Origin of the sequence: Rhodococcus sp. ABRD24 (assembly GCF_004328705.1) — a bacterium.
Taxonomy (GTDB): domain Bacteria; phylum Actinomycetota; class Actinomycetes; order Mycobacteriales; family Mycobacteriaceae; genus Prescottella.
Genome location: NZ_CP035319.1, coordinates 4023471 through 4484843, shown reverse-complemented (window position 1 = coordinate 4484843; position 461373 = coordinate 4023471). Strand labels below are relative to the sequence as shown.

Sequence of the window (461373 nt, the reverse complement as noted above, 5' to 3'; positions counted from 1 at the left end):
CGCGACGAAGACCGCAAGCAGCACAACCAGAATGATGAGAACAACCATCCCGATCGTCACTACTTGTCGGCTCCGTCGCGGCTCGTGGACTGACTAGGCGCGCTCGACCGCACGCAGCTGACCCTTTGCGACCGCAATCGCTTCGAGGTCGTCATGCGTCTCCGCGAGCACGGCCTTGGCCGCCTCGACGTCGACGTCCTCCGCCATGTCTGCCGACTCGGCCAGGATCGTCACCGTGGTGGCGGTCACCGAGAGGAAACCGCCGTGCACGGCCGCAACCACGCGCGCACCATCGACAGTCGTGATCGCAACCACGCCGCCTTCCACCAGCTGGCCGAGGACCGGCTCATGCCCGGGCATGACGCCGATCTCACCCTCGGTCGTCTGGGCGCTGACGAGCTTCGCCGATCCAGACCAGAGTCGCTGCTCGACGGCAACGAGTTCAACGGTCATCTCAGCCATGTCGGTCTACTTTCCGGCGATCTTCTTGGCAGCGGCCTCGACGTCGTCGAGTCCGCCACAGCTGTTGAACGCCTGCTCGGGCAGGTGATCGAACTCGCCCTTGCAGACGCGGTCGAACGCCTCGATGGTGTCGCGCAGCGGCACCACCGAGCCGGGCTCGCCGGTGAACTTCTCGGCGACGATGAAGTTCTGGCCGAGGAACTTCTGGATACGACGGGCACGCCCGACGAGAACCTTGTCCTCTTCCTGAAGCTCGTCCATACCGAGAATGGCGATGATGTCCTGCAGCTCCTTGTACTTCTGCAGGATCCGCTTGACCTCGTTCGCGACACGGAAGTGCTCGGCACCGACGATGCCGGGCTCCAGGATGCGGGAGGTCGACGTCAGCGGGTCCACAGCCGGGTAGATACCCATCTGCGAAATCGGACGCGAGAGCTCGGTGGTCGCATCGAGGTGCGCGAACGTGGTGGCCGGCGCCGGGTCGGTGTAGTCGTCGGCGGGGACGTAGATCGCCTGCAGCGAGGTGATCGAACGGCCACGGGTCGAGGTGATGCGCTCCTGCAGCTCACCCATCTCATCGGCCAGCGTCGGCTGGTAACCCACGGCCGAAGGCATACGACCCAGCAGGGTCGAGACCTCGGAACCGGCCTGGGTGAACCGGAAGATGTTGTCGATGAACAGCAGCACGTCCTGCCCCTGCACATCGCGGAAGTACTCCGCCATGGTCAGCGCGGACAGGGCGACGCGCATACGAGTTCCCGGCGGCTCGTCCATCTGGCCGAAGACAAGGGCGGTGTCTTGGAGCACGCCCATCTCTTCCATTTCCAGGTGGAGGTCCGTGCCCTCACGAGTACGCTCGCCGACGCCCGCGAACACAGAGGTTCCGGAGAACTCGCGGGCGATACGGGTGATCATCTCCTGGATCAGAACGGTCTTGCCGACGCCGGCACCACCGAACAGACCGATCTTGCCGCCCTTGACGTACGGGGTAAGCAGGTCGATGACCTTGATGCCGGTCTCGAGGATCTCGGTCTTTCCTTCGAGCTGATCGAAGGCCGGGGGCTTGCGGTGGATGCCCCACTGCTCGCCGTCGCGGCCAAGGCCCGGAGTGTCGAGGCAGTCACCGAGAGCGTTGAACACGTGGCCCTTGACGACGTCGCCGACGGGAACCGAGATCGGCTTACCCGTGTCGGTCACGGCAGCGCCACGGACCAAACCGTCAGTCGGCTGCATCGAGACGGTGCGCACCAGGTGGTCGCCCAGGTGCTGGGCGACCTCGAGGGTCAGCGTCTTCGCCACGGACGGAAGAGTGACCTCCGAGTGCAGGGCGTTGAACAGGTCGGGAACATGGCCGCGCGGGAACTCAACGTCCACAACGGGACCGATGACCCGCACGACCCGGCCGGACGTTGTGTCCGCGCCGTTCGCGTTGGTTTGGGTTACTGCTGCGGTCATGTGCTAGTCACTTCCTGCGCTCGAGGCCAGCGCGTTCGCGCCACCGACGATCTCGCTGATTTCCTGGGTGATCTGGGCCTGGCGAGCCTGGTTTGCCTGACGGCTCAGGGTGTTCACCAGTTCGTTCGCATTGTCCGTCGCGGCCTTCATCGCGGTACGACGGGCGGCCGACTCCGAGGCGGCGGAGTCCAGCAGAGCCGAGTAGATACGCGTGCTGACGTACTTCGGCAGGAGTGCCGACAGAAGCGTCCCAGCCTCGGGCTCGAAGTTGTACACCGCCGTCGGTCCCGGCTTGCCCTCGTGCTGACCGTTGGACAGGATGTCCTCGCCCAACTCGATGTGGTCCTCGGTGTAGTCGACCTCGAGCGGGGCCATCCGCCGGACTTCCGGCTTCTGGGTGAGCATCGAAACGAAACGGGTGTAGACGATGTGAAGCTCGTCGACGCCCTCGATCGTGCCTTCCCCGTTCGGGGCCTCGACCTCGGCACCGGAACCGGCCATGAACAGTTCGACCAGGTGACGGCTCGCCTTGGCGGCATCCGCATATCCAGGCGCCTGGGAGAAGCCGGTCCACGCCCCACCGACGTTACGTCCGCGGAAGGTGTAGTAGCCGAGACCCTTTGAGCCGAGCACGTAGATCACAGGTTCCTTGCCCTCGGAGCGCAGCAGCTGGAACAGCTCCTCCGCCTCCTTGAGAGCGTTGGAGTTGTAACCGCCACACATACCGCGGTCACTCGTGACGACCAGCACGGCGGCACGCTTCGGGTTCTCCCGCTCGTTGAGCAACGGGTGATCGAGCGACTCCGACGCACTCGCCAGCTCCGAGAGCACCTTGGTGATCTCCTCCGCGTACGGCTTGGACGCCGCAACCCGGGCCTGTGCCTTCGTGATGCGCGAGGTCGCGATCAGTTCCTGCGCCTTGGTGATCTTCTTGGTCGAGTTGACCGACTTGATGCGAGAACGCAGTTCGCGGATGCTTGCCATCGATCGATCACTCTCCCTTCGGGTGACGCTGAGTCATGAGGTCCACGCTCACTTGCTGACAGTAGTGCGCTTGACGGTGACCTTCTCCTGGCCGACCTCGGAGGCATCGAGAGCCTCGGCCTCAGGTTCGTTCACGACACGGCTTCCGTCAGACGCAAGGAAGCCCTGCTTGAACTTGTCGGTCGCAGCCATGAGAGCCGCGGTCGAATCCGCGTCGAGGGCCTTGCCGCCCTTGATCGACTCGTAGACGCCGTCAGCATTGCGGTGCAGGTCCTCGAGGAGCTCGGACTCGAAGCGACGCACGTCGGCAACGGGAACGGAGTCGAATACGCCCTCGCCGGCGAGGTAGATCGAAACGATCTGGTCCTCGACTGCAATCGGCGAGTACTGATCCTGCTTGAGCAGCTCGACCAGACGCTGGCCGCGCTCGAGCTGAGCCTTCGAAGCGGCGTCCAGATCCGAGGCGAAGGCCGAGAAGGCCTCGAGCTCGCGGAACTGAGCCAGCTCCAGACGAAGCGAACCGGACACCTTCTTCATGCCCTTGGTCTGCGCGGCGCCACCGACTCGGGAAACCGAGATACCGACGTTGATCGCGGGGCGGATGCCCTTGTTGAACAGGTCGGACTCGAGGAAGACCTGGCCGTCGGTGATGGAGATGACGTTGGTCGGGATGTACGCCGAGACGTCGTTGGCCTTGGTCTCGATGATCGGCAGGGCCGTCAGCGAACCGCCGCCGAGTTCGTCGGACAGCTTGGCCGAACGCTCCAACAGACGGGAGTGCAAGTAGAAGACGTCACCGGGGTAGGCCTCACGTCCCGGCGGACGACGCAACAGCAGGGAGATCGCGCGGTACGCCTCGGCCTGCTTGGTCAGATCGTCGAACACGATGAGGACGTGCTTGCCCTGGTACATCCAGTGCTGGCCGATGGCCGAACCGGTGTAAGGGGCCAGCCACTTGAAGCCGGCGGAGTCGGAGGCCGGGGCAGCGACGATGGTGGTGTACTCCATCGCGCCCTGCTCCTCGAGCGCCTGCTTGACGCCGGCGATGGTGGAGCCCTTCTGGCCGATGGCGACGTAGATGCAGCGGACCTGCTGCTTCGGGTCACCGGTCGCCCAGTTGGCCTTCTGGTTCAGGATGGCGTCGACGCAGACCGCGGTCTTGCCGGTCTTACGGTCGCCGATGACGAGCTGACGCTGTCCGCGACCGATCGGGGTCATGGCGTCGATCGCCTTGATACCGGTCTGCAGCGGCTCCTCGACGGGCTGACGCTCGAGCACCGACGCGGCCTGCAGCTCGAGTGCACGGGTCTCGGTGGTCTCGATCTCGCCGAGGCCGTCGATCGGACGACCCAGCGGGTCCACGACGCGACCCAGGTAGGCGTCGCCGACCGGAACGGACAGAACGTCCCCGGTCCGCTTGACTTCCTGGCCCTCTTCGATGTGCTCGTAGTCACCGAGGACGACCGCACCGATCTCGGTGGCGTCCAGGTTCAGCGCCACGCCGAGCACACCGCCCGGGAACTCCAGCAGCTCGTTGGCCATCGCCGACGGGAGGCCGGTGATGTGAGCGATGCCGTCGCTGGTGTCGGACACCGTGCCGACCTCCTCGCGGGAGGCCTCCGGTGAGTAGCTCGCGGTGTAGTTCTCGATCGCGCTACGGATCTCGTCGGAGGAGATCGTCAGCTCCGCCATGTTTTTCCTGCTCTCGGTATCTGGTCTTCGAAAAGATCGGGAGTATGTGTTCGGTCGTCGACTACTTGAAGGTCTTCCGCAGGGTTGCGAGGCGACCCGCCGCGCTCCCGTCGATGACCTCGTGGCCCACCCGGACGACCATGCCGCTGAGGAGACCCGGTTCGACCTCCACATGCACGGTGACGGGCTTGCCGTAGGTGCGGGTCAGCGTCGCCGCAAGGCGATCGACCTGCTCGCTCGACAACGCCGAGGCGCTGCGCACGTGCGCAACTGCCTTGTTCCGCTGAGCCGCGGCCAGGGTCGACAGCTCGTCGAAGGCATCGGCAGGTGCGGTCTGCCGCAACCGGCCCACGGCCTGTCCGGCGAGGGCCTCCGTGATTGCGGTGACCTTGCCGTACAGCAGCTTCGACAGCAGCTCACGCTTAGCGGCGACGGGCGTCGACCGATCCGAAAGGACCTGCTCCAGCTGCGGGCTGCCGGCCACGATACGACCGAGGCGGAAGAGCTCGTCCTCGACCGCGTCGCTCTGGTTCTGGTCCGCCGCAGCCCGGAGCAGGGACTCACGTCCGAGCGTGACCAGCGAGTTCAGCAGGTCCGCCGCGGTCGACCAGTCCTGGCCTGCCGCTGCCTCGAGGGCCGCCAACGCCTCGGCGCCGACCTTCCCCGAGAACACCTGGCGGGCCAGACCCTGTCGACCTGCGGCGGGCGTGGACGCATCGGCGAGCGCACGCCGGAGCGTGCGCTGGCCGTCGAGAACCTCGACCACCGAGAACAGCTCGGATCCAGCCTGCGCCGCGGCCGCGGTGGCCGCGCCGGGCGAAACAGAATCCAACGCCGCGGTGAGCGCAGCACGGGTCTGCGTCAGGGCTTCACGGCTCGCTGCGTACATGGTGCTCACTTTCCTGCTGCGGAATTTGCGCTGACTGCGTCCAGCTCGCTGAGGAAGCGATCGACCGTTCCGGCCCGCTTGACGTCGTCTGCCAGCGACTCTCCGATGACCTTCTCGGCCAGGTCGACCGCGGTCTTACCGAGGTCGGCCCGCAGCTCGGTCACGATCTGCTGCCGCTGCGCGACGAGCTGACTGTGACCGGCGGCGACGATGCGGTCGCTCTCTTCCTGAGCCTGTGCCTTCATCTCGGCGATGATCTGCTGGCCCTGAGTGCGCGCTTCCTCACGGATCTGCGCAGCCTCGGTACGAGCCTCGGCGAGCTGGGCATGGTACTGCTCCAGAGCTGCCTTGGCCTCGATCTGAGCCTCTTCGGCACGCTTGATGCCGCCGTCGATCTGCTCCGTGCGCTCGGCGAGAACCTTCTGGAACTTAGGAAGGACAAGCTTCCAGAAGACGAACCCGACGACCACCAGGGCGACGATCGACCAAGTGATGTCATATGTCGCGGGCAGCAGGGGGTTGTGTTCTTCCCCTTCAGCGGCCGCGAGCAACGCGATGGTGGCTGACATGGCGTCTTAGAAGATGAAGCCGGCAACGAGGCCGATCAGCGCGAGGGCCTCGGTGAAGGCGATACCGAGGAACATCGTGGTACGGACCTGGCCGGCCATCTCGGGCTGACGGACCATGCCCTCGATCGCCTTTCCGACGACGATGCCCACGCCGATGCCGGGGCCGATCGCCGCGAGGCCGTAGCCGATGGCTCCGTAGCCGCGAGCCTTGGTCTCGGCAACTTCCTGAGCGATGTATGCGAGGCTCATGGTTTGTTCGTTCCCTTTCTGTTGCCCACCGCCGGGCGGCACGTGGGTCAGGACTATCGAAATGTGTGGATCAGTGCGAGTCGGCGTGGAGCGCCAAGTCGATGTACACAGAGGTCAGCAGGGCGAAGACGTACGCCTGCAGGAAGATCACCAGCAACTCGAAGAAGGTGAAGGCAATACCGGCGGCCAGCGAGGCCACACCGAAGACTGCCTGGAACCCTCCGGAGACGAAGAAGAAGTACTGCGTTGCGCTGAAGAACAGCACCAGCAGGATGTGGCCCGCCAGCATGTTGGCCATGAGTCGGACCATCAGGGTGAACGGCCGGAGCACGAAGGTCGAGATGAACTCGATCGGGACCAGCAGGAAGTGCAGCGGCAACGGAACTCCGGGCACGACGATGCTGGACTTGACGTACTTGAAGAAGCCGTACTTCTTGATGCCCACGTAGTTGAAGACGATGTACGCCAGCGCGGCGAGCACGAGCGGCATGCCGATTCGTGCGTTCGGCGAGATGTTCAGGAAGGGCGTGATGCTCGCGAAGTTGCTGGCGAGCACGATGAAGAAGATCGTCGTGATGATGGGCAGGAAACGCTTGCCCTGTTCCTTGCCGAGGATCTCTTCCGCGATGTTGATCCGGACGAAGTCGAGAGCGATTTCGCCGATGTTCTGGATACCGCGCGGAACGATCTTCGGGCTGCGCATCGCGATGATGAAGAACAAGGCCACCAGCGCCGACATCACGATGCGAATGAGCATCAATCGGTCGAGCTCGAAGGGGGTGCCCTCGAACAGCAGCGCGGGCGGGTAGAAATCATCGAGTGACGGCGGAGTGTACTCCGCGGCCATGAAGGTGACGCTCAGCGGTCTCTCCCGTAGTCGGCCACAGGCATCGGTGTCTGCGGTTCGATCGGACATTGACGATCTAACAAGTCGACCAGGTCGGCTCGCGTATTCGTCAGCAGCTGGAGACCCGGGTCAACCGGTCCTGCGTCTGTCGGTGTCGGCGACTGTCGTCGACTCGGCAACTCCAGGGCGAAATCGGCCGAATCTTGGATTCGGACAACTCCGACAACCTTCGCTGCCTGCAAGTGCTGACCGACTCGTCGGAATTTACTCCTTCGCATAGTCAGCACACTTGCTTGGCCCAGACACTATCAAGACATCTACGACGTTGTGTAGATGGGGTCCCCACTGGGCTACCCGCGGACCTGTCGAGTGGTCACCTGTGGCCGGATTCGGCGTCCGGCTCCGTCGAGCTGACAGGCCCTGCTGGGGTGACATAGGGAACCTTGGTCTGCAACACGCCATAGGTTTCGGCACCCAGCACGATGACGAGCGACAGGACGATCACGATCACCATCGCCTGGCGGTTGTAGAAGTCCAGCGGATCGAGGATCGCGAGCACGGTGATCGCGAGGATCATCTTGAGCAACCAGCTTCCCAACAAGACCGCTCCCGCGGTGATGGCCGGAAGCTTGGCGGTCAACAGCACCGCCAGCGCCGTGCAGAGGATGAATCCGCCGCCAACCGCGGCCCCCAGTAGGGCACCCCACAAGCCGGCGAGGCCCGAGAACAGGCTTGCGACGATCGCACCGATCACGGCGAGGGCCAGCAAACCCAGCACGCCATAGCGGACGCCGCGGCGGAGGGAGGCTGTGGGATCAGAGAAGGGCTCGGGGGTCGAAGTCACAGGACCCAAGGGTAGTTGACGCCGATCGGCACCGACCTCGGCTACCTCGGCGCCCCTACCGCCGACGATTCTGCTGCAGGTCACGCCAGGACGGCACCGCGGTGACCACGAGCGCAAAAACCAGTCCGCCCGCCACCAGAAGGACCACGATGCGTCGATCGATCAGCGCGGACCCTACAGCCCCGAAGGCCAGGACCCCGACCCACAAGTAGATGAGCAGGACGACCCGGCGATGCGAATGCCCGATCTGCAGTAGCCGGTGATGCAGGTGCATCTTGTCTGGGCTGAACGGGCTGACACCGGCGCGCGTGCGCCGGACGATCGCGAGCAGCAGATCGAGGATCGGGATGAACATCACCGCACCGACCAGCAGCAGCGGCGACAGTAGGCCGAGCAAGTCGCGAGAGCCATAAGCACTGAGGCTGATCCGGCCGGACGCACTGGTCGAGACAGCCGCCAGGGTGAGACCGATCAGCATCGAGCCCGAATCGCCCATGAAAATCCGTGCCGGCTGGAAGTTGTGCGGTAGGAATCCGAGACACGCGCCGGCGAGCGCCGCGGCGATCATCGCCGGTGGATATGCGCTGACATCGCCACCCTGATCATGCAGCAGCCCGACGGAGAATGCGCAGATCGCAAGTGCCGCGATGAGGCCCAGCCCGGCGGCGAGACCGTCGAGTCCGTCGACGAAGTTCATCGCGTTGATCATCACGACCGCCACGGCCACGGTCACCAGCCCGGCCTGGAGTTGGTCGAGGATGACCGTGCTGCCCTCCCCGAAGGGCAGGAAGATCAGATACCAGCTGACCCCCATCACGACAAGGATCCCGGCGGCCGTCACCTGGCCGACGAACTTCGTGAGCGCGTCGAGTCCCCACCGGTCGTCGATCACACCGACGAGCACGATGACGAAGCCGGCGACGAGGACCGCGCTGATATCGGTCGTGAACTCGAACCCACGGGTCAACGCGGGGAGCTGCTGCGCGAACAGCAGGGCGACGAGCATCCCGAGGTACATGCCGATACCCCCGAGGCGCGGGGTCGGTTGCACGTGGACATCACGGTCGCGTGGCACAGCGACAGCACCGAATCGGATGGCGAACACCCGGACGGCGCCGGTGGCGAGGAACGTGACAACCGCGGCGGTGCACAGCACCAGCAGCAGTTCCCGCAGCGGCACACCCGCCCCGTTACCTGTCCCCGCCAGCGCCAGAACGGCCGTTTCCGCAGAACTCACTTCGATGACGCTACCGCCAGGCCGTGCAGCCGGCGGTATTGCCGCAGCCGCGTCCCGACACGCCTACGCCCCCGCCTGCCGAAGACTCTCCGCGGAGACACCGAGAACCTCGGCGACATCGGCGGTCGGCACGGCCCCTTCGCGCAGGATGCGGGGCTCGTCACCGGTCAAATCGACGATCGTCGACGCGACCGCATGGGCCGCCGGGCCACCGTCGAGGTAGACGCTGGCGGCGCCTCCGAGCTGATCACGCGCTTCTTCGACGGTGGTGGCCGGTGGTCGGCCCGAGATATTGGCGCTGGACACCGCAAGCGGGCCGACGTCACGCAGCAGCTCGAGAGCGACGGGGTGCAGTGGCATACGCAGCATCACCGTCCCCCGAGCATCTCCCAGATCCCAGGCAAGCGAAGGCGCCTGCTGCACAACAAGACTCAGCCCACCGGGCCAGAAGGCCTTGATCAGGTCACGCGCCTGTGGGCGTACCGAATAGACCAATCCGTCGATCGTGTTCCACGAGCCGACCAGCACCGGTACCGGCATGTCGCGGCCGCGCCCCTTGGCGCGCAGGAGGCTGGTGACGGCGTCACCGTCGAACGCATCGGCACCGAGTCCGTACAGCGTGTCCGTCGGGAGCACGACGAGCCGACCGGCCCGCAGCGCGTTCTTGGCGGCGGTCAGTCCCGCTTCGCGGTTGTCGGATTGCCGGCAGTCGTAGACAGTGCTCACTCCCACATCCTTTCACTCACCCTCGAACGTCCGTCACCGTGATGCCTCGGCCTCGGTCGCCACCCGGCGCGCAACGACGAATCGAGGCCGGCCCGCGAGATCCGGATGCTCCGCGACGCCGCTGAACACCCGGCGCGACCGGAACAGTTGTGCAGTCTCGGTTCCGTTGGTGTCGTCATGTTCGACAGCAACGCCACCGCCGATGCGCAGCCACCGCGCGATATTGTTCACCATCGGCTTGATCACCGAGAGTCCGTCGGCACCGCCGAACAACGCGGTATGCGGATCATGTTCCGCCACTTCTGGATCGAGAACCGCGCCCTCTGGGATGTAGGGCGGGTTCGACACGATCAGATCGACGCTGCCCTCGAGCTCGGTGAGGAGTCCCCGATCTGTCACGTCGCCTTGGACGAGGTTCACCGGAGTGTCGCCCGCGGCGGCCCGTCGATCGGCGTTGCGCCGCGCCCACGCCAGTGCATTGGGTTCGAGCTCCACCGCATGAACCACGGCGTCGGGTCGGGCGTGCGCAATCGCAAGCGCCAGGGCACCTGAACCCGTGCACAGATCCATCACCACAGGCGCCCGGCCCCCATACGACTCCAGATACGCCAGGGCCCACGCCAACAACAGCTCGGTCTCGGGCCGCGGAACGAACACCCCCGGACCGACCTCGAGCGAAATATTGCCCATCGCAGTCGATCCCGTGATGTATTGCAGCGGCACCCGCTCGGCCCGCCGAGCGACCAGCTTCCGATACTCCTCGATGACGGGGGGATCGACCAGCGGCACCAGACCCAGCCGGGTGCGCTCCACGCCCAGCAGGTGGGCTGCCAGCAGTTCGGCGTCGACCCGCGCGGACGGCACTCCCGCCCGTTCCAGTTCGGCAGCTGCTTCGATTATCGCCAGACGCAGGGGTTGTCGACTCACGGGGTACAGCCTGCCACGTCGGTCACGGGCGCAGCACGGACAGGTCGCGGACTACGGATTCCCCAGGTCCGGCCATCAGCGTCGACGATCCTCCGCCGGCAGGCCGGCGTCACCACCACGGTCGCGCCCTGAGCTGCCCTACTCCGCCGCGAGTCGCGCCTCTCGGTCCGCCTTACCCAGCGCGTCGAGCAGCGCCTCCATGTCGCCGTCCAACACAGCATCGAGGTTGTGGGCCTTGAAGCCGATCCGGTGATCGGTGATCCGATTCTCCGGGAAGTTGTAGGTGCGGATCCGCTCGGAGCGGTCGACGGTGCGGATCTGACTCTGCCTGCCGGCCGACGCTTCGGCGTCCGCGGCCTCCTCCGCCGCCGCCTGCAGACGCGCCGCGAGCACCTGCATGGCTCGGGCCTTGTTCTGCAGCTGTGAGCGCTCGTTCTGGCAGGTCACAACGATGCCGGTGGGCAAGTGCGTGATGCGCACCGCGGAGTCCGTCGTGTTGACGCCCTGGCCGCCTTTTCCGGAGGACCGGTAGACGTCGATGCGTAGATCGGTCTCATCGATCTGCACCTCCTCCACCTCCTCGGGCTCGGGGTAGACCAGGACACCCGCAGCGGATGTGTGCACGCGGCCCTGCGATTCGGTGACGGGGACGCGCTGCACGCGGTGCACGCCGCCCTCGAACTTCAGGCGGGACCAGACGCCGTCCCGGACATCACCCTTCGACTTGATCGAGATCGTTGCGTCCTTGTAGCCGCCGAGGTCAGAGACGGTGGCATCGAGGATCTCGACGCGCCACCCGGCGCGCTCAGCGTGCCGAACGTACATGCGGGCCAGGTCGGACGCGAACAGTGCAGACTCCTCGCCGCCCTCGCCGGACTTGAGTTCGAGCACGACATCGTCGCCGTCATGGGGGTCCCGCGGGGCCAGCAGGTCCGTGAGCGTCTTGTCGAGCTCGGAAACGGCGGCCTCGAGCGCGGGTACCTCGGCGGCGAAACCCGAGTCGTCGGCCGCAAGCTCGCGGGCCGCCTCGAGATCTTCCTGCGCGGCCTTGAGCTTCGTGTAGGTCGCCATGACAGGCGCGAGCTCGGCGAACCGCTTGCCCGCCTTGCGAGCTGCGGCCGGATCGTTGTGCAGCGCCGGATCGGACAACTGCTGTTCCAGACCGGCATGCTCAGCGAGAATGTCGTCGATCGCCGACGGCTGCGTCGTCCCTGCCATGGGTTGACTCCACATCTGTGTCGCGTTTCGCGCACTTTTCGGTGTTTTCCTCGCCTCGGAACCGCGACAAGTGCGCGAAACGCGATTCGGAGAGGCACAAAAAAGCCGACGCCCGACCTGCAGATTTCGCAGGACGGGCGTCGGCGGGACAGCTACTGGTCGTCAGCGGCCTTCTTGCCGGCGCGCTTTCCGTAGCGAGCCTCGAAGCGAGCCACGCGGCCGCCGGTGTCGAGGATCTTCTGCTTGCCGGTGTAGAACGGGTGGCACTGCGAGCAAACCTCGACGTTGATACGTCCGTTGGTCGCGGTGCTGTGGGTCTCGAACGTGTTGCCGCAACCGCACACGACGGTGGTCGCAACGTATTCGGGGTGAATTCCTGCCTTCATGGTGTCCCTTTCGATGGCCGCCGGGTCGACCTCGCCGTTCGAGGCCGTGAACCGGAACCGGACATGGTTGTCACGCGATCGCCCATTCTGCCAGAGGAGGACGCATCCTCCTAAACGCATACCTCGGCGAAATGATTCCCAGCCGACACACCTCGTCCCCGCAACGCGGGCGCATGCGGGGACGACGTGAACGGGCTTCGGCACCCGCCGAAGCAGTGGGTCAGTCCCCGAGCGCGCCCGGAGTCGTCTTCGAGACCTGCATCAGGAACTCGATGTTGCTCTTGCTCTTCTTGAGCCGGTCGACAAGCAGGTCGATCGCCTGGTGCGAATCCAGGCCGGACAGCACGCGTCGCAGCTTGTGCACGACTGCGAACTCGTCGGGGCTCATCAGCAGCTCGTCCTTGCGGGTACTCGACAGGTTGACGTCGACAGCGGGGAACACCCGGCGCTCGGCGATCTTGCGGTCGAGCTTGAGCTCGGCGTTACCGGTGCCCTTGAACTCCTCGAAGATCACGGTGTCGCCGGTGGAACCGGTCTCCACCAGCGCGGAGGCGATGATCGTGAGCGAGCCACCGTTCTCGATGTTGCGCGCCGCACCCAGGAAGCGCTTCGGCGGGTAGAGCGCCGTCGAATCGACACCGCCGGACAGGATGCGTCCGGAAGCCGGCGACGAGTTGTTGTACGCGCGTCCCAGGCGGGTGATCGAGTCGAGCAAGACGACGACGTCGCGACCAGCCTCGACGAGACGCTTCGCGCGCTCGATCGCCAGTTCGGCCACCGAGGTGTGGTCTCCAGGCGGACGGTCGAAGGTGGAGGCAATGACCTCACCATTGACCGAACGCGTCATGTCGGTGACCTCTTCCGGCCGCTCGTCGACGAGGACGACCATCAGATAGCACTCAGGATTGTTGACCGTGATCGCGTTCGCGATGTCCTGCAGCACGGTTGTCTTACCGGCCTTCGGCGGCGACACGATCAGCGCGCGCTGACCCTTGCCGATAGGCATGATCAGGTCGATCACGCGAGTGGTGAGGATATTCGGAGTCGTCTCGAGACGCAGTCGCTGGTTCGGGTACAGCGGGGTGAGCTTGTTGAACTCCGGTCGCCGCCTCGCGGCCTCGACATCGCCACCGTTGACGGTGTCCAGACGCACGAGCGGGTTGAACTTCTGCCGCTGGCTGCCCTGCGACTCACCCTCGCGGGCCACCCGGACGGCACCGGTGATTGCGTCGCCGCGGCGCAGGCCGTTCTTGCGAACCAGGTTCATCGAAACGTAAACGTCGCTGGGGCCTGCGAGATAGCCGGAGGTCCGGACGAACGCGTAGTTGTCGAGAACGTCGAGGATGCCGGCGACCGGCTGCAGGACGTCATCCTCGCGAATCTCGGGCTCACGCTCACGGCCCTCGCCACCAGCCTCGCCACGGTCACGTCCACGACGTCGCTCACGGAAACGGCGCCCACGGCGTCCGCGGCCGCCCTCTTCGTCATCCACATCGCGACGCTCGCCGCGGCCTTCACCGCGCGGCCCGTTGTTACCACCCTGGTTGCGATCACCCTGGTTGCGATCACCCTGGGTACGCTCGCCGCGCTCACGCCGGGCACCACGCTCGGAGCGGTCCTCGGACTGGTCCCGGCCCTGCTCCTGCCTGGTTTCGGCCTGCTTCGGCTCGACCTGCTTGGTTTCGGCCTGCTTGGGCTCAGCCTGCACGGTGTCCTTGGGCTCCGCCGTCATGACGTCGGCCTGATGCGACTCCGCTTGGCCATTCTCGCCGGCTCCGGCCTGCTCGGGCGCACCCGAGCGGCGCGTCGCGCCGCGACGTTGGCGGCCACGACGGTTCCCCTGATCGGCGTCGGCGCTGTCCGGCGTGGCCGCCGCAGCAGGAGCAGCCGGCTCCACCGACTCGGTCCGGGGAGTCGTCGACTCCGCAGCAGGTGCTGCGGGCGCGTCCTTGGGCGCGGCCGACTTGGCGGGGGCCGACTTGGTGGGGGCCGACTTGGTGGGGGCAGTCGACTTGGGCGCAGCCGACCCCTGACGCTCCTTGATCGCAGCGATCAGGTCGCCCTTACGCATGCCTGACGTGCCCTTGATCCCGAGTTCTCCCGCGAGGGAACGAAGCTCGGCAAGCACCATGCCGGAGAGCCCGGCACCGCGCCGAGCCTCGGCGCGCTTGGTGGACGAAGCGACCGCGCCTTCACGCGGCGCGTCGCCCGAAGTCTGTGAAGAATTGCCTGCCCGGGCACCCGCGGTCACTGCCGGGGAATCGCGAACGGGCGTGGCAATCAGATCCGTATCGGTCACGGAGGTCCTTTCCTTCCCTCACTCGCGCTACGCGATGTCGAGGGTTCGTCCCGTAGTTCAGTCGACAACTGAACTCGGTTGTGCCGTACGTATTCGCAGGATGGAACTGTCGGCTCGTCCCCCATCACATCACCCGAGAAGGCGCGTGCTGCAAATCCATCAACGCGGAGTTGTCGCGTGAGGATCAGGCCAGGATTACCCCGATGAAATGGAGCGATTGCCCTGGTGAAGCACCGGCGTCTGAAGCGCACGATGTACGGACACGCTCAGGATAGCGGCGAATGCCCTACTCGGCAAGGCGCTACCCCGAGCATGTCCATCAACTCACCTGAACGCCGTCGGCGATTTCGAGTTCGAGGACCCGCAGATTCTCTTGCTCGGCCTCTGCCCGCAACTCGGCAGGGAACGGTTCAGTCGACATCGCCAGCACCGTCGGACCGGCCCCGGACACCGTGGCCGCGATTCCCGCCCGGCGAAGCTTCGCGATCCACCGTGTCGTCAGCGGCAGCGCCGGCGCCCGCTGCGTCTGATGCAGCATGTCCTCGGTCGCGGTCATCAACAGATCCGGCCGCTCGGTCAGGGCGACGACGGCGAGTGCACCGCGACTGACATTGAAGGCCGCGTCGCGGTGCGGGACGGTCTCCGGGAGCAGTCCGCGGGTGAGCGCGGTCGACGACCGCTCAGCGGGAACCAGCGCCACCACCCGGATCCCGGGATGCACCGGCAGTCGCACCGCGCGATAGCGCCGCTGCGTCTCGTCCTCGACACCGGCCTCACTCCAGGACACCACCGCGCCGCCGAGCACGCTCGCGGCCGCATTGTCGGGGTGCCCCTCGAACTCGGAGGACAGCTGCACCAACTGCGCGGCGGACAGTTCGAGTTCCGGCGACGCACGACGCGCCAGGCCGTTGGCGGCGGCCAGACCGCCCACCGCCGCAGACGCGGACGACCCGAGGCCCCGCGAATGTGGAATAGCGTTGCGGCACACTACATCCAGACCATCCGCCCACACTCCGGCCGACTCGAGACCCCGCTCGATCGCTCGGACCACGAGATGTGACGGACCCCACGGCACGTCGTCGGCACCCTCCCCCTCGACCCGGATGGTCAAACCCGAATCGGTGGTGGTGACGGTGATCTCGTCGTACAGGCCGAGCGCGAGACCGAGTGTGTCGAATCCCGGACCTAGATTCGCGCTGGACGCGGGAACCCGCGCCGTCACCGTAAGCCCACTGGGCAGGGTCTGTGTCATCGCCGGGTTCCGGGTCGCCTCGTCCTGAGTCACTGTCGTGTGCGGGGTCTCGGCCACTACGCCAGCTCGAGCGCCGCGGCGACCGCAATCGGGTCGACCGGGATCGGCTGAACAGCAGGCATACCCGCGAGCGCGGTATCGGGGTCCTTGAGACCGTTGCCGGTGACGGTGCACACCACTGTCAGTCCGGAGTCGAGCCATCCCTCCTTGTGCGCGGCGAGCATACCGGCCACGCTGGCGGCCGACGCGGGCTCGACAAAGACACCCTCGGTGCGCGCGATCAAGCGGTAGGCCTCGAGAATCTCCTCATCGGTGGCGGCGCGGAACGCACCGTTCGACTCCTCCTTCGCGGCGACGGCGCCGTCCCACGAGGCCGGCGAACCGATTCGGATCGCGGTCGCGATGGTCTCGGGATCCTTGACCGGGGCACCGTGCACCAGCGGTGCGGCGCCGGCGGCCTGCACGCCGAGCATGCGCGGACGCACAGAGGTGATGCCGTCGGCGAAGTACTCGGAGTATCCGCGCCAGTAGGCGGTGATGTTGCCGGCGTTGCCGACCGGCAGCACGTGCACGTCGGGAGCCTTGCCGAGCGCGTCGCAGATCTCGAACGCCGCGGTCTTCTGGCCCTCGATGCGCACCGGATTCACAGAGTTGACCAGGCCGATGGTCGGGAACTCCGCGGTGGTCTTGCGGGCCAGCTCGAGGCAGTCGTCGAAGTTGCCCTGCACCTGAATGATCCGGGCACCATGCATGACCGCCTGAGCGAGCTTGCCCATCGCGATCTTGCCCTGCGGGACCAGCACGGCGCAGGTCATGCCTGCCTTCGCCGCGTACGCAGCGGCCGAGGCCGAGGTGTTGCCGGTCGATGCGCACAGCACCGCGCGCTGGCCGCGGGCCAGCGCGTCGGTGACGGCCATCGTCATGCCACGGTCCTTGAAGGAACCCGTCGGATTGAGTCCCTCGACCTTGAGGTGGACGTCACAGCCGGTGAGCTCGGACAGGTGCCCGGCGGGCAGCAGCGGCGTACCACCCTCGCGCAGGGTGACAGTCTTCCAGTTCGGACCGATCGCAAGGCGGTCGCGATACGCCTCGATCAGACCCGGCCACGGCGTGTGCACGGGGGTGGTCTTCTTCACGGCCTCGGAGTTGGCGCCGGTCATTCGGAGGTACCTTCCAGTCGGAGCACGCTGGTCACAGCGGTTACTGATTCGAGTTCGGCAAGAGCCGCAACGGTTTCCGAGAGCGCCGCGTCATTCGCCAAGTGAGTGACGACTACCAGACGAGCGCCGTCCCCGGCACCTTCCTGCCGAACGGTGGAAATGCTCACACCGCGCTTGGCGAACTCGGCAGACACCGCAGACAGCACACCGGCACGATCGGCCACCTGCATGTTGACGTAGTAACGGGTCGGAATGTCACCCATCGGTGCGATCGGCAGATCGGCGTACTTCGACTCGCGGGGACCACGACCGCCATGCACCTTGTTACGAGCGGCCATCACCAGGTCGCCCATGACGGCCGACGCCGTGGGGGCCCCGCCAGCGCCCTGTCCGTAGAACATCAGTCGTCCGGCCGCAGCGGACTCGACCACCACCGCGTTGAACGCCCCGTTGACGCTGGCAAGGGGATGCTCGCGTGGCACGAGCGCGGGATACACCCGCGCCGACACGCGCTCACTGCCGTCCTCGCCGACGATCCGCTCGCAGATCGACAGCAGCTTGATGGTGCAGTCCAGCGACCGGGCCGCATCGAGATCTGCGGCGGTGATCTTCGAAATGCCCTCGCGGTACACATCGCCCGCGGTGACGCGGGTGTGGAACGCGATGGACGCGAGAATCGCAGCCTTGGACGCGGCGTCATAGCCCTCGACGTCGGCGGTCGGATCGGCCTCCGCGTACCCGAGCCGTCCGGCCTCGGCCAGCGTCTCGGAGTAGTCCGCACCGGTCTCGTCCATCGCCGACAAGATGAAGTTGGTGGTGCCGTTGACGATGCCGAGGACACGGTCGACGCGGTCGCCGGCGAGAGACTGCGTGAGTGGACGGATCACCGGGATCGCGCCTGCCACCGCGGCCTCGAAGTACAGGTCGACGCTCTGCCGCTCGGCAGCCTCGGCCAACTCGCCGGTGTACTCGGCGAGCAGCGCCTTGTTCGCGGTCACCACGGACTTGCCGGCGTTGAGGGCGGCGAGAACCAGTTTGCGCGGCAGCTCGATGCCGCCGATCACCTCGACCACAACGTCGATGTCGTCGCGCGTCACCAACGACTCCGCGTCGGTGGTCAGCAACTCCTGCGGGATTCCGCGGTCGCCGTCGATACGCCGGACTGCGACACCGCGCAGCTCCAGACGGGCACCCACTCGGGCCTCGAGGTCCGTCGAGTGGTCCCGGATGATCCGAGCCACCTCGCTGCCCACGGTCCCGAGGCCGAGAACAGCCACCCCGATGGCGCGCTGCGCCGATTCGCTGGTCACTCCGAAACCTCCAAGCTGAGCAGATCTTCCACAGTTTCCCTACGCAAGATTAGGCGTGAGGCGCCGTCTCGCACTGCCACCACGGCTGGGCGGGTGAGCAGGTTGTACCGGCTGGACATCGAATAGCAGTATGCGCCCGTCGCAGCGACCGCGAGCAAATCCCCGGGACCGAGGTCCTCGGGCACCCAGACGTCACGGATGACGATGTCGCCGCTTTCGCAGTGCTTCCCGACCACTCGGGCGACGACCGGTTCGCCGTCGCTGTCCCGCGAAACCAGCCGGGCGTCATACTCGGCCTGGTACAGCGAGGTCCGAATATTGTCGCTCATGCCGCCGTCGACACTGACGTAACGCCTGGTGGCACCGCCGTCGAGGCTGACATCCTTGATGGTGCCGACCTCGTACAGCGTGATGGTGCCGGGGCCGGCAATGGCACGGCCCGGCTCGACCATCAACGTCGGCACGGGCAGGCCGGCGGCCTCGGACTCGGTCGCGACGATGTGCGCGAGCTTGGCGGCCAGCTCGTCGACCGGCGGCGGGTTGTCACTCGACAGGTACGAGATGCCGAGTCCGCCGCCGAGATCCACGATCGTCATGGCCGCGGTCTTCTCCGCACCGAAGCGGTCGATGATCTCGCGCATGAGCGCGATCACACGATGCGCGGCAAGTTCGAACCCGTCGACCTCGAAGATCTGCGAACCGATATGACTGTGCAAGCCGACCAGACGCAGGTGGGGGCTCTCGAAGACGCGAGCCACCGCCTCCATGGCCTTGCCCCCCGACAGCGAGAACCCGAACTTCTGATCCTCGTGCGCCGTCGCGATGAACTCGTGCGTGTGCGCCTCGACGCCGACGGTGATGCGGATCAGCACCTCCTGCACGACGCCGTGGCGCGCGGCCACCTCGTCCAGCCGGTCGATCTCGACCATCGAGTCCAGTACGACGTGCCCCACCCCGCTGGTGACGGCGCTCTCGAGCTCCGCGACGGACTTGTTGTTGCCGTGCATCGTGATCCGCTCAGCCGGGAATCCGGCGTGCAGCGCAACGGCGAGTTCGCCACCCGAGGCGACATCCATCGACAGTCCCTCGTCGCGCACCCAGCGGGCGATCTCCGCAGACAGGAATGCCTTGGACGCGTAGTGCACGCGCTCGGCACCGCCGAACGCACGCGCCGTCTCGCGGCAGCGCGAGCGGAAGTCGTCCTCGTCTACGACGAACAGCGGGGTGCCGTACTTCTCGGCGAGCTCGGTGACGGGCACCCCGGCGATACGCACGACGCCGTCGTCGCCTCGACGGGCACCACGCGGCCACACCTGCTCCGGCAGCGCCGTCATCTCCGACGGCGTCGCCGGGCGCGGCGGCAGGCCTGGGGCGTGCTGGATCTCGGCGTGCCGCGGTCCAGCGGGATGGGCGTTCACATGCGCTCCGGTGCGCTGACGCCGAGCAGGCGGAGGCCATTGGCGAAAACCTGACGAGAAGCGTCGCACAGCGCGAGGCGTGCCGTGTGCAGCTCGCCGGCCTCCTCGTCACCCTGCGGCAGGATGCGGCACGCGTCGTAGAAGCGGTGGTACGTACCCGCAAGCTCCTCGAGGTACCGGGCGACTCGGTGCGGCTCGCGCAGATCGGCAGCCTTCGCGACAACCCGCGGATACTCACCGATCGTGCGGATCAGGTCGCCCTCACGGTCGTGCGTGAGCAGCGCGAGGTTCGGGTTCGCCGCGCTCAGACCCAGATCGGCAGCGTTGCGGGCGATCGAACACAGGCGTGCGTGTGCGTACTGGACGTAGTACACCGGGTTCTCGTTGGTCGTGCTCGCCCAGAGCTCGAGATCGATGTCGATGCTCTGATCCACCGACGAACGCACGAGAACGTAGCGGGAGGCGTCGACGCCGATCGCCTCGACGAGGTCGTCGAGCGTGATGACCGTGCCGGCGCGCTTGCTCATCTTCACCGCGACACCGCCTCGGACGAGGTTGACCATCTGGCCGATCATGACCTCCACGGTGTCGGGGTCGTCGCCGAAGGCGGCCGCGGCGGCCTTGAGGCGGCCGATGTAGCCGTGATGGTCGGCGCCGAGCATGTAGATGCACAGATCGAAGCCGCGCGCGCGCTTGTCCTGGAAGTAAGCTATGTCACCGGCGATGTAGGCGGCGTTGCCGTCGGACTTGATGACGACGCGGTCCTTGTCGTCACCGAAATCGGTGCTCTTGAGCCACCACGCGCCGTCCTCGTGGTAAAGATTGCCGGAGCCCTTGAGCGTCTCGACCGCATTCTCCACGGCGCCCGACTCGAACAGCGAGTTCTCGTGGAAGTAGACGTCGAAGTCGACGCCGAACTCGTGCAGGGTGCGCTTGATGTGCTGGAACATCAGCTCGACGCCGATCGAGCGGAACGCCTCGTTCTGCGCATCCTCGGGCAGCGCGAGCGCCTCCGGATTCTGCTCGAGCACCTCGGCCGCGATGTCGACGATGTACGCACCGGCGTAGCCGTCCGTCGGTGCCGGTTCACCCTTCGCCGCGGCGATCAGCGAACGCGTGAAGCGGTCGATCTGGGCACCGTGGTCGTTGAAGTAGTATTCGCGCGTCACCTCTCCGCCCTGCGCGGTCAGGATCCGGCCGAGCGCGTCACCGACGGCGGCCCAGCGGGTGCCACCGAGGTGGATGGGGCCGGTGGGGTTCGCGGAAACGAACTCGAGGTTGATGCGCTTGCCGGCGAGCACATCTCCGTCGCCGTAGGCGGCACCGGCCTCGAGTGCCTTCGCGACGATCGCGCCCTGCGCGTCGGCCGCGAGGCGGATATTGAGGAAGCCGGGACCGGCCACCTCGGCCGAGTCGATGCCGTCGGAGGCGGTCAGGGCCGCGGCCAACCACGTCGCCAGATCACGGGGATTCACGCCGGCCTTCTTCGCGACCTGCATGGCCACATTGGTGGCATAGTCACCGTGCTCAGGATTGCGGGGGCGCTCGACCGTCAACGTCGCGGGCAGTACGGATACGTCGATTCCGTGCTCGGCGAGCACCTTTGCGGCGGTCCCTCGGAGCAATTCGGCAAGGTCGGCTGGAGTCACAGGAGTCCATCCTATTGCCTGGACGACCGCGACGATTACCCAGTATCGCCCACTCCCAGGTTTCCCTCAGACTCAGAACGTACAGTGATGAAGCCTCGAGGGGGACGCGGGAGGCCTGATACCTCTCGGGGAAGCCCTTTGCCCACACACCGAAAGAGCACTCATAGATGCCCAGCGGTTCGGAAAATCGCGGTCCCGGCAGTAAGAACACGGCGGCCAAGTCAGCCAAGGCGATCAAAGCGGCCAAGAAGCAGGGCGGCGTGCCCGCTTCCAAGCGCGGAGGTGGCGTGAAGCGTCAGATCCCGTGGTTGACGATCGGTGCAGTCGTCGCAGTGGCCGCCCTGATCGGCGTGCTGTTCGTCAACCTGCTCCCGAAGTACCAAGACAAGGAGGCGGTGGCGAAGTTCGCCCCCTCCGCATCGAATCAGGATCCGTCCAGCGCGATCGACGGCGTCGTCAAGGTCGACTACGAGGCCGGTATGCACGTCTCGCCGGCGCAGCGGGTCGCATACGACCAGTCGCCGCCGTTCGGCGGACCACACGACGCGGTGTGGGCCACCTGCATGGGCACCGTCTACCCGAATCCGATCCGCACCGAGAACGCGGTCCACTCCCTCGAGCACGGCGCGGTGTGGATCACGTACAACCCGGACAAGGTCGACGACGCTCAGCGTGATCAGCTGAGCAGCCGCGTCGACGACTCCAGCGGCTATCTGCTGATGTCGCCGTACCCGGGCCTGGACACCGCGGTCTCGCTGCAGTCATGGGGCCATCAGCTCAAGCTCGACAGCGTCGACGACCCGCGCATCGACCAGTTCATCGCCGCGCTGCGCCTGAACCGCTACGTCTACCCCGAGGTCGGCGCCAGCTGCTCGACCATTCCGGATTCGTACGATCCGTCGAACCCGCCGCCATTCGATCCGACAGCCCCAGGCTCGGACGCGGTACCGATGGACGGCGGCGGTATCACGCCGGACGCCAGCGAGGCGACCGGCGGCGCCGGACTGCCCACCGCGCCCGCTGCCGGCGGCGGGAACGGCTGATCGTGGCAATGACCGCGCCTGAGACCGATGCCGAGCAGTCGACGGCGTCCGCGACCTCCAAACGCAGCCAACGGACCGCACTGGCCGTCATCGGCCTGATCGGCGCGATCGCGATCGGCTTCGCACTCGGCTTCTTTGCACGGCTGCCGATCGACGACCGTGAACCGGCACACCCGGGAGCGGATTCGGTGGATGTCGGCTTCTCTCAGGACATGACCGTCCACCACAACCAGGCAATCGACATGGCGACGATCACGCTGACCAGGTCGGGCGACAGGAAAGTCAAGGACCTTGCCTTCGACATTCTGACCAGCCAGCAGAACCAGGTCGGCCAGATGCAAGGCTGGCTCGCCCTGTGGGACCGGGCCCCGCTGCCCACCGAGGGCTATATGACGTGGATGACCGAGGGAGACGGCGGCCATTCGGGTCACGGGGCTGCCACAACGGCCGCGCCCGCCCAGCCGAACGCCGGGAAGATGCCGGGTATGGCCACCGCGGAGGAGATGGCGGCGCTCGGTCAGGCGTCCGGCTCGGCCCTCGACGTGATGTTCCTGCAACTGATGTTGCGGCACCATCAGGGCGGGCTACCGATGATCGAGTACGCGAAGCAGTACGCAGACGTACCGGTGGTACGCAACCTGGCCCAGAAGATGATGTCGACACAGCAGGGCGAGTCGACGCTCATCACGAGCATGCTCGCCGAGAGGGGCGTATCGCCGCTGCCGATGAACTAGTCGGTTTCTGTCCGGTCGCGCCACTCGAAAAACCACGATCTACCAGGCGATGTGGATGATCGACGACAATGCGCTACGCTAACTCCGCCCACTGGCACACCGAGATTTTCGGTGCGCCCCCGTAGCTCAGGGGATAGAGCGTTCGCCTCCGGAGCGAAAGGCCGCAGGTTCGAATCCTGCCGGGGGCACAGAGAAGGCCTCCACTCGTTCGCGAGTGGGGGCCTTCGGTCATTCGTGTGGCCGACTCCCTCAGGGTGGCACCGTTCAGCGGACGCCCGGACCCGACCGCAGGGCCAGACCCCACGCCCCCACACCACACACGACAATCACTCCGACGGCGACCACCACCGCGGATACGGTCACCGATACCTGCCATTCGAGGGCCGACGCGAAGTCCGCGTGCGACGGACGGACGGTCCACGCGGCCGCCGCGACACCGGGTATCCCGATCGTGAACGGGAGCGAGAATCCGATCGTCGATGCGGGCGCCGAGGTGGGCAGGCATGACGCCAGCACGTATCCCGAGGCGGTCGGCAGCACGAATACGGAAGCGACCAGCGCAATCTCCGCCCACGAATCCGGATTCAGCAAGGCTGCCGCGGCGGTGACAGCCAGCAACGCGAAGCCCAGCGGCGGTCGGGGCCAGCGAAGGCCCACCGCGATTCCCCCGACGAGGAGTACGGCAGGAATTGCAAGGAACCACCAGTCGGTTCCCCACGAGGGCACACCCCCGACGACCGCCGCCAGCACCGCTGCTCCCGCGAAGACGACCGCCCCATCGGAACCGGGCAGTCGCCACGCCACCCAGACCACGAGGGCGACCATCAAGCCGACGTACCCGCACCACCACACCGGCCGGGCATCCGATTCGATCAGAATCCAGTTGGCGACGAAACCGGTCACCGGCAGCGCGATCGCGCCGAGGAGCACCTGCGAGTCGACCCTCCCCGACCACGACGCCCGGCGTTCGATCACCCCCGCCGCCAGGATCACCGCCGCCGTGACGACCGCCACCCACAGCGGCACCACCGCCGTCGGCTCCCACGTACGGAACGGGGCGTAGGCGGTCCAACCTTCGTTCGCGCCGAACCGGCGTAGCTCTACGGCGTTGCCCGACAGCAGGAAAGCGGCGAGCATCCCGGTGGCCAGAGCCGCCTGTCCTGTGTGCGTTCGCGACACCAGTAACGATGTCGCACCCAGGAGCAGCCCGGCCGCAACAGCATTCGAATACAGCATCACCGAAGCCTCGGATGGATATCGGACGACGTCGGGTAGCGCCAGCAGCAGCGCCCCGGCCGCCGCGACACCCGTCGCGGACGCCACCGAACGGCGACGCGTGAGCCCCACCGTCACCAGCACCGCGACCACCGCCACGCACGCGACACCGGCACCGTTCGAGGTGAGCATCGCCTGCACACCGCCACCGATGCCGATGTGGCCAGGGGGCATGGGTTGCCACAGAACGTGACCCGCCACCACACCACCGAGCAGTCCCGCGATCGCTAGCAGCCACCGAGCTACCGACTTCACCATCTCCCCGTTCCCGACCCGACCATCCGGGTCGACTATCCGGGGTCGACTATCCGGCGCGCAACTCCGCGACCACCCTGGCCATCCGGCGATCATGCGCGGGATCCTCGGGCAGCGCGAGCGTGACACCGTCTGCGACACCGGCGAGTCGCTCGCGCACCACCACGGGAAGTTCGCCGTAACGCGCCGTCGGAACCAACTGCTCCAGAATCTCATCGGTGACGACGGATGGCAGTGCACTCCAGTCGTCCCGGCGAGCCATCGCGGCGAGCCGCGCCTGCAGGTCGCCGAGTCCGTACCGGTCGAGCGCGGGCCGATACGCCGGCGTGGAGTACAGGAATGCGAACAGTCGTCGGCGCCGTTCGCGCTCGGTGGCGACGTCGGCGTCGGTGAGGCCGGTGATCACCTGTAGGCCGGCCACGACCTCGAAGTCTGAGAGTGTGCGGCCGACAGCGGTCGCACCCGACTCGAGCGCCGGCCGACACTCCGTGCGCAGATACTGCGGATCCGAGTTGGTGGGATGGGTGAGCAGTCCGTCCGCGAGTTCCCCAGCGACAGCGCATATCCGACGCCCGACGCCGCCGAGGTAGATCGGCGGCGTCACCGTTGCGGTGTCGGGCCCCGGGTTGAAGTACGGCTGCATCCGGGTGAAGCGGTACCGATCCCCCTCGTATGGAACGAGTTCACCGGACCGGAAGGTGTCGAACGCCGCACGGACGACACCTATGTACTCGCGCATTCTGTCAGCGGGCGGGCTCCACGGCATTGCGTACCGTTCCTCGATGTTCTGCCGGACCTGGCTGCCCAACCCGAGGTGGAACCGGCCGCCCGACATCTTCGACAGATCCCATGCGGTGTAGGCGGTAAGCAGCGGGCTGCGCACGAAGGCGAGCGCGACCGAGGTGCGGACGGTAATCCGTCGAGTGGCTTGCAACGCGAGCAACGCGAGCAGGAACGGGTCGTGCACTGTTTCCGAGACGTGCAAGCCGTCGTAGCCGACGGCCTCGACGCGCTTCGCGTACGCGCCGACATTGCGGAGGTCGATCTGCGGGTCCGTGCCGGAGTAGACCTTCATCCGTTCGTTCTACAGCGTCTTCGACCCGCCGCCAGGTTCTCGTCCTGCTCGCGCGAACTCGAGCACCGCGTCGATCGCGGCCCTCGCCTGAGGACTGTTGCGCCAGCACGTCGATCCGGTCATGGCCGCACCGGCATCCAGGATCTCGTCGGAACCAACGGCACGCAGCGCGTCGAAGCTGTCGTGGCCCATCTCCTCGAGCCGTCGCACCACGGTCGGTCCGACGCCCTTCAATGCCAGCAGAGCCGCCCGTTCGTCGTCGTCGAATGCCACAGGGCGAGCCTACCTGGCAGTCCGGACACCCAAGTGTTGCGGCTCGATGACCGCGGTGATCGCGTCGATCTCTGCGCTAGGTATCGAGAAGTGCTCGGTGACCGCGACGGTGAGCGTGTCGCGGCCGGCCGTCATATCGAGCAGGAATCGTGCGACGACGTCCGATCCCCACTCTCGGAAGTCGAGATCGCGGACCGCGCTGATCGACCGGTACTGCTCTCCGGTTTCCAGCATCCCCCGGATCTCGTCACCGGAATCTCCTGTGCGCTGACCGTTCTCGTATCGGTGACAGTGCCGCGCGAGGCGAACCTTGCTCGTGTCGTGTGTGACGAGCGACATCACGTACTCCCGCGCCATTGCCACGCGGGGGCTGTCGACCGGTCCGCCGGACTCCTCGGCGATCCCGGCGAGGAGCGGGACCGCGAGGTCGCGACGGCAGATCAGGACGTCGGGCAGATACGGATGGACCTCGTTGTACTGCAACGGCGTTCCGTCTATCCGAGAACAGTGCAGGCCGGCCGCAAGCGCGACGCCCACCGGTGCTGCCGAGTCCCATTCCCACTGCCCACCTGCATGGACGTAGGCGTCGGCCTCGCCGCGGAGCACGGCCATCGCCTTGGCGCCCGCCGAGCCCATCGGGGCAACATCGGCGCCGACCCGCTCGGCCAGCGCGCCGATGAACTCCGGAGGACGGCTGTCACTCACCAGGATCAGCGGACGGGCGCGGTCCGAGGAGACAGCGCGGTCCCTGCCGCTGACGTACACCTCACCCCGAGCGGGCTGCGCGACGGCCGCCGCAACGATCCCCGCGCCGCGTTCCCACAGTGCGACATGTACCGCCCAGTCGGTGCGCCCGGCGAGTCCGTACTCGCGGGAGCCGTCGAGCGGGTCGATGATCCACACCCGCGGATTACCCAGGCGCGCCGCGTCGTCCGCGGATTCCTCGGAGAGCACGGCGTCGTCCGGGCGCTGTGCGGCCAGCCGCTCGAGCAGCAGCGCATTCGCAGCCTTGTCACCGCGCCGGCTCAGCTCCTTGGCTGCCGCCTTCTCGAGCGGGGCCTCCCCCAGTGCCCGGGACCGCAGTTCCACGAGCAACTCCCCCGCACGGGTGGCCAGCTCGGCCGCGAAGTCGGCATCGGTGCTCACAGGTTCAGATACTCCATGATCTTGGCGGCCTGCGCGACCGGATCGCCGTCCTCGGGCCGCAGCACCAGTTCAGCGCCCTCGGGCGCTTCGTAGGGGTCGTCGACGCCGGTGAAACCCGTGATCTCCCCGGCCCGCGCCTTGGCGTACATGCCCTTCGGGTCCCGCGCCTCACACTGTTCGATCGGGGTATCGACGAACACCTCGACGAACGGCAGCCCGGCATCGAGATGCTGCTGCCGAACCCGGTCCCGGTCCACGCGGTACGGGCTGATGAGCGACGCGACAGCCACCATCCCCGAATCGGCGAGCAACTGCGCGACGGCACCGACCCGCCGGACGTTCTCGGCGCGATCCGCAGCACTGAACCCGAGGTCTGCGTTGAGCCCATGCCGCAGGTTGTCGCCGTCGAGCCGGTAGGCGGGCACCCCCGCCGCGACCAGCCGGCGTTCGAGTTCCACTGCCACGGTGGACTTCCCGGACGCCGACAGCCCGGTGAGCCACACCGTGGTGCCGCGAGTAGCCCGCTCGTCGCGGGACACGGCTGCCGCATGCCAGACCACCTTGGATTCCTTGAGCGTCGGCCCGGTGATCATGCCGGCGGCGACGGTGTTGCCGGTCGAATCGTCGACCAGGATGAAGCTGCCGGTGACGCGATTACGCCGATAGGGGTCGAACAGCAGCGGCTGCTGGGTACGGAGCTGAATTCGTCCGATCTCGTTGAGCTTCAACGACTGTGCGGTCTCTTCTCGGTGGAGCGTATTGATATCGAGACGGTAGTCGAGGCGCACGATCTGCCCCTTCGTCGCGCGCGTGGTGTGCAGCACCGTGTACCGGGCGCCCTCGTCGAGCGTCGACTGCTCGGTGAGCCAGCAGACCATCGCATCGAGCTCCTGCCCGACGAGGGGACGATTGTTGGGCCGGCACAGAGTGTCGCCACGACTGACGTCCAGGTCGTCGGACAGCTGCACACACACCGCCGACGGTGCGAACGCCTCCTGAAGCGGGCGTCCGCCCGGCCCCCAGATCGCGGCGATTGTCGACGTGAAACCGGACGGCAGCGCGACGACCTCGTCGCCGGGCTTGAACACGCCGCTGGCGACGGTGCCGGCGTAGCCGCGGAAGTCGCGCAGATCTGCATCCGTCTGGCGCTGCGGGCGGATCACGTACTGAACGGGCAGCCGAGCATCGATGAGGTTGCGGTCGGACGCGATGTGCACCTCTTCGAGATGATGCAGCAGCGACGAACCCTCGTACCATGGCATGTTCTCGGTTCGGGAAACGATATTGTCGCCCCCGAGAGCCGAGACCGGGATGAACGTCAGGTCGTGGACGTCGAGTTTCGTTGCGAATTGACCGAACTCGTCCTTGATCTCGTCGAACCGTTCCTGCGACCAGTCGACGAGGTCCATCTTGTTGACGCACAGTACGAGGTGCGGGATGCCGAGCAGTGTCGACAGGAAGGCGTGCCGCCGAGTCTGCTCCAGCACCCCCTTGCGGGCGTCGACGAGAATCAGCGCAAGGTCCGCGGTCGAAGCCCCGGTGACCATGTTGCGGGTGTACTGCTCGTGCCCGGGAGTATCGGCGATGATGAACTTGCGATGCGGAGTCGCGAAGTAGCGGTGTGCGACGTCGATCGTGATGCCCTGTTCACGCTCGGCGCGCAACCCGTCGGTGAGCAGTGCCAGATCGGTGTGCTCGTCGCCGCGTTCGCGACTGCTGCGCTCGATCGCCTCGAGCTGATCTTCGAAGATCGACTTGGAGTCGTAGAGCAACCGGCCGATGAGCGTCGACTTGCCGTCGTCGACGCTACCCGCGGTGGCCACACGAAGTAGCTGCGGCATCAGAAGTAGCCCTCCTTCTTGCGGTCTTCCATCCCGGCCTCGGAGATCCGGTCGTCGGCGCGGGTCGCGCCGCGCTCGGTGATGCGGCTCGCGGCCACCTCGGTCACGACCTCGGCCGCGGTGCCCGCCGACGACTCGACGCAGCCGGTGCACGTCGCGTCGCCGACGGTACGGAAGCGGACCAGCGCCTCGTGGGGCTCCTCCCCCGGGAGCAACGTGAGGAACCGCGTGTGCGCCAACAGCATTCCATCGCGCTCGACGACGGGCCGGCGGTGCGCGTAGTAGATGGACGGCAGCTCGATGCCCTCCTCGAGGATGTACTGCCAGATGTCGAGTTCGGTCCAGTTCGACAGCGGGAACACCCGAATGTGCTCACCCTTGCGGTGCCGGCCGTTGTAGAGGCTCCACAGCTCGGGACGCTGTGCACGCGGATCCCACTGACCGAACTCGTCCCGGAAGCTGAACACCCGCTCCTTGGCGCGGGCCTTCTCCTCATCGCGGCGGGCACCACCGAAGACGGCGTCGAATTTGTTGTCCCGGATACCGCGCAGCAGTGCGTGGGTCTGCAGCCGGTTGCGGCTCGCGCGCGGGCCGCTCTCGTCGACGACACGTCCGGCGGCGATGTCCTCCTCGACGCTCGCGACGACAAGCCTCAGCCCCAGGCGGTCGACGGTGCGGTCGCGGAAGTCCATGACCTCATCGAAGTTGTGCCCGGTGTCGACGTGCATCACCGGCAGCGGCAGCGGCGCGGGCCAGAACGCCTTGGCAGCGACGTGCAGCATCACCACGGAGTCCTTGCCACCGGAGAACAGGAGCACCGGACGCTCGAATGTCGCGGCAACCTCACGAAAGATATGGACCGCCTCCGCCTCCAGCGCCCCCAAATGGGTCAGCTCGTAGGCCGGCGGGGAATGCAGCATGCTCATCTGCAGCTCACTCTCGAGTTCGGTACACATTTGTACCGAGGTGGTTCGAAATTGAATTCTGCGCCGAGAATAGAACGCGTTCCATGCCGTGGTCAATGACTCCCGCCCAGCAGACGGTCAAACGCGGGTGCGCATCGGATGCCTACCCCCGACTGCCGCGGTCACCGCATCGGCCGCCGCGGTCAGTGCCGCAGCGCGCCGATCGATCTCGGCGCGACCGATGGTCGCTCCCACATAGATGGTCAGCACCAGCGCCTGTTGACCCTCGGCATCGTAGGTCGGCGCCGCAATGAGATTGACCGGATGCTCGCCCTCGTGATCATCGCGCGCGAGGTACACCCGCTCCCCGAGGCTCGAGACCACCTCACCCAGCAGTTCCCGGACCTCGGGTGGCAGGTCGTGCGTCGCGACGCCGGCCATAAGCGAGTGCAGCCGCTGCCCGACGGTCGTCAGCGTCTCCACCAGATAGCCCGCGTCCCGGCACTCGTCGACGACGCGCCGTAGATGGTCGCGGTCGAGGCGCACCGGCAGCGCGGGTTCGCGCCGTAGCCACGCCTCGAGCCCCTCGTCGCTGCCCCACAGCACATACATCAGACCCACCGGCGGCGCGAACGGATACACCTGTCCCACCTTGGCCCGCGTGGGAGCACCGGGCACCGCCGTCACCTCGAGCACCGTGATCTGGTCGCCGACCACTGTCGATGCCGTGCAGGTTGTCCCGAACTCCGCGGTGATCCGCTCGAGCTGTTCGCGCGCAATGGGTCCCATCGCGAACCCGTGCTGGGCGGCGCGTCCCGCGGCGATCAGTGCCGGACCCAGGCCGTACAGCTTGGATGCGCCGTCACGGGTGAGGTAGCCGGCGGCGACGAGCGCCGACAGGATGCCGAGGCAGGTCGGTTTCGAGATATCCAGCGCGCGGGCGAGTTCCGAGAGCCCGAACCGCTTGTCCGGCCGGGCCACGAGGTAGTCGAGCACCTGGACGACGCGCTCCGTCGGTGGAGACTTCCGGCCCCGCGCACCGGCGCCGTCGATATCTGCGCCGGCAGCCGAGTCCGCCGCACCGGATTGTCGCGAATTCATTGACCACCCCTTGGAACACGTTCTATGGTCGGATCATCATCAGGTCTACCACACAGGTACATATTTGTACCATCGGACGCGAGGAGTCTTCAGTGCTGACCGATCCCCTGACCGCGGCCATCGCCAAGGCCGAGAAGCTGGTCGAGAGCGCCCCGCACATCCGGACCGAACAGGATCTTCTCGAGGGCTACCAATACCTGGCCGGCGGAATCCTCGCCACAGTCCATGCGGCCTGGGCCACGGAGAAGACGCACCCGAACTTCATCCAGGGCACCGGCCCCTTCACGAAGATGGGCCTCGACAACCCCGACACCATGTACTTCGGTGCGCGCATCAACGATGACGCCGAGTACAAAGTGACCGGACGACGCGGCAGCACAGTCGATCTCAGCTTCCAAGTGCTCAGCGGCAACTACACCAACTCCAACGTGCCGGGTAGCGAGATAGCCTTCGACGACCGCGAACTGTACATCGAGGAGGACGGCTCATTCGTTGCCTGGTTCGGTCCCGGGCCCGCGAACGACCGCACCAACTACTTCACCCTCGCCCCCGGTTCGACGCAGCTCGTGGTTCGCGAGGTGTACAACGATTGGACCGAGCAGCGCGGCACAATCCGGATCGAACGCGTCGACGTCGCGGGCACTCCGCCGCCGCCGCTCACCCGGGAGGAGACCGAGAAGCGTTTCGCCCGCGCCGGCCGCGCGCTGGTGAGCCGGGTCAAGACGTGGCTCCAGTTCCCGGAGTGGTTCTACCTGAACCTCCCGGTCAACACGATGGTCGAGCCGCGACTGACCCCCGGCGGCCTCGCGACGCAGTATTCGTCGGCTGGCCACTACGAGCTCGCCGACGATCAGGCGATGATCATCACCGTTCCGGCAGCAGACGTCCCATACCAGGGCTTCCAGCTGGGGAGCCTGTGGTACATCTCGCTCGACTACATCAACCACCAGACTTCGCTCAATGCGAGCCAATCGCAGATCGATCCGGACGGGAACATCCGGCTCGTGATCAGCGAACGCAACCCCGGTGTCACCAACTGGATCGAGACGCTCGGCCATGCCCGCGGGTACCTCCAGTTCCGGTGGCAGCGGGTCTCTCGCGAGTTGTCCGCCGCCGACGGGCCCACCCTCGAGGTCGTCTCGCTGGATGAGGTTGCCTCGAAACTGCCGTACTACGAACAGAACAAGATCACGCCGGAGGACTTCGCTGCCCGTATCGGGGCACGCCAGGCCGCCGTCGCCAACCGGATGCTGGGGTAGACATGACAAATCTGTTGCAGGACAAAGTGGTAGTCATCTCGGGCGTCGGCCCCGCACTGGGCCGAACGCTCGCGCTACAGTGCGCGGGTGCCGGTGCCGATCTGGTGCTGGCCGCTCGCACACAGTCCCGACTCGACGAGGTGGCGAAGGAGGTGACCGACCTGGGTCGCCGGGCCGTCACGGTGTCCACCGACATCACCGATCAGGCCTCGGCCGAGAACCTGGTATCGGCGGGCCTCGAGGCGTACGGCCGAATCGACACCCTGGTGAACAACGCATTCTCGATTCCATCGATGAAGCCGCTCGAGCGCACCGACTACCAGCACATCCGTGACAGCATCGAGCTGACGGTGCTGGGCGCACTGCGACTGACACAGCTGTTCACGCCCGCACTCGAGCAGACCAACGGGTCGATCGTCAACATCAATTCGATGGTGTTGCGGCACTCTCAGGAGCGCTACGGCAGCTACAAGATGGCCAAGGCCGCACTCCTGGCCATGTCCCAGTCCCTGGCCACCGAACTCGGCCCCAAGGGCATTCGAGTCAATTCCGTTGCACCCGGATACATCTGGGGCGACACCCTGAAAAAGTACTTCGCGCACCAGGCCGAGAAGTTCGGTACGACCGTCGAGCAGATCTACGAGCACACCGCGGCCGGTACCGACCTCAAGCGGCTACCGGAAACCGAGGAAGTCGCGGACGCGGTGATCTTCCTCGCCTCCTCGATGGCGAACGCCATCACCGGGCAGTGCCTGGACGTCAACTGCGGCGAGTTCCACCACTGAAGGCCGAAAGGGTTACGCGAGCAACATGACTGAAAGTACCCGACCCGATCGCACCACGGTCGGCACCGTCGAAGACCTACACGCGTCCGCGACCAGGATGACCGGCCTCACCGACTTCGGCGTCGACGACTACACCGAGGCCCTCGGCGTCCTGCTCGACTCGTACGCCCAAGACGAGGATCTGACCCCGTTCGGCAGCAAGATCTCCCGCGTCTTCCTGCGCGGTGCGCTGGTTGCCCGGCTGCTGTCCGAGGCCGCATGGAAACAGTTCCCCGAGCACACCGCCGTACCGATCGATCGCCCGATCTTCGTCACCGGGCTGCCACGTACCGGCACCACCGCGCTGCACCGCCTACTGACGGCCGATCCCGCGCACCAGGGCCTCGAGATGTGGCTGACGGAGATGCCACAGCCGCGACCGCCGCGCGATACATGGGGCGCCAATCCCGTGTTCCAGAAGATCGAGGCCACGTTCAGTCAGCATCACGTGGACCACCCCGAGTTCATGGGCGTGCACTACATGTCGGCCGGCGAGGTCGAGGAGTGCTGGCAACTGCTGCGTCAGACATTCAAGTCGGTTTCTTACGAGTGCCTGGCGAACCTGCCGACCTATTCCCAGTGGCTGCAGGGCCAGGACTGGACCAACGCATACGCCCGACACAAGAAGAACCTGCAGCTGATCGGCCTACCGGACCGGGACCGGCGGTGGGTGCTCAAGAATCCCAGCCATCTGTTCGCACTCGACGAGTTGATGGCGGTGTACCCCGACGCGCTGATCGTGCAGACCCACCGGCCGCCGAGCACGATCATCCCATCGGTGTGCAGCCTCGCCGAGCACGCTACCGAGGGCTGGTCGAACAAGTTCCGCGGTGACGTGATCGGACGCAGCCAGCTCGACCTGTGGGCACGCGGGCTCGAGGACTTCACGGCGGCACGGGTCAACTACGACCCCGCGCAGTTCATCGACGTCGAATACGGCGACTTCGTCGGTGATCCCCTCGGGACCGTCGAGAAGATCTACTCCCACTTCGCAATTCCGATGTCCGAGCCGGCGCGCCGGGCCATGACGGATATGCACGACGAGAGCCGCTCCGGCAGCCGCAAGCCGGCCCACCGGTACACGCTCGAGGAGTATGGGCTCACCGCCGGAGAGGTCGACGAGCGGTTCGGAGACTACGCGGTGGGCTGAACCGAGCAAGATCCCACCCAACGAGACACCGTTGTGACTATAGACACACTGTCGGGCTAAGTTGCATACATGGGGCCTGCAACGGCGCAGACCCCTGTCAGAGAGGCTCGATCCGCATGTTCCTGCACGCACGAAGTTTTGGCAACGACCGCAATCGGATCCCGGACGGGATGCACGGGTCACCAGGGACATCGACGTCAGTCGATTTGGCGGCGGCAGGCTACAGCGAACGGGAATTCTTCCTCAGCGGCACCGCGACCGCATACCGAGAGGATGGGGCCTGGGACTCCGACGGCAGCTGGGCGGTGACCGAGGCCGGGCAGGCCCCGTACCGCACGCGCCTCCTGGTCCGTATGCCGAAGGACCCGGGCCGCTTCAACGGCACCGTCGTCGTCGAGTGGCTCGACGTGAGCGGCAACGTCGATACCGACGTCGACTTCGGATACATGTACCCGGAGTTGCTGCAGGGCTACGCCTGGGTGGGCGTCTCCGCTCAGGCGGCCGGTGTCAACAGCACCGGCGGCAGCCCTCTGGGGCCGAACGTCGTCGGACTCAAGGCCTGGGATCCGCAGCGCTACGGTCCGCTGCATCATCCGGGCGATGCGTACTCGTACGACATCTTCTCCCAGGCCGGTGCCGCGATCCGCGCACCCCGCGGCGCCAACCCGCTCTCGGGTCTGGTGGTGGAGAAGCTGCTCGCAGTCGGACAGTCGCAGGCCGGCTTCCGGATGCTCACCTATGCCAACGCCATCCAGCCCTCGGCCCGGATCTTCGACGGCCTGTTCATCCACGGCCGCGCCGGAGCAGGTGCTCCGATCGGCGACGCCACACTCGACGGACCGGGCGGCCCGACGGGCATCGCCCCCGCGCGTGTACGCACGGATCTCGAGGTGCCGGTGTTCCAGGTGGTCACCGAGACCGACCTGTTCGAGCTCGGCGGCGGTCCCGGACCACACTCGTTCGTCGCGGCTCGCCAGCCCGACACCGAGCGCATCCGTACGTGGGAAATTGCCGGTGCCGCCCATTCCGACGCGCACTCGCTGCGAATCCTGCACCCGCAGTACACCGCCCAGTTCGGGGCGATCCGGGAGCTGAGCACGCTGATCCCGATCGTCAATGACGGACCGCAGAGCCAGGTCGTGTCGGCGGCGCTGCGCGCGCTACGGCACTGGGTAGTCGACGGCGTCGCACCCGCATCCGCCGATCCGATCGAGACCACCGCGGACACTATCGTCCGCGACCGCTTCGGCAACGCGCTCGGCGGCGTCCGCACTCCGGATGTCGACGTGCCGGTCGCAACTCTCACCGGCGAGACCGTGCAGGTGCCGAACAACGGGGCGACCGTGCCCCTCGACACCGAGACGCTGGCCGTGCTCTACCCGGATCAGGATACGTACGTGACTCAGTTCTCCGACGCCACCGACCGTGCAGTCACCGCGGGATTCCTGCGATTCGAGGACGGACGTGCCCTGATGACCAAGGCACGAAGCCGCGGCATCGGCAACTGACCGGTCCCGGTCGCGGTGGCGAGTCCGCCTCAGCCGACGATCGCTCGGCCTATGGCTTCGACGAGGCCGTCTCGCCACCACCGGCCAGTTCTGCCGCCCACCAAGTCACGATGGCTTCGCTGAACTCTGCTGGCGCGTCGGATTGCAGGAAGTGGCCGACTCCGTGGAGCACCTTCGTGGTGTGGTTAGGGAAGATTGCTTCGAATCGCTCACGGTATTTGTCGGTGAAGATCGGGTCCGCCTCGGCCCACACGATCAGCGTGGGTAACTTCGCGAGAGTGCTGAGTCGGCCCGCAAGATCGGTGAAGAACCCACGAGCGCCGACGATTTCACTCGGAAGTGCTGCGCAGGGTCGTCGGCGCTCCGGCGTGGGCATAGCCTCGCGGTAGTGCGCCATCTCAGCTCCGGATAGGTTCCGGCGCTTGTGCGCTGACGGGATGTAGTAGTTGACGAACAGGTTGAACCGCCGAATCAGCGCGCGTCCGATGGGGTTCCCTACGCCGCGTGAGAACAGTTCGCTGGACAGGTCACCGTTCAATGGCCATGCCCAGGTATTGGAGAGGACGAGGCGTTCGAACTTGTCCGGCCGTTGCTGGGCAGCGTACAAGCCGAACGGACCTCCCCAGTTGTGGCCGACCAACGTCAGCCGCGAGAGTTCCAAGCGGTCGAGGAAGGACACGAGTAGCTCTGCGTGGTCGCGAGCCAGGTACCGATAGCCGGGCGCACCGGTGGACAGGCCGAATCCTGGAAAATCCACGGCGATGCACCGGAACCGGCCCCGCAAGGCTGCAATGACGTCGCGGTAGACGAAGGACCAGACCGGATTGCCGCTCAGCAACAACAGGATCGGCCCCGAACCCTCGTCCACGTAGTGCACGACGTTCCCGTCCAGCTCCACGAAGTGGCTTTCGAATGGGAACAACTCGTCGTCCACCCACGCCGGACGTTCACCAGAAGCTTGTGCGGTCGCCATGCTCCGATCCTCCCCATTTCTTACCATTCTCAAGTTGACTTGTTCTTCTCTAGTCCACAATCAAACATGAAGTAACAGACGGGAGAGGCCGAATGGGCGAACTACTCGACGACGTCCTGACCGCACACGGCGGCGCTGAACGCTGGCAATTTGTTTCAGCGATCACAGCGCGGGGACATTTGGACGGTCTGCTGCCCATACACTTCCCCGAGTTTTCCCCCGGCCGATGCTCCTGGCGCTCGACTTCGACAAGATCGAGATCGAGCGCTGACCGATGGGAGACAAGGAGAACAACATGGCAATCAAGCGGTCATACGGACAGTACTGCGGCTTGGCGCGGGCGCTCGACGTCGTGGGCAACCGGTGGAGCCTGCTCATCGTGCGCGAGCTACTCCGGGGACCGGCCCGCTACGGGCAACTCCAGGAAGGCCTGCCCGGGATCTCCACCAACCTGCTGACCGATCGCCTGCGCGAACTGGAGGAAGCCGGCGTGATCCGGCGCCAGCTTGACACCGATAGCAACGGCATCGCCTACGCTCTGACCCCCTGGGGCAGCGAACTACGCGGCGCTGTCGCGGCGCTGGTGAACTGGAGCACGCCGCTCATGGTTTCCGGCCCGGGTGGCGACAGCGTCCGCACTCATTGGTTGGTGGTTGCGCTCGAGTCACTGTTGGACGGCAAGCGAGCCGAGGTACCGGCGACCGTCGGCGTGGAGGTCGACGGCACGACCCTGACGGTGCGGGTCGACGAAACGGGAACCCACGTCGCGCTCGACGTCGATGGGCAACACCAGACCGTCCTTCGCGCAGAACCAACGGTGGTGCTTGGCCTTGCGTCAGGAATGCTGACCGTCGAGCAGGCGATCGCCGCGGGCGGACTCCGTGGCGACAAGCAGGATCTCACCACGGTTTTCGGAGCCGACTGACCGACCCTCGGCTTCCACTCGGCATGTGCGGTGATCGGCCGGTGCGGAGTACTCGATCGATTTCGGGACGCGCCTCCACCGTCATGCGCCCTCGGGGGCACCTCCGCCAGGCTCATCGGAGGTGCGCACCGAGCAGCGCGTCGACCTGCTCGGGCGCTTCCTCCGGAATCCAGTGGCTGACCCCCTCGAGGGTCTCGAACGTATACGGCGCGTCGACGAAACGTGCGGCTAGACGAGCCCCGACCGGGCCGAGCGCGATGTCGCCGTCGCTCCACACGTACAGCGTGGGCACGCGGACCTTGGTCGCATTCGCACCGGGCCTCGTGAACGCCATCGCCCGGTACCAGTTCAAACCCCCTCGCGCCCGGCTGCGATCGCGCATCGCCGCAAGGTCTCGGTCGGCGGCAGCTGCGGCCATGCCGCTCGCGATCAGGTGACGTCGGGCAAACCCTCCCGATGCCAGCGCGCGCTCCGGAAGCAGCGGCAACTGGAACACGAACATGTACCAGGACATACGGATCTGCTTGCTGGTCAGCAGCGCACGGACGAACGCCGCCGGGTGCGGCACCGACAACGCGGTAAGAGTTCGGACCAGATCTGGTCGCTGTGCGGCGATCGTCCACGCAACAGCCGCACCCCAGTCGTGTCCCACCACATGGACCTGCCCGACACCGGCACATTCGATCAGCGCGACGACATCCGCCGTGAGCTGCGCGGACCGGTAGGCCCATCGTGAGCGGGGCCGTGCCGCGGGCGAGCAACCACGCTGATCCGGTGCCAGAGTGCGGAATCCGCGCGTGTGCAACAGCGGAGCCAGTCCGTCCCACGATCGGGCGTCCTGCGGGAACCCGTGCAGCAGGACTACCGGCGTCCCGTCGAGCGGCCCCTCGTCACGGACGTCGAACGTCAGACCGTCACGGCTGTACGACGAAATCCGGCCGCTCACTTGGGTCGCCCCCTCACTCAGTTCTGAGTGACCTCACGCTATGGATATTCGGCGGAGCAGTCAACGACATGCGAGTTGTACAAACGTCCAGGAAATTCTGCGCGAATCCGGCACATGCCTGCTAGCTTTACGGCCAGTGGCGTCGGGCCACACCCCACATCGAACCAGAGGACAAACATGGGTTCCTTCTCCACCATCAGCGCCGTCATCGACATCGTCAAGACCATCCTGCCGATCATCCAGCAGCTGAGCTCGATGAGCTGATCCCCGCGCGGACACCGACGGGCCGGACTCATGGGAGTCCGGCCCGTCGGCCTGTCCGGGGCCACTGAAAACACTCTGGTGAGCAGAATCCGCCTACGTCGTCATCCCGGCGTCGCACCGCCTCCGCGGCAATGGGATCCGAATCAATCGTTCAGGAATCGACCTAGGTGGGGAACGGCCTTCTTCGCGGTCTTCGCGTTGAGGCCCTCCCCGATAGCCTGCAGCTTCCACTCGCCGCCCTGCCGGTACACCTTGGCCATAGCGACAGCGGTGAAAGGCATGCCGCCCTGAAGGGTGAATCGTGCCAACTCGGCCCCCTGCGGCGAGTCGACCAGTCGACAGAACGCGTTGGCCACCTGCTCGAAGGTCTGCCCCCGATAGGAAGTGACAACGAAAATGATGGCGGTGATCTTAGAGGCGACGCTGGGTAGGTCGACGGTGATCACTTCGTCGTCGCCGTCGCCGTCTCCAGTGAGATTGTCGCCGGAGTGCACGACGGCGCGGTCGTCCGACTCGAGCGCACCGTAGTAGACGATGTCGGCGACCTGACTTCCGGCGAACATCACGGCCGAAGCATCCAGGTCGATGCTGGACGAACGTGCGCCGAATCGTCCTCGGCTGCTCACCGGATCCCAGCCCAGCCCCATCCGGATGTGGGTCAGTGCGACACCGCCGTCCTTACGGAGAGTGACCTTCTGCCCCTTGCTCAGATTCACCCGCTTCTGCTTGGTGAGGCTGATTTCGGGGGCATCCGGCACCGCGGCGGGCGCGGTATGGGTACCGGCGGTGGCGCCGTTGGAGGATCGATGCGGGGGCACTGCAGGCGGCGTCATCGTGGGTGCGGAGCCGGTCGACACCGGTGTGGGGGCGGGCGCGTCGTCAACGGACACACCATGATCGGTCACCAGCGCTGCGAACCCGCCGGCATATCCCTGGCCGACGGCACGTACCTTCCACGCCCCCTGGCGTCGATACAACTCGAGCGCAATGACGATCGATTCGGTATCCAGTCCTTCGATGCGGTACTCGTACAACACATTCCCGGCCGTATCGGAGACCAGGGCAGTCGGCGGTGCCGACCGGCCGAAACTGCTCGCGGCGTCGTCGAGGGTGATGACAGCCCGCACCTGCTCCACGTCTGCCGGGATCGCCGACAGCGTCACCGCAAGTTCGGCGGCCTGCCCCGTAGCCCCGGGCTGCAGACGCACACCCGGCCCCGCCGGCTGGTTGAAGAAGACGAAGTCGTCATCGGACCGGACCTTGCCCGCCGCGGTCACCAGCAGAGCGGACAGGTCCGCGGCCGCGGTGAGGACGATCGAGACGACGACATCGTTCACGGACAGGGCTGCATTCTGGCCCTTGGTGAGCTGTTGGGGCACGGCAATCATCCTTCGCTGCTGGACAGTACGGAACTCGGTCAGATGTGGGCGCCGGCTGGCAGGTTCTGCCCAGCCGGCACAGCGGGATCCTTCTCGGCGTGCAGGAGGAACCAGCGCAGGATCTCCTCCCCCGCAGCGATTCCGCGCCTGTTCGTCACGGTCAGGTGCGGATGCTGCCAGTCGAGCGCGTCGAGTTCGCCGTGCCGCGGCCGGATCGCGGCGTCCGCGGCGGCGAGCATGTCGGCATCGAGCGCGCCGTCCCCGGCCGCGAGCGTCATCGCAACCTCGGCAATCGAGCCATCGGCAACCAGACGCCTGCGAACCTCGGCCACCGCGGAACTCTTCGACACCGCATCGGGCATGGTGTAGATCTTGCGGCCCTGCCGGGAGACGTTCCAGCCACGCGCACCGCACCACGTACCCCACTCGGCCAGGAAGTCGTCCGGCAGCGCCGCGAGATCGACCACCAGGTAGCAGAAGAGTTCGTCGGCGACCCGACAGTTGCGGACCCAGTCGTCACTGATCCTGGATCGCAGTGCGGTGGTGACCTCGTCGAGCCCTGCCCCTCGACTGCGGGCACTCTCGTCGATGCCGCTCCGCCAGCGGGGATCCGGGATACCGTCGACGAGGATGTTGCCGCCGTTGCTGGTGATGGCGTAGCGCCACGGGCTGCCAGGCAAGGCGATTCGCCGGAACTGTTCGATGGTACGAGTCGTGGTCGGTACCAGAACCGCCGTCCTGGCCACGGCTTGCAGCAGCCTCGCACCGGTCACAGTGACGAACGACAGCGGCGCGCCGTCATAGTGTTCGACGCACTGCAGGTCGGACTCGGCTGTCGTCGGCTCCAGGTCCATCGCGGCCCGCGAGTAGATCATCGTCCGGTCGAGGTCGGTCGCCACGAGAATGGTCATGTGATGTCCTTGATCAAGCCCATACAGGAATACGCGAGGTCGGGCACGACCTCGACCGGGACACTGCGGGCATCCGCGAGAAGCCGAATATGGGCATGTTCGGGCGCATCGAGATCTCGCACCAGCACCTTCCACGGAACGCGACGCAGTAGCACCCGGGTGGTCTCCCCGACGCCCGGTTTGACGTAGTTGACCGTCGAGATGTCGTACCGCTGACGAATCTTCTCGACCGAAGCCCAACCTGCCCACGTCGGAGTCCGATCGCCGGACCGGATCGCGGCCACGTCACCCACGACCGCCGATTCCACGTCGGTGAATCTCTCTCCGATCGTGTCGAGCAAATTGTTGGAGACGTCGTCCTCGGCAAGTTCGCGGTAGAACTTGGCGCCGTGAAACTCGCCGGGCGCGATCAGCGAGTCGTTGAGGACGGTGCGCGAAACGAGTCCGGAGACGGTCGAGTTCAGACACGCGGACGCAATGAGGAAGTCGTCACGCGTGCCGTATGTACGCGCACACGCGCCCGGATCGGCCAGTACGGCAAGATCGGAATTGAACACCGGCCCACCCGCCGCGGCGTGGTCTGCCAGCGCGGTGTCGAGTTCCCGAGTGATCGCACCCTTGCCGGTCCAGCCGTCGACGAACACCACGGACGACGGATCATGATGGGCAGCAAGGTATTCCATTGCCGCGATGTCGATCCCGCGATCCCGGACAATCGACACCGCGTAGTGCGGTAGATCGAGACCGTGCATCCGCATTGCCCAGCGACGCATCAGAATCCCGATCGGGGTTCCAGCGCGCGCGAGGGAGACGAGCGTGATGTCGTGGCCCCGCTCCGCCAGTACGAGTTCGGTGACGGCACCGACCGCCCGGGCCAACCGCTCGGCGCTCTCGACCAGGACCTTGTCGAAGAGCTCCCGGTACTGCGCGTCCGGCTGGTACTCGATGGGCAGTGATTCCGCGTAGTGCGCGCGGCCCGACTGGATACGCCGTTCCCGTTCGGCGACATCGGCCTCGAGATTCACCGCCGACAGGTCCTTGAGCAGCCAGCGGACGTCGGCAGCCGGATACGAGCCGAAGTCGGGGCCGGTCAATGGCGCGGTCACACCGGATCCCGTCGGATGCGCGCCAGATGCCGGGGGTCGGTGGCCGGGACTACCACGAGCAGGACGTCGTTGCCCGCGGCCGTCAGGACATCGAGCAGCCCACCGTCGCAGCGCAGCCGGTCGGTGTCGGCGGGAGAGTCCGCGACGACCAGTAGAAGGGGACGCACCGTCGGATCGTCGGACCAGTAGGCGTTGTAGAGGTACCGCGGCGCTGCGTCGTCGGCCTCGGGTGCGACGAACATGTAGCCGCGGCGCAGGGGGTATCCGGGCTCATCGAGCACGTACGCCGGCGAGCGCGTAGTGGTTTGGAATCGCACCGCGAGCCCGTTCCGGGCCAGTTCCGAAGCCAGTCTCAGCGGCAGATACATCAGCTCTTCGTGGCCGATGACGATAATCGGGCGATCGGGATCGATGCGCGCCGCCAGTTCCGTCGCGGCCGCCGTGATCGCCGCGTCGAATCCCGCTGCGTCGGAATAGAGGAATCCGTGACGGCCGCCGTCCGGCACCGCCGCCGGCCAGGACAGCCCGACCACTTCGGACTCGCCGCGATTGCCGGACACCGGATTGAGGACCGGGTCCGGCAGGGCGACGACCCGCTCGATCAGTCCCTCAGGGAGGACGGTGTGACCGCTCGCGAGACTGACGAAGTCGATGGCGACACCGAGTTCGGCGGCAGCGGCGGCGGTCTGGTCACGATGGTGCCCGGTCCGCATGTCGACCAGCGCCGCAACGATGTATCGGCCGCGCGGATGGTGTGCGTGCAGGGCACGAATGGCGTCGACGGCCGTGGCGCCGGTGGAGATCTCGTCGTCAACCAGCACCATCGGGCAGTCGCTCGCCAGCAGGTCCGGCGAGGTGGGTTGCAGGAGGTGACTCGTCGCGTGGGAGTGCCCCTCCTCGAACCCAGCGACGGTCTCCGCTCCGGGCACGTCCCGCCGGGTCGAATGCAGATAGCACCGGGCTCTGATCCGGGTGGCGACGCAGTGCCCGAGTCCGGTTGCCGTCTCGGCGAATCCGAGGACGGTGGCATCGACCTCGGATTCGTGGCCGGCAGGTAGTGCCAGCGCGGCGAGAACCAGCTCGCCGAGTCGATCACCGGCGGCGATGACGTCGTCGGGAGCGGTGGGCAGATGCTTGCCGAGGACCGTCGAAACCAGCAGGTGCGCGCGGCGCGGATTGCGGCGCAGCCCGGGTTCGACTAGCTGTGAGGCGGTGTAGCCGGCGTCGGATTCCGAATGCCCGAGGGCGAGTCCGAACTCGCGTGTCGCCCACGGTTCGGCGACCGGAACGTCCGGGGCGGTCAACGCGCCACCAGCGCAGTCAGCAGGTCGACGAACGTCACACCCTTGTTGGTGACGCCGAACACCCTGGCGCGCCGCAGCGTTGCCTCGGCCCAATTCCGATGCGGGCGAACCTCGTTCATCTTGTTCTTGTATCCCGATGCCTGTACGCCGCCGTTGGCCCCGCTACCGAGGATGTCGAGCGCGTCATGGTATTCCTCGTGCGTAACGGCGGACAGCGCATGGACGGCTGCCACATGGGAGGGGTGGATGACCGTCTTGCCGTGAATGCCGTTCGCCCGATCCAGCGCGATCTCACGCAGCAACCCGTCGAGGTCACGGCTGACGAGTTGCTGCCGGAAGAGTACGGCGTCCTGCTCGACGAACGGAGTGGCGCGCAGCATCGGCCGGAACATCCGCTCATGGTCGGCGAAGTACTCCCACACCGGCCCTGTGATGACGAACCCGGTGCCGTCAGCACGACCCAGATAGTTCACGACGTCGGCGATGACGTCGACGACCACACGGACGTCGTAGATGGTGAGGTCCCGATCCCGGCGGATCCCGAACGTGCTGCACATGTCTGTCGCACCGATCCTGATCGCCAGGACGCGGTCGCGGTGCCGCGCAAGCAGTTCGCTGACCGCATGCAGTTCGACGTCGCGGCTCTGCCGGTGCACCAACTCCGGCGACTCGAGCACCGGCATCGCGTACAGATGCTTGCCGAGCCGGTCGGACGCTTCCGTGATCTCGTCGAGGAACGCGGCACCACTGTCACTGGTGAATTTCGGGACGACGAATCCGGTCAGCGCGACCACACCGGTGCTGAGCGCGTCCGTGATCGCCCGAATGTCGCCCGGCGTCCTGACCCGCACGAACAGCAACATGTTGGCCGCGACGGTTCCGGCCAGCTCGTTCAGCGCTGCGACTGCATTGGCCATACCCGCTTCGACTTCGTCGTCCGCGACGGCATCCTCGAGATCGAGGACCATCGAGCACACACCCCCGCCGGCACGGCGCAGGATCGTCGCAGTGAGGTCATCCCGCGTGGCAGGGACGTACAGGGTCGCACCGAGTGCGACGGCCAGCAGGTCCCGGTCCGCACTGTCGTCGAACGACTCGGGCCGATGCAGGAACAGCGCATCGGCGGTCTCGGCGTCAAGGTGATGGAAATGCCGCATCGCGCACGCGTCGGTAGTAGTCCCCCATGTCATGGTGTGGCGCTCTGCCCTCTCATGCGTTGCACAATTCCAGCGACGAACGTCGACACTGCATCGAGTTCGGTGATGTAGGCCCAATAGTCCGGATGTGTACCGGTCAGGCCATCGACGGCCCGTTCGATCCGGTCCACCTGAGCATCCAGAGCCGAACCCCACTCGGCGGCAAGCCCCGAATTGACTGCGAGCAGCTGGGCGTCCCGAAGCCGAAAGCGTACGGCATCGACCTTGGCCCGAGGTTCGGCGCGTACTTCACGCAAAAGCCGAAGCCTGTCGGTGACAGCAGCGACGACGCCCTCCGCATCCGAGAGCCTCGCCCGCACCCGCGCGGTCAGCTCCAATGCCAGGTCTGGGTCTCCCCCCACCAACGCATCCTTCGCCTCGGCGAGCAGCACTTCGGACTCGTCGATGAGACGGGCACTCTCCGTGTCGTTGCCGACGAGATCGTCCGAGCTCGCGGCATTGAACTCGCGCAGGATCGATGAGTACGCCGGACCGAGCTCTCCGGCCCGGTGCCGGACCGCAGCAATCCGGGTCGACACCGATGAGAGCGCCTTCTGCGCCTCGCGTTCCCGGTTCGGGGCTGCAGCCAGCGCGGATTCCAGCTCGGCTGCCGCGCTGTTGAGACGCGCTGCCGCATCACGGACACTTCGGACGTCGTCCTGCGCACGGGCACCGGACAACAAGAGCGAGGCCTCGTCGATCGCCGCAACGCCGGCCCGGACCGAGGAGTAACCCGCAAACTGTCCGACTGCCCGCTGCCGAGCAGCACTCCCAGCGGATTGGGCCTCAGCAGCGACCCGCGGAATGGCGGCGAGCAACGACGCTGCGTGCTCGAGGTGACCGCGATGGGCTTCGTAGAACTCGTCCACTCGGCGCGCAGCATCGACCAGCGAACGGGTCGTTGCTGTGAGGTCCACGGCTGCGACCCGATCGCGGTCGCCCGCCTCGCACATGGCCACGTACCGACCGCCTGCCTCATAGCATGTGTCGCGGACCGGCAACCACAGGCCCCGGAGGCCTTTCTCCGGAAAGAGCTGATTCGATGCCGAAACGGACGCCTCGGCGATACGCTGGCGGCCGTCCATGTCGAGGAACGCGGCGGTCATCGATTCGCGAGCACGGCGCACCGCCTCGTCCTCGTCGCGGGACTCTCCGAAGATCCGCCCCGACCATCTGCCGGCCACCGCTGCATCGTACTGGATTTGCCCAGATCGACGATTTGACGACCGGCGCGGCGGCACGATGTCGGCCCACCGCATATTGTGGTGTTGCACGATCCTGAAGTACGACATATCGGGCACGCGGCCGAAGGTTGGTGCCTGGATTCCACACCACTGAAAGGACTCCTCGATGGGCGTCAGCTTGACCAAGGGCGGAAACGTCTCCCTCACAAAAGAGGCGCCGAATCTCACCGCGGTTGCGGTCGGTCTCGGATGGGACGTGCGCAGCACCACCGGCACCGACTTCGATCTCGACGCCAGTGCGATCGCCGCGGGCGCCGACAAGAAGGTGGTCTCCGACCAGCACTTCGTCTTCTTCAACAACCTGCGCTCGCCCGACGGCTCGATCGAGCACGTCGGCGACAACACCACCGGTGAGGGCGAGGGCGACGACGAGGTCATCAACGTCGATCTCGCTGCGGTTCCGGCGAACATCGAGAGCATCTTCTTCCCGGTCTCGATCTACGATGCCGACACCCGCGCCCAGTCGTTCGGTCAGGTCCGCAACGCCTACATCCGCGTCGTCGACCGCGCCAACGGCAACGAGCTGGCCCGCTACGACCTGTCCGAGGACGCCTCGACCGAGACCGCGATGGTCTTCGGTGAGCTGTACCGCCACGGCGCCGAGTGGAAGTTCCGCGCGGTCGGCCAGGGCTACGCCTCCGGCCTGGCCGGCATCGCCCGCGACTACGGCGTCAACGTCTAGTCGTTCCGGCACGTTCGACCGATTCACCTGAACGTGCGGCCGCGGAATCCGGGCCAGGATCCCGCGGCCGCACGTCACAGGAACAGGAACTCCGACGAACCGGCAGTCCGGCCACGCTGCCCGGACAACATTTTCCTGCCCTCGGAGCGTCCTCGTTCCGCAGTCCGAAATCCGCTGCCTAAAGAGGAACCAGACCATGAGCGTCACGCTCACCAAGGGGGGCAACGTCTCCCTCTCGAAGCAGACCGACAACCTCACCACCGTTGCTGTCGGCCTCGGCTGGGACGAACGGGCCACCACCGGGGTCGCCTACGACCTCGACGCCTCGGCTCTGCTGACGGGCGCAACCGGCAAGGTCCTCTCCGATCAGCACTTCGTCTTCTACAACAATCTGCGATCGCCGGACGGCTCGGTCGAGCACACCGGCGACAACCTCACCGGCGACGGCGACGGTGACGACGAGGTCATCCATGTCGACCTGATCGCCCTGCCAGCCAACGTGACCAGCATCTTCTTCCCGGTCTCGATACACGAGGCTGATGCGCGCGGCCAGTCGTTCGGTCAGGTCCGCAATGCCTACATCCGCGTCGTCGATCGGAACACCGGAATCGAACTGGCCCGCTACGACCTGTCCGAGGACGCGTCCTCCGAAACCGCGATGATCTTCGGAGAGGTCTACCGCCGGGGCTCCGAATGGAAGTTCCGTGCCATCGGGCAGGGCTACGCCTCCGGCCTGGCCGGCATCGCCCGCGACTACGGCGTCAATCTCGGCTGACCGAGCCATCTACTGACGCCGGCCGTCCAGGTCGGCGACCCTACAGAACGGCCGCACAATGGTTCTACGCATTTTCGGCATCTCCATAGTCGTCACAGTGCTCTCTCTCATAGTGGCTGGGATCTACGGCGGCCCCGAAGCCGTCTTCCTGGTCGCGATCCTGTCGATCCTCGAAATCTCGCTGTCCTTCGACAACGCAGTGATCAACGCCACCGTCCTACAAAGGATGAGCGAGTTCTGGCAGAAGATCTTCCTCACCATCGGCATCGTGATCGCCGTGTTCGGCATGCGCCTGGTCTTCCCGCTGGTGATCGTCTGGGTCGCCTCCGGGCTCGGTCCGGTCGAAGCAATGCGACTGGCGCTCAATCCCCCCGCCGATGACGCCGCGTACTTCCCCGACGGCAGCGCGAGCTACGAGACGATTCTCACTGATGCACATCCGCAGATCGCCGCGTTCGGCGGCATGTTCCTGCTGATGCTGTTCCTGAACTTCATCTTCGAATCACGCGAAATCACCTGGCTCAGCTGGCTGGAGCGCCCGCTGGCCAGGATCGGCAAGCTCGATCAGCTCGAGGTCGTCGTCGCCGGAAGCCTCCTGCTGGCCACCTCGTTCCTGTTCGCCGACGACGAAAACCGTGCGACGGTCATGGTGGCCGGCGTGGCCGGCCTGATCCTCTACATCGTCGTCAACGGTCTGGGCGAGCTGTTCAACCTCCCCGAGGAGGGCGAGGAGGGCGAGCCTTCCCGCGGGCCGTCGAATCTGGCGAAGGCAACCGGCAAGGCCGGCTTCTTCCTGTTCCTCTACCTCGAGGTCCTCGACGCGTCCTTCTCGTTCGACGGCGTGATCGGCGCATTCGCCATCACCTCGGATCCGATCATCATCGCCCTCGGCCTCGGCTTCGTCGGCGCCATGTTCGTCCGCTCGATCACGGTCTTCCTCGTCCGGAAGGGCACCCTCTCGGAATACGTCTACCTCGAGCACGGCGCGCACTGGGCGATCGGCGCCCTGGCCGTGATCCTGCTCGTGTCGATCGGCGTACACGTGAACGAGCTGATCACCGGCCTCGTCGGCATTCTCCTCATCGGGGCCGCATTCATCTCCAGCCTCATCCGTAACCGCAAGGCCGGCAACGGAGACGAGCTCTCCGAGCGCACCCCCGCCGCAGTCGGCTGACCCGACTCGAACCGAAGGAGCCAACGATGGCCATCGATTACACCCGCCGCCCGAGCACACCCCCGGCCGGCGCGACGCCGCAGGGCGGCGTGAACCTCAGCAAGATCAGCCTGACCAAGAGCGCTCCGAGTGTCAGCCTCACCAAGGCCGGTGAACGCCAGGGCACGATGCGCGTGAACCTCAACTGGTCGCAGGGTGCCGAGCCCCAGAAGAAGGGCTTCTTCGCCAAGCTGACCGGTGGCGGCGGAGTCGATCTCGACCTCGGCTGCCTCTACGAACTGACCGACGGATCCAAGGGCGTCATTCAGGCCCTGGGTAACAGCTTCGGGTCGCTGAACACTGCCCCGTTCGTCCAGCTCGATGGCGACGATCGGAGCGGTTCGGTCTCCGGCGGCGAGAACATGCACGTGAATCTGGACCGCCCGGAGATGTTCCGGCGGGTGCTGATCTTCGCCATGATCTACCAGGGCGCCCCCAACTGGGCGGCCGTCGACGGCGTCGTCACGTTGTTCCCCACGGTGGGCCCGCAGATCGAGGTTCGCCTCGATTCGGCCGACAACAACGCCCGAATCTGCGCCATCGCGATGCTCGAGAACACGGGCAACGGCATCACCGTCAATCGTCTCGTCCAGTACATCAACGGCAGCCAGTCCGATCTGGACGCCGCGTACGGTTGGGGCATGCAATGGCAGGCGGGGCGTAAGTAGGTATCACCCCCACCCGACACCCGAAACCAGCAGCGGCAGCGAGTTCCCACTCGCTGCCGCTGCTGTATCCGCTCTCGCCGCCTACGTCGATCTCACTCGACGAGGCTCGCGCACCTCTCACGGACCGCCTGGAGACAAAAGAATGCCCTCGGCGTTCGCAATGATGCGGAACGCCGAGGGCAAGAAGTCAGACGATCAGAGATCGAACTCGGACGGATCGATGCCGACCGCGAAGCAGGCTTCCTTGACGGCCGCCTTCTCGTGCTGGTCGAAGTTGCCGTCCGCGCCGCCGATGATGATGCCGATCTGGATGACCGCGCGCGCCTGTTCCGGCTTGGACTTGAGCTTGCCGATCGTTGCGGTGGCCTCGACCTTGCCGAAGTCGAAGTCCCCTGCCAGCTTGTCGCAGAACCAGTCGAACTTCTCACGTAGTTCGGAAGCCTCGAATACCTGGAGCGCTTGATTGTTCATGATCAGCGCGGCCGTCTTCTGACGCTCCGCCGGATCGATGCTGCCATCAGCAGCGGCGATGAGCGCGCACATTGCCATGGAGCCGTTCGCGAACTCCTTGTTCTTGAACTGCGCGGTCTTCGTCTGAAGTTGCCCGCTCATCTCCTGGGTCTTCACCTTGAGCTGATCCCAAAACCCCATGCACTTCCTCCTCGTTCACGCTCTGCGCCCGGTAGAACACGGTCCCGGCCAGCATAGCCGAATCGGGCAGACAGGATTCCGGCACCGTCGACCCTCCGAGCACGATCGGAGCGGGTTTCGGGAAGGTACAGCGATCGATTCGTGGGCGCAGCATGGGATGATCGATGCATGCCGTCACCGTCACCACTGCCGCTGGATCCGATCGAGGAAGCGCACCGTCAGTGGACGCAGCACGGCTGGGGCACAGTGGCCGACGGAATGGCCGCGGTGACGTCGGTGGTGCGGGCGCAGCAGATCATGATGGCCCGGGTCGAGGAGACGCTGAAACCGTTCGGCCTCACGTTCTCCCGCTACGAGCTGCTCACCCTGCTGACCTTCACCCGAACCGGTGCCCTGCCGATGGCCAAGGCGAGCGCCCGGTTGCAGGTACATCCGACGAGCGTCACCAACGCCGTCGACCGACTCGAGAACGCGGCGCTGGTCCGGCGGGTACCGCATCCCACCGACCGTCGCGCGACCCTCATCGAGATCACCGGGGAGGGACGGGAACTCGCACTGCGGGCCACGGAGGCGCTCAATGCACAGGTGTTCGCCGAGCCCGGCCTGGACCCGGACAAGCTGGATTCGCTGATCCGAATTCTCACCGAACTGCGCTATCGGGCAGGCGATTTCGATACCGGCGACCAGCCTGGCAAGTGGCACTGACGCAGTAGCCCGAACGCACAGCGGCCCCGTATCGCTGTGCGATACGGGGCCGCTGCCGAGGGCGCTAGTGGTGCCCGAAACTCGGGTCACGCTTCTCGGTGAAGGCCGCCATGCCTTCCTTCTGATCCTGGGTTGCGAACGCGGAGTGGAACACTCGCCGCTCGAAGCGCACACCCTCGGACAACGTCGACTCGAACGCGCGGTTGACCGATTCCTTGACCATCATCGCGATCGGCAGCGACATGTCCGCGATCTTCTCCGCGGTCGCGATGGCCTCGTCCATCAGGTCGATCGCCGGGACCACCCGCGCGACCAGCCCGGCTCGCTCAGCCTCCGCGGCGTCCATCGTCCGTCCGGTCAGACACAGATCCATCGCCTTCGCCTTGCCGACCGCACGCGTGAGGCGCTGCGAGCCACCGATTCCGGGAAGTACACCCAGCTTGATCTCGGGCTGGCCGAACTTCGCATTGTCGGCGGCGAGCAGCACGTCACACATCATCGCGAGCTCACAGCCGCCGCCGAGCGCGTAGCCGGCGACCGCGGCGATGATCGGCTTACGGGCCGCGGCGAGGCGGTCCCAGGCCGAGAACCAGTCGTCGAGGTACATGTCCATGAACGACTTGCTCTGCATCTCCTTGATGTCGGCGCCGGCGGCGAACGCGCGATCCGAACCAGTGATCAGGATCGAGCCGATGCTGCGGTCGCGCTCGAAATCCTCGACGGCAGCGACCACCTCGGACATCAGCTGTGCGTTGAGCGCATTGAGCGCCTTCGGCCGGTTGAGCGTGATCATGCCCACGCGTCCCGTCCGGCTGACCAGAATGGTCTCGTAATCCGTCATCGAGTGCCTCCGTTCGACCTGTCCCTGATGTCCCTGATGATTGCCGAGAAGTCCTCGCCGCCGTGCCCGGTCTCGTGGAACCGCCGGTACAGCTCGGCGGCCCGCATGCCGAGTTCCGCGTCGACACCGTTGGTGCGCAGCGCGTTCGCGGCCAGGCCCAGATCCTTGTCCATGAGCGCAGCCGCGAATCCCGGCTGGTACTCGTTGTTCGCGGGGCTGGTCGGCACCGGCCCCGGGACGGGGCAGTTGGTGGTGAGCGCCCAGCACTGCCCCGACGCGTTCGACGCGACGTCGAACAACGCCTGGTTGCTCAGCCCCAGCTTCTCCCCGAGGACGAACGCCTCGCTGATGGCGATCATCGAGACACCCAGGATCATGTTGTTGCAAATCTTCGCGGCCTGCCCGACACCCGCACCACCGCAGTGAACGACCTTGCGGCCCATCACCTCGAGTAACGGTCGCGCCGCCTCGAAATCCTCTTCGGCCCCGCCCACCATGAACGCGAGCGTGCCTGCAGCGGCGCCCATGACACCACCGGAGACGGGGGCGTCGAGGCCACGATGTCCGGCCTGCTCGGCCATCTCGTGGGCGGTGCGGGCGTCGGCGACGTCGATGGTGGAGCAGTCGACGAACAGCGTTCCCGGCCGCGCTGCGGCCAGCAGCCCGCCCTCGTAGAGGCCGTGCACGTGCTTGCCACTGGGCAGCATCGTGATCACGACATCTGCGTCGGTGGCCGCATCGGCTGCGGACTCGACGACGGTGATGCCGTCCCGCACGGCCTGTTCGAGTGCTGCGGAAGCCAGGTCGAAGCCCTTGACCCGATAGCCCGCCTTCGCGAGATTCGCGGCCATCGGTCCACCCATGTGGCCGAGCCCGACGAATCCGACGGTGACGTTCGTGCTGCTCATCGTTCTTCCTCCCCATTCACGAGTGCCTCAGCCAGGCCTAGTTCGGCCTCGCCGAGCGACTCGAAGAATCGATCCACGTGTTCGTCGGTGACCGCATCGAGGGTCGACGGCGACCATGCGGGATTACGGTCCTTCTCTACCACCTGCGCGCGGATTCCCTCGACGAGATCGTGGGATCCGAGGCACGCCAACGACACCCGATACTCCTGATCGAGCACTGCCTCGAGGCTGCCCAGCTCACGCGCCTGCCGCAGCGCCCGCAACGTCACCTTCGCCGCGGTCGGCGACTTCGCGAGGATCTGGTCCGCCGCCGTGGCAGCCTCAGGGACACCGCTCGATCGCAGATTCGAGACGATCTGCTCGACGGTGTCGGCCGCGTAAGCGGCGTCGATCCACCCCTGCTGCGAGGCCAGCGCCGATACCGGCGCGGGCTGAGCGAAGCGCGCAACGGCATCGTCGACCGGCCCGGAGGCCAACGCGAGCTCGAACTCTTCGAGCCGGTCCGACGGTACGAAGTGGTCGGCGAACCCGCAATGGATCGCGTCACCGGCCGACAGCCGGGCGGTGGTCAACGCGATGTGCGTACCCAGTTCACCCGGCGCCCGGGACAGCAGATGTGTGCCGCCGACGTCGGGAACGAAGCCGATCCCGACCTCCGGCATCCCGATCATCGACCGCTCGGTGACGATCCGGACGTTGCCGTGGGCCGAGACACCGACGCCGCCGCCCATCACGATGCCGTCCATGATCGCGACATACGGCTTGCCGTAGCGGGCAATCGCAGCATTGAGGACGTACTCGTCGCGCCAGAATTCCTTCGACCCGTCGCCGCCCTCGCGGGCGTCGTGATAGATCGAGACGATGTCGCCGCCGGCGCACAGGCCACGATCGCCGGCGCCTCTGAGCAGCACCGCGCGAACCGCGTCGTCGTCCGACCATTCCAGCAGCGCCGAGGCCATCTGCCGCACCATCGCATGGTTCAGCGCGTTGATCGCCCTGGGACGGTTGAGCGTGATGCGGCCCAGATCGCCCACGCGGTCGACGATGACCTCGGCCTCGTGGTTCGCATTCAGTTCGCTCACGCCGCTGCGCTGGATTGCTCCGTTCGCTTCGCTCACGCCGCTACGCTGGATTGCTCCGTTCGCTTCGCTCACGCCGCGCCCGCCGATCCGATGACCGACCGGGCCACCACGACCCGCATGATCTCGTTGGTCCCCTCCAGGATCTGATGCACCCGCAGATCTCGCACGATCTTCTCCAATCCGTATTCCGCCAGATAGCCGTAGCCGCCGTGCAGCTGCAGGGCCTCGTTCGCGACCGTGAACCCGGTGTCCGTCGCGAAGCGCTTCGCCATCGCGCACAGCTCCACCTTGTCCGCGCTATCTGCATCGAGCGCGTCCGCGGCCCGCCACAGCAAGGAGCGCGCCGCCTCGAGTTCGATCCGCATGTCGGCCAGGCGGAACTGCAACGCCTGCGACTCGACGAGCGCCGCCCCGAACGCCTTCCGCTCACCGAGGTACGCGACGGCCTTGCCGAGCGCGGCCTGCGCACCACCCACCGAGCAGGCGGCAATGTTGAGCCGCCCGCCGTTGAGGCCCTTCATCGCGATGCGGAAGCCCTCACCCTCGCCGCCGAGCAGGTTCGCGGCCGGCACCCGCACCTCGTCGAGGATGACCTGCCGGGTCGGCTGGGCGTTCCAGCCCATCTTCTTCTCGTTGGCACCGAACGACAGCCCCGGCGAGTCCTTCGGCACGATGAACGCCGAGATGCCGCGCGCACCCGCGTCGCCGGTGCGGGCCATCACAACGTAGACATCGGAGGTGCCGGCACCGGAGATGAACTGCTTGACGCCGGTGAGCAGGTAGTCGTCCCCGTCGCGAACGGCCTTGGTGGACAGGCCCGCCGCGTCGGAGCCGGCCCCGGGCTCGGTGAGGCAGTAGCTGCCGAGCTGCTCCATCGAGGCAAGCCCGGGCACCCAGCGTCGGCGCTGCTCGTCGTCACCGAACTCGTCGATCATCCACGTGACCATGTTGTGGATCGAGATGTATGCCGCGATCGACGGGCAGCCCGTGGCGAGCTGCTCGAAGATCCGGACGCCGTCGAGCCGGGTGAGGCCCGAGCCGCCGACGTCCTCGCGGATGTAGATGCCGCCCATGCCGAGCGCACCGGCCTTGCGCAGCACGTCGACCGGGAAGTGCTTGTTCTGGTCCCACTCGATCGCATTGGGCGCCAGGTATTCCGCGGCGAAGTCGCGCGCGGTGTCGCTGATCGCGCGCTCGTCGTCGGAAAGTCTGAACATTGCCTTCGCTCCTAGTTCGTCGTCATCGTCGATGACGTGGTGGCCGCGGTCGTCAGAGGGATTTCGCAATGATTCCCTTCATGACCTCGTTGGCACCGGCGTAGATCTTCTGCACCCGGGCGTCCTCGTACATCCGGGCGACGAGGTACTCGCGCATGTAGCCGTAGCCGCCGTAGAGCTGCACGCAGCGGTCCACGACCTCGCACTGCTTGTCGGTGAGCCAGTACTTCGCCATGGCCGCCTCGGCCGCCTCGAGCTCGCCGCGCAGGTGCTCCTGGATGCAGTGGTCGAGGAACACCTCGCACGTGCGCGCGATCGTCTGGCACTCGGCGAGTTCGAACGCGGTGTTCTGGAACTCGAACAGGCTGTGGCCGAACGCCTGCCGGGACTTGACATAGGCAACGGTCTCCTCCACGGCCCGGTTCATCGCCCCCGACGCCTGGGCCGCGATGATCAGCCGCTCCTGGACGAGTTGGGCGATGAGCTGGCCGAAACCCTGGCCTTCCTCGCCCAGCAGGTTCGACACCGGAACCTTCACATCGACGAACGACAGCTCGGAGGTGTCCGCGGCGTGCTGACCCACCTTGTCGAGCACCCGCCCCACCGTGAATCCGGGGCAGTCCCGCAGGTCGACGATCAACAGCGAGACTCCCCGGGCACCCGCCTTGGGGTCGGTCTTGACCGCCAGCACGATCATGTCGGCGGAGGAACCGTTGGTGATGAACGTCTTCGAGCCGTTGACGACGTAGTGGTCGCCGTCCCGCACCGCCGTCGTCCGGATGGCCTTGAGGTCCGATCCGGCGCCCGGTTCGGTCATGCCGATGGCGCCGAGGATCTCCCCGGACGCCATGCCGGGCAGCCACGTCCGCTTCTGATCCTCGGTGCCGTACTCGTTGACGTAATGCGCGACGATGCCGCTGTGTACGGAGACGCCGAACGCGAGATCACCCGCGTAGCCCTGCGCCTCGAACACCGCGAGATCGTGTGCGAACGTGCCTCCGCCGCCGCCGTACTCCTCGGGAATCGAGCAGCAGAGCAGCCCCAGTTTCCCGGCCGTCAGCCACACATCGCGGTCGATGCGGCGTTGCGCCTCCCACTTCTCGTTGTTGGCGACGACCTCGCGTTCGAAGAATCCGGCCGCGAGTTCGGAGAGCGCCCGGACCTCGTCGTCGTGCCAGCTCGGCACGTACTTCTTCACCGGGTCAGTCCATCGTCGGGATGACGAAGTGGTTGGACGCTTCAGGAGCGGAGCTTGCGGAGCGACCCGAGGACGCCTCCTTGACGCCCGACGGCCAGCGTTGGGTGACGGTCTTGGTCTTGGTGTAGAAACGGATCGAGTCCGGGCCGTGCTGGTTGAGGTCACCGAATCCGGAGCGCTTCCAGCCACCGAAGGTGTGGTAGGCGATCGGGACCGGGATCGGGACGTTGACGCCCACCATGCCGGTATCGACACGAGCACAGAAGTCGCGGGCGGTGTCACCGTCACGGGTGAAGATCGCGACACCGTTGCCGTACTGGTGCTCGGACGGCAGACGCAACGCCTCCTCGTAGTCACCCGCGCGGACCACCTGCAGGACGGGACCGAAGATCTCCTCCTGGTAGATCCGCATGTCCGGGGTGACCCGGTCGAACAGGGTTGCGCCGGCGAAGAATCCGCCCTCGTGGCCGTCGAGGGTGAAACCGCGGCCGTCGACGACCAGCTCGGCGCCCTCGTCGACACCGATCTGCACGTAGTCGTTCACCCGGGCGAGGGCGTCGGCGCCGACGAGCGGACCGAAATCGGCGTTCTCGTCGTCGGAGGTGCCGATACGGAGCGTGGCGACCCGCTCGGTGAGCTTCGCCACCAGCGCGTCCGCGGTCTCCTCACCGACCGGGACCGCGACGGAGATCGCCATGCACCGCTCACCGGCAGAGCCGTAGCCGGCACCGACGAGAGCATCGGCGACCTGGTCGAGGTCGGCGTCGGGCATCACGATCGCATGGTTCTTCGCGCCACCGAAGCACTGGGCACGCTTGCCGTGCGCGGCCGCGGTCTCGTAGATGTACTGCGCGATCGGGGTGGAGCCGACGAAACCGAGGGCCTTGACCCGCGGATCGGTCAGCAGCACATCCACCGCACCCTTGTCGCCGTTGACGACGTTGAACACCCCCGGCGGCAGCCCCGCCTCGAGGAACAACTCCGCCAGCCGCAGCGGCACCGACGGGTCCCGCTCGGACGGCTTGAGGATGAACGCGTTACCGCACGCCAGAGCGGGCGCCGCCTTCCACAACGGGATCATCGCCGGGAAGTTGAACGGGGTGATACCCGCGACCACACCGAGGGGCTGGCGCATCGAGAACACGTCGATGCCGTTGCCGGCGGACTCGGTGTACTCGCCCTTGAGCAGGTGCGGGATCCCGACAGCGAACTCGACGACCTCGAGGCCACGCTGGATGTCGCCCTTGGCGTCGGCGATGGTCTTACCGTGCTCGGACGAGAGCAGACGCGCGAGCGGGTCCATCTCCTCCTGGATCAGCTGCAGGAACCGCATCAGCACGCGGGCGCGGCGCTGCGGATTCCACGACGCCCACTCACGCTGCGCATCAACAGCATTCGCGATCACGGCCTCGGTCTCGGCCTGGTCCGCAAGCGGAACCCGTGCCTGCACCCGCCCGGTATTGGGATCGAAAACGTCAGCAAACCTCCCGGACGATCCCGGGATGTGCTTGCCGCCGATGAAATGGGAGAGCTCTCGAACGCTCATGTCCGGATCCATCCTTCGCTGGTCGATGCGGTGACGAGGAGGGGACATGCGTCACCTCCGGCATTCTTCGCCCATCCTATAGTTGGAAGTCCATGTAAGTCCAGGGTTCGATCCCGACATTTGCCCGAACCGCAGCTCAGGGCGCCGAAGGTGGGTGAGAATGACCATCCGTACGCCTGCCACATGCCGACGCCCCGCAGGATGGAGATCACCCGATGGACTCCCTGAACGCGCCGATACTCGATTCGATCGATCACCCGCTGAGCCGACGCTCCCTCCTGGGCGGAGCGGGCGCACTGATGCTCGCCGGGATGGCCGGCCTGACCACGCACGCCGGCGCCTCGCCGCAACCGGCCCGGACCCAGCAACCGGGCTCTATTCCGCGCCGGCCCAACATCGTCGTGGTGATCACCGATCAGGAACGCCGGCCGATGTTCTGGCCCGAGGGGTGGGCCGATCAGAATCTTCCCAACCGTAAACGCCTCGCCGACACCGGTTTGTCGTTCGACAACGCATTCTGCAACGCTGCGATGTGCTCCCCGAGCCGCAGCACCTTCTTCACCGGCCTCTACCCGGCTCAGCACGGGGTCACCGCGACCCTCACCGAGGGCGGAACCGTCTCCCCCACCGAACCTACTCTGCCCCTGGACATCCAGAACATGGCGAAGCTGTTGGCCTCGGCGGGCTACAACGTCCACTACCGCGGCAAATGGCACATGAGCAAGGGAGCCGACGGCGGCGACCCGTCCAGCGCCGATCTGGCGGCTTACGGATTCGACGGCTGGATTCCGCCCGAGGGCGGCCAGGACACCAACCCCGACCACTTCGGCGGCGGTTGCGCCGACCTCGACAGCCGTTACGCGGCGGAGGCCGTGGACTTCCTGCACGGCCTCGACCCGGCCGACGACACCCCGTTCGCGGTCATCGTCTCGTTCGTCAATCCACACGACGTCCTGGCCTACCCGCAGACCTGGGACGCAATCAACGGCACGTGCGACAACTACGGCTCCGACGCGCCCGGCATCTTCCAGCAGGGCATCGGGTTGCCACCGACCTTCGACGAGAAGCTTGCCGCGAACTTCAAACCCACCGCGCAGGTGCAGTCGCAACTGTTACTCGCCGGCGGACTCGGCCCGCTGATCGGTCCCGAGGCGTCCCTGAACTACGCCAACTTCTACGCATACATGCACAAGGTGGTCGACGAGCACATAGGTTCAGTGCTCGACGCACTCGAATCCCAGCCCGGCAGAAGAGATTCTACGGTCGTGATCCGGATGTCGGACCATGGCGAGATGGGACTCTCACACGGCGGGCTGCGACAGAAGGTGTTCAATGCCTACGAGGAGACTCTGCGCGTCCCCATGGTGATCAGCAACCCGGTGATGTTCCCGCAGCCCGTCCGGACCGGCGCCCTGGCGACACTGATCGACGTGATGCCGACACTGGCCACACTCGCCGATGTCCCGGACCGCTCCGCGTGGGAATTCAAGGGCGTCGACCTGATGCCGGTCGTGACCGACGCCGCCACGAATCCGGGGTCGCCGAGCGCCCAGGTTCAGGACGTGGTCCACTTCACGTACGACGACCAGAACTGTGCCACCCCGAACGGCCAGAACATCGTCACACAGCCCAACCACATGCGGACCATCCGCGACCGGCGCTGGAAGTACTCGGCCTACTTCGACCCCGCCGGGGTGGTGCCGCCGCAGTTCGAGATGTACGACCTCGAGACAGACCCCCTCGAACTGCACAACCGTGCCGATCCGCGGAACCTCACCTGGTTCGCGCCGGCTCAGGCAATGACCATGCACGCCAAGCTGTTCGACGTGATGAACCGCTGCGGCACCACCCCGGCGCGCGGTCTGACTCCGGCGCCGTTCGGGAGCTAGCCGGCGGCACTTGCAGCCTCGATCACCGCATGCAGACCAGCATCTCGGTGCCGCCGCCTTGGAAGTCGTAGGTAACCGGCCGCAGCTCGTGCCGGATGCCGCGGTCGTCGAGGCGGCGGCGCAGCGCGTCGAGCCCGAGGTATCGGCGACCGTCTCCGGTCGGAACGAGGGGAAAGACCCGGACCTCCCGCGAGGACACCCGGATCAGTTCGGTGAGATATCGATCGTGGTCGTCCAGGTCCAGCCGGTCCGCATACGTGAAGAGCAGGTGCGACGACAGCACCAGTCCGAAGTCCCTGTCCCGGAACGGCAGCTTCGGCAGCGCGGCGTGAACGTACGACTCGGGGTGCGCGAGCAGGTCCGCGGCGAATCTGTCCACGGAGTCGAGCCGGTGTTCGAGATGATGCTCAGCGTCTCGGAAGAACCCGCCCGCATACCGGTCGGGTTGCCTAGCGATGTAGGCGTTGCCGCGGATCGTCTCGTCCCGCACGACGCCCATCAGATCTGTCGCGTCGGCGTAGGCGGTGTCGCACGCGGTAACCGCAAAGCCACGGGCCCGGACGGTGGCAGTGAACGACGATGCCCCGGCCGGGCAGTCCAGAACACTTGCTGCCAGATCCTCGTCCCGCAGATCGAACATGGCGACGTACTCGTCGAACGAGCGCGACGAGATCAGCATTCTCCCGATGCCGGATCTCTGGACTTCTTTACGGGGCATGACAACTCCTTACCGAGAGCCCCGACCAGCCGACACCACGAACGCCGCCTCGATCGAGGCGGGGTGGGTGTGGGAATGCACACTCGATGGACCGCCTCAGCCGGCGGGCCACCACTTCGTCGATGTGAAAGCGTGCATACCGGTGACGGTAACACCAGCCTGCACGGCAGAGTCCGTCACTGCGGCGCGCAGACATCCTGCGCCAGACGGCCGGACGCGAGGAACTCGGTGACCAGCCCACCGCAACTCGAGCCGACCGTGGAACCGTGCACGCTGCACTCGATCGTGAGGAGCCGACCGCCCATCGCGTCGTGCGCGTCCAGCACCCACGGATACGGCGTGGCATCCGGGTCGGCGGTCGCGAGCACTCGCAGCGCCTCCGCGGCGAATGTGCCCGGCTAGTCCATGCTGTGGAGCACCACGCGGCATAGATGTTTGGGGAAGCGGGATTGCAACTCCGCCCCGAGGACCGTGCCCCACGAGGCGCCGTGGAAGTCGGCGGTGTCGAGACCGAGCGACAATGCGACCGTGGCGGCCATGCTGCGTCCCTCGACTCCCGGACCGCCCGGATTGACGAACAGCGGCGGGACGGCCGGATCGGTTCCGGTGAGCCGGCTCAAGGCGAGTTCAACCGTCCTGCCGTCTGGGTCGTCGCAGTCCAGTGGCAGTCCAGTGGCACGTCGACGCTCGCGCACTCCAGACGCTCGACGACGCCCGGGTCGGTGCCCAGGTCCGTCACGTAGTCGGTCAGGTCACCCCGCGGAGCTACGAGCCGAACATGATCAGGTCGGCGATACCGGCGAAGAAGTTCCAGGTGTCGGCGAAGATCTGGCCGACCACTGCGGCGAGCGGCCACAATGGTTCGGGCAGACTTCCGAGCGGGTTCGGGCCCGGAGGGCTGGCGTTCGCGACGCCACCACCAACGAGCAGGAGCACACCCACGAGCGCGACGGCGGCTATAGTCCTGATCTTGTTCATGTCCGGTCTATCCGGGCGGAGTGGTCGCCCGTTACCGCCGTCGCGGATCGCGTGCACCGAGCGCGCGGTAGCAGGCACCGAGGTCTCGGAGCGCGGCAACCACGTCAGGGGCATCGCCGGAATCGGCCTGCAACACCTTGCGCAGCAGCGCGGGGTCGAGATCGTCTACCGCCGCGCAGTATTCGACTGTCGGAAGGTCCGGCAGGAGGGCACCGTCGCCGAAGTAGCCACCCACCCCGGCAGGTGCCGGGTCCTCCTCGCCTCCGACGCCACGAATCAGTGTGTCGAGGTCGAGGCCGCGAAGTGTGAGCATCGTGAGTGGGTCACGGTCGACGCGCTCGGCCAGCAGGTAGGCGACGGCCGCGACGTGCTTGCATGGCCAGCCCGGATCGGGGCAGGTGCAGTCGAAGTCCAGTTCACCGCTGCCTTCCGGTAGCAGCATCGGCGCCAATTCCTGCGGTACGGCGCCGGACGCGAGTGCGGCGAGCATTCCCGGTGTAGAGCGGACGGTCTCGACGAATCCGGCCACCTCGTCATCGTCGAGGGTGCGCAGCATCAGGACCGATGTGAACGGCGTGATCTGGCTGCCCTGCACCTCGCCGGTGACGCAGCCCGCCGCAATGTGCAGTGCCACCACCTGACCGCCTCGGGCGTACGTGCGTCCACGGCTGAGTCGTCCGGTATCGCCGATTCGCTCGAGCACGTCCGTGAGGGCGCGCCCCCACCATCCGCGCGCGATGGCGCCGCGCTTGGACCGCGCCTCGACACCGCCGACCACCCGCAGCCTCGGGCCGAAGCCACGGAAGTCCGGTCGCCCTTCCCTCGGGCTCATCGACACCACCTCATTCGCCGACCGCCTCGTCACCGAGAGTCAGCAGGTCGTGGAGCTGATCGGTGCTCATCTCGGTGATCCAGCGCTCGCCGGTGCCGACTGCGAGGTCCGCCAATTCCTGCTTGGTGGCCAGCATCGCATCGATCCGCTCCTCGAGTGTGCCGACGCACACCAGCTTTCGTACCTGGACGTCCCGGCGCTGACCGATCCGGAAGGCGCGGTCGGTGGCCTGGTTCTCCACCGCCGGATTCCACCAACGATCCAGGTGCACAACATGATTAGCAGCAGTGAGGTTGAGTCCGGTGCCGCCGGCCTTGAGGGAGAGCAGCATGATCGGCGGCCCGTCGGCCCCCTGGAACCGCTCGACCATTCTGTCGCGTCGAATCTTGGTGACGCCGCCGTGCAGAAACGGCACGTCCACGCCGAACCGCTCGGACAGGTAGGGCACAACAAGATCGCCGAACTCACGGAACTGAGTGAACAGCAGCGCACGTTCACCGTCGGCGGTCACCGAGTCGAGGATGTCCTCGACCAGGCCGAGCTTCCCGGAGCGGTGCCGTCCACGCCGCATGACCCCCGAGCCGTCGCCCAGGAAGTGCGCCGGGTGGTTGCACACCTGCTTGAGCCGGGTCAGCGCCGAGAGCACCGCGCCCTTGCGCTGCATACCCTCGGTGTCCTTGATCTGCTTCAGCATCTCGTCGACCACCGCCCGGTACAGCGCGGCCTGCTCCACCGTCAGGTTCGCCCGCACCGTCATCTCGAACTTGTCCGGCAGGTCCGAGATCACCGTGGGATCGGTCTTGACCCGCCGCAACACGAACGGCGACGTCACTGCCCTCAGGCGTGTCACCGCGGCCTCGTCCTGATCGCGTTCGATCGGCACCGCAAACCTGGCCCGGAATGCCTGCGGGCTGCCCAGCATCCCTCGGTTGACGAAGTCGAGAATCGACCGCAGTTCGTCGAGGCGGTTCTCCACCGGTGTGCCGGTGAGCGCGATCCGGTGGTCCGCCGGGATCGCACGGGCAGCGCGCGCCTGCGCCGTTCCCGAGTTCTTGACGTGCTGCGCCTCGTCGAGCACCACCCGCCGCCACCTCTGCTCCCCGAGCGCGACGACATCCCGCGCGAGCAGTGAATACGTGGTGATCACCAGGTCGTTGGCGCGCACCGCTGCGGCCAGTTCCTCACCCCGGCTGCGCCCGGCTCCGTGGTGGACGTGCACCTTCAGATCGGGCACGAACTTCGCGGCCTCTCGCTGCCAGTTGCCGACCACCGACATCGGGCACACCAGCAGTGTCGGCCTGTCGGACCGCTCGTGCGCGAGCAGCGCCAGCAACTGCACCGTCTTCCCCAGGCCCATGTCGTCGGCGAGCACAGCCCCGAGACCCGTCTCACTCATGAATGCCAGCCAGTCCAGGCCTCGTTGCTGGTACGGCCGCAGGATTGCCTCCAAACCCTTCGGTTTCGGCACCGGCGCCGGCTCGAGGGTGCCGTCGAGCAGCGTGCCCACCCAGCCCGTGGCGTGCACCTCTTCCACCGGCACGGGCGGCCGCTCGGCCTCCGTCAGCTGTGCAAACAACCCGGACAACGTGTCGTCGCCGCTCGAATTACGCTGCGTCACATAGCGAGCGGCCTGCGCCAGTACCGTGTGGTCGGCCTGCACCCATTGCCCGCGCAGTCGCACCAAGTCGCTCTGCGCATTCGCGAGTCGGGCCAACTCATCGGCACCCAGAACAGTGTCCCCCAGCGCGAGTTCCCAGTCGTAGCCGACGATTTCGTCCATACCGACGGCACGGTCCTCGGCGGCGGCGGGAACGGGTGGCGAGACCACGCGCACCCGCAGCGAGGGCGAGACCACCGCCCACGCCCGCGGCAGCAGCAGCGTCACGCCGGCCTCGTTCAGCGCCCGTGCACCGTGCAGAACCAAATCGGTGACGACGGGGGTCGGCAGCAGCAGGTCGAGGCTGTCCGGATCGGTAGGCACGTCACGCAACCGCGGGTAGGCCGCGACCGCGGCGGCAAGCTTACGAACCCCGACCTCGAGCAGCCGGGCCTCGGTGCGGTGCAGCAGCAGCGGCGCTGGGGCCTCGCCCTCGGGACGCAGGCACACCTGGAGGCGCCACAGCGCGTCGGGCAGCAGATCGGCGTCGGCGGCCCCGTGGCTGTCGCCGGAGCTGTCGTCCTCATCAGGTTCCAGCAGCCGCAGCACCAGCTCCGGTTCGTCGACGGTGAGGCTTTCGCGCCATGCCTCGAGGCCGCTCGCCATCTTGTGGTTACCGCCGCCGTACGGTTCGCCTCGGAGCAGCGCCCGCAGCAGCGGATGCTCCGAGTCACGATCGCCGAGCAGATCCCGCACCACCGCGTCGGTGAGTTCGCCCACGAAGTCGTCGAGGATCTCGCGCGGGTTGCCCTCGTGCCGCTGCACCGGTGGCATCGCCGCGGCGAGTTCCGCCAGCCAGGCACGCTGGCGCTCGCCGCCGAGCAGTCGCCAGCGCGGCCACCAGTGCCCCTCGGCGCGGTACAGCTCGGGCACCACCCGCCCGCCGCGCGCCCAGCGCTGCACCCCGCGAGCCACGTGCGACAGGAAGACCACATCACCCGCGACGCCCGGTGCATCGTCCGGGACGGCGAGCAGCAAGTCCGCGGCCTCGGCCGGCGCCAGCGCGAGCACGGGGACACGCTGCGGCTGCGGACCGTCGGGGCCGGGAACGTGGACGGTGTGGTGGTGCCGAAAGCGGCGGCGCAGAACCCGGGCGAGCGATTCGGGAAGATCGCCGTGCACGTCGCTGTCCGGGCCCCGCCAGAGCATGAGGCCCGCACCCGGTGACCACAGCCCGTGCAGCATGCGGTCCATCCAACCAGCCGCCGCCGACAAACCTGGAGTTCACCCTGCCCCCGGGCTCATACTGGGCAGACGGTCAACTGGGAGTCGGTCATGACGATCATGATTCAAGTTCTCGAACAGGTCTATTCGCCCACGACGCCGTGGCAGCAGCGCAAGTACGCCTTCATCGACGCCGACCACATCGTCGCGATGCGACTCGACGGTCAATCCGGTGTGTGGCTCGATGTCACGAAACAGGGCGAATCCCACCGCCTCGCCACGACCGCGTCACCAGAGGAGTCCATCTACTTCCTGCTCAGAATCTTCGGAACTATCGCCGAGTGCCGACAGAACGGCGGCTCATGGCTGATCGGTCACGACGGCATCGCCGCCACCTCGATCCACGCCGCGAAGTTCCCGCACTCCTGAGCCTGGACTGTCGGTCCGCGCGCCTGCCGCCCGGTGCCGATGACGAGATGGCAGGCATCGCGCGCGATGGCCGGTTAGCGTGGGCGTGTGACCCGAACGATCACCAGAGATGTCACCAAGGACACCCGACTGTGCATGTCGCTGTCGGGCCGGCCCAGCAACATCGGCACCCGCTTCCACAACTACCTCTACGACGAGCTCGGGCTGGACTTCGTCTACAAGGCCTTCACCACCACCGACCTGCCGGCCGCGATCGCGGGAATCCGCGCGCTCGGCATCCGCGGCTGCGGGGTTTCGATGCCGTTCAAGGAGGACTGCATCGAACACGTCGACGTGGTGCATCCGTCGGCGTCCGCAATCGACTCGGTGAACACGATCGTCAACAATGACGGCGAGCTGCACGCCTACAACACCGACTACCAGGCGGTTGCCGATCTACTGCACCGCGCCGAGCTGGCTCCGGAGCTGACGGCTGCGGTCGCCGGGAGCGGCGGGATGGCGAAGGCCGTGGTTGCTGCGCTCCGGGACAGCGGATTCCAGACCGTCACCGTCGTCGCCCGCAACGAGTCCACCGGAACCGCGCTGGCCCGCACGTACGGATTCGAATGGCGGTCCGATCTCGGCGTCGCCCGCCCGCAGCTGCTGATCAACGCGACCCCGGTCGGCATGGCCGACGGCCCCGACGCCGACGCGCTGCCGTTCCCGGAGGCCGCCGTTGCGGCGGCAGACGCCGTGTTCGACGTTGTCGCGGCGCCGTCGGACACCCCGCTGATCCGGGCCGCCCGATCGTTGAGCAAACCGGCCATCACCGGCGCCCAGGTTATTGCGCTGCAGGCCGCCGAACAGTTCACGCTGTACACCGGGGTGCGGCTCACCGACGAGCAGATCCGCCGGGCCTCCGAGTTCTCGAGGGCGTAGGAAAGGTCCCGATGGTCGAGCTGCCGCCCAGCGAACCCGGCGAGACGCCCAGTGCACGCCTGGCACGCAACTTCAGCGAACTGCTGCAAGAACTGCGTGTCGCTCAGGCCGGTGTGCAGATTCTCTTCGCGTTCCTGCTGGCAATCGTGTTCACCGAACCGTACGAAGAACAGTCGGACTTCGTCCGTGGCCTGCACCTGGTCACCATGCTGAGTGCGGCAGCGTCCTCGGCACTGTTGATCGCGCCGGCGGTGTGGCACCGAATCCTGTTCCGGCATCGGCGACGGGAGGACATCCTTCGCCACGCCAACCTGTGCGCACTGGCCGGCTCCGGATTCCTTGCCGCCACCATGAGCGGAACCGTGCTCATCGTCGCCGAGGTCGCAGTCGGCGGCTGGATCGCGATTGTGATCGGGGCCGTCACGGCCGTGTTCTTCGTCGGGCTGTGGTTCGCGGTGCCACGACTGCTCCGACCGGACGACGAACTGCGCAAGTGAATCCCACAGGGCTATCGTCTGATTCCATGGCAGCCACCGATGAGGTCGAACCGCGCGCCGAGGCCTATCCCGCGCTGTGGCCGGTCCCGACCCGCTGGTCGGACAATGACCATTACGGGTACGTCAGCACCGCCACCTGCTGCTCGTACTTCGAGACCGCGATCAACGGCTGGTTGATGGCCAGCACCGGACTCGACATCCGCACGCTGCCTGCGATCGGGATCGTCGCGGAGACGTCGTGCCGATTCGTCCGCGAACTGTCGTTCCCCGACCAGCTGCATGTCGGGCTGGCTGTGGATCGACTCGGGCCCACCAGTATCGGGTACTCGCTCGCAATCTTCCGCGAGGATTCCGCGGGATTGCTGGAACTGGCCGCCACCGGGCAGTTCGTTCATGCGTACGTCGATCCCGAGACCCGCCGTCCGGTTCCGATTCCTCCCGAGATCCGAAGCGCAGCAAGCCTGCTCGTGTCAGGAGAGGTGTAGCCGATCAGTCCAACCCGACCGCGTCGGCGGTCGCGACTGCACGCCTGACGACGCTGTCGACGAACTCGCGGGTCGGCCCACCGAACTCGGCCCGATTGCGTGGATCATCGGCGGTGCGACGGACAACCCCCTCGCTGATGATGGCCAGCTTCCACAATGCCAGGACGTGCCAGAATCCCACGGCGGACACGTCACGCTTGGTCTCGTGGATGTAAACGTCGACCAGCTCGTCACGGGTGGGGAAACCCTCGAGCGTCGACGCTGTGAACGGCCACACCACGCCGTCGCTGCGCTGCGGCCAGTACGCCAGTAGGCCACCGAGGTCGGCGAGCGGGTCTCCCAGGGTGCACAACTCCCAGTCGAGGACCGCGACCACGCCGCCGTCGCCCGGGGCAGTGATCACGTTCCCGAGATGGAAATCGCCGTGCACCAAGGTAGTTTCGGCCTGTTCGGGAACATTGCGGGCCAGCCGCGCCGCAACATCCTCGACCTCGGGCCGCTCCTGCGTCTTGGACTGCGCCCACTGCGCTGACCAGCGCTTGAGCTGACGTTCCGCGTACGGATTACGGCTGGCCAGATCGAGCAGGCCCGCCATCTCCAGGTCCACGCGATGAATGCTCGCGAGCGCCTTGGGGAGCGACAATCCGATGACACGCCGGCGCGCGGAGTCCAGCTGCCCAGCCGCCGATCCGCCGTCGATCACGAGTCCGTCGACGTAGCTCATCAACACCAGCGGCGCATCGGTGACCGTGGGATCCGTAGTCAGTGCAAGCATCTTCGGCACCGGCACTCCAGTGCCCTGCAGTGCCGAGAGAATCCGGTGTTCGCGAACCACATCGTGCGCAGAATCCAGCAACTGCCCTAGCGGTGGACGGCGCAGGACCCACCGTCCACCTCCCGAATCACGCACGGCAAAAGTCAGATTCGACTGTCCATTCCCGATTCGCTCGAACGACAGCGGCGCGACGGCACCGACTCCCAACCCGGCGATCCACGTTGACACGGCATCTTCGTTCAGGCCGACGGTACTCACTGCGCATCACTCCCCTACCGCATCTCACGTACTCCCAGACAAAGACGACGGACGAAGACAAACGACCGAATCCAGACGGCAGACGGGACGACCCCGAACGTCCATTGGCCGATGCTAGCTTCCCCGGTGCCGGTGCGCGGGGAGAACGCCGCTGCTCACTGGCTGGCGGAACGCTCCAACAGTGGCACGGTCCGCGGCCCGACCAGCTCACGCATCACCAGTGCCATGTTGGTGCGCTCGACGCCGGGGATCTTCAGGATCTGACCCGCAAGTCGGTACAGGTCGTCGGCGTCGGCCGCAACCACCTTCACTGACAGATCGGTCAGCCCGGTCATGCCGTACACCTCCACCACCTCGGGAATGCCGGCGAGCGCCTCTACAACGGCGTCGAGTTGATGCTGGTCCACCTGGGTCGCGACGAACGCAGCCAGCGGATAGCCGAGTGCCCGCGGGTCGACGCGCCGGTCGAAGTCACCGAGCGCGCCGGACGCCTCCCATCGGGCCAGCCGAGCCTGCACGGTGTTGCGCGAGAGCCCCAGCCGCTGCGCCAGCTCCACCCCCGTGGCGCGAGGATTGCGCGAGAGCTCGAGCAGCAGGCGGGCATCGGTGGCGTCCAGAGTGCTCATGTTTCGCAGTATGCCAGCATTTCATCACCGTGAACCGTGCACTCTGCTCATTTCAAGTCGCACTACTTGCGCAGAACGCGGAACGGGGGATCCTGTGAGGTAGAGCACAGGGATCCTGCGTCCGCCCACGAGGAGGACTCGGATCCGTCGAACACACCGCCGGCGAGGTGACCCACGATGGCCGACAAGACCGCGTTTCCGGTGCAGCTCGTCCAACCCGACGGACGCCGCGTGCACCGCCCCGACTACGCCGCGCTGATCGCCGACGTCGGACCGGATCAGCTGCGCGCCCTGTACCAGGACCTGGTCGTGGTCCGGCGGATCGACACCGAGGCCACCGCCCTGCAACGTCAGGGACAGCTCGGCATCTGGGCTCCCCTGCTCGGCCAGGAGGCCGCACAGGTCGGGTCCGTGCACGCGCTGAATCCGGACGACTACATCTTCACCAGCTATCGCGAGCACGCCGTCGCGTACTGCCGCGGCGTCGACCCCGCGGTGATGACGCGCATGTGGCGGGGTTGCGCGTACTCGGGGTGGGATCCGGCGACCGTGAACATGACCAACCCGGCGATCGTGGTGGGCGCCCAGGGCCTGCACGCGACCGGCTACGCGATGGGAGTGCACCTCGACGGTGCCGAGATCGCCACGATCGCGTACTTCGGCGACGGCGCCACGAGCCAGGGCGACCTGTCCGAGGCGCTCGGGTTCGCAACGAGCTTCAACGCCCCGGTGGTGTTCTTCTGCCAGAACAACCAGTGGGCGATCAGCGAGCCGGTACAGCTGCAGAGTCCCGCGCCGATCGCGCGGCGCGCGGTCGGCTACGGGATGCCTGCGGTGCAGGTGGACGGAAACGACGTGCTCGCGGTCCTCGCGGTCACCCGGCAGGCCGCCCGGCGCGCGAGGGAGGGCGCGGGGCCGTCGTTCATCGAGGCCATCACGTACCGGATGGGCCCGCACACCACAGCCGACGACCCCAGCCGCTACCGGGCGGCCGCGGAGATCGAGATGTGGAAGGCTCGCGACCCGATCGACCGGCTGCGCCGGCTGCTCGAGCGCGAGAGGCTGTTCGACGACGAGTTCGACTCGCGAGTGCGGGCCCGGGCCGACGAGGTCGCCGCCCGATTGCGGACCGGCACGCTGGAGGCGCCGGATCCCGGACCGGAGGAGTTGTTCGAGCATGTCTACGCCGCCGCGCATCCACTGATCGACGAGGAACGCGCCACCTACGACGCGTATCTGAAATCCCTGACCGCCGGCGAGGAGGCCCTGACATGACCGCCATGACCCTCGGCGCAGCCCTCAACACCGGCCTGCGCCGCGCGCTCGAACGTGACCCCAAGGTGGTGCTGATGGGTGAGGACATCGGCAAGCTCGGCGGCGTCTTCCGCATCACCGACGGACTACAGAAGGACTTCGGTCCGGCCAGGGTCATCGACACTCCACTCGCCGAATCCGGCATCGTGGGAACGGCTTTCGGGCTCGCGCTGCGTGGCTACCGGCCGGTGTGCGAGATCCAGTTCGACGGCTTCGTCTACCCCGCGTTCGACCAGATAGTGTCCCAGGTCGCGCGGATCCACTACCGAACGCGCGGACATGTGAAGGCGCCATTGACGATTCGCATTCCCTACGGCGGCGGAATCGGCGCCGTCGAACATCATTCGGAGTCGCCGGAGGCGTATTTTGCGCACACGGCCGGACTACGCGTGGTCAGCCCGAGCACTCCGGCGGACGCATACGCGATGATCCAGCAGGCAGTCACCCTCGACGATCCAGTGGTGTTCTTCGAACCCAAGCGCCGCTACTGGGACCGCGGCGAGGTGGACACCGATGCGACCCCGGAGCTGCCGTTGCACCGCGCGCGGATCGCCCGCCGCGGCACCGACGCCACCGTCGTCGCGTACGGCTCGATGGTGCCGACCGCGTTACAGGCCGCGGCGATCGCCGACACCGAGGGAGCATCGCTCGAGGTGCTGGATCTACGGTCGCTGTCCCCCATCGACTTCGACACCGTCGAGGAATCGGTGCGCCGCACCGGACGCCTCGTGGTGGCGCACGAGGCCCCATTGTTCGCCGGGCTCGGCGCCGAGATCGCTGCCCGGATCTCCGAACGCTGCTTCTATGAGCTCGCGGCGCCCGTGCGGCGGGTCGGCGGCTTCGACATCCCCTACCCGCCCGCGAAGCTCGAGAAGCACCACGTGCCCGACGCGGACCGCATCCTCGGCGCTGTCGACGAGGTGCTGGCCGCATGAGCGCCGTCGAGGAGTTCCGGCTGCCCGATCTCGGGGAGGGCCTCACCGAGGCGGAGCTGGTGTCGTGGGCGGTCGCCGTCGGCGACACCGTGGCGCTCAACCAGGCAATCGGGGAGGTCGAAACCGCGAAGGCGGTGGTGGAGCTGCCGTCGCCGTACGCCGGCGTCGTGCGCGAGCTGCTCGCCCAGCCCGGCGACACCGTCCCGGTAGGCGCGCCGGTGATCCGGATCGAGACCGCCGACCCGCAGCTCTCCGGCGGCGGTGAACGGAGGACCGAGTCGGTGCTCGTCGGCTACGGGCCGTCGGCCCCCGCCCCCAGCCGGCGTCGGCGTCCTCCGCCCGTTCCACCCCGGACTCCGCGACAGCGCCCCGACGCCGTCCGCCGACACCAGGAATCAGCGCCTTCACCGGCGCCGACCGCCCTGCCCGAGCCCGGAGACCGCGAAACCCGCACCCCGATCCGCAGCGTGCGCCGGCAGACAGCGTCCGCGATGGTCCGTAGCGCATTCACAGCGCCTCAGGTGACGGAGTTCCTCACGGCCGACGTCACCGAGTCGGTGCGGCTGCTCGCGCAACTGCGGGCGTCGGCGCGGTTCGAAGGGCTGCACCTGACTCCGCTGATACTCGTCGCCAAGGCCCTGCTGCTGGCGCTGCGGGTACATCCGGAACTGAACTCGGCGTGGCTCGAGGACAGCCAGGAAATCGTCACCCGACGCTACGTCAATCTCGGCATCGCGACAGCCACCGACCGCGGACTCGTCGTCCCCACCGTCAGGGACGCCGAGAAGCTGTCGCTGCCCGAGCTGGCCCGGGCAATCGCCGACCTGACCGCGACGGCCCGAGACGGGAAGGCGACGCCGGAACAGCTGTCCGGCGGGACCATCACCATCACCAATGTCGGGATCTACGGAGTCGACGCGGGCACCCCGATCCTCAACCCGGGCGAGGCGGCGATCCTCGCGCTCGGCGCGATCAACCGTCGGCCGTGGGTGCTGGGCGACGAGCTCGCGATCCGCGAGGTGACGACCCTGAGCCTGACCGTGGACCACCGCCTCGTCGACGGCGAGCAGGCGTCGAGGTTCCTCGCCGATCTCGCGGCGATTCTCATCGACCCCGTCCCGGCCCTCCTGGCCCAGGCCTAAACTCGCCGCCCAACAGCAGACGGGACCCTTCACGCGCGCGGGGCGAGTGAAGGGTCCCGTCGGCCGACCGGGTATCGCCGGCCGCTCTTGCTCGGCTACAGCGCCTTGAGCTCCTCGGTGACCTCGGAGACCATCTTCTTGGCGTCGCCGAACAGCATCGACGTCTGGTCCGCGGTGAACAGCGGGTTGTCGATACCGGCGTAACCCGAGGACATCGACCGCTTGAGGACGATGACGGAGCGGGCCTCGTCGACGTTGAGGATCGGCATGCCGTGGATGGGCGAGCTGGGGTCATTGCGTGCCGACGGGTTGGTGACGTCGTTGGCGCCGATGACGATGGCGACGTCGGTGCGCGAGAACTCACCGTTGATGTCGTCCATTTCCTTCATCGCGTCGTATGCGACATCTGCCTCGGCGAGCAGGACGTTCATGTGGCCCGGCATACGACCGGCGACCGGATGGATCGCGTACTTGACCTCGACACCCCTGGCCTCGAGCAGCGCCGCCATCTCCTTGACGGCGTGCTGGGCCTGTGCGACCGCGAGACCGTAGCCGGGGACGACGATGACCTGGTTGGCGTACGCCATCTGGATCGCCGCATCCGATGCGGAGGTGGCCTTCACGGTGCCGCCGGAAGCAGAACCACCGACTGCACCACTGTCACCGCCACCGAACGAGCCGAAGATGATCGCGGGGATCGACCGGTTCATCGCCTTGGCCATGAGGTTGGTCAGGATCGAGCCCGACGCGCCGACGATCATGCCGGCGACGATCATCGCCTGATTGTTCAGTGCCAGACCGGCGGCCGCGGCGGACAGACCGGTGAGTGCGTTGAGCAGCGAGATGACGACGGGCATGTCGGCACCGCCGATCGGCAGCACCACGAACAGGCCCATGACACCGGCCGCGACGAGCAGGCCGACGATCAGCCACGCCGACTGCGGGTCGCCGTCGGAGCCCAGGCCGATGTAGACGGCCAGGCCGATCGAGACCAGCGCGAGGACGATGTTCGCGAGCTGGAACGCCTTCGCGGACGCGACGACCTTCTTCTCGAGGTTCTTGTTCAGCAACTCCTGCAGCTTGGCGAACGCGACGAGCGAGCCCCAGAACGAGACCGAACCGATGATCGCCGCAAAGAGCGAACCGACGATGAAGGGCACGGACGGCACCGACTCGACGGCGGTGAAGCCGTCCGTGTTCAGGAACTCGGCCCACGCGATCAGCGCGACAGTGCCGCCGCCGACGCCGTTGAACAGCGCAACGAGCTGCGGCATGGCCGTCATCTTGGTGCGCAGGGCCGGCGGAACTCCCAGCACGATGCCAACCAGCAGACCGCCGGCGATGAGGAGCCAATTGTCGGTGGAGCGGACGTCGATCAGAACGGCGACCACCGCGATGAACATGCCGACTGCGGCGATGTAGTTGCCGCGCACCGCGGTCTTCGGGCCGGTGAGGCCGGACAGACCGTAGATGAACATCGCGAACGCGACGATGTACAGAATCGTGACGAGGTAGCTCATCAGGAGTCAGCCCCCTTCTTCTCGGTCACCTTCTGGGCGTCCTTCTTCGGCTTGAACATCGCGAGCATGCGGTCGGTGACGACGAAGCCGCCGACGACGTTCAGGGTGCCGAACACCAGCGCGACGAACAGAATGATCTTGATGCCCCACGGCGCGTCACCGGGCAGGTGCCCGAGCACGACGAGTGCGCCGAGGACGACGATGCCGTGGATGGCGTTGGTGCCCGACATCAGCGGCGTGTGCAGCGTGTTGGGCACCTTGGAGATGACAGCGAAGCCCACGAACCCGGCCAGGACCAGGATCGCGATGTTCGCCAACAGTTCGGTGTACATCAGGCGGTCGCCTCCTCACGGGTGACGCACGCAGCAGCGAGCACCTCGTCGTCGAAGTTCGGCGCGAAGGCGCCGTTCTCGTCGAGCATGATCTCGATCAGCGCGTACAAGTTCTTGGAGTACAGCTCCGACGCATGCTCGGGCATGGTCGCCGGCAGGTTCAGCGGCGAGCAGATCGTGACGCCGTGCTTGACGACGGTCTGACCGGGCTCGGTGAGCTCGCAGTTGCCGCCGGTCTCGCCGGCCAGGTCGACGATGACGCTACCGGGCTTCATACCCTCGACGGCGGCGGCGGTGACCAAGCGCGGCGCGGGACGGCCGGGGACGAGCGCCGTGGTGATGACGACGTCGAAGCCCTTGATTGCCTCCTCGAGCGCCTGCTGCTGCTGGGCCTGCTCGGCCTCGGTGAGCTGGCGGGCGTAGCCACCCTCACCGGCGGCGTCGATGCCGAGGTCCAGCCACTGCGCGCCGACCGAGCGGACCTGGTCCGCGACCTCGGGACGGACGTCGTAGCCGGTGACACGGCCGCCGAGACGCTTGGCCGTGGCCAGCGCCTGCAGACCGGCGACACCCACACCGAGCACCAGCACGGTGGCGGGCTTGACGGTGCCGGCGGCGGTGGTCAGCATCGGGAAGTACCGGGTGGACTCCGACGCGGCCACGATGACGGCCTTGTAGCCGGCGACGTTGGCCTGTGACGACAGCGCATCCATCACCTGGGCACGCGAGATACGCGGGATCGCCTCGACTGCGAACGCCTGCACACCGGCCGCCTTCAGATCCGCGATCCGGTTGTCCGCGTTGCGCGGCGCCAGGAAGCCGATCAGGGTCGAACCCGAGCGCAGCTTCCCGATCTCCTCTGTGGACGGCGCCGACACCTTCGCGACGATGTCCGCCGACCATGCGTCACCGATCGTGGCGCCGGCTTCTTTGTACAACTCATCCGGAATCAGGGCACCCAGCCCGGCACCGGGTTCGACGACTACGTCGACACCCTTCGCCGACAGCGCTGCCACGACCTTCGGCACCAGTGCGACCCGCCGCTCGCCGTCGCTCGTCTCACGAACAACGCCGACCGATGGGCGCACCTGTGCGGCGCTCTTCGATGTATCCAATGTTCCGACTTCCTGCGTTAGATGGTGTGCGCGCCGCGACGGGCGGCAACTTTCGAGCGATCGACGGACGATGACCCGAACGATGCAAGTGGTCCACGATGGTAGTCAGAAGTACCGTGAGCAAGGGAACACACGCAAGTCGTCGATGTTGTCTGAATCGAGTCTGAACTGAGGTATACCACCTTATGTGCCATTTTTTGTGATGCAGCTCACGATTTCACATGGACGTAACCTGGCGACGAAATCGGCCCATGACGCGGAGGTGGGAGATGCCCGTGGGGACCATTCACATCGAACGTGTGTACGAACATCCGGGCGCTGAGCCGTGCTTCCGGGTGTTCGTCGATCGGCTGTGGCCGCGCGGATTACGCAAGGATTCGTTCCACTACGACGACTGGGCGAAGGATCTTGCGCCGTCGACCGAGCTGCGACGGTGGTACAGCCACGACGTCGCAGAATTTGCCGAGTTTCGATCCCGCTATCTCGCCGAGCTCGAATCACCGGACGGTCGTAGCGCAGTGGACCGTCTGCTGACTCTCGCACACGATCGGCCGATCGTCCTGCTCACCGCAACCCAAGACGTCGAGCACAGCCACGCGGCGGTGCTGCAGCAGTTCCTCCAGGACGCGAGGTAGAGGACGCCCGGTCGGCCGCGAACACCCTTGGGCAGCCGGATCATTCGAACGGCCGCCACCGGCGCCACCCCGGTCCTCCGTTCCAATTCCCGATGCCGCCGCACGGAACGCAGATCGGCCATAGAGTGGGAGAGTGAGCACGGACACTCCTGCCGCTCCGCTACCCGCGGTCGGCCACGCAATCACATCGGTGGACTTCCACTTCGACCCGATGTGCCCGTTCGCTTTCCACACCTCGCGCTGGATTCGGCATGTCCGCGCCGAAACCGGTATCGACATCGCATGGCGCTTCTTCAGCCTCGAGGAGATCAATCGCCGTGACGACCAGAAGCATCCATGGGAGCGCGACTGGTCGTATGGATGGTCACTGATGCGAATCGGCGCACTACTGCGCCGCGAGAGCATGGACCTGCTCGATCGCTGGTACGCCGCTACCGGCCATCTCCTCCACGTCGAGGGGGGCAAGCCGCACGATCCGGAGGTGGCGCGGGAGCTGCTCGTCCAACTGGGGCTGGACGCCTCCCTGCTCGACGCTGCTCTGGCCGATCCGTCGACGCACGACGAGGTCCGTGCCGACCATGATCGCGTCACCACGGCGGGCGGCTTCGGGGTCCCGACGCTGTTCGTGCAGGGCACTGCGCTGTTCGGGCCCGTCCTGGTCGATCCACCCCAGGGTGCGGCCGCCGTGCGACTGTGGAACCTCGTGACCGAGATGCTCGAGTTCCCCCGCGTGTACGAGATCCAGCGCGTCAAGGGCCCGGCGGACACCGCAGCGATCGGCGAGGCCCTGACGCCGTACGTTCAGGGCCGGGACTGGCAGAGCATCAACCGCGGTGAGGTAGTAGACCTCTCCCGACTGGAATCGGAGCAAGAAGCATGAGCGAGTTCCCCAAGGCACCACTGGTCGACGCACTGTTCGCGCAGTGGGACGCGCTCGACGACCTGCTCGCGACGGTCGAAGGCGACGCCTGGATCACACCTAGCTCGCTGCCCGGCTGGACCGTTCGCGACATCACCTCACACCTGATCGGGACGGAATCTTTTCTGTCCGGGAAGAATCCACCGGACACGGCGATCGACGTGCATGCGCTGCCGCACGTGCGAAACGAGATCGCCGCGCTCAACGAGCGCTGGGTCGAGGGGCTGCGGGCGCACACCGGCGCCCAGATCCTGGAGCTGTTCCGCGCGACGATCGCGCAGCGACGCGAGGCCCTGAGCGCAATGACCCAGGACGACTTCGACGCCCCCTCGATCACCCCGGCAGGACCGTCGACCTACGGCCGGTTCATGCGGATTCGCTTGTTCGACTGCTGGATTCACGAGCACGACATCCGCGATGCACTGGGCGCACCCGCCGGGGACGAGGGTGGTGCGCGCGGCGAGCTGGCGTTCGGCGAGATTGCCGGGGCACTCGGATTCATCGTCGGCAAGCTCGGCCGCGCACCGGAGGGCGCCCGCGTCACCTTCGAGCTGTCCGGCCCGCTCGCCCGCACAATGCACGTCGCGGTGGACGGCCGTGCCGCGGTGGTGCCGGAGCTCGCCGGTCCGGCGACGTCGACCATCGCGATGGATTCGCGGCTGTTCACCCGGCTCGCCACGGGTCGCGTCACCGCAGCCGAGCACACTGCGGAATTCGAACTGGGCGGCGACGTCGAGGTGGGCCGGCGGATCGTCGACAATCTCGCCTACACCATCTGAGGCCGCGTGCGACTGTTCCTCTCGTCGTACCGCTTCGGCGCGCACGTCGACCGATTCCTGGCGCTCACCGGAAACCCCGGCCCGATCGCCGTAATCGCCAACGCCGCCGACGCATGGCCCGCGCGCGCCCGGGAGTCGGCAGTGATGAGCGATGTGGCGCCCCTGCGCCGGCTGGGTTTCACACCCACCGAGGTGGACCTTCGTGACTTCGTGGGGCGACCGGACGCGTTGAAGCGGACGCTCACCGGATTCGGTGGGGTGTGGGTACGCGGTGGCAACACGTTTGTACTGCGTGCGCAGTTCGCCCGCAGCGGGGCGGACGCGGTTCTCACCGATCTACTACGACGCGACGAACTCGCCTATGCCGGCTACAGCGCGGGCGCATGCGTGATGGCGCCGTCATTGACCGGAGTCGAGTTCGCCGACGATCCCGCCGAAGTAGCCCCGACGTGCGGGGTGTCGGCGCGGTGGGACGGGCTCGGCCTGGTCGACTTCACGATCGTGCCGCACTGGTCGAGCTCGCTGGACCCCGACAACGAAGCCGCACGAATGATCGCGGCATGCCACGCGGCGGGGGTGAAGTTCCGGGCGCTGACCGATGATCAGGCGATCGTCGTGGATGCCGAGACCACCATATTGGTGTAGCCACCTCCGCTGAGCGCGACGAGCTCGCGCTGCCCGGCGGGTGGCGCCAGGCGGTCGAGCGCGGACCAGGTCATCTCGCAGCGCTTGACAGTCATCTCGTCGGCCTCGGAGAGCAGGGCTGCGAGCAGGGACTTCGGCTCGTGTCGCCAGTGTCCGTCGATGCGGCTGACTTGGGAGTTGGTGAACAGACCAGACCCGGCCACAGCCGAGACCCACTCGTCCACAGCACCACGGTGAATTCGCTCGAGGCAGTCGTAGTCGACTCCGCCGTCCAGGAATTCGTACGAGAACATGGCGGCGACATAGTCCTCGATGCAGCTCGACGAAGCGCTCACGATACGGCGCCCCTTTCTCCCCGACGGCCCTGTTCTCGCTCCGTGGAACGGGTGTGCGTTCCCCGCAGCAAGGAAAATGATCATGGTCACATCACGTAACGCTTCGATCGCGCTCTGCGATTGAAACGACGCTAACGTGATAAAGAGCAGGTCGTTACGGATTGATCATTACGATTGAGTAACGAGTTCAGTGGCCGTGCAGGATTTCGGTTGCAGTCAGGCTCCGAACATGAGAAACCTATCAGTCGCTACTTTTTTGGACTCGAGTGCAATTTGACCCCGGGGTCAGGAACGCTGCGCACTGATAGCATCCGCGCGTGGACACGCTGCCGGAACTGCTGACCTCCACGACCGCGCCCTGGTGGGCCGTCCCCGCCGCGATGGCCATCGGATTGCTCCTCGGCGCGCTGGCGGTGCGGATCGGAACTCGTCGGCCCCGCTCGGTCGACATCGCGTCCTGGCAGCCCGAACTGCGTGAGATCTACGTCCGATACCTGGGCGCAGCCGACGCCGTGCACAACAGCTTCGTCGAGGTGGACCAGGCGGTGCTCGCCGACAGCGATCTCGAAAAAGCTTTGGCCTCAGAGGATCCCATTCTGCGCACGCTCGCGGAGGGCATCGTCGATCTCGACGGAATGGTCAACGAACTACGCATCCTCGCACCCACCGCCGTCCTCGATCCGGCGGGGGCCCTGTTCGACTTCCTCACCGCACAGGTGGCGGACGGCACCGACGACATCGACGGCTTCCGCGCGGCGTACCGCACCGGAAAGGCGAAGCTGGTCGACGCCGTCCGCGTCACCTTCGGCAGCTGACTGGCGGCTACCGCGTCGAGCGCGGCGCCCCGATGCCCGGGTCGATGCGCGCCGGCCCGTCCGCCGTCGGCGCTATCGGGAAGTCGAAGATCGCGGTCGGCAGGTACACCGTTGCGCACGAGTTCGGGATGTCGACGACGCCGGACAGTCGTCCCTCGATCGGAGCGGCCCCCAGCAACAGGTACGCCTGCTCGGGGCTGTAGCCGAACTTCGTGAGGTAGTCGATCGCGTGCAGGCACGCCCGCTGGTACGCCAGGTGCGAGTCGAGGTAACGCTGCTCGCCGTCGAGTGTCACAGACGTGCCGGAGAACGCGAGCCACTCGGAGTACTGCGGATCGGTGTTGCCCGGCATGAAGATCGCGTTCTCCGAGACGCCGTAGGTCTCCATTCCGCCCTTGATCAGATCGACACGCAGATCGATGAATCCGCCCATCTCGATCGCGCCGCAGAAGGTGATCTCGCCGTCGCCCTGCGAGAAGTGCAGGTCCCCCACCGACAGCTTGGCGCCGTCGACGAACACCGGATAGAAGATGCGGCTGCCCTTGGTGAGGTTCTTGATGTCCTGGTTACCGCCGTTCTCCCGTGGCGGTGCGGTGCGGGCGGCCTCGGCGGCGACACGGTCGAAGTCGGCGCCGGAGAGGGTGCCGAGAATTGCGTCGCGCGGCTCGGGCGGCAGCGCCAGCGGCGGCACCCGGTCCGGATCGGTCGCGATGAGCGCCGCTTCACGGGTGTTCCACCTGCCGAGCAGGTCGTGCGACGGGGCGGTGCCCATCAGTCCGGGGTGCACGATTCCGGTGAACTTGACGTGCGGCACGTGCCGCGACGTCGCGGTCTGCCCCGAGAAGTCCCACACCGCCTTGTAGGCGTCGGGGAACTGCTCGGTGAGAAAGCCGCCACCGTTGTGGGTCGGGAAGATGCCGGTGTAGCCCCAGCCCTGGCCGGCGAGCGGGCCCGAATCCTCCTGCGGAATGGGCCCGATGTCGAGGATGTCGACGATCAGCAGATCGCCGGGCCTCGCCCCCTCGATCGCGAACGGGCCGGAGAGGGTGTGCACCGTCGTCAGCGGCGCGTTCAGGATGTCGTCGGCCGAGTCGTCGTTGCGGATCGCGCCGTCGAACCACTCGCGACAGTGCACGCGAAAGGAATCACCCGGTTTGACGGTCACCGCGGCGGGAATGTCGGGATGCCACCGGTTGTGGCCGACCTTCTCCTGCTCGGTGAATTTCTTGCTCGAATCCAGCGGGAACAGCAACTCGGGCATACCAGTCTCCTTCACGACGCGAGGGGCAAAGACTCAGGGGCGGGGCAACTTTCGGTGCAGCGGATTGGTGGTGACCGGCCGTGCCGCACGGGCAGCTCCCGGACGGGGGCCGGAGACGACGCCGGGCTCGCTGGCGGACCGGGCGGTCGCGTCGAGTAGTCGCATCGGCGTGGACGCGCCATGACCGAGACGGCTTGCGGTGATCTGACGGCGCGCCTCGGCGGCGCAATCGGGGCATGCGGCAGCGTCGGGCACGGAAGCCATCGAGAAGGAACGGTCGAACGGGCCGCACTGCGCACATCGGAATTGGTAGAGAGGAATGACCGCATCCTTTCACCGGGTAAGGATCGAAGTCCGTCCGAGACTAACCGAGGACGAGCAGTCGCGCGCGTCGGTACGGCCTCGTGTTCGATGCCCGGAATGCGAAGTGACGAAACCCGTGACGCATGTGCGCAGACGGGTCCACACTTAAGTGAAGACAACACGCTTAAGTCGAGGCAACACTCGTGTTAAGACACCGATCGGATCCGAGGAGCGTGCGCATGGCCGACGGCCGACCTTTCGTTCCACCGAGTGCGGTGGATGTCGACCTCTCCGCGGTCGGCTGGGGGCAGAGCCGGACCATGTCGGACTTCGAGACCGGAATGTGGCGGATGGAGGAGGTAGAGCCGGAGCTGCGCACCCCCATCGTCGCGGTCGACGTCCTCGATCGGGCACCGGACTGGGAGCGGCTGGTGCAGGCACACGAGTGGGCGTCGCACATCGTTCCGCGCATCCGGATGCGTGCCGTGGAACCGGCGTTCGGGCTCGGCAATCCGATGTGGTCGGTGGACCCGGAGTTCGACCTGGACTACCACCTGCGGCGCGTGCGACTGCCCGAGCCCGCAGATCTCGACCACGCGCTACGGATCTGCCGGCATCTGGCCACCGAGCCGTTCGACAAGGCCAGGCCGCCGTGGATGGCGTTGCTCATCGAGGGCCTCGACGACGGCCGGGCGGTGTATGTGGTCAAGACGCACCACAGCATCACCGACGGCATGGGCGGCATCCAGATGATGGCGCTGCTGCACAGCCGGCGCGCCGAACCCACCCCGAACAAACCCGACCGGTTACCGGCACCACCGGAGCACCTGTCGGACATCTCCGCGCTCTACGAGGAGGTGCTCGACGGCATTCGCCGGACGCCGCGGCGGATCGCCGGGCTCGTGTCCGGCACCGTCCGCACGGCCGTCGCCGCCGTCACGAGCCCGTTCGATGCGGCCGGTGAGGCCCTGGACTACGCCGGTTCGCTGCTGCGGGTGGTCACTCCGCCGCCGGCGACGGGTTCGCCGCTGCTGCGGGAGCGTGGTCTGGGCCGCTGGTTCGGCATCCTCGAGGTGGGACTACCCGAGCTGAAGGCGGCCGCACATGCGGCGGGTGGCTCCGTCAATGACGCCTATGTCGCGGCGCTGCTGGGCGGGTTCCGCCGCTACCACGAGGAGCTGGGCGTGCCGATCGGCAAGATCCCGATGGGGATGCCGATCAGCATGCGCGCGGCCGCGGATCCGTCCGGCGGCAACCGAATTGCGGCGGTACGGTTCGCGGGGCCGGCAACCGAGGTCAATCCTGCGGCGCGGATCCGGAAGGTACGGGCAATCGTGCTGGCGCTGCGCGAGGAGCCGGCGCTGGACATCGTCGAGGCCGCCGCGCCGCTTCTGGTCCGGCTGCCGAACCGGCTGCTGGCCACGTGGTACCTGTCGCAGTCGAAGGGCCTGGACATGCAGGCGTCCAATGTGGCCGGGGTTCCGGTGCCGGTGTACCTGGCCGGGGCGCGGATCGAGCGGATGTTCCCGTTCGGGCCCGCGCCGGGCTGCGCGGTGATGGCGACGATGGTCTCCCACGTGGGCACCTGCTGCATCGGCGTCAACCTCGACACCGCCGCGGTGACCGAGCCGGCGCTGTTCATGCGGTGCCTGCAGGAGGGGCTCGACGAGGTGGTTGCGCTGGGCACGGTGACGGAAGGAGCCGGGGATGAGTGACGGAAACGACAGGCCGCGGATCTACCTCACCGAATCGATGACGGACACCGAGAATGGGGTGCTGCGTGCGTGGTTCGAACGCCGGGAGGCGGCCAGCGGCGAACGGACGATCACCGTCGCCTGCACCGATCAGTCGCTGGCCGCGCTGACACAACGCGTCGACGATCCGATGCTCACCCCGGTGCGGGTGGTGTGGCTGCCGGAGGACACTCACGGTCACCGGACGCACCGGCTGCGGGAGGTGCTCTCGGCCCGGGATCCGCTGCATCTCGGGCCGAATGCGCAGCGTCGGGTGCTGCGCACCGATCCGGCCCGGTGTCTGGTGATCGAGGGCGACGCCGCACCGCTCAGCGAACTGAGCGATCGACTCGCCGAACGTGGCGGCGGGTCGCTGCCCGAATTCATCCGCCGTCAGGCCGCCTTGGCGCTCGAACGTGCCGAGCGGCAACTGCTCGGCACCCAGTACAAGGTGTCGCGGTTCGTGGTGGAGGAGATCACCGACACCGGCCGCTTCACCGCGGGAATCAAGGACCTCGCCGCGAAACTGAACCTCACCGTGGTGGAGGTCGACCGGCGCGCCCGCGCCGATCTCGAGGAGATGGTCGCGGCGCAGAGTCGGCGCGCGATCGCGGTGTGGGATCAATTGGGGCGCTACTTCTCCCGCGCTTACCGGCTGGACGTGGACACCACCCGGTTCGATGATCTGCGCGAACTCAACCGGGAACACTCGCTGGTTTTCCTGCCGAGTCACCGCTCGTATCTGGATCCGCTGGTTCTCCGCCCCGCACTGCTCGCGAACGATCTACCACTCAACCACGTGATGGGCGGGCTCAACGTCAGCTTCTGGCCGGTGGGGCCGATCGGCAAACGCAGCGGGACGGTGTTCATCCGGCGCAGGTTCGACGGCGACGACGTCTACAAGTGGACGCTGCGCGAGTACATGCGATTCCTGCTGACCAAGCGGTTCAACCTCGAGTGGTACATCGAGGGCGGACGGTCCCGCACGGGCAAGCTCCGCCCGCCGCGATACGGGCTGCTGACGTATCTGGCGAAAGCGTTCCAGTCCAGCGACGTCTCCGACGTGTACCTCGTGCCGGTGTCGCTGGTGTACGACCAGTTGTACGAGGTGAGTGCGATGGCGGCGGAGGCGCACGGAGCCGAGAAGCGGAAGGAGGGTCTGCGCTGGATGATCGGCTACGTCCGCGCACAGGGCCAGCGCCGCGGCGTCGCGCACGTGACGATCGGACGGCCACTGTCGCTGCGGGATTCGCTTGCGCAGGAGGATGATCTGCGGTTGGCGATCCAGAAGACCGGCATCGAGGTCAGTCACCGCATCAACGAGGTCACCCCGATCACCGCGTCCTCGCTGGTGATGCTCGCGTTCCTCGGGATCGAGGATCGAGCGTTGACGGTGCCCGAGCTCGCGTTCATTCTCGGGCCCCTCGTCGACTACATCACCGAGCGCAAACTGCCCACTGCCGGCGACGTGGACCTGACCAATCCTCAGGTGATCCGCAGGGCCCTGTTCACCCACCTGGATTCGGGGGTGCTGCGGCGCTTCGACGAGGGCGACGAACGGGTGTACTACCTGGGCAAGGACCAGCACTTGGTGGCAGCGTTCTACCGCAACAACACCATTCACTTCCTCCTGGTCCGTGCCATCGCCGAGATGGTGCTGCGCGCGGCGGTGGACGAGGAGTTCGAGAATCCGCTGGCCGACGGGTGGGCGGAGGCGCTACGGATCCGGGATCTGCTCAAATTCGAGTTCTTCTTCAGCGACAAGTCCACCTTCCGCGAGGAGCTGCGATCGGAGCTGAGTCTGATCGATCCGGCATGGGAGAGCGGCCTCAGCAACCCTGGGCACGGAGAGTCCGTCCTCGCCGAGGTGCGGCCTTACCTGGCCCACCGCGTGCTGCAGCCTTTCCTCGAGGCCTACGAGGTGGTGGGCGACCACCTACTGAAAGCGCCGGTAGCCAAGGACTTCGACGAGAAGACGTTCGTGACCGAGTGTCTGGCCCTGGCGCAGCAGCGCCGTCTGCGACAGCAGATCTCGAGCAGCGAGTCGATTTCGTCCGAGCTGTTCGCCACCGCCCTGCAGTTGGCGCGCAACCGCCAGCTGATCGAGACGGACGACCCGGAGACGCCGCAGCGTCGGGCCCAGTTCGCCGAGGAGGTGCGCACACTGGTACGCCGGGTACGCGAGATCCGGGATCTGGCGCACGCCAAGCTGGCTCAGGTGAAGGGCGCCGATTCTCTCGACCTCCCTGCGGATCCGACGGCGGGCTTGGGACGATGAACAAGGTCAGGGACCTGTACGACGCGATTGCCGCCGCACCCTCCGGGCCCACCACGCTGGCGGCCTTCGACCTGGACGGAACGCTGATCAGCGGGTACACCGCGAGCGTGGTGTATCGGGAACGCTTGCGCAACATGGACATCAGCCTCGCCGAGTTGCTGCGCACCACCGGGGCAGCGTTCGACACGCAGTTCCGCGGCGCGGATGTGGGCCGGCTGATGGAGATTGCTGTGCAGGCGCTGCGCGGCCGTCAGGACGACGAGTTACGCGAGTGGGGGCAGCGGCTGTTCCGGCAGGAGATCGGCTCCATGATCTTCCCGGAGGTGCGGCGGCTCATCGAGGCGCACCGCGAGGCCGGGCACCGGATCGTGATGGCGACGTCGGCGACGACCTATCAGGCGGAAGCGGTCGCCGCGGACCTCGGGATCGGGGAGGTGCTGTGCACCCGGCCCGAGGTGGTCGACGGGATGCTCACCGGCAAGCTTGCCTCCCGCACCCTGTGGGGCGACGCGAAGGCCGATGCACTGTACGAGTTCGCCCACGACGTGGGCACGCCGCTGTCGGAGGCATTCGCGTACTCCAATGGCGTCGAGGATGTTCCGATGCTCGGGTCGGTGGGACGGCCGGTGGCGCTCAACCCGGACCGCAAGCTGGCGGGCATCGCGCGGACCGAAGGCTGGCTGTCGGTGAACCTGCCGCGTCCGGCCCGGGGTGCGACGCCGATTGCCACGCTGCGCACCGCGGGCGCGCTGAGTGCGTTCGTCGGTGCGACCGCCCTCGGGGTGACGGCCGGTGTGCTGACCGGCAGCCGCCGTAACGCCGCGAACGTGGTCGGCACGATCGGACCCGATCTGGCGCTGGCGATCTGCGGCATAGATGTGAAGGTCGTCGGTGAGGACAACGCGTGGCGGGAACGTCCGGCGGTGTTCATGTTCAACCACCAGAGTTCACTGGACCTGCTGGTAGTGGGCAAGGTGGTTCGCCGTGACGCGACGGGAGTGGCGAAGAAGGAAGCCGCCCGCGATCCGCGATTCGCGGGCGTCGGGATGCTGCTGGACGTCGCGTACGTGGACCGGGCGGACAGTGTGAAGGCCCGAGCCGCCCTGGCGCCGGCGGTGGACAAGCTTCGCGGCGGGACGTCGATTGCGATCGCCCCGGAGGGCACCCGCTCCCCCACCCCGAGGCTGGGGCGGTTCAAGAAGGGCGGCTTCCACCTGGCGATGCAGGCGCAAGTACCGATCGTGCCGATCGTCATCCACAACGCCGGGGATCTGATGTGGCGCAACTCCTTCATCGCCCATCCCGGCACCGTGTACGTCGAAGTCCTCGAGCCGATCAGTACGAAGGGCTGGAAGGTCAAGGACCTCGACAAGCACATTGCCGATGTGCGGGACCAGTTCGACGAGGTGCTGCGGGTGGGGCCGGTGAAGGGCTAGGTTCGCAGGTCCCGTCAGGTGCCGATCACGGGCGGGGCTGCCAACGGCAGCTTGCCGATGAGTTCGTTGCCGTTGTCGACGTTCATCAGGTAGCCGGGGGTCTTGTGTTCCTGGTCGTCGTCACCGCGGCCACGTGCCGCGGCACCGGGCGCCATCCCGCCCACCGCGGCGGTGCCGGTGCGGCCGTTCGCGGCTGCTGCCGCACCGGCATTGCCCTGTCCCGCAGCACCTCCGGCGGGTGACGCGGATGGTCCACCGCCGCCACTTGCCCCACCGCCTCCTGCCCCACCGCCACCTGCCCCACCGCCACCTGCGCCGGAACCATAGCCGCCGCTGAGGATTCCGCCCGATCCGAATCCGCCTCCTGCTCCCGAGCCGCCGACGCCTGCGCCCGGACCTCCGCCCGCGTATCCGGTACTCGTGCCCAGACCGGTGCCGCTGTAGCCGGGCTGCCCGAAGCGGGCGGTGTCGCCGGTTGCTCCGGCAGCTGCGGGTGCGGTCCACGCGGAGGCCGGGTTAATCTGCGCGGCAGTGGTGTTCGGGTTCGAGGTGAAGGGACTTTCGTCGTTCGCCGCGTTGTCGGCGGCGGGGGCGTACGGACTGACACGTGGGGCGTCTGCCCCGGGTGCGCCCGCGCTTGGCTGATCCGCGCCGGGCAGCGGGGTGCCTGGGTGCGGCGAAGATGCTGCGGGCTGGGCATAGGGATCGTGGGAGCCGAGACGCCCGCCCGAGGGCGCGCCGAGGCCCGGCTGCCGATTCGAGGGCTGTTCGACACCATCGTTGGTGACCTGCGGTGGTGCGGGCAGGGTCGGGACATTGGTGTCGGCCTGTTGCATGACGGGGGTGTACACGGTCCGCATGATCTGGACGGCTTGGTCGTGGGCCTCGTCGCGGTCGTGGGCGAGTCGCTTGAACATTCCCGAGACGGGTACGACGACGTCGAAGACGGTTTCGAGGATCGACCGCTCTGCGACGGGCGGCATGGTGGCCTTCACCTGGGATACCCCGGTCGCGGCTTCGGAGATCTTGGTGCCGACCAGCTTGCCGGCGGCGGCGAGCTGGGTGGATTCCTCGGCATAACGTGCAGTGGCCTGGTTGGCCCTGTCTGCGGCGATCCCCTTCCAGTTGTCACCGATGGTTGTACCGATGAAGTCGCGGAACTCGTTGAGCGCCTGCTCGAGTGAGTCACCGATCCTTGTCCAGCCTTCGGCGCTGGCTCGGAGCGGTTCGGCGCTCATGGCGTCGACTGCGGACTTGATCTGCTCGTGCGACATCGACTCGAAGGCTTCGGGCGAGGTCAGGACGGGCGGATCGTAGGCGCCGCCGAACTGGCCACGAAGCCCGGCCTGCAGGCCGTAGATGTCGGAGCGCTCGGCGTTGCCAGCTGCCTGCTCGTCACGGACACGGTCCCGTTCGTCGAGGTCGTAGCCCGAGACCAGGTCGACCATCTTGTTCGCCGGATTGCGTGCAAACTCGACCACGTCGTCCGTGACCTGCTCCGCATACCGCCCGAGTGCGCCTGTGAACTCGTCGAAACTCGGCAACCCCATCTCACATCTCCCTCGAAATGATTCGGCTCAGAATCCCACGTCGACGTTCGAAAGTGCTTGTGTGTTGGAGGCTTCGGCTACCTGGTACTGGGCACCGATCTTCTCGAAGACGGCGCGCATCTGCTCGATGACACCGATGTGTTCGTTAAGGATCTGATCCAACGAGTAGTCACCACCGGTAGCCTTGCGTTCAAACTTCGAGGCTAGTGCGACCCCGGAGGGAAGCTGATCACCGAAGCCGTCAAGCTTTGCGAGGCCCTGCGCTTCGAGACTCATGTTCTTCAGTTTGACAACCATCTCCGAGCAACGTTCCGCGCATCGGCGAGCAACTTCGGGCTCCAAATACAAGTGTCCTGAGTCAACGGCACCAATTAGTTGATTCCAGCCGGCGACTTCAGTCATCGAATCCCCCTCCTGTCAGTCATCCGTACTCCTCGCTACTCTGGGATGTACTGCACGATTCCCTCAGTCCGTCGCTTCGCAACTGCACACGGATCCTCCGCTACAGGATCGGTGCCGAGGTACGAAACCGAAATGAGGGCGGCACCACCGCTCGCCGCCAGCGCCACGTCGCAGCTTCTTCGCTTGGTGTCGGTCGTCTCGCGATAGATAAGCCCGGCTCTGCCGTCGAACTCCACTGGATTGAACTCAATGTTCTTCTTGTTGGATCGAACATCTTCCATCGTGTAGGTGGTGGAAAAGACACTAAGAGCAGGCTCCGCCCCCTGCCACTTGCAGATTTTCCAGCCCGGCTGCTTGACGCCCATGATGTCCGGCGACTCGGTCGTCGGATCGAGACCCATCTCCCGAAGCGCATCATCCGGAATGTCATCACACGGACTGAACACCGGCTCCCCTGCTGCCCGGCCTTCAGGATCAGGCGTTCCTGACACAGCCCCCGACCCGCATCCCGCCAGAAGCAGCCCCACACCGATCAACCCGACAGCAGCACCCAAACGCATCCGGCATCCCTCCCTAGATCCAGAACTGCTCCACCCCAAATAGACGCACTAGGTTCGCGTTCGGTTCCACCCCGACCAAAACTGCCTGTCGCCGTCAATCGATTCGACCTGATTTCGCAATGAACCCACGTCACACCAGCGACGACAGCGCGCCATCCGGGAGGTGAATCCATCCCTCACGCTCGGCTCGACAAGGTCGATCGGCGGCATCAAGCGCCTTCAACTGGGCGACGTCTTCCCTGAGAGTCCCGGTTGCCGCACCCTTGTACCCAACGGAACCGCTGACCCCACCTCGGCGGCGCGATCGATCCCGACGGCCTTCATCCCGTCACGGTAGCGGCGACGTCACCGCATGACCGGCAGCACTTGGGCTTTCGACCGTCCCGACGCCGCCTCGATGAACGCCCGCGGATCCGGTACCGCCGCGAGCACGTCGCGGGTGCGCTCGAGAGCTTCGGATTCCGGCGCCGATCCCCCGACCGCGTCAACGACGTCGAGTAGGTGGACGGTCGCTTCGAGGATCGCCATGTCCATGAACGCGCCCAACGCCACCGAACCCAGGATGGGGTGCGCGATGACGGTGTCGCGGCTCAGGCCGGTGAGGCGCTCGAAGGCATCGGGCAGTTCGACGTCGAACCGTTCGATCAGGCTCTCCCGGCTGACGTCGACCGCGGCCTCTCGAACCAGCTCGGCAAGCTGAGCGTGCAGCGTCTCGGCGGCGACCGTCTCGGCGTTGAAGACACGGAGCATCTCCGCGGCGCTGGTCACCTCCGCGACCCCGTCGACCGCGGGCTGCGCGAGCATCGCGATCATCACGTCGGGCGTGACGTGGACGTAGAGGTCGCGGACTGTCCAGCCCGGCAGTCGGGTCTCGGTCATCCACTGCTCGTCGGTCAGTTCCCGTGCCCGCTTGGCCCAGGACCGCCACAGTCGAATCAGCAGGTCCCGGTCCTGATCGAAGTCCGATGCCACAGTGCTCCCCCTCTGTCCGATTTCGTCGACATGTCCGACGCTATCGGCCGCGGTTCGACTCCGGCCGAAAATCGGGCATCCGGGGGATGATGGACGCATGACGACGGTGGACTCGGCTGTTCTGGACCAACTCATCGGCGCGCTGCCCGACGGCGCCGTGCTCACCGACCCGGACATGGTCGCGAGCTACCGCCAGGACTGGGCCGCCGACCCCAACGCCGGCACCCCGATCGCCGTCGTCCGCGCGACCTGCACCGAAGACGTACAGGCGGTGATGCGGTGGGCGTCGGCGCATCGGGTGCCGGTGGTGCCGCGCGGGGCGGGCTCGGGGCTGTCGGGCGGGTCGAGCGCCCTCGACGGCGGCATCGTCCTGAGCACCGAACGGATGCGGGAGATCACCGTCGACCCGGTCACCCGCGTCGCCGTCACCCAGCCCGGTCTGCTCAACGCGGAGGTGAAGCAGGCCGCCGCGGCGCACGGACTCTGGTATCCACCGGACCCGTCGTCGTTCGAGATCTGCTCGATCGGCGGCAACGCCGCCACCAACGCGGGCGGCCTGTGCTGCGTCAAGTACGGGGTGACGACCGACTACGTGCTCGGCATGCAGGTGGTCCTCGCCGACGGCACCGCCGTCCGGCTCGGCGGGCCGCTACTCAAGGACGTCGCTGGGCTATCGCTGACGAAGCTGTTCGTCGGCAGCGAGGGCACGCTCGGGATCATCACCGAGCTGACACTGCGGCTGATCCCGGCGCAATCGCCGGCGTCGACGGTTGTCGCCTCGTTCGACTCGGTGGAGGCCGCTGCCGAGGCCGTCCTGTCGATCACGCGGGTGATGCGACCCGCGATGCTCGAGTTCATGGACCACGCGAGCATCAACGCCGTCGAGGACGCCGTGCACATGGGTCTGGACCGCAATGCCCGCGCGCTGCTGCTGGCGCAGTCCGACGCCCCCGGCGCCGCGAGCGCGCAGGAGATCGAGACCATCGTCGCCGCGTGTGAGAAGCACGGCGCCACCGAGGTATTCGCCACCGACGACGCTGCCGAGGGCGAGGCCTTCACCGCCGCACGACGATCCGTGTTCCCCGCCGTGCAGGCGATTGGCAGCATGCTCCTCGAGGACGTCGGGGTTCCGATGCAGGAACTGCCGAGGCTGATCACCGGGGTCGAGGCGATCGCCGAGGACTGCGACGTCCTGATCTGCACCGTCGCGCATGCCGGCGACGGCAACACCCATCCGCTGATCGTCTTCGACCCCACCGATCCCGACATGACCGACCGCGCCCGCACCGCCTTCGCCCGCGTCATGGAACTGGCAATCGCTCTGGGAGGCACAATCTCCGGCGAACACGGAGTCGGACGGCTCAAGCGGGACTGGCTGCCAGGGCAGCTCGGTGAGGATGTCATGGAGTTGAATCGGCGGGTCAAGAACGCGCTCGATCCGTTGGGGATTCTCAATCCCGGCTCCGTGTTGGATTAGTTCAGAATCGCCACCGTTACCATCTTCGAAAGCTGATCCGTTTAGTTGCGATGCAGATCCACCCACTTGATAGCGCGCCCGCTACAGCCCAGTGGCGACAGTCACACCGAGCGAGCAGTTCGTGTGTGGTCAGTCAACGTCCATCAGATTCCGGCGCCGGATACCGGTAGGCGCAACGCTAGAACTGCAACCGATTCAGCCACCGCCTCGGCTACTTGTTTGTGAAGCTCCTCGTCGTCGAGTGCCTCAAACTCGGCGATCGCGCTCGTCCGCAGGAGTCGCTTGAGGACGTCGCGAAGCAGCTGGCGATCGTTCACTCCTCCTCGCTCTATGTTTGGCCAGGTCACCGCGAGCGCGCGCACAAGGGCGCGGCTGCCGCCGATGGACTTACGGCGGGCGAAGATCTGGTCGAACGCGGCCTCACCGAATACATCAAGGAGTTGATACCGCTCAACCTGCTGGGGCAGTGTGAGGAGGTGCGCGCGCCACCACAACCGTCCCCAAACGTGACGCGTTATGTCTGTACCCATCACCCGGTCAACCGGCGGAGCAGGATACCGCCAGTACGAAACGTCAGGCAGTACCACGAGGGCCAGGAAGGCCCAGATTGAACGAACTGAGGCCTCGGCCGCAACCAATCCAGATCGCTCGTGGATCAGTTGGGCTACCTCCAGGTCGAAGTGCGCGCGATCCGCGCGCCCGCCCTCGCCAGGGAAGCCCGCACACTCGGCTGCCTTGACTATGTGATTCCGGAGATCCCGGAGTTCATCCTCGGTGACTCGGCGCCCGCCGGTCGCCGCGAAGACCGCGGACCGGTGATTGAAGGCAGCGCTTTCCTGCAGCTGTGGCACTGTTGAGCCTATGTGCTGCTGGTGCAGTTCACGCGCAGCTTGGTCGAGGAGGCGAGGGTAAAGGACACTGGTCACGGCGCCGCCAGAAGATCCGTAGCGTCCTGGACGCGGCTGGTGAATAGTGCTGGCTCCGAAAGCCGTTCGCGCCTTAGCGCCTCCAGACTGAACGCTGGGAAGGTCATGCGCAGGACCGCGGTGAGCACTGCGCCGAGCGAACCGGTCGGATAGTCGACGTCGTCGGCGAAATCCTCATGAGTCAGTGCACGTTCGATGAGCGCGCGCTGAACATCGGTACGGAGAGCGGAGAGGACACGCCGGTCGGCGACCGAGGGTGCTCCCGCGGCCGCAAGGGCGTTGACTACGACCTCCCGCCGCTCGTTGGCAAGCAGGAGAATGGACCCAAGTGCGGCGGCATCGAGGTCCTCGCCGATCTCGAGATACCAGCTGGCTTTGGTTGGATAGGGCAGGTAGTGGAAGTCGGCAATAGCGAGTGGGAACAGGACCGCGTCGCCCTGCAGCACGATGGAGAATTTTTCGTTCCAGAGCACGCTGCCTGGTCGGCATGCTGCCGCCGGTGACGCGCCTTCGGTTGACCGGCGCAGTGTAAGGACGGTGTCGAGATCAAGAACGCCGCCCAGTTCATCACCGTCGAGATCGAATTCGATGTCAATCTCGATCCCGTCCCTCGCTGGCACTTCGGCGCGCCACGCCCTCCCACGTAGAGCCGAGCTACGCGATGCCCAGCGGACGGTGAAATCGACCTCCGCGTCCTCGGCGAGTCCGCTGAGACGACGGGCCCGCAGCCCGTCAATTTGCACCGGCCGACGGATTGAGAGGACAGAGTCGTAGTCCCAATCCGGCAGCTCCCGTGGGAGTTCCTCGGTACCGTCGGCAACCGCGTATGACCAAGGACCTGCGATTACGACGTCCGCCGGTGGACGAATGAACGGAAAAGCGCGGCTCACGCTACCCCCTCCTCAGGAGATGCACCGATAACGGCAATGTCGGTCATCGTGTCTGGGACTGGGTCAACTACAAGGTCGACTTCGCAGGGGGTATCAACGATGCAAGCTTCGGCCGCCACCTCGCCCACGGAGGTCACCCAGCATCGGACCTTTGGGCGCGCGGCTCCCGCCGGCGCCTCAACCTCGCGCCCCTCCCATGTGACAATGGCCAAACGCGCGTCAAGATGAACCGGGCCTGGCCCGGTAACCGCAAACCGTTGGATGACAACAACATCCCCGTCCCGATCCTCGACACGGGGTTCATCGACTGTGGCGACTCGAACTCGATCGTGGGTAGCACGCGAGAAATCACCTGGTTGCTTGCCGGAACCAACTGTGTGTTCACGACTGCGACCCCGCGCCGAGCCGCCATCACTCGACTTGGCGCCTGGCTCGGCGAACGCTGCCGCAACGAGACCGCCGAGGAAGTTGCTCGCGGCGCCCAACGCAACTCCGGTCGATATCGAAGTTACCGACGCCGCAGGCGTCCGGAAGGCCGCGAGCTGTTCCTTGATTCTTGTGAACGTGACCCTTACAAAGGTCTTCGAGTGCCCCGTCAATTGCTCATGCACCCACTGATCGTGCGTCGGCGGCTCGGCGGCGGCAAACGTGTCGTCAAGCTCGTCATCAGCTCGAAATACACCTGCGTAAGCCCTGTTGACCGAGCCCGGCTCAGGCCCCCTGTAGTACTGGACGACCAACTCAGGCGCGCGCATCAAGCAGACGTGATGTGGATCTCCGTCCAGGCCCGCGTAACTAGCTGCGAGCGGTACCGACTCTCCAGACATCGGAACAACTACAGCTCGCTCAAGTGCGAAGTGACCGAGCTGTTTACGCGGGTTCTTGCATTCCAACGCCATCCCTCGCCCTGCCGCGAGGCGACGGTAGGCAGAGACAAACATGTGTAGCGGGTAGGTCTTAGCGGGATCGGGCACCTCGAACGTCCGACCGCCCGCAACGACTTGCGGGATCAAAAGCTGGTCGCCTCTCTCAGGCAACATGATTGGCCACATATGCCACGCAATTGTGTCAGCGAGATGCTGTGCCGCCGACTCGACGTCGTCGAAGTCTCCCAAGTCGGGATCGAGGACGGTGAGCGTAGTCCCTGACTCCGACTCGCCGAAAGGACGCAGCCCGAGCATCCGCGCGACGCGATCAGCTTCTGCGCCGATCAGTGGCTCCACATGCTCGCCCTGGACGTCGCCCCACCAATGGCGCCCGGTATACGGCCGGGCTGCCACGTCGGCGCGCTCCACACTATCGTAGGAATCGCCGAGGGCGATTCCGATCAGTCGAGAAGTGAGCCCCGTGCCAGGAACATCAGTTCGTGTGTAAACCAAGATTGCCCCAACCTTCGACAATCGGTAAAGGACCGCCTTGCCGTAACCATACGTGCCACCGCCCTGGAAGGTGTCGCGCTTCTCGCCGACATTGAGAACGAATGAGACCCAGTCCCGGCTGCCCTCCGAGAGCTCGTCAGCGCGGGTGGGCCCGCCGAGGCCTTTGGTGCCCCGGTCGACGACTGACAGCAGCCTGAGGTTCGGTGTTCGCACGGCCTTGCCGATGCCGAAGAACTTCTGCGTCTGCGGAGGCGGAGTCAGCAGGCGCTGCCACGCTGGTCGGTGTGTCGGAGAGACAGCCGTCAGTTCGAGCCGATAGTTCGTTGGCAGCCCCACCCGTCGTGCGTCCCAGGAGTTCTGCGCCGTCTCCCTCACGAACACAGTTAACGGGTCGACCGGTGGTCTTCCAAGCTGGTTGCGGATCCCCTCTGACGCAATCGCGCCAGTCGGAGGAAACGGCTGCGACCACCACCGCGGCTCCGTCACGACGGCCCCATGAACTGCGCGAGAGCCCTGTCATCGAGACGGGACGCCTCAGCTCCCACACTGTCCAGATCGATGACGTAGTCAACCTCCGTTACGCCAGCCGGCACCGCACCTCCCGAAAAACTCGAGCGAACGACACGCGGGAAGTTATGTCCGACCTCGTACGCGCGGTGTTCAACGACCTCGAACAACCGCCTCGCGTAGATCTCTCGATCGGTATCGCGATATCCGTACTCCCGGAGAAGCTTCGAGAATCCCGCCGCGTCGTCCGATAGTGTTGCGATCTCCTCGACGAGGGATGGGATCGACATACCTCGGCCGGTCACGAGCCGAAACCACCTGAGAACCAGTCGGCCCGGGATCGCGAAGTCGAGTTGGCTGACACCGTTGATCCGCACTTGTCGCCCGTCTACGGCAGCGGTGGTTTTGACCTCGATGGCATCGATACCGCGATGGAAATCCTGTGCAGTTCGCAGCGGTCCGGTCCAGAAGGCGACCGCGCCGGAGTCACGCTGGACCAATTCCCGCAAGACGTACAGCTCACCGAACAGCCCAGTCAAAGCGGATGGCGATAATGCCTGGCGCGCACCTGCAAGGAGGGCCTTCCAGTCAGAAAGGACCCTCTGGAGCGCGGAAACAGCCTTGTCTGGATGCGCAGCAACTCGCTCGATCACTTCGACGCAAAGTGCTGCGAACAGGTCGTCCTGGCCTGCGTCGACCAGCTCCAGGCACGCGTACGTCCGGTAGCTCTCATCGTTCTCCAACGCCCGCTTGCGGAGCACTACCGCCTGACCGTCGATGTCTTCCTTGAGCGTTTGCTTTGCCAAGATCGGAATTAGGAGAACTCGCCGCCCAGATCGGTCGACAGCAGCCAGCAATGGTCCTCGTGAACAGTCAGTGCCGACCTCTGCCGTCCGAAATGCCATCGTTGCAGGCTGCGCCGCCACTGCGGTCCAGAGTGCTTGGACCTGCGCCCCGGTGATTGTCATACGGTCTCGTCGTCCTGCTCGAGAACGGAGTCGTCTTCTACCTCGACCGCGACGTTCGAGAGATCCGCGCTCCAGTACTCAACGTCGGAATCGTTACTTCCCGGCCGGGGCTCAGGGAACAGAATGGAGACACCAACCACTACGTCGTCAGTCGGCGCCGCGAGCGGCCGACGCCCTCCCGTTCCCGTGTCCGACTCGGGCTCGATCGGGTACACCAACAGGAGGCCCTGGTCTGGGCGTTGGTCCTGCCGCAGCTTGAGGATCTCAACATGCGTTCCCGGTACCGGTCCGTCGACGATCAGATCGATAGTCTCGTCCCGTCGGCTGCTTAGAGTCTTGATGTCCGCGACACCACCGAGATCCTCGTCCTTCTGCCCGAGTCGGGCGCGCTTGACCATCCTGACCGAGACCCCGCCATCCATGTCGCAAGCAGCGGTCTCACCCCGGCTGTTCCCGATGACAGCGACACTCCATCGAAGAAGCGCCCCAGCTCGGACCCTCTTGCTGACGTAGTTAACGAGGCGATTGCGGTCACCATCCGACGATTCTCGGTGGAATTCATAGGTCTGCAGGAAATCGACCACGGTGCCGTAGGGAACATCCGTGAAGACCGCCGACTGCTTCCGGTCCTCCTCGCGGACACCGTCCTTGGCTGCGGCTCCGACTAGGGCCCTTGCCGCGGCCGCGTTACGTGCCAGCCAGTCGCCGCCGGTGTCGGAGACATCGAAGAACCGCGACTCGACGAGCTGACCGCCGTACGCGGCGTGCGCGAGGACGGCACTCGTCATCTTCGCCTTGGAAGTAATACTCATCTTCGGGTGCGACCGAAGACGCACCGCAAATGTCAGAGGCGTCTCGTTGGACGTCATATAGCGATTGATGTCTTGTCGCATGTCCGCTTCGACCGTGGCGAGGTGCTTGAACCACCCCTCAAGCTCATCGGTTATCCAGATTCGAGGAAGATCAGCGTAGTGGTCGCGGTATCCGAACCATCGGCCCATCTGCAGCAAGGTGTCGTAAGCAGACACCGCTCGGACGAAAATGCTCGAGATCAAGCCCTCGAGCGTCAGACCGCGGGAAAGAGTGCTGCCGCCAACCGCGATCGCGGTCACCGGACCCGACTCGTAGTTCAGCCGGTCCTTGCTGCGGTAGTTGTCGATTACCACACGGGTGTCACGGACGACCTCGGGGAGCTTGCCTAGTACCGACTCGAAGGGCACCTTCACTTCTTTGAAGTCACTGGCGGGGACACGAGACGTCTCGTCTTCCCAGGTCGAACGAAGACGCTCCACGAATACCGCATCTCCAGCGTTCAGCCGGCGCAAAGTCCGATCACGAAGGGCTAGTAGCGGCTCCTTGAACGCCTCATGCACACGCGTCTCGGTCGTCGTATGCACAAGCATCGACGAGTGTGGGTTACCGCCACCACGAACCCGACGTGCCGCAGTGGCAAGCCAAAACCACTCCACAGCAGACCGGAGAGAATGAGTAATCGCTGGCTCGAAGTCCGCGGCCTCTTTCCTGTTCTGCGGCTTGAGATCCTTAACCTCGCACTCTGGAACCTCCCGGATCATATCCCAGCCACCTGGCAGATCCTCAGGATCCTCGCCGTCGAGTAGATCGCGACCGAACAAGACCTCGGGGCCATGGTAGCCCTTTGGCTGCGGTAGGTTCACAATGAAATCGCGGGGATAGAAATCTTCTTCGACCGACGGGTTGATGAGAAGGTTCGCGAACGGCGTCGCCGTATACCCAATGTAGCCGACCCGCGGGAATTTGTTAAGGAGATCGAAAAGCAGCGGGTTAATCTTCTTCGTGGCGACCGTGGACTGATCGGCCTCGTCATCGATAATTAGAGTCGGGCACTTGTCAAGGTATTCACCGGCCGAACCAAGCCATTTGTTCAACTTACGTAAGACGGTAGCGTTCTTCTTAACTACAAGGAGCAGAAACTGTCCATTCGCAGCAAAGAAAGCCTTCGGGTTCGGCGGCGGGACGAAGTCCTGGGTCTCGCTAGTGACCTGGTGCCACTGTCCCGGGTTCGCGTCCACGAGATCCTTGATGAGTCGAATTTGTGTCTGACGGCGCAGTGCGTTGTGGATACCTGACAGCACGATAAACAACTTGTAGCCGCGGTCCGCAGCCTTCGCCATCACCGCGGTGAAGTTAGTAGTCTTGCCGGACTGGACGAACCCGACAACGAGCCCGCGGGTTCGGAACTCGTCCTGCTTCGGGTGGTCGAGGAGGGCGACGACCTTTGTGGACGACTCGTCGACCGACTCGACGTTCCCAAAGTCCTTCCTCCGCATGGACGCCACCAGGGCGGGCCAATTCTTGTCCTTGTCCATGTCAGGGCCCGTATACCAGGTCGGGCGTCCGTTAAGGAACACCGCTGGCGGTTCGTCGAGCTCCCGAATCCGCAGACTTTCGGCCTCATGCTTCGCCCGCACCAGCTCGATGGTCTTCTCTGCCGCGTCGAACAATCTCAGATTCTTCACTGCGTCATGCGGAGTCATCGACTCGGTGAACTTGAGGAACACCTGGTAGAGCTGCTCCACTTGTTCGTCCGAGATCTCTTCGACCGTCATTCGCCCCCCCTGCACTTATGCACACTCGGTTTCGATAAACAAAGTACTGAACTTGGACTCGCGCAAAACTCACCCCGATGGTTGCACCAGCCATTGAACTGTTGCGTGAGAAGCGCACACCATCGGAGTCGAAGCGACTCTGCACCAACCGGTCTCTTCTCAGCCAACTGACAGTATCGAACTCCCCCAAGCGCTTCGCACGGGGATGCGGAAAAAGCGTCAGAGAAGTCGGTGGACTCGGCCCGACATCGTCGCCGAGCTTCGATCGGACCCCCGGACGGCGCCGAGGATGCGTCGATTCCTGTCCGAGCCACAAGCTATCGTTTGCCCATGTCGCGCACGTCAGCCTTCCGAACTCTTGATCTATTTGCAGGAGCTGGCGGGCTTTCTGCAGGCCTACACGCTGCAGACGAACGCTTCAGGCCCGTCACCGCGGTCGAGATGGACGTAGCGGCAGCAGCGACCTACGCCACAAACTTCGACGCACACGTCTACGCTGGCAAGATCGAGGACTGGCTTGCCCACGAGGATGTACCTGAGGTCGATGTTGTCGTCGGCGGCCCACCCTGCCAGGGGTTCTCTTCACTCGGCAGACAAGACGCAGCCGATACCCGCAACAAGCTGTGGTCACAGTACGCGGAAGCGGTCCGGCTCGCTACGCCTCGCTATTTCATAATGGAGAACGTCCCACAGTTCATGAAGTCTCCGGAATTCGAACTTTTTCGCCAAAGCACCAAGCGCGACGGAAGACTGCAAAACTATACATTCGATGTAGCCGTTCTCAACTCCGCACATTTCGGCGCTGCGCAAGCGCGAAAACGAACGATCATCTTTGGCTGGCATCGAGATCTCAAATCTCCAGAACTCCCCAAAGATACACACAGCGAGAACCCGGTAACGGTGCGCGCGGCCCTTGCCGGCATCGCGCACACAGTTCACGAAACACAACTTCCCGATTCGTTTATTGAATTTAACGGAAAGCAACTCCCCGGAGCGTTCAAATCGATGGATCTACACCTAAGCAGGCGATACGAAAAGGTCTCACTCGACAGATTCAAAGAAATACCTTCGGGCGGAAATCGGTTCAACCTACCCGATCATTTACTAGCCGAGTGTTGGCGAAATCACAAAACAGGCTCCGCCGACGTAATGGGCCGGATGCATTGGGATCGCCCGTCGGTAACAATTCGAACGGAATTCTTCAAGCCCGAGAAGGGGCGCTACCTGCATCCGTCAGAGGATCGCGCAATTACGCACTATGAGGCGACGCGACTCCAAGGATTTCCCGAAGACTACCAGTGGGTAGGATCTAAAACTTCGATCGCCAAACAAATTGGTAATGCAGTACCTATTCCGCTTGGTCGCGCCATCGGCAGGACCATTTCCCGAGCACTCAGCGAAGACTAAAATCTGGACACATCGTCGATTCTCAGTTTCGAGCCAACTGGCTGAAACTAATTTGCATCACGTTGGTCAGCAAAAGCCTGTCACGAATATCACTTGTTCCTGAAGCCCCGTCCAACGACCTCAGGGTTTCGCGGTACGGTGGGTCCGCACGACACACCAAGCAGCGTCCGAACCGTAGATCCGGCCGGCGCCGGACAGGGGAATCATGACCGAGCACGACACCATCGACATCGAACCGACCCGTATCGACGGGGCACTGGCGATCGCCACGGAGGAGCGCGAGCAGCTGCACAGCCTCTCGGTGCGGACGCTGACCGAGCTGCTCGGCAGCGCGCCGGAGACCGACGAGGACGGCGACATCCTCATCCCCGTCCACGGCTTCGGCGTCTACGTCACCGTCGCCGAGGACGGCCCGCAGCTGCACGTGTGGTCCTCACTCGTCACCGGGCTCACCGACCACTCGAAGGCCGTCGAGCAGCTCGTCGAGCTGTCCGTCGAGTGGCCGCGTCTGCGCTTCACCCTCGAGGACGAGCACCTGCTGGTCTCGACGGTCGTCGACGCCGACCCGTTCGCCCCGCAGCATCTGATCAACCTGGTTGACGAGATCCACGAGCTCACCCACGACCTCGACGACGATTTCGCGGCGAAGTTCGGCGGCACCCTCGACTGCGATGCCGACGACGACTCCTACGCGGGCGGCTGCGGTGGCTGCGGTGACGACTGCGATTGCGGGCACGACGCGGGCGACCTCGGCTCCACCATCGCCGTCGGCGAGCCGAAGGCATAGTCACCAGCACCACCCGAACTGAATAGACAAGCGCCGCTATCGAAATCGATAGCGGCGCTTCTCTATCGGCAGGCCATCGCGACCTGTCGGCCCCCTCTTCCAACCTCCCGTGGCTTCGAGCGAAGTACGCCGACGAGCGCCGGTGGGCGCGCCTGCGCCTACCGGCCCGCCTGCGGCGTCGCGGGGCGCGCCGGGCCCTGGATGAACGCGTTGACGTCGACCCCCTTCTCGGCGGCCGACCGATCGGCATTGTTACCGCTCGCCAGGAACGGCCGGATCAGGTCGAGCGGCACCGGGAAGACCACCGTCGAGTTGCTCTCCCCGCCCATCTCCCCCAGCGTCTGCAGGTAGCGCAGTTGCAGCGTCGTCGGGTTGCGGCTGATCACGTCCGCGGCCTCGGCGAGTTTCGCCGACGCCTGGAACTCGGCCTCCGCGTTGATGATCTTGGCTCGCCGTTCCCGCTCGGCCTCGGCCTGCCGCGCGATGGCGCGCTGCATGTTGGACGGGATCTCCACGTCCTTGATCTCGACGGTGGTGACCTTCACGCCCCACGGTTCGGTCTGCTGATCGATCACCTTCTGCAGGTCCTCGTTGAGTTGTTCGCGCTCGGCCAGCAACGCGTCCAGCTCGGCCTTGCCGAGCACCGACCGCAGCGTCGTCTGCGCTATCTGCAGGGTGGCGGAGAAGAAGTCCTCTACCTCGACGATCGCCCGGTCCGCGTCGATCACCCGAAAGTACGCGACGGCGGTGACCTTCGCCGGCACGTTGTCGCGGGTGATCACCTCCTGCACCGGAATGTTCATCGTGACTGTCCGCAGGCTCACCCGTTCCATCCGATCGATCGCCGGAATCAGCAGGACCAGGCCTGGCCCCCTCAGTTCGACCAGCCGACCCAGGCGGAACAGCACACCGCGCTCGTACTCTCGCAGGACCCGGACCGCGGACGCGGCCAGGGTGGCCGCGAGCAGGACGACGATGACGAGAATGACAAGGATGGTGGTCATAGCGGCAACTCCCACGGTTCACGACGACGCACGGTCAGAGTGAGGCCGTGGATCTGCTCGACGACGACGGACTCCCCCGGCTCGGGGACGCCGTCATATCCGAATTCCATTCGGGCGCTCCATAACCCGCCGTCCGCCTCGACCTGCCCCTGCTCGCCCTCCCAGCTGCGGACCGTGGCGTCTGATCCGATCAACGACCCGACGCCCGTCTGCACCGGTGTTCGACGCGCGGCAAGCACCTTGCGTCCAGTCAGGGCGATCACACCGACTCCGACGACACCAACTCCGACGGTCGCGGGGATCGCGATCTCCTGTCCCATATCGCCCGACGTGAACAGCAGCCACACGCCCGCACCGGCGAGAACCGTGCCGAGCACACCGAGCGCACCGAGCGTCGGCGCGTGTGCCTCGATCACGATCAGCAACACACCCACTATCAGCGCCAACGCGCCCAACGCGGTCATCCTCACCCACCTCTTACGAGAGCCCGGTCGCTTCGCGTAGCCATTCGCGATCGAGCCCTCATTGTCAAAGGTAGGCGCGCTTCAACGACGCTGCCACCGTGCCGAAGCGGCCCTGTCGGTGGTTGGTGCAATCATCGCGACATGCATCAGCTTGACGAGGGGTTCGAGCCACCGGAGGCGTGCGTTCAGTGGTGCCGCGCCCGCGCCTATCCGCTCCACGTGCTGGACGACGGCGTCCAGGTGGACCTCAACTGGTGGAACCACCATCTCCGCGAGAACAACCACGAGATTGTTCTCCACGGACGGGACCTGGACGGCCAGGCCGTCAACCATGGGACCGCGGTTGTGCAGCGCAACGATCTCCGACTCGACAGCGAACTGTTCGAGGCCGACCACAACGGACTGGGTCTGCTGTTCCTCTGTGCGGCCTGGCGCAGCGCCCACCGGAACAGACGCGCCACCCGGCGTCTCCCCGACGTGTTTAACCCCAACGCACGTGAGGGCGAGGATCCGCTCGCCAAGATCAAGGCCGTCCTCGACCGCTGCGCCCGGGACAAGGCACTGCCACCGGCCATGCGCGACAACTGGTCGGGCTGGCCCGACACCCCCGGCGTCGGGGTCTCACTGATGGCCGTTTACCTGTGGGCGGTCGGGGTGACGCGGGAGGGCATCCGTGCGCAGATGATCGACCAGCACGGGGTCTCCACGCTGATCCACGAGGGGTGGCTCGAGGAACCGTCGGTCAGCGGCTTCACCCTCCGCCGCTACGACCGCTATCAAGAACTCCTTCGGACGTGGTCGATCCAGGCCCGCACCGAACCCGAGTTAATCGAGATGTGGCTGGTCCAGCGCTGGAACGCCCGTGTGGCGGAAGCCCGCAGTGGCGCCCGCGCCGAGCCCACCCTGTTCTGATCAGCGTCGACATGCGGACCTTGCGAATACGGCGACTGATCAACCAAACAGCCGATCTGTTGTGTCATTCGCTCGTCACCATCCGACACCGGTCATTGCCGTGCCGGAAAATCAGCCCGCACACCGGCGCATTACAGCCGAAGGCCCGTCAAACTGCCTGCACAATTAATCTGACCGCGGATTACTGATACGACACCCATCGGAATTGTGTGATAGTCGACGCGAGCATTAACGGCGAGCATTCCAAACGAAGGACGACCATGACTACACCCGCTGGATGGCATCCAGACCCACAAGGCTCCGGGCACCTGCGGTGGTGGGACGGACAACAGTGGACGTCGGCACTTCAGCCGCGCCCGACGGTCCCGACAGGTCCGACGCTGGCGGAACACCCGTCGGGGCCGCACGGTGACCCGGGCTCCGGTGGATCCCCGCGCAAGAAGTGGCCGTGGGTCGTCGGCGCGGTCGTAGCGCTCATCGTCATTGTCGGTGTGGTCAATTCAATCAGTAAATCGTCTGACGATGTGTCGACCAACGCAGCGAACACGACACAATCAAGCGCGGTCGAGAAAGCTCCAATCACCACCAAGTCGACGACCACCACGGTGGCTCCGCCGCCCCCGACCACAACGGTGGCGCTGCCACCCCCGGTCACACAGGTGGCACCGGTACAAACAGCAACGCAAGCGCCGCCCGTGACGGTCAAACCGGAGACCACCGCGCCGACAAGGGCCGAGTCCGGAATGACGGGCGGGCAGAGGAATGCCGTACGAGCGGCAAAGGGCTATCTCGATTACACCGCGTTCTCACGACAGGGCCTGATCGAGCAACTGGAATTCGAGGACTACTCGACCGCGGACGCGACCTTCGCCGTGGACTACGTGGCGCCCGATTGGAATGAACAGGCGGCAAAGGCTGCGGAGGACTACCTCGACTACACAGCCTTCTCACGACAAGGCCTGATCGACCAGTTGATGTTCGATGGCTATACGAGTGAACAGGCACGCTACGGAGTCGACCAGACCGGAATCTGACATCCCGGGCCATCGATTCGTTGAAACCGTCTTCCGACTGGTTCGAGAATCTGATCTGCGAGCTGTCAGTCCCCCACCGCCGAATCCTTACCTCCGCGTAGACCGGGGAGGTAAGGATTCGGCCTGGAGTAAGACACCTTATGAATGATCTCGTGGACACTTGTGTGATGCCGACCAATCCCGTCACCATCACCGTCACCGGCCACGCGAACCGGACCTTCGCACCGAACCGTTGCGTTGTGCACGTGAGTGTCGCGTTCGACGGCGCCACCCGAGCGGAGGCCGCCAACCCCGCCGCGAAGTCGGCAGCAGCACTGACCGAGCTGATCCGCACCGTCGCGAAGCACCCACAGCATCCGATTCGCCGCTGGTCCCTGGATCAGGTCCAGCACTCGCGGTACCGGCCGTATCACCCGAACGGCAAGAAGCTGCCGTGGAACTACCAGTCGACGGCCTCCGGCTCGGTGACCTTCCGCGACGCCTCGGCCGTGGCGCCCTTCATCGACCAGGCATCCGCAATCGAAGGCGTCGACGTCGGACGGCTCGAGTGGAAGCTCACCCGCAAGATCCGCACAAAGGCGCTGGCGCAGGTGCGCGACCTCGCCGTCCGCGACGCTCTCGCCAAGGCTGAGGGCTACACGCAAAGCCTCGGCTGCCGGCGGATCGAGGCGGTGGCCCTGGCCGACCCCGGCATGCTGAACGGAGGCCAACGCCCCGACTACGGCGCTCCGAGCATGCGGATGATGGCGGCGTCAGCGCCAGCGCACGACACCGCCGAGCGGCCGGCGATCGAACTGACCCCCGAGCCGATCCACGTCAGCGCCGATGTCGAGGCTCGCTTCGAGGCTTCATGAGCCGGGGCCCACTCACCCCCGCCGCAGCCCACTCGCCCGCAGGACCCGCCGCCGCACCCCGGCCCGCACGGCCTCCTCGGTCCCGACGATCCGCACATGGGTCCGGGCGCGGGTGATCGCGGTGTACAGCAACTCCCGGGTCAACATCGACGACTCCTCTCCCGGCAGGATCACCGAGACGGTGTCGTACTGGCTGCCCTGGCTTCGGTGGATCGTCATCGCATAAACGGTCTGCACCGACGCCAGATGACTCAGGTGCAGCAGGTACGGCTCCTCGCCGCGTGCGAAGGCCGCCACCAGCTCGCCGTCGGCATCCCCGCTGCCGGCGACGACAACACCGGTGTCGCCGTTGTAGATCCGGGTCTCGTGGTCGTTCGCGGTCACCATCAGCGGCTGCCCGGCGTACCAGCGTTCGGCATCCAGCCGACTCCCGGTGGCCTCACCGATCCAGTTCATCGAATTGCGCGCCCACCACGCCGCTCCGAAAGGTCCTTCCCGGTGTGCACACAGCAACCGATGCTGCTCCGATGCCCGCAGCGCCGCCACCGCGTCACCTGCCGCGGCGGCCTCGGTCACCGCAGCCGAGGTCGACACCACGTCCGCACGCAGCGCCGACAGCTCCTCCGGCGCCGCGAAGGACACGTCCGGCTCCCCACTGCGTAGGATCTCGAGCACGCGATCCTCGTCGCCATCGCGCACCGCGACCGCCAACCGCGCTATCGCACCGCCGAATCGCCGTCCACGGCTGAGACGAATCACCCCGCCGCGCAACCGGTCCCGCTCGGCCGCACTCAGGGCCGCCTCGGCCGGATCATCCGACGCCGACAGGTCCGCACCGACAACACGGGCCAGCGCCGGGTTCAGGGCGCCGGTCACCGGGCGGGCCACCAGGTCGGCCAGTACCGCACCGGCATCGACGGAAGTCAGCTGGTCCGGGTCGCCGACGAGCACCAACCGCGCCTCGGGCCGGACGGCCTCGAGCAGTCGGCACATCATCGTCAGCGACACCATCGACGTCTCGTCCACCACGATCACGTCGTACGGCAGATGGTTGGTCTCGTTGTAGCGGAACCGGCTGGTGCCGCGCCGCCACCCGAGCATCCGGTGCAGCGTCATCGCCGACAGATCCGCCCGCAGCCCGACGACCTCTGCCTGCTCTCGCACCGACTCCTGCAGCCGCGCCGCCGCCTTGCCGGTCGGCGCGGCCAGCCCTATTCGCAACCCTGGATGCTGGCGCTCGAGCAGGGCCAGGATCCGCGCCACGGTGTGCGTCTTACCGGTTCCGGGACCACCGGCGATCACCGATGTCGAATACGTGACCGCAACGGCCGCGGCGATCCGCTGCCGGTCCGGGGCATCCGACGGCCGCGACGGATCCCGGAAGTCCCGGAACAACTCACCCAATCCGGTTCGCAGCAGATCCTCGTCGACGGCCGGGTGTCCCTGCGCCCGCTCGTCGAGGATCCGGCGGATGGTCTCCTCCTGCCGGAAGTACCGGTCCAGATACAACAGCCCGTCCACCAGCCGCAGCGGACGCAGCGGCCCCGCATCGCCGCCGACCACCAGCGGACTGGAAGCCAGACCCTCGGCGACGACGGCGTCGTCGGGCCACGGCAGCGCGGAGAGATCCACCTCGGTGTCGTCGTCGACCGTCACCTCCCGAATCCGGCTGAGGTCCAGGCACACCGAACCCGATCGCACCGCCCGCACCGCCAGCGCGGTCGCCAGGTGCACGGGTTCGCTGGTCTCCCCGCCGAGCGCCGCGAGCCGCAGTGCCACATGCACATCGGCCGCCTCGAGTACCCCGGCGTCGTTGAACTCCCGCAACACACCCTTGCCGCGCTGCGCCACCCGCGCCTCGGTCATGCGTCCACCTCGCGATCGGTGATGCCGGCCAACAGGTCCGACAGCGCGATCACCAGCGCGGCCGGCGGATTCCAGTCGAATACCCCGGCCCCGTCGGGGGTCTCGGGGCCGACCATGCCGCGCACGAACAGGTACTGCACCCCGCCGAGATGGGTCTCCGGGTTGTAGCCGGGCAGTCGCCACCGCAGATACCGATGCAGCGCAACGGCATACAGCAGCGCCTGCAGCGGATAGTGCGAGCGCATCATCTCCCCGGCCATAGCCTCACGGGTGAAGTCGGCAGTGGTCAGCTCGCCTGGCGCAATCCGGTTGGTCTTGTAGTCCACCACCACGAATCGGGGACCGGAGACCCGCAGGACGGCGTCGATGCTGCCGGTGAGATACCCGCGCAGGGGATTCGGGTCGAGCGCCGCCAACCGGTCCGCGTAGGGCGAGAGCACATCGTCGCCGGGCAGGTGCTCACGCAGCAGCCTGGCCACCCGGTGCAGCGTCACCGTGACCGCCGCCGGATCGTCGCCACCGGCCAGCGGCAGCTCGAAGTCCAGCTCCGGCAACCGGTCCGCGGGCATGATCGCGGCCAGCGTGCCGCCCCCCGCGAGCGGGGTATGCAGCACCGGCAGCAACGCAGCCGCGAGTGCCGACGGATCCACCTGCGACATCCGCGCCGCGACCGCCTCCCGGCAGCGCAGCAGCAGCTCCGCCTCGAGGTCCGCGGCAGCGGTGTCGACGTACTCGAGGATCTCGTGGACGAGGGTTCCGAACACTGCGCCGTACGGCATGTCGTTCATCGTCGACGGAATGCCCGGCGCCGGCACCGGGGCGATCAGCGCGGGCTCCTCGGGTTCGTCGTCCGTCCCTGGCTCCTCGGCCTCGCTGCCACTACCGGAATGCTCGTGCGCCGACGCGGTCAGCGCCGTGTACGACGTGCGCCGCCAGCCCACGTCGAGCGCCCGATCGAACACCGCGGCGGCCAGTTCCCCGGAGTCCTCGTGCGGCGGCGCCCACGACACCTCCGGGATCGGATCGGCGCCGACGGCCTCCACCCGGATCGTCGCCGGGGACGTCTCGGCCCAGCGCAGAAGGTGCTGTGCGACGACCGGATCCTCGGGCACGCCCACCTTCTGCGGGACGTCGGACTCCCCCGGCTCCCGGCCGAACAGCATCCGGTGCAGGGGCGCCTCGTTGGTGGAGTATGCGGGCGCCCACCACAGCACCAGCTGGCACTGGGCACGGGTGAGCGCCACGTACAGCAGCCGCAGATCCTCACCCGCCGCCTCAGCGTCCCGGCGTCGTCGACGCTCGGCATAGCCGGGGCTGCCCTCGCCGCCGATGTCGAGGATGCGTCGGCCGTCATCGTCGTGCAGCAACAGCCGGTCGGGATCCGCATGCCGCCCGGTGCTCCACCCGAAAGGCACGTAGACAATGGGGTATTCGAGACCCTTGCTCGCGTGCACGGTCGCGATCTGCACTGCGGCGGCATCGCTGTCGAGGCGTCGGCTACGGTCGCCGCCACCGGACTTGGGGTCCTTGATCCGCTCGGTGAGCCACCCGGTGAGCGCGGTGAGCCCGAGGGATTGGTCCACCGCGACGGCGCCGAGCAACTGACCGATGTGCCGCAGGTCGGTGAGCGTGCGTTCCCCGGCCGTCACCGCGAGCAGCCTGGCCTCGAGCCCGGAATCGGTTGCCAGGCGCTCGAACAGTGCCGCAAAGCCGGACTGAGCGAACACCGCCGTCAGCTCCCGTAACTGCCCGCCGACCCGTGCGACGAGCTCGTCGCTGCGGGCGTCGATCTGCTCGGCTGTCCAGCCGAGCAGCGGGGTGAGCGCCGCGAGCCGTACCCGGTCGGGGCGGTGCGGCTGTTCGAGTGCCTGCAGCACCCGCAGCCAGTGCTGCGCCGATGGCGTCTCGAACACGCTGGTGCCGCCCGCCAGCACCGACGGCACGCCGACCCGGTCGAGAGCCTCACGCACCAGCGTGATCTGCGCATTGGTGCCCGCAAGGACCGCGATATCGCCGGGAGCGACAGGGCGGCTGCCGCCGTTCAGGTCGAGGGTGATGCCGCTGTCGAGTAGAGCGACGATATCGGCCGCGACATCTGCCGCGACCCGCGAGCGCAGTGCGCCGACCGCTGGATAGCCCGAGTTGTTGAGCCGGCCCGCCCCGGCCCGGCAGAGGTACCGCAGCCGCAGCGGCGGAGCGCCGTGCAGCCGGGAACCCGGCTTCGCCGCCGAAACGGAGTGCACGACGATGCCGGAGTGCCCGAGGGCGGCTCCACCGTGCAGATGGCCCAGCGCCGCAACCAGTTCCGCATCGCTGCGCCAGTTGGTGGTGAGATCCTGATGGCTGTCTGCGGACCCGACGGCGTCGAGGTAGCTGAGCACCTCGGCCCCGCGGAACGCGTAGATGGCCTGCTTGGGATCGCCGACCAGGACCAGCGTGGAGTGCCCGTGGAATGCGGACCGCAGGATCCCCCACTGCTGCGGATCAGTGTCCTGAAACTCGTCGACCAGCACCACCCGGTAGCGGTCTCGCACCCGCCGGCACGCGGCCTCGCCGTGCTCGGGATCGGTGAGCACCCCGTGCAGCAGTTCGGGCAGATCGTCGAAGTCTCGGATGCCGGCCAGTCGCTTGCGGCGTCGCGCCTCCTCTCGCACCGCGGTGGCGAACGCGACAGCGTCACCGGCCCTACTGCCCTCGGCGCCCTCCGGGGCAAGCGTGGCCTGAGGGTCGAAGATCGCGGCCCGTGCCGCGCTGCGGGCATCTGCGGGCCGCAGGGTCGGGGAGTCGGAGCGCCCGAAACGTTGCAGGAACAGATCGGCGATCACCTCGGCGGTGAGGTCGTCGGCCTGCTCCACCAGGACGGCGTCGGGGTCCCGTTCGCCCGCGATACCGAGGCCGTCGAGCATGCGCTGACAGAAGCTGTGGGTGGTGACGATCGTGCCGGCATCGAAGTCCGACAGCGCCTGCATCAGCCGTCGGCGCCGCAGGGCCACCTCGCCGGAATCCGCGTCGGCGAGATGGGCAACCAAGGGATCACCGCTGGCGCGCGCAGCGAGCGGATCCACCAATCCAGCTGCGGCGGAGGCAAATCGCTCGCGGGTGCGCTCCCGAAGCTCCTTGGTGGCGGCACGACTGAACGTCACCAGCAACAGCTGCGCCAGATCGACCCCCGCCTCGGCAACGAACCGGGCCGCCAGGCCGACGATCGCGTAGGTCTTGCCGGTGCCGGCGCTCGCCTCGAGCACGGTGGTCCCGCTCGGCAGCGGGGCGAGCAGGTCGAAGGCGGTGCCGGTGGTCGGCGATGTTCCGGCGGTCACGGTTCTCCCAGGGTTTCGGCGGCCAGCAGCGGGTACCACAGCGCGGTCGCTTCGGCACCGAACCGACTGGGTTCATGGGACCCGGGCGGCGCATCGTTGTCGATCAGGCCCGACAGGCTCGCCCCGACGCCGTGCACGAACTGGATGTGGCGGTCCAGGCTGTCGTCGAATCCCTTGTCCCACGCGCGTTCCGCCGCAACGAGGGCAAGCTCGATCGATCGCCCCCGGAACCGCTGGTCCGCGTACGCCGACGACGCCCCCGGCGACATCGGCAGCGGAGCCTCGAGGCCCCGGTCACGCATCTGCACCAGCCGGGCGAGCACCTCCGCCGCGTTCTCCGGGGCAGCCAGGGTCGACCGGGCGACGAGGACGCGACCGCTGCCGCGACCGGTGGTGACCGCCGTGAGGTTCGCGGCCCCACCACTTGCCGCCACGGCAAGCAGCCGCACCCACGCCCCGATTCGGTGCTTGGGCGCGAGCCGCGAGAAGGTGGTGCGGGCCAGGACATCACGGTAGATGCCGTCGACGGTGCCGACGAGTCGGCGCCCGAGTCCCAGGTCGATGTCCACATCGACCGCCTCGGGGCGTCCGGCGTGCACCGGCGCAGCGGCCCGGACCAACGATTCGACGGTCCATTCGATGTCGGCCAACACCGTCGCACCCAGCTTGGCTGGGGGCAGCGTGCCTCGACGCCATTCGGCGGCCCGGAAGGCCGCGGGATCCGTCCCGGCGAGGCGGGCCGCGAGCATCCGGTCGCCGATCCCCCACCGCGCCAACGGATCGAGCTCGAGGTCGAGTGCGTCGGCGGTGTCCTCGTCGAGGTCGGGAACCCGGAAACCGAGCCGCTGGCGCAGGAACCCCTGGACGGGGTTCTCGAGAAACGCGATCAACTCAGCCAGGTCCACGTCGCCGGGCTGGACCGGCGCGAGCGGCGCGGGCAGGAACGGCGCCTGCGGCACCGACGGGCGCTGTGCCGCCTGCGCGCCGGCCAGCGCACTGCGGTCGAAACTCACCGGCTGGTCCGGATCGAAGTTGCGGGGGTCGAACGGCTGCAACGCGTGCCGGGTGACGACGGCATCCGAGCCGACCATCGTGGCCAGCACGTCCCGCAGCTCGCTCAGCGGCACCGCCGGCGGACGTGGGGTGCCGTTGACCGGGTCGGCACCGGTGTAGAACAGCAGCAACCGCTCGTCCGCCGACATGATCGCGTCGAGCAGCAGCTGCCGGTCCTCGCTGCGCGGATCACGTTCGCCGACAAGCGGATCACGAGCCAGCACGTCGTCGCCGTCGATGTTGGTACCGCGCGGGAAGACGTCGTCGTCGAGCCCGAGGAGGACCACCACCCGGTGGGGAACGGACCGCATCGGAACCATCGTGCACACCGTCAGCTCGCCGGTGCGGAAGTTCGCCCGGGTGGGTCGGCCGGCGAGCCGCGACCGGAGCATCGCGCGCACATCGGATAACCGCAGGTGCGTGTCGCCCGCGTGCTCGACGGCGGCGGCCAGCTCCCGGTGCGCCTGCCCCAGTTGCCACGCGTCCGTCTCCGGGACGTCGACCAGCAGATCCAGCGCGCGGGCGAGGGCCTTGGACCATTCGCCCGCGGACTGCGGTCCGGTGAGCCCGCGCAGTGACACGTCGAGGCGGTCGACGAACTCGGCCAGCCGCCCGGCGAAGTCGATGTCGTTGCTCTCGACATCGTCGAGCGGCAGCGCCAGCGAGAGCCACTCGCCGTCCGCATCGTCGGCGGCGGTGCCGAGCAGGATCCGGTCGAGCGCCGCCCGGAGGGTGTTCTGTTCGAAGTCTCCGAGCCCGTAGGCCCGACGCTCACGCGGCCCGATGCCCCACCGCGCGCCTGCCGCCGCGATCCACTCCCGCATCCGCTCGAGGTTGTCGTCGTCGAACGTGAACCGTCGGCGCACCGGCGCGGTCGCGGCGAGGTCCAGCACCTGGCTGACAGTGACCCGAGCGTCCGACATCTCGAGTAGCGTGCCGACCACCGCGAGAACCGGATTGGTCTGGTGCAGTGCACGATCCGCAAGACGAACCCGCAGCCGATGACCAGGATGGCCAAGGTGACCGGGATAGCTGGGCTGACTCGGCGCGCCCTGACCGAATGCGGCCCGCACCAGCGGTGCGTACGACTCGACGTCCGGGCACACGACGAGCACGTCGCGGGGCTCGAGCGTGGGATCGTCCTGGAACAGGTGCAGCAGTCGCTCACGCAGCGCCTCCACCTGACGCGCAGGGCCGTGGCACGAGTGAATCTCGACCGTGTCGTCGAACGTCCATGCCGACGGCGCCCGGTCGGCAGCGATATCCGACTGGAGCCGTCCGAGCAGCGTCGACGGCCGGGGCGGCGCCGGATGATGGATGTCGACGAGATCCACCGCGGACAGCCGGGACTGCAGCTCTCGGACGTCGCGCGCCAGGCTCGCCAGCAGGGGATGTGACGCCGACAGCGCGCGGTGATCGTCTGCGCGCCGGATCGGCGCAGCAGCATCCGCGGACGAACCCCACATCTCGAGACTCGGATGCGGGATCCACACGTGCACATCCCGATTCGATGCCAGTGCCGACAACACCGCAATCTGGTCGGCGCCGAGACGGGTGGGGCCGAACAGCGACAGCCGTTCCGGCAGATCCACCAGGCCCGGCTCGGTACGCAACCGGGCACAGGCGCCGTCCAGCCGCTCGGCGGGGCTGAGCGTCCCGATCCGCTCCCGCAGCCGCCGCCACAGCTGGGGCTGCCACAGCAGATCCTCATCGAGCGGGTCGGCCCCGTCGGTGTCGCGGCCGGCGGCCCAGTCGACGAGCATCGCGGGGCGCTGCGCACCGTACGAGCGGAACAGTTCCGCCAGATGCGCCGCGGTTCCGTACCTGCGGCCCACTCGGTGATCGCCGGCAGTGTGCGCGTCGACGCCGCGGCCGAGATGACGGGCGAGCACCACGCACCACGGCTCGTCCAGGCAGCCGTCGATGACGTCGAGCAGAGTCCACAGCATCCGCGACGGGTGCCATGGGTCGTTCTCGGCGTCGAGGCCCGTGGCCGCTGCGAGCACCTCGTCGACCAGCCGGGTGGGAGACGGGAAGTCGATATTTGCGGCGACACCGTCTCCGTACGCGCCACGGTCTCCCGCCCCGAGTATCCGCGAGAGCCGCTGGGTGAGCCAGCGCTCTACCCCCTTCGCAGGAACCGCCACGACCTCACGCCGAAAAGGATCGGTCAGCGGCGCAACCAGCACATCGGCCAGCGCAGACGCCAGCGTGCCCGCACCCTGTGCGCGATGCAGCGTCAGCAATTCCGTAACCCCCTACCGGGTTGCCCCCGACCGGCGTCGTCGGTGCGGCGGATTCGGCCTAGAAGTATCACACCGAACCGACACGAACCGACACCCAGTCCGAGCCGGACCGCCCCGATCAGCCCGGATCCGAGAGAACCGCACGACCAGCGGCACGATTGCGTCCCACTCTCCGAATGCAAGAAACAATCAAATAGTAGATCGGCTGACAATTCGACGTCACTCGACAACCTCGGTGCAAATTCACCAGTGAAACGATCTCTTATACACCCACCCTGACCTGCACATACTGATCATCAATGCTTGACACATACGGGTTCCATATGTGAAACTCTCTTTCAATCAAAGAGGAAACAATCGGTGCAGAATATGCACCGCGGTACAAATGACTTTCGCCTCTAACGTGTATTCAGTTATGAAAGGATTATCTGCCCTCGGTCACCTATACACGTATCCGGCGTGATCAGTGTCGCAACTCCGCCGCTCTACCGACGAAAGGACGCTCATGACAACCGACCTACCCCGCTCGACGTCCGACGACGCCCTCGGTGAGGGGCTCGACATCCAGCCGGATTCCGATCCGCTCCCCAGACGCAAGCTCGGCGCATGCTCGTCCGCCGTTGAACAGGCACGACGGACCCTCGGCGAGCGTCTCACCATCCACCCTGACGCATGCCACGATCTGAAGGATCTGGACTCGGCACCCCAGGCCGCCGCCTGGGGAAAGACGCTCGGTCGGGGTCTGGTCGCCCTCGGCGCGTATGCGGAGGCGGTCGACAATGGCTTCACCGGCGACTTCCGCCAATGGTGCAAATACTCGGGGCATGCGGACGCTTGGCCGTGCACGTCGAAGAAGCTGGCGATGCGCGAGTCCCAGACGGTACTTCAGAACGGGCGGCTCCGTCGCTCACGCGTCCTGCCCGTCGACTCCGAAGTCGATCGTTCGGGCTTCACCCTGATGCAGGCTCATCTGAAGATTTCCGAAGGTGGCGGCGACCTCGCGCCGCGCGTGTACTTCGTCCACGATTCGCGTTCACACACCGTCCACGTCGGATACATCGGCCCGCACAAGAACATGCGCAATACGAGGTCCTGACCCTGCGCTCTCGGCCCTGCCCTCACCCGGCACTGCCCCCTCACCCGACTGTCACGACCCCATGATCTCGATCTCGGCTGACAGCCGAAACGGTCGCGCCGTTCACGAGATTGTCGGTGCCGCGCGCTACGTTGGTCGCATCACGACATGAGGACGCCCGCCGCCTCCGGCGGGACGGATCCGCATCGATGCACGATTGGGGGCTCATGTTCGATATCGAGAGTTTCGACCAGGCCGTCGAGCGGTCCTGGAGCCGCTTCCAGACCGCCCTCGCCGATCACATCGCGGTGATGCAGGACGACGACCTTCTCGTCCTCGAGTGGTCCGAGGAGACCACTGTGGACGGATTCGTTCCGTGCGTACAGTTCCTGGTCTGGGACGGCGACCAGATCCGGTGCGAGGTTCCCTCCAATGACTATCTCGCACAACGGTATGCACTATCACCATCCGACGAGAAGCGCCTGAGCGAGCTCGGCTGGGATCCGCCGACCCGATCGGCGGGCGACGAGCCTTGCGGCGGCTCCCCCGCGTTCTACGTCGACAAGGAGCAGCGCTGGTCGGATCAGCTGGCCTCGATGGCGGTGACTGCCTTCCGCGAGATCTGGAGCGTCCCGCACCCGAGCTTCCTGCGAGCCGAGGCGGCGGGCACCCTTGCCGGCAGCGACCTCATGCTGCTCGACGGGACCGGATCCGATACGGACCCGGTGGAACCCAGTGTCGACTTCGACGAAACCACTGCCGTCATGGCGTGCGATCAACAGGAACTGCCCCCAGCGTTCGCCGCCCAATTCGACGGCACGCGCGTCATCGACGAGCCGGCACAGGACCGAGCGGAACTGGCAGCGGATCTGTCCGAGGAGTCCGGGGCGGAGGACGATCTGCCCACCGCCCTGCTGACGCTGCTGCACTCGCATCCGGACGGCGGCGGTGCGCTTTCCCCCGAGCAGGTCGCCGCAGTGTGCGGACGCGACCGCGACTCGGTGCGCGACTACCTGAAGATCGCCTTGGAACAGGAGATCAGCTGGCGCCGCGCCGCGAAGCACGCGCGCAGCGAATCCGACGCGAAGGGGGTCGAGGCCTGCGAGGTCCAGGCCCGGGCGTGGGCACAGACGCACGAGTCGCTGCGCGTCGCGTTGCGGTTCATCGCGCTCCCCAGCAGCGCATTCCCCGACAGTGGCCGGTCCGGCTCCGGTGCCGCCAAACCGCAGCCGCAGCCGCAGCCGATGACACTGTTCGGCAACCCGACCGAACAGACCCTCTTCGACGAGCCGACCTGACGCTCGAACATCCGATCCGCACCTAGAACGCGATCCCTTGATCGCACCCGATCCCGTACTCGTCGCGGCAATCACCGGAAAGCACCGACTCCCGGACAGACTGACCAAAACCCCCTGTTCGAGCAACTCGGTATCTCGTGGCGCCCTTCCGGAGGACAATGAGTTCGCCAGACGATTTCGGCCCCGCAGGGACAGGTCATGCCGGCGATGACGCCGTGACGCAGGGAGTTACGAAGGGGAAGTCGATGGAGGCGGCCGTTCTGCGCGCGCGAACCGACTTCCGGATTGGAGAGTCATGGACGAGGGCATGAACAGCCGGCCCCTCGACAGTGACGAGCGGGCGGAACTACTCCGATTGCGCGCCCAGGTCGCGGCATTGCGGGGCCAGGAACCCGATGCCACAGGCGATGTCGAACCGACGCCCCAGCATCACTGGCTGCGCTGGACGGCGGTCACGCTGCTGCTGGTCCTGGTTGCTCTGCTGGCAATCGTCTCCGTGACCTCCCGGTTCACCCGCAGCCAGATCCTCGACACCGACCGCTACGTGAGTACCGTCGCGCCGCTGGCGGAGGACCCCGCAGTCCAGGCGGAGATCTCGAATCAGGTCACCGACGAGGTCTTCACGAGAATCGACGTCGAGGCGCTCACCACCGATGCTCTGGCCGCGCTGGCCGATGTGTCGAACCTCGACGAGAAGGCGCCCAGGGTCGACCAAGCCGTGGTCGGTCTCGCGCCGGTCATCGCCGGGCAGGCCAAGAGCTTCGTCCACGAGACCGTGCTGTCCTTCGTCCAATCCCAACAGTTCCAGGATCTCTGGATCCTGGCGAACCGAACCGCGCACGACAGGCTCGTCGCGCTTGTCACCGGAAACTACGGCCCGAGCTCCGTGCAGGTGGATCAGAGCGGCACCGTCAGCATCTCGTTGTCGACGATCATCGACAACGTCCGTACCGAGCTGACGGATCGGGGATTCACTTTCGCCGAGAACATCCCGACGGTGGACAAGCAGTTCGTACTGTTCCAATCCCCCAACCTCGTCAAGGCTCAGCAAGCGGTCAACACCCTCGACAAGGCCTCGGCGGTGCTGCCATGGCTGGGGATTGCTTGCGCAGCCGCCGCGGTTGCCATCGCGCCCGCTGGCCGGCGGCTGCACACCCTGTCCCTCGCCGGCCTGGCCATCGCAGTCGGGATGTTCGTACTGGCGGTCGCGATGCTGATCGCACGCGCCGTCTACATCGATGACATTTCGCCCGATGTGCTGTCCCCGGACGCCGCGAGAGCGGCCATCGACACCGTCCTCGTGCCGCTGCGCACCAGTCTGCGTGCCGTTGCGGTGGTGGGCCTGGTCATTGCGATCGGCGCCTACCTGATCGGTGGATCGGCGTCCGCCGGCGTCGTCCGCCGTGGATTCGGACACGCCCTGGACTTCGCACGCCATCCCCGCGAGGGCCGGACTCCCAATCGGGTGGAACGGTGGGCGGGGCAGGCGCGAGTCCCACTGCGGTGCTTCGTCATCGGTATCGCCGCGCTGCTGCTGGTGTTCTGGCGGTACCCCACCGGGCTGGTCGTGCTTTGGATCGTCCTCGGAGCCGTGATCGCGCTCCTGGCTTTGGAACTGCTCATTCGCCCGACGCAGCAACCACAGGCTGACCACCCGGCCGACACTGCACGCCCGACGACTTCGTGAGCGGCGCCTCGCTGAAGCGGCGGAATACTCCGCCACGGACCGGCGCTGTACCGGGGTAACGTGCGATCGTAAGCACAACGAAAGGAGCCCTGCCGTGACGAACAGGATCGAGCACAACCCAGGTGAGAGCCGGTTCGAGATCTACGTCGGAGACGTACTCGCCGGCTACGCGGACTACGTCGAGTCCGGCGGTGTCCGCGACTTCGGACACACCGTCACCAACCCGGACTTCCGTGGCCAGGGACTGGCCGGCCAGGTTGTCAAGGCCGCACTCGATGCCACTCGCGAACAAGGCTTCACGATCGTTCCGTCGTGCTCGTACGTGGCCAAGTACGTCGAGTCGCACCCCGAGTACGCCGACCTCGTGGCGTAGTCGCCCGTTCCGGATAAGTGGGACCGGTCGAACCATCGCGAAAGCTGAAGAGTAACTATGTGTTCATAGGTAGAACGGGTTCTTCATCTAGCCAACGAGGTTGCTCAAATGACAGGTGCTTCGGCCATCGGTGATGGCATCGTGCAAATCGCAGTCCCCATGTCCCACAATCCGCTCGGCAGCACCCTCGTCTACGCGATGGAGTCGCCGAGTGGACTGATCCTGGTCGACGCGGGCTGGGACGACGCGGAGGGCTGGGAGGGGCTGACCTCCGGTCTCGAATCGATCGGGCACTCGGTGTCGGACGTCGAGGGAGTGGTCCTCACCCACTTCCACCCCGATCACACCGGCCTGTGCGGACGGGTGCGGGAAGCGTCTGGAGCCTGGATCGCAATGCACGAGGCCGACCACACAATGTTCGAGAAGATGTCTTCGGGGCACAACCGGGAGTGGATGGACGACCAGCTCGCCAACCTCGCCCGCGCCGGGGCGCCCGAGGCCGATCGCATCGCATTCGAGAAGGCCGCACAGGGCGGACCGCCGGCGGGGCCGGAATCGGCGCCCGACCGCGTTCTCACCGACGACGAGACCATCGCCCTCACCGGCCGCGACCTGCGGGTCGTATTCACGCCCGGTCACACGCCGGGCCACGCATGCTTCTACCTCGAGGACGCCGACGTGATGTTCACCGGCGACCACGTGTTGCAGAAGACGACCCCACACGTCGGCAACTTCGTGTACCCGCTCGAGGAACGCGACGCACTGGCCGAGTTCATGGAATCGCTGCGCCGTGTGCAGAAGATGGATGTCACGCGCGGGCTGGGCGCACACGGCGTCCCGATCACGGACGTGTCCGGGCGCACCGCCGAGCTACTCGACCACCACGAGGAGCGCCTCGATGATCTGTACCGGTCTTTCGAGGGCAACGAATTCACGGTATGGCAGGTCGCAGCGATCATGAAGTGGTACCGGCCGTGGGCCGACATCTCCCCGATCGGCAAGGGCATGGCGCTGTCGGAGGCCGCGGCCCATCTGCGGCACCTGGTGGCCCGAGGCCAGATTGCTCAGGTGCCTGGCACCGAACCGGCGCGGTTCGCGCTCAACTAGGACAAACGCACCCAACACACCGGCAATGGGGCGATCGCTGCGGACGATCGCCCCATTCCCGCATGTCGGCGGGCATAATGACCCACTCCCCCTGCAACAGGTTCTACTGTGCTGGGCATGAGCATTCTCATCGACGACCGCGCCCGCGTCCGGACGCTGACCCTCAACCGCCCCGACGCGCTCAATGCGTTCGACGAGGCACTGTACGACGCCACCACCGAGGCGTTGCGTGAAGCAGCCGACGACCCGAACGTCGCGGTCGTGCTGCTCACCGGCAACGGGCGCGCCTTCAGCGCCGGCACCGATCTGCGCGAGATGCAGGCTCGCACAACCGATCCGAACTTCCGGCCGGGCAAACACGGATTCACCGGCCTCGTCGACGCCCTCGCCGAGTTCCCCAAGCCGCTGATCTGCGCGGTCAACGGAATCGGGCTGGGCATCGGCACCACTGTCCTCGGGTTCGCCGACCTCGCATTCATGTCCAGCGAGGCGCGGCTCAAGTGCCCGTTCACCGACCTCGGCGTGGCCCCCGAAGCAGCCTCGAGCTACCTGCTGCCCGCGCTGATCGGCCGACAGAACGCGGCCTGGGTGCTGATGAGTTCGGAGTGGATCGATGCCGCCCAGGCCAAGGAGATGGGCCTCGTCTGGCGAATCTGCGCGCCCGAGGAACTCCTGGATGTCGCCCGCACCCATGCCGAAACCTTGGCAACGAAGCCGATCTCGAGCCTCATCGCCGTCAAGCGGACGATGACCGAGCCGTCGCGCGCCGAGATCGCCGCTGCGCGCGAACGCGAGAACGAGTGCTTCCGCGAACTGATGGGCGGACCGGCGAACGTCGAGGCGCTCACCGCGTTCGCGCGGAGGACCGCGATGTGAGCGTCGAGGCAGACAGCGCGACGTAGCCGGCGGCGAGTGTGCCCGAGTACGTCACGAAGCGACAGTAGGTTGGGCGGCGTCCCGGGCCGCAACCTTGGTCGATCGCATAGCTACGGCGGTGATACCTGCGCCCACCACCGCAATGACGGCCGCACCGACGAAGACTGCCGAGAACCCATTCGTCAACTCATCGAGGTTGCCGAGTTGATCGGCGCCGAACACCGCGGCAATCGCCGTCATCACGGCCAGCCCGACCGCCGAACCGACCTGGTAACTGACGTTCACGATGCCCGACGCCAATCCGCCCTCCTCAGGGCGCGCGGCAGAAATCGCCGTACCCAATGAGGGAATGAACGCCAGCGTCATGCCTGCTGCGGCCACCAGTGACGCCGGCAGCACGTCGACCCAGAAGTTGCCGGTGGACCGGATCAACGACATCCATCCCAATCCGATTCCGAGAACCAGCAACCCGGCAACGATCATCGCTTTCGCACCGAACCGCTGCATGGCTCGGGGCGCGATCACGATCATGCCGAGCATGACGAAGATCGTCATCGGCAGCAGTGCCGCGCCCGCGGGGAATGCGCTGTATCCGAGCACCTGCTGCAGGTACAGGTTCAGGAAGAACCACATCGGAATCCACGCAGCACCGAGGACCAGCTGAGCGAGGTTCGCAGCGCCGAGGTTAGGTGCCTTGAAGATTCCCAACCGCACCAGTGGTTCGCGACGCTTGGACTGAATCAATACGAATGCACCCAGCAATGCAGCCGATACAGCGAGCGCAAGCCACGTCTGCCCGGATCCCCAGCCGACATCAGGTGCGCGAACGATGCCGAAGACTCCGACGGCGAGACCAGCAGTGACCGCGAGCGCACCGAGGAAGTCGATCGATCCGGTGCGCGCCGGCGCCTTCGGCATCAGCAGGGGTGTGGCGATCAGCGCGATGACGGCAATGGGGACGTTGAGATAGAAAACCCAGGGCCAACTGGCGTACTCGGTGATCACGCCGCCGAGGAACACCCCGGCAGTGCCGCCTGCCGGGGCCGCGGCACCATAGACGGCCAGCGCCTTGGTCATCTCCTTCTGCGTGCTGCCGAACAGCATCATCAACAGGGTGAGGGCCGATGGCGCGATCAGTGCTGCGCCGGCGCCCTGCACTGCACGGCCGGCGAGCTCGACGGCGACATTACCGGCGGCACCGGCGACGACGGATCCGGCGAGCAGGATCAGCCACCCGGCGGTGAACACTCTGCGGGCACCGAACAGATCCGACAGACGCCCACCAAGTAGGAGCAGCCCACCGAAGGCGATGACGTAGGCGTTGAACACCCACGTCAGGCCCTCCTGGGAGAAGCCCAGATCACTCTGCATCTGAGGAAGCGCGACACCGATGATGGAGGTGTCCATGATGACCATGAACTGCGCGGCGGCTATCAACGCCAACGCCCACCACTTTCGAGTGGATTCTGCTTGTGCGGACATGCTGTCCCTCTCTTACCTGTACGGGGTATTTGTGATGAACGGAAACTCGAGGTCGATCGGGAGGTCAGCCACTGCGCCACCCTGCCGCGCAGACGCGAAATGCCCTACAAAAGGGCAATACTCGAACTCCACCGAACGACGCCAACTGTTGGTGCACATGAGATCCCGAGGTGGATGTTTCATCGGTTGATACCGTAGGGGGGTATGGTACAAATTGCAATGGGTTACGCGACATCGAGTTCGGGACTCACGACAAACGCAGTTCTTCCGACACGGAAGCTGCTACCGCCCTACCCCCTGCAGAACCGACGTTCAGCGAGAGCCGACGAAGTGAAGGGCCACATGTCAGGAACAGCCAGACGAGCGTGGGCGATAGCCACGCACCCCACTGTTCGCGCAGCAGCACGTTGCGCGGCGATGTGCGCATTGATCGCCTTGCAGGACAGTGGAAGCCGCCAGGCACCCGCACGCCGAACCAGAACTGGGAACTGCTGTGACGCCACCGGATGACGGCTACGTCGGCAGGCCGCCGCTGTGACATCTGGGCGGCAGGGACCGGATCGGCGTCACTCCGCCGTCGGCGAAGCCTCGTCACGCAGCACCTTCGCCGATTCGGCGAACGTCCGCACCTGCGCGTCCTGCCGTACGTGTGCCGGGGTGCCGCCACCGAGCAGGCGGCTCGCGAGCGTCGAGGACGTCCCGATCGGCACGTCGCTGCCGGCAATGACGACGTTGCCGTTCCGTTTACCCTTGAGCATCGCGGGGTCGGCGATGATCGCGGTGTGTTCGAAGACCGCGCCGATGGTCGCGGCCTCCGCGCGAGCACCCCTCAGGTCCGGAGTGTCGCCGCAGTTCACGACGTAGATGCCGCCCGGCGCCAGCACCCGGCGCGCCTGCCGGGTGAACTCGAGGGTGGTCAGGGACTGCGGGGTGGTGCGGCCCGCGAACACGTCACGGATGACCAGATCGCGGCTGTCGTCGAGAAGCGCCTCGGTGACCGCCCGGGCCTCCCCCACCCGCACCCGTAACAACGGCGCCCGGGGCAGGTCGAACCATTCGCGGACCAGTACCGCGAGGCGGCCGTCCACTTCGACCACCACCTGCCGCGCGTCCGGATACATCGACGCGAACGCCCGCGCCAGCGTGCAGGCACCGCCACCGAGATGCAGAACCCGAAGCTTCGCCGTCGAAGCCCACTGTGAGCGTGCGAGTTCGGCAATCCACCGCATGTAGTCGAAGGCCAGGGACTCGGAGTCGGCCAGATCGATATGCGAGCTCGGTTCACCGTTGATCTTCACAATCCAGCTCTGCGGATCGAACGGATCCACCTCGAGCTCGCACATCCCGGTGTCGATCTCGTAAGCACCCTCTGCGGGCCCGGTTCCGCCGCTACGAGGACCGCGTCCTTCGGTTCTGCGGCCGCCCCGCTGCCTGCCCATCGACGCCATCCCTGCTGCTCATGTGCGCCACCAGGACGGCAGCGTTCGACAGGGAGCTTACCGGCCGCGTGCCGTAGGTTCGCGGTGCGCTGCTGATCTCCGACGAACTCCTCGACGACCAGGACCAGCCTCCAAGACCGACCGCGCGGCACTCCCTCCCGACGCTCGAGACCAGCTGCGCTGCTACGTCTTTCGACATGATCTTTCGAAGAGTCAGACCCGCCTGCTGCGGTTGAGGACGATCCGCGCATCGGTCCGCTGCAATCGCATCGGCTCGACAGCGTCGATCGAGAGGTTCACATCGCAAGTGGTCGGGTTTAGACTCTGACGTGAGTGGATACCCGATACCCGAGTGCTTCCTACGCAAATCGACGATAGGCGTTCGATGGAACAGACAGGGAAAACCTCACACAACGGTCACCGATCCGGCAACGGACGAATGTCGTTCGCCGGCGGTGCAGTACGAACCGTGTCCGGTATCGCCGAAGTGACCACAGCCTCGATCGGAGCTGTGGGCGGCGCCGCAGTCGGCAGCGTCGTCGGCGGGTTCAGGGGAGCCGTCGGGGGCGCGGCCGATGGGGTCCGCAAGGGCGTCGAGACGGGAAGCCACTCCACACCGGCCGCGGTTCTGACGATGGCTGCCGCCGGCGCAGTCGGTCTCGTCGACTGGCCGGTGGTCCTCACCGTCGGGGGCGCCGCGCTCCTCCTGAGGCAATTACACGAGCGCGGCGCGCAACCCCAGGAGAAATCGACCACGAACGCCTCGGCCAAACCGGCCACCAAGAAGACCCCCGCCAAGAAGACCGCCGCAACCACCTCCCGCCCACGGGGGCGTACCGGTAAGTGAGAATTCCGGGGGTCGGGGGACTGCTGAGCCGGGCGGGCAAGCTACCCGGCCAGGGCGCGCATGCGGCTCTGACGGCCGCGACGGTCGGTACGGCCGCCACCGCCGGTGTCCTGACCACACTGCTCGACACCGCACTGCACCTCGACACTGCACTGCACCTCGACACAAGACCGCGCCTCGGCACACCAGCGCGCGTGCAACCTTCGGTAACCCCCAGCGATCGGCTCCCTCCGCCGGCCTGGGACGACGCCGTCCTCACCGCCCGGATTGCCGCACTCACCGCACACACGGCCGGATTCGCGATCGCGGTCACGGGGCGGGTGCTGCAGCTGCCGCGATTCCCCGTCGCCACAGCCGCGCCCGTGGCGCTCCTCGACTATCAGCCGCGACTGCGCCGCCTTCTCGAGTCCGGGCTCGGACGCACCAATGCCGACCTCGTCCTTTCGGTCGCCACCGCCGCGAGTTACGCGTTGGTTCAGGCGCCGATCCCGCTGGGGATCGAGGCGCTGCTTCGAGCGTCCCTGGTAGGTGAGGTCATCGCCAATCGGCGCGCGTGGCAGCGCAGCGATCTACCTCGACCAGCCGGGCGGGAGGCCTCGAGCGAGGGCGGACCCGTGGAGCGTCATGTCGAACGCGTCGCGTGGGCCCAACTCGCCGGCGCGGGAGCGGTCGGCCTGTCCACCGGCAGTCTGCGCGGGGCAGCAACCGCGGCCCTCGTGGCCACGCCGAAGGCCGCCCGCACCGCCCGGGAGTCCTTCGCTGGTGCCCTCGGCCGCGGTCTGGCTGCCGATCACGGCGTGCTGTGCCGCGGGCCGGATCCTCTCCGCCACCTCGACGGCATCACCGCCCTGGTGATCGATCCGCGCGCCCTCGTTACGTCGGATCTACGGGTGAGCCGGATCCGAGGCGTCGAGGATGCTCACCGAGCCCGAATTTGGGAGTTGGCTCGCCGAGCTGTCGACGCCGGCAGCATCGGAGAGGGCTGGCACCCGGTCGCGCAGCTCCCGGGCGCCGGTGTCGAGACCGCCGACGACGCGGCCGTGCTCGTGGCCCCGGTACGAGATCCCCTCGCCGCGGCAGTTCTCGAGCAGGCGAGGCAGGCGTCGCTCACGGTGCACTCGATCGACGGCGACGCCCTCGGAACGCTTCGCTCGGCCTTCGACGAACTCCGGATCCGCACCGGCACAATCGATTCCGATCTCGCCGAGACCGTGGTGCAGTTGCAGGATGCGGGCGAATCGGTAGCAGTCCTGGCCGTGCAGTGTCCGCGAACGCTGGCCGCGGCCGATGTCGGTATCGGCGTAGCGCGCGATGTTGTCGCCACTCCGGGCGAATTCGATCTTCTGGTCCCGGATCTGGCTGCAGCATGGCGCATCCTGCGCGCCATCCCGGCGGCGCGGACCGCTAGCCGACGCGGAATCGAAATTGCCACCGGCGCTTCCCTTCTGGGGTCGCTGCTGATGCTGCCCGGAACCCACGGCCGAGGCCCGGGACCGGTGAGTGTGGGCGCCGGTGCGGCACTCTGGACGGGGCAGGGCCTGGCACGCAGGGTATTGCGCGCGGCCCAACCGATGCGAAATCCACAGCACGACTGGCACGCGATGCCCGCCGAACAGGTTCGCGACATGCTCGGTGAACCCGGACCGCGACGTACCGCGACCGGCGCTCGCCCGGGCGTCGGCCTCGTGACGTGGATGCAGCGTCCGGTCACCTTCGTATGGGACTTCGGTCGTTCGATTCGCACCGAACTGTCGGATCCACTCACCCCCATTCTCGCCACCGGATCGGCCGCCAGCGCGGTACTCGGTTCACCCATCGACGCCGTTCTCGTCGGCTCGGTCCTGGTTGGCAACGCGGTGATGTCTGCTGGACAGCGCTTGCACGCCGAACGACTACTGCGCCGACTCCTCGCGGTGCAGGATCCTCCCGCCCGCACGGTCCGCGAGGGCACCCGCGGCAGCTACGAAGCCGTCGACGCCGGCCTGCTACGACCCGGGGATGTGATCGAGGTGCGACCGGGCGAGGTGGTGCCCGCGGACGGCAGGTTGCTCGCGGCCGACGGCGTCGAGGTCGACGAGTCCTCCCTGACGGGCGAATCCCTCCCGGTCGACAAGCACACAGCGGCGACTCCCGGTGTCCCGCTCGCCGAACGTGCCTGCATGCTCTACGCCGGGACGACCGTCCTCACCGGGACCGCGACCGCTGTCGTCACCGCAATCGGCGGCGCCACCGAGACCGGCCGGGCCGCCGCCCTGTCGCCGACGCCCGTGCACCGCGTGGGTCTGCAAGCGCAACTACGTGAGCTGACCAGCCGGGTGCTGCCGGTCAGCACCGCCGGCGGCGCCCTCGTCACGCTCACGTCGATGCTTCGCGGCGGCGGCCTCCAATCGGCGATCACCAGTGGGGTGGCGGTAGCGGTGGCAGCAGTCCCCGAAGGGTTGCCCCTGGTCGCGACGCTCGCCCAGCAGGCGGCGGCGCGCCGGCTCACGCACGTTTCCGCGCTGGTACGTGCCCCACGCGCGATCGAGGCACTCGGTCGCGTGGATGTGGTGTGCTTCGACAAGACCGGGACCCTCAGCGAGGACCGGCTGCGGGTCACCGTGGTTCGCCCCACCGGCACGAACGACTGCGACTCGGTGGTCCGCAGCGCCGCCCTGACATCGGTGACCCCCGACGGACTCGCCGCCGCACACGCCACCGATCGGGCCGTGGTCGAGGCCGCCGCCGCCACCGGGCCGGCCGGGCCCTCCGACGTCCTCCTCCCGTTCCGGTCCGGTCGCCCGTATGCGGCGGCCCTCACCGGCGTCGAACTCGTGATCAAGGGGGCGCCCGAGGTGGTACTGGCCGCGTGCACCGAGGCCGATCCGGCGACGGTGGAGAAGACCGTCGACGAGGTCCGGAAGATGGCCGAGGACGGACTGCGGGTAATCGCCGTGGCCCGCCGCATCCTCACCGCCGAGCAGGCTGCGGATGCCGCGGCCGATCCCGACGCGGTCGAGGAACTGTGCGGTCGAGACCTGCAACCGGTAGGTCTGCTCGGGCTGTCCGACACCGCGCGTCCCGAGGCCTCCGGCCTGCTACCGGCTCTCGAAGATCGCGATGTCGCTGTCCGATTGATCACCGGCGACCATCCGGTGACCGCCGCAGCGATCGCCCGGGAACTGGGCCTGGAACTGGGCGCGGGCGATGTCGTGAGCGGAACCGAGTGGGAGGCGTTGTCGCACCGCCGGCAGGAAGAGGCAGTCCGCGACTGCCAGGTGTTCGCCCGCATGTCGCCCGAGCAGAAGGTCCAGATCGTCCAAACCCTCGAGCGAACCGGACACGTGTGCGCAATGGTGGGTGACGGCGCCAACGACGCCGCGGCCATCCGGGCCGCGAGCATCGGCATCGGCGTCGCCTCACGCGGCAGTCATCCGGCTCGCAATGCGGCAGATGTCGTCCTGCTCGACGGGCACGTCGACGCCCTGCTCGATGCGATCGACGAGGGTCGGCAATTGTGGCAGCGTGTGCAATCCGCGGTGGCAGTCCTACTCGGAGGCAACGCGGGCGAGGTCGCGTTCGCATTGATCGGCAGCGTCATCACCGGACGCGCCCCACTCAATGCGCGACAGTTGCTGCTCGTCAATCTCCTCACCGATGCACTTCCCGCGGCCGCACTCGCCGTCAGTCCTCCACACCGGAATCACGAGTACGACGGGCGCGGACCCGACAGCGCCGCGCTGTGGCGGACGGTGGCCGTTCGTGGTGCGGCCACCGCGGCCGGCGCCGGGATCGCGTGGGGCCTGGCGTCGGTCACCGGGCGCCCGCGGCGGGCCTCGACTGTGGGACTCGTCGCACTCGTCGGATCCCAGCTGGGTCAGACCCTGATCGACTCCCGCAGTCCTCTGGTGGTGACCACGGTCATCGGCTCGCTGGCCGCGCTGGGGGCCGTAGTGAGCACTCCTGGGGTGAGTCAGTTCCTCGGGTGCACGCCGCTCGGACCGCTCGGATGGTCACAGGCCCTCGGTTCCGCAGCGGTCGCCACCGCAGCGGCCGCGGTGGCGCCGCGCGCGCTCACGTGGTGGAATTCGCGCTCCGATCAGTCCGGTCAGTCCAGAACGACCACCACGCCGGCACGCAACAGCACAGCGTATGTGTGGCGCAGCGGCGGCGTGAGCACCGCCGCAATGACGCCCGTCAAGGGGTCGCTTTTCGACGGCGCGAGAGCAGATGCAAAGGCCGAGACAGCAGGTAACGAAAAGGTCACGAACAACACGATGGTCGCCCCGGGTGTACAGCAGGTGAACGACAAGAAGTGGCAGGACGAACTATGACCGAAGCAACTGTGGATCTGCGATCTCACGGCGCCGCCCTGCAACGGGTTCAGCAGGGCTCCCGGTTCGCGATCCGGCTACCCCTCATCGGCGATGTCGGCGTCCCCCGGCCGGAACAGCTCGCCTACTTCACCGCTCTCGGACTGCTCGTCGCCGTCGAGCTGATCGACTGGCCGGTGGCCCTCGCAATCGCCGCGGGACACGCACTGGCCGCGGACCACCACAACCGAACGCTCCAGGAATTCGGCGAGGCACTCGAGGACGCGTGATCAGCTGCGCAGGTGCGCCAGCACCGCCAGGACCCGGCGGTGCCCGCTGTCCGACGTCGACAGGCCTAGTTTCGCGAAGATATTGCCGATGTGCTTACTCACCGCCGTGTCGCTGACCACCAACTTCCGCGCGATGTCCTGGTTGCCGAGGCCTTCGGCCATGAGCCCGAGCACCTCGGACTCGCGCGGTGTGAGACCGCGGATCGGATCGTCGACGCGGCGACGGCTCATCAGCTGCGAGACCACCTCCGGATCCATCACCGTCCCGCCGTCCACGACGCGGCGCAGCGCGTCGACGAACTCCTCGACCTTGCCGACCCGTTCCTTGAGCAGATAGCCGACACCTCCCGCGCCACCTGCCAGTAGTTCTCCGGCATACCGGTCCTCGACATACGCCGACAACACCAGCACCGGGAACCCAGGGCGTCGCCGACGCGCCTCGATCGCCGCCCGCAGGCCCTCGTTGGTGAACGTCGGCGGCATCCGCACGTCCAGCACCGCACCGTCCGGCGGGTCTGCCTCGAACGCATCGAGGAACTCCTCGGCATCGGCGACGGCCGCGGTGACCTCGATACCGACAGTGCCGAGCAGCAGCGCGAGCCCCTCCCGCAGCAGAGCATCGTCCTCGGCGATCAGAATCCGCACGGCAAGCCCACCTCGAGCCTCGTCGGCCCGCCGAGCGGGCTCCTCAATGTCATGGTTCCCTCGAACGCTGCCACGCGACGGCGTATCCCCGCCAATCCGCTGCCCGACGTCTCGACAGCCCCGCCGTGCCCATCGTCATGGACCTCGATCACCATCGTGTGCCCGGATTCGTCGGTACGGGTCCGGATCGTCACGAGGACGTGCGTCGCCGCGCTGTGCTTGACGACGTTGGTGAGCGCCTCCGCGACGACGAAGTACGCGGCCGCCTCCACCGACGCGGGAGCGCGCTGCAGGCCCTCGACATCGAGCACACACGGCACAGCGCTGCGGCCGGCGAGGGCGGACACCGCGCCGTCCAGGCCCAGCTCGTCGAGAACAGGCGGGTAGATGTCGTGCACCAGCGTCCGCAGCTCCGACAGCGCATCCGAGGCGGCATCCTGCGCGCGAAGCAGTTGCGGCAGAGCCTGTTCCGGGTTCACCCGTAGCGATCGCTCGGCGAGGCCGAGCATCATGACCACCCCGACCAGACGGTTCTGGGCTCCGTCGTGCAGGTCTCGTTCGATCCGGCGCAGCTCGGCCGCGTGCGCATCGAGGGCCGCCGCACGGCTCTCGGTAAGAGCGGTGACCCGTTCGGACAGTTCGGTTTCCCGTCGCGGGGCCAGCAGACGGGACGCGAGTGCGCTGATGCCACGGGCCATCGCGGGGATCATCCACCAGCCGAGCACGATGTAACCGACGCCAATCAGCGGCATCGGCGCCGCCCCCCACCACGACGTGACCGGATAGATACTGCTCACCGGCGCGTCCGCCGGCAGCGACCACCAATACAACGGAATCGACAGCGAATTCAGTGCCGCCAGCGGAATCCCGACGGCCAGTAGACCGGCAGTCAGCGCCGCGATCGAGTGCACGGCGACCCATGCGAAGTCGCGTCGCGTGGACGGCGCCGTCAGGAGCCGTCGTAGATCGTCGAAGCCCGGATTGTCCGTGATCTGCAGGTACCGCTCCCCCACCACGGTGCCCGTGTACCGGCCGGCCCGCTCACGCGCCAGACCTGCCCACCAGCGCAGCGCCCGCAGGTACCACGGCACCGCAATCCATCCGACGACCAGCATCAGGGTGGACGCAATCACCAGGCCGACGAACAGGAAACACATCGAGACGAGGGCGGCGACGGACTCCACCGCGAGGAAGCGGACGGCCCGCCACCGCACATACAGCCGTTCGGTCCACGTCATCGGTCCAGCATGCCGCACCCATCGTCAGATGTCGGTACAGCTGGCTACACCATCGTTCGGGTAGTGGACAGGATGGTCTGGACTCCTCGGCATCCATAGCGTTTTTCGAATGACACAACACACGTCCCCGAACACACTGATCGAGAGTCCGCCGCGGGCCGCGATCCGGCTCGACGGCGTCACCAAGACCTACGGCAGCGGCAGGGCCGCGGTCACCGCGCTCGACAGTGTGAGCCTGACGCTGGCGCCGGGCAGCTTCACCGCTGTCATGGGGCCGTCCGGCTCCGGCAAGAGCACCTTCCTGCACTGCGCGGCTGGCCTGGACCAGCCCACGACCGGTTCGGTGTGGTTGGGTGACACCGACATCAGCGCCCTGAAGCCGAAGGCGCGAACCATCTTCCGGCGCGATCACATCGGGTTCGTCTTCCAGGCCTACAACCTGATGTCGGCGCTCACCGTCGAGCAGAACGTCACGCTGCCACTACTGCTGGCCGGCCGCGTCGCCGACCGCGCGCACCTCGACTATGTTCTCGGCGCTGTCGGGCTCGACGGCAAGCGCGACCGGCGGCCCGCCGAGATGTCCGGCGGACAGCAGCAGCGCGTCGCAATTGCCCGAGCGCTCATCACGCAGCCGCACGCCGTGTTCGCGGACGAGCCGACCGGCGCACTGGACAGCCGCACGGGCCGACAGGTACTCGAACTGCTGCGCCGCACCACCACCGAGCTGGGGCAGACCGTCGTCATGGTCACCCACGATCCGGTCGCCGCGGCGCACGCCGACCAGGTGCAGTTCCTCGCCGACGGCCGTCTGGTGGGCCGCATGGACTCGACCACCGCCGCGGCGGTTGCCGATCACATGACCCATCTCGGGGAGTGGTGAGCATGCACAGCACCGGAGTGCGCGCCCTCGCGCGCGCCAACATTCGGCAGCAGCGCGGCGGCTTCGCCGCGATGTTCGTCGCGGTGTTCTGCGCGGCGCTGCTGACCTGCGCGCTGGGTGTGCTGTTCGAATCCGGGATCCGCGGCGGTGTCGAGTCGCACCGCTACGCGGGCGCGGACGTCATCATCGGAGGTCCGCAGACCCTCGAGGTGCGCGAGGACGTCGACCAGCCGTACGTCGAACGGGCGCTACTCCCCGCGATCGCGGTCAGCGAACTGGCCGGCCTGCCGGGGGTGCGCGCGGCGATCGCCGACATGAGCGTGCCGCTGACCACCGACACCGGAGCGACGCTGGACGCCCACGGCTGGTCGTCGGCGGCGCTGGCGCCGTACACGCTCACCGCGGGGCGCGCGCCCGAAGCCCCGGACGAGGTGGTCGTCACCGGCGACGCTGCCCCGGGTGCCCGGATCATGCTGCGGCACGGCGGGATCGGAAGCGAGTACACGGTCGTCGGGGTCGCCGGGGCGCCGACGCCCGAGCCGACGGACCGGGCCGGCACGGTGTTGGTTTCCGACGCCCGGATCGGGCAGCTGTGGCCGCACGGCGATCAGGTGACGACGATCGGGCTGCTCGCCGAGGACGGCGTCGACGCCTCGACGCTGGCTGCTCGGGCGCGGGCCCAGCTCGCCGGCCACGACGTGCGCACCTACACCGGCGATGCCCGCGGCGACGTCGAGTACCTCGATGCGGGCGCGGCCCGCAACGAACTGATCATGCTGTGCGGGTCTTTCGCGGGCCTGGCGATCCTGATCGCGATGTTCGTCGTCGCGAGCACGCTGTCGCTGTCGATCCAGCAACGGCGCCGCGAGTTCGCGCTGCTACGGGCGATGGGCGCGACACCGGGGCAGGTGCACCGGTTGATCGGCAGCGAGGTGCTGCTGGTGGCCGGGATCGCCGCCGTACTGGGAGTGTGGCCGGGCTTCGCGGTCGCCGGGGTTCTGCGCGCGCAGTTCACCGAAGCCGGGGTGCTGCCGTCCGACTTCGCACTCGCGTACGGGCCGGTGCCCGCCCTCGTCGGAGTCGCCCTCGCCCTCGCGACCGCCCGAATCGCGGCCGCGATCGCCGCACGTCGTCCCGCCCGCCTCGATCCAACTGAGGCGCTACGCGAATCCGCAGTCGAGCCTGGCACCATCGGGCGCGGTCGGCTCGTCACCGGCCTGGCGTTCGCGGCCGGCGGGCTGGCCACGTCGGTGCTGCCCGCATTCCTGCCCGGCCAGGCCGCACTCGCCGGGGCGGGTAGTTCGGCCGTACTACTGGTGATCTCGGTGGCGCTACTCGGCCCCCGACTCGTGTCGGCCGCCGTCGCCCGGCTCGGTGGGCCGATGCGTCGCAGCTCGTCCCCCGCTCTCGCTCTGGCCGCAGCCAATACGGGAGCCCGCGCACGCCGTCTGGCCGCCGCCATCACCCCGCTCGCCCTGGCGATAGCGATCGCCTCGGTACAGCTGTTCACGCAGAGCACTATCAGCGGGGCCGCCGGTGACCAGTCGCGACGCGGTCTCACCGCCGACCTCGTGGTCACCGGGGCCGCCGGACTCTCCCCGGCTACCGTCGACGAGATCGCATCGAATCCTGCTGTCCGCGAAGCGAATCCGATCACCCGCAGCCAGGCACTGTACACGTCCGACTCCGGCGATGCGCCGACCACCAAACCGTACCCCGTGCAGGGGATCGATCCACGAGCGAGCGCGTCGACCCTCGATCTCGACGTCCGTGAGGGCGATCTGACCCGGCTGACGGACGGCACGGTGGCACTGAGCCTCGACGCCGTATTCGACATGGGCACCGACATGGGTGAGACGGTGCCTCTGCGACTCGGCGACGGGACACTGATCACCCCCACGGTCGTCGCGACCTACGGACGCGGACTCGGCTTCGGCGATGTCACCCTGCCCGCCGGGCAGGTCCGTGCACACACCACCGACGCGATGGCCGATGTCCTGCTGGTGACCGCCCAGCCCGGACGCGTCGACGAGCTCCGCGAGAGCCTGGAGGCCACGCCCGGCGTCGCCGTTGCGGACCGCGCCGAGTTCGCGTCCGCCGGAGAGGACGAGCGGCGCACGCAGTCGTGGGTGAGCATCGTGGCGCTCGCTGTGCTGCTCGGCTACCTCGCCGTCGCAGTAGTCAACACCCTGGTGCTGGCGACCGCGGAGCGGGGCCGGGAGTTCGCGCTGCTTCGACTGGTCGGCGCGAGCCACCGTCAGGTGCGGAGCATGATGCGCGTCGAATCAGTGATCGTGGTCAGTGTCGCTGCAGTGGTCGGTTCGCTGATCGCACTGCCGCCGCTGGCAGGCATCGCGGGGGCCGTGTCCGGTAGGCCGATCCCGAACATCTCCCCCGTGACGTACGGGGCGATCATCGCCGCCACCGTCGTGCTCGGGCTGGTTGCGATCGCAATTCCCACACACGCCGCACTGCGACAAGACCCAGTCGAGGCCATCGGCACACGCGAGTGATGATGCAGCGCGCCGGGGGCCAGCGTCGACGGGGAAAACCATTCGCGCTGGCCCTGGCCGCGCTGTTAGCGTCGGGTGACACCCGCCCCCTCCCGCAGAGGCCTGCCGCAGTGACCGCCCCGAACGTGACGACCACCCGACGCTTCGGGCCACTGATCCTGCTCAATATCGCCACGCTGCTCTCGGCAACCGGGAACGGCATTGTCATCGTCGCGCTGCCGTGGCTGGTGCTCGAACAGACCGGGCGGGCGACCGACGCTGCCATCGTCGCGGGCGCGGCCACCGTGCCACTGCTGCTGGCAAGCCTGTTCTCGGGCACCGTCGTGGACCGGTTCGGCCGGCGTCCGACCTCGCTGGTGTCGGACGCGCTCTCGGGACTGTCGGTCGCCGCGATCCCCGTGATCGCGGGCACCGTCGGGCTGTCCGTGCCGGTGCTCGCACTGCTCGCCGCGCTGGGTGCAACCTTCGACCCGGCCGGTATCTCGGCACGCGAATCGATGCTGCCCGCAGCGACCCGCGCCGCAGGCTGGAGGCTCGACCGCGTCAACAGCCTGTACGAGGCGAACTACAACGTCGCCTATCTGATCGGTCCGGGCATCGGTGGTGTCCTGATCGCGCTGGTCGGCCCGGAGACGACCCTGTGGGTGACGGCCGTCTGCTTCGCCCTGTCCATCGTGACGATCGCGTTCCTGAAGCTCGAGCATGCCGGACGGCCCGACACCGAGACCCGCCCCTCATCCATGTGGACCGGCACCCTCGAGGGGCTTCGGTTCGTGTGGCGGGACCGATTGCTGCGCACGCTGGCACTGGTCGACATGGTGATCGTGGCGCTGTACCTGCCGATCGAGTCGGTGCTGTTTCCCAAGTACTTCACCGACCGCGGCGATCCCGCCCAGCTCGGCTGGGTGCTGATGGCGATGAGCATCGGCGGACTGGTCGGCGCGCTTTCCTATGGGGCCCTGGCGCCGCATCTCGAGCGCCGCAATCTGATGCTGATCGCGGTGAGCGGCCTGGGACTGTCGATGGTCGGCATGGCCTTCCTGCCACCGCTGTGGATACTCCTGGCACTGTGCGCCGTGATCGGTCTGGTGTACGGACCGGTGGGCCCGATCGCCAACTGGGCCATGCAGACTCGCAGTCCCGAGCACATGCGCGGACGGGTCGTCGGAGTGATGACGTCCACCGCGTATGCGGCCGGGCCGCTCGGTTATCTGCTCGCCGGCCCGCTGATCGATCAGGCCGGCATTCGCACCACGTTCTTCGTGCTCGCCGTTCCGGTGATCCTAGTGGCGGTGGTGTGCTTCAGGCTGCCGGTCCTGCGGGAGCTGGACGCGGACTCGCGCCCGGATCCCTGACGCTCATCAGCTGAACCCCATCACCTCGTCGCCCCACGCCACACGCAACGCCTGATCCGGGTCCGCCACCAGTCGGTCGCGGCTGTCGATCAGGAGAGTCGAACGCGACTCCTCTGTGTAGGGCGCCCAGTGTTTGGAGCCGTCGAGCGCGGCCGGTACCGCGTACCGAGTGAATGCCAGCCAGCGGCGCTGCATGCGTCCGGAGACGTCGACGGCCGCCTTTCGTCCCCCCAGCCAGAAGGTGGGATCGACGTTGAGCGTGCCGAAATTGCCGAACACGTAGGGCAGTTCGGTCGCGTGCCCCGCCCCGACACGCGCGGCCTTGAGAATCGGGGTGGCATGGTCGAAGCGATACATCCAGGTCGGTGAGTGCCGACTGTGGCCGTCGGCAACCCACAGCGCGGGCATCCGGAAGGCCGCGTCACGCGAGATCGCAAGTGCTCCTCTGGGTTTGGTACTGTCCGGATAGGCGGCAACGATCTCGGCCAGCCGCAACGCCGAGAGTTCCGGATTATCCTGTGCCAGACCGGAGAACATCTGCTGGACGGCCTCCGCGCTGACCGGAAGCAGCGGCGAACGCATGAACTTGAAGATCGATGCCTCGTCCTTGTTGGAACCGATGATCAGCGGAATCCGGTGCGAGTGACCCTTCTGGAACGCGGCGACCGGGTAGTGCGGGACAAGATCGCGGTCGACGACCGGCGACATCGCCAGCGTCCCGGGCACGCGGACAGGGACCTCGTCGACGAGGATGTCGCCGGCCTTCACGAGCCGCTCGACCGGCATGTCCCACAGATCGCCCACCCGATCCGCCGGTAGATCGAGGATCTCGAGGAACCGCGCGGCCACCGTCGCGGCCCGCTCGGCGCCGTACACCGACGTCGCCGGTGGGCTCTGTGCGATGGCGCGGTGGAACAACCCCTCGGCGCGGGGCACCGTCATCAGCGTGGTGATCGCACCACCACCGGACGACTCCCCGAACAGCGTCACTTCGCCGGGATCGCCACCGAACGCAGCGATGTTCTCCCGCACCCACTCGAGCGCCGCGATCTGATCCCGCAGACCGAGGTTCGACTCGAACACGCGGTCGGCGCTGGAGAACGATGACAGATCCAGGAAGCCCAGCGTTCCGAGCCGGTAGTTGAACGTGACGATCACGACATCCCCGCGTTCGGCGAGAAGCCGGCCGTCGTAGACGGGTTGCGCCGACGAGCCCAGGCAATATGCGCCGCCATGAATCCACACCATGACCGGCCGCGGCTGGCCGTCCGGTCTGGGGGCCCAGACGTTGACCGTCAGGCAGTCCTCGTCGAGCATCATCGTCGGATCGATCGGCACGGACGTGTCGTGTCCCTGCGGCGCGATCGGCCCGAATGCGCGACAGTCCCGTACCCCGGCCCAGGGCTGTGGCGCGGCTGGACTGCGAAATCTCAGTCCCCCCGTCGGCGGTGCCGCGTAGGGAATGCCCTTCCAGGAGAAAACGGAACCGTCGGAATATCCGCGCGCCTTGCCGAGGGGTGTCTCGACGGTGAGCGTGTCCGGCTCTCCAGCTTCGATGACGTGCGTGGCTTCCATGACGCGGCCTCCTCACTCCGGCGCGCAGACAAGGTCGAATGCCAAGGTACCAATCCTGCGGTGCTAAGGTCGGCTCGTTCACTGACACGGGGTGCTCCGCACGGGCGGGGCTGAGAACACACCCGGGAACCTGCATCAGGTAATGCTGACGAAGGGATGTCACGGCGATGACAACGTCTGTCCACGACACTTCTGTTCACACCGAACTCGGTCGATTCACCGATCACCTGTGGGAGCGCACCGCGGTCCTGCGTGACGCAATCGACAATCTCGAGTTCCTCCGCCGACTGGGAGACGGCACACTGCCACTCGACGTCTTCCGCGTCTACATCGAGCAGGACGCGCTCTACCTCGCCGAATATGCCAAGGCACTCGCGCTCGTGGCCTCACGCGCCCCGGACCCGCAGTCCGCGGCGTTCTGGGCGACGTCGGCGGCAACCGCCGCGGTAGTGGAGACCTCTCTACACGAGAGCCTGCTGACCAGCGGGGCCTTGCCCGAGAGCGAGGCCGTGCCGGCGCACTCGCAGGCCTGTCTCGGGTACGTGTCGTACCTGACGGCCACGTCGGCGACCGAGTCGTACGCGGTTGCCGCGGCCGCCCTGCTTCCGTGCTTCTGGATCTACGCCGACGTGGGCAGCCGCCTGGCCGCAAGCGCCCACGACGTACTCGCAGTGGATCCATCGCACCCGTACGCACAGTGGGTCACGACGTACGACAGCCCGGAGTTCCAGGAGTCGGTGGTCACCGCGCGCCGACTCGTCGACGCTGCCGCGGACGCCGCGACTGCCGAGCAACGCGCAGCAATGGTCCGCGCATTCGTGATCGCGACCCGATACGAGCTCATGTTCTGGGACACGGCGTTGCACCCTCAGCCTTGGCCGGCCTCGTGACGACGGTATCGAGACTCCGCCGGGCCCTTGCCACCTCGGCAATCGTCGCGTCCGCCTTGAGTATCCTCACCGGCTGCGGCAGCAGCGACGAATCCGGCAACACCATCCGTTTTGCGCTGGACTGGACGCCCAATACGAATCACACCGGGCTGTTCGTCGCGCTGCAGGAGGGGTATTTCGCGGATGCGGGCCTCAGCGTGGAGGTGCTGCCCTACAACAACACCGCGCCCGACACGCTCGTCGATGCCGGCAACGCCGAATTCGGCACCAGCTTCCAGGATTCGGCCACGTTCTCCCGCGCGGCCGGGGCACAGACGGTCTCGGTGATGGCACCGCTGCAGCACTGGGCAACCGGTATCGGCGTCAAGGCCGATCGAACGGACCTTGCACGTCCCAAGGACCTGGACGGCAAGACCTACGCCGGATTCGGCGATCCCGGCGAAGGGGAGATTCTTCGTCAGGTGATCCGGAATGACGGCGGCACGGGAGATTTCAAGTCCGTCATCCTCGGAACCTCGGCCTACGAGGCCGTGTACGGCGGCCAGGCCGATTTCACGGTCTCGTACTTTGCGTGGGAGGGCATCGAAGCCGCGCGACGCGGCACCCCGATGCGCTACTTCCACTACACCGACTACGGCTTCCCGGACGCATATGCGATCGTCGTCAACGGCAACGAGAGGTGGCTGACCGAGCACCCCGAGCAGGCCCGCAAGTTCGTGCAGGCGCTGCAGCGCGGCTATCAGCTGGCCGCTGACGACCCCGACCTCGGCGCACGCGCCCTGATCGACGCGAATCCTGGTGCGTTCAGCGACGAGGAGCTGGTGTTCGAGAGCCAGCGGATGCTCGCCGCCGACTACATGAAGGACTCGTCCGGGCGGGTCGGCACGCAGACACGTGAGCAGTGGGCCGGTTACTCAGGCTTCCTGTTCGACAATGGGCTGCTCTCGGGTCCGGACGGCAAACCGCTCACCACCGAGCCCGACTGGTCGGCGTACTTCACCAATGAGTACCTCACAGCGCCCTGAGCGCGGAGCGATCACGTCCCACGGTGCCGTGCGTCGGGGGTTTCCCGCCGTCGTCGTCGTGCTCGCGGTCGTCTCGGCCTGGCAGGTCTATGTCGTGGCGAGCGGCATCCGCGCGCAGGTGCTGCCCTCGCCCGCAAGGGTTTTCGAGCAGGGGTGGGCACATCGGGACGACATCGGCGTCCAGGTATGGGCGACCCTGCAGGTGACGCTGGCAGGGTTCGCGGTCTCACTCGCCATCGCCTGGGTTCTCGCCATCGCGGTGGACTTCTCGCCCTGGCTCCGGAGGGCGTTCGTGCCGCTGTTCGTGGTTTCGCAGACGCTGCCGATCATCGCAATCGCACCGCTGATGATCATCTGGTTCGGCTTCGGACTGTTACCGAAGGTCCTCGTGGTGGCGCTGGTGACGTTCTTCCCGATGGCGATCGGACTCATCGAAGGCTTTGCCGCCGCCGACCGCGAGGCCGGCGCTCTATTGCGCAGCATGGGTGCATCGCGTTGGCAGGAGTTCCGGTACGTGCGGCTTCCCTCGGCGCTGCCGCGGTTCTTCACGGCGCTGCGGATCGGTGTCACCTACGCGGTGGTGGGCGCGGTGTTCGCCGAGTATGTCGGTGCGAGTGCCGGACTCGGTATCTACATGAGCATCCAGAAGAACTCGTTTCGCACCGACCTCGTACTCGCCGCGGTGGTGGTGACGGCCATGATCAGTGTGGCGCTGTACCTGTGCACGTTTGCTGTCGAGCGACTGGTGGCACCGTGGGCCCGGACAGGGGCAGCGGCATGACTGACGCGTCCACCGTCAGCCTGGCCGCGGTAACCAAATCATTCGGAACCCGCCAGGTACTGGACGGCATCGACTTCTCCGTCGCGCCGGGCGAATTCGTGTCCGTCATCGGCCCCAGCGGCTGCGGCAAGAGCACGGTGTTCGGTATCGTCGCAGGGCTCGAGAGGCCGGATTCGGGATCGGTGACGGCGCCGGTATGCGCCTACATGCCGCAGAAGGATCTACTGTTCCCGTGGCGCTCGATCCTCGACAACACCGCACTCGGGCTCGAGGTACAGGGGACCCCGAAGAAGCAGGCCCGAACCCGCGCTAGAGAACTCTTCCCGATCTTCGGGCTCGCGGGATTCGAGGATGCACGCCCACAACAACTTTCGGGCGGCATGCGCCAACGGGCGGCGCTGCTGCGCACCGTGGTCCAGGACCGGCCGGTAATGCTGCTCGACGAGCCGTTCGGCGCCCTCGATTCGCTCACGCGCACCGAAATGCAGACATGGCTACAGGATGTGTGGCATCGGTACCGCTGGACGGTACTGATGATCACGCACGACATCCGCGAGGCGGTGTTCCTGTCCGATCGCGTCATCGTGCTGTCCGCGCGGCCGGCGACCGTATGCCACGAGGTCGTCGTCGATCTTCCGCGCCCACGAGAACTCTCGATACTGACGTCGCCGGAGTTCGTCGCGATCGAGCACGACCTGATCGAGGTCTTGCACGAGGAATCGCGCCGAGCGCTGGCCGAGCAGGAACGGATGGCCAAGGACTGATTCGCGCCGCCGGATCCAGCCCCCGCACCTCGGAGACGGGCCACAACTCCCTTGGTCACGCCCAGGAACTTGTCGGTGGGTCAGCGTAAGCTCGTACACATGTTCGATAGGGGCATTCTCGCAGGCGCGGCGGACAGTGACCTGTCTGAGGTTCTGATAGAACATCATGCCCGGATCGCACGCGAAGAGTTCCGCGAGGTCGAGGCCGTGACCACCGTGTATGTGACGCGCTGCGGAGAGGACGCGCGGGCAGGGATCGGTGAGGCGCGGCAAGGTGAGTTCGCGCATGTGGAGATCGCGGGGATTCTGGGACTCACGGAGGTCACGGCTCGGTCGATGATCGGACTGGGGTGTGATCTGCGATGGCGGTTACACCGCGTGTCGGCGGAGTTCGCAGCGGGACGGATCGATCGGACGAAGGCGTATGCCGTGTCGGCGGCGTTGGCGAACGTCTCGGAGGACAAGCTCGCCGAGATCGAGCGTCGTCTACTCGATGGGGCTGGCCGATGCAGTACAACAGTGTTGAAGCAGCGGGCGCGTCGGTTGATTGCCCGGTTGGACCCCGAGGGGGCGCGGGAACGTCGGAAGTGGGCGGTAGCGGATCGGGATGTATGGGTGACCGCGGACGAGGACGGGACAGCAACCGTCGAGGGACGGGTCACGGCCGAGGGTGGCCGGGTCCTGGCCATGCGGTTGCGGTCGATGGCGTTGCAGGTGTGCGCGCACGATCCCCGCACGCCGGGGCAGCGGCGGGCCGATTCGCTGGTCGCTCTCGCGGCGGGCCACGAACGCCTTGATTGTTCCTGCGGCCGCGGGGATTGCACCGCTGGCCGGCGAGCTACCGCAGGCCACTGCGGCACGCCGGGGTCGGTCGGGTCGCCGGCGTCGGTCGGGTCGCCGGGAGCGCCAGGATCCGGTGATTCGGCAGCTGTCGGCGCGGGTGCGGTGACCGTGCTGGTCGGGGTAAATGCGTCGACGCTGCTCGGTCTCGACGACCTACCCGGCTATCTGTCCGGGCATGGACCCATCGATGCCGATCTGGCCCGTGAACTGGCCGCCGACGCTACCTGGAAGCAGGTCCTCACCCTCACCGATTCCGATCGGCGAGCACTCACCGCCGCACTCTCCGCCACTGGAGCCGCGACCACCGCCACTGAAACTGCTACCGCCGCCGCTACCGGCACGGTCAGTGGTGGAGCTAGTGGAGTTGCCGCTTCCGCTCCCTCCGAGCCCGACCCGATCCTCGGAAGGGGTCCGATCCTCGGAATCGGAAGGCCTCTATCTGCAACAGCACTCACCCCACAGGCCACCACCGAACGGACCCGGGAACACCGTCGGCAGCGCACCTACCGGCCCACCGCCGCACTGGCGGAGATCATCCGAACCAGGGACGGAACCTGCAGATTTCCCAACTGCACGTCACCCGCGACCAGCTGCGACATCGACCATACGGTCGCGTTCGATCACGAGTTTCCCGACCGCGGCGGCCTGACCGTCGAGACCAACCTCGCATGCCTGTGCCGCACCCATCACCGGCTCAAGACCGCCGGCTACTGGGCCGTCCGGCAGATCGGGGGCGGACGCCTGGAATGGACGGATCCGACCGGCAACCGGACGATCACCCACCCGTGTGGACCGTTCACCGACCCTGACCTTCAACCGGAACCCGACCTCCGCGACAGCCTCGACGACGAACTCCGCGCGCTACTCACCGACCGTGCCACGATCCGCAAACTCGCGTACTCGCCCGCGGAAGCCGACCTCCGCTACCTCCTCGACGCCCACGGACCCCGCCGACGCCGCTCCCGGTCACGGCTACCGGGAACCGAACCACCCGAACCGAAACCGGTCATCGACCCCGACCAACCACCACCGTTCTGAGCACGGCAAACTATCGACGTCCGGACCCTCCGCAACCCCAACCGAGTCCGGCGAGTTCCTTGGCCTGGGCAAGGACTTCGTCGAGCATCTTCTCGGTGAGCTTGCCGGTAAAGGTGTTCTGCTGACTGGGGTGATAGCAGCCGATCACGTTGAGCGGCTTGTCGTCCGCGGTATGCACCACTGCGGTAGCGCCGTGTCCGAACTTCGGTTTCGGTGTCGGCACCAGGCCTCCGGATCGTCGCACCGCACGCAGCGTCGCATCCCAGCCGAAGGCACCCAGCGCCACCACTGTCCGCACCCACGGGAGCAGATGGCCTAGCTCGGCGTCCAGCCATCCGGCGCAGCAATCGCGTTCCTCGACGCTCGGCCTGTTTGCCGGCGGCGCACACCGAACCGCCGAGATCATCCGCACGCCGTACAGCTTCTGGCCATCGCCGGCGTGGTCGGCGGCACCCTTCGCGGCGAGTCCCGCCCGGTGTAGTCCCCGGAACAGCCAGTCCCCGGCCTGATCACCGGTGAACATCCGCCCCGTGCGGTTGCCGCCGTTCGCGGCCGGCGCCAAGCCCATGATCAGTAGCTTCGGCAGGCTGTCGCCGAATCCCGGCACTGGACGTCCCCAGTACGGCTCGCCCTCGAACGAACGACGTTTCACCACGGCCGCATGCTCGCGCCAGTCGACCAGCCGCGGACACGCCCGGCACAAGCTGATCCGCGCATCCAATTCGGTCAAGTTCGTCGCGGAGGCAGCCTCAGCAGCTACGTCCGCGCACGAATGCGCAACGGGCGTATCCACAGTCGCCGGATCGCCCGGCCAACCGCTGCCCGGAACGACGGGCGAGGTGAACAGCTCTCCGGTGCCGGGATGAGGCAGAAACTGCGCGGTCATCGCAGCAGCGCACAGACAGACATGAGCCAATTGAACCCGACCGGCCGACACGAACCACCGTCTGGTCCCACCGGGCAGTCCGCCAACCTGCACAATCGTCGATATGACCGCACTGGAACTCGATCCCGCAGTAGTCGATGTCGCGCGCGCAGCCCGACGGGTCGTCGTGTTCAGCGGTGCCGGGATGTCGGCGGAGAGCGGGGTCCCGACGTTCCGCGACGCGCAGACCGGCCTGTGGGAGCGCTTCGACCCGACCGAGCTGGCAACGCCCGAGGCATGGGACCGAGACAGCGCGCTGGTATGGGCCTGGTACCAGTGGCGGACGGGTCTGGTGCGTCGGGTCGCACCGCACGCAGGGCATCGCGCCGTCGCAGAGTGGGCCGACCGCACCCGAATGACCGTGGTGACACAGAACGTCGACGATCTCCATGAGCGAGCAGGAAGCCCCACACATACAGTCGCGCATCTGCACGGCAGCCTGTTCGCCCCACGATGCCGCGACTGCGGAGCACCGTTCCCCAGCGACGGTGGCGTCGATGTGGAGCCGACCGGGCCGCTGAGCCCGCCCGAATGCAGCAGCTGCAGGGGGCAGGTGCGGCCGGGCGTCGTGTGGTTCGGCGAGTCCCTGCCGGACGACGCGTGGACACGGGCAACCGCGGCAGCCGAGGACTGCGACCTGATGGTCGTCGTCGGTACGTCCGCGATGGTGTATCCAGCGGCAGGCCTGCCGCTGCGCGCCGCGCGGACCGGCGCTGCCATCGTCGAGATCAACCCCGAGGCAACCGGGCTGAGCGAGCACGTGCACCACACGTGGCGCACCACCGCGGCAGTGGGTTTACCGGCATTGGTCGCCGCCATCGGAGCCGCACAGTGAAGCATCGGGTGGCTCTCAACGAATCCTGCAGTAGTACTGCAACTCTCAGTAGAGTATGCATCGCCTCGATCGCCATTCTGGCCCTGGCCACCGGACTTCTCACCGCTTGTTCCGATGGTGTCCAAGGGGTGCCGGTGGCCTCACCGGATCCGACCACCACCGCCCAGCGGACCACAGTTCCGGCAACAACGACCGCACGGCCCACCGCCAGCCGAACCTCGACAACCACTCCGAACCCGACCCCTACCTCGGTGTCGACAGCGCACTACTCCGACGGCCGCACCGGCTACTACTACTTCACCAGTCCCACTGCGAAGTTCGAATGCGGACTGTTCCTCGGAGTCGGTGTCTCCCCGGCTGCTGCCGGCTGCCATGGAGCACTCCCGCCGAACGCACCGAAGGTACCCGGCCCGGGAGTGCCCGAATCCATGGTCGCGCCCAATACCATCGAGGTACTCGCCGGTTCGCCCGCGCAGTTCGTGAGCTCCGGCGACCCCCGATTCCACCGGTTCGACGGTCCCGCAGTTGTCCTTCCCTACGGGACTGTCCTGACCGCGGGTGGGATCTCTTGCACCACTGACACACAGAAGGGCATCAGCTGCCAGGACGACAGCGGTCACGGATTCACGGTCTCGGATTCCGAGTACACGTTGAGATGAGTGGAACCTCATGGACCGGCTGCCCCGGTGCCACCGGCGGATCCCACCTCAGGCCTGTCGACCCACAGCGCTGAAGACAGGAGGCTGCTCGCCAAACGTGAATCGCCGCCGAACTCGAGGACGACGCCATGCCCACAGGGATGCAATAAGCTCTCGCCGTGGCTCCCCAACTCGTTTCAGTGATCATCCCGGCGTATAACGCTGTAGATCTCATCGACGAACAACTCGAGGCCCTCGCTACACAGGACTACCCGGGCGAATTCGAGGTGGTGATCAGCGACAACGGATCGACCGACGGGTTGCGCGAACACCTCGCCCGCCATCCCGTCGCGGATCGACTCAACCTGCGCTGCGTCGACAGTTCCGACCGCCAGGGTTCGACCCACGCGCGCAATGTCGGCGTCTCGGAGAGCACTGGCGAATTCCTCGCCTTCTGCGAACACGACGACCGCGTACACCCAGGCTGGCTGAGCGCGATGGTCCGCGCCGCAGCAGAGTTCGACGCTGTGGGCGGGTCCGTCGAGACCGCTTCCATCAATACACCGAAGGTAGCGTCGTGGCGGATCATGCCCGCACCCGACGAACAGTTCGGCGCGACCGACTTCCTCCCCTACGCGATCGGCTGCAACTTCGGCGCGTGGCGCTCGAGCCTGGAGAAGATCGGGGGGTTCGACGAGTCGTTCAACCGTGGTGGTGAAGATATCGCCGTCTCGTGGCAGCTCCAACTCGCCGGGCTCACGCTGGGACACGCGCCGGACGCTGTAGTCGCCTACAGATTCCGCGACACATACAAGGGCACTTGGAAGCAGATGTCCGCGTACGGCCGGAACTCGGTACAGGTCTATCTCACCTTCCGCGAACACGGGCAGAAGCGCGGATCGCTGAAGAGCCTCGGACTTTCATTGCTCGGCGTCGTGCTCCTCAACCCGCTCGTGCCGAGGTTCATTGCACGAGTTCCCCGAGGACTCTGGGTAGCTCAGACCGCCTTCCTCACCGGCAAGCTCCGCGCGTCGTGGAGGAACCGGGTTCTGTATGTCTGACGGCACCGCAGTCCGCAGCGGACCGACACTCGTATCGGTCATCATCGCCGCACACCATGCGCTAGATCTCATCGACGTGCAGTTGACGGCCCTGGCCGCACAGGACTACGCCGGGGCATTCGAGGTGATCGTCAGTGACAATGCAGCGAACGACGGCCTCGAATCACATATTCTTCGGCACCCGCTTCGCGCGGACCTTCGCCTCAGATATGTCGACAGTTCGGACCGTAGGGGGCCGGCGCACGCCCGCAACACCGGCGTATCAATCGCGGGCGGCGACCTGCTGGCGTTCTGCGATCACGACGATCGTGTCCATCCGAGTTGGCTGACCGAAATGGTTCGCGTCGCAACGCGCCACGATGCGGTCGGCGGGGCAATCGAGACAGTTTCGATCAATTCACCTGAGGTGGCGGCCTGGCGTCCGATACCCGACCCCACCAAGCTGTGCGAGGTGCCCGGCTACTTCCCCATCGCGTACGGGTGCACGCTGGCCGTGTGGAGCGATGTGTTCCAGTCGATCGGGGGGTACAACGAGAACTTCGATGCCGGCGGCGAGGACAAGGACATTTCCTGGCGCATCCAGCGCGAAGGGTTCACGCTCGGCTACGCACCTGACGCGGTCGTCGCCTACCGCCTTCGTGGCACTTATCGTGGGCTCTGGTCACAGATGCGAAGCTACGGCCAGAGCGACGCAAAGCTCTACGCGGAACACCGGCGGTACGGTCTGCCACGCCCGACGGTGCTCGTCCAGTTGAATCTGATCGCAGGAATCGTCCTACTCAACCCGCTGGTGCCGAAGAGGATTCGACGCATTCCGGTCGGCCACTGGGTCATGCACGTGGCAGCATTGTGGGGCCGGATCCGAGGTAGCGTCCAGTATCGGGTCTTTTACATCTGACGGGGAGGAAACCACCATGGGACTTGCGAATTGGTGGTCAAACGTACAATCAGCACGTCGCCGAGACATCGATCACGCGCAGAAACTCGGCATCGCGACCGTGGGGATCGCCACCTACGGCGACCCCAAGATCCTTCGCTTTCGATACGACAAGACACGTCTGGTGATCGGGTCCTACTGCTCGATCGCCGAGGAGACGCTGATCGTTCTCGGTGGTGAACATCCGATTGATGAGATCACCACCTACCCATTGCGCGACAGGTTCGGGCTTCCCGGCGCAGGTGAAGACCGTCATCCGCTATGCAAGGGCGACATCGTCATCGGCAGCGACGTGTGGATCGGTGCCCGAGCGACGATCCTCAGCGGTGTGACGATCGGAGACGGCGCGATCGTCGGTGCCGGTGCCGTGATCGCCAAGGACGTCCCGCCATACTCCATCGCAGTCGGGAATCCCGCGCGGGTCGTCAGGAAGCGCTACGACGACGAGACCATCGAGGCGCTTCTCGAGATCCGTTGGTGGGACTGGCCGGAGGACAAGGTCGTCGACAACGTCGAACTCCTCTCGTCTCGCGAACCATCCGAGTTCCTCGCACGGCACCGTCCGACAGAACGACTGAGCAGTTAGGCCAACGCAAGTGCATTCCACGTCACCCAGGATCCCAGAACTGGTGTCGGTCATCATCCCGATCTACAACGCCCGCAACCTCATCGACGTTCAGCTGACCGCCCTCGCCGATCAGGACTACAAAGACGACTTCGAGGTAATCGTCAGTGACAACGGATCCACGGACGGGCTTGCGGAACACCTCGAGGACCACCCGCTCCACTCGGTCCTCAAACTGCGCCGAGTCGACTCATCGGACCGACAGGGCGCACCGCATGCCCGCAATGCCGGTGCCGCCGCAGCCGAGGGCGACTTCCTCGCATTCTGCGATGCTGACGACCGAGTTCACCCGGGATGGCTGTCCGCCTTGGTGACCGCCGGCCGCGAACACGACGCGGTGAGCGGCCCGGTGGAGACGTCGACACTGAACACACCGCGGGTGGCTTCGTGGCGTCCCGTGCAGCCTCCGGAGCAGCGCGAAGAGACTCCGGGATTTCTCCCGTTCGGGCTATCAGGGAATCTCGGGCTGTGGCGAACCGCATTCGAGACCACCGGCGGGTTCGACGAGTCCCTCACGGTCGGCGAAGATGTCGACTTCACGTGGCGCCTCCAGCTCGCCGGCCTCACCCTCGGCCACGAACCCGCCGCCATGGTGGCCTATCGACTCCGCGACAACTATCGTGCGCTCTGGCGGCAGTCGTTCGCATACGGCATGGCGGGGCCGGAGTTGTACCGCCACTACCGGTGGTACGGCCTGCGTCCCACCAAGCCCTTGCCCCTCATTCTGTTCGCGGTCGCGCTCGTCGTTCGGTGCCCACTCGTACCCACGTTCATCAGCAGGCTGTCCACCGGTGGGTGGATCTACTATGCAGCATTTGCCGCCGGCCGGATTCGGGGTAGCCTCAAATACCGTGTCTACTTCGTCTGACACACGTCAGAGAAAGTAGACCCGACACCGAATACTCCCCCGGACTCGTCCGACCATGCGGCCGGCATAGATGAGCCACTGGCCGCGCGACAGCCGGGTGACCCTTCGTGGAAGCAGTGGATTCCGGAGCAGCAAGAGAGTGAAAACAACGGGGAAGGCCAGGAGATTCCGAGCGTATCCCCGACTCCGGTATTGCTTGAACAGGCGCGGGTCAGCCTCCCCGTAAGTCATGCTCTGGTTCCACAATTCGCGGTAGGTGCACCGCATCCGATAGGCCATCAACGCACGCGGAGCGTGGCCGAACGTCCCCCCGCTCAACTGGACCCGCCACGACAGGTCGACGTCCTCCCCTGCACCAGTGAATGATTCGTCCCACGCTCCGGCCTGATCGAACGCGGACCGCCAGACCGCACACGTGCCCCCGTTGGCGAATGGCAAGAAGCCCGGGAACGCGAATCCCTGCTCGGGCGGCTGCATGACCATCCGATCCGCAACGTCCGGACTGTTCAGCGACGTGTTTTCCAGCGCACCACTGACCATGTCGTACTGCGACGCGGCTTCCACCAGCGCTGACAGCCACCCTGGATGCGCGCGGTCGTCGGCGTCGCAGAAGGCGAGCAGATCACCCTGTGCTGCTGCCACGGCCACGTTGCGGGCGTGCGAGGCGCCCTGCACCTCGGGTGCCGGCACACACCTGAGGCTGAGCCGTTCGCGGAGAGCATGGGTATCGAGGTACTCCTGCAAACCATCAGAGGAACCGTTGTCGCCGACGACAACCTCTGTCGCGCCAGCGTAGTCCTGCGCGGCGAGCGCCTCGAGCTGAAGGTCGATGACATCGCGCGCGTTGTACGCCGGGATCACGACCGACACGAGTTCCGGCATCCGAGACATCTCGCTCCTCACGCCATTTCCGATTCCGACGATCCGAGCCCCCGCAACACCGCGTGCGGAACCGAACCGATGTCCCTCAGCACCGCCCCGAACTGCTCGACGATTCCTTGCGCGGTGGACTCGTCGAACAGCGCGGTCTGGTACAGCAGACCGCCGCTGATTCCGGCGGGTGCGCCGTCGAGGCCGTAGTGGTCGTTGAGACTGAACTCCAACTCGTGCTTGGCAACGGTGACCGGCACCGGGTGCTCGGTGATGCTCAGACCCGGGAAGTCCGCCGTCAGTCCGCTCGAGGCGCGTTGCAGAATCAGCGTCACCTGGAACAGCGGGTTGAACGGCACCTCGGCGTCGATATCCAGCGCCCGCTCGAGCCGCGGGTTGGACACGTCCGGGTGCGCGTACGCCCCGAGCGCGGCGGTACGCACGTCCGCAACGAGATTCGTGAAGGTTTCGGTCTCGTCGACGATCACCCGCATCAGGACGTCGTCGGAGAAGTTGCCAACGACGTCGTCGAGCACCGGTTCACCGCGGCCCGCGATCGATGTCGCGAGTGTGATGTCCTTCTCGTAGGCGAATCGGCTGACGCACAGTGCGAATGCGGCCTGCAGCACCATGAACAGGCTGGCCCCGCACTCGCGGGCCGCCGCAGCGAGGGCCACATGGGTGTCTGCGTCGATTTCGATCGGCAGTGCCGCTCCCGCGGTCGTGCGTACCGGCGGGCGGGGCCGGTCGGTCGGGAAGTCCAGAAGGCCCGGACGATCCGCCAGGGTGTGGGTCCAGTACCGGAGCTGTCGGTGTGCTTCGCTGCCGGGATCGTCGAAAGAACCGAGCAACGCGTGCTTCCACACCGTGTAGTCGGCGTACTGCACCGGCAACGGCTCCCACTGCGGAACCGAACCCGCAGCGCGAGCGGCGTAGGCAACCACGACATCTCTGGTGAGCGGGCCGGTGCTGAAGCCGTCTGCAGCGATGTGGTGCACCACCACGGCCAGCACGTAGTCGTCCGGGCCGAGTTCGAACAGCCGCATCCGCAGCGGCAGCTGAACCGCGACGTCGAAATCGCCCCACAGGAAGGCCCTCAGGACCTCATCGAGATCGTTCTCGCTCACCGCGACGACATCCACGTCCGGAACCGCATCCGGTGCGGGCACGATCACCTGGACCGGTCCGTTGTCACCATCGGGGTACATGGTGCGCAACGATTCGTGACGCTCCACCAGATCGGCCGTCGCGGCCCGGAGAGTGTCGATCTCGATTGCACCCCGCAACCGAAGCGCGAACGGAATATTCCATTCTCCGCCGCGGGTCTGCTGGTTGGCCACCCAGATCCGTTCCTGTGCAGGCGCCAACGGGATCTGCTCGGTCCGCGCCACCGCGGTCAGCCGCGGCCGGTCGAAGCCGGTCTGCGCGTCCACCCGAGCAGAAACGGATGCCACCGTCGGGTTCTCGAAGAACTCCCGGACGGTCACGTCCGACCCGAAAGCCTCGTTGATCCGCGCGGTCGCGCGGGTTGCGAGCAGCGAGTTACCACCCATATCGAAGAAGCTGTCGTCCAACCCGATCCGGAGACTTCCGGTCAGATCCGCGAACACCCCCGCGACGATCTCCTCGGTCTCGGTCTCGGTCTCACGGAAACTGCTGGTGCTCGAGAACTCCGGCTCCGGCAAAGCCCTACGGTCGAGCTTCCCGGTGACACCCAGTGGCAGCTCCGCGAGGAACACGACAGCAGTCGGCACCATGTAACTCGGCACCCGCTCACCGACGGCAGACAACACCTCCGACGCTGCCGGTGACGCGCCCGGTTGCGGCACCGCGTAGGCGACGAGATGCTCGGCGCCGCTGCGGGCCCGATGGACCACCACTACGGCCTGATCCACGTCCGGATCCGCCGCGACTGCAGATTCGATCTCCCCCAGCTCGATCCGGAATCCGCGCAGCTTCACCTGGAAGTCGCTGCGCCCGAGGTAGTCCAACACGACGTCGCAATCTCCGGCCCGCCAACGAACCACATCACCTGTCCGGTACATTCGGGAACCGTTGCGATCGAACGGATTTGCCACGAAACGGTCCGCAGTGAGGTCGGGCCGTCCCACGTACCCGCGGGCCAGCTGTACACCCGCGAGATACAGCTCGCCGGGTACACCGACTGGCACCGGCTGCAACCGCGCGTCGAGGACATACACCCGGGTGTTCCACCCGGGTACTCCGATCGGCACCGTCGCGACGTCGTCGGGGCCGCAGCGGTGATACGTCACGCTCACCGCCGCCTCGGTGGGCCCGTACAGGTTGAACACCGGCGCCGCACTCGAGCCCGCGAACCGGCGCACCAGGTCCGCGGGCAGTGCCTCGCCGATGCAGATCACCCGACGCAACGACGGCACCGGCTCATTGCCGACGGACGCAAGGAAAGCGGTCAACAGCGACGGCACGAAATGTGCGGTAGTGACGCGCTGTTCCCGCATCACTCCCGCCAGATAGGCCGGATCCTGCTCGCCGCCGGCCTTGGCGACCACGAGACGGGCACCTGCAGTCAGCGCCCACCAGAACTCCCACACCGACAGGTCGAACGTCGCGGCCGTCCGCAGCAGCACGGCATCGGTACCGTCCAGCTCGAACTGCGCCTGCTTCCACTGCAACTGGTTGACGATTGCCGCATGCGACACCGCCACGCCCTTGGGCCGTCCGGTGGAACCGGACGTGTAGATGACGTACGCAGTGTTGTCCGGCCGCAACGGAGCACGTCGCTCGGAATCCAGGATCGGATCGCCGCTGCGGGCCGAGACGTCGAGTGAGTCGACCTCGAGCCGCACCGCGCCGTCCGGCACCGTCACCGTCTCACCTCCGGTGGTCAGCACTACCGTCGGCGCTGCCGAGGCAAGCACGTAGTCGGTGCGCTCCGCTGGATGATCCGGATCGATCGGCACATAGGCACCGCCCGACTTCGCGACGGCATACATGGCCACCAGCAACTCCACCGACCGCCGCAGCGCCAGCGCTACCCGTGACTCCGGACCGACGCCCAGCGAGATCAGCTCACGGGCAAGACGGTTCACGCGCACATCGAACTCGGCGTACGTCAGTTCCCTGTCCTCGAACACCACCGCGATCGCGTCAGGTGCGTGTCGTACCCGCTCCGCGAAGAGCTCCGGGAGCGTGGTGAGCTCGGCCCGAGGCAGCTCATGCTCGGTGTCGTTCCATTCGACCAGCACGGCGCGACGCTCGGCCTCGCCCTGCAGGTCGATATCCCCGAGCACCACGGTCCGATCGGCCACCACCGCCCGCAGCAGCCGCTCGAAGCGGACCGCGAACCGGGCGACTGTCGCCTCATCGAACAGGTCCGCCGCATACGTGAACGATCCGGCGATGGCGGACGGCGAACCGTCATCATCGTGGTGATCGACGAGAGTGAGGTGCAGATCGAACTTGGCTGGTTCGAAACCGGCATCGAGGACGCAGATCTCGAGGCCCGGCAGTTCGAACCTCGTGCGCGCCAGGTTCTGCAGCGACAGTGCCACCTGGAACAGCGGATGCCGGGCCGTCGACCGCACCGGGTTGAGCACCTCGACCAGACGCTCGAACGGCACGTCGGCGTTCGCGAACGCCGCCAGATCGGTGCCCCGCACCTGATCGAGCAGTTCCGCGAACGTCGCGTCCGGCCGCACGGCGGCGCGCAGGACCAGGGTGTTGACGAACATTCCGACGAGTCCGTCCAGCGCCTGCTCCCCACGACCCGCGACCGGCGCACCTATGGCGATGTCGCCCGAGCCGCTGAGCCGGCCCAACAGGCCGACGAACGCCGCATGGACCACCATGAACAGCGTCGCACCCTGCTGGCGGGCCAAGGCAAGTAGCGCCTGGTGCAGCGGCGCGTCGAGTGTGAACGCCAGCGTTTGCCCACGGTACGACTGCTCGGCCGGCCGGGGCCGATCCGTCGGCAGATCGAGCTGATCCGGCAACCCAGCCAGCGTGTCGGTCCAGTAGCGAACCTGGCGGGACGCAACCGACTCCCCATCCTCGTCGTCGCCCAGAACCGCACGCTGCCAGAGGCTGTAGTCGGCATACTGGACCGGCAACGGCGCCCACGACGGCGTCAGATCCTGCCGGCAGGCGGCATAGGCGATCATCACGTCCCGCGCCAGCGGCGCCAGCGAGAACCCGTCGGCCGAGATGTGATGGACCACGAGAACCAGCACGTGGTCGGTGGCACCGATTCGCAGCAGCTGCAGTCGCAGCGGCACCTCGGCCGTGACGTCGAATCCCGTGCCCGCCAAAGCGACCACCGACGGCACCAACTCACACTCGGCGACATCGACCGGATCTAGGGTCGGAACCGCTTGTGCCGCAGTGAGAATCACCTGATGCGGACCATCGGCCGAATCCGGGTACACGGTTCTCAGCGCCTCGTGCCGATCGACAGTCGCCGTGATCGCGGCATGCAGCGCCTGCACGTCCAAAACTCCGGCCAATCGCAGCGCCATCGGGATGTTCTCCGCAGCCGAGGCCGGGTCGAACCGATTGAGGAACCACATCCGCTGCTGCGCGGGCGACAGCGGAATCGCCTCCGGACGCTCGAGCGATCCCAGCTCCGGCCCCTTCGCACCCAGCGCAGACTCCGCCCGCGCCGCGAGCGCCGCGACGGTGGGGTGTTCGAACAGCTCTCGAATCCCGAGCGTGGCACCGAGCACGGTGTTGACCCGCGCGACGAGTCGAGTCGCGAGCAACGAGTTACCGCCGAGGTCGAAGAAGCTGTCATCCACCGACACCGGGGCCAGGCCCAGCAGGTCCGCGAACGCTCCGGCGATCTCCTCCTCCACCGGGTTCGACGCACCCCGGAACTCACGGGTCGAGACGAACTCGGGCACCGGCAGTGCACGGCGGTCCAGCTTGCCACCCGCGGTGACGGGCAGCTGCTCGAGCACCATCACCTGGGCGGGCACCATATACGCAGGCAGCGAGTGGCCTAGGTCTTCACGAAGCCGCAAGGAATCGAGCATCGCACCACGCTCGGGTACGACGTATCCCACCAGCTGATCGCCGGCGCGGGCATCGCGGTGCATGACGACTACGGACTGCGCGACACCCGGCCGACCCGCGAGGGCCGCCTCGATCTCGCCGAGCTCGATCCGCAGGCCGCGCAGCTGCACCTGGGAGTCGGCGCGCCCGACGAAATCGAGCTGACCGTCCCGCGTCCGGCGCACGAGGTCGCCGGTCCGGTACATGCGTCCGCCGCCGCGGGGATTCGCCACGAAGCGGGCCGCTGTGAGCCCGGGTCGCCGATGGTAACCCCGGGCCACACCCGGGCCCGACAGATACAGCTCACCGACCACGCCGATCGGAACCGGCCGCAGTCGCGAATCCAGAACTGCGGCAACGGCACCCTCGATCGGAGTACCGATCGTGATCCGATCCCCCGGCGCGAGTGCCTCGGTCATCGTGATGATGATCGTCGTCTCGGTGGGTCCGTAGCTGTTGAAGAACCGCCGACCCGGCGCAAACCGCTCGACCAGCTCCGGCGGGCACACGTCCCCACCGACAATTACCGATTCGAGCGAGGCCAGCTCGTCTGTATCGACCGTCCCCAGGGCTGCCGGGGCCGTCAGGATGTGCGTGACCTGCTCCGCAGAGATCAGTTCAGCCAGTTCGTGTCCGCCGATCACCGAGGGCGGAACGACGACCATCGCGGCACCGGCGCTGAAACCGGCGAGCATCTCGAACACCGACGCGTCGAAGCTCGACGATGAGAACCGCAGCACCCGTGACTGTCCACTGAGCGCGAGTTCCCCCCGGGCATCGGCGCAGAACAACGCCAAACCGGCGTTCTCGACCACGACACCCTTCGGCAGTCCGGTAGACCCCGACGTGTAGATCATGTATGCCGCATTGGACAGCGCAATCTCCCCGCCGCGCTCGTTGTCGCCGATCGGGGTGCCGGACTGCGCCGCGCAGTCGCGCTGCAGCTCTTCGGAATCGAGCACCAGCCACTCGGTGGATCGAGGGAGCCGGGCCACCACCACCTCGGACGTGATCCCCACGGCGGCATCGGAATCGGAGAGCATATGCGCAATGCGCTCAGCCGGATGCGCGGGGTCGACGGGAACGAACGCGGCGCCGGTCTTGACCACCGCCCACATCGCGACAATCGACTCCACCGAGCGCGGGAAGGACAGTGCGACGAACTCCTCCCGGCCGACTCCGCGGGCGAGGAGCACCCGAGCCAGACGGTTGGATTGCTCGTCGAGCTCCCCGTACGTCAGGGCCACATCCCCCGCGCGGATCGCCACCGAACTCGCCGCCGATGCGGCCCCGTCGCTGAGGATCCGAACCATCGTGCGCGGGCTCACTCGCGGCGGAATCGGATCCGTCGACGCCAGTTCCCGATCGTGCAGGTCGAGCAAATCGATATCCCGAACCCGAACGGTGGGCTCCGCCGCCACCTGCGAGAGCAGCATCACCAGCTTGTCCGCGATCGCCGCGGCAGTTTCCGGATCGAACAAGTCCGTTGCGTAGGTGAGCGATCCGAGCAGACCGGGGATCGAGCCCGACTCGCGCAGCGTGAACTCGAGGTCGAACTTGGCGACGTCAGCATCCGGATCGAACACCGTCACCGTCACACCCGGCAGCTCGAGCACGGCCTCACCATGGTTCTGCAAGGACAGCGCCACCTGGAACAGTGGCGAGTAGGACTGCGACCGAGGCGGATCCACAACCTCGACGACCCGCTCGAAGGGCACATCCGCGTGCGCATAGGCCGCGAGATCGACGGTCCGCACCTGATCGATCAGTTCCTCGAAGGTCACGTCCGGATCCACATCGGTCCGGAGCACCAGCGTGTTGACGAACATCCCGACGAGGTCGTCGAGTTCCTTCTCGCCGCGTCCGGCCACTGGCGTACCCACCGTGATGTCCGACGTGGCACTGAGCCGCGCGAGAAGGACCGCTAGTCCGGCATGCAGGACCATGAACAGCGTGACGCCACGCCGTCCCGCCAGATCGTCGAGCAGATCCTTCAGCCCCGAATCGACCGAGAAGTCCACGCGGGCGGCTCGATACGATGCCGAGATCGGACGGGGACGGTCGAGTGGCAACTCGAGCGCCGCAGGTACTCCGTCCAGCTGTTCTTTCCAGTACCCGAGTTGGAGTGCGGCGAGCGACCTCGGATCGGCCTCCTCGCCGAGTACCCGCCGCTGCCACAGCGCGAAGTCCGCATACTGCACGGCGAGCGGGGCCCACGTCGGCTCCTCGCCGCGCACGCGCTGCGTATAGGCGATCATGAGGTCCCGCGCGAGCGGCATGGTGGACACGCCATCGGCACTGATGTGGTGCACCACCAGGACCAGCACCAGATCCTCGTCCGCAACACGCAACATCGCGCCACGCACCGGCACCTCACGGGTGACGTCGAAACCGCCGGACACCACGTCCGCAACCGCGCCGCGCAACCGATCCTCCCCCGCCACCGGGACGGGATCGAGTTCCAGCGCAACCTGTTCCGTCGGTACGATCACCTGACGCGGACCGTCGTCGGACTGCGGAAAGACCGTGCGCAGCGCCTCGTGCCGACCGAGTACGTCACGTACCGCTGCCTGTAGTGCCCCCACGTCGAGTGTTCCGGTCAACCGGACGGCGAGCGGAATGTTGTACACCGGCGACGCCGGATCGAACTGGTTGAGAAACCACATGCGCTGCTGCGCGAGCGAAAGCGGCAGCTCCGCAGGGCGGCGCCCGGCAGTCAGTGCGGGACGCTGGTCCTCACGCCGCGCCTGGTCCACTCGTGCGGCCAGCGCCTCGACCGTGGACGCCTCGAATACCTCACGCACACCCATCCTGATGCAGCGCAAGGAGTTCACCCGCGCGATCACCCGGGTTGCGCTCAGCGAGTTGCCGCCGAGAGCAAAGAAATCGTCCTCCGCTCCGACTCCGACGATACCGAGTACGTCGGCGAACACGTCGGCAACCATCGTCTCCGATTGCGTTCGGGGATGCACGAACTCACGCGATGCGAACACCGGTTCGGGCAGCGCCCGGATATCGATCTTGCCCGCCGGGGTCAGCGGGAACGCATCGACGACAGTGATCGCCGACGGCACCATGTACTCGGGTAGACGGCCACCGGCGTGCACCGCGAGGTCGCGCGGGTCGACCGTCCGGCCCGGGACCGCGACAACGTACGAGACGAGGGCGTCCACGCCCCCACTCCGATGGCCCACCGTAACCGCGGATTCGACGGTGGGATCCGCGGCCAGAACCGCGTCCACCTCCCGCAGCTCGATCCGGTGCCCGCGAACCTTCACCTGGAAGTCCGTGCGGCCCAAGTACTCGAGCTCTCCGGAGGCGTTCCACCGCACCAGATCACCGGTACGGTACATCCTGGTTCCGACCGCACCATACGGGTCTGCGACGAACCGTTCGGCGGTCAGCCCGGCCCTACGGTGGTAACCGCGGGCGAGGCCCTGCCCGGAAACGAACAGCTCACCGGCCACCCCGACTGGCACCGGCCGCAGTCGTCGATCCAGAACCAGGGCGCCGGTTCCCCTGATCGGCGCTCCGATGACCACCTCCGCATCGGGCGCTATCGGCCCGTGATGAGTGGCCATGATCGTCGACTCGGTGGGACCGTACGCGTTGAACATCGATCGCCCCGGCGCCCAACGGCGCACCAGGGACGCGTCGCAGGCGTCTCCGCCGACCACCACGACTCCGATCCGCTCGAGGCCGGCGGGATCCACTGTTGCAAGCGCACCAGGGGTGACGAACGCATGGGTGACGCGCCGCGTGCGAAGGAACTCGGCAAGTTCCTCGCCGCCGAACAATCCGGCCGGAGCCACTACCATCGTGGCACCACCGCCGACCGCCATGAACAACTCGAGGATCGAGGCGTCGAAGCTCGGCGACGCGAAATGCAATGTCCGAGACGCGGCGTCGACGCCGTACCGTGCCCGCTGCTCCTCGGCGAAGGCCGCGAGACCGACGTGCGTGACAACGACCCCCTTGGGGAGGCCGGTGGACCCCGACGTATAGATGACGTACGCCGGGTTCTCCGGTCGCAGCGGAGCGATCCGGTCCGCGGCGGTGATCGGCGCCGACGACTGTGCCTGCTGCGCCGTCTCGACGGTCTCGTCACCGAGGACCGTCCACGATACCGTCGCGGGCAGCTCGGCAACGTGCGCACCGATGGTGATCCCGGTCCGCACATCCGAATCGATGAGCATATGCGCGATGCGCTCCGCCGGATACGTGGGATCGACCGGCAGGAAGGCAGCACCGGTCTTCGCGACCGCCCACACCGCACACACCGACTCTACCGATCGGGCGAGCGCAATCGCGACGAAGGACTCTGGCCCCACACCGCGTTCGATCAGCAACCGGGCCAACCGGTTCGAGCGTTCGTCGAGCTCGCCGTATGACAGTACGGTGTCCTCGTAGATCAGCGCATCCGCGCCGGGATCGACGGCAGCGTCGGCGAGAAGCGCCGGGAGAAGCCGGACGGGCACCGCACCGGAGATCGGCGCAAGTTGCCGTGTGCGCTCGGCAGCGTCCAGGATCTCGATATCTCCGACGGCGCGTGATGGATCGGTCACCGCGCTATCGAGAATGCGCAGGAATCTGTTCGCAAACCCCTCGACAGTGGACCGCTCGAACAGATCGCACGCATAGGTGAACGTCACCCGGGCGCCGGCTCCGGAACCATCCGGGTTGATCTGCTCGGCCACCTCGACCTGCAAGTCGAACTTCGCGATCCCGAAATCGACAGGCTCCGAAGCGATCTCCAGACCTGGCAGCGTGATCGACGGAGGTCGCGGTCCCTCATAGGAAAGCACCACCTGGAAGAGCGGGTGATGCGAGGTGGATCGGCCGGGGCTGATGACCTCGACCAACTGCTCGAACGGCACATCGGCGTGCGCGTAGGCCGACAAGTCGATGTCACGGACCCGGTCGAGAGTCTCGGCGAAAGACACCGCAGCGTCGATTCCCGTGCGGAGCACCAGCGTGTTGACGAACATTCCCACAACCTCGTCGAGGGCACGCTCGCCGCGACCGGCCACGGGAGTGCCGACGACGATGTCCTCCGATCCACTCAGCCGAGCGAGCAGCACCGCCAAAGCGGTGTGCAGAACCATGAACGGCGTCGCGTTCGCTCGGCGCGCAAGTGCGGTCAGGGCCGCGTAGGTGCCGACATCGATCGAGGTCTCGATCGACCCGCCCGCGTAACTCGGGGTGGCGGGCCGAGTCCGGTCCGCTGGAAGCTCGATGACCTCGGGGACACCAGCCAGTTCCGCCGACCAGTATGCGATCTGCCGTCCCGCGCGGGAATGCGGATCATCGTCCGCGCCCAGCACATCGCGCTTCCAGAGTGCGTAGTCCGCGTACTGCACCGACAGCGGCTTCCACGACGGCGCCCCGCCGAACGCACGTGCGGAATAGGCGTGGACCAGGTCCGCGGCGAGCGCGTGTATGGACCAGCCGTCGATGCTGATGTGGTGCACTACCACCACGAGCACATGCAGGTCCTCGCTCCGGTGCAGCAGCGTCAGGTCGATCGGGATCTCGGCGGTGACGTCGAATCCCGACGCGACCGCAGCGCGCACTCGATCGGCAAGATCCGATCCGGCAGTGCCGTCCAGCTCCAGCTCGTCGAGGGCCAGCTCATCGAGGGCCAGCTCGTCGAGGGCCTCCTGGGTCGACAGGATTCGCTGGTAAGGCCCGTCGACGGAGTCCGGATACACCGTCCGCAGCGACTCGTGGCGTTCGAGAATGTCGGCGACCGCGTCACTCAACGCCGCGGTGTCGAGTGCACCAGTCATCCGTAATGCCATCGCGACGTTGTAGGCGCCCGACTCCGGGTCGAATCTATTGAGAAACCACATCCGGGACTGTGCCGGAGACAACGGTATCCGCGCCGGTCGCGGACGCGCCTCGAGCGCCGGGATCGCTTCGCTGCCGCTGCGCGCGCCATCGATCACGACAGCGAGTCCGGCAACGGTTGGTTCCTCGAACAGTTCGCGCACACCCAGCTGCACGTCGAACTCGGAGTTGACGCGCGCGAGTAGGCGCGTCGCGACCAGCGAGTTGCCGCCGAGGTCGAAGAAGCTGTCGGACGCACCGATCGGGCTGTCGGCCAGGCACAGGACCTCGGCGAAGATCGCGACCAATGCGTACTCGGTGGGTGTACCGGGTGCCACGTACGCGGCAGCGCTGGAGAACTCGGGAACCGGAAGAGCCCTGCGATCGAGCTTTCCGTTCGCGTTCACCGGCATCGCCTCGAGCACGACGAGCGTCGACGGAACCATATAGCGCGGCAACGCCGTTGCCGCGGTCTCGAGTACCTCCTGCACATCGAGGTTCGTGCCCGTGGAGGGCACCACATATCCGGCGAGATAGTCGCCGACGATCGCGTCGCTGCGCAGGGTCACCACCGCCTGCTCGACACCACCGTGCGCGAGTAGCGCAGCCTCGATCTCGCCGAGCTCGATCCGCTGCCCACGCAGCTTCACTTGGAAGTCGCTACGCCCGATGTACTCGAGCTCGCCGCGCGAGGTCCACCGTACGAGGTCACCGGTCCGGTACATCCGCGCACCCGCCACACCGAACGGGGATGCGACAAACCGATCCGCCGTCAGATCCGGCCGCCCGACGTAGCCGCGCGCCAGCTGCGCACCGCCCAGATACAGGTCCCCCTCGACACCGACGGGTACCGGACGCAAGCGCGAATCCAGAACGTACAGTGCAGTATTCCAGACCGGAGCACCGATCGGGACTACGGACTCATCGATCCGGGTCCGGTGGGAGGTCACGTCGACAGACACCTCGGTGGGGCCGTACAGATTGTGTAGCTCCACCGCGGCGCTCTCGTGCACGCGCGCGACCGTATTGGGTGTCAGAGCCTCACCGCTGGTGAAGATCTGCCTCAGCGACGTGCACCGGGCGAGGTCTGCTCCGACGAGGAACGCATCGAGCATCGAGGGCACGAAGTGGATCGTGGTGACTCCGCAACCCCTGACGACCCGCTCGAGATACTGCGGGTCGCGGTGCCCGTCCGGCTCTGCGATCACCAGATGCGCGCCGACCTGCAAGGGCCAGAACAACTCCCAGACCGAGACGTCGAATGTGACGGGGGTCTTCTGCAGCACCGCGTCCGTCGCGTCCAACGGGTAGCTGGCCTGCATCCACAACAGCCGGTTCACGATGCCCGCATGCGGGACGACGACACCCTTCGGTCGCCCCGTCGAGCCGGACGTGAAGATCACATACGCAGCATTGCTCGGAAGCAGCGTGCCCAGTCGCTCATCGGCGCAGATCGGCGCCGAGTCGACGCCGTCGAGATCGAGTATGTCCACTGCCAGGATCGGGGCGGTCGACGGAAGCGACTCGCGGTCAGCCGAGTCCGTCAACACCAGCACCGGCTCGGCCTGGAAGACCGCGTACCCGATGCGTTCTGCCGGCTGATCGGGATCGATCGGGACGTATGCACCACCGGCGACGATGACGGCGTGCACCGCAACGAGGAGGTCGATCGAGCGTCGCATCGCGATGCCCACCGACGATTCGGGACCCACTCCGGACGCAATCAAGTATCGCGCGAGCCGGTTCACTCGTGCATCGAAGTCCGCGTAGGACAACGTGATATCGCCGAAGGAGACCGCGGGCGCCTCCGGCGTTCGCGCAACCTGCTCGGTATAGAGATCGACGAGCGTCACGTCGCGAACCGGGCGCTCGGTCGCGTTCCACGTCTCGATGACCCGGGTTCGCTCCCCCGGCGCGAGGATATCGATGTCACCCACCGGCGCATCGATATGCGCGACCATCGCCGTCAGGATCTGCTCCAGCCGGGACGCGAGGGCGGCCACCGTATCGTGCTCGAAGTACGACGGCTGATAACGCAGAGACATTCGCAGGTCCGGATCGAGCAGCGTCATCAGCGTGATCGGGTAGTGCGTTGCGTCCAGTCCCGACAGCCTGCGCACCCGCATTCCCGAGATGTCGGTGTTCTCGTCGAATCCCGCCCGTTCGACGGGGTACGACTCGAACACCGTCAGCGTGTCGAAGAAGCTGTCGACTCCCGCGTGCGCCTGGATCTCGCCGAGTCCCACGTGGTGGTGGTCGAGCAGTTCCGCCTGTTCGCCCTGCAGCCTCGACAGCATCGCACCCACTGTCTCGCCGTGCTCCAGACGCAACCGCACGGGCAGTGTATTGATGAACAGCCCGAGCATCTCCTCCACGCCGGCGAGCTGTGGCGGGCGTCCGGAAACCGTGGCACCGAACACAACCTCCTCACGGGAAGTGGTGCGGGCCAGCAAGATCCCCCAGGCTGCCTGGATGACGGTGTTGACCGTGACGCCTCGAACTCGTGCCACCTCGGCCAGCGCGTCGACGAGGTCCCGCGACGCGCGTACTTGGATCTCGACCGGAACTGCGTCGCTTCCGGAGTCCGGCCGCGGGGGTGCGAGCAGTGTCGGCTCGGTCACCCCGGCCAGCGCCGTGCGCCAGGCGCGCGCGGACTCGGCCCCGTCCCGGCCGGCGAGCCAATGCAGGTAGTCCCGGTACAGCCGCGACTTCGGCAGGGCGGCGGCATCCCCGGCCGCGTACCGGACGAGGAGTTCACGCACGAGCAGCGGCATCGACCAGCCGTCGAGCACGATGTGGTGATTGGTCAGCGAGAGCACATACTCATCGGGTGCTGTGCGGACAAGGAGCACTCGCATCAACGGCGGCCGATCCATCGCGAATCGCGCCAGCCGGTCCTCGTCGAGGACCCGGTGCAGTTCCCGATCACGGTCGCCATCGGCCAACGCACTGAGATCGACTTCACGCCAAGGAAGTTCGACGGATTCGAGAACCAACTGTGCCGGCACTCCGCTGTCGTCGTAGACGAACGCGGTCCGGAGGTTCGCATGGTTCGCAAGCAGCCCCGACGCCGCCGCCCGGAGACGCGCTGCATCCACCTCGCCGACCAGTTCCAGTCGCAACTGGGCCGTGTAGACGTCCACCGACTCCGCGACCAACCGCGCATGGAACAGCAGACCCGCCTGCAACGGCGAGAGCGACCACACGTCCTGCAGCCCCGGATAGCGGTGCTCCCACTGCTCGATCTCGTTCTGCGACACCGAAACCAGCGGGACATCGGACGGTGTCAGGCCGCCGGCACCCGGGAGCCCGGCGTGGGCGGCCAGACCCTCCAGTGCCCGCCGCCACAGGTCGGCCAGTTCAGCCACATCGGCGTCGCCGAGAACTCCGGTCGGGTACGCGAACGTCGCTGTCAGACGCGGGCCGCCAGGTCCATCGACCACCATCGCATTGATGTCGACCGCGGCGGCGACCGCCATTCCGGACCCGCTGTGGGCAACCAGATCCGGGGCATTCGGGTCCGGAATCCAGCCGAGATCGCGGATCTCCCCACCCAGATGTCCGGCGCCGAGCCGGCCCAGGTAGTTGAAACCGATCTGAGGTCGCGCCAGATCCGACAACTCACCCCTGGTTCGCGGATCCAGGTGCCGCAGCACGCCGAAACCGATACCGGCACCGGGCACAGCGAGTGTCTGTTCCTTTATCGCCTTCACCACCGCGCCAGCAGCCGCGCCTCCGGCGAACGCGTCGCCGAGGTCGACGTCCGGAAGTGTCAGGCGTACCGGGAAGGCTGTGGTGAACCAGCCGACCGTGCGGGCGAGGTCTGCGCCCGGCAGCACGTCCTCCTCCCGCCCGTGCCCCTCGAGTGTGAGCAGCACCGAGCGCTCCGAGAGCCCGTGCCCGCGACGCCAGTGCACCAACGCCATCGCCAGTGCCGCCAGCAGTCCATCGTTGACGCCACAGGCGTACACATCGGGAAGGCGGCCGAGAACGGTATCTGTGACGTCCGCACCGAGTTCCACGTGGATCCGGGCGGTCGAGGACACCGTATCGACCTCGGAATCGAGCGCGCGTGACCCGACGAGAGGGTCCGGACCGGTGAGGACCTCCCGCCAGCGGACCAGTTCCCCGCCGTACGCGCCTTCGATTCCGGCATCGAGAAGTCCGTGGGCCCAGCGGCGGAACGAGGTACCGACGGCGAGCAAGTCGGGCGTCCGACCGACAATGACCTGGGACCAGGCCGAAGCCAGATCAGGAAGCAGGATTCGCCAGGACACACCATCGATCACCAGGTGGTGGGCGACGAGCAGCAGACGTCCGCCGCGCTCACCCGCGTCGAGCCATACGAGCTGCAGCATGACCCCGGATTCCGGATTGAGACGCGCTGCAGCGATGTCGCATTCGGCCACAACCGCGTCGTCGAACTCGCGGGTTCCGGGTGCGCTGGGCACTGCCACCCGTACAACGCACGTGGACGGATCGACGGATCCCGGCTCGCCGACGACGAGCGAACGCCGCCCGTTCGCGTCGTCACGCAACCGGGCACGCAGCATGTCGTGCCGGTCGAGGACCGCTGAAAGAGCGGACGTCAGAGGCTCGAGTTCGACCTCGGCGGGCAGCGTGAGCAACACCGACTGATGGAAGTCGTCGAAGTTCCCGCGATCCACCATCTCGTACATCACCGGTGTCAGCGGAACGTTGCCGATGCCGCCGCCGGTGAGCTCCTCGAGTGCCAGGAACTGCTCGCCCTCGAGCACCGTTGCGACCTTTGCGATCTCGGCGACCGTCTTGCGTTCGAACACCTCGCGGGCGGTGAATCCGATCCCCCGTGCCTTTGCGCGGGAAACGATCTGCATCGCGATGATGCTGTCGCCTCCGAGCGCGAACAACGAGTCGTGCACTCCGACGCGGTCGAGTCCCAGCACCTCGGCCATCACCGCGGCGATCGACTCCTCCACCGGAGTCGTCGGTGGGCAGTACTGGGTGTCCGTGGAACCGAACTCCGGTTCCGGCAGCGATCGACGGTCCAGCTTGCCGGCCGCGGTGACCGGCACGTGTTCGAGGCGAACAACCATTGCCGGCACCATATGAGACGGCACGATCCGCGCGACACCAGCAATGATCAACGACGGATCGAAGTCCGTGCCGGGATCGAGCCGCACATAGGAGACCAGCACCGGCCCGCTCGCACGCTCGTGCGCGACGGTCGCCGCGAAGTTCACCCCGTCCTGCGCAAGCAGGGCGGCGTCGATCTCGCCGAGTTCGATTCGGAAACCACGAATCTTGACCTGGAAGTCGGACCGGCCCACGTATTCGAGCTGATGATCGGATGTCCAACGTACCTCGTCACCCGTGCGGTACATCCGGGTGCCCGCCCCTCCGAACGGGTCGGCGACGAACCGGTCGGCGGTGTGTCCGCCCCGACGGTGGTAGCCGCGGGCCAGTCCCGCACCGGTGAGGTACAGCTCGCCGACAACACCGACCGGAACGGGACGCAGCTTGCGGTCGAGGACCAGCGCGCCCGCACCCTGGATCGGTCTTCCGATCGTGATCGGGCCACCCGGAACGAGGGGGTCACCGATCGTGATCACGATCGTCGTCTCGGTTGGGCCGTAGCTGTTGGTGAACCGGCATGCCGATCCGAACCGGTCCACCAGGTCGGGTGTACACACGTCGCCACCGACAACTACCGCCTCGAGGTCCTCGAGGCCACGCGGGTCGACGGTGTTCATCAGGGTCGGAGCCGAGATGATGTGTGTAACCCGTTGCCGGCGAAGCAGATCGACCAACTCGGCGCCGCCGTAGATCTCCGGCGGTGCGACCACCATCGTGGCCCCCGCGCTGAACGCCTGGATCATCTCGAACACCGAAGCGTCGAAGCTCGCCGAGGAGAACCGCAGGACACGCGAGTTCGGACCGATCCCCAATTCGGGGCGCGATCCGACCGCGAACGACACCAGGCCGTCGTGTGTGACGAGCACGCCCTTGGGCAGTCCCGTCGATCCGGACGTGTAGATCATGTATGCGGTATTCGACACTGCCACAGCGGTGGTCAGTTCCGAGGCGGAAACCGATTCGGCCGAGAACGATCGTGTGACCGACTGCAGCGCATCGTCGTCGAGGACGATCCACTCGACGTCACCAGGCAGATTTGCGCGCTGAGCCGCGACGGTGAGCCCGAGCCGAGCGCCCGAATCTGTGAGCATGTGCACGATCCGTTCGGCGGGCAGCATCGGATCGATCGGTACGAAGGCGGCACCCGTCTTGGCCACGGCCCACAGCGCGATCAGCGCCTCCGCCGAGCGGGGCATGCTGATCACGACAAACGTCTCGGGCCCGGCACCGCGATGGATCAGCAAGCGCGCCAATTTATTCGATGCCTCGTCGAGTTCCCGGTAGCTCACCTCGCCGGTGTCGGACCGGATCGCGATGCCGGTCGGATTCGCCAGCACCCCGAGGTGGAGGAGGTCCGCCAGCAGGCGGGGACGCAACGGCGACGGACCGCGTAGCGGCACCAGTGAGGCTCGCTCGTCAGCGTGGAGCACCTCGAGATCCACCACCGGGACGGAGCCGGATTCGACGAAGGTCGTGAGGAACTCGATGAACCTCGCGTGTTGTGCGCGCAGATCCGGCTCCGAGTAGAGGTTGGGGTTGGCCTCGAAATCGATGTGTGCATGGTCGCCCACGACAGCGGGATAGATGTTCACGGCGAGATCCTCGATGGGCCCGGTGGTGAGCACATGCAGGCGGCCGATGCTCTGACCCAGCCGGATCTCGCTGTGGAACATCATGATATTGACGGACGGCCCGAAGAATCCGCGCCGACCGCCACCCATGCCGGCGTCGCGCCGAATGTCCTCGTGCCGGTATCGCTGATGGCGGAGCACCCCGGTCAGCTCCAATTGAACCTGCCGCGCCAACTTCTCACACGTGATGCCCGCGTCCGTCGAGAGCCGGATCGGCACGACATTGGACACCATGCCACCCGAACGGCGGAGCTTCGCGGTGGTCCGGGCGGACACCGGAAGACTCAGCACCACGTCGTCCTCACCGGTGAGGCGGGACAGGAACGCGCCCACCGCGGCAATCACGACGGAAGCGAACGTGATGCCGCCACCGGCGGCGATCATCCGCCGCAGTGCAGTCTCGGTGCCGGCTGGCAGCGCCCCACTCACGCGCTGCGAGTGCGATCCCACCTCGGCGGTGCGGCCGGCGAGACTGATCGGGTGCGGAAAGTTGCGGGTTCGTTCGGCCCAGTAACGGCGATCCGACTCGAATCGGCTGGAAGTCCGGTAACGCGCCTCGTCCTCGCTGATCTCGTGGAGGGCGCTGACCTTCCAGTCGGAGAGATCGCCCCCGGTGACGGCAGCGGTGTAGTGCTCGGCCGTGCGGTTCATGAATGTCATGGCACCGAAACCGTCGAGCGCGATGTGGTGAATCCTCGCGTACCAGTAGTAGTGCCGGTCTGCGATACGCAGGGTCACAGATACCACGAGGCGATCGGCCAGCAGGTCTACGGGGGTGCTGTACTCGCGACGCATCCACGCCTGCGCTGCCGCGACCGGATCGTCCTCGCCGCGGAAGTCCAGGTGGGTCGACCTACCGTGCAGAGAGTGGTCAATCGCTTGATAGGGCTCGGCATCGATCTCGACAATCCGGAGAAATCCGGTACCCAGTTCGCGCGCCGCCGCGAGGCCTGCGTTGGAGAGCGCTTCGACGTCGAGATCTCCGATGACCTCGACGTACTGCGCAATTGTGATCGGGGTTTCCTCGATCAGATGCTGTGCGAACCAGATACCGCGTTGTGCTGCAGAGAGGGGGAACACGTTGGTGTCCGAGGCGATGCCTGCCCTATCCGTTTCTGCGAACGCCGAACTCGCAGAATTATGTTCCGAACTCACGCCCCGACCCTTCATGTCAAACCTTCAGGTACGCACACTAGGCGAGAGACGAGCCGAATATCTCCAATGCCGACGCATGAGATTAACGCGTCGCCACTGAGCGTTCACGCAATTGTCCGCACTCGGCGAATCCGGACGTTCCCCCGGGTTTCAGTGGCCCCGGTAGAGAGCTTCGATCTGATCGGCGAACCTCTCGGCAACCACGTTCCTCTTGATCTTGAGCGTCGCCGTGAGCTCGCCGTTCGCCTCGCTGAGATCTCGCGGAAGCAACACGAACTTCTTGATCGCTTCGGCGTGCGACACGGTCGAGTTCGCATCATCCACCACGGCCTGCAGTGCCGCCCGCAGATCGAGGTCGTCCGCCAAGTCCTCGACCGTCGCGGACACAGGCTTACCGTGCACGGACTTCCAGTGCGCGAACGGCTCGGCATCGAGCGTCAGCAATGCTGCGATGTAGGGCCGCCCGTCCCCCACCACGACGGCCTGTGAAATCAGCACGTTCGATCGCAGCCGGTCCTCGAGCGGTCCGGGCGAGACGTTCTTGCCGCCAGCCGTGACCAGCAGGTCTTTCTTCCGCCCGGTGAGGGTGAGGAATCCCTCGCCGTCCAGCTCACCGAGGTCGCCGGTGCGCAGCCACCCGTCGTGGAACGAATCGGCGGTGGCCTGCTCGTTGCGCCAGTAACCACCGAACACGACGCCACCACTGAGCTCGATCTCACCGTCGTCCGCGATCCGGACGGCGTTGCCGCTCATCGGCTGCCCGACCGTGCCCATCTTCTGCGCACCCGGGATGTTCACGCAGTGGGCGGCGGTGGACTCGGTCAGTCCGTAACCCTCGTAGATCGGCACGCCGGCGCCGCGAAAGAAGTGGCCGAGTCGGGGCATGAGCGCGCCGCCACCCGAGATTGCCCACCAGCATCGCCCACCCAGCGCAGCCCGGAGTTTTGCGTACACCAGACGATCCGCGACGGCATGTCGGAGTTTCAGCAGCAGGGACGGCCCGCCGGACTCGAGGGACTCGCTGTAGGCGATGGCGGTCGCCTCTGCGAATGCGAAGACGGCCTTCGGGATCGAGCCGGCTTGATCGGCCGCGTGCGCGGCGCTGTCACGAACCTTCTCGAAGACACGAGGCACACCGAGGATGACATTGGGCTCGAACCGCTGGAACTGTCCGGCAACGGTGCCGAAGTTCGACCAGTGCGCCTGGGTACCGCCGGCCTCGAACATTGCGAGCGAGACCGCGCGGGCGAGGACGTGAGCCAAGGGCAGGAACGTGAGCATCCGGTTGCCGGGGCGGGCAACAGCCCCGATCGAGCCCGCGAGGATGCCGCGAACCTCGGACAGAAAGTTGCGGTGGGTGAGGATGCAGCCCTTGGGACGTCCCGTGGTGCCCGAGGTGTACACCAGCGAGGCCAGATCGTCGGCGCGTACGGCGGCGACCCGTTCATGGACGACCTTGTCGTCGAGGCTCGCACCCTCTACGACGAGCTTGTCGACCGCACGGTCCTCGATCTGCAGGATCCGCCCCAGCGACGCGCGCGTCCCGTCGAATCCGTCCGCGTGGGTCTGCGTCTCCACGATTGCGAGTACCGCACCGGAGTCCTCGGCGATCCAGCCGATCTGCTCGGGCGAGGACGAGTCGTAGATCGGCACGGACACGGCTCCGGCCGCCCAGATCGCGAAGTCGAACAGCGTCCATTCGAATCGGGTGGACGCAAGCAGCGCCACCCGGTCGCCGGGCTGCACCCCGGTGGCGACGAGCCCCTTGGCCACCCCGGTTACCAGCGCCGCGAACTCCGCGGCCGTCACGTCCACCCAGAGATCACCCAGCGGACGCGAGAACAGGACCAGCTCGGGCGTGCGTCGCGCATGCTCGAACACGGTCCGGACGATCGACTCGTCGTCGCCGATGGCGAACCGGGCTGCGGCGGCGTATTCACGCATGGGTGTCATCTCCAGCAATTGCGACGGTGGGGGCTGCGCCGGTGCGGAACCGGTGCAGAAGACGGGCGAACTGTGCAATCTCGGTGGCCGACCAACCTTGGACCCGGGTCCGTACGTCGTCGAAGCGCCGCCGATCGGCGGCAGCGACGACTGCGATGCCCTGCCCGGTCAGCTGCAGTGGGTGGCCCGCGCGCACAGAACCCGAGTCGGCCAGGACCCAGCCTGCGTCGACGCAGCCGCGCAGCTGCCGCGACACGGTGGAGCGATTGACCCCGAACGCGTCGGAGATCTCGGTGGCCCGGCAACCAGGGTTACGCCCGATATAGGAGAGAACCGAGTGCTGGGCGAAGGACGGCGCACCATCCGCCGCCCGGCCCCCGGTCACCAGTTGACGCGCCAGCTGAACCAGCTCGGCGTGTACTGCGGCAACCTCGTCGACCGCCGTTTCTTGTTGCACAGTGCAACTCTACGCGAGTCCACCAAACCTGCACTCGCCGCATACCGGAAGTAACGTACGGGCTGCGGAAGCGACTACATAACGGGCAGCCGCGCATCAGCACGGCGCCCGGACCGAGACCCGAGGAGACGATGTGTCCGTTCATACCGAATCGATCGCCGTCCACACCGCCGGATCGGCTCAGGACGCCGACGCAGACCGACTCGACCGACTCGAGCAGGAAATCGCCGCCCTGGATGCCCAGATCCTGGCTGCCGTCCGCCGGCGCTCCGACCTTGCCCGCACGCTCGCTCCGGTGGAGTTACCGACGTCTCCGACGGGTCCGGCAACCCACGAGCGATTCGACGGTCTGGGCTCCGACGGCCCCGTGCTCGGACGTCTTCTGAGCCGGCTGAGCCTCGCCCACCCGCGGTAACCACCGGGCTCCCGACCCACCGAAAGCACTCCGCCGGCCCGTGACATCAGTCACGGGCCGGATTCGGATTTCAGTACCGGCCGTGCAACGCGTGGGCCGTGATTGCCTGGACCGCACGCGCCTCGACCACGTCGAAGGAATCCCCGACGTGCGCGTGCAGCGACGACAATGCGCGCCCGAGGTCGCCGTCGAGAATCTGCCCGACGATCATCAGATGCTCGTCGATGGTCGCCCGGACCCGTTCGGGAGTGCGGTAGTCGTACATCCGCACCAAACGGATCTGGCTGTTGACCGTAGCCAATGTGCGAGTCAAGGCCGGATTGCCGGCAGCGGTCGACACATCGAGGTGGAACTGCTGGTCCAATTGGACGATGTCCGGCGACGGCTCGGGCGGATCGGCCGCGAGCGCAAGCCACCGCGCCCGCGTCGCCTCGAGAATCCCCCGATCGAACTCCAGATCCCCATCCTCGAGATGCCGGGCGATGCCCCGCAACTCGAGGATGATCCGCAGTTCGTACAGATCCCGGATGCTGTCGAGATCCGGGAAGGTCGGGTAGTAGCCGTCCTCGCGTCGAGTGACGACGCCGTCGGAGTGCAGGCGCACCAGAGCTTCTCGCAGCGGCGTCCGCGACACCCCCAGCGTCTCGCACAGCCGGCCCTCCACCAGACGGGAGTGAGTGGGCAGACCGCCGCTCATGATCTGTTCCCGCAGCTCGACGTACACGCGCTCGGCCAGGCTGTCGGCCGTCACGCGAGCGCACCCTCGAGGTATCCCAGCCAACCACCGAACTCGGTGATGTCCACCCCGTCGAGCGCGGCCGCGGGCGTGCATGTGAAGCCGACGGCGGTGGTGCCGTCGTTAAGTGTGGTCGACGTCAGCGCCATCGGCGCCGGCAACGCGGCGAGGAACCGCCCCAGCCCGGCGGCGGAGATGCGGTAGAGCTCGCCGGGCAGTGCCCGCCCGTCGGCGCCGGGAGCGTGCACCACGCCCGGCTTGGGTGGATCGGACGGGAGCCGCACCATGCGGTAGTCCACCGTGGTGGCGACCGTGCGGTCGAAGCGGGCGCCCAGATCCTCGAGCTGGTGATGCAGCGGCTGGCCCCGCAGATGGGCACCGAAGACCGCCAGCGCAATTCCCTGGTCCGGCGCGAGCACGCCGGGTTCCTCGCCGACGAGCCGCGCGGCGATGTCGAGAGCCACCTGGTCCCCGAATGCCGGGGTCACCATCATGACCCCGAACGCCTCCTCCGGCGCAGACTCGGCCGGCACTGCCACCGCGGCCATGTCCAGCACGTTGCAGAAGTTGGTGAAGGTCCCGAGCCGGCGGTTGATCGTGAGCGGCTCGGCGAGCACGTCCGCGAGCAGCGGATGCTCGGTCGTCGTGGGCAGCAGCAGCGCGTCGACGTCGACGAACAACCCGTCGCTGTACAGGCGGGCCGAGGCCAGTGCGCCCATGTCCCGGACGAATCGGTGCGCAGGCTCGCTCTCCGCACCGCGGACGATGTCGGCCACGGTGGGATCGAGCTGGGCGTCCGGGCGTCCGGTGACGAATCGGCCCACGGCATCGAAACGCTCGGCAACGAGGGCCCCGTCGTAGAGCAGGGTCGCGGCCGCAAGCAACGGCGCGATGTCGACGGGCACCACCGCGATCCCCGCCTCCTCGGCGCGGCGCACCGTCGCCTCGAAGCTGTTGCGGTAACTGTCGCTGAGCACGTCGAGCTGCTTCGGCAGCGGCACGCCCACCCGAGGCTGCAGCGGCGCCGCAAGCCGCACGTCGGCGGGCCATGAACGGCTGCGCGGATCGCGGCCGTCCGGGCCGATCATGGTGGACATAGCCCGGCTCGCGACCTCGAGAGTGGGAGCGAGGACCGTCACACAGTCGAAGTCGGCGCACGCCGGAACCACGCCGGTGGTCGGCACCAGCCCGATCGTCGGCTTCATCCCGACGATTCCGTTGAACGCCGCCGGAACTCGTCCGGAACCGGCGGTGTCGGTGCCGAGCGCGAAGTCTGCGATTCCCAGGCCGACGACTGCTCCCGACCCGGAACTGGAGCCACCTGCAACCCGATCCGGGTGGAGCGCGGACCGCACCGCGCCGTACGGGCTGCGTGTGCCCACCAACCCGGTTGCGAACTGGTCCAGGTTGGTCTTACCCAGCAGCACAGCACCCGCCTCCTGGAGACGGGCGACCGCGGGCGCGGATTCCGCTGGTACATAGGCGAACTCCGGACAGGCGGCCGTCGTAGGCAGACCCGCGACATCGATGTTGTCCTTCACCGCGAAAACCGTTCCGGCCAGCGGGAGCCGCTCACCTGCGTCGGCCCGCCGCTCCACTTCCACTGCATCGGCGAGGACGTCGTCAGGCGTCCGGAGTGTGATCCACACCTCGGCGCGGTTACATTCGGCGATCCGCGCGAATGCGTCACGGACACGGTCGGTGGGGGTGCCGGCGAAAGACGTCGTCATGGTCGGATACCGCTTCCTCGCGTCGACGGGCACACAGCGCACCCGGGGCGTATACCTCGCCGTATACGCTAGGTGAGCTCCTGTTACGGCCGCGCTACACGACGTGACGTTCTCGTGTCGGCGAGCTGCACCCTCGAACTCGGACATGCAAGCGGCGTAGCGGGCGCACGCCTCGGGCACGGCGTCGCGCCATGGTTTCCGGATCCGACGGGTCCGCGCGCTACCGTATCCGTACCGCGCAGGTCCGGGCCGGCGCGGCGTTCGCATCACCAACGCGCCCGGGGGTTCGACAACTGGGGGTCCGTGTGTCCGATGTGGAGAGCAGTGAGTTCGATCGTGGGGTCCAGCGTGCCTGGGCCCGCTACCGATCGCACCTCGCCGATCGGATCGCAGCCATCGGGCCCGAGGATCAGCTGATCCTCGAATCCACTTATGAATCCGACGACATCGACGGCCGCGTCCCGTTTGTGCAGTGCCAGTCGACGGTGGGCACCGACGGCATTGTCGTGCGATGCGAAATCCCCGATGACCTTCTCCTTCCCCCGCACCGACGGTTGACAGGCGCCGACGCCGAGCGGTTGGTGGAGCTCGGCTGGACCCGCCCCGCGCGTGACCCACTAGGAGCGGGTCCAGACGTCGACGACGGGCCTGCATTCTTCGTCGAGCAGGCCCCCCGGTGGGCGGACCGCCTCGCGGCAATGGCCGTATCGGTCTTCCGTGACACCTGGGGCGTGCCGCACCCCGCATTCCTCGACACCCAATCGTTCGGCGACGATCTCGACGTCGAATGGCAGCAACGGGCCGAATCTGTCGTAGCCGAACGGCCTGCACTGGACCGGCATGTCGCGATCCAGCCCCGCGACACACCGCACCTGCGTGAGCTGATCGCACTCACCCTCACCGATCTGCACGGGCGCGCCCCCGAAGTGGACGCGGACGGGGACATCATTCTTCGGTTCGGGTCCGCTCTCGCCCTCGTGATCGCCAACGAAAGCACACCGGAGGTTCAGCTCTGGGCGCCCCTGGTGCGCGACATCAGCGGTCGTACCCGCGCGTCGGAACTGATCACCGACCTCAACCGACGCTGGCCGTACCTTCGGTTCGCCCTGTTCGAGGACCGGCTGCGGGTGATGATCGACATGCTCGCCGACCCGTTCGTACCGCAGCACCTGATCGAGATGGTCGAGCACCTGTCGGACTTCCTGAGCGGGGTCGACGAGGAGTTCGCCGCCCACTTCGGCGGCTGCCTGCACTTCACCCCCGCCCAGGCTGTCCCTGCTGACGATCCGTCAGCGCCCGACACCAAGTCACGAGAACAACCCCACGGCGACGCGACCGTCGTGCCGGACGCCTTCGGACCAGAGCGCGACACGACGGCCGAGCAGACGGAACTGTTCGACGACCCGGTCCAGCCGTCACTGTTCGACGATCCCGAGGACTTCTGACGGGTTGCGGCGGCCTGATAGCAGAACATCAGTGTTCCATGGGGAGCCCGCGCTCAAGCGAGCTCCCCGGGCGGGCCCTGTAATCGCATCCTCAACCGGGTCAGCTGGTCGCTCTACCGGGTAATGCGAGACCCTGTAGCGTCGGAGCCGAACTTCGACACGGTCTCCGAACTCACCTGACGCCAACGCAACTCGACGGATATCGGCCCATTCCGATCCACGCCGCGTTCACTGCGCTCCGCGCGCGGTGAGCGCGGCGATGTCCCCGCCCAGCGCGCTACGGTAGGTGCCCATCAGATCCTCGACCTCACCGAACTGGTCACCCACGTGATGAGTGTTCTCGGCCGAGAGCTCACGGTTTCCCGAACGCGCGATCAGCTCATCGATGCGCGAATCGAGACTGGTGGCCCAGCGCATGGATTCGACGGCCCGCAGTTGGAATTCCGCCTGCGACAACAGGTCCCCGATGCGGGCGAGCGCCGCGACCCGGTCGACAAGCTGGTCCCAAACCGGTGTGAGCGCCTTCTGTCTGCTGTACACGTGTTGGCGTGCGGCCGGCGTGGAGGCCAGTGCACCGTCGAGTTCGTCGAGTATCCCGCGCAACGCGACGGTGTCGACCGCGATCTGCGTCAACTCTTCCGCCAGGTCCAACTGAGCGCGCTGGACCACGAAGTGACCGGAATGCCAGGCCGCGGACCCCTCGATCCGGTCGTACAGCGAGCCCGCGAGGAACAGCAACGTGTCGTACCGGTCGATGAAGCGGTCATCGTCGGGCTCGACCGCGCTTGCGAGTGCCTCGGCGGTGCGGCGCCCGAGGGCCTTCGCCCGTGTGTGCTCGGACAGCTGCGCGACCCGCTGGGCTGCACCTTCGAGCGCCGCGTTGCGGACCTCGAGCGCCGCGGACCGGACCTCGCCGAACTGCCGATGCGGCGCAGGCACCGGGGCCGGTGTGCGCTGCAACGCCACGAACAAGGCGTCCCGCTGCTGCGGATCGAGGTGCACCCCGTCGCGGCGCTCGCGGCGAATCGCTCGCACGCCGCCGCCGTAGTGCGCGGTCGACATCGTGAGGCAGGTGTGCAGCGTGTGCAGGCGCTTGCCCAATTCGGCCGCGCGGTAGCGGTACGCCAGCTGCATCGGGCCGAGCCGCATCGCCGCGGCCTTCGCCGCGATCCGCGCCTGTTCGTCGGTCAGGTGCCGGAGCTTCCCGAAGCCGCCGACCGTCGGGATCGTCCGGCCGGCGCGGCGACGGGTGCCGAGCACCTGCCGCGTCAGCTCGTCCACTCGGCCCGCCGCGATAAGCAGTGCGGCAGCGTCGGACAGTTCCGGGTGTCTACCGTCGAGTCGCGCGCGTTCGCACCAGCAGCGAACCTGCTCCGTGATGTGCTCGCGGCGTTCGGTCACGCCGTCAGCCGGGTCCTGCTGTGCGGGCATCATGCCTCCTCGAGACTGCTGCCCACCACTGTCCCAGAAACCGGGGGCCCGCGCCGCCGCGCCGAGCCTGAAGATCAGCCCGCGATCCGGCCCCGCGGCTCGATCCGACCGTGCGATTCGGCGCGGATGCGCAGTAGCAGCAGCCCCGATACCGCGGCCACGATCAAGGCTGCCACCGTCACATGGACATGCAGTTCGGACAGCCCGATACCGGCTCCGACAAGACCGGCCAGGAAGAGACTCAGCAGAACGTACTTGGTACCAGCGAACCCCATGACAGCTCCCTCACACGACCTTCGCGTCAGATTCGGATGCACGGACAACGACAGCGACGCAGTGTTCACGTCCGAGGCGAACCGTAGCCCGAGCGTGCGCCCACCCCGGGGCGACACGACGGGGCCTACCACCCGATATCAATCCGATACCGACCTGTTTCCGTCCGGGAATTCTCCGGATTCAGTTGATGACGGCGTCGCTGAACACCGGCGGGTTACCCAGGAACGGACGGTGTGACGGTGGCTGCTGGCCTTCGGTGTCCCTGACGCCGAGTTCCTCCGCGATCTCCGCTCCGACGAGGACCTGACCGGTGCGCGTCATCAACTGTGGGTCGCGAGCGAGGGCATCGATGACCCGGCCCGTGAACTCCGGGGACTCCGCAGTCGCGGCCAGGCCCTCGTACGCGCCGGGATTGGCAGCGAATCCGGCCAGCGTGCGCTCGGTCTTGAGCAGACCCATCCAGATCGAGACGGCAGCGACATTGAACGGGCGGAAGTCGACGGCCATGTCGTGCGCCATCTTGTCCACCGCGGCCTTGCCCGCGCCGTACGCGGGCCCGTGCATATAGCACGTGCCACCGAAGGACGACGTGTTCACCACAAGGCCCTCACCATTGGCGGCGAGCAGCGGGGCGGCGTAGTAGCTGGAGACGTAGCTCGACCGCATGCCGACGTCGAACAGGTCGAGCAGCGACAGCGGCTCTCCCAGAACGGGCCCCTCATCGTCAGCGCGTCCGGCACCACGAATGCATTGTTGACGAGGATGTCGAGCCGTCCGCCGTTCTCCTGGCGCACCTGATCGAACAGCGCCTGAACCTGCTCATCGTCGCTGTGATCGACCACCACGGGCACGCCGACGCCGCCGCGGCGGGTGATCTCGTCCGCCGTCGCGAACACCGTGCCGGGCAGTGGCGAGTCGCCCTCGGTCCGTGTACGCCCGGTGACGTACACCTTGGCACCCGTCGACCCGAGGGCCAGCGCGATGCCCTTGCCGGCACCGCGGCTCGCCCCGGTGACCACCACGACTCGATCCGAACTCAGCCCCACCATGCACTCCATCCGTCGTCGCGCAACCGCACCCGCAGTGTAGGGGCCGTGCGTGTTTCGCGAGGGTGGGGACTCGCGAAACACGCACGGGCAGCTTCGCTGCCAGAATCGACACATGACGCAGGATTCCCCGACCCGACCCCACCGCCCCCTCGACGGCGTGCGCGTGCTCGAGCTCGGCAACTACATCGCCGCCCCCACCGCCGGACGACTGCTCGCCGACTTCGGCGCCGAGGTGATCAAGGTCGAGCGCCCGCGCACGGGCGACGAATTGCGCAACTGGCGGCTGTACTCGGGTACGACGTCGATGCTGTACCGGACCGTCAATCGCAACAAGAAATCGATCGTGCTGGACCTGCGGACGGAAGAGGGCCGCCGCCTGGTGCTCGAGCTGGCCGCGCAATGCGACGTGTTGCTCGAGAACTTCCGGCCCGGGACCCTGGAGAAGTGGGGCATCGGTCCGGAGCAACTGGACGCGGTGAACCCGGATCTGGTGATAACCCGGATCTCCGCGTTCGGTCAAACCGGCCCACTGTCCCAGCGTCCGGGGTTCGCCGCGGTCGCAGAGGCGGTCGGCGGATTTCGGGAACTCGTCGGCGATCCGGACCGGCCGCCGGTGCGCGTGGGGGTATCGATCGGCGACTCGATCGCCGGACTGTATGCGGCATTCGGGTCGGTGATGGCCCTGTTCCAGCGACAGTCGCGACGAGGTGAGCCGATCGCCCTGTCGCAGCGGACCATCGACGTCGCGCTCAACGAGTCGATCATGTCGATGATGGAGTCGCTGATCCCCGACTACCTGGCCTACGGCGTCAAGCGAGAACGCGTGGGTGGACGCATGGAGGGCATCGCCCCGTCCAACGCGTACCCGTGCAAGGACGGCACGAGCATCATCATCTCGGGCAACGCCGACGCGATCTTCCAGCGATACATGGAGACGATCGAGCGGCCGGACCTCGCCGCCGATCCGCAGCTGCAGACCAACGCCGGAAGGTGGGAGCGCCGCGACGAACTCGACGCCGCGATCGGCGAGTGGACGTCCCGCCACACCCGTGCGGACACGCTACGCATCATGGAGGAGGCGGCCGTGCCGTCAGGGCCGATCTACACCGCCGCCGACATCTGCGAAGACGAGCAGTACAAGGCACGCAACATGATCCAGACGTTCACCGTCGATACCGGCGGGGCCGAGCCGCGGGAGGTCGGCTTCCCCGGAATCGTGCCGGTGATCGGCGAGAGGTCGCTACCGATCGACCACGTCGGCCCCGATCTCGGCGTCGACACCCGCGAGGTTCTGTCGACGGTACTCGGCAAGCCCGATGCCGAGATCGACCGGATCATCTCGACTATGGAGGAATCATGAGCTATTCGTTTGCGCCGCAACCGGTTCTACGGGATGTGACGCTGCGCGACGGACTGCAGCTCACCGGCAAGATGCTGTCCACCGAGCGCAAGCTCGAGATCGCACGCGGACTCCTCGCACTCGGCGTACCCGAACTCGAGATCGGGTCGATGGCCCGCCCCGACCTGGTACCGCCGATGGCGAACACGCTCGAGGTGATCGCCGACATGACGCCCGACGAACTCGCCCGGTGCTGGGTGTGGGTAGCCACTCCCCGGCATGTCGAGAAGGCCGCGGCGGCTGGAGCCCGCAACTTCCAGTACTGCTTCTCGGCTTCGGACTCACACAACCGCGCCAACATCGGCCGGTCGACCGACGACAGCCTCGCCGCGATGCCCGCGGCGATCGAGCTGACACGGGCCGTCGGCGGACGGATCCAGCTGTGCATAGCGACATCGTTCACATGCCCCTTCGAAGGCACGGTCGCCGAGGATCGCGTTCTTTCGATCGCGAACGACGAACGGGCCGTGGGGGCCGACGACATCGTGCTCGCCGACACTCTCGGACAGGCCGTCCCGGCGCAGGTGACCGCACTGGTGTCGCGAATCGCCGCGGAATCTCCGAAGCGGCGCATCGTCTTCCACGGCCACGACACGTGGGGGCTCGGTGTTGCCAACACGCTCGCCGCGATCACGGCCGGCGCCACCGTGGTCGACGGTTCCCTCGGTGGGCTCGGCGGCTGCCCGTTCGCGCCGGGTGCAAGCGGCAATACCTCCAGCGAGGACATCGCGTTCGCTACCCGGCCGGACTGGCTCACCCCGCAGACCCTCACCGGACTGGTGGACATCTCGATGCCGATGCTGACGGAGCTGGGCGAGCCCAACCGGTCGCGGACCGCCGAGGGCACACGATCCGAGGCCCGCGCGTTCGAATGGGTGCGGCCGGCAAACTGATCCGCGCTACCGAGACTCGCTCACCGGGCCCTCGACCAGCTCCCCCAGCAACCGATCGACCTGTTCACGGGTGAGGTGCGCGCCCACGGCCGCATACTGCTCGTACTGCTCGTCGTCGAGGGCATCGTGAACCACCGCAGACTCGATCGGGCCGTCCACCACGTCGATCCACGCCGGCAGGAACCCCGCATGGGCGCCCAGGGTGTCAACGGCACCCATGAGCACCGCACCGTCGGTGGGCCGGCCGGCCGCAGCGAGCACAGCGGCCGTCGAGTGGACCATCACCAGCCACGACATGACGTCACCCTCCACCTCGAGATCGGCACGGAGTATGCCCATCGTGGACAGCGCCCCCTCGGTGTCGCCGACATCCGACGCCACTTTCATCAGCCCCCACGTCGAGGACGTCACCGCCCATCGGTGGCCGCACCGCTCCCCGGCGCGGATTGCGCTACGCAACTCCTCCCGGGCGTCCTCGGTGCGGTCGATAGTGCGCAGCAGCATGCCGAGCACCAACCGCGCCTCCGCCTCCGCCCACAACGCATCGTGTTCGACCGCCAGTTGTACTGCATGACGGCATATTTCAACTGCCGCCACGGGCCGACCCTGAATTGCGACGAAGTGCGCGCGCCACGCCTCGTCGCGTGCAGCCTCCCCGATCTCGCCGATCGAGGACCACAACGCCGCACCTCGCTGCACCGCATCCTCCGCGGTCGCCACGTCGCCGGTAAGATACGTCAGCGACGACAACCCGTCGAGCGCGCGCGCCATGACCCTCGGCTCCGGCGGTCGCCAGTCACCAGCGACCAGGTCGAGGGCGGTGTGCAGGAACAGGAGCCCCTCACCGATGTTGCCGGTCCGATACCAGAACCAGCTCAGTCCGCCCGCAAGTGCGAGTGCGTAGTGCGCGTCGTCCATCGCGAACGCCGACTCGAGCGCGCCTCGGTGTTCCGCCTGATCGGTGGCGAGCAGACCCATTACCTGCCCGGCCCGGGCGGAGCGCAACTGCGCTGCAACCGATTCCACCCGATTCAACACGAAGCTCCGGTGCGCCGTCCGCATCGCAATCGATTCGGCGTCGTCCGCCTGCTCACGAGCGAACTGCCGCACGATCGCCAGCATCCGGTATCGGGTGGGTGACGATCCCGGAACCACCCGAACGAGCGACCGCCGCACCAGCTCTGTCAGGACTACCGACACCTCCGCAGTCGAATCCCGTACGCAGACGGCAGCGGCGCCCTCGGCATCGAAGGATCCGGCGAACACGGCCACCCGGCGCAGCAGCCGCGCCTCCCCGTCGGACAGCAGACGGTTGACCCAGTCGATGGTGTCCCACAGCCGTCCGCGCAGCCCGAGGGCCGGCGACGGGAGTCCGTGCTGCCACGCGAAACGGTCGGCCAGACCTTTCGCGATCTGCTCCTCGGTCAGATACCGCAGTTGTGCCGCGGCAAGTTCGATCCCCAGCGGCAGCCCGCCCACCTCGCTACAGATCGATTGCACCGCATCATGATTCTTTCTGTCCAGCTGCCAGCCGGCGGTCACCCCGCACGCCCGGTCCGCGAACAGCTCGAGCGCCGCTCCGTCCACCGGAAGGGGTTCGACCTTGTAGACGGCCTCTCCGGTAACTCCGAGTGGGGCCGCTCCGGTGACGACCACGTGCACGCCGGGGCAGTGCTCGACGATCGCCCGGGAGACGTCGGCGGTGTAGTCCGCGACGTGCTCACAGTTGTCGAGCACCAGGACGCACTCCCGGGCCGCCATCACCTCGGCTAGGTGCGCGGCCGACCCCACCCCGGGCAGCTGCAGCAGCGTCGCGATCGTCGACGGGATCAGCGACCCGTCACTGACCTTGGTCAGATCCACGATCCACGGCCCGTCCGGATCGTCGTGCCGCCGGCACACCTCGACGGCGAGGCGCGTCTTCCCGACCCCGCCGGGGCCGACGAGTGTGACGAGGCGATGCTCGTCAAGCAGTTCGAGGACGGTGGACACGTCGCGTTCGCGGTCCACCAGGTGAGTCCTCGGCTGGAGCAGATTGGATCCCAGCACATTCGGCGGCGGCGATACCCGCGCAGCCTCGAGATACACTCCGTCGTTCGTCATGATCGCGGTCTCGATCCGACGCAGGCCCGCGCCGATCTCGCAGCCGAGCCGGTCGTCGATGATGGCCCGGCAGCGTCGGATCGCGGCCAGCGCGTGAGGTTGCTGGCCCGATCGGCACAGTCCCAGTACCAGCAGCTCCCACGCTCTCTCGTCGAGGGGATGGTCGGCGACGAGCGCCTCCGCCTCGACCGCCGCAGCTGCGGGCGAGTTGCTCTCGAGCTGCGCCGTCGCCAATGCAAGGCGCGTATCGAATCGCAGCGTCGTCAGCCGCGCCACCTCGGTCTCGATGAACACCGTCTCGGTGAACGCCGACGTCGGAATACCCGCGTACGCGATTCCGCGCCACAGTCGCAGCCCCTTGCGGAAGGACTCGGCGGCCGCGGCGGGAGCGCGCTTGCGCATTGCCTCGCCCGTGCGGACCTCGTCGACGAACCTTGCCGAATCGACCGCCTCTCGGTCCACCGCGAGGCGGTAGCGCGTGCCCTCACGCACCAGCACACCGTTGCCCAGACGTTCCTGCAGCGCATCGAGCATCTCTTCGAGTGGATCGGTCCCCCGGCCGTCGGGCTGCCCGTTTCCGGAGGCAGCCTCGGCGGTATGTCGCACCTGCGCCCGCAGCCGCTCGATGTCCACCGAATGAGGGAAAGCGACCAGGAGCGCGGCAAGCAGTGCCCGCGGCTGCTCGTCGAGGACGATCAGCTTGCCGTCGCGCAGGGCGGTCAGCGGTCCCAGGACCGCGAACTCGATTCGGTTCGCCATCGGTCGCTCCCTTCGGGCTACCTTCTGACGCCCATTACCCTGCGACGGTCACCATCTCGTGGCCCCCGACATCCGCGACGAGCACCCGCAGGTGATCGTCGGACGAGCCCAGCGTGTGCTCGATCGCCGTGAGCCTCGACACGTAGTGCCCCACCGCGTATTCGGCGGTCATGCCGATGCCGCCGTGCATCTGGATCGCCTCCTGCCCGATGTGTCGCGCAGACCGACCGATCCGCAGTTTCGCCCGCGAGGCGACCACCGGGTCGACCACCTCATCCGCCAACGACATCGTCGCGTACAGGCTCATGCTGCGGGCAAGTTCGAGAGAGACGTACATGTCAGCAGCCCGCTGCGTCAACGTCTGGAACGTCGCCAACGGCACACCGAACTGCTTGCGAGTCCGGAGGTACTCCGTGGTCAACCGCAGCGTCTCTTCCATCGCCCCCACGGCCTCGGCACACAGCGCGGCCTGAGCCCGGACCTGTGCTGCCCGGATCGCGACGACGGCATCACCACCCTCGCCCAGCGGTTCGGCGACCGCCTCGCGGAATTCGATCTGCGCACCGCGGAGCCCGTCGTGCGTCGCGTACGCCCGACGGGTGACACCGGCCGCACCGGTGTCGATCAGGAACAGCCCTACCCCGCCGTCCGGCAGCGCGGCAGAGACCACGACAGCGTCGGCACAGTCACCGTGCGGAACGGGGTTCTTGGTTCCCGTGACGGTCCACGAATCACCCTCGCGCACAGCGCTGGCGAGAACCTCGACGGACGGCCACCGGGTTCCCGACTCGGCGTGCGCGAAGGCCAGCAACACCGCGCCGCCGGAGACCTCCGGCAGGATCTTCCGGCGCTGCGCCTCGCTGCCGACATCCGCAATCAGCCAACCGGGCAGCAATACCGCGTCGAGCACCGGTTCGGGTGCCAGCCGGCGTCCGAGTTCGGTCATCACCAACCCGATCTCCACCGGACCCGCCCCCATACCGCCGTCCTCGTCCGCGAACGGAAGGCCGAGCAGTCCGGTATCGGCAAGCCGCCGCCAGACATCCGGACTCCAGCCTCGCTTCGTCGCCTTCACCGCAGCCAGACTCTCCGAATCGTAACTGCGCAAAAAGATCTCGCGAGTGGTGTCGCGCAGCAGCTGCTGTTCCTCGTCGATATCGAAATCCACGACCCGCGCCTCACAATCCGAGGATCGAGGACGCGATGATGGTGCGCTGCACCTCGCTCGATCCGCTGTAGATGGACACCTTTCGGTAATTCAGGTAGGTCGGTGCCGCGCGCTGCGCCCACACCGGGCTCTCGATGTCCCCTCCCGCATCGAACGGCAATGAGTCGGGCCCCGCGACGTCGACCAGCAGTTCGGTCGCGGCCTGCTGCAACTCGGAGCCGCGCAGCTTCAGTAGCGACGATGCCGGATCCGGTTTGCCGTGAGCGGAACTCGCGACGACGCGCAGTTGCGTCAGCTCCAGCGCCAGCAGTTCATTCTCGAGTTCGGCGACCCGCGCCGCGAACAGCGGATCGTCGAGCAGCGAACCAGCACCGAGCGGGGTACGCGCCGCGTGTTCCTTCGCGCGCGCCAGCTTGACCTTGGTACGTCCGACACCGGTGACACCGGTGCGCTCGTTGCCGAGCAGGAATTTGGCGTAGCTCCAGCCGGCATTCTCCTCCCCGACGAGGTTCTCCGCCGGCACCCGTACATCGTCGAAGAACACCTCGTTGACCTCGTAGCTACCGTCGATCAGCTGGATCGGCCGGACCGTCACACCCGGTGACGTCAGGTCGATGAGCAGGAACGAGATGCCGGCCTGACGCCTCGGCGCATTCGGGTCGGTTCGGACGAGGCAGAAGATCCAGTCGGCATGCTGGGCCAGCGTGGTCCAGGTCTTCTGCCCGTTGACCACGTAGCTGTCACCGTCGCGGACAGCCCGAGTCTGCAGCGACGCCAGATCGGAACCTGCACCGGGCTCGGAAAAGCCTTGGCACCACCAGATGTCGAGGTTGGCGGTAGGCGGCAGAAAGCGTCGCTTCTGCTCGTCGGACCCGAACGCCGCGATCACCGGACCGACCATTCCGGCGTTGAACGGAAGTGGTTCCGGGACCGCCGCCAACTGCATCTCGTCGAGCCAGATGTGCCGCTGTACCGCTGTCCAGTCCCGGCCGCCCCACTCGACCGGCCAGTTCGGGACGGCGAGACCCGCGGCATTCAGGATGCGTTGCGTCCTGACGACGTCATCGCGCTCGATCGCTTGACCGGACGCCACCCGCTCGCGGATCTCGGCCGGGATCTCGGTGCGGAAGTACGTCCGCATCTCGTCCCGGAACACACGCTCTTGCGCGGTCAATGCCAGATTCATCGACGATTCCCTCCACACGCACGATTGCGGGGTCCCGATGCGAACGGTACTCCCCTCACGGGCGGGCAGCGGCGGCTTTGCCCTGGTGACTACCGCGTCTCGAGCACCAGCAGGAATCCACCGCCGCCGGAGTCGATACGCGTGTCCAGGGTGAGCTCGGGTGCCAACCGCGAGAGCCGATCCAGCAGCCACTCGCCGGCGGCCTCCGCGTCCCGCCTTCCGGGGCATCGGGCCACCGCAACACGACCACCCTTGCGACTCAACTGCTCGACCACGCCGACGATGGGCGCCGGGTCTACGACGAACAATTCGTCGGGCCACGGGACCACCGGTTTGATCGCGCCCTTCTTCGTGTTGCAGCCGCGGTGCGCGAGACGCTCCTGCACCGCCCTGCCCTTGCTCTTCTTGGCGGTGCTCAGAGCGTCCACACTGGGGCCGCGCGGATCGTTGACCGACATGTCGGGATCCACGGGCTCGTCACACAACCAGCAGCGCCAGGAATCCCGATCGCCGATCTCTCGCAGGTTACTCACACGAAAACGGTACCTTCGCGGCCGACGACCGCGAAGGCACCGTCTCGTCTGCGCTCTCGACTACGCGCCGGAGTTCCCCCGCTATGCGTCGGCGATGGCCTCGAGCGGCTTGGTGCGCGATGCGCGGCTCGCCGGCCACAGCGCAGCGAGAACGCCCACCACACCCGAACCGATCAGCATCGCCGCCACCTGACCCCACGGCACCGAGATCTGATCGAGGCCCTGGTCCGCGAGTGTGCGGACGAAGCCCCAACCGAACACGACACCGAGAACGACTCCGACCAGCGCACCGAATACCGCGATCAGCACCGACTCGAGGTAGATGGTGCGACGGACCTGAGCCCGCTGCATCCCCACCGCTCGGAGCATGCCGATCTCACGGCGGCGTTCCACCACCGACAGTGCGAGCGTGTTGACGATGCCGAGGATTGCGATGACGACCGCGAGTGCCAACAGCCCGTAGAGAACCGCGAGCAGGGTGTTGATCTGCTCGCCCTGTGTGCCCTTGAACTGTTCGCGATCCTGCACCTGGACCACGACGTACGGGTCGGTGGCCGCGACGAGGTTATCGGCCATCGCCGTCAAGTCGGTACCCGGTGCGGCTTTGATCAACACCGCCCACTCGGATCGCATACTCGCCGGGGTGATCTCCTGGTACACCTCGTCGGACACGACCCACGAACCGAGCAGCTGGTTGTCCTCGTAGATGCCGGTCACCGTCGTGGTGACCTGCCTACCGTCCCCGTTGGTCAGTGTCACCGGGCTGCCGAGTTTCCACCCACGCTCGGACGCCTCGCTCGCGCCGACCAACATGCCGGTACCGGCCAGATCCGGAGCGCCTTCCTTCATGGTGTAGCGGAGCACGCCGTCGGGTGATCCGCTCAGCGATGCACCGAGCACATCCTCATCGTCGATCTTCACCATGACGCCGTGCAGCGAGATCGCCTCCGCGACCCCGGACACCTTGGCGGCCGCGGCGGCCGCGCCGGCGGGCACACCGATCCCGTTGGGACCGGTCAGCACGTAGTCGGCCTCGACGCCCTTGTCGACCAGAGCGTTGACGCTGGCCTTCGCCGAAGCGCCGAACACCCCGATCACCGAGACCAGCATCAGCCCGAGCGTCAACGCGAACGCGGTCGCGGCGGTCCGCCGCGGATTGCGCACCGCATTGGTGCGGGCCAGCCGTCCAACCGGACCGAACGGCTTCGCGAACACCGCGCCGAGCGCACCGACGATCGGGCGGGACAGGGCGGGCGCCGCAAGCAGCACCGCGAGCACCAGCGCCAGTGCGCCGAGGCCGACGACGGAAGCGGCACCGCCGCCGGTGGACCGGGATCCGGCGACCAGCGCGATGACGCCGACCACGCCGGCGATCGCACCGATCAGTGTGCGCACCCGCAAGGTGTCGCCCGTGGACGCGAACTCCTCGCGCATCGCGGCGACGGGCGGCACCTTCGCCGCGCGCCGTGCCGGGGCGTAGGCGCTGACGACCGTGACGATCACACCGAGCACCAGTGCGACGATGATCGTGCGTGGCGCGACCTGCAGCGACCCCTCGGGCAACCCGAGATCGAACGCGTTGAGCAGTGCACGCAACCCGTAAGCCAGGCCGATGCCTGCGGCGATACCGAGCCCGCTGCCCACGATGCCGACGATCAACGCCTCGAACACCACCGAGCGGCCCACCTGCTTGCGGCTCGCACCGATCGCCCGCAACAGCGCAAGTTCGCGGAGCCGCTGCGCCACGATCATCGAGAACGTGTTGTAGATGATGAACGTGCCGACCAACAGCGCGATCGCTCCGAAAGCCAACAGGAAGTAGTTGATGAAGCTCAGCGCCTCGCCGACCTGGTCCTTGGTCTCCTCCCGCACCTCGGCACCGGTCTGGACCTTGGTGTCGGGCAGGGCGGCGGCAATCCGATCGCTCAGCTCGTCCTGCGACACCCCGGTGCCGGCGACGTCGATGTAGCCGACGTGACTGCCGTCGGTGAACAACTCCCGCGCCTGCGCGTCGGTGAACAGCGCACCGACGTAGCCGCCGGTGTCGGTCTCGGGGGTATAGATGCCGGAGACGGTGACGTCATTCCAGCCGCGCATCGTCAGCACCCGGGTGCTCGACCCGACGTCGAGGCCGGCCCGCGTCGCGGCACCCTGATTGAGGGCGATCTGGCCGGTCTGCTCCGGTGGCGTGCCGGACACGAACTTCGTCGGCTCGCCGAGCGCCTGGTCCGGCGGCAGGTAGGACGTACCGATGCTGGGGGCCCCGCCGTTCTGCAGCGGCTTGCCCGCCGAATTGAGCACGACGATCTGACCGCCCACCGCCGGGGCGACGGCGCGGACACCCGGCAACGATTCGATCGTGGCGACATCGGTGAGCGGCACGCCACTCGAACCAGCGTCGACGCTGCTGACCCGGACGTCGACACCCTTCGCGGAGCCGTCGACGATGCCGTCGAACGTCTTCTGCAATGTATCGGTGAACACGAAGGAACCGGCGACGAACGCCGTGCCGAGGACCACCGACAACACGGTCAGTACGAGCCGCACCTTGTGGGCGGCGAGGTTACGCAAGGACACCTTGCGCATCGGAGAATTGGTGACGGCCATGGGTCAGACCGTCTCGAGGTTCTTCATCCGGTCCAGGACGGACTCGGCGGTGGGCTCACGCAGCTCGTCGACGATGCGACCGTCGGCGAGGAACACCACTCGATCGGCGAAGCTCGCCGCGCGCGGATCGTGTGTGACGATCACGACGGTTTGGCCGAACTCGTCGACCGCGGCCCGCAGAATCGAGAGCACCTCGCCCGAGGACCGCGAGTCGAGATTGCCGGTCGGCTCGTCGCCGAAGATGATCTCCGGCTGCCCGGCGAGGGCCCGCGCACACGCGACGCGCTGCTGCTGACCTCCAGACAACTCGCTGGGCCGGTGGTCCAGCCTGTCCCGCAGACCGAGGCGATCGATCACGATATCGAGCCACTGCTGATCGGCGCGGCGACCCGCAATGTCCAGCGGCAGGGTGATGTTCTCCAGCGCGGTCAGCGTCGGCACCAGGTTGAACGCCTGGAACACGAAACCGATCCGGTCGCGGCGCAGCTTCGTCATCTGCTTGTCCGACAGCGTGGTCAGGTCCGTGGCACCGATCAGCACCGAACCCGACGACGGCGCGTCGAGACCGGCCAGGCAGTGCATGAGCGTCGACTTGCCGGAGCCGGACGGTCCCATGATCGCGGTGAACTCCCCCCGCGCAAACTCTGCGGACACGCCCGCGAGCGCGTGGACCTGGGTGTCCCCCGATCCGTAGACCTTCGACAGGTTGACCGCACGCGCGGCGACTGTGGTTTCGGTGGGCATCTCGGTTTCGGTTGGCATGACGACTATCCTCGCCGGTTGCCACGACAGAAACCATCGGGGTCTTCCCTGATCTTGTACCCCTACCTACTTCTTGTGGCGCCTGCCTGCGTCGCAGTGGTCAATCGCGGGAGAACGCGCGGGCGATCTCACGCTCGATATCCACGTACGGCTCCCCGGAAACATCTGCGACCACCTCGGCGATCGTGCCTCCGCTGAATCGGAAGGGTGCCCGGTACAGCGTGGACACGGACTGGCCAGGGTCGCGGCCCACCCTGATGCCCTCGCCGACTCCCGAGAACATCGCCGGCTGGATCCGCATACCCGGGAGGGTGCCTACCTCGCGGTCGTCGATGTACAGCGTCGTGTTGCCCACCGGAGTGAACTCGTCCTCTCCTGCGCCGGTCCGGACGAACCTCACTCCCAGCACGTGGTTGCCCGGCGCCACTCGCTCGGTGGACACGACGACCTGCTCCTGCTCACCGAGGAAGTTGTAGACGTACTTGAGATGTCCGTCCTGAACGAACAACGTGTGCCCACCGAGACGGCCGCCGTGTGCGAACAGCACTCCCTCGACATCCTCGGAACCCACGGTCACCTGCGCCAGTAGCGAGAACGACCGACCCCGCACCTCGAGCGCCGCACCGGGACCGACCTCCGCCGCGTCCGGGTAGTAGACGAACGAGTCCCGCGTGCCCGTGAGATACGGCCGGTAGCGAAGGACCGCCGAGAGTATGTCCAGATCGTTGAGCGGCAGCCCGCTGTATTTCTCCGCCTCGGCGAACCAGAGCTTGCGCATCTCCTCTAGCTTGTCGGGCTGCTCCGACGCAAGGTCGTGTACCTGGCTGCGATCGCGCGCGATGTGGAAGAGCTCCCACCGATCCTGGTCGAAGTGGGCCCAGTTGGCCGGCGCCGCCGGATGCACGGTGTTCGCGAACCAACCGTCGTGCCATATTCCGCGTGTGCCGAGCATCGAATAGAACTGCGTCGTCTTGCCGGTCGCGGCGTCCGGCTCGTCGAGGACCGCCCGGAAACTGACGCCCTCCAGCGGACGCTGCGGTACGCCCCGCACCGTCACCGGCGGGTCGATGCCCAGACACTCGTAAACAGTCGGGGTGATGTCGCAGACGTTGATGTAGTGATCACGAATCTCCCCACGGGCGGCGATGCCGTCCGGCCACGAGATCAGGCACGGGTCCGCGATCCCGCCCTCATGGGACGCGTACCGCTTGAAGAGCTTGTACGGGGTGTTGAAGGCCATCGCCCAACCCAGGCAGTAGTGGTTGTACGTTTCCGGACTGCCGAGCACGTCGATCTTCCCGAGTCCGTCCTCGATCCTGTCGGGGTAGCCGTTGAAGAACTTGTACTCGTTGACCGACCCGTTGGGGCCGCCCTCGCCGCTGGCCCCGTTGTCCGAGAGCATCACGATGATCGTGTTGTCGAGCTGACCGGATTCTTCGAGATAGTCCAGCAGCCTGCCGATCTGTGCGTCCGTGTAGCTCTGGAAGCCAGCGAAGACCTCTGCCATCCGGCAGAAGAGCCGTCTCTCGTCCTCTTCGAGGGAATCCCATGGACGAACGGTGTCCAGTGCCGGCCACGGAAGTCCCTCGGCACTGACCTCGTCGGCATACGGATTCATCGGGGACAGTTCGGTGTTCTCGGGTATGAGCCCGAGGCGCTTCTGGTTCTCCAGGACGATCTCGCGGTACTTCTCGTACCCCATGTCGAAGCGGCCTTTGTACCGATCGGCCCATTCTTTCGCGACATGGTGCGGGGCGTGACCGCACCCGGGGCACATGTACAGGAACCAGGGCTTCTCCGGAGCAATCACCGCGGAATCGCGAATGAACTCGATCGACTTGTCCGCCAAGTCTTTCGACAGGTGATAGCCGTCCTCGGGTGCGTACGGCGGTTCGATGGGGTGATTGTCGTACACGAGGTTGGGATACCACTGGTCGGCCTCCCCGCCCAGGAAGCCGTAGAACCTCTCGAATCCACGAGCCAGCGGCCAGTTCCTCTTGGAAGCAGCAAGATTTGCCTCCTCGAGTGGCGTCAGGTGCCACTTGCCCACCGCGTAGGTGTTCCACCCCCGCTCGCTCAGCACCTCCGACATCAGCGCGGTGTCCGCCGGGATGCGACCACTGGAATTGGCGAATCCGTCGGTGAACTCGACGATCGTCGCCATTCCGACAGAGGTGGCATTGCGGCCGGTGAGCAGGGATGCGCGCGTCGGCGAACACAGTGCCGTCGTATGGAACTGACTGAGCAGCAAGCCACGATCGGCGATCCGTTTCAGGTTGGGCATCTCCACCAAGCCGCCGTGCAGGTCCCATGTGCCGATGCCGGTGTCGTCCCACACCAGATAGAGCACATTGGGCGCACCCTCCGGGGCGCGGGGTTCCGCGAACGGCGCCCAATCCGGCGTCGAATCCCGAATGTCAACCGAAACCTTGCCCGTGAACTCCGCAGCCATGGCCGGGTCCTCCCGATGCATTGAAGTACTCATCATCATACGCATCAGGGAGGACCTGGGGCCGGATCGCGGCAGCGGTACCGGTTCTCCGCCGTCACCGAAACCTCTTGTGGCATCCGGAAAGTCCACAACGTCCGCACAGCCGAGTATGCCCGGAACGGGTCCGGCGACAGAGGCTGGGCCGAACTGCCGGTCACGACCAGCGAGCCTGCCCGCCGTCGAGCGGAATCGTCGCACCGGTCAGGTAGGCGGCGTCGGGCCCGACGAGAAACGCGACCGCATTGCCGATGTCGGTCTCGCAGTCGCCGACCCGGCGCAGCGGGATGCTCGCAACGAAGGCTGCGGCCTCCTCGGGGCGCGCGTCGGCCCAGCGCCGAAGGCCGGGAGACATTGCATGCGGTGCAACGGCATTGACCCGAATGTTGTCGACACCCCACTCGCAGGCGGCCGCGCGAGTGAGCGCACGCACCGCTTCCTTCACCGACGCGTACCCGCCATATGTGCTCGCATCCCAGCGCACCGCGACCGACGACACCAGGTTGATGATCGCACCGCCGCCGCGAGCCTTCATATGTGGATAGCACGCCTGCATCGTGCGCAAGGCCGCGACCGGACCGGCAATGTAGCCACGCTCGAGTACGTCCGGCTTCAAGTCGTTGATCGGCCCGAGCGGGTTCATGCTCGCATTGTTGACCAGGATGTCCACGCCGCCGAACAGGTCGACGGTCGACTCGACCGCGCGGGTGATGTCCTCAGCGATCGCGACATCCGCGACCACCGGTTCGGCGATTCCACCGAACGCCGCGATCGACTCGCACGTTCCGATGAGCTTCGATTCGGTCCGCCCGGACACCGCGATGCGCGCGCCCTCCTTGGCGAGCGCGAATGCAATGCCCTGGCCTACGCCCTGGCCCGCGCCCGTGATGAGCGCGACCTTTCCCTCCAACTTGCCCATGATTGCTCCAACCCCCGCATCTGTCGGTGTGCTCATCACCACATAATCAGGCGGTCCCGTTCACCGTGGCGTGTTTCCCGATCACCGGGACATGACGCGACTACGCTCGTGGTCATGCGGATCGGAGCCCACGTCCGTCAGGACGCCGACCCCATCGGGGCCGGCGAACGTCTCGGCGCAGACATCGTCCAGCTTTTTCTGACCGACCCACAGAAATGGGCGAAACCCGAACCACATCCACAGACCGACCGGATCCTCGAGAGCCCGATCGACGTCGTGGTGCACTCGTCCTACGTCATCAACGTTGCGAGCCTCAACAACCGGCTGCGCATGCCCTCCCGCAAGGCCGTTGCCGAGCAAGCTGCCGCGGCCGCCGAAATCGACGCCATCGGCCTCGTCGTGCACGGCGGCCACGTTCGGGACGGCGAGGATCCGGCGGCCGGAGTTGCCAACTGGCGCAAGCTCTTCGAACGACAACAGGACCAGGGCGGATTTCCGGTGCCGATCCTGGTCGAGAACACCGCGGGCGGAGACTTCGCAATGGCCCGGCACCTCGACGCGATCGGACGTCTCTGGGACGCGATCGGCGAATTCGGTGCAGGCTTCTGCCTCGACACGTGCCACGCATGGGCAGGTGGCGAGGAGCTGCCCGGCATCGTCGAACGCATCAAGTCGATCACTGGGCGCATCGACCTGGTGCATCTCAACAATTCGCGTGACGAGTTCGACTCGGCGCGGGACCGGCACGCGAACCTGGCGGCCGGGCTCATCGATCCGTCCTTGCTCACGGCAGTGGCCTCCGCGGCGAATGCACCAGTGATCCTCGAAACCCCGGCCGACGGCATTGCGGCGGATCTGGCATATCTGCGCGACGCGCTGGCGAGTGGCTGACCGGGCGTTCCAAACGTCACATACCGAATCGGCCACGACGCCGCGTCGGAGCCGACCGCGTACCCCCGATGGCTTTACCATCCGTGTCATGACGCACTTCCGGCACCGCCGCACCGTTGCCCTCTTCTCCGTCGCAGCCGCCGCGCTCGCACTCGCCGGTTGCTCGGACGCGGAGTCCGAACCGACCGCGTCGACCACGTCGATCACGCCGTCGTCGGACGCGGGATCGAACGCCGGATCGAAGGCCGCGGCCGCACCGTTCCACGCCACCGAAGGCACCATGACCGCTGTGCCGACTGGCGAGGCCGCCCAAACCGCGAGCGCCTCCCCGGAGTCGGCCCTCACCGTCACCGACATCCGCATCGGCAGCCACGACGGATTCGACCGCGTGGTCTACGAACTCGGTGGGTCCGGAACCCCCGGCTGGCGGACCCGGATCGTGACCACCGCCGCCCAGCAGGGCAGCGGCAAACCGATCGAGGTCGACGGCGAGGCCATCCTCGAGGTCCTCATCGACGGTTCGGCATACCCGTTCGAGAGCGGCGTCGAGCCGTACCGCGGCCAGAATCCGCTAGCGGCCGCCCCCGGGGGCGTGGTACTGCAGGTAGCCGATGCCGGCGTCTTCGAGGGGGTCACGCAGACCTTCGTCGGGCTCTCCCGCGCGGACGCCCAGTACCGCGTCTACACGCTCGACAATCCGACTCGCGTGGTCGTCGACGTCGCGCGCTGATGAGCATCGCCTGACCGGCCGAAGTACACGGACGCCGCCGATGTCATGCGACATCGGCGGCGTCCGAGAATCCAGCACCGAGAGTCCGACGGGAGATCAGTCTCGGGGGCGGCGCTTACCGACACTCTCGCTCTTGTCGCGGCCGAACTTCCCGCCGGCCCGGTCGTCGCGGCCACCACGCGGGCGGCCCCCGGACGGCGTCCCCTGATCGAGCTGCAGCTGGATCAGCACGCCCGAGATCCGCGTCGCACGCAGCGCCTCGACCGTCTCGCTGGCGAGATCCGCGGGCAGCTCCACGAGGCTGTGATCAGGGCGGATGCTGATGTGCCCGAAGTCGCTGCGACGCAGTCCACCCTCGTTGGCGATGGCGCCGACGATTGCACCGGGCACCACCTTGTGCCGTTTGCCGACCGCGATGCGGTAGGTGGCCAGCTCCTGGCCCTCCCGATTCTGACGCGGCGGGCCGTCGTCGAAACGCCGGGCAGGCCGTTCCCGCGGTTCGCGAGGTGCGCGCGGCGGGGCCGGCGGCTCGGGCTCCATCAGGAACGCCTCGCCGTCGCGGGACTGGACCGCCAGGGCCGCGGCGATATCGGCGAGCGGCACGTCGTGCTCGCGCTCGTAGTCCTCGATCAGCTTGCGGAACAGCCCCAGGCTGTCCGAGTTCAGGCTCGCGGTGATGGAGTCGCCGAATTTCGAGACCCGCTGCGCATTGACGTCCTCGACGGTCGGCAGCTGCATCTCCGTCAGCGGCTGACGGGCGGTCCGCTCGATCGACTTGAGCAGGTGCCGCTCGCGCGGAGCCACGAACAGCAGCGCATCGCCGGTGCGTCCGGCGCGACCGGTTCGGCCGATGCGGTGCACGTAGGACTCGCTGTCGTGCGGGATGTCGTAGTTCACCACGTGCGAGATGCGGTCCACGTCCAGACCACGGGCCGCGACGTCGGTGGCGACGAGAATATCGAGGGCGCCGGACTTGAGCTGCCCGATCGTGCGCTCGCGCTGCGCCTGGACAATGTCGCCGTTGATCGCGGCGGCCGAGAACCCGCGAGCGCGCAGCCGCTCGGCGAGGTCCTCGGTGGCCTGCTTGGTCCGGACGAAGATGATCATCGCCTCGAACGACTCCACCTCGAGGATTCGAGTGAGGGCGTCGAGCTTGCGCTGGTGTGCCACCTGCACCCAGCGCTGGGTGATGTTCGAGGCCGTCGCGGTCTTCGACTTGACCGTGATCTCGACCGGATCGTGCAGGTACTGCTTGGAAATCTTGCGGATAGCTGGCGGCATCGTCGCCGAGAACAGCGCCACCTGCTTGTACTCCGGGGTGTCGGCGAGGATCCGCTCGACATCGTCCTGGAAGCCCATCTTGAGCATCTCGTCGGCCTCGTCGAGCACCAGGTACTCGAGGTTGGACAGGTCGAGGGTGCCCTTCTCCAGGTGGTCGATGACGCGACCCGGGGTCCCGACGATGATCTGTGCGCCGCGCCGCAGCCCGGACAGCTGCACGCCGTACGCCTGACCGCCGTAGATCGGCAGTACGTGCAGACCGGGAATGTGCGCCGAGTACTTCCCGAAAGCCTCTGCGACCTGCAGTGCGAGCTCGCGGGTAGGCGCCAGGACGAGCGCCTGCGGCACCTTCCGCGTCACATCCAGACGGGACAGGATCGGGATCGCGAAGGCGGCCGTCTTGCCGGTACCGGTCTGCGCCAGGCCGACGACGTCCTTGCCCTCGAGTAGCGTCGGAATTGTCGCGGCCTGGATCGGCGAAGGCGACTCGTAGCCGACGTCGGAGAGTGCCTTCAGGACCCGAGCATCGATCTCGAGGTCGGCGAAGGTGATGGGATTGCTGTCGGACTGCGGGTCGCGCTCGGTGTCACTCATTTGACCTGGAGTTTAGTCGATGCGCGCACTCCGCTCATCTGGGCCTCCCGCGCTGCCCCGCCCTCAACCCCGGAACGGGAACCCAGCGACCCCTGAAGATTCGGTGACTCTCGACGGGGAGTTCGGTGTCCGCCTCCGAGTCGTGACCGGTGCAGCGAACTCGCGTTCACGGCTCCGGCGGGGCGACCGGGGAACCGATACGACCCCGGACTGTGCGTGCCAGATGACCGCGATCACAATGTGGACGACCGCCCGTCGCCCCTGAAAGGAACCGCAGTGTCCGATACGACACCCATCCCCACTCATTGGTACAACATCGTCGCGGACCTGCCGGTTGCCCCGCCGCCTCACCTGCACCCGGGCACCCGGGAGCCGATCACTCCCGACGATCTTGCCGCACTGTTCCCCAGCGCGCTGATCGAGCAGGAAGCCACCACCGAGCAGTACATCGAGATCCCCGAACCGATCCGTGAGGCTTACCAGACTTGGCGGCCGGCACCCCTGATCCGCGCGTACGAGTTCGAGAAGGCACTCGGCACTCCCGCGCGCATCTACGTCAAGTACGAGGGCGTCAGTCCGGTCGGCAGCCACAAGACCAACACGGCGGTCGCGCAGGCGTATTACAACGCCCAGGACGGCGTCAAGAAGATCACCACCGAGACCGGTGCCGGCCAGTGGGGCAGCGCACTGTCGTTCGCATGCGCCAAGTTCGGGATCGAGCTCGAGGTGTGGCAGGTTCGCGCGTCGTACGAGTCCAAGCCCTACCGTCGGCACCTGATGGAGACCTACGGCGGCATCGTGCACCCCAGCCCGTCCGACCTGACCGAGTCGGGACGCAAGATGCTCGCCGACTTCCCCGATACCCCTGGCTCGCTCGGCATGGCCGTCACCGAGGCCGTCGAGGTGGCCGCGAACGACCCTGACGCGCGCTACGCCCTCGGCAGTGTCCTCAACCACGTGGTGCTCCACCAGACCGTGATCGGCCTCGAGGCCGTCGAGCAGCTACGGGCCGCGGGTGAGACCAACGCCGACGTCGTGTTCGGTTGCGCCGGTGGCGGTTCCAACCTCGCCGGTCTGGCGTTCCCGTTCATCCGGGAGGTCCTGCACGGCAAGGCACAGACCCGAATCGTCGCCGCCGAGCCGGCCGCGTGCCCGTCGATCACCAAGGGCGAGTACCGCTACGACCACGGCGACGTCGCCGGCCTGACGCCCCTACTCAAGATGCACACGCTCGGACAGGACTTCGTCCCGGACCCGATCCACGCCGGTGGGCTGCGCTACCACGGAATGGCGCCGCTGCTCAGTCACACCGTCGAACTCGGTTACGTCACCGGCCAGGCCGTCGACCAGACCGATTCGTTCGACGCAGGTGTGCTGTTCGCACGGACGCAGGGCATCGTCCCGGCACCGGAGTCGGCCCACGCGATCGCCGCGGCCGCCGACTACGCGCGCGGACTCACCGAACCCGAGGTGCTGGTGATCGGACTGTCCGGCCACGGCATGCTGGATCTGCCCGCGTACCAGGCCCATATCGACGGCAACCTGGTCTCGACCGTCTAGTTCCGAACGGATCGGGGCGCGTCGGAAGATTCCCCGCGCCCCGATCCCTCATGCAGACCCGAACGACGTAATTCCGAGGTGCCGCCGCCATGCCCGCGACGCAGTCAACCCGCGGGCGGAAACACATTTGCTACCGTCTTCTCCATGCGGAGAAACGATCGGAATGCGGAACAGCTGCTCTGCGGGACGGACATCAATGGACCCGCGGACGGTCGGCAATGAAAGCGGTTGTGGTCGGGGGCGGTATCGCGGGCCTGGCCGCGGCCATCGGGCTCCGCAGCGCCGGTATCGAGGTCGAGGTGCTCGAGCGCCGGGCAGAGCCAGCAGCCGAAGGCGCCGGCATCTCACTGTTCGGCAACGGCTTCACCGCGCTCGACGCCATCGGCGCCGGAGACGCGGTGAGAACCATCTGCGCATCCCATCCCCCTCCAGGGCAAGCGGGGATTCGCCGACCCGACGGTACTTGGTTGAGCCGCACGGGCCCCGCCGTCGCCGAACGCATGCGCATAGTGCATCGCGCCGAGCTGCTCGACGCGCTCCGTAACTGCCTGCCCAACGGCGCCATTCGCTGGTCATTCGATGTGAGAGAGCTCGTCGAGGACGACACCCACGTCGTTGTGCGAAGTACCTGCGGTGAGTCGGTCGACGCCGATCTCGTGGTAGCGGCGGACGGCATCGGCAGCCGGATTCGTGGTTCATGGCCACACGACCCTGGGACCGAATACGTCGGATACAGCGCTTGGCGCGGCATCTCTCGCCGGCCGGTCGATATCGGGGGTGCTGGTGGCGAGACCTGGGGAAATGGGCTCCGCTTCGGATACGCGCCATTGCGAGACGGGCGGGTCTACTGGTTTGCCGTCGCGACCATGCAACCCGCGCCGGTGAGCGACCTGCAACTCCAGAAGACCCTGACCCTCCTGGAGAAGTGGCACGACCCGATTGGACGGATACTGCGCGCCACGTCGCCACAGGCGATCTTCTGGCTGCCCATCCATGCCTTGCGTCAGACAGCGCCGACCTTCGCAAGGGGCCGCGTGGCCCTCCTCGGCGATGCCGCACACGCCATGACCCCCGACCTGGGTCAAGGAGCGAACCAAGCCTTCGAGGACGCGGCCACCCTGGCCACGCTGCTCGCTCGAGCGGTCGACGTCTCGGATCTGACCGACGCACTCGAACGCTACGACAGCCTCCGCCGCCCCCGCACGGCAACCGTGGCCTCGCGGGCCCGGAGGATCGGCGCACTGGCACATCCACGAATGCCCTGGCTGACACCGCTGCGCGACCTACTCATGCGCGCCGTACCGGACTCGCTGGTGGACCGACAAGCCCTGGCCCTGCAGTCGTGGCGGCCGCCGAAGTAGTCCTGCAACGGATCGCCACGGCCCGGCCGACGATACTGCAACACTCCCGCCCCAGAAGGAACCCAACTACATTGTCGCAGTGCAGGTTTCGCACTACCACCGAGAGGGATCCGGTGAATTGACACTTCCCCGGCCCCGAAGCGTCACCAGCGGAAACACCCTTGGCGGCCTGGGGGCGTATCGTCGGAACCGAGGGAACCGAGACCGAAACACTCCCGTTGGAGCACGCGAATGCAGTACGCAACTCGCGCCAAAGCCGGTCGCGCACTGGCCAAGTCGCTCGTCCATCTTCGCGGGACCGATCCGGTGATACTAGGACTACCCCGCGGCGGAGTACCGGTCGCGTACGAGATCGCGCGGGCACTCGACGCGCCGCTCGACGTGATCCTGGTGCGCAAGCTCGGGGTGCCATGGCAGCCAGAGCTCGCGATGGGTGCGATCGGCGAGGGTGACGCGGAGGTCATCAACGAGGACCTCGTCCGGCAGGGCAGGGTTTCCCGGCAGGCGCTCGACTCGGTCCGCGCGCGGGAACGGCAGGAGCTGGCTCGGCGCGCGAGTGCACTGCGCGGCGGACGACCGCGGACGCCCCTCACGGGTCGGACCGTGATTCTCGTGGACGACGGAATGGCAACCGGCGCGACCGCCGCGGTGGCCTGCCAGGTAGCCCGTGCGGACGGCGCCGCACGGATAGTGGTCGCAGTCCCCGTCGCGTCCCCCGAGGCTGTCGCGCGGCTGCGGGTCACCGCCGACGAGGTGGTGTGCCCGTACACCCCCGCAAGCCTCGGCGGGGTCGGTGGCGCGTACCTCGACTTCCACCAACTCGACGACCGCGAGGTCACCGAGCTCCTCGCACAGTGAGACGCACGCGGGTGCAACATTCGGGGCCACGCCACCGATAGACAAGTCGGAGCACCAGCTTGGGAGGATCCGTGAGCGACTCGCAAGGCAGTACCCCCGGAGAACCATCGGTCCCCGAGGACCAGCTACAACTGGTCCTCGCGGCCTGCCGCGACCGGCTCGGCGACCCCGCACGATGGGTCTCGCCGGACGACTACCGCCACAGCCTGGCACTGTGCATCATCGAATCGGTCCAGGCGGCCGGGACTCACAGCGCCGATGCCGACGCAGTGGTGGATCGCTACCGTGCCTACCGCCACGCACGCGGCGCCGGCCCGATCACCGACGGCACCCGCGAACTCCTGCACACCTTCGAAGAGGTCGGCAGCTCCGATCAATGGGCCGGGAAGATCGGCCACTACAAGCGCCGCTACTGCGCGAACGCCGCGCCGTTGCGCGCGGCCGAGATCCAGCGAACCGCTGAGCGCCTGCACGCCCTGCACATCGATACCGTCGGCGACCTCGTCGGGGCCACCCGCAACCGGGCCACCCGCGACGACCTGCGCCAGGCATGGCGAGAATCCTGCGGCGAGACGGGCGGAACGACGTGGCAGCACCTGATGGTGCTCGCCGGGGTGCCCGCACCGAACACCGCAGTGAACGCCGCGGACGACTTCGTCCGGTCCGTTCTGCCTGACGGCCGGATTCCGTCGGCCGAGATCCTCGCTGCGGCCGCGGACCGGCTCGGCGTCGCGCCCGAGGTCCTCGGGCAGGCCGTACGACGGTGGCGGTACACCCATGACGAGCCGATCCACACCGCCTCGTGAAGTTCCTACCCCGACCTGCAGAAATTTAGCACTACTCACGGTTACATCTATTTCCGCAGATTGGAGGGTGAAAACACGCAAAAGGGACACCAATACAGATGCACCGACGCCCCAAGTGTGATCCAATGCACATCCATCATGTCATTTCTCGGAGGGGTCAAAGTGCGTGATTTTGCTGTTCCACAGTCGTTCTCCATTCCCGAGGACGCGTCGATGGCCGATACCGTCTTCCGCTACGAGGCCGAATGCCCGAACCTCGTGCCCTTCAAGCGCCCGGGGCGCGGCGGCTGGGTCGACGTCACGGCGGCCGAGTTCGCGAAGCAGGTCAAGGCAGTCGCGAAGGGGCTGATGGCGTCCGGCATCGCTCTCGGCGACCGCGTCGCGATCCTGTCCGCGACCCGCTACGAGTGGGTGGTCCTCGACTACGCGATCTGGACTGTGGGCGGCTGCACCGTCGCAATCTACGAGACGTCCTCCGCGGACCAGGCCAAGTGGATCCTCGAGGACTCCTCGACCACGCTGCTCGTCGTGGAGACCTCAGCCCACGCCGAAACTGTCAAGGACGTTGCCGAGGCGGCTCCCGCCCTGCGTGAGGTCCTGCAGATCGAGGCCGGTGCCATCGACGAACTCGTCACCCGCGGCAGCGCAATCACCGACGACGAACTGCACGAGCGCCGCCACCAGGTCCGCTCCTCGTCGCCGGCCACCCTCATCTACACCTCGGGTACCACCGGCCGACCCAAGGGCGTCCAGCTGACACACGCCAACTTCTACGCCGAGTCCGCGGCCGTGCGGATCGCATTGAAGGACGCCCTGCAGGAGGGCAAGCGCACGCTGATGTTCCTCCCGCTGGCGCACGTGTTCGCCCGTGCGATCTCCTTCGGCGCGTTCGACGCCAAGGTCACCGTCGCGCATACCGCGGACCTGACGACACTGCTCGACCAGTTCGCCGTCTTCAAACCGAACTTCATCCTCTCGGTGCCGCGAGTGTTCGAAAAGGTCTACAACTCGGCCAAGCAGAAGGCCGAGGACGGCGGGAAGGGCAAGATTTTCGCCAAGGCCGCCGACACCGCGATCGCCTGGTCCGAGGCTCAGGACGCCGGCGGCGCCGGGCTGGGCCTGCGACTGCGCCATGCACTGTTCGACAAGCTCGTGTACTCGAAGCTGCGGACGGCGCTCGGCGGCGAGTGCGACCGGGCAGTGTCCGGCGGTGCGGCGCTCGGCGCCCGCCTGGGCCACTTCTTCCGCGGCGTCGGCATCCCGGTTTACGAGGGCTACGGGCTCACCGAGACCAGCGCCGCCGTCACCGTCAACACGACGCAGGACCAGAAGATCGGGTCGGTCGGCAAGCCGATCAACGGTCACGCAGTGAAGATTGCCGAGGATGGCGAACTGCTGGTTCGCGGCCCCGTGGTGTTCGGCGGCTACTGGCACAACGACGAAGCGACCGCTGACGCCATCCGCGACGGCTGGTTCCACACCGGCGACCTCGGCTCGATCGACGCCGAGGGCTTCGTCTCGATCACCGGCCGCAAGAAGGAGATCATCGTCACCTCCGGTGGCAAGAACGTCGCTCCGGCGGTGCTCGAGGATGCCCTCCGCGCACACTCACTCATCAGCCAGTGCCTGGTCGTCGGTGATGCGAAACCGTTCATCGGCGCACTGATCACGCTCGATCCGGAGGCTCTGCCGGGCTGGAAGGAACGCAACGGCGTGCCGGCGGACACCCCGATCTCGGAGTTGATCAAACACGCCGACCTGGTCGCGGAGATCGATGCAGCAGTGTCCGAGGGAAACAAGAAGGTTTCGCACCCTGAGCAGATCAAGAAGTACCGCATCCTCGAGGTCGACTTCACCGTCGACTCCGGCGAGCTGACGCCCACCCTCAAGCTCAAGCGCAACGTCATCCACCAGGAGCACGCGGTCGCGATCGCGGCGATCTACTCCTAGCCACAGCGCGTCACGACCGCGGGCCCGGTGAGATATCGCACCGGGCCCGCGGCGGAAGCACCCGTCACGAGGTGGAGTCCGTCAGCCGACGGTAGCGTCGAGCACGAAGTCGGCGACATCGTTCGTGACCGTCCGGTGAATCTTCTCGTGCAGCAGGTCGTGGCCGGTGTCGGCGTACTCCCGCAAGGTCACCCCGGCTAACCCGGTCGTCCACATCCGCACCGCGTCGATCGGCGCGAGCCTGTCGTCGACACCGTGGATCGCTAGCCCGGGGAAGCCGGGCCGGGCGAAATCCGAAGTACCGCCACCCTGCACAACCGATTTCGGGGTTCCACAGAGAACGGTCGCAAAGAACGGGTCGAGACTGCGCCTCAACAGGGCGATCGATACGGCCGCACCCAGCGAATGCCCCATCAGGACCAGAGGCAAACCGGGCCGGTCGCCGCCGGCCAGTGTCGTAAGCCCCGCGGCGTCGTCCGCGAGATCCGACAGCGCGCCGGGAGCTCCCGGCGTACCTTCCGACAATCCGTGCCCCGCCTGGTCGATACCCCACATCTCGATACCGCGCGCGGCGAGCCCAGCTGCGAACCGGTGGTAGTGCCCGCTGTGCTGCCCCATCCCGTGCAGGAACACGACACCGGCACGCGGGCGGTCGACGGGCCAGCGACGGTAGTGGACCTGTCCGGTGGCCCCACTGAAGAACGGCATGGCGATCATTCTGTACTGCCTGTACTGCGCAAGCCGCGCGAGCCGGGTCCGTGGCTGTTACCCGTCAGCCGAAACACTGCCCTTCGCCGCGGTATGTCGGGATCGAGATTGCGTTACCGTCGGCGTCCACCATTTGCAGCTCGGTAAAACGCTCGCACAGCTCCCCGGCCTTGGCGTGACGGAACCACACCCGGTCCCCCACCGACAGCCCAGCGGCCTCTGAGCCTGCCACCGGAGTCTGTACCTCGCCAGCGCCCTCATTGCGCAACAGTTTCAGCCCACGCGGCCACACCGGTGTGGGCACGCGTGACTTCCCGGCCGGACCCGACGCGATGTAGCCGCCGCCGAACAGCGTGGTGATCTTCGCGGTCGGTTTGCGCACCGCCGGCAGCGCGAAGAACAACGCCGGCCGCGGCGTGAACGAGTGATAGCGGTCGAACAATGTCGGCACGTACAAACCCGATCCCGCGGTCACCTCGGTGACGACCGAATCGGCCGAGCTGACCTCCAACGACCCCGTGCCGCCGCTATTGACGATCTCGAGCTCACCGATCTCTGCAGTGACGGCTCCGACCACCGCACTGCGGCGGGTCACCAGTTCGGCGGCGGAAGCCTTCTTGACCAGCCGCACCGGCAGACTCGTGTCGGGCAGCCCGGCGATTTGCGCCTCATAGAACATCACGCCGACAACGGCGAAGCCGCGATCGGCGGCGAGTCGGGCCAGCCGCGCCACATCGGCAGGCTCACGCAACGGTGAGCGCCGCACGCCGAGGTGGGCAGGCCCAAGGCGTAGCGACGCGTCCACGTCGAGACACACCCGAGGCCGCACCCGGTCGGTCCCCACCGCGGCACGGATCAGGTCCAGCTGTGCGACGTCGTCGACCATCAGGGTGATGCGCTCGACCAGCGAGTCGTCGGTGGCCAGTTCCGCGAGCGCTGCCCGATCCACGGTCGGGTAACCCATCAGCACATCCTCGGCACCGAGCCGAGCCAGCCAGATCGCCTCACGCAGCGAGTACGACATGATCCCACGGAAACCGCCGGAAGCCGTGAGTCCCGAACCCAGAGCCACCTCGAGTACCGCGCGACATCGCACCGACTTACTCGCCACCCGCACCGGGGTGCCGCCCGCGCGCCGCACCAGATCAACGGCATTCGCCTGCACCGTCTGCAGATCAACGGCCGCCAGCGGCGGATCGAGATGAGCCGTGGCAGCGGCAATTCGGTCGAGTGTGGCAGTCACATCAGTCCGTTCGTCGTGAGCGTTCGGACCAGTCGATCATTCTGCTGAACGATTGTCCAGATCGGGTCCCACCTCGACCGCCTTGCTTGCGACGATGCGCACCAAGTCGTCGAGTTCGGTGACGATCGCATTGCTGTCGTGGTCGATCAGCCAGCGAAGAACGATGCCGTCGATGACGGCGAGGGCGAACCGCGCGACCGATTGCACCGGCTCGGTCCACTTGGTACCGGTCCTGCGCGCACTCTCCTCCAGGAACACCACCGCCTCGAGGTCCATGGTCCGGTACTGATCCTCCGCGATACTCCCCGCGAGCGGCGCGCCCGCGGCCCGGTGGCGCAGTGCGTAGGCGGTGATCTCGTACGTGAGCAGTTGGCGATCGGCGGTGGCTTCGAGCAGTGGCCACATTGCGCTCAGGCCAGTGTGCAGCACCTCGCGCAGGTCCCGTAGTCCGCTGAGTTCCTGAGAGTCCCAGACCGAGGCGAACGAATCGCGCACTCCGGCGCTCAACTGCAGCACCATGCTCTCAGCCATGGCTGCGACCAGGGTTTCCTTGCTCTCGAAGCAGTAGTGCACCACACCGAGCGAGACGCCCGCCTCTTCCGCGACGGCACGGATCGTGACCGCGCCTATCCCGCCATGCTCAGCGATGGACAGCGCTGCTTCGACGAGTTGGGCGCGGCGCTCTTCCGCTGGAAGCCGATTCAACATCCCCTGATCGTAAAACCCGCGAGCGGAAATGTGCGTCTCATTTGCCTGGACGACCGTCCAGGTGAATAGTTGCCGACTATGGCAATGGACACGTGGAGCAACTGGGCACGGACCCACTCTTCGACACCAGACCGTTTCGACACACCGAGTTCGGTCGCCGAACTGAGCGCACTGGTCGCGGATGCGGCGCAGCGGGGATTACGCGTCAAAGCGGTCGGCGCCGGACATTCGTTCACCGGTGTCGCCGTGACCGACGGCATCCTGGTGAGCCTCGACCAGCTCAGCGGAATCGAAGCAGTCCGGCAGACACCGGACGGCCCTATTGCGACAGTCCAGGCGGGGACCCGCCTGCGCAGCCTCAACGAGCAGCTGTGGGCTCGCGGACTCGCGATGATCAACCTGGGCGACATCGACGCACAGTCGATCGCGGGCGCGCTCTCCACCGGGACCCACGGCACCGGCGCGCGCTTCGGAGGGCTCGCGACACTGATCCGCGGACTACAGATCGTCCTCGCCGACGGATCGGTCGTCGACTGCTCGGAGACCGAGAATCCCGAGCTGTACCAGGCGGCACGCGTCAGCTTCGGTGCAATCGGCATCATCACCAAGCTCCATCTGGCTGTGACGTCGGCATTCACGCTCCGGGCCGTCGAGGGTCCGGGGCGGCTCGACGAAACCCTCGAGGGCCTCGCCCACGATCTCGAGACCGTCGACCACTTCGAGTTCTACTGGTTCCCGCACACGGACCGGGTACTGACCAAGCGCAACACCCGGCTACCTGGCGACACACCGCTGAAGCCGGTGGGGCGCATCAGCGGCTACATCGACGACGAACTGCTCTCCAACACGCTGTTCGAGGGCGTCAACCAGTTCGCGACCATGTTCCCGGCGACAATCCCGCGGATCAATCAGATCTCGTCCCGAGCGTTGTCGGCGCGCGAGTTCACCGACCGCAGCTATCGCGTATTCGCCTCCCCCCGCCGCGTGCGCTTCCGAGAGATGGAGTACGCGGTGCCGCAGGAGGCCGTGACCGACACGCTGCGTGAGATCTCGACCTGGCTGGACCGTTCCGACTACCGCGTGGCCTTCCCCATCGAGGTTCGCTTCGCGCCGGGCGACGACGTGTGGATGTCGACCGCGAACGGCCGCGACAGCGCCTACATCGCAGTTCACCAGTACCACCGGCGCGATCACCGAGAGTACTTCGATGCGGTCGAGGCGATCGCGCGCGCTGTCGACGGTCGCCCCCACTGGGGCAAGATGCACGGCCGTACCGCCGCCGATCTGCAGCCCACGTACTCCCGCTTCGACGACTTCTGCACCGTCCGCGACAAGTACGACCCTGCGCGGACTTTCGACAACGAGTACCTGCGCCAGGTTCTCGCCTGACCCGAACTCCGCCGGTACCGGTGAGCGCGCCGCTACTGTGAGCGGCGTGCCCACCGGACCGAACCACCCACGCCTCGACCGTCGTTCGTTCCTGCGGGCGGGCGTCGCGCTCGGCGGCGTCGCGTTGCTCACGGGCTGTGGTGAGGCCCTGCACGACCCGGGAGTTCCGCCACTGCCCGGCGGTGACACCGCCCCCGCGGACAAGGCGACCTGGCGCGTCCAGAGCGACCCACTGTCGGCGGCCACCGGTCAGGGAGCCCTCGACGGGCTGTCCGTCGCGGTCACCGACCTGTTCGCGATGCGCGGGCAACAGATCGGCGCCGGTAATCCGCGGTGGCTCGCACAGGCTCGAACCGAGCCGGTCACGGCTGCGGCCGTCAGCCGTCTCCTCACGCACGGCGCTGCGATCACCGGGCTCGCGCAGACCGTCGACTTCGGATTCGGCCACGCGGGGACGAACTCCCACTACGGCACCCCCGCCAACGCAGCAGCCGTGGGCCGAATCCCCGGCGGCGCAACCTCGGGAGCCACCACCGCTGTGGCACGCGGCACCGCCGACATCGGATTGGGACCGGACACATCCGGTTCGATCCGAATTCCGGCAGCCTTCCAGGGGCTGTACGGCTTCACTGCCACCCGCGGATTCGTTCCGACGGACGGCCTGATGCCGCTGTCCCCCACCCTGGACTCCATCGGCTGGGTGTGCGCCGGAGCCGCAACACTGGCCGCGGTCGGCGACGCATTGCTCCCCAGCACATCCGAGACCGGATTCGACTCGGCCGTCATCGCGCCAGGACTGCTCTCGGTCGCCGACGACCGGGTGCAGGCCTCGATGCAGGCCGCTGTCACCGGGTGGAGGCGGTCGTCGCTGCCTCGCCTGACCGAGAGCGACCTGGACATCGCGGATCTGCCGGACTGGCATGACGCCGTGATCGCGGTGCAGGGATACGAGGCGTGGCTCCAGCACGGCGACTGGTTGTCAACTGCCACCGGGGCACTCGGGGACGAGGCGCGGGAGAACTTCCTTGCTGCCGCGCAGGTCTCGGAGCCCACCTACCGGCGGCGCCTGACTCAGCTCGAGTCTGCCGCCGAAACAGTGCGCGCCTTCGTCGGGTCCCGGCTACTGATCCTGCCCACCACTTCGTCGCCTGCTCCGTTGTCGAGCAACGATCCGGGCGGCACCCGGATCTCGGCGATGCTGCGCGTGACAGGGATGCTCACCTCGGTGGCCACGGTCGCGGGCCTGCCCACCGCCACCGTCCCGCTGACGAGTCCGGACGGCCCGCCGGTGGGACTCTCCCTGATCGGCCCGTCCGGACGCGACCGGGATGTCCTCGCGGTCGCCCAGCGGGTCGCGACCACCAGCATCGCTAGTCGTACCTCCAACTAGCACGCCGCAGATCTTCGGCGGTGCGGACGCCGCGTCAGGCCCGGCGTGCGTGTACAGCGAGCGCGGGGACGATGAGAAGCGAGATGGCGGCACCGAGCAGGGCCAGCCACCCGTAACTGGTGGCGGCAACCATGAGACCGGACGACAGTCCTCCGCCCGCACCGGCGATCGCGATCGTCAGATCCACGGTGCCCTGCATGCGGGCACGGGTCGCAAGCGGTACAGCATCGGTGATGATCGCGGTTCCACTGATGAGCCCGAAGTTCCAGCCCAGCCCGAGTAGCGCAAGCGCGACCGCCAACGCCGGCACCGAATGCACGGGTGCGGCGGCGGCCGTGACACCAGCCGCCAACATAGTCACCGCGGCCGCGGCCGCCACGACCCGTGCGCCGAAGCGGTCCGCAAGCATCCCCGACAGCGGCGAGGGTAGGTACATCGCCGCGACGTGGATCGCGATGACCAGACCCGCGGCCCCGGTTCCGTGCCCGTGATGCTGCATGTGGATAGGAGTCATCGTCATGACCGCCACCATGACCAACTGAGTGACCACCATGACCGTCGTACCCAGCACGACTGACGGATTCCACGTTTGCACCGCGGAAGACAGAGCGGTGGTCCCGGTCGTGTCCTCCGCCGGACCGGAGGCCAGCTCGCGCGCGAGCAGCAGCGGATCCGGGCGCAGCATCACCCACAGCACGGCACCGGCGGCCGCGTATGCGGCGGCGGCCAAAATGAATGGTCCTGCAAGAGAGGGGATTCCGAGATGCTCGGCGAAGCCGCCCATCACCGTGACCAGATTCGGACCTACGACGGCACCAACCGTGGTCGCCACGAGCACGGTGCTCACCGCCCGGCCGCGACGGGACGGAGCCGCCAGATCTGCACCGGCGTAGCGAGCCTGCAGGTTGGTCGCGGTTCCTGCGCCGTAGACGAAGAGCGCGATCAGCAACAGCACGACATTGTCCGCGACTGCGGCCGCAACGACGCCCACACTGCCCAGCGCGCCGGTCCCGTAGCCGAGCGCGAGACCGGGCCGTCTTCCCAGGCGTTGCGAGATCCGGCCGACCGAGACCGCGGCAGCCGCCGAGCCGATCGTGAACAGCGCGCTCGGCACTCCAGCCAGGCCGGTTCCGCCCAGCATCTCCTGGGCCAGCAGAGCACCGACGGTGATCCCCGCGGCCAGCCCGGCGCCACTGAGGATCTGTGCCGCGACCAGGACCGTGAGGACACGGCGCTGGGCGGCAAGGACATCCGGGGCCACCGGGGCAGCGACCTCACTCATCGCGCGGCCACGCAGTGGCGCGGCGGTAGCTCTCCGAGGGGAATCGAGAGAGCACCGGATCGGTGCCCGAATGGACTGGTCATCTCGGGCGACGCCCCTCGGGCAGAGATCTCCGCCGACCGCTCCGTCCGGGCCTTCAGTTCCAGCAACGCCAACCGCTTTCCGTTCGCCATCGCCTCAGCGATACGCGCGAGCTGGTCGTACATGCTCGACTCTGATCCCGCATCATCCGTGTTCCGTCATTACTTGGAACAAGGGTATCCGCAGCGGTCCGGCCACTCGTCCACACCCCGACTGGCGGGTCCTTGTCGAGCTTGCCGGGTCTCGAAACGACCTATGCGCCGAGCAGTTCGGCCTTGCGGCGGGGCGAGGCGAAGGAGGCCTCGATCGAGTTCCTGGCCAGCTGCTCGACCTCGTCGTCCGTGAGAGCGAGCTGGGTGCGTAGCTGAGCAAGATTCTCACCGAGGTCGCCGCCGAAGTATGCGGGATCATCGGAGTTCACCGTGACCAGCAGACCCGCCTGCATCATCGTGCGAAGTGGATGGTCCGCCAGCGAATTCACCACCTGTAGGCGCACGTTCGACAGTGGGCACACCGTCAGAGGAATCCGCTCGTCGACGAGACGCTGCACCAGGGCGGGATCCTCGAGGCAGCGGACGCCGTGGTCGATGCGTTCGGCGCCGAGCAGGTCCAGGGCCTGCCAGATGTACTCGGGCGGCCCCTCCTCCCCCGCGTGCGCCACCGCGTGCAGCCCCTCGGCCCGGGCCCGTGCGAACACGTCCTCGAACAGCGTCGGCGGATAGCCGACCTCCGCCGAATCCAGGCCCACCCCGATGATCGGCGCCTGTAGCCGCAGGATCTCCCCGAGCACGTCGTCCGCGTCACGAACCGGCTGATCCCGCAGGAACGATGCGATCAGCCCACTGCTGAGACCGAACTCCCGCTCGCTCGCGGCGACCGCGTCGACGATGCCGTCGAGCACCTCCCTCAGCGGCACGCCCCGCGCCGTATGCGCCTGCGGATCGAAGAAGATCTCCGCGTGCTGCACTCCGGCCGCCGCCGCGCGCCGGAAGTAGTCCCTGGCGAGGTCCGCGAAGTCCTGCGCGGTCTGCAGCACGGCCATGTTCGCGTAGTACAGATCGAGGAACGACTGCAGATCGGTGAACCGGTACCGGCCCTCGAGATCGGCGAGATCGCTGTACGGCAAAGACACTCGGTTTCGCTCCGCGAGCGCGAAGATCAACTCCGGTCCGAGCGCACCCTCGAGGTGCATGTGCAGTTCGGCGAACGCGACAGCCATGTCGTCACCGACCCTTCCACACCGGCGCACGCTTCTCCGCGAACGCGGTCGCGCCCTCGATGGCGTCCTCGGACCCGAACACAGGGCCGATCACCTCGAGCTGCCGCGCGAACGCCTCGTCGTCCGACCAGTCACCGGATCGGACGATCACTTCCTTCGTCTTCGCCACGGCGAGTGGCCCGTTGACCGTGATCCGCTCGGCCAGTGCCAGCGCTCCCGTCAGCGCGCCACCCGGTTCGGTGAGCGTGTTGACGAGGCCGTATGCCAGCGCCTCCTCCGCGGTGAAGGGATCGCCGGTGAGCGCAAGCTCCATCGCCTTCTGGTACGGAATGCGTCTGGGCAGACGCAACAACCCACCGGCACCGGCGGCCAGTCCCCGCTTGACCTCCGGGATACCGAACTTGGCCTCGCGCGAGGCCACCACCAGATCGGTGGCGAGCACCAGTTCCGTTCCGCCGGCGAGTGCGTACCCCTCCACCGCGGAGATGATCGGCTTGCGCGGAGGTGCCTCCGTGAACCCGAGCCCCTTGCCCGGCACCACCACATTCTCACCGGCGACGAAGGCCTTGAGATCCATACCAGCGCAGAAGTTCCCACCCGCACCCGTGAGGACCGCCAGCGACAGCTCGGGATCTTCGTCCAGCTCGTCGACGGCAGCGGCCAAGCCGTGGCTCACGGCCGCGTTGACCGCGTTGCGCGCGTGCGGCCGGTTGATCGTGATCACCAGCACGCGGCCGCGACGCTCGAACAGGACCTCATCCGACATCTACGTTTCCCTTCGTCGTGGACCACGAACCCTCCAGCCACGCTCAGGTCCGTACAGGTGAGCCGGGGCCCAACAGGTCGGACCGGCCAGCTCGACTATATGACAGCCGTCACACTCCCGGCCGCCGTGAAGTCCGTGCCCATGACCCCCGGTCCGCCTCGGTGGTGTACGCACAACGGGTGCGCCGCGACAGACAGGTTCGTTTGCGACCGCACTACCGTTGTCCGAGTGGACGCACATCAGATCGACATCATCCGCCTCGCTTGGTCGCGGGAGTTCGGGCTCCCGGATCGGGCGCTGAGTGAGTCCGGCGTGCGGAGTGTCCGCGTCGACGACACCGCGAACAGAATCCTCTTCGTCCGGATCGCGGGGGCGGCGGCTCTCGTCGCCCCCGGCTGGGCGGTGGAACGTGCTGCCGACCACACCGACGACGAACTCGCTGACGGCCGCACGCTACTCACAGTCGCCAAAGGCCATGCCGGACGCAGTCCCGGGCCCGTGGAGCTCGGCTGGGCGGCGGACTTCGGAAAGGACGTCGCAGTGGAGGAACCGCTGGTCTCGCACGAGTCGGCGCACGTCATCGAACTCCAAGGGTTGTGCCCGCCCGACGACGTCGCGGAGGCCGGTCTGGCAGAAAAGCGCAACTGGTTCACCGTCCTCGACGAGGCGCACCACCCATTGGCCTCGGCGGGCTACACGGAGTGGCAGGGCATCGTCGCCGATATGGGCGCCCTCACGGCGCCCTCGGCGCGCCGCCACGGGTACGGATCGACTGCGGCCCGGCTGGCCACCAACGACGCACTCGACGCCGGACTGATCCCACAGTGGCGGGCCCACCGCGACAACGTTGCGTCGCGCCGGCTCGCCACACGACTCGACTACGAAGAACTCGGAACGTTCGTGTCGATCGCGGTGGCCCCCGGTACCGTGTGAGAAGAGGGCGAGAGACGGAGCTGATGCACCATGAGCGACGACAACACGACCGATGTGGGCGCGACCTTCGTGGAACCGGGTAGCGAGTTCACCCGCGACACCGCCTACATCACGACGCGGATCACCGCGGACGGCCGCGACGGCTATCCCGTCGAGCCGGGACGCTACCGTTTGATCGTCGCCCGCGCGTGCCCGTGGGCCAACCGGGCGATCATCGTGCGTCGGCTACTGGGGCTGGAAGGCGTTCTGTCCATGGGCATCTGCGGTCCCACTCACGACGAGCGCAGCTGGACGTTCGATCTCGATCCCGGTGCCGTCGACCCGGTATTGAAGATCCCTCGCCTGCAGGACGCGTACTTCGCCCGCTTCCCCGACTACCCGCGTGGGATCACGGTGCCCGCGATCGTGGAGATCTCGACCGGCCAGGTGGTGACCAACGACTTCCCACAGATCACGCTCGATCTCTCGACCGAGTGGAGGGAATTCCACCGCGACGGTGCGCCCGACCTGTATCCGGAGGCACTACGCGGCGAGATCGACGAGGTCTCGGAACGAGTGTTCCGCGACGTCAACAACGGTGTGTACCGGTGCGGGTTCGCCGGATCCCAGGAAGCCTACGAAAGCTCGTACGATCAGTTGTTCGCCGGGCTCGACTGGCTGACCGAGCGACTGTCCACTCAGCGGTTCCTGGTGGGCGACACCATCACCGAGGCCGATGTCCGTCTGTTCACGACACTCGTCCGGTTCGACGCGGTGTATCACGGTCACTTCAAGTGCAATCGCAGCAAACTCACCGAAATGCCGGTGCTGTGGAACTACGCGAGGGATCTGTTCCAGACGCCGGGCTTCGGCGACACCATCGACTTCACCCACATCAAGCAGCACTACTACATGGTCCACAAGGACATCAATCCGACACAGATCGTGCCGAAGGGGCCGGATCTGACGCACTGGCTCGAACCGCACGGACGCGAGGCGCTCGGCGGCCGACCGTTCGGCGACGGCACCGCACCGCACCCGCCTCGGCCGGACGAGGTTGTGCCCCTGTCGCACTGGGCCAGCGCGGAACGCGACTGAGAGCCTTTCTCCGGAAACTCCTCGGAAATTCCCCCTGTGCCACCACGCTTTCCGTGCGGTCGCCACGTTTTCCCTATAGTCGGGTGAGGTGTACACGGCGGTTCGCCGGACATCGAGGTGAGGACGGATGATGGCCGAAAAACAAGGGCGCGTGGAGAGCACCGTCGCCGCTGTGCTCGACAATGCAAGCCGTCTACAGGCGCCGGCGGTGGCCAAGTACGTCGAGCGGGTGCGCCTCGCGCATCCGGACGACAGTCCGGCGCAGATCGTCGCTCGAATGGAACGGATGTTCCTCACCGCTGTCACCGGCAGCGGCAGCGCTGTGGGCGCGACGGCGGCGGTACCGGCGGTCGGAACAATGGCATCGATCGCGGCTGTGGGCGCCGAGACCGCCTTCTTCCTGGAAGCATCGGCATTGCTGACGCTCGCGGTCGCGTCGGTGCACGGCATTTCGCCGCACGACCATCAGCAACGGCGTGCACTGGTGCTGACGGTCGCACTGGGCGAGGCCGGGATGGAGATCGTCGAACGGGCCACGGGCCTGACGGCCAGTAACTGGGCCAAGCTCGTCACGGGGCGCATTCCGGCGAGCACGATGCGGGCGATGAACAGTTCGCTCGTGCGCAAGTTCGTCACCAAGTACGCGGCCAAACGCAGCGCACTCGTTCTCGGCAAACTGCTCCCCGCCGGCGTCGGCGCGGTGATCGGCGGCGCAGGCAACCGTGCGATCGGGCGCGGGGTGATCGACAACGCCCGGGCGGCGTTCGGGCCGGCTCCGCAGCGCTGGCCGACCCCACTCGAATCGCTCGACGGTACGAAGCAGGATCCCCAGATCAAGCCCTGAACGACGACGCTGCCAGTGCTGCTGAACCGGCGGTTCCGGTCGGTACAGTTGTAGCCATGCCCGCGGATCTGCGTGTGTCGCTCACGCGACTGGCGGCGCTGTGCGCCCTGGTCTTCGGCGTGCTCGCGATGCACCACGTGACCACCGAAACCCTCACGGGCGTCGGTGCGGGCATGGGCGTGGATGCCGCCGACACGGCCTCGCTGCGCCAGCACCACGGCCCCGATCAGATATCGAGTTCGGGGGCAGATCCCGAGCCCGCACCGGTACATCCACCCGAACACAACAGCTTCCATATGTGCCTGGCAGTGTTGCTGACCGCGACGCTGGCCCTCGTGGTGTGGCTGCTCCTCTGGACTGGGCGCGAGCAGCGCGTCCGCCGCCACCGAACTGCGGGACGCGCCGGTCGGGCCGGTCGCGGCCCCCCATTCGCCGTTCCCACCTCGGTCTTTCTCTCGCTTCTGTGCGTCCTTCGGGTGTGACAGGGCCACTGCGGCGCGGCCACGGGCCGTTCCGGCCGCAGTCCGGTCCCCACCCGCGGTTCCGTTCCCACCGGGAGCTGGACCACCACACGAAGGAAGTCCCTCATGAACACCAATCGAATGCTCGCCACTGTCGGTGCTGCGGCTGCCGCCATCGCTCTCGTTGCCGGATGCTCAAACGACAACGGCTCGAGCAACTCGGCCAATTCGGCCACCAACGTGCCGACCACCACGTCGACAGCCATCTCGGGGACCACCGAGCAGGGCGGTACCCACAACGCTGCCGACGTCGAATATGTGCAGATGATGATCCCGCATCACGCGCAGGCGGTCGAGATGGCCGAGCTGGTTCCGAGCCGTAGCGGCAACCCTGAGGTCGTGGCCTTGGCCGCAAAGATCGAAGGCGCGCAGGCGCCGGAGATCGATCAGATGGAGGGCTGGCTGGAGGCTTGGGGCGCTCCCGAGCCGAACGCCGAGGCTCCCGGCGGCATGGAGCATGGCGGTATGCAGCCCGGCGCAACCACCAGCATGCCTGGGATGACGAGCATGCCGGGTATGAGCGGCGGAGAGCACGGGATGATGACGGGCCAGCAGATGCAGGCGATGGCCGACGCGAACGGCACCGAGTTCGACCGGATGTGGCTCGAGATGATGATCGCGCACCATCAAGGTGCTGTCGCCAGCTCCGAGCAGATCCTGCAGACGGGCTCGAATGAGCAGGTCCGTCAACTCGCGCAGCAGATCGTTTCCAGCCAGCAGGCGGAGATCACTCAGATGCAGGCGTTGCTGAACCAGTAACGGACCGGACAATCGCACACCCGGCGCGACGGACATCCCCACGCGCCGGGTGTGCAGCTCGCCGGCAAGCACCCCACAGGCAGCGCTTCACTCTCAGGGTGGCTGTCGATTCTCAGCGGTGTGCTTCCTCGACCCAGGAAAGATGCCTCCCACTCTTGTCGCAGACCCAGGTTCGGGAATCGTTGCTGTCAAGGTGGACGGTGTCGGTGAGCCAGTAGGTTTCGTCGGGCGCCCAGCCCGCGATGACGCTCGCTGTCTCGGCATCGACCTCGATCGCAGTGCCCGCAGCAGCCAGGTATCCCGCCACGGAGAGATGGACGCCCTCGTACCTCTCGGAGAGCCGCGACCAGTCGGGGATGACCCATCGTCCTGATCGTCCGGTGGTGCGGTACCAATCGTGCCGTTTCTGCGCGGTGACTTCCATGGGGAACTGCCTGCAGAGTTCTGCCCACGCGTGCGCACCGTCGACCTCGTAGACGCGAGCGCTTGAAGGAATGCTCACTCGCCGCGTGATGGCGCGCTCCCATCCCATGCTGTCCTCGACGAACCACAAGCCGGCCGGGGTTCCGTCGAACAACAGCCGGGTCGAACACCTTGTAGGTGGCGTCGACCACCACCAGCCGGACCAGCTCGCCGACGGATCCGCCGGACGATCGCGTTCCGCTCGCACTTCCTCCTCGACAGTCCGATCACGGTAGTCACGCAACAGTTCTGCGGCAGTCGAGTCAGCGGAATCCGCACCGTCCTCACTGAAGCCCACAGACCACTGATCGGTCGCAGCGGAGGTTGTCATCCACCACCGTGCATGCGGGGATCGTGCGATGTGGTCGGCGACGCGGCGAAGCTCACGTCGCACAGGATCGGCGCCGACGAGGATGTCTTCGCCGTCCGGATCCTGCCAGTACCGCGCAGCGTCCACCGCGTCGGCGAGGGCCGAGCGGAGCGAGACCGCCGTCACCTCGGGAAGCGGCACCTGGGATAGGCGTTGCGCCACATCGACAGCAGTGAGGACGGTCCGCTGAGCCTCTTCTGCGCCGGGCCCGTACAGCACGGGTGCACCTTCTCGACCGGACTCGAGGTGATACGACGCCAGAGACACCGCGTGATCGAACGAAGCACTGCAGAACTCGGTTTGCAGAGTTCGTTCGGCGTCCCTCGCATAGGCGAGGAGCATTCGAAGACCGCGTGGACCTGCCGACAGCACATCTGCTGTATTCATCTGCTCACGGTCTCAGGCTTGTCAGATTGAGGGGCCCGCCCGATCGGCAGTTCACCAGTCCGCTTCGGTGTAGCGGACGACACCACGGATGTTCTTGCCGTCGAGCATGTCCCGGTAGCCGTCGTTGACCTGCTCGAGTGAGTAGGTGTTGGTGATCATGTCCTCGAGATTGAGCAGGCCGGCCCGGTACAGGTTCAGCAGGTGCGGGATGTCCACACGGGTGTTGCAGCCACCGTAGATGTTGCCCTGCAGGCTCTTCTGCAGCATCGCGAAGGTGAACGCGTTGAGCTTGACGTCCATGTCCGCCATGTGGCCCATCGCGGTGATGACGCAGCGACCGTTCTTGGCAGTCAGCGTGAGGGCCGGGTCGACGTACTCGCCCTTCATCTCGCCGACCGTGATGATCGTCTTCTGGCACATCCGGCCCCAGGTGATCTCCATGATCGGCGCGATCGCCTCCTCCATCGAGGCGAAGGCGTGTGTGGCACCGAACTCGAGTGCCTGCTCGCGCTTGAACGGAACCGGGTCGATCGCGAACACGTGGCGTGCGCCCGATGCGACGGCACCCTGCAGTGCGCTCATGCCGACACCGCCGATGCCGATGATGGCAACCGAGTCACCGGCCTTGACGTCGGCGACGTTCGTGGCCGAACCCCATCCGGTCGGGACACCGCAGCCCACCAGCGCCGCAAGCTCGAACGGAATGTCCTTCTCGATCTTCACCGCTTGGGACTCGTGCACAGTCATGTACGGCGAGAAGGTGCCGAGCAGGCTCATCGGAATCACGTTCTCCCCGCGCGCCTGGATACGGTAGGTACCGTCGGCGATCGCCTGACCACTGAGCAGCCCCATGCCCAGATCACAGACGTTCGAATGGCCCGACGAACACGACGGGCAGCGACCGCACGCCGGGATGAACGAGAGGACGACGTGGTCGCCCACCTCGAGGTCCTTGACACCCTCGCCGACCTTGGTGATCACACCCGCGCCCTCGTGGCCACCCATCGCAGGGTACGACGCCATCGGCGTCGCACCGGTGACGATGTGGTGGTCGGAGTGGCACATGCCGGCGGCTTCCATGCGGATCTGCACCTCGCCGGCAACCGGATCACCGAGCTCGATCTCCTCGATCGACCACTTCTCGTTGATGCCCCACAGCAACGCACCCTTGGTCTTCATTGCAACACCCTCCCCATACGTGAACAACGACAGTTGTGACGATAGCCACAGATCGTACAAATTGGAACACGTTCTAGCTAGTTCCTACAAAACTACGGATAGCGGTATCAAGCAACCGAATTGGGGGGCGTTACATGTGTGGAATCGCAGGCTGGGTGGCATTCGACTCCGACCTGACCCGTCAACAGAGCGTCCTCGACGCGATGACCGACACAATGGCCTTGCGCGGGCCGGACGACAGCGGCACTTTCTTGCGCACTCACGCAGCGCTCGGGCATCGACGGCTCGCCATTATCGATCTGCCCGGCGGAGCGCAGCCGATGAGCGTGAGCACTCCCGCTGGAGACGTCGGGCTGGTGTACACAGGGGAGGCATACAACTACCGGGAACTGCGCGATCAACTGCGGGCCCTTGGCCATTCGTTCCGCACCGACAGTGACACCGAGGTAGTGCTACACGCATACCTGCAGTGGGGTGAGAGCGTCGTCGATCACCTCAACGGCATGTATGCCTTCGCGATCTGGGACCAGCGCGAGGAGAAGCTGGTGATGATCCGAGACCGCATGGGCATCAAGCCGTTCTACTACTACCCGACACCGGACGGCGTCCTGTTCGGGTCAGAGCCGAAGGCGATTCTGGCGAACCCACTGGCGCGCAAGGCCGTCGACTTCGACGGGGTTCGTGAGTTGTTTGCAATGGTCAAGGCACCGCGCAGCTCATTGTGGAAAGGCATGTACGAGGTGCAGCCTGGAACCCTGATCAGGTTGGACCGCAATGGAATCCACGAACGCACCTACTGGCGCCTGGAGACAGGCGAACATACGGACAGCACGGAGAAGTCCGTCGAGCGGGTGCGGGATTTGCTCACAGACATCGTCGACCGTCAGCTGATCTCCGATGTGCCACGATGCGTATTACTCTCGGGTGGGCTGGATTCCAGCGCAATCACCGGCCTGGCCGCGGCGAGCTTGGCCCGTCAAGGCGAGCAACTGCGAACTTTCTCGGTGGACTTCCTCCACCAGGAGCAGAACTTCGTTTCCGACGGGATACGCGACACCCCCGACTCTCCGTACGCGCGCGAGGTCGCGGCGTTGGTGGAGTCCGCGCATCAGGACGTGATGCTGAATTCGGCCGATCTGCTGGATCTTTCGGTGCGGCGTGCGGTGATCACCGCACGAGACATGCCCGGACTCGGCGATATGGATCTGTCGCTCTATCTGCTGTTCAAGGCGATTCGCGAGCAGTCGACGGTGGCGCTGTCGGGAGAATCGGCAGACGAGGTGTTCGGCGGCTACCCTTGGTTCCACGACGAGCGGGCGGTCAATGCGGGCACCTTCCCGTGGATGGCATTCACCACCGCGGACGACGCCCGCTGGGACGTCCTGAGTCCAGAGCTGCGAGAACGGTTGGATATCGACAGCTACATTGCCGACCAATACGCCGCGGCGTGCGCGGAGGTCGAACACCTGCCCGGTGAATCCGAGGCGGAGCGCCGCATGCGCGAGGTGTGCTACCTGCATCTGACCCGGTTCGTGCGAATCCTCCTCGACCGCAAGGATCGTGTTTCGATGGCGGTCGGCCTGGAGGTTCGGGTGCCGTTCTGCGATCATCGCCTCATCGAGTACGTCTACAACACTCCGTGGCCGCTCAAGACCTTCGACGGCCGCGAAAAGAGCCTGCTACGCCACGCCACGAAACATGTGCTCCCGCAATCGGTCGTCGATCGGGTGAAGAGCGGGTACCCATTGACCCAGGATCCGACTTACGCAACGAACCTGCAGCAGCTTTCGAAGGAGATCCTGTCCGAGACCAATTCGCCGCTGTTCGACCTGATCGACCGGACCTGGATGCAACAGCTGGTGGCACAAGATCCGATGCGGATGGATCCGGCTACCCGGGCGAGCCTGGATCGCGCCATCGACATCTACACCTGGCTCGACCTGTACAGGCCGGAGCTTGATTTGGCATGAGGATGAGTGACGCGTGCGCGATTCTCTACTCCTCATATGGTCGGATCGGGAGGTGACCCTGTTCCCGAGACCATTGCGGCGGATGTGGGCTGATTTCGGCCGGCATCCAAATGTGACTTGAAGTACGGCTACTACGGGTCCCGCCCAGCCACGGACTGTCGGCCCGCCGGACTACCGTTGATCGCGATGGTTACACGAGAGGCGACATCGGCGGCCGGCGGGCACCGCGGCTGGATACGACGGCTGAGCGCGGAGTGCTGGAATCACCGCGCCACCACCATCGGGGCGCTGACGGTGACGGTGATCGCCGCCGTCATCGACATCGCATTCCCCCTGCTCACCAAGGTGGCGCTCGACGCCGCGTCGGGTGGCCGGTCCACGGCCACCACCGTGATCGCGGGCATCGCGGGCGTTATCGCCGCTCTCGCGTTCGTGCGGTTCGGCTGTCAGTTCGGACGGCGAATGCTGGCTGGACGTCTGTCCCTCGACGTCCAGCACGACCTTCGGCTGGGCTTGCTGGCGTCGCTGCAGCGGCTCGACGGGCGCGGTCAGGACCAGATCCGCACCGGGCAGGTTGTTTCCCGTTCGATCACCGATCTGCAGCTGGTGCAGGGTCTGCTGGCGATGGCCCCGATGTCCGCCGGCGTCGTGCTGCAGTTCGTCCTCGCTCTCGGGATCATGGCGTGGCTGTCGCCGCTGCTGACGGTCGTCGCGCTGGTAGTGGTGCCCGCGGTCGCACTGGTGGTCTACGCGGTGCGGCCGAAACTGTTCGCCGCGACCTGGTCTGCCCAGCAACGCGCCGCCGACCTCGCCCAGCACGTCGAGGAGACCGTCACCGGCGTCCGGGTCGTCAAAGGTTTCGGGCAGGAGTCGCGGGCGGTGGACCAGCTCGAGGATCTCGGCCGGACCCTGTACGCCGAGCGGCTGCGCGCAGCCCGGATCAACGCGCGGTTCACGCCCTCGATGGCGGCGCTGCCGCAGCTCGGACTGGTCGGTGTCGTCGCCCTCGGCGGCTACCTCGCACTGCACGGCTCGATCACCGTCGGCACCTTCCTCGCATTCGCGGCGTACGTCGCGACGATGACCGCAGCCACCCGCACGCTCTCGCAGGTGGTGATCATGGCGCAGCTGTCGCGGGCCGCGGTCGAACGCGTCTACGAGGTGATCGACACCGAACCGGACGTCGCAGATCCGGAACACCCCGTACGCCTGCCCGACGGCGCACTCGGCGTCGAGTTGCGGGGCGTCACGTTCGGCTTCGAGGACGGACGTGAGGTCCTGGACGGTCTGGACCTGTCCATCTCGCCCGGTGAGTCCGTCGCCGTCGTCGGCCGCGCCGGCTCCGGCAAGACCGCGCTGTCGCTACTCCTTCCGCGCTTCTACCGTCCGAGTGCCGGAACCGTGTCGCTGACCAGCGGCGCCGAGACGATCGACGTGTCGACGGTGTGCGCCGACCAACTCCGGGAGGCCGTCGGCCTCGTGTTCGACGAGCCGTTCCTGTTCTCCGACACGATCGCCGCCAACATTGCACTGGGCAGGCCTGAAGCCTCGGCCGAGGAGATCCGCACCGCGGCCCGGCTCGCCCAGGCCGACGAGTTCGTCGAGGCCCTGCCCGACGGCTACGACACCATCGTCGGCGAGCGTGGTCTGACGCTCTCCGGCGGCCAACGGCAGCGCGTCGCGCTGGCCCGCGCCTTGCTGGTGGATCCGCGAGTTCTGATCCTCGACGACGCGACGTCGGCAGTGGACGCGACCACCGAGGCCGCGGTCTTCGAAGCCCTGCGGGCCGGGCGCCAGCGGACAACCCTGATCCTCGCGCACCGGCGGTCCACGCTGACCCTCGCCGATCGCGTCGCGGTCCTCGACGGAGGCCGCATCGTCGACATCGGCACCGTCGACGAACTCGACGACCGCTGCCCGCTGTTCCGCACGCTCCTCGCTGCACCGGATCCCCTCATGCCGGCAGCCGACGGAGATGCCACCCGGACCGTCGCCGAGCCGACCGAGGCCGAGCTGTGGCCGAACGTGCTCGCACAGGACCACCTTCCTGCGGCCACGACAGCGGCCGGGAGCGGATCCGGCGGCGGCCACGGCGGCCACGGCGGCCCCGGCGCGATGGGCAGCGCGATGGGCGGCGTCGCCGTGACGCCCGAGCTACGGCAGGCAGTTGACGCCCTGCCGCCCGCCGATGAGGACCCGCACACCGACACCACTCGCCTGCGCCGGTCCGATCCCGAATTCGAACTCTCCCGGCTACTGCACCCGGTGCGGTGGATTCTGGCTGGCGTCATCGCGTGCCTGGCACTGGACTCGCTGATCGGCATCGCTTTTCCGTCGATCGTCCGGTATGCGATCGACCACGGCGTCGCCCCGGGAGAGCCTGGACCACTGTGGGCCGCGACCGCCGTCGGCACGCTGCTCGCGGTCATCGGCTGGCTCGTCGTCGCGGTGCTCACGGTGATCACCGCCCGCGCCGGTGAACGGGTGCTGTTCGGACTCCGCATCCGCAGCTATGCACACCTGCAGCGGCTCGGCCTCGATTACTACGAGCGGGAGCTGTCCGGACGGATCATGACGCGGATGACGACCGACGTCGACGCACTGTCCTCGTTCATCCAGACCGGGCTGTCCACTGCGGTCGTCAGTCTGCTGACCCTGGCGGGAATCGCGATCGCGCTGCTGGTCACCGACGCCACGCTCGCCCTGGTCGCGCTCGCCGCCCTGCCCCCGCTGATCGTGGCAACGCTCGTCTTCCGGCGCGTGTCCGGCTCCGCCTACTCGGTTTCCCGCGAGCGAATCTCGCTGGTGAACGCCGAATTTCAGGAGAACATCGCGGGTCTGCGGGCCGCGCAGGCCTACCGCCGCGAGGACTTCGCCGCCCGTCGGTTCGCCGAGCGAGCCGACAGTTACCGGCGCAGCCGCATGCGCTCGCAGCGCGCAATCTCGGTGTACTTCCCGTTCATCACCCTGCTGTCGGATCTCGCGCTGGCCGCGGTCGTGTCGGTGGGTGCACAGCGGGTCGCCGACGGCTCCGCGACCGCCGGCACACTGGTGGCGTTCGTGCTGTACCTGGCGCTGTTGTTCGGGCCGATTCAGCAGCTGTCGCAGGTGTTCGACGGCTACCAACAGGCCGACGTCGGACTGCGGCGGATCGCAGACCTGCTGGCCACCCCGAGTTCCATCGAGACGGCGGACCAGGCCGATACGGTCCGCCTCGACGGCCACCTCCGAGGCGACCTGCTCTTCGACTCGGTGAGCTTCCGCTACCGGGGCGCGGAAACGGACGCACTGACCGGAATCGACCTGCACGTACCGGCGGGAACGACGGTCGCGCTGGTTGGCCGGACCGGGGCCGGCAAATCGACCGTGGTCAAGCTTCTCGCCCGGTTCTACGACCCGACGGACGGATCCGTCCGGGTCGACGACGTCGATCTGCGCCGCTACCCCCTGCACGCTTTCCGCGGCCGCCTGGGCGTCGTCCCGCAGGAGGCACACCTGTTCACCGGCACCGTCGCCTCCAACATCGCGTACGGTCGGCCGGATGCGAGCCGGTCCGAGATCGAGGCCGCCGCGCGGGCGGTGGGAGCGCTACCGGCCATCGCGGCGCTGCGCGACGGAATGCACCAGCCGATCGGCGAACGCGGCCAGGGCCTGTCTGCCGGACAACGGCAGCTGATCGCACTCGCCCGAGCCGAACTGGTCGATCCCGACCTGCTGCTACTCGACGAGGCGACCGCCACCCTCGATCCGGCGACCGAGCGGACCGTCCTCGAATCAAACCGAATGGTCACCCGAAAGCGCACGTCAGTGGTAGTGGCCCACCGGCTCGCGACGGCCGCTCAGGCCGATCTCATCGTCGTCGTCGATGGCGGGCGCATCGTCGAATCCGGTGCTCACGCCACACTTCGGCACGCAGGTGGCCACTACTCGAGACTCTGCGATGCAGCAGAGCGCAGCGGGGGGAATAATCCATGGTCGACAACCGTCATCGATGGTGACCCCATCGCAACAATGTGAGACAGCTGACACGAGTTGGACCCGATGCCCACACCCAACGCGCGGCGGCTAGCCTCATGTGTATAGGCGCTCTGATCGGGTACCGGATATAGAAACGAGGCGAACACCTGCCGTGAGCAGCAGCTCTACTTCCCAGTTCGGACAGAACCAGTGGTTGGTTGACGAGATGTACCAACGCTTCCAGGATGACCCATCATCCGTGGACGCGAGTTGGCACGAGTTTCTGACGGATTACTCGCCTGATGCGGCGAATGCGGGCGGGAACGGACAGGCGCTCGAGGGCGCCGGTGATACAGCGCCCAAGACTTCGAACGGCTCCGCAGCCCGCGCCCCAGCTGCTCCGGCTGCGGCCGCCGCTGCTCCGGCACCGAAGGTTGCGCCGCCTGCTCCAGCCGCCGCAGTGCCCCCCGCGACTCCGAAGGCCGCAACCCCTCAGACTGCAACCCCGAAGGTCGCGGCCCCCAAGCCGGAACCCGCCAAGTCCACCGCCTCGGACGCCCCGGTTGCGAACGCCAACCAGGTGCTGCGCGGCGCGGCCGCGACGGTTGCCCGCAATATGTCCGCGTCGTTGAGTATTCCGACCGCCACCAGTGTTCGCGCCATCCCTGCGAAGCTGATGTTCGACAACCGGATCGTCATCAACAACCACCTCGCCCGTACCCGTGGCGGAAAAATCTCGTTCACCCACATCCTGGGTTACGCGATCGTGCAGGCGGTCAACGCGTTCCCGAACATGAACCGGCACTTCGCCGAGATCGACGGCAAGCCCCACGTCGTCACCCCGGCACAGACCAACCTCGGTCTGGCCATCGATCTGCCCGGCAAGAACGGCAGCCGCTCGCTGGTCGTCGCCGCCATCAAGGGCACCGAATCGATGAACTTCGTACAGTTCTACGGCGCCTACGAGGATATCGTCCGCCGCGCGCGGGACGGCAAGCTCACGGCCGAGGACTTCTCCGGTGTCACGATCTCGCTGACCAATCCCGGCGGCATCGGCACCGTCCACTCCGTGCCGCGCCTGATGCAGGGCCAGGGCGCCATCATCGGTGCCGGTGCGATGGAGTACCCGGCCGAGTTCCAGGGTGCGAGCGACGAGCGCATCGCGGAGATGGGCGTCGGCAAACTGATGACGCTGACCTCCACCTACGATCACCGGATCATCCAGGGCGCCGAGTCCGGCGACTTCCTCCGGACCATCCACAACCTGCTGATCAGCGACGAGTTCTACGACGAGATCTTCCACTCGCTGCACATCCCCTACGAGCCGGTCCGCTGGCGCAAGGATGTGCCGGAGGGCGCCGTCGACAAGAGCACCCGCGTGCTCGAGATGATCGCGGCGTACCGCAACCGCGGCCACCTGATGGCCGACACGGACCCGTTGCAGTTCGTCAAGGACAAGTTCCGCAGCCACCCGGATCTGGACGTCACCAGCCACGGTCTGACGCTGTGGGATCTCGATCGCGAGTTCAACGTCGGCGGCTTCCACGGCCAGTCGCGGATGAAGCTGCGCGATGTGCTGTCGATCCTGCGCGACGCGTATGCCCGCCACATCGGTGTCGAGTACACGCACATCCTCGAGCCGGAGCAGCAGGCATGGCTGCAGGAGCGCGTCGAGGCCAAGCACGTCAAGCCGACGGTCGCGCAGCAGAAGTACATCCTGAGCAAGCTCAACGCGGCCGAGGCGTTCGAGACGTTCCTGCAGACCAAGTACGTCGGCCAGAAGCGCTTCTCGCTCGAGGGCGCCGAGTCCGTCATCCCGATGATGGACGCCGTGATCGACCAGAGTGCCGAGCACGGCCTCGACGAGGTCGTCATCGGCATGCCGCACCGCGGTCGCCTCAACGTGCTCGCGAACATCGTCGGCAAGCCGTACTCGAAGATCTTCACCGAGTTCGAGGGCAACATGAACCCGGCGGCCGCGCACGGCTCCGGCGACGTGAAATACCACCTGGGCGCCGAGGGCACCTACATCCAGATGTTCGGCGAGAACGACATCAAGGTTTCGCTCACCGCAAACCCGTCGCACCTCGAAGCCGTGGACCCGGTCCTCGAAGGCCTGGTCCGCGCCAAGCAGGACCTCCTCGACAAGGGCCAGGACGGCTTCACCGTGCTGCCACTGATGCTCCACGGCGACGCGGCCTTCGCGGGCCAGGGTGTCGTGGCCGAGACCCTGAACCTCGCGCTGCTGCGCGGCTACCGCACCGGCGGAACCGTGCACATCGTGGTCAACAACCAGGTCGGCTTCACCACCGCCCCCGAGCACTCGCGCTCGTCCGAGTACTGCACCGATGTCGCGAAGATGATCGGCGCGCCGGTCTTCCACGTCAACGGCGACGACCCCGAGGCCTGTGTCTGGGTGGCGCAGCTCGCCGTCGACTTCCGCGAGAAGTTCGGCAAGGACGTCGTGATCGACATGATCTGCTACCGCCGTCGCGGTCACAACGAGGGCGACGACCCGTCGATGACGCAGCCGGCGATGTACGACCTCATCGACACCAAGCGCAGCGTCCGCAAGAGCTACACCGAGTCCCTGATCGGGCGCGGCGACATCTCGCTCAAGGAAGCCGAAGACGCCCTGCGCGACTACCAGGGTCAGCTCGAGCGGGTGTTCAACGAGGTGCGCGAGCTCGAGAAGTTCAAGCCCGAACCGTCGGAGTCGGTGGAGCTGGACCAGACGCCGCCGGCGCGCCTGACCACCGCCGTCGACAAGTCGGTGCTCGAGCGGATCGGCGACGCGTTCGTCAACGTCCCCGAGGGCTTCACGGTGCACCCGCGCGTCAAGCCGGTCATCGAGAAGCGCCGCGAGATGTCCCGCGAGGGCAACATCGACTGGGCATTCGCAGAGTTGCTGGCGTTCGGTTCGCTGGTCGAGCAGGGCGCGCTGGTGCGCCTCACCGGTCAGGACTCGCGTCGTGGCACGTTCACGCAGCGCCACTCGGTGCTCATCGACCGAAAGACCGGCGACGAGTACAACCCGATCGCCGAGATCGCTGCGAACGCCGACAACGGCGGCAAGTTCATGGTCTACGACTCGGCGCTCACCGAGTACGCGGGCGTGGGCTTCGAGTACGGCTACTCGGTGGGCAACCCCGACGCGCTCGTGCTGTGGGAGGCGCAGTTCGGTGACTTCGTCAACGGCGCGCAGACCATCATCGACGAGTTCATCTCGTCCGGCGAGGCCAAGTGGGGCCAGCTCTCCGATGTCGTGCTGCTGCTGCCGCACGGCCATGAGGGCCAGGGCCCGGACCACACCTCCGGCCGGATCGAGCGGTTCCTGCAGCTGTGCGCCGAGGGCTCGATGACCGTCGCGGTACCGTCCACGCCGGCCAGCTACTTCCACCTGCTGCGTCGCCATCACCTCGACGGCATCCGCCGCCCGCTGGTGGTGTTCACGCCGAAGTCCATGCTGCGCAACAAGGCTGCCGTCAGCACCCTCGAGGACTTCACCACGGGCAAGTTCCGGTCGGTGTTCGAGGAGCCCGCATACGAGACCGACAGCGCCGACCGCGCCAAGGTCAAGCGCGTGCTGCTGACCTCGGGCAAGCTGTACTGGGAGCTGCTCGCAAAGAAGCACAAGGACAACCGCGACGACATTGCGATCGTCCGGATCGAGCAGCTGTACCCGGTGCCGCGCCGTCGCATCGCCGAGACCCTCGACCGCTACCCGAATGTCACCGAGTTCAACTGGGTGCAGGAGGAGCCGGCGAACCAGGGCGCGTGGCCGTTCCTGGGTCTGGCCCTGCCGGAGCTGTTGCCGGAGAAGCTGTCCGGGATCAAGCGCGTGTCGCGTCGTGCGATGTCCGCGCCGTCCTCGGGTTCGAGCAAGGTCCACGCGGTGGAGCAGCAGGAGATCATCGACGAGGCCTTCAAGCCCGCGGTGTGAGCCCTGCTTCATGACACATGATCTGCCACTACGCCGGGTCGAACTCGCTCCTCGGAGCGGGTTCGACCCGGCGTCTTGGTATTTCGGGCTGCCGGCGATCGCGCGGGTACGCGAGCGCGGGATCCACTTCCGCAGCCCAGTGACGGTGATCGTCGGCGAGAACGGCGTCGGCAAATCGACACTGGTGGAGGCCGTCGCCGCAGCCTGGCAGGATGGGTTCACGGGAGCGCAGGATCGGCTGTGGTCCGCCGGTCACAGCGCCGAGGACAGCGATCTGGGGCGCCATCTGAGGTGTATCGGTGCCGAACCCAAGCCGTACGGCGGTTGCTTCCTGCGGGCCGAATCTATGCACGCTCTCTTCGACGGCGCCGACGCCACGCGGGTGCGCCCATCCGATCAGGCGCTCAACGAGCTTTCGCACGGACAGTCGTTCCTCCGATACGTCGCCGACCGCCCCATCGGGATAGGGCTGTGGATCCTCGACGAGCCCGAGGCGGCACTGTCGTTCCAGTCGTGTCTGGCCCTGCTGGGCGTGATCACAGATCTGGCAGCAGAGGGATCCCAGGTGATTCTCGCGACGCACTCCCCGCTGCTGGCGGCCTGCCAGGGAGCGGACATCTGGGAACTCACCGAGGACGGGATCGAGTACCCCGCGTGGGAGGAATTGGCCCTCGTGCGCGACTGGCGCTCGTTCCTGGCTGAGCCGGAACGCTTCCTGCGCCACCTCTGAAGAGCCGCGGCTACCCCCCGAGCAGTGCCGCCGCCATGTCCGTGCTCAACGCGACGGCGGGCAGGGCCGACACCAACAGCTCGATCAGCTCGTCCCGCGCGATGCGCGGATCACGCAACCAACTGATGGTCGCTTCCTCGACGAATGCGATCCAACCCCGAACGGAGAGCTCGATCCGCGGGTTCGGTGCGATTCCGAGAGTCGGCAGCTGTTCGATCACCCGGCTCGCCATCGCTGCGCGCGTCTGCTCGAAGACCTCGCGCATCTCAGGATCGCCGCTGGCGGTCCCGCGCAGCAGCGAGACGTAGGTGTCGCGGTTCTCCGAGACGTAATCCACGTACGACGCCATGACGTCCCGCAGGATCTCGATCGGCTCGAGGTTCGGATCGGGGGCCGTCCGGGCCAGCATCTCGGCGCTGGTGTGGCGGACGATCTCGACGTGGAAGTCGTGTTTCGACGCGAAATAGTGGAACAGCAGACCGCGGGACACCCCGGCCTGGTCGGCAATGTCCTCGACCGAGATCTGTTCGAGCGGCCGTCCGGCAAGCATGCGCACCCCCAGGTCGATGAGCTGTGCGCGCCGCTCCTGAGGGCTGAGCCGCGTCCGTTTGGCGCCTTCCATGGAACCCACCTTACTGAATAGTGTTCAGTAGACTATTGACTCACAATCAACAACTCCCATACGCTCACCTACATGAGTCTCCCAGTCACAGATACCTCGGCCCCGGCGGTATCTTCGCACCAGGTCGACACACTGATCATCGGCAGTGGCTTTGCCGGCCTCGGCGCGGCTATCAAGCTGGCGCAGGCAGGCAAGCACGACTTCCTCGTGCTCGAACGGGGCACCGAGGTCGGCGGCACGTGGCGCGACAACACGTATCCGGGGGCGGCCTGCGACGTTCCCTCGCACCTGTACTCGTACTCGTTCGCGCTCAATCCGGAGTGGACCCGCTCCTTCTCTCCCCAGTCCGAGATTCAGCGCTACATCTCGTCGGTCGCCCGCAGGTACAACGTGCTCGACAAGCACGTGTTCGGATGCGACGTACTCGCCGCGCACTGGAACGACGACACCGCCCGCTGGGACGTCCACACCACGAAGGGGGACTTCGAGGCCAAGATCGTCATCTCCGCAGTCGGCGCACTGTGCGAGCCGTCCCTGCCCGATATCAAGGGCATCGAGCAGTTCGAAGGCGAGATCTTCCACTCCGCACAGTGGAACCACGACACCGACCTCACCGGCAAGCGGGTCGCGGTGATCGGCACCGGAGCCTCCGCCATCCAGATCGTTCCGCAGCTCGCGAAGAAGGTCTCGCGCCTCGACGTATACCAGCGCACCGCGCCGTGGATCCTGCCGCGCGCAGACCGTGAGTACACCAAGGCCGAGCGTCTCGCCTTCAAGTATCTGCCCGGATTCCAGAAGTTGTGCCGCACCGGGATCTATTGGATGCGCGAGACCCAGGTCGTCGGCCTCGCGAAGGCCCCGATCTTCATGAAGCCGCTCCAGTTTGCGGCCGCGCGGCACCTGCGACGTCAGATCAAGGACCGGGATCTGCGGCGCAGGGTCACCCCCAACTTCCAGATCGGCTGCAAGCGCATGCTGATCTCGAACAACTACTACCCGGCACTCACCCAGCCCAATGTCGATCTGGTCACTGACGGAATCGCCGAGGTGCTCGCCGATTCGATCGTCGACAAGAGCGGGATCGAGCGCAAGGTCGACGCGATCGTGGTTGCCACCGGGTTCCACGTCACCGACTCCCCCTCGTTTGCCGGCATCTTCGGCAAGGACGGGCGTTCGCTGGCCGAGACGTTCGACGACGGCGGCCAGCAGGGCTACAAGGGCTCCGCGATCGCCAACTTCCCGAACATGTTCTTCCTCGTCGGCCCCAATACCGGCCTGGGACACACGTCGATGGTGTTCATGATCGAGTCGCAGCTCAACTATGTCGTCGACGCGATCGACGCGATCGAGCGTTACGACATCGGCACTATCGAGGTCCGCAAGGAGGCGCAGGACCGGTACAACCGGGGGTTGCAGGAAAAGCTGTCCAAGAGCGTGTGGAACAACGGCGGTTGCGCCAGCTGGTATCTCGACAAGCACGGAAACAACACCACGCTGTGGCCGGGCTTCACGTTCGAGTTCCGCCGCATCACCAAGCAGTTCGACCTGGGCGCGTACCGCAGCGTGGCCACCGGGGACCTGCACGTGCCCGCACACATGTCCGGCCACGACACCGAACTTACCGATTTCGACGACGACAAGGTGGCAGCACAATGAGCGAGTTTTCGGGCAAAGTATGCGTCATCACCGGCGCAGGCTCCGGCATCGGCCGCGCACTCGCGCTGGCACTCGCGCGACGGGGCGCGAAACTGGCGCTGTCGGACATGGATTCGGCGGGGCTGGCGGCGACGGTGCGTCAGGTCGAGGCCCTCGGTGCTGAAGTCAAGTCCGACCATCTCGACGTCACCCAACGCGAGGCAGTGCTGGCGTATGCGGATGCCGTTGCAGCACATTTCGGCAAGGTCAACCAAATCTACAACAACGCCGGTATCGCCTTTCACGGCGAGGTCGAGCGCTCGGAGTTCAAGGACATCGAGCGCATCATGGACGTCGACTTCTGGGGCGTCGTCAACGGCACAAAGGCCTTCCTGCCGCACGTGATCGCGTCCGGCGACGGCCACATCGTCAACATCTCGAGCCTGTTCGGACTGCTGTCGTTTCCCGGTCAGAGCGCCTACAACGCAGCAAAGTTCGCGGTCCGCGGCTTCACCGAATCGCTGCGCCAGGAAATGCTCATCGCGAAGCACCCCGTCAAGGTCACGTGCGTGCATCCCGGTGGAATCAAGACCGCAATCGCCCGCAATGCCACGATGCCTGACGGCGACGACCAGGCGACGTTCGCGGAGTTCTTCGACCAGCACCTCGCCCGCACAACGCCCGAGGACGCGGCGGAATCGATTGTCAACGGGGTACGAAAGGGCAAGGGCCGCGTGCTCATCGGAGCAGACGCCAAGCTCCTCGATGCGTGGGTTCGTATCATCGGCCCGGGCTACCAGCGGGTGGTCGCGATGGTCACCTCTCGCATGCTGCCGAAGTCTCAATAGCCGGAAAGGGCAACTCCGTGCGTTCGATTCAACTTCCGCTCCCGATCCTCGAGGCGAGCCTGAAGCCGTTCTACCGGCTCGCACTCAACGCGAGGCTGCCGTTCACGGCGCAGCGGGCACTGTTGGACATCGCCGCACCGATCCAGGCAGTGCCCGACGGGACGGTCGCTCAGAAGCTCGCACTCGCCGACCGGCCCGCGGAGCGGATCACCGTCGGCGCCACCGAACGTCGCAACGCCGTGCTGTACCTGCACGGTGGCGCGTTCACGATCGGATCGCTGGCCACACACCGCTCCCTCGCGGCGCACCTGGCCCGCGAGTCTGCGTGCGCGGTCTACCTTCTCGACTACCGGCTGGCCCCGGAGCACCCGTTCCCGGCCGGTCTCGACGACGCCGTCGCTGCCTTCCGTGAACTGACGGCGGTACACGGATTCGCGCCGGACCGGATCGCTGTCGCCGGCGACTCGGCAGGCGGGGGTCTTGCCCTCGCTACGGGACGACGCGTGATCGATGTACTCGGCCTGCGTCCAGCGGCCCTCGCGCTGATCTCACCATGGGTGGACCCTGGATCACGGGACGCACCGTTCGATCGCGATGTCGTCGTGAACACGGCATGGGCATACGCGTCCGCTGCCGCGTACCTCGGTGACAGCGACCCCCGCGACCCGAGATACGCACCGCTGCATGCGGATCCGACCGGGCTGCCGCCCATCGCGGTCCATGTGGGTATCCGTGAGGTGCTCTATCCGCAGATCGTCGACCTGGTCGGCAGGCTGCGAGCCGCTGAGAATCGGGTGCACTACGTCGAGTTCCCCCGTCTGTGGCATGTCGGGCACCTGCAAGCGTCACTGCTGCGCGAGGCCGCCGAAGCGGTGGCTGATCTCGGATCGTTCCTGCGCGCGGCATTTCCATCAGATGTGGTCGGAGAGCCACTCCCCCGCAGCATCGGCTGATGATACCTTCCCGTCACGGATACGGCCCACCAGTTCCGCCAGGTCCGCGGTGGTGAGTTCTCCGGCCACCACATTGAGGGCCTTGACCTGAGCGTCCCCCAACGTCCCGGTCCGGAACAGCGGTACCACGTTCTGCGCCATGAACGCCGACTCGTCGTCGGCCAGCACCGTCAGGTCGTCGGGCCGGATCTCGGGAGATCCCGCCGTGATGCCGCCGACCAGCGCGGACCCTGCGAGGACATCCGCAGAAACCTGCGCATCCGGGCCGCCCGGGAGCACCTGCCCGAACGTGCACCCGTACACGGACTGCAGCCGCGAGAGGCCGTTCACGTCCTGACTGAAGGTCTCTGATGCGCGCAGCGTCAACTCCCCGCACCGCGGGGCCAGATCTTCGAGCGAGCGAGCGGAGAGACGGCCGGCCTGGCCGGCAGCCAGAACCAGCGTCGAGCGATCGTCCGCGAGAGCGTAGTCCGAGACCGAAAGCCCCTCCGGCAGAGACTTGTTCAGTGCCTCGTACACCTCTTCTTCCTCGGTGGCCGCAGAGTCCGGATCGAAGTGCTGCAGGAGCCGGCCCGTACGATCCGGCACCAGCGAGACAGTGTCGGCGTCGAGTGCGGCAAGGTACGCGCCGCGGTTCCCGATCCCGGTCCGCAGCTCGGTGCGGGTCCCTGCCGCGGCCAGCGCACCGGCATAGATGCGTGCCACCACTTCGCTCTCGATCGAGTCTCCGGAGCCGACGACGACGGTCCCGGGCTCCGGCGGGCCCGCGACGGTGCTGCCGGTGTCGACGCCGCATGCGGTGACCGCGCCCAGCAGCGCGAGTGCCGCCAAACCCACCGCGAACCGGGCCGGTTGCCCATTCCCCTTCTGTGCCACCGCGTCCCTCTCCACTCGACATCCGTACGCACAGACCTGGCCAGCGTGTTCAAACCTGCGCGTGTTCCGTCCCTATCGTTACACTGGCGGCGCGCACCATCACGAGCGGTCTTGCACGATCCGATGGAAGGACGACAATGAAGAGTTCCCGGATCCGCACACGTCGCGGCCTTGCGGTGGCCGCACTGGCACTCACGCTGACCACCGTAGCCGCGTGCGGCGGAAGCGATCCGCTCGAGGCCGGCACCACGTCCGAAGGCGACCCGAGCGCCATCGTCGTCGGCTCCGCCAACTTCCCCGAATCACAAACGGTCGGCTACATCTACGCCGAGGCGTTGCGGGCCAACGGTTTCGATGTCGGCACCAAGATGAGCATCGGCAGCCGCGAGGCCTACATGCCCGCCCTCCGCGACGGTTCGCTCACTGTCATCCCCGAATACACCGGCAACCTGCTCGAGTACCTGAACCCGGATTCGACAGCAACCACTGCCGAACAGATCGACGCAGCACTGCCCGCCGCGCTGGCCCCGGACCTGATGATCACCACCCCGGCACCCGGCGAGAACAAGGACGCGGTGGTCGTCACCCGCGCGACGGCCGAGCGCTGGAACCTGACCTCGATCGCAGACCTGGCCCCGCACTCCGCTGAGGTCACGTTCGCAGCGCCGGCCGAATTCCAGGAGCGGTCGGTGGGGCTGCCCGGCCTGCGGGCCAACTACGGCCTCGACATCTCGCCGTCGAAGTTCGTACCGATCGGCGACGGCGGCGGACCGGCGACGGTGCAGGCGCTGACGTCCGGGCAGGTGGTCGCGGCCAACATCTTCACCACCTCGCCCGCCATCGAAGCAAACGACCTGGTAGTTCTCGCCGATCCGGCGGCGACCTTCCCGGCGCAGAACGTGGTGCCAGTGCTGCGCGCGAGCGCGAACTCCGACCGTCTGGCGCGTGTCCTCGATGCCGTGTCCGCGAAGCTCACCACCGAGGAACTGGTCGCGCTCAACGAAGCGGTCTCGGGCGACAGTAAAACCGAACCGGCCACGGCAGCGAAGCAGTGGGTGACGCGTCAGGGACTGGACACACCGATCTCGTGATCTCGTTCTCGGGCGCCACCAAGGAGTTCCTGGACGGCACGGTGGCCGTCGACGGTCTCGACCTCGAGATCGAGGCCGGGTCGTTCACCGTATTCGTCGGTCCGTCAGGCTGTGGGAAGACGACGTCGATGCGGATGATCAACCGGATGGTGACGCCCACCGGCGGCACCGTGACAGTCGACGGTCGTGACGTGGCCACGGTCAACGCCGTCGAACTGCGGCGCGGTATCGGCTACGTCATCCAGAGTGCCGGGCTGCTGCCGCACCGCACGGTCATCGACAACGTCTCGACCGTCCCGGTGCTGTGCGGCCAGACCCGCCGGTCCGCTCGGCGCGCCGCGTTCACGGTTCTCGAGCGGGTGGGGCTGGATCCGGCGCTCGCCGTGCGCTATCCGGCTCAGCTGTCCGGGGGCCAGCAGCAACGGGTCGGCGTCGCCCGCGCACTCGCGGCCGATCCGCCGATCCTGCTGATGGACGAACCCTTCAGCGCGGTCGATCCGGTGGTGCGCTCGGACCTGCAGGCGGAGATGCAGCGACTGCAGGCCGAACTACGCAAGACCATCGTCTTCGTCACCCACGATATCGACGAGGCCGTCACACTCGGCGATCGGGTCGCGGTGTTCGGCCCACACGGGCGGCTGCAGCAGTACGACACCCCACAGAACGTGCTGGCCTCCCCCACAACGGATTTCGTGGCCGAGTTCGTCGGACACGACCGAGGCTACCGCGGGCTGTCGTTCCGCAGCGCGGACGCACTCGAGTTGCGGGCGATCGCCTCGGCCACCGAGCGGCAGCTGACCGACCTCGAGCCGGCGGCCGACCAGTGGACTCTCGTGGTGACCGACGACGGGCGGCCACGTGGGTGGATCGACGCGACGGGCGTGGCGGCGTTCCGCGCCGGACGTCCGATCGAGGACGCGACTACGGCGGGCGGTTCGCTGTTCACCATCGGCGCAGACCTGAGGCGGGCCCTCGACGCCGCGATCTCGTCGCCGTCGGGCATCGGGGTCGCAGTGGACACCCGCGGCACCGTGGTGGGCGGCATTACCGCCACCGACGTCCTGGCTCGCCTCGACGAGCAGCGCCGCGCCGCGGACCGCGCCCGGAACGGCCGGTGACAGAATGCACTGGCTCGTCGAGAACTTCCCCCGGGTCCTGGACCTGACACGCGAGCACCTGTATCTCGCGCTGCTGCCGCTGCTGCTCGGCCTGCTCATCGCCATCCCGGTCGGCACCGCCGTCCGACGCGTCCGCTGGCTGCGCCGGACCACGCTGGTGGCCGCGAGCATCGCCTTCACGATCCCGTCGCTGGCACTGTTCGTGACGATCCCCAGCGTCGTAGGTCTCGGCATCCTGGACCCGAACAATGTCGTCATCGCCCTGACGATCTACTCGACGGCGCTGCTGATCCGCGCGGTACCGGAGGCGCTCGACGCGGTGCCCGCCGACGTCCTCGATGCCTCCACCGCAATGGGTTTCGCACCGCTTCGCCGGGCCCTGACCGTGGAACTGCCGCTGGCACTGCCGGTTCTGGTCGCGAGCGTCCGCGTGGTCGCGGTCACCAACATCTCGATGGTGTCGGTCGGATCGCTCATCGGAATCGGCGGCCTCGGTGAGCTGTTCACGGAGGGCTACCAGCGTGACTACCCGGACCAGATCGTCGCGGGAATCATCGCAATCGTCGCCCTCGCACTGGCCTTCGACCTCGCGCTCTATCTGTGCGGGCGACTGCTGACGCCTTGGACGAGGACGACCCGCACAACGACGCGACCGCGCGCAGTGCGACGCCGGCGAGCCGCGGCAGCCGTCGAACTCGCCGAGGGTCCGGCCTGATGTTCACCAGCGCCTGGGAGTACATCGCCGACCCCGCCAACTGGCAGGGCCCGACCGGCATCGGCACCCGAATCCTCCAGCACCTCTGGTACAGCCTGCTGGCGGTGGTGTGCGCCGCGGTGATCGCTGTGCCGCTCGGACTGGCGATCGGGCACTTCCGTCGCGGAGAGGTCGCACTCGTCGGCCTCGTCAACGCACTGCGGTCGCTGCCGACCCTCGGCGTGCTCACGCTGCTGGTGCTGCTGCTCGGCCTGGGACTCGTGCCGCCGATCCTGGCGCTGGTACTGCTGGGGATTCCGCCACTGCTCGCGGGCACGTACGCCGGAATCGCGAACGTCGACCGCGATGTGGTCGACGCGGCCACCGCGATGGGGATGACGCAGCCGCAGGTACTGCTGCGGGTCGAGATCCCCAACGCCCTGCCACTCGTACTCGGCGGGCTGCGCAGCGCCACCCTGCAGGTAATCGCGACGGCCACCGTCGCCGCGTTCGTCAACCTCGGCGGGCTGGGACGGTACATCTTCGACGGCCTCGCGCTGAACCGGTACGACCGGGTACTGGTGGGCGCGATTCTCGTCGCAGCCCTGGCCCTCCTCGTCGATGCCGTCCTCGCGGCGGCAGTGTGGGCGTCGACCCCGGGCACGGGCCGCCTGCGACGGCTACCCGGAAAGCGCGACGTCCGGCTGCCCTGAGGGACAGCCGGACGTCGATGCCTGATTCGCGGGAGGGGCCTAGGCCACACCCTCGTCCTTGGCGGCCTGTGCGACGGCGGCGGCCACCGCGGGGGCCACCCGCGGGTCCAGCGGGCTGGGCACGATCTTGTCGACCGCGAGCTCGTCACCGAGCACCGACACGATCGCGTCGGCCGCGGCCAGCTTCATACCCTCGGTGATCCGGCGCGCGCCGGCGTCGAGCGCACCCTTGAAGACGCCCGGGAACGCGAGCACGTTGTTGATCTGGTTCGGGAAGTCGCTACGACCCGTCGCGACGATGGCTGCGTACTTGCTCGCGATGTCGGGGTGGATCTCCGGATCCGGGTTCGACATCGCGAAGATGATCGAATCGGACGCCATGGTCGCGATGATCTCCTCGGGCACCGTGCCCGCGGAGACGCCGAGGAAGACGTCCGCGCCGTCCAGCGCCTCGACCAGGCCACCGCTGCGCCGGGCCGGGTTGGTCCGGGCCGCGAGATCGGCCTTGATCTCATTGAGGTCCTCGCGGTCGGAGGAAACGATGCCCTTCGAGTCGAGGACGGTCACGTCGGCGACCCCGGCAGCGAGCAGGATGTTGGCGCACGCGACACCGGCAGCACCGGCGCCGGAGATCACCACGCGCAGCGCGGTGATCTCGCGGTTCTGGACCTTCGCGGCGCCCCGCAGCGCGGCGAGCGCGACGATCGCGGTGCCGTGCTGGTCGTCGTGCATGACGGGGCAGTCGAGGGCCTCGATGACGCGGCGCTCGATCTCGAAGCAGCGCGGCGCCGAGATATCCTCGAGGTTCACTGCGCCGAAGCTCGGACGCAGCCGAACCAGGGTCTCGACGATCTCGTCGGGGTCCTTCGTATCCAGGACCAGCGGGATGGAGTTCAGTCCGGCGAAGCTCTTGAACAGTGCCGACTTACCCTCCATCACCGGCAGCGACGCACGCGGGCCGATGTCGCCGAGGCCGAGGACCGCGGAGCCGTCGCTCACGACCACGACCAGGCGGTTGGTCCAGGTGTAACGATCTGCCAGCGTCTCGTCGGCATGGATGGCACGGCTGACCTGCGCGACACCGGGGGTGTAGGCGATCGACAGTGCGCGCTGCGTATCGAGGGGCGCGGTGGTCTCAACTGAGAGCTTGCCACCGATGTGGCCCGCGAAGATCTCCTCGTCGGTGATTTCAACCTTTGGCGTTGCGGAAGCTTCAGACACGATGGACACGATGACACTCCTCTAGAGCACAGACTCACTCGGGTCCTGGTTACTGAGAAGTAACCGCGCCGTCGAGGTGAATTGACGCAGCAACTTCGAGATCCAGGATTGATCGGTTGCAGCTACCGGGGCGCGCGATCGCTGCACTTCTGCCGGAGCGTGATGGCGCCGGGCGGGGTTTGCCCTGGCACAAGTTCTGCCACCATGTGAACTCCTGCGAAGGGCTGTAGCGCCCACGCGGGAGTGCAGTAATTCTGCACCATCGCAGTCCAGGAATCAAATTCCGGACCACGGACCCGTGTGCACGAAATGCACCGTCTACCTGTATGGATACCCTCGCGCGACCGCATGAGACGGGTGGTGTCAGGACCACCACTGCGTCCACAGCAACAGCCCGGTAAACACCAGAATCGCTACCGAGGACAGTGCCGCCGCGCCCGCACGCCGACGGTCGGCGACCACCTGCAACGCCACGACACCGATGCTCACCAGCACGTGCACGACGATCGATTCTCGGCCGGGGCCGGGAAATCCACGATCCGACGCCAGGAACGCGGCACCGATCACCACCAGTGTGAGCACCACGACGCCGCCGGCGACGACGCCCGACAGCGCACGCAACGCACGCACCATCCACGAATCGCGCCGCGGCCGGACACTCCCGAATCCGCCGTAGCTCACCGGCCGGCGCTCCCGACCGTCGAGCCGAGATCGGACGACGCCGGATCACTCGGCCCCGCCAAGACCGGTACGCCACTCGCCCGGGTGGCCAGTTCCGCAAACGACTCGGGATCGGTGGTGTACCGGCCGAGCTCGATCGTCTTGTTGCCGCCGTGGTAGTCCGACGATCCCGTGGCGATCAGTCCGAGCTCGGACGCCAATGCGCCCAGCAACTCGGCGTCCGCCGCATCATGGTCCGGGTGGTCGACCTCGAGCCCACCCAGCCCGACACCGGCGAGCTCACGGATCTGGTCCAATGCCAGCAGCCGCCCGCGCGTGCGGGCACGCGCATGAGCGATCACACTCACCCCACCGGCACCGGCCACCATCTCCACCGCGCGCCCGAGTGGAGTGTCGGATTTCTCGACGTAATACGGGCTGCGGTGCGACAGCAGCTCACCGAACGCCTCGCCGACACTGCCGACGACGCCAGCGCGCACCAGCGCCTGCGCCAGATGCGGCCGCCCGACGGCCGGGCCCGCAGCGGCCATCAACTCGTCCGGATCGATCGGCAAGCCGTCCGCGGCCATCAACGTCGCCATCGTCCGCAGTCTCGCGGTCCGTTCGCCGCGCAGGCGCTCACGCTCCACGGCGAACTCCTCCGCACGGGGGTCGAACAGGTATGCCAGCAGATGCACCGGTACCGGCCGCCCATCCTCGCCCCGGCCCTCGCACGACATCTCCATTCCCCGTACCAGCTGCACTCCGGCCGGCAGCGCCGCCGCGGCCTCGTCCCAGCCTGATGTGGTGTCGTGATCGGTGATCGCCAGCACATCCACGCCCGATTCGGCTGCGATCCGCACTAGCTCAGCCGGAGAATCCGTACCGTCGGATGCGGTCGAGTGGGCGTGAAGATCGATTCGCACTCGTCCAGTGTGTCAGGTCCGGCGTCACGACGCCGAGGCGCTACAGACTGGCGGCACCGCGGGCGGGATCCTGGATGTCGATACCTGCTTCAGCCCACGCCTCCCGCAGCGCAGCCGCCCCACGCAGCCGGACCCATGCCGCCTCCGTCCCGGTAAGCGGCACGACGGCGAGAAACCGCACCGGATCGAAGGGCTCCGGCAACACCAGATCCGGAATACTGCTCTCACCCAGCAGCACTGCGGTGAACGGCACGTCTTTCCACAACGGCTCGCCGAGATCGATCAGCGAGTCCGGGTTGAGCACGATCCCCTCGACGGACGGCGCCGCCGCGAGGACGGCGAGGGTCCGGTGCACACCGGATGCGACGCCGGCACCGCCGCGCAGGGTCAGCACGAGCTCGGCCCGCGGCCCGCGGGTGGGGTCCGCAATCATGTCGCCGGGATCGCCCATCGGATGCCGCGAGCAGCCGAGGGTCACATAACGCACCGGGTCTCCGTCGCCGCCCGGGTACCGCAGGACATCGACCGGTTCGACACCCAGGAAGGTCACCGACGCGGATGTCGGCTCCGGTCCCGCGATGTGTGCGTCGAGATGTGCACGAACCGAGGAAACCACGCTGTCAGTCACCCACCCATCTAACACCGGCCCCGGCCGTGACTGGTTGCACCCATCCCAAGCTCACAGACCCCATCGGCGAGAGGGGAACCGAGCTGGACTTTGCCGCACCGGGCACGGCACGAGAACGCTCAGAGCGCGAGCTTGGCCAGCATGTCGCGGGCTGACTCCGCAGTCTTGGGGTCGCACAGCACGTCGTAGCGCCCGGCTACCAGCTGCATCGTCGACGAGAAGTCACGTGTGCCACGGGTTGCGGCGTACGGGATGGTCGTCGAGAGCAGGCCGAAGACGATGCCGCCGACGACACCTACCAGGAGCGGGCCGAGGAAGCCGCCCGTTGCGATGCCCAGCAGCAGACCGAAGAACACACCCAGCCAGGCACCCGAAACGATGCCCCCGCCAATCACTTTCGCCCAGGTGAGCCGGCCCAGTACCCGCTCGACCTGCATCAGGTCGACGCCGACGATCGTCACGTCCTCGACCGAGAACTGTTGGTCCGACAGGTAGTCCACGGCCCTCTGGGCCTCGGCGTACGTCGGGTAGGAACCGATCGGCCAGCCGGTCGGAGGCGTCGGCAGCCCACGACCGGAACGATTCGGCTGCGCGAGTGGATTCGTCATCGTGTCCTCGTCTCTCCTGCTCGGATCGGGTCCTTGCTCGGATCAGGTGCCGCTCGGATCAGGTCCCGCTCGGATCAGGTCTCTGCCACCAATTGTGCCCGTCCCCAGCTGTGGGCGCGCTACCGCCCGCCGGGAGGGTCGAAGGAGGTGGTCCGAACCATCCCCGCAGCGCGACCCTTCGCCGAGATCACCAGGGCCATCTTGCGGCTCGCCTCGTCGATCATCTCGTCTCCGAGCATCACCGCGCCGCGTCCGCCGCCCGCGGCCGAGGTGTGGAACTCGTAGGCGTCGAGGATCATTTCGGCCTGGTCGAAGTCCTCCTGGCGGGGACTGAAGACCTCGTTGGCGGCGTCGATCTGGGTGGGGTGCAGCACCCACTTGCCGTCGAATCCCAGGGCAGCCGTGCGTTGCGCGGACCGGCGGAACGCATCGACGTCCCGGATCTGGAGGTAGGGGCCGTCGATCGCCTGAAGGTCGTGCGCCCGCGCGGCCATCAGGATCGTCATCAGAATGTGGTGGTAGGCATCGCCACGGTCATAGCCCTCGGGCTGCTCCCCGACCACGAGCGTGCGCATGTTGATGCTCGCCATGAAGTCTGCCGGACCGAAAACCAGCGTCTGCACGCGTGGACTTGCGGTCGCGATCGCGTTGATGTTCGTCAACCCGATCGCATTCTCGATCTGCGGCTCGATGCCGATGCGCCCCACCTCGAGGCCGTTGGCCTTCTCGATCTGCGTCAGCAGCAGATCGAGAGCCTGGACGTGGCTCGCGTCGGGCACCTTGGGTAGCAGGATCGCATCGAGGTTCGCGCCCGCTCCAGCGACGACGGTCACGACGTCGGCGTGCGTCCACTCGGTGCTCCAGTCGTTGACGCGCACCACCTTGATCTGCTCGCCCCAGCCGTCCTCGTTCAGGGCCTCGACGATGCGATCCCGGGCCTCCGACTTCGCGATCGGCGCGACGGCGTCCTCGAGATCGAGGAAGATCTCGTCGGCCGGCAGCCCCTTCGCCTTGTCGATCATCTTCCTGCTCGAACCCGGCACCGCGAGAACTGACCGGCGCGGCTTGATTCGAGAAGTCATGACCGGCGGCCCTCCGAGTTCAGTGGATTACGCAGTGGGGAATTAGCCTTTTCATCATGGCAGCTGTGAACAAGGTATTCGCAGCCAGGCTGGCCGGCCTGGTAGTTCTCGGACCGGACGGCGAATCGATCGGACGGGTACGCGATGTGGTTCTCATGATCCGCGTCGGCCGGCAACCACCACGCGTGCTGGGTCTGGTCGTCGAGATGTTCACGCGCAAGAGAATTTTCGTACCGATGCTGCGGGTCACCGCGATCGAGCCCGCCTCGGTCACACTCACGACCGGCAACGTGAGTCTGCGCCGGTTCAACCAGCGCCCCACCGAAATTCTCGCGCTCGCCCAGGTCCTCGACTCCCGCGTCCAGATCGACGATCCGGAGGTCATCGATGCGATCGGAACCGACGTGGTCGTCGTCGATCTCGGGATCGAACTGACCCGCACCCGGGACTGGGTGCTCTCCCGGGTCGCGGTACGCGCACAGCGAGGACGGCTCGGCCGCCGCTCCGCGATCCATGTAGTCGACTGGACCCACGTCCACGGGCTCACGCCCAGTGCGCTGGCAATGCCCGGTCAGGGCGTCGCGCAGCTGTTACTGCAGTTCGAGGGCATGCGCCCAGCCGACGTCGCGCACGCGATCAGGGAGCTACCGGAAAAACGCCGGCACGAGGTGGCCCTGGCACTCGACGACGAACGACTGGCCGACGTCGTCCAGGAGCTGCCGGCCGACGATCAGACGGATCTGCTGCTCCACCTCGAGGTGAAGCGCGCGGCCGACGTCCTCGAGGCGATGGATCCGGACGACGCCGCCGATCTGCTCGGCGAGCTGCCCGAGACAGAGGCCGAGTCACTGTTGCAGCTGATGGACCCGGAGGACTCGGCTCCGGTCCGGCGCCTGCTCGAGCACTCCCCGGACACGGCTGGCGGCCTGATGACGCCGTCGCCCGTCGTGCTGACCCCGTCCACCACGGTTGCCGAAGCACTGGCGCGGGCTCGCAACTCCGACCTGACGCCGGCACTGGCCAGCATGGTGTTCGTAGCCCGGCCACCCACCGCGACCCCCACCGGCCGGTATCTGGGGTGCGTCCACCTGCAACGCCTGCTGCGCGAGCCGCCCGCGAGCCTGGTCGGCGGTGTTCTCGACGACGACCTGCCCCGCCTCGATCCCGAGGACTCACTCGCGACCGTCACCCGCTACTTCGCCACTTACAACCTGGTGTGCGCACCCGTGGTGGACGACGAACACCACTTGCTGGGCGCCGTCACCGTGGACGATGTGCTCGATCATCTCCTGCCAGCCGACTGGCGTGAGGAAGGGTCGAACGATGAGTGACCTGACCGGCGGCCAGAAGGCCCGCCAGCGACTCGAGACGCCGCGGGGCACCCGCGGGCTACGGGTCCGTTTCGATGTCGAGGCCGTTGGGCGGGTGAGCGAGACGATCGCCCGCTTCCTGGGCACTGGCCGGTACCTGATGATTCAGACCGTCATCGTCATCGTGTGGATCGCGCTGAACATCTCCGCGGTGAGCCTGCAGTGGGATCCGTACCCGTTCATCCTGCTCAATCTCGCATTCTCCACCCAGGCCGCATACGCGGCCCCGCTGATCCTGCTGGCCCAGAACCGGCAGGAGAACCGGGACCGTGTCTCACTCGAGGAGGACCGGGCACGTGCGGAGCAGACCAAGGCGGACACCGAGTTCCTCGCCCGCGAACTGGCGGCCCTGCGCCTGGCGGTGGGTGAGGTAGCCACCCGCGACTATCTGCGTCGCGAACTCGACGACATCCGGCAGCTGCTCGACGGACGGGAGGCCGGCCCGGACGCCCCGGGCAGCGGAACATCCCCGAGACCCCGTCCAGGGCGCAAGTAATCCGGACGATCCCGCCCCGTGCCCCGGTTCTCCGGTCACGACCGGTCACCGATATGTAACGTGTGTCACATCACCGGAGGATGTACCTCACGGAAGCCCGGTTCGAATGTGGATGCAGGTCCGCCTGCAAGAGGGGGTAGTCGAGTGCGCGTGCGTGGAGTTGTCGGAGTGTCCGCCCTCGTGCTCGCCGGATTCGTGACTGCAGCGTCCTCCGCGGGTGGCGTGTTCAGCACTCCCCCAGCAGAGCCCGCATCCGCGGCCGCAACCCACCCGCTTCCGGCACAGGACCCGCCCGCCGCGCAGGCCGCTCTGATTCCCACCGTCGGGCTGATCCCGTCGGCGCCGCGGCCGGAGCGTCAGCTCCGCACGTCCAAGCCCGCCTCTGCGCAGGTGCCCCCCAGCCCGACCGGTGTGCTGCCGGGAGCCGCGCCGCGTTCGGTGCCGGTCCCCGCGATCGTCGGACCACTCGGCATCCCGGAGATCGTGCTGGGCGCCTATCGCGCGGCCGAGCTCACGATGGCGAGCAGTCAGCCAGGCTGCGGCCTGCAATGGAACCTGCTCGCGGGGATCGGACGCATCGAGTCCGGGCATGCTGGCGGCGGGCAGACCGACACCGCCGGCACCACCATCACACCGATCCTGGGCCCCACCCTCAACGGCCACCTCGCCGGCAACGAGATCATCACCGACACCGATCGCGGCGTGATCGACGGTGACCCGGTCCATGACCGCGCCGTGGGTCCGATGCAGTTCATTCCGAGTACCTGGGCGAGGTACGCCGTGGACGGAAACGGTGACGGCGTCGCGAATCCGAACAACGTGTTCGACTCATCATTGGCCGCAGCAAGCTACCTGTGCTCCGGCGGGCTCGATCTGCGTGACCCTGCCCAGGAGATGCGGGCCGTGCTCCGCTACAACAACTCGGCGGCCTACGCGGCGAACGTGATCGGTTGGTCCGCCGGGTACCGGGCGGGCGGTACGGCCGCTCCGGCAGTGCCGGTCACTCCGATCCCGCCGCAACGCCTCGTCGATGCCGAGGGTGAGGCCACAACCCCCACGCCTCCCATGCCCCCCACGACCGTGCCGCCGACACCGGAACCCGGTCAGCCGCCTGCAATACCGGCTCCTGCGGCGGTCCCGGCGCCCATGCCCGTTCCGGTTATCCCGGGGCTGCCACCGCTACCGTGTCTCGTCTTCTGCCCGCCGCCCGCGCCGGCACCGGCACCGGCGCCCGGACCCGCAGCGTGAGAACGCCGGGTCCGGCCGACCTGCCGCGTAACCAGTGATACTGCGCCGCCTACCATGGTGGGCATGGCAGCCCTGAGCGAGACCGCCGTCCGCACCGCACTGTCCCGCGTGCAGGACCCCGAGATTCGCAAACCCATCACCGAACTCGGGATGGTCAAGAGCATCGAGATCGGCGACGACGGCAGTGTCGACATCGGCATCTACCTCACCACTGCGGGCTGCCCGCTGCGAACCGAGATCACCGAACGTGTGACCAAGGCCGTCGCAGATGTCGAAGGCGCGGGCGCCATTCGCGTCGAACTCGACGTCATGAACGACGAACAGCGCACCGAACTGCGTCGCTCGCTGCGTGGCGACTCCACCGAGCCGGTGATCCCGTTCGCCCAGCCCGGCTCGCTCACCCGCGTGTACGCGGTGGCATCCGGCAAGGGTGGCGTCGGAAAGTCCAGCGTCACAGTCAACCTCGCCGCCGCGATGGCAGCGAAGGGCCTGTCGGTGGGCGTGCTCGACGCCGATATCTACGGCCATTCCGTGCCCCGCATGCTCGGCACCGATGCCAAACCCACGCAGGTCGAGCGGATGATCATGCCGCCGCAGGCACACGATGTGAAGCTCATCTCGATCGCGCAGTTCACCCAGGGCAATACTCCGGTCGTCTGGCGCGGGCCGATGCTGCACCGCGCGCTGCAGCAGTTCCTCGCCGATGTCTTCTGGGGCGATCTGGACGTGCTCTTGCTGGACCTTCCGCCCGGCACCGGCGACGTCGCAATCTCGGTGGCCCAGCTGATCCCGGGTGCCGAGATCCTCGTCGTCACCACGCCGCAGCAGGCGGCCGCCGAGGTCGCCGAGCGCGCCGGCGCGATCGCTCTACAGACCCGCCAGCGTATCGCCGGCGTGGTCGAGAACATGTCCTGGATGGAACTGCCCGACGGCACCCGCATGGAGGTTTTCGGTTCCGGCGGCGGTCAGGCCGTCGCGGATCGCCTCACCAAGGCCGTCGGGGCGAGCGTGCCGCTGCTGGGCCAGATTCCGCTCGAGCAGGCCGTCCGTGAAGGTGGCGACGCGGGCCTGCCGATCGTCCTGAGCGCCCCGGACTCCCCAGCCGGAACGGTGCTCCGCGAGATCGCGGACAAGCTCTCCGTCCGCGCCCGCGGGCTGGCCGGCATGTCCCTGGGTATCGACACCACCCGGCACCTGTAGAACCCCGCATCGATCGCCACCACACCAGGCAAGCCGGAACGGCCCTTTCCGACCGGAGGACCGGCCCAGGCGCCCTCATCCGTCGGGTGGAGATCTCCGACCGAGGAGGAATCTCCTTGTGCAACACCGTCTCCCCACCCCCACCCGTGGGCGTCCCAGTTCGCGCGCTGACAGCCCTCGCGGCCATCGCTGCCGCCCTCGTCGGCGCTCTCTTCGTGGCCCCGAGCGGGTTGGCGGCGAGCGCTCCGGGCAGTGGCCACTTCGATGGGGAGCACATCGCCGGAGCCTTCCGTGAGGCGTTCGTCGGATACTGGAGTTTCGGCGCCGGGGATTTCTCGCCGGATCTGGAAAGCGTCGTCGACTACTGGTTTCGCTTCCACGCCGTCAAGGCCGTGATTGCTGCGATCTTGCTGGCCGTCGTCGTCGCGCTCGGCAATCTTCTCTGGAAGTCCTACCTGCAGGCCAGCGGTCTCGGAGCGGTGAGGAGAGTCGCCCTCGCGACGGGAGGTGTACTCGCCTCGATACTCGCGCTGTTCTCCTTGTTGGTGGTGACGGCCAACGTCCAGGGCGCTGCGGCGCCCTTCTCGTCGCTGTTTCCGATGCTGCCGGTCGGCGAAGACAAGGGGGATCTCGGCGATTCGCTCGGCCAGGTGAGGCAGCAACTGGCGGCCGGTAGCCACACCTCTCCTGCCCTCGACGCGATGATCAACGACTTTTCTCGATATCACGCGGCCATGGCGGTGATCTCTGTGATTGTGGCAGCCACCCTCATCGGTACGAGCGTGCTCTTGTGGAGGCGATTTGCGAGAACGGGGCTGTCCGACCGGTCGACGCGCCGCGTGCTGGGTTCGTTCGGTGTCCTATCGGCGTTGCTGTCGCTCGCCGCCGTTGTTGTTGCGGTGGCGAACACCACCACCGCCGCGAACCCGGTGCCAGCACTCTCGACCTTCTTCGGTGGCGGACTGCTCTGAATCGCAGCGGGTTCGCCACCACCCCCGCCGATAGCCCGCCCGGGTGAGATCTGGTCCCTATGTGGCGTCCGGGTCGACCGGCGGACGCTCGTTCGCCGCGAGCGGCGGGGACGAGGGCACCGATTTCGGTATCGAGGAGTTGTTCGGGGACCCGTTGGCGAACGGCTTGCCATCGAAGGTTCCGCTGATGACCGAGTCGTCACCGTCGAGCAGGTGCTTGGTGATGACTGCGCGCGGCGTCATCCCCCGCAGCTGGTTCAGATCGGCGAGCGGCTTGCGGAGATCGTCGAACTCCGGACCCAGCTCGTCCTTGAGTTGCTGGCTCGCGCCGGAGGCGTACTCGCGCACCTGCCGAAGGCTCTTGGTGACCCAGCTGACCGCGCCGGGCAGCCGCTCGGGTCCGAGGATGACGAGCGCTGCGATGAGGAGCACCATGAACTCGCCCCAGCCGATGTTGCCAAACACGGGTTCAGCGTACGTGCCCGAGGCGAGTATCGCTCGGACGATCCGCAAAAATCACAGAGTGGACAGAATTCGTCAGTCCGACGTGGGCGTCACTTGGACGTCCACGGGCCGGCCGGAGCGAATCAGCTGCACCGTGACCGGCGCCCCGACCTTCTGGTCGTGCACCGCGACAACCAGCTCGTCCGCGCTGCTCACGGATCGGTCGCCGACCTTGACGATCACATCGCCCTCGGCGACACCCGCCTTCTGCGCGGGGCTGCCGGACTGAACGTTCGCGACCTCGGCGCCGCTGGTCACATCGTTGATGACGGTCCGAGCGTTCACCCCGATCTCGGGGTGGTGCATGACACCGTTCCGGATCAACTCCTGCGCGACGGCTGTGACGTCGTCGATCGGAATCGCGAACCCGAGTCCCACCGAGCCGCCGCTCTCGGACCGGATCGCCGAGTTGATGCCGATGACCCTGCCCTCCATGTCGACCAGAGGGCCGCCCGAGTTGCCGGGGTTGATCGCGGCGTCGGTCTGGACCGCGTCGATCACCGCGTCGGTGTCCGTCCCCTCGCCGGTCAGGCGCACCGGCCGATTCAGGGCGCTGACGATGCCCCGGGTAACAGTCTTGTTGAGGCCCAGCGGGGACCCGACAGCGACGACGTCCTGACCGACCCGCACGTCGGCCGAGCTGCCGAGTTGCGCGACCGTCAGATTGTCGACCTCGGTCTCGAGGACCGCCAGGTCGGTCTTGGTGTCACGGCCGACAATCCGTGCGGGCACCTTGGTGCCGTCGGAAAACGTCACCCTGATCGTGGCGGCGTCCGGCTTCGCCGCCGCCATCGAGATCACGTGATTGTTGGTGACGATGTAGCCCGCACCGTCGACGACGACACCGGAACCGGTCCCGGACTGCTCCCCGAGCGCCACCTGAACCGACACGACAGCCGGGAGCACCGCGCCTGCGACGGCGGCGATCTGTCCCTGCGGTGCATCGACGTCGCCGCCGGACTGCGACAGCGTCACCCGCTCGCTCGTGAGCGCGCCGCGGTCCGAGGTGACGGCGCTCCCGACGAGACCGCCCACCAGTCCGATGACGAGTGCGAGCGCACCCAGGGTCGCCAGCGCCTTAGGTGCGATGCGTTCGCCGAAGAGCACGTCACGCACGCCCAGTTTGGGGGCAGCCGGTAGGGGCACGGGACCTTCGGGGCGCTCGGCGGGGGCGCCCAGCCGGGCCGGGGCAGCTGGATCACGCCACGGATCGGCAGGGACATCGGCCTCAGCGGCATCGATGGTTACGGGTTCAGGACCGCGCTGGAGCGAGTCCGGCTCGCCGTCCGGGCGACCGAAGGCCTCCGCGAGAACCGCGTCGGGCGAGCCCACACGCACCTGCGGGCGCCCGCTGCCGACGGCAGTCGGTTCGAACGATCCGTCGACGCCGCGTGGGCGGCCGAACGCGTGCTGCGATGCGTGATCGATATGGGGGCGGTAGACCGGGCGGGGCGCGAGCCGTGGCGCCTCGGGGCGATCGTCCGGGCCCGGATGCGGGGTGCCGCCATTCGGCGTCGCCGGTGTGGTCGAGTCATCCGTCACGCGCGCATGTCCCCCTCGTCTGCGTCAATCACGCAAGCCAGTATCACCGATGGGATGCCCGGACCGTCCGCGGCGCCGTCAGTGGCGCCGACGGAACGGCCAGCGACGAGCCAGCTCACTGTTGCGGTCGACGGAGATGATGCCGGGTGCGGAATCGACGGGCGCAGGGTCCGGCTCCGCGGGGTGGCAGCGCGGAATCTGGCTGAGCAGGCCGAGCAGGGAACTCGGCATCGATACCTCGCCCGCATGCCGCAAAGCGATTCGGGCCTGCTGCTGAGCATCGACTTCTGCCGCGCATTCCGGGCACAGCGCTAGATGCTGGGAGGCGCGGAGGTAGGCGTTCATTCGAAGCTCGCCGTCCACGTAGGCCGCCATCGCCTCGCTCGCCAAGTGCTCAGTCGAGCCGAACTGACGAGGTCTGCGCGCCTGCGTCATCAAACCCTCCTGATAGCTACCCGACACCGATCTGATCGGATTCAACCTTCCCATTTGCCGCGAGGTGCTCGCGCAGCGCTTGCCGTCCTCGATGGATGCGGCTGCGCACGGTACCCAGCTTCACGCCCAGTGTCGCACCGATCTCCTCGTAAGACAGGCCTTCGATGTCACACAGTACGACTGCGGCGCGGAACTCCGGCGCCAGTGAGTCCAATGCGGTCTGCAGATCGGGGGCCAGGCGAGCGTCGTGGTAGATCTGCTCAGGGTTGGGCGAGTCGGAGGGCACGCGGTCGTAGTCCTCCGGCAGCGCTTCCATCCGGATGCGGTTGCGGCGGCGAACCATGTCCAGGAACAGGTTGGTGGTGATGCGGTGCAACCATCCCTCGAAGGTGCCGGGCTGGTAGTTCTGCAACGAGCGGAAGACCCGGATGAATGTGTCCTGGGTGAGATCCTCGGCATCCTGGGCGTCGCCGGAGAGCCGGTAAGCGAGGCGGTAGACACGATCGCCGTGCTCGCGGACCAACTCGTCCCACGAGGGCATCGCGGACTTGTCGCCGGTGGCGTCGAACACAGCGGTGCCCGAGAGGTCGTTCAGATCCGATGTTGCGTCGCCCATGCCGAGTTCGGACACACCTGTTGCTGTGCCCGCCGAGACGAAGCTGTGGGGGGTTTCGGTGAGTGTGCGATCGGCATTCATCATGTGGATGGGTGGATCCTCCTACTCAGGACCGCGAACCGCGACAGATGCGGTATTCGAGGGATTCAACTCCCGAGCCTGCGGAATTGTTCCCTCGCTCCGTTCCCATCGCGATCTTCACGCCGTGCGGTCTACTCCTCCGGCGTTGCAATCACCCTCTCGCATCGCGATATGGACGGAATATGAGCAACCTGAGCGGGGCCTGAGAATTTCGCCACGAGCGAGCCTGGCGATCTCTACGGCGGAGCAAGGATAGCCTCTAGATCGTGCACACGAATGCCGAACGGATTCTCACCCACGCAGAGGACACGATCCTCGAGGACGAGGTGCTCGCCGCTGCACGAGACAGTGCCTCGGATCTCGGCGCCGCCCCGGTGCCGCCACCGGTCGGCGCCGCACTGGCCCTGTTCGCCAAGATGCTCGATGCGAAGACCGTGGTGGAGGTCGGTACCGGAGCCGGCGTGAGCGGCCTGTGGTTACTCCGCGGGATGCGCGAAGACGGCGTCCTCACCACGATCGACAGCGAGCCCGAGCACCAGCGCGCGGCAAAGCAGGCGTTCCGGTTCGCCGGCGTCGCCCCGTCACGCACCCGGCTGATCAACGGCCGAGCCCTGGACGTGCTTCCCCGGCTCGCCGACTCGGCGTACGACCTGGTGTTCGTCGACAGCTCCCCCACCGACCATCCGCACTACGTCCGCGAGGGTGTGCGGCTGCTGCGACCCGGGGGTGTGATCGTGCTGCACAACGCGCTGCTCGGTGGACGCGTCCCGGACCCGACGCAGCGGGATGCCGCCACGGTCGCGGTACGGGAGGCTGCTCGGGCTGTCGCCGACGACGATCGGCTCATGCGCGTGCTGCTCCCGGTGGGCGACGGACTGCTCTGCGCCGCCAGGATCTGACGCCTAGATCCACACACCCTTGCCGATCGCGACGACACCGCCGTTGCTGACGGCAAAGCGCTGCCGGTCGCGCTCGAGGTCGACGCCGATGATCTCGCCCTCCCCCACGACGACGTTCTTGTCGAGGATCGCGCGCCGCACCACGGCACCCTTGCCCACCCGCACGCCGGGCATCAGGACGCTGCCCTCGACGGTCGCGCCGTCCTCGACCATCACGTTGGAACTGAGCACCGAATTACGAACCGTGGCCGCGGACAGGATCGAGCCCGCGCCGACGACGGACTCCTGCGCCAGGCCGCCCTTGACGAACTTCGCGGGCGCCAGGTTCTCGGCACCTCCCCGGATGGGCCAGCGCCGGTTGTAGAGGTTGAACACCGGGTGCACCGACACCAGATCCATGTGCGCGTCATAGAAGGCGTCGATGGTGCCGACGTCGCGCCAGTACCCCCGATCGCGGTCGGTGGCACCGGGAACGATGTTGTTCTTGAAGTCGTAGACGGACGCAATCCCCGCATCGACCAGCGCGGGAATGATGTCGCCACCCATGTCGTGGTCCGAGTCGGAATTCTCGGAATCGGCACGGATCGCGTCGACGAGAACCTTCGTGGTGAACACATAGTTACCCATCGACGCGAACGTGACGTTCGGATCGTCCGGAGTGCCCGGCGGGTGGGCAGGCTTCTCCAGGAACTGGGTGATCCTTCCCGACTCGTCACTGTCGATGCAGCCGAAGGCGAACGCCTCACTGCGCGGCACCCGGATGCCAGCGACGGTGACGCCGGCGCCCGAGTCGATGTGATGCTGCACCATCTGCTCGGGGTCCATCCGGTACACATGGTCGGCACCGAACACGACGATGTACTCCGGGTCCTCGTCGTACACCAGATTCAGAGACTGGAAGATCGCATCGGCGCTTCCGGTGTACCAACGTGGGCCGAGCCGCTGCTGCGCCGGGACGGGCGTGATGTATTCGCCCGCGAATCCCGACAGCCGCCAGGTCTGGGAAATGTGCCGATCCAAGGAATGCGACTTGTACTGGGTGAGCACGCAGATGCGGAGATAGCCCGCGTTGACCAGATTGCTGAGCACGAAGTCGATGAGCCGATAGGCCCCACCGAACGGGACGGCGGGCTTGGCGCGGTCGGCCGTCAGCGGGTACAGGCGCTTGCCCTCGCCGCCGGCGAGCACGATCCCGAGCACATGGGGCTGACTCCTCACACCAGTCAACCTATCCGCCGGTACCGACCGCCGCCAGCGAAGCCCCGGAACACGCGCCGGGACCCGGTGGCCCGAACCGGTTTCGGCGGTTAGGTTTAGCCCGTGCGCGTGGCAATGATGACGAGGGAGTACCCGCCGGAGGTCTACGGTGGCGCGGGAGTCCACGTGACCGAACTGGTAAGACACCTACAGCTGCTGTGCGATGTGGACGTGCACTGCATGGGTGCACCCCGTTCGGGCGCGACAGTGCACCGCCCCGATCCGGATCTGGCCGGAGCCAATCCCGCACTGAGCACCCTGTCCGCGGAACTGCGGATGGCGCACGCCGCGCTCGGCGCGCACATCGCTCACTCCCATACGTGGTACACCGGGTTGGCCGGACATCTGGCCGGCGCACTGTACGACATCCCGCACGTCGTCACCGCGCACTCGCTCGAGCCCCGCCGTCCGTGGAAGGCCGAGCAGCTCGGAAGCGGCTACCGCGTTTCGTCGTGGTCCGAACGTAATGCGATCGAGCATGCCGACGCCGTGATCGCGGTGAGTGCCGGGATGCGGGCTGACGTCCTCACCACGTATCCGGCGATCGACCCCGCACGGGTGCACGTGGTGCACAACGGGATCGACGCCGACGCGTGGCACCCCGGCCCGGTGGTGCCCGGCGCGGCGTCGGCGCTGTCCATGCGGGGAGTCGATCCAGACCGCCCGATCGCAGCGTTCGTCGGGCGGATCACCCGGCAGAAGGGGGTCGGACACCTCGTCGCCGCCGCGCACGAGTTCGCTCCCGAGATCCAGCTCGTGCTGTGCGCGGGCGCACCCGACACCGCCGAGATCGCCGCCGAGACCGAACGCGCCGTCGCGGAACTGTCCGCCCGACGCGGCAACGTGTTCTGGATCCGGGACATGCTGCCGACTCCGCAGGTTCGCGAAATCCTTTCCGCGGCGACGGTATTCGTGTGCCCGTCGGTCTATGAGCCGCTAGGTATCGTAAATCTCGAGGCGATGGCCTGCGAGACCGCAGTGGTGGCCTCCGACGTCGGCGGCATCCCCGAAGTAGTCCAGGACGGCGTCACCGGCCGTCTGGTCCACTACAACTCGTATGAACCGAAGGCGTTCGAGCACGCACTGGCGACGGCAGTGAACGAGGTAGCCTCCGACGCCGCGCTCGCGGGGGCAATGGGACGGGCCGGCCGTCTGCGAGCCACTACCGAGTTCTCGTGGGCTCGCGTCGCCGACCAGACGCTCGAGGTCTACCGCGAGGTACTCGGCCGTCGATAGGTCGACACGACCACCGATGCGGTGACCGAGAACGGTTCGGGCAGCGCCGCGATCGCCGTGGACCGCCCTTCTGTGGTCAGATGCCGAGCCGAGGGCCCCATGCCCACCAGGTTGTCGACGTCCCGATGCGACAGTGCCATCCGGAACTCGAGCCGCGTGCGGTGGACGCGTTCGAACCGCCCCGCCAGTGTCTCACCGAGCCGCTCAGTCTTGCGATCGTCGACACGCACCATCCCGAGCAGTTCCACCAGCTCGCCCAGATGCCGATCGGTAGGGGTCACGACGACCAGTACTCCGTCGTCGCACAGGACTCGGTCGATCTCGGCAGCGTTGCGCGGGGCGAAGATCGACAGCACGTGGGTGAGCACACGGTCGCGCACGGGAAGCTGTCGCCACACGTCGGCGACTACGGCCGCGGCTCGCGGGTGCGCACGGGCCAGTCGACGCGCTGCAGGCTTGGAGATGTCGAGTCCGATGCCCCGCGCAGACGGGAGCGCGTCGAGGACGCGAGCCAGATAGTGACCGGCGCCCGCACCGATCTCGAGGATTTGCGGATCCGCGCCGGTACCGCCGTCTCGACAGGCGACGGCAACCGCATCCAGGAGTGGGTCGAAGTGCCCCGCCTCGAGGAAATCACACCGGGCGGAAATCATCTCGGCACTGTCACCGGTGAACTTGCTCGCCGTACCGGTGAGCAGGGTGACGTAGCCCTGCCGGGCCACGTCGAAGCTGTGACCGCGGGCGCATACCAGCGCCCGGTCGATGAGATCAAGGCCGTCACCGCACTGCGGACACGAGAGGAGTCCACTCACCTCCGCAAGCATCGGTACCGTCGTACCCTTTCGATCGCCCCCGTTTGCCTGTCAGCTGCCGACAGGGACGGCCGGGCCGTCTCACCGTTGAAACTGGTGACCCGCCCCGGCCGACAAGCCGACTCGAGCTGCCCGAGCTAGCTGGTGACACCCTTGAGCTCGTCCCCCAAAGCTGCTGCTTCCTCAGGGGTGAGTTCGACGACCAGCCGTCCACCGCCCTCGAGTGGAACCCTCATGACGATTCCTCGTCCCTCTTTGGTTGCTTCGAGGGGACCGTCCCCGGTCCGGGGCTTCATGGCCGCCATCCTCTGCTCCCTCCACATCTGCGCCGTACTGCACCAGCGCCTCGGGTTACCGTCGCGCCCCGCCAGCACTTAGCGAGGCACTGTAGGACATTCTTCCCTATCGAGTAGGTTGCCGGGAAGCTGAGGCACAAAACCACCCGAATCAGACAGACTCAGCCGACGGGTTCGACCCAGCAGGAAGCGATGTGGTCGTCAACCATTCCGGTGGCCTGCATGAGCGCATATGCAGTGGTCGGGCCGACGAAACGAAAGCCGCGACGCTTGAGCTCACGTGCCATCGCGGTGGACTCCGGCGTGACCGCAGGCACCTCCTCGACACTCGTGAACCGCCGCGCGCGCCGCGCCGGAGCGAACGACCACAGCAGCGTTGAGAAATCGGTGCCCTCGAGTTCGAGAACCGCGCGCGCATTGGTGATCGCAGCCTCGATCTTCGCGCGGTTCCGCACAATCCGCGCATCGTCGAGCAATCGAGTGACATCGCCGGCGCCGAAGGCTGCCACTTTTTCCGGGACGAAGCCCGCGAACGCCTCCCGGAACGCCTCGCGCTTGCGCAGGATGGTGATCCACGACAGTCCGGACTGGAAGGCCTCTAGGCACACTCGCTCGAACAACTCGTCCCGACCGTACAGCGGCTGCCCCCACTCGAGATCGTGGTAGTCGCGGTAGGTTCGGGAACCGTCCCGGTCCACCGCCCAGGGACAGCGCGACCGCTCGCTCGTGGCCGGATGATCGTGTAACGCAGCGTCGTTCATTCGAGGTCCCCAGGCCGATCCGTCGGTGCGGGAACCGGAGGCCCGCCGCCGTCGCGCTCAGCCAATTGCGCACGCAACGAGTCGATCTCGCGCCCGAGACGATCGAGCGCCCAGTCCACCTCACCGGCCTTGTACCCGCGCAGCGTCTGCTGGAACCGCAACGACCGGACGTCGGATCCGGTGACTCCTCGGGCAGGCAGCACGGTGGCGGTGGTACCTGCTGGGAGCCTGGGCAGCTCCTCGCCGCGGCCGAACACAGTGCTCGCAACGAAGAACAGCAGGCCACCGACCAGCACCATGATCAGCAGGTACAGCAGGACCGTCAACATGACCCGATCTTGTCACGAAGCACCGACAGAAACTCCGCGGACGGGGTCAGGGGCGGATCGTGTTCATCGGCGGACGATCGGCGAGCGACACGTCGGTCCGGGCCGGGACGAACGAGTCGCCGTCGACACGAAATTGGGTCAGCCCGGCGCCGGTGTCCTCGACACCGCATCGGCGCAACATGGTGCCGATGATCTGCCGGCTCATCACACCCAGCTCCGACAGCGGCCGGTTCCGGTGCTTGCGAACACCCAGGTTGACCTGGCCGATAGCACCGAGGCCGAGCCGGTCGTAAGTGTCGAGCAGCAAGCCGATCTCGACGCCGTAACCAGGCGCGAACGGCACCGAGGACAACAGCTCGCGCGTGCCCGCGTACTCGCCGCCGAGCGGCTGCAGGACGCAGGTCAGTTCGGGTCGCAGCGCCGCGAGCATCGGACGTGCCACGAGTTCGGTGACCCGGCCGCCGCCGTTGGCGTCCTCGGTGCCGCTCACCCGCAGCGGGCGGCGGTAGTAGCCCTTGACGAGGTGGATGCCGTCCACGGTCAGCAGCGGACCGAGCAGCTTGGGGACGAAGGCCGGATCGGGCTCGACGAGATCGGAGTCCACGAACGCGATGAGGTCACCGGTTGTGGCGGCGATCGACCGCCACAACACCTCCCCCTTGCCGGGCACCGGGGGCATCCCTGGAACGGCGTCCTCGCGCCTGATCACGGTGGCGCCGGCGGCCGCAGCGCGTTCGGCCGTCGCGTCGCCGGAACCCGAGTCCAGGACGATCAGCTCGTCCACCAGCCCACCGAGCAGGGGGTGAATCGTGTCGACGACTCCCGCGACGGTCTTCTCCTCGTTGAGCGCCGGGAGCACCACCGAGACCGAGCGCCCGGCCTTGGCCTGCTCGAGCTCCGCGATGCTCCAGCAGGGGTGGTCCCAGCTGTTGGCCTCGGTCCAGGTTCGGGACGTTTCCGTGATACTCATGCCAACCCCCGTACGGTACGGACGGGCTGCCGGGTGCCCGCGATCGCTGCGACCATGTCGACCACCCGTCTGGTCGAGGCAACCTCGTGGACTCGGAACACGCGGGCGCCCCCGGCGGCCGCGAGCGCGGTCGCCGCGAGGGTCCCCTCCAACCTCTCGGCCAGTTCCACACCCAAAGTCTCCCCGATGAAGTCCTTGTTACTCAGCGCCATCAGCACTGGCCATCCGGTCTTAACGAGATCTTCCACGCGCCGCAACAATTCGAGCCCGTGGAAGGTGTTCTTGCCGAAATCGTGGGTGGGATCGATCAGGATCGAGTCCGCCCGCACACCCAGACGCCGGGCATGTTCGGCCGCCCGGACCACCTCGTCGGTCACCTCTGCGACCACGTCGGCATACCGGACGCGGTGCGGGCGGGTACGCGGCACCGCACCCCCTGTGTGCGAGCAGACGATCCCCGCGCCCAGTTCCGCCGCCACCTCCACCAGCTGAGGATCGGCCCCCGCCCACGTGTCGTTGATCAGGTCCGCGCCCTCGCCGCACGCCAGTCGCGCGACCTCGCTGCGCCACGTATCGACACTGATGATCACGTCCGGGTAGCGGGCCCGGATCGCCTCCACGAACGGCACCACCCGGCGGATCTCCTCGGTCGCGTCCACGACAGTTCCGGGCCCAGCCTTCACACCGCCGATGTCGACGAGATCGGCGCCCTCGGCCACCGCACGGTCGACGGCGGCCATCGCGGCCTCGTCGGTGAACGTTGCGCCGCGGTCGTAGAACGAGTCCGGGGTCCGGTTGACGATCGCCATTACCAGGGCACGATCGGTCGCGACCGGCTTGCCACACAATGTGGGCAGGACGCGGTCGGGCGCCGAGGTGTGAGCGGAGGCGGGGCGGGGTGCCATGCCCCCATAGTCGCATGAGCACGGCGCTGCTACGCCCCGGGAGCAGCCCCCTCGGCGACGTCACGTACATAGCCCTCGTAGGCGGGCCGGTAGCCGCCCCCGCGACCGGTGAGGACGTAGAGCGTATCGGCGGACACCGCGTAGCCCTCCTCTCGCAGTTCCACCTTGCGGCTCTTGAACGTCGAGGTCGTCTCCAGCGAGTCGACCACGCGGACGAACAGCGGAACCGCGTACGCGGGAAGCCGTGAGTAGAGGTCCTCCGCGAGACGCACACCGTCGACATCGTGCCCGGCTCGCACCGTGACCGCCGCCATCCCGGCCTTGCCGTCGGTACCGGGCACCGCGACGCCGTAGACGACGGACTGCTCGATCGCCGGATATGCGGACAGCGCCCCCTCCACCTCGGTCGTGGCGACGTTCTCGCCCTTCCACCGGAAGGTGTCGCCGAGGCGGTCGACGAACGCGACATGCATGTAACCCTGACTGCGGACAAGGTCACCGGTGTCGAACCAGCAGTCTCCGTCCGCGAATCCGCCTCGAACGAGCTTGGTTTCGGTGGCCTCGGGATCGGTATACCCATCGAACGGCGCCTGAGCGGTAACCTTCGACAGCAGTAACCCCACTTCGCCGGTCGGGACCCGGCGCAGCCGGCCGCGGGCGTCGCGCACGGCCCGGCCGGTCTCGTGATCGAACTCGACCACCGCATAGGGCAGCGGGCAGATCCCTGCGGTGCGTTCGACATTGAGCGCGTTGATGAATGCGATGTTGCACTCACTGGCTCCGTAGAACTCGGCGACCCGATCGATGCCGAACCTCTCGGTGAACTCGGTCCAGATCTCTGGACGCAGACCGTTGCCGACCATCAACCGGATTCGACTGTCTCGGTCTGTCGGCTTCGCCGGCTGGTTGAGCAGGTACCTGCACACCTCACCTATGTAGACGAAGGCGGTGGCCTGGTTGGCGTTCGCGTCGTCCCAGAAGCGAGTCGCGGAGAAGCTACGGCCGATTGCGAGTGCCGCGCCCGCCGAGAACACCGACGACAGCGACACCGTCAGCGCGTTGTTGTGGTAGAGCGGCAGCGGGCAGTACAGAGTGTCGCTGCGGCGCAGGCGCACCCCCATCGCACCGAGCCCGGACATGCTCTTGAGCCATCGGAAGTGGCTCATCAGGCTCGCCTTCGGCAGGCCCGTCGTCCCGGAGGTGAAGATGTAGAACGCCGGCTCCCTGGCCTGGATCTGTTCGCACACGACCGGATTCGACGCGTCGGCACCGACCGCCTGCCGGTCCAGCTCCTCCCCGCCCAGCACCACACCGGCGTGCGGCGCGGCGTCCAGCGATTCGATCGCATCGGCACATTCCTCCCCCACCACCAGAACGCGACTGTCGAGATGGGACAGGCTGTGCGCCAGCACATCTGCGCGCTGGTTGTGGTTGAGCATGCCCGCGGCCGCACCGAGCTTGACCGCGGCCAGCGTCACCAGCAAGGTTTCCGGCCGGTTCTTCATCAGGATCCCGACGACGTCCCCGCGCCGGACACCATGCCGCTTCAGGACATCGGCATACCGGTTGACCTGCGCGTTGGCGTCGCCGTAGCTGAGCGTGGCGCCCTCGAACCGGATGAACGCCCGGTCGGGCTGCCGCTGCGCCAACTGCTGGAAGACGCGTCCGATCGAGTCCCGCGCATCCGGCCGTCGGGTCAGCCCCAGCGCCCCGCGGGCGAGGCTCGGGATCTCGGTCACCATCCGCGGTAGTTGCAGCGCGAGCTGCCCGAGACTGATCGTCGAAGCGGCGGCGTCTGAGGTCATCGACATCCGTCCAATGCCGCCTCGACGTCACCGGTGACGATCAGTCGGTCCAGCGCCCGCTGAGCGACGAACCCCCCTCCGCGCAACCCCTCGAGCCAGTGCAGCAGTCCGCGGAAGTGATCGACAGGATCGAGCATCACCACCGGCTTCTCGTGCATGCCGAGATAACCGGCCGTCCACGTCTCGAACAGTTCCTCGAGTGTGCCGATGCCACCGGGCAACGTTATGAAGGCGTCGGCTCGGTCCTCCATGATGCGCTTGCGCTCACGCATCGTGTCGGTGACGATCAACTCGTCCGCATCTACGTCGGCAACCTCCTTGTGCACCAGCGCCTTCGGTATGACGCCGATGGTCCACGCCCCGGCCGTGCGCGCCGCCTCGGCGACTGCGCCCATCATCGAGACGTTGCCGCCGCCCGAGACCAGCTGCCAACCGCGTCGGCCGATCGCCGTGCCCACCTCCGCAGCGAGTGCGAGGTAGGACTCGTCCACCGGCCCCGACGCGCAATAGACGCAGATACTGCGCTTTTCCCCGCTCACAAGCCGTCCTCGTCTCCGAGCAGCGCCGCCTCGTCCACGCCCCGCTGCGAGTCGACGACGATCCGTACCGCTTCCTCGACGCTGTCGGTGACATGGATGAGGTCGGAGTCGCCCGGCGAGATCTTGCCGAAGTGCTCGAGGGTGTTTCGAACCCAGTCGATCAGCCCGCCCCAGAACTCGGTGCCCATCAACACGATCGGGAACCGAGTGATCTTTCGGGTCTGCACGAGAGTCAGCGCCTCGAACAGTTCGTCGAGTGTGCCGAAACCGCCGGGCAGGCAGATGAAGGCCTGCGAGTACTTCACGAACATCGTCTTGCGGGCGAAGAAGTACCGGAAGTTGATGCCCAGGTCTACCCATTCGTTGAGGCGCTGCTCGAACGGCAACTCGATCCCGAGCCCGATCGAGTAGCCGCCGGACTCGCTGGCCCCACGGTTCACGCCCTCCATCACGCCCGGTCCGCCGCCGGTGATGACCGCGTATCCGGCGGCTGTCAGCGCCTCCCCGAGTGCCCGCGCGTCCGCATACTCCGGCGTGCCCTCGCCGGTGCGCGCCGAGCCGAACACGGTGACAGCGCGCGGAACCTCGGCGAGTGCACCGAAGCCCTCGATGAACTCGCTCTGGATCCGCAGGACGCGCCACGGATCGGTGTGCACCCAGTCCGTGGGGCCTCGCTGGTCGAGAAGACGCTGATCGGTGGTCGTCGCCTCCACCTTGCGGTCACGCCGCAGCATGATCGGACCGCGGTGCTTCACCGATGAACTGCTGCGCCCGTCGGCGCCGGTCTTCGGGTCTGATGCCATGCGGGCAAGGCTATCGGTTACCCACCCGCTTGCCCGTCCCAGGCGACTACGCGCTCAGATACCCTCGCAGAACGCGCGCGACATCGGCGATCTGCGCGACCGGCACATGCTCGTCACGCTTGTGCGCAAGGTTCGGATCGCCCGGCCCGTAATTGACGGCGGGAATTCCGAGCGCAGAGAAGCGGGAGACATCGGTCCAGCCGTACTTGGCACGGAACTGCCCACCGGCAGCGTCGATCAACGCCGCGGCCGCGGGGTGTGCCAGGCCCGGTAGCGCCCCCGGAGAGCTGTCGGTGACCTCGAACCCGACTTCGAGGCCGCCCAGCGCCCTCGAATCGAACACCTCCCGCACATGCGCAATCGCCTCGTCGACGCTACGGTCCGGCGCGAACCGGAAGTTGACGTCCATCTCCGCGGCATCGGGCACCACGTTGCCCGCCACGCCGCCGGAGATCCGCACGGCCGACAGGCCCTCGCGGTACACGCAGCCGTCGATGTCCACGGACCGCGCCTCGTAGGACGACAGCCGCTCGAGAACGGGGGCGAACTTGTGAATCGCATTGTCGCCCAGCCACGACCGGGCCGAGTGGGCCCGCACACCCGAGGTGCTCAGCCGCACTCTGAGCGTGCCCTGGCAGCCCGCCTCGATGAGGCCACCGGTGGGTTCGCCGAGGATCGCGACGTCGGCTTGCAGCCACTCCGGGAGTTCCCGTTCGATCCGGCCGAGTCCGTTGTACTGCGCGGCGATCTCCTCGCAGTCGTAGAACACCAGCGTCAGGTCGTGCGCAAGATCGGGGATCGTCGCCGCCAGGTGCAGGAACACCGCGTCCCCGGACTTCATGTCGACGGTGCCGCAGCCGTGCAGCAGGTCCCCGCGCTCGTCGTTCGTGCGACGGCTCGGGACATTGTCCGCGATCGGCACCGTGTCGAGGTGTCCGGCGAGCATCACCCGGCTCGGCAGCCCGCGGTTCGTCCGCGCGAGCACCGCGTTGCCGTTGCGAATCACCTCGAATCCAGACGTTTGCTCCCGCAGCGCGGACTCGACCACGTCGGCGATGACGGCCTCGTCGTGCGACACGCTCGGGATGTCGACGAGCGCGGCGGTGAGATCGATGGGGTTGGCGTGCAGATCGAGGATGCTCACGGGTTCCAGGTTAGGTGCCCAGGCTGGGTGCACTGTCCACCGCGGCACCCGACCGGTCGGAATACGCGGTCGGGATCACAATCGCCTCACCGCCCCGGACGGTCCGCTCGGGCTCGCGTAACCTGTGCACCCGTGAGTGCACACGGAGCATCTGCAGTAGGCGTCGCCAACGTGACCGAGTCGGGCACGGTCCTCGACACCTGGTACCCGGCCCCCGAGCTGGGCGAGCACGAGGAGAACGGAACCGTCGCGCTCGAGGGCACCGACATTCCGTCGGACCTAGCGCTGCTGGCCGGCCACGACGAGGCCCGCGAGGTCAAGCAGGTTGTGGTGCGCACGACGATCGCCGATCTGTCGGCGGCCCCCGTCGACGCGCATGACGCATATCTGCGTCTGCACCTGCTGTCGCATGGCCTGGTGGCCCCGCACGAGGTCAACCTCGACGGTGTCTTCGGGTTGCTCGCGAATGTCGTGTGGACCAACTACGGCCCGTGCGCGGTCGAGGGCTTCGAACTGGTTCGATCGCGCCTGCGCATCCGCGGCCAGGTCACCGTGTACAGCGTGGACAAGTTCCCGCGCATGGTCGACTATGTCGTCCCGTCGGGCGTCCGGATCGCCGACGCCGACCGTGTCCGCCTCGGTGCGCACCTGGCCAGCGGCACCACCGTCATGCACGAGGGCTTCGTCAACTTCAACGCCGGCACACTCGGCAGCTCGATGGTCGAGGGCCGCATCTCTGCTGGCGTCGTCGTCGGCAACGGCACCGACGTGGGCGGCGGCGCGTCGATCATGGGCACCCTGTCCGGTGGCGGTAAGCAGGTCATCTCCGTCGGCGAGCGGTGTCTGCTCGGCGCCAACGCGGGCCTCGGCATCTCGCTCGGCGACGACTGCGTCGTCGAGGCGGGCCTCTACATCACCGCCGGCACCAAGGTCACCGGTCCGGACGGCACCGTCGTCAAGGCCGCCGACCTCAGTGGCCAGTCGAACATCCTCTTCCGTCGCAACTCCGTCTCCGGCGCGGTCGAGGTGGTGCCGTGGAAGGGCACGGGCGTCGAACTGAACGCCGCACTGCACGCGAACGACTAGTGAGGGGCAGCGACGCCCCCGTCCGACTCGGGCACGGCCTCAAGGTCCGTCATCTGACGATGATGGGCCTGGGGTCGGCCATCGGCGCAGGTCTCTTCCTCGGGACCGGCGTCGGGATCGCGAAGGCAGGCCCCGCGGTCCTCATCTCCTATCTGATCGCCGGTTTCGTCGTGGTGTGCGTCATGCGCATGCTCGGCGAGATGGGGGCCGCCTTGCCGGCCAGCGGTTCCTTCTCGCACTACGCCCGTATCGGGATCGGCGAATGGGCCGGGTTCGTGATGGGCTGGCTCTACTGGTTCATGCTCATCATGGTGCTCGGCGCCGAGATCACCGGGGCGTCGGCCATCGTGAACGATTGGCTTCCCAGCGTGCCGCAATGGGTGGTCGCGCTGGTGTTCGTGACGTTCTTCGCAGTGGTCAACCTCGCGAAGGTCAGCAACTTCGGTGAGTTCGAATTCTGGTTCGCAGCGCTGAAAGTCACCGCGATCATCGGATTCCTCGCCGTCGGCCTGCTACTGGTGTTCGGCCTGCTGCCGGACACCGATCCGGTGGGCTTCACGCATCTGCTCGGTGAGGGTGGGTTCATGCCCAACGGCTTCGCCGGTATCGCCGCCGGACTGCTCGTGGTTGCGTTCGCGTTCGGCGGCATCGAGATCATCACCATTGCGGCCGCCGAGTCCGAGGATCCCGAACGGTCCATCGCCACTGCTGTCCGCAGCGTCATGTGGCGCATCAGCGTCTTCTACATCGGCGCGATCGCGATCATGGTCTTCGTCCTACCGTGGAACTCACCCGAACTGCAGGAGGGCCCGTTCGTCGCGGTCCTCGACAAGGCGAACCTCCCGTATGTCGCGGGTCTGATGGAACTGGTCGTGGTGATCGCTCTGCTGTCGGCGTTCAACGCCAACGTCTACGGCACTTCTCGGATGGCGTTCTCACTCGCTCGGCGCAACGACGGTCCGGCAGCCCTGGCGATACTCTCGAAGTCCGGCGTCCCCACGAATGCGGTGCTGCTGTCGGTGTTCTTCGGCTTCGTCAGCGTGATGCTCAACTGGCTGCTGCCGGACGCCCTGCTCGGGATCCTGCTCAACGCCGTCGGCGCGGCCCTGCTGGTGATCTGGGTGTTCGTCGTCGTCTCACACCTGCGGCTGCGGCCCGTGCTCGAGCGCGAAGGCAAGCTGACCGTGCGGATGTGGCTGTTCCCGTACCTGAGCTATCTGACGCTGGCGCTGCTCGCCGCGTTCGGTGTGCTGATGCTTTTCGACGACGACGCCCGTGACCAGCTGATCGCCACAGGCGTACTATTCCTCGCCATTCTCATGCTGTCTGTGCTCAATTCGCGCCGTCGGGCGCGCAAAGGCCGCGATGGGGTGCGAGACGTAGGGGCCGGTCTCTGATTCAGCACCGCCGCTACGCTCGAAATCTCAGGCATAAGCGGGGTGAATGCAACCGCGCAACCCGAGAACCCGTCTATGCTTGCAAAAAGAAGCATAGGAGGTGCAATGTCCCGACCCCGCCGAACTCGGCCTACGAGAACCGCTCCAATGCCTGAAATAACACGCATAGGCGAGCGATTCGCGGAGCGCAGGATAGAGCTCCGCCTCACCCAGCAAACCCTCGCTGATCTCGCAGGCGTCTCCCGTTCCAGCGTGCAGTCCCTCGAGTACGGATCCGGGTCGGTCAAGCTCGCTTCGGTCGTGGACATCGCCGAGGTACTCGGACTGCGCCTGCAACCGGTGCCCGCCGTCGAGACCGAGACCCGATGAGTGCCCCCGGACCTGCCGACCTACGCGAGGTCGTCGCCGCGGACGTCTATCTCGACGACACCGCGGTAGCCACTCTGGTCCGAACACCGGACGACGCCGTGGCATTCGAGTACTCCGTCGCCACACCCCCCGGCCGCACGCCCCTCCGGGCCGATTCGGTGTCATGGTCCCTCCCCCGCGACGCCACCTATCCGCTTGTGACGGCAGGCGGCGCGGTCCCGCCGTTCTTTGCAGGTCTGCTCCCCGAGGGAGTGCGGCTCGGGGCGGTGACGTCCTCGACGAAAACCTCGGTCGACGACCACCTCACACTGCTCCTCGCGGTGGGGGCCGACACGATCGGCAACGTCCGCATCGTCGCGTCAGGCACGACCCCACCCGCGCACTCCCCGATGTTCTCGCCAGAACACGACACCGACTTCCGCCACGTATTCGCACGCCTGGCCGGATCTGTCGACGCCGATCCGGTGGCCCTGGCCGGCGTGCAGCCGAAGGTGAGCGCCGCGATGTGGTCGGTACCGACCAGCACAGCCCGAGGCCCCGCGATACTCAAGCTCACACCGCCCACGCGCTTCCCGCGGCTGGCGGAGAACGAACATTTCTTCATGCGCATGGCCGCGGCGTGCGGACTCCGGGTGCCGGAAACCCGACTGATCCACGACAGCGACGGCAGGAGCGCGATTCTCGTCGCACGCTTCGACCGCCACGCGAGCACGCGAATCGCCCAGGAGGACGCGTGCCAGGTCGCAGGACTCTACCCGGCCTCCAAGTACCGCATGAAGACCGAGACTGCGATCTCGATACTGGCCGACGCCTGCGCGCGGGGCGGCGGATCCCGGGCCGCGACGACGCTCGAACTGTTGCGGACGGTCGTGTTCTCGTGGCTCATCGGCAACGGCGACCTGCACGGCAAGAACCTGTCCATCTACGCACCCGACGGACTCTGGCAGCCGACCCCTGCCTACGATCTGTTGACCACCCAGCCCTATTCAGGCTGGGACGACCCAATGGCGATGACGCTCTACGGTCGCGCAAATCGTTTGAGCAGAGTGCATTTCGTCGAGGCAGGCCGGCGACTCGGAGTTCGCGAGCGCGCCGTCGACCGCATGATCGACTCGGTCGCCACCGCCGCCGGGGAATGGCCTAGTCGGGTCCACGAGATCGGCTTCTCCGAACGCGAAACCCAGCGCCTCGAAAATCTGCTCCGAAAGCGCATCGTCACGCTGAGATGACTGATGCTCAGGCCCGCTCGGGACCGACCCGCACCACCAGCTTCCCGAAGTTCTTGCCGTGCAACATTCCCAGGAAGGCGGTCGGCGCATTCTCCAGCCCGTCCACGACGTCCTCCCGATACTTCAGGGATCCCTCGCCGATCCACCGGGTGGCATCGCGTTCGAAGTCGGCATACATGGCCTGGACGAACTCGGACTGGATGAAGCCGCGGATCGTCAGACTCTTGGTGAGCACCAGCCCCATGAACCCAGGCAGTCGATCCGGACCCTCGGGCATCGACGCGGCGTTGTACTGAGACACCAACCCACACACCGGTATCCGCGCATACAGGTTGAGCAGCGGGAGCACGGCCGCGGTGACGGCGCCGCCGACGTTCTCGAAGTAGACATCGATGCCGTCCGGCACCGCAGCCTTCAACTGCTCGGCAAAGTCCGGTGCGCGGTGATCGATCGCGGCATCGAAGCCGAGTTCGTCGCGCACAAAAGCGCACTTGTCCGGACCACCTGCGATCCCGACCGCACGGGCGCCGCGGATCCTCGCGATCTGGCCGACAGCCGAGCCCACCGGCCCGGACGCCGCCGCAACCACCACGGTTTCCCCCGGCTGCGGACGGCCGATCTTCAGCAGCCCCGAGTACGCGGTGAACCCGGGCATTCCGAGCACACCGACCGCGGTGGACAGCGGCGCGCGGTCCGGATCCAGAACCCGAACAGCGTTGCCGTCCACCAATGCATGCGACTGCCAGCCCGAGTACGCCAGCACGTAGGCGCCCGGCTCGATTCGCGGGCTCCGGGATTCGACCACTTGCGACACCGTCGCACCGACCATGGTGTCGCCCACCTCCACCGGCTCGGCGTACGACTCTGCGGCGCTCATCCGTCCACGCATGTACGGATCCAGTGACAGGTACACCGTCCGCAGCAGCAACTGTCCGTCCGCGGGCGACGGCACTTGCGCCGTCTCGATGCGGAAGTTGTCGGTGGTGGGTTCGCCGTGCGGGCGTGCGGCGAGGACAACGCGGGTGCTCGTGACAGCGCTCATGTACCGAACGGTACGCCGGTAGCCGACACTTCTCAGGAGAGCAGCTTCTTCTGCACCTTGCCCATCGCGTTACGCGGCAGGCTCTCGACGATCCGCACCTCGCGCGGCCTCTTGTGTACCGACAACTGCGAAGCGACGTGCTCGACGAGCGTCGCCTCGTCGAGGCCTTCTCCCACCACGAACGCCACGATCCGCTGTCCCAGATCCGCGTCCGGCAGCCCGAGCACGGCGGCCTCCCTCACGCCTGGATGTCCGAGCAGTGCCGCCTCCACCTCGCCGGCCCCGATGCGGTAGCCGCCGGACTTGATGAGGTCGGTGGATTCGCGCCCGACGATACGGTGGAAGCCGCCCTCGTCGATCACCGCGACGTCACCGGTCTTGAACCAGCCGTCCTCGGTCCACGATTGGGCGGTCGCCTCGGGCCGGTTCAGATAGCCGTCGAACAGCGTCGCCCCGCGGACCTGCAGACCGCCGATGCTCTCGCCGTCGTGCGGCACCTCCGCCCCACGCTCGTCACGCAACCGGGTCTCGACGCCGCGCACCGGCAGCCCCACCCAGCCGGGACGGCGCTCGCCGTCTACGCGGGTACTCAGCGTCAGCATGGTCTCGCTCATGCCGTAGCGCTCGATCGGCGCGAGACCGGTGAGTTCGCGCAGCCGTTCGAACACCGGCACCGGCAGCGGAGCGCTGCCCGACACCAGCAGCCGCGCTCCACTGAGTGCGCGGGCCGACGCCTCGTCCAGAGCGATCCGCGACCACACGGTGGGTACGCCGAAGAACAGCGAGCCACCGGCCCGGGCTGCCTCCGCGTATGCCTGTGGCGTCGGCTTGACGGTGTGGATCAACCGGCTACCCACCCGCAGCGGGCCGAGCACCCCGAGGATCAATCCGTGCACATGGAAGAGCGGTAGCCCGTGCACCAGAACGTCTTTCGACGTCCAGTCCCACGCCTCGGCGAGCGCGTCGATGCCCGCGGCGATTGCGCCGCGGCTCAGCAGCACGCCCTTCGGCGGGCCCGTGGTGCCCGACGTGTAGAGCACGAACGCGGTGGACGACGGGTGCGGTTCGGGGTGCGAGTGCCAGTCGCGGGCGTGCACCCGGACCGGAACCACCGGGAGCTCGGACGCCTCGGGAGCCTTCCCCAGCCACGCCTGCGCGCCGGAGTCGGACAGGATATGCGTCAACTCCGCCGGACCGGAATCCGGCGGCACCGGGACGACCGTCACCCCGGCGAGTAGACAGCCCACCACCGCGATCACTGTCGACGGGGTCGAGTCGGCGAGCACCGCCACCACGCGGGCGCCGGCAATGCGCTTGGCCAGGGCCCCGGCGGCGCCGAGGATGTCGGTACGCGAGAGTGCCGTGTCACCGATCCGCACGGCGTCGGGCATGTCGTCGCCGCGGGCGACTGCGAGGGGATTCAACGATCGGAGCAGCACGGTGCCACTGTCTCACACGGGATCGTCAGCTCCGGGTGAGTGTCGACCTGAGAAAGAACTTCAGGTTCGACGGCCGCTCGGCGAGCCGCCGCATGAAGTACCCGTACCAGGCGGTGCCGTACGGTACGTACACCCGCATCCGGCGGCCGGCCTCGACCAGCCGCAGCTGCTCGAGATCGCGGATCCCGTACAGCATCTGATGCTCGAAACCCTCTGCATCCCCATCTCTTCGGGTCAGCATCTCGTCGGCGACCGATATCATCGCGGGATCGTGAGTGGCAACCATCGGGTAGCCGTCACCTGCGGCGAGAACATCGAGACAACGCCGATAGGACGCATCGACATCGGCCCGCGACTGGTAGGCGACCGACTCTGGTTCCCGGTAGGCCCCCTTGCACAACCGGATCCGAGACCCGGGCCCGGACAGCGCGCGGCAGTCGTTCTCGGTGCGGTACAGATAGGCCTGCAGAACCGCGCCCAGCCACGGAAAGTCGGAGCGCAGCTCCCGCACGATCGACAGCGTGGAATCGGTACGGCTGTGGTCTTCCGCATCGATGGTCACCCATACCCCGTGCCGCTGCGCGGCCGCGCAGATGGCACGGGCGTGCCCTAGTGCGATCTCCTCGCCGCCCGCGGGCAGGCCCTGTCCCAGCGCGGACAGCTTCACCGACACCTCGAGCGGACAGAAGTCAGGCGACCCAGCAGCACCGGGCAGGCCGCCAAGGTCGGAGACGAGAACCAGATACTCCTCGACGGTCGCACGCGCCTGCGCCGGATCGGTGATGTCCTCCCCCAGGTAGTCGATGCTCACCGCACGGCCCGAGCCGAGGATCCGGCCGGCCGCAGCCAGCGCGTCGGCTCGAGACTCACCCGCGACGAACCGCTCGACCAGAGACTTCGTCACGGGCGCCCGGGTGATGGCCCGCTCGATCCTCGACGACCGAGCGGCTGCGAGGATCGCCGGCCGCAGCGGGTTCGACAACACCCCGGCCACCGGTTCACTCCTGCCGGTCCATGTGCGGATACCGGTGGTCGGTCGCCGGGACGAACGTCTCCTTCACAGTGCGGGGGGCCGTCCAGCGCAACAGATTCAGCGGGGATCCGGCCTTGTCGTCGGTGCCGGATGCGCGGGCCCCGCCGAACGGCTGCTGCCCCACCACCGCGCCGGTGGGCTTGTCGTTGACGTAGAAGTTGCCGGCTGTGTAACGCAGTGCGGCACCGGCTTGCTCGATCGCTGCTCGGTCATCGGCGATCACCGCGCCGGTCAACGCGTACGGTGCGGCCGAATCGACGGCCGTCAGCACATCTGCGAACGCACCGGGAGCAGCGTCGTCGTAGACGTGGATCGACAGGATCGGACCGAAGTACTCCGTCGCGAACGCCTCGTCTCCGGGATCGTCGACGAGCAGGACCGTGGGCCGGACGAAGTAACCGACGCTGTCGTCGTACTTGCCGCCGACGGCAATGCGGATGCCATCGGCGCCACGGGCCCGTTCGATGGCCGTGACGCTCTTGTCGAACGCCCGCCGGTCGATCAACGCGCCGCCGAAATTCTCGAGATCGGTCACGTCGCCGTAGCTCAGCGCATCCGCCTCCGCAAGAAACGTGTCGCCCATACGCGCCCACACGGACCGCGGGATGTAGGCGCGCGACGCGGCGGAGCACTTCTGCCCCTGATACTCGTACGCGCCCCGGATCAGGGCGGTGCTCAGCACCGCGGGATCCGCCGATGAATGCGCGAGGATGAAGTCCTTCCCACCCGTCTCCCCGACCAGCCGCGGGTAATCGCGGTACCGATCGATGTTCGCGCCCACCTCGCGCCACAGGTACTGGAACGTGCGCGTCGAACCCGTGAAGTGGATACCGCCCAGTCGCGGATCACGCAAGAGCACATCGGACACCGCCAGACCGTCACCGGTCAACAGATTGATCACACCGTGCGGCAATCCCGCGGCCTCGAGCAGACGCAGCGTCCAGTACGCGGCCAGCGTCTGCGCCGGCGCCGGCTTCCAGATCACCGTGTTTCCCAGCAGTGCGGGCGCGGTGGGAAGATTCCCGGCAATCGCGGTGAAATTGAAGGGAGTGATCGCGTAGACGAAGCCCTCGAGCGGACGGTAGTCGACCCGGTTCCACACCCCGGGCGAGGAGATCGGCTGATCCGCCATGATCTGCCGAGCGAAGTGCACGTTGAATCGCCAGAAGTCGACCAGTTCACACGGCGCGTCGATCTCCGCCTGCTGGACTGACTTGGACTGACCCAGCATCGTTGCCGCAGCCAGCTTCTCGCGCCACGGCCCGGCCAGCAGATCCGCAGCCCGCAACAGCACTGCGGCGCGCTCGTCGAACGGCAGGTCCCGCCACGCCGGAGCCGCCTCGGTCGCGGCCTCGACGGCCGCCGCGGCGTCATCGTAGGTGGCATTGGTGAACGTACCGAGAATGTGTGAATGCCGATGCGGCTGCACGACTTCCGACCGCTCACCAGTGCCGTGCCGGTCACGGCCACCGATCACCTGCGGGATATCGATCGGAGCAGCGGTGTGCTCGGCGATACACGCGGTCAGACGATCACGCTCGACGCTACCCGGCGCGTAGGAGTGGACCGGCTCGTTGTACGGCGCCGGTACGTGCGTGACGGCATCCATGCTGCCCTCCTCAGCCAGAGCCAAATGACTGCAACCAAGCTCAGGCTACGCCCGACACCGCGCCCCGCGCCCCGCAAGTTCGCGCGACAAGTGCGCAAAGCGCGAGAACCCGGGCCCCGCGCGCGCGACAAGTGCGCAAAGCGCGAGAACCCGGGCCCCGCGCGCGCGACAAGTGCGCAAAGCGCGAGAACCCGGGTACCTCGGTGCAGCCGGGACCGTGGTCAGGACAGGCGAGAAGCTGCCACCGCGATGCGCTCGTCGGACGCAGTGAGTGCGATCCGCACATGCTGACGGCCACGCGGGCCGTAGAAGTCTCCCGGAGCGACCAGGATTCCCCGCTCGGCAAACCAGTCGACCGTCGTCCGGCAGTCCTCGCCGCGCGAAGCCCAGAGGTACAGGCCGGCTTCGGAGTCGTCGACCGTGAAGCCCGCACCGCGGACCGCAGCCAGCAGGACATCGCGACGGCGCCGGTACCGCTCGCGCTGCTCCTTCTCCTGCGCATCGTCGACCATGGCCGCGGCCATCGCGGCCTGGATCGGCGCTGGCATCATCATTCCGGCGTGCTTACGGACTTCGAGCAGTTCAGCCACCAGAGCGGGATCTCCGGTAATGAACCCGGCCCGGTAGCTGGCCAGGTTCGACGTCTTCGACAGCGAATGGATCGCCAGCAGATCCGTGTGGTCACCGCCGCACACCCGCGGATCCAGAATCGAAACTGCTTCGGCGTCCCAGGTGAGTCCCAGGTAGCACTCGTCGGATGCGACGATCGCGCCGCGCTCCCGGGCGAACTCGACCACCTTCCGCAAGTGGTCGACACCGAGGACCTTGCCCGTCGGGTTGGAAGGCGAGTTGAGGAAGATCAACGTCGGCTTCTCCGGGCCGAGCTGCGCCGTCCCATCCGCGCGCAGCATCCGTGCGCCGGCGAGTAGCGCACCCACCTCGTACGTGGGATAAGCGACCTCGGGGATCACCACCAGATCGTCGGCACCCAGTCCGAGCAGCCGCGGCAGCCAGGCGATGATCTCCTTGGTGCCGATCGCCGGGAGAACCGCGGCCGGGTCGATGCCGGTCATACCGTATCGGCGCGCGAGAGACGCCACTGTCGTCTCACGCAGCTCGTCAGTGCCGTGAGTGGTGGGGTAACCGGGCTCGGCCGCTACCGACGACAAGGCCGCCTGGATGCTGGGTGCAACCGGATCCACCGGAGTCCCGACGGAAAGGTTGACGATGCCGCCGGGATGCGACTGCGCCTTCGCCTTCGCGGAGGCGAGGGAGTCCCAGGGAAAATCGGGCAGAGACCGGGCTACGGGAATGCGGGGCAACGCTCGAACCTCGACCTAATCCTCGCCCATGGGAGGCAGCGCCTTGACGAACGGAGGGTCGTAGTCGACCTTGCCGAGCTTGGCGGCACCACCGGGCGAACCGAGGTCGTCGAAGAAGTCGACGTTGGCACTGACGTATCCAGTCCACTGGTCCGGGACGTCGTCCTCGTAGAAGATGGCTTCGACCGGGCAGACCGGCTCACACGCGCCGCAGTCCACGCACTCGTCCGGATGGATGTAGAGCATGCGACCACCCTCGTAGATGCAGTCGACCGGGCATTCCTCGATACATGCCTTGTCCAGCACATCGACGCACGGTTCGGCAATCGTGTAGGTCACTGCTGCTCTCCCTGCCTTTCTGCAATGGAGCGTCGGGAACCTTGCACCCGACGCGAGTCCGGGACCATCAGTATGAAGCGCGCCGACGAAGTCTGTGCGATCAGGGTCGCCTGGTGGTCCCGGTCCCCTGACCGGCCGATCTTCCCCATCCTCACACCAACGGCAAAGCCGGAGCGTGCTGACGCACCCCGTAGCTCGTGGTCCGCTCCCGCACCGGACGTCCGATCCCCTCGGCGATGGCCCGCAGTTCGCCGACTGTCTTCTCCGAGCCGTGCTGCGAACCGGCCATCCGGGAGATGGTCTCCTCCATCAGGGTGCCGCCGAGATCATTGGCCCCACCCTGCAGCATCGCCTGCGTACCGGCGACTCCGAGCTTGACCCAACTGGTCTGGATGTTGGCGATCCGGCCGTGCAGCATGATTCGCGCCAACGCGTGTGCCGCGCGGTTGTCGCGCTGCGTCGGACCCGGGCGCGACGCACCCGCCAAATACAACGGTGCACTCTGATGCACGAACGGGAGCAGCACGAACTCGGTGAATCCCCCGGTCCGGTCCTGGATTCCGCGCAGCACTCGCAAGTGACCCACCCAGTGCCGCGGACTGTCCACATGCCCGTACATCATCGTCGAACTCGAGCGCAGCCCCACCTCGTGGGCGGTGGTGATCACATCGATCCACGCCGACGCGGGCAGCTTGCCCTTCGTGAGGACCCAGCGAACCTCGTCGTCGAGGATCTCCGCGGCGGTTCCGGGGATCGTGTCCAGTCCGGCTTCACGCAACTCGGTCAGCCAGTCCCGGATGCTCTTGCCGCCCCGAGACGCGCCGTTGACGATCTCCATAGGGCTGAACGCGTGCACATGCATCGACGGCACCCGGCGCTTGACGGCACGCACCAAGTCCGCGTAGCCGGTGACCGGTAGTTCGGGATCGATTCCACCCTGCATGCACACCTCGGTCGCGCCGGCGACGTGCGCCTCCCACGCCCGGTCCGCAACCTCCTCCGCTGAGAGCGTGAACGCGTCGGCGTCGCCCTTGCGCTGCGCGAACGCGCAGAAGCGGCAGCCGGTGTAGCAGATGTTGGTGAAGTTGATGTTCCGGTTCACCACGTACGTGACGTCGTCGCCGACGGCCTCCCTGCGCAGCGCGTCGGCGAGCGCGACGACCGCCTCGAGTCCGTCGCCCTCAGCGGTCGCAAGGGCCAGATACTCGTCGTCGGTGAGCCCGGCAGGATCACGTTCGGCGCTCCGCAACGCACCCAGGACGTCGGTGTCGACGCGGGCCGGTTCGGTACGGCCCAGTTCGAGCACCTGCTCGCGGACCGTCTCCCAGTCCCCGAACGCGCTGCTGAGGTCCGACCGAGTCTCGGTGTTGCGGCCCGCCGTGTCGATCTCGATGTTCAGGTCGATCCGCCCGGTCGACGTCCACTCCTCGTCCGGCTCCTGCCACGGCAGTCCCGACGGCTTCACGTCCGCACGAGCAAGGCCGGTGACGGGATCGGCCAGTGCCCGCACGTGCGCGCCGATCCGCGGGTCGATCCACGGATGACCGGCCAGCACGTACTGCGGTTGTGCGGCGGTGCGCTCGACGAGCGTGTACCCGGCCTGCACGGTGATCTCCGCGAGGGTGTCCAGGTTCGGCCACGGCCGTTCGGGGTTCACATGGTCCGGGGTGAGCGGCGAGACTCCGCCCCAGTCGTCGACGCCGGCGCCGATCAGCGCGCGGCACTCGGCCTGCGACACCAGGTTCGGCGGCGACTGGATCCGCATTCCAGGACCGAGCAGCAGCCGTGCCACCGCGATGGTCGCCAGGAACTCTTCGAGTTCCGCATCGGGCGCATCCCGCATCGCGGTGTCGGGCTTGGCGAGGAAGTTTTGTACGATTACCTCCTGGATATGCCCAAATGCCTTGTGCGACTTACGGATCGCCATGATCGACTCGGCGCGCTCGGTGCGCGTCTCACCGATCCCGACGAGGATTCCGGTCGTGAACGGCACGGACAGCCGGCCCGCTTCGGTGAGCGTGCGCAGGCGTACCGCGGGATCCTTGTCGGGACTGCCGTAGTGACACTCGCCCTTGTCGGTGAACAGACGCGTCGAGGTGGTTTCGAGCATCATCCCCATGGACGGCGCGACCGGCTTGAGGCGCGATATCTCCTCCCAGGTCATCACGCCCGGGTTCAGGTGCGGCAGCAGACCGGTCTCCTCGAGCACCCGGATCGCCATCGCGCGCAGATAGTCCAGCGTGGAATCGTATCCACGCTCGTCGAGCCATCGCTCGGCCTCCGGCCACCGGGCCTCGGGCCGGTCGCCGAGCGTGAACAGCGCCTCCTTGCACCCCATCTCGGCGCCCCGCCGGGCGATCTCGAGCACCTCATCGGCTTCGAGATACGCGCCGTGTCCCTCCGCGCGCAGCTTTCCCGGCACCGTGACGAACGTGCAGTAGTGGCATTTGTCCCGGCACAGCCGCGTCAAGGGGATGAACACCTTGCGCGAGTACGACACCGTCTGCGGTCGACCCGCCGCGAGCAGGCCCGCGTCGCGCACCTTCGCGGCCGACGCGCACAGGTCCTCGAGGTCGGCGCCGCGCGCATGCAGCAGTACCGCGGCCTCGTCGACATTGAGCGTGACCCCGTCCCGCGCACGTCGCAGGGCGCGTCGCATCGCGCTGGCAGAGGGGGCATCAGCATGTGCCGGACGCCCGGGAACTGACGGAATCGGCAGAATTGTGGACCGATCGGAGGAATCGCCTGAGTGGGTCACCCGTCGATCATGCGTCACTCGCCCGAGATACTGCCAGCGCGGGTCCCGGTACATTGCATCAGCCGCGGGGATAGTCCTCGTCGTCGGGCACGCTGCGCCGCTGTTCGGCGGCGTCGGCCTCGTTCACCTCCAGCGGCGTCTCGATCTCGTCCGGTTCATCGCCCTCGTCCTCACCCACGACTGGGGTCATCTGCTCCACCTGGTCGGCCTCGGGGACCGCCTCCACGTCCTCGGGCCGGACACCACCGGTGTCCCCCACATCATCGGTTCGTTCCATGACGACTACCCCTTCGTCTCGGCAGACTCTCGCGGCCACCTCCACCATAGGACGCGGCACGCCGACTCGGGCAGGATGAAGCTGTGAGCCTTCCTCCCGATCCCTTTCCTGCCGCACGGACGGTGACGATGGCCGAACCGGCTAATCGGCCGAGCACCCGCGCCCCGAACCTCTGGGCAACGGCCGCTGCCCTGCTCTGGACTCCCGTATTCATCGCGCAGATCGTGTGGGCCCTGATCGACGGTCGCTGGACCACGTGGCCACACGTCACGCTGTTCGTGGTCACCGCCGTGGTGGCCCTCGCCGACATCATCGTCGTGCCGCGGTGGCGGTTCCGCGTACACCGCTGGGAGATCAGCGACGATGCGGTGTACACGCGCACCGGATGGTTCAACCAGGAGCGCCGCATCGCCCCGATCACCCGAGTGCAGACCGTCGACACCGAGCGCGGGCCGCTCGACCGCTTCTTCGGCCTCGCGACCGTCACCGTGACCACCGCATCGTCCGCGGGCGCCGTGAAGATCGCCGCGCTCGACCTGGATGTCGCCGACCGAGCCGTCGCGCATCTCACCGAGGTCGCCGCCCGCAATGCCGGGGACGCGACGTGAGTGTGCCCGTCGAGCAGTCCGGGGAGGCTGCGCTCGCGTCCGAGGAGGAGCAGCCGTGGCTGCGACTGGACAAGCGGATGCTGCTGGTACACCCCATCAACGAGGTCGTCAAACTCCTTCCGGTGGTCGCCGTCTCGGTCGTCGTCGGCAGTCGCAGCGGCAATCAGTACTGGAGCCTGGTCGCCATCGTTGTGCTGGTGATCTACGGCGTACTTCGGTGGTTCACGACGAGCTACCGCGTCGGTCCCGTCCACGTGCAATTGCGGCGCGGGGTGTTCCAGCGGAAGGTGCTGTCGGTCCCGCGCACCCGCATCCGCTCGGTCGACGTCGAGGCCGGGCTGCTGCACCGATTGCTCGGGCTCGCCGTCGTGCGGATCGGGACCGGGCGGCAGACTCAGGGTGTCGACGAATCCGACAAGTTCGAACTCAACGCACTCGACGCGTCGGTCGTACCGGGCCTGCGCGCCGCACTGCTCGCGGGACACCGCACGCCGCCGACCGGCCCCGACGACGCAGCCGTACCCACATCGCAGACAAACGAGGTTCCGAACGCAGATTCGGCCACCGAGATCGGCCACTGGTCGCCGTCGTGGGTGCGGTACGCACCGTTCTCGGTCACCGGGCTGATCGCGGTCGGCGCACTTGTCGGCGTCATCTTCCAGTACGGCCTTGCCGACCGGATCGCGAAGTCGCCCACCATTTCGGAAGGTGTGGACTCGGCCGAACAGGCCGGTGCGCTGATCCTCGCCCTACTCGGCCTGCTCGCTCTCGTGGTCCTCTTCGTTGCGGCGAGCGTGTTTGCGTGTGCGCGCTACCTCGTGGTTTACGGCCGCATGAGCATCACCGACAACGGCCGGACCCTGCATGTGAGCCACGGACTGCTCCGGACCCGGCAGACCACTCTGGACCGGGCCCGGCTGCGCGGGGCGACGCTGGCGGAGCCCCTACTGCTGAGACTCGCGGGCGGCGCCAGACTCGATGCAATCATGACTGGGGTCAGCGCCGAGCACAGCGAATCGTCGTTGCTGCTGCCGCAGAGTCCACGGGCCGAAGCCGAGCGAGTGATGGCAACCGTGATCGGCGACGACCGGCAGGCGACCGTGGCGCTGGTCCCGCACGGCGCGGCTGCGCGCCGGCGCCGATACGCCCGTGCACTGTGGCCCGCCGTCCTTGCGGCCCTCGTCGCGGTCGCACTCGCCGTCGCCGGCTGTGACGTTCCGTGGCCGGTGTGGGCGGGCGTCGCCGCGGTGGCCGTCGCGGGAACCGGACTGGCGTGGGACCGCTACCGCGGGCTCGGGCACGCCGTGCTGCCCGGCTGGCTGATCACCCGCAGCGGTTCCCTGGACCGTCGGCGCGACAGTGTCGAGGCCGCCGGCATCATCGGCTGGACCGTGCGGCAGACGTTCTTCCAGCGCCGCGCCGGCGTCGCGTCCGTGATCGCCGCGACGCCGGCGGGCACCGGACGGTACGTGGTCCACGATCTCCCGGTCGAACAGGCGTGGGCGCTGATCGACGCCGTCACCCCCGGAGCAGGCGGGATCTGGCGCCGGTCCGTTTAGCGGATCGAGCTGCCGTGCTTCGTCATCGGCGTTACCTCGATGGTCATGAACGGGAAGAGTGGCAGGTTCCACAGGATCTCGTGGAGTTCGTCGGACGAGTCCACATCGAAAATGCTGATGTTGCTGTACTGCCCGACGATTCGCCAGAGGTGCGCCCACTTACCCTGACGCTGAAGCTCCTGCGAATACGCCTTCTCGCGGGCGATCGTCTCGTCCCGCACCGTGGATTCCAGATCGCGGGGGATATCGACGTCCATCCGGACGTGAAACAGTGCCATGGGGTTCTCCCTATTTCTTCGTGCGTGCGATCAGTCGCGGGCGAGATGCCTGACGACTTCCATGTCCAGTTCGACGCCGAGCCCGGGCCCCTGCGGCAGGTGGACCTGACCCTCGGAGTAGTCGAGGGGGGTCTGCAACAGTTCGACGGCGAACAGCTGGGGGCCGAACAGTTCGGTTCCGAAATTGATGCCCGGCTCAGCGCAGGCGAAGTGGATCGAGGCGGCGGTGCCGATGGGCCCCTCGATGGACGTGGCGCCGTGACAGCGGATGCCGGCCGCCTTCGCGACCGCGACAACTTCCTTGCTCCGTTGCAACCCACCGCATTTCGTCGTCTTGAGGGCAATGACATCGGCGGCTCCGATCCGGGCGATCTCGAGGGCGTCGTGCGGCGTGTGCACCGACTCATCGGCCATCACCGGTGCGGCGACGAGGTGATTGAGCTCGGCGAGCACCTCGATCTGCTCGGCGGGGGTGGGCTGCTCGATCAGTTCGACACCGCCGTCGACGAGTTCGGGCACGAAACGCAACGCAGTGAAGCGGTCCCACCGCGCGTTGACGTCGATGCTCACGCCCGCCTTGCCACCGAGCGACTGCGCGATCGAGACCACCCGCTCCGTGTCGACTGCCGGGTCCAGCGCACCCATCTTGAGTTTGAAGGAGAAGTTCAGCCGCGCTTCCATCTTGTGCGCAACTTCGTCGAGAATCTCCTCGACCGGAGCGGCGCCGAGAGCCCAGCGGACATCGACGCCGGTGCGGAATGCGCCACCGAGTAGCGTGTGTACCCCGACACCGAGGTGCCGGGCGTACGCGTCGTGCAGTGCGACGTCGACGGCGGCCTTCGCGAATCTCGCGTTCGCCACGATCTTCTCGAGATCGACCATGATGCCGGTGATCTCGTCCACACCCCGGCCGATGATGTACGGCGCGATGTAGCGGTCGACGATCGCCTTCATCGTCTCGACGGATTCGCCACCCCACCAGGGTCCGCCGGGGACCACACCCTCGCCGTGGCCGGTGACACCGCCGGCGGTGGTGATCGCGACGAGCAGGATCGGCTGCTTCTCGGCGGTCGTGGTGGCGAACTTGTGCGGACGCACCAGTGGCACGTCGATGATGGTCGTCTCGATGGAGACGATGGCGAGATCGGGGTCGGGCATCGAACAGCTCTCAATCGGATCGGGAAGTACGGAATGCCGGTGCCCAAGGGGGACACCGGCATTCGATTCAGCTCAGGCCTCGGGGTCGAGGGCGAAGTTGTAGGTCACGTAGTTCTTGCCGTCGTCGCCAGCCTTCGGATCGAGGATCAGTTCCGGCTTGGTCGCGGTCGCGACGTCGTTCTCGAGCCACTGACCGCCCGCAAAGTACAGCTGGGTCGTAATGGTCTGCTTGCCGGGTGCCTTCACCATCAGGTGCAGATGGGCCGGCCGCCACGGGTGACCGCCGAAGGACTCGATGAACCAGCCCGTCGGCCCGTCGTGCGGGATCTGGTACGGCGCGGGCTGCAGCGTGGTGATCTCGTAACGGCCCTCGTCATCGCAGACGATGGTGCCGCGCAGGTTCCACTCGGGCAGGTTCGGCGCGAACTGAGAGTAGAAGCCGTCCTCGTCGGCGTGCCAGAGTTCGACGGTGGCGCCGGCGAGACCGTTGCCGGCGAGATCCGTGACCTGGCCGGAGAACACCAATGGGGTTGCCTCGGCGTCCTTCTCGGTCATCGGCATCGTGCATGTGGACGGCAGCTCGGGCGCGTTCGCAACGTAGTACGGGCCCTCGATGCTGCCCTTGGTACCCGCGAGGGCGTTGCGGCTGTAATTGACGTCCTCGATCTCATGCTCGACGAACACGTCGAGCCACAGCGGCACCTCGCCGTACTCGCCGACATCGATGATCCACTGCTTGACCACCCGGTACTCGTCGTACGTCACCCGGTGCTTGTGGATGATCTCCCCAAAAGCCGCGAGCACGTCCCGATAGATCGCGGCGGCTCGCTCCTTGGATGTGTCCGCCGATACGCGCTCGGACTTGAACTTGTCGGTCGCGGCGTTACCCGACGCGTGCGCGGTCGCCGTTTCGGTGCTGGTCATGGGTCCTCCTCGTCGAGGCTCGAACAGTGACGGTCGAGAAAGTTGTGGCGGCGGAGGGGAGGCTGTCGCGCCCCGCCGGATGTACGCTGTGCGTACACATCAATCGCTTTGCGTACACCTCATACTGTGCGTCGAGTCACAGCCATTGTCAACACCCGACCTCGACGTCACACCGAACCCGCAGCCAGGAGCATCGAATGTCAAACGAAGACCGGGATTTCATCCAGAGCATCGAACGGGGCTTCGCCGTGCTGCTCGCATTCGACGAGCAGGACCCCACCCCGTCGCTCGCCGAACTCGCCACCAAGACCGACCTGTCCCGCCCGGCGGTGCGCCGCATCCTGCTCACCCTTCAGAAACTCGGCTACGTCGCCGCGAACGGCACCCGGTGGTCGCTCACACCCCGCGTCCTGAGCATCGCCCAGCACTACTCCGCGTCCCACGCCCTCGTCGAATCCGCCATGCCGCAGCTCGTTCAACTGTCCGAGCGCACAAGCGAATCCGCCTCGCTCGGCGTACTCGACGGGGCCGACGTGGTGTACGTCGCCCGCGTGCCCGTGCGACGAATCATGAGCATCAACGTCTCGGTCGGCACCCGCGTGCCGGCCTACGCAACATCGATGGGGCGCGCACTGCTCGCCTGGGCGCCGGACGCAACCGTCGAGCGAGTGATCGCCGGAACCCGGTTCGAGAAGCTTGCGACGTCCACGGTGACTTCCGCCGAAGATCTGCGAGCCGAACTGGACCGAGTACGAGAATTCGGCTATGCACTCACCTCCGCGGAACTGGAGGAGGGCCTGATCTCGCTCGCCGCGCCCGTCCGCGACGCGACGGGGGCTGTCGTCGCGGTCACCGCGTGCTCCACCTCCTCCGGGCGCAGCACCCCCGAAGAGTTCCGCGACGCCGCTGCGCAGCACGTCGTCTCCGCCGCGAACGCGCTCAGCGCCGACCTCGGCCACCGCGGATGAACGAACCGGTACCCGAACATCACGACCGCAATGTCTCCGAGGGCGCATACCCGTACTTGCGCCGATAGGCCGCCGCAAACCGCCCGGTGTGGGTGATACCCCAGTGCAGAGCAACGTCGGTCACCGACGTGACCGACGGATCTCCCGCCATCAGGTCGTCGTGGATCCGCGAGAGTCGGACATCGAGTAGGTAATCGCGCGGACACATGCCCAGGTACTCCCGAAACCCCTCCTGCAAACGCCGGACGCTCACACCTGCGGCCTCAGCCATGTCGCTCGCAGTCCACGCGAGGGACGGGTCCTCGTCGATACGATCGAGTACCCGCTTGACGATGCGCGGCCGCGGCGGTGCCGCCGCGGCGTCGGGCAGGACCGCCAATACGAACGCTCCGGTGAGGGCTCCCGACAACTGCTCGGCAACAACCGGGGTCTGCCACAGCACCTCACCGTCCCGTATCTGCCGGACGATCGAGCGCAGCAACCCCATCCAGTTCTGCCCCGCCGCGGTCGACAGGTCCACCTGATCGGGCAACCGGCGGTCAGGACGTCCGAGGACGCGCGCCAGTTCGCGGTGCAGGTAGTCCCGGTCGATCTTGATGCCGAGGATCTCGCAGTCCGCGGTCCACCGCGTGATCACAGCCGGGGTATCCGGCCGGAACACGGACGCCTTCCCCACATCTGAGATCACGTCGCGGCCGGCACTGACCGATTCGATCCGGCCCGACAGCGGAATGTTCACCGCGTACCCTCCAGGGTGCTCCGTTCCCACGGAAACCTCTGCTCCCCAACCGATCCGCGCCAGGCGCAGCGACCCCAACTGCATGGCCCGCACGTTCACATTCGGCTCGGAATCGGCCGAGACCGGCGTCAGGTCGTGCGGGAAGTACGCATCGGAGACCACGTCCTCCGCCTCGTCCCAATCACTTGGGTCGACGGTCACGTTCATCGCCATTTCCTCGTGCCCTTCCCGTCCCGTCCGATTCGGGACTTCGGCCCAGTGTGATCGGGAACACGTCCCCTGGCAACAACGGATGGCCGAACCGGTCGCGCAATCCGGATAGCGAGGCCGCTGCGCGGATCGCCGGCCCCGGTCCGGCCGTCCTATGGTTTCCGTCACAGCCACCATCCCCAGCAAGGAGCACCGACATGGATTCGCGTCGACTGCGAAACATATTCGGACAGTTCGCAAGTGGAGTCACTGTCATCACCTGCACCAAGCCGGACGGCACACCCCACGGCGCAACCGTCACAGCCTTTACGGCGGTCTCCCTCGAACCGCGACTGTGTCAGGTGACGATGACGCGAACCTCCAAAGCATGTTCGTTCCTGTCTGGATCACCGTTCGCCGTGAACATCCTCGCTGCGGACCAGACCGATGTCGCGCTTCATTTCGCCGGTCGCCCGCAGGCCCCCGAACCGGTCTGGGAGCAAGGTCCGACCGCACCGATCCTCGCCGGCAGTGCGGCCACCCTGTCCTGCGTCCCGTGGCGCGAATACGACGGCGGCGACCACGTGATCTTCATTGGCGAGATCACCGACGCACGGTGTCGCGACGTCGATCCGTTGCTTTTCTACCGCAGCACTTTCCACGATCTCGGCGCGCCGAGTGGGAGTGCCGCCTGGAACGGATCGATGGACGATCCGCACCGCGGCTGGTTCGACTCCGAGACCGCTTTCGTACCGCTGCACCTGTCGGGTGCCACCACATGACCCCATCCCCCACACAGGAGAGACGATGACCACCACCGAGCCCCGCCCCGCCGTCACGGACGTCGACCGTTCCCAGGTCAATGTCGCGGCCGACTCCGAAGCGAACCGGACCGCGAACTTCGCCTCCCGCCCCATGACCGGCGACGAGTACATCGAGTCGATCAAGGACGGCCGCGAAATCTACCTGCACGGCGACAAGGTCAAGGAGTTCTGGAACCACCCGGCGTTCCGCAACTCGATCCGGATGACCGCACGCCTGTACGACGCAATGCACACCGGTGAGCACGTCGACACGCTCACCTGTCCCACCGACACCGGCAACGGCGGCATCACCATGCCGTTCTTCAAGACGCCCACCAGCTCCGACGATCTGCTCCGCGAACGCGATGCGATCGCCACCTGGGCCCGCATGACCTACGGCTGGATGGGCCGCTCCCCCGACTACAAGGCCAGCTTCCTCGGCACGCTCAACGCGAACAACGAGCTCTACGCCCCCTTCCAGGACAACGCCAAGCGCTGGTACCGCGAGTCGCAGGAGAAGGTCCTGTACTGGAACCACGCGATCATCAACCCGCCGGTCGATCGTCAGCTGCCCCCGGACCAGGTCGGTGACGTGTTCATGAAGGTCGAGAAGGAAACCGACGCCGGCCTCATCGTCTCCGGCGCGAAGGTCGTCGCCACCGGGTCGGCGATCACCAACTACAACTTCATCGCCCACTACGGCCTGCCGATCAAGAAGAAGGAATACGCACTGATCTGCACGGTGCCGATGGATGCCCCTGGCATCAAACTGATCTCGCGCGCCTCCTACTCGCAAAACGCCGCCATCGTCGGTTCGCCATTCGACTACCCGCTCTCGTCCAGGATGGACGAGAACGACGCCATCTTCATCTTCGACAAGGTGCTGGTGCCGTGGGAAAACGTGTTCATGTACGGCGACGTCGAGAAGATCAACGCCTTCTTCCCCCAGTCCGGCTTCCTGCCGCGGTTCACCTTCCAGGGCTGCACCAGGCTGGCGGTCAAGCTCGACTTCATTGCCGGACTGCTCATGAAGGCCCTCGACGCCACCGGCGCCGGCGGCTTCCGCGGCGTCCAGACCCGTGTCGGTGAGGTGATCGGCTGGCGCAACCTGTTCTGGTCGCTCACCGAGTCGATGGCCCGCGATCCCGAGCCGTGGATCGGCGACACCGTCATCCCCAAGCTCGAGTACGGCCTGACCTACCGGATGTTCATGATCCAGGGCTACCCGCGGATCAAGGAGATCATCGAGCAGGATGTCGCCTCCGGCCTGATCTATCTGCCGTCGTCGGCGGCGGACTTCAAGAACCCCGACGTCCGTCCGTATCTCGACAAGTACGTCCGCGGCAGCGACGGCATCACTGCAGTCGACCGGGTCAAGGTCATGAAGGCGCTGTGGGACTCGATCGGGTCCGAGTTCGGCGGCCGACACGAACTCTACGAGCGCAACTACTCCGGCAACCACGAGAACGTCAAGGCGGAGTTGCTGTTCGCCGCGGAGAATCGCGGCGGGGTTTCCGCAATGAAGGGCTTGGCCGAACAGTTCATGAGCGAGTACGACCTCGACGGCTGGACAGTGCCGGATCTGATCGGAAACGAGGACGTGACCGCGTACTACAAGAAGTGACCGCGTACTACAGGAGGTAGCGTCGGCCGGTGCCGTGCGCGGGTGAGCCGTCCAGCCACCCGCGTACGGCACTAACCCTGCGCCCGCACCACCATCGACTCGAGCTGTACCCGGAACAGGTACACGCCGGCGGGCAGCACCGCGGCGACGAACAGCAACAGCGTCCGCCAGTCCGAGAACACCAGTAGGTCGCCGCCCGGCCCACCGAGTACGCACACGAGGAAGCCGAGCAGCCAGCCGAAGATCGGCAACGCAGTGAGAATCGCGCGATCGGTGAACTTGCGGGCGCCGAGTACCAGCAGCAGATTGACGACGGCCGCGACGAGGATGCTGATCGGGAACGGCATCGTCCCGAAATACGCGGGAAGGAACAGCACCGACAGCACCGCGCACAGGAAACCGTCGAACGCGAGCAACGCCAATGTCGTGCGCGATTCGGCAGGAGTCACAGGTTGCTCGACGTAGATGCTCGCGGCAGTCATGTCACCGATGGTGCGCCATCCGGTCAGACCGCGCGACATCGGGGTCACCGTCACGGCACCGGCGGATAGCCGAGCATCGTCAGCAGCTCGCTTTGATGATCCGCGAAGGCGTGCAGCGATCCGATGTAGAGGTCGCGATAGTAGGGCGCCATCGGCCGCAAACTGTCCACGAATGCCACGATCGCGTTCTGTACATCCCAGTTGTACATTCGTCGCCCCTCCCGCTCGGCAGCCCATTACGCCGACGATCGAGACCCCACGACAGTGGCGTAGATCACAGGATACGGCGCCCGGTCAGGACACCCCACCGAAAAGGCCGTGCTCGCGGCCATCGGGTCCGATAGGTCCGGTACCACCCCGGACCAGCACGAAGTGCTCGACGGCGAGGATCGGCTGCGCAACGTCATTGGAGAGCGCGAACTCCGTCCCGCTCGGCGCGACCGTCACCTGGGTGGCGTGCGCGCGTAACGCGTCCCGCTTCGCATCCATCACCGACGACGCGTCGACGACCGCGGTCACCGTCGAATCCGGAACGCTGGGCAGCTCCCCGGCCTCCGGTCGGCGCCAGCCCACCGGAATCTCGCCGATCGCGGCGAGCCCGGCGTCCAGCGCGGACGCCTCGGTCACGGTCCAGTAGAGCTTGGCGACGTCCCATGGCTGGCCCGCGGAGGGGAAGGCCGACGTGCCCGAGGCCTCCACCGCGGCCGTCGTGAACCGGTGCACCTGAACATGATCGGGGTGCCCGTACCCGCCGACCTGGTCGTATGTGACCACCACGTGGGGGCGCAGCTCTCGGATCACCGCGACGATAGCGCCGATAGCCTCGTCCGGATCGGCGTTCACGAACGCCCGCGGATTCGCCGCCGATGGCGTGCCCGCCATACCCGAGTCGCGCCAGCGTCCGGCACCGCCGAGGAAGCGGGGCGCGCCCGCGCCCAGCGCGTGCAGGGCCCGCGTCAGTTCCAGAATCCGGAAGCCGCCCAACTGGTCGGCGCGGGCGGCGACCAGGCCGGCCCACTTCTCGCCGATCACCTCACCCTCCTCACCGAGCGTGCAGGTCAGCACCGTCACAGCGGCACCCTCCGCGGCATACCGCGCAATGGTGCCTCCGGTGGTGAGGGTCTCGTCATCGGGGTGCGCATGCACGAACAGGATTCGTCGATCACTCATGGCGGTCAGTCAACTCACTCACTTGGCGGTACGGGTCCAGCCCGCCGCGTCCACGAACACGCCGACCTGGATCGGACCGGCCAGCGACACCCCGTCCACTCCCGGCCCTGCCGCAACGACAGTGGTGTCCTGCAGCACGGGCAGCACCGCCGCTAGTTCCCACAGCCTCGGCTCGGCATCCGCGATCACACGTGTCACGTCACCCTCGCCCCGTAGCGCGGCGTCGATCGCCGGCTGAAGCACCGGATCGCACAGCCCCGACAGATTGCTCGGCGCACGTACCTGTTCGGGCGTCGGCACCGCGCTCGAGGCCGCGCCGGGCGTCGACTCTGCCGGGGTCTGCAATGTCGACAGCGATAGACATCCGAATCGGGACGCGAGGGATGTCGCCGGATCGGATCCGGCACGTTCCCAGCCGACGACAACGTCCACACTTCCACCGGCCAGCGCCTCGCCGTACAGGTTCTCCGATTTCAGCGGGCGCACCGACGCGGCGATTCCGGCGCCCCGCCACTGGTCGGCGGCAGTGTTGGCGACAGCGATCGCGGTCTCGTCGTTCTCCGGCGCACCGACCACGAGCGTCAGTTGCTCGCCGGCGCGCATCATGCGACCTTCCGTCACCGTCTCGGGGTCTGCACCAGGCTTGCCGTTGGCGACGCGCTGGTACCCCGCTGCCGTGAGCATCGCGGACGCCTGCTCCCGGGTGGCGGGCGGCGGGGCGGTCGGAACATAGCCGGGATCCGAGGGCGACAACACCTGGGCCCGTGCGGGCGTCGCCGAGGATTCGCTGCCTGCACCCACCGTTGCGAGGAGGTTGGCGTCGATCAATCCGAGCAGGCCCTTGCGGACCTGTGGATCCATGAGTTCGGGAACCCGCCCGTTGAGAGTCATCGCCAGCACACGCGGCTGAAATTCGGTACCGGTGCGAACACTCGGGATCACCGACAGCTGCGCGATGGTCGCGCCGCCGCCGTGCACGCGCGCCACCTGGGCGTCACCGGATCGCATCGAGTCGGCCAGCTGCGCGGGCGAGCCGCCGCGGCGCATGAGGATCTGGTCCGGCTTCGCCGGCGTACCCCAGAACCTGTCGTTGCGTTCGAGCAGTATCTCGTCGCGGCCCCGGTCGACCGACTTGATATGGAACTGACCGCCCGACACGGGGATGCTGTCCGTCAGACCGCGCTCGAAACCACCCGGAGTGTCCTTCACCAGGTGCGACGGCAGCAGGTCGGTGAACAACTCACGCCATGCCGGATAGGGGGCGGTCAGCTTGACCGTGACGGTCTTGCCGCCACCGGACGACTCGACGTTCTCGATCAGCCCGTACCCGGCGGGATCGACCACCCCAGGCTGGCTGATCATCTGCTGCCACAGGTAGTGGAAGTCCTCTGCGGCGATCGGCGCACCGTCGGACCACTGGGCCTCGTTACGGAGCTGGTAGGTGATGGTGTACGGCGCTTCGGAGGTGAGCGCCGCCGACACCACCACAGATGTGTCGGGCACCCAGTCGGTCATGCCGGGACGAACCGGATCGAGCACCGGCCGGAACGGACTCGGCAGTACCAGCGCGCTGACCGCCGAGTTGGCCGGAGACTGGTCCGCCAGCAGATGCGGGTTGAACCCGATCCCGACGTCGTCGATCGCAACGACCACGGTGTTCTTCGTGGCGACCGTCGTCGTCGGCTTGGGGCTGTCGGTGCTTTCCACCGGCGGCGGCGGATTCGCGGTACAGGCGGCAAGTGCCAGCAACGAGGCGGCCGCGGCAGCACCCAAACCTCGTCGGCTCAGCATCCGACCACCGATCACACGGAATCCCCCGCTCCCGACCTGCGCCACTACCGGTACCCCTCTCCGCGAGCGGCTTCGCCGCCCGTGCGCGTTATGCGAGTGTTCAGACTCGCACAACGCGCACGGAACTCTTACAACGCGGCCTTGTCACGCGACTTCGCGCGCGAACGCTCGCGGGCGCGATCGTTCTGGGACAGGTGCAGCTTGCGGACCCGGACGATCTCGGGCGTGACCTCGACGCACTCGTCGGCGGCACAGAACTCCATGGCGCCCTCGAGGCTCAGCTCGATCGGCTTGGCGAGAGTCTCCATCACGTCAGCGGAGGACTGACGCATGTTGGTCAGCTTCTTCTCACGGGTGACGTTGATGTCGAGGTCCTCGGCACGCGGGTTGATGCCCACAACCATGCCCTCGTAGGTGTCGGCACCCGGCTCGACGAAGAACGTGCCACGATCGGCCAGCTGGATCATCGCGAACGGGGTGACCGAACCGGTACGGTCCGAGACCAGCGAGCCGGTGTGGCGGGCGCGGATCTCGCCAGCCCACGGCGCGTAGCCGTGGAAGACGGCGTTGGCGATGCCGGTGCCGCGAGTCTCGGTGAGGAAGTCGGTGCGGAAACCGATCAGGCCGCGCGACGGGACGATGAACTCCATCCGGACCCAGCCGGCGCCGTGGTTGGCCATCTGGACCATCTTGCCCTTGCGGTTCGCAAGGAGCTGGGTGATGGCGCCGAGGTACTCGTCGGGGCTGTCGATGGTCAGCTCCTCGAACGGCTCGTGGACCTTGCCGTCGACGAGCTGGGTGACCACCTGCGGCTTGCCGACAGTGAGTTCGAAACCCTCACGGCGCATCTGCTCGACCAGGATGGCCAGCGCCAGCTCGCCACGCCCCTGGACCTCCCACGCATCGGGGCGGCCGATGTCGAGAACCTTCAGCGAGACGTTGCCGACGAGCTCGGCGTCCAGGCGCGACTTCACCATTCGCGCGGTGAGCTTGTGGCCCTTGACCCGGCCGACCAGGGGCGAGGTGTTGGTGCCGATGGTCACCGAGATGGCGGGCTGATCGACCGTGATGCGGGGCAGTGCCACCGGGTTCTCCAGGTCGGCAAGAGTGTCGCCGATCATGATGTCCGGGAAACCGGCGACCGCGACGATATCGCCGGCCACGGCGACCTCGGCGGGCTGACGCTCGACACCGACAGTCTGCAGCAGCTCGGTGACCTTCGCGCGGGTGACGACAGGCTCGCCGTCGCTCTCGCGGCACCACGACACGGTCTGGCCCTTGCGCAGCTCACCATTGTGGATGCGGACCAGTGCCAGGCGGCCGAGGAATGCGGAGGCGTCGAGGTTTGTGACGTGAGCCTGCAACGGCGCCGCGACATCACCCTTGGGCGCCGGAACGTGCTCCATCAGGACCTTGAACAGTGCGTCGAGGTTCTCGGCGTCGGGCGCGGCGCCATTTGCGGGCTGCACGGTGGACGCCTTGCCTTCACGACCGGACGCGTAGAGCACCGGCAGACCGAGAGCGAGTTCGGCGGCCTCGGCGGCCTCGTCGGACAGATCCGACGCGAGGTCCAGGAGCAGGTCCTGGGCCTCGGTGACGACCTCTTCGATGCGGGCATCGGGTCGGTCGGTCTTGTTGACGACCAGGATCACCGGCAGGGAGGCAGCGAGGGCCTTGCGCAGCACGAAACGAGTCTGCGGGAGCGGGCCTTCGGAGGCGTCGACGAGCAGGACGACACCGTCGACCATGGACAGACCCCGCTCGACCTCGCCACCGAAGTCGGCGTGACCCGGGGTGTCGATCACGTTGATCACCGTGACGGTGCCGTCCTGGTTGTGGCGGTGCACGGCGGTGTTCTTCGCGAGGATGGTGATGCCCTTCTCGCGTTCGAGGTCACCGGAGTCCATGACGCGGTCGACCAGCTCTGCGCGCTCGGCGAAGGCGCCGGACTGGCGCAGCATTGCGTCGACGAGGGTGGTCTTGCCATGGTCGACGTGCGCGACAATGGCAACGTTACGGAAATTCGTGGTGCTCACGCGGGGCGTTCTCCTGGCTGCTGACGGGGCCACGCGAAGTTGCACTCGCACGGCTTATGGCTGCCGCTACGCGTATGCGTGATTCCATTCGCGACCCGCGCCGCTGAATGTTCACGATATTCGCGTCAGCGCCGGGATTGCGGCCAGCGAATATCGTACCCGCTTTTGGCCGTTCCTCGCGCACACCCTCTCCCCAAAACCCCTTCCGACCTGGAAATAGTGATCTACACCACTACCCCTAAGGTGGCCTCCGCGAACCATCCGGACGGCGTCACGGTTTCGCCGATCCGGGGGGCGTATTGGTCGAAGAACACCCTCGAAGTGAGCTCCCGGCGGCTCGAAACCCCCGCCTTCTCGAACACCGACTTCAGGTGATCCTGGACGGTGTAGGGCGATAGGTACAACCTCTTTGCGATCTCCGCAGTCGTCGCGCCGTGCAGCACGTGTGCGACGACGTCCCGCTCACGACCCGTCAGGCCCAGCGCCGACACGATCAAGGGCAGGACGTCCGGTGGTCCGGCTTTTTCGACGGTGACCGCAATCTGCATCGAACCGTCCCCGTGCCCGGCCATCGGTGCGGCGTGGATCGTCAGCCACTCACCGGAGCGCGATCGCACGCGCAGCCGCGGAACCGCCCCAGTACGACCGGACGCGAGGGCCCGGGCCGCGGAAACGATCGACACGATCGATGGAGGCAACTGTCCCCAGAGATCACCGCCGAGTTCGGAGACCTGCCTTTCGGCAGCGGCCGTGGCCTGTACCACCTCCCCGGCCCCGTCGAACAACATGACCGCCGGCCCAGCCGTGTCGCGTGAGAGATCGAGCGAGCCACCGGCCGCCGCCACCAGCCCAGCCCGTATCCCCACCGCAAGAGTTGTCGACAGCCCGTCGAGGAAATCAGCCTCTGCGGGGCTGAACCCACTGCTGCCGGCGCTCCGGTAGATCGCGAGGCCACCCCATGTCTGGTCGCCGCAACGAAGCATCAACCGCAGCTCGTGCCCTAGCCCGAACCGGGGTTCGAACAAGTCGCGAAACCGGGAACTGCGGCGCGGGTCGCCGCCCGTCTCGTCGTGCAGGATGCTCACGCCCACCGCACGCTTGGCAAGGTCGACGAAGAGACTGACATCGTCCTCGACGTACTCGTGATGCATGAACTCCACTTCGCACGGCTCGGGCAGCCCGGTCTTGACCGAGCCGGTCACCAGCGCCGTAGCGGGATCGATCGTCCCGAAGCAGGCCGAATCGAACGGCACTGCAGTGGTGAGCACCTCGAGTGCCTGCTCGCCGAAATCGGCCCATGCCAGACCCGCACGCGAGAGTGCGCCGACCCGTTCGCGAGCGGATCCCGCCTGGTAGGTGCCCATCGCCGTATTGTGACCGACCGGTCAGATCTTGTGAACCCCCAGAATCCTGGGGTCCGACGTACCCCTCCACGAGGGATACCCGGCGAGCACGCCGCCCGCGACGCTTCCGTTCATGACAATCACACCGCTCCACCCCGACACGGCGAATGCGCTCGGCCGACTCGCGGCTGACATCGACGGCCGGCTCGACCTGCCCGACAGCCCTGAATGGTCCACGGTGTCACAAGCGTGGAACCTGAGCATCGCTCAGCGCCCGTCCGCGGTTCTGACCGCCGCGAGCCCCACTGACATCGTCAAAGCGGTGCGCTTCGCGGGAGCGCACGGCATGCGCGTGTCAGCGCAGCCCAGCGGCCACGGTGCCACGCGCGCCCTCGACGACACGATCCTGGTCCGGACCACGGCCCTCGACGACACCTGGATCGACGCCGAGGCACGGATCGCCCGCGTCGGCGCCGGCGTCAAGTGGGGCGCACTGCAGGCTGCCCTCGACGGGACCGGACTCACCGGGCTCACCGGCTCCAACCCGGACGTCTCGGTGGTGGGCTTCTGCCTCGGCGGCGGGCTGTCCTGGTTCACACGCCCGTTCGGCCCAGGTTCGGGGGCGCTGTCCGCGGTCGAGATCGTCGATGCCCACGGCGCGCACCGGTGGATCAGCGACGACAACGCCCCCGAGCTGATGTGGGCGCTTCGCGGCGGGGGCGGCGAGTTCGGAATCGTCACCGCCGTCGAGATCGATCTCTTTCATGCACCGCAGATCACCGCCGGCCGGATCGTGTTTCCCGCAACGGACGCACGCGCGGTACTGCGGGCGGTCGCCGCGGCCACGGAGGCTGCACCGCCGGAGCTGACTCTGTGGGCGTCGATCATGCACTTCCCGCCGATCCCTGAGCTGCCCGACGCTATCCGGGGCCAGTCGTTCTGCTTCGTCGACACCGCGCTTCTCGGCGCCCCCGGCAGTCTCGACGCGCTGCTGTCGCCCGTGCGCGCCGCCGGCACGGTCCTGCGCGACACCGTGCGCCCGGTACAGCCGTCCGATATGGCCGCGATATGCGAGGAGCCGGTCGATCCATCGCCCGGCACCCATTCGTCGACAACCATCACCAAGCTCGACGAGCGGTTGATCGACCTGGTCCTCGACCGCACCGGCACTCCAGGATCGACGCCGCTGACTCAGATCCAGTTCCGTCATCTCGGGGAGGCCGCGGCCGCGGGACGACCGGGTGCGGTGGACCTGCGCCGGTGCGAGGCGGAGTTTGCAGTGACGATGCTCGCGGTCGCGCCGGTGCCCACGCTGCTGGACGCCGCATCTGCAGCGATGACGGCACTACGCGGCGAGCTGTCGCCGTGGTCCGCGGGACCGACCGTGCCGACGCTCCTCGGCCCGGACGACGACTCCCCCGAGCACGCATTCGATGCCGATACGCTCGCCAAGCTCTGTCGGCTGAAGGAGGCCGTCGACCCGTCGTACGTCGTTCGCGGCAACTATCCGGTGCACGGGCGCTGACGCCTCGACGCAGATTGCCCGGGTCCTCGGGGGCCGGCAATCTGCGCCGGCTCAGAAAATGAGGGTACGCTAACTCCTGTGCGGTCAGTTTCGTATCGCGGAGCCGCACTCGGGAGGAAGGCCGGGCTCGCACATGGGCAAGGGAAAGGGAAAGGTCAAGGCCAGCAAGGTCTCCGGCCTCAAGCCCAAGAAGAAGTGCTGTCGCAAGAAGACACGCTGCCTCGAGTGCCCAGTAGTCATCATGCGGATGAAGAAGCTCGAGAACGAGGGCGCCTCCAAGAAGGAGCTCAAGAAGGGCCTCAAGAACGCCCGGGCCGCCTAGGACAACAAGGCACTTGCTTGAACTGGTCCGTGATCCTTGCCGGGTAGTCGTCGAATCGGTTTCGGCGCGGCACGCAGCGGTTACCTGGTCGACCAGATCGGGGTACTCCTCGCCTACGCAAGTGCTACCCGGCGCGCGCTGATCAACCGGGAGCCCCACCTCCCCGGAACCCTGACCCGCGATCGCCCCCAGTGACGCACCATGGGCATCTGCGACGGTGTGGGGCTTGCCACCAAACTCATGGCGGCCCAGCTCATTATCGAACGCGCACTCGTGATCAGCCCTATCCTGATACACCGGCTCTGCCTGAGTCGCTAGTCCAGGTCGCGAACGACCGCGGGGTTCCCCTCACGTTCATAGACCTGGACTAGGGACACCGCTGGCCGGACATGCAGCACCTGGGTTGGTACTGGTCCGCCCCGATCAGCACATCGTGTGGGTATCCGATACGACGCCGGACCGCGACGAGAGCGAGGTGCTCCCAGTGCGGGCGCTGGGGACATCGACCCCGCGCGCGGCCTCTGTCAGCGGCACACCATCGTCGAGGTTCGGACACACCACCTGAGAACAGCGCATTACCTGTTCGCGTGCACTCTCGGGCAGATCCGTGAGCCCGAGAGTGTGCTGCGATGGGGTGATGACACCGACATCACAACGCCTTCAGATGGCGGCTTCCGGGCCCTACATGCCGGTGATACGGATAGTGTTGGCGTGCAGGATCTTGCGGCCTATCACGCGGCTGACCACCCCGCGACTGACCGACCGAGAAGCCCGTGGGCAGGGCTGACCCTCTACGACATCGTCCGCGACATCCAACGCGCGCACTCGCCATCTGGATCGGCACCTGCCCACTGTGTCACCACAGGTTTCCAACCGGACAAAGTCCTGCTAGGCACTTGGTCCCGCGAGACACCAGCTACAGATCGACCAGCTCGTCTGCATGCTCGGTGTCAATGCTGGTGTTGAAGCCCGAATGCGAGCCGATGAGAATCGGCTGTTGGCCAACATACTCCTGAACGACGGATGCGTTCATCGAAGCAACCAGCGCGGCATCTTGCATCGCGAAGGTGTACGGCTGCTGCGAGCACGAGCCGTTGGTGTGCAGCGCCCAGGCCGGGGCAGTCAAGACCAGATCGCCTGCACTCCAACGAATCTTCTTGCCCTCGACCACAGTCTGCCAGTCGCCGGCGAACGCATAGTTGATGGCAGCCATGCTGTGTCGGTGCGAGCGCGCCATCCGGTACTTGCCTTCGACCCAAGTCGGGTCGAAACCACCCGAGATGAAGGCGGTGAGGGTGTTGGTGCTGCCGTTGACACGGCCGGTCGCGTCGTCCCAGAGGAGCGCAATGATCGCCGAACGGTAGTCCGGGCCCGATTTGTCGAGGCCGTCCAGATAGGCCTTGACTTCGGTCCACTTCCAGCACTTTGGTCGATGACGAACCACTTCTGGGTCCATCAGGCCAGCGTAGGTCTTCAGCGCACCGCCACCGGACGGCATCTCATAGACGAAATCAGCCATCGGCTCACGCTCGTGCCCACTCTCGCTGTCGACCGCGGCACGATAGTCGTCGTTGACATAGTGCGCTGCAAGGTATTCGAGGAGCGGAGCGTCGCTGAAGACGAGTCGCACATAGGGCTCGTCGCCGGTGGCCTCGTACCACTTGGCGGTCAGATTCGGGACCGTCCACGTATCATGCTTCGACGTCTCGAATCGGCTTCCGTCAACCTCGACAATGCCAGTACCACCGATGCAGAGCTCGACACTCGAGCTGCTTCGCGTCGTGGGCGCGGTCTTCTCACCCGGCAGAACGACCTCGATGCCGACGCGGATGGTCGGGGTCAGGCTCCGGAACCGCGAATTCGGATGGACGATCAGCGATCGACGGACGTCACCGTCGGCAGGCTGAGCCAAGGCAGCGAGGCGTGCCACCTCAGCCTCGATCTGTCCGCGACTCACCTTGAGGGCGGGCCACACCGGCGAGGTGACCTCGTCGACCTCGGTCTGATCAAGAAAAGTTGCGAGCACATCGGGCATCGCCACGCTCCCTTCGGTTGTGGGCTTCATCGATCTCGACACCCAGAGTGTCGGCAACCTCACCATACAATCCTTATTACGGGATGCTCAACCCGCCCAACGGGATGCAAACAGGCAAACAAGCTAATATCCCGCGGTGCGGGATATATATATTGCTAGACGGAACGCTGGTACTGTAGCGCTCGTCACTAAGATCAGCGCGGCAGGAGAGCCTCACGATGAAGCGCACCGATGACCACGACATCGCTGTCGAACGAGCTGCACGCGAATTGGAGAACGGTCGGCCGATCCTCCTGATCGCCGACACCGTTGAGCTCCACCAGCCGACTGCGGTTCTCGTGTGTGCCGCAGCATCTGCGACGACGTCCACCGTCGCTTTCCTGGTGCGGCACTCGTCCGGATACCTCGAGGTAGCGCTGCCGTCGACCGAGTGCGCACGCCTTGGATTGAGCGTGATGTCCGGGGCCGATCCGACCGGCAACGACGCGACCGGTTATACAGTCACCGTCGACGCGGCAGCGGGCATCGGAACCGGCATCTCGGCAGCGGATCGCGCAACCACGATGCGACTGCTCACCGACCCGCAGAGCACAGCAGCGTCGTTCACGCGCCCCGGGCACGTCCAGCCGCGCGGCACGAGCAGTGCCGGCGTCCGAACCCACCGCGACCACGCTCATGCTGCAGTCGATCTCGCGAGGATCGCCGGCGTCTCGCTCGCCTGCGGAATCGGGCACCTGGTCAGCGAGGCCCGGCCAGCCGAACTCGCCGATGCGGCCGAAGCGCGCAGTTTCGCTGACCACCACGGTCTCGTCGCACTCGACATCGGCGACATCGTCGACTGGTACGCCGATCGTGAAGCCTTCGTGGCCGAAGGTCCGCCGTTCACGACGCACATGCGTCACGGGGTGTTCGTCGGCACCACCTACTATCTGCCTGGGCAGCCCGTCGAACATGTCGTCTTCACCTTCGGCACTCCTCAAACCGCCGCCTCAACTCCCGTGTACGTGCACGACGAATGCCTAGGGCAAACCTTCTTTACGGACTCCTGCGAATGCGAGGAAGGCCTGGATCGCGCGATGAGCGCCATCGTTCGGGCCGGCCACGGAGTCGTCGTGTACATCCGACGGCCGGCCGCCGCAGCTGGAGGTGCCTGCCCCGGCAACGCCGGACGTACCACACTCGAGCCGATTCACCGTCGGCTGCTGGCTCAGCTCGCCATCGACAGAATCCATCCAGTGCAGCCGACACAACGCACCTGTGTCGCACTGCAAGCCCGAACATCTTGACGCAACAGAAATCGCCTGAAAGGAAATGAGACACGAATGAAGCGCCAGAACGAGAACCCGGACGAACTCGGGCTGACCTACTTCTTCCCTACCGGCCAAACCGACCACGTCTGGTCGGACGAAGCAGCACGGGCGACTCCACCGTTGTCGAAGTCCGTGTTTCTGGACATGGCCCGGGCCGCTGAGCAGACCGGCTTCGATGCGTTGTTCATCGCTGACAGCTGGTCTGGTCATCAGCGTGAAGCCGAGCGCGCGGGGCATCAATCGCCTAAGTACCACGCGCCGCTACTTGCTATGGGCCTGTTCGCCGCGACCGAGCACATCGGGGTGATCACAACCATGCACACGACGCATCACAAACCTGCCCACATCGCGCGGATGGGAGCCACTCTCGATGCGTTCAGCGGAGGCCGGTGGGGATGGAATGTCGTCACCGGATTCGGCGACCCCGAGGCCAAGCTGTTCGGCGCCGAGAATCTCGTAGAGCACGACGAGCGCTATGCGATGGCCGGCGAGTTCGTCGAGATTGTCCGCAGACTCTGGTCTGAAGACGACCCTATCGACGTCCACGGCAACTTCTATCGGGTCGAGGGACGCATCAAGGCACCGCGCCCGGTGCAACAGCCGCACCCCCTCCTGGTGAGCGCCGGCGGGTCGCCTGCGGGAATGAAGTTCGCCGCTCAACACTGCGACCAGATAGTCGTCGCCGGGAACACAATCGAAAAGGTGCAGGAGACGAGCCGCCGCGTCGACGCGGCCGTTCACGAAGCGGGACGTACCGCACCGCTGGGAACCACACCGTTCACAATCGTCATCGTGCGTGACGGCGAAGGCGAGGCCGAGGAGACGTACGAGCGACTCGTCCGCTCCTTGAACGAAGAGGCCACCATGGAACTAGCCGCCGACATCTTGGGCGGAATCGACTCGGTGCGCGCACTGTTCGCAGACCAAGGCCACAGCGCGGCGGCCCGCGCATGGGGCAGCGGACAAGGGATCCTCAAGCTCTTCGGCACCAGCGAGCAGGTCGCCCAACAGCTCATCGACCTCAAGACACAGACATCCACCAACAACGTTCTACTGAACTTCCCGCTGTGGAATCCGACCGAACTTCAATCGTTCGCCCCAGTCATGGATCACCTGCGCGACGCCGGGATGTGGCGCCCGCCGAGCGAGCGCGACTACTCCTGGTAGTCACCCCACGGATGGACAGGCCCGGAGAGCACTCAGCTCTCCGGGCCTGTTCGTCTGTGAATACTTCAGCGGTCGGCCGGTGGTGTCAGGTCGTCGCACCCTCTGAATGTCGCCAGCCGTTGAGTTCGTCTAGCAGCGCCATGCGATCGTCACGATATCCCGTGTCGCCGACCCTGATGCTCTCGTCCCAGTGCATGGTCGTCGGCTCCGATGGGTCCAACCTCGGCCAAGTCGGCACGCCATTACCGTTCGGGTCCCCGTAGGTGACGAAGTTGGCCCAGGCCCGCATCATCGTGTCCGACAATTCCCGGTCTGTTCGACGCCATTCCCAGGTAGGTCGTGCCGTGTCGAACGTACCGAATACGTACAGCACGTCCGACCCGTGGAAGGCCCGGGAGTATGAGGCTTCGATGATGCGGTCGCCGGCCGCGATCGGAGGCTCACGGAAGAAGCGGAAGTGCCAGAGCGGCGAGGAGCAGTGTGCGGCGTGCCCCCGGGCGGCAGCCCAGTTCGACCAGTTGAAGATGCGATCGGCTTCGAGCTCCCAGCTCGCATGCTGGGCACTCGCGTCGTCGACTGCGGGGTACGCCTCGAGCGCGCGATCGGCGGCAGCACCGAAGGTCTGTCGAAGGTGTTCCAGATAAGCAGGCAACGCCGGCACGTACGGCAGCCCGGATGACTCGTTTCCGACGTTGCCGACGAGGAATGGCACATCATGCACCCGGCCGGACTGATACGCCGTCAACGGGGACTCCGGCAGAACATACCCGTCTACCACGGGATAAGCGCTGTCGAACAGGTGCAGGCTGATCTCAGCACCCGGCGCAAGGGCGAAGTTCCACGCGCCTCCCGCACGCGGGAGCATCACCGAGTTGACCTTCTCCAGTGGAGTAGCGCGCAGTTGGGACAGGCTGTCGATGTCGAGCAGGCGCAACAGTTCGACGCCGGACTCTTCACCGGCCGCCAGCGTCTGCGGACCCGATGGATGTCCCGGCCCCTCCATTTCATATGCCAGGCCCGGTCCACTGTGCGCAATTGCCTTGTGAAACAGGCCCTCGGCGAGGGGGGACACACGGAGCACGTGCACCGAGTTGGCCCCTGCCGAGACGCCGCCGATCGTCACATTCCCGGGATCGCCACCGAGCGCAGCGATGTTCCGCTGCACCCACTCGAGCGCGGCGATCTGATCCAGCAGTCCATAGTTTCCCGACACGTGCGCGTCGGACTCTGCCGACAAATCCGGATGCGCGAGAAATCCAAGTCGTCCGAGACGATGGTTGACGGTGACCACGGTGCAGCCGAGCCGGGCCAATCGCTCACCGTCGTACATCGGATTCGCCGACGACCCGAACTGGTAGGCGCCGAAGTGGAACCACACGAGGACCGGGCGCTGCTCGTCAGCGCCGCCGGTCCAGACGTTGAGATACAGACAGTCCTCGCTGAAGGTCCGCTCTCCCCCGTAGTAGATCGAGTCGGCAGGCGGTGCGTCCTGCGGCGCAGACGCCGCATGCTGTAGTGCGTCGCGCGTCCCTGACCACGGCGACGGCGGCTGCGGTTCGCGCCAGCGGAAGTCTCCGACAGGCGGTGCCGCGTACGGAACGCCGAGGAACGAACGGACCGCGCCGTCGTCGGTCGCGCGTCCTCGCAGTTCTCCGGAATCGATCAAAGCGGTGCTGGTCACGGTCATGCGACAGATCCTTTCGAGATTCTACTTTCGGGTGCTAACTGACCTGCAGTTCGTCATACCGCGGGTCACGAAGCCTGGGACAAGCTGCGGAACTCACGCATGTGGTACACGGTCGGTTCGTCGTTTCCGAACTCGACGTCATCGACGCGCCCGATGAGGATGGTGTGGTCTCCGCCGGGATGCTTGGAAAACGCGGCGCACCGCAGCGTGACGCTCGAATCGAGGATGTGCGGCTGGCCGAGCGCGTCGGTCTTCGCCACGCCACCGCCGAACTTGTCGGCCCCACGCGTGGCGAAACGGATGGCGAGATCGGTCTGGCCCGGCGCAACGAAGTGGACGTTCCATCGGTCTGCGGAGAGAAACACTTCGTGGCATTCGGCGGTGTTGGCGACGCACACCAGGACGAGGGCCGGTTCGGCGGACAGCGAACAGAAAGAGGTCGCGGTGAAACCGCGCGGCTTTCCGGTCGAGTCGGTGGTGGTGACGATGGTGACGCCGCTGGGGAACCTGGTCATCGCTTCACGGAACCGTTCGATATCGATCGGCTGCTGAAGCTGTGCGTCATTGAATCTCATAGTCGGATCTCCAGATTTCGAGTGGCATTGAAGGAACGGCCTGACCGGCCTCGGATGGCCCTGACAGACGTTGGTGGGCCGGCCCGCACAGGGGTAGTGACTGGCATTACACCACGGTACAATCCGCTATAGGGGATGTCTATGCCGCATTGCGGGATGGACTACCTTGTAGCCGTCGCAGGACGAAGCCGAAACAACCGCCATCACAGGAGGCGCACCCGTGCATCAACCACCCTGGCTCACCGACGCCGACGTTGATCGATCCGTTCAGCTGAGCGAAGCAATTTCCGCCGTAGCAGCAGCGATTGACCACGAGGCGCGAGGCCGAGCGGGCAACATAGCCAAGACCATGACCACATGGGATCCATCGAGCGCCGCCCACGCGCTCGGCGGATTCGATCACGAGACCGGTCGCGTCGCATTCAAGACCTGGGTCAACACTCCCGTTGGCGCCGAGTCGCTGCTGAGCCTGTTCGATTCGACCAACGGACGCATCCTGGCGATGATGCAGTCGGTCACACTCGGCGTAATCCGCACCGCTGCCGTGTCTGGAGTGGCGACCGATGCGTTGTCCGCGCCCGACGCCGACGAGATGACCATCATCGGCACTGGCCGACAGGCACTCCAGCAGGTCGCAGCGGTAGCCTGCGTCCGGTCACTGCGCCGGGTACGCGTGTGGAGCCCGACCCCTGCCAGCCGGAAGGCGTTCACCAAGCAGATCGGCACCGATCTGGAAATCTCGGCGGAAACCGCGAACACGCTGGAGGAGGCGGTAGCCGACTCCCCCATCGTCACCATAGTCACGCGCGCTCGCGAACCGTTCTTCCCACGCGGCATCTTGGCGAACGGCGCACATTTCAATGCGATCGGCGCCATCCTCCCCCACGCGGCGGAATTCGACAGCGCCATCCTGGACGACTCCGACCTCACCGTCGTGGACAACCTGACGAATGCACGCAATGCGTCGAAAGAGCTGATCGACCACTTCGGCGACGACTGGTCTTCGGTCGCCACCCTCGGCGACATCCTGACTGGCGCCACCTCGCGCCCTACGTCCCCACGACTGACTGTTTTCAAGGGGATGGGCATGGGACTCGCCGACCTCGCCGTGGCAAACGTCGCCGCCGCCAATCACACAGGAGCACCGACCGCATGAAGTTCCGTAGCACCCCCCAGTCGATCACCGGCTCGATTTCACCCCTGATCACGCCGTTCGCCGACGACATGAGCCTGGACCTCGGCAGCCTGGCCACTCTCACCCGCTGGCACCTCGACAGCGGCACCCATGGCGTCTCGATCGGCGGCTCGACCGGCGAACCGAGCTCCCAGACCGTCGCCGAGCGAATTGCCGCGATCCGAACCGTCGCCGAGGTCGTGGACGACTCCGTTCCGTTCCTGGCGGGCACCGGTTCTGCCAAGCTCGACGAAACCCTGGAGGTCACGGCGGCCGCAGTCGAGGCCGGTGCAGACGCCGCGCTCGTAATCACGCCCTACTACGCCCGCCCGACGCAGGAAGCACTGTTCCGCTGGTACTCGACCGTGGCCACCGAGTTCCCCGACATGCCGATCGTGATCTACAACGTTCCGTCGAGAACCGCCGTCGATCTGGCACCAGAAACCGTCGCACGCCTGAACAGCGCGCACGAGAACATCGTCGGAATCAAGGAGACCACCAAGGATTTCGAGCACTTCTCACGGGTCCTGCACGCGACTGGTCGCGACTTCCTCGTATGGTCCGGCATCGAGCTCTTGTGCCTGCCGCTGATGGCGCTCGGCGGGAGCGGGTTCATCAGCGCCACCGCAAACCTTGCACCCAAGGCCGTCGCCACCATGTTCGAGCGTTGGCAGGCAGGCGACTTCGCAGGCGCGCGAGAGATTCACTACGCTCTGCACCCGCTTACCGATCTCCTGTTCGTCGAGACGAACCCGGCTCCGGCCAAGTGGGTTCTACACCAGAAGGGCCTACTAGCGTCCCCGGCGGTGCGTTCTCCGCTCATCACGCCGACACCCGAAGGGTTGGAAAAGATACAGAAGCTGCTGGCCCAAGCCGATGCGGTGATTCAGGGCGAGACGTTCCCCGTGCAGTCCATCTGACGCGACGGCTGAACGGAATCCAGTCACTGCGATCGGCCGGGTGTTTCCCGGCCGATCGCAGTGTTCACGCAGTCGCCCCCGCTCAGATCTCGCGACCCAGCGTGCAGACTAACCGGCACCAAGGGCAGTCGAGATGTCGCGCGCGCAGCCGAGCACAGCACCTGCCGCACGCTTCATGGCATCCGCCGTGAACCGAGTGACGGGTCCAGCGACTACCAACGCAGCCACGATCGTCCCGCTACTGTCGAACACCGGCGCAGCCATCGTCGAAACATCCGGATGTACCCGGTTCGCATTCTCTTCAGGCAGCAGCGAAAGGCCCGTGCTACGCACCGACGCAGTACTCGAAAGGAAGTCGCTGATCTCGTCGCTCGCCATCTCCGGATACCAATCCGCCATGAGCGCGCGTAACGACTCTGGATCTTCGTCCGCGAGCAGAACCCGCGATCCCGCGCTGAGATCCGCCATCGGCACCCGAGTGCCGATCTGCAGGTATTGACGAATTGTGTATGTGCTGTCCGAACAGGCAACACAGATCTTGGAGTCGCCGGCGCGCGTCCACAATGACGTGGTCTCCAGAACCTGCTCGCGCAATTCGTCCATGTATGGCTGCGCAACCGAGCCGAGGTCTATTTGCTCGGCCCGACGTTGCGCAAGCTTGGTGATGCCGACTCCCAAGCTGTATCGCTTCGTCAGCGGATTGAACTCGAGCAGATTGCCCTGCGCGAGCGTGACCGCGATCCGGTGGGCAGTGCTCGGACTGCATCCCAACTTGAGCGCCAGACTCTGCATCGTCTGAGGGGACTGAGCGGCGGCGAGAACCTCGAGTAGCTGGATGGCCCGCTGAACAGACTGCACACCAGGTCGCCCGATCGATTCCTGCCCCCCGGGTTGCGCATCCATGCTCATTTCCGTGGACACATGCTTCACCGTCCTCCCGTCGTCGCCCTCAGCCTATCCCCGTATACAGACCACCCTTGACCCCGCCAAGTTCGACCGCACGTCAATGCGGAGCGACGAAACCGTGAGCAGCCAACCTTGTACGATCATATCCCGCAATGCGGGTTGCCCATCCCGCAATACGGTGTGTAACTTCTGATGTGACGGCGCACACGAGGCGTTCCATCCCGGCACCTCCTCATCAGTCCAGCCCACGAACGAACTGAGGTTTCGAACAATGCGTCTGGCAACCTTGCGAACCCCCACCGGCACCCGCGCAGCCCGCGTGGAATCCGAGACGAGCGCGATCCTGCTGGATTCGCCCGACGTTGGCGCCCTTCTCAACACCGAGGGCTGGGAGACTCTGGCCCGCGCCGACGGCGAGGCGATCAGCTTCGAACCGACGGACCTCGCACCGGTCGTGACTCTGTCGTCGGCGAAGATCTTCCTGGTCGGGTTCAACTTCGGCTCCCACGCGGCCGAGCTCGGCCGGGCGCAACCAGAGTTCCCGTCGATCTTCGCTAAATACCCTGAGAGCCTCATCGGTGCCAACGACCAGATCATGCTTCCGCATTCGAGCCTGAGCGTCAGCAACGACTGGGAGGTCGAGCTCGTCGCCATCATCGGCACGGCGGGACGCCACATACCCGTCGACCGGGCCGAAGACCACATCGCGGGCTACTGCGTCGGCAACGACACCGGGGTACGTGACTGGCAGTTCCGTAACCGGCCGCCGCTGATGGGCAAGATCTGGGAGTCCATGACGCCGATCGGCCCATGGCTCACTACAGATGCCGGCCCCGTCCAGGAGATGCGACTGACCACTGACGTCGACGGCGTTCGGGTTCAGGACGGCACCGGCGCCGACATGATCTTCAGTCCCGCCACCGTGGTCTCGTACATCAGCACCGTCATCGCATTGCAGCCCGGCGACATGATCTTCCTCGGGACTCCACCCGGAATTGCCATGGGCCAAGACCCCGAGCCGTGGCTCCGCCCCGGTCAAGTGCTCACGACCACCATCTCGGGACTCGGCGAACTACGCAACGAGTGTGTCGAGAGCCTCGCCCCGACAACCACCGACTGGACTGTGTCATGACGCAATCGACCGACCTGCCGATCACCCCTCTCGAGTTCGATGAGCTCACACCCGAATCGCAGGACCTGCTGCGTCCACGGTACGAACGCCTCGGCTACCTCGGGGACGTCTTCGCGATCCTCGGCAACAACGACGGCGCTCTTCGATCGTTCGTCGGGTTCGCCGACTCCTCGGCGGCTCCGGTCGACCAGAACGTCCGAGAGATCGTCGCGTTGGCCGTCGCCGCAGCCACCAATGCCGAGCCTGAACTGTTCCAGCACGAGCATCGCGCTCTGCGCCTGAGCTTCACTCGTGAGGAGATCGCGGCGGTCGAGAGTCTCGACCCGCACCATCCTGACCTCCCTGCAGGCGCAGCGGCTGTGCAAGTTGTCTCCGCAGCGGCCGCGCGCGGCGAATGGGAGCAAGCACGCGAGAGCCTCGCACGGTTGAGTGCGGAGGCCGGGGCCGACCAAGCTGCCGGTGTCCTGCTGCAGATCGGGTACTACATCATGGCGACTTCAATCGGTCACGTCCTCGGACTCGCCGCCCCCGTGAAGTCGATCTTCACCGATTCTCCCGACGAGTAGCGCTCCGGTGACCATCACAGACGGCATCGCCGTCGATGATCACGACGATCGAAGAACTGCTTTCCACCTAAGCGGCAGTTGACAGCGCCCGCGCCTCCGATCCGCAGGAGGTCCCCCGACGGGATTCTCAATCCTCCCGCGTTACCGCTCCTCCCGCGTTACCGCTCAGGATCCCATTCGTCCTATTCAATGATCAGGAGTTCGCATCGTGAAATCCCGCCCCTCCGACGACAGTGAACTGCATCTCGGCTACTTCTTCCCCTCCGGAAAGACAAACTTCCTCTACTCGGATGAGGCCGCTCAGCGCACCCCGGACATGACCAAGGCGAATCTCGTCGAGCTGGCACAGGCCGCCGAGCGAACCGGCTTCGATTCGTTGTTCATCGCCGACAACTGGTCCGGGCACCAGCGTGCCGCCGAGCTCGGTGGGCACCAGGCTCCCGCCTACCACGCACCCCTACTCGCGATGGCGCTCCTGACCGCCACCGAGCACATCGGCGTGATATCCACTTTCCACACGACCCATCACAAGCCGGCGCATGTCGCGCGCATGGGTGCGACCCTCGACGCGTTCAGCAACGGACGTTGGGGATGGAACGTCGTCACCGGTTTCAGCGCCGACGAGTCGGCACTGTTCGGCGAGGACTTCGTCGAGCACGACAAGCGCTATCACATGGCGGCGGAGTTCACCGACATCGTCTTCAAACTCTGGAGCGAGATCGAGCCGATCGACGTCGAGGGCGAGTACTACAAAGTGCACGGGCGAATCAAGATGCCTCGTCCGGTTCAGCAACCCAATCCGCTACTGGTCAGTGCGGGCGCCTCGCCCGCAGGCGCCGCCTTCGCCGCCCAGTTCTGCGATCAGCTAGTCACGCTGGCCTCCGACGAGGACGCACTCCGCGCCGTCGACACACGTCTGGCCGAGGCGACCGCCGCAACCGGTCGTCGCGTTGCGACCTGCCCGTTCGCCATCGCATTGGTGCGAGAGGAGGAGGGTCGTGCGGAAGAGGAGTGGGAGCAACTCCGCAAGTCGGTGAACCCAGCGGCGACCAAGGAGATCGCTGCCGACGTCCTCGGGTCGATCGAGTCGTCCCGCGCACAGTACGAGTCGATGGGCGAAGAGCAGGCCACGATGGCATTCGGCGGCGCAGGCTCCATGTTGAAGCTGATCGGCACCCCCGAACAGGTAGCCGAGAAGCTCATCTCGATCAAGAAGAACACCGCCGCTACCAACCTTCTCGTCAACTTCCCGCTGTGGAGCCCAGAGGAGCTCGAGGGCTTCGCTCCGGTGTTCGCCCACCTGCGCGAGGCCGGAGTGTGGACTCCGCCTGAGACGCGCGACTACTCGTGGTGACCACGCATACCGCCCGCTGATAGGAATCTAGATGAATTCGACTTACCCTGACTCGGCTGAGCAGCTGCTCAGGACCCTGCCGACGGGGCTTCGCATCGGCGGCCAGTCGGTGCCGTCCATCACTGGCGCGGCGTTCGACGTCACGGACCCCGCCACTGAGCGGACTCTCACATCCGTGGCCGACGCGACTGTCGACGACGCACTTCGAGCAGTAGAAACTGCCCACTCCGCCGCTAGCGTTTGGGCCGCGACGCCGACGCGTGAGCGCAGCGACATCCTGCGACGCTCGTACGAAATTCTCGTCGAGCGGACTGACGAGTTCGCCATGCTCATGACCCTCGAACTCGGTCGCGCACTCCCTGACAGCCTCGCCGAGGCGCGATACGGTGCAGACTTCCTTCGATGGTTCGCCGAGGAGGCCACCCGCATCAACGGTCGTGTCACCACGTCACCGGGCGGAACGGGCCAGATCGTCGTCGCCCACGAGCCCCTCGGCGTATGCCTGGCCATCACGCCGTGGAACTTTCCGCTGGCGATGGGCACTCGCAAGATAGGGCCCGCACTCGCGGCGGGCAACGTCATGATCGTCAAACCCGCGTCCGAGACCCCGCTGACCATGTTGGCGCTTGCCGACGTCCTCACCGAAGCGGGTCTACCCGCGGGCGTACTTTCAGTTCTTCCGACCTCCAATGCCGGCGGCGTGACCGGCGCGATCCTGTCGGATAGCCGAGTCCGCAAGGTCAGCTTCACCGGTTCCACTCGCGTCGGGCAGATCCTCCTGCGTCAGGCCGCCGAGCGTGTCCAGCGGACATCCATGGAACTGGGCGGAAATGCGCCGTTCCTCGTGTTCGACGACGCCGACGTAGATGCCGCCGTCGAGGGCGCATTCGCCGCGAAGATGCGCAACGGTGGTGAAGCGTGCACCGCAGCCAATCGGTTCCTCGTCCACTCGACCATCGCCGAGGAGTTCACCACGAAGCTCACCGAGAAAATGGCAGCGCTCCGACTCGGCGCGGGGTACGACGCCGGAGTGACGCTCGGACCGTTGATCAGCGCCGACCAGCGTGCATCGGTCGCGGGAATCGTCGAGTCCGCTCTCGCCAGCGGCGCACGGCTACGACTGGGCGGCAAGATCCCCGATGGCGAAGGGTTCTTCTATCCGCCCACCGTCCTCGATCAGGTCGACGCCTATGCCCCGGCAACCCGCGAGGAAGTGTTCGGTCCAGTCGCGATCATCAGCACCTTCCAGACCGAGAACGAGGCCGTCGCGGCCGCGAACTCCACCGAGTACGGGCTGGCCGCATACTTCTACAGCCGAGATATCGATCGCTGCAAACGCGTGGCCACTGCACTGCGAGCCGGCATGGTCGGAGTCAATCGAGGCATCATCTCCGACGTCGCCGCACCATTCGGCGGGGTCAAGATGTCCGGGATCGGTCGCGAAGGTGGCAGTGAAGGCATCAGCGACTATCTCGACTCCAAGTACATCGCCCTGACCTGAGCCGGTGCTGGCCGGGTTGTCCGGATGCGACCAGTCGAATCCAGCCGACTCAGGGGCTGCTTCCTCAGGTTCCGCCGAGCAGCGCGGCCAGCTCCGGCAGCCATTCCCGGTCGTTGTGCACCAGGGCGATCTCCCGCAGCTCAGCGGCATCCACCCAGCACAGCGCCGAATGGTCGAGCGCCTCCGGCGTCCCGCTGGTCATCTCGGCCCGGTAGGCACGCAGCACCAGTCCGTCACGCAGCGGCACGTCGACGCCGACGCGATCGCCCGCGATGACCTCCACCCCGAGCTCCTCGCGCAGCTCTCGCCGCAGCGCCTCGGCCGGCGTCTCCCCCGGCTCCACCTTGCCGCCGGGCAACTCCCACAGTCCGGCCAGCTCCGGCGGCCGGGTGCGCTGAGCGAGCAACAGGCGGCCGTCGCGGATCACGGCCGCGGCCACGACCTCCCGTTCGCCTGCGCCAGTCATTGCGGTCCCCTCGCCATCGCACCATCATGAGGTATGGCCGAAATACTGCCTGACGCCGAGATCGATACCGCACTCACGAATCTGCCGAACTGGCGCCGTGCCGACGGCGCACTGGTCCGCACCGTGGAATCCGCGAGCTTTCCCGACGCGATCGCGCTGGTCGGCCGGGTTGCGGAAGCCGCAGAGTCCGCGGACCACCATCCCGACATCGACATCCGCTGGCGCCGGGTCACGTACTCGCTGTCGACACACTCCGCCGGCGGGATCACGAAGCTGGATCTGGCGTTGGCTCGGCGGATCGACGAGCTGGCGGCGTCGGCGTAGTCCGCTCTCGCCGCCCGGCATACGCGACCCACACGAACACGGCGAGCGCGCCCAGCACGTTCACCGCGCCCGCCCACGCCAGCACGGCCGGCCGCGAAATCGGCTCGCCCTCGAGTTGACGCAGGACCCACGGCAGCCCGACGACCGTGGTGACGAACCAGAATCCGGCGAGGATCCGCGCACCCAGGAGTCGCGCGTAGGGACCGTGGATCAGCCAGATCAGCAGTGGCAGCACCCACACCCAGTGGTGCACCCACGAGATCGGCGAGACCAGCAGACCGAGGAGCTGCACCACGAGCAGGGTGCCCAGACGGTCGTCGCGCCGTAGTCCGCGCCACGCGAGTGTCGCGAGGACCGCCGCGAAGGCCACCGCAAGGATCCACACGATGCCGGATTCGACGTCGTGGCCGGCAATACGGCTCAGCGCGCCCCGCAGCGATTGATTCCACGCGGATCCGACCGGACCGATGCGGTCGGCGTCACCGAGCAGCGATGTGAAGTACTCGCGCGCCTGCGGCCCGATCACGAGATAGCTGAGGGCGACGGTGCCGACGAAGGCGACCGCGGAGAACGCCGCCTCCTTCCAGCGCCGACGGGCGAGGAAGTACAGCCCGGTGACAGCGGGCGTCAGCTTGATCCCCGCGAGCACGCCGATCAGGCCGCCCGACAGCCACCAACGACTGCTGCGCACGGCGACCATCGCACCGAGCGCCAGGAAAACGTTGACCTGTCCGTAGTCGAGCGTGGTCCGGACCGGCTCGATCCAGATCCCGAGCGCAGTCCACAGCAGTGCCACGAGCTTCCAGTGACGGCTCCGCGCGTCGTCGCCGACCAGAAGTTCGATGCTCATCCATGCCAGCACGTACAACGCGACAACAGTCAGGATCTCCCAGCACGCACCGACGAGCGCGAACGGCAGATAGTGCAGCGGGAGGAACACCAGCGCCGCAAACGGCGGATAGGTGAACGGCAGCGGGAAGTCGGGCGTCTCCTCCGAATAGGTGTAGCCGTAGAGGTCGCCGCGTAGCAGTGCAGCCGAGCCGTCGACATACACGTGCAGGTCGACGAGATTCATGCCGTTGGGAGTGAACACCATCCACAGCACCCGCGCGACGACGGAGGCGACGAACAGCAGTGGCGCCCATCGGACGAGGCGGCCGAACACAGAGCCAACTAGTCCGTCAGCGCGCGAAAACTGAGACACTGGCTGACGTTCTCCCGTGATCGTGTGCTGGCAGTTCGCACCCAGTGTGGCGCATCGAGGGGAAGGACCAGGTGTCGCGTCAGCCTAACCCGACCTGGATAACAGCCGGAAAACACCTCGATCAACGGTAACAGTTACATCAAAATTCACATCCTTCACTTCCGTCACAGGCTATGGTCACCGGACGATGGCGGATGCATCACAGCTTGCATAGACTCCGCAAGGCGCAGGTCACGAACGGGTCGTACGGCATGGTCTGTACATCACGGGGGTGGATACATAGAGTGACCCTCGACCGACTAAGGCCGCGGCGCCCGAACGGTAGATCGACGCTGCACAGCACGCGTCTGAATGACAAGGATGGGGAAACGTGATTCGTTACCGAGGAATGCGACGAGCAATCACTGCCTGCGCAGTTGCGGCCGCCGCGGCGCTCGCTGTGCCGGCCAATGCCGTCGCCCAGCCGACGCCTCCCAACCTTCCCGAGGGCATCTCCATCGATGCGTTGGCGTCACTCGCCCCCGCAATCCTCGGTGCCGCAGCCGCCCCGGCGGACATCGCCGACGTCGATGCCAAGGCCGATTTGCTGGCCCAGGCCAAGGCACTGCTCGAGTCCGCAAACCTGCCGCCCGAGCTCAAGTCCACGCTCAAGCGAGTGATCACTTTCCTCGACGGTAGCGGCGGTGGCGGACCGGAAATCCCCAAGGACGGGCCCGTCATCGCTCAGTTCCTCTACCCCACCGTCGGCAAGGGCTGCATCGCCCCGGCCAGCGACGCCATCGGCACCGCGCTCGCCGTACCCGGACCCGCGCTGCTGCCTCCTCCGGGGCCTGCCGCCGGCCAGGCCGGTTTCGTCTTCACCGCGCTCGGCACCGCAAAGGCGGCTCCGAACCAGGGCATGACGGTCACATGGCTCAATGTCGACAACGGCCGTCGTGAGACGCAGAACCTCACTCCCGAGGCCCGAATCAACCCGGACGGCCCGGCCACACTGTCGGCGATCGCCAACACCGGACCCGGACGCGTCCTCGCGGTCATCTCGGGCTCGCTGACCACTCAGCCGAACGGCACCGCACCCATCACCTGTAGTTTCCTGCCTACGGTCGGAATGTTCACGGTCGCGTAGCACCGACGCCGAACCGCCTGGAGAGTCCCCGCCGATACTCGGCGGGGACTCTCCGCGTATCGGGAGTTTGCGGGTCGCGCGACGTGGTAAACCGAGGCATGACCGAGAACCTGTCCATCCGTTCCCGCCGATCGCGGCGGTCCATCCTGTCCATCCGCTCGGAGGGCTCGATCCTGTCGATCGGTAGTGTCGGCTCGATCCTGTCGATCGGTAGCGTCGGCTCGATCCTGTCGATCGGATCGATCGGGTCGGCTGGCTCCGTGATGTCGTCGCTGTCCTTCGCAAGCCTCGGCTCCGCACTGTCCGGGTTGTCCCGCTGGTCGCTGCTGTCGTGGCGAGGATTCCATCACTCACCCGACCAGAGACCGCGACTGGTGATCGTGCCCGGCGAGCCCGACCCGACCGATTCACCGACCCTGCGCGTGCAGTCCTAGGGCGAGTTCGTCGTAGCGGCGGTGATTGAGCCCACTCCGTGTTGAGCGGGCCACGGCGCCGGGGAGAGGATTGCGGCATGCCGCCGCTTCCCGCATTTTGGTCCCTCGCCCTCGAGGACGTTCCCCGCCCGGACTTCGTCGACGTCGTCGCGGCACCAATACCGCCGGGTGCCACCGACGATCCACGGGTGTGGGCTGAGACGGTGTTCGCGACCAGCTCGGGCCCGGTGTGGATCCGTTTCGCGTTTGCAGTGCGGCAGCTGCTGGTTCCGCTGATCGGTGTACCCCGCGGTGGCCGGGACACCTTCGCGGTTTCGCGCGTTCAGGATGGAGAGGCGCTGATCTCCGTCGATGACCGGCATCTCGACTTTCGAGCCGGCGTCGCGATCGATACCGAGACTCAACTCGTCCGGGTCACGACGGTCGTGCAGCTGAAAGGCTGGCGTGGGCGCGCCTACTTCACGCCGGTCAGCGTCGTCCACCCAGTGGTTATGCAGTCGATGCTGCGCCGGGCATCAGCCAGGCTGGCGCCAAGCTAGGTGCTACCGCCGACAGGAGACATGCTCTGGTCGTCACCTGCGTCGCGACGCGGCCACGGCGCCCCTTCACACTGCTCGACCGACCGGTTGAACCGGACGAGACAGTCCCGGAGTTCCCTGATATCGGCCTCCCCCCATGCGCCGAGCACCAATTCGATGCCCTCCTCGTTGAGCGCACGGTCCGCCTCGAGGCATTCCAGCCCGAGTGCGGTGGGCCGGAACCTGCGTGCCGCTCCGCCGTCGAGATCCGCGACCTGTTCGACCAAGCCCTTCTTCAGAAGTGAACTGACCTGGCGGTTGACCGTCGAGATGTCCAGCCGGAAGGCCTCGGCCAACATTCTGAGACTGGCCGGAGATTCGACCTCGAGCCGGCCGAGGATGATGTAGGCGGATCGATCGAGAAGTCGGCCCCGCCGCTGGTTCGCGACGGCGTAGTAGCGGGAAAGCAATGCCAACTCGTATTCGATCTCGGAAGTCACGGGGCTCCTGTCGGACACAGCACGGTCACCCTTTCCGGCTAGATCGGAGGCATCGCCTTCTTTGTGCATGATGCACATCATGTGTATGGTACACACTCTTGTACGCCTCAGCACTTCCCAGGAGTCTGCCCGTGATCGATCTCGCCGCCCCCGCCCCGACAACCGAGGGGCCGACGAGTTCTGGGAGACTCATCGTCACGGTCCTCGGCTTCTGCGGCATCGTCGTCGCGCTGATGCAGACCCTCGTCGTGCCGATCATTCCGCAGCTGCCGCACCTGGTTTCGGCGAGCCCGGCGGATACATCGTGGGCTGTGACGGCGACTCTTCTCGCGGCCGCCGTGACCACGCCGATCAGCGGACGCCTCGGCGACATGTTCGGCAAGAAGCACATGCTGATCGCGTGCCTGCTGGTCATGGTCGCCGGGTCCGGGGTGTGCGCATTCTCCTCATCTCTCGCGCCCCTCGTGATCGGTCGAGCGCTGCAGGGCGCATCGATGGGCGCGATCCCGCTCGGGATCAGCATCCTGCGGGACGAGCTCTCGCCGAAGAAGGTTGCCGGCGCAATGGCAGTCATGAGCGCGACGTTGGGTGTCGGCGGCGCGATCGGTCTCCCTGTCGCTGCGGCGATCGCGCAGTCGACCGACTGGCACATGCTGTTCTGGACCTCGGCCGCCCTCGGCGTCCTGTGCGTGGTCTTCGCCTACTTCGCGATCCCGGAGTCCACCGTCCGCAACCCCGGGCGCTTCGACGTCACCGGGGCCCTCGGCCTCAGCGTCGCACTGATTCTGCTCCTGGTACCGATCACCAAGGGCGGTACGTGGGGGTGGGGCAGCGCGACGACACTGGGAATGCTGGCGGCGGCGGCCGTCGTGCTCGTCGCCTGGGGATTCCTCCAACTACGAACCACCCGGCCTCTGGTCGATCTTCGCGTCTCGGCTCGTCCGCCCGTACTGTTCACCAACCTTGCATCCATCGCAATCGGTTTCGCCATGTACGGCAATGCTCTGACGCTGCCGCAGTTGCTGATGGCCCCGGAGTCCACCGGATACGGGCTCGGGCTGTCGATGGTCGCGGCCGGAATCGCGCTCGCTCCGGGCGGCCTCCTGATGATGGCCCTGTCCCCGGTGTCGGCCAGGATCTCTGCCTGGCGCGGCCCGCGGGTCACCCTGATGACCGGGTCCGTCGTGGTCGGTCTCGGCTATCTATCCGTCTTCTTCGCCTCGTCCACCGTGTGGATGATCATGCTCGGCGGCATGGTGATCGGTGCCGGTGTGGGCCTGAGCTACTCATCGATGCCCGCCCTCATCATCGGCGCCGTGCCGGTATCGGAGACCGCCGCAGCAAATGGGCTCAACTCGCTGATGCGCTCGATCGGTACGTCGGTTTCGGCCGCAGTCATCAGCGTCGTGCTCGCCGGCATGACGATCACCGTCGGGACCGTCACAATCCCCTCGCTCGGCGCGTTCCGCGCTACATTCGCAATCTCCATCGTCGCGGCGGCGGCGGCGCTGCTGTTCGCCTTCCTCATTCCCAGGAGCAAGCCGGCCGGCAAGCACTCCGGCTGAGGGCTGGTACGCCATCGCCCGACCCGGCACGGTGCCGGATCGGGCGATGGCGCTTCGCTTTCCCCTACACGTTCTGCTGGGTCTGGCCACCCGAAGTGCTGCTCTCCGAGGAGCCCATGTACAGGCTCGTTGCGATCGTGTAGAGGAAGTTGATGAGAAATTCCACGAGACCCTCCGTGACATAGCTGATTTCGGACCGTTCACGGTAACCGAATCGGTCCGTGACTCGGACCTGTACCGGGCATATCGCAGGTTTCCCTCACTGCGTTTCATCCGGGCGTGCTCTCACACCGGTGCGGTAGCGTTGACTACGTCATCGGTGAAGTCGCTCCAGGACGGGAGTAGCGACCATGAGCAAAGAGAAATGGTGGGTTCTCGCGGGCCCGAACAGCAGTTGGCTGCTCGAGCAGCGGCCCAATGGGGACCACGTCGTCGTCAACCGCAACACCGCGGAGGAGCACATCCTCGCCGGATACCAGTGGATGCACGTCAAACACTCGGACGCCGAGACCGGAACCCCCGAACACGGCATCAAGGTTCTCGGGGAGGGTCCCCCGCCGTTCGGTGAATGGACCGAGTTCCACGGGTCCTGACCGCACCATGGTCCGATTCGGCAAACAACTGAAACACGTTCCAATTGTGGGTTAGGTTGCTGGGCACGACCCGACAACCGGGTATCCACAATCGAGCAGGAGGAACGCAGCGATGGGGTGGAGCCGCGAGGAACTCGAGGTCGCCTTCGAGAACTACCAGAAGACGGTGGTCGAGGCGACACGGACCGGCGACTGGAACATGTTTGCCGACCAGTTCACCGAGGATGCCACCTACGTCGAGCACGCATTCGGCAGTTTCGAGGGGCGAGAAGCGATCCGCCGCTGGGTGACTCGGACGATGACTGCGTTCCCCGGCAGCCGAATGCCTGCATTCCCGGTGTCCTGGTACGTGATAGACGAGAACCGCGGATGGGTGATCTGCGAGGTCCAGAATCCGATGGAGGATCCCGGCGACGGCAGCGAGCACGGGGCAGCGAACATCACGATCCTGCACTACGCGGGCGACAACCTCTGGTCCCACGAGGAGGACGCCTACAACCCGATGAACTTCCTTTCGATGGCCAAGACCTGGTGCCGACATGCGGAGGAATCGGGGTGCCTTCCAGACGACGCTCGGGAGTGGCTCGAAAAGATGTCGAACATCCCGGGCTGACCGCCTCAGACGCGAAGCGGGCGCCCTCCTGACGGAGGGCGCCCGCTTCGCGTACTCGCGTGCGAATCAGGTCCAGAGTGCCGCGATGAGTGCGTTGACGATGGCGAGGACGCCGACCGCGTGCACAATGTTCACGTTGCCCTCACTGCGCTTCTCACGGGCTCGGCCGATCTCGGCGAGCGCCACGACGACAAGCGTCACGAGGAGCTTCACGCCGACCTTGATGTGGTTGTAGTCCTTGTCCAGCGCGCCTTCGCCGATGCCGACGATCGCGAGACCCGTGAGCAGCTGCACGCGCGCACCCCAGACGATCACCTCGCTGATCCGCGGGGCCTGCAGGACCGAGAGGTAACCACCGACGATTGCGGCCATACCCAGCAGGTGGGCGGCGACGAGGATGTTGTAGACGACAGACATGCCATTACCTTAGCTTTACGTGCCCGGTAGCAGCACGATTCCGAGTGGGAAATCAATCCTTGGATTGATTCGTGCCGTTGCGGACGTAGCAGCTTCGGCGAGCGGGCTATGAGACGAGGGGCGCTACGAGAGAAGGGGCGCTATGAGAGGAAGTAGGGCCTGCGGAGTGACCATTGCCCGTAGTCAGGCTTGAGGATCGAGTTGAGATCGACGCCGATCCCCTCGATCTTCCGCTTGTCGATCTCGAACTGGTGCAGGTGGGCCGCAGGATGGACGTAGCCGGCCGGAGTGCCCCAATTGTGCTGCCAGAACCAGGCTCCCACGCCCGCGCGTAGGCAGCGATCGATCGTCGGCGAGTTCGCGTAGACGCCGACGTTGTGATGTCCGACCACCGATTCCCAGCCGCGAAGATACTGCAGGACCGGATTGTCGCGCTCCCACTGGGACGGGTTGTCGTCGATGGACGCGTAGATCGGCGCGTTGTCGGGACCACCGGCGGCGCGGTGCAGTTCGAGCCCGCGCCGCGCGTGCCACACACCGGCGTCGAAGCCACCTCGCCAGTCGGACGTCTCCCCCTTGCCGAATTGATAGCAGGACACCACCTGCAGGCCGAGCGCGGCCATGGCTGCGGCTTCCCCGAACTGCATCGGCTTGCCCAGCATCCATTCGGCACCGGGACGACGGTCCGAGACATAGCGGATGGCGCCGACATGCCCGGCCGCGCGGATCCCGATCGGCGACGGCACGCCAGCGGAGTAATCGACGAGTGTCGCCGGACCCGCACTCGCAATGGAGGGACCCGTAACGGCCGCCACTCCAGCGGCAACGGTGCCGACAGCGGCAAACTTGAACAGTTCTCGTCTGGATACCTGCACTGCAAAACCTCACATCGCCGGGTGATTCCGGCCTCACTGTGGCGGGCACGTCGCGGCGGAAACGTCGCCGACGCTGTTGGATTCGTCGCCTATTCCACCACAGTCCCGCTGATTTCGTCTGCCACATGAGTGACTCTGGTCACGGTGCACAGATCCCCGTCACTGCTGCGGCAAGTACTTCACCCCTGGCCATCGCACCCTCGAAGTCAACGGCATTCATCGAGACTGCACCCGTGAAGCTTCCGACTACCAGCGCCAACACCCCGGACGGACGCTGAAGGACGCCTTGATGCCACGCATGATCCGGCATGAAGGACTGGAACAGCAGCTTCCGATCACCTCCCGCGTCGTCGCGCCCCGCATAAATGAACACTCGGGTGGGCCACAGAATGTAGCCCCAGTCTTCGAGAAGAGGAAGCGGTTCCTGCTCGAAACTCCGGAAGGTGCAGAAGCCCTCGGCGGAGAGAATCCGAAGCACCTCGTCCGTGCGTTGCCGATCCACGCGGCCGGACATCCGCGGTGGCCGCGGCGAATCGAGATCGACTATCAACGCGGGCAAGTCAGCGAGCATGCCGAGTCGTAGCCGCGGCCGCCCAGCGAACACAGCGATCTCGGGGACTCCTGCCAGTGCGCTCACCGCGGCAACGTCCGCTTCGATGATGGATTGCAATGCGCCGCCGACAGTGTCGGCCGGGCGATCGCTGCCAGGAACCGCGGCGCTATCGTCCGGAGTTGGGACTTCGTGGCCCCCGTTCGTCTTGTGCGCACCCGGGACCTGCGACTTCGGCAAGGCTGCCACCGTGGAACGCCACTGCTCGAGCAGACCCGGCGGATCGGTCTCGAGCAGTTGCTCTTTGGTGACATTTCGCGGAGGCATGATCGCGGCGACCTTGGGAACACCACGCAGCTGATCGAGCTGCGACCGATAGCCCCCGGCGTCCTCGAGGAAGGCCGCGACGGCATCGAGTTCGTCGGAGAACAGGAGACCGTCGTGCAGTAGATCTTGCCGGAAGCTCACATAGTCGACGAACTCGTCAGCGCCGCGGAGCGTTCTGGCAAGGAGGACGATATCCATCACGGAGAAGGCCGGCGCGTGGGACCTGCCTGCACGGATCATGTCGAGCGCGGCCGCATTCCGAATACCGCCGCTGTAGTCGTGCAACGTGACAACTAGTCCGAAGACGCGGCCTTCGGGCCGCAGAAGCAGCTCTTGTCCATCCGAGATCAGCGGGCTGCCCGCATTGAGGGCCCAGACTCGCTTGTCTACCTGATCAATCGCCTCGGTGATCTGCTTGACGAAGTTCCGTTCGGCAGCATGTGGATCGCGGGAATCGGAGCGCGATTTCGCTTCACCCACGAAGATCGTCGACGAATCTGTTACTGCGAAGTCGATCTCCCCGGGATTTCCGTCCTCGATGCGCACCATCGAACCCGACTCGAGTGCTCGAAATCCCGTCCCGGCGAGTTCGGTGAGCAATCGTGCACACACATGCTCGAAGGCGGCCGACATGTGCTGCTGACCCAGGCGCCTGGCGAGGTACGCAAACACAGTGATGTGCAAGCGCGAGTTCAGGGATTGCAGGCCTGCCGGAATCAAGGCCTCTCCGACGCGAACAAAGGGCCGCATGGTCAGATCCAGGGTTGCCATCAACTCGACGAACGGCATATCCGCGAGCTCACCGGCGGCAACCGAACAGTCGCACGCGATCTCGCGCAGCTCCGATGACATCGGTGGACCAACCGCCGAGAGTTCGTCACCGAACACTGGCGAATCGAAATACTCGATGTAGTGGGCGAACTCGTCGGCCACTCGCGGCGGGAGGTCGGGGTCACCTGCACACAGGAGAATCTCTCGAGTGGCAGCGAGTGTCGCCCATCGGAAGTGCGTCACCATCGGCATCATCCGCGCCACCATCGACGACTGCGGAAAGTATTGAACTCCCGGCGCGCCGACGCCAGCATCACCGAAACTCACCAGGCCCCGCAACTCTTCAACAGCAATCCATTGAACGGCGAGTGCGCAGAATCTCGCGAAGTACGCTCCCTTGGGAGCACTCGGGTCGCCTCCCGCAGCCCCGACAATCCACAACAACCGCTCGAGGCCGACCTGCTCGAGCAGGGTCCATCCACGAATCGTCGATGCGGTACCGATGCACCACTGAAGATCATCAATCGTGGCCGGGTTGATCTTCCGCAGTGCCGCCTCGAGCGCCTCGGCCAGTCGCGAGTGTTCGGCATCGACCGCCGTGACAAGGTCTGCGGTCTCCTGCTCACGGATCCTCGAAGCGAGCACGTGAGATTCAACAGTGCTCCCGAGCTCGTCGAACCATCCCAAGAGCTCAACCACCTGACGACCGGCAATCGACTCGCGAAACCGGCCATCCAGATACCGAATCAGGTAGCTGTACGTCTCGAATTCTGCTGCCACTGAAATGACGTCCCCTCATCCCCACATTTGGCGATCCACAACTGTACGTTCGACTGTTGTGGTCCGCGCCGGGGGCGACCCGCACGACTGGAGCGGCCTACCCACACTCACCAACTGCGTGGGCGCGATCCTGTCCTAGTCGGACTCGAGGCCCGCGAAGAAGTCCGCGCGCACGGTCACGTCCTCGACGACCCGGGTCGCAGTGTGGACACCGAGCGAATGCTCTTTGAGCAACTCGCACAACCGGTCCCCGTCGATGAGGTCGACCGGCGGCGCACCGTCGCGACGTGACTCGGCACGGGCCTCGCTGGTGAAGGTACCCGTCGTGATCAGCAAGCCCTTCTCCCCGCGTCCGGCCATCGCACCGCGCAGTTCGCGGATCGCACCCGCACCGACGCTGCCGCTGACCCGCTTGCACTGAAACGCGACCGCGAAACTCAGCAGCGAGATCTGGCACATCCCGAGCCCGTCGATGCCGCCATCCGTCCCGCGGGACGTGATCGTGGCACTCGAGAATCCAGCCTCCCGCAGCAGACGTTGAGTGAGTCGCTCGAATCCGGTGGGCGACATGCGCAGGATCGCGTCGAGCAGTGCGGGCTTCCACGCCGTGGCGTCGACGGAGTCGCCACAGGACGGGTCGGCGCCGGCATCCGAATTCAAGTCGGCCAACGGAAGTGCCTGCGCACCAGAAGTATTGGACTTACGACTCAGCCGCTTGCGACGCTTCTCCGCGGTGAATGCGGTGAGCAGCGGACGCAATTCAGGCTCTGCGGCCTCCCGGCCTCGCTTGGTCACCGTCCACACCGCGCGCCGACTGTTGGCAATCAGACCCATGCCCTTGAGATACGTACGCGCCCAGGCCAATCGGTACTCGACCTCGGTACCGGGCCCATCACCGTGCAGAATGCCCTGCAGTTCCGGCGACCACTCCTGCCGCTCGACGACCGCGCTGTCGAGTTCGTTGTTGGAGGCCGATCCGCCCAGCGCGATCAGCGCCTGCAGAGTCGGCCACAGAAGGTCGGTGTAGGGCGGGAGCTGGGCGATCAGATTCCCCTGACCGGCACCGTCCCCACGCTCTGGCTCCTGCACCTGCACACCCGCTCCCATCACACCGTCGATCGGCGGCCGCTTGCGTTCCTGATCAGCCTGCCGACCTGGATGTTATCCGGTCGTGCGCGGGCCGCCGCCTCCCACCCGGCAACCCTGCCGATGGCCGGTGCGTCGGCAATCGTCGAATCGACCGTCCGAACTCGAGCTCGGCGGCGCAGCAAGTGCCTGCCACGCGGTGCGCGGATCCGGCCGACTGCTCAGAGACTGCCGAACACCGCCCGGCCGGCGAACACGGTAGCGCGTACCTCGAGATTCTCGAGCTCGTCCGGCTCGACCGTGAGCGGGTTCGCTGAGAGTACGACCAGATCTGCATGAGATCCGGGAACAAGCGTTCCGATGCTGTCCTCGCTGAACAACTGCCACGCAGCATCCACCGTCTGGGCCCGCAGGGCCGCCTGTACGGGGATGCGCTCGTCGGGCGCCAGGACGTGACCGCTGCGCGAGCGGCGGGTGACAGCGTCGGCGATGTTCCGGATCGGATTGGTGGGCGTGACCGGTCCGTCGTTGTGAAACGAGATGCGATGGCCCGCGGCAAGCGCTGAGCCCGCGGCGGCCCAGTGACCACCGTGGTCGCTGCCGAACAGGTCGTCTACCAGAACGTCGCCCCAGTAGTAGAGGTGGTCGACGAAGAGGCTGCACGTAACGCCGAGCGCGGCGGCGCGGGCGAACTGGTCCGGGCGCATCGCACCGACGTGTTCGAGCCGCAGACGATGGTCCGGGCGGGGATCGTCACCGAGCATCTTCTCCCAGGCGTCGAGCACCATCGTGATCGCTTCATCGCCGTGTGCGTGGCAGGCGATCTGCCAGCCGCGGTCGAAGTACGGGGTGCTGATCTCGCGGATCTGCTTGCCTGTGTAGTTCGCGTGCCCGTGGCTGCAGGCCATACCGAGCGCACGGGTGGCGGGCGTGTCGAGGTACGGGAAGCTCAGGGCAATGTTGCCGATCCACGGCGAGCCATCCGACCAGATCTTGATACCGACCTGACGGACGAGATCATCGCCGGCACCTGGCTCGACGTCGGATGCACGAGAGACGTCCGACATCTCGTACAGGCGCAGTCTCGTGGTGAGCACCCCGGCCTCTACCGCGGCGGCGAGGGCCGGTCGCATCGCCGGGTCGAACGCCATCTCGCTGACCGTGGTGACGCCGGCGGCGTTCATTCGGGCACACTCGGCGGCGAGCAGCGCCGGGAAGCCGGCCGGGTCCAGCGACAGCACCCGGCCCGCGACAGCGAGCACCGCGGCCATCTCGTATGCGACGCCGTCGAGTTCCCCGGCGTCGTCGCGACCGAACTTCGCGCCCTCGGGATCCGGGGTGTCGCGCGTGATTCCGGCCGCGACCGCTGCGGCGGAATTGAAGTAGGCGGCGTGCCCCGAATTGTGCAGGATCACCAGCGGGGCGGCGGGTGAGATGCCGTCCAGCCATTGCAGAGTCGGCTCGGGCAACCCCTTCTGCAGCAAAGGATCCCAACCGTTGAGCAGAGCGCCCTCGGGTCCACATTCGGCCACGGCACGCTCGATCGCCGCCAACACCCCGTCGGCGTCGGCAATGGTGACGGGCCGAATGTCGACGACCGGTTCGCCGAGTACTACAGCCTCGTTCAACGGATGCCCGTGAGCCTCGATGAATCCGGGGAGGATGCACCCATCGCCGACATCGTGGACCACTGTGGCCGGGCCGATGTGCGGCGCGACATCGGCGTCGGACCCGACGGCGAGAATGCGACCGTCCGCCACGGCCACCGCCGTTGCCTGCGGCAACGACTCGTCCATCGTCAGCACATCTCCGAACAGCACCAGATCAGCCATCTCACCGCTTCCCCGTCCCACTGCACCCTCCTGATGGCCACGATCTTGGACGCACGTCACGCTACAGTTCGACTGAGATGTGCGCGCGGGGAATCGCGCACTGCCGCCGTGTAGTAACAATGGAGAGCCAGTCCCACTACATCGTTCGATGCAAAGGAACGCAACATGGCAAAGAAGCGCTGGGCAGAACTCAGCCCCCTGCAGCGGGTAGCGATCATCACTGCGGGTTCGGTGCAGTTGAGTCTCGCCGCCACCGCGTGGACGGATCTTGCGAGGAGCCGACCCGAAGAAATCAACGGCCGGAAGGGCAAGTGGGCCGCGATCATCGCGATCAACTTCATCGGCCCGCTGTCATACTTCCGTTGGGGCAAGCGCCGTCCCGACTCGGCCTGACCCGCTGACCTCCTGCGTGATGGGACCGCCATCCGCAGGGGGTCAGTGTGTGGTCGGCAGGCTGGCGGTGACCAGGTCCGCGAACACGACAGTGTTGTCGCGGTAGGTGCTGGCACCGGAATCGAACTCTCCCCCACAAGTGATCAGCCGCAGCCCCGGGTGATCGAGATCCCCGTAGACCCGCGCCGTCGGGAAGGCCGACTTCGCGTGGTCCTCGACGGCGGTGACGCGGAAGTCTGCCTGCGCCCCATCCGCGCGGGTCACGGTGATCGCATCGCCCGGCAACAGATCGTGTAAACGATGGAAGACGCCGGGACTGCCCGCCCAATCGACGTGACCGGCCACTACGGCCGGCCCGACCTCTCCGGGAACCGGTGAGCCCGAATACCATCCGGCCGGAAACCCTTCGGGCGGAACCTCGAGGGTACCGTCGGCGTTGAGCCCGAGGTCGATCAGTCCCGAGTCCAATCCGATTGCCGGGGCCTGGATCCGGACCGGCCGCGCTTGCGCGGTCGGTTCCATCACGGCCGCGTTGTCTGGCTGCACGACCGCAGCCGGAACAGGCACCCGCGTGGGCGATCCGGCACTGCCACACCCGGTGACAACGAGCACGACTGCGAAGCAGGCGGCCGCGAAGGCCGCTGGGCCGGTACGCCGCGAGCGCGGGCATCTCGCCATCCTGATCATCCGACCCTGCTGTTCCTACGGCTCCCGACGGTGGCGTCCCGCGACAGTCGAAGAGCCCGCCGCCGCGGCAGCGAGCAGCAGCGCCGTACCGAGCAGGATGCCGCGGCCGGGCTCACCAGCCGACTCGCCGCGCCCTCCGGCATCGACGCCGCCGACGGGAACGGCAGTGATCTGACCGCCGGTGCGGGCCGGTTCCCACGCGTTGGATTCATTGTCGCGGTGTTGTGCAAATCCATTCGCATCGGTCAGCGAAGCCCCGAGGGTGGCGTCGATAGCAGTCGCGTCCTGCCGCTCGACGGTGTCGTCGTGCCCGGCGACAACGCTCCTGGTTCCGATTTCTCCAGGACCACTCCCGTCACCGGCCTCACCGCGATTCTCCTCGCCGACGAATCCCCCGCTGCTGCCCGGCACAGGCCTGCCGGCGGCAGCACTTCCGAGAGCTGCGCTGCCAAGCGTCACGCCGCCGAAGGCCGCACTGCCGAGTGCGGAGCTTCCGACGACGGTGCTGCCGAGCGCCGCGCCGCCGAGCACCGCACTGCCCAGCGCCGGGACACCGAGCACTGCGCTGCCGAGTGCTGAGCTCCCGAGTGCCGCACTACCACTGTCGCTTCCGGATCCGCCCGCGCTACCAGCGCTAGCACTGTCGACGCTACCCGCACCCAGGCTGCCGAGAGCGAGCCCGGCCAGGCTGCCGAGTCCCGGGGCACCCAGCACTGCGCTACCGAGTCTCGCACTGCCAGCGCTCCCGGTGGTGGTACTCGCGCTACCACCGGTTCCGATCTCGCCACTGCCGTTTGCGACGCTGCTGCCCACGCCGAGACCGTCCACGATCGCGCTACCCAACGCGAGCCCGGCCAGGCTGCCGAGTGTAGGAGTGCCGACTACCGCGCTGCCGAGTGCGGGCGGAGCAAGCACAGCACTGCCGAGCGCCGCGCTGCCCAGCTCCGCACTCCCGACCCCGCCACTCCCGGCCCCGCCACTGCCGGATTCACTACCAGCACTGCCGCTGCCGGAACCACCGCCGCTCCCGAGCGCGAGGCTGCCGAGGGCGAGTCCCGCGAGGCTGCCCAGCCCCGGTGCGCCCAAGACGGCGCTGCCCATCCCGGCACTGCCGAGCGCTCCACCAGCGGCGCTGCCAGCGGAAGTGCCAGAGCTGCCACCGGAGCCGAATTCACCGCTGCCGGTGCTGCCGGTGCTACCCAGGCCGAGGTCGCTCATATCGGCGCTGCCCAGTGCGAGCGAAGCCAGGATGCCCAGGGCAGGGGCGCCCACGACAGTGCTTCCAACCGCCGGAGCTGCGAGAATTGCGCTGCCCAAACCCACGCTGCCGCCGCCCGTACTACCGCCGGCACCGCCATTGGGAATCTTCGACGAGCCCGAGGAAGCGAGCGGGGCGGAGTGCCCGACCGCGGGCACTGCAATCGTCAATGCTCCGACCGCCGTCGCGGCTACCATTACCCGGCTCTTCATCGTCAGCGTGCGAGTGTTCCTGGCTCGGTGGGCAGACATGGTGGTACGACCTCCTCCATCAGCAATACGAAAAGCCAGCCGATACCACATGGACGCAGAAAGAATCTCCGAATGTCCGCATTACTCTCACGAATTCGCCCGCCCCGACTGACGGATCAAGGGTTCCCCAGCTACATGCTTATCGGCGAGGTGAACGTAGCATCTCGAACCAATCTCGATTGTGGAATTCGCCCGAATCAGGTCGAACGTCCAACAGCGTCGTTGCTACCCGTTCAGCCTCGTCAACCGTCCGGTGAAGCGACCCGGCCGGATCGGGAACGCTGTCGCTGGTCCCCCACACGCGAGGAGACCCGACGATGATCGCCACGAACCCGAACCAGCTCGCGTGGGACGAAGGCAAGCCCGAGAACGGCGGCGAGGAAGACTTCGACGCAGACGCCGCGCTCGACGAGATGTGGGCCAGCGAAGCGGTCGAGGCCGAGGCCGAATCCGATAGCGACGCCGACACAGTCGAGGACGCCGATCCCGAGTCCGAGGGTGAGCCCGAGGATGAGCAGGACGTCACCAACGACCTCGTCGAGGACGCCGACGCCGAGCCGGACTTCACGCAATACGACGAGCACGAGCCCGACAGCGAGGACGACGAGGAAGAGACGATCGAACCGCGGTACGCGAACGTCTTCGAATGGGTCGACTGCTTCTTCATCAAGGTGATCCGCCGCCGGATCAACCCAGACGCCGGCAAAGGTCTGTCCTGGGACCAGCGCTGGTGGATGTACCCCGAGGTTGTCGGCCGACTCAAGGCCCTCCACCAAGCATGGGAAAAAGCCCGCGCCGACAAAGACCCTGCTGCTATGTCGAACTGGTGGATCCACCACCTCGACGCCCACCTACGCGTCATCCTCGACGGCGACACCGGACCGATGTCCCACGCACCGACCATGCACCCGTCGATGGGCAGCGCCGCCGTCCCCGACGCCATCCTCACCGCACTGCTTGGCGAGTAGCGGTTTCTGTACGTCGGTGCCGCTCTCTAAACTCTCAGATCGTTATTGGAGAGCATGGGTCAGTCGTCAGTTAATCTCTGGATACTCATCATCCTTGCCGTCGTGAGTCTGTTCAGTGTCTGGCCCAAAGGGCGGAAGCTGGTCGACAACTGACTGGCCGGTCCCCGATAGCGCGACCACCCGGGAGTAGAGCCCGGTTTGTTTCGTCCGTTGTCAGTTGATCCCACAGTCCACCGGGTGGCGGGTGTGGGTGCAGGCCGCAGCGTACTCGGCCGGTGTCCGGTAGCCCAGCGCTGAATGCCAGTGTCGCAGGTTGTGGTCGGTTTTGAAGTCACCGATGACCACGCGGGCCTCGAGCAGGGAGGTCCAGTGGTTGCGGTTGAGGCACTCGGCACGAAGCCGGCGGTTGAACGATTCGATGTAGCCGTTGTTCCAGGGCGTACCGGGCGGGATATAGGTGATCCCGACCCGGTCGCCGCAAAACCGTTGCAGCGCTTCGGAAATCATCTCCGGACCGTTGTCGCACCGCAGCACCCTCGGGACACCACGGACACCGAACACCCGCTCGAGTTCGGCGACGAGCTTCTCACCGGTGATCGAGCGTTCCACCAGATGCAGCAGCGACTCCCGGGTGGGGGTACCGCCCTGCACGAAGTGCTTGGGGGAGGTTCATCGACCATCGACGCGATCTTCCCCGCCCGTCCGTCGACGGTGGAGTCGAACTGGAAATCCAACGCCCACACCGTCCTCGGTGCATCCGCAGTGATCGCCGGCACCGACGAGGATCCGGCGCGTTTACGCCGCTGATGCACCCGCACCTGCAGGCCCTCCTGTTTCCACAACCGGTGCACCCGCTTACGGTTGACCCGGTGGCCTTCGTCGAACCTCAACGCCGCCCACGCCCGGCGGAACCCGTGACAGGGGTTCTTGCGCGCGTACTCGCGCAGCCAGGCCCTGACACCGGCATCGGGATCGTCCGGGGTCTGATCGGCCGGCAACCGCCGGAACGTGGATCGATGCAGCCCGACGACCTTACAGGCGAACCGCTCGGACATGCCCTTGACCTGCACAAGCATGTCCACCGCCCGCCGCTTGGCCGCCGGGCCTAAAATTTTCCCTTCGCGATCTCCCGCAGCGCATCCTTGACGCCGATCTGTCTGAACGAATGGCGCTGGCTCTCACCTCGAATTGCCAAACGTACTGGCCGTCGCCGCACGCAGTGTGCGGGGCTATCCGTGACAAGTACAACGCCATGGGCGGCCCCGGCAGTTGGTTGAGTTTCCCGAACTCGCCCGAGTACCAGAACCCAGGAAACACTGGCGCACGCAGCGAGTTCTTGAATGGCTCCATCTACTGGTCTGCAGCCACTGGCGCGCATCCCGTCACCCTCCTGTTCATGACCAAGTGGCAACAACACGGCTGGGAGGCCGGCTCGCTGGGCTACCCAGCCACCGACGAGATCCCCAATGGGGATAACATCGCCATAGCCTACTTTGACGCAATCGAAAATGGTCAGCCCGCGCCCGCGGCGCGGGGAACAGTAAGCTACGGCCCCTGCAAAATTGAGCCGCGGTACATTCACTGGCGTACAAGAAGTGGGACCGGGATGGGATACGGAGTTGCCGGCTTCAAGCCGTATACATGGTGCGACGTGGCCGTGGAGAGCATCAAGCACGAGTCCGACCTGAGGTATAAGTACTGGACGACGTGGCCCAGGGCTATTTCGGCGACTGAACAGACGACGATGGGACCTGTGATTTCTTTCGAGCAGAAGAACCTGTCCTTCCACTGCACCGGGAAGGTGATGACCCGATTCGGTGGCCGGACCATGGGCACGATCATTTACGGCGGGAAGACATACTACGCTGCGGTCTATCCGCCCACAAAGGAGCTTGACTGCGAGGTCTGAGGTCGGATCCCTCAAGATTCGCGGAACCGATAGGTCTGCACCCACCCCTCGTTGAACAACCAACTCGCACTCAATGAGTATGGCCGAAACCACGAAACCCCGTTGATGCAACGACGCACCCATAAGCGTATCCTGCAAAATGTTCGGGGTTTCGTGGTTTCGTGGTTTCATTCAAAGAATCTCCATCCTGCGGATATTTTCCAAAGACCAGCCGCATAAAACACTACGCAGAGGCGATTGCGGCATATCCCTACGCGCGGGTACGTTCATGTGGTGACTTCTAGTCAAGCGCGGTCTTGGTGGGACGAGTACAACGGCAACCTTTTCAGCGCAGTCGAAAATGGCTGGCGCGGATACGTACCGCTGCTGTCCGGTGACATGTGCGACTTACTCGCCGACGTCGACAACGTTTTCGCGGTCACTGGCGCCGACACTCCTGGGTGGCCAAACCCGTACAAGGATGGCCAGGTACCGAACGAGGAAGCCTACGAGCGGGTCACAGACCCAGAGAAGTTCCTGATCGTGGTCGCCCGAGCGCAAGCCTGGACGAAAGTTCTCCTCGATCGCGGCTGGGCACGCGAAGCATCTGAAACAAGGTGGGCGTTCCGCCCACTCGACGCCGGCGGGGCCGGAACAATTCTCGCACCGACAGCTGCCGGTGCGGTCCCATTGGTGTTGACAACACACACGCCAGTGGACAGCGAACACATATTCACCGTGACGGTCGCGGCCGGCGACCCGGCGGTGAGTTTGGCATCGATCCCCGACTGTGGGTGCGATGCGTGCGATCGCGGGTCCACAGAACTGATTAAAGACATGGACCAGTGGGTGCTATCTGTCGTCGATGGATCCCTCGAAGTCCATCTCACAGAGCATGACTACTCAGTGCGCACATCATTCATCAACCAAGCTGGCGATGTTCGAAGTATCGACGAGCCCACATCTTTCAGAGCCGCACCGTGGCCGCCGAAGTGGCGATCTCGGCTCCTGGACGCACCCGGCCATGACAGTGGTGACATTGGCTCTGATTCAGGCGCCTGACATGGATCGGAGTCCAGACTCTCGAGGGCGGCCTTGAATGACTCTTTCCTGATTCAGAGTGCGTTGATCCGATCCTGAAGCTGACCGGAGTGGATCAACGACAACAGGATGTAGTGGTTGATGTTGCGGGACCCGAGCGCGATGCCGCGTAGGTGTTCGAGTCGGCCGTTGATCGCCTCGACCGGGCCGTTCGAGACCCTGACGTCGAAGTAGGCGAGGGCCAGCCTCGCGCTTTCACGGTGATTCGCCGACGGCATCGTGTCGCTTATGAAGAAAGGTGCTCCGACCTGCGAAAATTCGACTTGTCTAAGGTTGAACATTCGCGTGATCGAGGAGCACCTTTCAGGTGAGGAAGTTTACGTCCTGCTGTCCGTCGTTGTCCGCAAGCGCCACCGGATCGGGTGTTGTGTCGCACGCCGGTGCGGTGCTGCTGCTGCGCACCGCGAGAAGACGGGTCTGACGACGGCGTTGTCGGCCGCGCTGTCGCCGTGGCGCAAGCCCCTGGCCACGCACGATCCGGGCAAGATCGTGCTCGACCTCGCTGTCGGATTAGCGATCGGCGGGGACTGTTTGGCCGATGTGGCCCAGTTGCGGGCGCATCCGGAGGTGTTCGGGGTCGTGGCCTCGGATCCGACTGTCTCGCGGGCGATCGGCGCGCTGGCCGGCGACACGACGGCGGTGTTGGCGGCGATCGACACCGCCCGTGCGCAAGCCCGTGCCTGGGCGTGGTCCGCGGCCGGAGACCGCGCCCCCGATCACGGCAGCGGCGAGGCGACGCCGCTGATCATCGACCTCGACGCGACCCTGGTGACCGCGCATTCCGACAAGGAGTCTGCGGCACCAACATACAAGCAGGGCTACGGGTTTCACCCGCTGTGCGCGTTCGCTGATCACGGCGAGAGTGGGACCGGGGAACCGGTGGCGATGCTGCTGCGCCCCGGCAACGCCGGCGCGAACACCGCCGCCGACCACGGCACCGTGGTCAAGACGGCGCTCGCACAGTTGCCGTGCGATCCGGGCTACCGGGTCGGGCGGAAGGTGCTGATCCGCACCGATGCCGCCGGCGGCACCCACGAGTTCCTCAAGTACCTGACCAAACGACAGCTGGCGTATTCGGTCGGATTCGGGCTCACCGCGGCGATGATGGACAGGATCGGCCTGATCCCGAAGGACGTGTAGACACCGGCATACGACGCCGACGGACAGGTCAGAGAAGGCGCCTGGGTAGCGGAGCTGACCGGACTGCTCGACCTGTCCGGTTGGCCGGAGGGCATGCGGGTGATCGTCCGGAAGGAACGCCCCCATCCGGGGGCGCAGTTGCGGTTCACCGACGTCGACGGACTGCGGTTGACCGCGTTCGCCACGAACACCCGCCGCGGCCAACTACCCGACCTAGAGCTACGCCATCGGCGCCGGGCCCGCTGCGAGGACCGCATCCGTGGCGCGAAAGACACCGGACTGCAGAACCTTCCACTCCACCAGTTCGATCAGAACCGGATCTGGTTGGCGGTCGTGCAACTCGCGTGCGAGCTGATCGCGTGGGCCCAGATGCTCGCCTTCGACACCGAACACGCACGGCGGTGGGAACCCAAACGGCTGCGCCTGCGGCTGTTCCAGGTCGCCGGCCGCATCGCCCGCCACGCCCGCCGCACCCACCTGAGGTTGTCCGCGAACGCACGCCACGGCGACCTGCTCACCACCGCGCTCACCCGCCTGACGAGGCTGCCGGCACCCACCTGACCAGTACGAATCCGACCAGCCGAGACAAGAGGACAACCCACCCTCGGGGCCCTGGACCCCGACGCCACCCGACCGCGTCGGGCAGTCGCCCAGCGCCGAACACGAAAACCACGGCCGGGACCAGCGGCAATGGCGCGAACTCGATGCCGATGTGTTCAAGCGGTACCTCCTCGAAGCGGCAGTCGCGGACGGTTCCCTACAGGAACTGTTGCCACCGGAGCTGCGGTCACAGCCGGGCGAGGCGAGCCTGTTCTATCCCTTCGAGCTGTCCGCGCTCGTCCACCGCGAGTCGACCGACTTCCTGTTCGCGGCCGCAGAGCGCGACGCCGTGGCCCGCGGCGAGAACCTGATCATCGACGGAACCCTCGCCTGGAAGAGTCACGCCGAGCGGCTGGTCTCCGACCTGAGCCGGGCCGGCTACACCATCCAGGTCATCGACGTCGAGGCTCCGAAGGGCGTAGCCGCCGAGCGAATCGTCGCCAGGTGGCGTCAGGGCTTCCTCCAGGCGCTCAACGCGCCGGCCGATCCCGCCGCGCAGCTCGGCGGCCGGTGGGTGCCCGCGACCGCCGTGGACTCGTTGTTCACCGAGTTTCGGGAGCCGGACAAGGCACCTCTGCACGGAAAGTCCGTCACCGAGGTCAACGCCCTCGAGGTCAGCGAAGCGAGCATACCGGGAGTCAGTTTTGCAGCCGCGAGGTGAGGCGCTGACGCACATCCGGCCAGTCCTCCGCGATCACGGAAAACATGACAGTGTCACGGACGGTCCCGTCGGGTCGCCGAAAATGGCGCCGCAGAGTTCCCTCGTACTGGGCACCGAGCCGGGCAATGGCCTGTTGGGAGCGGTGATTTCTGGCGTCAGTCTTGAGTTGGACGCGGCCTGCGCGAAGGGTGTCGAAGGCATAGCCCAGTAGCAGCAGCTTGGTCTCCGGGTTCACCGCACTGGACCACACCGCGGGTGTGTACAGCGTGTAGCCGATCTCGAGACGCGCATCGTGCGCGCTCGCGTCGAGAAACGAGGTCGTGCCGACCACCGCACCTGCCGGCAGACCCGCGATCGCGCATCGGGTGCGAACGATCCAGGTATTCCACTCAGGCTGGACGTGACGGGAGCGCAGGATCTCCTCGAAACCCCGCGGATCGCAGGGACGCCCAGGAACATATGCCCAGACGGCGTCGTCGTCGAGCGCCCGGAACAAGTCCGCTGCGTCAGCAGCCGGATCGACCGGATTCAACCGCACTACCTCGCCTGTCAGCTCCGTCTCAGCGGGGACCGGCCAGGTCAGACGAGGCCAGGGCTCGTCGACAGGGCGCGGATCTCGGACTGGGTCGAAGCGGTCCAGGTCGGGTGTCTGATGCACGACAGGGACTATAGAAGGCCGACGACGCCCACCGCCTGCCGTATTCGCGCCGCAGGTCATCCACCCTCCCTCCGCAGGGGTGCCTCAGGCTGCACCTCGACGAGAACGAGGTGCGCGCCGCGGGGCGCGGACACGACGGCGACGACAGCGGCCGCAATGTCCGAGGACCGCAGAAAGTACGGGTGACGGGCGAGGCCCCAGTCTGCCCAGCTCTCGAGCACCGGACCGATGACCTCGGGGGTAGAGGCCATCCCCATCCCGGTCAGCGTCGGCCCGGGTCGAACGATGGATGCGCGAACTCCCGTGCCTTCCAACTCCATCCGCATCTGTCGGCCCATCGCCTCGAGCCCGGTCTTGGCTGCGTTGTAGGCGCCGACCCGAGGGCGGGGCGAGTCCGCGCAGTCGGATCCGATGAGGACGAAGTCGCCGCGTCGGCGCTCGATCATGCCCGGTAACACCCGGTGCACGAGCCGTTGTGCGCCCACCAGGTGCACGTTCACCTGAGCGAGGAAAAGGTCCGGATCCATCTCGTGGGCCTGTGAGAACTCGAGATCACCGGCCCCTGACAGGACGATCTCCGTGGGACCGAGCGCGTCCTCGGCCGCTCCGACGAATGCATCGACGGAACCGTTGTCGGTGACGTCGAGGTGCAGCGAGACGGCTTCGCCGCCGGTGTTGCGGATCTTCTCCGCGAGGGCCTCACACTGGTCGACGCGTCGGGCGCCGAGAGCAACCGGGTGACCGAGGTCAGCGAGCGCGAACGCAGTCGCGGTGCCGATGCCGGACGATGCGCCGGCGATCAGGGCCGGCCGGCGTTGTGGATTCGGTTCGAATCTAGGCACTGCGCAGCTTCACTTTCATCGGAAGGGAGGCAAAGCCTCGAACGTTGCTGGAATGCACACGGACAGATGCGGCCTCGTCGACCTCGAACTGCTTCACCCGCCTGGCAAGTTCGGCCAGCGCGATGTTCGCTTCGAGCCTTGCCAAATGAGCGCCGAGGCAGAAATGGGTGCCGCTGCCGAAGCTGGCGAGCTTGCTGGTGCTGTCCCGGCCGATTCGGAACTCGTCGGCCTCGTCGAACACCCGCGGATCGCGGTTCGCAGAGCCGACGAGCAGCAGCACCCGCTCCCCCGCCGGCACGGTGCGTCCGTGATAGTCGAGATCGACTGCCGCAGTGCGGACGAGGATCTGACTGGAGGTGTCGTAGCGCAGCGTCTCCTCCACCCACTGCGGTGCGAGCCCGGGATCGCGCAGCACCAGCGCGACCTCGTCAGGGTTGCGCGAACCCCAGAATGCGGCGTTACCGAGAAGCTTCGTCGTGGTCTCGTTGCCTGCGACCACCATCAGGAACAGGAACGCGATGATCTCCCCATCGGTGAGCTTGTCCCCGTCCATCTCCGCGTCCACCAGAGCCGACGTGAGATCCGTGGTGCGCGAACGGCGGCGCTCGGCGAGCATGTCGACGTAGTAGTCGAGGAGCTTCATCGACGCATCGATCGCCGCGGGCGGAATGTCCTGGACACCGTCCTCCCTGTGCACCACCAGGTCCGCGAGCCGACGCAACTCCGACCGGTCTGCCTCCGGGACACCCATCAGCTCGGAGATCACGTCCATCGGCAGCTTTCCCGCGACCTCGCCGATCCAGTCGAATTCGCCCGCGTCGAGCGCGGGTTCCAGGTACTGCACCGTCAGTTCGTGGATTCGCTCCCCGAGTTCGGCCACCCGGCGCGGCGTGAATCCGCGCGAGACGAGCTGACGCATCCGCATGTGCCGGGGGTCGTCCATCGCGAGGAAGGACATCGTCCGGTGTGCATGCGGGCCGTACGCCGCCGGGTCGAGTGACACCCCGTTGGCGCTCGAGAGGCGCCGGGCATCCCGGAATCCGCCGAGCACATCGGCGTGACGCGATAACGCCCAGAAGCCGATGTCCGCGTTGTGATAGAGCGGCGCCTCCTCACGCAGTCGCGCATAAGTGGGGTAGGGATCGTCCTGGAGGTCGTAATCGTATGGATTGAACACAAGCGCATCGGCAGACATCTCCGCTGACGAGTCACGTTGCGAAATAGGAACTTCGCCCATTTTCATTCACTCCAGCATCATCTTGACGAAGCACACTTCACTGGACACATGTCTGGACATTACTACCACGTCGGACTAATGTCCCGACACCTGTCCAGAAAGGTTGTGAACGGGTCATGACGCTTCGCCCCACCGACAGCTCCGCTCTCCTGATCGACGGCAAACTGGTCCCCGGCCGCGGAGGCGTGTTCGCGACCGTCGACCCCGCCACCGAAGGCGTGCTGGGGCACGCCGCCGAGGGCACCGCTGCCGACATGGATTCAGCGATCGCCGCCGCCCGGCGCGCGTTCGACGAGACCACCTGGTCACGCGATCACAGCTTCCGATCCCGCTGCCTGCGGCAACTCCGGGACGCCCTGCAGGCGCACATCGAGGAGCTGCGCGAGATCACGATGGCGGAGGTCGGATCACCGAGGATGCTGACCGCAGGCCCGCAACTCGAAGGCCCTGTCGCGGATCTGGGCTACTTCGCGAACCTGGCCGAATCATATTCCTGGGAAACCGATCTGGGCGTCGCATCACCGATGGGCATCCGAACCCACCGGCGCATCCTCAAGGAGGCAGTCGGCGTCGTCGGCGCGATCACGCCGTGGAACTTCCCGCACCAGATCAATTTCGCCAAGATCGGGCCGGCGCTGGCAGCAGGGAACACCGTCGTACTCAAACCTGCCCCGGACACGCCGTGGTGTGCGGCACTGATCGGCAAGGTCATCGCCGAGGAGACCGACATCCCCGCCGGGGTGGTCAATATCGTCACATCCACCGATCATGGGCTCGGCACCCAACTCTCCCGGGACCCGCGGGTGGACCTCATCTCGTTCACCGGGTCCACCGAGACCGGCAAGGCGGTGATGGCCGCGGCCTCCGAGACGTTGAAGAAGGTGCTCCTCGAACTCGGCGGCAAGTCGGCGTTCATCGTCCTCGATGACGCCGACCTCGCCGGGGCCTGCGCGGTCGCGGCGTTCACCGTATGCACCCACGCCGGCCAGGGCTGCGCGATCACGACCCGGCTGCTGGTACCGCGTGAAAGGTACGACGAGGCGGTACAGGTCACGGCGAGGACGCTGTCACAGATCCGCCCAGGCCACCCTGCTGACCCCGGAACCATCTGCGGCCCAGTCATTTCGGCACGCCAGCGGGCGCGGATCGAGGACTACCTGAAACTCGCGGTCGAGGAGGGCGGCACTATCGTCGTCGGTGGCGAACGGCCGGCCGAGCACGAGTGCGGATTCTTCGTCGAGCCCACGTTGATCTCTGGCCTGGACAACAATTCTCGCGTCGCACGGGAAGAGATCTTCGGCCCTGTTCTGGTGATCCTCCCCCACGACGGCGACGAGGACGCAATCCGGATCGCGAACGACTCACCGTACGGGCTGTCCGGGTCCGTGTGGGGCACCGACCCCGAGCGGGTGCAGCGAGCGGCCTCGGAGATCCGGACCGGCACGCTCAGCGTCAACGGCGGCGTCTGGTACGCCGCCGACGCCCCGTTCGGCGGGTACAAACAGTCCGGTACCGGCCGGGAAATGGGCATCGCCGGTTTCGAGGAGTATCTGGAGATCAAGCTCGTCGCGGAATCCGCACAGTCGTAAACCGCACTCACCCGAGGAGAACGCACGTGGTCCGAATACGCAGGTTCCTGCACGCCAGATCGTCAATGCCAAAGGCAGGCAGGTGATCCGATCGTGAATAGCGAGGGCGCTACCGTCGGCTGCATCGGCCTGGGCAACATGGGTGCGCCGATGGCCACCCGCCTGCTCGAAAGACCGGGCACGCTGGTGGTGTGCGATGCCCGGCTCGAAGCACTCGATCCGTTCACATCGGCGGGCGCAGTGGCGGTTCCGACACCGGCCGAGGTGGCAGCGTCGGCGACAGTCATCTCGGTGACCGTGCTCGACGACGCCCAGGTCCGAGACGTCGTCTCCGGGCCACACGGAATCCTGGCCGCGGCTCGACCGGGAACGGTGATCGCGGTGCACTCCACTATCAGCGACGTCACCGCCACCGAACTGGCCGGACAATGCAGCGCCCGTGGCGTCGACCTGGTCGACGCACCTGTCAGCGGCGGTGCGGTCGGCGCGCGGCAGGGCCGACTCGCCGTGATGGTCGGCGGCAGCGACGAGGCGTTCGAGGCGGTGCGGGAACCGTTCGGGCACTTCGCCGAACTGGTGATTCACGCCGGGCCCGTCGGCGCCGGAACACGGATGAAGCTGGCACGCAACCTACTTCACTTCGTGTCCTTCACCGCGGCGTGCGAAGCCCAGCGGCTCGCCGAGGCCGCCGGCATCGACATCCGTAAGCTCGGCAAGATCGTCCGGCATACCGACGCGATCACCGGCGGTCCGGGAGCAATCATGTTGCGCGAGAAGATCGCCCCCCTCGAAGACGGCGATCCGTGGCACTCGATCCTGTCCCGCGTTCGCGATCTCGGCGAGAAGGACCTCGCGCTGGCACTCGACTTGGGCGCCCGAATCGACGTCGACTTACCGCTTACCCATATCGCTCTGACCGGACTCGGCCCGGAACTCGGCGTCGGCACCGGAACCGTCGCAGATCAGTTCCACCTCGACCAGAAGGAGACACATGACCCGCAAGAACAATGACAGCGCTGCGTCGGAGCGACGCGCGCGCGGCGTGCAGATGATGAACCAGGTGTACGGCTGGGAGATGCCCGCGGACGTGCCCGGCGACTTCTTCGCCGTCACCGCGGACCATCTGTTCGCCGATATCTGGACCCGTCCCGGACTGAGCGTGCGTGATCGCCGCCTGCTGCTGTTGGGCGTGATCGCGGCACAGGGGCAGACCGAGGTCGCGAAGATCCAGATCAACGCCGCGCTGAGTAACGAGGAACTCACCGAGGAGCAGCTGGAGGAAGCCGCGATTTTCCTGTGCCACTACGTGGGCTGGCCCCTCGGCACCGGGCTCAACAACGCGTTGATCTCGGTCAAGGCCGACCGTGGCCGTGCGGCGCGGGCCGCGAAGAAGCAACCGGACAGCCAGTCCTGTGATTCGGGCACACCCGCATCACCTAACGTCGATACTCTGTAATTGGAACACGTTCTACCCGCTCGACTGTCGAAAGGACCCACCTCCATGGCCGAGGCCGCCACTGTTCGTCCCCTGTCCGCAGAGAGCATCGACACCTGGCACTACGAGGCCGACGTCGTCATCGCCGGCTACGGAATCGCCGGCGTCAGCGCCGCGGTCGAGGCTGCCCGTGCCGGGGCCGAGGTCCTGGTACTCGAACGGGCCGGCGGCTGGGGCGGTGCGGCGTCCCTCGCGGGCGGATTCATCTACCTGGGTGGCGGAACCCCTCTCCAGAAGGCCCTCGGGTTCGAGGACACCCCCGCGAACATGAAGACATTCATGATGGCGGCTCTCGGTCCCGGCGCCGACGAAGCCAAGATCACCGACTACTGCGAGGGCAGCGTCGACCACTACAACTGGCTGGTCGACTGCGGGGTCCCGTTCAAGGAGAGTTTCTACGGCCAACCCGGCTGGGAGACGCCGTTCGACGACGGCCTCATGTACTCCGGCGGCGAGAATTCGGCGCCGTTCAATGCGATCGCCACTCCGGCCCCGCGCGGGCACATTCCGCAGATGGCAGACAAGAAGGTGGGCGAGAAGGGCGGCGGCTACATGCTGATGAAGCCCTTGGTCGAGACCGCGGAGAAGCTCGGCGTCCAGGCCCAGTACGACATGCGCGTCCAGACGCTGATCACCGACGCGACCGGACGGGTCGTCGGCGTCCAGGCCAAGCAGTACGGCAAGGACGTCACTGTGCGGGCACGTAAGGGCGTAGTCCTGGCAACCGGCAGTTTCGCGTACAACAAAGACATGGTCGAGGCATTCGCGCCGCGCCTGATCGGGCGTCCCGGTGCCGCGATCGAGGAGCACGACGGCCGGTCGATCCGAATGGCGCAGGCCCTCGGCGCCGACCTCGCGCACATGGACGCCACCGAGGTCGCATTCTTCGGCGACCCGCAGATGATGGTGCGCGGCATCCTCGTCAACGGCCGCGGTCAGCGCTACGTCAACGAGGATACCTACCCCGGCCGCATCGGCCAGCTCACGTTGCTGCAGAACGACAATCAGGCCTACCTGATCATCGACGAGGAGGCCTACGAGGAGGCCAACACGACCCCGTCGTCGACGCCCTTCTTCCGGTTCCAGCCCAAGTGGGTGGCCGAGACCGTCGAGGAGCTCGAGTCCGAGATGGGCCTGCCGGAGGGCACACTGCAGTCCACCGTCGAGGTCTACAACAAGCACGCCGCGAACGGTCAGGATCCGGTCCTGGGCAAGAAGTCCGAGTGGGTCAAGCCGATCGGTTCGCCTGTCGCCGCCCTCGATCTGCGCAACTTCACTGCGGGTTTCACGCTCGGCGGACTTCGCACCAATACCGCGTCGGAGGTGCTACACGTATCGGGCGATCCCATCCCCGGCCTGTTCGCGGCCGGCCGCTGCACGGCGGGCGTGTGCGCGTGGGGCTACGCGAGCGGAACCTCGCTCGGTGACGGCAGCTTCTTCGGCCGTCGAGCGGGAATCAGCGCCGCGAAGGGCTGACACCAGCGCTGGAGGGCGCCCGGCGGTCAGGCCGGGCGACCTCCGTCGCCGTGGATCAACGCCACTGCGGCTCGAACAATCTCCAGATCGCCCGCTGCCGTCCGGCGCACCCCGATATCCGATCGGACGACGGAGGAACCTTCGAGAAGACTGACGACTGTCTCCGCCAAGGCAGTTCGCCGATCCTCGGGCACGTCCGGACGGGCACACGCGATCAGGTCCGCGACATGGCCGACGTAGGTGCGGTAGAAGACGCGCACTACCGCCGCGGTCTCATCGTCACCGCCGGCTATCGACCAGATCTCCCGGAACAGCCGAAGGCAGGCCGGGTCGTCCTGCTCGGACAGGAGGACCGCGAGCATCTGCTCGGTGTCCTCGCGGGTCACGTTCCGTTCCGACGTGTCGTCGGCTTCCAGTCCCGTCGCCTCCGACACGCGGGCCAGCGAACGCGCCAACGCGCGGTCGAGCACCGCCCGGATCAAGTCGGCGCGAGTGGGAAAGTAGTGCTGCAGGTGGCCGATTCGCACCCCCGCTTCCGCCGCGAAGTCCCGGAGCGCAGAGTTCGCATTGCCCCGCGTAGTGAGCACGCGTTCGGCGGCGTCGAGCAATTCGGCCTGTCGTTGCGCGCCCTTGGACGAAGTCATGACCGCAATACTTCCACCCCGTGTTCCTCGAGTTCGCGCAGCGCGGAGTCGGGGCGAGGATGCAGTTCGGGAAATGTGACGCCCGCGACCGCGTCGGACGCGAGCACCCGTCGGAGCCCCAGGAATCCGCCGAGCGCGGTGAGATGCGCCTGCCCGCGGGGATCGATGATCGTCGCGGACATCGCGCGTGCGTCACCGGCGATGTCGATGCGGACCTGCGCGCTGCCCCCGTCACCGGGTGAATAGAGCAGGGATCGACGCACGGACGTCCACCGTTCGCCACGACCCCACCGGAACAGGCCCAGCTTCTTCGCCGCGAGGAGCGTGGCCGTGGCCGCGTTGGAGCTGAACCCGATCCGCGTTGTCGCGGTGCCCACCCCCAGCGTCAGCGGCAGCGTGAACTGCTCGGGGGTGTCGAGCCTTGCGACCTTGGTCCGGGAGCCGGCGATGTCGACCCATCGGGCGTCGGAGAGCGGCGCAACCATCTCCGGAGCGCCGGAGCGCCGCACCTCGTAGTCGTATCCGAGCCGGTCGATGAAATCGACGGAGTCGACGCCGGCCGAGTCCTTCATGTCATATCGGATCGCGATGTCGACCGACCTCGCGTCACCACCTCGCTCGGCGACGAGGGCAGCCGTCACGATGCTCGTGACGCCTCCCATCCAGGATGACGAAAGAAGCACCGGCGCAGTCGGTTCGGCAAGCGTCGCGACCGTAACTGCCCGCGTGAGCCGACTGGTCCACCGTGTGATGTCGACGTAGGGCACCCCACCGCTCACCGCCGCGCGGAGCACCCGATCGTCGGGGTCGTTGACTGCGCCGACCACAGCCCGGACGCTCGCCGCGAACGGTTCCGGGTCGGACAGATCCCAGCGCCGCACCGATGCTCCGTGGCGCTGCGCCAACGCTGCACCTTTGTCCGGGTTGCGCCCGGTCAGCAACAGCGGCCATTCGGGGCCGGCCAGGTCTGCCAGTGCGGCACCCACGGTGCCGTACCCGCCGACGATCAGGACCGGTCCGGCTGGGTCGTACTCGATTTTGTCGTTCATGAATACCAAAATAGGTCATATGACCAATTTTGTCGATGCGCGCGCCACCCGGTGAGCGGGGGGTCGATCTTGCCGCGGGCTACGGAAGCGGGCGCTCCTCGCCCGTGATACCCGGCCGCACGTCGAGGGTGCCCGTGTCCCGACGGGTGGCCAAGACCCAACTGAGCTCGACGATCGTGTTGGTCGACTCGAGGGAGCACCCGGTCAGCTCCTCGAATCGCGCGAGCCGATGACGCAGGGTGTTCTGGTGAATGACGAGGGCCCGCGCAGTCGCACGGACGACCCGGTCGTGCTCGAGATGTGCCTGCACGGTGTCGAGCAGGATCACGCCGAAGTCGCCCTCGTCCATGAGCGGCTCGACGTAGCGCCGCCGGAGCAGTCGAGTGGCCAGCGGTGTGACTGGAATCGCCAGGCGCCACGACACCGTGCTCGGGTCGTGCAGGCCGGGGATCTCACCGGGCACGAGCGCCAGGATGTGCTCGGCGGCGACAGCGGACGTACCGAGGTCGCGCAGCGGGGCGGCTGGCCCGACGGCGAGTACGCCCCGGCCCGCGATCTCGCGCGGTATCCGGGTCACCAGGGCAGCGGTGCGGCCGGAGATCTCGGCAACCAAGGCGGCGGCTCCGGGAGTCGACCCGTATCTGGCGAGGTCGGCTGCCCACTGCTCGCGACTACCCGACGTCGGATGGCCCAGCACGACGTGATGGTCTCTATCCGGGTCCATGCCCAGGGCACGCACCCGCGGCCGCAAGGTCGGGTCGACAGACGATCCGGAGAGGAGGGTCCGCAGTACGTCGACCTCCTCCACCGAGCGCCGGACCACCTCCGAGACTGCGTGCGTACGGTACTCCTTGACCGCGTCGGCGACGAACCAGTCACCGACCTCCCAAAGCAGCGTCGAGCCACGCAGAGTCGACTCCGCCGGCAGTGATCGTTCCCGGGCAACCTCGATGAATCGGTCGTGAATGGCGTTGAGGCTGATCCGATATGCCCGGATGATGTCCTCGATGGCCATGCCCTGGCGGATTCGCCGCCGGGTGGTCCGGCGCGCCTCACCGTCGGGGACGTCTCGCGGCGCCTCCCCCTCCTCCAGGCTCGACATGCCACGCGCCACGTTCAACCAGGCCGACCCGGCGAGATCGTCCCGGCCGATGCTCGCATAGCCGGGCAGTTCCCGGTGGATGTCGTCGGCAGCCTTCCGTGCGATCCGCTCCGCCTCCGCGCGGAGCAGCGCGGCGACGGATGCGAGTGTCGCGACCATCGGCATCCCCTCTCCGGACGATCACCGCGCCCGATTCCCGCCGTTGGAGTTTTGTACAACGACACTATCGTGACATCGGTCGGCCGACCCTAGCGAAACACCCGTTACAAGCCCGATATTGGAAACATGACGTGCATCACAGACTCCAGTTCGCAGCATCACGTAGTAGGCCAGACCAACGCGACGGGGCATCCTCTGGAAGGGCCGCCCGGCACCTTCGGTGCGCTGTGGGCTGCGGCCGCACGTGATCACGCAACCGGGACGTTCCTCGTCTTCAAGGACGAGGACGGCACCATCACCCGCTGGACGTACGCGGAGTTCGACACCGTCGTCTCACGCACCGTGACCGCGTTGCGCCGCCGCGGCGTCGTGTCAGGCGACGGAATCCACCTGTGCCTGCGCAACAGTCCCGCATTCGTCGCACTCTGGCTCGCCGCCGCGCGAATCGGCGCCTGGATCGTCCCGGCGGATCCGAGCGCGTCCGGCCGTGACCTGGACCAGCAGATCGGCCGGACGTCCCCGCGGCTCGGCTTCCACTCGTCGGCCCGCCGCACGGCCTACCTGGAGGGCGCCGCCGGCCACGGACTGACCGTGGTGGAGCTGACCGAGACCGCCCGCGACGTCGTCGACCCCGCCATCGGTCTGGTCGCAGACGAGACACTGACCACCGCGCTGCCCACACCCGGCCCGGGCGATCGGCTCGCAGTCATGTTCACCTCCGGCACCACATCCCAACCCAAAGGCGTGGTGCTGACCCAGGCCAACTACTTCAGAGTGGCCACAACGATGGCGGCCGCGGCCGATCTACGGGCCGGCGACCGCTGGCTGGTGACCCTGCCACTCTTTCACGGCAACGCGCAGTACTACTGCTTCGCGGCCGCCATTGCTGTGGGCGCCGGTGTCGGCCTGACCGCCAGCTTCTCCGCCAGCGGGTGGGTCGGCGACGCCATCACGCTGGGCGCCACACATGCAAGCCTCTTCGCGGCCCCCATGCGGATGATCCTGGCTCGCACGCCGGCCGACCAGCAGCCCGCGCGGCTCCGACACGTGTGGTTTGCCCAGAGCCTCGGCGCCGAGCATCACGCCGACTTCGCCCGCCTGGCCGGGTGCCTTCCGCGCCAGCTCTACGGCATGACCGAGACCGTGCCGGTCGTCAGTTACGACCGCAGCACACCACCGGTGTCCGACCTGATCGGTACTCCGGTCGACGGCCGTGTCGCACGACTGGTCTCGCCCGGAACCCTCCACCCTGTGGCACCCGGCGAGACCGGAATGATCGCGGTGGCCGGCACCCGGGGCGACACGGTCTTCCAGGAGTATCTCGACGACCCGGCCACCACGGAGCGGACCTTCCGCACCGACGAGAACGGCACGGTGTGGATGCTCACCGGGGACCTCGCCGTCGAGACATCCGGCGGTTGGCGTTTCGTGGGCCGGGCCGACGACGTCATCAAGGTCGCCGGCGAGAACGTCTCCCTGACCGAGGTCGAGGCGACCGTCGCCCAGGCGCCGGGCGTCCTCGAAGCCGCGGTGCTGGCCCGCCCGGACGAGATCCGCGACCACGTTCCCGTGGCGTACGTGGTGCCTCGCGACCCGTTGCACCCCCCGCGCCCCGCCGATCTCGCAGACTGGGCCACCCGCAACCTGTCCAAAGCCGCTCGCCCTCACGAGTGGACTGTCATTGCCGAATTGCCACGTACCAGTGTGGGCAAGATCCGCCGCTTCAAGCTGGCCGACACCGAAGGAGCTGTCATCCGATGACGACTGCGACCACCGTCTCCTCGATCCGCCGCCGACGCGCCTTCATCGGCGCCATCTCCGGTCACCTGATCGAATGGTTCGACTACGGCGTCTACGGCTTCCTGGCCGTGACCCTGGGAAAGCTGTTCTTCGCCTCGCAGTCCCCGGCGGTCAGCCTGCTCAGCAGCTTCGCCGTGTTCGCGCTGAGCTTCTTCATCCGCCCGCTGGGGGGAATCTTCTTCGGGCCCATGGCCGACCGGATCGGCCGCAAGCAGACACTTCTGATCGTCATGCTGCTGATGTCGGGATCCACCTGCCTCATCGGGCTCCTACCGACCTACGCCACGATCGGCATCGCCGCACCGGTGTTGCTGATCCTGCTGCGGTGCGTCCAGGGGTTCTCGGCCGGAGGTGAGATCGGCACCGTGACCAGCTTCGTCGCGGAGTACGCCGGCCCCCGCCGTCGCGCCTTCTCCACCAGCTGGCTCATGGTCACCGCCGTGCTCGGCCTGATGCTGGGCAGCATCGTCGCGAACGGCCTGACCGCTCTCCTCGGCCAGGACGGCATGGCGGCCTGGGGGTGGCGCGTCCCCTTCCTCTTGGCGGGGCCGTTGGGTCTGATCGCCGCCTACATCCGCCTCAAGCTCGAGGACAGCCCCGAGTTCATGGCCCTGCACGCGGCGGGCGAACAGGAGAAGGCCCCGCTGCGCGAGTCGATGCGATGGAAGCGCGCACTCACCCTCGTCTTCTGCATCATCGTCCTGCACTCGTCGATCTTCTATCTGGTGCTCACGTTCGCCTCGACGTTCATGACCAATACCCTCGGCTTCGACAACTCGACACGATTCTGGTTCGTCCTGCTGGCCTGCGCGCTGGCGGCTGCGGTCATGCCGATCGGTGGCGCGTTCACGGACCGGTACGGACGCAAGCCGTTCCTGCTCGGGGCCGGGCTGCTGGCCACCGGTTCGATGTTCTGGCTCTTCCAGGCCGCGCCCGGTGCCACGCCCGCGTCCTTCCTGCCGCCCCTGCTCGCCACGGCCGTAGCGTTCGGTCTGTACGCGTCCTCCACCTACGCACTCATGACCGAACTGATCCCCACCCGGATCCGTTCCACCGGGATCTCGATCGCCTACAACGTTCCTGTCGCGATCTTCGGCGGCTGCGCCCCATTCGTCGCCGCATGGCTCATCACGTCCACCGGCGACATCACCTCCCCGTGGTACTTCTTCGTCGGGACCGGTCTGGTGTCCCTCGCCGCACTACTGGTGCTGCACCCGAACGACTTCCGTCGCGCGGCAGCCGCCTCAGTACCCGCCGGTTCCGCGCCCGCCGACCCGCAGCGGACCTCGGAGGTGACGGCGTGACCGCCGGCCGGCCCGGGGCACGGGAGCGGGAGATCGTCCTGACCGGATGGGCGCACACACCGTTCGGCCGGCAGGACAACACCTTCGAACAGCTGGTGACTACTGCTGCGAACGAAGCGATCGCGAGTGCGGGGATCACCGCCGCCGACATCGACGAGATCGTGCTGGGGACCTTCAACGCGGGAATGCAGCCGTTGGCCTTCCCATCGTCGCTGGCGTTGCAGGCCGACGACGGGCTCTGGGGGAAGCCGGCGACCCGAGTCGAGAACGCGTGCGCGTCGGGCGCCGCGGCCTTCCGCACCGGAGTTCACTCGGTCCTCGCGGATCAGGCACGCACCGTGCTCGTCATCGGCGCGGAGAAGATGACCGACGCAGGCGCCGAGGTGGTCGGCCGGGCCCTCGTGGGGGCCGACTACGACAGCGCCGGGCGGCCCTCCCGAGTCGGATTCGCGGGTCTGTTCGCCGAGGTGGCGCGGGCCTACGGCGAGCGGTACGGGGATCCCGGCGACGCCATGGCCCGCATCGCGGCGAAGAACCACGCGAACGGGCTGGCGAACCCGTGGGCACACCTGCGCCGTGACCTCTCCTACGACTTCTGCCGGACCGTCGGGGACGACAACCCGATGGTGGCCGACCCGCTGCGCCGCACGGACTGCTCTCCGGTGTCCGACGGTGCCGCTGCAGTGGTCGTCACTACCGCGGACCGGGCCTCGGCGTCCGCCCGCACCGCAGGGGTGCGGCTGGAGGGGATGGGACAGGCCAATGACTTCCATCCGGCGAGCCGCCGTGACCCCCTGGCCATGCGCGGGTCGCAGGCCGCCTGGCGCAGCGCCCTCGACCGGGCCGGCGTGACGGTGTCAGATCTGTCGTTCATCGAGTTGCACGACTGCTTCACCATCGCGGAACTCGTCCTCTACGAGGCGCTGGGCCTGGCCGATCCGGGCAAGGGCGGAGAACACCTTGCCGCCGGCGAATTCGACCGCGAGGGAGATCTTCCGGTGAACGTCTCCGGCGGCTTGAAGTCCAAGGGCCATCCGGTCGGCGCGACCGGGGTGTCCCAGCTCGTGCTCAGCGCCATGCAGCTGACCGGGACGGCCGGCGACATGCAGCTACCGGTCGCCGATGTCGCGGCGGTGCACAACATGGGCGGCCTCGCCGTCGCCAACTACGTGCACGTCCTACGGGGGAGGCTGTGACACTCGGCCATCAGCCCAAGGACACCTGCCAGACGAGGGCCGCCGCAAGGGCACCGATGCCGTTGAGTGACCAGTGCAGCGCTATCGGAGCGAGCAGGCTGCCGCTGCGGCGGCGCAGCCACGTGAAGACGAACCCGGCTGCCGCGGTCGCCACGACTGCGCCGGCGATGCCGATCATCTGCCCGACGAGGCCGCCTCCGAGAATTCCGGTGAGTCCCCGATTGCTCGTGGTCAGGCCCAGCGACGACGCGATGTGCCACAGCCCGAACAGCAGAGAACCAGCGGCGAAGACGCCGCGGGCGCCCGATACCCGGGACAGCGTGCCCTGCAGGACGCCCCGGAAGGCGAGTTCCTCGGGGATGACGGTCTGCAAGGGAATGACGATCATCGACGCAATGAGGGCACCGGAGATGGTGGCGTAGCGGTCCGCCATGAAGAACTGCCGAGTCATCGGCAGGGCGATCCCGATCGCGACCACCGCAAGCACGAGCCCGACTGACGCCAGCGCGTACAGCGTCCCCTTCTTCCAGTGCCGGGGAGAAAGGCCGAGTTCCGACCAGCCCAGTCCGCGGCGGCGAGTGAGGCCGACGAGGATGACGGCGGCAATCGGCACGGTCGCGATGCTCGCCCACACGGTAGTGAAGTGCGCGATCATGTTGGTCGCGACCAGCACGGCGACGACAACAGCAACGTCCAGCCAGGCATGGGCGGCACGAATGCGGTGCAGGGCGGTCGAGGAGTCGACACCTGTGTTTGCGAGATTCATGCGTTGCGCCGCCCCAGTCTCTGCAGCCTGACCGACACTCGGGTGCCACAGATTGTTACCTGTCTGTTATCTCCTTCGAGCGTACGCCGCCCGGAAGAGCGGGCGCGGTGAGCTTTCGCACACCCGAATCGGTCTGCCTCCGATACTACGGACGATCTCCCCGCCCCGATTCGGGCGAGGATTCTCTCGCAGTTAGCCTGAACGTCGAACTTCGCACCCCCCTGTTCAGGAGAGATGATGGCCGACTTCCTCTATGAGGACCTGCTGCCGATCGGTGACGACCCCACCGAATACCGGCTGCTCACCACCGAGGGGGTGTCCACCGTCGAGGGACCGGACGGACGGACCTTCCTGAAGGTCGAACCGGAGGCCATGCGGCTCCTCACCGAGACCGCCCTGCACGACATCTCTCATTACCTGCGCACCGATCACCTCGAGCAGCTGGCGAGCATCCTCGAGGATCCGGAGGCGTCGAACAACGACAAGTTCGTCGCACTCGATCTCCTCAAGAACGCCGACATCGCTGCGGCCGGCGTTCTGCCGATGTGCCAGGACACCGGCACCGCGATCGTTATGGGCAAGCGCGGCCAGCAGGTCCTCACCCCCGGTGGGGACGAGGAATCGATCGCGCGCGGCGTATATGACGCGTACACCAAGCTGAACCTTCGCTACTCGCAGAACGCTCCCATCACCATGTGGGAGGAGAAGAACACGGGCAACAACCTGCCCGCGCAGATCGAGCTGTACGCCGACACCGCGAAGGGCCACGAGAACTCCTACAAGTTCCTCTTCATGGCCAAGGGCGGCGGATCGGCCAACAAGTCGTACCTGTACCAGGAGACCAAGGCCATCCTGAACCCGGACTCGATGATGCAGTTCCTCGAGGCCAAGATCCGCTCGCTCGGCACCGCGGCCTGCCCGCCGTACCACCTCGCGATCGTCGTCGGCGGCACCTCCGCCGAGTTCGCGCTCAAAACGGCCAAGTACGCGTCGGCGCACTACCTGGACGAGCTGCCCACCGAGGGCGCGATCACCGGCCGCGGATTCCGCGACCACGAGCTCGAGAAGAAGGTGTTCGAGCTCACCCAGAAGATCGGCATCGGCGCCCAGTTCGGTGGCAAGTACTTCTGCCACGATGTACGCGTTGTCCGTCTCCCCCGCCACGGCGCATCGCTGCCCGTTGCGATCGCCGTCTCCTGCTCGGCAGACCGTCAGGCGAAGGCGAAGATCACCCCTGAGGGCGTCTTCCTCGAGCAACTCGAGTTCAACCCGGGCCAGTTCCTGCCCGAGGTCACCGATGCCCAGCTCGACGCTGACACCAACGGTGTCTCGGGCACCGGCAACGGTGCCGCAGTCAAGATCGACCTCACCCGCCCGATGCCGGAGATCCTGGCCGAGCTGTCCAAGCACCCGGTCAAGACGCGCCTGTCGTTGACCGGCCCACTGGTCGTCGCGCGTGACATCGCGCACGCAAAGATCAAGGAGCGCCTCGACGCCGGTGAGGAGATGCCGCAGTACCTCAAGGACCATCCGGTGTACTACGCAGGTCCGGCCAAGACCCCCGAGGGCCTCGCGTCGGGATCGTTCGGCCCCACCACGGCCGGCCGCATGGACTCCTACGTCGAACAGTTCCAGGCAGCAGGCGGCTCGATGATCATGCTGGCCAAGGGAAATCGGTCCAAGCAGGTCACCGAAGCGTGCAACACGCACGGCGGCTTCTACCTCGGTTCCATCGGCGGCCCGGCCGCGCGTTTGGCACTGGACTGCATCAAGAACGTCGAGATCGTCGAGTACGAAGAGCTCGGCATGGAGGCGGTCTGGAAGATCGATGTCGAGGACTTCCCGGCATTCATCGTCGTCGACGACAAGGGCAACGACTTCTTCGCCCACACCGGCGAGGTGACCCTGACGATCGGCAAACGCCCCGGCCTGTAAGGCGCCTCGCGCCTGTGCGTGGTTAGCGAGGATAGACACTCGCCAACCACGCACAGGCCGCCGCCATGAACTTCAGCCGGAAACGACACCCGCGTCTACGGCTGCCGCGCGGTACACGGCGGCGAGCGTGTCGACCGTGTCGTGTGCGTTGAGCCCACTGGGGTTGGGTACCAGCCACAGCTCGGCGCCCTCGAAGTCGTCGGGTTGTTTGCCCTTTTTCGCGGCCCGCACCCCGAATGCCGCTCGGTATGCGGTGATACCCGCGACGGCAACCACCCGCGGACGCAGTTCTGCCACCGTCTCGCGCAGCCGCACCGCTCCTGCCCGCAGCTCATCGGGCGTCAGCTCATCAGCTCTGGCAGTGGCTCTCGCAACGAGATTGGTGATCCCGATCCCAAGCGTGATCAAGAGTTCCCGATCGGACGCTGACATCCCGGCGGTGGGGTCGATCGGCCGGTCGATGATCCCGGCCCGCAGCAGCGCCGGATAGAACCGGTTGCCAGGCCGCGCGAAGTGCGCCCCGGTGGCCGCGGTCCACAGCCCCGGATTGATGCCCACGAACAGCAGGCGACAATCAGGACCGATCAGATCCGGCACTTCTTTGTCGCGAAACGACTCGAGCTCACTGCGACTGAATCCCATGGAGACAGCGAACCGCACCGGACGGAGAGGACCAAACCGTCAGGAGCCTTCGTAGGCCGCGCGGATGACGCCGATGTCGAGTTTGCGCATTCCGAGCATCGCCTGCGTGGCCCGTTGCGCGCCCTCCGCGTCCGCCCCCCCGATGTACGAGCCGAGCGCCGCCGGAATGATCTGCCATGACACCCCGTAGCGATCCTTCAGCCACCCGCACTGGCTTTCCTGTCCGCCATCAGCGGTCAGCTTCGACCAGTAGCCGTCGACCTCAGCCTGATCGGCGCAGCTCACCTGGAACGAGATCGCCTCGTCGAAAGTGAACTCGGGGCCACCGTTGAGGATCGTGAACTTCTGCCCGTCGAGTTCGAACTCCACGGTGAGCGCGAGACCCTCCGGACGGTGCATTCCGGGTCCGTACCGGGAGACGTTCAGGATCCGCGAGTTCTTGAACACCGATGTGTAGAACTGGGCGGCCTCCTCGCCCTCGGTGTCGAACCACAGGCATGGCGTGATCTTCTGCATGGTGAGTGCATCCTTGTCGATTGTCGAGTTGCATACATCGAGACAGACCGCCGCCACGCCGGAAACTCATCGGCTCAGCAGCATCTTGGCATTGCGGACTTCAGGGATGCCGACCTTCTGAGCGGTGACGAGGAATGCTGGTGTTCCGAACACGAGCACGGCCGCAAGGGCCACCGCCGCGGCTGCGCGAGGGTTGTCCAGCAGCTGGTGTGACAGTCCGACCGCGACGATGCAGACGACGCCGGCAGAAACCGACGCCCATAGTGCCCGAGCAAAGGTGTCCAGCACGGCGTGGAATCCGAGGAGTCCGTACCGGCGTCGAAGGATCAGGTGACCGCTGACGGCGCCGACGAGGTAGGACAGCGAACCCGCAACGGGCAACGCCACCACTACCGCGGTGCCGGGTAGTGACACGACGCTCAGTGCCACCACGCTGATCTTCGTGACCACCATCGCGAGGTTGATCAGCGCCGGGGTGCGCATGTCGTCGGCGGCGTAGAAGACCCGCAGCTGCAGCATCACGAGCGCGAACGGCGGCAGTCCGAACGCCGACAGTGCCAGCGCGATTCCGATGAGGCGAGCCGCATCGACGTCAACTCTGCCGATGAACATCACGGTGGTCAGCATCGGTCCGAGGAGGGCCATCGCGACGGCGGCAGGGACGAGCGCGACCATCGAGTAGCGGGCGGCACGGTTCATATCCGCGACGAGTGCATCGCGGTCTCCGACAGCGACAGCGTGAGCGATCCGTGGCATCAGCACCGTCAGCAGGGACACCCCGAGAATGCCGTAGGGCACCTGAAACAGTAAGTCGGCGTAGGTGTAGGTCGACACTGCGCCGTGGCTGAATGCAACTCTGAGAACGACCGCAACACCGAGTTGGCCGACCGCGACGTACAGAGCAACCCATCCGAACAACTTCGCGCCCGCCTTGATCGGCCGCCACGTGTACGGGAGAGGACGCACTCGCCAACTCCACCGGAAACCGCTGCGCCGCAGCGCCGCAGCGCCGCACCCGACCACGCCGCTTGTCCCACAATCCCCGCAGTGGTGCCGATCCCCAGCACGAGGACCTGCGCGGTGGTCAGCGATGACGGCACCAACGTCACCGGGCCCGGTAACAGCGCGAAGACCCCGACGGTGACGAGCACGATCAGGTTGTTGACCACTGGCGCCCAGGCGGCCGGGGCGTAGCTGTCGCGCACGTTCAACACGGCTGTCACGGTGCCGGCCACCGCGTAGAAGAAGATCTCTGGCAACAACAAGTACGCCAGCGAGGTCGTGAGCTGCGATTGGGCTGCTTCCGGCACCACCGCCGCGACAAGCAACGGTGCAGCGGCCACAGCAACGAGAGTGATTGCTGCGGCGCCGATCACGGTCGCAACCAGCATGCGCTGGGTGAACAGACGCGAGTGCGCACATCCACGCAGACGCGCCCGCGCCAGCACCGGGATGAAGACGCTGCTCATCACGCCTCCGAGGAGCAGCTCGTACACCATGCTCGGCATGGTGTTCGCGCCGTTGTATGCATCACCGACAGCTGCCACACCCAGCACCGCAGCCAACGCCAGCGTGCGAATGAAGCCGGTCACGCGGCTCGCCGCAGTTGCGACAGCGACAGCACCTGTCGCACGGGCGAACGTCCCCTCCGAAACCGCCATCCGACCATGATGCCCCAGCTCCCACCCGAAGCAACCTCGCCAACACCGCGTAGCGACCAGCGCGGACGGCTACCGTGGATTTCGCGCGCGGATCACCGGAGGGGGTGGACCGACATGACCCGACTGGCACGGGCAACTGCCGCGGCACTCTTCGCCGCCGTTGCGATCGTCTCGTGCGGCGGCACCGACACCCCACCGCAGCCGGCCACCCTCGCCGCCGACGCGCCGCAAACCCAGGAGGAGATGCGCAAACGGTCCGAGCAGCTGCTCGCCGACACGCTGGCACAGCTCGCGCCGTCGCTATCGTTGTCGCTCCAACCGCCTCCGTACTCGTCCGCAGAGCCGTCTAACGGCTCGGCGGTTCCGTGCACGAACAGTGCAGCGGACAGTCCACTCATACGAGTCGGTACCACTTACTGGGTCATCGGGGTACCGCCCGGAAGCGCAATCGCAGTGCAGGACCGCATCATGGCGGCGTGGCGAACACTCGGCTGGTCGGTGGTGCGCGAGGGCGCGAACACCGTCAGCGCGTGGACGAACGACAACTATCGTTTCCATCTGTTCCGCAACGGATACGACGGTCTTGCAATCACGCTGTCCTCACCGTGCTTCCCTGCGGGCGGTGCCGACGGCCGGCCGATGTCCGCGACCGTCACCCACCCCTGATCGACCCGCTCACGCGGCGTGCAGCAGCCCCTGCCTCGAGAGGATCGGCCGCACTCCCTCACCGAACCAATACGCCTCCTCGATGTGCGGTTGACCTGACAGCACGAAGTGCTCGACGCCCACGGCCGCATATTCCCGGATCAACGACGCAACCTCCTCATCGCTGCCCACCAGTGCCGTCCCCGCGCCGCCGCGCACCAACCCGTAGCCGGCCCACAGACCTGGATACACCTCGAGGTTGCGTAGATCCGCGCTCAGTCCGAGCTGGCGCCGCTGGCCCTCGGATTCGCTCTGCCCCAGCCTGGTTCGGGCCAGTTCGATCTGGGCGGGACTCATTCGGTCCACCAGCTTGTTCGCCTCCGACCACGCCTCCTGCGAGGTGTCGCGGGCGATCACATGGGCGCGGATGCCGAAGCTCAGCGTCCGTCCGTGCGCGGCGGCGCGGCGGCGTACGCCGTCGATGAGCGCAGCGACCTTCGCCGGTGGTTCGGTCCATGTCAGGTAGCTGTCGACATGCTGCGCGGCGACATCCAGCGCGGGCGCGCTGGCCCCGCCGAAGAAGATCCCCGGAGCCGGCGAAGGTGCAGGTAGCGCCGCAGCACCCTCGACGGTGTAGTACTTGCCCGCGAAGTCGTACGGCGTCCCGCTCCATGCGCCGCGCACGATCTCCAGGAACTCCCCGGTGCGTTCGTACCGCTCCTCCTTGGTGAGGAAGTCACCGAATCGGCGCTGTTCCTCCGCATCGCCGCCGGTGACGATGTTGAGCAGCAGGCGCCCAGGCGACAGTTGCTGGAAGGCAGCTGCCTGCTGCGCGGCGAGGGTCGGAGTGATCAGCCCTGGCCTGAATGCGACCAGGAACTTGAGCGTGCTGGTCTCGCGGATGAGCGCCGCGGTGGTGATCCAAGCGTCGGAGCACCATGTTCCCGTCGGGGTGAGCACCGCCTCGAAGCCCAGCTGCTCGGCGGTCTTCGCCACCAGCGCAGGGTAATCGAGCGACGCCGACCGGAACTCGGATGCCCGACCCGCCGCCTCCCGCGGCTCGAGCGCGCCGATCACCTCACGTCCGTCACCGGAGGCGGGCAGGTACCAGTGAAAATGCAGAGTCATGCCGAGATCCCCTCGAGAACACCCAGATGGGCGAGAACTTTCTTGCGCAGGTCAACGACTTCCGGATCGGCGCGCAACCGCGGACGCGACGCCGAAACCGCGACATCGCGTGCAATCCGGCCGCCGTCGAGGACCAGTACCCGATCAGCGAGCAGCACCGCCTCCTCCTCCACGTCATGGGTGACGAGCAGGACGGCGAAGCCGTGGCGCCTCCACAGCCTGATCAGCAACTCGTACGCCGTGATCCGGGCAGCGCGTCCAGCGCGCCGAACGGTTCGTCGAGCAGCAGCACGTCCGGTTCGCGAACCAGGGCCCGACCCAACGACACTCGCTGTGCCTCGCCGCCGGACAGGGTCAACGGCCAGGCGTCGATGCGATGGCCGAGGTTCACCTCGGCGAGCGCGTCGACTTGCCGGAACCGCTTCGTCCCACCAGGGCAACGATCTCGCCGCGCTGCAGAGTCAGGTCGATGCCATCGAGCACGACGTCGGAGCCGAACACCCGTCGGACGCCCCTCGCGGTCACAACGCCCCGGTTCACGTTCCTTGATACGTCTTGCGCCACGTCAGCAGCCTTCCCTCGAGGGCCCGCACGAGCGCATCAGTCGCGAGACCGAGGAACGCGTACACGAGCAAGCCGAAAATGATGATGTCGATGCGGAAGTAGATGCGGGCGTTGTTGACCAGATACCCGAGCCCGGCATCGGCGTTGATCTGTTCTGCGACGATCAGCGCGAGCCACGCGACGCCGAGTGACATGCGCAGACCGGTCAGCGCCTGCGGTAGAGCTCCCGGCAGGATCACATGGATGGCAAGCTGGAACTTGCTCAGCCCCAGCGCTTCCGCTGCCTCGACCAGCTTCCGGTCGATGCTCCGAATGCCGGCGAACAGGTTCAGATAGAGCGGGAACATCACACCGAGCGCAACCAGGAAAATCTTGGGGTGCTCACCGATGCCGAACCAGATGATGAACAGCGGGATCAGCCCGACGAATGGCACCGTCCGCAACATCTGGATGGGTGGATCGATCGCGAGTTCCACGACCCGGGAGAACCCTGCCAACACGCCCAACACGACAGCAACCGAGATGCCGAGCAGGACGCCGAACAGCACCCGCTGCACCGATACCCCGAGCGCGTCCAGCAGGCTCCCGTCCGCGCGCAGCTCGACGGCGGCAGAGACCACCTGCGCCGGCGAGGCGAGAGTTCTGTCCGAGATTACGCCCGCGCTGCTGAGCGCCTGCCACAGGACCAGCAGGACCAGCGGAGAGATCAGGCGCAGCGGCGGTTTCCACGACCTTCGACGACGACGCGTCACCTCCGTGACGCCGCTGCCCCCAGGCACCTCATGGATTTCAGGTTTCGTCAGGATCGCGGTCATTTCTTCGCCGCCTGGACCTGCGGGTTGAACCGGGCATCGAAGTACTGGGCCGCGACGCGCGCCTGCTTCAACAGACCCGCCGCAGCGAACAGGTTGATCAGCCTCTGTTGCTTCATAATTCGACTCTCATCGATCTGGACGTAGGCCCCCTTGGAGCTGTCGAACGACGCCGCTGCGACGTCCTCCGGCAGTTTGGTCAGCTTCGCGAAAATCGGCACCCACGCCTCGGGGTGCGCGTCCGCCCACACCTGGGCGCGGGCCAGACGCTCGAGGAAGTCGGCGAGGGCTGCAGACTTCGCGGGATCCGCCAGCGCATCCGATGCGTCCGAGAAGTAGGACTGCCCTGTGGTGACTGAGCACTGCGTTCAAGAGTTCGGATCACGCGAGTTCGATCCCCGCGCGGCGGTGGGGACCAGGTCCAGATCACCGCCAATCAGCAAGACCGGCGTCGGGACGGTCTGGATCCTGGAGCTCAGCCTCACCGTCATCGGTCCCGCCTTTCCACCCTGTAGATCGTTCGATGGACAGACAGAACCTCGGCGATACACCTAAAGTGCCCTCGAAGAATTGGTCATTGATTCGAGGGAGTGTCTAATTGAGATTTCTACGAAAGACCGCGGTTACTGTTGGCGCGACAGCAATTCTGCTGTCTACAGTTTCCGTGTTCGTCCCCGCCGCACACGCGGACGAAGCGTGTACCCCGGTTGTCGCGCTGGCCATGCGAGGAAGCGGCGAGCCCTCGGTCGGAGCGCAGAAATATGGGTCCCAGCGGACGGGCGGCTGGGAGGGACCGACACTCGAGCGTTTGCTGAAGAAGGCGTACCAAACGCAACAGATGCATGAGACTCCCATCATCGATGTCGGAGCGGGGTACCCCGCCGTCAAGGTTGTCCAATCCGTCGACGGAGCATTCGACATCCTCGAATCCGCCGAGATGGGAGCAGTCGCAGCGAAGGCGGCGTATTCGGACTTCAGGAAGACTCAGCCCGCGTCGTGCGCTGCACCGAAGGTGATTCTCCTCGGATACTCACAGGGTGCGATGGTTGCCCGCCTCACCGCTCAGCACTTCAGCAAGCTGGGCGTGCTGGTCGCGTCACATCTGGTGGGCGATCCGTACCAGAAGCCGGACGCAGACGGGGTTTTCGGTGGCGGATCGGATGGCGAAGGCATCTACAGGCGAGTACTGGGAGAATCCCGAGACGGGTACTACAGCCTTCCGGGTGTCCGCCGCGTCTCGCTCTGCCATGAGAAGGATCCGATCTGCGACTCGATTCTCCACAAAGACGAGTCTGCGCACATGAACTACTACAAGCCGGGCGTGAAGTTGGTGTTGGGAACCGGAATGAAGCCGTCGGAAACCGACGAAGTCGACTTCATGGCGAAGGCACTCGCGGCATCAGTTCGAGTCGCGCGGGAATCGTACGGCAGCGGACAGACGTCGTCGGTCGCGAAAGACACCGTGTTCGCAATAGATACGACGGGCTCGATGCAGCCCTACATCAACAACGTCCGATCCCAGGCCGCAGACATTGCAAACCGGATCGTCAGCGCTGACGGCCGATCCCGAGTGTCACTAGTTGAGTTCCGTGATCACGGCGACGCCTTCGTCGCGCGGACAGTCGTGCCCTTGACATCAGACTTCTCCGCGTTCAATACCGGGCTGAATTCGCTCACCGCGTATGGCGGCGGAGACACTCCCGAGGCTGTCTACTCCGGGATCGTGGAGGCGCTGCGAGCTCAATGGCACAACGACAGCAGGAGATCGGTAATCCTGCTGGGCGACGCACCTCCCCATGATCCGGAACCGGCAACCGGGCTGACCAGCGCAACTGTCACCGACATGCTCAACGGGGTGCGGCCGTTACCCGAGCCGTTCAGCCTGGCCGCAGCGGCGCGGGGTGTCACGCCCGAATCACGCGAACAGGCTCCATCGACCACGGATACGGTTGTCGCGCCGGCCACCCTGCGACAGGCAGAGACAGCGTCCGTCGTGAAGGGGCCTGGCGCTGCGACACTCTACTCGATCAGCGCGAGCCGTCACCTGACAACGATCATGGACCCGATTGCGGGCGCGACCGGTGGGTCGTCGGTGGAGATCGCGAATGCGGGCCTGGTCGGTGACGAGATCATGAGTGCGATCGACGAGATCGACAATCAGCCGACTGCTTCTGGATCGGTCTTCGGCATTCCGATGGAAGGAAGGCAGATCCTCCTTTCCTGCGCTGGAAGCTCCGCGTCGGGGGCGATGGATGCGCGATTCGATATCGACGACCGCGGCTCCTTCGACGTCGAATGTGTCGACGGAATCGCGCAGGTGGATCCACTCCCAGTCGGTACTCACGCGGTGACGTTGCGTGTCCGGGATGATCGAAACAGGGAGGCGTTCGCCTTCTTCACTATCGACGTGCCTGCCCGCAGCGTGCTGGAGGAGGTATATCCCGATGACACCGGATCGGTCGGTTCGAGCGGATCCCTGGGATCTGCTGGAAGCGGGTCCACCGGGTGGCCGTGGGGCTCGTAGTCGCGGATCATGCTCGCCAGGTTGATGAGTGGCGAGCATGATCACCGTCTTTCGCTCGGCCGGGTGAAATTCGATGTCGGTCGAGAACTCGAGTGTGCCATCATGCTGCGATGCAGTTCGACGCCCTCTACGACGATCCCGTTATGGCCAGCTTCTATGATCTCGAAAACGGTTGGAGTTCGAGCGACGCCGTCTGCCTGAGCCTTGCAGCCAAGAGCGATTCGGTGCTGGATTTCGGCTGCGGTACCGGAACTCTCGCGTGTGCGATTGCCACTCGGCATGGAATATCGGTGACCGGAGTCGACCCGGCGGAGGCAATGCTCGACCTGGCCCGGTCGAAGTCCGGTTCTGAGCACGTGCATTGGGTCCGCGGCGATTCGAGGACTGTGCGCCTGGATCGTCGTTTCGATCTGATCGTGATGACAGGCCACGCATTCCAAGTCTTCCTATCCGATGATGACCGGATGAATGTGCTAGCCAACGCTGCTCGACACCTTGCGGACGGCGGCCGACTGGTTTTCGACTCACGAAATCCAGCGCGCAAGGAATGGCTGGAGTGGAATCGTGAGGAGTCGATGCGGCAGATTATGCATCCAGAACATGGTGAAACGATGGCGTGGAACGATGTCGACGTTGACGAGCGGACTGGAATCGTCACCTACGGGACTCACTATCGACCCTGCGCTAGCGATCTGACGTACTCTGCACATTCGTCGATTGCGTTTCCAGGCCGTGACCTGATCGCCGCACAGATCGATCGGGCAGGGCTTCAGGTAGAACGCTGGCTGGGTGATTGGTCGGGGACACCGTACGAGCCCGATTCTGGCGAGATCATTCCGATGTGCCGCCACCAGAGTTGACCCGATCCACAGCGCCGACTTCGATTCCCGATGACCTCCCTCGGCATTTCCCCGTCGAGCCACGACCGAACGCCGGTAGGCAACCCACCGAGGTCGGGTGGAACCATGCACAGCTGGCCTGCGTCATACCAATCAGGCTCTGCGGTGAGCCCGGGGACTTCGGAGGGTTCGATTGGGCGATCAGCTGGGCGTCGATACCGACACGTTGCGTTGGCTCGCTACGTCGTTGACAGGTGCGGCCGATCGGATCTCGGGCATTGAGCTGTCCGCTCTGATCGACGCCGTCACCTCTGCGATGCCGGCGTCGTCGGCCGCTGCAGCCGCGGCCCGCGCCGGGGAGCCGCTACTCGGGTCCTACCGCGACACGGCCGGGCGGCTGCGCGCAATGGCAGCTACCACGGAAGCGAACGCCCGCGAGTACGACGCCACCGACCACACCTCCAGGCTGAATCTCGGCACCACAGCCGGGGGGTCTTAGATGGTCACACTGTCACAGTTGCGCTACTGGCGCCCGGACGAGCTCGCCGCCGTCGGCACCGCCGTCGCCGCATCGAGCCGTGCTTTCAGCGACTCGATGAACGCGGCCAGATCGCACATCGATACCGTCCAGTGGAGTTGGCACGGTTCCGCCGCCGCGGCCGCGGGTTCGCGCTCCGCGACGGAAGTGGGCGCGGCCCGCCGCACCGCGACGGCGGGTACCGCCCTAGCTGATGCGCTGCTCGGGGCCGCGGCCTCGATCGGTCCCGCCCGACTCGCGGCCCTCTCCATTGCCGACGAGGCGATCGCATCTGGATTCGCAGTCGCCGACGACGGACGAGTCAGCGCTCCACCGTTTGTCAGCGGCAACGCGTTGGCAGACCTACTGATTCAGGCACAACTGGCCGAACAAGCGACCGTGTTCGAGGCCCGGCTGGTCCCTGCCCTGGCCACGGTCGGCGAACTCGACGCCCGCGCCGGCGCAGCCCTGGACACTGCGACCGCTCAGCTGGGTGCCACCGCCGAAGCCGTGACGGGGAACCTCGGAACCGATGTTCTCCCCGAACCGACCCCCGGTACCACCGCTGCCGAAAACAAGAAGTATTGGGACTTGCTCACCGAGGAACAGCGGCATCGGGTCATCGAGGAACATCCGGACTGGGTCGGCAGTCGCGACGGCATCCCCTCCGCCGTGCGACACGAGGCGAACGTCGGCCGGTTCGACGACGAACGCGCCCGCCTCGAAGCCGAACGAGACCGTCTACAGGCGAAACACGACGACAACCTCTTCGGCGGCGCGTTCACCGGCGACGACACCGCGCTCTGGTACGCCGAGCAGAAACTGCGCGACCTCGAGGAGGTCGAGAACGTCGTGGCCGGCAACCCCGAAGGCCGCCTGATGCTGCTCGACCTACAGTCCGGCGAACGTGGCATGGCCGCGTTCGCTGTCGGAGACCCCGACACTGCCGATCACATCTCGGTCACCACCCCCGGACTGAACTCCAACGTCGACGACTCCTTCAACGCGATGGTCAAAGAGGCCTGCCTGCTGAGATCCGAGGCGGAGTACCAGCTCGACACCGTCGGCCGGGACGAGACCGTGGCAAGCATCGCGTGGTTGGGATACGGACCGCCGCAGACCACCGGCCCGAGCGTCCTCGACGTTGCCCGCGGCGTCCTCGAGGTAATCCAGAGCGACCGGGCCGAGGCGGGCGCCGCCAAGCTCGCCAGGTTCTACGACGGACTGGATGTCGCATCGACGCGGCCCAACCCACACATCACCGCGCTCGGCCACTCCTACGGATCCCTCACCACCGGCCTCGCGCTCCAGGACCCCGGACCCGGCCAATCTGTCGACGACGCCGTGTTTTACGGATCGCCCGGCGTCAATGCCTCAGACGAATCCGATCTCGGCCTGACCGAGGGGCACGCGTATGTGATGGAGGCCGACGAGGATCGCATCGTGACGGAGATCGGGAAGGTCCGCGTGTTCGGGCCGGACCCCGGCACCGCCGAGTTCGAACAGCTCTCCGTGAACGCGGGTGTCAGCCCAGACAGCGTCATACGAGACGGCGTCCACTCGCACAGTCAGTACTCACAACTCGGCAACAACGCGGAGCTTCGAATGTCGGGATACAACATGGCTGTGGTCGTGGCCGGACTATCCGAACAGGCGGTGCGCCGATGAACCGACAGACACTGCCACTGCTGGCCGCGGTAACCATGACAATCCTGACCACCGGATGTGGAGACCAGATCGCCGCCGCAGCCGCCCTACTGCCCACTCTGCCCTCACTCGAGGACACCGAGAAGCAGATCACCGACGTGATGGTGCAGATCGCTGACGCCGCCTGGTCCCGCTGAGCGGGCCGACCCGACAACGCCGTGTGCGACACCGTGACCAGCAGCGCACCACTCGATGAGCTCGCCGCGAAGGCACGCCGAGTCCACGAGGCGGTGACGCGCGTGCGCGGACGTGCCGAATCCGCAGGCGGGCACGTCACCGCCGAAGTCGACGCCGCCGGCCGCATCACCGCCCTGACCATCACCGACGCTGCACTCGCCGGAGGTGCTGCCGTGCTCGCGACGACCATCACCGACACCCACCGCGCAGCGTGCACCGAGGCGGAATGCGCGGCACAGGCCCTCCGTGACGAGCTGACCGCCGACCCTCGGGTCGCACGGGTCATCGCTGGAACTGGCACGGACGCCGCTGCCGCGCCACGTCACCATCCCGCACCTGTCGAGGACGACGACCCGGACTACACCGGGCCGATCCTTCGGCCCGCCTGACGTCGCTGCGCTCCTGGCTGCGGTGGGATGATGACGCGCGTGTCGATGCCCTCACCGCTGCCCGTCAAGAACGGGGTCGGACCGACGCGGCTGCGTCTCCCTGCCTCCGGTCCGTGGGCGACGATCGCCGAGTACGTCGTCGCGAGGTTCGACCATCTGAACGCAGACGACCTGTACCGGCGGTTCGACGCCGGCGAGATCGTGGGCACCGACGGACGTCCGATCGGTCGCGGCACGTCCCTGGGGGCACACGAATTCGTCTGGTACTACCGCGATCTGCCCGACGAGGACCCGGTGCCGTTCCACGAGGAGATTCTGCACATCGACGACGACCTCGTCGTGATCGACAAGCCACATTTCCTCCCGACCACCCCGGCCGGGCGGTACCTGCGCGAGTCCGCGCTCGTCCGATTGCGGACCCGCCTCGACAACCCGGACCTGACGCCGATCCATCGACTCGACCGCGCGACTGCCGGCCTGGTGATGTTCTCGGCCCGTCCCGTGACGCGCGGCGCATACCAGTCGCTGTTCGAGAAGCGGCGGGTTGTGAAGGTCTACGAGGCGGTGTCGGCGCTACCGCCCGAGTGGGACCCGGACGCACCGACGCTTGCCAGGCACGCCATTCCCGTCGTCTACCGCAACCACATCGAGGCGCGGCGCGGCGAGTTGCGGGCGATCGTCGACGACCTCCGCGAGCCCAACGCCGAGACGACGGTCGAGGTGCGCGGGACCGGCGTGAGCGCCTCCGGACATGCTGTGCTGCAAACGATCCTGCGTCCACGCACCGGACGGATGCACCAGCTGCGGGTGCATCTGGCAGCGCTCGGCATCGGGATCCTGGGCGACCGCCTGTATCCCGAACTGCTGCCCGAGGCACCTGACGATCATGCCCTCCCACTCCAATTACTCGCGCGGGAACTGGAATTCACCGATCCGCTGTCGGGGGCGACGCGGCGGTTCGTCACACGCAGGTCATTGGGTGAGGCGCCCCTGTCGGGGCGAGGTGACCGCCGTTACGTCGGCTCACGCATCACGCCGAAGTGACGCACCGCCCCGGAAAGGCCCGGAAGCTCTTGCGCGGGCGACCAGGTGCTCAGCCCATCCGTGCTGTCGGAATAGAGGTACTTTCCTTCGGCATAGGCGTCGAGATATATCCGCCAGGTGTTGTTCGGCAACTGAACCAGGGCTGGGCCCTCCAGCATCGAACCCCAATTTCCAGCCGGGACGAACGAATACGGTCCCGTCACCGACGGCGCGACTGCATGCTCGATGACCTTCGTCGTCTCGTTCTTGGTGAACGCGTGGTACACCGCTCCCACTTTGACCACGGTGGTGTCGATGTGGTCCGCGCCGATCCCGTCGAGCAGAGTGGGCAGGCCCCAGATTCGGAGCGACGAGTCCAGCGCGGTCATGAGGTACGGCACGAATCCGCCACCGGTCGACATCGACAGGATGACGTGGACGCGGTCGCCGTCCACGAACCATTCGGGCGCCCAAGCTTTCGTGGTGAACGGCGACAGCGACGGTCCGTCGCTGGACCCGGCCGATCCCGAAGAGCCCGGCGGGCTCGCCGAGCCGGTCCCGTCTCCGGTGCCCGGCAGGAAAGCGCAGCAGAACGGAACCGGCCAGGCCCCCAGGAACATCCAGTCGATGCGGTCACTGCTGCGCGCGAAGCCGATGTTCGCCCCGTTGACCGTGGTGTAGACGAGGTAATAGAACCCGTCCGTGTGCCGGAAGATACTCGGGTCACGCACCACCCCTGACGGAGGCTGATATGCCGACAGCCGGAGGGGCTGGAAGTCAGTGGCATCCCCCGACTCGTAGACATCCATGTCGCGGTCGCTGGTGTTGCTGAACGCGACCATCGTGTATCGCCAGGCGGGCGCTGCGGCGCCGCCGCTCCCCGGGGCCGCGACCAGCAAGCCCGCGACAGCGAGCACCACCATCGACAAGGCGGAGAAGCCGTTTCGTTTGGTCGGCGTCACCGATGCAGTATCTCTGCCAGGAGGCGTACGACGCAGAACTTTGGCCGCGCACACAGCGAATCGTTACCGATGCCGGTGTGGTGGCACAGAATGCGAGCGAGGAGCCCTGAGCAACACCCCTGCTCCCTGCGATAGCGTCTGCCAACCCGCAGCAGCCTCCGTCAACGACGACGGACTTCCAAGTTCCGGTCAGGTTCGGCACAGCATGCACGCTCACCGTCTGGACTTGTGTACCGACTCTGACGGCCATCACTGCGTCGGCGACCCCCGGCGCCGGTGGGGTGACCTTCTCCGCGAAAGTCTCGGTACCGGGGTATTTCTGTCCCGATCTGTCGGTGAGATGGCTGAACCTGGCCACGGGCACTACCGCCAATCACGGCGCTTCGCCGAACGCCCATGACAGTCACCGGCAGCGACGCCCTGGCCGCAACAGTCGACGCCGAGACGACGGTTGAGCTGCCGGAACAGTCGGGTCCGCATCGTCGATCGAGTGGGCAACAACGGGTAACCCTCGGAACCACAGAACATGTCGGTGGCAATCGATACAATCGAACACATGAGCGAAACGGGGCGCCTGGCCGACACGGTGACCACCACCGACGTCGAACACTGGGTCCAGGCCCTTGCCGCCGCGACCGGCCCGGACGAACAACCCGAGCGCATCGATCTGCTCCGAGCCCTCGAACGACTCACCTGCGCCGCGGCCGGGCTGCAAGCTCAGGTCACCGCCGATTTTGCAGCGGAACAACGCCGCGCAGCCGCCGATGCGGGAGTGGCACGCGAACGTCGGGATCGCGGCATCGCCTCGCAGATCGCGCTGGCCCGACGCGAGTCCCCACACCGCGGCGGCATCCATCTCGGTCTCGCGACCGCACTCGCTGCCGAGCTTCCACACACTCTCGGCGCGCTGCGTGGCGGATGGATCACCGAGTGGCGCGCCACCCAGATCGCACGCGAAACCGCATGCCTCTCAATAGAAGACCGAGCGGAGATCGACCGGAAGCTGGCCTCCGATCCCGAACGACTCGAGAAAATGAGCGACAACGACACTGTCGCCAGCGCACGCCAGATGGCATACCAAGCCGACAAGCAGGTCTGGGTTCGACGGAAAGCCAAGGCACACACAGAGCGGCGCGTGTCCATCCGCCCTGCCCCGGACACGATGGCCTACGTGACGGCTCTGCTACCCATGGCGGAGGGCGTCGCCTGCCACGCGGCCCTTGCAGCGGCGGCTGCGTCGGCGACCGCCACCGGCGACGAGCGAACCCGGGGTCAGATCATGGCGGACACCCTCGTGGCCCGCATCATCGCCGCAGCAATCGACGACACCGCCGCGCCTGTGTCACCGGTTCGAGTGCACTTGACGGTGTCCGATCGCACGCTGTTCGGTAGTCGGGACGAGACGGCACACGTCCGTGGCTACGGACCGATCCCTGCAGACGTGGCCCGGGAACTCGTCCACGCCGCCGCGACATCCGGTGTCGCCGAACTTCGCCGGGTGTACACGCGCCCGGACACAGGCGCGGTGGTCGCCATGGACCGGAACACCCGACTCTTCCCCGCCTCACTGGCCGAGTTGATCCGACTCCGCGACCCCGTCTGCCGCACGCCCTGGTGCGACGCGCCGGTGAGACACATCGACCATATCCACCCGGCCGCTGACGGCGGGCCGACAACTCTGGAGAACGGTCAAGGGCTGTGCGAGGCATGCAACTACGCCAAACAGGCACCCGGATGGGTCGCCGAGTCGATCAACTCTCCAGACGGCAGACATCGGGTACGGATCACCACCCCCACCGGGCACACTCACCACAGCCTCGCGCCGCCCGCGCCGAGGCCGGCGGTTGCGTGACGGTGAAGGACGCCGCTACACGTTTGGAACTCAACCCTGCCCTCGATTCACGCGGCGACGGCGTGTGATCAACCGAAAAGGCCCAGGTGCAACACCACGCGGAAGTCGCATGCCGCACGCAGCATGTGCGCATTTACGCATGCCAGAGGGGTTTTCGACGTTGACAGAAGATCACCCAACACGAAAGGGGATGTTCTGCTCGAGCGACCACGACGCACAGCGGTGGCCTGCACCCCATCGCGGACCGCGCGTCCATACTTCGTTCCGGGAAACCGACCGCGCGCGGCACCGTGCGGCGATGCCGTGCGCACGTTGGGATCGTGCGGGCCGAATCTGTGGTGACCCCAGGATCGGGCGTGGTTCGTCGTCTCGGACATCGACCTGATGTCGGCTTACATTGGCTCGTCGACTGCATCCTCTCGGACACGCCGTCCCGGGCGTAGCCCGCACGACCGCGGGCAACGGGTCGGTGGCGGGTCTCGGTTGGATCCTCGACCACGGCGGTCTCTCGCATCCCGTCCTCCGAACCTCGGACGGGGTGCGGAAGCCGGAGGCTAGAGTCGATCACATCGGATGTGGAGCAGGGGAGGTGGGCGGTGCCTGCGTCTCGGTTGCAGCCCGACCTGAGGGCTCTGCCGAGCGTCCTGGCCCTGTCCTTCGCCTTCACGATCACGGTCGTCGACCCGCTGGTGCTGAGCCTGAATCTGCCGCAGGTGAGGCGAGCCCTCGATGTGCCACCGCAGTTCGGCGGATTGCTGGGCGGCATGGCGACACTGGTGATGGCCGCCGCCGTCCTCGCCGCGGGCAACCTCGGCGACGCGTTCGGGCTTCGACGCTTGCTGATGTCGGGACTGGTCGTCGTCACGGTCGCCAACCTGCTCTCCATGCTTTCGCCCAACTACACCTTTCTGTTTGCGATGCGAGTCTTGGACGGATTGGGAATGACGGCGCTGCTCGGTGTGCCGCTGGCCCTGCTCAAGGCTTCCGTGACGGAGAAGCAGCGGCCGACGGCCATCGGCGTTTTCGTGGCGGTCGAGATGGTTCTCTGTGGGGTACTCCCGGCGCTCACGGGCTGGGCGGTGGCGGCCGTCGGCTGGCGAGTCGTGTTCCTGGTCGCACCGCTGCTCGCCCTGATCTCGCTTCTGCTGACGGCGAGGTACGTCCCGGAGACACCCGTTCAGCATCGCGCTCGGCTGGACGTGGCCGGCGTCGCCCTGGTCGGTACCGCGCTCCTGGCACTCGTCATCGGACTGGCAGCCGCGCAGAACGGCATGTTCCGGCCCGAGACATGGCTCCCTCTGGCTGTCAGCGTGGTCGCCGCCGTGCTCTTCGTTCGCCACGAACGCCGCACCTCCGAACCGGCACTGGACCTGGCTCTGTTCGGAAGCCGACCCTTCAGCGTGGCTCTCGCCGCGACATTCACGCTGAATTTCCTCATGGCCGGGCTCGGCATCGTCCTGGGGCAGTTCGGCAGTGTGGTGCTCGCGCTGTCGCCGGAGACCATCGGCCTGTTGTTCCTCCCCGGCACGCTGCTGATCGCCGGCTTCGTGATCTTGTCCGGGAGCCTGGTGGGGAAGTTCTCGCCGAGACCGGTGATGGTCGTCGGCCTCCTGTTCATGGCAGCCGCCGGACTGCTGATGGCGGGCACGGTCGACCCCACGATGGCGCTGTGGTTGCTCGTCTCGGCCGTGTGGCTGTACAACCTGGGCTCGATGGTGACCTCAACATCGGTGTCCGAGACGGTGCTCTCCCAGGCGCCGAGCGGACAGTCCGGGACGGTGGCTTCCGTGCAGTTGGCCTTCGGAATGACCGGCTATGCGTTCGGACCCACCGTGTACCTGCTGCTTCTCAACGTGTTCTTCCAGCGCGAATGGCTGGCCGACACCGAGGCACGCGGACTGACGGCGACCCAAGGCGAGCAAGCGGTGGATGCCGCGCGCAGTTCGGTGGCGCAGAGCCTCGGCGGCTCCGGGTACGACCCGAACCTCCTTCGGCAGGTGGGCGGTCTCGACCTCGGAGCGGACTTCGCCGACGCGGTGCGACTCACCATGCTGACCGTCACCGTCCTGCCCGTCGCTGTGGCGGTGGCGGCCTTCGTGCTCATGGCCCGCCGCAAGAAGCCGACGGTGTGAAGGTGACCACCAGCACGTCCCTCCGGGCCGGCTCACCGCGGTCGACGGGTCGGATCGGCGAGACACCGTGCCAGGTGCAACGGTCGTCGCCCAGGAGGAAGGTGCCGGGTTCGCGCGGGGTCGCCGTCACGAGTCGTTCGCCGTCCGGGCCGAACACCGAGCTTTCGCCCCCGACGGCATTGTCGACGCCGATCAACAGGGAACCGACCAGCGTGACACCGTCGCGATGCACGCCCTCGGGCGTGGGCCGGCCCTCGTTGTCGGCCGATGCGACCACGCGGAACGGATGCACCCAGACCGTCCATTCGGGAGCGTCATCGAGGACCGGCGCGATCCGGCCCACCAACTTCACCGTGCGCTCGAACAGCGGATCTTCGAGGAACGCGGCTGTCAGCGGTTCGAAATGGCGTGCTCGTCCGAGGTAGAGAAGGTTGGAGTCGTCAGGCTGTACGAATTCACCGTGCGCCGTCGGCTCCAGCGCGCCGTCGGCCGCCCGGTACCGGAACCGACCGTAGCGCCGCAGCCGGTGCACGCCCTGTTCTGCCGCGTACGGGTCGGGCGCAAGCTCCTCCCAATGCGCGGAGAACCGAACCCAGGTTTCGGCGTCGGCACCGATGGATCGCCACAGGTCTGCCGCCGGCATCAGGAACGTACCCACTGAAGCGAGCGCTCGCCGTGCGGCGTCGACCCGTGCCGGCTTCCCTATCCCCCGCGGCGTCCTCCCTCATCTACTCAGAGTCGGCGAGGACGGTCCCACAGCGCAACCTTCGCCGGTGCAGGGGCGGCGATGAAGCCTCCTCTGCTACCCCACCTCCGACGAAACCGTGCTCCGATGTTCGTTCGGCCAAGCTAGATCTGCGAACATATGCCAACTTCGATAACCACGATGCGAAGCACGCCTCCGACGCGTGGGTGGGCCGCTCGGCGGTGATCGACCGGTCGACGATGTTCAACGGCGACTGCCGGGTGGGGGTACCGCCCTGCACGAAGTGCGTGGGGGAGGTTCATCGAGCAGCGACGCGATCTTCACCGATTTGCCGTCGCTGGTGGAATCGAACTGGAAGTCCAGGGCCCACACCATCTTCGGCGCATCGGCCGGGGTCGTCGGGTACGACGGGCAGCCGACACGTGTGCGGGCGCTGTGGACCCGCCGCTGCAGGCCCTCCTCCTTCCACAGGCGATGCACCGTCTTCTTGTTCACGCCCTGGTGTTCGTCGAACCGCAACGCCGCCCAGGTACGCCGGAACCCATGCGGGCACCGAAGTATGGGAGTGAGCGAACGGCGCCAGCGCCGGACGGCCTCCTTGAGGTGCTCGCCGAGCACATCCGCCTGTTCGTCGGCGGCCACGGTCACGCTCAACACATACAGCCACCTGTGGCCGGACGCAGACGACAAAACCCGTAGGGCCGCGGACGAGATGTTCCGAGCCTCTACGGGTTCTGCTGCGTACCCACTGCGTACCGAGGGCCAAAACTGACCCTCTGACCAGGTCCTCTAAACGTTGAAGCGGAACTCCACGACATCACCGTCGGCCATGATGTACTCCTTGCCCTCCATGCGCACCTTGCCGGCCGCCTTGGCGGCGTTCATGGAACCTGCCGCGACGAGATCCTCGAAGGACACGATCTCGGCCTTGATGAAGCCGCGCTCGAAGTCGGTGTGGATGACGCCGGCGGCCTGTGGGGCGGTGTCGCCCTTGTGGATGGTCCAGGCGCGCGCTTCCTTGGGACCGGCGGTGAGGTAGGTCTGCAGGCCGAGGGTGTGGAAGCCGGTGCGGGCGAGGGCGTGCAGACCGGGTTCGGACTGGCCGATGGAGTCGAGCATCTCCTGCCGGTCCTCCTCGTCCAGCTCGAGCAGTTCCTGCTCCACCTTTGCGTCGAGGAACACAGCGTCGGCCGGAGCAACGGAGGCGCGCAGCTCGGCGACCTTCGCATCGTCGGTCAGCACCGCCTCGTCGGCGTTGAAGACGTACAGGAACGGCTTGGTGGTGAGCAGGCTCAGCTCCCGCAGCAGCGAGAAGTCGAGCTTGTCCTTGACGCTGAACAGGGTCTTGCCCTCGTCGAGGAACGCCTGTGCCTTGAGCGCCTCGTCGTGCAGTGGCTTGAGATCCTTGTTCTTGCGGGCTTCCTTGTCCAGACGCGGCAGCGCCTTCTCCAAGGTCTGCATATCGGCGATGACGAGCTCGGTCTCGATCACCTCGATGTCCGACGCCGGATCGACGCGGCCGTCGACGTGCACGACGTCGTCGTCGGCGAAGACGCGGACGACCTGGCAGATCGCGTCGGCCTCGCGGATGTTGGCCAGGAACTTGTTGCCCAGGCCGGCCCCCTCGGAGGCGCCCTTGACGATGCCGGCGATGTCGACGAACGACACGGTGGCGGGCAGGATGCGCTCGGAACCGAAGATCTCGGCGAGCTTGTTCAGCCGCGGATCGGGCAGCTCCACCAGGCCGACGTTGGGCTCGATGGTGGCGAACGGGTAGTTCGCGGCCAGCACGTCGTTGTTGGTCAGCGCATTGAAAAGGGTCGACTTGCCGACGTTGGGGAGGCCGACGATTCCGAGGGTAAGGCTCACGGTATAGGGATTCTACGGCGTCACGGCCCGACAGCTGTGGTCGGCCGCACTCCAGGGCCGACCACAGCCACCGTTCACCACTGGTAGGTGGTACTCGTCCCGGCATCCTCCACGGCAACCGCGAACGCGGCGAACATGATGAACCACATGATGATGAACAGCACGATCAGGCCGATACCGACACCCAGCGCAATCTTGCCGAGCGTCTTGACGCGATCCGACGCGTACTGCGCACCCTGGTAGTCACCCATCGACCACTTCGGGAGGATCGAGTGCAGGTGGTTGAACGCGGCGAACGCCACCGGCCAGAAGAAGAGGATCGCGGCGACGGCCCAGCCGGCGTTCGACGGCGGCAGCGGCGGCGTCCCACCGTACTGCGCAGGCGTGGGACCGGCTGAATACTGCGGCGCCGACGGATAGGGCTGTTGCTGCCCGTACCCGGAAGTGCCACCGAACTGGTCCGTGGGCGCGTTGTAGGTCGGTTCGGACATGGGAATCTCCCCTGGATCTGACGACGGGCTGTCGGCAGAGACGGTAGCCGAAACCGACGAGTCGGTCAGCGGGCAGGTTTGCGAGCCACTGTGACAGCCCAACCGGCGCCGTCGCGCCAGGGCCGCAGGTCCCAGGTCGCGAATCGCTGCTCGAGCTCGAGCCCGGCCACGGCCAGGTCCGCATCGAACTCGTCGACCGAGTACTCGTAGTCGGTGGCGAACCCGGTCACGAATACACCGCCGGGCTCTAGGTGGTCGGCAATGCGCCGCACCACGTCGCGCTCGGTGCCCCGCGCGACGAAGATCAGCACATTTCCGGCAGCGACGACAGCGTCGAACCGCTCCCCCAGGTCGAGCGTCGCCAGGTCCGCCTCGCGCACCGTGAGGTCGGGGTTCTTGCGGGCCTCCGCCACCAGCACCGGATCGAGGTCGACGGCCGTCACCCGGTGCCCGCGCCTGGCCAGCTCGGCGCCGAGTCGACCTGTGCCGCAACCGGCGTCGAGCACCCGCGCAGCCCGCGGCAGGATCGCGTCGACCGTGCGCGCCTCGCCGTGCAGATCCGCGCCCTCCGCCTCGAGTTCGGCGAACCGCGCGATGTATGCACGGGAGTCGGATTCGGATCGTTCGCGCTGCCATCGGGTGTCGGCCATGCGGACGAGCCTATTGCGTGTGATCCCGAGGCACTCGGTTCAGGTGCCCGAGCTGTCACCGAGCCGGTGCAGCAGCTTCGTCAACTGCTGAATGTCCTCGGGGTCCCACCGGGACAAGCGTTCGCGCCACCGCGCGATCTCTTCGTTCCGTAGCACGGTCAGCCGATCGCGTCCGGAGCCGGTCAGCGCGACCAATCGAGCCCGGGCATCGTGTGGGTCGGGCGTGCGCTCGACCAGGCCCAGCCGCACGACGGCGTCGATTTGGCGGGTCAGAGTCGACTTCTCCACACCAAGTTCGGCGATGAGCGCCGACATCGGCACCGCATCGTGCCGGATCAGCAGGGCGAGTAGGGGGTAGCCAGCGGGGTCGAGCTTCGGGTCGATCTGGCGGGCAAGTTCGCGCGATCGGATTCGACCTCGCCGCCACATGTCGGCCAGCTCGATCTCCAGGTCGGTGATCGGATCGGCAACCATGCCCGTGCACATCCCTTCATGACGACTAACCCCGGTGAAACAAACCGACGCACAACCCGACAGGTTACGACCCCGGCCCGGCGGCGACGTCTACCATCGGCGCATGCTCCGCTGGTTGATCGTTCTCGGTTTCTGGATAGTGGGACTCGCGACGGCCGCGGCCGCACTCGACGGCTCTCCTTGGTGGCTGGTCGTCGCCCTCCCGGTCCTGGTGCTTGCGCTGACCGGGACGTATGACCGCCTGCAGCGCGGCCACAACGTGCTGCGCAACTACCCGGTCCTCGGTCACGCCCGATTCCTGTTCGAAAGGATCCGACCGGAGATCCAGCAGTACTTCATCGAATCATCCACCGACGGAACACCGTTCGACCGCGAAACCCGCAGTCTGGTGTACCGCAGGGCGAAGGGCGACCCCGACGACGAACCGTTCGGCACCGAACGCGACGTGCACGCCGTGGGCTACGAGTTCATGACCCACTCCCTGCGAGCCCGGACCGCTCCCGAGAGCATCCCCCGTGTGCGGCTCGGGGGACCCGACTGCGCCCGGCCCTATGACATCGCCCTGCTCAATGTCTCGGCGATGAGCTTCGGCGCGCTGTCCGCGAACGCCATCGAAGCTCTCAACGCCGGGGCGGCACGAGGCGGCTTCGCACACGACACCGGCGAGGGCAGTATCAGCCGCCACCACCGCAAGCACGGCGGCGACCTGATCTGGGAGATCGGGTCCGGCTACTTCGGCTGCCGCACCCCCGTCGGACAGTTCGACCCCGACCAGTTCGCCGCGAAGGCCGCCGACGACCAGGTCAAGGCGATCTCGATCAAGCTCTCGCAGGGCGCCAAGCCGGGACTCGGCGGCGTGCTGCCCGGCAAGAAAGTCACCGCCGAGATCGCCGAGGCCCGCGGCGTCCCGATCGGGCAGACGGTCATCTCACCGCCCGCCCACACCGCGTTCGGCACACCGTCCGAACTGGTCGACTTCGTGGTGCGACTGCGCACCCTCTCCGGCGGCAAGCCCGTCGGCTTCAAGCTGTGCATCGGCTCCCGCGTCGAGTTCCTCGCGATCTGCAAGGCGATGCTCGAACGCGGCGTCACCCCGGACTTCGTGATCGTCGATGGCGCCGAGGGCGGTACCGGCGCCGCACCTGTCGAATTCGAAGACAACATGGGCATGCCACTCACCGAGGGGCTGATGCTCGTGCACAACGCGCTCGTCGGCGTCGGGCTGCGCGACCGCATCAAGATCGGTGCATCCGGGAAGGTGGCAAGCGGATCCGACGTTGTCAAACGCATCATCCAGGGCGCCGACTTCACCCTCGCGGCCCGCGCAATGATGTTCGCGGTCGGCTGCATCCAGGCACAGGCCTGTCATACCAACCGGTGCCCGGTGGGCATCGCCACGCAGGATCCGGCAAGAGCGCAGGCCCTCGACGTGCCGGACAAGACCGCGCGCGTCCACCGGTTCCAGAAGGCCACCGTTGCCAGCGCCCAGCAGATGATCGCTTCGATGGGACTCGACAGCTTCGAGGAGTTGGAGCCGTCGATGCTGCATCGACGTATCGACGGCGTCACCACCCGCACGTACGCCGAACTCTACGACTGGCTCGAGCCCAAAGAACTGCTCGACCACCCTCGCGGGTCGTGGCGCCACGACTGGCGCGCCGCTGACCCGGCCCGGTTCTGACCGAACCTACGGACAGGTCGCCTTGACCAGCTGCAGTATGTGACGTGCCTGGTCATCGGTGGGCACCGTGCCGCCGTTGGTTGCCCGTTGCGTGACCTTGGTGACGAGTTCCTGCTCGCTGGTATTCGCATCGATATCGGCGCAGGTGTCCTCGAGGATCGTTTCGATCGACTGGTCGTCGCGGTCACTCGCCAAATTCGGATACGCCGTCCGGAACGCCGCGACGAAGGCTGTCAGCTTGGCCTGGTCCCAGGCGCCGCCGATGCTGGACGCCAAGCTGGATGCGGATGCCTCGATGCTCGAGCGGAACCCCCCGCCGCTGGTGACCTCCTCCGTGGAGGTCACCGCCGAGCTGATCTTCTCTCTGGTTTCCGGCGAGGTCTCGTTGGTACTACACGCCGTGAGCGTCAGTACGGCCACAGCTGCGGTGACGATTGTTGCCGTGCCTTTCCCCATGATTCTCCCCATGCCTGGATAATACGGTCGGCCATGACACCGAATGCCGGGTTTGACCGCGTCGTGACTGATCGGTAACCGCGCCGATCCCCGGGGAGGTGCGTAGATTCGACGGGGACCGAGCCCCGATCACTGGAAAGGACCACCACCCTGTGAGGGACAACCAGACCACACCGGCGTCCACACGCCCCCGTTTTCGTGACCGGGGCGAGGTGATCGGAGCCGGCGGACTGTGGCTCGCGAAGTGGTCGCTGTGCTTGGCCGCGATCGCACTCGGTGCGCTGGTCCTGGGCTGGATCCTGGAGAAGCTGTGGGTCGTGGCACTGCCGGTGTTGCTCGCGGTGGTCGTCTCCACCGTGCTGTGGCCGCCGACCCGTGCGATGACGCGACGCGGGGTGCCCGCCGCGGGAGCCGCCGCCATCACCCTGCTGGTGTTCTTCGCCTTCATCGGCGGCGTCGTGGCGCTCGTCGTCCCGTCTGTCGTCGATCAGGCGCCCGAACTGGTGAGCAAGGCCACGCAGGGCGTGCAGCAGGTCCAGAAGTGGCTCGAGGGCCCGCCGATCAACCTGCAGGACGAGCAGATCGACAGCGCCGTCCACGCGATCACCTCCAAACTGCAGGAGAGCGGCACCGCGATCGCGTCAGGTGTGTTCAGCGGCGTCAGCACCGCTGGGTCGATGATCGTCACGCTCGGCCTCGTGCTGGTGCTCGCGTTCTTCTTCATCAAGGACGGCCCCCGGTTCATCCCGTGGCTGCACAGCGTCGGCGGTGGCCGCGCGGGACGGCACCTCGAGGAGGTCCTCAGCCGGATGTGGGACACCCTGGGCGGATTCATCCGTACCCAGGCCTTGGTCAGCCTCATAGACGCAGCCTTCATCGGCGCTGGACTGCTGATCCTCGGCGTCCCGCTCGCCCCTGTGCTGGCGATCCTCACATTCATCGGCGGCTTCATCCCGATCGTCGGCGCATTCGTCGCCGGAGCCCTCGCTGTACTCGTCGCACTGGTGGCAAACGGCCTCACCACCGCGCTGATCGTGCTCGCCATCATCCTTGCGGTCCAGCAGATCGAGGGCAACGTGCTGCAGCCGGTGCTGCAGAGCAAGAGCATGAAGCTGCACGCCGTCGTGGTGCTGCTGGCGGTCACCGCCGGTGGCTCGCTGTTCGGGATAGTCGGCGCGTTCCTCTCCGTCCCGATCGCAGCGGTCGGCGCGGTGTTGATCAGATACCTCGGGGAACAGATCCACGAACGACTCGTCCAGGACGGTGCCGATCCATCGGACGCCTTCGCGACGGAGGCGGCACCCGACACCGAGGTGCACACCGCCGAACTCATCCCCGACGATGCGGCGGACGCCGAGGCGATCGAACCGTCCGAGCCCGCGCAGCGTTAGGCACTAGCTCGCGATCATCTCCACAGTGGACCCGGCCCGGCCCCGCACGACGTGCAGCCGGCTCGGGATCCGCTGTCGCATCTCGTCCACGTGACTGACGATGCCCACCACCCGTCCGCCCTCACGCAGCTCGTCGAGCACACCCATCACCAGGTCGAGGGTGTCCGCGTCGAGCGTGCCGAACCCCTCGTCGATGAACATCGTGTCGAGGACGACACCGCCCGACTCGGCGGCCACCACGTCGGCGAGCCCCAACGCGAGCGACAGCGAAGCCAGAAACGACTCGCCGCCGGAGAGCGTCTTGGCCGATCGGACCACGCCCGTGTAGTCGTCACGGATATCGAGTCCGAGCCCACCGCGGCGTCCACGCGGACCGGCCTCGTCGGAATGCACGAACTCGTAGCGCCCCGCCGACATCCGACGCAATCGCGTCGATGCGGACACCGCGACCTCTTCCAGCCTGGACGCCAAGACATAAGAGCGCAGGGACATCTTGCGCGCATTCTGCCCACGGCCGGCGACGACATCGGCCAATCCGGCGAGCTCATCGTGTGCGGCCAGTACCGGGCCGAGAGTCGCGAAGGCGTCGTCCAGCTGTGAGACGAGCCGCTCGAGGTTGGCTCGGCGCGTATCCGCCTCCGCAACCGCCGCAGCGGCAACTTCGACGGCAGTCGCGGCCTCCCGCGCCGCGGCCTCGAGCCCGGCCGGATCGACCGGATCCAGATCGGCGACGGCGACGATATCGGGTTCGGCGAGCACCGCCCGCGCTCCCGCGAGGCGATCCCGCGCAGCGCCCAGCACCAACTCGATCTGCTCGAGCCGGGCCGCGGACCGGACCCCGCTGACAGCGTGGGAAACCGAATCGAAGCCCGCGTCCCGCGCCGCCCGGTCCGCCCGGCTCGCGAACTCGCGCGCAGCCGCCACGGCCGCGGCCGCGCCGTCACGCGCGTCGAGCAGTTCGGACGCGCCCCCCGCAAGCGCCTCCAGACGGTCCCGGCGGATCCGGACTCCGCCGTCGTCACCCGCTGCCGCCGCGAGCCGCTCACGCGTCTGCTGCAGACGCTCGGCCATCGCGCGCATCCGGGTGTCCAGTTCGACCCGCTCGGCCTCGGTGACACGCGACCTCTCGTCGAGTTCCACACCACGCGAACGCAGTTTCTCGACCGCCTGGGTCCGCTGCGGCACCGTCGCCGCCGCTGCCCGGGACTGTTCCACGGCACCGACCGCGGCGGCATGGGCCGCGACGAGCGCCTCCCGGTCGCCGTCGCCGCCGCGCTGAATCAGCGCGGCGACGACCCGCTCGAGCTGGGACAACCGTTCGTTCTCCGATTCGAGAGCGCCCGCGGCCTTCTGTTCGGCGAGCCTCGCGGCATCCTCGTCACCTTTCGTGACGGTCGACTCGCCGGCACTCGCCGGTGCTGGATGAATCTCGGATCCGCATACCGCACAGGGTGTTCCGTCGACCAGCCCCGAGGCGAGCTCCGCCGCCATTCCAGCGATCCGGCGCTCGCGCAGGTCGAGCAAACGATCGCGGGCATCCTGATGCCGACTCCTGGCTCCGGCAACCGAGACCAGAAGTTCGCCGAGTGATGTTCGGGCCGAATGCAGCTCACCCGCAGCGGCGGCGGAATCGGCCGCCCGCGCACATGCGTCCTCGAGTGCCGGCAGGGCAACGGCGGCTTGCTCGGCTGCCCGCAGTGCCTCCTCCGCCTGCTGAAGGGCCGGTGGCCATTGCGCTCTGGCGGAGGACAAGTCGTCGGCCAGAGCGGCCAATTCCGCACCCCGCCGGCGCATCCCGGCCAGCTCGCGGTCGAGCTGCTCGGCCTCGCGCGCCTCCGCGAGAAGTACGTCGAGCCGCGCCACCTCGGCAGTCCAATTCCGGACATGGGTGCGGATCGTCTCACGGTCCGCGTCGGTGGGCGGCCACGCGAGCTGGGCAACCAGCGCTGCGCCACCCTCGTCCGTCGCCAGACGCTCACCAAGTGCACGTGCCCTGTCCGAGGCGTCGGCGGCCGTTCGTGCCGCGGCGTCAGCGTCCGCCCCGACCCCCGCGACCGGCGCGGCACGACGAGCCCGGTCGGCCTCGGTCGCGATGATGTCCCGTTCTTCGGCACCCGATCGATGCTCAGCCAGCTCGGCCTCGGCGCGGGCGCGGCGAACCTGCAGATCCCGCACCCACCGCGCCTCCCCTGCAGCGGCTCGGGCGTGTTCCTCCGCGACGCGCATCCGCGCGAGCTCGGCCGCCGCCAGTTCCCGGGTCTCGACGGCCTGCTCGAGGAGCCGGCGCGCCCATACGGAGGGATCGGCCTCGGCGCCCACCTCGATCCCGGCGGCGGTCGACACCCGAGCTGACAGGAGATCGACCTGCTTGCGCTGATCCTCGACCCGCGCGGCGCTTGCGCGCCGGCGGTCGAGGAACCACTCCTCGACCGTCCCGAACCGCGTCGTATCGAAGAGTTGCTCGAGCAGCTTGCCTCGGTCCTCGTTGTCGGCCCGCAGGAACTTGGCGAACTCACCCTGCGGCAACAGCACCACCTGGAAGAACTGGTCGGCGTTCATCCCCAGCAGCCGCTCGACCTCGCGCGCGATATCGGGGATTCGCGAGAGATTCTCACCAGCACCGTCGAGCCACTCCAGGTTCGCCTTCGCGTTCTCGGTCTTGACTCCGGTACCACGCATCTTGGGCCGCTCGTACTCGGGACTCCGGCTGATCCGCAAACGCCGACCGCCGATGGTCGCCTCGAGTACCACCTTCGGCACCGAACCCGCCGGGGCGTGATCGGAGAGCAGTCGCTTGCCCTCCTTTCGCGCCCCAGGCACGGTGCCGTACAGCGCGAAGGCCACCGAATCGAGCACCGTCGTCTTGCCCGCGCCGGTCTGACCGTGTAACAGGAACAAACCATCCGCGCCCAGCTGGTCGAAGTCGACGGTCACGGTGTCCGCGAACGGCCCGAATGAGGTGACCTCGAGCGTGTGCAGCCTCACGCCGATACCTCTACGGTGTCGAATACGCCACCCTCGACCACCTCGGCCTCATCGATCCCGACGGCGCGGCGCAGCGCCTGTTCGAGCAGCCGCAACTCCCCCACTGTCGGCTCGCTGCGCATGTCCGTCAGAAAACTCTGCGCCACTTGAAGATCCGTGCGACCACGGACCCGCTCCCGGTATCCGAGCCCCGGACTGCCCTCCGGGCGTTGCCATTCCATGTGCACCGCGTACCGGAACCGCTCCTGCAGCGCCCGCATCGCGTCGATCGGCCGGAGCGGGTCCGTGAGCGTGACGGAGACATAGTGGTCCTCCGCCGACGCGAAGGCCTCGTCGTGCAGCAACTGTTCGAGGGTGCCGCTCAGCTGGCTCAGCCCGCGGACTACGGGCAGCTCGATCCGGTCGACGGACGTCACTCCGTCGGCGTCGAGGTCCACCAGCCACATCGCCTTGCGATGTGAACGCTCACCGAACGAGTACGGCAGCGGCGATCCGCTGTAGCGGATGTGCTCGGCCAGAATCTGCGGCGAGTGCAGATGCCCCAACGCGACGTAGTCGACGCCGTCGAACGCCGACGCCGACACGGTCTCGACTCCGCCCACCGAGATGGACCGCTCCGAACCGGTCGCCTCGCCGCCGACCACGAAGGCATGGGCCAGCAGGACCGCCCGCATCCTGGGAACGTCGGCGCGACGCTCGCCGAGATCGGCGCGGATCCGGGCCATCGCGACGTCGAGGATGTCGGCGTGCGAGCGGGCATGCGGCGCGCCCAGTTCGGCACGTGTGATCTCCGGCTCGAGGTAGGGGATTCCGTAGAACGCAACCGGGCCGTGTTCATCCTCGAGAAGCACCGGAACGTCCAACATCCCGACGCGAGTCAGCAGGTGAAGACCGCCGGCGGCGGCGAAGGCCGCACCCGCACCCAGACGCACCGGCGAATCGTGATTGCCCGAGGTGGCCACGATCACCGCGCCCGCTGCCCGGATCGCCTCGAAGCCCCTGTTGCACACCGACACCGCGTCCGCACTGGGAATGGAACGGTCGTACACGTCCCCCGGAACCACAACCACATCCACCTGCTGCTCGGTAACCGTCTCCGCGATCGCCGCGAGCGCCCGCTCCTGATCGGCGAGCAGGTCGACGCCGTGGAAGGTGCGACCGATGTGCCAGTCGGACGTGTGGAGGATCCTCATGCTGCTCGACGGTAGAGCACGCCGCCGACAGAGCTCCGAAGGACACATGTCGGTGCCGTGAGGCATCGTCTCGGCCATGAACGCGTTCACCGCCGTCGGACTGCTCACCGCATTGGTTCTCGGCCTCGTCGTCGGCTGGCTGCTGCACGCCGCCCGCAGCGGCGACCGCGCGGCCCGCGCCGAGGCCCAGTTGTCGGCACTCCGGGAGAACGAACAGCTGCTGCGTCAGTCGCTCAGCGCCGTCAGCGAGGACTCGGCGCGGCGACACTCCGGCGCGATCGGCGACCAGGTCTCTCGGCTGGTGGGTCCGCTGCAGGACGCGGTCGGCGCCCTCGCTCAACAGGTCGATCAGGTGGAGCGCAACCGGATCCATGCGTACGCGGGCCTCACCCAACAGGTCGAGGGCATGTATCGCACCTCACAGTTGCTCTCCGACCAGACCGGACAGCTGGTGACGGCGCTGCGGGCACCCCATGTCCGCGGCCGGTGGGGCGAGATACAGCTCGAGCGGGTCGTCGAGCTGGCCGGCATGGTCAAGCACTGCGACTTCGACACCCAGGTCAGTAAGGCGGGCGTCCGCCCAGACCTCGTCGTCTACCTCGCGGGCGGCAAGCAGATCGTGGTGGACGCGAAGGTGCCACTGGCCGCATATCTCGATGCCACCCAGTCCGAGGAGCCTGCCGTCCGTGCCGAACAGCTGACGCGCCATGCGCGCCACCTGCGGACCCACGTCGACCAGTTGGCAGACAAGGCCTATTGGGAATCCTTCGATCCGACACCCGAATTCGTCGTACTGTTCGTGCCCGGCGATCCCTTCCTCGATGCCGCGCTGACCACGGACGCCGGGCTGCTCGAGTACGCGTTCTCCCGAAACATCGTGCTCGCAACACCCACGACGCTGATCGCACTGCTGCGCACCATCGCCCACACGTGGCGCCAGGAGACGCTCTCGCAGGACGCCGCCCGGATCCACCAGCTCGGACGCGAGCTCTACAGCCGTCTGGGCACGGTGGGAGCTCACCTCGACAAGTTGGGCTCGCAACTCGGGAAGGCCGTCGATTCCTTCAACCTCACCGTGGCGTCGATGGAAACACGGGTAGCGGTCACCGCACGCAAGCTCAACGACCTGGAAGTATTCGGCGGCGACGTACCCGAAGTCCAGCAGGTCGACTCGTGGCCTCGCCGGACGAATCTCGGCGATTTCTCGGACTCCAACGGTCACGCCAACGAAGCAAGCTGACCGCCAGCGACTAGTGTCGAAGTGTGTCCGCAACCCAACGTGCTCGCTCCGGGGTGCCGCTCGACCACCGATCGGCCCTCCCCACCGTCCCCGGCATCCCTGCCTGGGGTGCCGTCGCCGTCGCCGCTGGGTTGAGTTTCCTCGGCTTCGCATTCGACGCCGTATCGGGCGACGAGCTGACATCGACGTTCTCCACCCTGTACTTCCTCGGGTGTGTTCTGGCCGTGCTCGCCGTTCGCCAGCGCGGACTGTTCACCGCGATTGTCCAGCCACCGCTACTGCTCTTCGTTGCGGTACCGATCTGCCAGCAACTCCTCACCGACGGCGCCGGAACCGGGATCAAAGACCTGGCGCTCAACGTCGCGTTCCCGCTCGTGAACCGCTTCCCGCTGATGCTGGCGGCCACCGTCGTGGTGGCGCTCATCGGCGGCGCGCGGATATTCCTCGTCCAGCAGCGCAGTAGTGCGCCCGCCCGGGCGCGGACTCGGCGCCCCGCGGCCCGTTCCGCTCGCCCGACCTCCCGTCCCGCCCGCTCGGCGGATGACCCGCATCGCCGCGAGCCCGCCCGCTCGGCGGAAGGTGCTCCCACCGAGCGCGTGAGTGCAGCCGACAACGGCGTGCGTGGTTCCGGAGACCGGCGCGCGCACCGCGCCCAGGCACGAGATCCTCGGGTGACGCAAGGGGCGCCCCACGATCCGGCACCTGCACACGCCCCGTCATACAGCGGTTCCATGCGCGCCCGGCAGTCGGCCGAGATTCCCGCCCATCCGATCCCGCAGGTCCGCTATCGCGACCGCCGCGATCCGCCGTCCTGACGGGACCGACCGGAAAACTACCGCTTGCTGTCGTCTAGGTGCGAGCGGCCCGTAGTTCCCGCGGCAACGCGAACACGAGCGTCTCGTTGGCGGTGGTCACCGACTGGACATCGTCGAATCCGTGCTCGGCGAGCAGGTCGATGACACCGCGTACCAGGATCTCGGGAACCGAGGCGCCGGACGTGATGCCCACGGTGCGGACGCCATCAAGCCAGGCGAGGTCCACCTCGCGCGCATAGTCGACCAGGTACGAGGCCCGCGCTCCGGCGCCCAGGGCGACCTCGACGAGACGGACCGAGTTCGACGAGTTGCGCGAGCCCACCACGATCACCAAATCGCATTCCGGGGCCATCGCCTTCACCGCGACCTGACGGTTCTGCGTTGCGTAGCAGATGTCGTCGCTCGGCGGATCCTGCAGCTTCGGGAACTTGTCCCGCAACCGGGCGACCGTTGCCATCGTCTCGTCGACGCTCAGGGTGGTCTGCGACAACCAGATCACCTTGTTCTCGTCGCGCACCGTGACCGCGTCGACGGAATCCGGTCCGTCCACGATTTGCACGTGCTCGGGGGCCTCACCGGCAGTGCCCTCGACTTCCTCATGGCCGGCGTGGCCGATCAGCAGGATGTCGTAGTCGTCGCGGGCGAAACGCTTGGCTTCCTGATGCACCTTCGTCACCAGCGGGCAGGTCGCATCGATCGTGCGCAGATTCCGCTCGGCCGCCGAGGTGTGGACAGCGGGCGACACGCCGTGCGCGGAGAACACCAGCAGCGAGCCCTCGGGAACCTCGTCGGTCTCGTCGACGAAGATGACGCCACGATCGGTCAGCGTCTCGACGACGTGCCTGTTGTGGACAATCTCCTTGCGCACGTAAATCGGAGCGCCGTGCTTCTCCAGAGCCTTTTCTACCGTCTCGACGGCCCGGTCGACGCCCGCGCAGTAGCCGCGAGGCTCTGCCAGGAGAACGCGCTTGCCGTCACCAGCGGGAACCGCATCCGCGGAACGAGCGATACCCAAATTGAGTGGAACTGCCGAAGACATGGCTCCAGCCTACGGTGCCTTCCCCGCCGGAACAGAAGAGTGGGCACTCGCGCCGGCGCCGACCGAGATGTTCGGGCCCGTCAGCTACCAAATGCGGCAATGTTCAGGCAGGCTGTGAGAATGATTCGTCCCCCGTTCATGGCACGCGTCGCCGCCGGAGTGGCCATCGCGGCCTATGAAGAGGCATTGAAGCTGCCGACGACCGCCGTGACGCTGCCGATGACCGCGGTCAGCCAGGTGCTGCAGACCACAATGCGTGTGCAGCAGTCGATGACCGCGCTCGCGATCAAGGGCGATCAGGCGTTCTGCCTCTTCAACCGCACCGAGGAGGAGCCGGAGTGGGCGGTCTTCGACGAGGACCGGGTGGAGTTCGACGCCGACGGTGAGGTGGACGTCGAGGACTCCGATCGACCGGCCAGCCCGGGACGGTTCGCGCTGTATTCGATGACGCCGGAGGAGGGCGAGGACGCCGTGACACCCCCGTCGTCCGCCCCGACGCCGCCGTCCGTCCCCACGGACGTGGACACCTCTGTTCCGGAAATCGTCGAATACCTCGACTACGCGTCACTTACGCTGGCGCAGCTGCGCTCACGGCTCCGGTCGTTGTCGCTCGAGGACCTGACCGCGTTGCTCGAGTATGAGGAGCGCACTGCGGCCCGCCCGCCGTTCCAGACGATGCTCGCCAACCGCATCACCACCGCCAAAGCCAAGTGACCTCCGCGCGACCAGCTTCCACCGGCCCGTCTCCGAGCTCGGCCGAGCAACCCTGGCCGGTACGGACCATCGCCACCAAGGTCGCCCAGTGGATCGACCGCCTCGGCAGTGTGTGGGTCGAGGGCCAGATCACCCAGATCAACGCCCGGCCAGGTACCCGGACGGCCTTCCTCGTCCTGCGCGACCCGTCCGCCGACATGTCCTTGTCGGTGACCTGTTCGCCGCAGCTACTGCGCGACGCCCCGGTGCCGCTCACCGAAGGCAGCCGCGTCGTGATGTTCGGCAAGCTGTCGTTCTACACCGGCCGTGGCACCGTCTCACTGCGGGTGACGGAGATCCGCGCGGTCGGCATCGGCGAACTGCTCGCACGCATCGAGCGCCTGCGCGCGCTGCTCGCGGCGGAAGGGTTGTTCGATCCGCGGCTCAAGCGTCCGCTGCCGTTCCTGCCCGGCACGATCGGTCTAGTGACCGGCCGCGCCAGTGCCGCCGAGCGGGATGTCCTCAGCGTCGCGCAGCGCCGCTGGCCTGCGGTGCGGTTCGAGGTCCGCAACACCGCCGTGCAAGGTCCCACCGCGGTGCCCCAGATCATCGACGCGCTCGAGGAGCTGGACAACGATCCGCAGGTCGACGTGATCATCCTGGCCCGCGGCGGCGGCAGCGTCGAGGACCTGCTGCCGTTCTCCGACGAGGCACTGTGCCGCGCGATCGGCGCATGCACCACCCCTGTGGTGAGCGCGATCGGCCACGAGCCGGACAGCCCGCTCAGCGACCACGTCGCCGACCTGCGGGCCGCAACGCCCACCGACGCGGCCAAGCGCGTCGTGCCCGACGCCGTCGCCGAGCAGGCACTGGTGTCCGAACTGCGGGAGCGGAGCGCCGCAGCTTTGCGAAACTGGGTGCAGCGCGAGTCGCATCTGGTGGCGCAACTGCGCAGCCGCCCCGTTCTCGCCGACCCGGCACAGGGGTTGGAACGTCGTGCCGAGGAAGTGGAGCGCCTGCGCGATGCCGCTCGGCGGGACGTCACCCGTGCGATCGCGACCGAGTCGACCACCGTCGAGCACCTGCGAGCCCGACTGACGACGCTGGGGCCGGCGGCAACGCTGGCCCGCGGCTACGCGGTGGTTCAGCGAGTGCTCGGCGACGCCGAACCCGAGGTCCTTCGGTCGGTGGACGACGCGCCGCCCGGCACGCAAATCCGAGTCCGATTGGCCGACGGCGCAGTGCGCGCGGCCGTGATGGGAAAAGAGTCATGAGCAATACTGATGTCGCCGAGCTCGGATACGAGGCGGCGCGGGACGAACTGGTCGTCGTCGTGAAGACCCTCGAGCTGGGCGGCCTCGACCTGGACGAATCGCTGGCCCTGTGGGAACGCGGCGAGGCCCTCGCGAAGCGATGCGAGGAACACCTCGCGGGCGCGCGTCAGCGGGTCGAGAATGCTCTCGCCCACGCCGACGACGACGCCGCCGAGACCGACTGACGGTTAGGGCTGCATCGGCGCTACGCTGCCGATTGCGGTCGCGAGCTGCGCGAAGTCCTCGGCAGGCGCCGGTCCGGTGATGAGGACGCGTGCGTCACCGAAGTCGCTGACCCAGATCACCTCGGCGTCACCCTCCGCGAACACATCCCACGTATGGTCCCCGATCTGCTCGGTGCCGGTCTGGATTCGGGGTTCGCCGGCGACGAACGGCACCAACGCCTCCACCGAGGCATTGCTCTGCGTCAGCTGGATGTAGCGACCGGCCTCGGTGATGAAGCCGATATTGCTCGAGTCGCCGTCACCGGAGACAACACTGCGGCTACCGGAGTTGGAGGTCCAGCCCTCGGGGATCTCCGGCTTACGGATCGGGAAGCCGAGCTCCCGCGAGTCGTACTTGAACGCCGCATCGGCGTCGAAGCTGGGGATCGGCCCGGGAGTAGGGCCACCCGGGCTGAACGAGCACCTGCTCGCAATACCCGCGATCAGCAGACACATCACGACGAGCGGGATCAGTGACCACAGCATGTCGCGGTTGTTCTGCAGGATGCGGGGTTTCTTGTCGGCCACGGTGTCCAGTATTCCTGTTCAGCCGTCAGAGCGGCCCAGCAGCCCACACATAGTGTAGTTCTGAGAGAATCACCTCGAGATTCGCTACCGAATCGACGGCTCGACCGCACCCCGGTCGACCACCCCTTTGCGTCGGCCACCCCATCGCGCCGACCGTGACTGCAGCAGGAGGCACTGCCCATGACGGCCAGCACCCCATCGAGTCGCCGCGAGGCCCCCGATCGTAACCTCGCACTCGAATTGGTGCGCGTCACCGAGGCCGGCGCCATGGCCGCCGGTCGTTGGGTCGGACGCGGCGACAAGGAGGGTGGCGACGGCGCTGCCGTCGATGCGATGCGTGAACTCGTCAGCTCCGTCTCGATGCGCGGCGTCGTCGTGATCGGCGAGGGTGAGAAGGACGAAGCACCGATGCTCTACAACGGCGAAGAGGTCGGCAACGGCGACGGCCCGGAGTGCGACTTCGCGGTCGATCCGGTCGACGGCACAACCTTGATGTCGAAGGGCATGCCGAACGCGATCGCGGTGCTCGCGGTCGCCGAGCGCGGCGCGATGTTCGACCCGTCCGCGGTGTTCTACATGGAGAAGATCGCGGTCGGCCCCGAGGCCGCGGACGTGATCGACATCAGCGCTCCGATCTCCGAGAACGTCAAGCGCGTCGCCAAGGTGAAGAAGGCATCGGCGTCCGACGTCACGGTGTGCATCCTGGACCGTCCCCGCCATGCCGAGCTGATCCAGCAGGTCCGCGACACCGGTGCCCGCATCCGCCTGATCTCCGACGGTGACGTCGCCGGCGCAATCGCTGCGGCCCGCCCCGAGTCCGGCACCGACATGCTCGTGGGCATCGGCGGTACCCCGGAGGGCATCATCGCCGCGGCCGCCATGCGCTGCATGGGCGGCGCGCTGCAGGGGCGGCTGGCCCCGATGGACGACGACGAGCGCCAGCAGGCGATCGACGCGGGTCACGACCTGGACCGCGTGCTGCTCACCGAGGACCTGGTCTCCGGCGAGAACGTCTTCTTCTGCGCGACCGGTGTCACCGATGGCGACCTGCTGCGCGGCGTCCGCTACTACGGCGGCGGCGCATCGACCCAGTCGATCGTCATGCGCTCGAAGTCCGGCACGGTCCGCATGATCGACGCGTACCACCGTCTCGAGAAGCTCAGCGAGTACTCGGCGATCGACTTCCACGGCGTCGACGGCGCCATTCCGCCGACGTTCTAGCTAGGCAGCTGCGCTGCCCGTGCGTGGTTAGGGAGTCCCTGCACTCGTTAACCACGCACGGGCGCCGAAGGCGCCTATCTTTGAGCCATGACCGAGCAGAACGCAGACAAGTTCCGTATCGAGCACGACACGATGGGCGAGGTCCGCGTCCCGGTCGACGCGCTGTGGCGCGCGCAGACGCAACGGGCCGTGGAGAACTTTCCGATCTCCGGCCGCGGCCTCGAACGCACGCAGATCCGCGCAATGGGCCTGCTCAAGGCCGCGTGTGCACAGGTCAACAAGGACCTCGGCCTGCTGGCCCCGGAGAAGGCCGATGCGATCATCGCCGCCGCCGGGCAGATCGCCGAGGGCCGGCATGACGACCAGTTCCCGATCGACGTGTTCCAGACCGGATCGGGTACGAGCTCGAACATGAACGCCAATGAGGTGATCGCGAGCCTCGCCGCGAAGGCGGGCGTGACCGTGCACCCCAACGACGACGTCAATATGTCTCAGTCGTCGAACGACACATTTCCCACCGCCACCCACGTGGCCGCGACCGAGGCCGCCGTGAAGGATCTGGTGCCCGCTCTCGATCACCTGCGGCTCGCGCTACTCGACAGGGCCACCGAGTGGAGGACGGTGGTCAAGTCCGGCCGCACGCACCTGATGGACGCGGTCCCGGTTACCCTCGGTCAGGAGTTCGGGGGCTACGCACATCAGATCGAGGCAGGTATCGAGCGGGTCCTCGCGACGCTCCCCCGACTCGGTGAACTCCCGATCGGCGGCACCGCGGTCGGCACCGGACTCAACGCACCCGACGGCTTCGGCCCGCGGGTCGTCGCGGAACTCGTCCGCGCCACCGGACTCGACGCACTGACCCCGGCCCGCAACAGCTTCGAGGCGCAGGCGGCCCGTGACGGTCTGGTGGAGGCGTCGGGCGCACTCCGAACCGTTGCCGTGTCACTGACCAAGATCGCCAACGATATTCGGTGGATGGGCTCGGGTCCGCTTACCGGGCTCGGCGAGATCCGGCTGCCTGACCTGCAACCGGGCAGCTCGATAATGCCCGGCAAGGTCAATCCTGTTCTGCCCGAGGCTGTCACGCAGGTCGCGGCACAGGTGATCGGCAACGACGCCGCCGTTGCATGGGGCGGGGCCGCCGGCGCGTTCGAACTCAACGTCTACATCCCGGTGATTGCTCGCAACCTACTCGAGTCATTTCGCTTGCTGGCCAACGTCTCCCGGTTGTTCGCCGACCGCTGTGTCGCCGGGCTGGAGGCGAATGAGGAGCACCTGCGCACACTCGCGGAGTCGTCTCCGTCGATCGTGACCCCGCTCAATTCGGCGATCGGCTACGAGGAGGCCGCCGCGGTCGCGAAGCAGGCATTGAAGGAGAAGAAGACGATCCGGCAGACGGTGATCGACCGGGGGCTGATCGGCGCCGATCTCAGCGAGGCCGAACTCGACCGGCGCCTCGATGTGCTCGCAATGACGAAGGTGAAGCCCGCCGAATAGGTCGACGCCGACAGATTCGGAAATACCAATCAGGAGTGCGCCGTGAACACACCAGCAGATGCCGACCGCCGCGACGCCGCCGTGCAGGTGGTGGAGGACTTCTTCGCCGCGCTGACCGACCTGGACGTGCCACGAGCCGCCGAGTACCTGACCTCCGACATCGCTTGGCACAACACGACGTTGCCGACGCTGCGCGGGCTGCCGGTGGTGACACGCGCGCTGCGGTTCGCGAGTCGGCCGGCCTGCCGGTTCGAGGCGGTGATGCACCATATCGCCAGCGACGGCGACTCCGTGCTCACCGAACGTACCGACACACTCACCGTCGGGCCGTTCCGGTCGACTTTCTGGGTGTGCGGGACGTTCGAGCTTCGAGATGGCCGGATAGCGGTCTGGCGGGACCGCTTCAGCTGGGGCAACGTCGCCGTGGGCACCGTCACAGCGACCGCCGGCGCTCTCCTGCGGCGCTCCGGACGCTAGTAGGCTGACTTTCCCTGCGGTACCGGCGATACGTACCGCGAGAAGCCCCACAGGAAGCCGACGGCGATGACCGAGCAGCACGAGAACACCTCCCCCGCGTTTGTAGCCGGACTCGACGTCCGCACCGAGGTGATGGGCGCCGACTTCGTAGAGCGGGCCTTCGAACGCACCCGCGGCACCGACTCGGAGGACATCCAGGAGTTCATCACCGAGCACGTGTGGGGCTCGGTGTGGACCCGCCCCGGACTGGACCGCCGCAGCCGCAGCCTGATCAATCTCGGCATGCTGATCGCCCTGCGTGCCGAGAATGAACTGCGCGGACACGTGCGCGGAGCATTGCGAAACGGCCTGACCCGCACGGAGATCGTCGAGACCGTCATCCATGCGAGCGCCTACTGCGGCGCACCGGCCGGGCTGGCCGCGATGCGTGTCGTGCAGGAGGTACTCGAGACCGAACTGGGCCCACTCAGCGCGGACTGACCGCCTTCGCCTTGCCCGCAATGTCCAGCGCCGCGAGGTAGCCGAAGACCAGCGCCGGTCCGATAGTGGCGCCCGGGCCGGCGTACGTATGTCCCATCACCGGCGCACTGGTGTTACCCGCCGCGTACAGACCCTCGATCACCGAGCCGTCCGCGCGGAGCGCCCGGCCCGCGACATCTGTGACGATGCCACCCTTCGTGCCCAGGTCACCGGGCACCATCTGCGCGGCGTAGAACGGCGCCTTGGTGAGCTCGCCGAGGCTGGGATTGGGCTTGTTGGTGATGTCACCGTAGTAGTGGTCGTACTTGCTTTCCCCCCGATGGAAGTCCGCATCGACACCGGTGCGCGCGTACCCGTTGAATGTTCCGACGGTGGCGCTCAGCTTGTCGGCGGGGACGCCTATCTTCTCGGCGAGCGCCTCGATGGTGGACGCCTTGACGATCGCGCCGCTCTCGAGCCACTTGCGCGGAAGCGGGCTACGCGCCGTCACACCCGCGAACAGGTAGCGGTCGCGGTAGGTCTGATCGAAGATCAGCCAGCACGGAAGGTTCTCGCCCGGGCCCTCACCCTGCCCGAACTCCCCGCCGTACATCCGATGTGTCGCTTCGACATACGGCAGCGATTCGTTCATGAACCGCTCGCCGCGGTCGTTGACCATGATGCTGCGCGGCAGCGACCGCTCGGCGAGCGCGAACCACGGCCCTCGCGGCAGCGGGATCGACGGCGCCCACCACGCGTCGTCCATGAAATCGACTGCGGCACCCACCTTCAAGCCAGCGTTGATGCCGTCACCGGTGTTCGACGGGGCGCCGATGGTCCAGTCCGCACCGATCGGAGCCCGCTGGTACTTCTTGCGCATCTCGTCGTTGGCATCGAACCCGCCGCATGCCAGGACGACACCGTATTCGGCACGCAAAGTGGACTTCTCGCCACCGGATTCGACCACCACACCGGTGACCTTTCCGTCCTCGACCACCAGGTCGACGAGGCCGGTGTTCAGCCGCAGTGGGACACCCGCCTGGCGGACGCCGAGCAGCAGTTCGGCCATGAGGGCGCCGCCGAAGCCGATCAGCTTCTGGCGCCGCGCTTTCGCGACGAACGTGCGCATTCCGACGCGGAGCATGCGGACCGGCCCCCGCCAGTGCCGCAGACCGGTGCTGAGCCAGCGGTAATCCGATTGCTTCACAACGACGTTCAGCGGCGTCTTCCCGTACGGCGGATGGCGCGTGTCGAGGTCTCCGCCGAGCTTGCGGGCATCGAAGGGCTTCGGCTCGCAGGACCGCCCTGTCGACAGCCCACCCGGCGCCTCCGGGTAGTAGTCGGAGTAGTTCTTCACCCACTCCAGTTGCAGCGGCGAATTGTCGATGAGGAACTGCAACGCCTCCGGACCGCGGTCGATATAGGTATCGATCCGGGCAGGATCCACTCCAGGACCGACGATGGAGTGCAGGTAGGTGCGCGCAGACTCGAGGTCGTCAGCGGGCGCGTCCCGCTTCAGCACCGAGTTGCCGGGAATCCAGACCCCGCCGCCGGACCGGGACGTCGACCCGCCCCAGTACTCGGACTTCTCGACGATGACCGTCTCGAGCCCCTGCGCGGCGGCAGTGATCGCCGCAGCCATCCCGGCGCCGCCAGCGCCTACCACGATCACGTCGAACTGCTCGTCCCGATCCGCCTGCGCCGCCATATCCGCCCCTCGTTCACGTTCTCCGTCGGTGACCAAATTTAGAACACGTTTCACTATTGGTCAACGATTTGGCAGGGAAATACCGTTTGAACAGTCACTTTGTCCCTCAAAGCCCAAGGTTTCCCAGTGAACTGTTCTCTAGTTTTGACTCCCGGTGGCAGACTTCATCGATGGTCAGAACGTCGTGGACGCTTCCACTGCTCGCTGCCGGGGCACTGCTCGCTGCGGCGTGCGGCAATGGCGTGACCCCGATGGACACGATTCCTACCCAGACCGAGACCGAGACCGACGCCCCGCCCCGTGCGTGGATGTGTCGACGTCGAACCTGACGCTCGACGAAGCCACGCAGTCCGCCGAACTCGTCTACCGGCGAGACAACCTACAACCGGGAGGGTCCGTATCCGGCGACGAACTGCGGGCAATGGTGGAGGAGGCCTATCGAGCCGGACAGGGTCGCCGGGCGTGCGCGGGGATCGCAACGCTGGGTGTGTCCGAGGCCCGGGCGCTCTCGGTATCCGAGGGCGATCCGATGGCGTCGGCCGCCCAGGAGCGGGTCTTCGAGTCGGCGATCACGCATCTGTGCCCACAGCTTGCGGAAGCGCCGGCGCAACAGCTGCCGGTCTGCGAAGACAGCCAACCCGATCCGCCCGCCCGACCCGGCGAGCACTCCGGGTGTTATCAGCAGCTGCCCGGAGGCTGAGGTCCCACCGGTCGGTGGTCGGCCGCCGGGCTCCCATCCGAGAGCCCGACGGCCGACCTTGCCCGCGTGGTCCATAGAGCCACCGTGCCATTTCAGCTGTCGGCGGGGTCAGGCGCTGGGCCCGAACTCCTCCAGCATCTCGGTGACGAGCGCGGCAATCGGCGAACGCTCGCTGCGTGTGAGGGTGATGTGGGCGAAGAGCGGATGCCCCTTGAGCTTCTCGATCACGGCGGCAACGCCGTCGTGGCGCCCGACGCGCAGATTGTCGCGCTGGGCGACATCATGGGTGAGCACGACGCGGGAACCGCTGCCGAGCCGGGAGAGCACGGTGAGCAGGACATTGCGTTCGAGGGACTGCGCCTCGTCGACGATCACGAACGAGTCGTGCAACGACCGCCCGCGAATGTGCGTGAGCGGCAACACTTCCAGCATTCCGCGGCTGATCACCTCCTCCATCACCTCCGGGCTGGCGAGGCCGTCGAGGGTATCGAAGACGGCCTGTGCCCACGGCCCCATCTTCTCGCTCTCGCTACCGGGCAGGTAACCGAGATCCTGTCCGCCGACCGCGTACAGCGGGCGGAACACAACGACTTTACGGTGACTACGCCGCTCGAGAACCGCCTCGAGTCCCGCCGTCAGCGCCAGCGCCGACTTGCCGGTGCCGGCCTTTCCGCCGAGCGAAACGATCCCGACGCTCTCGTCGAGCAGCAGATCCAGCGCGACACGCTGCTCAGCCGACCGGCCGTGCAGACCGAATGCCTCCCGCTCCCCTCGCACCAGCCGCACGCGCTTGTCCGGGGTAACTCGGCCCAACGCACTCGACGTGCCGCCGAGTAGACGAATACCCGTGTGGCAAGGCAACTCACGTGCCTCGTCGATGTCGACCGCGCCCTCGGAGAAGAGCTGGTCGATGATGCCGGAAGGGACGTCGAGTTCGGCCATCCCGGTCCACCCGGAGGGCACCACATCGTGCGCGCGGAACTCGTCGGCCGGCAGGCCCACAGCACCGGCCTTGACCCGCAGCGGAATGTCCTTACTGACCAGCACCACATCCCTACCCTCGGCCGCGAGGTTCAGGGCACACGCGAGAATCCTGGAATCGTTGCTGTCCGTACGGAATCCGACCGGAAGCACCGACGGGTCGGTGTGGTTGAGTTCGACCTGCAGTGTGCCCTCCTCGGTGCCGATGGGCACCGGACGGTCGAGCCGACCGTACTCGAGACGGAGATCGTCGAGCATCCGCAGCGCTTCACGGGCAAACCATCCAAGCTCGTGATGGTGGCGCTTGTCCTCGAGTTCACTGATCACGACCAGCGGCAGGACCACGGCGTGTTCGGCGAACCGGCTGACGGCCCACGGGTCCGAGAGCAGAACCGAGGTGTCGAGGACGTAGGTGCGGACGGAGCTGATTTCGGTCACGTGAGGCTCCTCGTTGTCTGCGCGGCACCCGCGCAAACGCGTTCGCTGGACCGGTCCGAACCTGGTGTGTCAATCCACACGAGGGCCGGGCGCCGGCCCCCTCGCACTGAGTAGTTCAGTCACGATCAGGACCTCCCGTACAGTCAGCTTCCCCTGCTGGCTGTTACCCGGGACGCTACGCCCGACCGGCCCCGCGCGCAGTACATGCGCACGGCGTGTCGAGTGAACACCACTCCAACACCGCCCCCACAACCGAAACGGCCCGCACCCCCGTGAGGGCGCGGGCCGGTCAGGCGTCGAAACGATCAGGCCTTGGGCAGCAGGCCCCAGTCCTCGAGGCCGTCGTACAGCGGGAAGTCCTGGGCCAGCTTGGAGACGCGGGCACGCAGGGCCGGCACGTCCGCGTCGGCGCCGTTGGCGAGCGCGGTCGCGATGATGTCGGCGACCTCGGTGAACTCGGCGTCGCCGAAGCCGCGGGTGGCCAGGGCCGGGGTACCGATGCGCAGGCCCGACGGGTTCATCGGCGGACGCGGGTCGAACGGCACCGCGTTGCGGTTGACGGTGATGCCGATCTCGTGGAGCAGATCCTCACCCTGCTGGCCGTCGAGCTGCGAGTGACGCAGGTCGACCAGCACCAGGTGGACGTCGGTGCCACCGGTGAGGACCGAGATGCCGTTGCCGGCGACGTCGGCGCCACCGAGACGCTCGGCGAGGATCTTCGAACCGGCGAGGGTGCGCTCCTGGCGAGCCTTGAACACGTCGGTGCCGGCGATCTTCATGGCGACGGCCTTCGCGGCGATCGCGTGCATGAGCGGGCCGCCCTGCTGGCCGGGGAACACCGAGGAGTTGAGCTTCTTCGCCCATTCCTTCTTGGCCAGGATCATGCCCGAACGCGGGCCACCGAGGGTCTTGTGGACGGTGGTGGAGACGACGTCCGCGTGCGGGACCGGCGACGGGTGCAGACCCGCGGCGACCAGACCGGCGAAGTGCGCCATGTCGACCCACAGCTTGGCGCCGATCTCGTCGGCGATCGAACGGAACGCCGCGAAGTCGAGGTGACGGGGGTACGCGGACCAGCCGGCGATGAGGACCTGCGGCTTCTCCCGCATCGCGGTCTCGCGGACCTGGTCCATGTCGACGACGTGGGTGTCCTCACGGACGCCGTACGACGCGACCTCGTACAGCTTGCCCGAGAAGTTCAGCTTCATGCCGTGCGTGAGGTGACCGCCGTGGGCGAGGTCCATGCCCATCAGCTTCTCGCCCGGGTTCATCAGCGCCATCAGCACCGCGGCGTTGGCCTGCGCGCCGGCGTGCGGCTGCACGTTCGCGAATTCGGCGCCGAACACTGCGCAGGCGCGTTCCTTGGCGAGGTTCTCGACGACGTCGACGAACTCGCAGCCACCGTAGTAGCGGCGTCCCGGGTAGCCCTCGGCGTACTTGTTGGTGAGCACGCTGCCCTGGGCCTCGAGGACCGCGCGGGGAACGAAGTTCTCCGACGCGATCATCTCGAGGGTGTCACGCTGACGCGACAACTCACCCGCCATCGCGGTGGCGACCTCGGGGTCCAGTTCGGCGAGGGACGCGGTGTTCACGTCGGTGGCAGGCACAGCAGTCATCAGCGAATCTCCAGGCTGGATTGCGGAAGTATCGCCCCCAGTCTAAGGACGAGCCGGGCAAGGCCTCTAGGCGGCTCCGTCGGCGCTCGCCAGATCGTCCCGCAGTGCGCCTGGCGTGAGCGGCTCGTCCAGCAGCCGACGGAACCGCTCGGACCGTTCGGGACCGACCGGCGCCTGCGCCAGCCAGTCGCCCAGCAGGCGGTAGCCCTCGACATATGTGCTGATGTAGGCCCGCCACAGCGGCGACGACAGGAAGCGCAGGCTCTGCCGTGCCCGCTCGGGACTCGACAGCGCCCAGCGCTGCAGGAACGCTGCGACATCGTCGACGCTCGCGCCGCGGTCGTGCAGCAGGAGCGCCGCGTCCTGGCGAACCGACAGCAGCCCGGTCGACGCCGCCGACAGCTCCTCGGCCCGGTCGCCGTCGAACCGCAGGCCCAGGTCGGCGTAGATCTCCTGTGCCCACCTTCCCCAGCCGGTTGCCCCGACGACCGACTCCAGCGCCAGGTCCGCGAGACCTTCCGCCATGAGGCACTGCGGGGTGTTGACCACGAACAGCGTCTGCTCGAGCTGCCCGGCGCCGACGAGCCCCGCCTCCTTACGACAGTGCTCGGTGTGGTGGCCGGGATACGACTCGTGTGCGATCAACCGCGGCAGGCTCGACATGTGCTGGTCGAGATCGGAGTTGATCGCGACCGTGGACCGGTAGCCGCCCAGGTAGTAGTTGAACCCGGACCACGGCTTGTCGCCGACTACCTCGTAGTCGACCTGCTCGGTGTCCGGCAGCGTGTACTCGGCGCGGACGCGGTCGCGGAGCGCGCTGTTGAACGCCTCGACACAGTCCCGCAACCGATCCGGGGGGATCCGGTCGGCCGCACGGTGCGCCTCCATGCGTTCGGCGAGGGTGCCCGAACCGGGCAGCACGGCATCCATCCGGCGGTGCGCCGCCCGGTAGACATCCTCGTCTCCGGGTGCGATGCGGACGTCGAAGTACGCGGCCACCTCGTCGACGAAGCCGATGTCGTCTCCGGCGAACTTGCGTGCCGAGCACTCCAACGCCGTCAGGTGCGCGTCGAGGAACCTCGTCCGATCTTCCCTCAATCCCGCGGAAGGAAGTTCAGCTCGCAGCGCACGGGCATCGCTGACGAGTGCGCGCGGGTCCGGCCGGGGCTCGTTCTCGACCTCGCGGCGTAGTGCCGGATCGCCCGTGTACGCGTCGACGAATCCCTCTTCCAGGCGGTCGAAACGCAGACCCAGCAGGAGGTATTCACGTACCAACGTATCCGGCTCCATGCGCGCCGACATTAGCCGGTTTCGGACCGAGTCGGACCCGGCGGATCGACGGTGTGTGGCTACGAGCACAATTTGCGGCATGCACCTGCCTCCCCCCAGCACGCGCATACACCGACCGCGGTCGGCGACGCTCTTCCGAGAGGTGCGCCGATGGCACGGGTGAGCGAATCGAGCCCCTACGTCGAATTCGACCGTAAGCAGTGGCGGAAGCTTCGCAAGTCGACGCCGCTCGTCCTCACCGAGGAAGAGCTCGTCGGGCTGCGCGGTCTCGGTGAGCAGATCGACCTCGACGAGGTCGCCGAGGTCTACCTGCCACTCGCACGTCTGATTCATCTCCAGGTCGCCGCCCGCCAGCGATTGTTCGCCGCCACCGCAACATTCCTCGGGGACAAGCACCCCGACCGTCAGGTGCCGTTCGTGATCGGCGTCGCCGGCAGCGTCGCAGTCGGCAAGTCGACTACAGCCCGCGTCCTGCAGGCACTGCTGGCCCGGTGGGAGCACCACCCGCGTGTCGATCTGGTCACCACCGACGGGTTCCTCTACCCCTCCGCCGAGCTGACCCGCCGCGGCCTCATGCACCGCAAGGGTTTTCCCGAGAGCTACGACCGTCGCAAGCTGCTCCGGTTCGTCACCGAGGTCAAGTCCGGCGCGGAGGAAGTAGCTGCGCCGGTTTACTCACACAACTCCTACGACGTGGTCCCGGGGCAATATCACCTGGTACGACAGCCGGACATCCTCATCATCGAGGGCCTCAACGTGCTGCAGACCGGCCCACGGCTGATGGTGTCGGACCTGTTCGACTTCTCCATCTACGTCGACGCCCGCATCGAGGACATCGAGGCGTGGTACATCAAACGTTTTCTCGCCCTGCGGAAGACGTCGTTCACCGATCCGAACGCGCACTTCCATCACTACTCGGCGCTGTCCGATGAGCACGCGACGCTGGCGGCCGAGGACATCTGGAACTCGATAAACCGCCCCAACCTGGTGGAGAACATCCTGCCGACCCGTCCGCGCGCGACTCTCGTTCTTCGCAAGGACAGCGACCACACCATCAACCGGTTGCGGCTGCGCAAGCTGTAGATGATGCGCCGCTCGGCACCGTCGAACCGACGGAGCTTCAGGCCCCGAACCGGCGGTGCCGAGCGGCGTAGTCGCGCAGTGCGCGCAGGAAGTCCACGCGGCGGAACTCGGGCCAGTACGCCTCGGTGAACCAGATCTCCGAGTAGGCGCTCTGCCACAGCAGGAATCCCGACAGCCGCTGCTCCCCCGACGTCCGGATCACCAGATCCGGATCGGGCTGACCGGATGTGTACAGATGACTGTCGATACCCTCGACGCTCATCGCTTTCACCAGCTCCTCGCCGGTGAGCCCCTCACTCAACTTGTCCCGCAGCAGCGATTGGACGGCGTCGGCGATCTCCTGCCGTCCGCCGTAGCCGACCGCGACGTTGACGTGTGTACCAGTGCGCCCCCGTGTGCCCGCGGCGGCCTCACGCAGTCGGCGGGCCTGATCCTCCGGCAGCAGGTCGAGGGTGCCGACGATCTTCACACTCCAGTTCTGACCGGGCGCCGAGATCTCCTCTACGACATCGGTGATGATGTCGAGGAGTGTGTCGAGCTCTTCGGGTTCCCGGCGCAGATTCTCGGTGGAGAGCAGGTAGATGGTTGCCATCTCGATCCCTGCCGCGTCGCACCAGCGAAGTAACTCAGCGATCTTGCGGGCACCCATGCGATGGCCGTGGCTGACATCGGTGAAACCGTTCTCTCGCGCCCACCGACGATTGCCATCGCACATCACCGCCACATGGCGCGGATGCTGCAAACCGTCGAGACGGCGTAAGAGCCGTCGCTCGTAGATGCTGTACAGCAGGCCGCGCAACTTCACCTGGACATCACCACGGGAGGAAACACTACGCCGTGAACTCGACGTGCCCGCGACGGCAGTCCTAGTGTCGCCGACGGAAGGTCCGGCGCGGATACAGTAGCTACTTAACCGTAGGTTACGGTTGCGTAGGTTTGGTGGTCAGCTGGTTTACCAGCCGGAACGAACGACAGGGGCACGATATGACGGCACTCGGGCTCGACGATCTCCCGGTGAAGCCGCGAATGCGCGGCTGGATCCACCTGTGGTCTCTGGTGGTCGCGATCCTCGCGAGCGCAGTGCTGGTGTCGCTCGCGTACGCGAAGGTGTCCCCGCGAGCCGGACTCGCGACACTGATCTACGGCATCACGGTCTGTGGACTGTTCGCCGTCAGCGCCACCTACCACCGCATCCACTGGCACACCGTTCGGGCGCGCACGTGGATGAAACGTGCCGACCATTCGATGATCTTCCTGTTCATCGCCGGAAGTTACACACCATTCGCACTCCTGGCCCTTCCGCCGCGCACCGGTGCGATCCTGCTGACGGTCGTGTGGGGCGGCGCGCTCGCCGGCATCGCCCTGAAGATGCTGTGGCCCACCGCCCCTCGCTGGGTCGGTGTCCCGCTCTATCTCCTACTCGGCTGGGCGATCGTCCCGGTCGCGGGCAAACTGGCGGATGCGGCAGGCATCCTCGCCCTCGTCCTCCTCGCCGTAGGCGGCGTGCTCTACAGCGTCGGAGCCGTCCTGTACGCCACCAAGTGGCCCAACCCCTGGCCGCAGACCTTCGGACATCACGAGTTCTTCCACGCCGCCACCGCGATCGCGGCCACCTGCCACTTCATCGCGGTGTGCCTCGTCGTGTTCGGATAGTGCCGCGACATATCCGAGCGCCGCGGGGCGGAAATTGTCCCGATCGCTACGACTCGAGCTACTCCGCGATGGACCCCGTGGGCAAACATGCCAGAACCAAATCAAATGTTCGCTTAATTGACGCCGATCCGGTCGCCGGAATCTGTTCCCAAACCCTTTGCGATGGAATATGATTGGCGATTCAGAAATTCGACACGGAATTCCCCCGTCGAGGCAATGTGACACTCCCACCTCCCACCGACACCAGCCGTTCGAGCACGAGCGATCCTCACACGGAATCTGCATTCGATCGCATAGGGAAGAATTGAACTCGGGTTGAAAATCTCCGCGGCCGGGAGGCGCCCGCCCGGATCGAATATCGACAATTGTCCCAAGCATTGTTCGCCAACCTGCCGAATCCGGGCGGCGGAGTGCTGTCGCATGCACCACCCGCACAACCAGCGGTACGGAATCGGATTCACCACCAAAGGCGACCGATCATTCTGGTAATGTCCGTGCAATCACGAGACTCAGTCGTGAGGAAGCCAGGCGCACGGGCAGTTGTCGGTAGTCCGGCAGACTTTCCCGCGTCGCCGTACATCAATCGGGAGGGCACATGGGCTCGTTCGAAGCCATCTTCGAGTACGTCACGTCGATCGAAATCGCCGGGGACATGATCACCACCATCTTCGACTGGATCGGCGGCATCATCACCAGCAGCGCGCTCTGACACCTGGCATCATGTCGGTGCGCCGACATGTGGCGTCGCGTTAGCCAAACTCACATACGTCCCGCAGAGCCTGTACGGATCTGCGCCACCAGGAGGTAGAAATATGGGTTCCCTCGTTGATCTGATCAGGATCCCCGTCATGAGCGTGGACGCTCTCGGCGCCGGACTCCTGAAGTCGTTCCAGAACCTGATCGACTTCACCACGCTCGCGCTCAGCTGAAGCGTGACGCCAGCACATAGAGCTTCTTCGGAGGATCCGCGAAGGGCCTGTGTACGAGACTGGTTCACACGGTCGCCGCAACTTTCGATCTGAGGTTGCGGCGACCGTGTCGTTTCCGCAGACCAGCCCGGTTCAGCGCCTCTCGATGAGCTCCCGCAGTCCGGCCACGGCCGTGACCGGCCGGTCGCACACCGATCCACGGCAGACGTAAGCCGTCGGCACACCATCGATCTGTGGCCGATCTGCCAGCAGTGCAGCAGAATCGACCGGACCCGCCACCACGACAGCACCACCCGGCGCCAGGCGCCTCGCCGCCGCCGACAGTTGCGACGGCGCATTCTCCACCACCGCGATCTGAATGGGCCCGCGCACCGACGCCTCCGCGATCGCGAGCCAGTGTCCTGCCGAACGCGGTGCCCGCTGCAGCACCACAGCCGCACGGGCCAACGAATCCGCGGCCGCACCAGCGTACTTCGACGCGCACTCGATATCGGTCAGTGCAGCCGCAGTAAGCAGCGCCTCGGTGATGCTCGACGCACCTGACGGCGTAGCACCGTCGAGCGGATCGCGCGGACGGGTCACCAGCGTCTCCGCGTCGTCGGACGTGTCGAACCAGCTGCCTGCCTCGTCCGGATCGGCGAAGTGCACGAGCGCTGTGTCCAACAGCCCGGTGGCAGCCTCGAGCCACGGTGCTTGTCCGGTCACCTGGTGAAGAGTGAGCAGTCCGGTTGCGAGCGTCGCGTAGTCCTCGAGCACGCCCGCCGGCTCCCCCACCACCCCGTCAAGCGACGCGCGGCGCAATCGGCCGTCCACCAGATGCGTCGCGAGCACGACACGGGCGCACTCCTCGGCAGCCCGAATCCACTCCGGACGGTCGAGGGCGGCGCCAGCCTCCGCCAGGGCGGTGACAGCCAACCCGTTCCACGCGGTGACGACCTTGTCGTCGCGTCCGGGCTGCGGGCGTCGGCTGCGAGCAGCGAACAGTCGCGTCCGCACCCGGGCGAGGCGCTCGGGCGCCACGGGCTCGGCGAGCAGCTGCAGCACCGAGCTGCCGCCTTCGAACGTGCCGTCGTCGGTCACCGAGAACACGTCCGCGGCCCACGCGGCATCATCGGTGTCGAGCACCTCCGACAGCTGCCGCGGCGTCCAGGAGTAGGTGAGACCCTCCTCGCCGTCGGTATCGGCGTCGAGCGCGGACGCGAACGCCCCTGCGGCCGTGCGCAGATCGCGCAGCAGGAACTCCACCGTCTCCTCCGCGACACGCAGGGCCAGGACGGACCCCGTCCGCCGCGCCAGGTGTGCGTACACGCGCAGCAGGAGCGCGTTGTCGTAGAGCATCTTCTCGAAGTGCGGGACCACCCAACCGGCGTCCACCGCGTAGCGGGCGAAGCCGCCGCCGAGCTGATCGTAGATGCCACCGCGGGCCATCGCCGAGGCAGTGCGCTCGACGGCACGGAGCACCGGCTCGGCGCCGGTCCGCTCGTACGAGCGCAGTAAGCCCTCCATCAGCATCGACGGCGGAAACTTGGGTGCGCCACCGAATCCACCGTGCTCACGGTCCTCGTCGCGCAGCACCGCCGCGACGGCGCCGGAGAGCAGTGCGGCGTCAACCGGCGCAGCTCCGGCGGGCAGGGCTCCGCTGCTACGCCGCAGCTCTGCGACAACGGATGCCGCGGCGTCGTCGACGGCCCCGCGCCGACTGCGCCATGTGTCGGCGATGGCGTGCAGAAGTTCTGTGAATGACGGCATCCCGCCGCGTGGGGCCGTCGGATAGTAGGTGCCGCAGTAGAAGGGCGCGCCGTCAGGTGTGAGGAAGCACGTCATCGGCCAACCGCCCTGGCCGGTCATCGCGACGGTCGCGTTCATATAGACCGCGTCCAGATCCGGTCGTTCCTCTCGGTCGACCTTGATACAGACGAAATGCTCGTTCATCAGGGCCGCGGTCGCCGGGTCCTCGAACGACTCGTGTGCCATGACATGGCACCAGTGGCAGGCCGCGTAACCGATCGACAACAGAACCGGCACGTTGCGCTCGCGCGCCCAGCCCAGTGCGTCCGGACCCCACTGCTGCCAGTGCACCGGGTTCTCGGCGTGCTGACGCAGATACGGGCTGGTCGCGTCGTCGAGCGTGTTGCGATCGCGCGCCCCCGCTGTCACGACGGCCCTAGCTCGTGGGCTTCGTCGGCGGATCGTGCTTGGCTGACGGATCCTGCTCTCGCTGGGAGGACCCGCCGGGCGCCGCGCCACGATCGGTGCCCTCGTCCGCAGCCTGGTCAGCCTCGGGGTGCTCGGGCTCGAACGTATCGGGGAGCTTCTTGAGCTGCTTGTTCATCGAGCGGACCAGGAGAACGGTACCGATGAGCAACGCGATGATCAGCACGAGCCCGAAGGGCGACGCCTTACCGAACTCCGGCCCCGACGGGTTACTGGGAGTGCTGGTGCCCTGCGCGAGGAACTCCCAGGCCAACGTCGTCATCACTACTGCTCATCCTCCACAATGCCCGCGAAAAGGTCGTTCTCCGGGATTGCGGTGCTCACCCGGGTCTTGGCCAGCTCGAACTCCTCGGTCGGCCAGATCTTCTGCTGGATATCCAGCGGCACCGCGAAGAACGATCCGTTGGGGTCGATCTGAGTCGCGTGCGCCCGCAGGGCGTCGTCGCGCTGCGGGAAGTAGTCGCCGCACTCGATCTGCGTCGTCACCCGCGCCATCAGATCACCCTGCTCGGTCTTCCACTTCTTGAGCCAGTCGGCCATCGGGAACTCCTCCCCGCGGCGTTCGTACTCCTCCTGGAACTGGAGCAGGCGCTTCCTGATGAAACCGTGCGAGTAGTAGACCTTCTGCACCGCCCAGGGCTCGCCGGCGTCGGGGAACTGCTCCGGATCCGCGGCCGCCTCATATGCCGCCATCGACACCTCGTGACAGCGGATGTGATCGGGGTGCGGATAGCCGCCGTTCTCGTCATACGTGGTCATCACGTGCGGACGAAACTCGCGGATCACCTTGACCAGAGCCTCGGTCGGCAGCTCGAGCGGTACCAGCGCGAAACAACCCTCGGGCAGCGGCGGCTTGGGGTCACCCTCAGGCAGGCCGGAGTCGACGAAACCGAGCCACGTCTGCTGCACCCCGAGGATCCGCGCGGCCTCCGCCATCTCCTCCCGGCGCACCTCGGTCATCCGATCCCGGATACCCGGCACATCCATCGCCGGGTTGAGAATGTCGCCGCGCTCGCCGCCCGTCAGCGTCACGACGAGCACCTCGTTGCCCTCTGCTGCGTAGCGAGCCGTCGTCGCGGCACCCTTACTCGACTCGTCATCCGGATGGGCATGAACGGCCATGAGTCGCAATCCACTCACGTGTATCTTCACCTCAGCTTCGCATGTCACCGGCGTGGCGTGTCACCTTGAATGGTCGACCGCTACCACCCACGGCGCGCCGTCTTCCTTCCCCTATAGTTCCACCTGACACAGACGACCGTCTGTCGTACCCCCGCCACTCGTGGCTGACGGCGATACCGACGGTGCCGTACCACCCGAGAGCAGAGTGATGAACAGCACGCCTCCCGCCGATCGTTACGGGTCCACGCCCACAGCGTCCCGCAGCCGGAACTGGGGCAAATGGGTGCTCACCGGTATCGTCGTGCTGGCGGGAATCGGCATCGCCTACCTCGGGTACACCAAGTTCTCGGTCAAGGACGTCGAGGGCAAACAGGTCGCATTCGACATCGTGGACCTTCAGACGATGAACATCCAGTTCACCGTGACACGGGAGGACCCGTCCGAGGCCGCGGTATGCATCATCCGGACCCGGTCCAAGGACGGTTCCGAAACCGGCCGTCGCGAGGTCTACGTCGCGCCGTCGGCCTCCCAGACCGTCGAGATCACTGCTCCCGTTCACGCATCGAAGCCACCCGCGATGGGCGATCTGTACGGATGCAGCATGGACGTTCCCGCGTACCTTCAGGCGGGCTGAGTACCCGACCGACCGGTCTTCGATCCGAACGGCCGAAAACCCCGCTCGTGCTAAAATGGATCGATACACGGTTCCGCCTTGGAGCCGTGTATTGCTGCATTGACGGCAGGACGAGTCTGCTCACGCGGTGGGCGTACCCGGGGGATATTCGCCACGGACTAGAGCCGGCCTGCCCGTTGATCGCTGCTGTTCGCAGCGGTCTGCCGAGGGAGTCCATAACCGGACTTCAACTACAAGGGAGTGATCGAGAATGACCGAGACCCAGGTGACCTGGCTTACTCAGGAGTCTCACGACAGGCTCAAGAATGAGCTCGACCAGCTCATCGCCAATCGTCCGGTCATTGCCGCCGAGATCAACGAGCGTCGCGAAGAGGGCGACCTCAAGGAGAACGGTGGTTACCATGCCGCCCGCGAGGAGCAGGGCCAGCAGGAGGCACGCATCCGCCAGCTGCAGGAGCTGCTGAACAACGCGAAGGTCGGCGAGGCGCCCACCCAGTCCGGCATCGCACTGCCCGGCTCCGTCGTCAAGGTCTACTACGACGGTGACGAGTCCGATACCGAGACCTTTCTCATCGCAACCCGCGAAGAGGGCGCCCGGGACAACAAGCTCGAGGTCTACTCCCCGAACTCCCCGCTCGGCGGTGCGCTGCTCGAAGCGAAGGTCGGCGAGACCCGCGAGTACAACCTGCCCAACGGCAGCCTGATGAAGGTCACCCTCATCAGCGCGGAGCCGTACCACGCCTGATCAGGACACCTGAGACACCGAACCCCGGTTCGAGCCTCCGCTCGAACCGGGGTTCTTCGTTCAGGTCTCGAATACGACTGTCGGATGCATCGCCGCGCGCTGCGAAGCACCGAGTCACATCACCCGGCGCGCCTTCATGCCGTCGAAGATCGGGCCGACCTTGACGACGTCGCCGAACGTCGGAGCATGGACCATCATGCCGTTACCCATGTAGATGCCGACGTGTCCGGGACCACCGGCCTGCCAGTTGCCGAACACCAGGTCGCCGGGCTGCGCCGCGGCCATCGGGATCTCGGTGCCGACACCCCACTGCGTCTCCGACGTACGCGGTAGCGTCACCTTGCCGCCCGTCGCCGCGAACACCGCGAACGACGTCAGACCCGAGCAGTCGAAGCCGCCCATCGACGGTCCACTGATGTTGCCACCGCCCCATACGTACGGAAGACCCAGGTACCGCATCGCGAGCTGCACGGCGGCGCCGCCGATGCCCGTCGTCGGGAGGTTGAGGTCCAGGTTGAAGTTCGCGAACGGCGACAGCAACTGCTCGAACTGTCCCTCCGATGCGCGGATCTTCTGCGCATAGGGCCCGCTCTGGTCTGCGGCGTCGTCGACGCCGGACGGAACGCCTCCCGCCTTGCGCACGGCGCGAGCTCCGGAGTTGAACGCCGCGAGCGCGAGATCGAGGGTGTCGCCCTGGACCAGGCCATCCTTCTTCCACCCGTCGACCTGCGCGTAGTTGTCGCACAGCATGTTTCCAGCCGCCATCACCGAATCGGCAACACCGAGGATGTCGGCATTGCCGTCACCATCGGCGTCCTTGCCGTACTTCGCCCACTCACTCGGCATGAACTTGCCCGGACCACGCCCACCGGCAAGAGACACCGGTGCACCGGGGCCGTAACGGAAGTCGTTCTCGACGGAGAAGAGTGCCGCCAGGGTGGGTGCTTTGACACCGTCGCAGATCTCACCGGCCTTGCGTAACCACGGCGCGAACACCGCAATCGAACCCACCTGTCCCAGATTGGTATTCGGCAGGATCGCCGGCAACGAAGGCAGCGTGATACCGCCGATTCCGGGAATCGCAAGGGTCGGCGCCGAGACGGGAGCCGCCGGCAGGCCGACCGGGGCCGGCATCGGCGCGGGAATAGGTGCGGGCTCCGGCTGCGAAACGGTATCGGCGAGAGGACCCGTCGTGGGCTGCTGCACCCCGGGGATCGCGGACGTGAAGTCGACCACGGCCCGCTCGGCCTGCGGCCGCACATCCTGTGGCAGCAGCGACAGGAGACTGTTGACTTGCTCGCCTGCTCCGGGCGCTGCCTGATCGATGCCCGCGATGACCTCGGCGGCTTGATCTTTCACCGGGGGCGGAACGTCGGTTCCCTGAATTGCCGCACTCGCTGCCGCAGTGATGGCCACGATGATGGCCGCGGGATCCAATGACATTCACCGCTCCTGGACTCGAGCTTTGTTCCGGGAACTCACGGTAACGGGCAAACCGTCAACACGGGGTCGGATTGAGCTCGATTGGACAGGATTTCGGTAAAACTGCCGCCGTTCGCGCACTTACCGTTATGCGAGTGCTCCGGTAAGTGCGCGAATCGCGAGTGGATCAGCCCAGAGCCTGCTCGACGTCGGCGAGCAGATCGGAGGCATCCTCGATACCGACGGACAGGCGCACCAGATCCGCAGGGACCTCGAGCGCGGAACCGGCAGTCGACGCGTGCGTCATCGCACCGGGGTGCTCGATGAGCGACTCGACGCCGCCGAGCGACTCGGCGAGCGTGAAGATCTGCGTGCGTGAGCAGAAGTCGAGCGCGGCCTGCTTACCACCCTTCAACCGCACCGAGATCATGCCGCCGAATCGTCGCATCTGCTTCGACGCCACCGCGTGGCCGGGGTGGGACTCGAGGCCCGGGTAGATGACGTGTGAGATCGCGGCGTGCCCGGTGAGCAGGTCGACGACCTTCTCGGCGTTGTCGCTGTGCCGTTCCATGCGCAGTGCGAGGGTCTTGATGCCGCGCATCGTCAGGAACGCGTCGAACGGACCGGGCACCGCACCGGCACCGTTCTGCAGGAACGCAAACATGGTGTCGAGTTCCTCGTCGGCGGTGACCAGCGCGCCGCCCACCACGTCGGAGTGCCCGCCGATGTACTTGGTGGTCGAGTGCAGCGCGATGTCGGCGCCCAACTGCAGTGGCTGCTGCAGATACGGCGAGGCAAACGTGTTGTCCACCAACATCTTTGCGCCAGCCGCGTGCGCCACCTCGGAGATCGCGGCGATGTCACCGATGTTGAGCAGCGGGTTGGTCGGGGTCTCGACCCACACCAGCTTGGTGTTCGGGCGGATCGCGGCACGAACGGCGTCGACATCGGATACCGCAGCGGGGGTGTATTCGATCCCCCACTGCGTGAACACCTTGTCGATGAGCCGGAACGTGCCGCCGTAGGCATCGTTGGGAATCACCAGGTGGTCGCCGGGGCGCAGCAGCGACCGCAGCACGCAGTCCGTCGCGGCCATGCCCGAGCCGAACGCCCGTCCGAACGTGCCCGATTCGAGCGCCGCGAGGTTGGCCTCGAGCGGACGACGCGTCGGGTTGCCCGTGCGCGCGTACTCGAAGCCACCGCGCATGCCGCCGACACCGTCCTGCGCAAACGTGGAACTGGCGTAAATCGGCACGTTGACCGCGCCGGTCTGCGGATCCGGCTCGTAACCGGCGTGGATGGCCCTGGTGGAGAAACCGTTGGAGAATCCCTGCTCACTCATGGCGACCAGCCTAGCGACCCGAAGATCAGGCTCCCGCGCTGAGGAACCCGAGCAGGTCGTGGCGGGTGATGACGCCGACGGGCTTGCCGTCGTCGACCACCATCAGCGCGTCGGTGTCGCCGAGCGCCTTGGTAGCCGAGGACACCGGCTCGCCCGCGCCGATCAGCGGGAACGGCTTGCTCATGTGCTTTTCGACCGGATCGGCGAGGGCTGCGCGGCCCTCGAAGACGGCACTGAGCAGGTCGCGCTCCGACACGCTGCCCGCGACCTCACCGGCCATGACGGGAGGCTCCGCACCGACAACCGGCATCTGCGAGACGCCGTACTCGCGCAGGATCTCGATCGCATCGCGCAACGTCTCCGACGGGTGAGTGTGCACCAGATCCGGCAGCTCACCGGACTTGCCACGCAGCACGTCGCCGACGGTCTGCTCACCGGTGGTGCCGTCGAGACGACTGCGCAGGAAACCGTACGACGACATCCACTCGTCGTTGAAGATCTTCGACAGGTAGCCGCGGCCACCATCGGGCAGTAGCACGACGACGACGGCATCCGGGCCCTCGCGCTCGGCAACCTTGAGCGCGGCGACGACGGCCATGCCGCAGGAGCCGCCGACCAGCAAGCCCTCCTCGCGGGCGAGGCGTCGGGTCATCTCGAACGAGTCGGCGTCGGAGACGGCGATGATCTCGTCCGGGATCGACGGGTCGTAGGCGGTCGGCCAGAAATCCTCGCCGACACCCTCCACCAAGTACGGCCGTCCGGTGCCGCCCGAGTACACCGAACCCTCCGGGTCCGCGCCGATGACCTTGACCTTGCCGCCCGAGACCTCCTTGAGGTAGCGGCCGGTGCCGGTGATGGTGCCGCCGGTGCCGACGCCCGCGACGAAGTGCGTCACCTTGCCCTCGGTGTCCCGCCAGATCTCGGGCCCGGTGGTCTCGTAGTGGCTGTCGGGGCCGCCCGGGTTGGAGTACTGGTTGGGCTTCCAGGCGCCGGGGATCTCCTGCACGAGGCGGTCGGAGACGTTGTAGTAGCTGTCCGGGTGCTCGGGGGCGACCGCGGTGGGGCACACCACGACCTCGGCGCCGTACGCGCGCAGCACGTTGCGCTTGTCCTCCGAGACCTTGTCGGGGCAGACGAACACACACTTGTAGCCACGCTTCTGCGCGACCAGTGCGAGGCCGACGCCGGTATTGCCGGACGTGGGCTCGACGATGGTGCCGCCGGGCTTCAGCTCGCCCGACGCCTCCGCGGCGTCGATCATCTTGACCGCGATGCGGTCCTTGGAGCTGCCGCCGGGATTGAGGTACTCGACTTTGGCCGCGACCAGTCCCGAACCCGGGCCGACTACCGAGGAGAGCTTGACCAGAGGGGTGTTGCCGATGAGATCGACGACATGATCCGCGATGCGCATGCCCCCATGGTTCCAGATGGTATTCGGACATGCGCCGTGAAGGGGTCGAGACCTGGTCCTCGGCTTCTCTGCAGCAACGCGGACAGTCGTCGCTGCACCGTGCCGAACGCGTTCCAGATCCGCGGACATTTACCCAGCTCATAGGCCACGAGCGTCGCAAAATACAGTGTCAGGGCGGGGCACTGGCCACCGATTCGAGGCGGCCTCGCAGTAACACGGCCCCGGCAACGTAAGTTCATGGTCGAAGAGACCAATCGTACGAAGGAGTTTCCATGCCCGAGGCAGTCATTGTCTCCGTTGCCCGCTCGCCCATCGGCCGCGCCGTGAAGGGCTCCCTGGCAAGCATGCGCCCGGACGACCTCGCCGCGCAGATGATCGCCGCCGCTCTGGCGAAGGTTCCCGAACTCGATCCCACCGAGATCAACGACCTGATGCTCGGCTGCGGCCTCCCCGGCGGCAAGGCCGGCTTCAACATGGCGCGCATCGTCGCCATCAAGCTCGGCTACGACAGCCTGCCCGGCACCACGATCACCCGCTACTGCTCGTCGTCGTTGCAGACCACTCGCATGGCGTTGCACGCGATCAAGGCCGGCGAGGGTGACGTGTTCATCTCCGCGGGTGTCGAATCGGTGTCGAGCTTCGCCGCCGGCAACTCGGACTCGCTGCCCGACACGAAGAACCCGTTCTTCGCCGAGGCCATGGAGCGCACCGCCGTCGCCGCGCAGGGCGGCGTCAAGTGGAGCGATCCCCGCGAGAACGACATCGTCCCCGACGCGTACATCGCGATGGGCCAGACCGCCGAGAACGTCGCGCAGCTGACCGGCATCTCCCGCGAAGACCAGGACCGCTGGGGCGTCCGCTCGCAGAACCGTGCCGAGGAGGCCATCAAGGCCGGCTTCTTCGAGCGGGAGATCACCCCGGTCACCCTCGCCGACGGCACCGTCGTCTCCACCGACGACGGCCCGCGCGCCGGCGTCACCTACGAGGCCGTCAGCCAGCTCAAGCCGGTGTTCCGTCCCGATGGCACCGTCAACGCCGGCAACTGCTGCCCGCTCAACGACGGCGCTGCCGCGCTGGTCATCATGAGCGACACGAAGGCCAAGGAGCTGGGCCTGACCCCGCTGGCTCGGGTCGTTTCCACCGGCGTCTCCGGCCTGTCCCCCGAGATCATGGGCCTGGGCCCGATCGAGGCCACCAAGCGCGCCCTCGCTATCGCCGGCAAGTCGGTCAGTGACATCGACCTGTTCGAGATCAACGAGGCATTCGCGGTGCAGGTCCTCGGCTCGGCTCGCGAGCTCGAGATCGACGAGGACAAGCTGAACGTCTCCGGTGGCGCCATCGCCGTCGGCCACCCGTTCGGCATGACCGGCGCCCGCATCACCGCGACGCTGCTCAACAACCTGCAGACCCACGACAAGCAGTTCGGTGTCGAGACCATGTGCGTCGGCGGCGGCCAGGGTATGGCGATGGTGCTCGAGCGTCTGAGCTGATCAGCCACTGACACTCGCCGCACGTCGGGCGGTTACTGCGATCGGCTCTCGGCCGTTGTCGCAGTAACCGCCCGACGTCGTTGCGGAGGTTATCCACAACCCGCAGGTTGGGGCTGTCCGACGGCGCGCGACTTCGCCATGCTGGCCGGATGCAGCCGTTCCGAGGATCGCGGGCCGTAGCCGACGGCACCGTGACCGTTCATCACCTCCGCCACGACTTCACCCGCATCTACCGGGACGTCTACGTTCCCAGAGGTACAGCCGTCACGCCGCGAGTCCGCGCGCAGGCCGCATGGATCTTCGCCGGGTCCGCCACAGTGCTCACCGGATACTCCGCGGCCGCGCTGCACGGAGCCCGATGGATCGACACCACGGCACCTGCCGAAGTGATCTGCCACGGGCACAGGCGAGCACCGGCAGGCTTGCTGATCCACAACTGCCACCTCGACGCCGACGAGGTCTGCACCGTCGACGGCATGTGTGTCGCGACCCCCGCCCGCGCCGCCTTCGATCTCGGCCGACGTCTGCCTCGGCGAGATGCGATCAGCGCACTCGACGACCTGTGCCGGAACAGTGGACTCTCCGTCGAGGACATCGAACTGATCGCCAAGCGTCACCCGCGTACGCCAGGGGCGGTCCGGCTTCGGCGCTATCTCCCCGATGTCGACGCCGGCTCCGAATCGCCGCCCGAGACTCACACCCGACTCGTAATCGTCGACGCAGGACTGCCGCGACCCGAGACACAGGTCCCGCTCGTCGCATACGGACGGGAGTTCGCGTGGGCGGACATGGGCTGGCGCCGCTGGTCCGTGCTGGTGGAGTACGACGGGGAACATCATTGGACCGACCGCCGCCAGCGTGCCTGGGACATCGAGCGAGCCGCGCGGATCGAGAAGCTCGGGTTCACGGTGGTCCGGGTGGGTTCCGAACTCCTTTACAACCGGCCCGGCACCCTCGTCACTCGAGTGCGCGAGAAGCTCCGTGAGGCCGGTGCACCCATATGACGACGGGCGGTTACTGCGTCCGGCTCTCGGCCGTTGTCGCAGTAACCGCCCGTTCGTGAGGCAGTGCTGAAGATCTAGTCCCGGAAGTAGCTCAGCAGGCGCAGGATCTCGACGTACAGCCACACCAGGGTGACGGTGAGACCGAGCGCGACGCCCCATGCCGCCCTCTCCGGCGCCTGGGCGCGGATCAGCTGATCGGCGGCGTCGAAGTCCAGCAGGAAGCTGAACGCGGCGAGGCCGATGCAGACGAGGCTGAAGATGATGGCGACGGCGCCACCGTCGCGGAGACCGAAGCCGCCGTCGGTGAAGAAGCTCGCAACCAGGTTGCCGATCATCAGGACCAGGACGCCGATGAGGCCGCCGATGATCATGCGGGTCAGGCGCGGGGTGACGCGGATGGCGCCGGTCTTGTAGACGACCAGCATGCCGAAGAACACGCCGAACGTGCCGAGCACGGCCTGTCCGATCAGAGCCGAGCCGCCGACGCCGCCGAATTCGACAGAGGTGAACATGAACGACAGCGCACCGAGGAACACACCCTCACAGGCCGCGTAGGCGAGCACGATCGCCGGGTTGTCCATCTTGCGGCCGAAAGAGGCCACCATCACCAGGACGAAGCCGATGAGGCCGCCGCCGATGACGAACGGCGCGGCCAGATCCGTGTTCCCGTCGACCAGGAAGTAGGAGATGATCGCGGCCACGGACAGGACACCGAGCGTGATCGCCGTCTTGGTGACCACGTCATCGATCGTCATGGCCCGCTGGTCGGTCTTGTACTGCTCCGGAGCCTGGTACGGCTGGCCGTACTCCTGTGTGGCCTGCGCGGCACCAGCCGGCGCAGATCCGAACGTGGCGTAACCGCCGCCTTCCTGCTTGGGCAGGTTGCGGAACACCGGGTTGCTGGTGGTGCGCACCGTGCACATCCCTTCTGAGGTGGTTCTGTGCGCTGTCGAGCACAGAATCTGCCGGATGAATCCGAGCTTCGTTGTCCATAGAACGTCCCACACCACGCGGGAAGTTCCCATACCCGCCCTGAGTCAGACATTTCGGACTCTACCGGGGGTATACCGACCTCTGCCAGACACGGACCCACTCAACCGTATCGCCAGATTCGATCAATCAGCACAGAATAGGTTCATGGGAACAGAAGAGGGATCCGACCAGACACTGGATGTGAGCGAGAGCCTCGATTCGGACGAGGTACGCAACGCCGACGGCGACGACGTCGTCGACGCGCCGGACGAGTGGAGCGAGGCAGACCGCTTCGGCACCACACTGAGGGAGGCCGAGGCGGGTGAAACTCTCGACCAGCGCCTCGCCGAGGAAGAGCCCGACACGCCACCGTCCGGTGAGGAACGCGAGGACCCAGCCGAGCTCCAGAGCGCCGAAATCGTCGACGGCGTCATCGTCGAGGATCTCGGACGCCACCGCGGCCAGATCGACGGAGACCCGTCCGGAGGCGGCCCAGTCGAGTAGTGAGACCCCTACCGCGTGCGGACGGACCGCGTGACGGAGAACTTCGGGTTGCGCGCGATCAGCTCGGTTGGCCCCACCGCGCGCGACAGTGCGCTCTTGTGTTCGAGATGCGAATTGAACACCGTCCACATCTCGCCGCCGGGGCGCAGCACCCGACCGGCCGCGGCGAACATCTTGGTCGCCGCGCCGGTGTGTACCGCGGCGCCGACATGGAACGGCGGATTGCAGACGATCAGGTCGACGCTGGCATCCGGAATCGATGCCATGGCGTCGTCGCGTAGCCCCCGCACCCGATCCCCGACGCCCGCCGCACGGGCCGTCGCCTCCGCCGACGAAACGGCAGCAGCCGACTGATCGGTCGCAATGACCTCGAGTCCGGGGCGCCACGATGCGAGCGCGACTGCCAGGATTCCGGTACCGCAACCCAGATCGACAGCGGTTCGCGCATCGGGCATTGCGCGTGGCAGGAACTCGAGCAGGTACCGGGTGCCGATGTCCAGCTTCGTACCGGCGAAGACGGCGCCGTGTGCGAAGACGTCGAGGTCCAATTCGTCGAGGTACTCGGAAATCGGGAAGCGTGCATCCGTCGGAATCTGCCGCGGCGTGTCAGCGATCAGCGCACGCGACTTCTGTCGGCCACGGCTGGCACGTACGTTGACGAAGGACCGCGCCAGCACCTCATTCATCGTCGGGGTGATGTGCTTGTCGCGCCCGCCCGCGAACACGACCACGCCGGGGTCGGCGTACCGCGCGATCGCGTCGGCGATCTCGTCGAGTTCGTCGAGACTGCGCGGCAGTTGCAGCAGGACGACGCGGGCGCCGGTCAGCAATTCCTCCCCCAGCCCACACGACCGGTAACAGTCTGTCAGCTCGACGGCCGATGCATTGTTCGCGAGCGCACGTTCACCGGTGAGCGGATCCTGGTACGAGCGGATCCCGGTTGCGCCGAACCGCACCGCGGCACCGAGCGTGAGGGCGCCGTAGTGGTCGCCGATCACGGACACGGTTCCGGCCGGCGCCGAGGACAGGGCGTCCGCCGCCTCGTCGAGAATCAGCCGGTCCGCAGCATCGACGGCGAACAGGTTGGGTGCCTCGACGTCGGGGAACCGACGCATGAGGGTGAACAGGTTTTCGGCGGAGAGCATGGCTGTAAGTGTGCGCGTACCCCGTGACGGCAGCGGGTTGGGGGCACCCGGGCCGCTATCCGGACAAATCACCATTTCTTGTCTCCTGCTGACGCTAGGCTCCACCCGAAGGTGCGCAACCGGACAAACAGGGGTGATTCGATGGCGTCGGCGAGACAGTACGTAGCGGGATTTGCGATCACGGCGATGGCCGTCGGCCTCGTCGTCGCGAGTGCCGGGACCGTGTTCGCGGAGCCCACCGGCTACCCGCCGGGACCGCGCGCCATGGGCTCCATGCAGTCGAGGCCATTCCTTCCCACGCTGGAAGGTGGCGCGTACGCCGTCGACGGAAACGACCTGTACGTTGCCGACATCGAGTTCCACCGGGTGATCAAAATTGTTGCGGGCGAAGAGGAACCGATAGCCCTGCCGTTCACGGGGCTGCACGGACCAGCTGGCGTCGCGACGGAGAACGGCAACGTCTACGTCGCAGACACTCGCAACAACCGCGTACTCGCCCTCGCTGACGGCGAGTCCACCCCCAAGACCCTTCCGTTCGAAGGACTCTCGAGCCCGACAGCGATCGCGGTCGAGGCTGGCACCGTGTACGTCGCCGACACCTGGAACGGTCGGGTCCTCGCGCTGCGCCCGGGTGATTCGGCCGCGACCGTCCTCCCCTTCGGCGAGATAGGCCGACCCGGACACCTCGCGGTGGAGAACGGCAACGTCTTCGTGGCCGACTCCTCAGGCAAGCGGGTGATCGAATTACCTTCGGGTGCAACAACTCCGATCATCCTGCCCTTCCAGGCTGTGCACGAGATCGCCGGTCTGACCGTGGACAACGGTGACGTGTACTTCCTCGATCTCGAGCCCTGGATCTCCATCCCCTTCGGTTCGCTGACCCAGCCGCCGGCCGCGGACGCGATTCGCCGGGTCCCGGCAGGTAACGCGACACCGATCACACTCCGATTCGACGGCTTCCGCGACCCGGCCGTCCTCACCATCGACAACGGCGCCGCTTATTTGGTCGACGGTGTGCGCGAGCGGATACCGACCCCGTTGACGACCTCACCCTCGCCCGGATCCGGCGCCGGCAGCCTCGGACTCCTCTTCGGCAGCTGAAGGAGTACCTATGCCATCGACCACACGGCCGGCCACCCGCAGACGTCTCGCAGCTCTCGCAACCACCCTGCTCCTGCCGGCCGCGGCGATGCTCGCGCTGCCGGCCCCGGCGCACGCCGACGCCGTCGTCGCGACCATTCCCGCCGGCTCCTATCCGCACGGCATCGCAATCACCCCCGACGGAACGCGCGCCTACGTGACCAACGACGTCGTCGGAACAGTCACGGCCATCGACACCGCATCGCGCAGGATTCTCGCCACGATCGATGTCGCGGGTCCGGCCCTCGACATAGCGATCTCGCCTGGCGGACGTGAGGTGTACGTCAGCACATCCACGGATTCCTCGGTTGTGGTGATCGACGTGGCGACAGACACTGTCGCCGCCTCGATTCCGATCGGCTCGGGGGCCAACGCCGTGACCGTGTCCCCCGACGGCACCCGCCTCTATGCAACCAGTGGGTCCGCCAACACACTGTCGGTCGTGGACATCGCGGCGCGGTCCGTCACCGCGACGATTCCTGTCGACCGCGGACCCCAGGACGTAGCGATCAGTCCGGACGGCGCCACGGCGTACGTCGTCCACGATGCGAGCGGCACCCTACTGGCGATCGACACGGCGACGCACATCACGCGCTACTCGGTCTTCCTCTCCGCTCGCCCGCAGGCCATCGCCCTGACGCCGGACGGCACCCGCGCCTACACCGCGAACGATCCAGGCAACACCGTCTCAACGATCGACCTCACGGCCCGCAAGCTGACGTCGACGATCAGCGAAGGGTACGGACGGTCCGCGATCGCGGTGACCCCCGACGGTGCATACGTATACGTGACGGATTTCGTCTTCGACAAGGTCTCGGTGATCGACACCCGGACCGACAGGTTGCTCGGCGACATTCCGGTCGGCAGCTGGCCGGGTGGCATCGCAATCACTCCGGACGGCGCGTACGTGTACGTCACCAACCGCGATGCGAACACCGTGTCGGTCCTGACTACGTCCGTCCTGCCGACACCCACGCCCACGGGATCGCTGGCCTCGCTCGGCGCTCTGTTCGGAAGCTGAATCTCATCACGGCAGTACCTCGACCCGGTTCGAGGCCAGCAGGCTCGCGTGTGTGGGCGCCTCGGGGACGTGTGCGGGACGCCGGGCGTCGAACTCGCGTCGCAGCACCGGCACAACCTGCTCGCCCAGCAGGTCGAGCTGCTCGAGCACCGTCTTCAGCGGCAGACCGGCGTGATCCATCAGGAACAGCTGACGCTGGTAGTCGCCGAAGCTCTCCCGGAACGAGAGGGTCTTGTCGATGACTTCTTGCGGGCTGCCGACGGTCAGCGGCGTCTGCTCGGTGAAGTCCTCCAGTGACGGCCCGTGTCCGTACACCGGCGCGTTGTCGAAGTACGGGCGGAACTCTCGGACGGCGTCCTGCGAGTTCTTGCGCATGAACACCTGACCGCCGAGACCGACGATGGCCTGATCGGCCGCGCCGTGCCCGTAGTGCTCGAAGCGACGGCGGTAGAGGTCGACCAGCCGGACGAAGTGGTCTCGCGGCCAGAAGATGTTGTTCGCGAAGAACCCATCGCCGTAGTACGCGGCCTGCTCGGCGATCTCGGGGCTGCGGATCGAGCCGTGCCACACGAACGGCGCGACGCCGTCGAGCGGACGGGGCGTCGAGGTGAACGCCTGCAGCGGCGTGCGGAAGCGGCCCTCCCAGTTGACGACATCTTCGCGCCACAGCCTGTGCAGCAGTGCGTAGTTCTCGATCGCGAGCGGGATACCCTCGCGGATGTCCTTACCGAACCACGGGTACACGGGCCCCGTGTTACCGCGGCCGAGCATGAGGTCGACGCGACCGTCGGCGAGGTGCTGGAGCATCGCGAAGTCCTCGGCGATCTTCACCGGGTCGTTGGTGGTGATCAGCGTCGTAGCCGTCGAAAGCAGGATGCGCTCGGTGCGGGCCGCGATGTAGCCGAGCATCGTCGTCGGCGACGACGGCACGAACGGCGGATTGTGGTGCTCGCCGGTCGCGAACACGTCCAGGCCTACCTCGTCGGCCTTCTGCGCGATAGCGACCATCGCCTTGATGCGCTCGGCCTCGGTCGGGGTCCGGCCAGTCGTGGGATCCGCGGTCAGGTCGCCGACGGTGAAGATTCCGAACTGCATGCGCTACCTCCAAAATATTTCAAAGTTCAACTATATCCGGAACCGTTCCCGGTACGCGCCTATTCCGGACACCTCTGGAGGCGCCTCGAGTTCGAGGACAACCCGCAGGCCCTCGCCTGGACCTGGGCCAACCGCTCCCGTTGCAACGGCAAAGGGCCCCGCTCCTGACGGAGCGGGGCCCTTTGCGTTCTGCTTCTACCCTAGCGGGTAGACGCGATCAGATCGCGGTGATGTTCGTGGCCTGGGGGCCCTTAGCGCCCTGACCCAGGTCGTACGACACACGCTGGTTCTCGTCCAGGCTGCGGAAGCCGCCGCCCTGGATCTCCGAGTAGTGCGCGAACACGTCCGCGCTGCCATCCTCGGGAGCGATAAAGCCGAAGCCCTTTTCCGCGTTGAACCACTTCACCGTGCCGGTTGCCATTTAGTACTCCTCTTGCTTTGCCGATCACGAATCGCCGATGTTCGAGCGACCCGGGCCAGTACTGCCGAAAGCGATACCCGAAGAGGAGAACCATCCCCACTACTTAAGGATTTGTGAGCGCACGGATGCGCCAGCACAAAACACTATGACCACCTACAGTCAAGCACACCTGAGGCCGGAAGTCGACGCAATTCGGATTCTGCTGCCGGACGCGGGGATTCCGGCTGGCCGTTCGCGCGCATTGTCGCAGCTCAGCACGGTATCGCGGCGACATGCCGCTCGAAGCGATCGTTGCGCCGGTGCGATTCGCCGAGTTGACGGATCTCCCGAAGCCAGAAGTGTGAGGCCAGGGTCGTCTGCTCACCTGCCCTGATCTCGTCCTCGGTGCCGTCCACGACGGCAACCAAGCCTTCCATCAGGGAGGCGATCCGGATGTTGTTCTCCTGCGAATGCCGCATCAACAGCTCCGCAGCGAGATCGCTGTCACAGCGATAGAGGATGCCGACGATCTCGAGGGCACGGGCACGGATGGTTACGGATCGACGGCGCGCGGCATCCCGCGGTGCGCGGACGCCTGCCGGCCGGGCTCTACTACCCGGCGTATGGATGGTGCTGTGGTACATGTTCTTCCTTTGTAGGCATCGCGAGATTCGCTCGACGACACCGCATCTCGGCGCTGGATGCGCCCTGTGAATATGATCCGTCGGTCGACAACCCGCTTCTCCGGCATGGGTTGGACCGACAAGTTCGTGAGGGGTTGAGATAGCTCACCGCGCGAGCGGCTGGAGATTTCCGTCCGAGCCGACCTGCTGCGCTGATGACATCCCCCGACCGGTTCACTATACGGCATCGCTTGAATCACCCTCCTTCCCGGTCTGTAACACCCGATACTCGGGGAGCGAGATCCGGACAGACCGGTCGGGCGACCGGACCGGGACGAGCGGTGGGGGAACGTGGACCAGGACAGTGCAGCCCGCAAGCGCAGCTCGACACGCCTGGACGCGTGGACATCAGCGCTGGTCGTGATATCGATCGTCGCGGGCGGCATCGCTGCGGTCGGGATGGTGACCCGCGCGTCGACTCCTCCAACTCCCCCGACCTCAGCGGCTGCCATGACCGCGACGACCGCTCCTGCGCAAACGACTTCGACGGAACCTCCCGCTGATCCCCTCTACGTCACGCCGACCGTCGCGTTTCCGACTCGGATCCCAGGCTGCAACGTGGTCGAGCCACCCTCGGACGACGCCACAGCCTCCTGGGTGATCGTGGGCGATGAGGACTCCTACGACAACCCCCGCTACCCGTGGTTCTCGGGACCGAAGGCGACCGCGATGTCGGAGGCACTGCGCGGGGCGCTCCCCGACGACGTCGAACTCGAGTACTCGTCCCCGGACAACTCGCTTGTCTTCGCGCCGATCCCCGACTACGAATCGACTTCCGGACTCCCCCACGACCTGGATCCGGATTCCCTCGGAGGCTGGACCACCGCACACGGGCGACTGATCCGCGGTGAGGATTCAGGTGACGTGTACTTCAACGTGCGCCGCGGTGACAGCCCTCCGCCACCGTGCGTAGCCGGTGAACTCGTCGAGCGTCGGACACAGCCGGACGGTTCGGTGATCGACGTGCAGGACACCTGGTCCGAGTCCAACGGCACCCGGACACTCCGTCGTGGAGCATCGGCCTACCTGCCCGACGGCACCCACGCCAGCGCGACAGTCTCCAACAGCCGGCCCGACGGCGGCGCGGCGGGCGCCATCCCGGTGTCGTTGGACGAACTCGTCGCGCTCGTGACCGCACCCGGCCTTCGCGTGACCGCGCCCGTGCCGCCGGGCACCGCCGCACCGATCACATCCTGCTCGGGGGGAATGCAGGAGAACGAAGGGACGCGGCTGACGCGAAAGACGATCGAACGCCTCGATCGGGCACTGGACGAGCACTGGTCCGCCGATGCACCGCCGGGCTGGGTTCTCGCCGCACCGATCGGCTCGCTGCAGCTGACGAACAGCCGCGCGATCGAGGCGTGTGCGGCCGTCGAGGTCACCGGCCCGGACGGAGCGGGCCGCCTGGAGATCTCGCTACAGGGTGGGCAGCAGGCACCTGTAGCGGTAGACGAGTACGACCCAGCAAACGAATGGTCCCGCGCCGAGGTCCTCATACGTGAGGACGGAACCGTGGTGGAGCAGGAGGGCTATGGCGCGGACCGAATCGTGACCGTCACGCGACCGTCGGGCACCCGTGTCCGTGTCCACACGACATTCCCTGCAAGCTATGACGTTCTCGAATCCATCGGCACCGCAACCGGTCTGGAGGTGAATTGAACTTGGGACTCGACAGAAGCGCCCGCAACCTAGTGATCGCCGCGACGGCAGCGGTTCTCACTGTCGGCAGCGCCGCCGCAGTCGTCGCCACCACCGACCACGGCCCGGCTGCCGCGCCTACCACGACCTGGCGCATCGACGCGGCCGAGACCTTCGGGCGGTCCTTCGCCCAGTTCCGCAGCCCCGTGCCCGGCAACGAGTTCGATCTGGGCGAAACAGGATTCGTCGAATCCGGGGGAACCCTCGTCACAATGATGGCGCTGCCGAATCCGCGGACAGCGGCCCTCGATCAGCCGACCATGATCGGCGTCGATGCCGACACCGGAAACATCCGCTGGACGGTACCCGCGGGAGACCTCGGTGGATGCGCCGCAGAACCGTTGCGAGGAAAGGTGGTCTGCTACTCGAGTTCCTACGAGGGCGATCCCACAATCATCGGGTTCGACGCGCGGACCGGCAACGTCTCCCGCACCTCACTGCCGAACGACTGGCGGGTCCTCGCAATCGGCGCGAGCGGCGATCGACTGATCATCGTCGAAGGCGACCCCGAATCCGACGACATTGAGGCTCATGGCGGTACGTTCGACACCCCGGACACGGGCTGGACAACGACGTTCGATATGGGTACTGCGTGGGAGGACCTGTACTCCGATCAGGTTCTCACCCTGATCGACGAGACCGGCATCCTCGAAATCGGTGGCAGCACTGCCGGATTCGCAGTTGATTCGGGAAGAATACTCTGGTCGACGGCCATCAGCGAATGCTCCGCCTCCGCCCGCATTGCATCCGGTCGGTCGATCGTCACCCGCACCGAATGCCGAAGCGGACGTGTGCCCGGCACCGATGTCTACGACCAGGCCGGGACGCTGCTGTTCACCACCGATTCCACCAGCACCCGACGGCCCTCCCTCGACCGACCCTCCGACGTCTCGCTACCGCTCGTGATCGACGAAAGCGCCTACGACAGCAGTTCTGGCGAGCTCCTTTGGAGCGACTCCGAACTCGGCGCGGCTTCGCACGTCGCGATCGTGGGTGACACCGTGCTAGTACGTACCGAGGAGTCGGAATCCGCTTTGGACCTGCGCACCGGGACCCGGCTATGGCAGCGGGCGTCCGCCGGCAACCCGGTACCGACCGCCTTCGACGGGCGGAATGCGCTCGCGGTCACATCCGAGGCACTGATCGCGATCGACCCGCACACAGGCCTGACTGCCTGGGCTGTTCCGCTGGAGCGTCTCGGGCTCGAAGGACGCGGCGGCGGCCAGAGCCTCACGACGACGCGAACCGGCGTGGCACTGGTCGACGGCGAATCGTTCACGACGGTCCATACCAACTGATCGCAAATGCCCCAACGCGGGCGACGAAGCACTCCGCCCACCCACTCGCGGCCGTAGTGGGGACCGACCGATCAATCGGCACTCCCGGAAGCACCGATGGCCCCGCGGGTCGGCGGTGCCCCCAGTCGGACTCGAACCGACACTGTGCGGATTTTAAGTCCGCTGCCTCTGCCAATTGGGCTATGGGGGCCCACCACCGGCCCGACTCCGGTGGCCACGCAAGTGGAACCCATCGAACAGTTTAGGCAGTTCGAGGAGTGAGCTACTTCACGACCCGCCCAGTGGGATCGACATTGCAATCCCATCGAGAATGTCGTGCTCGCTGACGACGAGTTCACCGATTCCGGCGCGGCGCGAGAGTTCGTCCGCGAGAACGGTGGTGACGATGGCACCGCCGCCGATCACGTCCACCCGCCCCGGATGAACCGGGCCGAGGGCCGCACGCTGGTCGTGCGTCATCGATACCAGTCGCTGCGCGACGGCGTGTAGCTGCTCGAGACTGAGCCGGGACAGGTGCACCCGGTCTGCGTCGTACTCGGGCAGATCCTGCGCCACCGCGGACAATGTGGTCATCGTGCCGGCGACCCCGACCCACGTGTGGGCTTGTTCGACCGGGACGCGGGCGAATGACTCCGCGAGCCGCTCCGACGCGAAGGCGCGGGCCGCATCCACCTGATCCGCGCTCGGTGGATCGTCGTGCAGGCAGCGCTCCGTCACCCGGACACAACCGATGTCCGTCGAGAACGCTGCGTGGACACCGGCGTCATCGCCGAGGACCACCTCGGTGGACCCGCCGCCGAGATCGACCACCACGAACGGTCCTTCGGCCGGATCGAGTTCGCCCACGGCACCCGAGAACGACAGCCGCGCTTCCTCGTCACCGGTGATGACCTCGGCCTGCGCGCCCGGAATTACGGCGCCCAGCACCTCACGCGTCATCGCGAAGAAGTCCTCACGGTTGGCGGCGTCGCGCGTGGCCGAGGTCGCGACCATCCGCACTGCCACCGCGCCGGTGTCCCGGATGATGTCGGCGTACTCGCTCAGCGCCACGCGGGTTCGTTCGATCGCCTCGGGCGCGAAGGCGCCGGTGGCGTCGACGCCCTGGCCGAGCCGCACGATCCGCATCTGACGACTGACGTCGGTCAATCGGCCGCTACCGTCGGCATCCGCGACCAGCAGACGGATCGAGTTGGTGCCGCAGTCGATCGCGGCGACGCGGGTCACTCGTCCTCCGCAGGACCCTGGTACTGCGGCCAGTCCGCGGGAATCGCGGTGCCCCGCAGCTTGCCACGGGCGGCAAGCGCAACGGACTCGTCGCCGAACGGGTTGACCCCCGGACCCTTCGCGAGCGAGTGCGCCATGAGTACGTGCAGGCACTTGACCCGGTCCGGCATACCGCCACCAGTGAAATCGGTTCCGAGCGAATCGATCTCGTTGCGCTCGGCAAGGTAGGACTCGTGGGCGAGACGGTAGGCCTCGGCAAGTTCCGCGTCGGTGCCGAGCCGCTCGGTCATCTCACGCATCACACCTGCCGACTCCTGACGGCTGGCCTCCGCGGTCAGCCGCGGATCCGTGAGGTAGTACAGGGTGGGGAACGGGGTGCCGTCGGGCAGCCGGGGTGCCGTCTTCACGACACCGGGCTGACCGTCCGGGCAGCGGTAGGCGATCGCGAGCACGCCACGCGGGACGCGACCCAACTGCGCCTGCACCGCATCGAGATCTTGCTGAGGGACGGACGATTCACTCACCCGGTGGGTACTCCTGGTTCTCGAGGTGCGGGCGCCGGCACCGTTCGGGTCTCCGGCGTTGCGGGTTCGGGCTCAGCGACAGGTAGCGGTTGCGTCATTCGCTGCCACAGATCGCTGTGCCATGCCCCGGTCGATGGCGGCGGGGGCGGAGCATCCTTGACCGGAGGCTTGTAGTCACCGGGTAGCTGGACCTTGTACGGCGTCTCGCCCGGCTTTACCAGACCGAGCCGTTCACGGGCCTGCGCATCGATCCACGCGGGGTCTTCGATCTGCTGCTTCTGAATCTGCAGTGCTTTCAGCTCGTTCTCGAGCGACACGCGTTCGGAGGCCAGTCGGTCCGCCTCGGCGCGCTGAGTGAGGTAAGTGCGCAGCGGCATCGCGAGAGTCAGTGCCAGCGCACAGATCACTACGGCGAGAATCACCGCACGGCCCGTCGACAGCCCGAAGAAGGTGCGCTCGGGCCGTTCCGGCGGCGCGACCCGCCGCGCACCCACCCGGGAGGGGCGGGTGCGGGCGGCGCGAGTGGCTCCATCGACCGCTGCGTCCGCACCGGGGGTTTCCGGTGCGGTGGAGTCGCTGCTGCCGGTGGGCGCGGCAGGCGCACCGGACCGGGCGCGGCGGGGCCGATGCGGCCCCTGCCCGGTTCCGTCGCTGCGGCGCTCGGGACGCCCACCCGGAGAGGGGCGACCCGACCGCGACCTACCGCGCTGGTTCATCAGCCTGCTTAACCCTCGAAGGCGAACCGCGGGAAGGCGAGCTCACCGGCGTAACGGGCGGCGTCGCCGAGGCTTTCCTCGATGCGCAGCAGCTGGTTGTACTTCGCGACACGCTCGCTTCGGGCGGGAGCGCCCGTCTTGATCTGACCGCTGCCGACGGCCACGGCCAAGTCGGCGATGGTAGTGTCCTCGGTCTCGCCGGAGCGGTGGCTCATCATGGTCTTGTAGCCGCTTCGGTGCGCCAGGTCGACCGCGTCGAGCGTCTCGGTGAGCGTGCCGATCTGGTTGACCTTCACCAGGAGCGCGTTGGCGGCACCCTTGGCGATGCCCTCCTCGAGGCGCTCCGGATTGGTGACGAACAAATCGTCGCCGACGAGCTGGATCTTGTTGCCGATCTGGTCGGTCAGGGAAACCCAGCCCTCCCAGTCGTCCTCGTCCAGCGGGTCCTCGATGGAGACCAGCGGGTAGGCCTCGAGCAGCTCCGCGTAGAACGCAGCCATCTCGGCGGCCGTGCGGTTCTTGCCCTCGAACTTGTAACCGGTGCCGTCGGTGTAGAACTCGGTGGCCGCGACATCGAGCGCGAGCGCGACGTCGGTACCGAGCTTGAGACCGGTCTTGGCAACCGCGATGGCGATCAGGTCGAGCGCTTCCTTGGTGCCCGCAACATCGGGAGCGAAGCCACCCTCGTCGCCGAGACCGGTGGACAGGCCCTTCTCCTTGAGCACGGCCTTGAGGGAGTGGTACACCTCGGCACCCCAGCGCAGCGACTCCTTGAAGCTCGAAGCACCGATGGGCGCGACCATGAACTCCTGGACATCGACGCCGGTATCGGCGTGGGCGCCACCGTTGAGGATGTTCATCATCGGCACCGGCAGGACATGCGCGTTAGGTCCACCGACGTAACGGAACAGCTCGAGACCGGACGTCTCGGCACCCGCGCGAGCAACGGCCAGCGACGCGCCGAGCAGCGCGTTGGCGCCGAGGCGGGACTTGTCCGGGGTGCCGTCGGCGTCCAGCAGGGCCTGGTCGACGGTGCGCTGCTCGGTGGCGTCCAGGCCGATGATCGCCGGCGCGATCTCGCCGAGCACGGCCTCGACGGCCTTCTCGACGCCCTTGCCGAGGTAGCGGTCGCCACCGTCACGCAGCTCGACGGCCTCGTGCTCGCCGGTGGAGGCACCGGAGGGAACGGCAGCGCGGGCGAAGCTGCCGTCGTCGAGCAGCACCTCGACCTCCACCGTGGGGTTGCCACGGGAATCGAGGATCTCGCGAGCTCCGACCTGCTCAATGATGGCCACGAATGGTTCTCCTTCGACGGCTTCGTACGGCTGCTGCGGACGGCGGATCGAGCCCTTCCGGACAGACAGCGTCTGGTGTTGTCTACTGGCGGACGGCGCTAGTGAGCCGCCCGAAGCATAGTGCCAGGTCTGAGCCTAACCGGCGTAACCGACTCCCGTCTCGAGGCACGCGCGTCGCGCCCATCACTCCTGGTGCTCGTCACCTCCGAAGCCCGTGGAGTCGTCACCGCCGTATTCCCACCGAGTACGCCGCCGCCCGATCGCGCACCTCCATCAGATACTCCCCCGACAGGTTGTACGCCATGAGCGCCTTCTGCCAGCCGTCAGCGGTGGTGAGGTCGCCGCCACGGGCGCACAGGTAGCGGGCCGCGGTGAGCGCTGCGTCGTCGATGTTGTCGGGATCGGCGACGCCGTCACCGTTCGCGTCGACGCCCCAGCGCTTCCATGTTTCTGGGATGAACTGCAGTGGGCCCATCGCGCGATCGTGCGTCGCGTCGCCGTCCGATGTGCCGTCGTCGGTGTCAGGAATCTCCGCGACGCCGGGCGAGCCGTCGAGCGGGATGCCACGGATCGGCGGGTCCACCTGTCCACTGTCACCAACGCGCGCACCCCCATGGGTGCCGTGCTTGCTCTCCACACTCGCAATACCAGCCAGTGTGGTCCAGCCGATTCCGCACTCCGGCCGGGTCTGTTCCATCACGCGCGCCGCGTAGCCATACGCCTCGAGCGCGGTGACGGAAACCCCGATCGGCGTGGCGAGCGGCCCCGCCCAGTCCCGTAGCAGGCTCGCGGTACGGCCGGGCGCATTGATGTCGATCACCGGGACCGGCGCACCGAGGCCCGGCGGAATACCAGCGGGGACCTCGATCGGCGGCTGGTCGAGATCCGCGAGCCCGACCGACAGGGTCACGACCGCCACACCCACCAAGGCAGCCGATGTCACCATCACGGCCACCCGCCCGCGGCGACGCGGCCTCGGCGGGCGCGGCGCTGGCGGCATTCTCGTCGGGTTCGCCCTCGGCGTCCCGTTTCTCGCCGCCCCAACTCTCGTCGCCCCAACTCTCGTCGCCCCAACTCTCGTCACGGCAACCATCATCCAGACCAGACGGTCGCGACGCTCGCCGGATTGAGGACCGAACACCCAATTCGGACGAAAAGGGCTGAATACGACCCGGTTTCCGAGCGGCCTCAGGTGATGCTATTTTCAGCGTGAGAATCTAAGGTTTGCCTTGCCTATTTCGAGGGCCCGCCGACCGTACCGACTCGGATCAGGAGCATATGCAGTGTCTGTCCTCGCCGCGGCCGCGGGCGCGCCGTCCATCGCGACACAGCTGTTCGGCAGCGGTCTGATCGGCGTCCGCGAGGGCCTCGAGACCGGGATCGTCGTGATGATCCTGGTCGCGTTCCTCGTCAAGTCCGAGCGCCGGGATGCCCTCAAATGGGTATGGGCGGGCGTCGGCGCAGCCATCGCCATGGTCGCCGTCCTCTTCGTCGCCATTCACTTCGGTACCTCGACCGTCACCGGCACAGCCGCTGAACTCATCAGCGGACTCGCGTCTGTCATCGCAGTCGCCATCGTGACCGCCATGGTGCTGTGGATGCGCACCGCTGCCGCGTCGATCTCCGGACATCTGAAGACCGGAATGGGCCGGGCACTGGAGGTCGGGCCGCTCGCGGTCGCCGCAATGGCGTTCTTCGCCGTCGGACGCGAAGGGGTCGAGACCGCACTGCTGCTCGTCGGCTATGCCGAGAACACCGACGGCAGCGCGTGGCCGCTCGTCGGCCTCCTGCTCGGCATCGTGATCGCCGCGGTCCTCACCGTGCTCCTGTACGTGGGCGCCGTCCGCATCGACTTCGCCCGATTCTTCCGTTACACCGGCGTCTTCCTCGTGGTCGTCGCCGCCGGCATCCTCTCCTACGGCGTCCGCGCCCTGCAGATCGCCGGCCCGCTGCCCGGCGGGGGCACGATGGCGTTCGACATCTCGTCGGGGTTCGACACGTCCAGCTGGTACGGGACCGTGCTGTCCGGAATCTTCAACTTCCGCCCCGATCCGACCGTGCTCCAACTCCTGGCGTGGGTCGTCTACCTCGTGGTCGTGCTGCCGCTGTTCCTGCGGCCCGTGACCACTCGGCCGAAGTCGGCCGCCACCGAAGAAAACTCCCAGATCACCGTCTCCTGAAAGGCTCTGCCCCGTGCGTCGTAACAGCTCCGCGATCGCTCTACTCATGATCGCCCCGCTCGCCCTCGCGGCCTGCACGTCCAAATCCTCAGGCGGCGAATCGATCACCGTGACCGCCACCGACACCGCATGCGAGATCTCGGGCAACACTGCCGAGACCGGCAACACCACATTCGCGATCACCAACAACGGCGCCAAGGTCACCGAATTCTATGTCTTCGGGGACGGCGACCGGGTGATGGGCGAGGTCGAGAACGTCGGACCCGGACTCACCCGCCAGCTGATCGTCAATCTGGCCGAGGCCGGCACCTACCACACCGCGTGCAAACCGGGCATGGTCGGCGACGGCATACGCAGCGAATTCGTCGTGACGGGTGACTCGGCGGCCCCGACCGACCAGGACGGCCGCCTCGCCGAGGCCGCCGCGGGATACAAACGCTACGTCGACAGTCAGCTGGCCGCACTGCAGGAGACGGCCACCGCGTTCGTTGCCGCGATCAAGGCCGGGGACATCGCGAGCGCCAAGGCTCAGTATCCGCTCACGCGCACCTACTACGAGCGCATCGAGCCGATCGCCGAGAGCTTCCCCGACGACCTCGACCCGCGCATCGACCTGCGCGAGGTGGACGTCGAGCCGGGCTGGAACTGGACCGGCTTCCACCGCCTCGAGAAGGACCTGTGGATCCAGGGCCCACAGCCCGACACGCACACGATCGCGGACCAGCTCCTCGCCGATCTGCAGGAGCTGACGGACGGCGTTGCCGCACCGGACTTCCGGATCGACCCTATCCAGATGGCGGGCGGCGCGCAGACGCTACTCGACGAGATTGCCCGCACCAAGATCACCGGCGAGGAGGACATCTTCTCCCACACCGACCTGTACGACTTCCAGGCCAACGCCGACGGCTCGCAGGCAGCGATCGCTTCGCTGCGCCCGATCCTCGACGAGCGCAACCCAGAACTCGCCGCGCGCATCGATCAGCGCTTCGCCGAACTCGATCAGGCCCTCTCGCAGTACCGCCAGGGCGACGTCTTCGTCTCGTACGAGACGGTGACCGAGCCACAGCGCCAAGCACTGTCGCAGAAGATCGACGCGCTGTCCGCCGAGGTGAGCCAGGTGCAAGGTGTCGTTGCAGGATAGCGGCGGGCAGGGCCGCAATCAGGACAGCGTCGCAGAGCCCGAGCCACGTCCGGGTCTGTCCCGCCGACGCCTGTTCGGCGCCATCGGAGCGGGCGCCGTGCTCGCCGGGACCGGCGCCGCAGTGGGGCGCCTGACCATCCCCGAGGCGGCAGCATCGACGGCGCAAACAGTTCCTTTTCGTGGCGAGCACCAGGCCGGAATCGTCACGCCCGCACAGGACCGGATGCACTTCGTCGCGTTCGACGTCATCACCGACTCGCGTGACGAACTGGTCGAGATGCTGAAAAAATGGACCTCGATGGCCGAGCGGATGACCGCCGGCGAGGAGGCCACCGAGGACGGTGCGATCGGAGCCGGCGAGTACAAGCCGCCGAGCGACACCGGCGAGGCGCTCGATCTGCACGCGTCCAAACTGACCCTCACGATCGGCTTCGGACCCTCTCTGTTCGCCACCGATGGCAAGGACCGGTTCGGACTGGCAGGTAAACGGCCGGCAGCTCTGACGGATCTGCCGAAGTTCACGGGCGACGCCCTTGACCCCGCCCGCAGCGGCGGCGACATCGCGATCCAGGCCTGCGCCGACGACCCGCAGGTGGCGGTGCACGCCGTCCGCAATCTCGCCCGCGTCGGATTCGGTGTGGTCGCGGTGCGCTGGTCCCAGCTGGGCTTCGGCCGCACCTCGTCGACGTCGACCAGCCAGACCACTCCACGAAACCTGTTCGGGTTCAAGGACGGAACCCGCAACATCAAGGCGGAGGACCCGGCGGCGGTGTCCGAGTTCGTGTGGGTTGACCCCAATGACGATCAGGCCTGGATGGCGGGCGGCTCGTACCTGGTGGCCCGCCGGATCCGAATGCTGATCGAGCCGTGGGACCGCACGACGCTACACGAGCAGGAACGGGTGTTCGGCCGCAGCAAGGGCAGCGGCGCGCCGCTCGGTGAGAAGGACGAGTTCTCGCCGCTCAACCTCGAGGCGAAGGGTGCCGGCGGCAAGCCGGCGATCGACACCGACGCCCACGTGCGGCTTGCCTCGGCGGAGGAGCTCGGCGGCATTCAGATCCTGCGCCGCGGCTACAACTTCACCGATGGCACAGACGGATTCGGTCACCTCGACGCCGGGCTCTTCTTCATCGCCTACTGCCGCGATCCGCAGAAGCAGTTTGTGCCGATGCAGCAGAACCTGGCCCGCAACGATGCGCTCAACGAGTACATCAAGCACGTCGGCTCAGCGGTGTTCGCGGTGCCGCCGGGCGTCGGCGACGGCGGCTACTGGGGGTCGACGCTGTTCGACTGAGCGGCTCGGACACCATCTCGATCAGCGGCGGAACAATCGATCGATCAGGCTGGTACGGGGCCGACGGAACTTCGGGCAGTCGCACAGCGCGCAGGGCGTTCCGCGGCGGTAGTGCTCGTGCGCGGCAAACTCGTGGCCGCAACTGCATTCGGAGGTCTCGTCGGCCATGCCGCGAGTGTAGGAGATCACACGAGGACCGGTCGCAGCCGCATCGTCGACACGCCGCGACCGCTACTGCGAGTAGCGCACCCAATCGACGAGCATGGTCGCGGGGAAGGGCGTTGTGCCGTCCACCGGTCCGGGCCAGTCACCACCGACAGCGACGTTCAGCAGCAAGTACGTCGGGGCGTCGAAGACCCATCGCTCCCTCGCACCCAAATCCGACTTCGATACGGTCTGCACGACGTTGCCGTCGATCGACATGCTGATCGACCCGGGCGACTTCGCCACGGCGTAGTTGTGGAAACCGGCCGAAAGGTTCGCACCGATCGAACCGGCCGCGGAGCGACTCCACTGGCCACCCGCGACACTACCGGCGCCGCTCCTCGGTCCGTGGACACCCACGTGGTACTGCGAGCCGTCACCGATCACCTCGAGCGCGTCGATCTCTCCGCATTCGGGCCAGCCGACGGTATCGATGTTCGCACCGAGCCCCCAGAACCCGGGGTGTATCCCCTTGCCCGCAGGCACCTTGATGCGGGCCTCCACAGTGCCGTAGGTGAAGTCGAACCGCCCCTTCGTGACGAGGCGTGCGGACGTGAAACCGGTTCCGTTCCGCCGCGCCTCGACAACCAGGTGCCCGCTGCCGTCGAGTCTGGAGTTGTCGCGCGAGTCCGTGTACACCTGTTTCTCATTGTTCCCCCAACCGCCCCCGCCCGTGTCGTATCGCCAGAACGACGGGTTGGGCGCTGCTCCGGCGGGGCCGTCGAACTCATCCGAAAAGGTCAGGGCGACATCGGTTCTCAAATGCTCACCCTCCCGGTCTGCAGCGCGCGCACCGGCACCAGGCGGCAGCGAAACGCCCATAGCCAACGCCGCGGAAAACACTATGACTCCCGTGAACCGGATCGATCGTCCCCAGCGCATGCGCTCATCGTCGCACCCCCGCCGTCACCGCCGGTTCAGCCGCAGGGAGGCTTGTCCCAACTGTTATCCCCGATCGGGCATGCCGTGCGAAAACCGGAATACGGTGGTGTGGCCGTCGGCGGCGTAGAGCGTCCAGTCGGTGCTCATCCACAGCTGGCGCTCGAACTCCTCGACGGCTCCCGCCGGGAAGTATCCGTAGTATTCGAGCGCCGCCGAAGCCTGGGCGGTCAGGACAATGAACGAATCTCCTTCACGCGCTGCCGCTTCCGCAGTCAACTGCGCGACCTGTCCGGAGTCGGGGAAGTTCGCGAGAACGTCGGGCGGATAGGACACATAGGGCCGATCGAAGTACTTGTCGTACTCGGCGAATCGGATGTAGTCGGCGCTGCCCCGTGTCGGCAGACCCGCGGCATACAGGGACATCACCGTCGCCGGCGCCTGCTCGGCAGCGAGCATGTCCTCCGCCAGAACCACCTGGGATCGGTATCCGATGACCAGCGACCACAGGCCGAAATAGCCTTGGAGACCGGCGAACACAGCTCCAATCACGGTAACGCCCACCCCTGCCCACACCGCAAGGCGCAACCTGGCAGCGACTCCGGACATCGACACCGCGTCCACCAGCAAGGGTGCGATCAGGATCGCGCAACCAGGTACCGCGTACAGGTACACCCGGAAGATGGCCTCGCCACCGTAACTCTGCCCGGCGAGCAGCACAAAGGAGCTGAACGCCATGACGGCAGCGATCAGCGACGGCCGCTGACGCCGCCACCACAGCACCGCGCATGCTGCCGCCACGAGAATCACTCCGGCCGAAAGTGATCGGCACACCACCGACGTGAACAGTTTGCCGACGGTGCCGTCGAGTGCAACGTTGCTGGCGGCGTTGTCGATGGGGTTGAATCCGGACAGCAAACCGTAAGGAGCGACGATGTCGAGTCTCGGCACGAGGTAACTGAACAGGAGCACTCCGAAGGCGACCGGAATCCACCACGGGCGAACTCTGCGGGTCACAGTCAGCAATGCAGCCACCGCAAGCAACCAGTACGGCGTCAACTGGTGAGTCGGCACCAACGCGGCGAACAGAGCAACGGCCGGATAGGCGGCCCGGGGACTCTCCCGGGATGCGATGAGCAGAGCGACGATCCCCAACGCCATCACCAACGCGAGCGCCTGCGGCGAGAAGTAGTCCTGCCCCACCCAGTTCACGATCTCGGCGATCATCGCAGCCGCGAGCGCGACCCGGATGTCCAAACCGATCAGGAGCGCGATGCAGACGATCCCGATCGCAAGCAGCGCGTGGACGACCGGCGCGAACCAGTGCGCGACCAGCAACGCGTCGACGGACGTGACATTCCCGAACCAGGCGAAACTGGTGAAGAAGGCCGGCCATTCGCCGTAGATGTCGATGCCCTCGGGCGGAAGCGCGTGGAACCGCTCGATGTAGTCCACGACTCCGATGTGCTTGTAGGTCCATCCGTAGATCGGCACCTCGGTGATCAGCGTGACCGTCACCCGTTGGACGAGGATCGCGGCACCGATCGCCACTGCGGCGGTGGGCAACCGCCCTTCGCGCAGCGCCCATAGGAATGCCACGACAACGAGGACCAGGGCCGCCACGAGACCGGGGCCAGCGCCGACGAACAGCAATCCGAACTGCGAGTACGGCACGTCGCGAAGCCCCGGAAGTACCGCTGCCCAGCAGACCAGGCCGACGATGAGCAACCGCAAAGGCAGATTGGACCGCAGCCGCGCCCACGCGGAGCTCATCGTGGCCGGCCGATCGGGCCTGAATCCCGCTCGCAGTCGCGCGAGCATCGGACCGGGGTGCCCGACAGTCCTGTAGTCGTGGATCGAGGCCGAGACCAGCACCGCGCCTGCCAGTGCCAGCAACAGTCCGGTCGGCGGCCACCGATGGAACCACGCGAGGACCGTCGTGGATGCGGCAACCGCCGCGATACCCACCACCGGCACCGCCGCGACGACGGCCGCCGCCGGCACCCGTATCCAGGTCATCACTGCCGCGCCGGGACCGACCAGGAGGAAGACCGTCAGCAGCACTGCCTGCAGCGGCCCGGGAATCGGCAGCAGGGTCGCGAATGCGAAGCAGACGGATACGAGCGCCACCGCATCCAAACGGCGCATCCGTGACCGCCCGGATTCGCCGGCGTCGTGTGGCGTGGCGACCAGCGCCGCTCGATGGTCAGCCATCGGTCACCCTCACCCAGTCGACCAGCATCGACGATTGGAACGGTGCCGTCGGATCCACTGGGCCCGGCCAGGCCCCGCCGACCGCTACGTTGAGTAGCAGGAAGAACGGCTTGTCGAATACCCAGCGATCCCCTTGGCGCAGATCCCCGGGCTCGAACGACGCGGTGGTGCGGTCATCGATCCCCATCGCGATCCGCCCCGGATCCCGTTCCACCCAGTAGACATGGAAGTCGTCGGTGAGCGAGGGGGTCTCGCGGTCCTCGGACCCCACGGTCCACCGTGTGCCCGAGGCGGACGGTCCGTGCAACGAGTGATGCGTGAAGTCGGCACCGTTGACGGCTTCGACCACGTCGATTTCACCCGACTCCGGCCATCCCACCCGATCGAGGTCGGCGCCGAGTAGCCAGAATGCGGGATGCAGTCCGGCACCTGCCGGCAGCTTCAGTCGAGCCTCCGCACGGCCGTGGACGAAGCTGAACCGGTCGTCCGTCGTGAGTCGGGCCGACGTGATCCCGTCATCTGCGCCCCGCGCCGTGATGACCAGGCGACCGGCCCCGTCCAGTTGGACATTGGACGAATCGTCGGTATAGGTCTGAGATTCACCGTTTCCCCAGCCCCCTGCACCCATGTCGTAACTCCACCGCGCCGGATCCGGCCGCGCACCCGGCGGGCCGTCGAAGTCGTCGACGAACAACACCGACGTCGGCTGAACGCCCCTGCCCGCGGCATACCGACCCTCGGTGAACCAACCGGCGCCGACGACGCACGCGAGTAAGACCCACACGAACATCCACCACCCCGTGGAGATGCTGTTCCGGAACCGCGACCTAGCCATCCCGACCGCCCACCGACGCGACGCCGGGAACGATCGCTCCGATACAGCGCACGATCTGCATGCAACCCACGAATCCCAGCACGGTCGCGTAGCCACCCAGACGTTCCATTCCGCCGATACCCAGGCCACCGTCCCACCCGTAGCTGTAACAGAAGTAGGAAGCCGCACCGACGACGCCGCACACGAGGGTCGCGCCGATCCACCCGGATATCGAGGGCACGGCGCTGCTCAGAGCCCCGCTCACGACATCCCGGGCGGACAACGCGATGGTCACACAGGCGAGACTGCCGAACAGGAAGAAGAGAGTTGCGCCGACGGAATGCACGATCCAGGAGGTGTCCGGCCTCGCGACACCGGTCACCACCGCACCGAGGCCGGCGACCGACAGGTACGCGGCGCCCGCCGAGCCGATCGCACCGATGCCGCGCCACGCCCACGCCGCCACCAGGAACGCGAGCCCCACGAGAACCACGGACGCGCGGAAGACGACGGCGGTCCGGCTGCACGGATCGCTGCCGTCCGGTCCGCAGAACGGCACCATCAGATCACTGACGTAATTCTCTCTGTAGCTGTATCGGCCGCGCCAGGTCCCTGCCACCAGGAACTCACACACGAAGAACTGCACCGAGGCGACGAGAAGCCAAGGCGACAGCCTGCGAGCAGGGAGCGAGCCGAGCCGTGCGGTCATCACGGTGTCCTTCCCGGGAAGAGGCTGAGCGGATCGAGCAGGGCGGAATCAAGTGCATCCTGGACGATGTCGACATCGAACACGTTGTCGTGCAACGACGCAGTGACGTCGAGCTCCGGGCCGCGACGGAGCATCGTGAACACGATCGACTCGGGCTCGGCAGGCTCGCTCAGGACGCCCGCGAAGCGCTGGCCCGGCCCGTCGACCCAGTCGAGGCTGCAGAGCGGAATCACCTGTCCCACATCGGAGAAGACCAGTCTGGCTCGGGGTGAACACGACACCGTCGTCGCCGGGCCCGGACGCCCCCCTGCCCGTACCGCCCGCCTGAATCGGTGGACGCTGTGCGCGAGTGACGCGAGTGGCCGGCCGGCCGCGAGCGCCTCGCCTATCCCCCGCCCGAACTCGATCGGGTCTCCCGGATCGGGAAGAGTCAGATCGACCCCGGCGGTGAAGTTCCCGTGCACGGTTGCGGACTCAGGTAGATAGCGTCGACAGTCGAAGATGACGCTGGTGCTGTCGGTGGCCGGGATCCGCGCGCGGACCTCGCGGGAAACCGCGGCACACAGGATTGCGGCCAGCGACGTACCCGACATCCAGCGGTCCCGCCATCGACGCAGTTCGTCGGCGAGTCCGACGGAGGCCGACGCGACGAGCACCGACGGGGACCGTGTCCACGACCGCGTCGGGGCATGATCGTCGATGTCGGTTCTTCCGCGATCGACCCCCAGCAGCGCGCGGAGTCGGCGCGGATCGGATCCGTAGAATGTCGAGACGGCCCGCGCAAGCGGCGCAGACACCTCCCGGTCACGCACCCACGAAGGCAGCTCAGCGGCGGGACCGTCCAGCAGTGCACGGGTGAGGAGAACCATGAGCCGACTGTCACCCAGCCCGTGACACAGGTCCACGAACAGGTAGTTTCCGGCGGTGGCAAGCCCGAGCGGCGGCCCGTCGCGCGGCTCGCGTGCCAGTTGCCGGAGGACCAGCGGGAGGTCGCCGGCTCCACACTGAGGGAGCGCACGCACCGGCACCGGGTCCGTCGCATGCAATCCAGCCATCACGCCCAGCGGCGTGCAGCGTCGACCGGCGTCGATCAATGCTGCTGCCCGAGAGGCGATCTCGTCGTTGGACGGGAGTCGAACCGGGCCGACCACACCGAGTATCCGGCTGCCCGACCACATCGCGTCACGCGTACTCATGTCACCCAAGTCGCTCGCCCCCGGACTTCGACTGCTCGACGGACTGCTCTGCCCACCAGCGTTCCCAGGCCGCGCGTGAACGGAGCCGCCGCAGCGACGCCACCAGCGGCCCGAGCAGGATCACCATCCTGATCGCTTCGGCCGACAGGTAGGCCCAACCGACGCCTGCGACACCGATCGACCGGGTGAGCACAATCGTTCCGACGATGATCACCGCGGTGGACAGACACGTCGTCACGACGGCGAGCGTCAACTTCCGGTCGACTCGCGCCAATCCGTCGTACACGGCGCCCACGACGGTGAGCGGAATGAACACAGCAGCCAGATGCAGCAACGGTGTTCCTTGCGTCCGGTACTCGGCGCCGACAAGTTGGAGCGCGACAGGAGCCGCGAATGCCAGTCCCAACCCGCCGACGACGGCCACGACTGCGATGGTGCGGACGAAGCGCACCGCGAGCGAGACAAGCTTCTCCGGATGGGCGGCCGCCTCCGCCACGAAGGGTCCGACCATAAGGTTCACCATGATGTACAACGCACTGACAATCGACCACGTGACCGCGAAGTAGGCGTTGGCCGCGGCCCCGACATGCACGACGACCAGCAGTGGGACAACGAGGGGCGCAATCGAACCCAACGCCGAGATCCCATACGACGAGCCGAAGTACACGCCGAGTTCGCGTCTCGGCGGCAGATCGGGTTCCAGAGTGTAGCGGGGATCGCGTCGCACCTTTGCCCTCATCAACGCGAAGACCGTGACGACGGTGAGAGCCGCCGTCACACCCCAGGACGCCACGATCGACAGCGCCGAAGCCGTTCCCGCCAAGGCGATGACCGCAACCAGTTTCACCACCGCGTGCACGATGTTCTTCCACGCCGCCCATCGGGCCACCCCCAGCCCCGACACCGTCTGGTCCTGGAGGGCGAAGAGCGCAAGAGCGATCACGAACAAGGGGTAGATCAAGATCTCCAATCGGTTCTCGAACAGGACATCACGCGGTCCTAGGATGATCATGCCGACCGCGAGCACGAGGGCGACCAGCGCGACCACCCCGAAACCACTGATCAGAAGCACCCCGGCACGGTGCCCCGCTACTGGAAGGAAGCGCTCGTACATCGCGCCGAGGCTGAGATTCGACAGTGTGGACAACATGATTGCGGTCGAGATCAGCGCGGACGCGACGCCTACCTGATCGGCCGGGAAGAGCCTGGCCGTAGCTGCCCAGAACACCAAACCGAGTAGCCCGGTGAGGACGCTCGACGCCATCAGGGCCATCGAGTTGATCTGCAGGTTCCTCCCCGCTGATGGCCTCTCGGGGCCGGCGGTCTGCGGCGAAGGAGGCAGAGAGGGTGCCGACGACAGGGCCGAGCTCACTGCGCCCCCACCCCGTCGGGTACTGCCGCCGACACCGAGGCATGAGCGGGCGTCGCCACCGGACCGATCGCATCGACGACGGCTCGCACGATGTCCGCACGCACCATCTTTCGCAGGTCCCTGCTGTACAACGAATGATCACCGGTCCGATACCGAACGATGCGCCCGTCCCAGCCATCGCGTTGCAGTCGCCGAACGGACTCCTCTCCCCTGTTCGTCTCGAAGAACTCGTGGTCATTCGGCGACAGGAGCACCTTGGTCCGCACACCACGCTTCCACAAGGGGCGCAGCATGATCTCGGGCACCTGCAGCAAACCGAACCGACCCAGGACGAGCCATCCGCGGTACGGCAGCACGGTGCGCAGCCGGTTCTTGATCGCGGGAGCGTGGCGGTGCATCGCATCGAACACACGTCCCGAACCCGACCAGGTGTCGGTCGCCATCGTCGAGCGTTTGACGAAGGAATTGCGGGCGATCGCCCAGTCGGCCATGTTCACCAGCACCACGGCGCGAACCTTGCGGTGCAAGGCCGCGTAGCTCGAATTCCATGCACCCGAGCACATCCCCGCCAACACGACCGACTCGGCCGGCGCGCCGACGGAGTCGACGATCGAAATCGCGTCCTGTCTCGACTCGGGCGTGTAGATGGTGGTGCGCTCGTCGTCCGCCACGACCCCCGTCTCGCCGGTACCGCGGCGGTCGAAACGGTATGCCACCACGCCTGATTCGGCGATGTCGCGGGACAACTCCACCCACATCCGCACCGGCCCCACCCGATGCTCGCTCGCAGTACCGTACAGAATCAATGTCGGGCCGCCAGTCTGTGTCCCCTCGGCGGCAGTTCGAATGGCAAACAACCGGTGCTCGCCCAGGAACAGGAGGCTCTCGACGATCGCACGCCCATCCGCAGTGCGCCCCACCTCGGCCTCCGTGCACAGGATCGGGTGTACGCGGCACCGGTCCAATCCGATTGCGCCATCGATCCACCCGGCGATCGCGCCGATATCCGGGACCGGCATCCGGACCAGGAAGTCCTCGGGCTCGAGAAACAGGTCGTGATCATCGAGAGCCATGTCGTCCGCGTCCCACTGCTCGACCAGGTCTCGGATTGCCGCCGACCCATGATCTGCGCGCCGCGTCGCCACAAGGACCCGGCCCACACCGGACAGCTCGGCTGAACGCAGATCCAGCGCCGACAATTGCGCCGCTGCCCGGGGAGCCAGCACTGCACCGATCACCGAGATCCGTGGATCGGACGGCTCGTCCACGCCGACGGACATCTGGTACAGGGCACTCTGGCGGCGAAGGAAGTTGCGGCCCCGTGTCACCGGATCCCAGAGGACGACGGCGGCCAGTCCACCGCAACGGTTGGCCACGTGCGCGGCAATCAGGCCGCCCACGCGCAGTCCGACGAGTGTGACGGTAGGCGCACCGGCGGCTCTGACGTAGTCGACGGCCGTCGCTACGCTGTCGAGCCACCGCTCGACTGCGTCGGCCGCGTCGGGCGCACCGGTCGAGTCACCGACGCCGGGATAATCGAAGCGCAGCACCATGAATCCGTGTTCGCGCAGCTTGCGCGCCAGCAGCGCCACGCCTCGGTACGCGTCCACGTGCTCTTTCCCGATCGGCGGGCACAGCACGACGGCGCCCCGACACTGCCCGTCCGGTGGAATGTCCAAGGCACCGAACAGTCGCTGTGCGGCGGGGCCGAACCAGGTGACGAATCGGGTGTCGTCTCTAGACGCAGCCATCGTCGAGCCCTTCGAGTGGGGCTCGACGTCGGCCCTCCCGCCGTGCCCGCAGATATGCCGCGGGCCCCTTGGCAATCGACCACAGCTCGACCGCCCCGATGCCCGGGGGCAACGAGTCGGCGAGCGCCCGAGACGGCGCGACATCGACTGACAGTTTGCGTGAGAGGCGGACGACCGTGGGCACCTTGACAATCGCGGTTCGTACCGCGAGCCCCGCTGTCCGTGGATGCAGCATGATCTTGCACAGCCACGCGCCAAGGCCCAACCCGTAACCACGGGCCTGCACGGCCAGGGCCGCGTTGTCAGCGCGATGCCGGTGCCAGACTATGGCCGCCGGCTGATATGCGAGCTGTCGACCTGCGTGGAGGACCCGGAAGAACATGTCGAGGTCCTCGCCACCGTCGGTGGGCGATCCGGCGCCGAGCGCCTCGTCGAAACCGCCGAGCGATGCGGCCGTCCGGCGGTCGACCGCGAAGTTCGCCCCGGTGCCGTAGATACCTACCTGGAACGGGAACAACGGCACGTCGGCGGGCGGGTCGGCGAGATCGAAGAGTCGCGGCGTGCACGAACTGGCCCAACCGACGCGCTGATCGAAGTAGGCCTGCGCCGGCGTGCGAATCTCCCCGCTCGGCACGATTCCGCACACGCACGCAACCGAACAATCCCAGTCGAACGCCCGCGTCAATTCCCCGAGCCATCCAGAGTCGACGACGACATCGTCGTCGGTGAAGGCGACGATCTCCCCCGTGGCCGCACGCAGCCCCGCATTGCGGGCCCGCGACAGGCCTGCCCGTGGTTCCACGACCACCCGCACCCTCGGATCATCGAACTCGTCGACATAGCGTCGGGTTTCGTCGGTGGCAGACGCATTGTCGACGACGACGACGTCGAAGTCGGGATAGTCGGATGCGAGAATCGACTCCAGCGCGACCCGGAGCATCGCTACCCTGTCGCGGGTACACACGACCACGGTGACCGGCCTTGCCACATCCCTGTTCAGGATCCGGAGCCTGGGCCCGGTAGCAGGGCTCAACCCCGCTACCGCCCGTGAGACCTCCGCCCCGTCGAGATGATCCCCGTGAACGTCGACCTCCACGAATCCCGACAGCTCCCGATCGCGGAGGATTGCCAGTCGTGCCCGACGATATCCGTCCGCTCCGACCAATCGGTAGCCATCTCGGTCGGTGACGCCGGACGCGCCCAGGTCGAGCCGACCCACCCACACCGCTCCTGGCCACGTGGGCACCTCGCTGGACGGCAGCACGGGGTGCAGGAGGACCGGCTTCGTCCGGTCGCGGTCCTCAGACATACCCGGCTCCGCGGCACAGTCTGCGGGCTGTACGTCCACGCGAGTAGCCGGCGATCGTCACCACGAGGCCCGCGAGCACTGCACCGACGCGGGCGAGGCCACCGTCCGACGGTGACCGGAGCCCGGTCACTACCGCACGCGGCAACACCCGTGTCGTGTACTCGCGCTCGCTGCTGAGCGCATCGCGGGAGCCGGCCAACTCCGTGACAACGGCCTTCGAGATTCCTTCGTGGTAGCAGCGCCTGACGAAGTAGCGGAATGTCGTCCGAGGCTCCGTGACCCGGTGCGTCACCCGGACCGCGGGGTCGTGGAGCAACCGCGCGGACCGATGCCGAGACCGGACCCGGATACACAACTCTGTCTCCTCACAGCCGGCGGGTTTCGACGCCACTCGCCCGACAGCATCGTCGAAGCCGCCTACGTCGGCGAAGACCGTGCGCCGCAGGGACATGTTGCATCCGATGAAGTTCCGCACAGGCGCTACGGCAAGCGGCTGGCCGACATAGCTGCACCCGACCACCCAGTCGAATTCCGGTGGCATCCAGTTCGGCCGGGACTTCGGCCACCGCGGGGCTACATATCCCCCCACACCCATGACGTCGGGATCGTCGTAGTGGACCAGGAGCGACTCCGCCCAGTCCGGCGCCGCCACCGCATCGTCGTCGAGGAACGCGACGACCGCACCGGTTGCGGCCCGGACCCCGGTGTTCCGCGCACCGGACAGCCCACGGGCCTCTGCGTTCTCCAGGACACGCACCGACAGGTTGTCCCCGTACTGCGCGGAGGCCCGCTCGAAGAGTTCGTCGCAGTGGTCGATCACGACAAGCAACTCGTGCACCGCCTGCCGCTGGTCGAGCACCGACCGCACTGCCGCCGACAGATCACTCCAGCGCTCGGTTGTGTAGGCACAGACGACCACCGACAGCGACGTGGCCGCCTCCACATCGGGACCGTTCATCGAAAATGATTGGACTAGTGTCGGATTCATCGACTTCACTCATCCCTGGCGATCGGTGGACATCACACGCGGCCGCGCACGCGGTTCACTGCGAATGGTCCGCAGGACTCGCAACCCGTCGCGCACCGCGTGGAGGTTGCTGACGCCGTGGATCCGGTCCTGCTCGAAGCTGGGGACCTCCGCGATCCGCAGCCCGGCGTTGGCCACACGCACGTTGATGAGAGTCTCGATCTCGAACCCGTCTCCCCATTGCGCTTCGGCCAGACCCGCCGCGGGCAGCTGCATCACAGGCACGTGATTCCTCCAGAAAGCGTTGTAGCCGTAGCAGAGATCAGTGAAGGCGGCGCCGAACTTGATATTGACGATCGAGTTGAGCGCCTTGTTGCCGATCCGACGACTCACCGTGATGTCCGAACTCCCCCCGCCGGCGATGAAGCGACTGCCCTTCGCGAAGTCGGCTCCGGCTACCAGAGCGTCGACGAAGCGTGGGATCTCGGCCGGATCCGTGGAGCCGTCGGCGTCGATCATGACGACGATGTCGCACGTCGCCTCCTGGAAGCCGCAGGCAAGCGCATTGCCCTTGCCGCGCCGGGTTTGCAGGACGATCTTGGCCCGCGGCCACAACTTCTTCGCGACCTCGACGGTGTCGTCGACCGAATGCCCGTCTACGAAGACGATTTCGTCGATATCCGCCGGCATCCGTGCGGCGACGTGCGGCAGGTTTCGGGCCTCGTTGAGGGCAGGCACGACGACGGTGACCGTCGGGCGCGGCGGCGGTTCCGCGGCTTCCTCGACCGGCACGGACTCCGCGAGATCGACGCCGCCCCCGAGATCACCCAGATCCCCGACATCGCCTCCGAGATTGTCGATTTCACGCGCGTACAGGGTCATCGTCCCCCCAGGTCTTCCACTTCGGTTTCCGCTTCGGACTTCCGACATCGAGCGATGAAGGCGAGCACGACCGGATCCGACGAGAACACGCGCCGCCTGGACGCGACGCGTCGGAGGCGCGACGGATCACGGTCGCGGGCAACAGAGAATTCAGTTCATCGCCGTCGGCACTGCCTCCGACCCGAGCCCCCACCCCGGTCCGAAAAATTGCACAATGCTCGACCTACAGTCTTTTTGACTGACGGAAACATACCTGATCCCCGTTTCCGGCGTCCACCGAAGCAAACGTGATTCATCCCTCAATCACCCGGCGTAACGCGCCCGATCAGGCTCGCGACCAATACCGGATCCAGTCGGAAGCCGTCAACTGCATCACTCCGTCCGCCCGTGCCGCGGCCTCTACCGACCTGACCCGGGCAGTGAAGGTATTCGTTGCTGTCCGCAACTCATCCTCTGCCCGTGTCACCTGCTGTGCTCCGAGCACCAACTCGGCCGGCACCAACTCGGCCGGAAAACCCGCCTTACCGGCGCGCTGGATCACTTTCGCGGCCAACGACGTCGCCGGTTGGCTGGCTGCGATACCGTCGACGCACGAACCCCGGGCCTTCTCCGCGCCCTTGCGCACCTCCCATGCACGCTCCTGCTCTGCGATGTCGATCGGACCGACCGCGTCCTCGGACAAGTGCGGACTGCGGTGGACGAGCTTGGCAACCAGTGCGCCCGCGACGTCGTCGACGTCGAATCGTCCAGCCGCGTTGGCGATCCGTGAGTGGAACAGCACCTGCAGCAGCAGATCGCCCAGTTCCTCGCGTAGATCGTCCGGATTCGCCGACGCGATGGCATCGAGAACCTCGTAGGTCTCCTCGACGAGGTAGTGGGCCAGGCTTTCGTGCGTCTGGGTGACCTCCCATCCACCGTATCCCCACAGCCGGTCCATCACCTCGGCCGCTTCTACGAGGTTCTCTCCCGCGACACGCGGCGAGGTGATCACACGCTCACCTGCCGCGATCCGCACCTGCACCGCCGGATGCGTCGGATCAGTGGAGATCAGGACCGGCGCGCCGGGAACGGGATCCGGCAGCAGCATCCGGGCGGACTCGGGCACACAGTCGGTGATCTCGATGCCTCCGGCGAGCAAGGGTACGGCCTCGAGCGGCACGGTCGTGGGGCGCAGCGGATCGAGTAGGACCACCGTCACAGGTCAGGCCTCCATGACTGCTGCGCCCGCCGCCTTGCCGTCGAGCGCGAGCAGGAGGTCGGCGATGTACTGCAACAATTCCACGTCACGCATCCGCTCCGCACCGACGCCACCGGTTCCGGTGCGCGGTACCGGAAGCTGGATCATGCCGGTGGTGGCACGGTACTGGGCACTCGGATAGATCCGCTTGAGCCGCAACTGCTTCGAATCCGGCAACGCCATCGGCGAGATCTTCAGCTGCGTTCCGGTGACCGCGACTTCTTCGAGCCCGTATTCCCGGCACAGCAGCCGCAGCTTTGCCACCGAGACCAGGCGCCGTACCTCCTCCGGCAGCGGGCCGTAGCGGTCGACGAGTTCGTCGAAGACGCCCGTGATCGCGTCGGCGTCCGACGCAGCGGCGAGCTTGCGGTACGCCTCGAGGCGCAGGCGGTCGCTCGCGACGTAGTCGGGCGGGATGTGGGCGTCGACCGGGAGGTCGATTCGCACCTCCTTGGGACCTTCGTCGGTGGTGATCGGGCGCCCGTCGGCTGCTGCGCGGTAGGCCTCGACGGCCTCACCGACCAGACGCACGTACAGATCGAAGCCGACGCCGGCGACATGGCCGGACTGCTCGGCGCCCAGAACGTTTCCGGCACCGCGGATTTCGAGGTCCTTCATCGCGACGGCCATGCCGGCACCGAGGTCCGAGTTCTGCGAGATCGTCGCGAGCCGGTCGTAGGCGGTCTCGGTCAACGGCTTTTCCGGCGGATACAGGAAGTACGCGTAGCCACGGTCCCGGCTGCGACCGACGCGGCCACGCAACTGGTGCAGTTGGGACAGGCCGAGCGAGTCGGCTCGCTCGACGATGAGGGTATTCGCGTTGGAGATATCGAGGCCGGTCTCGATGATCGTCGTGCAAACGAGCACGTCGAACTCGCGCTCCCAGAACCCTTGCACGGTCTTCTCGAGCGTGTCCTCGTTCAGCTGACCGTGCGCGACCACTACCCGCGCCTCGGGCACCAGGTCGCGAATACGCTTGGCTGCCTTGTCGATCGAGCTGACCCGGTTGTGCACATAGAAAACCTGGCCGTCGCGCAGCAGCTCTCGGCGAATCGCGGCGGCCACCTGCTTGTCGGCGTACGCGCCGACGTACGTGAGAATCGGGTGACGCTCCTCCGGCGGGGTCAGAATCGTCGACATCTCCCGGATACCCGCCATGCTCATCTCGAGCGTGCGCGGGATCGGCGTCGCCGACATGGTGAGAACATCGACGTGCGTGCGGAGCGCCTTGATGTGTTCCTTGTGTTCCACACCGAAGCGCTGTTCCTCGTCGACGATCACGAGACCGAGATCCTTCCACCGGACACCGGTCTGCAGCAGACGGTGCGTGCCGACGACGATGTCGATCTCGCCGTCCGCCATCTGCGCGATGGTCTCCTTGGACTCCGCCGCATCCGTGAAGCGGGACAGCCCACGCACCTTCACGGGGAACGACGCCATACGCTCGGTGAACGTCTGCAGGTGCTGCTGTGCGAGCAGGGTCGTCGGGACCAGCACCGCGACCTGCTTGCCGTCCTGGACGGCCTTGAACGCGGCGCGGATCGCGACCTCGGTCTTGCCATAGCCGACGTCGCCGATCACGACGCGGTCCATCGGCACCGCCTTCTCCATGTCGGCCTTGACCTCATCGATGACCGTCAGCTGGTCCTGCGTCTCGGTGAACGCGAAGGCGTCCTCCATCTCCTTCTGCCACGGCGTGTCCGGACCGAAGGCGTGGCCCGGTGCGGCCTGACGGGCGGCGTACAGTTGCACCAGCTCACCGGCAATCTCGCGAACCGCCTTGCGTGCCTTGCGTTTCGTGTTGGTCCAGTCGGATCCGCCGAGCTTGCTGAGTGCCGGCAGCTCGCCACCGACGTAGCGGGACAGCTGGTCCAGCGATTCCATCGGCACGAACAGCCGGTCGCCGGGGTGCCCCCGCTTGCTGGCCGCATACTCGATGACGAGGTACTCGCGCCGCGCGCCGCCGATCGTGCGCTCGACCATTTCGACGAACCGGCCGATGCCGTGCTGGTCGTGCACCACCATGTCGCCCGCTGTCAGTGCGAGGGGGTCCACCTGGTTGCGACGCTTGGCCGGCAGCCGCTTGCCGTCACCGGCGGCGGCCACCCGATTCCCGGTCAGGTCCGTCTCGGTCACGACCACCAGGCCCGGCTCCTTCTCGGAGCCGGCGAGCACGAAGCCGTCCTGTAGTGAGCCCCGCAGGACGCCGACCTGGCCACGCGGCAGCTCGGCACCCGGCGGAAGCTCCGCGGCGGGTACCTCGGCCTCCCTCATCCGCTCGAGTGCGCGCTGCGCGGTGCCCGCTCCCGCGACCACGACCGCCGCGCGGCCGCCAGTGGCCACGTGGGCGCGCAGCGTCACGAACAATTCGGCGAGCAGGTCGTCGGAGCCGCGGATCTGCGGCGCAGGAGTCACGGCCAGCTCCAGCTCCTCACCGCTTCCCGAGGACAGCGGGCTGATGGTCCACCAGGGCCGACCCTCCGCTTCGGCAGACTCCCGCACCTGCCGCAGCGACCGGTAGGCGGATGCGCCCAGATCGATTCCGTCGCCCTTCAGCACCGAGGTGTCCAGCGGCGCCGCGCCGCCGATCGAGGCGGCCGTCCACGATGCCTCGAGGAACTCCTGGCCCGTGCGGACGAGGTCGGTTGCCCGCGTGCGGATCCTCTCGGGGTCGCACAGCAGAACATGGGTACCCGCCGGCAGGATCTCGGCAAGAAGCTGGAGCTGGCTCGGGCGTACGACCGGCAGCAAGGCCTCCATACCCTCGACCGGGATGCCGGCCGACATCTTGTCGAGCATCTCCACGAGCGCCGCGTCCGCCGGGTTGTCCACCGCCAGCTGGGCCGCCCGGTCACGCACATCCTGAGTGAGGAGCAGTTCGCGGCACGGGGGCGCGATCACCGTCTGCACGTCGACCTCGGCCAGCGAGCGTTGATCGGCCACCGAGAACGCGCGGAGTTCGGTTACCTCGTCGCCCCAGAACTCGATACGCACCGGATGATCGGCCGTGGGCGGGAACAGATCGAGAATGCCGCCCCGGACCGCGAACTCGCCGCGCTTGCCGACCATGTCGACACGCGTGTACGCCATCTCGACGAGGCGTTCGATCAGTCTTGTGACGTCGTGCTCGGTACCGACCTCGAGCACGACCGGCTCGATCTCACCCAGTCCCGGTGCCATCGGCTGAACGAGAGATCGTACGGTCGTCACGATTACCCGCAGCGGCGGACCGTACAGGCGATCCTCGGGCCGGGCCAGACGGCGCAGCACCTCGAGCCGGCGTCCGACCGTATCGGCGCTCGGCGACAGCCGCTCGTGCGGCAGGGTCTCCCACGACGGGAACTGCGCGACTCCGGCACCGAGCATCTGGCGCAGTTCGGTCGTGAGGTCGTCGGCCTCTCGACCGGTGGCCGTCACCAGGAGAAGTTGAGTGTGTTCGGCCAGTGCGGCGGCCACGAGAGCCCGCGCGGGCTGCGGCGCCACCACATCGACGCCGGTGTGCCCGATTTCGTCGGCAATCCCGGCGAACGCGCTGTGGCCGAGCGCTGTCCTCGCCAATCCGGTGAGTGGGGTGTCGGCAACGGACGGCGGGGAAGTCAAGAACGCACTCCTGAGCAGTGACGACGAACTGCTGGCGAACAGCTCGAGCATGGGCGAGCAGCCAATAGCGGCCCGCGCCAGCCTAGTCGATTCTATGCACGTCCTGGCTCAGCAGGGTGTCGGCGACGATCGGCGCGCTCACGAGCGAGTTCAGGGCCCCGACGCGGCCCACCACCCGGACAGGCTGCTCCCCGCTGCACTCCTCCGACGGGCGCAGCGGTACCGCACGGCCGCTTCCGGCCGCCAGGTGGAACCACGAGTCCACCGGGTCGAAGCCCGGCACGTCCAACCGGACGTACTGCGCGAGTGCCTCGGTCCGGACGTCAACGATCCACGCCCCGGCCCGGTCCTGTCGGGCCGTCGCCGTCAGCCCGACGGACCGTTCGAGCGGACGAGCGCTCCCCCCGAGTAAACGGACCCGTTCGTCGAGGACCTCGCCCGCCGGACCGAGCAGCGTGACGGTGAGACTGTCGTGGACCTGCGGTCCGAACCGGAAGGCGTGAGACAGGTCGGTGAACCGGCCGATGAGCGCATCGAGTGACCACGACAGCCCGTCGTGAGGTGCGATTCGGACCGCCTCCGCGACATCGAGTGACACCGCACCATTGCGGGTGTGTGAGCGCACCCGCAGTTCGCCATCGACGGTGCCGGTGGTGTCGTTGCGAACGTCGATCCGCAGTCCATCCAGTCCGTCGTCGGTCACCAGCACGCAGACAGGACGCGAGAGTGATCGCAAGACGAACCAGGGAGCCTTGGGCGCGCCGGCCCAGTCGAGCAGGCCCCAGCCTGGCCCAGGCTCGAGGTCACGCAATGCGAGGACGAGCGCGCCGGCGCACCCGGAGTCGGGCCGCCGCCAGAACTGGAAGCTCTCACCGACAGCCTCGCAGATCGCGGCCCTGCCGAGATCGAGGTATCGCTCGGGATCTGACCACCGCACCTCCGCTGGGTCCTCGTGGAACACCGACCTCACGTAGTGGTCCCGTACGTCCTCGAAGTCCCAGGACGAGCCACGGTCACGAGGGACTGCGGCCTTCCAGCGCGGGTCGTGGCCGGCGACGGCGGCGCTGCCGAAATGCTTCTCGACGGCTCGATCGGACGGCGGCACCGCGAACGCAAGGCATTCCGCCGCGAACCGCACCCGCGTCTGCCGGACGTCGCCGAGCGGACGGCGGTAGGCGCCCACTCCGAAATAGTGGCTCACTCCACTGCTGAGGCGTGTCGGCAGCATCGAGGAGTCCGCCGGAACGGACGGCGAGGAAGACACGTAGGCGACACCGGGCGCCTCCGCCGACGCGAGTGCAGGCAGGATCTCATGCACCGCCCGGACGTGCCGATCCACCGAACCCAGCATCGTGGGCTGTTGCTCGGTCTCGCTGCCACCGCTCAGAACCACCAGAGCTGGGTTCCCTCCCCGGCGGCGCAGCAGGTGGGTGACCTCGCCGACGAGCAGGTTCTCGAACTCCGGGTCATCGGGTGGATCGAGCGTAGCGAGCATGACGTCCTGCCACACCATGATTCCGAGCTCCGCGCAGTCACTCCAGAATTCGTCGGTTTCGTACACCATCGTCCCCGGTATCCGGATCATGTTGATCCCGGCCTCGGCGACCCGCTCGAGTGTCCTTCGAGTTCCGTCTCGATCGTTGAGTCCGATCGGATCAGTAGGTGTCCACACCGCGCCCCGGCAGAACACCTCGACGCCATTGACGTACACCGCGAAACCGTTGAATGCGGGGCCGCGCTCTATCCGGATGTCACGGAATCCGATCCGCCGGGAGCTCAGGGTCCTCCCGCCCGACTCGATCGACAGGTCGTACAGCGGCGAGTCGCCATGTGTGTGTGGCCACCACGGTGAGACCCGCGGAATCTCCACCACGACCGCGAACTCCCGGTCCCCCGCGTCGGACTGCGCGAGCTGCGCATCGACCGTGGCTTCTCCGATCCGGACGGTGACTTTCGTGGCCGAGGCACAGCCGGTGACAGCGCCCGACACCCTCACGACGCCGACTTCGCCGTGCACCGAGGTGTCGACGCGGACACCCCTGGTTCGTGGAGCCCGGCCCGGCAGGATCCGGAGGGGCCGCCAGGGCCCGACCGGTGCGGGCACGCCGGAGAACACCGGCGCACGGCCCAGCAGAGAAGTCCGGATCCACCGGAGTCCCTGCGCGGAGACCAGTGTCGACCGCCAACGGCCGCGCGGACGCCGCATCCGCAACTCCGCCGTCAGCGAGCGGAACCTCAATGCGACGGAGCACCCCGCGGGAAGGTCTGGCAGCAACACCGCAACCGGCACGAACATCGATACGGACGACGCGACCAGTCGATCGTCGACCCAGATGTCGCAGTGTGTCGCAAGGCCGTCCGACAGGAGTCTCCACGGACCGGCATGCGGACGGCGACCGGGTAGTTCAGTGACGAACCACCAGTCACTGTCGTCGACGACCGCCGACCGTGCCGCCGGGTCGCCGTCCACCGCGCGTAGAGCGGACGCGACGGTACCCGGCACCGTGGCCGACAGCCATCGCCCCTCGACGTCGTCAAGCTTCCCAGGTTCAGTCACCGTGTCGGGGTCGGTTGCGACGCAGCGCCACGACGCGCCGTCCAGCAGATCTACCATCTCGATGTCGGTCACCGTGCGGACACCTGAATCGGTTGGTCAGCTTCTGCAGCTTTCACGACAATGTCCATCGACCGCTCCCACTCTTCCGCCATCGCTGCAAGCTGGGCTCGGGGGTCGACGGCGCGTCCGTGTGCGACCCGCGACATGCGGAACTGGACGGACTTGGCGCCCTCGGCAACAGCCCGGAACCCACCGGCGGCGGCCGCCGCGCCCGGATAGCCACGGGAATCCATGAATTCGCAGACATCGGCGGCCAATTCGGCGGACGCGCCGCACTGCCGCAGCGTTCCGAAGGTCCACGAATGGAAGGCTTCCATCCCGGCTACCCGTAGCCACGCCGCGTCTGACTCGACGCGCGCCGCGAGACCTGCCACCGGATTGTCCGGCGAGCGCGTCCGCAGATGCCGGCGGAGCACCGCGCCGAACCGGCCTTCGTCAAGGAGGGGACGCCGGTCGAACCGCACCTGCTCGACGTACGGGGCGAACGACGACACCGGTTCGTCTCCGACACCGAACAGGCACCGGAAGTCCTCGCCGCGGAGCAGGTGGTAACCGCTGTTGTGGAAGTACTCGAGCTCTTCCACGGCTCGGTCGATCCGGTTCGGGGCGATGGTCGTCTTGACGTGCTGCCGCCGATAACTCGTACCGGCGGTGTCCGGCAGCCAGAATCCGTCCACCTCGACCGTCGACAGCATGCCCGCATCGAGGTTGTGTTCCAGGTGGTCGATTGCGGGGCGCCAGATATTCATCTCGGCGACGTCGATCCCGTACAACGCCGCCAGGTCCTCCGGCCTGAACTTCAGGAACGTCCACTGTCGGCCGTCGAATCGCGACGAGAAGGCACATGCGGCGGCGGGCACCGGGTCGGCACCGATCACGTGCAGGATCTCCACCCACAGATCGACGTAGCAGTTGGTCTCCGCCCAGATCCGCCGCGACGAGTGGATACCGTGCGGCGAATAACCGGCGGTTGCGACCGGCAGCAGCGGTCCGGTCACAGCGCCATCCGACTGCGCACCCCCGCCGGCCACCGCCGTGGATCCGAACCGTGCGTGCGCAGCATCGCCAGCGCGATGCGTTCCATTCCGAACCCGACGCACGCGCTGTGCGCCACAGATCCGTCCGAGGTCTCGATGCCGAAGGTGGCGCCGAAGTGGTCCTGGTGGCAATTGCACGACACCACCGCGGTGCCCTCGTCCAGATCGCCGTACAGACGAATTGTCAACTCTGTCTTCAGGTTCTCGTTGCGCTGGTTGGCTGCCAGCATCCGGCCCGCACGACCGAAGAACGGATCGTTGGCGACAACCGCGGTCGCCTCCAGTCCCAGATCGTCCAGCACCTGGAGTCCCCGGTCTATCCATGAAGCGCGATGATTCGCAGCGGTGTCGGGATCGCCGATCACGACGAACTCGTGCATCCGGAAGGCCTGCATCCGAGCCGGATCCACGGCAGGCTCGTTCCTGAAGCAGTATCCGTACACGTCCAGGAGGACCCCGCCTTCGGCTAGTGCCCCGGTGAACATCGGGTACGCCGGATGACACGCGGCCGGCACCAGCATCGTGTCCGCCGGTTCCAAGTAGCCGTCCCACGACTTCCCCTCGGAGCGGTCGGCCAGCATTCGTGCGTGATCGGCGTTGGTTCCGGTGAACGAGTGGATAGCGCCGGTCAGATTGGGGAACGATGCAATGTAGTCGGTTCGCTCGAAGTCGCTGCGCGGCAACATCGGAGGAAACCGCAGGCGGATCGCCTCCGAACCCGGGCCTGCAGCACGCACGACACGGTCGATACCGTCCACTATGTCCTCGAACTGTCCGGACCGCCCGTAGAGTCCCGGCACCGACGACTCGATCAGCAAACCCGAGGTCAGCAGTTCGCATCGAAGATCGAGACGCGCCCGGTCCAGATCGGTCAGGGTTTCGGCCGGTTGCTCGCTCACAATGCCCCCCGGTATGCCAACGCCAGCTGCGCGGAATTGGCGGTGATGCGGTCGTTGTTCACCATGATGCGAGCGCCGTACGCGTCACGCAGATGGCGACCCAAGCTGTACTTCCCGTCCTCGCGGTATCCCGCGATACCGCAGATCAGCATCGCCTGACCTACGATGTCGACCACCAGGTTCGACGTACTGACCTTCAGATTGTTCATCGCGAGCGCGAAGCCCACTCCGTTCGGAACGCGAACGACAGTGTCGTCAGGATCTCGAGCTGCCCTTTCGAAGCGCACGGCGGCACTGTCCACGAGATCCACCATCTGCTGGTGGGCAGCGGCCGATTCGGCGAGCCGAAGTGCCCCGGGCGGCACGACACCGGGGTCTCGGCGGCCCGCAGACTGGACAAACCTGCGCGCCTTGTCCATAGCGGCGTCAGCGATACCGAGCCAGACCGCCGACCACAGACAGTGCGACACCGGCAGCATTGTCTCACTGGAGATCTCCGAGTACGGATCGGTGCAGATCAGACCAGGTTCCGTAGAGGCGTGGAGCGCGAAGCCCGGACTGCAGGTACCGCGGAGCCCCAACGTGTTCCAGGCTCCGGTGGGCTCGAGCTCGACATCGGAGCGCCGGCACACGACCAGTACCTGGTCGCTCGCCGGGCTGTCCGGCGTGCGCCGGGCCGTCACGAGAACCGCGTCCGCGTACTCTCCGTACGAGATGACCGGGGCATTCTTCGATACCGTCGCACGGCCGGCGACCATCTCGATCGCACAGGAACTCCGTCGTACATCCCCGCCGATCCCGACTTCCGTGGTAGCAGAGGCCAGTAGATACTGTGCACCGACAGCAGCATCGACGAAGTCTCTCATCGCCGCACTGTCACCGTGCCGCACCAGAGACATCACCTGACTCTGATGCATCGCGAAGACCATTCCTGTTGCTGCGCAGTGGTGTCCGAGAATCCGCGCCATCCGGCACAGCGCCGGCAGGGAGGCACCCTCGCCACCGCGATGCCGTGGCACAGCACAGCTCAGGAGCGCGGCACCCCTCAGCGCATCGACTGCCTCTACTGGGAAACGAGCGTCGCGGTCCACCTCGTCCGCCCACAGCGCCGCCACGTCGGCGGCGACCCGGGTGGCACGCTCGACCGCATCCCCCTCGAGCACACCGACCGCCGAGACGCTCATCCTGCCCCCAGCGACGACAGGGCCCTCCGGATGGCATCGACACTCTCGAAGGTGCTCTTGCGCAGCAACTCGTCGGGGAACTCGATGTCGAACGAATCCTCCAGCGCCAGCATCACGTTCACACTTGCGTGCGATGTCAATCCCAATTCGTACAAGTCCGACGCGGAATCGATGCGGCGCGCATCCTCCACCAGGCGCGCATGCCGATCGAGCACATCCCGGATGGCACTCTCCGTCATGACCACTCCCCCCTGTTCAGTTCGGCCCCACCGAGAACGACGGCAGTAGCCATGGCCACCGCAACGCCGCCGTCGTGGGAAATCGAAATCTGCACCTCACCGACACCCTGCTGCGCGGCCAGACGAGCCGCACTACCCGACAGCTCGACGACACAGCCGCCCCAACTCGCCCGCCGCACTTCGATGTTCGTCCAGGGCACCGCGTCGTCCGACGGACGCAGCACCTTCATCACCGCCTCCTTTGCAGCAAATCTCGCTGCAAGTCGGCACGCCTGAATCGGGCCGGCGCATTCCGCCACCTCCCGCTCGGTGAAGACTCGACGCAGGTATCGCTCACCGAACCGCTCGATGCTGCGGTCGACGTCGCCGACCATCGCGACGTCGCACCCGATCCGCGAACCTCCGGTGGTCACCGTTCTCCCGGACATATGCACCCCCCATCGTGCCCACCTCGATCGACAGACGGTCAGCGCCCCGCAGCAAACCGGATCACAAGCTACCGCACGCCCGCACAACCCGACAATAAGAGACTGATCACCCTGGATAATGAGGACAAACAGACTGAAAGTTGGTATTGGCGTCAGAACCTATCCGAGATCCGCCCACCGCGCTCGATGCCGATCGCAGCAACGACCATTTCCCGGATCCCGAGAGAGTCCCGCAGTTGGCGCCCGAGGCCGAACTCTCCCGTCTCGCGATACCCCGCCGGGCCGCAGATACCCATCGCCGACGCGACTGTCGACCCGGAGTCGATACCCGCCACCGCACAGTCACCGAAGTTCCGAGCATGCCCGAGGATGCAATCCCAGGCCGCGTCGCGAGCACCCTCCGACTGAGCGAGCTCGAGCGCATGCTCCGACCAATCGTCAACGAAACCAAGCGATCCGTGATCCACGACGAAGCGACCGGCCGTGTCCAGCGCGGTATCGGCGATCCCCACTCCGGCTGCTCCCGACAGAAGCCGAAGTGCCGGTTCGAGCGTCATTGCCGCGACGCGGCCGAACCTGTCACAGAAGCGATCACCAGCGTGGTCGGGCACCTCCAACGAGTAGGTGTTCCAGCCGAGCCCACGCAGCCCCAGCCCGTCACCGTAAGACTCCTGGCGCAAAGCGATTTCGTCGGTCCGGACCAGCGCCAGCCCGTCTTCGTGACCACCGCCCGCCCCGTCGGCTACGCCGACTCGGGTTAGCACGACATCAGCTTCCTCACCGAAAAGAACCGTCGCTCCCGCAGTGGTCGACGAGCTGCCCTCCCCCAAGCGGGCAGGCTGGCGGAAACACCCGGTCACGAGCAACTGATCATCCGCGATCTCACACAGCACCCGGTCGAAGCGCCCCCCGCTCCCGTGCCGGGAAATCGCAAACACCATCGCCTGATGAATTGCGAGGACCATCGCAGTGGAAGCGCAATGACGCCCGAGAATCCGTACAAGTTCACATATTTCGGACATCGATGCGCCGCCCCCGCCAAGGTGGACCGGCACGGCACTGCCCAGCACACCCTGATGGCACAGCCCGTCAACCGCCTCGCGCGGAAATCGCCCCTCCCCGTCCACGTCCGAAGCCCACCGGCCGGCAATCACCGACCCGATCAGCTCTCCCCGTTCGGCCAATGATCTCGCACTGGAATTGCTTTGTGGCACAAGAATCTCCCCCTTGCCGCCTACGCACTGCACCTCGGCATTTCCCAGGCGAGCAGTCGAGTAGACAGCCTCACGACAACGGTGTCCGCTTTAGCCCCCCGCAGACCGACAGCGCGTCCGGACAGCCGACCTCGATCGACATGCCCGCCGTCAGATTACTAGCAGCCGAGTACTACAACAACCGAACGCCCAGCGCCGCTTCGGCGTCCACGGCCACCGGCAGACGTACGGTCAGCGCAAACGGCGGGCGGCGAACTGACGAAAGTACTCGACCTTCGATTCCGGTACGAACACAGGCAGGATCGATTGCCACACCCCACCCAGGCGAGGCGCGAGGTCGTCGAGTTCGCGGGTGGCCGCAGCGAGCAGGCGGACGCCGCTGACCAACTCGAGCAACAACCGCCCTACCTCGTCCGGATCCACGTCCGCACGCAAGTCGCCCTCGGTGGCCGCGCGGCGGGTGAGGACGCAATGGGTCCGGAGCCAGGTGTCGAAGATCGCGGTGCCTGAGCCACGATAGTCACCGATCTCAGTGACCAGGCGGAACATCGAACGAACCAGCACATCGGTCGCCGCGGTGTCGGAGATGACACACGACATTCCGATCAGCGCCTCGAGCGCCGGAGTCCGCCGATCCAGCCACGGCAGAACCGCGGCGTCCAACCGTGCGCAGCCCTCGTCGATGACGGCACGCGCGAGTTCCTCCTTGGACGCGAAGTGAAAGTAGAGCGCACCCTTCGTCACCTTCGACTCGATGATGATCTCGCTGAGACTCGACTGCGCGTATCCGAGCCGGCCGAAGACCTCGGCGGCACCACGAAGTACCGAGTCGCGGGTCGCTTCCGCCCGATCCTGCCTGGCCATGTACCTGTCCTTACCGTCCCCGCGTCCACACAACCGACAGCCGCTCGTCACCGGCGACCTGGTGCCGCCCGCCCGACACATCCACCGAGCCCGCCGCGCGGGTCCCCGAAATCAGCGAACGATCAGGTTCAGCGGAACAACCGCGGGACCGTAGCATTGCCGATCCGCGAGGACAACGCGAACGACGTAGGCATCATTCCCCGAGCTGGGGGTCCGCCTCCAGGTTCGTCAGACCGTTCCAGCACAGATTCACCAAATGCGCGGCCACCACTTCCTTGGAGGGCGTCCGTTCGTCCAGCCACCATGTTGCGGTGGTTGCGACCATGCCGACGAGACCCTGTGCATACAAGGGAGCGAGCTCCGGATCGAATCCGCGCCGGGCGAAGTCCCCCGCGAGGATGTGACCCACCTGCCGTACCGCCTCGTTGAGCAGGCTCGAATACGTACCCTCGTCCGCGGCGACCGGCGAGTCCCGCACGAGAATCCGGAACCCGTCGGTCCGCTCCTCGACGTATGTCAGCAGCGCGAGTGCAACCCTCTCGACCCGGACGCGGGACCGATTCTGCGTCAGCGACGAGGTGATCATCTCGAGCAGCTTCGACATCTCACGGTCGACGACGACGGCGTACAGCCCTTCCTTGCCGCCGAAGTGCTCGTAGACAACAGGCTTGGAGACGTTCGCGCGCGCTGCAATCTCCTCGATCGACGCCGCCTCGTACCCGCGCTCAGCGAACAGTGCCCGCCCGATCTCGATCAACTGCTCACGACGCTGCGTACCCGTCATGCGGGTACGGGGGGCGCGTTCGGCACCCGGAGTTTCCCGCGATGGTCTCGACACTCGAGGTAACCGTCCTTTCCGACACGCCGTCCACTGCAGCGACGATGCAGGTAGTGGCCAGCCTATCGGGCGAAACCGATGTATTTTCGCGAGCAGTTCGACGTGCGGCGCGTCGGCATGCGAGGATCGTTTCCGCGCTTCGGGCTACGGCCCGTCGGCGCGGCAATCCGCCGTGGTGTAATGGCAGCACCTCTGATTTTGGTTCAGATAGTTCAGGTTCGAGTCCTGGCGGCGGAGCTCCTTCGATTTCGACGATCGACATCGCCCGCTGCAGCATGTGATTCTCCACACCCCCAGCCAGCAGGCAGTTGCTCGCCGTTACTCTTCCGTTAACTTGCCTCCGGCGCCGCGACGCCGACTTCGTAGCTCGTTCGGTTCTGCAGACCGCAACCCTCACCCACCGCTAGGGTCGAGCTCATTGGAAGAGCGCGTTGCCGGCAGGCGAACAGCGCGCGATATTCTTCTTCGGAACGTGCGCGACGAGACCGCCCGCACAAGCGGCAAAGCGTAGATCGACCTCGAGGGAGCTTCATGCCACCGCAGACCGCCGTCATCGTCCTCGCAGCCGGTGCCGGGACGCGAATGCGGTCGAAGACCCCCAAGGTGCTGCACACCCTGGCTGGTCGTTCGATGCTCGCGCACTCACTACATGCGGCGGCCGCGGTCGAGCCGACGGAACTGGTGGCGGTGGTCGGCCACGATCGCGACGCCGTCGGTGCTGCGGTCGACGAGGTTGCCAAGGATCTCGGGCGCGCCGTAGCCACCGCCGTCCAGCATGAGCAGAACGGGACCGGTCACGCCGTCGGATGTGGGCTGAGCGCTCTGCCCGACGACTTCGACGGCACCGTGCTCGTCACCGCCGCCGATGTACCGCTACTCGACGGCGACACATTGCATGCACTGCTCGCGACCCACACTTGCGCCCCGGCAGCCGCGGTGACCGTGCTCACCTCCACCGCCGCCGACCCCACCGGGTACGGCCGAATCCTGCGCACCACCGACGGCGAGGTCAATGCGATCGTCGAGCAGGCCGACGCCACCGACTCGCAGCTCGCGATCACCGAGGTCAATTCGGGGGTCTATGCGTTCGACGCCGTCACACTGAGGGCGGCACTGTCGTCACTGAACGCCGACAATGCGCAGGGCGAGCTGTATCTCACCGATGTCATTTCGATCGCGCGGCAGGCCGGGAAAACCGTTCGGGCCCAGCACATCAGCGATGCCCATCTGGTGGCGGGCGCGAACGACCGGGTGCAGCTGGCCGCCCTGGCGGGCGAGCTCAACCGGCGCATCCTGGAACGGCACATGCGCGCGGGCGTGACCGTCGAGGACCCGTCCAGCACGTGGATCGACGTCGAAGTGACCCTCGAGCGTGACGTGACCCTTCGCCCAGGTGTGCAGCTTCGCGGCCGGACCACAGTGGCCGAGGACGCGGTGATCGGCCCGGACACCACGCTCACCGATGTCATCGTCGGGGCAGGTGCGTCCGTGATCCGCACCCACGGCGAGGAATCCGACATCGGCCCATCCGCCACCGTCGGCCCTTACACATATCTGCGTCCAGGTACCGTGTTGGGGGCCTGCGGCAAGCTCGGCGCGTTCGTCGAAGCCAAGAACGCGGACATCGGTGCACACTCGAAGGTGCCGCATCTGACGTACGTCGGCGATGCGACGGTCGGCGAGCACAGCAACATCGGAGCATCCAGTGTTTTCGTCAACTACGACGGCGTGAACAAGACTCGCACCGTCGTCGGCTCGCATGTGCGGACTGGATCCGACACGATGTTCGTCGCCCCCGTCCACGTCGGGGACGGCGCTTACACGGGCGCAGGCACCGTCCTGCGCAACGATGTGCCGCCGGGGGCGCTCGCCGTCTCCGGCGGCAAGCAACGCAACATCGAGGGCTGGGTCCAGCGCAATCGGCCCGGCACTCCCGCTGCCGAGGCAGCAGCACTAGCAGCCCAGCAAGAATCCGATCAGCTAGACCCAAAGGATGGCGAAGACCAGTGAGCGCGATATCCAGCGACGTGCAGAAGAACTTGATGCTCTTCTCGGGCCGCGCACACCCCGAACTGGCGGAGCAGGTCGCCAAAGAACTGGACATCATGGTCACGCCGCAGACGGCTCGTGACTTTGCCAACGGCGAGATCTTCGTGCGGTTCGAGGAGTCGGTTCGTGGCAGCGACGCATTCGTGCTGCAGAGCCACCCCGCACCGTTGAACCAGTGGATCATGGAGCAGCTGATCATGATCGACGCGCTCAAGCGCGGATCCGCCAAGCGGATCACGGCGGTGCTGCCGTTCTACCCGTATGCCCGTCAGGACAAGAAGCACCGCGGCCGCGAGCCCATCTCGGCCCGCCTGATCGCGGACCTGCTCAAGACCGCAGGCGCGGACCGGATCATCACGGTCGATCTGCACACCGATCAGATCCAGGGATTCTTCGACGGCCCGGTCGACCACATGCACGCGCAGGGCCAGCTGGCGCAGTACGTGCGCGAGAACTACGGCACCGACAACATCTGCGTCGTCTCTCCCGATGCGGGCCGCGTGAAGGTCGCCGAGAAGTGGGCCGATGCCCTCGACGGCGCGCCGCTGTCGTTCATCCACAAGACCCGCGATCCACTGGTGCCGAACCAGGTGAAGTCGAACCGCGTCGTCGGTGACGTCAAGGGTCTGACCTGCGTCCTGATCGACGACATGATCGACACCGGCGGCACGATCGCCGGCGCCGTGAAGGTCCTCAAGAACGCCGGTGCGGGAGACGTCATCATCGCGACCACGCACGGCGTGTTCTCCGATCCTGCGGCCGAGCGACTGGCCACCTGCGGTGCCAAGGAAGTCATCACGACCAACACGCTGCCGATCCCCGAGGAGAAGCGCTTCCCGGCGCTGACGGTGCTGTCCATCGCACCACTGCTCGCGCGCACGATCCAGGAGGTCTTCGAGAACGGCTCGGTGACCTCGCTGTTCGACGGCAACGCGTAGGTACCTCTCGGCGCGCCCGTGTGCTGTCACGATCGGTGACCGCACACGGGCGTAGCCTTGCGAAGTGTTCTCCGGATTCCCGACAGCCGCACTCGACTTCTACGAGGATCTCGAAGCCGACAACAGCAAGAGCTGGTGGGCGGCCCACAAGTCCGTGTACGACGCCGACGTACGCGCGCCGATGCTCGAGCTGCTGGCCCAGCTCGAACCCGAGTTCGGCCCCGGCAAGGTGTTCCGGCCGCACCGCGACGTGCGGTTCTCGAAGGACAAGTCGCCGTACAAGACCCATCAGGGTGGCTTCGTCGAGGCGTGCCCGGGCGTCGGCTACTACGTGCAGATCGACGCGTCCGGGTTGTTCGTGGCGGGCGGCCACTATGCGCACACTCCCGAGCAGCTTTCCCGCTTCCGCGAATGCGTCGACGACGAGCGGCGCGGGCGCGCGCTCGAGCGGATCGTGCGCAAGCTCGACTCCGGCGGATACGAGATCGGGGGCGACCGCCTCGCGACGCGGCCGCGTGGTGTGGCGGCAGATCATCCGCGACTCGATCTGCTTCGTCATCGATCGCTGACGGCCGGGCACAACTACGGCTGTCCCGACTGGCTCGGCACGGCCGCCGCCGCCGAGCACATCACCCTCGCATGGCTCGAAATGCGGCCGCTCGTCGACTGGTTCACCACGGCGTTCGGCACCGCCGGATAGGGCGGAGAACACGTGCGGCACAAGACTTTGCCACGATCCATCCCTATCGAACATGAGTTTGGTCACGCCTCGAAGCGAAAATAGACCTCGGTGTAGCCGAGGTCAGGGCTGTGCCTTATTGTGGCTCGTCGTGATCGACGCGCAGACGCTGGACAACCCCTCCGAGACTCCAAACACGCAACCAGTTCGCCGATGGACTCCCGGGTCTTGTGTGTGGTGCGGCAGTAGCGATTCGATAGAGCTGTTCCGGAACGAGCCGCGATGCGGGGTGTGCCGTGAGCATGAGTCCGTCATCGACGAGGCACGCCGGTTCCTCGGCATGTACGGCCTGCGCCCGCTCGGCGGCACGCTGCAGTCCGACGATGAGGAAGAGCGCGAGTGGCGGGTCAATGCCCGCGACGCCCGCGCCGCCCTGAACCAGATCCGTCTGGCCGATCCGCCGGACCCGGCCCTGGTCCGCAAGTCGCTGCGCCCCAAGGCTGCTCGCATCGTCAGCGCGATCGAGGCCGAGTCCGCCCCGGTTCGCAAGGCGCCCGCGGCACGCCCCCGCTCGGCCTCGTCCGCACCGGCTCCGACGCCGACCGCGGCCGTCACCCCCGCCAAGCAGATCGACGTGGCTGCGCTCGAGGAGCGCGTCACCGGCCTGCTCGAACAGTTGACCAAGGTCGATGGTCAGATCGAGATCGCCGAGGCCGGACAGGGGCTGGCCGCACGCGCCCGCCTCAACGACCTGACGAGCCAGAAGGCCACGATCCTGCGCACCCTCGCAGCGCTCGAGAAGGCCCGCCGCAGCGCGGGCCAGTAGCTTGGGCGCCATGCTGGTCCGCGATGCCCGCCGGGAGGATCTGCCGGGGATCCTCGAGATCCACAACGATGCGATCCTGAACTCGACGGCCATCTGGGTCGAGACCCCGGTGGACCTCGACGAGCGCCGGTGCTGGCTCGAGGATCGCCGCCGGGGCGGATTCCCGGTCCTGGTCGCGGACGTGGGCGGACGCGTCGCCGGATACGCCTCCTACGGGGCGTGGCGACCCAAGAGCGGCTACCGCTACACCGTCGAGAACTCGGTGTACGTGCACCCGGACCACCATCGTCAGGGCGTCGCCACCGCCCTCATGACCGAGCTGATCGAGCGGGCGCGATCCGGTGACGTCCATGTGATCGTGGCGAGCATCGAGTCCTCGAACACCACCTCGATCGCGCTGCACGAGAGATTCGGATTCCGGACGGTCGCGCAGATGTCCGAGGTCGGGATGAAGTTCGGCCGCTGGCTCGACATGACCTACATGCAGCTCACCCTTCCCGGATAGGTGCGTCTCCGGCGATCAGTGCCGACGGGCGCACACCACGGCGAAGCGGTCTTCTTCGTCGGTCCAGCTCTGCATGTCGCCGAAGCCCGCCGCGTCGAGCTCCGCCCGGATGCCGTCGAGCCGGAACTTGGCCGAGATCTCCGTCCGGATCTGCTCGCCCGCCGCGAACGGCACCGTGATCCCGAGATCCGCTACTCGCACCATCATCTCGGTCGTCGCTTCGAGGCGCATCTCGATCCACTCGTGAACCGGGTCCCACACCGCCACGTGCCGGAACCGGTCCAGATCGAAGTCCGCCCCCAGTTGCTTGTTCAGCACCGAGAGCACATTGAGATCGAACTGCGCGGTGACGCCGGCGGCGTCATCGTAGGCCCGGACGAGCACTGCCGGATCGGTGACGAGAGCGACGCCCAGCAGCAGGTACTCTCCCGGTCGGGTGACATCGGCGATCTCGCTGAGGAACTCGCGGCGTTCGTCGGGAACCAGGTTGCCCAGGGTTCCGCCGAGGAACGCGATCATGCGCCGGCCTCCGCGCGGCAGGTGGTGCAGGGAGTCGGTGAAGTCGCCGACCACCCCGTGCACGTCGAGCGCAGGGAACTCCGCAGCGATCCGACGGGCCGCCGCGCGCAGCGCGGTCTCCGACACGTCCTGCGGCACGTAGCGTCGCAGTGACCCCTCCGCAACGAACGCCCGCAACAGCAGGCGGGTCTTCTCGGACGAGCCGGAGCCCAGCTCCACCAGGGTGCGGGGTGATGTCGCGGCGGCGATCTCGGGAGCGTGCCGTTCGAGCAGCGCCCGCTCGAGCCTGGTCGGGTAGTACTCGGGCAGCCGTGTGATCCGCTCGAAGAGTTCGCTTCCCCGCGCGTCGTAGAACCATTTGGGCGGCAGCCACTTCGAGGACGCGGTCAGGCCACGGGCGGCATCCTCTCGCAAGGCGGCCGTCAACTGCTCGGGTGCGGTGTAGACCTCCAGGGTCGGTGCGCTCATTCGTGTCCCATCTCGCTTCCCATCTCGATCTCGACAGGGGTCACAGCGGAGTGATGATCAGGTGCCCCGGTCGGGCAGTCACGATGTGACCGTCCGGCACCTCCTTCCAGTCCCGGTTGCGGTCGAACGGCTCGGAACTGAGCACGGCACGGTCGTCGTCGACGAGCGCCGAGAGCGAGTGGTCCCACGTCGTGGCCCACAGTTGCTTGCCGTCACCGAGCAGCATGTTGAGCCGCGACTCCGGTGCGGCAGCCGCCACCGCATTGGTGATCTGGATCAGTGCCACCTCTGGAGAGTTCTCGCGCAGCGCGTGACGCATCAACAGCCACAGCAGCGCCGAGTCGGTGGGGGCTTCGAGCCCCAGCAGGTCCACCGTCGGCAGCGCCGCGGCCGGTCCGACCATCGATTCCGGCCAGTTCGCGATGCGGCCGTTGTGACTGAAGGCCCAGTGCCCCGATGTGAACGGAGCGCATGCGCTGCGCTCGACCGGCATACCCACCGTCGCCGACCGCACGGCCGCCAACACGGCGTGCGAGCGAACCCGCGAGAGCATCTCCGGCATCGCGGGGTCCGACCAGATCGGCATCGCACTGCGGTACCGGGAGAGCGTCGAACCCCACCACGCCGCGCCGAAGCCGTCGGCATTGATGGTGCCGCCACCCCGCATGTCCCGCGGCGACCAGGACTGACGCAGCAGCGAGAATTCGCCGGCGGTGATCACCTCGCGGACGGACCTCGTCGGCCCGATGTAACCCAGATGCCGACACATCAGAGGTCCCGGGCGCAGCGGAAGCCGGCGAAGATCTGCCGCCGGATCGGATGGTCCCAGTTCCGGAAGGTACCCCGGCAAGCCACCGGGTCGGTGCCGAACGAGCCGCCGCGCAGAACGCGATAGTCGCCGCCGAAGAACACCTCGGAGTACTCGCGGTAGGGAAACGCCGAGAACCCCGGGTATCCCGTGAACGTCGAGGCCGTCCACTCCCACACGTCGCCGATCAGCTGACGGACACCCAGCGGCGACTCCCCTGCCGGGTAGGCGCCCACCGGTGCCGGCGCCAGATGCCGCTGCCCGAGGTTGGCGCGGCGGAAGTCGGGCTCGTCGTCGCCCCACGGGAAACGACGCGAGCGCCCGCTCGCCGGATTCCAGCGCGCCGCCTTCTCCCACTCAGCCTCCGACGGCAGCCGCTTGCCCGCCCAGTTCGCGTAGGCCTGCGCCTCGAACCAGCAGACGTGCATGACCGGCTCGTCCGGGGGCACCGGCTCGAGTATCCCGAAGCGGTGCCTCCACCAGGCCCCGCCGCCGTCGCCGGTCCAGAACTGCGGCGCACTGAGCCCCGATTCGAGCCGATGCCGCCAGCCGCGTTCGCTCCACAACTCACGGCGCCGGTATCCCCCATCCTCGATGAACCTCGCGTAGTCGGCATTGCTCACCGGTACGGTGTCGATCGCGAAGTCGGCGACGTACACCCGGTGCGCGGGCCGCTCGTTGTCGAGCGCCCATGGATCATTCGAGGTTCCCATCACGAATTCCCCACCCGGAATGACCGTTTCACGTGGCACACCGGCCCCAGGGGCGGCAGGTGTGGGTGGCGCAACCAGTGCCGGCGGCCCCTCCCGAAGCTGGTGCGTCGCGAGCATGGTCTCGTCGTGCTGCTGCTCGTGCTGGGCAATCATCGCGAACGCAAAGCCGTCCCGCTCGAGCCTCCGGCCGCGGAACCTGCTCGCGTCCAAAGCGTCCCAGGACTTGTCACGAACCTCGCGGACATAGCTGCGGGTCTCTGCGGGGCCGAGCAGGGGCAGCGTCGGCCGAGTGGAACGTGCATGCTTGAAGGCATCGTAGAGCTCAT

405 protein-coding genes, 3 tRNA genes, 7 pseudogenes and 1 riboswitch (2 of these 416 running past the window's edge) are annotated in these 461373 nt (G+C 66.8%); of the genes and pseudogenes, 182 read left to right on the top strand and 233 right to left on the bottom strand.

Features of this window, described 5'->3' with window-relative positions:
- The 21 genes from ERC79_RS20015 to argS all read right to left on the bottom strand — a co-directional run.
- A protein-coding gene (locus ERC79_RS20015; RefSeq protein WP_131581368.1) for a DUF2550 domain-containing protein crosses the window boundary here: on the bottom strand, positions 1 to 48 show its start. Its footprint begins 375 nt before the window's first position; only the first 48 of its 423 coding nucleotides appear in the window; it begins with the start codon at positions 46 to 48; its stop codon lies off the left edge, out of view.
- 45 nt (positions 49 to 93) lie between these two features.
- Entirely contained in the window at positions 94 to 462 is a 369-nt protein-coding gene (locus ERC79_RS20010) for a F0F1 ATP synthase subunit epsilon (RefSeq protein WP_131580130.1), read from the bottom strand.
- A gap of 6 nt (positions 463 to 468) precedes the next feature.
- The gene (gene atpD, locus ERC79_RS20005; RefSeq protein WP_131580129.1) at positions 469 to 1917 is read right to left on the bottom strand and encodes a F0F1 ATP synthase subunit beta; all 1449 of its coding nucleotides are present in this window, start codon (positions 1915 to 1917) and stop codon (positions 469 to 471) included.
- A 3-nt stretch (positions 1918 to 1920) separates the two neighbouring features.
- Positions 1921 to 2901 (bottom strand): F0F1 ATP synthase subunit gamma, encoded by a 981-nt coding sequence (locus ERC79_RS20000; RefSeq protein WP_131580128.1) that lies wholly within the window; start codon positions 2899 to 2901, stop codon positions 1921 to 1923.
- A 48-nt stretch (positions 2902 to 2949) separates the two neighbouring features.
- A complete protein-coding gene (gene atpA, locus ERC79_RS19995) occupies positions 2950 to 4593 on the bottom strand; it encodes a F0F1 ATP synthase subunit alpha (RefSeq protein WP_131580127.1) in 1644 nt (547 codons plus the stop codon).
- 61 nt (positions 4594 to 4654) lie between these two features.
- On the bottom strand, positions 4655 to 5482 hold the full coding sequence (locus ERC79_RS19990) for a F0F1 ATP synthase subunit delta (protein WP_131580126.1): 828 nt from the start codon (positions 5480 to 5482) through the stop codon (positions 4655 to 4657).
- A 5-nt stretch (positions 5483 to 5487) separates the two neighbouring features.
- The gene (locus ERC79_RS19985) at positions 5488 to 6051 is read right to left on the bottom strand and encodes a F0F1 ATP synthase subunit B (RefSeq protein WP_131580125.1); all 564 of its coding nucleotides are present in this window, start codon (positions 6049 to 6051) and stop codon (positions 5488 to 5490) included.
- Between the two features lie 6 nt (positions 6052 to 6057).
- On the bottom strand, positions 6058 to 6300 hold the full coding sequence (locus ERC79_RS19980; protein WP_131580124.1) for an ATP synthase F0 subunit C: 243 nt from the start codon (positions 6298 to 6300) through the stop codon (positions 6058 to 6060).
- A gap of 70 nt (positions 6301 to 6370) precedes the next feature.
- On the bottom strand, positions 6371 to 7147 hold the full coding sequence (gene atpB, locus ERC79_RS19975) for a F0F1 ATP synthase subunit A (RefSeq protein ID WP_207390538.1): 777 nt from the start codon (positions 7145 to 7147) through the stop codon (positions 6371 to 6373).
- A 373-nt stretch (positions 7148 to 7520) separates the two neighbouring features.
- Positions 7521 to 8000 carry a hypothetical protein gene (locus tag ERC79_RS19970; protein ID WP_207390537.1) on the bottom strand — a complete coding sequence of 160 codons (480 nt, stop codon included), beginning with the start codon at positions 7998 to 8000 and terminating at the stop codon, positions 7521 to 7523.
- Positions 8001 to 8046: 46 nt separating this feature from the next.
- On the bottom strand, positions 8047 to 9228 hold the full coding sequence (locus ERC79_RS19965) for an MraY family glycosyltransferase (RefSeq protein WP_131580122.1): 1182 nt from the start codon (positions 9226 to 9228) through the stop codon (positions 8047 to 8049).
- 63 nt (positions 9229 to 9291) lie between these two features.
- Entirely contained in the window at positions 9292 to 9954 is a 663-nt protein-coding gene (locus tag ERC79_RS19960; RefSeq protein ID WP_131580121.1) for an L-threonylcarbamoyladenylate synthase, read from the bottom strand.
- Between the two features lie 33 nt (positions 9955 to 9987).
- Positions 9988 to 10881, bottom strand: a complete 894-nt coding sequence (gene prmC / locus ERC79_RS19955; RefSeq protein ID WP_131580120.1) for a peptide chain release factor N(5)-glutamine methyltransferase — start codon at positions 10879 to 10881, stop codon at positions 9988 to 9990.
- A 138-nt stretch (positions 10882 to 11019) separates the two neighbouring features.
- Positions 11020 to 12099 (bottom strand): peptide chain release factor 1, encoded by a 1080-nt coding sequence (gene prfA / locus ERC79_RS19950; protein WP_131580119.1) that lies wholly within the window; start codon positions 12097 to 12099, stop codon positions 11020 to 11022.
- Positions 12100 to 12251: 152 nt separating this feature from the next.
- Entirely contained in the window at positions 12252 to 12485 is a 234-nt protein-coding gene (rpmE, locus tag ERC79_RS19945; RefSeq protein WP_131580118.1) for a 50S ribosomal protein L31, read from the bottom strand.
- A 220-nt stretch (positions 12486 to 12705) separates the two neighbouring features.
- Positions 12706 to 14784: a transcription termination factor Rho gene (rho, locus tag ERC79_RS19940; RefSeq protein ID WP_131580117.1), complete on the bottom strand. Its 2079-nt coding sequence runs from the start codon at positions 14782 to 14784 to the stop codon at positions 12706 to 12708.
- Between the two features lie 319 nt (positions 14785 to 15103).
- Entirely contained in the window at positions 15104 to 16036 is a 933-nt protein-coding gene (gene thrB / locus ERC79_RS19935; protein ID WP_131580116.1) for a homoserine kinase, read from the bottom strand.
- 56 nt (positions 16037 to 16092) lie between these two features.
- On the bottom strand, positions 16093 to 17196 hold the full coding sequence (gene thrC, locus ERC79_RS19930; protein ID WP_131580115.1) for a threonine synthase: 1104 nt from the start codon (positions 17194 to 17196) through the stop codon (positions 16093 to 16095).
- Positions 17193 to 18506: a homoserine dehydrogenase gene (locus tag ERC79_RS19925; protein WP_131580114.1), complete on the bottom strand. Its 1314-nt coding sequence runs from the start codon at positions 18504 to 18506 to the stop codon at positions 17193 to 17195. Before ERC79_RS19925 ends, thrC begins: the two co-directional genes overlap by 4 nt.
- Positions 18503 to 19924, bottom strand: coding sequence for a diaminopimelate decarboxylase (lysA, locus tag ERC79_RS19920; RefSeq protein ID WP_131580113.1), 1422 nt, complete (start codon positions 19922 to 19924; stop codon positions 18503 to 18505). Before lysA ends, ERC79_RS19925 begins: the two co-directional genes overlap by 4 nt.
- A complete protein-coding gene (gene argS / locus ERC79_RS19915; protein ID WP_131580112.1) occupies positions 19921 to 21573 on the bottom strand; it encodes an arginine--tRNA ligase in 1653 nt (550 codons plus the stop codon). Before argS ends, lysA begins: the two co-directional genes overlap by 4 nt.
- A gap of 167 nt (positions 21574 to 21740) precedes the next feature.
- Here argS and ERC79_RS19910 point away from each other — a divergent pair, with 167 nt between their 5' ends.
- The 3 genes from ERC79_RS19910 to ERC79_RS19900 all read left to right on the top strand — a co-directional run bounded on the left by ERC79_RS19910 (position 21741) and on the right by ERC79_RS19900 (position 23538).
- Positions 21741 to 22616, top strand: coding sequence for a DUF3105 domain-containing protein (locus ERC79_RS19910; RefSeq protein ID WP_131580111.1), 876 nt, complete (start codon positions 21741 to 21743; stop codon positions 22614 to 22616).
- 8 nt (positions 22617 to 22624) lie between these two features.
- Entirely contained in the window at positions 22625 to 23350 is a 726-nt protein-coding gene (locus ERC79_RS19905; protein WP_131580110.1) for a DUF305 domain-containing protein, read from the top strand.
- 115 nt (positions 23351 to 23465) lie between these two features.
- Positions 23466 to 23538, top strand: a tRNA-Arg gene (locus ERC79_RS19900).
- A 76-nt stretch (positions 23539 to 23614) separates the two neighbouring features.
- On the opposite strand, the gene ERC79_RS19895 is transcribed toward ERC79_RS19900, so the two are convergent.
- The 7 genes from ERC79_RS19895 to ERC79_RS19865 form a co-directional block, all read right to left on the bottom strand.
- Complete coding sequence (locus ERC79_RS19895; protein WP_242676655.1) at positions 23615 to 24883, bottom strand: hypothetical protein; 1269 nt, start codon at positions 24881 to 24883, stop codon at positions 23615 to 23617.
- Between the two features lie 46 nt (positions 24884 to 24929).
- Complete coding sequence (locus ERC79_RS19890; protein ID WP_131580109.1) at positions 24930 to 25955, bottom strand: TIGR03617 family F420-dependent LLM class oxidoreductase; 1026 nt, start codon at positions 25953 to 25955, stop codon at positions 24930 to 24932.
- Between the two features lie 9 nt (positions 25956 to 25964).
- Entirely contained in the window at positions 25965 to 26228 is a 264-nt protein-coding gene (locus tag ERC79_RS19885) for a helix-hairpin-helix domain-containing protein (protein ID WP_131580108.1), read from the bottom strand.
- Between the two features lie 9 nt (positions 26229 to 26237).
- A complete protein-coding gene (locus ERC79_RS19880) occupies positions 26238 to 27374 on the bottom strand; it encodes a 3'(2'),5'-bisphosphate nucleotidase CysQ (protein ID WP_131580107.1) in 1137 nt (378 codons plus the stop codon).
- Positions 27371 to 29215, bottom strand: a complete 1845-nt coding sequence (gene cysC, locus ERC79_RS19875; RefSeq protein WP_131580106.1) for an adenylyl-sulfate kinase — start codon at positions 29213 to 29215, stop codon at positions 27371 to 27373. Before cysC ends, ERC79_RS19880 begins: the two co-directional genes overlap by 4 nt.
- Positions 29215 to 30141: a sulfate adenylyltransferase subunit CysD gene (cysD, locus tag ERC79_RS19870; protein ID WP_131581362.1), complete on the bottom strand. Its 927-nt coding sequence runs from the start codon at positions 30139 to 30141 to the stop codon at positions 29215 to 29217. Before cysD ends, cysC begins: the two co-directional genes overlap by 1 nt.
- 117 nt (positions 30142 to 30258) lie before the next feature.
- Entirely contained in the window at positions 30259 to 31221 is a 963-nt protein-coding gene (locus tag ERC79_RS19865) for a helix-turn-helix domain-containing protein (RefSeq protein ID WP_131580105.1), read from the bottom strand.
- 92 nt (positions 31222 to 31313) lie between these two features.
- Here ERC79_RS19865 and ERC79_RS19860 point away from each other — a divergent pair, with 92 nt between their 5' ends.
- The 4 genes from ERC79_RS19860 (at position 31314) to ERC79_RS19845 (ending at position 35962) form a co-directional block, all read left to right on the top strand.
- Positions 31314 to 32480: a hypothetical protein gene (locus ERC79_RS19860; protein ID WP_131580104.1), complete on the top strand. Its 1167-nt coding sequence runs from the start codon at positions 31314 to 31316 to the stop codon at positions 32478 to 32480.
- Positions 32481 to 32482: 2 nt separating this feature from the next.
- Positions 32483 to 33265 carry an SDR family oxidoreductase gene (locus ERC79_RS19855; protein ID WP_131580103.1) on the top strand — a complete coding sequence of 261 codons (783 nt, stop codon included), beginning with the start codon at positions 32483 to 32485 and terminating at the stop codon, positions 33263 to 33265.
- A gap of 25 nt (positions 33266 to 33290) precedes the next feature.
- A complete protein-coding gene (locus tag ERC79_RS19850) occupies positions 33291 to 34454 on the top strand; it encodes a sulfotransferase (protein WP_131580102.1) in 1164 nt (387 codons plus the stop codon).
- Between the two features lie 170 nt (positions 34455 to 34624).
- Positions 34625 to 35962: an alpha/beta hydrolase domain-containing protein gene (locus ERC79_RS19845; RefSeq protein ID WP_242676654.1), complete on the top strand. Its 1338-nt coding sequence runs from the start codon at positions 34625 to 34627 to the stop codon at positions 35960 to 35962.
- 49 nt (positions 35963 to 36011) lie between these two features.
- On the opposite strand, the gene ERC79_RS19840 is transcribed toward ERC79_RS19845, so the two are convergent.
- Positions 36012 to 36935, bottom strand: coding sequence for an alpha/beta fold hydrolase (locus ERC79_RS19840; protein WP_131580100.1), 924 nt, complete (start codon positions 36933 to 36935; stop codon positions 36012 to 36014).
- Between the two features lie 295 nt (positions 36936 to 37230).
- Between ERC79_RS19840 and ERC79_RS19835 the strand changes: the two genes are divergently transcribed.
- Complete coding sequence (locus ERC79_RS19835) at positions 37231 to 37860, top strand: helix-turn-helix domain-containing protein (RefSeq protein ID WP_242676653.1); 630 nt, start codon at positions 37231 to 37233, stop codon at positions 37858 to 37860.
- A gap of 112 nt (positions 37861 to 37972) precedes the next feature.
- Here the strand turns inward: ERC79_RS19835 and ERC79_RS19830 are convergent, their stop codons facing one another.
- Positions 37973 to 38806 carry an alpha/beta fold hydrolase gene (locus ERC79_RS19830; protein WP_131580098.1) on the bottom strand — a complete coding sequence of 278 codons (834 nt, stop codon included), beginning with the start codon at positions 38804 to 38806 and terminating at the stop codon, positions 37973 to 37975.
- A gap of 114 nt (positions 38807 to 38920) precedes the next feature.
- Between ERC79_RS19830 and ERC79_RS23210 the strand changes: the two genes are divergently transcribed.
- On the top strand, positions 38921 to 39070 hold the full coding sequence (locus tag ERC79_RS23210; protein ID WP_165497179.1) for a hypothetical protein: 150 nt from the start codon (positions 38921 to 38923) through the stop codon (positions 39068 to 39070).
- Between the two features lie 143 nt (positions 39071 to 39213).
- Here the strand turns inward: ERC79_RS23210 and ERC79_RS19825 are convergent, their stop codons facing one another.
- From ERC79_RS19825 to ERC79_RS19800, 6 genes are read right to left on the bottom strand one after another with little or no spacing between them, the layout of a single operon-like run.
- Entirely contained in the window at positions 39214 to 40449 is a 1236-nt protein-coding gene (locus tag ERC79_RS19825; protein WP_131580097.1) for a TerD family protein, read from the bottom strand.
- A gap of 38 nt (positions 40450 to 40487) precedes the next feature.
- Positions 40488 to 41360 (bottom strand): HAD family hydrolase, encoded by an 873-nt coding sequence (locus ERC79_RS19820; RefSeq protein ID WP_242676652.1) that lies wholly within the window; start codon positions 41358 to 41360, stop codon positions 40488 to 40490.
- A complete protein-coding gene (locus ERC79_RS19815; RefSeq protein WP_131580096.1) occupies positions 41357 to 42466 on the bottom strand; it encodes a cysteine protease StiP family protein in 1110 nt (369 codons plus the stop codon). The genes ERC79_RS19820 and ERC79_RS19815 overlap by 4 nt, the downstream gene beginning before the upstream one ends.
- On the bottom strand, positions 42463 to 43770 hold the full coding sequence (locus ERC79_RS19810) for a phosphoribosyltransferase family protein (RefSeq protein WP_131580095.1): 1308 nt from the start codon (positions 43768 to 43770) through the stop codon (positions 42463 to 42465). The genes ERC79_RS19815 and ERC79_RS19810 overlap by 4 nt, the downstream gene beginning before the upstream one ends.
- Positions 43767 to 44927, bottom strand: a complete 1161-nt coding sequence (locus ERC79_RS19805) for an HpcH/HpaI aldolase/citrate lyase family protein (protein ID WP_131581360.1) — start codon at positions 44925 to 44927, stop codon at positions 43767 to 43769. Before ERC79_RS19805 ends, ERC79_RS19810 begins: the two co-directional genes overlap by 4 nt.
- 29 nt (positions 44928 to 44956) lie before the next feature.
- The gene (locus ERC79_RS19800; protein ID WP_242676651.1) at positions 44957 to 46150 is read right to left on the bottom strand and encodes a hypothetical protein; all 1194 of its coding nucleotides are present in this window, start codon (positions 46148 to 46150) and stop codon (positions 44957 to 44959) included.
- Between the two features lie 166 nt (positions 46151 to 46316).
- Between ERC79_RS19800 and ERC79_RS19795 the strand changes: the two genes are divergently transcribed.
- From ERC79_RS19795 to ERC79_RS19780, 4 genes are all read left to right on the top strand, one after another.
- Positions 46317 to 46892 (top strand): TerD family protein, encoded by a 576-nt coding sequence (locus ERC79_RS19795; protein ID WP_131580094.1) that lies wholly within the window; start codon positions 46317 to 46319, stop codon positions 46890 to 46892.
- Positions 46893 to 47088: 196 nt separating this feature from the next.
- Positions 47089 to 47667: a TerD family protein gene (locus ERC79_RS19790; RefSeq protein ID WP_131580093.1), complete on the top strand. Its 579-nt coding sequence runs from the start codon at positions 47089 to 47091 to the stop codon at positions 47665 to 47667.
- A gap of 58 nt (positions 47668 to 47725) precedes the next feature.
- Complete coding sequence (locus tag ERC79_RS19785; RefSeq protein ID WP_131580092.1) at positions 47726 to 48841, top strand: DUF475 domain-containing protein; 1116 nt, start codon at positions 47726 to 47728, stop codon at positions 48839 to 48841.
- 26 nt (positions 48842 to 48867) lie between these two features.
- Complete coding sequence (locus ERC79_RS19780; protein WP_131580091.1) at positions 48868 to 49548, top strand: tellurium resistance protein; 681 nt, start codon at positions 48868 to 48870, stop codon at positions 49546 to 49548.
- A 195-nt stretch (positions 49549 to 49743) separates the two neighbouring features.
- On the opposite strand, the gene ERC79_RS19775 is transcribed toward ERC79_RS19780, so the two are convergent.
- Positions 49744 to 50199 carry a TerB family tellurite resistance protein gene (locus ERC79_RS19775; protein WP_131580090.1) on the bottom strand — a complete coding sequence of 152 codons (456 nt, stop codon included), beginning with the start codon at positions 50197 to 50199 and terminating at the stop codon, positions 49744 to 49746.
- 168 nt (positions 50200 to 50367) lie between these two features.
- Between ERC79_RS19775 and ERC79_RS19770 the strand changes: the two genes are divergently transcribed.
- Positions 50368 to 50904, top strand: a complete 537-nt coding sequence (locus ERC79_RS19770; protein ID WP_131580089.1) for a MarR family transcriptional regulator — start codon at positions 50368 to 50370, stop codon at positions 50902 to 50904.
- A 64-nt stretch (positions 50905 to 50968) separates the two neighbouring features.
- On the opposite strand, the gene ERC79_RS19765 is transcribed toward ERC79_RS19770, so the two are convergent.
- The 6 genes from ERC79_RS19765 to ERC79_RS19740 all read right to left on the bottom strand — a co-directional run bounded on the left by ERC79_RS19765 (position 50969) and on the right by ERC79_RS19740 (position 57696).
- Positions 50969 to 51745 (bottom strand): enoyl-CoA hydratase, encoded by a 777-nt coding sequence (locus ERC79_RS19765; protein ID WP_131580088.1) that lies wholly within the window; start codon positions 51743 to 51745, stop codon positions 50969 to 50971.
- A complete protein-coding gene (mmsB, locus tag ERC79_RS19760) occupies positions 51742 to 52653 on the bottom strand; it encodes a 3-hydroxyisobutyrate dehydrogenase (protein ID WP_131580087.1) in 912 nt (303 codons plus the stop codon). The genes ERC79_RS19765 and mmsB overlap by 4 nt, the downstream gene beginning before the upstream one ends.
- Positions 52650 to 53726: an enoyl-CoA hydratase/isomerase family protein gene (locus ERC79_RS19755; RefSeq protein WP_131581356.1), complete on the bottom strand. Its 1077-nt coding sequence runs from the start codon at positions 53724 to 53726 to the stop codon at positions 52650 to 52652. Before ERC79_RS19755 ends, mmsB begins: the two co-directional genes overlap by 4 nt.
- 77 nt (positions 53727 to 53803) lie before the next feature.
- Positions 53804 to 54952 (bottom strand): acyl-CoA dehydrogenase family protein, encoded by a 1149-nt coding sequence (locus ERC79_RS19750; protein WP_131580086.1) that lies wholly within the window; start codon positions 54950 to 54952, stop codon positions 53804 to 53806.
- Positions 54953 to 55004: 52 nt separating this feature from the next.
- Positions 55005 to 56150 (bottom strand): acyl-CoA dehydrogenase family protein, encoded by a 1146-nt coding sequence (locus tag ERC79_RS19745; protein ID WP_131580085.1) that lies wholly within the window; start codon positions 56148 to 56150, stop codon positions 55005 to 55007.
- Between the two features lie 4 nt (positions 56151 to 56154).
- The gene (locus ERC79_RS19740) at positions 56155 to 57696 is read right to left on the bottom strand and encodes a CoA-acylating methylmalonate-semialdehyde dehydrogenase (protein ID WP_131580084.1); all 1542 of its coding nucleotides are present in this window, start codon (positions 57694 to 57696) and stop codon (positions 56155 to 56157) included.
- 215 nt (positions 57697 to 57911) lie between these two features.
- Here ERC79_RS19740 and ERC79_RS19735 point away from each other — a divergent pair, with 215 nt between their 5' ends.
- The gene (locus ERC79_RS19735; RefSeq protein ID WP_131580083.1) at positions 57912 to 59585 is read left to right on the top strand and encodes a sulfatase-like hydrolase/transferase; all 1674 of its coding nucleotides are present in this window, start codon (positions 57912 to 57914) and stop codon (positions 59583 to 59585) included.
- Between the two features lie 22 nt (positions 59586 to 59607).
- Here the strand turns inward: ERC79_RS19735 and ERC79_RS19730 are convergent, their stop codons facing one another.
- The 6 genes from ERC79_RS19730 to ERC79_RS19705 all read right to left on the bottom strand — a co-directional run bounded on the left by ERC79_RS19730 (position 59608) and on the right by ERC79_RS19705 (position 64955).
- Complete coding sequence (locus ERC79_RS19730; RefSeq protein WP_131580082.1) at positions 59608 to 60303, bottom strand: hypothetical protein; 696 nt, start codon at positions 60301 to 60303, stop codon at positions 59608 to 59610.
- Positions 60304 to 60479: 176 nt separating this feature from the next.
- Positions 60480 to 60671 carry an alpha/beta hydrolase gene (locus tag ERC79_RS19725; protein WP_165497178.1) on the bottom strand — a complete coding sequence of 64 codons (192 nt, stop codon included), beginning with the start codon at positions 60669 to 60671 and terminating at the stop codon, positions 60480 to 60482.
- Between the two features lie 30 nt (positions 60672 to 60701).
- Positions 60702 to 60923, bottom strand: coding sequence for a hypothetical protein (locus ERC79_RS19720; RefSeq protein ID WP_131580080.1), 222 nt, complete (start codon positions 60921 to 60923; stop codon positions 60702 to 60704).
- Between the two features lie 145 nt (positions 60924 to 61068).
- Positions 61069 to 61281, bottom strand: a complete 213-nt coding sequence (locus tag ERC79_RS19715) for a hypothetical protein (protein ID WP_131580079.1) — start codon at positions 61279 to 61281, stop codon at positions 61069 to 61071.
- Positions 61282 to 61312: 31 nt separating this feature from the next.
- The gene (locus ERC79_RS19710; RefSeq protein WP_131580078.1) at positions 61313 to 62113 is read right to left on the bottom strand and encodes an SWIM zinc finger family protein; all 801 of its coding nucleotides are present in this window, start codon (positions 62111 to 62113) and stop codon (positions 61313 to 61315) included.
- 10 nt (positions 62114 to 62123) lie between these two features.
- Positions 62124 to 64955 (bottom strand): DEAD/DEAH box helicase, encoded by a 2832-nt coding sequence (locus ERC79_RS19705; protein WP_207390536.1) that lies wholly within the window; start codon positions 64953 to 64955, stop codon positions 62124 to 62126.
- A gap of 90 nt (positions 64956 to 65045) precedes the next feature.
- Here ERC79_RS19705 and ERC79_RS19700 point away from each other — a divergent pair, with 90 nt between their 5' ends.
- The 4 genes from ERC79_RS19700 to ERC79_RS19685 all read left to right on the top strand — a co-directional run bounded on the left by ERC79_RS19700 (position 65046) and on the right by ERC79_RS19685 (position 67263).
- Positions 65046 to 65363, top strand: a complete 318-nt coding sequence (locus tag ERC79_RS19700) for a hypothetical protein (RefSeq protein ID WP_131580076.1) — start codon at positions 65046 to 65048, stop codon at positions 65361 to 65363.
- A 135-nt stretch (positions 65364 to 65498) separates the two neighbouring features.
- Positions 65499 to 66281 carry a shikimate 5-dehydrogenase gene (locus tag ERC79_RS19695; RefSeq protein WP_242676913.1) on the top strand — a complete coding sequence of 261 codons (783 nt, stop codon included), beginning with the start codon at positions 65499 to 65501 and terminating at the stop codon, positions 66279 to 66281.
- An 11-nt stretch (positions 66282 to 66292) separates the two neighbouring features.
- Positions 66293 to 66778 carry a DUF6328 family protein gene (locus ERC79_RS19690; RefSeq protein ID WP_131580074.1) on the top strand — a complete coding sequence of 162 codons (486 nt, stop codon included), beginning with the start codon at positions 66293 to 66295 and terminating at the stop codon, positions 66776 to 66778.
- A 26-nt stretch (positions 66779 to 66804) separates the two neighbouring features.
- Complete coding sequence (locus ERC79_RS19685; protein ID WP_131580073.1) at positions 66805 to 67263, top strand: thioesterase family protein; 459 nt, start codon at positions 66805 to 66807, stop codon at positions 67261 to 67263.
- Positions 67264 to 67267: 4 nt separating this feature from the next.
- Here ERC79_RS19685 and ERC79_RS19680 read toward each other — a convergent pair whose 3' ends face one another.
- Together ERC79_RS19680 and ERC79_RS19675 are read right to left on the bottom strand one after the other, a co-directional pair.
- On the bottom strand, positions 67268 to 68296 hold the full coding sequence (locus ERC79_RS19680; RefSeq protein WP_131580072.1) for a phosphotransferase family protein: 1029 nt from the start codon (positions 68294 to 68296) through the stop codon (positions 67268 to 67270).
- A 155-nt stretch (positions 68297 to 68451) separates the two neighbouring features.
- Entirely contained in the window at positions 68452 to 68922 is a 471-nt protein-coding gene (locus ERC79_RS19675) for an Lrp/AsnC family transcriptional regulator (protein WP_131580071.1), read from the bottom strand.
- A gap of 177 nt (positions 68923 to 69099) precedes the next feature.
- Between ERC79_RS19675 and pdhA the strand changes: the two genes are divergently transcribed.
- From pdhA to ERC79_RS19660, 3 genes are read left to right on the top strand one after another with little or no spacing between them, the layout of a single operon-like run.
- Entirely contained in the window at positions 69100 to 70197 is a 1098-nt protein-coding gene (gene pdhA, locus ERC79_RS19670) for a pyruvate dehydrogenase (acetyl-transferring) E1 component subunit alpha (RefSeq protein ID WP_131580070.1), read from the top strand.
- Positions 70194 to 71171, top strand: coding sequence for an alpha-ketoacid dehydrogenase subunit beta (locus ERC79_RS19665; protein ID WP_131580069.1), 978 nt, complete (start codon positions 70194 to 70196; stop codon positions 71169 to 71171). Before pdhA ends, ERC79_RS19665 begins: the two co-directional genes overlap by 4 nt.
- Complete coding sequence (locus ERC79_RS19660; protein WP_131580068.1) at positions 71168 to 72313, top strand: dihydrolipoamide acetyltransferase family protein; 1146 nt, start codon at positions 71168 to 71170, stop codon at positions 72311 to 72313. Before ERC79_RS19665 ends, ERC79_RS19660 begins: the two co-directional genes overlap by 4 nt.
- Before the next feature lie 95 nt (positions 72314 to 72408).
- Here the strand turns inward: ERC79_RS19660 and ERC79_RS19655 are convergent, their stop codons facing one another.
- The 3 genes from ERC79_RS19655 to ERC79_RS19645 are packed head-to-tail and all read right to left on the bottom strand — an operon-like array spanning position 72409 to position 75280.
- Positions 72409 to 73833 (bottom strand): NAD(P)(+) transhydrogenase (Re/Si-specific) subunit beta, encoded by a 1425-nt coding sequence (locus ERC79_RS19655; RefSeq protein ID WP_131580067.1) that lies wholly within the window; start codon positions 73831 to 73833, stop codon positions 72409 to 72411.
- On the bottom strand, positions 73833 to 74165 hold the full coding sequence (locus tag ERC79_RS19650; protein WP_131580066.1) for an NAD(P) transhydrogenase subunit alpha: 333 nt from the start codon (positions 74163 to 74165) through the stop codon (positions 73833 to 73835). Before ERC79_RS19650 ends, ERC79_RS19655 begins: the two co-directional genes overlap by 1 nt.
- A complete protein-coding gene (locus ERC79_RS19645) occupies positions 74165 to 75280 on the bottom strand; it encodes a Re/Si-specific NAD(P)(+) transhydrogenase subunit alpha (protein WP_131580065.1) in 1116 nt (371 codons plus the stop codon). Before ERC79_RS19645 ends, ERC79_RS19650 begins: the two co-directional genes overlap by 1 nt.
- Before the next feature lie 269 nt (positions 75281 to 75549).
- Here ERC79_RS19645 and ERC79_RS19640 point away from each other — a divergent pair, with 269 nt between their 5' ends.
- The 4 genes from ERC79_RS19640 (at position 75550) to ERC79_RS19625 (ending at position 78258) form a co-directional block, all read left to right on the top strand.
- Entirely contained in the window at positions 75550 to 75915 is a 366-nt protein-coding gene (locus ERC79_RS19640) for a DUF488 family protein (RefSeq protein ID WP_131580064.1), read from the top strand.
- A 181-nt stretch (positions 75916 to 76096) separates the two neighbouring features.
- Positions 76097 to 76795: a DsbA family protein gene (locus ERC79_RS19635; protein WP_131581354.1), complete on the top strand. Its 699-nt coding sequence runs from the start codon at positions 76097 to 76099 to the stop codon at positions 76793 to 76795.
- On the top strand, positions 76792 to 77613 hold the full coding sequence (locus ERC79_RS19630) for a maleylpyruvate isomerase family mycothiol-dependent enzyme (protein ID WP_131580063.1): 822 nt from the start codon (positions 76792 to 76794) through the stop codon (positions 77611 to 77613). Before ERC79_RS19635 ends, ERC79_RS19630 begins: the two co-directional genes overlap by 4 nt.
- A 6-nt stretch (positions 77614 to 77619) precedes the next feature.
- The gene (locus ERC79_RS19625) at positions 77620 to 78258 is read left to right on the top strand and encodes a Type 1 glutamine amidotransferase-like domain-containing protein (RefSeq protein ID WP_131580062.1); all 639 of its coding nucleotides are present in this window, start codon (positions 77620 to 77622) and stop codon (positions 78256 to 78258) included.
- On the opposite strand, the gene ERC79_RS19620 is transcribed toward ERC79_RS19625, so the two are convergent.
- On the bottom strand, positions 78216 to 78551 hold the full coding sequence (locus tag ERC79_RS19620; RefSeq protein ID WP_131581352.1) for a hypothetical protein: 336 nt from the start codon (positions 78549 to 78551) through the stop codon (positions 78216 to 78218). The two genes, ERC79_RS19625 and ERC79_RS19620, sit on opposite strands and share 43 nt — an antisense overlap.
- 359 nt (positions 78552 to 78910) lie before the next feature.
- Between ERC79_RS19620 and ERC79_RS19615 the strand changes: the two genes are divergently transcribed.
- Positions 78911 to 79408: a hypothetical protein gene (locus ERC79_RS19615; RefSeq protein ID WP_131580061.1), complete on the top strand. Its 498-nt coding sequence runs from the start codon at positions 78911 to 78913 to the stop codon at positions 79406 to 79408.
- A gap of 7 nt (positions 79409 to 79415) precedes the next feature.
- Here the strand turns inward: ERC79_RS19615 and fmdA are convergent, their stop codons facing one another.
- Both fmdA and ERC79_RS19605 read right to left on the bottom strand, forming a co-directional pair.
- Positions 79416 to 80669 carry a formamidase gene (fmdA, locus tag ERC79_RS19610; protein ID WP_131580060.1) on the bottom strand — a complete coding sequence of 418 codons (1254 nt, stop codon included), beginning with the start codon at positions 80667 to 80669 and terminating at the stop codon, positions 79416 to 79418.
- Positions 80670 to 80702: 33 nt separating this feature from the next.
- Positions 80703 to 80933 carry a zinc ribbon domain-containing protein gene (locus ERC79_RS19605; protein ID WP_242676650.1) on the bottom strand — a complete coding sequence of 77 codons (231 nt, stop codon included), beginning with the start codon at positions 80931 to 80933 and terminating at the stop codon, positions 80703 to 80705.
- A gap of 278 nt (positions 80934 to 81211) precedes the next feature.
- Here ERC79_RS19605 and ERC79_RS19600 point away from each other — a divergent pair, with 278 nt between their 5' ends.
- The 3 genes from ERC79_RS19600 to ERC79_RS19590 are packed head-to-tail and all read left to right on the top strand — an operon-like array spanning position 81212 to position 86419.
- Positions 81212 to 82687, top strand: coding sequence for a wax ester/triacylglycerol synthase domain-containing protein (locus ERC79_RS19600; RefSeq protein WP_131580058.1), 1476 nt, complete (start codon positions 81212 to 81214; stop codon positions 82685 to 82687).
- On the top strand, positions 82680 to 84983 hold the full coding sequence (locus ERC79_RS19595; protein WP_131580057.1) for a glycerol-3-phosphate 1-O-acyltransferase: 2304 nt from the start codon (positions 82680 to 82682) through the stop codon (positions 84981 to 84983). Before ERC79_RS19600 ends, ERC79_RS19595 begins: the two co-directional genes overlap by 8 nt.
- Positions 84980 to 86419, top strand: a complete 1440-nt coding sequence (locus ERC79_RS19590; protein WP_131580056.1) for an HAD-IB family hydrolase — start codon at positions 84980 to 84982, stop codon at positions 86417 to 86419. The genes ERC79_RS19595 and ERC79_RS19590 overlap by 4 nt, the downstream gene beginning before the upstream one ends.
- A gap of 14 nt (positions 86420 to 86433) precedes the next feature.
- Here ERC79_RS19590 and ERC79_RS23785 read toward each other — a convergent pair whose 3' ends face one another.
- From ERC79_RS23785 to ERC79_RS19565, 4 genes are all read right to left on the bottom strand, one after another.
- Entirely contained in the window at positions 86434 to 87969 is a 1536-nt protein-coding gene (locus tag ERC79_RS23785) for a PPE domain-containing protein (protein ID WP_165497177.1), read from the bottom strand.
- A 27-nt stretch (positions 87970 to 87996) separates the two neighbouring features.
- Positions 87997 to 88371 (bottom strand): hypothetical protein, encoded by a 375-nt coding sequence (locus tag ERC79_RS19575; RefSeq protein WP_131580055.1) that lies wholly within the window; start codon positions 88369 to 88371, stop codon positions 87997 to 87999.
- 35 nt (positions 88372 to 88406) lie between these two features.
- On the bottom strand, positions 88407 to 88931 hold the full coding sequence (locus ERC79_RS19570) for a DUF3558 domain-containing protein (protein WP_131580054.1): 525 nt from the start codon (positions 88929 to 88931) through the stop codon (positions 88407 to 88409).
- Between the two features lie 345 nt (positions 88932 to 89276).
- Complete coding sequence (locus tag ERC79_RS19565) at positions 89277 to 89903, bottom strand: maleylpyruvate isomerase N-terminal domain-containing protein (protein WP_131580053.1); 627 nt, start codon at positions 89901 to 89903, stop codon at positions 89277 to 89279.
- A gap of 97 nt (positions 89904 to 90000) precedes the next feature.
- Here ERC79_RS19565 and ERC79_RS19560 point away from each other — a divergent pair, with 97 nt between their 5' ends.
- From ERC79_RS19560 to ERC79_RS19550, 3 genes are all read left to right on the top strand, one after another.
- A complete protein-coding gene (locus ERC79_RS19560; protein ID WP_131580052.1) occupies positions 90001 to 91380 on the top strand; it encodes an FAD-linked oxidase C-terminal domain-containing protein in 1380 nt (459 codons plus the stop codon).
- Positions 91381 to 91601: 221 nt separating this feature from the next.
- Positions 91602 to 91991, top strand: a complete 390-nt coding sequence (locus ERC79_RS19555; RefSeq protein ID WP_131580051.1) for a hypothetical protein — start codon at positions 91602 to 91604, stop codon at positions 91989 to 91991.
- A 39-nt stretch (positions 91992 to 92030) separates the two neighbouring features.
- Positions 92031 to 92237: a hypothetical protein gene (locus ERC79_RS19550; RefSeq protein WP_131580050.1), complete on the top strand. Its 207-nt coding sequence runs from the start codon at positions 92031 to 92033 to the stop codon at positions 92235 to 92237.
- A gap of 65 nt (positions 92238 to 92302) precedes the next feature.
- On the opposite strand, the gene ERC79_RS19545 is transcribed toward ERC79_RS19550, so the two are convergent.
- The 4 genes from ERC79_RS19545 to ERC79_RS19530 form a co-directional block, all read right to left on the bottom strand.
- The gene (locus tag ERC79_RS19545) at positions 92303 to 93196 is read right to left on the bottom strand and encodes a hypothetical protein (RefSeq protein ID WP_131580049.1); all 894 of its coding nucleotides are present in this window, start codon (positions 93194 to 93196) and stop codon (positions 92303 to 92305) included.
- The gene (locus ERC79_RS19540) at positions 93193 to 94950 is read right to left on the bottom strand and encodes a hypothetical protein (RefSeq protein WP_131580048.1); all 1758 of its coding nucleotides are present in this window, start codon (positions 94948 to 94950) and stop codon (positions 93193 to 93195) included. Before ERC79_RS19540 ends, ERC79_RS19545 begins: the two co-directional genes overlap by 4 nt.
- A 107-nt stretch (positions 94951 to 95057) precedes the next feature.
- Positions 95058 to 95987 (bottom strand): PD-(D/E)XK motif protein, encoded by a 930-nt coding sequence (locus ERC79_RS19535; RefSeq protein WP_242676912.1) that lies wholly within the window; start codon positions 95985 to 95987, stop codon positions 95058 to 95060.
- Positions 95988 to 96046: 59 nt separating this feature from the next.
- Positions 96047 to 98638 carry a Z1 domain-containing protein gene (locus ERC79_RS19530; protein WP_131580046.1) on the bottom strand — a complete coding sequence of 864 codons (2592 nt, stop codon included), beginning with the start codon at positions 98636 to 98638 and terminating at the stop codon, positions 96047 to 96049.
- A 330-nt stretch (positions 98639 to 98968) separates the two neighbouring features.
- Between ERC79_RS19530 and ERC79_RS19525 the strand changes: the two genes are divergently transcribed.
- Entirely contained in the window at positions 98969 to 100045 is a 1077-nt protein-coding gene (locus ERC79_RS19525; RefSeq protein WP_131580045.1) for a DNA cytosine methyltransferase, read from the top strand.
- Positions 100046 to 100250: 205 nt separating this feature from the next.
- Positions 100251 to 100832, top strand: coding sequence for a hypothetical protein (locus ERC79_RS19520; RefSeq protein WP_131580044.1), 582 nt, complete (start codon positions 100251 to 100253; stop codon positions 100830 to 100832).
- Positions 100833 to 100990: 158 nt separating this feature from the next.
- Here ERC79_RS19520 and ERC79_RS19515 read toward each other — a convergent pair whose 3' ends face one another.
- Both ERC79_RS19515 and ERC79_RS19510 read right to left on the bottom strand, forming a co-directional pair.
- Positions 100991 to 101836: a slipin family protein gene (locus ERC79_RS19515; RefSeq protein WP_131580043.1), complete on the bottom strand. Its 846-nt coding sequence runs from the start codon at positions 101834 to 101836 to the stop codon at positions 100991 to 100993.
- A complete protein-coding gene (locus tag ERC79_RS19510) occupies positions 101833 to 102300 on the bottom strand; it encodes an NfeD family protein (protein WP_131580042.1) in 468 nt (155 codons plus the stop codon). The genes ERC79_RS19515 and ERC79_RS19510 overlap by 4 nt, the downstream gene beginning before the upstream one ends.
- A gap of 141 nt (positions 102301 to 102441) precedes the next feature.
- Here ERC79_RS19510 and ERC79_RS19505 point away from each other — a divergent pair, with 141 nt between their 5' ends.
- The 3 genes from ERC79_RS19505 (at position 102442) to ERC79_RS19495 (ending at position 105100) form a co-directional block, all read left to right on the top strand.
- On the top strand, positions 102442 to 103212 hold the full coding sequence (locus tag ERC79_RS19505; protein WP_131580041.1) for a hypothetical protein: 771 nt from the start codon (positions 102442 to 102444) through the stop codon (positions 103210 to 103212).
- A 260-nt stretch (positions 103213 to 103472) separates the two neighbouring features.
- The gene (locus ERC79_RS19500) at positions 103473 to 104246 is read left to right on the top strand and encodes an Ltp family lipoprotein (RefSeq protein ID WP_131580040.1); all 774 of its coding nucleotides are present in this window, start codon (positions 103473 to 103475) and stop codon (positions 104244 to 104246) included.
- Between the two features lie 167 nt (positions 104247 to 104413).
- On the top strand, positions 104414 to 105100 hold the full coding sequence (locus ERC79_RS19495; protein ID WP_131580039.1) for an SIMPL domain-containing protein: 687 nt from the start codon (positions 104414 to 104416) through the stop codon (positions 105098 to 105100).
- Positions 105101 to 105112: 12 nt separating this feature from the next.
- Here the strand turns inward: ERC79_RS19495 and recD are convergent, their stop codons facing one another.
- The 3 genes from recD to recC are packed head-to-tail and all read right to left on the bottom strand — an operon-like array spanning position 105113 to position 113582.
- Entirely contained in the window at positions 105113 to 106966 is a 1854-nt protein-coding gene (gene recD / locus ERC79_RS19490; RefSeq protein WP_131580038.1) for an exodeoxyribonuclease V subunit alpha, read from the bottom strand.
- Positions 106963 to 110283, bottom strand: coding sequence for a UvrD-helicase domain-containing protein (locus ERC79_RS19485; protein WP_131580037.1), 3321 nt, complete (start codon positions 110281 to 110283; stop codon positions 106963 to 106965). The genes recD and ERC79_RS19485 overlap by 4 nt, the downstream gene beginning before the upstream one ends.
- On the bottom strand, positions 110280 to 113582 hold the full coding sequence (recC, locus tag ERC79_RS19480) for an exodeoxyribonuclease V subunit gamma (protein WP_131580036.1): 3303 nt from the start codon (positions 113580 to 113582) through the stop codon (positions 110280 to 110282). The genes ERC79_RS19485 and recC overlap by 4 nt, the downstream gene beginning before the upstream one ends.
- 505 nt (positions 113583 to 114087) lie before the next feature.
- Between recC and ERC79_RS19475 the strand changes: the two genes are divergently transcribed.
- From ERC79_RS19475 to ERC79_RS19450, 6 genes are all read left to right on the top strand, one after another.
- Positions 114088 to 114678, top strand: coding sequence for a hypothetical protein (locus tag ERC79_RS19475; RefSeq protein WP_131580035.1), 591 nt, complete (start codon positions 114088 to 114090; stop codon positions 114676 to 114678).
- A gap of 188 nt (positions 114679 to 114866) precedes the next feature.
- Positions 114867 to 115955 (top strand): hypothetical protein, encoded by a 1089-nt coding sequence (locus tag ERC79_RS19470; RefSeq protein WP_131580034.1) that lies wholly within the window; start codon positions 114867 to 114869, stop codon positions 115953 to 115955.
- 295 nt (positions 115956 to 116250) lie between these two features.
- Positions 116251 to 117642, top strand: coding sequence for a hypothetical protein (locus tag ERC79_RS19465; RefSeq protein WP_131580033.1), 1392 nt, complete (start codon positions 116251 to 116253; stop codon positions 117640 to 117642).
- A gap of 94 nt (positions 117643 to 117736) precedes the next feature.
- The gene (locus ERC79_RS19460) at positions 117737 to 118015 is read left to right on the top strand and encodes a GNAT family N-acetyltransferase (RefSeq protein ID WP_242676649.1); all 279 of its coding nucleotides are present in this window, start codon (positions 117737 to 117739) and stop codon (positions 118013 to 118015) included.
- 108 nt (positions 118016 to 118123) lie between these two features.
- Positions 118124 to 119122 carry an MBL fold metallo-hydrolase gene (locus ERC79_RS19455; protein ID WP_131580031.1) on the top strand — a complete coding sequence of 333 codons (999 nt, stop codon included), beginning with the start codon at positions 118124 to 118126 and terminating at the stop codon, positions 119120 to 119122.
- 117 nt (positions 119123 to 119239) lie between these two features.
- Positions 119240 to 119998, top strand: coding sequence for an enoyl-CoA hydratase-related protein (locus tag ERC79_RS19450; protein ID WP_131580030.1), 759 nt, complete (start codon positions 119240 to 119242; stop codon positions 119996 to 119998).
- A gap of 51 nt (positions 119999 to 120049) precedes the next feature.
- On the opposite strand, the gene ERC79_RS19445 is transcribed toward ERC79_RS19450, so the two are convergent.
- Both ERC79_RS19445 and ERC79_RS19440 read right to left on the bottom strand, forming a co-directional pair.
- On the bottom strand, positions 120050 to 121480 hold the full coding sequence (locus ERC79_RS19445) for an MFS transporter (RefSeq protein ID WP_131580029.1): 1431 nt from the start codon (positions 121478 to 121480) through the stop codon (positions 120050 to 120052).
- A gap of 566 nt (positions 121481 to 122046) precedes the next feature.
- Positions 122047 to 122919, bottom strand: a complete 873-nt coding sequence (locus tag ERC79_RS19440) for a fused MFS/spermidine synthase (protein ID WP_165497176.1) — start codon at positions 122917 to 122919, stop codon at positions 122047 to 122049.
- Positions 122920 to 123358: 439 nt separating this feature from the next.
- Here ERC79_RS19440 and ERC79_RS19435 point away from each other — a divergent pair, with 439 nt between their 5' ends.
- Genes ERC79_RS19435 through ERC79_RS19425 form a run of 3 tightly spaced genes read left to right on the top strand, consistent with a single transcriptional unit; the run spans position 123359 to position 128348 of the window.
- The gene (locus tag ERC79_RS19435; protein ID WP_131580027.1) at positions 123359 to 123766 is read left to right on the top strand and encodes a hypothetical protein; all 408 of its coding nucleotides are present in this window, start codon (positions 123359 to 123361) and stop codon (positions 123764 to 123766) included.
- The gene (locus ERC79_RS19430) at positions 123763 to 128079 is read left to right on the top strand and encodes a cation-translocating P-type ATPase (RefSeq protein WP_131580026.1); all 4317 of its coding nucleotides are present in this window, start codon (positions 123763 to 123765) and stop codon (positions 128077 to 128079) included. Before ERC79_RS19435 ends, ERC79_RS19430 begins: the two co-directional genes overlap by 4 nt.
- Positions 128076 to 128348 (top strand): hypothetical protein, encoded by a 273-nt coding sequence (locus ERC79_RS19425; RefSeq protein WP_131580025.1) that lies wholly within the window; start codon positions 128076 to 128078, stop codon positions 128346 to 128348. The genes ERC79_RS19430 and ERC79_RS19425 overlap by 4 nt, the downstream gene beginning before the upstream one ends.
- On the opposite strand, the gene ERC79_RS19420 is transcribed toward ERC79_RS19425, so the two are convergent.
- A complete protein-coding gene (locus tag ERC79_RS19420) occupies positions 128349 to 128993 on the bottom strand; it encodes a response regulator transcription factor (RefSeq protein ID WP_131580024.1) in 645 nt (214 codons plus the stop codon).
- The gene (locus tag ERC79_RS19415; protein WP_131580023.1) at positions 128981 to 130231 is read right to left on the bottom strand and encodes a sensor histidine kinase; all 1251 of its coding nucleotides are present in this window, start codon (positions 130229 to 130231) and stop codon (positions 128981 to 128983) included. The genes ERC79_RS19420 and ERC79_RS19415 overlap by 13 nt, the downstream gene beginning before the upstream one ends.
- Before the next feature lie 109 nt (positions 130232 to 130340).
- Between ERC79_RS19415 and ERC79_RS19410 the strand changes: the two genes are divergently transcribed.
- From ERC79_RS19410 to ERC79_RS19400, 3 genes are all read left to right on the top strand, one after another.
- Positions 130341 to 131111 carry an ABC transporter ATP-binding protein gene (locus ERC79_RS19410; RefSeq protein ID WP_131580022.1) on the top strand — a complete coding sequence of 257 codons (771 nt, stop codon included), beginning with the start codon at positions 130341 to 130343 and terminating at the stop codon, positions 131109 to 131111.
- A 2-nt stretch (positions 131112 to 131113) separates the two neighbouring features.
- Positions 131114 to 133624, top strand: a complete 2511-nt coding sequence (locus ERC79_RS19405) for an FtsX-like permease family protein (protein WP_242676648.1) — start codon at positions 131114 to 131116, stop codon at positions 133622 to 133624.
- A 110-nt stretch (positions 133625 to 133734) separates the two neighbouring features.
- Positions 133735 to 134979 (top strand): MFS transporter, encoded by a 1245-nt coding sequence (locus tag ERC79_RS19400; RefSeq protein ID WP_242676647.1) that lies wholly within the window; start codon positions 133735 to 133737, stop codon positions 134977 to 134979.
- A 6-nt stretch (positions 134980 to 134985) separates the two neighbouring features.
- Here ERC79_RS19400 and ERC79_RS19395 read toward each other — a convergent pair whose 3' ends face one another.
- The gene (locus ERC79_RS19395) at positions 134986 to 136554 is read right to left on the bottom strand and encodes a carboxylesterase/lipase family protein (protein WP_131580020.1); all 1569 of its coding nucleotides are present in this window, start codon (positions 136552 to 136554) and stop codon (positions 134986 to 134988) included.
- Positions 136555 to 136631: 77 nt separating this feature from the next.
- Positions 136632 to 136728: riboswitch (TPP riboswitch) on the top strand.
- Here ERC79_RS19395 and ERC79_RS19390 point away from each other — a divergent pair.
- The 5 genes from ERC79_RS19390 (at position 136722) to ERC79_RS19370 (ending at position 141895) form a co-directional block, all read left to right on the top strand.
- Positions 136722 to 137444: a TenA family protein gene (locus tag ERC79_RS19390; protein ID WP_131580019.1), complete on the top strand. Its 723-nt coding sequence runs from the start codon at positions 136722 to 136724 to the stop codon at positions 137442 to 137444. (Overlaps the previous riboswitch by 7 nt.)
- Entirely contained in the window at positions 137441 to 138469 is a 1029-nt protein-coding gene (locus tag ERC79_RS19385) for an ABC transporter substrate-binding protein (RefSeq protein WP_131580018.1), read from the top strand. Before ERC79_RS19390 ends, ERC79_RS19385 begins: the two co-directional genes overlap by 4 nt.
- Positions 138447 to 139250 (top strand): ABC transporter permease, encoded by an 804-nt coding sequence (locus ERC79_RS19380; RefSeq protein WP_131580017.1) that lies wholly within the window; start codon positions 138447 to 138449, stop codon positions 139248 to 139250. Before ERC79_RS19385 ends, ERC79_RS19380 begins: the two co-directional genes overlap by 23 nt.
- Positions 139247 to 140014, top strand: coding sequence for an ABC transporter ATP-binding protein (locus ERC79_RS19375; RefSeq protein WP_131580016.1), 768 nt, complete (start codon positions 139247 to 139249; stop codon positions 140012 to 140014). The genes ERC79_RS19380 and ERC79_RS19375 overlap by 4 nt, the downstream gene beginning before the upstream one ends.
- Positions 140015 to 140113: 99 nt before the next feature.
- Positions 140114 to 141895 (top strand): HNH endonuclease signature motif containing protein, encoded by a 1782-nt coding sequence (locus ERC79_RS19370; protein ID WP_131580015.1) that lies wholly within the window; start codon positions 140114 to 140116, stop codon positions 141893 to 141895.
- Positions 141896 to 141905: 10 nt separating this feature from the next.
- Here the strand turns inward: ERC79_RS19370 and ERC79_RS19365 are convergent, their stop codons facing one another.
- Positions 141906 to 142781 (bottom strand): uracil-DNA glycosylase, encoded by an 876-nt coding sequence (locus ERC79_RS19365; RefSeq protein WP_131580014.1) that lies wholly within the window; start codon positions 142779 to 142781, stop codon positions 141906 to 141908.
- A gap of 103 nt (positions 142782 to 142884) precedes the next feature.
- On the opposite strand from ERC79_RS19365, the gene ERC79_RS19360 reads away from it, so the two are divergent.
- From ERC79_RS19360 to ERC79_RS19335, 6 genes are all read left to right on the top strand, one after another.
- Complete coding sequence (locus tag ERC79_RS19360; protein ID WP_131580013.1) at positions 142885 to 143655, top strand: NAD-dependent deacylase; 771 nt, start codon at positions 142885 to 142887, stop codon at positions 143653 to 143655.
- Positions 143656 to 143789: 134 nt separating this feature from the next.
- Entirely contained in the window at positions 143790 to 144314 is a 525-nt protein-coding gene (locus ERC79_RS19355) for a hypothetical protein (RefSeq protein WP_242676646.1), read from the top strand.
- A gap of 158 nt (positions 144315 to 144472) precedes the next feature.
- Positions 144473 to 145354 (top strand): glycosyltransferase, encoded by an 882-nt coding sequence (locus ERC79_RS19350; protein ID WP_131580012.1) that lies wholly within the window; start codon positions 144473 to 144475, stop codon positions 145352 to 145354.
- Positions 145347 to 146252: a glycosyltransferase gene (locus ERC79_RS19345; RefSeq protein ID WP_131580011.1), complete on the top strand. Its 906-nt coding sequence runs from the start codon at positions 145347 to 145349 to the stop codon at positions 146250 to 146252. Before ERC79_RS19350 ends, ERC79_RS19345 begins: the two co-directional genes overlap by 8 nt.
- A gap of 16 nt (positions 146253 to 146268) precedes the next feature.
- Positions 146269 to 146877 carry a CatB-related O-acetyltransferase gene (locus tag ERC79_RS23780; protein WP_131580010.1) on the top strand — a complete coding sequence of 203 codons (609 nt, stop codon included), beginning with the start codon at positions 146269 to 146271 and terminating at the stop codon, positions 146875 to 146877.
- Positions 146878 to 146920: 43 nt separating this feature from the next.
- The gene (locus tag ERC79_RS19335) at positions 146921 to 147784 is read left to right on the top strand and encodes a glycosyltransferase (protein ID WP_165497175.1); all 864 of its coding nucleotides are present in this window, start codon (positions 146921 to 146923) and stop codon (positions 147782 to 147784) included.
- A gap of 6 nt (positions 147785 to 147790) precedes the next feature.
- Here the strand turns inward: ERC79_RS19335 and ERC79_RS19330 are convergent, their stop codons facing one another.
- The 4 genes from ERC79_RS19330 to ERC79_RS19315 form a co-directional block, all read right to left on the bottom strand.
- Positions 147791 to 148675: a glycosyltransferase gene (locus ERC79_RS19330; RefSeq protein WP_131580008.1), complete on the bottom strand. Its 885-nt coding sequence runs from the start codon at positions 148673 to 148675 to the stop codon at positions 147791 to 147793.
- 8 nt (positions 148676 to 148683) lie between these two features.
- On the bottom strand, positions 148684 to 167415 hold the full coding sequence (locus tag ERC79_RS19325) for a non-ribosomal peptide synthase/polyketide synthase (RefSeq protein WP_165497174.1): 18732 nt from the start codon (positions 167413 to 167415) through the stop codon (positions 148684 to 148686).
- Positions 167416 to 167565: 150 nt separating this feature from the next.
- Positions 167566 to 169359, bottom strand: coding sequence for a long-chain fatty acid--CoA ligase (locus ERC79_RS19320; protein WP_131580006.1), 1794 nt, complete (start codon positions 169357 to 169359; stop codon positions 167566 to 167568).
- Positions 169352 to 169816 carry a MarR family winged helix-turn-helix transcriptional regulator gene (locus ERC79_RS19315; protein ID WP_131580005.1) on the bottom strand — a complete coding sequence of 155 codons (465 nt, stop codon included), beginning with the start codon at positions 169814 to 169816 and terminating at the stop codon, positions 169352 to 169354. The genes ERC79_RS19320 and ERC79_RS19315 overlap by 8 nt, the downstream gene beginning before the upstream one ends.
- A gap of 133 nt (positions 169817 to 169949) precedes the next feature.
- Here ERC79_RS19315 and ERC79_RS19310 point away from each other — a divergent pair, with 133 nt between their 5' ends.
- Positions 169950 to 170231 (top strand): chorismate mutase, encoded by a 282-nt coding sequence (locus ERC79_RS19310; RefSeq protein ID WP_131580004.1) that lies wholly within the window; start codon positions 169950 to 169952, stop codon positions 170229 to 170231.
- A gap of 70 nt (positions 170232 to 170301) precedes the next feature.
- Here the strand turns inward: ERC79_RS19310 and ERC79_RS19305 are convergent, their stop codons facing one another.
- Both ERC79_RS19305 and atzF read right to left on the bottom strand, forming a co-directional pair.
- The gene (locus ERC79_RS19305) at positions 170302 to 170982 is read right to left on the bottom strand and encodes a GntR family transcriptional regulator (RefSeq protein WP_242676645.1); all 681 of its coding nucleotides are present in this window, start codon (positions 170980 to 170982) and stop codon (positions 170302 to 170304) included.
- Positions 170979 to 172697 (bottom strand): allophanate hydrolase, encoded by a 1719-nt coding sequence (gene atzF, locus ERC79_RS19300; protein ID WP_131580002.1) that lies wholly within the window; start codon positions 172695 to 172697, stop codon positions 170979 to 170981. Before atzF ends, ERC79_RS19305 begins: the two co-directional genes overlap by 4 nt.
- Positions 172698 to 173002: 305 nt before the next feature.
- Between atzF and ERC79_RS19295 the strand changes: the two genes are divergently transcribed.
- Positions 173003 to 174142, top strand: a complete 1140-nt coding sequence (locus tag ERC79_RS19295; protein WP_242676644.1) for a hypothetical protein — start codon at positions 173003 to 173005, stop codon at positions 174140 to 174142.
- Positions 174143 to 174370: 228 nt separating this feature from the next.
- On the opposite strand, the gene ERC79_RS19290 is transcribed toward ERC79_RS19295, so the two are convergent.
- The 3 genes and pseudogenes from ERC79_RS19290 to ERC79_RS19280 all read right to left on the bottom strand — a co-directional run bounded on the left by ERC79_RS19290 (position 174371) and on the right by ERC79_RS19280 (position 176907).
- Positions 174371 to 175573: a hypothetical protein gene (locus ERC79_RS19290; RefSeq protein ID WP_131580001.1), complete on the bottom strand. Its 1203-nt coding sequence runs from the start codon at positions 175571 to 175573 to the stop codon at positions 174371 to 174373.
- A 74-nt stretch (positions 175574 to 175647) separates the two neighbouring features.
- Positions 175648 to 175848, bottom strand: coding sequence for a hypothetical protein (locus tag ERC79_RS19285; RefSeq protein WP_131580000.1), 201 nt, complete (start codon positions 175846 to 175848; stop codon positions 175648 to 175650).
- A 181-nt stretch (positions 175849 to 176029) separates the two neighbouring features.
- Positions 176030 to 176907: pseudogene (locus ERC79_RS19280) on the bottom strand (SDR family NAD(P)-dependent oxidoreductase).
- A 103-nt stretch (positions 176908 to 177010) separates the two neighbouring features.
- On the opposite strand from ERC79_RS19280, the gene ERC79_RS19275 reads away from it, so the two are divergent.
- Both ERC79_RS19275 and ERC79_RS19270 read left to right on the top strand, forming a co-directional pair.
- Entirely contained in the window at positions 177011 to 178258 is a 1248-nt protein-coding gene (locus ERC79_RS19275) for a CaiB/BaiF CoA-transferase family protein (protein ID WP_131579999.1), read from the top strand.
- A complete protein-coding gene (locus ERC79_RS19270) occupies positions 178255 to 179190 on the top strand; it encodes a hydroxymethylglutaryl-CoA lyase (protein ID WP_131579998.1) in 936 nt (311 codons plus the stop codon). The genes ERC79_RS19275 and ERC79_RS19270 overlap by 4 nt, the downstream gene beginning before the upstream one ends.
- Before the next feature lie 6 nt (positions 179191 to 179196).
- Here ERC79_RS19270 and ERC79_RS19265 read toward each other — a convergent pair whose 3' ends face one another.
- The 8 genes from ERC79_RS19265 to ERC79_RS19230 all read right to left on the bottom strand — a co-directional run bounded on the left by ERC79_RS19265 (position 179197) and on the right by ERC79_RS19230 (position 191715).
- Positions 179197 to 182052, bottom strand: coding sequence for a BTAD domain-containing putative transcriptional regulator (locus ERC79_RS19265; RefSeq protein ID WP_131579997.1), 2856 nt, complete (start codon positions 182050 to 182052; stop codon positions 179197 to 179199).
- A gap of 34 nt (positions 182053 to 182086) precedes the next feature.
- Complete coding sequence (locus tag ERC79_RS19260; protein WP_131579996.1) at positions 182087 to 183220, bottom strand: acyl-CoA dehydrogenase family protein; 1134 nt, start codon at positions 183218 to 183220, stop codon at positions 182087 to 182089.
- Positions 183221 to 183230: 10 nt separating this feature from the next.
- Positions 183231 to 184406, bottom strand: a complete 1176-nt coding sequence (locus ERC79_RS19255; protein WP_131579995.1) for an acyl-CoA dehydrogenase family protein — start codon at positions 184404 to 184406, stop codon at positions 183231 to 183233.
- An 89-nt stretch (positions 184407 to 184495) separates the two neighbouring features.
- The gene (locus ERC79_RS19250) at positions 184496 to 184939 is read right to left on the bottom strand and encodes a hypothetical protein (RefSeq protein ID WP_131579994.1); all 444 of its coding nucleotides are present in this window, start codon (positions 184937 to 184939) and stop codon (positions 184496 to 184498) included.
- Between the two features lie 81 nt (positions 184940 to 185020).
- Entirely contained in the window at positions 185021 to 187546 is a 2526-nt protein-coding gene (locus ERC79_RS19245) for an FtsX-like permease family protein (protein WP_131579993.1), read from the bottom strand.
- 3 nt (positions 187547 to 187549) lie between these two features.
- Entirely contained in the window at positions 187550 to 188308 is a 759-nt protein-coding gene (locus tag ERC79_RS19240) for an ABC transporter ATP-binding protein (RefSeq protein WP_242676643.1), read from the bottom strand.
- Between the two features lie 100 nt (positions 188309 to 188408).
- A complete protein-coding gene (locus ERC79_RS19235; protein WP_131579992.1) occupies positions 188409 to 190760 on the bottom strand; it encodes a sulfatase-like hydrolase/transferase in 2352 nt (783 codons plus the stop codon).
- A gap of 193 nt (positions 190761 to 190953) precedes the next feature.
- Positions 190954 to 191715: an SDR family oxidoreductase gene (locus tag ERC79_RS19230; protein WP_131581342.1), complete on the bottom strand. Its 762-nt coding sequence runs from the start codon at positions 191713 to 191715 to the stop codon at positions 190954 to 190956.
- Positions 191716 to 191829: 114 nt separating this feature from the next.
- On the opposite strand from ERC79_RS19230, the gene ERC79_RS19225 reads away from it, so the two are divergent.
- Entirely contained in the window at positions 191830 to 192606 is a 777-nt protein-coding gene (locus ERC79_RS19225; RefSeq protein ID WP_131579991.1) for a deoxyribonuclease IV, read from the top strand.
- Between the two features lie 88 nt (positions 192607 to 192694).
- Entirely contained in the window at positions 192695 to 193336 is a 642-nt protein-coding gene (locus tag ERC79_RS19220) for a hypothetical protein (protein WP_131579990.1), read from the top strand.
- A gap of 96 nt (positions 193337 to 193432) precedes the next feature.
- Here ERC79_RS19220 and ERC79_RS19215 read toward each other — a convergent pair whose 3' ends face one another.
- Complete coding sequence (locus ERC79_RS19215) at positions 193433 to 195211, bottom strand: DEAD/DEAH box helicase (protein ID WP_131579989.1); 1779 nt, start codon at positions 195209 to 195211, stop codon at positions 193433 to 193435.
- 276 nt (positions 195212 to 195487) lie between these two features.
- Between ERC79_RS19215 and ERC79_RS19210 the strand changes: the two genes are divergently transcribed.
- From ERC79_RS19210 to ERC79_RS19190, 5 genes are all read left to right on the top strand, one after another.
- Complete coding sequence (locus tag ERC79_RS19210) at positions 195488 to 196771, top strand: TrpB-like pyridoxal phosphate-dependent enzyme (protein ID WP_131579988.1); 1284 nt, start codon at positions 195488 to 195490, stop codon at positions 196769 to 196771.
- Between the two features lie 218 nt (positions 196772 to 196989).
- Positions 196990 to 198132: an FAD-dependent monooxygenase gene (locus ERC79_RS19205; protein WP_165497173.1), complete on the top strand. Its 1143-nt coding sequence runs from the start codon at positions 196990 to 196992 to the stop codon at positions 198130 to 198132.
- A gap of 231 nt (positions 198133 to 198363) precedes the next feature.
- Positions 198364 to 198990, top strand: a complete 627-nt coding sequence (locus ERC79_RS19200) for a phosphoribosyltransferase (protein ID WP_131579986.1) — start codon at positions 198364 to 198366, stop codon at positions 198988 to 198990.
- A gap of 71 nt (positions 198991 to 199061) precedes the next feature.
- Positions 199062 to 199796 (top strand): heme peroxidase, encoded by a 735-nt coding sequence (locus ERC79_RS19195; protein ID WP_242676642.1) that lies wholly within the window; start codon positions 199062 to 199064, stop codon positions 199794 to 199796.
- Between the two features lie 162 nt (positions 199797 to 199958).
- Positions 199959 to 201746 (top strand): long-chain fatty acid--CoA ligase, encoded by a 1788-nt coding sequence (locus tag ERC79_RS19190; RefSeq protein WP_131579985.1) that lies wholly within the window; start codon positions 199959 to 199961, stop codon positions 201744 to 201746.
- Positions 201747 to 201827: 81 nt separating this feature from the next.
- Here ERC79_RS19190 and ERC79_RS19185 read toward each other — a convergent pair whose 3' ends face one another.
- From ERC79_RS19185 to ERC79_RS19175, 3 genes are all read right to left on the bottom strand, one after another.
- Positions 201828 to 202454, bottom strand: coding sequence for an alpha/beta fold hydrolase (locus tag ERC79_RS19185; RefSeq protein WP_131579984.1), 627 nt, complete (start codon positions 202452 to 202454; stop codon positions 201828 to 201830).
- Positions 202455 to 202518: 64 nt separating this feature from the next.
- A complete protein-coding gene (locus ERC79_RS19180; RefSeq protein WP_131579983.1) occupies positions 202519 to 203697 on the bottom strand; it encodes an amino acid deaminase/aldolase in 1179 nt (392 codons plus the stop codon).
- A gap of 36 nt (positions 203698 to 203733) precedes the next feature.
- A complete protein-coding gene (locus tag ERC79_RS19175) occupies positions 203734 to 204405 on the bottom strand; it encodes a TetR family transcriptional regulator (protein ID WP_131579982.1) in 672 nt (223 codons plus the stop codon).
- A 78-nt stretch (positions 204406 to 204483) separates the two neighbouring features.
- On the opposite strand from ERC79_RS19175, the gene ERC79_RS19170 reads away from it, so the two are divergent.
- Positions 204484 to 205794 (top strand): D-arabinono-1,4-lactone oxidase, encoded by a 1311-nt coding sequence (locus tag ERC79_RS19170; protein WP_131579981.1) that lies wholly within the window; start codon positions 204484 to 204486, stop codon positions 205792 to 205794.
- Between the two features lie 46 nt (positions 205795 to 205840).
- Positions 205841 to 207184 carry an amidase family protein gene (locus ERC79_RS19165; protein WP_131579980.1) on the top strand — a complete coding sequence of 448 codons (1344 nt, stop codon included), beginning with the start codon at positions 205841 to 205843 and terminating at the stop codon, positions 207182 to 207184.
- Positions 207185 to 207218: 34 nt separating this feature from the next.
- Here the strand turns inward: ERC79_RS19165 and ERC79_RS19160 are convergent, their stop codons facing one another.
- From ERC79_RS19160 to ERC79_RS19150, 3 genes are all read right to left on the bottom strand, one after another.
- On the bottom strand, positions 207219 to 208466 hold the full coding sequence (locus ERC79_RS19160; RefSeq protein WP_131579979.1) for an MFS transporter: 1248 nt from the start codon (positions 208464 to 208466) through the stop codon (positions 207219 to 207221).
- Positions 208467 to 208800: 334 nt separating this feature from the next.
- Positions 208801 to 209766 carry an adenosine deaminase gene (locus ERC79_RS19155; RefSeq protein WP_131579978.1) on the bottom strand — a complete coding sequence of 322 codons (966 nt, stop codon included), beginning with the start codon at positions 209764 to 209766 and terminating at the stop codon, positions 208801 to 208803.
- Positions 209767 to 209770: 4 nt separating this feature from the next.
- Positions 209771 to 210532: a crotonase/enoyl-CoA hydratase family protein gene (locus tag ERC79_RS19150; protein WP_131579977.1), complete on the bottom strand. Its 762-nt coding sequence runs from the start codon at positions 210530 to 210532 to the stop codon at positions 209771 to 209773.
- A gap of 228 nt (positions 210533 to 210760) precedes the next feature.
- Here ERC79_RS19150 and ERC79_RS19145 point away from each other — a divergent pair, with 228 nt between their 5' ends.
- The 5 genes from ERC79_RS19145 (at position 210761) to ERC79_RS19125 (ending at position 214666) form a co-directional block, all read left to right on the top strand.
- On the top strand, positions 210761 to 211465 hold the full coding sequence (locus ERC79_RS19145) for a GNAT family N-acetyltransferase (protein ID WP_131579976.1): 705 nt from the start codon (positions 210761 to 210763) through the stop codon (positions 211463 to 211465).
- Between the two features lie 30 nt (positions 211466 to 211495).
- A complete protein-coding gene (locus tag ERC79_RS19140) occupies positions 211496 to 212542 on the top strand; it encodes a glutathione S-transferase C-terminal domain-containing protein (protein WP_131579975.1) in 1047 nt (348 codons plus the stop codon).
- A gap of 130 nt (positions 212543 to 212672) precedes the next feature.
- Positions 212673 to 213386 (top strand): hypothetical protein, encoded by a 714-nt coding sequence (locus ERC79_RS19135; protein ID WP_131581338.1) that lies wholly within the window; start codon positions 212673 to 212675, stop codon positions 213384 to 213386.
- A gap of 56 nt (positions 213387 to 213442) precedes the next feature.
- The gene (locus ERC79_RS19130) at positions 213443 to 213868 is read left to right on the top strand and encodes a DUF6153 family protein (protein ID WP_131579974.1); all 426 of its coding nucleotides are present in this window, start codon (positions 213443 to 213445) and stop codon (positions 213866 to 213868) included.
- 105 nt (positions 213869 to 213973) lie between these two features.
- A complete protein-coding gene (locus tag ERC79_RS19125; RefSeq protein WP_131579973.1) occupies positions 213974 to 214666 on the top strand; it encodes a DUF305 domain-containing protein in 693 nt (230 codons plus the stop codon).
- A 112-nt stretch (positions 214667 to 214778) separates the two neighbouring features.
- Here ERC79_RS19125 and ERC79_RS19120 read toward each other — a convergent pair whose 3' ends face one another.
- Together ERC79_RS19120 and ERC79_RS19115 are read right to left on the bottom strand one after the other, a co-directional pair.
- Positions 214779 to 215885, bottom strand: coding sequence for a hypothetical protein (locus ERC79_RS19120; protein ID WP_242676641.1), 1107 nt, complete (start codon positions 215883 to 215885; stop codon positions 214779 to 214781).
- 51 nt (positions 215886 to 215936) lie between these two features.
- Positions 215937 to 217064 (bottom strand): NDMA-dependent alcohol dehydrogenase, encoded by a 1128-nt coding sequence (locus tag ERC79_RS19115; RefSeq protein ID WP_131579972.1) that lies wholly within the window; start codon positions 217062 to 217064, stop codon positions 215937 to 215939.
- 134 nt (positions 217065 to 217198) lie between these two features.
- On the opposite strand from ERC79_RS19115, the gene asnB reads away from it, so the two are divergent.
- The 4 genes from asnB (at position 217199) to ERC79_RS19095 (ending at position 227664) form a co-directional block, all read left to right on the top strand.
- Positions 217199 to 219034, top strand: coding sequence for an asparagine synthase (glutamine-hydrolyzing) (gene asnB / locus ERC79_RS19110; RefSeq protein ID WP_131579971.1), 1836 nt, complete (start codon positions 217199 to 217201; stop codon positions 219032 to 219034).
- 186 nt (positions 219035 to 219220) lie between these two features.
- Positions 219221 to 223051, top strand: coding sequence for an ABC transporter ATP-binding protein (locus tag ERC79_RS19105; RefSeq protein ID WP_131579970.1), 3831 nt, complete (start codon positions 219221 to 219223; stop codon positions 223049 to 223051).
- A gap of 112 nt (positions 223052 to 223163) precedes the next feature.
- The gene (locus ERC79_RS19100; protein ID WP_131579969.1) at positions 223164 to 226934 is read left to right on the top strand and encodes a multifunctional oxoglutarate decarboxylase/oxoglutarate dehydrogenase thiamine pyrophosphate-binding subunit/dihydrolipoyllysine-residue succinyltransferase subunit; all 3771 of its coding nucleotides are present in this window, start codon (positions 223164 to 223166) and stop codon (positions 226932 to 226934) included.
- 10 nt (positions 226935 to 226944) lie between these two features.
- Positions 226945 to 227664 (top strand): AAA family ATPase, encoded by a 720-nt coding sequence (locus ERC79_RS19095; protein WP_131579968.1) that lies wholly within the window; start codon positions 226945 to 226947, stop codon positions 227662 to 227664.
- Between the two features lie 10 nt (positions 227665 to 227674).
- On the opposite strand, the gene ERC79_RS19090 is transcribed toward ERC79_RS19095, so the two are convergent.
- Entirely contained in the window at positions 227675 to 228286 is a 612-nt protein-coding gene (locus ERC79_RS19090) for a TetR/AcrR family transcriptional regulator (protein WP_131579967.1), read from the bottom strand.
- 72 nt (positions 228287 to 228358) lie between these two features.
- On the opposite strand from ERC79_RS19090, the gene ERC79_RS19085 reads away from it, so the two are divergent.
- Genes ERC79_RS19085 through ERC79_RS19075 form a run of 3 tightly spaced genes read left to right on the top strand, consistent with a single transcriptional unit; the run spans position 228359 to position 231722 of the window.
- Positions 228359 to 229942 (top strand): NAD(P)/FAD-dependent oxidoreductase, encoded by a 1584-nt coding sequence (locus tag ERC79_RS19085; protein WP_131579966.1) that lies wholly within the window; start codon positions 228359 to 228361, stop codon positions 229940 to 229942.
- Positions 229939 to 230769, top strand: coding sequence for an SDR family NAD(P)-dependent oxidoreductase (locus tag ERC79_RS19080; RefSeq protein WP_131579965.1), 831 nt, complete (start codon positions 229939 to 229941; stop codon positions 230767 to 230769). The genes ERC79_RS19085 and ERC79_RS19080 overlap by 4 nt, the downstream gene beginning before the upstream one ends.
- A 17-nt stretch (positions 230770 to 230786) precedes the next feature.
- Positions 230787 to 231722, top strand: a complete 936-nt coding sequence (locus ERC79_RS19075; RefSeq protein ID WP_131579964.1) for an alpha/beta hydrolase — start codon at positions 230787 to 230789, stop codon at positions 231720 to 231722.
- Here ERC79_RS19075 and ERC79_RS19070 read toward each other — a convergent pair.
- Positions 231681 to 232598: an ABC transporter substrate-binding protein gene (locus ERC79_RS19070; protein ID WP_131579963.1), complete on the bottom strand. Its 918-nt coding sequence runs from the start codon at positions 232596 to 232598 to the stop codon at positions 231681 to 231683. The genes ERC79_RS19075 and ERC79_RS19070 overlap by 42 nt on opposite strands.
- 137 nt (positions 232599 to 232735) lie before the next feature.
- Between ERC79_RS19070 and ERC79_RS19065 the strand changes: the two genes are divergently transcribed.
- Genes ERC79_RS19065 through ERC79_RS19050 form a run of 4 tightly spaced genes read left to right on the top strand, consistent with a single transcriptional unit; the run spans position 232736 to position 236214 of the window.
- Positions 232736 to 233689: an ABC transporter substrate-binding protein gene (locus ERC79_RS19065; protein WP_131579962.1), complete on the top strand. Its 954-nt coding sequence runs from the start codon at positions 232736 to 232738 to the stop codon at positions 233687 to 233689.
- Positions 233686 to 234807: an ATP-binding cassette domain-containing protein gene (locus ERC79_RS19060; RefSeq protein WP_131579961.1), complete on the top strand. Its 1122-nt coding sequence runs from the start codon at positions 233686 to 233688 to the stop codon at positions 234805 to 234807. The genes ERC79_RS19065 and ERC79_RS19060 overlap by 4 nt, the downstream gene beginning before the upstream one ends.
- A 4-nt stretch (positions 234808 to 234811) precedes the next feature.
- Positions 234812 to 235522 carry an ABC transporter permease subunit gene (locus ERC79_RS19055; protein WP_131579960.1) on the top strand — a complete coding sequence of 237 codons (711 nt, stop codon included), beginning with the start codon at positions 234812 to 234814 and terminating at the stop codon, positions 235520 to 235522.
- Positions 235522 to 236214: an ABC transporter permease gene (locus tag ERC79_RS19050; protein ID WP_131579959.1), complete on the top strand. Its 693-nt coding sequence runs from the start codon at positions 235522 to 235524 to the stop codon at positions 236212 to 236214. The genes ERC79_RS19055 and ERC79_RS19050 overlap by 1 nt, the downstream gene beginning before the upstream one ends.
- A gap of 39 nt (positions 236215 to 236253) precedes the next feature.
- Here the strand turns inward: ERC79_RS19050 and ERC79_RS19045 are convergent, their stop codons facing one another.
- The 6 genes from ERC79_RS19045 to ERC79_RS19020 all read right to left on the bottom strand — a co-directional run bounded on the left by ERC79_RS19045 (position 236254) and on the right by ERC79_RS19020 (position 241339).
- The gene (locus tag ERC79_RS19045; RefSeq protein ID WP_131579958.1) at positions 236254 to 237444 is read right to left on the bottom strand and encodes an NADP-dependent malic enzyme; all 1191 of its coding nucleotides are present in this window, start codon (positions 237442 to 237444) and stop codon (positions 236254 to 236256) included.
- A gap of 354 nt (positions 237445 to 237798) precedes the next feature.
- A complete protein-coding gene (locus ERC79_RS19040; RefSeq protein WP_131579957.1) occupies positions 237799 to 238116 on the bottom strand; it encodes a hypothetical protein in 318 nt (105 codons plus the stop codon).
- Positions 238113 to 239021: a PHP domain-containing protein gene (locus ERC79_RS19035; protein WP_131579956.1), complete on the bottom strand. Its 909-nt coding sequence runs from the start codon at positions 239019 to 239021 to the stop codon at positions 238113 to 238115. Before ERC79_RS19035 ends, ERC79_RS19040 begins: the two co-directional genes overlap by 4 nt.
- A 40-nt stretch (positions 239022 to 239061) precedes the next feature.
- Positions 239062 to 239649 carry a suppressor of fused domain protein gene (locus ERC79_RS19030; protein ID WP_131579955.1) on the bottom strand — a complete coding sequence of 196 codons (588 nt, stop codon included), beginning with the start codon at positions 239647 to 239649 and terminating at the stop codon, positions 239062 to 239064.
- 119 nt (positions 239650 to 239768) lie between these two features.
- Positions 239769 to 240257 (bottom strand): general stress protein, encoded by a 489-nt coding sequence (locus ERC79_RS19025; protein WP_131579954.1) that lies wholly within the window; start codon positions 240255 to 240257, stop codon positions 239769 to 239771.
- Positions 240258 to 240376: 119 nt separating this feature from the next.
- Positions 240377 to 241339, bottom strand: a complete 963-nt coding sequence (locus ERC79_RS19020) for a CoA ester lyase (protein WP_131579953.1) — start codon at positions 241337 to 241339, stop codon at positions 240377 to 240379.
- Positions 241340 to 241395: 56 nt separating this feature from the next.
- On the opposite strand from ERC79_RS19020, the gene ERC79_RS19015 reads away from it, so the two are divergent.
- From ERC79_RS19015 to ERC79_RS18995, 5 genes are all read left to right on the top strand, one after another.
- On the top strand, positions 241396 to 242670 hold the full coding sequence (locus ERC79_RS19015) for a CBS domain-containing protein (protein ID WP_131579952.1): 1275 nt from the start codon (positions 241396 to 241398) through the stop codon (positions 242668 to 242670).
- Positions 242663 to 243205, top strand: coding sequence for a DUF1003 domain-containing protein (locus ERC79_RS19010; protein WP_242676640.1), 543 nt, complete (start codon positions 242663 to 242665; stop codon positions 243203 to 243205). The genes ERC79_RS19015 and ERC79_RS19010 overlap by 8 nt, the downstream gene beginning before the upstream one ends.
- Positions 243206 to 243373: 168 nt before the next feature.
- A complete protein-coding gene (locus ERC79_RS19005) occupies positions 243374 to 244453 on the top strand; it encodes a lytic murein transglycosylase (RefSeq protein ID WP_347563575.1) in 1080 nt (359 codons plus the stop codon).
- 63 nt (positions 244454 to 244516) lie between these two features.
- Entirely contained in the window at positions 244517 to 245653 is a 1137-nt protein-coding gene (locus ERC79_RS19000; RefSeq protein ID WP_131579950.1) for an Mrp/NBP35 family ATP-binding protein, read from the top strand.
- A gap of 116 nt (positions 245654 to 245769) precedes the next feature.
- Entirely contained in the window at positions 245770 to 246624 is an 855-nt protein-coding gene (locus tag ERC79_RS18995; RefSeq protein ID WP_207390367.1) for a hypothetical protein, read from the top strand.
- 57 nt (positions 246625 to 246681) lie between these two features.
- On the opposite strand, the gene tatB is transcribed toward ERC79_RS18995, so the two are convergent.
- From tatB to sigE, 4 genes are all read right to left on the bottom strand, one after another.
- Complete coding sequence (gene tatB / locus ERC79_RS18990; protein WP_131579949.1) at positions 246682 to 247089, bottom strand: Sec-independent protein translocase protein TatB; 408 nt, start codon at positions 247087 to 247089, stop codon at positions 246682 to 246684.
- A 72-nt stretch (positions 247090 to 247161) separates the two neighbouring features.
- Positions 247162 to 248556, bottom strand: coding sequence for a trypsin-like peptidase domain-containing protein (locus ERC79_RS18985; protein WP_242676911.1), 1395 nt, complete (start codon positions 248554 to 248556; stop codon positions 247162 to 247164).
- Positions 248557 to 248748: 192 nt separating this feature from the next.
- Complete coding sequence (locus tag ERC79_RS18980) at positions 248749 to 249105, bottom strand: RNA polymerase subunit sigma-70 (RefSeq protein ID WP_131579947.1); 357 nt, start codon at positions 249103 to 249105, stop codon at positions 248749 to 248751.
- Between the two features lie 16 nt (positions 249106 to 249121).
- Positions 249122 to 249721, bottom strand: coding sequence for an RNA polymerase sigma factor SigE (gene sigE / locus ERC79_RS18975; RefSeq protein ID WP_131581332.1), 600 nt, complete (start codon positions 249719 to 249721; stop codon positions 249122 to 249124).
- 347 nt (positions 249722 to 250068) lie between these two features.
- Between sigE and ERC79_RS18970 the strand changes: the two genes are divergently transcribed.
- Positions 250069 to 250701: an O-methyltransferase gene (locus tag ERC79_RS18970; protein ID WP_131579946.1), complete on the top strand. Its 633-nt coding sequence runs from the start codon at positions 250069 to 250071 to the stop codon at positions 250699 to 250701.
- Between the two features lie 3 nt (positions 250702 to 250704).
- Here the strand turns inward: ERC79_RS18970 and glgC are convergent, their stop codons facing one another.
- Positions 250705 to 251919 (bottom strand): glucose-1-phosphate adenylyltransferase, encoded by a 1215-nt coding sequence (glgC, locus tag ERC79_RS18965; RefSeq protein ID WP_131579945.1) that lies wholly within the window; start codon positions 251917 to 251919, stop codon positions 250705 to 250707.
- A 102-nt stretch (positions 251920 to 252021) separates the two neighbouring features.
- Between glgC and glgA the strand changes: the two genes are divergently transcribed.
- Positions 252022 to 253194, top strand: a complete 1173-nt coding sequence (glgA, locus tag ERC79_RS18960; protein ID WP_131579944.1) for a glycogen synthase — start codon at positions 252022 to 252024, stop codon at positions 253192 to 253194.
- Here glgA and ERC79_RS18955 read toward each other — a convergent pair.
- The 10 genes from ERC79_RS18955 to dapE all read right to left on the bottom strand — a co-directional run bounded on the left by ERC79_RS18955 (position 253167) and on the right by dapE (position 261558).
- Complete coding sequence (locus ERC79_RS18955; RefSeq protein ID WP_131579943.1) at positions 253167 to 254018, bottom strand: putative RNA methyltransferase; 852 nt, start codon at positions 254016 to 254018, stop codon at positions 253167 to 253169. The genes glgA and ERC79_RS18955 overlap by 28 nt on opposite strands.
- A 125-nt stretch (positions 254019 to 254143) precedes the next feature.
- Complete coding sequence (locus ERC79_RS18950; RefSeq protein ID WP_003931055.1) at positions 254144 to 254311, bottom strand: DUF3117 domain-containing protein; 168 nt, start codon at positions 254309 to 254311, stop codon at positions 254144 to 254146.
- 152 nt (positions 254312 to 254463) lie between these two features.
- The gene (locus ERC79_RS18945) at positions 254464 to 255063 is read right to left on the bottom strand and encodes a DNA-3-methyladenine glycosylase I (protein ID WP_131579942.1); all 600 of its coding nucleotides are present in this window, start codon (positions 255061 to 255063) and stop codon (positions 254464 to 254466) included.
- Positions 255060 to 255392, bottom strand: coding sequence for a DivIVA domain-containing protein (locus ERC79_RS18940; RefSeq protein WP_131579941.1), 333 nt, complete (start codon positions 255390 to 255392; stop codon positions 255060 to 255062). The genes ERC79_RS18945 and ERC79_RS18940 overlap by 4 nt, the downstream gene beginning before the upstream one ends.
- Before the next feature lie 46 nt (positions 255393 to 255438).
- Complete coding sequence (locus ERC79_RS18935) at positions 255439 to 256362, bottom strand: glucosyl-3-phosphoglycerate synthase (protein ID WP_131579940.1); 924 nt, start codon at positions 256360 to 256362, stop codon at positions 255439 to 255441.
- A complete protein-coding gene (gene folP, locus ERC79_RS18930; protein ID WP_131579939.1) occupies positions 256359 to 257267 on the bottom strand; it encodes a dihydropteroate synthase in 909 nt (302 codons plus the stop codon). The genes ERC79_RS18935 and folP overlap by 4 nt, the downstream gene beginning before the upstream one ends.
- Before the next feature lie 29 nt (positions 257268 to 257296).
- Positions 257297 to 259072 (bottom strand): long-chain-acyl-CoA synthetase, encoded by a 1776-nt coding sequence (locus ERC79_RS18925; RefSeq protein WP_207390366.1) that lies wholly within the window; start codon positions 259070 to 259072, stop codon positions 257297 to 257299.
- Positions 259069 to 259611, bottom strand: coding sequence for a TIGR00730 family Rossman fold protein (locus ERC79_RS18920; protein WP_131579937.1), 543 nt, complete (start codon positions 259609 to 259611; stop codon positions 259069 to 259071). Before ERC79_RS18920 ends, ERC79_RS18925 begins: the two co-directional genes overlap by 4 nt.
- Complete coding sequence (locus tag ERC79_RS18915; RefSeq protein ID WP_242676910.1) at positions 259608 to 260345, bottom strand: TIGR00730 family Rossman fold protein; 738 nt, start codon at positions 260343 to 260345, stop codon at positions 259608 to 259610. Before ERC79_RS18915 ends, ERC79_RS18920 begins: the two co-directional genes overlap by 4 nt.
- Positions 260346 to 260460: 115 nt before the next feature.
- Entirely contained in the window at positions 260461 to 261558 is a 1098-nt protein-coding gene (dapE, locus tag ERC79_RS18910; RefSeq protein WP_131579935.1) for a succinyl-diaminopimelate desuccinylase, read from the bottom strand.
- Positions 261559 to 261690: 132 nt separating this feature from the next.
- Here dapE and dapD point away from each other — a divergent pair, with 132 nt between their 5' ends.
- From dapD to ERC79_RS18890, 4 genes are all read left to right on the top strand, one after another.
- A complete protein-coding gene (gene dapD, locus ERC79_RS18905; RefSeq protein WP_131579934.1) occupies positions 261691 to 262644 on the top strand; it encodes a 2,3,4,5-tetrahydropyridine-2,6-dicarboxylate N-succinyltransferase in 954 nt (317 codons plus the stop codon).
- A gap of 59 nt (positions 262645 to 262703) precedes the next feature.
- The gene (locus tag ERC79_RS18900; protein WP_242676909.1) at positions 262704 to 264041 is read left to right on the top strand and encodes an amino acid permease; all 1338 of its coding nucleotides are present in this window, start codon (positions 262704 to 262706) and stop codon (positions 264039 to 264041) included.
- A 147-nt stretch (positions 264042 to 264188) separates the two neighbouring features.
- On the top strand, positions 264189 to 264410 hold the full coding sequence (locus ERC79_RS18895; RefSeq protein ID WP_131579932.1) for a helix-turn-helix domain-containing protein: 222 nt from the start codon (positions 264189 to 264191) through the stop codon (positions 264408 to 264410).
- The gene (locus ERC79_RS18890; RefSeq protein WP_131579931.1) at positions 264407 to 265639 is read left to right on the top strand and encodes a type II toxin-antitoxin system HipA family toxin; all 1233 of its coding nucleotides are present in this window, start codon (positions 264407 to 264409) and stop codon (positions 265637 to 265639) included. The genes ERC79_RS18895 and ERC79_RS18890 overlap by 4 nt, the downstream gene beginning before the upstream one ends.
- Positions 265640 to 265646: 7 nt before the next feature.
- Here the strand turns inward: ERC79_RS18890 and ERC79_RS18885 are convergent, their stop codons facing one another.
- The 8 genes from ERC79_RS18885 to ERC79_RS18850 form a co-directional block, all read right to left on the bottom strand.
- Complete coding sequence (locus ERC79_RS18885; RefSeq protein ID WP_131579930.1) at positions 265647 to 266681, bottom strand: NADP-dependent oxidoreductase; 1035 nt, start codon at positions 266679 to 266681, stop codon at positions 265647 to 265649.
- 32 nt (positions 266682 to 266713) lie between these two features.
- Complete coding sequence (locus ERC79_RS18880) at positions 266714 to 268120, bottom strand: acyl-CoA synthetase (protein ID WP_131579929.1); 1407 nt, start codon at positions 268118 to 268120, stop codon at positions 266714 to 266716.
- Positions 268121 to 268145: 25 nt separating this feature from the next.
- Positions 268146 to 269114 carry a proline dehydrogenase family protein gene (locus ERC79_RS18875; protein WP_242676639.1) on the bottom strand — a complete coding sequence of 323 codons (969 nt, stop codon included), beginning with the start codon at positions 269112 to 269114 and terminating at the stop codon, positions 268146 to 268148.
- Positions 269115 to 269118: 4 nt separating this feature from the next.
- Positions 269119 to 270762, bottom strand: coding sequence for an L-glutamate gamma-semialdehyde dehydrogenase (pruA, locus tag ERC79_RS18870; protein ID WP_131579928.1), 1644 nt, complete (start codon positions 270760 to 270762; stop codon positions 269119 to 269121).
- 221 nt (positions 270763 to 270983) lie between these two features.
- Positions 270984 to 272084 (bottom strand): succinyldiaminopimelate transaminase, encoded by a 1101-nt coding sequence (gene dapC, locus ERC79_RS18865; RefSeq protein WP_131579927.1) that lies wholly within the window; start codon positions 272082 to 272084, stop codon positions 270984 to 270986.
- Positions 272085 to 272099: 15 nt separating this feature from the next.
- Positions 272100 to 272423: a ferredoxin gene (gene fdxA, locus ERC79_RS18860; protein WP_131579926.1), complete on the bottom strand. Its 324-nt coding sequence runs from the start codon at positions 272421 to 272423 to the stop codon at positions 272100 to 272102.
- A 151-nt stretch (positions 272424 to 272574) separates the two neighbouring features.
- Positions 272575 to 275199, bottom strand: coding sequence for a bifunctional FO biosynthesis protein CofGH (locus ERC79_RS18855; RefSeq protein WP_131579925.1), 2625 nt, complete (start codon positions 275197 to 275199; stop codon positions 272575 to 272577).
- 40 nt (positions 275200 to 275239) lie between these two features.
- The gene (locus tag ERC79_RS18850; RefSeq protein ID WP_131579924.1) at positions 275240 to 275458 is read right to left on the bottom strand and encodes a hypothetical protein; all 219 of its coding nucleotides are present in this window, start codon (positions 275456 to 275458) and stop codon (positions 275240 to 275242) included.
- Between the two features lie 128 nt (positions 275459 to 275586).
- Between ERC79_RS18850 and ERC79_RS18845 the strand changes: the two genes are divergently transcribed.
- Together ERC79_RS18845 and ERC79_RS18840 are read left to right on the top strand one after the other, a co-directional pair.
- Entirely contained in the window at positions 275587 to 276066 is a 480-nt protein-coding gene (locus ERC79_RS18845; protein ID WP_131581328.1) for a PH domain-containing protein, read from the top strand.
- Positions 276067 to 276143: 77 nt separating this feature from the next.
- Positions 276144 to 277625, top strand: a complete 1482-nt coding sequence (locus tag ERC79_RS18840) for a PH domain-containing protein (RefSeq protein WP_165497225.1) — start codon at positions 276144 to 276146, stop codon at positions 277623 to 277625.
- Here ERC79_RS18840 and catC read toward each other — a convergent pair.
- The 3 genes from catC to catA all read right to left on the bottom strand — a co-directional run bounded on the left by catC (position 277622) and on the right by catA (position 279985).
- Complete coding sequence (catC, locus tag ERC79_RS18835; RefSeq protein WP_131579922.1) at positions 277622 to 277903, bottom strand: muconolactone Delta-isomerase; 282 nt, start codon at positions 277901 to 277903, stop codon at positions 277622 to 277624. The genes ERC79_RS18840 and catC overlap by 4 nt on opposite strands.
- Positions 277904 to 277933: 30 nt before the next feature.
- The gene (locus ERC79_RS18830) at positions 277934 to 279061 is read right to left on the bottom strand and encodes a muconate/chloromuconate family cycloisomerase (RefSeq protein ID WP_131579921.1); all 1128 of its coding nucleotides are present in this window, start codon (positions 279059 to 279061) and stop codon (positions 277934 to 277936) included.
- 72 nt (positions 279062 to 279133) lie between these two features.
- Positions 279134 to 279985, bottom strand: coding sequence for a catechol 1,2-dioxygenase (catA, locus tag ERC79_RS18825; RefSeq protein ID WP_131579920.1), 852 nt, complete (start codon positions 279983 to 279985; stop codon positions 279134 to 279136).
- A 197-nt stretch (positions 279986 to 280182) separates the two neighbouring features.
- Here catA and ERC79_RS18820 point away from each other — a divergent pair, with 197 nt between their 5' ends.
- Positions 280183 to 280953 carry an IclR family transcriptional regulator C-terminal domain-containing protein gene (locus tag ERC79_RS18820; RefSeq protein ID WP_131579919.1) on the top strand — a complete coding sequence of 257 codons (771 nt, stop codon included), beginning with the start codon at positions 280183 to 280185 and terminating at the stop codon, positions 280951 to 280953.
- 19 nt (positions 280954 to 280972) lie between these two features.
- Here the strand turns inward: ERC79_RS18820 and ERC79_RS18815 are convergent, their stop codons facing one another.
- Entirely contained in the window at positions 280973 to 281899 is a 927-nt protein-coding gene (locus ERC79_RS18815) for an AraC family transcriptional regulator (RefSeq protein WP_131579918.1), read from the bottom strand.
- 200 nt (positions 281900 to 282099) lie between these two features.
- Here ERC79_RS18815 and ERC79_RS18810 point away from each other — a divergent pair, with 200 nt between their 5' ends.
- Together ERC79_RS18810 and ERC79_RS18805 are read left to right on the top strand one after the other, a co-directional pair.
- Positions 282100 to 282663: a flavin reductase family protein gene (locus ERC79_RS18810; protein WP_131579917.1), complete on the top strand. Its 564-nt coding sequence runs from the start codon at positions 282100 to 282102 to the stop codon at positions 282661 to 282663.
- 25 nt (positions 282664 to 282688) lie between these two features.
- Complete coding sequence (locus tag ERC79_RS18805; RefSeq protein WP_131579916.1) at positions 282689 to 284308, top strand: 4-hydroxyphenylacetate 3-hydroxylase N-terminal domain-containing protein; 1620 nt, start codon at positions 282689 to 282691, stop codon at positions 284306 to 284308.
- A gap of 71 nt (positions 284309 to 284379) precedes the next feature.
- On the opposite strand, the gene ERC79_RS18800 is transcribed toward ERC79_RS18805, so the two are convergent.
- From ERC79_RS18800 to ERC79_RS18780, 6 genes are all read right to left on the bottom strand, one after another.
- The gene (locus tag ERC79_RS18800) at positions 284380 to 284790 is read right to left on the bottom strand and encodes a hypothetical protein (protein ID WP_131581326.1); all 411 of its coding nucleotides are present in this window, start codon (positions 284788 to 284790) and stop codon (positions 284380 to 284382) included.
- Between the two features lie 50 nt (positions 284791 to 284840).
- Positions 284841 to 284999 carry a hypothetical protein gene (locus ERC79_RS23200; protein WP_165497172.1) on the bottom strand — a complete coding sequence of 53 codons (159 nt, stop codon included), beginning with the start codon at positions 284997 to 284999 and terminating at the stop codon, positions 284841 to 284843.
- Positions 285000 to 285084: 85 nt separating this feature from the next.
- Positions 285085 to 285960 (bottom strand): N-acetyl-1-D-myo-inositol-2-amino-2-deoxy-alpha-D-glucopyranoside deacetylase, encoded by an 876-nt coding sequence (gene mshB / locus ERC79_RS18795; protein WP_131579915.1) that lies wholly within the window; start codon positions 285958 to 285960, stop codon positions 285085 to 285087.
- An 18-nt stretch (positions 285961 to 285978) separates the two neighbouring features.
- A complete protein-coding gene (locus ERC79_RS18790; RefSeq protein WP_131581324.1) occupies positions 285979 to 287751 on the bottom strand; it encodes an ABC transporter family substrate-binding protein in 1773 nt (590 codons plus the stop codon).
- A 128-nt stretch (positions 287752 to 287879) separates the two neighbouring features.
- Positions 287880 to 289787, bottom strand: coding sequence for a translational GTPase TypA (gene typA / locus ERC79_RS18785; RefSeq protein ID WP_131579914.1), 1908 nt, complete (start codon positions 289785 to 289787; stop codon positions 287880 to 287882).
- Between the two features lie 224 nt (positions 289788 to 290011).
- Complete coding sequence (locus ERC79_RS18780; RefSeq protein ID WP_131579913.1) at positions 290012 to 291151, bottom strand: LuxR C-terminal-related transcriptional regulator; 1140 nt, start codon at positions 291149 to 291151, stop codon at positions 290012 to 290014.
- A 112-nt stretch (positions 291152 to 291263) separates the two neighbouring features.
- Here ERC79_RS18780 and ERC79_RS18775 point away from each other — a divergent pair, with 112 nt between their 5' ends.
- A complete protein-coding gene (locus ERC79_RS18775) occupies positions 291264 to 292655 on the top strand; it encodes an FAD-binding oxidoreductase (RefSeq protein ID WP_131579912.1) in 1392 nt (463 codons plus the stop codon).
- Between the two features lie 133 nt (positions 292656 to 292788).
- Entirely contained in the window at positions 292789 to 292977 is a 189-nt protein-coding gene (locus tag ERC79_RS18770) for a hypothetical protein (RefSeq protein ID WP_131579911.1), read from the top strand.
- 916 nt (positions 292978 to 293893) lie between these two features.
- Here the strand turns inward: ERC79_RS18770 and ERC79_RS18765 are convergent.
- Positions 293894 to 295012: a gentisate 1,2-dioxygenase gene (locus tag ERC79_RS18765; RefSeq protein ID WP_131579910.1), complete on the bottom strand. Its 1119-nt coding sequence runs from the start codon at positions 295010 to 295012 to the stop codon at positions 293894 to 293896.
- 218 nt (positions 295013 to 295230) lie between these two features.
- Between ERC79_RS18765 and ERC79_RS18760 the strand changes: the two genes are divergently transcribed.
- Positions 295231 to 296298: a 3,4-dihydroxy-2-butanone-4-phosphate synthase gene (locus tag ERC79_RS18760; RefSeq protein ID WP_131579909.1), complete on the top strand. Its 1068-nt coding sequence runs from the start codon at positions 295231 to 295233 to the stop codon at positions 296296 to 296298.
- Between the two features lie 36 nt (positions 296299 to 296334).
- A complete protein-coding gene (locus ERC79_RS18755) occupies positions 296335 to 297489 on the top strand; it encodes an LLM class flavin-dependent oxidoreductase (RefSeq protein WP_131579908.1) in 1155 nt (384 codons plus the stop codon).
- An 85-nt stretch (positions 297490 to 297574) separates the two neighbouring features.
- Here ERC79_RS18755 and ERC79_RS18750 read toward each other — a convergent pair whose 3' ends face one another.
- Both ERC79_RS18750 and ERC79_RS18745 read right to left on the bottom strand, forming a co-directional pair.
- Positions 297575 to 299176 carry a carboxylesterase family protein gene (locus ERC79_RS18750; RefSeq protein ID WP_131579907.1) on the bottom strand — a complete coding sequence of 534 codons (1602 nt, stop codon included), beginning with the start codon at positions 299174 to 299176 and terminating at the stop codon, positions 297575 to 297577.
- A gap of 65 nt (positions 299177 to 299241) precedes the next feature.
- Positions 299242 to 299751, bottom strand: coding sequence for a flavin reductase family protein (locus ERC79_RS18745; protein ID WP_131579906.1), 510 nt, complete (start codon positions 299749 to 299751; stop codon positions 299242 to 299244).
- A gap of 349 nt (positions 299752 to 300100) precedes the next feature.
- Here ERC79_RS18745 and ERC79_RS18740 point away from each other — a divergent pair, with 349 nt between their 5' ends.
- Together ERC79_RS18740 and dapA are read left to right on the top strand one after the other, a co-directional pair.
- Positions 300101 to 300907: an ornithine cyclodeaminase family protein gene (locus tag ERC79_RS18740; RefSeq protein WP_242676638.1), complete on the top strand. Its 807-nt coding sequence runs from the start codon at positions 300101 to 300103 to the stop codon at positions 300905 to 300907.
- Positions 300904 to 301845, top strand: a complete 942-nt coding sequence (gene dapA / locus ERC79_RS18735) for a 4-hydroxy-tetrahydrodipicolinate synthase (protein WP_131579904.1) — start codon at positions 300904 to 300906, stop codon at positions 301843 to 301845. The genes ERC79_RS18740 and dapA overlap by 4 nt, the downstream gene beginning before the upstream one ends.
- A 108-nt stretch (positions 301846 to 301953) precedes the next feature.
- Here dapA and ERC79_RS18730 read toward each other — a convergent pair whose 3' ends face one another.
- The gene (locus ERC79_RS18730) at positions 301954 to 302703 is read right to left on the bottom strand and encodes an IclR family transcriptional regulator (protein ID WP_165497171.1); all 750 of its coding nucleotides are present in this window, start codon (positions 302701 to 302703) and stop codon (positions 301954 to 301956) included.
- A gap of 319 nt (positions 302704 to 303022) precedes the next feature.
- On the opposite strand from ERC79_RS18730, the gene ERC79_RS18725 reads away from it, so the two are divergent.
- The 4 genes from ERC79_RS18725 (at position 303023) to ERC79_RS18710 (ending at position 307304) form a co-directional block, all read left to right on the top strand.
- Positions 303023 to 303883 carry a fumarylacetoacetate hydrolase family protein gene (locus ERC79_RS18725; protein ID WP_131579902.1) on the top strand — a complete coding sequence of 287 codons (861 nt, stop codon included), beginning with the start codon at positions 303023 to 303025 and terminating at the stop codon, positions 303881 to 303883.
- Positions 303880 to 304449: a carboxymuconolactone decarboxylase family protein gene (locus ERC79_RS18720; RefSeq protein WP_131579901.1), complete on the top strand. Its 570-nt coding sequence runs from the start codon at positions 303880 to 303882 to the stop codon at positions 304447 to 304449. The genes ERC79_RS18725 and ERC79_RS18720 overlap by 4 nt, the downstream gene beginning before the upstream one ends.
- Before the next feature lie 208 nt (positions 304450 to 304657).
- On the top strand, positions 304658 to 305803 hold the full coding sequence (locus ERC79_RS18715) for an LLM class flavin-dependent oxidoreductase (protein WP_131579900.1): 1146 nt from the start codon (positions 304658 to 304660) through the stop codon (positions 305801 to 305803).
- Positions 305804 to 305834: 31 nt separating this feature from the next.
- Positions 305835 to 307304 carry an NAD-dependent succinate-semialdehyde dehydrogenase gene (locus tag ERC79_RS18710; protein WP_131579899.1) on the top strand — a complete coding sequence of 490 codons (1470 nt, stop codon included), beginning with the start codon at positions 305835 to 305837 and terminating at the stop codon, positions 307302 to 307304.
- A 64-nt stretch (positions 307305 to 307368) separates the two neighbouring features.
- Here ERC79_RS18710 and ERC79_RS18705 read toward each other — a convergent pair whose 3' ends face one another.
- The gene (locus tag ERC79_RS18705; RefSeq protein ID WP_131579898.1) at positions 307369 to 307770 is read right to left on the bottom strand and encodes a (deoxy)nucleoside triphosphate pyrophosphohydrolase; all 402 of its coding nucleotides are present in this window, start codon (positions 307768 to 307770) and stop codon (positions 307369 to 307371) included.
- A gap of 33 nt (positions 307771 to 307803) precedes the next feature.
- Between ERC79_RS18705 and ERC79_RS18700 the strand changes: the two genes are divergently transcribed.
- Positions 307804 to 308094 (top strand): 4a-hydroxytetrahydrobiopterin dehydratase, encoded by a 291-nt coding sequence (locus ERC79_RS18700; RefSeq protein ID WP_131579897.1) that lies wholly within the window; start codon positions 307804 to 307806, stop codon positions 308092 to 308094.
- Here ERC79_RS18700 and ERC79_RS18695 read toward each other — a convergent pair.
- Entirely contained in the window at positions 308036 to 309229 is a 1194-nt protein-coding gene (locus ERC79_RS18695; RefSeq protein ID WP_242676908.1) for a mannosyltransferase, read from the bottom strand. The two genes, ERC79_RS18700 and ERC79_RS18695, sit on opposite strands and share 59 nt — an antisense overlap.
- A gap of 457 nt (positions 309230 to 309686) precedes the next feature.
- On the opposite strand from ERC79_RS18695, the gene ERC79_RS18690 reads away from it, so the two are divergent.
- The 3 genes from ERC79_RS18690 (at position 309687) to ERC79_RS18680 (ending at position 311397) form a co-directional block, all read left to right on the top strand.
- Positions 309687 to 310424: a hypothetical protein gene (locus ERC79_RS18690; protein ID WP_131581320.1), complete on the top strand. Its 738-nt coding sequence runs from the start codon at positions 309687 to 309689 to the stop codon at positions 310422 to 310424.
- Between the two features lie 98 nt (positions 310425 to 310522).
- Positions 310523 to 310858 carry a hypothetical protein gene (locus ERC79_RS18685; protein WP_131579896.1) on the top strand — a complete coding sequence of 112 codons (336 nt, stop codon included), beginning with the start codon at positions 310523 to 310525 and terminating at the stop codon, positions 310856 to 310858.
- A gap of 77 nt (positions 310859 to 310935) precedes the next feature.
- A complete protein-coding gene (locus ERC79_RS18680) occupies positions 310936 to 311397 on the top strand; it encodes a DUF2867 domain-containing protein (protein WP_131579895.1) in 462 nt (153 codons plus the stop codon).
- Here ERC79_RS18680 and ERC79_RS18675 read toward each other — a convergent pair.
- Positions 311394 to 311945: a MarR family winged helix-turn-helix transcriptional regulator gene (locus tag ERC79_RS18675; RefSeq protein WP_207390365.1), complete on the bottom strand. Its 552-nt coding sequence runs from the start codon at positions 311943 to 311945 to the stop codon at positions 311394 to 311396. The two genes, ERC79_RS18680 and ERC79_RS18675, sit on opposite strands and share 4 nt — an antisense overlap.
- A gap of 62 nt (positions 311946 to 312007) precedes the next feature.
- Here ERC79_RS18675 and ERC79_RS18670 point away from each other — a divergent pair, with 62 nt between their 5' ends.
- The 3 genes from ERC79_RS18670 to ERC79_RS18660 all read left to right on the top strand — a co-directional run bounded on the left by ERC79_RS18670 (position 312008) and on the right by ERC79_RS18660 (position 314647).
- Positions 312008 to 313441, top strand: coding sequence for an MFS transporter (locus tag ERC79_RS18670; RefSeq protein ID WP_242676637.1), 1434 nt, complete (start codon positions 312008 to 312010; stop codon positions 313439 to 313441).
- Between the two features lie 350 nt (positions 313442 to 313791).
- Positions 313792 to 314034, top strand: a complete 243-nt coding sequence (locus ERC79_RS18665) for a maltose regulon activator MalT (RefSeq protein WP_131579893.1) — start codon at positions 313792 to 313794, stop codon at positions 314032 to 314034.
- Between the two features lie 112 nt (positions 314035 to 314146).
- A complete protein-coding gene (locus ERC79_RS18660; RefSeq protein WP_131579892.1) occupies positions 314147 to 314647 on the top strand; it encodes a nuclear transport factor 2 family protein in 501 nt (166 codons plus the stop codon).
- 66 nt (positions 314648 to 314713) lie between these two features.
- Here ERC79_RS18660 and ERC79_RS18655 read toward each other — a convergent pair whose 3' ends face one another.
- From ERC79_RS18655 to ERC79_RS18635, 5 genes are all read right to left on the bottom strand, one after another.
- Complete coding sequence (locus ERC79_RS18655; protein WP_131579891.1) at positions 314714 to 315064, bottom strand: hypothetical protein; 351 nt, start codon at positions 315062 to 315064, stop codon at positions 314714 to 314716.
- A gap of 140 nt (positions 315065 to 315204) precedes the next feature.
- Entirely contained in the window at positions 315205 to 315939 is a 735-nt protein-coding gene (locus ERC79_RS18650; RefSeq protein ID WP_131579890.1) for a DUF1906 domain-containing protein, read from the bottom strand.
- Positions 315940 to 316078: 139 nt separating this feature from the next.
- Complete coding sequence (locus ERC79_RS18645) at positions 316079 to 318367, bottom strand: hypothetical protein (protein WP_131579889.1); 2289 nt, start codon at positions 318365 to 318367, stop codon at positions 316079 to 316081.
- 135 nt (positions 318368 to 318502) lie between these two features.
- The gene (locus ERC79_RS18640; RefSeq protein WP_242676636.1) at positions 318503 to 319462 is read right to left on the bottom strand and encodes a restriction endonuclease; all 960 of its coding nucleotides are present in this window, start codon (positions 319460 to 319462) and stop codon (positions 318503 to 318505) included.
- A 212-nt stretch (positions 319463 to 319674) separates the two neighbouring features.
- Positions 319675 to 321285, bottom strand: coding sequence for an amidohydrolase (locus ERC79_RS18635; RefSeq protein WP_131581316.1), 1611 nt, complete (start codon positions 321283 to 321285; stop codon positions 319675 to 319677).
- Between the two features lie 165 nt (positions 321286 to 321450).
- On the opposite strand from ERC79_RS18635, the gene ERC79_RS18630 reads away from it, so the two are divergent.
- Positions 321451 to 321678 (top strand): hypothetical protein, encoded by a 228-nt coding sequence (locus ERC79_RS18630; RefSeq protein ID WP_131579887.1) that lies wholly within the window; start codon positions 321451 to 321453, stop codon positions 321676 to 321678.
- 42 nt (positions 321679 to 321720) lie between these two features.
- On the opposite strand, the gene ERC79_RS18625 is transcribed toward ERC79_RS18630, so the two are convergent.
- Together ERC79_RS18625 and ERC79_RS18620 are read right to left on the bottom strand one after the other, a co-directional pair.
- A complete protein-coding gene (locus ERC79_RS18625) occupies positions 321721 to 322356 on the bottom strand; it encodes a class F sortase (protein ID WP_242676635.1) in 636 nt (211 codons plus the stop codon).
- A 24-nt stretch (positions 322357 to 322380) separates the two neighbouring features.
- Positions 322381 to 323874: a hypothetical protein gene (locus ERC79_RS18620; RefSeq protein WP_131579885.1), complete on the bottom strand. Its 1494-nt coding sequence runs from the start codon at positions 323872 to 323874 to the stop codon at positions 322381 to 322383.
- Positions 323875 to 324191: 317 nt separating this feature from the next.
- On the opposite strand from ERC79_RS18620, the gene ERC79_RS18615 reads away from it, so the two are divergent.
- A complete protein-coding gene (locus tag ERC79_RS18615; RefSeq protein WP_242676634.1) occupies positions 324192 to 324842 on the top strand; it encodes a DUF4913 domain-containing protein in 651 nt (216 codons plus the stop codon).
- Between the two features lie 213 nt (positions 324843 to 325055).
- On the opposite strand, the gene ERC79_RS18610 is transcribed toward ERC79_RS18615, so the two are convergent.
- The gene (locus ERC79_RS18610) at positions 325056 to 325451 is read right to left on the bottom strand and encodes an integrase core domain-containing protein (protein WP_165497170.1); all 396 of its coding nucleotides are present in this window, start codon (positions 325449 to 325451) and stop codon (positions 325056 to 325058) included.
- Positions 325452 to 325454: 3 nt separating this feature from the next.
- Here ERC79_RS18610 and ERC79_RS23630 point away from each other — a divergent pair, with 3 nt between their 5' ends.
- The 4 genes and pseudogenes from ERC79_RS23630 (at position 325455) to ERC79_RS18595 (ending at position 327792) form a co-directional block, all read left to right on the top strand.
- Entirely contained in the window at positions 325455 to 325649 is a 195-nt protein-coding gene (locus ERC79_RS23630; protein WP_242676633.1) for a hypothetical protein, read from the top strand.
- Between the two features lie 358 nt (positions 325650 to 326007).
- Positions 326008 to 326214, top strand: a pseudogene (locus ERC79_RS23855) (hypothetical protein); the annotation flags it as partial.
- 24 nt (positions 326215 to 326238) lie between these two features.
- The gene (locus ERC79_RS18600) at positions 326239 to 326751 is read left to right on the top strand and encodes a hypothetical protein (RefSeq protein ID WP_242676932.1); all 513 of its coding nucleotides are present in this window, start codon (positions 326239 to 326241) and stop codon (positions 326749 to 326751) included.
- A gap of 273 nt (positions 326752 to 327024) precedes the next feature.
- Complete coding sequence (locus ERC79_RS18595; protein WP_207390364.1) at positions 327025 to 327792, top strand: DUF6226 family protein; 768 nt, start codon at positions 327025 to 327027, stop codon at positions 327790 to 327792.
- Between the two features lie 53 nt (positions 327793 to 327845).
- On the opposite strand, the pseudogene ERC79_RS18590 reads toward ERC79_RS18595, so the two are convergent.
- A pseudogene (locus ERC79_RS18590) lies at positions 327846 to 328010 on the bottom strand (transposase); the annotation flags it as partial.
- Between the two features lie 128 nt (positions 328011 to 328138).
- Here ERC79_RS18590 and ERC79_RS18585 point away from each other — a divergent pair.
- Together ERC79_RS18585 and ERC79_RS18580 are read left to right on the top strand one after the other, a co-directional pair.
- Positions 328139 to 329532: pseudogene (locus ERC79_RS18585) on the top strand (IS1380 family transposase).
- A 151-nt stretch (positions 329533 to 329683) separates the two neighbouring features.
- Positions 329684 to 330232: a zeta toxin family protein gene (locus ERC79_RS18580; RefSeq protein ID WP_131579881.1), complete on the top strand. Its 549-nt coding sequence runs from the start codon at positions 329684 to 329686 to the stop codon at positions 330230 to 330232.
- Here the strand turns inward: ERC79_RS18580 and ERC79_RS18575 are convergent.
- Genes ERC79_RS18575 through ERC79_RS18565 form a run of 3 tightly spaced genes read right to left on the bottom strand, consistent with a single transcriptional unit; the run spans position 330210 to position 332927 of the window.
- Positions 330210 to 330890 carry a GNAT family protein gene (locus tag ERC79_RS18575; protein WP_242676632.1) on the bottom strand — a complete coding sequence of 227 codons (681 nt, stop codon included), beginning with the start codon at positions 330888 to 330890 and terminating at the stop codon, positions 330210 to 330212. The genes ERC79_RS18580 and ERC79_RS18575 overlap by 23 nt on opposite strands.
- 56 nt (positions 330891 to 330946) lie before the next feature.
- The gene (locus tag ERC79_RS18570; protein ID WP_131579879.1) at positions 330947 to 331732 is read right to left on the bottom strand and encodes an SDR family oxidoreductase; all 786 of its coding nucleotides are present in this window, start codon (positions 331730 to 331732) and stop codon (positions 330947 to 330949) included.
- On the bottom strand, positions 331725 to 332927 hold the full coding sequence (locus ERC79_RS18565; RefSeq protein ID WP_131579878.1) for a cytochrome P450: 1203 nt from the start codon (positions 332925 to 332927) through the stop codon (positions 331725 to 331727). Before ERC79_RS18565 ends, ERC79_RS18570 begins: the two co-directional genes overlap by 8 nt.
- 158 nt (positions 332928 to 333085) lie before the next feature.
- Here ERC79_RS18565 and ERC79_RS18560 point away from each other — a divergent pair, with 158 nt between their 5' ends.
- The 4 genes from ERC79_RS18560 to ERC79_RS18545 all read left to right on the top strand — a co-directional run bounded on the left by ERC79_RS18560 (position 333086) and on the right by ERC79_RS18545 (position 337529).
- Positions 333086 to 334558, top strand: coding sequence for an aldehyde dehydrogenase (locus ERC79_RS18560; protein WP_131579877.1), 1473 nt, complete (start codon positions 333086 to 333088; stop codon positions 334556 to 334558).
- A 90-nt stretch (positions 334559 to 334648) separates the two neighbouring features.
- A complete protein-coding gene (locus ERC79_RS18555; RefSeq protein ID WP_131579876.1) occupies positions 334649 to 335569 on the top strand; it encodes an NAD(P)-dependent oxidoreductase in 921 nt (306 codons plus the stop codon).
- Positions 335550 to 336014, top strand: coding sequence for a carboxymuconolactone decarboxylase family protein (locus ERC79_RS18550; RefSeq protein WP_131579875.1), 465 nt, complete (start codon positions 335550 to 335552; stop codon positions 336012 to 336014). The genes ERC79_RS18555 and ERC79_RS18550 overlap by 20 nt, the downstream gene beginning before the upstream one ends.
- Positions 336015 to 336059: 45 nt before the next feature.
- The gene (locus ERC79_RS18545; RefSeq protein WP_131579874.1) at positions 336060 to 337529 is read left to right on the top strand and encodes an FAD-dependent oxidoreductase; all 1470 of its coding nucleotides are present in this window, start codon (positions 336060 to 336062) and stop codon (positions 337527 to 337529) included.
- 26 nt (positions 337530 to 337555) lie between these two features.
- Here ERC79_RS18545 and ERC79_RS18540 read toward each other — a convergent pair whose 3' ends face one another.
- From ERC79_RS18540 to ERC79_RS18530, 3 genes are all read right to left on the bottom strand, one after another.
- Positions 337556 to 338173 carry a TetR/AcrR family transcriptional regulator gene (locus ERC79_RS18540; protein WP_131579873.1) on the bottom strand — a complete coding sequence of 206 codons (618 nt, stop codon included), beginning with the start codon at positions 338171 to 338173 and terminating at the stop codon, positions 337556 to 337558.
- Positions 338170 to 339222 (bottom strand): saccharopine dehydrogenase, encoded by a 1053-nt coding sequence (locus ERC79_RS18535; RefSeq protein WP_131579872.1) that lies wholly within the window; start codon positions 339220 to 339222, stop codon positions 338170 to 338172. The genes ERC79_RS18540 and ERC79_RS18535 overlap by 4 nt, the downstream gene beginning before the upstream one ends.
- Before the next feature lie 79 nt (positions 339223 to 339301).
- Positions 339302 to 340483 carry a PucR family transcriptional regulator gene (locus tag ERC79_RS18530; RefSeq protein WP_165497169.1) on the bottom strand — a complete coding sequence of 394 codons (1182 nt, stop codon included), beginning with the start codon at positions 340481 to 340483 and terminating at the stop codon, positions 339302 to 339304.
- Positions 340484 to 340609: 126 nt separating this feature from the next.
- Here ERC79_RS18530 and ERC79_RS18525 point away from each other — a divergent pair, with 126 nt between their 5' ends.
- From ERC79_RS18525 to ERC79_RS18515, 3 genes are read left to right on the top strand one after another with little or no spacing between them, the layout of a single operon-like run.
- A complete protein-coding gene (locus ERC79_RS18525; RefSeq protein WP_131579870.1) occupies positions 340610 to 342244 on the top strand; it encodes a class I adenylate-forming enzyme family protein in 1635 nt (544 codons plus the stop codon).
- Positions 342241 to 343587, top strand: a complete 1347-nt coding sequence (locus ERC79_RS18520) for an MFS transporter (protein ID WP_131579869.1) — start codon at positions 342241 to 342243, stop codon at positions 343585 to 343587. Before ERC79_RS18525 ends, ERC79_RS18520 begins: the two co-directional genes overlap by 4 nt.
- Positions 343584 to 344783 carry a thiolase domain-containing protein gene (locus ERC79_RS18515; RefSeq protein ID WP_131579868.1) on the top strand — a complete coding sequence of 400 codons (1200 nt, stop codon included), beginning with the start codon at positions 343584 to 343586 and terminating at the stop codon, positions 344781 to 344783. Before ERC79_RS18520 ends, ERC79_RS18515 begins: the two co-directional genes overlap by 4 nt.
- A 10-nt stretch (positions 344784 to 344793) precedes the next feature.
- Here ERC79_RS18515 and ERC79_RS18510 read toward each other — a convergent pair whose 3' ends face one another.
- A complete protein-coding gene (locus ERC79_RS18510) occupies positions 344794 to 345549 on the bottom strand; it encodes a CPBP family intramembrane glutamic endopeptidase (RefSeq protein WP_131579867.1) in 756 nt (251 codons plus the stop codon).
- A 237-nt stretch (positions 345550 to 345786) separates the two neighbouring features.
- Here ERC79_RS18510 and ERC79_RS18505 point away from each other — a divergent pair, with 237 nt between their 5' ends.
- Positions 345787 to 347484: a fumarate hydratase gene (locus tag ERC79_RS18505; RefSeq protein ID WP_131579866.1), complete on the top strand. Its 1698-nt coding sequence runs from the start codon at positions 345787 to 345789 to the stop codon at positions 347482 to 347484.
- Positions 347485 to 347556: 72 nt separating this feature from the next.
- Here the strand turns inward: ERC79_RS18505 and ERC79_RS18500 are convergent, their stop codons facing one another.
- The 4 genes and pseudogenes from ERC79_RS18500 to ERC79_RS23770 all read right to left on the bottom strand — a co-directional run.
- Complete coding sequence (locus ERC79_RS18500) at positions 347557 to 348126, bottom strand: mismatch-specific DNA-glycosylase (protein WP_131579865.1); 570 nt, start codon at positions 348124 to 348126, stop codon at positions 347557 to 347559.
- A 39-nt stretch (positions 348127 to 348165) separates the two neighbouring features.
- Complete coding sequence (locus tag ERC79_RS18495; protein WP_131579864.1) at positions 348166 to 348642, bottom strand: VOC family protein; 477 nt, start codon at positions 348640 to 348642, stop codon at positions 348166 to 348168.
- A 66-nt stretch (positions 348643 to 348708) separates the two neighbouring features.
- Positions 348709 to 349608: a lipid II flippase MurJ gene (locus tag ERC79_RS23775; RefSeq protein WP_278249710.1), complete on the bottom strand. Its 900-nt coding sequence runs from the start codon at positions 349606 to 349608 to the stop codon at positions 348709 to 348711.
- 95 nt (positions 349609 to 349703) lie between these two features.
- Positions 349704 to 350150 (bottom strand): annotated as a pseudogene (locus ERC79_RS23770) (lipid II flippase MurJ); the annotation flags it as partial.
- Between the two features lie 267 nt (positions 350151 to 350417).
- Between ERC79_RS23770 and ERC79_RS18480 the strand changes: the two are divergent.
- Complete coding sequence (locus tag ERC79_RS18480) at positions 350418 to 350969, top strand: hypothetical protein (RefSeq protein ID WP_131579861.1); 552 nt, start codon at positions 350418 to 350420, stop codon at positions 350967 to 350969.
- Positions 350970 to 350978: 9 nt separating this feature from the next.
- Here ERC79_RS18480 and ERC79_RS18475 read toward each other — a convergent pair whose 3' ends face one another.
- The 4 genes and pseudogenes from ERC79_RS18475 to ERC79_RS23615 all read right to left on the bottom strand — a co-directional run bounded on the left by ERC79_RS18475 (position 350979) and on the right by ERC79_RS23615 (position 353673).
- Complete coding sequence (locus tag ERC79_RS18475) at positions 350979 to 352076, bottom strand: LLM class flavin-dependent oxidoreductase (protein ID WP_131579860.1); 1098 nt, start codon at positions 352074 to 352076, stop codon at positions 350979 to 350981.
- Positions 352073 to 352616 (bottom strand): annotated as a pseudogene (locus ERC79_RS18470) (ATP-binding cassette domain-containing protein). Before ERC79_RS18470 ends, ERC79_RS18475 begins: the two are co-directional and overlap by 4 nt.
- The gene (locus ERC79_RS18465) at positions 352613 to 353455 is read right to left on the bottom strand and encodes an ABC transporter permease (protein ID WP_131579859.1); all 843 of its coding nucleotides are present in this window, start codon (positions 353453 to 353455) and stop codon (positions 352613 to 352615) included. Before ERC79_RS18465 ends, ERC79_RS18470 begins: the two are co-directional and overlap by 4 nt.
- On the bottom strand, positions 353452 to 353673 hold the full coding sequence (locus ERC79_RS23615; RefSeq protein WP_242676631.1) for a hypothetical protein: 222 nt from the start codon (positions 353671 to 353673) through the stop codon (positions 353452 to 353454). The genes ERC79_RS18465 and ERC79_RS23615 overlap by 4 nt, the downstream gene beginning before the upstream one ends.
- A 443-nt stretch (positions 353674 to 354116) precedes the next feature.
- Between ERC79_RS23615 and ERC79_RS18455 the strand changes: the two genes are divergently transcribed.
- The 7 genes from ERC79_RS18455 (at position 354117) to ERC79_RS18425 (ending at position 360649) form a co-directional block, all read left to right on the top strand.
- Positions 354117 to 355976 (top strand): VWA domain-containing protein, encoded by a 1860-nt coding sequence (locus ERC79_RS18455; RefSeq protein ID WP_131579858.1) that lies wholly within the window; start codon positions 354117 to 354119, stop codon positions 355974 to 355976.
- Positions 355977 to 356086: 110 nt separating this feature from the next.
- Entirely contained in the window at positions 356087 to 356836 is a 750-nt protein-coding gene (locus tag ERC79_RS18450; protein WP_131579857.1) for a class I SAM-dependent methyltransferase, read from the top strand.
- Positions 356837 to 357008: 172 nt separating this feature from the next.
- Entirely contained in the window at positions 357009 to 357314 is a 306-nt protein-coding gene (locus tag ERC79_RS18445; RefSeq protein WP_131579856.1) for a type VII secretion target, read from the top strand.
- The gene (locus tag ERC79_RS18440) at positions 357315 to 359000 is read left to right on the top strand and encodes an alpha/beta hydrolase (RefSeq protein WP_242676630.1); all 1686 of its coding nucleotides are present in this window, start codon (positions 357315 to 357317) and stop codon (positions 358998 to 359000) included.
- Positions 358997 to 359176 (top strand): hypothetical protein, encoded by a 180-nt coding sequence (locus ERC79_RS18435; protein ID WP_131579855.1) that lies wholly within the window; start codon positions 358997 to 358999, stop codon positions 359174 to 359176. The genes ERC79_RS18440 and ERC79_RS18435 overlap by 4 nt, the downstream gene beginning before the upstream one ends.
- Before the next feature lie 33 nt (positions 359177 to 359209).
- On the top strand, positions 359210 to 359605 hold the full coding sequence (locus ERC79_RS18430; protein WP_165497168.1) for a YbaB/EbfC family nucleoid-associated protein: 396 nt from the start codon (positions 359210 to 359212) through the stop codon (positions 359603 to 359605).
- A gap of 27 nt (positions 359606 to 359632) precedes the next feature.
- Positions 359633 to 360649, top strand: a complete 1017-nt coding sequence (locus tag ERC79_RS18425; protein ID WP_131579853.1) for a pseudouridine synthase — start codon at positions 359633 to 359635, stop codon at positions 360647 to 360649.
- On the opposite strand, the gene ERC79_RS18420 is transcribed toward ERC79_RS18425, so the two are convergent.
- On the bottom strand, positions 360619 to 361551 hold the full coding sequence (locus tag ERC79_RS18420) for an arabinofuranosidase (protein ID WP_131581310.1): 933 nt from the start codon (positions 361549 to 361551) through the stop codon (positions 360619 to 360621). The genes ERC79_RS18425 and ERC79_RS18420 overlap by 31 nt on opposite strands.
- 595 nt (positions 361552 to 362146) lie before the next feature.
- Between ERC79_RS18420 and ERC79_RS18415 the strand changes: the two genes are divergently transcribed.
- Both ERC79_RS18415 and ERC79_RS18410 read left to right on the top strand, forming a co-directional pair.
- Positions 362147 to 363442: an HNH endonuclease signature motif containing protein gene (locus tag ERC79_RS18415; protein ID WP_131579852.1), complete on the top strand. Its 1296-nt coding sequence runs from the start codon at positions 362147 to 362149 to the stop codon at positions 363440 to 363442.
- 611 nt (positions 363443 to 364053) lie between these two features.
- On the top strand, positions 364054 to 365574 hold the full coding sequence (locus ERC79_RS18410) for an MFS transporter (RefSeq protein ID WP_131581308.1): 1521 nt from the start codon (positions 364054 to 364056) through the stop codon (positions 365572 to 365574).
- On the opposite strand, the pseudogene ERC79_RS18405 reads toward ERC79_RS18410, so the two are convergent.
- The 6 genes and pseudogenes from ERC79_RS18405 to ERC79_RS18380 all read right to left on the bottom strand — a co-directional run bounded on the left by ERC79_RS18405 (position 365543) and on the right by ERC79_RS18380 (position 369764).
- Positions 365543 to 366302 (bottom strand): annotated as a pseudogene (locus ERC79_RS18405) (2OG-Fe dioxygenase family protein). The gene ERC79_RS18410 and the pseudogene ERC79_RS18405 overlap by 32 nt on opposite strands.
- A 221-nt stretch (positions 366303 to 366523) precedes the next feature.
- Entirely contained in the window at positions 366524 to 366928 is a 405-nt protein-coding gene (locus ERC79_RS18400) for an IS3 family transposase (protein WP_242676907.1), read from the bottom strand.
- 141 nt (positions 366929 to 367069) lie between these two features.
- Positions 367070 to 368149, bottom strand: coding sequence for a redox-regulated ATPase YchF (gene ychF, locus ERC79_RS18395; RefSeq protein ID WP_131579849.1), 1080 nt, complete (start codon positions 368147 to 368149; stop codon positions 367070 to 367072).
- A 74-nt stretch (positions 368150 to 368223) separates the two neighbouring features.
- Positions 368224 to 368640, bottom strand: coding sequence for a CD225/dispanin family protein (locus ERC79_RS18390; RefSeq protein ID WP_131579848.1), 417 nt, complete (start codon positions 368638 to 368640; stop codon positions 368224 to 368226).
- A 65-nt stretch (positions 368641 to 368705) separates the two neighbouring features.
- Positions 368706 to 369290 carry a methyltransferase domain-containing protein gene (locus tag ERC79_RS18385; RefSeq protein WP_131579847.1) on the bottom strand — a complete coding sequence of 195 codons (585 nt, stop codon included), beginning with the start codon at positions 369288 to 369290 and terminating at the stop codon, positions 368706 to 368708.
- A 39-nt stretch (positions 369291 to 369329) separates the two neighbouring features.
- Entirely contained in the window at positions 369330 to 369764 is a 435-nt protein-coding gene (locus ERC79_RS18380; protein ID WP_131579846.1) for a MarR family winged helix-turn-helix transcriptional regulator, read from the bottom strand.
- Positions 369765 to 369867: 103 nt separating this feature from the next.
- On the opposite strand from ERC79_RS18380, the gene ERC79_RS18375 reads away from it, so the two are divergent.
- Positions 369868 to 371445, top strand: a complete 1578-nt coding sequence (locus ERC79_RS18375; protein ID WP_131579845.1) for an FMN-binding glutamate synthase family protein — start codon at positions 369868 to 369870, stop codon at positions 371443 to 371445.
- A gap of 6 nt (positions 371446 to 371451) precedes the next feature.
- Here the strand turns inward: ERC79_RS18375 and ERC79_RS18370 are convergent, their stop codons facing one another.
- Positions 371452 to 371913, bottom strand: coding sequence for a hypothetical protein (locus tag ERC79_RS18370; protein WP_131579844.1), 462 nt, complete (start codon positions 371911 to 371913; stop codon positions 371452 to 371454).
- Between the two features lie 140 nt (positions 371914 to 372053).
- Here ERC79_RS18370 and ERC79_RS18365 point away from each other — a divergent pair, with 140 nt between their 5' ends.
- Positions 372054 to 373292: an AI-2E family transporter gene (locus ERC79_RS18365; RefSeq protein WP_131579843.1), complete on the top strand. Its 1239-nt coding sequence runs from the start codon at positions 372054 to 372056 to the stop codon at positions 373290 to 373292.
- A gap of 3 nt (positions 373293 to 373295) precedes the next feature.
- Here the strand turns inward: ERC79_RS18365 and ERC79_RS18360 are convergent, their stop codons facing one another.
- Together ERC79_RS18360 and ERC79_RS18355 are read right to left on the bottom strand one after the other, a co-directional pair.
- Positions 373296 to 376277: an SMC family ATPase gene (locus ERC79_RS18360; RefSeq protein WP_131579842.1), complete on the bottom strand. Its 2982-nt coding sequence runs from the start codon at positions 376275 to 376277 to the stop codon at positions 373296 to 373298.
- Positions 376274 to 377470 (bottom strand): exonuclease SbcCD subunit D, encoded by a 1197-nt coding sequence (locus ERC79_RS18355; protein WP_131579841.1) that lies wholly within the window; start codon positions 377468 to 377470, stop codon positions 376274 to 376276. Before ERC79_RS18355 ends, ERC79_RS18360 begins: the two co-directional genes overlap by 4 nt.
- 76 nt (positions 377471 to 377546) lie before the next feature.
- Between ERC79_RS18355 and ERC79_RS18350 the strand changes: the two genes are divergently transcribed.
- Positions 377547 to 378710, top strand: a complete 1164-nt coding sequence (locus ERC79_RS18350; protein ID WP_131579840.1) for a DNA recombination protein RmuC — start codon at positions 377547 to 377549, stop codon at positions 378708 to 378710.
- Between the two features lie 23 nt (positions 378711 to 378733).
- Positions 378734 to 379525 carry a DUF6542 domain-containing protein gene (locus tag ERC79_RS18345; RefSeq protein ID WP_207390363.1) on the top strand — a complete coding sequence of 264 codons (792 nt, stop codon included), beginning with the start codon at positions 378734 to 378736 and terminating at the stop codon, positions 379523 to 379525.
- Positions 379526 to 379559: 34 nt separating this feature from the next.
- Here the strand turns inward: ERC79_RS18345 and ERC79_RS18340 are convergent, their stop codons facing one another.
- Positions 379560 to 380564, bottom strand: a complete 1005-nt coding sequence (locus ERC79_RS18340; RefSeq protein ID WP_131579839.1) for a 4-hydroxy-3-methylbut-2-enyl diphosphate reductase — start codon at positions 380562 to 380564, stop codon at positions 379560 to 379562.
- Positions 380565 to 380684: 120 nt separating this feature from the next.
- On the opposite strand from ERC79_RS18340, the gene ERC79_RS18335 reads away from it, so the two are divergent.
- From ERC79_RS18335 to ERC79_RS18325, 3 genes are read left to right on the top strand one after another with little or no spacing between them, the layout of a single operon-like run.
- Positions 380685 to 381278 (top strand): lipid droplet-associated protein, encoded by a 594-nt coding sequence (locus tag ERC79_RS18335; RefSeq protein WP_131579838.1) that lies wholly within the window; start codon positions 380685 to 380687, stop codon positions 381276 to 381278.
- Positions 381275 to 382531, top strand: coding sequence for an exodeoxyribonuclease VII large subunit (xseA, locus tag ERC79_RS18330; RefSeq protein ID WP_131579837.1), 1257 nt, complete (start codon positions 381275 to 381277; stop codon positions 382529 to 382531). The genes ERC79_RS18335 and xseA overlap by 4 nt, the downstream gene beginning before the upstream one ends.
- Complete coding sequence (locus ERC79_RS18325; protein ID WP_131579836.1) at positions 382528 to 382755, top strand: exodeoxyribonuclease VII small subunit; 228 nt, start codon at positions 382528 to 382530, stop codon at positions 382753 to 382755. The genes xseA and ERC79_RS18325 overlap by 4 nt, the downstream gene beginning before the upstream one ends.
- A gap of 3 nt (positions 382756 to 382758) precedes the next feature.
- On the opposite strand, the gene ERC79_RS18320 is transcribed toward ERC79_RS18325, so the two are convergent.
- Positions 382759 to 383322, bottom strand: a complete 564-nt coding sequence (locus ERC79_RS18320) for a DUF4245 domain-containing protein (protein ID WP_131579835.1) — start codon at positions 383320 to 383322, stop codon at positions 382759 to 382761.
- Positions 383323 to 383502: 180 nt separating this feature from the next.
- Here ERC79_RS18320 and glpX point away from each other — a divergent pair, with 180 nt between their 5' ends.
- The 4 genes from glpX (at position 383503) to ERC79_RS18300 (ending at position 386997) form a co-directional block, all read left to right on the top strand.
- Positions 383503 to 384543: a class II fructose-bisphosphatase gene (gene glpX, locus ERC79_RS18315; protein ID WP_131579834.1), complete on the top strand. Its 1041-nt coding sequence runs from the start codon at positions 383503 to 383505 to the stop codon at positions 384541 to 384543.
- An 87-nt stretch (positions 384544 to 384630) separates the two neighbouring features.
- Positions 384631 to 386040 carry a class II fumarate hydratase gene (locus ERC79_RS18310; protein ID WP_131579833.1) on the top strand — a complete coding sequence of 470 codons (1410 nt, stop codon included), beginning with the start codon at positions 384631 to 384633 and terminating at the stop codon, positions 386038 to 386040.
- 81 nt (positions 386041 to 386121) lie between these two features.
- The gene (locus tag ERC79_RS18305; RefSeq protein ID WP_242676906.1) at positions 386122 to 386517 is read left to right on the top strand and encodes a limonene-1,2-epoxide hydrolase family protein; all 396 of its coding nucleotides are present in this window, start codon (positions 386122 to 386124) and stop codon (positions 386515 to 386517) included.
- A gap of 66 nt (positions 386518 to 386583) precedes the next feature.
- Positions 386584 to 386997: a carboxymuconolactone decarboxylase family protein gene (locus tag ERC79_RS18300; protein WP_131579831.1), complete on the top strand. Its 414-nt coding sequence runs from the start codon at positions 386584 to 386586 to the stop codon at positions 386995 to 386997.
- Here ERC79_RS18300 and kstD read toward each other — a convergent pair.
- Positions 386984 to 388684 carry a 3-oxosteroid 1-dehydrogenase gene (gene kstD, locus ERC79_RS18295; RefSeq protein ID WP_131579830.1) on the bottom strand — a complete coding sequence of 567 codons (1701 nt, stop codon included), beginning with the start codon at positions 388682 to 388684 and terminating at the stop codon, positions 386984 to 386986. The genes ERC79_RS18300 and kstD overlap by 14 nt on opposite strands.
- Before the next feature lie 170 nt (positions 388685 to 388854).
- On the opposite strand from kstD, the gene ERC79_RS23195 reads away from it, so the two are divergent.
- Entirely contained in the window at positions 388855 to 389013 is a 159-nt protein-coding gene (locus tag ERC79_RS23195) for a hypothetical protein (RefSeq protein ID WP_165497166.1), read from the top strand.
- A complete protein-coding gene (locus tag ERC79_RS18290; protein WP_131579829.1) occupies positions 388995 to 389384 on the top strand; it encodes a hypothetical protein in 390 nt (129 codons plus the stop codon). Before ERC79_RS23195 ends, ERC79_RS18290 begins: the two co-directional genes overlap by 19 nt.
- A 108-nt stretch (positions 389385 to 389492) precedes the next feature.
- On the opposite strand, the gene ERC79_RS18285 is transcribed toward ERC79_RS18290, so the two are convergent.
- The 3 genes from ERC79_RS18285 to ERC79_RS18275 all read right to left on the bottom strand — a co-directional run bounded on the left by ERC79_RS18285 (position 389493) and on the right by ERC79_RS18275 (position 393709).
- Positions 389493 to 390803, bottom strand: a complete 1311-nt coding sequence (locus ERC79_RS18285) for a PhoH family protein (protein ID WP_131579828.1) — start codon at positions 390801 to 390803, stop codon at positions 389493 to 389495.
- A 305-nt stretch (positions 390804 to 391108) separates the two neighbouring features.
- Positions 391109 to 392419: a serine hydroxymethyltransferase gene (gene glyA / locus ERC79_RS18280; protein ID WP_131579827.1), complete on the bottom strand. Its 1311-nt coding sequence runs from the start codon at positions 392417 to 392419 to the stop codon at positions 391109 to 391111.
- 66 nt (positions 392420 to 392485) lie between these two features.
- Positions 392486 to 393709: a DUF885 domain-containing protein gene (locus tag ERC79_RS18275; protein ID WP_131579826.1), complete on the bottom strand. Its 1224-nt coding sequence runs from the start codon at positions 393707 to 393709 to the stop codon at positions 392486 to 392488.
- Between the two features lie 150 nt (positions 393710 to 393859).
- Here ERC79_RS18275 and coaA point away from each other — a divergent pair, with 150 nt between their 5' ends.
- Entirely contained in the window at positions 393860 to 394792 is a 933-nt protein-coding gene (gene coaA / locus ERC79_RS18270; RefSeq protein WP_131579825.1) for a type I pantothenate kinase, read from the top strand.
- A gap of 37 nt (positions 394793 to 394829) precedes the next feature.
- Here coaA and ERC79_RS18265 read toward each other — a convergent pair whose 3' ends face one another.
- The gene (locus ERC79_RS18265) at positions 394830 to 395597 is read right to left on the bottom strand and encodes an isoprenyl transferase (protein ID WP_131579824.1); all 768 of its coding nucleotides are present in this window, start codon (positions 395595 to 395597) and stop codon (positions 394830 to 394832) included.
- A 179-nt stretch (positions 395598 to 395776) separates the two neighbouring features.
- Here ERC79_RS18265 and ERC79_RS18260 point away from each other — a divergent pair, with 179 nt between their 5' ends.
- Positions 395777 to 396445 (top strand): hemolysin III family protein, encoded by a 669-nt coding sequence (locus tag ERC79_RS18260; protein ID WP_131579823.1) that lies wholly within the window; start codon positions 395777 to 395779, stop codon positions 396443 to 396445.
- 1061 nt (positions 396446 to 397506) lie between these two features.
- On the opposite strand, the gene ERC79_RS18255 is transcribed toward ERC79_RS18260, so the two are convergent.
- The 3 genes from ERC79_RS18255 to mca are packed head-to-tail and all read right to left on the bottom strand — an operon-like array spanning position 397507 to position 400728.
- A complete protein-coding gene (locus tag ERC79_RS18255) occupies positions 397507 to 399531 on the bottom strand; it encodes a thioredoxin domain-containing protein (protein ID WP_131579822.1) in 2025 nt (674 codons plus the stop codon).
- Between the two features lie 7 nt (positions 399532 to 399538).
- Positions 399539 to 399850, bottom strand: coding sequence for a hypothetical protein (locus ERC79_RS18250; RefSeq protein WP_131579821.1), 312 nt, complete (start codon positions 399848 to 399850; stop codon positions 399539 to 399541).
- A gap of 2 nt (positions 399851 to 399852) precedes the next feature.
- Positions 399853 to 400728, bottom strand: a complete 876-nt coding sequence (gene mca, locus ERC79_RS18245) for a mycothiol conjugate amidase Mca (RefSeq protein ID WP_131579820.1) — start codon at positions 400726 to 400728, stop codon at positions 399853 to 399855.
- A gap of 190 nt (positions 400729 to 400918) precedes the next feature.
- Here mca and ERC79_RS18240 point away from each other — a divergent pair, with 190 nt between their 5' ends.
- Together ERC79_RS18240 and greA are read left to right on the top strand one after the other, a co-directional pair.
- Positions 400919 to 401344 carry a DUF4307 domain-containing protein gene (locus ERC79_RS18240; protein ID WP_131579819.1) on the top strand — a complete coding sequence of 142 codons (426 nt, stop codon included), beginning with the start codon at positions 400919 to 400921 and terminating at the stop codon, positions 401342 to 401344.
- Between the two features lie 250 nt (positions 401345 to 401594).
- On the top strand, positions 401595 to 402089 hold the full coding sequence (gene greA / locus ERC79_RS18235) for a transcription elongation factor GreA (RefSeq protein ID WP_131579818.1): 495 nt from the start codon (positions 401595 to 401597) through the stop codon (positions 402087 to 402089).
- A gap of 114 nt (positions 402090 to 402203) precedes the next feature.
- Here greA and ERC79_RS18230 read toward each other — a convergent pair whose 3' ends face one another.
- From ERC79_RS18230 to ERC79_RS18220, 3 genes are all read right to left on the bottom strand, one after another.
- The gene (locus tag ERC79_RS18230) at positions 402204 to 403532 is read right to left on the bottom strand and encodes a bifunctional lytic transglycosylase/C40 family peptidase (RefSeq protein WP_131579817.1); all 1329 of its coding nucleotides are present in this window, start codon (positions 403530 to 403532) and stop codon (positions 402204 to 402206) included.
- 166 nt (positions 403533 to 403698) lie between these two features.
- Positions 403699 to 404853, bottom strand: coding sequence for a cystathionine gamma-synthase (locus ERC79_RS18225; RefSeq protein WP_131579816.1), 1155 nt, complete (start codon positions 404851 to 404853; stop codon positions 403699 to 403701).
- A gap of 25 nt (positions 404854 to 404878) precedes the next feature.
- Positions 404879 to 406264 carry a cystathionine beta-synthase gene (locus ERC79_RS18220; protein ID WP_131579815.1) on the bottom strand — a complete coding sequence of 462 codons (1386 nt, stop codon included), beginning with the start codon at positions 406262 to 406264 and terminating at the stop codon, positions 404879 to 404881.
- 272 nt (positions 406265 to 406536) lie between these two features.
- Between ERC79_RS18220 and ERC79_RS18215 the strand changes: the two genes are divergently transcribed.
- Entirely contained in the window at positions 406537 to 407754 is a 1218-nt protein-coding gene (locus ERC79_RS18215; protein ID WP_131579814.1) for an acetyl-CoA C-acetyltransferase, read from the top strand.
- A gap of 149 nt (positions 407755 to 407903) precedes the next feature.
- On the top strand, positions 407904 to 408758 hold the full coding sequence (locus ERC79_RS18210) for a DUF559 domain-containing protein (RefSeq protein WP_131579813.1): 855 nt from the start codon (positions 407904 to 407906) through the stop codon (positions 408756 to 408758).
- Between the two features lie 74 nt (positions 408759 to 408832).
- Here the strand turns inward: ERC79_RS18210 and ERC79_RS18205 are convergent, their stop codons facing one another.
- Complete coding sequence (locus ERC79_RS18205; RefSeq protein WP_207390362.1) at positions 408833 to 409672, bottom strand: Bax inhibitor-1/YccA family protein; 840 nt, start codon at positions 409670 to 409672, stop codon at positions 408833 to 408835.
- 223 nt (positions 409673 to 409895) lie between these two features.
- On the opposite strand from ERC79_RS18205, the gene ERC79_RS18200 reads away from it, so the two are divergent.
- Positions 409896 to 410234 (top strand): hypothetical protein, encoded by a 339-nt coding sequence (locus tag ERC79_RS18200; RefSeq protein ID WP_131579811.1) that lies wholly within the window; start codon positions 409896 to 409898, stop codon positions 410232 to 410234.
- A gap of 8 nt (positions 410235 to 410242) precedes the next feature.
- On the opposite strand, the gene ERC79_RS18195 is transcribed toward ERC79_RS18200, so the two are convergent.
- On the bottom strand, positions 410243 to 411379 hold the full coding sequence (locus ERC79_RS18195; RefSeq protein ID WP_131579810.1) for a methyltransferase: 1137 nt from the start codon (positions 411377 to 411379) through the stop codon (positions 410243 to 410245).
- A 141-nt stretch (positions 411380 to 411520) separates the two neighbouring features.
- On the opposite strand from ERC79_RS18195, the gene ERC79_RS18190 reads away from it, so the two are divergent.
- A complete protein-coding gene (locus ERC79_RS18190; protein ID WP_131579809.1) occupies positions 411521 to 412480 on the top strand; it encodes a hypothetical protein in 960 nt (319 codons plus the stop codon).
- A gap of 10 nt (positions 412481 to 412490) precedes the next feature.
- Entirely contained in the window at positions 412491 to 413540 is a 1050-nt protein-coding gene (locus tag ERC79_RS18185) for a beta-propeller fold lactonase family protein (protein WP_131579808.1), read from the top strand.
- Between the two features lie 6 nt (positions 413541 to 413546).
- On the opposite strand, the gene ERC79_RS18180 is transcribed toward ERC79_RS18185, so the two are convergent.
- From ERC79_RS18180 to ERC79_RS18170, 3 genes are all read right to left on the bottom strand, one after another.
- Entirely contained in the window at positions 413547 to 414635 is a 1089-nt protein-coding gene (locus ERC79_RS18180; protein WP_131579807.1) for an LLM class flavin-dependent oxidoreductase, read from the bottom strand.
- A gap of 217 nt (positions 414636 to 414852) precedes the next feature.
- Positions 414853 to 415056, bottom strand: coding sequence for a cold-shock protein (locus ERC79_RS18175; RefSeq protein WP_031940008.1), 204 nt, complete (start codon positions 415054 to 415056; stop codon positions 414853 to 414855).
- A gap of 251 nt (positions 415057 to 415307) precedes the next feature.
- Positions 415308 to 415679 carry an antar domain protein gene (locus ERC79_RS18170; RefSeq protein ID WP_131579806.1) on the bottom strand — a complete coding sequence of 124 codons (372 nt, stop codon included), beginning with the start codon at positions 415677 to 415679 and terminating at the stop codon, positions 415308 to 415310.
- Between the two features lie 330 nt (positions 415680 to 416009).
- On the opposite strand from ERC79_RS18170, the gene ERC79_RS18165 reads away from it, so the two are divergent.
- Complete coding sequence (locus ERC79_RS18165; protein WP_131579805.1) at positions 416010 to 417377, top strand: hypothetical protein; 1368 nt, start codon at positions 416010 to 416012, stop codon at positions 417375 to 417377.
- Between the two features lie 2 nt (positions 417378 to 417379).
- The gene (locus tag ERC79_RS18160; protein WP_131579804.1) at positions 417380 to 418714 is read left to right on the top strand and encodes a PQQ-binding-like beta-propeller repeat protein; all 1335 of its coding nucleotides are present in this window, start codon (positions 417380 to 417382) and stop codon (positions 418712 to 418714) included.
- Positions 418715 to 418830: 116 nt separating this feature from the next.
- On the opposite strand, the gene ERC79_RS18155 is transcribed toward ERC79_RS18160, so the two are convergent.
- The 6 genes from ERC79_RS18155 to ERC79_RS18130 form a co-directional block, all read right to left on the bottom strand.
- Positions 418831 to 418904: transfer RNA gene (locus tag ERC79_RS18155), tRNA-Leu, on the bottom strand.
- Between the two features lie 77 nt (positions 418905 to 418981).
- The gene (locus ERC79_RS18150; RefSeq protein WP_131579803.1) at positions 418982 to 419938 is read right to left on the bottom strand and encodes a Ppx/GppA phosphatase family protein; all 957 of its coding nucleotides are present in this window, start codon (positions 419936 to 419938) and stop codon (positions 418982 to 418984) included.
- The gene (locus ERC79_RS18145) at positions 419935 to 420462 is read right to left on the bottom strand and encodes a DUF501 domain-containing protein (protein WP_131579802.1); all 528 of its coding nucleotides are present in this window, start codon (positions 420460 to 420462) and stop codon (positions 419935 to 419937) included. Before ERC79_RS18145 ends, ERC79_RS18150 begins: the two co-directional genes overlap by 4 nt.
- Positions 420459 to 421178, bottom strand: coding sequence for a septum formation initiator family protein (locus ERC79_RS18140; RefSeq protein WP_131579801.1), 720 nt, complete (start codon positions 421176 to 421178; stop codon positions 420459 to 420461). The genes ERC79_RS18145 and ERC79_RS18140 overlap by 4 nt, the downstream gene beginning before the upstream one ends.
- A gap of 8 nt (positions 421179 to 421186) precedes the next feature.
- Positions 421187 to 422473 carry a phosphopyruvate hydratase gene (gene eno / locus ERC79_RS18135; RefSeq protein ID WP_131579800.1) on the bottom strand — a complete coding sequence of 429 codons (1287 nt, stop codon included), beginning with the start codon at positions 422471 to 422473 and terminating at the stop codon, positions 421187 to 421189.
- Positions 422474 to 422696: 223 nt separating this feature from the next.
- A complete protein-coding gene (locus ERC79_RS18130; protein WP_242676629.1) occupies positions 422697 to 423419 on the bottom strand; it encodes a lytic transglycosylase domain-containing protein in 723 nt (240 codons plus the stop codon).
- A 337-nt stretch (positions 423420 to 423756) separates the two neighbouring features.
- Between ERC79_RS18130 and efeU the strand changes: the two genes are divergently transcribed.
- Genes efeU through efeB form a run of 3 tightly spaced genes read left to right on the top strand, consistent with a single transcriptional unit; the run spans position 423757 to position 427088 of the window.
- A complete protein-coding gene (efeU, locus tag ERC79_RS18125) occupies positions 423757 to 424653 on the top strand; it encodes an iron uptake transporter permease EfeU (protein WP_131579799.1) in 897 nt (298 codons plus the stop codon).
- A 46-nt stretch (positions 424654 to 424699) separates the two neighbouring features.
- Positions 424700 to 425794, top strand: a complete 1095-nt coding sequence (gene efeO, locus ERC79_RS18120) for an iron uptake system protein EfeO (protein ID WP_131581302.1) — start codon at positions 424700 to 424702, stop codon at positions 425792 to 425794.
- The gene (gene efeB / locus ERC79_RS18115; protein ID WP_165497224.1) at positions 425784 to 427088 is read left to right on the top strand and encodes an iron uptake transporter deferrochelatase/peroxidase subunit; all 1305 of its coding nucleotides are present in this window, start codon (positions 425784 to 425786) and stop codon (positions 427086 to 427088) included. The genes efeO and efeB overlap by 11 nt, the downstream gene beginning before the upstream one ends.
- 21 nt (positions 427089 to 427109) lie before the next feature.
- Here the strand turns inward: efeB and ERC79_RS23190 are convergent, their stop codons facing one another.
- From ERC79_RS23190 to ERC79_RS18010, 22 genes are all read right to left on the bottom strand, one after another.
- On the bottom strand, positions 427110 to 427256 hold the full coding sequence (locus tag ERC79_RS23190; RefSeq protein WP_165497165.1) for a hypothetical protein: 147 nt from the start codon (positions 427254 to 427256) through the stop codon (positions 427110 to 427112).
- Positions 427257 to 427319: 63 nt separating this feature from the next.
- Complete coding sequence (locus ERC79_RS18110; RefSeq protein WP_131579797.1) at positions 427320 to 428174, bottom strand: glycoside hydrolase family 16 protein; 855 nt, start codon at positions 428172 to 428174, stop codon at positions 427320 to 427322.
- Positions 428175 to 428237: 63 nt separating this feature from the next.
- Positions 428238 to 430385 carry a hypothetical protein gene (locus tag ERC79_RS18105; protein ID WP_131579796.1) on the bottom strand — a complete coding sequence of 716 codons (2148 nt, stop codon included), beginning with the start codon at positions 430383 to 430385 and terminating at the stop codon, positions 428238 to 428240.
- On the bottom strand, positions 430378 to 431175 hold the full coding sequence (locus tag ERC79_RS18100; RefSeq protein ID WP_131579795.1) for a glycoside hydrolase family 16 protein: 798 nt from the start codon (positions 431173 to 431175) through the stop codon (positions 430378 to 430380). The genes ERC79_RS18105 and ERC79_RS18100 overlap by 8 nt, the downstream gene beginning before the upstream one ends.
- 37 nt (positions 431176 to 431212) lie before the next feature.
- A complete protein-coding gene (locus ERC79_RS18095) occupies positions 431213 to 431908 on the bottom strand; it encodes a DUF998 domain-containing protein (protein WP_131579794.1) in 696 nt (231 codons plus the stop codon).
- Positions 431908 to 433104, bottom strand: a complete 1197-nt coding sequence (locus ERC79_RS18090) for a hypothetical protein (protein ID WP_131579793.1) — start codon at positions 433102 to 433104, stop codon at positions 431908 to 431910. The genes ERC79_RS18095 and ERC79_RS18090 overlap by 1 nt, the downstream gene beginning before the upstream one ends.
- A 1-nt stretch (position 433105) precedes the next feature.
- Positions 433106 to 434476: a lipopolysaccharide biosynthesis protein gene (locus ERC79_RS18085; protein WP_242676628.1), complete on the bottom strand. Its 1371-nt coding sequence runs from the start codon at positions 434474 to 434476 to the stop codon at positions 433106 to 433108.
- Positions 434473 to 436227, bottom strand: a complete 1755-nt coding sequence (locus ERC79_RS18080) for an alpha/beta fold hydrolase (RefSeq protein WP_131579792.1) — start codon at positions 436225 to 436227, stop codon at positions 434473 to 434475. The genes ERC79_RS18085 and ERC79_RS18080 overlap by 4 nt, the downstream gene beginning before the upstream one ends.
- Complete coding sequence (locus ERC79_RS18075; RefSeq protein WP_131579791.1) at positions 436214 to 437536, bottom strand: glycosyltransferase family 2 protein; 1323 nt, start codon at positions 437534 to 437536, stop codon at positions 436214 to 436216. Before ERC79_RS18075 ends, ERC79_RS18080 begins: the two co-directional genes overlap by 14 nt.
- Positions 437529 to 438494, bottom strand: coding sequence for a glycosyltransferase family 2 protein (locus ERC79_RS18070; RefSeq protein WP_131579790.1), 966 nt, complete (start codon positions 438492 to 438494; stop codon positions 437529 to 437531). Before ERC79_RS18070 ends, ERC79_RS18075 begins: the two co-directional genes overlap by 8 nt.
- Before the next feature lie 39 nt (positions 438495 to 438533).
- A complete protein-coding gene (locus ERC79_RS18065) occupies positions 438534 to 439385 on the bottom strand; it encodes a glycosyltransferase family 2 protein (RefSeq protein ID WP_131579789.1) in 852 nt (283 codons plus the stop codon).
- A 325-nt stretch (positions 439386 to 439710) separates the two neighbouring features.
- Positions 439711 to 440583: a MazG family protein gene (locus tag ERC79_RS18060; RefSeq protein ID WP_131579788.1), complete on the bottom strand. Its 873-nt coding sequence runs from the start codon at positions 440581 to 440583 to the stop codon at positions 439711 to 439713.
- Positions 440584 to 440586: 3 nt separating this feature from the next.
- Positions 440587 to 444273, bottom strand: a complete 3687-nt coding sequence (gene mfd / locus ERC79_RS18055; RefSeq protein ID WP_131579787.1) for a transcription-repair coupling factor — start codon at positions 444271 to 444273, stop codon at positions 440587 to 440589.
- 31 nt (positions 444274 to 444304) lie between these two features.
- Positions 444305 to 446851 carry a glycosyl hydrolase gene (locus tag ERC79_RS18050; protein WP_347563574.1) on the bottom strand — a complete coding sequence of 849 codons (2547 nt, stop codon included), beginning with the start codon at positions 446849 to 446851 and terminating at the stop codon, positions 444305 to 444307.
- Entirely contained in the window at positions 446848 to 447837 is a 990-nt protein-coding gene (locus ERC79_RS18045; RefSeq protein WP_131579786.1) for a DUF1839 family protein, read from the bottom strand. The genes ERC79_RS18050 and ERC79_RS18045 overlap by 4 nt, the downstream gene beginning before the upstream one ends.
- Positions 447834 to 448775: an amino acid--[acyl-carrier-protein] ligase gene (locus tag ERC79_RS18040; protein ID WP_242676627.1), complete on the bottom strand. Its 942-nt coding sequence runs from the start codon at positions 448773 to 448775 to the stop codon at positions 447834 to 447836. Before ERC79_RS18040 ends, ERC79_RS18045 begins: the two co-directional genes overlap by 4 nt.
- A complete protein-coding gene (locus ERC79_RS18035) occupies positions 448772 to 449959 on the bottom strand; it encodes an acyl-CoA dehydrogenase family protein (RefSeq protein ID WP_131579785.1) in 1188 nt (395 codons plus the stop codon). Before ERC79_RS18035 ends, ERC79_RS18040 begins: the two co-directional genes overlap by 4 nt.
- Positions 449956 to 450198, bottom strand: coding sequence for an acyl carrier protein (locus ERC79_RS18030; protein WP_131579784.1), 243 nt, complete (start codon positions 450196 to 450198; stop codon positions 449956 to 449958). Before ERC79_RS18030 ends, ERC79_RS18035 begins: the two co-directional genes overlap by 4 nt.
- A complete protein-coding gene (locus ERC79_RS18025; protein WP_131579783.1) occupies positions 450195 to 450626 on the bottom strand; it encodes a holo-ACP synthase in 432 nt (143 codons plus the stop codon). The genes ERC79_RS18030 and ERC79_RS18025 overlap by 4 nt, the downstream gene beginning before the upstream one ends.
- A 152-nt stretch (positions 450627 to 450778) precedes the next feature.
- The gene (locus ERC79_RS18020; protein ID WP_165497164.1) at positions 450779 to 451810 is read right to left on the bottom strand and encodes an acyl-CoA dehydrogenase family protein; all 1032 of its coding nucleotides are present in this window, start codon (positions 451808 to 451810) and stop codon (positions 450779 to 450781) included.
- Between the two features lie 261 nt (positions 451811 to 452071).
- Positions 452072 to 452704: a ScbR family autoregulator-binding transcription factor gene (locus ERC79_RS18015; protein ID WP_131579781.1), complete on the bottom strand. Its 633-nt coding sequence runs from the start codon at positions 452702 to 452704 to the stop codon at positions 452072 to 452074.
- Between the two features lie 193 nt (positions 452705 to 452897).
- Positions 452898 to 453488 carry a TetR/AcrR family transcriptional regulator gene (locus ERC79_RS18010; protein WP_131579780.1) on the bottom strand — a complete coding sequence of 197 codons (591 nt, stop codon included), beginning with the start codon at positions 453486 to 453488 and terminating at the stop codon, positions 452898 to 452900.
- Positions 453489 to 453708: 220 nt separating this feature from the next.
- Here ERC79_RS18010 and ERC79_RS18005 point away from each other — a divergent pair.
- The 6 genes from ERC79_RS18005 (at position 453709) to ERC79_RS17980 (ending at position 458539) form a co-directional block, all read left to right on the top strand.
- A tRNA-Gln gene (locus ERC79_RS18005) sits at positions 453709 to 453779 on the top strand.
- A 294-nt stretch (positions 453780 to 454073) separates the two neighbouring features.
- Entirely contained in the window at positions 454074 to 455552 is a 1479-nt protein-coding gene (gene glmU, locus ERC79_RS18000) for a bifunctional UDP-N-acetylglucosamine diphosphorylase/glucosamine-1-phosphate N-acetyltransferase GlmU (protein ID WP_131579779.1), read from the top strand.
- Positions 455549 to 456529 carry a ribose-phosphate diphosphokinase gene (locus ERC79_RS17995; protein WP_131579778.1) on the top strand — a complete coding sequence of 327 codons (981 nt, stop codon included), beginning with the start codon at positions 455549 to 455551 and terminating at the stop codon, positions 456527 to 456529. The genes glmU and ERC79_RS17995 overlap by 4 nt, the downstream gene beginning before the upstream one ends.
- Positions 456530 to 456593: 64 nt before the next feature.
- Positions 456594 to 457229, top strand: a complete 636-nt coding sequence (locus tag ERC79_RS17990; RefSeq protein ID WP_131579777.1) for a DUF2461 domain-containing protein — start codon at positions 456594 to 456596, stop codon at positions 457227 to 457229.
- Between the two features lie 268 nt (positions 457230 to 457497).
- Complete coding sequence (locus ERC79_RS17985) at positions 457498 to 458034, top strand: hypothetical protein (RefSeq protein WP_347563573.1); 537 nt, start codon at positions 457498 to 457500, stop codon at positions 458032 to 458034.
- A 10-nt stretch (positions 458035 to 458044) separates the two neighbouring features.
- Complete coding sequence (locus ERC79_RS17980; RefSeq protein ID WP_131579775.1) at positions 458045 to 458539, top strand: GNAT family N-acetyltransferase; 495 nt, start codon at positions 458045 to 458047, stop codon at positions 458537 to 458539.
- A gap of 15 nt (positions 458540 to 458554) precedes the next feature.
- On the opposite strand, the gene egtD is transcribed toward ERC79_RS17980, so the two are convergent.
- The 3 genes in view from egtD to egtB are tightly spaced (at most 40 nt apart) and all read right to left on the bottom strand, a layout consistent with a single transcriptional unit that may run on beyond the window.
- A complete protein-coding gene (egtD, locus tag ERC79_RS17975) occupies positions 458555 to 459526 on the bottom strand; it encodes an L-histidine N(alpha)-methyltransferase (RefSeq protein ID WP_131579774.1) in 972 nt (323 codons plus the stop codon).
- A 40-nt stretch (positions 459527 to 459566) separates the two neighbouring features.
- A complete protein-coding gene (gene egtC, locus ERC79_RS17970) occupies positions 459567 to 460295 on the bottom strand; it encodes an ergothioneine biosynthesis protein EgtC (protein ID WP_131579773.1) in 729 nt (242 codons plus the stop codon).
- Positions 460295 to 461373, bottom strand: the 3' portion of a protein-coding gene (gene egtB, locus ERC79_RS17965) for an ergothioneine biosynthesis protein EgtB (RefSeq protein ID WP_207390535.1). Its footprint extends 211 nt past the window's final position; 1079 of the gene's 1290 nt are visible here — the last part of the coding sequence; its start codon lies off the right edge, out of view; it ends in the stop codon at positions 460295 to 460297. Before egtB ends, egtC begins: the two co-directional genes overlap by 1 nt.

Excerpts from the sequence above, each read along its gene's own strand:
- ERC79_RS20010 (WP_131580130.1), bottom strand. The coding sequence starts at position 462 with ATGGCTGAGATGACCGTTGAACTCGTTGCCGTCGAGCAGCGACTCTGG.
- atpD (WP_131580129.1), bottom strand. The coding sequence starts at position 1,917 with ATGACCGCAGCAGTAACCCAAACCAACGCGAACGGCGCGGACACAACG.
- ERC79_RS20000 (WP_131580128.1), bottom strand. The coding sequence starts at position 2,901 with ATGGCAAGCATCCGCGAACTGCGTTCTCGCATCAAGTCGGTCAACTCG.
- atpA (WP_131580127.1), bottom strand. The coding sequence starts at position 4,593 with ATGGCGGAGCTGACGATCTCCTCCGACGAGATCCGTAGCGCGATCGAG.
- ERC79_RS19990 (WP_131580126.1), bottom strand. The coding sequence starts at position 5,482 with ATGTACGCAGCGAGCCGTGAAGCCCTGACGCAGACCCGTGCTGCGCTC.
- ERC79_RS19985 (WP_131580125.1), bottom strand. The coding sequence starts at position 6,051 with ATGTCAGCCACCATCGCGTTGCTCGCGGCCGCTGAAGGGGAAGAACAC.
- ERC79_RS19980 (WP_131580124.1), bottom strand. The coding sequence starts at position 6,300 with ATGAGCCTCGCATACATCGCTCAGGAAGTTGCCGAGACCAAGGCTCGC.
- atpB (WP_207390538.1), bottom strand. The coding sequence starts at position 7,147 with ATGGCCGCGGAGTACACTCCGCCGTCACTCGATGATTTCTACCCGCCC.
- prfA (WP_131580119.1), bottom strand. The coding sequence starts at position 12,099 with ATGGCAGGGACGACGCAGCCGTCGGCGATCGACGACATTCTCGCTGAG.
- rpmE (WP_131580118.1), bottom strand. The coding sequence starts at position 12,485 with ATGAAGGCAGGAATTCACCCCGAATACGTTGCGACCACCGTCGTGTGC.
- thrB (WP_131580116.1), bottom strand. The coding sequence starts at position 16,036 with ATGACACAGACCCTGCCCAGTGGGCTTACGGTGACGGCGCGGGTTCCC.
- thrC (WP_131580115.1), bottom strand. The coding sequence starts at position 17,196 with ATGACCGGCGCCAACTCCGAGGCCGTGAAGAAGACCACCCCCGTGCAC.
- ERC79_RS19910 (WP_131580111.1), top strand. The coding sequence starts at position 21,741 with ATGCCCAGCGGTTCGGAAAATCGCGGTCCCGGCAGTAAGAACACGGCG.
- ERC79_RS19905 (WP_131580110.1), top strand. The coding sequence starts at position 22,625 with ATGACCGCGCCTGAGACCGATGCCGAGCAGTCGACGGCGTCCGCGACC.
- ERC79_RS19895 (WP_242676655.1), bottom strand. The coding sequence starts at position 24,883 with ATGGTGAAGTCGGTAGCTCGGTGGCTGCTAGCGATCGCGGGACTGCTC.
- ERC79_RS19890 (WP_131580109.1), bottom strand. The coding sequence starts at position 25,955 with ATGAAGGTCTACTCCGGCACGGACCCGCAGATCGACCTCCGCAATGTC.
- cysC (WP_131580106.1), bottom strand. The coding sequence starts at position 29,215 with ATGCCGCAGCTACTTCGTGTGGCCACCGCGGGTAGCGTCGACGACGGC.
- cysD (WP_131581362.1), bottom strand. The coding sequence starts at position 30,141 with ATGAGCATGCTGCATTCCCCGCCGGCCTACGAGCTGACCCATTTGGGG.
- ERC79_RS19865 (WP_131580105.1), bottom strand. The coding sequence starts at position 31,221 with ATGAATTCGCGACAATCCGGTGCGGCGGACTCGGCTGCCGGCGCAGAT.
- ERC79_RS19855 (WP_131580103.1), top strand. The coding sequence starts at position 32,483 with ATGACAAATCTGTTGCAGGACAAAGTGGTAGTCATCTCGGGCGTCGGC.
- ERC79_RS19850 (WP_131580102.1), top strand. The coding sequence starts at position 33,291 with ATGACTGAAAGTACCCGACCCGATCGCACCACGGTCGGCACCGTCGAA.
- ERC79_RS19845 (WP_242676654.1), top strand. The coding sequence starts at position 34,625 with ATGCACGGGTCACCAGGGACATCGACGTCAGTCGATTTGGCGGCGGCA.
- ERC79_RS19840 (WP_131580100.1), bottom strand. The coding sequence starts at position 36,935 with ATGGCGACCGCACAAGCTTCTGGTGAACGTCCGGCGTGGGTGGACGAC.
- ERC79_RS19835 (WP_242676653.1), top strand. The coding sequence starts at position 37,231 with ATGGCAATCAAGCGGTCATACGGACAGTACTGCGGCTTGGCGCGGGCG.
- ERC79_RS23210 (WP_165497179.1), top strand. The coding sequence starts at position 38,921 with ATGCCTGCTAGCTTTACGGCCAGTGGCGTCGGGCCACACCCCACATCG.
- ERC79_RS19820 (WP_242676652.1), bottom strand. The coding sequence starts at position 41,360 with ATGACCATTCTCGTGGCGACCGACCTCGACCGGACGATGATCTACTCG.
- ERC79_RS19805 (WP_131581360.1), bottom strand. The coding sequence starts at position 44,927 with ATGCGGCATTTCCATCACCTTGACGCCGAGACCGCCGATGCGCTGTTC.
- ERC79_RS19795 (WP_131580094.1), top strand. The coding sequence starts at position 46,317 with ATGGGCGTCAGCTTGACCAAGGGCGGAAACGTCTCCCTCACAAAAGAG.
- ERC79_RS19790 (WP_131580093.1), top strand. The coding sequence starts at position 47,089 with ATGAGCGTCACGCTCACCAAGGGGGGCAACGTCTCCCTCTCGAAGCAG.
- ERC79_RS19785 (WP_131580092.1), top strand. The coding sequence starts at position 47,726 with ATGGTTCTACGCATTTTCGGCATCTCCATAGTCGTCACAGTGCTCTCT.
- ERC79_RS19780 (WP_131580091.1), top strand. The coding sequence starts at position 48,868 with ATGGCCATCGATTACACCCGCCGCCCGAGCACACCCCCGGCCGGCGCG.
- ERC79_RS19775 (WP_131580090.1), bottom strand. The coding sequence starts at position 50,199 with ATGGGGTTTTGGGATCAGCTCAAGGTGAAGACCCAGGAGATGAGCGGG.
- ERC79_RS19770 (WP_131580089.1), top strand. The coding sequence starts at position 50,368 with ATGCCGTCACCGTCACCACTGCCGCTGGATCCGATCGAGGAAGCGCAC.
- ERC79_RS19765 (WP_131580088.1), bottom strand. The coding sequence starts at position 51,745 with ATGACGGATTACGAGACCATTCTGGTCAGCCGGACGGGACGCGTGGGC.
- mmsB (WP_131580087.1), bottom strand. The coding sequence starts at position 52,653 with ATGAGCAGCACGAACGTCACCGTCGGATTCGTCGGGCTCGGCCACATG.
- ERC79_RS19750 (WP_131580086.1), bottom strand. The coding sequence starts at position 54,952 with ATGTTCAGACTTTCCGACGACGAGCGCGCGATCAGCGACACCGCGCGC.
- ERC79_RS19740 (WP_131580084.1), bottom strand. The coding sequence starts at position 57,696 with ATGAGCGTTCGAGAGCTCTCCCATTTCATCGGCGGCAAGCACATCCCG.
- ERC79_RS19735 (WP_131580083.1), top strand. The coding sequence starts at position 57,912 with ATGGACTCCCTGAACGCGCCGATACTCGATTCGATCGATCACCCGCTG.
- ERC79_RS19730 (WP_131580082.1), bottom strand. The coding sequence starts at position 60,303 with ATGCCCCGTAAAGAAGTCCAGAGATCCGGCATCGGGAGAATGCTGATC.
- ERC79_RS19715 (WP_131580079.1), bottom strand. The coding sequence starts at position 61,281 with ATGAACAAGATCAGGACTATAGCCGCCGTCGCGCTCGTGGGTGTGCTC.
- ERC79_RS19710 (WP_131580078.1), bottom strand. The coding sequence starts at position 62,113 with ATGAGCCCGAGGGAAGGGCGACCGGACTTCCGTGGCTTCGGCCCGAGG.
- ERC79_RS19705 (WP_207390536.1), bottom strand. The coding sequence starts at position 64,955 with ATGCTGCACGGGCTGTGGTCACCGGGTGCGGGCCTCATGCTCTGGCGG.
- ERC79_RS19700 (WP_131580076.1), top strand. The coding sequence starts at position 65,046 with ATGACGATCATGATTCAAGTTCTCGAACAGGTCTATTCGCCCACGACG.
- ERC79_RS19695 (WP_242676913.1), top strand. The coding sequence starts at position 65,499 with ATGTCGCTGTCGGGCCGGCCCAGCAACATCGGCACCCGCTTCCACAAC.
- ERC79_RS19690 (WP_131580074.1), top strand. The coding sequence starts at position 66,293 with ATGGTCGAGCTGCCGCCCAGCGAACCCGGCGAGACGCCCAGTGCACGC.
- ERC79_RS19685 (WP_131580073.1), top strand. The coding sequence starts at position 66,805 with ATGGCAGCCACCGATGAGGTCGAACCGCGCGCCGAGGCCTATCCCGCG.
- ERC79_RS19675 (WP_131580071.1), bottom strand. The coding sequence starts at position 68,922 with ATGAGCACTCTGGACGCCACCGATGCCCGCCTGCTGCTCGAGCTCTCG.
- pdhA (WP_131580070.1), top strand. The coding sequence starts at position 69,100 with ATGGCCGACAAGACCGCGTTTCCGGTGCAGCTCGTCCAACCCGACGGA.
- ERC79_RS19665 (WP_131580069.1), top strand. The coding sequence starts at position 70,194 with ATGACCGCCATGACCCTCGGCGCAGCCCTCAACACCGGCCTGCGCCGC.
- ERC79_RS19660 (WP_131580068.1), top strand. The coding sequence starts at position 71,168 with ATGAGCGCCGTCGAGGAGTTCCGGCTGCCCGATCTCGGGGAGGGCCTC.
- ERC79_RS19655 (WP_131580067.1), bottom strand. The coding sequence starts at position 73,833 with ATGAGCTACCTCGTCACGATTCTGTACATCGTCGCGTTCGCGATGTTC.
- ERC79_RS19650 (WP_131580066.1), bottom strand. The coding sequence starts at position 74,165 with ATGTACACCGAACTGTTGGCGAACATCGCGATCCTGGTCCTGGCCGGG.
- ERC79_RS19640 (WP_131580064.1), top strand. The coding sequence starts at position 75,550 with ATGCCCGTGGGGACCATTCACATCGAACGTGTGTACGAACATCCGGGC.
- ERC79_RS19630 (WP_131580063.1), top strand. The coding sequence starts at position 76,792 with ATGAGCGAGTTCCCCAAGGCACCACTGGTCGACGCACTGTTCGCGCAG.
- ERC79_RS19620 (WP_131581352.1), bottom strand. The coding sequence starts at position 78,551 with ATGTTCTCGTACGAATTCCTGGACGGCGGAGTCGACTACGACTGCCTC.
- fmdA (WP_131580060.1), bottom strand. The coding sequence starts at position 80,669 with ATGCCCGAGTTGCTGTTCCCGCTGGATTCGAGCAAGAAATTCACCGAG.
- ERC79_RS19605 (WP_242676650.1), bottom strand. The coding sequence starts at position 80,933 with ATGGCTTCCGTGCCCGACGCTGCCGCATGCCCCGATTGCGCCGCCGAG.
- ERC79_RS19600 (WP_131580058.1), top strand. The coding sequence starts at position 81,212 with ATGGCCGACGGCCGACCTTTCGTTCCACCGAGTGCGGTGGATGTCGAC.
- ERC79_RS19595 (WP_131580057.1), top strand. The coding sequence starts at position 82,680 with ATGAGTGACGGAAACGACAGGCCGCGGATCTACCTCACCGAATCGATG.
- ERC79_RS19590 (WP_131580056.1), top strand. The coding sequence starts at position 84,980 with ATGAACAAGGTCAGGGACCTGTACGACGCGATTGCCGCCGCACCCTCC.
- ERC79_RS23785 (WP_165497177.1), bottom strand. The coding sequence starts at position 87,969 with ATGGGGTTGCCGAGTTTCGACGAGTTCACAGGCGCACTCGGGCGGTAT.
- ERC79_RS19575 (WP_131580055.1), bottom strand. The coding sequence starts at position 88,371 with ATGACTGAAGTCGCCGGCTGGAATCAACTAATTGGTGCCGTTGACTCA.
- ERC79_RS19570 (WP_131580054.1), bottom strand. The coding sequence starts at position 88,931 with ATGCGTTTGGGTGCTGCTGTCGGGTTGATCGGTGTGGGGCTGCTTCTG.
- ERC79_RS19560 (WP_131580052.1), top strand. The coding sequence starts at position 90,001 with ATGACGACGGTGGACTCGGCTGTTCTGGACCAACTCATCGGCGCGCTG.
- ERC79_RS19535 (WP_242676912.1), bottom strand. The coding sequence starts at position 95,987 with ATGGCATTTCGGACGGCAGAGGTCGGCACTGACTGTTCACGAGGACCA.
- ERC79_RS19530 (WP_131580046.1), bottom strand. The coding sequence starts at position 98,638 with ATGACGGTCGAAGAGATCTCGGACGAACAAGTGGAGCAGCTCTACCAG.
- ERC79_RS19525 (WP_131580045.1), top strand. The coding sequence starts at position 98,969 with ATGTCGCGCACGTCAGCCTTCCGAACTCTTGATCTATTTGCAGGAGCT.
- ERC79_RS19520 (WP_131580044.1), top strand. The coding sequence starts at position 100,251 with ATGACCGAGCACGACACCATCGACATCGAACCGACCCGTATCGACGGG.
- ERC79_RS19515 (WP_131580043.1), bottom strand. The coding sequence starts at position 101,836 with ATGACCACCATCCTTGTCATTCTCGTCATCGTCGTCCTGCTCGCGGCC.
- ERC79_RS19510 (WP_131580042.1), bottom strand. The coding sequence starts at position 102,300 with ATGACCGCGTTGGGCGCGTTGGCGCTGATAGTGGGTGTGTTGCTGATC.
- ERC79_RS19505 (WP_131580041.1), top strand. The coding sequence starts at position 102,442 with ATGCATCAGCTTGACGAGGGGTTCGAGCCACCGGAGGCGTGCGTTCAG.
- ERC79_RS19500 (WP_131580040.1), top strand. The coding sequence starts at position 103,473 with ATGACTACACCCGCTGGATGGCATCCAGACCCACAAGGCTCCGGGCAC.
- ERC79_RS19495 (WP_131580039.1), top strand. The coding sequence starts at position 104,414 with ATGCCGACCAATCCCGTCACCATCACCGTCACCGGCCACGCGAACCGG.
- recD (WP_131580038.1), bottom strand. The coding sequence starts at position 106,966 with ATGACCGAGGCGCGGGTGGCGCAGCGCGGCAAGGGTGTGTTGCGGGAG.
- ERC79_RS19475 (WP_131580035.1), top strand. The coding sequence starts at position 114,088 with ATGACAACCGACCTACCCCGCTCGACGTCCGACGACGCCCTCGGTGAG.
- ERC79_RS19470 (WP_131580034.1), top strand. The coding sequence starts at position 114,867 with ATGCACGATTGGGGGCTCATGTTCGATATCGAGAGTTTCGACCAGGCC.
- ERC79_RS19465 (WP_131580033.1), top strand. The coding sequence starts at position 116,251 with ATGGACGAGGGCATGAACAGCCGGCCCCTCGACAGTGACGAGCGGGCG.
- ERC79_RS19455 (WP_131580031.1), top strand. The coding sequence starts at position 118,124 with ATGACAGGTGCTTCGGCCATCGGTGATGGCATCGTGCAAATCGCAGTC.
- ERC79_RS19450 (WP_131580030.1), top strand. The coding sequence starts at position 119,240 with ATGAGCATTCTCATCGACGACCGCGCCCGCGTCCGGACGCTGACCCTC.
- ERC79_RS19445 (WP_131580029.1), bottom strand. The coding sequence starts at position 121,480 with ATGTCCGCACAAGCAGAATCCACTCGAAAGTGGTGGGCGTTGGCGTTG.
- ERC79_RS19440 (WP_165497176.1), bottom strand. The coding sequence starts at position 122,919 with ATGGGCAGGCAGCGGGGCGGCCGCAGAACCGAAGGACGCGGTCCTCGT.
- ERC79_RS19435 (WP_131580027.1), top strand. The coding sequence starts at position 123,359 with ATGTCGTTCGCCGGCGGTGCAGTACGAACCGTGTCCGGTATCGCCGAA.
- ERC79_RS19425 (WP_131580025.1), top strand. The coding sequence starts at position 128,076 with ATGACCGAAGCAACTGTGGATCTGCGATCTCACGGCGCCGCCCTGCAA.
- ERC79_RS19415 (WP_131580023.1), bottom strand. The coding sequence starts at position 130,231 with ATGACGTGGACCGAACGGCTGTATGTGCGGTGGCGGGCCGTCCGCTTC.
- ERC79_RS19410 (WP_131580022.1), top strand. The coding sequence starts at position 130,341 with ATGACACAACACACGTCCCCGAACACACTGATCGAGAGTCCGCCGCGG.
- ERC79_RS19405 (WP_242676648.1), top strand. The coding sequence starts at position 131,114 with ATGCACAGCACCGGAGTGCGCGCCCTCGCGCGCGCCAACATTCGGCAG.
- ERC79_RS19395 (WP_131580020.1), bottom strand. The coding sequence starts at position 136,554 with ATGGAAGCCACGCACGTCATCGAAGCTGGAGAGCCGGACACGCTCACC.
- ERC79_RS19390 (WP_131580019.1), top strand. The coding sequence starts at position 136,722 with ATGACAACGTCTGTCCACGACACTTCTGTTCACACCGAACTCGGTCGA.
- ERC79_RS19380 (WP_131580017.1), top strand. The coding sequence starts at position 138,447 with ATGAGTACCTCACAGCGCCCTGAGCGCGGAGCGATCACGTCCCACGGT.
- ERC79_RS19375 (WP_131580016.1), top strand. The coding sequence starts at position 139,247 with ATGACTGACGCGTCCACCGTCAGCCTGGCCGCGGTAACCAAATCATTC.
- ERC79_RS19370 (WP_131580015.1), top strand. The coding sequence starts at position 140,114 with ATGTTCGATAGGGGCATTCTCGCAGGCGCGGCGGACAGTGACCTGTCT.
- ERC79_RS19365 (WP_131580014.1), bottom strand. The coding sequence starts at position 142,781 with ATGACCGCGCAGTTTCTGCCTCATCCCGGCACCGGAGAGCTGTTCACC.
- ERC79_RS19360 (WP_131580013.1), top strand. The coding sequence starts at position 142,885 with ATGACCGCACTGGAACTCGATCCCGCAGTAGTCGATGTCGCGCGCGCA.
- ERC79_RS19345 (WP_131580011.1), top strand. The coding sequence starts at position 145,347 with ATGTCTGACGGCACCGCAGTCCGCAGCGGACCGACACTCGTATCGGTC.
- ERC79_RS23780 (WP_131580010.1), top strand. The coding sequence starts at position 146,269 with ATGGGACTTGCGAATTGGTGGTCAAACGTACAATCAGCACGTCGCCGA.
- ERC79_RS19330 (WP_131580008.1), bottom strand. The coding sequence starts at position 148,675 with ATGTCTCGGATGCCGGAACTCGTGTCGGTCGTGATCCCGGCGTACAAC.
- ERC79_RS19320 (WP_131580006.1), bottom strand. The coding sequence starts at position 169,359 with ATGCGTGAATACGCCGCCGCAGCCCGGTTCGCCATCGGCGACGACGAG.
- atzF (WP_131580002.1), bottom strand. The coding sequence starts at position 172,697 with ATGACGACGTCTTTCGCCGGCACCCCCACCGACCGTGTCCGTGACGCA.
- ERC79_RS19290 (WP_131580001.1), bottom strand. The coding sequence starts at position 175,573 with ATGCCCGCACAGCAGGACCCGGCTGACGGCGTGACCGAACGCCGCGAG.
- ERC79_RS19285 (WP_131580000.1), bottom strand. The coding sequence starts at position 175,848 with ATGGGGTTCGCTGGTACCAAGTACGTTCTGCTGAGTCTCTTCCTGGCC.
- ERC79_RS19275 (WP_131579999.1), top strand. The coding sequence starts at position 177,011 with ATGACGCAGGATTCCCCGACCCGACCCCACCGCCCCCTCGACGGCGTG.
- ERC79_RS19270 (WP_131579998.1), top strand. The coding sequence starts at position 178,255 with ATGAGCTATTCGTTTGCGCCGCAACCGGTTCTACGGGATGTGACGCTG.
- ERC79_RS19265 (WP_131579997.1), bottom strand. The coding sequence starts at position 182,052 with ATGGCGAACCGAATCGAGTTCGCGGTCCTGGGACCGCTGACCGCCCTG.
- ERC79_RS19255 (WP_131579995.1), bottom strand. The coding sequence starts at position 184,406 with ATGAATCTGGCATTGACCGCGCAAGAGCGTGTGTTCCGGGACGAGATG.
- ERC79_RS19245 (WP_131579993.1), bottom strand. The coding sequence starts at position 187,546 with ATGGCCGTCACCAATTCTCCGATGCGCAAGGTGTCCTTGCGTAACCTC.
- ERC79_RS19240 (WP_242676643.1), bottom strand. The coding sequence starts at position 188,308 with ATGCCAACCGAAACCGAGATGCCCACCGAAACCACAGTCGCCGCGCGT.
- ERC79_RS19235 (WP_131579992.1), bottom strand. The coding sequence starts at position 190,760 with ATGGCTGCGGAGTTCACGGGCAAGGTTTCGGTTGACATTCGGGATTCG.
- ERC79_RS19230 (WP_131581342.1), bottom strand. The coding sequence starts at position 191,715 with ATGGGCAAGTTGGAGGGAAAGGTCGCGCTCATCACGGGCGCGGGCCAG.
- ERC79_RS19225 (WP_131579991.1), top strand. The coding sequence starts at position 191,830 with ATGCGGATCGGAGCCCACGTCCGTCAGGACGCCGACCCCATCGGGGCC.
- ERC79_RS19220 (WP_131579990.1), top strand. The coding sequence starts at position 192,695 with ATGACGCACTTCCGGCACCGCCGCACCGTTGCCCTCTTCTCCGTCGCA.
- ERC79_RS19215 (WP_131579989.1), bottom strand. The coding sequence starts at position 195,211 with ATGAGTGACACCGAGCGCGACCCGCAGTCCGACAGCAATCCCATCACC.
- ERC79_RS19205 (WP_165497173.1), top strand. The coding sequence starts at position 196,990 with ATGAAAGCGGTTGTGGTCGGGGGCGGTATCGCGGGCCTGGCCGCGGCC.
- ERC79_RS19200 (WP_131579986.1), top strand. The coding sequence starts at position 198,364 with ATGCAGTACGCAACTCGCGCCAAAGCCGGTCGCGCACTGGCCAAGTCG.
- ERC79_RS19185 (WP_131579984.1), bottom strand. The coding sequence starts at position 202,454 with ATGCCGTTCTTCAGTGGGGCCACCGGACAGGTCCACTACCGTCGCTGG.
- ERC79_RS19175 (WP_131579982.1), bottom strand. The coding sequence starts at position 204,405 with ATGTTGAATCGGCTTCCAGCGGAAGAGCGCCGCGCCCAACTCGTCGAA.
- ERC79_RS19170 (WP_131579981.1), top strand. The coding sequence starts at position 204,484 with ATGGCAATGGACACGTGGAGCAACTGGGCACGGACCCACTCTTCGACA.
- ERC79_RS19160 (WP_131579979.1), bottom strand. The coding sequence starts at position 208,466 with ATGAGTGAGGTCGCTGCCCCGGTGGCCCCGGATGTCCTTGCCGCCCAG.
- ERC79_RS19155 (WP_131579978.1), bottom strand. The coding sequence starts at position 209,766 with ATGGCTGTCGCGTTCGCCGAACTGCACATGCACCTCGAGGGTGCGCTC.
- ERC79_RS19150 (WP_131579977.1), bottom strand. The coding sequence starts at position 210,532 with ATGTCGGATGAGGTCCTGTTCGAGCGTCGCGGCCGCGTGCTGGTGATC.
- ERC79_RS19140 (WP_131579975.1), top strand. The coding sequence starts at position 211,496 with ATGAGCGACGACAACACGACCGATGTGGGCGCGACCTTCGTGGAACCG.
- ERC79_RS19135 (WP_131581338.1), top strand. The coding sequence starts at position 212,673 with ATGGCCGAAAAACAAGGGCGCGTGGAGAGCACCGTCGCCGCTGTGCTC.
- ERC79_RS19130 (WP_131579974.1), top strand. The coding sequence starts at position 213,443 with ATGCCCGCGGATCTGCGTGTGTCGCTCACGCGACTGGCGGCGCTGTGC.
- ERC79_RS19125 (WP_131579973.1), top strand. The coding sequence starts at position 213,974 with ATGAACACCAATCGAATGCTCGCCACTGTCGGTGCTGCGGCTGCCGCC.
- ERC79_RS19120 (WP_242676641.1), bottom strand. The coding sequence starts at position 215,885 with ATGAATACAGCAGATGTGCTGTCGGCAGGTCCACGCGGTCTTCGAATG.
- ERC79_RS19115 (WP_131579972.1), bottom strand. The coding sequence starts at position 217,064 with ATGAAGACCAAGGGTGCGTTGCTGTGGGGCATCAACGAGAAGTGGTCG.
- asnB (WP_131579971.1), top strand. The coding sequence starts at position 217,199 with ATGTGTGGAATCGCAGGCTGGGTGGCATTCGACTCCGACCTGACCCGT.
- ERC79_RS19105 (WP_131579970.1), top strand. The coding sequence starts at position 219,221 with ATGGTTACACGAGAGGCGACATCGGCGGCCGGCGGGCACCGCGGCTGG.
- ERC79_RS19095 (WP_131579968.1), top strand. The coding sequence starts at position 226,945 with ATGACACATGATCTGCCACTACGCCGGGTCGAACTCGCTCCTCGGAGC.
- ERC79_RS19090 (WP_131579967.1), bottom strand. The coding sequence starts at position 228,286 with ATGGAAGGCGCCAAACGGACGCGGCTCAGCCCTCAGGAGCGGCGCGCA.
- ERC79_RS19085 (WP_131579966.1), top strand. The coding sequence starts at position 228,359 with ATGAGTCTCCCAGTCACAGATACCTCGGCCCCGGCGGTATCTTCGCAC.
- ERC79_RS19080 (WP_131579965.1), top strand. The coding sequence starts at position 229,939 with ATGAGCGAGTTTTCGGGCAAAGTATGCGTCATCACCGGCGCAGGCTCC.
- ERC79_RS19065 (WP_131579962.1), top strand. The coding sequence starts at position 232,736 with ATGAAGAGTTCCCGGATCCGCACACGTCGCGGCCTTGCGGTGGCCGCA.
- ERC79_RS19055 (WP_131579960.1), top strand. The coding sequence starts at position 234,812 with ATGCACTGGCTCGTCGAGAACTTCCCCCGGGTCCTGGACCTGACACGC.
- ERC79_RS19050 (WP_131579959.1), top strand. The coding sequence starts at position 235,522 with ATGTTCACCAGCGCCTGGGAGTACATCGCCGACCCCGCCAACTGGCAG.
- ERC79_RS19025 (WP_131579954.1), bottom strand. The coding sequence starts at position 240,257 with ATGACGAATCCACTCGCGCAGCCGAATCGTTCCGGTCGTGGGCTGCCG.
- ERC79_RS19020 (WP_131579953.1), bottom strand. The coding sequence starts at position 241,339 with ATGACTTCTCGAATCAAGCCGCGCCGGTCAGTTCTCGCGGTGCCGGGT.
- ERC79_RS19015 (WP_131579952.1), top strand. The coding sequence starts at position 241,396 with ATGGCAGCTGTGAACAAGGTATTCGCAGCCAGGCTGGCCGGCCTGGTA.
- ERC79_RS19010 (WP_242676640.1), top strand. The coding sequence starts at position 242,663 with ATGAGTGACCTGACCGGCGGCCAGAAGGCCCGCCAGCGACTCGAGACG.
- ERC79_RS19000 (WP_131579950.1), top strand. The coding sequence starts at position 244,517 with ATGGCAGCCCTGAGCGAGACCGCCGTCCGCACCGCACTGTCCCGCGTG.
- ERC79_RS18980 (WP_131579947.1), bottom strand. The coding sequence starts at position 249,105 with ATGACGCAGGCGCGCAGACCTCGTCAGTTCGGCTCGACTGAGCACTTG.
- sigE (WP_131581332.1), bottom strand. The coding sequence starts at position 249,721 with ATGGGCGACGCAACATCGGATCTGAACGACCTCTCGGGCACCGCTGTG.
- ERC79_RS18955 (WP_131579943.1), bottom strand. The coding sequence starts at position 254,018 with ATGCTTGCGGAGGTGAGTGGACTCCTCTCGTGTCCGCAGTGCGGTGAC.
- ERC79_RS18950 (WP_003931055.1), bottom strand. The coding sequence starts at position 254,311 with ATGGCGGCCATGAAGCCCCGGACCGGGGACGGTCCCCTCGAAGCAACC.
- ERC79_RS18945 (WP_131579942.1), bottom strand. The coding sequence starts at position 255,063 with ATGAACGACGCTGCGTTACACGATCATCCGGCCACGAGCGAGCGGTCG.
- ERC79_RS18940 (WP_131579941.1), bottom strand. The coding sequence starts at position 255,392 with ATGTTGACGGTCCTGCTGTACCTGCTGATCATGGTGCTGGTCGGTGGC.
- ERC79_RS18935 (WP_131579940.1), bottom strand. The coding sequence starts at position 256,362 with ATGAGTATCACGGAAACGTCCCGAACCTGGACCGAGGCCAACAGCTGG.
- folP (WP_131579939.1), bottom strand. The coding sequence starts at position 257,267 with ATGGCACCCCGCCCCGCCTCCGCTCACACCTCGGCGCCCGACCGCGTC.
- ERC79_RS18925 (WP_207390366.1), bottom strand. The coding sequence starts at position 259,072 with ATGACCTCAGACGCCGCCGCTTCGACGATCAGTCTCGGGCAGCTCGCG.
- ERC79_RS18915 (WP_242676910.1), bottom strand. The coding sequence starts at position 260,345 with ATGCTGCGGCGTGACCGCAAGGTGGAGGCGACGACCACCGATCAGCGT.
- ERC79_RS18900 (WP_242676909.1), top strand. The coding sequence starts at position 262,704 with ATGATGGGCCTGGGGTCGGCCATCGGCGCAGGTCTCTTCCTCGGGACC.
- ERC79_RS18895 (WP_131579932.1), top strand. The coding sequence starts at position 264,189 with ATGCCTGAAATAACACGCATAGGCGAGCGATTCGCGGAGCGCAGGATA.
- ERC79_RS18890 (WP_131579931.1), top strand. The coding sequence starts at position 264,407 with ATGAGTGCCCCCGGACCTGCCGACCTACGCGAGGTCGTCGCCGCGGAC.
- ERC79_RS18885 (WP_131579930.1), bottom strand. The coding sequence starts at position 266,681 with ATGAGCGCTGTCACGAGCACCCGCGTTGTCCTCGCCGCACGCCCGCAC.
- pruA (WP_131579928.1), bottom strand. The coding sequence starts at position 270,762 with ATGGATGCCGTCACGCACGTACCGGCGCCGTACAACGAGCCGGTCCAC.
- ERC79_RS18850 (WP_131579924.1), bottom strand. The coding sequence starts at position 275,458 with ATGGAACGAACCGATGATGTGGGGGACACCGGTGGTGTCCGGCCCGAG.
- ERC79_RS18845 (WP_131581328.1), top strand. The coding sequence starts at position 275,587 with ATGGCCGAACCGGCTAATCGGCCGAGCACCCGCGCCCCGAACCTCTGG.
- ERC79_RS18840 (WP_165497225.1), top strand. The coding sequence starts at position 276,144 with ATGCTGCTGGTACACCCCATCAACGAGGTCGTCAAACTCCTTCCGGTG.
- catC (WP_131579922.1), bottom strand. The coding sequence starts at position 277,903 with ATGGCACTGTTTCACGTCCGGATGGACGTCGATATCCCCCGCGATCTG.
- ERC79_RS18830 (WP_131579921.1), bottom strand. The coding sequence starts at position 279,061 with ATGCCCGACCCCGATCTCGCCATCGTCTCCATCGAGACGACCATCATC.
- catA (WP_131579920.1), bottom strand. The coding sequence starts at position 279,985 with ATGACCAGCACCGAAACGGCGACCGCGCACGCGTCGGGTAACGCCGCG.
- ERC79_RS18820 (WP_131579919.1), top strand. The coding sequence starts at position 280,183 with ATGTCAAACGAAGACCGGGATTTCATCCAGAGCATCGAACGGGGCTTC.
- ERC79_RS18815 (WP_131579918.1), bottom strand. The coding sequence starts at position 281,899 with ATGAACGTGACCGTCGACCCAAGTGATTGGGACGAGGCGGAGGACGTG.
- ERC79_RS18810 (WP_131579917.1), top strand. The coding sequence starts at position 282,100 with ATGGATTCGCGTCGACTGCGAAACATATTCGGACAGTTCGCAAGTGGA.
- ERC79_RS18805 (WP_131579916.1), top strand. The coding sequence starts at position 282,689 with ATGACCACCACCGAGCCCCGCCCCGCCGTCACGGACGTCGACCGTTCC.
- ERC79_RS18800 (WP_131581326.1), bottom strand. The coding sequence starts at position 284,790 with ATGACTGCCGCGAGCATCTACGTCGAGCAACCTGTGACTCCTGCCGAA.
- ERC79_RS23200 (WP_165497172.1), bottom strand. The coding sequence starts at position 284,999 with ATGTACAACTGGGATGTACAGAACGCGATCGTGGCATTCGTGGACAGT.
- mshB (WP_131579915.1), bottom strand. The coding sequence starts at position 285,960 with ATGAGTGATCGACGAATCCTGTTCGTGCATGCGCACCCCGATGACGAG.
- ERC79_RS18790 (WP_131581324.1), bottom strand. The coding sequence starts at position 287,751 with ATGCTGAGCCGACGAGGTTTGGGTGCTGCCGCGGCCGCCTCGTTGCTG.
- ERC79_RS18780 (WP_131579913.1), bottom strand. The coding sequence starts at position 291,151 with ATGGGCACCTACCAGGCGGGATCCGCTCGCGAACGGGTCGGCGCACTC.
- ERC79_RS18775 (WP_131579912.1), top strand. The coding sequence starts at position 291,264 with ATGACAATCACACCGCTCCACCCCGACACGGCGAATGCGCTCGGCCGA.
- ERC79_RS18770 (WP_131579911.1), top strand. The coding sequence starts at position 292,789 with ATGGGCAAGGGAAAGGGAAAGGTCAAGGCCAGCAAGGTCTCCGGCCTC.
- ERC79_RS18765 (WP_131579910.1), bottom strand. The coding sequence starts at position 295,012 with ATGCCCGATGTGCTCGCAACTTTTCTTGATCAGACCGAGGTCGACGAG.
- ERC79_RS18760 (WP_131579909.1), top strand. The coding sequence starts at position 295,231 with ATGAAGCGCACCGATGACCACGACATCGCTGTCGAACGAGCTGCACGC.
- ERC79_RS18755 (WP_131579908.1), top strand. The coding sequence starts at position 296,335 with ATGAAGCGCCAGAACGAGAACCCGGACGAACTCGGGCTGACCTACTTC.
- ERC79_RS18750 (WP_131579907.1), bottom strand. The coding sequence starts at position 299,176 with ATGACCGTGACCAGCACCGCTTTGATCGATTCCGGAGAACTGCGAGGA.
- ERC79_RS18745 (WP_131579906.1), bottom strand. The coding sequence starts at position 299,751 with ATGAGATTCAATGACGCACAGCTTCAGCAGCCGATCGATATCGAACGG.
- ERC79_RS18740 (WP_242676638.1), top strand. The coding sequence starts at position 300,101 with ATGACCACATGGGATCCATCGAGCGCCGCCCACGCGCTCGGCGGATTC.
- dapA (WP_131579904.1), top strand. The coding sequence starts at position 300,904 with ATGAAGTTCCGTAGCACCCCCCAGTCGATCACCGGCTCGATTTCACCC.
- ERC79_RS18725 (WP_131579902.1), top strand. The coding sequence starts at position 303,023 with ATGCGTCTGGCAACCTTGCGAACCCCCACCGGCACCCGCGCAGCCCGC.
- ERC79_RS18720 (WP_131579901.1), top strand. The coding sequence starts at position 303,880 with ATGACGCAATCGACCGACCTGCCGATCACCCCTCTCGAGTTCGATGAG.
- ERC79_RS18710 (WP_131579899.1), top strand. The coding sequence starts at position 305,835 with ATGAATTCGACTTACCCTGACTCGGCTGAGCAGCTGCTCAGGACCCTG.
- ERC79_RS18705 (WP_131579898.1), bottom strand. The coding sequence starts at position 307,770 with ATGACTGGCGCAGGCGAACGGGAGGTCGTGGCCGCGGCCGTGATCCGC.
- ERC79_RS18700 (WP_131579897.1), top strand. The coding sequence starts at position 307,804 with ATGGCCGAAATACTGCCTGACGCCGAGATCGATACCGCACTCACGAAT.
- ERC79_RS18690 (WP_131581320.1), top strand. The coding sequence starts at position 309,687 with ATGCGACGAGCAATCACTGCCTGCGCAGTTGCGGCCGCCGCGGCGCTC.
- ERC79_RS18685 (WP_131579896.1), top strand. The coding sequence starts at position 310,523 with ATGACCGAGAACCTGTCCATCCGTTCCCGCCGATCGCGGCGGTCCATC.
- ERC79_RS18680 (WP_131579895.1), top strand. The coding sequence starts at position 310,936 with ATGCCGCCGCTTCCCGCATTTTGGTCCCTCGCCCTCGAGGACGTTCCC.
- ERC79_RS18675 (WP_207390365.1), bottom strand. The coding sequence starts at position 311,945 with ATGCACAAAGAAGGCGATGCCTCCGATCTAGCCGGAAAGGGTGACCGT.
- ERC79_RS18665 (WP_131579893.1), top strand. The coding sequence starts at position 313,792 with ATGAGCAAAGAGAAATGGTGGGTTCTCGCGGGCCCGAACAGCAGTTGG.
- ERC79_RS18660 (WP_131579892.1), top strand. The coding sequence starts at position 314,147 with ATGGGGTGGAGCCGCGAGGAACTCGAGGTCGCCTTCGAGAACTACCAG.
- ERC79_RS18655 (WP_131579891.1), bottom strand. The coding sequence starts at position 315,064 with ATGTCTGTCGTCTACAACATCCTCGTCGCCGCCCACCTGCTGGGTATG.
- ERC79_RS18635 (WP_131581316.1), bottom strand. The coding sequence starts at position 321,285 with ATGGCTGATCTGGTGCTGTTCGGAGATGTGCTGACGATGGACGAGTCG.
- ERC79_RS18630 (WP_131579887.1), top strand. The coding sequence starts at position 321,451 with ATGGCAAAGAAGCGCTGGGCAGAACTCAGCCCCCTGCAGCGGGTAGCG.
- ERC79_RS18625 (WP_242676635.1), bottom strand. The coding sequence starts at position 322,356 with ATGGCGAGATGCCCGCGCTCGCGGCGTACCGGCCCAGCGGCCTTCGCG.
- ERC79_RS18620 (WP_131579885.1), bottom strand. The coding sequence starts at position 323,874 with ATGTCTGCCCACCGAGCCAGGAACACTCGCACGCTGACGATGAAGAGC.
- ERC79_RS18615 (WP_242676634.1), top strand. The coding sequence starts at position 324,192 with ATGATCGCCACGAACCCGAACCAGCTCGCGTGGGACGAAGGCAAGCCC.
- ERC79_RS23630 (WP_242676633.1), top strand. The coding sequence starts at position 325,455 with ATGCAGCAGCGACTCCCGGGTGGGGGTACCGCCCTGCACGAAGTGCTT.
- ERC79_RS18600 (WP_242676932.1), top strand. The coding sequence starts at position 326,239 with ATGACCAAGTGGCAACAACACGGCTGGGAGGCCGGCTCGCTGGGCTAC.
- ERC79_RS18565 (WP_131579878.1), bottom strand. The coding sequence starts at position 332,927 with ATGTCTGCCGATGCGCTTGTGTTCAATCCATACGATTACGACCTCCAG.
- ERC79_RS18560 (WP_131579877.1), top strand. The coding sequence starts at position 333,086 with ATGACGCTTCGCCCCACCGACAGCTCCGCTCTCCTGATCGACGGCAAA.
- ERC79_RS18550 (WP_131579875.1), top strand. The coding sequence starts at position 335,550 with ATGACCCGCAAGAACAATGACAGCGCTGCGTCGGAGCGACGCGCGCGC.
- ERC79_RS18545 (WP_131579874.1), top strand. The coding sequence starts at position 336,060 with ATGGCCGAGGCCGCCACTGTTCGTCCCCTGTCCGCAGAGAGCATCGAC.
- ERC79_RS18540 (WP_131579873.1), bottom strand. The coding sequence starts at position 338,173 with ATGACTTCGTCCAAGGGCGCGCAACGACAGGCCGAATTGCTCGACGCC.
- ERC79_RS18535 (WP_131579872.1), bottom strand. The coding sequence starts at position 339,222 with ATGAACGACAAAATCGAGTACGACCCAGCCGGACCGGTCCTGATCGTC.
- ERC79_RS18530 (WP_165497169.1), bottom strand. The coding sequence starts at position 340,483 with ATGGTCGCGACACTCGCATCCGTCGCCGCGCTGCTCCGCGCGGAGGCG.
- ERC79_RS18525 (WP_131579870.1), top strand. The coding sequence starts at position 340,610 with ATGACGTGCATCACAGACTCCAGTTCGCAGCATCACGTAGTAGGCCAG.
- ERC79_RS18520 (WP_131579869.1), top strand. The coding sequence starts at position 342,241 with ATGACGACTGCGACCACCGTCTCCTCGATCCGCCGCCGACGCGCCTTC.
- ERC79_RS18510 (WP_131579867.1), bottom strand. The coding sequence starts at position 345,549 with ATGAATCTCGCAAACACAGGTGTCGACTCCTCGACCGCCCTGCACCGC.
- ERC79_RS18505 (WP_131579866.1), top strand. The coding sequence starts at position 345,787 with ATGGCCGACTTCCTCTATGAGGACCTGCTGCCGATCGGTGACGACCCC.
- ERC79_RS18500 (WP_131579865.1), bottom strand. The coding sequence starts at position 348,126 with ATGGGATTCAGTCGCAGTGAGCTCGAGTCGTTTCGCGACAAAGAAGTG.
- ERC79_RS18495 (WP_131579864.1), bottom strand. The coding sequence starts at position 348,642 with ATGCAGAAGATCACGCCATGCCTGTGGTTCGACACCGAGGGCGAGGAG.
- ERC79_RS18480 (WP_131579861.1), top strand. The coding sequence starts at position 350,418 with ATGACCCGACTGGCACGGGCAACTGCCGCGGCACTCTTCGCCGCCGTT.
- ERC79_RS18475 (WP_131579860.1), bottom strand. The coding sequence starts at position 352,076 with ATGACTCTGCATTTTCACTGGTACCTGCCCGCCTCCGGTGACGGACGT.
- ERC79_RS18465 (WP_131579859.1), bottom strand. The coding sequence starts at position 353,455 with ATGACCGCGATCCTGACGAAACCTGAAATCCATGAGGTGCCTGGGGGC.
- ERC79_RS18450 (WP_131579857.1), top strand. The coding sequence starts at position 356,087 with ATGCAGTTCGACGCCCTCTACGACGATCCCGTTATGGCCAGCTTCTAT.
- ERC79_RS18440 (WP_242676630.1), top strand. The coding sequence starts at position 357,315 with ATGGTCACACTGTCACAGTTGCGCTACTGGCGCCCGGACGAGCTCGCC.
- ERC79_RS18435 (WP_131579855.1), top strand. The coding sequence starts at position 358,997 with ATGAACCGACAGACACTGCCACTGCTGGCCGCGGTAACCATGACAATC.
- ERC79_RS18425 (WP_131579853.1), top strand. The coding sequence starts at position 359,633 with ATGATGACGCGCGTGTCGATGCCCTCACCGCTGCCCGTCAAGAACGGG.
- ERC79_RS18420 (WP_131581310.1), bottom strand. The coding sequence starts at position 361,551 with ATGGTGGTGCTCGCTGTCGCGGGCTTGCTGGTCGCGGCCCCGGGGAGC.
- ERC79_RS18415 (WP_131579852.1), top strand. The coding sequence starts at position 362,147 with ATGAGCGAAACGGGGCGCCTGGCCGACACGGTGACCACCACCGACGTC.
- ERC79_RS18390 (WP_131579848.1), bottom strand. The coding sequence starts at position 368,640 with ATGTCCGAACCGACCTACAACGCGCCCACGGACCAGTTCGGTGGCACT.
- ERC79_RS18385 (WP_131579847.1), bottom strand. The coding sequence starts at position 369,290 with ATGGCCGACACCCGATGGCAGCGCGAACGATCCGAATCCGACTCCCGT.
- ERC79_RS18380 (WP_131579846.1), bottom strand. The coding sequence starts at position 369,764 with ATGGTTGCCGATCCGATCACCGACCTGGAGATCGAGCTGGCCGACATG.
- ERC79_RS18375 (WP_131579845.1), top strand. The coding sequence starts at position 369,868 with ATGCTCCGCTGGTTGATCGTTCTCGGTTTCTGGATAGTGGGACTCGCG.
- ERC79_RS18370 (WP_131579844.1), bottom strand. The coding sequence starts at position 371,913 with ATGGGGAGAATCATGGGGAAAGGCACGGCAACAATCGTCACCGCAGCT.
- ERC79_RS18355 (WP_131579841.1), bottom strand. The coding sequence starts at position 377,470 with ATGAGGATCCTCCACACGTCCGACTGGCACATCGGTCGCACCTTCCAC.
- ERC79_RS18350 (WP_131579840.1), top strand. The coding sequence starts at position 377,547 with ATGAACGCGTTCACCGCCGTCGGACTGCTCACCGCATTGGTTCTCGGC.
- ERC79_RS18340 (WP_131579839.1), bottom strand. The coding sequence starts at position 380,564 with ATGTCTTCGGCAGTTCCACTCAATTTGGGTATCGCTCGTTCCGCGGAT.
- ERC79_RS18335 (WP_131579838.1), top strand. The coding sequence starts at position 380,685 with ATGATTCGTCCCCCGTTCATGGCACGCGTCGCCGCCGGAGTGGCCATC.
- ERC79_RS18325 (WP_131579836.1), top strand. The coding sequence starts at position 382,528 with ATGAGCAATACTGATGTCGCCGAGCTCGGATACGAGGCGGCGCGGGAC.
- glpX (WP_131579834.1), top strand. The coding sequence starts at position 383,503 with ATGACGGCCAGCACCCCATCGAGTCGCCGCGAGGCCCCCGATCGTAAC.
- ERC79_RS18310 (WP_131579833.1), top strand. The coding sequence starts at position 384,631 with ATGACCGAGCAGAACGCAGACAAGTTCCGTATCGAGCACGACACGATG.
- ERC79_RS18300 (WP_131579831.1), top strand. The coding sequence starts at position 386,584 with ATGACCGAGCAGCACGAGAACACCTCCCCCGCGTTTGTAGCCGGACTC.
- kstD (WP_131579830.1), bottom strand. The coding sequence starts at position 388,684 with ATGGCGGCGCAGGCGGATCGGGACGAGCAGTTCGACGTGATCGTGGTA.
- ERC79_RS23195 (WP_165497166.1), top strand. The coding sequence starts at position 388,855 with ATGGTCAGAACGTCGTGGACGCTTCCACTGCTCGCTGCCGGGGCACTG.
- glyA (WP_131579827.1), bottom strand. The coding sequence starts at position 392,419 with ATGACTGCTGTGCCTGCCACCGACGTGAACACCGCGTCCCTCGCCGAA.
- ERC79_RS18275 (WP_131579826.1), bottom strand. The coding sequence starts at position 393,709 with ATGGAGCCGGATACGTTGGTACGTGAATACCTCCTGCTGGGTCTGCGT.
- coaA (WP_131579825.1), top strand. The coding sequence starts at position 393,860 with ATGGCACGGGTGAGCGAATCGAGCCCCTACGTCGAATTCGACCGTAAG.
- ERC79_RS18260 (WP_131579823.1), top strand. The coding sequence starts at position 395,777 with ATGACGGCACTCGGGCTCGACGATCTCCCGGTGAAGCCGCGAATGCGC.
- ERC79_RS18250 (WP_131579821.1), bottom strand. The coding sequence starts at position 399,850 with ATGACGACGTTGGCCTGGGAGTTCCTCGCGCAGGGCACCAGCACTCCC.
- ERC79_RS18240 (WP_131579819.1), top strand. The coding sequence starts at position 400,919 with ATGAACAGCACGCCTCCCGCCGATCGTTACGGGTCCACGCCCACAGCG.
- greA (WP_131579818.1), top strand. The coding sequence starts at position 401,595 with ATGACCGAGACCCAGGTGACCTGGCTTACTCAGGAGTCTCACGACAGG.
- ERC79_RS18230 (WP_131579817.1), bottom strand. The coding sequence starts at position 403,532 with ATGTCATTGGATCCCGCGGCCATCATCGTGGCCATCACTGCGGCAGCG.
- ERC79_RS18225 (WP_131579816.1), bottom strand. The coding sequence starts at position 404,853 with ATGAGTGAGCAGGGATTCTCCAACGGTTTCTCCACCAGGGCCATCCAC.
- ERC79_RS18220 (WP_131579815.1), bottom strand. The coding sequence starts at position 406,264 with ATGCGCATCGCGGATCATGTCGTCGATCTCATCGGCAACACCCCTCTG.
- ERC79_RS18215 (WP_131579814.1), top strand. The coding sequence starts at position 406,537 with ATGCCCGAGGCAGTCATTGTCTCCGTTGCCCGCTCGCCCATCGGCCGC.
- ERC79_RS18210 (WP_131579813.1), top strand. The coding sequence starts at position 407,904 with ATGCAGCCGTTCCGAGGATCGCGGGCCGTAGCCGACGGCACCGTGACC.
- ERC79_RS18200 (WP_131579811.1), top strand. The coding sequence starts at position 409,896 with ATGGGAACAGAAGAGGGATCCGACCAGACACTGGATGTGAGCGAGAGC.
- ERC79_RS18195 (WP_131579810.1), bottom strand. The coding sequence starts at position 411,379 with ATGCTCTCCGCCGAAAACCTGTTCACCCTCATGCGTCGGTTCCCCGAC.
- ERC79_RS18190 (WP_131579809.1), top strand. The coding sequence starts at position 411,521 with ATGGCGTCGGCGAGACAGTACGTAGCGGGATTTGCGATCACGGCGATG.
- ERC79_RS18185 (WP_131579808.1), top strand. The coding sequence starts at position 412,491 with ATGCCATCGACCACACGGCCGGCCACCCGCAGACGTCTCGCAGCTCTC.
- ERC79_RS18180 (WP_131579807.1), bottom strand. The coding sequence starts at position 414,635 with ATGCAGTTCGGAATCTTCACCGTCGGCGACCTGACCGCGGATCCCACG.
- ERC79_RS18175 (WP_031940008.1), bottom strand. The coding sequence starts at position 415,056 with ATGGCAACCGGCACGGTGAAGTGGTTCAACGCGGAAAAGGGCTTCGGC.
- ERC79_RS18170 (WP_131579806.1), bottom strand. The coding sequence starts at position 415,679 with ATGTACCACAGCACCATCCATACGCCGGGTAGTAGAGCCCGGCCGGCA.
- ERC79_RS18140 (WP_131579801.1), bottom strand. The coding sequence starts at position 421,178 with ATGAACCAGCGCGGTAGGTCGCGGTCGGGTCGCCCCTCTCCGGGTGGG.
- ERC79_RS18130 (WP_242676629.1), bottom strand. The coding sequence starts at position 423,419 with ATGGTGACATCGGCTGCCTTGGTGGGTGTGGCGGTCGTGACCCTGTCG.
- efeO (WP_131581302.1), top strand. The coding sequence starts at position 424,700 with ATGATCGCCCCGCTCGCCCTCGCGGCCTGCACGTCCAAATCCTCAGGC.
- ERC79_RS23190 (WP_165497165.1), bottom strand. The coding sequence starts at position 427,256 with ATGGCCGACGAGACCTCCGAATGCAGTTGCGGCCACGAGTTTGCCGCG.
- ERC79_RS18110 (WP_131579797.1), bottom strand. The coding sequence starts at position 428,174 with ATGCGCTGGGGACGATCGATCCGGTTCACGGGAGTCATAGTGTTTTCC.
- ERC79_RS18105 (WP_131579796.1), bottom strand. The coding sequence starts at position 430,385 with ATGGCTGACCATCGAGCGGCGCTGGTCGCCACGCCACACGACGCCGGC.
- ERC79_RS18100 (WP_131579795.1), bottom strand. The coding sequence starts at position 431,175 with ATGTTCGTGTGGGTCTTACTCGCGTGCGTCGTCGGCGCCGGTTGGTTC.
- ERC79_RS18095 (WP_131579794.1), bottom strand. The coding sequence starts at position 431,908 with ATGACCGCACGGCTCGGCTCGCTCCCTGCTCGCAGGCTGTCGCCTTGG.
- ERC79_RS18090 (WP_131579793.1), bottom strand. The coding sequence starts at position 433,104 with ATGAGTACGCGTGACGCGATGTGGTCGGGCAGCCGGATACTCGGTGTG.
- ERC79_RS18080 (WP_131579792.1), bottom strand. The coding sequence starts at position 436,227 with ATGGCTGCGTCTAGAGACGACACCCGATTCGTCACCTGGTTCGGCCCC.
- ERC79_RS18075 (WP_131579791.1), bottom strand. The coding sequence starts at position 437,536 with ATGTCTGAGGACCGCGACCGGACGAAGCCGGTCCTCCTGCACCCCGTG.
- ERC79_RS18070 (WP_131579790.1), bottom strand. The coding sequence starts at position 438,494 with ATGAACGGTCCCGATGTGGAGGCGGCCACGTCGCTGTCGGTGGTCGTC.
- ERC79_RS18065 (WP_131579789.1), bottom strand. The coding sequence starts at position 439,385 with ATGACCCTGTACGCGCGTGAAATCGACAATCTCGGAGGCGATGTCGGG.
- mfd (WP_131579787.1), bottom strand. The coding sequence starts at position 444,273 with ATGCTCGAGCTGTTCGCCAGCAGTTCGTCGTCACTGCTCAGGAGTGCG.
- ERC79_RS18035 (WP_131579785.1), bottom strand. The coding sequence starts at position 449,959 with ATGAGCGTCTCGGCGGTCGGTGTGCTCGAGGGGGATGCGGTCGAGCGT.
- ERC79_RS18030 (WP_131579784.1), bottom strand. The coding sequence starts at position 450,198 with ATGACGGAGAGTGCCATCCGGGATGTGCTCGATCGGCATGCGCGCCTG.
- ERC79_RS18025 (WP_131579783.1), bottom strand. The coding sequence starts at position 450,626 with ATGTCCGGGAGAACGGTGACCACCGGAGGTTCGCGGATCGGGTGCGAC.
- ERC79_RS18015 (WP_131579781.1), bottom strand. The coding sequence starts at position 452,704 with ATGGCCAGGCAGGATCGGGCGGAAGCGACCCGCGACTCGGTACTTCGT.
- ERC79_RS18010 (WP_131579780.1), bottom strand. The coding sequence starts at position 453,488 with ATGACGGGTACGCAGCGTCGTGAGCAGTTGATCGAGATCGGGCGGGCA.
- glmU (WP_131579779.1), top strand. The coding sequence starts at position 454,074 with ATGCCACCGCAGACCGCCGTCATCGTCCTCGCAGCCGGTGCCGGGACG.
- ERC79_RS17980 (WP_131579775.1), top strand. The coding sequence starts at position 458,045 with ATGCTGGTCCGCGATGCCCGCCGGGAGGATCTGCCGGGGATCCTCGAG.
- egtD (WP_131579774.1), bottom strand. The coding sequence starts at position 459,526 with ATGAGCGCACCGACCCTGGAGGTCTACACCGCACCCGAGCAGTTGACG.
- egtC (WP_131579773.1), bottom strand. The coding sequence starts at position 460,295 with ATGTGTCGGCATCTGGGTTACATCGGGCCGACGAGGTCCGTCCGCGAG.